The organism is Azospirillum sp. TSH100 (assembly GCF_004923295.1).
In the GTDB taxonomy this organism is placed as follows: Bacteria; Pseudomonadota; Alphaproteobacteria; order Azospirillales; family Azospirillaceae; genus Azospirillum.
Map to the genome: position 1 here is coordinate 453,279 of NZ_CP039637.1, position 419,222 is coordinate 872,500.

Sequence of the window (419,222 nt, forward strand, 5' to 3'; positions counted from 1 at the left end):
TCTACCCCTTTTGGTGTAACCATTAGGTATAGAATGCCGTATTGGAATGACAGGATTCGCAATTTCGGACTTCACGATAGCTACGCACCCGTGGTGGCGCCATCATTATTTTGGAGTGATCAATTTGTTTTGTTAAAGATTGATTTGTTTATAGGGGGTGTCGGCCAGCGTCCTGGCCGGCGGGCGGGGCGCACCGTTGAATGTGACATTTGGAACGCCATGGAACAGTTTTCGGTGGGGTGTTCAGTGTTCCATGCAGAAGCGGAAAACGCCCTCTCCCGGGGCGGGAAAGGGCGTTTGGAAAGGGCGCAATTGAGGGCAGGCCGACCCGAAAACACTAAACCGGGGTCGTCGGCCGGACCACCGAAAGCTTCAAAATCCTGCCTGACTCAGATCACGATCCCGGCGAGGGCGGGGCTCTGGTCAAGGGTGTCGGCGAGGGTTTCGAGCATGCGGCGGCAGTCGTCGCGGCCGATGGGGGCGCCCAGGCAGATGCGCAGGGCTTCCGGCGGGGGGCCGGCGGTCAGGAAATTGTCGCTGACGGCGGCGGCGATGCCGGCGTTGCGCAGATACGCGGCGAATTCCCCGCGCGTCCAGGCTGGCGGCAGGCCCAGCCACAGATGGAACCCTTGCGGATGGGCGGTCACGCTGGCCGGTGGCAGCAGGTCGCGTGCCAGACGCTGGCGGGCCGATGCCTCCGTCCGGATGGCGGTCAGCAAAGCGTCGGCGGTGCCGTCGGTGATCCATTGGGTGGCGATGGCGGCCGGGACCGGCGGGGTGCCGAGGATGGTGGCGCGCTGGGCGGCGGCCAGCCGCATCGCCTGACGGTTGTCGGGGGCGGCGACATAGGTGATGCGCAGGCCGGGCGCCACGCATTTGGCGAGGCCGACGACATGGAAGGTCACGTCGGGCGCCGATGCCGCGATGGGCGGCGGTGCGTCCTGCGGCAGCACGCCGTAGATGTCGTCCTCGATGATCGGAATGTTGTGGTCGCGGGCGATGGCGGCGATGGCGGTCCGGCGGTCCGCCGGCAGGGTGGCCGTGGTCGGGTTGTGCAGGGTGGGGGTGCAGTAGAGCGCCTTCGGGGCATGGGCCGCCACCGCGGCGCGCAAGGCGTCGGGGTCCAGGCCGTCACCGTCCATCGCCACCCCGATCACCCGCAGGCCGAGCTGGCGGGCAATGGCCTTGAAGCCGGGATAGGTCAGCGCCTCCGTACAGACGGTGTCGCCGGGGCGGGTCAGCATGCAGAGCAGGGCCAGCAGGGCGGATTGCGTGCCGGGGCAGACGACGATGCGGCCGGGATCGTCGAGGGTCGGCAGTCGCTTGGCGAGCCAGCGGGCACCTGCGGCGCAATCCTCCTCCGCGCTGCGGAAGCCGGCGCCGGCCTCCGGATAGCGCAGCAGCGCCTGCGGATCGAGCCGCAGCATGGCCTGGGCCAGGCCGCTGCGCATGCGGTCCAGCAACTTCGGCGAATCGGGCAGCGGCGGCTGGTTCATGGTCATGTCGATGACCGCGGCCGGGGCGGTGGGGAGTCGGCGGGGCAGGGGGGGCTGGAGCGGCGGCCTGGTCGGCGCCGTGTCCTGTATGCTGACGAAGGTGCCCTGGCCGACACGGGCGTCGAGCAGGCCGCGGCGGCGGGCCTCGCTGTAGGCGCGGCTGACGGTGGTAAGGTCCACGCCCAGCCGGTCGGCGAGCACCCGTTGCGGCGGCAGGCGCTGTCCGGCCGCCAGCCGGCCGGCGGCGATGTCGTCGGCCAGGGCGTCGGCGATGGCGAGATAGACGGGCTTGGCGCGGCTGGTCAGGTCGGGCTGCCAGATGGCGATGTCCGATGGGTCGGCTTGCCCTGCGTGCTCGGATTGCATGGATGTCCTGACCGTTCCCTTGCCTGTATGCGGTGGCGCCATCGGCATCATATGTGCGTTTGGATGTGGGGGCCATCCCTTCTCCCCCGCGGGAGAAGGGGATTTTGATGGGGGCTGGTCAAGGCGCCAGGAAGACGCTGTCGTGTCCGGCCGGCTGGCCGGCGCCGGTGTCGGGGGTCAGGGTGACGGTCACCGGGGTGGAGGAGGCCGCCAGCGCCGTCTGCGGCACGCGGACCTGGATGCGGTAGGTCTCCACCGCGTTGGCGCGGGCGGAGAGCGACAGCTCGGCGGTCTCGGTACCGTCGCCGGACAGGCTGAGGCTCGCCTGCGGCAGGCCGGACAGGCTGAGGCGATAGTGGCGTTCGGTCAGCGACATGTTGGAAATCTTGATGGTGTAGGCGTTCTGGATGCGGCCGTCGGTGAGCGTGACGAACAGCGGCGCCCGGTCGCGCAGGACGGAGACGTCGTTGCTGGATTTCAGCGCCAGCGCGATCGCCATCACCCCGCCGACCACGACCAGCATCAGGCCGTAGACGATGGTGCGCGGCCGGATCAGGCGGTAGCGGGCGGGCGGGGTGCCGGCGGCCTTCGCCGCTTGAGCGGTCAATGTGTCGAAACGGATCAGATCGCCGGGCCGGCCGATGCGGGCCATAACGTCATTGCAGGCGTCGACGCACAGGCCGCAGCCGATGCATTCCATCTGGATGCCGTCGCGGATGTCGATGCCGGTCGGGCAGACATGCACGCACTGGCCGCAGTCGATGCAGTCGCCATGGCCCTTATGCGTGCGGGTGTCCCAGCCCTCGTTCTTGCGCAGGGGCGCGCGCCCCTCGCCGCGCCACTCCTGATAGGTGACGACCTGGCTCTCCTCGTCCAGCATGGCGGCCTGGATGCGCGGCCAGGGACAGACGTAGAAGCACATCTGTTCGCGCATGAAGCCGGCCATGGCGTAGGTGCAGGCGGCGATGAACAGGACCGACCCGGCGGCCAGTGCCGAAGCATTGAAACGCAGCAGATCGACGGCAAGGGACGGCGCGTCGGTCAGATAGGCGATGCCGAGGAAGCCGGTGACCAGCGAGATCGCCAGCCATGCCGCATGCTTGACCGTCTTCTTCGCCAGCCAGCCGGCGGTCCAGGGATGCTTGTCCAGCCGGATGCGGTCGCCGCGGTCGCCCTCCACCCGCCGCTCCACCCAGACGAACAAGTCGGTCCACACCGTCTGCGGACAGGTGAAGCCGCACCAGACGCGCCCGCCCAGTGCGGTCGCCAGGAACAGCCCGATGGCGGCGATGATCATCACGCCGGTGATGTAATAGACATGCTGAGGCCAGAGCTGCAGGGCGACGATGTAGAAGCGCTGGCTGCCCAGGTCGAACAGCACGGCCTGATCGGGCAGCCCCGGGCCACGGTCCCAGCGCAGCCAGGGCAGAACGGCGAACAGCGCCAGCAGCACCACACCCAGCACCGTCTTCACACGCCGGTATCGCCCGCGCACCGACTTGGGATGGATCTTGCGGTGAGGGGCATAAGCCGGCGGCGGGTCCGGATTGGCGGCCGCATGGTCGGGGCGGCGGGTGATGATGGGCGCATCGCTGGGCATGGATCACCTGGCACGAAGAAGACGTCCGGCCACCTGCCCACACCGATAGGCGTATGGAGAGGCAGCCATCCGACGATGAGGTTTGTATGGGTAAATCGTACGGATGTGACAAGGGGATTGTAGGGTGATTGTGGCTCGTGTGGGCTGGATGCGGCGGTGTGTCGCATATTTGTATGGATTTTGTTCTCCGGGAATCCATGCATTGTGATGGCTTGCCAGGGAATTGCGGATGGCCGCATGCCACCTTTCCGCCGCCTGCCATTGTCGGACGGGAGTCGCGCCGCACATTGTCGTCGACCGGAGACGACCATGTGGCAGGCCCGATGAGCGGAAAGCGGAACAGGACGGCAGCGGACAGGAACACGTCATACAGGGACACCAGGGATCCGTGCATCGGGCTCTGCCGTTTCGGCGGGGACGGTACCTGCCGGGGCTGTCACCGGACAAAGGCGGAGGTGAAGGGCTGGAAAAGGCTGGGCGACGCAGCCAAGGCGGCGATCAACGCGAGGATCGGGGCTGGGATTCGGCAGGGTGTCCAGGCTGCCCCGGCCGAGGGAAAGGCGCCGCGCAAGCGGCTGCGCAAGCTCGACAAGAAGATCGGCAAGCTGGAGGCGAAGCTCGCACTGCTGCGGGCGGAGCGCGGTCGGGTGGCGGATTCCGCTGGTCAGACGCTCGAAAGCTCTAGGTAAAATTCGGCCGTTCCGCCTAGCGGGAGGCCACGCTCAAGGCTGCTATAAAGCTCGTTCGTGCAGACACTGAACAGAGCAAGCAGGCGTCAATGCCAGGGCCAGCCGTCCGCCATGGGAGCCTGTGCAACAGGATCGAAGCAGCAGGCGGCCCGGTCCGCAGGCTGGGTGCCGTCCTGTGGCTGCTTCTGGCCCCGCAGGCCGCACCGGCCCAGACGGTCGAGGATCTGTCGACCTTGTCGATCGAGGAGCTGGGGGCGATCAAGGTCACTTCGATCTCCAGGCGGCCGGAACCGTTGAGCGACGCGGCGGCAGCGGTCTATGTCATCACGGCGGAGGACATCCGGCGCTCCGGCGCCACCAGCCTGCCCGAAGCGCTGCGGCTGGCCCCCAATCTCGAGGTCGCGCGGCTGAACACCGCCGGCTACACCGTCACCGCGCGCGGCTTCAACTCGCCGGAATCCTCCAACAAGCTGCAGGTGATGGTCGACGGCCGCAGCGTCTATTCGCCGGTCGCTTCCACCGTCTTCTGGGAAGCGGTGAATGTCCCCCTGTCGGAGATCGAGCGGATCGAGGTGGTCAGCGGCCCCGGCGGCACGCTGTGGGGCGCCAACGCGGTCAACGGCGTCGTCAACGTCATCACCCGCTCCGCCGGCGACAGCACCGGCGGCTTTGCCGAGATCGGCGCCGGGTCCGGCGAGCGCAACGGCACGCTGCGCCATGGCGTGAAGACGGCGGATGGCAAGATGGCGTTGCGCGGCTATCTGACCGGCTTCGACCGGCGCAGCAGTTTCGCGGTGACGCGGGGCGATGCCTCCACCGACGCCTTCGACGGGTCGCAGGCCGGCTTCCGGCTCGACGGAACGGTGGCAGGGGGAGCGGCGTCCTACACCCTTCAGGGCGATCTGTATCGCAACCATACAGAGTGGCTCGACACCACGCTTCATGGCGGGAACCTGCTCGGGCGCTGGACGCACAAGCTTGGCGACGGGTCGTCGGTGCAGCTCCAGACCTATTACGACCAGCAGAACCGCGATTATCTGGTCGCTACCGACCGGGTGCAGACCTTCGATGTCCAGGCCCAGCACAATGTGGCGCTGGGCAGCCGGCACCAGCTGGTCTGGGGCGCGCAGTACCGGGTGTGGCAATCGGCCTTCCGCTCCCTCGTGGCTTTCGGATTTCCGGACGAGGACAAGACCATCTCGCTGGGCAGCCTGTTCGCGCAGGACGAGGTGACGCTGGCGCCGAAGCTGAAGCTTACGGTCGGGATGAAGGCGGAGCACAACAGCTATTCCGGTTTTGACCTGCTGCCGAATCTGCGGCTCGCCTGGAGGCTGTCGGATGCGCACATGCTGTGGACGGCGGTCAGCCGGTCGGTGCGCACGCCGTCGCGTGTCGACCGCGAGCTGTCGGGTGGCGGCATCCTGGCCCCCTCGCCGGATTTCCGGTCGGAGCGTCTGACCGCTTACGAGATCGGATATCGCGGCCAGCCCACCGCCAACAGCCGGGTGGCGCTGTCGGCCTTCTACAATGTCTATGACGACCTGCGCACCACCAGCCTGACCAACGGCGGCCTGCCGATCATGCTGCGCAACGACATGGAGGGAAGCACCTATGGCGTCGAAGGCTGGGGCAGCTACGGGGTGGCCGGCTGGTGGACCTTGCAGGCCGGGGCCAACTGGCTGCACAAGAGCCTGCGGCTGAAGCCGGGGGCAAACGACCTGTCCAATTTCCAGGCCGCGGGGCAGGACCCGGCCTATCAGCTTCAGCTGCGCTCGCGGATGAACCTGACGCCGGAGGTGGAGTTCGACGCCACCCTGCGCCGGGTCGGCCGGATCGCGGTATCGAACGTCCCGGCCTATACCGAGGCCGACCTGCATCTGGGCTGGCACGTCACCCCGGCGCTGGAGCTGTCGCTGTTCGGCCGCAATCTGCTGCATGCCCGCCATCTGGAGGCCTACGACCCGTCCAACACCACGCCACGCGCCATCGGGCGGAGCGTCTATGCCCGCATGCGGGTGGGGTTCTGAGCGTGGAGGAGCGGCTCATCCGCTGGTGCGGTGCCCTGGCGCTGGGCCTGGCGCTGGCGCTGGCCGGTGTGCCGGGGGCAGGGGGAGGGGTTGGCGCGGCGTCGGCGGAACCGCTGGAGGCGGCGGTGAAGGCGACTTTCCTCTACAAGTTCATCGCCTTCGTCAGCTGGCCGCAGACCGCCTTCGCCGCGGCGGACAGCCCGTTCCGCCTGTGTGTGGAGGGAAGCGATCCGTTCGGCGAGCTGCTGGATCGGGCCGTCGCCGGGCAGAGCGCCGGCGGCCGGCCGATCGAACTGGTGCGCCGGCCACAGTTTGAAAAGGGGGCCGGCTGCCATGTGCTGTATGGGACGGCGCCGATGGATCGGCTGCGCGGCGAGCCGGTTCTGACGGTCAGCGATGCCGACGCGCCGGGCGGATCGGGTGCCGGGGCCGTTATCACCTTCATGCTGCGCGAGGATCGGGTCCGCTTCGTCATCGACGCGGCGGCAGCCCAGGACAACCGGCTGGCGATCAGCTCCAAGCTGATGAGCCTGGCGGTTCGGCAATGAGGAAGCGGGAGGGGGCGAGGTGACCGATCTGGCCGGATTCTGGCGGCACACGCCGCGCCTGACCGCGCTGGCGGTGGCCGTCCTGCTGATCGCGGGCGGGCTGATGGCCCTGGCCAGCGAGAATGCCTATCGCGACGAGCGGGCGGGCGACGTGGAGGTGCAGGCGCGGATCCTGGCAGCCACCGTCACCGCCGCGCTGAGCTTCAACGACCGGACCGCCGCCGGCGAATATGTGGCGGCGCTGTCCGCCAGCCCGGAGTTCGAGGCGGCCGGCGTTTACGAGGCCAGCGGCCGCCTGTTCGCCGCCTATAGCACCGGCGGGATGCCACCGGTGCCACGGGCCGCCGAACGGCCGGGACATCATTTCAACGGTGACCATCTGACGGTGACCGTTCCGGTGATGCAGGACGGCCAGGCGATCGGCAGCGTGTCGTTGCGCACGCAGGTGGAGCCCTTCGCCCGGCGGGCCGAACGCTATGTCGGCATGGCGCTTTTGTTGGCGATGACGCTGCTGATCGTGCTGGTGCTGGGCGCGGCGCAGGCGGCGTTGGCACGGGCGAACCGCGATCTGGCGGCGCATGCGCGCGACCTGTCCGCCGCCAACGAGGCGCTGAACGCCGAGATCGCCGAGCGTGAGAAGGTCGAGGCCGCCCTGCGCCAGAGCCAGAAGATGGAGGCGATGGGCCAATTGACCGGCGGCATCGCCCATGACTTCAACAACCTGCTCCAGGCGCTGGCGAGCTGCCTTCAGCTGGTCGGGCGGCGGGCGAAGGAACCGTCGATCCTGCCGCTGCTGGAGACCGGGCATCAGGCCATCGACCGTGGTGCCAAGCTGGTGCAGCAGCTGATGGCCTTCGCCCGCCGGCAGACGCTGCGGCCGGAGCCTATGGACGTCCGCGACCGGCTGCTGGGCATGGCCGACCTGTTGACCCGCGCCATCCGCGCCGACATCACGCTTGAAACGCAGGTCGAGCCGGGGCTGTGGCCGGTGGAGGTTGATCCGACCCAGTTCGAGCTGGCGATCCTCAATCTCGCCGTCAACGCGCGTGACGCCATGCCCGAGGGCGGGCGGCTGCGCATCACCGCCCGCAACCGGCCGGCCGACGGCGCTTGCGGCGATCTGGTGCAGGTGACCGTGGGCGACACCGGCACCGGCATGGAACCGGAGGTGAAGGCCCGCGTCTTCGAGCCCTTCTTCACCACCAAGGAGGTCGGCAAGGGGTCCGGCCTCGGGCTGGCGCAGGTGTATGGCTTCACCCGCCAGTCGTCGGGATGGGTGGAGATCGACAGCGCCCCCGGTCAGGGCACCGCCGTTTCGCTGTTCCTGCCGCGGACGGCCAAGCCGGTGGCGGCTCCGGCTTTGGTGCGGGCGCTCGATACCGCGCGCGGGGCGGGCCGGCGCCTGCTTCTGGTGGAGGACGATCCCGTCGTCGGCAGCATGGTGGCGGCGGCGCTCGACGAGATCGGTTATGCCGTGCTGCGCGCCGCCAACGCGGAGGAGGCGCTGGGGCTGCTGACCGACGGGGATCTGCGGATCGACATCCTGTTCAGCGATGTGGTCATGCCGGGGCCGATGAACGGTGTCGACCTCGCCCACACCGCCCGGCGCCTGCGGCCCGGCCTGCCGGTGGTGCTGACCACCGGCTACAGCGAGGACATCGCCCGCATCGAGGGGGTGCGGGTGCTGCCGAAGCCGTATCGCGTCGGGGCGCTCGCCGAGCTGCTGGATGCGGCGTTGGTGGCGGAGGGGCCAGCGGAGGGGGCTGGCCTCAGGGTTCGCTGAGGAACGATAGGATCGCCTCGACCACCGTATCCTCACATTCGCGATGGGGGACGTGGCCGGTGTCGGCCAGCAGGCGGACGGTGCCGCGCCCGGCGGCGATGCGGGTGGGGTGTTCGGCCGAGCCATATTCGTCGCGGTCGCCGTGCAGGGCCAGCACCGGACAGCGGACCTCCGCCAGGGCGGTGTCCAGGGTCCAGCCGGCGAAGGCGGGGGACAGCCAGCTTTCGGTCCAGGCATCGACCGCCCAGCGCGCCTTGCCGCCATGGTATCGCGCCAGGCGGGCGAATTGCGCCGGATCCCGGAAGCCTTCCTTTGCCTCGCGGATGCCGGCGAGCGTGCGGTCCTCGACGAAGGCCTGCGCGGCGATGGTCACCAGGGCGCGGCAGCGGGAGGGAAAGCGCGCCGCCGTCTCGACCGCCATGCCGCCGCCGACGCTGTGGCCGCAGGCGACGAACTCGCCGATGCCGAGATGGCCGAGCAGGACGGGCACAATGTCCCGCGCCTCCGCCGCGACGAAATCGAGGGGCAGCGTGCCGGGATGAGGATCGGAGCGGCCGAAGCCCAGCCGGTCATAGGCGACGACCCGCCGTGCCGTCGCAGCGGCAAGGCGGGCCGGGAAGCTGCGCCACAGATCGACGCAGCCGAGCGAATCATGGAACAACAGGATCGGCGGCAGCGAACCGGACGCATCGGGCGTCCACTCCTTCACATGGAGGCTGCCGGACTGGGTGGGGATGAGGCGGTCCTGGTCGCTGACGGCGGTGGTCATGTCGTCCGGTTGCTGGTGCGGTCGAAGCTGGACGGCAGGATAGCATGCGGTTCAGGCCCGCGCCCGCAGATAGGGGGTCATGCGCCATTCGGCGTGACGGATCAGGCGGGTGGCGATGAAGTTGATCAGCAGATAGAGGACGCCGGCGACGATGAAGATCTCGAAAACCGCGAAGGTCTGGGCGATCATGCGTCGCGCGACTCCGGTGATCTCCATCATCGTGATGGTGCTGGCGAGCGAACTGGCCTTCACCATCAAGATCACCTCGTTGCCGTAGGCCGGCAGCATCTGGCGGATCGCCACCGGCAGGACGATGCGGCGGAACACCCGCAGCCGCGACATGCCGCAGGCCCGCGCCGCTTCCACCTGACCCTGCGGCACGGTCTCGATGGCACCGCGCAGGATCTCGGCGGTGTAGGCGCCGGTGTTGAGCGCCAGCGCCAGGATGGCGCACCACATCGGCTGGCTGAGGACTGGCCACAGGACGCTGCCGCGGATGAGGTCGATCTGGCTGAGGCCGTAATAGATCAGGAAGATCTGAACCAGAAGCGGCGTGCCGCGGAAGACGAAGCTGTAGGCCGAGGTCAGCGCCACCGCCACCCGGTTGCCGGACAGCCGCAGCAGGGCGGTGGCGAAGGCCAGCGCGGCACCGAAGGCGAGCGACAGCGCCACCAACTCAAGGGTCAGGGGCAGGGCCGCGAGAAGGCGCGGCAGGCTGTCCCACATCAGGGGCCAGTTCATCGTCAGGCCCTCCGGACGCCGCGGCTGGCGTAACGCTCGGCCCGCTGGAACGCCATTGTCGAAACGGTGGTCAGCGCGAGGTAGAGCAATGCTGCGACGCTGTAGAACAGGAAGGATTGCCGGGTCGAACCGGCGGCGGTGTGGGCGACGCGCATGATCTCGGCCAGCGCGGTGACGGAGATGAGTGCGGTGTCCTTCAGGGTCAGCTGCCAGACATTGCCCAGGCCGGGCAGGGCGAAGCGCAGGGTCTGCGGCACCAGAACCCGGCGCAGGATGCGCCAGCGCCCCATGCCGCAGGCCCGCGCCGCCTCGATCTGGCCGTAGGGCACGGATTTGACGGCGCCGCGGATCACCTCGGTCGAATAGGCGCCGGAGATCAGGCCGACGGCGGCGACGCCGATGGAAAAGGCGTTCAGCTCGACAAAGCCGCTGTAGCCGAAGATTCCGGCCACCGCCATGATCATGCCCGAACCGCCGAAGAACAGCAGGTAGATCACCAACAGTTCGGGCACGCCGCGCACGGCGGTGGTGTAAAGCTCCGCCAGACCCCTCAACACCAGGCTGTCGCTGAGCTTGGCGGCGGCGCCAGCGGCCCCGAAGGCGAGACCCAGCAGAAAGGACGACAGCGCGACCGCGATGGTCATCGCCGTCCCGGACAGCAGCTGCGGCCCCCAGCCGTGCAGCCCGGAGGTGAGCCCGGAGTCGAGGAAATCCAGCATCGCCGTCACCGCACCGAAACGTCGTAGCCGAAATGCTTCTGGCTCAGGGCCGCGATGGTGCCGTCCTTGCCGGCATCGGCGATGGCCTTGTCCAGCCGGTCCTTCAGTTCGGCATCCGCCTTGCGCAAGCCGACGCCCATGCCCTCGCCCAGCACGCCGCGCGTCATCGCCGGGCCGAACAGGGTCATGCCCTGGTTGCCGGTGGCGCGCATCAGCGCCTCGATCGGCGAGCGGTCGCCGAAGATGGCGTCGACGCGGCCGGCGGCCAGATCGATGGCGGCATTGTCGATCTTGTCGTAATTGCGCACCGTCACGTCCGGCAGGTGCTTTTCCAGGAAATCGACCTGGATGGTCGAGGTCTGGACGCCGACCGTCTTGCCCTTCAGCAGTGCCGCCAGCTTGGCGATCGCCGGCTTGGCCGCGGCCTCGTCGGCGAGGTCGACGTGGTCAGCACCAACGGTGGCGCCGGCCAGCTTGGAGGATTTCAGGGTGGCGAAGGTGGATTGCTCGGTGCCGTAGGGGCCGGCGAAGGCGATGACCTTCTTGCGCTCGTCGGTGATGGTCATGCCGGCCATGATGGCGTCGATCTTGCCCTGCTGGAGCGAGGGGATCATGCCGTCCCAATCCATCGCCACCAGCTCGCAGTCGGCTTCGATGCGCTTGCACAGATCCCAGGCGAGGTCGATCTCGAAGCCGACCAGCTTGCCCGACGAATCCATGCCGTTCCACGGCGCGAAGGCGCCTTCGGACGCGATGCGGATCTTCCTTGCATCCTTCGCCATCGCCGGAACGGCGCTGCCGGTCGCCAGGGCGCCCAGCACCAGGGCCAAAAGGATCTTCTTCATTGGTTGGTATCCTGTGTTTGTTTGCCCGCTCGGGCCCGGCAATTTGAGTTCCGGTCCGGCCGCGGAGCGGCGGACTTTGGCACAGGCGTCCATCGGCCGTCATCGTCGCGAAGGCCGGGAACCCTGCGCCTGTGTGGCGCACCCCCTTGGGTTTGTGCGGGGGCGGCGGGAGACGCGTGGCTGGTCAGGCGGCGGAAAGGTGGCGGGAGAGGAACTGGCGCACGCGGTCGGACTGGGGGGTGGTCAGCACCCGGTCGGGCGCCCCTTCCTCCTCGATGCGGCCCTGGTGGAGGAAGACGACCCTGGACGAGACCTCGCGGGCGAAGTCCATCTCGTGCGTCACCAGGATCATGGTGCGGCCCTCGTCCGCGAGCTGGCGGATGACGCGCAGCACCTCGCCCACCAGTTCCGGATCCAGGGCCGAGGTCGGCTCGTCGAACAGCATCACCTTGGGCTGCATGGCAAGGGCGCGGGCGATGGCGGCGCGCTGCTGCTGGCCTCCGGAGAGCTGGATCGGATAGCAATCGGCCTTGGCGAGAATGCCGACCTTGTCCAGCAGGCTGCGCGCGAGGTCGATGGCCTCGCCCTTCGGCACGCCAAGGACATGGACCGGCGCCTCGATGACGTTCTCCAGAATGGTCATGTGGGTCCAGAGGTTGAAGTTCTGGAACACCATGCCGAGCCGGGTGCGGATGCGGTCGACCTGACGGGAGTTGGCCGGCATGGTCCGCCCGCGCGCCGTCTTCATCGCGATGGTCTCGCCGCAGATGGTGACGCGCCCCCCGTCGGGCACCTCCAGCATGTTGATGCAGCGCAGAAGCGTGCTCTTGCCCGAGCCGGACGAGCCGATCAGCGTGATGACGTCGCCCTCACGGGCGGTCAGCGACACGCCCTTCAGAACCTCCAGCGGTCCGAACCGCTTGTGGATGTCGTCCGCCTGGACAGCGACCGCGGCAGCAGGGTTGGTGGGAGGGTGGCGGTGGGCCGGCCCGTCCTGGCCGACGCTGACGATACGATCGATGGCGATGCGATGCTGGTCCATGCGACGTCCCGATTTCGTTTGGGACACGGAGCATCAGCGATGCAGATGGCGGCGGGAAGATGAAAAAGTGACAGAAAACCCGAGCCAAGTTGCCAAAATGAAAGCTTGGGCTGCGCGGATTGGCAAGCCTGGCGCAGCCTATAGCCGGGCGCGGGTGCTGCGCGGGGTGTTCAGCAGCAGGTTCGTCTCGCTGGTGGTGATGCCGGGAATAAGCCGGATGCGGCGCAGCACGCCGTCGAATTCCGGCAGGCTGCCGGCCGACAGCTCGACGATCAGATCCCAGCGTCCGTTGGTGCTGTGGATCTCCATGATCTCGGGGAAGCCGCTGAGAGTCCGCACCACGCGGTCGGTGGCCTGTCCCTCCACCTCGATCAGCATGATGCCGCGCACCGGCGCCTCCACCGTGTCGGCGCGCAGGATCACGGTGTAGCCGGTGATGATGCCGGAGCTTTCCAGCCGCTCCATCCGCGACCGCACCGTCGCCCGCGAGACGCCGAGTTCGATGGCGAGGTCGGAAATGCTGCGGCGGCCGTCATGGCGCAGCAGGGTGATCAGCTTTTCGTCGAGCTGGTCGAGCGTCATGATTCAGGCACTCCGACAGTCTGGCAAGCTTTACTGCTCAATTTGGTAGGTCGAATGACGACATTTGTCAATTTGCCCTGTCCGTTCCGCCGGAAGCCTGTGGTTTGCTGGTGAAAGGAACAGGCAAGAGACCAAACAATGTCCTATCACAAGACAAAGACGAAGCAGTGCCGGCTGGTCGGTGTGCCGGTGCAGGATGGGGCGGGCCGGCTTGGCTGCGAAATGGGACCCAGCGCCTACCGCACCGCCGGCATCTCCAAGGCTCTGTCGGACCTGGGCCACAGCGTCACCGACCTGGGTAACGTGGCGCCGCTGCCGCAGCGGCCGATGACGCATGGCAACGCCGCGCTGAAATTCCTGCCGGAAGTGGCGGGCTGGACCGCCGCGCTGTCCAAGGTGGCCTATGAGGCGAGCGCCGGGCAGGACGCCATGCCGATCTTCATGGGCGGCGATCACAGCCTTGCCGCCGGCACCCTGACCGGGCTGGCGCAGCGCGCCGCCGAGATGCGGCGCCCGCTGTTCGTGCTGTGGCTGGACGCCCATCCGGATTTCCACACGCTGGAGACGACGGAAAGCGGCAATCTGCATGGCGTGCCGATGGCCTACGCCACCGGCCGCGCCGGCTTCGACGGCTATTTTCCGCCGCCGCCGGCCCGGCTCGACCCGAACAATGTCTGCATGATGGGCATCCGCAGTGTCGATCCGGCCGAACGGCGGGCGCTGGAGACGTCCGGCATCACCGTCCATGACATGCGCAAGATCGACGAGCACGGCATCGTCGCCCTGCTGCGCCCGTTCCTGAAGCGGGTGGTGGAGGCGGACGGGCTGCTGCATGTCAGCCTGGATGTCGATTTCCTCGATCCCGGCATCGCCCCCGGCGTCGGCACCACGGTTCCCGGCGGCGCCACCTTCCGCGAGGCGCATCTGGTCATGGAGATGCTGCACGACACCGGCATGGTCAGCAGCGTCGATCTGGTCGAGCTGAACCCCTTCCTCGACGAGCGCGGCCGGACCGCGACCCTGATGGTGGAATTGCTGGCGAGCCTGATGGGGCGCCGCGTCCTCGACTATCCCACCCGCAGCTTCTGAACGAACGGAGCGTTTAAGAATGATCCCGAACCTGAATCTCGTTCCCTTCGTCAGCGTCGACCACATGATGAAGCTGGTGCTGCACATCGGCGTGGAGCGCTTCCTGACCGAGCTGTCGGCCTATGTCGAGGAGGATTTCCGCCGCTGGGAAAGCTTCGACAAGACGCCGCGGGTGGCCTCCCACAGCGCGGAGGGCGTGATCGAGCTGATGCCGACCAGCGACGGCCGCACCTATGGCTTCAAGTACGTCAACGGCCATCCGAAGAACACGCGGGAAGGACGGCAGACCGTGACCGCCTTCGGCGTGCTGGCCGATGTCGGCAACGGCTATCCGGTGCTGATGACGGAGATGACCATCCTGACGGCGCTGCGCACCGCCGCGACCTCGGCTGTTGCGGCGAAGTTTCTGGCGCCGAAGGATGCCTCCTGCATGGCGATCATCGGTAATGGAGCGCAGGCGGAGTTCCAGGCGCTGGCCTTCAAGGCGCTGCTGGGGATCCGCAAACTGCGGCTCTACGACATCGACCCCGCGGCGACGCAGAAATGCGTGCGCAACCTGCGCGGCCAGGGCTTCGAGATCACCGCCTGCACCTCGACCGAAGAGGCGGTGGAGGGGGCGCAGATCATCACCACCGTCACCGCCGACAAGCAGTATGCCACCATCCTGACCGACAACATGGTCGGGGCCGGGGTGCACATCAACGCGGTCGGCGGCGACTGCCCCGGCAAGACGGAACTGCACCGCGACATCCTGCTGCGTTCGGACATCTTCGTCGAATATCCGCCGCAGACGCGGATCGAGGGGGAAATCCAGCAGCTGGCGCCGGACCATCCGGTGACGGAGCTGTGGACGGTGATGATCGGTCAGGCGGTGGGGCGGCGCGATGCGCGGCAGATCACGCTGTTCGATTCGGTCGGCTTCGCGACGGAGGACTTCTCCGCCCTGCGCTATGTCCGCGACAAGGTGGAGGGAACGGGCTTCTACGAGAATCTTGACATGCTGGCCGACCCCGACGAGCCGCGCGATCTGTTCGGCATGATCCTGCGCGCGGCGAAGCCGGCACCGGTGGGCGAGGCGGCGTAGGGGGAATCCCCCCTCTCACCCACCGAGAGGGCTCCTTCCGCGGGAAGGAAGCGCACTCACCCCGCAGCCTCCCCCTCCGCCAGCGCCTGCTCGGCACTGAGTTCCTCAAGGTCCAGTTCGGCTTCCAGCCGGTGCAGCACGGTGTCGTGGATGCGGCCACCGCGATGCAGGTCGAGAATCTCGGTGCGGGCGGCGCGGTTGGCGGCCAGGACGGCGGCAAAATGCTCGCGCCGGTCCTCCGTCAGCATGCCTTCGCTCTCGTGGAAACGCTCGGCCATCGTCGCCCGGTGGCCGTATTGTTCCAGCAGGCGCGGATGGCGCTGGCGACCGTCCGGGGTGTCGGAGCGTTTGCGCACCGCCTCCAGCGCCGCCCGGGCCATGCGGATGCGGGCTTCCGATTCCGACAGGGTGGGGCGGCGTTCCAGCGTGAAGCCGCCCAGCCGCATTCTGCGGATCAGCGGAGCGAGCGTGGTCGCCTGCCCCAGGATCGACACCAGGATCACCGCCCAGGTCGTCGCCAGAATGATGTCACGGCCGGGAAACTCGACGGGGACCGACAGGGCGACGGCGAGGCTGACCACGCCCCGGATTGCCGCCCATCCCATGATCACCGGCACCGCCACCGACGGATAGGGGTCGCGCCGCCGTAAGCTCGGGAACAGGAACCGCGGCAGGTAGGTCGAGGGGAACAGCCAGGCAAAGCGCGACAGCACCATCGCCAGGGTGACGGCGACGATCATCGGCAGCAGGTCGGTCAGGCCGGTGCCGGCAGCCTCCAGCCGGCCGAGCACGCCGCGCAGCGACAGGCCGATGATGATGAAGACCATCGATTCCATGATGAACACCGCCACCGTCCACACCGCGTTGGCGTGGGTGCGCAGCTGTGCCGTGAACAGGTCGTGCTGGCGCCGGCCCATCACCAGACCGCAGCCGACGGTGGCGAGCACGCCCGACACCTCCAGCGCCTCGCCGCCGAGATAGCTGCCCCAGGCGGCGAGGAAGCCGCCGACGATGCTGAGCGGTACGTCGCGCAGGCGCCCCAGCAGCAATGCCGCGATGTGGCCGAACACCACGCCGGCCGCGACACCGCCGATCGCAAGCCACAGGAATTCCAGCGAGGCGTGGCCGGCCTCGAAGGTCCCGGTCATGCCGGCGGCGATGGCGATGCGGAACAACACCAGCCCGGTGGCGTCGTTCACCAGGCTTTCGCCCTCCAGCAGGGTGACGATGCGCGGCGGCAGCGGCAGGCCCTTCAGCGCCGCCTTCGCCGCCACCGCGTCGGGCGGCGACAGGATGGCGCCGAGCGTGAAGCAGGCCGCCCAGGGCAGCGACGGCATCACCAGATGGGCGACAACCCCGACCGCCAGCGTGGTGAAGGCGACCGCTCCCACCGCCAGTTGCAGGATGATGCGCAGATTGGCGCGGAAGTCGCTCCATACCGTGAAATAGGCGCTGGCGAACAGCAGCGGCGGCAGGAACAGCAGCAGGGTCAGGTCGGGATCCGGTGTGATCTCCGGCAGGCCGGGGACCAGGGCGAGCGCGATGCCGCCCAGAACCAGCACGGCCGACGGCGGCATGCGCAGCCGCTTGGCCGCAAGCTCCAGCACGATGATCGCCGCCATCAGGCCAAGGACGAGTTCGAACTGACCGGATGGCGACATGCTGAGGGCCCGCTGTTCTGTTTCGGAAATGGGGACGGAGATCAGGCGGCGGCCGGCGTGGCGGCGGCGGGATGCAGGGCGCAGGCGGCGGTGCCGACCAGACCGAGCAGCCCGGCCAGCAGCAGCGGCGCGGCGAGGCCGCTGTGGGTCACCAGGGCGGCGCCGATGGCGGCCCCGGCGAAGATGGCGACGACGCTGCCGATGCGGCGGCCCCAGTTGGTGTCGGCCCCGCCGGCCAGCCGGGAATCGGCCGCCAGACCGGTCAGCGTCAGGGTCAGCACCGTGGTGGTCAGGTCCGGCACCTTCAGCTGTCGGATCGTCGCGTTGCGGAAGCCCATCGCCAGCGCGGTCAGCAGGATGATGCCGTAGAAGCTGGCCGGTGAGGCTTCCCCGGTCTGGCGCAGCCATGCCAGCAGGGCGGCCAGCCACAGCAGCCCGGCCTCGATGGCGGCGGCACTCAACAGCCAGCGGCGCAGCGGACGGCCGGCATGGGCCTTGCCGGTGCGGCCGGCGACCAGCGCGCCGACCAGGAAGGCGCAGATCGCCGTCAGATAGGGGGCGATATCGAAGCCCGGCGTTCCGGCGGCGGCGAAACCGAGGAACACGATGTTGCCGGTCATGTTGGCGGTGAACACCTTGTCGAGGCCGAGCACGCTGGTGGCGTCGACCAGCCCGGTCGTCACCGACAGCAGCATCAAGAGCCAGGGCAGTGGGGCGGCGACGGGAGAGGAGGGGGAAGCCATGGCGTTTGGCCTTGTCAGGCGGTTTGGCCGAAGCGGCGACGCATCCGCGAGATGATCGCGGCCAGTGCGAAACCGCCGACCAGACCGATATGCTCGAAGAAGGCGTTGGTCGCCATGAAGCGCTCCTGGCCCGCCATATTCCAGAAATCGTTGGCGATCAGGGCAGCCAGCAAGGTGAAGACGCCGAGCGCACCGGCGCCGAGCCACAAGGCACGGTCCAGCAGGATCAGCAGCGGGCCGACCAGCTCGACCAGGATGGTCAGGGCGGCCCAGAGCGCCGGCGGGGTGAGGCCGAAATGCGCCTGCTCGGCGACGGCGCCCGGCCAGTCGGTGAGCTTGACCAAACCGCCGAGGAGGTAGGCGCCGACCAGAGCCAGCCGGGCCAGCAGCCATGTGCCGTCCCAGTCGAGGATGCGGTCGACGATGCGTTCCGCCGGGCGTTCGAGGTCGCGGATGGTCATGGTGGGTATTCCGGTTTCGGGGGATTCTCCCCCTCCCCGGGGGAGAGGGGATCCGCATCAGGGAGAGGCGGTTACACAGCCCAGCAGCCGCAGCCCAGCGCACCCCAGAAGGACTGCACGTCGGCGGCCGGGACGTCGGTGGCGTAGGCGGCGGCGTGGTCGTGGCCGTGGACGCCGCAGCCGGTGGCGCAGCCGCAGGCCGAGGCCAGTGCCTGACGCTGGCTGCCAGCATCGGCCGATTTGTAATAGCCCCCGAAGGTCCGCACAGGCGACCAGTCCGGCATCGGCTTCGGCAACTGCGGCGCCAGCGGGCCGTAATCGCCCTCGCCATGCACAACCGCGCCGCCGAGCATCGTCAGCACCGAGTTCAGATGGGCGATGCGGTCTTCCGAGACCGAGAAGAAATCGTCGGACAGCACGGCGAGGTCGGCAAGCTGGCCGGCCTTGATCTGACCCTTCTTGCCCTGCTCGTTGGAGAACCAGGTGTTGGCCTCCGTCCACAGCCGCAGCGCGGTCTCGCGGTCGAGCCGGTTGGCCTGGGGATAGAGGCTGAGGCCGCCCACCGTCCTGCCGGTTACCAGCCAGGACAGCGAGACCCAGGGGTTGTAGCTGGCGACGCGGGTGGCGTCGGTGCCGGCGCCGACCGGCAGGCCGGCCGCCATCATCTTGACGATCGGCGGGGTCTGCTCCGCCGCCTTCGTGCCGTAGCGCTCGACGAAATATTCGCCCTGATAGGCCATGCGGTGCTGGATGGCGATGCCGCCGCCGAGTGCGGCGATGCGGTCGATGTTGCGGTCGCTGATCGTCTCGGCATGGTCGAAGAACCAGTGCAGCCCGTCGAAGGGGATGTCGCGGTTGACCTTCTCGAAGACGTCGAGCGCGCGGCTGATCGTCTGGTCGTAGGTGGCATGCAGGCGCCACGGCCAGCGGTTCTCGGCCAGCAGGCGGATCACCGGCTCCAGGTCGCCTTCCATGTTCGGCGGCATGTCGGGGCGGGCGACGCGGAAATCCTCGAAATCGGCTGCGGAATAGACCAGCATCTCGCCGGCGCCGTTGTGACGGTAGCTGTCGTCGCCGTCGCCCGGCTTCACCGTCTTCGCCCAACCGGCGAAGTCGGCCAACTCCTCCTTCGGCTTCTGGGTGAACAGGTTGTAGCTGATGCGCAGGGTCAGCTCGCCGTCGGCATGCAGCTTCTCGACGATGGCGTAATCGTCGGGATAGTTCTGGTAGCCGCCGCCGGCATCGATCACCCCGGTCACGCCCAGCCGGTTCATCTCGCGCATGAAGTGGCGGGTGGAGTTCAGCTGGTAGTCCGGCGGCAGCTTCGGGCCCTTGGCCAGCGTCGAATAGAGGATCGTCGCGTTGGGCTGGGCCAGCAGCAGGCCGGTCGGGTTGCCAGCGGCATCGCGCACGATCTCACCGCCCGGCGGGTTCTGGGTGTCTTTTGTGTAGCCGACGGCGCGCAGGGCGGCGGCGTTCAGCAGGGCGCGGTCGTAGAGGTGCAGGATGAAGACCGGGGTGTCGGGGGCGGCGGCGTTCAGCTCCTCGATGGTCGGCAGGCGCTTTTCGGCGAACTGGTGCTCGGTGAAGCCGCCGACGACGCGGACCCATTGCGGCGCGGGCGTGATCGCCGCCTGCTGTTTCAGCATCGCCATCGCGTCGGCGAGGCTCGGCACGCCGTCCCAGCGCAGCTCCATGTTGTAGTTCAGGCCGCCGCGGATGATGTGCATGTGGCTGTCGATCAGCCCGGGGATCACCCGCCGGCCCTTGGCGTCGATCACCATCGCCTGCGGAGCGGCAGCCCGCACCTCGGCCTCGGTGCCGACGGCGAGGAAGCGACCGTCGCGGATGGCGATGGCGCTGGCCTGCGGGTTGGCACGGTCGAGCGTGGTGACCTTGGCGTTGACGAGGATCAGGTCGCCGGTGGTGGCGGAATTCGGCATGGCGGCGTTCCCGGGTCTGGACGCGAGGGTGGACAGCAGCGGTGATGCGAGCAGGGATGCGGCGACGGTGCCCGCCAGCGCCTTGCGGCGGTCGATGTCGGGCGGGGTCATGCCTTGTCTCCCTTGGCGGCCGGCGGCGTCTCCGCCCCGGCATGCGGACCCAGCACATGGCGGGCGCAGTCGGTCTGGATGAAGGCGACGACCGGTTCGCCGGCAATCAGCCGCTTGACAACCGGTACCACCTGTTCGCCGACCAGCATGCCGAGCAGCCCGATCAGGGCGATGGTCGGCGGCGCCGGCGAGCGGACGCCGATCAGCGCATAGATGACGCCGACCAGGATGCCGGCGCCGGCCGAAAGGAGATAGGGCATCATGGGTCCGGTCTCCCGGTCTGAAGCTGTTCTGGAATTGGCTGCCTGCGCCCGGTTGTAGCCGGGCGCAGGAACGCAGGTTCAGGCGTACCGGTTACGCATGCTCGTGGGCGGCGGCGCCGACCACCTTGTGCGGGTACTCGCCGCGCTGCGGGGCCTTGTGGACCATGGTGTAGGCGTAATCGACGCCCATGCCGTAGGCGCCGAAATGCTCGCGGACGATGGCCATCACGCCGTCATAGGTGCCGCGCTTGGCCCAGTCGCGCTGGAGTTCGAGCAGGACGTTGACCGAGGTGATGGAATGGGCGCCGGCCTGCTCCATGCGGCGGATGGCGGCGTCATGCGCCTCCTGCGAGGTGCCGCCCGAAGCGTCGGTGACGATGTAGACCTCGAAGCCTTCCTCGATGGCGCACAGCGTCGGGAACAGCAGGCAGGCCTCGGTCCACAGGGCGGCGATGACCAGTTTCTTCTTGCCGGTCGCCTTGACGGCGGCCACCAGTTCCTCGGAGTCCCAGCTGTTCATCGAGGTGCGCTCGATCGGGTCCTGCTTCAGGACGTCCATCAGCTCCGGCCAGATGTAGCCGGAGAAGCTCTCGGTCTCCACCGCGGTCACGATGGTCGAGGCGCCGAACAGCTTGGCGGTCTTGGCGAGGGCCACCGTGTTGTTCTTCAGCTGCTGGCGGTCGATGTTGACCACGCCGAAGGACATCTGCGGCTGGTGATCGATGAAGATGAAGACGGTGTCGTCAGCGTTGATGAGCGACTTGGCCTTGAAGGTCATGATCGTTTCCTGTTTGTCGAGGATTTTGAAGGGGTTTGCTGCCGTTTTCGTCGTCGGCGCCGTCTGAAGAGACAATGGCACGAAGCGATAGGGCGGGACAATCATGCTCATAAGAACATGATTGTTGCTAATTTAAGGACGATGTCCCTTCATCCGCTCAGGCGCGGATGAAGGCCAGCAGTTCCTCGTTCACGATGTCCTTGTGGGTGGTGCAGATGCCGTGCGGCGCGCCGGGGACGACCTTGAGCGTGCCCTTCGGCAGCAGTGCAACGGCGGCCTTGGCGGAGGTGGCGATCGGGACGATCTGGTCGTCGTCGCCGTGCATCACCAGCGTCGGGACGATCATCTTCTTCAGATCTTCGCGCTGGTCGGTCTCGGAGAAGGCCTTGACGCACTCGTATTCGGCCAGCAGGCCGCCCATCATGCCTTGCATCCAGAAGCTGTCGATGACGCCCTGCGATACCTTGGCGCCCGGGCGGTTGTAGCCGTAGAAGGGGATCGTCAGGTCTTTGAAGAACTGCGACCGGTCGGCCTTGACGCCGGCGCGGATGCCGTCGAACACCTCCATCGGTACGCCGTCGGGATTCCAGTCGGTCTTCACCATGATCGGCGGGATGGCGCCGATCAGCACCGCCTTGGCGACGCGCTTCACGCCATGGCGGCCGATGTAGCGGGCGACTTCGCCGCCGCCGGTCGAATGGCCGACATGGACTGCGTTCTTCAGCTCCAGCGCCTCGGTCACCGCCGCCAGATCGTCGGCGTAATGGTCGAGATCGTTGCCGAATCCCGGCTGCGACGACCGGCCATGGCCGCGGCGGTCATGGGCGACGGTGCGATAGCCATGCTGGGCCAGGAACATCATCTGGTCTTCGAAGGCGTCGCCGGTCAGCGGCCAGCCATGGCTGAAGACGACCGGTTGGCCGGTCTGCGGACCCCACTGCTTGACGTAGATCTGGACGCCGTCCTTGGTCGTGACGTAGCTGCCCTGGAGCATGGCTTTGGTTCCTTTGGTCGTGTCTTTGCGGGGGGCCGTCTTTTCCGCCGCGGCGGCCGGGCCGGCGACCATCGGCAGCAGGCCGCCGCCCGCAACGGCGAGAGCGGCGCTGCCGGAGAGGACCGTGCGACGGGATGGGTGCGAATCCTGGGTGGTCATGCGAAGTCCGTTCGGGGCCGGGCCGGCAGACCGGCGCCGGCTGTCTTGGTGAACGGATGTTAGGGAATGTGCCGGGAGGGTGATTGCCTCATCGGAACGGCTTTTGCCGGTTCTGCGCATCGCGCTGCCGGGAATGCAAAAAAGCCATGAATCCCCCCTCCGGGGAGAGGGGGATTTCGGCGGGAGAGGGACCTATTCGCCCAAGGACACCCAAGTGGCGTCGCGGCGGCTGGACTCAACGGCACCATGGATGAAGCGCACGCCGCGTACGCCGTCTTCCACTGTCGGCAGGGGTATGTCGGCCGGAGGCGGGCGGGCGTCGATGCTGGCGGCGATGCGGTCGGCGGCGTCGCGGTAGATTTGCGCGAAGCCTTCCAAATAGCCCTCCGGATGGCCGGCGGGGGTGCGGGAGATGCCGCTCGCCGCAGGCAGGCTGCCGGCACCGGCGCGCAGCAGAGTGCGGGTCGGCTCGCCCAGCGGTGTGAAGCGCAGCTCGTTGGGCTGTTCCTGTTGCCACTCCAGGCCGCCGGCCTCGCCGAAGACGCGCAGGCGCAGGCCGTTGGTGGTGCCGGGGGAGACCTGACTGGCCCACAGCATGCCGCGGGCGCCGCCCTCGAAGCGCATCATGATGTGGGCATTGTCGTCCAGCCGCCGGCCGGGCACGAAGGCGGTCAGATCGGCCGCGAGATCGGTGCAGCGCAGGCCGGTCACGAACTCCGCCAGATGGAAGGCGTGGGTGCCGATGTCGCCGATACAGCCGGCGATGCCGCTCTGCGCCGGGTCGGTGCGCCAGGAGGCCTGCTTGTTGCCGTTGACCTCCAGGTCGGTCGCCAGCCAGTCCTGTGCATATTCGGCCTGCACCACCCGGATGCGGCCGAGCGTGCCCGACGTCACCATGGCGCGGGCCTGACGAATCATCGGATAGCCGCTGTAATTGTGGGTCAGCACAAAGACAAGATCGCGTTGGCGCACCAGGGCGGCCAGTTCTTCCGCCTCCCCCACCGTATGGACCAGCGGCTTGTCGCAGATGACGTGGATACCGGCCTCGAGGAAGGCTTTCGCGGCCGGGTAATGCAGGTGGTTGGGCGTGACGATGGCGACCGCGTCAATGCCGTCGGGGCGCGCCTCCTCCGCCACAGCCATCTTGTGGAAGTCGTCGTAACAGCGGTCGGGCGCCAGGAACAGCTCCGCCCCGCTGGCCCGCGCCCGTTCCGGGTCGGAGGACAGGGCGCCGGCCACCAGTTCGTAGCGGTCGTCGATGCGGGCGGCGATGCGGTGGACGGCGCCGATGAAGGCGCCCTGGCCGCCGCCGACCATGCCCAGCCTCAAGCGTCTCGACGACGCGGGTGCTTGATCCGCGCTCATGATGCCCCTTTCCCCAGACCGAGAATCCGGCGGTTGGCCGCCTCGTCGGTGCCGGCGTCTGCGAAATCGTCGAAGGCGCGGTCGGTGACGCGGATGATGTGGTCCTGGATGAAGCGGGCGCCCTCGGCGGCCCCCTGCTCCGGATGCTTGATGCAGCATTCCCATTCCAGCACCGCCCAGCCGTCGAAGCCGTACTGGGTCAGTTTGGAGAAGATGCCGCGGAAATCGACCTGCCCGTCGCCCAGCGAGCGGAAGCGCCCGGCCCGGTCCTTCCACGGCGCATAGCCGGAATAGACACCCTGCCAGGGGGTCGGATTGAACTCTGCATCCTTGACGTGGAACATGCGGATGCGGTCGCGGAAGACGTCGATGTAGCCGAGATAGTCCAGCTGTTGCAGGACGAAGTGGCTTGGGTCGTACAGGATGTTGCAGCGCCGGTGCCCGCCGACGCGGTCGAGGAACATCTGGAAGGTGGTGCCGTCGAACAGGTCCTCGCCGGGATGGATCTCGTAGCAGAGGTCGCAGCCGGCCTCGTCGAAGGCGTCGAGGATCGGGCGCCAGCGCTTCGCCAGCTCGTCGAAGGCGGTCTCGATCAGGCCGGGCGGGCGTTGCGGCCACGGGTAGAGATAGGGCCAGGCCAGCGCGCCGGAGAAGGTGGCGTGGGCGGTCAGGCCGAGGTTCGCCGACGCCCTGGCGGCGAGGCGAAGCTGTTCCACCGCCCAGGCCTGCCGGACGTCGGGACGGCCATGGACCTCGGCCGGGGCGAAGCCGTCGTAAAGCGCGTCGTAGGCGGGGTGGACGGCGACGAGCTGGCCTTGCAGGTGGGTCGACAACTCGGTCAGTTCGAGGCCGGCATCGGCCAGCGTGCCCTTGACCTCGTCGCAATAGCTGCGACTGGTCGCGGCCTTGTGCAGATCGAACAGGCGGCGGTCCCAGCTGGGGATCTGCACGCCTTTGAAGCCAAGGCCGGCGGCCCAGCGGGCGATGCCGTCCAGCGAGTTGAAGGGTGCTGCGTCACCCGCGAACTGGGCGAGGAAGATCGCCGGGCCTTTGATGGTCTTCATGGGTCTGGCTCCCCGGTTTTCGGGAGGTGTCGGCTGGCGGCTGTTCCCCCCTCACCTTCCCCCGCTGGGAGGGGAAGAGTGAGGGGGTTGACGAACCAGGGATCAGTACGGCGAGTCCGGGAAGTAGAACTCCTTGGCGTTCTCCTTGGTGATGAGCGACGACGGGATGATGTGGGTCGCCGGCAGCTTGTCGCCCTTCAGACGGGCTTCGGCGGTCATCTTGATGGCGTCGTAGATGAATTTCGGCGAATAGGACACGTCGGCGCGGATCAGCGGGTTGGAGCCGTCGAGGATGGTCTTCACCATCGTCTTGGAACCCGCGCCGCCGAACACCTCCTTGATGTCGGTGCGCTTGGCCTGTTCGATCGCCTTCAGCACGCCGAAGGCCATGTCGTCGTCGGCGGCCCAGACGACGTCGATGTCCTTGAAGCGGGTCAGGAAGTCCTGCGTCACCTTGAAGGCGTCGTCACGGTTCCAGTTGGCGTATTTGCCGTCCAGGATCTTGATGTCGGGATACTGCTTCAGCACGCCGGTGAAGGCTTCCCAGCGCTCGTTGTCGAGCGTGGTCGGGATGCCGCGCAGGGCCACGATGTTAGCCTTGCCGTTGTATTTCTTGGCAATGTATTCGGCCGGAATGCGGCCGAAGGCGGTGTTGTCGCCGGCGATGTAGGCGTCCTGGGCGCTGGTGTCGGTCAGGCCGCGGTCGACGACGGTGACGTAAACGCCCTTCTTCTTCGCCTGCATCACCGGCTGGGTCAGAGCGGCGGATTCGAAGGGGAAGATGACCAGCGAATCGATCTTAGTCACCGTCACCAGATCCTGGAGCTGGTTCGCCTGTTCCGGTGCGCCGCTGGCGGTCTTGACGGTGACCTTCAGATTGGGATGGGCCTTTTCAAGCTCCGCCTTCGCCTGATTGGCCCACCAGACGATGCCGCCGGTGAAGCCATGGGTGGCTGCCGGGATGCTGACGCCCAGCTTCACCGTGTCCGCCGCGAAGGCAGCGCTCCCGAGGGCGCCACCGAGGGCGACCGTCGCCGTCATGGCAAGGCCGGCGCCCAGGACGAGACGACGGGTATAACGCGCAACTTCCGACATGACGTTTCTCCTCCACTTCGTTTTTTAGGGACGCCGACGCTGCAGGAAGGCGACGGCGATGATGACGCAGCCCTGCACCGCCGCGTTCAGATAGACGCTGATGATGCTGGTCAGGTTCAGGATGTTGCTGATGACCGACAGCAGCACCGCACCGATCAGGGTGCCGGCGATCCGTCCCTCACCCCCCTTGAAGGAGGTGCCGCCGACGATCACCGCGGCGATCGCCTCCAGCTCCCACAACAGGCCGGTGGTGGGGGAGGCAGAGCCCAGCCGCGGCACATACAGCACCGTGGCGATGCCGACGCAGACGCCGAGCAGGCCGTAGGTCAGCAGCTTCACCCGGTCGACGTCCACCGCGGCGAAGCGGGCGACCTGCTCGTTGGAGCCGATGGCCTGGACATAGCGGCCGAAGGCGGTCCGGTTCAGCAGGACGGCGCCGGCCACCGACACGGCCAGGAAGACCCAGACCGGCACCGGAATGCCGATCAGGCTGCCGTAATAGACCGGGCCGTAGGCGTCCGACAGGTCGTTGTCCAGCGTGATGGCGCCGCCGTCGGCCAGCCAGGTCAGCACGGCGCGGAAGATGCCGAGGGTGCCCAGCGTGACGATGAAGGGCTCGATCCGTCCGCGCGTGATGAGATAGCCGTGCGCCAGCCCGAAGCCGCCGCCCAGCAGCAGCGCGAACAGCATGCCGAGCATCACCACCGCCACCGGCGAACCGACCGATCCGGCGAGCGCGTTCATCAGCAGGATCATGCCGCCGGCGATCAGCGCCGCCATCGAGCCGACCGACAGGTCGATGCCGCCGGAGATGATGACGAAGCACATGCCGATGGAGATGATTCCGATGAAGGCCGTGCGGGTCAGCACGTTCATCAGGTTGTCCCAGGTGGCGAAGTCCGGGTTCAGCGCCGTGCCGACGATCAGCAGCAGCAGCAGCCCGACGACCGGGCCGAAGCGGTGCGGATCGAAGCGGCGCGCCGGTTTGGCGGTGGACACGGCGCCGGTCTCAGAGACGGGCGTGGGTGCCGATGTCGGTGCCGGCGTTGGTCGCGACGTTGGTCCCGATGGCATGGGCAATCAACTCCTCCTCGCTGAGCCGGTCGGCGGGCACGGTCGCGGTCACCCGGCGCCCGCGCATCACGATCACCCGGTGGCAGAGCCCGATCAGTTCGATCAGTTCCGATGAAATCACGATCACGCCGCGCCCTTCGGCGGCCAGCCGCGCGATCAGGAAATAGATGTCCCGCTTGGCGCCGACATCGACGCCGCGCGTCGGTTCGTCCAGCACGAAGACGCGGGGATCGGGCTCCAGGAACTTGGCGATGGCCAGCTTCTGCTGGTTGCCGCCGGACAGCGACGATGCCGTGCCCTGCGGGTTGCCGCGGATGCCGAAGCTGGCCACGGCATGTTCCAGCGCCCGGTCTTCCGACGCTGGCGACAGCAGCGGCTGGGCATGGTGGCGCAGCGTCATCAGGGTCAGGTTGTCGCGCAGCCCCATGGTGACGTGCAGGCCCTTGCCCTTACGGTCCTCGCTGAGATAGGTCAGGCCGTTGCGCATCGCCTCGCGCGGGCTGCGCAAGGCGACCGGGCTGCCTTCGATCTCGACGGTGCCGCCACTGCGCGGGCGAAGGCCGAGAATACCCTCGAACAATTCGGTGCGGCCGGCGCCGACGAGGCCGGCGAAGCCCAGGATCTCGCCGGGATACAGGTCGAAGCTCACATTCTCCGCCCAGCCCGGCACGGTCAGGCCGCGCACCGCCATCAGCGGCCGGCCGTTGGCGGGGACGATGCGCTTTTCCGGGAACATGTCGGTCAGTTCGCGCCCGACCATCAGCGTCCCCATCCGCTGGCGTGGCGTTTCGGCGGTGGGGGCGCGGGCGACGAAACGGCCGTCGCGCATCACGATCACCTCGTCGGTGATCCGTTCCACCTCGTCCAGCTTATGGGAGATGTAGACTATGGTGACGCCGTCCCGCCGCAGCCGGTCGATCAGCCCGAACAGCCGGTCGCATTCGGACGGGGTCAGGCTGGCGGTCGGCTCGTCCATGATCAGCAGGCGGGCGTTTCGCAACTGCGCCTTGGCGATCTCCACCAGCTGCTTTTCGGCGACGATCAGGTCGCGCACCTTGGTGTCGGGGTCGCGCTCGAAGCCGACCTGATGCAGGGCCGCCATCGCCTGTTCGCGCATCGCCCGGTCGTCGAGCAGCCAGCCCCGTTTGATTTCGTGGCCGAGAAACATGTTCTGGGCGACGGTGAGGTCGTCGGCAAGGCTGAGTTCCTGGTGAATCAGCACGATGCCGCGCTGTTCGGCGTCGCGCGAGTTGCGGAACGTCACCGCTTCGCCGTCGATTCTGAGCATGCCGGAGGTTGGCGCCTGATAGCCGGCGAGGATCTTCATCAGCGTCGATTTGCCGGCGCCATTCTCGCCGAGCAGCCCATGCACCCGGCCCGGATGCAGATCGAAGCCGACGCCGTGCAGAACCCGCACGGGTCCGAATTCCTTGGTGATGCTGTCGAAGGCGACATGCAGGCTCATGGCTCCGCACCCCCTGACGGAATTTCCACCGGCCGCAAGCCTGCGGCGTGGCGGATACCGTCCATGACGTTTCTCCCACTGCAAAGCGTGTCGTCCCGCAAGACGCCGCTTCGTTCGTTGAGCGGATGGTAAGCTCCCCTCTTTGGACAAACAATGGCCGACTTTGAACATAATTTGGCAAAAGTGGGGAGGGTTGTGGTAGGGATGGAGGCTGGAGCTGTTCGGAAAGGCATTCGTCGATGGTTGACTGGCAACGTCTGTCTGACGGCGAGCGCGCCTTGCTGGAGCGGCTGTTCTGGGCGGGCGGGCTGTCGCGTGGCGAACTGGCGGCGTCGGTCGAGTTTTCCAAAAGCAAGGCGAACCTCGCGATCTCAAGCCTGATCGGACGCGAACTGATCGAGGAGGGCGGGGTTCAGCCGTCCTCGGGCGGGCGGCGGCCGGAGGTGCTGCGGCTGAGCCATCGCATGGGGGTTCTGGCGGGGGTCGACATCGGCGCCACCAGCATCGACGTGGCGCTGCTCGCGCCCGACATGACGGTGCTGGATCACCGGTCGGAACCGGCGGACGTGAGCGACGGGCCTGCCGCGGTGTTCGGACGGGTGCGCGACCTGCTGCGCGAGGCGAGGGAGCGCATGGGGGTCGGGCCGTCGCGGGTGCTGGGGATCGGCGTCGGCGTGCCGGGGCCGGTCGCCTTCGACAGCGGCATGCTGGTCAACCCGCCGTTGCTGCCGGGGTGGGAGAGCTTTTCGATCCGCGAATTCCTGGCGGAGGAGTATGCCGCTCCGGTCTTCGTCGACAATGACGTGAACATCATGGCGCTCGGCACCCATTGGCGCCTGCGCGGGCAGCTTCAGAATTTCCTGGTCATCAAGATCGGTACCGGCATCGGCTGCGGCATCATCTGCCACGGTCTTGTGTATCGCGGGCGCGACGGTTCGGCCGGCGATGTCGGCCATATCTGCGTCGATCCGCAGGGGCCGGTCTGCCATTGCGGCAATGCCGGCTGTGTCGAGGCGATGGCGGCCGGTCCGGCCATCGCCCGCATGGCGGAAGCGGCGGCGCGCGCCGGGGAAAGCCCGCGGCTGATGGAACTGCTGGAGCGCAACGGGCATCTCTCCACCGTCGATCTCGGCAATGCCAGCCGGGCCGGCGACGCGGCGGCCAACGCCATCGTCCAGCGGGCCGGAGCCCATATCGGGTGGATGCTGGCGGCGGTGGTCAATTTCTTCAACCCGTCGCACATCTTCATCGGCGGCGGGGTGGCGCGGATCGGGCCGCTGCTGCTGGCCTCGATCCGGCAGAGCGTCTATCAGCGCTCGCTCGCCCTCTCCACCCGGCATCTCGACATCCGGGATGTGCCGGAGGTGGAGAGCGCCGGGGTGATCGGGGCGGCGGTGATGGCGGTGCAGGAGACCATGCTGGCCGGTGTGGGGCCGGCTGGAGCGGGGCCGGCCGGAACAGGCAGGTCGCTTCGACCCTGACCCGCTCCGGCACGGCGGCGTTACGCCGCGCGGACCGCGGTGATGAAGGAGGTCACCTCGCCGCGCAGGGTTTCGGCCTCGCGCGCGAGGCTGCTGGCGGCGTCCAGCACCTCGGTGGCGGCGGAGCCGGTCTCCAGAACCGCATGATTGACGCCGACGATGGTGGAGGAGACCTCCGTCGTGCCGCGCGCCGCCTCGGCCACGTTGCCGGCGATGTCGCGGGTGGCGGCCCCCTGCTCCTCGATGGCGGCGGCGATGGTGGTGGTGATCTCGCTGATGCGGCCGATGGTCTTGCCGATGCCGTGGATGGCGTCCTGGGCGCCGCCGGTGGCCTGCTGAATCTCCTTCACCTTGGCCTGGATTTCGTCGGTGGCGCGGGCGGTCTGGCTGGCCAGCGCCTTCACCTCGCCGGCGACGACGGCGAAGCCCTTGCCGGCCTCGCCGGCGCGGGCCGCCTCGATGGTGGCGTTGAGGGCGAGCAGGTTGGTCTGGGCGGCGATGGTGTTGATCATCTCCACCACATGGCCGATCTGGTCGGCCGCCTCCACCAGCGTGCGCATGGTGGCGTCGGTCTGTTCGGCCTGGGCCACCGCCTCGCCCGAGATGCGGGTGGAGGCGGCGATCTGGCGGCCGATCTCCAGAATGGAGGCCGACAGTTCCTCGGTCGCCGATGCCACCGTCTGGACGTTGACGGAGGCCTGTTCGGAGGCCGCGGCGACGGCGGTCGCCTGGGCGCTGGCCTGCGAGGCGGTTGTGGACATGGCGCCGGCCGTACCCTGCATCTCGGTGGCGGCCGAAGCGACCGTCTCGACGATGTGCATCGCCTTGGCGTCGAAATCGCGCATCAGCGCTTCCAGCCGGGCGGCGCGCGCCTCCTTGGCGGCCTGTTCGCGGGCCTGTTCCGCCGCCAGGCGGTCAGCGGTCATCATGCTGTCGCGGAAGACGGTGACGGTCGCCGCCATGCCGCCGATCTCGTCGGCACGGCCCAGGCCGGGGATGGTCACCGCCATGTCGCGGTCGGCCAGACGGCGCATCGCCTCGGTCATCGAGCGGATCGGGTCGCTGACCCGGCGCTTGGCGACGATCAGTCCGACGACGGTCAGCAGAACGGCGGCCACCGCCAGCAGGCCGGAGAGGACGGCGTCGCGGGTGGCACGCGCGGCCTGGGCCTCGGCACGGACGACCATCTGGTCCACCGCGGCCAGCGCCGCATCGACGATGTAGCCCTGGCTCGCGGTGTCCTGGCGGCGCAGCGTGCCGATCTCCACCGGCGACGGGCGGCCTTCGGCCAGCTCTGCGAGCACCGCCTTGCGCTGATCGACCAGCGGGCCTTCGAAATTGACCTTGGCCTTGTCGGCCGCCTCGCGGATCGCGGCGGGCGTGTCGGGACGCGCGGCGGATTCCCTGACCAGGGCCCAGGCCTGCACGGTGCGGCCGATGGCCTCGGCCACCGCCTGCGCATCGGCCGGCGTCCAGGTCTGGCCGGTGGCGACCGCGGTCTGGATGCGCAGCGCCATGCCACCGGCATTGAGGCGGGTGTTCCAGGCAGCGCGCTTGATGCCCAACAGATGATCGACCATCGGATCGGCCAGCTTCAGCGAGCCGTCCAGCAGGTCGGTGGCGGCGGTCAGCGCATCGAGATAGGCGACCGGCGCCGTCCCCCAGGCCTCCGCCACCGCCGGATCGCGCGAAGCCTTGCGCTGGCGCACAGCGGAGTCCGCCTTCTGGCGCAGGGCGGCCAGCGCGTCGTGGGTGGTGCGCAACGTCGAGGCGGCAGCCGGCAGGCCGGGCAGGTCGAGCGTGTCCAGCTTGGCGGCGATGGCGGCATAGCCGGCCTCCGCCACCGCGCGGTTGGCGGCGATATCCTTCAGCTCGGCGTCGCCGACCGGCTCCTCCGATCCCAGAGCCGGACCGACCAGACCACGTTCCAGCCGGATCGCCAGCAGCGTGCGCAGCAGGTCGCGGCTGGTCTCGCTGAGTGTGGCGACACGGTGCGCATTGCGCGTGCGGTCGACGACGTCGACCAGCGTGAGGCTGCTGGTGGCGATCAGCAGCAGGCCCAGCGCGGCGACGACAAGGCCGAGGGTCGCGCGGATCGACAGCCGCGAAAGGAGCGGGATCATGGTCTGGTCCTGTCAGTGCGAAGAGTTCGAGCCGTTGCGGACGGCACGACACCGCTCCTCCTGCCGGGTCGGACCGGCGGGGCGGGCGGGTGTTGAAAGCCGGTGAGAGTCTGAACCGAATATGATAATGGAAAACAACCTCATACTCTCGGTTCAGCCCTTATTGACACTGGTTCGACAATGGTCGTCCGGCGACCGCAACAGCGTTCCTCCGACGTTGATATATTAATATTTTAAGATGTACAACAGCGGGAATGCAGCCAAATTTGAAGAGTGGATCAAAATGCCGCAGAGCCGCGCATAAAGAGACTGAAAGGGTTTGTCGGTCTTTTAAAGTAAATTCTCAGGACACAGCGTGTGGGAAGACTTGTGCGCTTTGATCGCGCTGTTTCCTTAGAAATGCGAGCCCCTGTCGCCGGCCGGTCCATTGCCGAACCCGCCACCAAAGCCTCCTCGCAGACCTCCATAAGGTGAGCCACCGTCACCCGGCATGGAACCCCGTCCGCGGCCGGGACCGCCGAAGGAGCCGCCGAATCCGCCGGGCGGAGCGGACGGGGCCTCCGGCGCGGTGCCGGTCGGCCCAATATGGCTGGCCGCGCGGGCGGCACCGGAGAGGGAACCGACGCCGGGGCTGGACGCCGGGTCGGGAGCGGCGTTGGCGCCGGGCGCCGGGCGCTGGCCGGCGGGCGGGCCGCCATTGGGATCGGGCTGCGTGCCCCATCCCGGACGGCTGCGCATGCCGTCGATCGGACCTTCCGGTCCCTCCATGCCCGGTGCCTCGGGCCCTTGCGCACCATCCGGGCGCATGCCGGCGCGGGCCAGGCCGGCGGCGCGGGCGGCGGGATCGGTGCCGTCCAGCGACCGGCCGCCCAGGCGCGGCGCGCCAAAGGACCGGCTGCGATCGATGCCACCGCCGGAAGTCACGACACTGTCGATGACCACGCGGGCAGGCGTCGTGGCGCCGTCGGCCCTGTCGATGCGCGGGCCGCCGGGAATCGCCGTCTGCCCGGATGCATCGACATAGGTCTCGATCGACAGGGCGCCGACCGTGGCGCCGAAGGGATTGAAGGGATCAAGCTCCAGCGTGACCGCCCTGGCGGGATCGGGGCCTCCTCCGACGCGCACCATGCTGCCGACCGCCGGCAGGGCGCCGGCCAGTGGACGGCCGCGGGCGAGCGTCAGCCCGGCGATGGTCAGCGTCTTCGGCGTCAGCGACTCCAATCGACCACGCAGCAGCCAGCCGCGCGCCGGATCCCAGGGATCGACCCGGCTGGCATCGATCACGCCGTCCGGCCGACGGAGGCCGGAAACGGCGACCCAGCGACCGGGGGAGAGCGCGGTGGTACCCTCCGCCTCGGCGAGGTCGATGCGCTGCCCCAATATCAGAGCGCCGCCGGGTGTCGTCCGCTCCACCGGTCCGGCCACGGCGTAACGGACATCCAGCCTGCGGGCGGTCAGGCCGGTCGGGCCGCCGGGCACGGCGGTCATGGCGACCGTCTGGCCGATCCGCACGTCGCCGGTCTGCGCGGGCTGGCCTTCGATGCGCAGTTCGGTGGTAGGCGGCAGATCGACCCGCAGGCCGTTGACCCAGACGCTGCCGAAAGCGGTGACGGTGCCGACGATGCCCGTTCCACCTATGCCGCGGTCGGTGACGGCGATGCCGGTGCCGCCGATGCCGCGGTCGGCCAGTCGATCATCCCGCCCGGGGGAGACGGTCGGGCCGCAGCCGGCGGCGGCCAGCATCAGCGTCAGCAGCAGGGTGCGGGCGAGGGAGCGGGGCTGGCTGGTCACGATGTGGCCGCTCCCCCGCCGGGTTCGGCATTTTGCAGCGCAGGAACCGGGGCCTCGTCCTCGTCATAGAGGTACAGGCCGGCGGTGAAGCGGTGGCTGGCGTCGTCACGGCCGACGTCGCCATCGGCAAGCTCGGCAGCCATGCGGTTCAGCTCGACCAGCATCGCCATGCCCAGCCGGTCGGCCTCCCGCCGCAGGGCGGCGATGGACTCGGGGCTGAGCCGGTCATAGGCGAGCGCGCGCTCCAGGAACGGGGGGGCGCCGCCCGCCAGATTGTGGCCGGACGCGGCCAGATGGTCCGCAAGGTTCCGGCCGTAATAATAGGCGAGCTTGTCCAGGTCGCCGCGCGGCACATGCGCCGCCTCGGTCAGGTCGAGCAGCCCGTCGGCGCGTTCGGTCACCAGCCCGGCATGCAGCAACTCGTCCAGCAGGGCGCGCGGACGGATGTCCTTGCTGATGCCGGTCACCAGTGATTCAAAGCTGGGCTCGCCATCCGGACCGGAATTGCGGGGCAGGGCGCGGGGGCGGCCGGCCTCGTCGAGGAAGGCGGCATCGGTCAGCCAGCGGCTCAACACCTGCGCGCCCAGCGACGGGGCGGCCGCGGCCGCAGCCTCCGCGGCCGGTGGGGCGCTGCGGATCGCGCTGACGTCCTTGCGGTGGACGCCGGTCAGCAAGGTGATGCGGCTGTCGGTCATCGGCCTTCCGGGCAGCGCGAAGCCACGCTCCGCCACCTCGACATACACCGACTTCAGCAGGTTCGCCAGCATCGGCCAGGAAATGCCGAAGCCGATCAGCGTCCGCACCAGCGGGACCAGCAACCGGCGCACCGCCGTCAGCAGCGTCGCCGGCGGCGCCGCCCCGGTGATCCCGGCCCCGGTCATCTCGGCCCTTGGCGGGCGGTCTGGTTCGGGGCTGCGGATCGGCACGCGCCTGGCACTCCGGCGGTTGGGGGCTCTGTCTTGACCGAGGTGACAATAGCGCGGCGGGCCGGAAAGGGAATCACCTTTTCGCTTGATGTGGGAAATTTTCCCACGCATGATGCCGGCATGCGACGGTCGCCGTGGCTGCGCAGCGTCATAAGGGCCGCAAGGTCCGCCAAGGTTTAAGGAGCGGCCGCCCGGCCGTAGCCCGCATGAGCCTGTCATCGATCGACCAGACCGCCTGTCCGTCTGTCCGCGGGGACGAGATGTCTCCTGCCCTGGCTTGCGGGGCACAGCCCCTGCCGCCGGTCTTTCCCTTCCGAACGCGAGCGTCCGACATGGCCTCGTCCATCGCCCGTCATGCGGCCGTCAACCGGTCAGCCCTGATCCGCAGCTGCCTGTTCGGAGCGGCGGCGAACCTTCTGGTCGCCGGCAGCGCGTTGTATGCCCGGCCGTTGCAGGATGTGCTGTGGGTGGGTGCCGACAATGGCAGCCTGCTTCTGCTGGTTGCCATTGGGCTGAGCCTGTTCGCGCTTCATGCGGTGCTGGACTTCGCCCAGTCGCGGGAACTGGCGCGGCTGGTGCCGTCGGGCGGCGCTGCCGGCTGGCTGGAGCGGCTGTGGGTGCTGGAGGCGGTCTGGGCGCCGATCCATCTGGCGGTGCTGGCGCTGCTGAATCCGCTGATGGGTGCGATGGCGCTCGCCGGGGTCGCGGCCCTGACGGCGATGATCGCACTGGGTGCGGCCGGGCCGGCGAGCGCCGTCGGCGGGCAGTCGCAGCTCGCCCGGTTGGCCGGTGCCGACAGCTTCGGCTGCACCGACGGTTTCCTCGCCGGGCTGGGCTTCTGTGAAACGGTCTATCGGGTGCTGATCGTCGGGTTGGGTGCGGCGCTGCTGATGCACGGCGACCTGACGCCGGGTCTGTTCGTTGCCGTGTCGGTGATCGGCATCGCCGCGATGCGCGCCGCCGCACGCGGTGCCGCCCGCTGGCACGGCGGCCGGCAGGCGGCGGCCGTGCTGCTGATGGCGGGGCGGATGTGAGGAGATGGACACCCTCTCCCGGGACGGGAGAGGGTGTCCAGGGTTTCAAATCGCCGGCCAGGTCTCCGCGACCAGACGGCGGACCTCCTCGGCGCTGTCGGTGCCGAGGGCGGCTTCGGCGACGCGCTGGCAATCCTCCAGGCGCAAGGTGCGGATGAAGGCCTTCAGGTCGGCGATCACCGCCGGGGTGGCCGACAGTTCGGTGACGCCAAGCCCGATCAGCAGTGGCGCCGCCATCGGGTCGGAGGCCGAGCCGCCGCACACCGCCACCACCCGGTCACGGGTTTTCGCCCCGATCACCGCAAGCCGGATCAGCCGCAGCACGCCCGGATGCAGCGCATCGAGCTGGGCCGCCACATGCGGGTTGCCACGGTCCATCGCCAGCACATACTGGGTCAGGTCGTTGGTACCGATCGACAGGAAATCCGCCACCGCGCTGATGCGGTCGGCGATCAGGGCGGCGGCCGGAACCTCGACCATCGCGCCCAGCTGGATCGGTTCGGCGCGGCCGAGCCTTGCCCGTTCCTCGTCCACCATCGCCCGCACCGCCAGCAGTTCGGACGGCGAGGCGATCATCGGCACCATGATGCGGCAGACACCCGCCGGCTTCACCCGCAGGATGGCGCGGATCTGGGCTCGCAGCAGCTCCGGCTCGCGCAGGCCGACGCGGACGCCGCGCAGGCCGAGCACCGGGTTCTCCTCCTTCGGCAGCGGCAGGTAGGACAGCGGCTTGTCGCCCCCGACATCCAGCGTGCGGATCACCAGCGGCCGGCCCTCCAGCGCGTCGGCGATCTGCTGGTACTGCTGGTACTGTTCATCCTCGGTCGGGGCCGACTGGCGTTCCAGGAACAGGAATTCGGTGCGCAGCAGGCCGCAGCCTTCCGCGCCCTCCACCACCGCGCCGGGTGCGTCGCTGACCCGGCCTAGATTGGCGAACACCTCGATCCGGGTGCCGTCGGCCATGCGGCACTCCTCGCGGGAGGTAAGGCGGTTTTCCTCGCGCCGCGCGGCGCGGACCGCGACGGCGGTCCGGGTGGCCGCCAGCGTGTCCTCCGGCGGGAAGGCCAGCAGTTCGCCGCGGTTGCCGTCGATCACGACGGGTGCGCCATCCGGCACCCGCTCCGCCTGCCGGCCCAGCGCCACCACGGTCGGCACGCCGAGCGCCGCGGCCAGGATGACGGCGTGGGAGGTCGGGCCGCCATGCACCATGCCGATGCCGGCCAGCCGTCCGGCCGGAACCCCGGCGAGGTCGGAGGGAAGGATCTCGTCGGCCAGCACGATGCTGCCCGCCGGCAGGTCTGCCAGACCGACGTCCGGCTCCTTCCCTGACAGGACCGTCAGAACCTGCTGTTCCAGGTCGCGCAGGTCGGCGGCGCGCTCAGCCATGCGGGGATCGGCAAGGGCGGCCAAGGCGTCGGCCTGGAGACGCGCCGCGCGCTGCCAGGACCATTCGGCACTCTTGCCGCCGCGAATGTCGGCGAGCGCTCCATCCAGCAGCTCCGGATCGTCCAGCAGTTCCCGGTGAGCCTGGAAGATGGCGGCATGTTCGGGCATGCGCTGCGCGGACTGGGCCAGACCGGCGACGACTTGCTCCAGCGCCCGGCGCAGACGCGGCTCCTCGACCTGCGCGCCGATGCCCTGTTCCACCACGCGCACGGTGGTGCGGAAGCGGCGGACGACGGTGCCGACCGCCTGTCCGGGCACGGCGATGGTGCCCTTCAGCAGAACCTCCTCGCCGGGAGCGAAGGGCGGGCCGACCTCCTCCTCCGTGGCCGGTTGGGCCGGGGCGGCGGTGGCGGGAGTGACGGAGGCGGCAACCGGTGCCGCCTGCGCGGCGGCGCCGGCGACGACCGGATCGCCAAGCCCGCCCTCGATCAGCACGGCGATGCTTTCCGCCATGTCCTGGGCACCGGGACCGGTGGCGCGCACCGTCAGCCGGTCGCCGACCATGGTGCCGAGTCCCATCAGGGCGACGACGCTCTTGGCGTTGGCGCGGCGGTCGCGGCAGTGGATGGTGACAGTTCCGGGATAGGCCTTGGTCGCGGCGACCAGGGCCGCGGCCGGCCGGGCATGCAGCCCGCTGGCGATGGGCAGCACGACGATCCGTTCGCCGGTTTCCCCCTCGCCCGTTTCCTCCGACTCGGCGGCGGCGGGCGGCACGGCATCGGCGCCGCTGCCGCCATGGACGGTCATCGCCGGTTCGCCGGCGGCGATTTCGCGGTTCACCGACTGGCCGTCGACGGTGAAGCCGTCATTCACGACGACCATCATGCTGACGAGGCTTTGCGCCCGGCTTCCCACCAAGTCCATGTCGAAGCTGATCAGGCGGTCGCCGGTCTTCACGGATTGCCCATCCCGGACATGGGCCGTGAAGCCTTCGCCGTTCAGGCCGACGGTGTCGACGCCCAGATGCAGAAGAACCTCCGCTCCGCTGGCGGCGCGGACGGTGCAGGCGTGGCGCGCGCGGTGGACCGACAGCACGACGCCGTCGCAGGGGCTGCGCAACTCGTTCACCGTCGGGTCGATGGCCATGCCGGTTCCGACCAGACCCTGGGCGAAGGCGGGGTCGGGCACTTCGGTCAGCGGCATGGCCCATCCGGCCAGCGGAGCTGCAAGCGTGATCGCGGTCATGATGATTTGGTCCTCATTCTTAACGCTTCGGCCCTGCCGGGCGATCTCGCGTCGGACTGCCGTTATCCTGGCACGGCCGCCGGATCGTTTGTATGCGCGCAGACGCCGCATAGCCCAAGCGCAATTCTCGTTATAGATTATCGAAAGATCCTGTCCGGAAAAGGCGGAAGCCTGCGGCCAATCCGCGCTCTCAAGGGCGCATCCGGAATACGCCACAAGCCCGTGCGCCAACCCATGTTGACTATGTCGTGAAACCTGCCTGCCGTCGGGGTTGTATTCCCGTTCAGGGCTGACGACGTTGCCGCCGCCGGACAAATTCGGAGAGCCGCCATGGCATTGAACCCCTTCGCGTTTTTACAGAAAATCGGCAAGTCGCTGATGCTTCCGGTGGCGGTGCTTCCCGTCGCCGGCCTGTTGCTGGGCATTGGTGCGGCGAATTTCGAATGGATGCCGCCGCTGCTGTCGATGCTGATGAAGAATTCCGGCGACGTGATCTTCGGCAACCTGCCGCTGATCTTCGCCATCGGCGTGGCGCTGGGCTACACCGAGAATGACGGCGTGTCGGCCATCGCCGCCACCATCGGCTATATCGTGATGCTGGCCACGCTGGGCGTGATGACCGGGGTCTGGGGCATGGAGCCCAAGACCATCATGGGCATCAAGTCGATGGAAACCGGCGTGTTCGGCGGCATCCTGGCCGGCGGACTGGCGGCGGCGATGTTCAACCGTTTCTACAAGATCGCGCTGCCGGCCTATCTCGGCTTCTTCGCCGGCAAGCGCTTCGTGCCGATCATCACGGCTCTGGCCGCCATCGTGCTGGGCGTCGTCCTGTCGGTGATCTGGCCGCCGATCCAGGGCGGCATCAACAGCTTCTCGCATTGGGCGGCGGTGAACGATCCGCGGATGGCCGCGACCATCTACGGCTTCGTCGAACGCCTGCTGATCCCCTTCGGCCTGCACCACATCTGGAACGTGCCTTTCTTCTTCGAGATCGGCTCCTTCCAGAACGCCGCCGGCCAGATCGTCCATGGCGACATCAACCGCTATTTCGCCGGCGATCCGACCGCCGGCATCCTGTCCGGCGCTTTCCTGTTCAAGATGTTCGGCCTGCCGGCCGCCGCCATCGCCATGTGGCACACCGCCAAGCCGGAGAACCGCGTGCGCGTCGGCGGCATCATGATCTCCGCCGCGCTGACCTCCTTCCTGACCGGCATCACCGAGCCGATCGAGTTCAGCTTCCTGTTCCTGGCGCCGGTGCTGTATCTGATCCATGCGGTGCTGGCGGCGACCTCGCAGTTCATCATGAACTCGCTGGGCGCCCATATGGGCTTCACCTTCTCCCAGGGCGGCATCGACTTCGTGCTGTTCAACGCGCTGAGCCCGCTGTCGCAGAAATGGTGGCTGGTGCTGATCCTGGGGCCGATCTACGCCGCGATCTATTACGTCGTGTTCCGTTACACCATCCTGGCGCTGAACCTGAAGACGCCTGGCCGCGAGGACGCGACGGAGGAGGGTGCCAGCGCCGCCACCGGCAGCGAACGGGCGCGCGACCTCGTGCTGGCCTTCGGCGGGCGGGGCAACATCGGCAGCCTGGACGCCTGCATCACCCGCCTGCGCGTGGTGGTGAAGGACCCGGCCCGCGTCGACGAGGGCAAGCTTCGCAGCATGGGCGCGTCTGGCGTCCTGCGGGTGCGCGACAGCGTGCAGGCGGTGTTCGGCACCCTGTCGGAGAATCTGAAGACGGAAATGCAGGAGTATCTGCACAGCGCCGGTGCGGAAGCCGACGGTCCGGCCGTTCAGGCACCGGTCGCGGCGAAGTCCGTTGCCGCTCCGGCCGCTGCCCCCGTGCCGGCCGACCGTGCCGCCCGCATCGTCGAGGCGCTGGGCGGGGCCGGCAACATCAAGGAACTGGCTGCGTTCGCCACCACCCGCCTGCGCATCGAACTGAGCGACGCCGGCAAGGCGAATGCCGAGGCGCTGAAGCGGGCCGGCGTGCGCGCGGTGATGGGAATGGGGGCCAACGGCCTCGACCTGATCGTCGGCAACGACGCGGATGCCCTGGCCGGCGCTGTGTCCGTCCTGCTGCCGGGCGGACGGCGCGCGGCGGAATAGCCGATCCCCTGTCTGGTATCTGAGTGGTGTTATCAGGCGGCGCGACCTTTTCCGGGTCGCGCCGCTTTTCTTTTCCGCATCGCGGCTGCTGTCATGATGTGATTCCACCAATGGACGCTGGCCTCCGGCGCAAGAAGGTCTTATATTGGTATCTATACCAGCCAATCACGAGCACCGCCATGACCGATCAGGGCAATCCGGATTTCAAAGCGTCCCGCACCACTCCCCTGGCAACGCCTCTTATGGCGGCGGAGGCGGCAGAGGCCCCGGCCGTGGTCGCCCTGCAGATCGAACGCTGCGGCGCCGGCTTCGCCGAACTTGGCGAGCGCCTGCGCCGCGCGCCGCCGCGCTTCGTCGTCACCTGTGCCCGCGGCAGCTCCGACCATGCCTCGGCCTACGGCAAATATCTGATCGAGACGCGGATCGGCCGGGCGGTGGCTTCGATCGGGCCGTCGATCGCCTCGGTCTATGGCGGGCATCTGAGCCTGGAGGGCGCGCTGTTCGTCGCCGTCTCGCAGTCGGGACGCAGCCCGGACCTGCTGCGTCTGGTCGAGGCGGCGAAGGACGGCGGCGCGCTGGTGGTTGGCTTTGTCAATGCCGAGGACTCGCCGCTGGCGGAAATGTGCGACCATTTCCTGCCGCTGGCTGCCGGGCCGGAGCGCAGCGTCGCCGCGACGAAATCCTGCATCGCCTCGCTCGCCGCCTATCTGCAGCTGGTGGCGCATTGGCAGGACGATCCGGCGTTGAAAGCGACCCTCGCGGCGCTGCCCGACACGCTGGAGGCGGCGAGGGGGCTGGACTGGAAGCCGGCGCTGATGCCGCTCACCACTGCGCAGAACCTCTATGTGCTGGGGCGCGGAGTCGGGTTCGGCGCTGCGCTGGAAATGGCGCTGAAATTCAAGGAGACCTGCCGCCTGCATGCCGAAGCCTTCAGCGCGGCGGAGGTCGTCCACGGCCCGCTGGCGCTGGTCGGCCCCGGCTTTCCGGTGCTGGCCCTGACCCAATCCGACGCGGCCGAACCGCACACCCGCGCGGTGGTGGAGCGCATCGTCGGGCTGGGCGCCGGCGTCGCCACCACGGAGGCCGGACTGGCCGGAACCACCCAGTTGCCCAGCCTGCCGGGGATCGCGCCGGAGGCGGCACCGCTGGCGGCGTTGCAGAGCTTCTACGGCGCGGTCTATGAACTGGCGCTGGCCCGCGGCATCGATCCCGACAGCCCGCCCAACCTTGCCAAAGTGACGAAGACCGTCTGATGCGACAGCTCCTGACCGGTGCCCGGATTTTCACGGGCGAGACCATCCTCGACGGCCGCAGCCTGCTGGTCGGGGATGGCCGCATCCTCGACATTGTCGCCCCCGGCCGCACTCCGCCGGAGATCGACAGGACGGTTGCGCTGGGGGCAGGCGACCTGCTGGCGCCCGGCTTTCTCGACATCCAGGTCAATGGCGGCGGCGGCGTGCTGTTCAACGAACAACCGACGCTGGAGGCGACGCTCGCCATCGCTGCGGCGCACCGGCGTTTCGGCACAACCGGGCTGTTGCCGACCATCATCACCGACACCCCCGATTGCCATCGTGCCGCCGCCGAAGCGGCGGTCAAGGCGGTGGCGCAGCCGGGCAGCGGCGTGCTCGGTATCCATTTTGAAGGGCCCTTCATCAGCCCGCAGCGGGTCGGCGCGCATGATCCGCGCTTCGTGCGGGCGCCGGACGAGGGCGATCTCGACTTCATCGGCGGGCTGCCGGCGCGGATGCCGAACGGGCGGGTGCTGCTCACCCTGGCGCCGGAATGCGTCGAGGATGCGGCCCTGTCGCGGCTGATGGCGGCCGGGGTGATCCTGTCGGTCGGCCATACGATGGCGAGTGCAGAGCGTGTGCTCGAAGTCTTCGATCTCGGCGTTCGCGGGGTGACGCATCTTTACAATGCCATGCCGGGCATCGCCAACCGCCAGCCCGGTCCGGCCGGTGCGGCGCTGGGCGATGAGCGTCCCTGGTGCGGGCTGATCGCTGACGGGCACCACGTCCATCCGCTGATGATGCGCGCGGCGCTTGCTGCCCGGCCGCGCGGACGGATGATGCTGGTGACCGACGCCATGCCGCCGACTGGCACCGACGCCGACAGCTTCCAGTTGAACGGCCGGACGATCTACCGGCGCGATGGCCGTCTGGTGCTGGCCGACGGGACGCTGGCGGGGGCAGATCTGGATATGGCGATGGCGGTGCGCAATGCGGGGACGCTGATCGGCCTGCCGCTGGAGGAGTCGCTGCGGATGGCGTCGCTCTATCCGGCAGAGTTCCTGGGGATGCAGAGCGAGCGCGGGCGGATCGCGCCGGGCTGGCGGGCGGATCTGGTGCTGCTCCGGACGGATCTGACGGTGCGCGGGACTTGGGTGGAAGGGGAGTGGCGGGCCGCCTGAAGCTTGCGATGCCTGCCACATGACCTCTCCCGTTGAACAGAGGAGGTCAGGTGGCAGGTTAACCCGGCAAGTGTCACCCACCCACCGCCACGATCTCCAACCCATCCTCATCCACCCGCACCCGCAGCGCCGTCAGGTCCGGCAGGCACAGATTGCCGTCCAGTTCATGGGCCGGCAGCGTCGTGGTCAGTCCGATCACCCAGGCGCCGGCCGCGTTTCCCGCCTGCAACCCTGCCGGAGCGTCCTCGAACACCACGGTTTCGCGCGGATCGAAGCCCAGCTTCCCGGCGGCGGTGCGGTAGCCTTCGGGGTGGGGCTTGCCATGGGTGACCATATCGGCGCCGATCAGCAGGTCGGGCAGCGGCAGGCCGGCCTGGGCGATGCGCTTCCTCGCCATGTCCCGCGGGGCGGAGGTCACCACCGCCCAGCGGTGGCGCGGCAGCGACTGCAGAAGCTCCAGCGCGCCGGGAACCGCGCGCACGCCTTCGGTGTCGTTGGTGTAGCACTCCTCCACCAGGCGCACCTCCTCGTCGATGTCGGCGCCGGCGGGGGCGAAGCGGCGGACGGTTTCGATGCTGCGGACGCCATGGCAGACGGCCAGGATGGCGTCGGGATCAAGATCGTGGCGGGCGGCCCAGCTGCGCCAGGAACGCTCCACCGGACCCTTGGTGTCGATCAGGGTGCCGTCCATGTCGAACAGGATGGCGCTGACACGGAAGGGGGTATCAAGGGCAGGCTTCATCGCTCGCTCTCGTTGGGATCGTCTGTATGGGAAGGAATGGTCCGCATGGATCAGACCAGCGACAGCTCCACGACGAAGTCATAGGCGTCGCCGCGGTAGTGGGAACGGACGAACTCCAGCGGGGTTCCGTTCTCCAGAAAGGTGCGGCGCTCAATGTAGAGGGCGGGGGCGCCGTCGGGAACCCCCAGAAGCGCTGCCTGATCCGTCGGCAGGCGAATGGCAGACAAGCGTTGCAGCGCACGGAAGGGCGGATGGCCGCGCCCGCGCAGGGTCTCGTACAGGGAGCCCTGGACCAGATCGGGGTCGGGCAGGAAACTCGTCGGCAGCGTGCTGAGTTCGATGGCGAGCGGCGTGCCGTCGGCCAGCCGCAGCCGGTGCAGCCGCACCACCTCCGCACCCGGTCGCAGGCCCAGTGCCATCGCCTCCTCCGGTGTCGCGGTGGCGACGGAGCGGCTGAGCCAGCGCGACTCCGGCTTCAGGCCGCGGCCGCCGATGTCCTCGGTGAAGCTGGTCAGGGCGGACAGCCGCTGTTCCACATGGGGGCTGTGGTTGATGAAGGTCCCGGCGCCCTGGCGTTGGTGCAGCAGCCCCTCCGCGATCAGTTCGCGCAGCGCCTTGCGCACGGTGACGCGGGAAACGCCGAAGGTCTCCGCCAGTTCGCGCTCGCCGGGAAGGGCGTCCTGGTCGGTCAGCCGGCCTTCGACGATCAGCGACCGGAGATGCCGCGCCAGCTGCAGATACAGCGGCAGGGGCAGGGCGTCCGACAGGGCGGTCGGGTCGAACGGGGCCGCGGCGGCGGCAGTGGACATCGGCAACCACTCCAGTGCTCCGGGACCGGCATGATACCACTGAAAGTCCTCTGGGCAACAGCCGCCGGACGGCATGTGTCGGAACACGCACGACTGTGACCGTTTTCAGATTGCGGAATGTCCGGATTTTGGTATTCTGCGCATACAGTCCAATCTAATACCACCAACCAGACACCACCAACCTCCGGGCCAGATGCCGGAGCGACAGCGGAGCCGGAACGATGGCGGGCGGCACGGAAGATGCGGCGAACCGGTACAGCCGGCTGGACGTGTGGCCGGCCGCCGAACTGATGACGGCGCTGTGGGAGGGGCAGACGCGCGCGCTCGCCGCCTGCATCCCCGCTTTGCCGCCGGTCGCCGCCGCGGTAGAGGCCGCTGCGGAGCGTCTGGCCGGCGGGCACGGGCGGCTGGTCTATGCTGGCGCGGGGTCGTCGGCGATGGTGGCGGCACTCGACGGGCTCGATCTGGGGCCGACCTTCGATTGGCCGGCGGAGCGGCTGGTGCTGCTGATCGCCGGCGGGCTTGATCTGTCGCGCGGGCTGGCCGGGGCGGCGGAGGATGACGAGGGGGCGGGCCGCGCCGATGCTGCGCGGGCGGCGGTTTCCGCCGCCGACGTGGTGGTCGGGCTGTCGGCCAGCGGCGCCAGCGCCTACACCGTCGGCGTCCTGCGCGCCGCGCGGGAGGCGGGGGCGCTGACCATGGGCATCGCCAGCAGTGCTGGTTCGCCGCTGCTCGATGCGGTGGAGCATCCGGTGCTGACCGCGACGGGGGCGGAGGTGATCGCCGGCTCCACCCGGCTCGGCGCCGGCACCGCGCAGAAGGTGGTGCTGAACCTGTTTTCGACCGGCGTCATGACGGCGCTCGGCAATGTCTACGACAACCTGATGATCAATGTCCGGCCGGAGAACGCCAAGCTCCGCCGCCGCTGCACAGCCATGGTCACGCGCATCGCGCATGTGGACGAGGATGTTGCCGGTGCGGCGCTGGAGCGGCATGGCGACGTGCGCCGCGCCGTTCTGGGGCTGGCCGGGCTGGAAAGTCCGGAGATTGACAGGCTGCTGGCCGAGACCGGCGGCAATCTGCGCAAGGCGATGGAGCGGGCAAAATCCGTCGCCGCGAAAGAGACCTGAGGGAAAAGCGAAGCAGGGGCGGCGGTGCTCAGGGAGGCGCCAACCGCCCGATCATCATCCATCCTGTCGGCCCGGTCCGCTGAAGCCGGAGCCGGTCACACTGGGAGACGTCCGAATGTCTGCTGATCGTTTGTCGGGCGACCGTTTTTCGGGCGTCCAGAGGCTTGGGCGGGCGCTGATGCTGCCGATTGCCGTGCTGCCCATCGCCGGGCTGCTGCTGCGCATCGGCCAGCCCGACCTGCTGAACATCGCCTTCATCGCCGCGGCGGGTGACGCCGTCTTCTCCAACCTGGGTGTCCTGTTCGCCGTCGGCATCGCCATCGGCTTCGCACGGGAGAATCACGGAGCGGCCGGTCTGGCCGGTGCGGTGGGCTATTTCGTGGCGGTGAAGGGCGCCGTGGTGCTGAGCGGCGTCGCGCCGGAGCTGGTGGCGAAGATGTCCAGCCGCATCAGCATCCCGGTCGGCATCCTGATCGGCATCATCGCCGGTCAGCTCTACAACAAGTACAAGGACATCAAGCTGCCGGACTATCTCGCCTTCTTCGGCGGGCGGCGCTTCGTGCCCATCGTCACCGGTCTGGCGGCGCTCGGCATCGCGCTGATCTTTGGCTATGGCTGGCCCATCGTCGATTCCGGCCTGACCGCGCTGACCACCGGCGTGCTGGGGCTGGGCAAGGTCGGCCTGTTCCTCTACGGCGTGCTGAACCGCATCCTGATCATCACCGGCCTGCACCACATCATCAACAACATCGCCTGGTTCCTTCTGGGCGACTATCAGGGCGTCACCGGCGACCTGAACCGCTTCTTCAAGGGCGATCCGACGGCCGGCGCCTTCATGGCCGGTTTCTTCCCGGTGATGATGTTCGGCCTGCCCGCCGCCTGTCTCGCCATGTACCACACCGCCAAGCCGGAAAACCGTGCGGCGGTCGGCGGCGTGCTCCTGTCGATGGCGCTGACCGCCTTCCTGACCGGCGTGACCGAGCCGGTGGAATTCGCCTTCATGTTCCTGGCCCCGGCGCTGTTCGCCGTCCATGCCGTGCTGACCGGCCTGTCGATGGTGCTGATGGACGTGTTGAACGTGAAGCTGGGCTTCGGCTTCTCGGCCGGCCTGTTCGACTATGTGCTGAATTACGGCAAGGCGACCAACCCGATCCTGCTGCTGCCGGTTGGTGCCGCCTATTTCGCCATCTATTACGGGCTGTTCCGTTTTGTCATCCAGCGCTTCGACCTGAAGACGCTGGGCCGTGACGATGTCGCCATTCCCGCTGGTCAGGCGCCGGCTGCCGCCGGTGTCCGGACCAACGCCGGCATCGCGCCGGTCAGTGACCGGGCCGGCGCCTATGTCGCCGCCCTGGGAGGGGCCGGCAACCTGCGTTCGGTGGAGGCCTGCACCACGCGCCTGCGCCTGAGCGTCGCCGATGCCGGCCGCGTGAACGAGGTGGAGCTGAAGCGGATCGGCGCCCGCGGCGTGGTGAAGCCGTCGGCCAACTCGGTCCAGGTGATCGTCGGCCCGATTGCCGACCAGCTGGCCGGCGAGATCCAGGACTCGCTGAACGCGTCGGCAGGCTTGCGGGTCTGATCCAAGGCACGTTGTTTTTCAAAGGAAAGCCCCGGTCCTCTGATGAGGCCGGGGCTTTTCCCTGCCTTGCTCAAAGACTGGGCGTTACCCCTGCCGGACGCTGGTCAGGAAGCGCGCGACCTCGGTGCGCAGCGTATCGGCCTGCGTGGACAGCTGGCGGACGGTGTTCAGCACGTCGCCGGCGACGGCGCGGCTCTGGCCTGCGGCGCTGCTGACGCCGCCGATGCTGCCGGCGACCTCCTGCGTGCCCTGGGCGGCCTGTTGGACGTTCCGGCTGATCTCGCGGGTGGCGCTGCCCTGCTCCTCGACGGTGGCGGCGATCGAGGTCGCGGCCTCGTCGATCACCGCGATGATGCGGCTGATCTGCTGGATTTCCTGCACCGCCTCGCCGGTCGCCGCCTGGATGGCCGCCACCTGTCCGCTGATGTCCTCCGTCGCCTTGGCGGTCTGGGTGGCGAGCGCCTTAACCTCCTGCGCCACGACGGCGAAGCCCTTGCCGGCCTCGCCGGCGCGGGCGGCCTCGATCGTGGCGTTGAGCGCCAGCAGGTTGGTCTGGCTGGCGATGGAGTTGATCAGCTCCACCACCGCACCGATCCGCTCGACAGCCGCCGCCAGCCCCTCGACCTTGCCATTGGCGCGGCCCGCGACGGTCACCGCTTCGGTCGCGATGTGCGAGGATTCGGTGACGCGACGGCTGATCTCGTCGATCGAGCTGGACAGTTCCTCGGTCGCGGCGGCGACCGTCTGCACGTTGGCGGAGGTCTGTTCCGTCGCCTGGGCGACATCGGCGGCCAACTGGCCGGTGCGGTCGGCGACATTGGTCATTTCCTGGGCACGGTGCTGCAAGGCCTCCGTTTCCGTCGCGACGGAGTGGATGACGCCACCGACCGCCCTTTCGAAGCTGGCAGCCAGACGCAGCATCGCCTCGCGCTTTTCCGCCTCCGCCCGCTCCTTCAGTGCCTGTTGTTCGGCGGCAAGGCGGGCGTTCTCCGCCATATTGTCCTTGAACACCAGCAGGGCGTCGGCCATCGCGCCGATTTCGTCGCGGCGATTGCGCGCCGGAACCTCGGTGGCGAGGTCGCCGTCAGCCAGCCGCCGCATCGCCCCGGTCATGTCGGTGATCGGACGCGAGACCATCCGGTAGATCAGCAGTCCGAGCAGAACCACCAGAACGACGACCGTGCCGACGACCGACAGCGCCAGGGTGCGGCGGAAATCATGCAGTGGCGCCAGCACCTTGTCGCGGTCGACCGTGATGCCGACATACCAGCGGGCCGAGGTCAGGCCGCCGATCGGATAGAAGCTTACCAGCGGACCCGATCCATCGGCCGCCGTCGCCTTGCGGTCGAGCTGTCCAGGGTCGAGGCCCTCCAATTTCTTCAGCACCTTGGCGGAGTCCGGGTGGGCCAGCACGGTGCCGTCGGCATCCATCAGGAAGGCATAGCCTTCGCCGGCCAGTGCCAGCCCGCCAAGGAAGTCGTTGACACGCGACAGGTCCAGGTCGGCGCCGGCGACGCCGTCCAACCCATCCGTACCAGTCACCGGCCGGGCGATGGTGATGGTCAGCCGCCCGGTGGAGGCGCTGAGGTAGGGCTTGGTCAGCACCGTCCGCTTTTCGGCCGCGGCGCTCTCGTACCAGCCACGTTTGCGCGGATCGTAACCGTCCGGCATCCTGGTGGATGGTTCACGGAAGAACACGCCGTCGCGCCGGCCGAAATAGACGGGGGAGAAAACGTCCGTCAGCGCCTTGGCCCGCAGGTAGCGCTCCACACCCGCATCGGCGCCGCCCGTCCCGCTGCCGACCGCTCCACTGCCGACCGCTCCACTGCCGCTGGTCTGGATGGCTTCGCCCAGCGTATCCAGCAGTTTCTGCCGGCCGTCGAGCCATGTGGCGATGTTCACGGCGGCGGATTGTCCCGCCGACCGCATCTGGCTTTCGACGCCCTCAAGCAGCGTCCGTTCGGCGATGGACGCGCTGAACAGGGCGATCGCACCGGTGCCGCCCACCATCAGAAGCGATGCGGCGACCAGTATCTTGTAAACGAATTTCGTTCTTTTCCGGACGTTGCCGGACTGTCCAGTTGCCACGGACATACCCCCTGCGTGCCGCCGGTTTGCCGGTCGGCCCCCTCTCGTCCTGCTACGGCCCGGCCCGGCGCCGGTCCTTTGCCGGGAGGATTCTGGCGTGGGCCTGGTTAAATTTGAGTCTAGCCGGCTGGGGGGACGGACCGGACGGCGGAATGACATAGGACTTTGGTCGAAAGGGCGCCGGCAGGTTTGTCAGGCCGGTTCCGGTTCGTTGGCGAAGATCGCCTTCAGGTCGATCCGGGTGTCGGTCTTCGCCTCAAGGTCAAGCTGGCGTTCGACCTCGTCGAGATGCTCGATCATCAGGGCGGTCGCCTCGCCGGGGCGGTTGCCGATCAGGGCGGCGATCAGGCGGCGGTGATCGTCGGCGGAGCAGGTGTGCGAGGACCGCCGTTCAAATGCGGCGATGGCGAGGCTGGAGCGGTCGATCAGGTCGGCCAGGATGCCGGCCAGCGTCGCGTTGCCGGCGAACTCGGCCAGTAGAAGGTGGAACTGGCCGGACAGCCGGATCATCGCCTTGCGGTCGGCGGCGCGTTCGGCCGCATCCTCCAGCGCGCCATGGTCGCGCAACTTCTCCAGCATGTCGTCGGGCAGGGGGCGCGGCAGCCGTTCCAGCCGGTCCATGATCGCCCGTTCGATCACCCGCCGCGCCTCGAACACCTCGCGTGCCTCCTTCGGCGTCGGTTTGGCGACGAAGGCACCGCGATTGGGGATCAGCGTCACCACCCGCCGCTGCGCCAGCAGAAGCAGCACCTTGCGCACCCGTTCCCGGCTGACACCGAAGGCCTCCGCCAGGCTTTCCTCGGTCAGCTTGGTGCCGGGCGGCAGACGGCGGTCGGCGATCGCCTCCCCGATGCTGCGGACGATGCGTGCTTCGGCGCTGCTGCGGGAACCGGCACGGGGAAGAGGCGTGCGGCGGGCTGGCTTGGTGGCGGCGGTCATGGCTGATGGATTGCTTTTGTGGCTGTATGGAAACCGTACCGCGAATTGTGCACAAAGTGGGCCAGCGGCGAAACCGCAATCGGTGAAGCGGGATGGCCGGAAGCGCGGCGAAGAATTCTGCCTAAAACAGCGTCACTGGGGTGACTTGCTGCACAAATGCCGTTCTTTTATGCAGAAGAACCCCGAAAAGCCGGTTGATTTCTGCCATTCAGCGGCTGGCACGCGGAATGCAGAAGGCGAACCGGTCACAAACGACCGCACAGATTGTGCACAATTCTGGAGGCCATCCGATGACAGCAGGTTCGACGGTCGAGCTGGTGAAGCTGCGCAAGGCCTATGGCGGGACCGTGGCGGTGGATGGCATCGACCTGCGGATCGCGGCAGGGTCCTATTGCTGCCTGCTGGGGCCGAGCGGCTGTGGCAAGACCTCCACCCTGCGGATGATCGCCGGACACGAGGACATCACCGACGGCGACCTGCTGATCGGCGATGCGGTGGTGAACGACGATCCGCCGGCCAAGCGCGGCACGGCGATGATGTTCCAGAGCTACGCCCTGTTCCCCCACCTGGACTGCACCGACAATGTCGCCTTCAGCCTGAAGATGAAGGGGGTGGCGAAGGAGGAGCGGCGGCGCAGGGCGGCGGAGATGCTGGACCTCGTCGACATGGGCAAATATGCCGGGCGCCTGCCGTCGCAGCTGTCGGGCGGTCAGCAGCAGCGCGTGGCGCTGGCCCGGGCGCTGATCACCCGGCCGGGCGTGCTGCTGCTGGACGAGCCGCTGTCGGCGCTCGACCCCTTCCTGCGCGTGCGCATGCGGGAGGAGCTGAAGCGGCTGCACCGTGACATCGGCATCACCTTCATCCATGTCACCCACAGCCAGACCGAGGCTATGGCGCTGGCCGACCTTGCCGTGGTGATGAACCAGGGTCGGATCGAGCAGGCCGGGCCGCCGCGCGAGCTGTTCAACCAGCCGCGCACCGCCTTCGTCGCCCGCTTCATCGGCGGCCACAACGTCATCGAAGGCGGTGTGGTCGGCGATGCCGGCCGCTGTGCCGTGCGCGCCGACCGCATCCAGCTGGGCGGCGCCGACCTGCCGACCGAAATCCAGGTGGAGGGTACGGTGCGGTCGCTGGAGTATCACGGCGCCTCCGTCCATCTCAGCCTCGACGTTGCCGGTGCCGACGAGTTCGCCGTCGTGCTGGACGAGGCCCGCTATTTCGACGCGCCGGTCGGCGTGGGCGACCGTGTCCACGCCGGTTGGAGCCGCCGCGACGTCCACCCGCTGGTGGCGTGATCCTTTTCAAAAAGCCGCTCAAACAAGAACGCACATCCAAAAACAACACGACGAACAGACTGGAGGCTCAGCGATGACCGACACCCGTACTCCTTCCAAGTCCGCAATGCCGTCGACCGGCGTCAGCCGCCGCACTCTGCTGAAGGGCACCGCCGCCGTGGCGGGTGCCGCCGTCGGTTCGGGCGCCATCACCGGCTTCCCGACCATCTGGGCGCAGAACATCAAGAACGTCACCCTGCGCCAGTTCGGCACCGGCGTGTCGAACCTGAACGCCGTCGCCGACAAGGTAAAGGAGGATCTGGGCTTCACCCTGCAGATGACGGCGCTGGATTCCGACGCGGTGACCCAGCGCGCGGTGACGCAGCCGAAGTCCTACGACATTGCCGACATCGAATACTGGATCTGCAAGAAGGTCTTCCCGGCCGGCGTGATGCAGCCGATGGACGTGAAGAAGATCAAGAATTTCGACAAGATCGTTCCGATCTTCATCACCGGCAAGATGACGCCGGGCAGCGCCATCGCCCAGGGCACCGCGCCGCACACCGTCGGTTTCGTCGAGGGCAAGGACAGCACCAAGTTCGCCAAGTCGGCGACCCAGTGGATGACGCTGATCCCGACCATCTACAACGCCGACACGCTGGGCATCCGCCCCGATCTGGTCGGCCGGCCGATCAGCAGCTGGAAGGACCTGCTCGACCCCGCCTTCAAGGGCAAGGCGTCGCTGCTGAACATCCCGTCCATCGGCATCATGGACGCCGCCATGGTCTGCGAGGCGATGGGCGAGATCAAGTATGGCGACAAGGGCAACATGACCAAGGAGGAGATCGACAAGACCCTCAAGATCATGACCGACGCCAAGAAGGCCGGCCAGTTCCGCGCCTTCTGGAAGACCTTCGACGAGAGCGTCAACCTGATGTCGTCGGGCGAGGTCATCATCCAGTCGATGTGGTCGCCGGCCGTCGCCGCCGTGCGCGCCAAGGGCATCCAGTGCGTCTACCAGCCGCTGAAGGAGGGCTATCGCGCCTGGGGCGGCGGTCTCGGCATCGCCAAGCATTTGAGCGGGCTGGAGCTGGAAGCGGCCTATGAATACATCAACTGGTATCTGTCGGGCTGGGTCGGCGCCTATCTGAACCGCCAGGGCTATTACTCGGCCGTGCTCGACACCGCCAAGCAGCACATGTCGCCGGAGGAATGGGCCTTCTGGATGGAAGGCCAGCCGGCCAAGGCCGACATCCTCAGCCCCGAAGGCAAGGTGATGGAGAAGGCCGGCGCCGTGCGCGACGGCGGCTCGTTCCAGGACCGTATGGGCCGCGTCGCCTGCTGGAACGCGGTGATGGACGAGGACCGCTACATGGTCCGCAAGTGGAACGAGTTCATCGCTGCGTAACAGTTACAGTCCTCTTCGGGCCGACAGGAGTCCCCTCTCCCCCTTGGGGAGAGGGTTAGGGTGAGGGGGTCGCGCGTCGGCCCCTCACGAGAATCCAAGCCATGCATCCCCCTCACCCCGGCCCTCTCCCCGGGGGAAGAGGGGGATGAGCGCCGACGCAACCTCCAGCGCAGGACACCCGCCCATGACCCTGACCGCCGAAACGCCCCGACCGTCCGTCACGGCCGCCGCCGGCAGGGCGCGGCGTCCCCGCCTGTTGCCGCGCGTCGCCCCATACCTCCAGGCGGCACCACTGACCGTCACGCTGCTGCTGTTCCTGCTGGTGCCGATCCTGACCATCGTCGCGGTCAGTTTCTGGGATTACGACAGCGTGCGCATCTACCCCGACTTCGTGCTGACCAACTACACCGAGCTGCTGGCCTCGCCGGTCACCTGGAAGACCTATCTGAACACGCTGAAATACGCCGCACTCACCTGGGCGATCACGCTCGGGATCGGCTTCACGGTCGCCTATTTTCTGGCCTTCCATGTGCGGTCGACCACCTGGCAGATGGTGCTGTTCCTGGTCTGCACCATCCCGTTCTGGACCTCCAACATCATCCGCATGATCTCGTGGATCCCGTTCCTGGGGCGCAACGGGCTGCTGAATTCCGGCCTGATCTCCGCCGGGATCATCGACCAGCCGCTGGAGTTCCTGCTGTTCTCCGACTTCTCGGTGGTGCTGGCCTTCGTCCACCTCTATGCGCTGTTCATGGTGGTGCCGATCTTCAATTCGATGATGCGCATCGACCGCGCCCTGATCGAGGCGGCACGCGACGGCGGCGCCAATGCGGCGCAGACGCTGTGGAACGTCATCCTGCCGCTGACCAAGCCGGGCATCGCCATCGGCTCCATCTTCGTCGTCACGCTGGTGATGGGCGACTTCATCACCGTGCGGCTGATGAGCGGCGGGCAGAGCGCCTCCATCGGGCTGATGATCGCCAACGAGATCTCGCTGCTGCAATACCCGGCCGCCGCCGCCAATGCGGTGGTTCTTCTGGCTGTCGTCCTGATCATGGTGGTGGCGATGCTGCGCATCGTCGACATCCGGAAGGAGCTGTGAGTGATGAATTCGTCACGCCGGGGCCTGTCCTTCTATCTGCTGGGCGCCTTCTTCGCGCTGTTCGTGCTGTTCCTCTACGGCCCGACCGCCACCATCCTGATCCTGTCCTTCCAGGGTCCGGAGGGCGGGCTGACCTTCCCGATGAGCGGCGTCTCGCTGCACTGGTTCCGCAACCTGTTCGAGCAGCAGGCGGTCGGTGATTTCGGCGGCTCCTTCCGCCGCTCGATCGCGCTGGGGCTGATGGTGATGGTGCTGACCGTGCTGTTTTCGGTCCTGGCCGGCTTCGCCTTCCGCCGCCGCTTTCGCGGCAGCGGGGCGCTGTTCTACCTCGCCGTCGCCAGCCTGATCGTGCCGTCGATCCTGGTCAGCCTCGGCATCGGCCTGTTCTTCAACATCCTGGGGCTGGAGCCGTCCTGGTACAGCTCGGCGCTGGGCGCGCATCTGACCTGGACGCTGCCCTTCGGTCTGCTGATCGTCTTCGCCATCTTCAACCGCTTCAACCCGGCCTATGAGGAGGCGGCGCGCGACCTGGGTGCCACGCCGTGGCAGACGGTGCGCCATGTGGTGCTGCCGATCCTGCTGCCCAGCCTGATCGGCGTCGGGCTGTTCGGCTTCACCCTGTCCTATGACGAGTTCGCCCGCACGCTGATGACCGCCGGCAGCTTCAACACGCTGCCGCTGGAGATCTACGGCATGACCACCAACGTCACCACGCCGGTGCTCTATGCGCTGGGATCGCTGACGACGGTCTTCTCCTTCACCGTGATCGGCCTGTTCTTCCTGGGCCTGATCCTGCTGCGCCGCCACCGCCTGCGGCGAACCGGCGCCTGAGGACATTCAAGACATGCGCATTCTGGTCGTCAACCCGAACAGCACCGCCTCGATGACGGCGCGGATCGGCTCCGCCGCCCGTGCCGTCGCGGCTCCCGGCACCGAGATCGTCGCCACCAACCCGCCGACCGGCCCCGCCAGCATCGAGGGCTATTACGACGAAGCGCTGGCCGTTCCGGGCATGCTGGCAGTGATCGACCAGCATCAGCGCGAGAGCGTCATCGCCGGCACGGTGATCGCCTGCTTCGACGATGTCGGGCTCGACGCGGCGCGCAGCCTCGCCACCGCGCCGGTGGTCGGCATCTGCGAGGCGGCGATGCAGACCGCCGGGTTTCTGGGCGGCCGGTTCAGCGTGGTGACGACTCTGGCCCGCTCCATCCCCGCGCTGGAACGGCTGGCCCAGCGCTACGGCATGGCCGGGCGCTGCACCATCCGGGCGGCCGGAGTGCCTGTGCTGGCGCTGGAAGACCCGGCATCGGGGGCGGTCGACCGGGTGCGGGCGGAGATCCGCCGGGCGGTGGAACAGGATGGGGCGGAAACCATCGTGCTGGGCTGCGCCGGCATGGCCGATCTCGCCCGGTCCTTGAGCGATGAGATGGGCCTGCCCGTGGTGGACGGCGTCACCGCCGCCGTGAAGCTGGTGGAGGGGTTGGCCGCCCTTGGGCTGCGGACCAGCAAGGTCGGCGGCTATGCGCCGCCGCTGCCCAAGGCGCGCTGACCCCTCCGCCCTTTTACAGCCTTTGCGGGTCCGGGAACTCCGGCGTCGCCAATCCCGAAAGTCCGGTTTGGACGGAGATTGCTCCGCCCGCCGATCCACCCAAGATCCGGCGTGCCGCGTCGGCGCATTGGCTGCGCAGCTCCGGTACCGCGGTCATTTCCCAGAAGGGGGCCTTGGCGACCGGGCCGAAGGCGAGCAGGCGCGGGGACGGGGTGCCGTCGGCGGCGATCACCGCTCCGCCTTCCGTCACGTCCAGTCCGAGCCGCAACTCGTCCGGCCGGGCGAGGCCGCGGTCGAGCAGCGAGCGCACCAGCGGGTGGCGTATGCGGGTGTAGTCGCAGTTGGTGCCGGTGGCGTTGATCAGCGCGCCGGCCGTCAGCACCCGGTCCGCTCCGCCGCCGCGTTCGGTGACAGTCAGCTCCAGCCCACCGACGGTGAGGCCCGCGTCCTTCAGGCGGCCGGGCAGGATGCTCAGTTGCCCGCTGGCGCGCACGGCGGCGATGCGGTCGGCGACCTGCGGCGCCATGCGGTGGCGATGCACCTCCCAGAAGGGGCGGGCGTGGCGCAGGAAGCGGCGGCGCTCCTCCATCGGCAGATGCGCCCAGATGCGGTGGTGGTGCGGCCGCAGCGCGTCGAAGGCCGACCGCCAGTCATAGCCGGCCGCCGCCGCCCGCCGGGCATCGGCCTTCAGGGCGATCAGCACGTCCAGCACCGTGCTGGGCAGCACGTCCGGATGCAGGAACGAGGTGTAGGGCCGCGTCTCCTCATGGCGCAGCGGCAGCAGGCCGCGGCGCGACACCGCGGTGATCGGCCCGCGATGGCCCTGGTCGAGCAGCGAGAGGACCGTGTCCACCATGGTCAGGCCGGTGCCGAGGATGGCGACGGCGGCATCGCGGTCGATCCCGCCGATGGCTGCGGCATCCCAGGGGTCGCCGATGAAGCGGTCCGACGCGAAGGCCTCGTCCGCCGTGGGGGAGGCCAGACAGGGCGGGGAGGGCGGGAAATTGCCGATGCAGAGGGCGGCGGTGTCGGCGCTGACCACCCGGCCGTCGCCAAGCCGCACATGCACCGCCGGCCGGCTGCCCGACGGGGCTTCGGTGCGGACATCCACCGCCTCGCCGCGGATCACGTTCAGCCGGGCATGGGCGGGGGCTTCCGCCTGCGCCTCCGCCAGGACGTCCTGGATATAGGCGCCGTACAGCGCGCGGGATGCGAAGGCATGGCCGCTCGGCGGCATCGGCTGTTCCGGCGTCGGCCCCTCCGCCCGGCTCCACAGCCAACGCAGGAAATGGCGCGGGTCGTCGGGATAGGCGCTCATGTTGTAGGCGCGGACGTTCAGCACATGCGCGCCGTTGGGGGTGGAATAGGCGACGCCGGTGCCCGGCCGGTGCCCGTATTCGATCAGATGGACCACCAGCGGCGCCTGGGCACCGCGCAGCAGATGGGCGGCCAGCAGGCTGCCGGTGAAGCCGGCGCCGACGATGGCGATCTGGCGGGGCTGGGTGAAGGCTTCGGGCGGGGTGGCGCCAGGGGGATGGAAGTGAGGCGTTGCAGGCATCGAAGTCCGTCCTTCCGTGAGTCATTCCGGAAAAGGTCGGCCGTTGGCGTCTGTTCCCCTAACCCCTCCGGCGATGGCAGAGGGCGGGTAATCGCGTCGGCCGTGTGTCTGCTCGGTCCGCTTCGTTCTGCCCTGAATATCACAGCGTACAGGACGCGCGCCATCGGCCGAAGGGCAAACACTATTCCAAAAGTAGGGATTTGCCGATTTTTTACGCAATCCGGATCGCATCATCGCTGTCGCCAAGCCGGCGCCGATGTGGCACATGCGGTTGTGCGCCATTGCTGAAGCGCGCCGCCGCATGACCGATCAGGAGCCCGCCTCGCCATGTCCAAGCCGACCATGCCGCCCGTCTCCCACGCTTCCGCTTCTGACCGGCTGGAGGCGGCGCTTTCCCGGATCGCCGATCCGGCGCGGCAAGGCACTCTCGTCTTCACGGATGTCTATGCGGAGGAGGCTCGCGCCGCTGCCCTCGCCAGCGACCGTCGCGCGGCGGCCGGCCGGACGCTGGGGCCGCTCGACGGGCGGGTCGTCTCGGTCAAGGGGCTGTTCGACGTCGCGGGCGAAACCACCGCGGCCGGTTCCGCCATCCTGCGCAGGCGGCCGGCCGCGACCCGCGACGCCCGTGCGGTGGCGCGGCTGCGCGCCGCGGGGGCGGTGATCGTCGGCCGGACCCACATGACGGAATTCGCCTTTTCCGCCGTCGGAATCAATCCCCATTCCGGCAATCCCGGAAATCCGCATGACCGCTCGCGGGTGCCGGGCGGATCCTCTTCCGGGGCGGTGATTTCGGTGGTCGATGGCATGGCGGAGATCGCGCTGGGCAGCGACACCGGCGGGTCGTTGCGCATCCCGGCGGCGCTGTCCGGTGCCGTGGGCTTCAAGCCGTCCGCCGGGCGGTTCCCGGCTGAGGGTGCCTTCCCGCTGTCGCCGACACTCGACGTGATCGGGCCGATTGCCGCCAGCGTCGCCGATGCGGCACTGCTGGACAGCGTTCTTTCCGACGAAGACCCGGCGCCGCTGGCCCCGCTGCCGCTTGCCGGGCAGTCCTTCCTCGTGCCGCGCGGGCGGCTGTTCGACGGGGTGGAACCGGTGGTCGCCATGGCCTTCGAGGCGGCGCTGGAGCGGCTGCGCGCGGCCGGGGCGCACATCGTCGACGGCTCCATCGAGACGGAACTGGACGCGCAGGCGGAACTGGACCGGATCGGCGTCTTCACCGCCATCGAACTGGCGGCCACCCTGGCCGATCTCGGCGTTACGGCGCTGGACGGCATCGACCCGAAGACCCGCGCGCGGATCGAGGCCGGCGGCAAGGCGCCCGCTGCCGACTATGTCCGCATGCAGCGCCGCCGGGCTGATCTGATCCGGCTGATGGACGAGCGGCTGACCCGCCATCCGGTCCTGCTGCTGCCGACCGTGCCGATGACGGCACCCGCCATCGCCGATGTGTTGGACGACGCCACCTTCCACCGCGTCAATCTGGCCCTGCTGCGCAATACCCGCGTCGCCAACCTGTTCGACCTGCCGGCCATTTCCCTGCCGGTTCCCACCGATGGGCTGCCGGTCGGCCTGATGGCGATGGGGCGGCGCGGCAGCGACCGCAGCCTGTTCGGCATCGCCGCCGGGCTGGAGGCGGCACTGCGGGGATGAACTCTGAAACAAGGGCGGGAGTGGAGGGCTGGCCTCACGACAGCCCATACTTCCTGATCTTGTCGTGCAGCGTGGTCTTGGCCACCTGCAACTCCTCCGCGGCGCGGGCGAGGCTGTGGCCGGTGCGGCGCAGGGTGTCGGCGATGAGCGCGCGTTCGAAGGCTTCCACCGCCTCGGCCAGCGGGCGGGCGGGCGTGGGGTGGGCAGTGGCGAAGGGGGGGAAGCCCTGTTCGATTCCGAGAACGCAGCGGTCCGCGACATTGTGCAGCTCGCGCACGTTGCCGGGCCAATCGTAGGCCATCAGGCGGCGCATGCGTTCGGCATCCGGTGGCGGGAGCGGGCGGCCATGGCGGGCGGCGGCCTGGAGGATGAACTGCTCGAACAGCAGCGGGATGTCCTCGCGCCGGTCGCGCAGGGGCGGAAGCGGCAGATTGGCGACATTCAGGCGGTAATAGAGGTCGGCGCGGAACTGCCCGCGGTCGGCCAGCTCGCGCAGATCAACCTTGGTCGCGGCGATCACCCGGCAATTGACGGGGATCGGTGTGTTGGAGCCCAGCCGTTCCAGCGTGCGCTCCTGAAGCACGCGCAGGAACTTGATCTGCACCGGCATCGGCATGCTCTCGATCTCGTCGAGGAACAGGGTGCCGCCGTTGGCGTGCTCCACCTTGCCGATGCGGCGCTTGCCGGCCCCGGTGAAGGAACCGGCCTCATGGCCGAAGATTTCGCTGTCGATCAGGCTTTCCGGCAGACCGCCGCAGTTGATGGCGACGAAATTGCCGTCGCGGCGCGGGCTGGCCTCGTGCAGGCAGCGGGCTGCGAGTTCCTTGCCGGAGCCGGTCTCGCCATGGATCAGCACGTCGGCGGCCGACGTGGCAAGCTCGCCGATCAGCCGGCGCACCCGTGCCATCTGCGGTGATCCGCCGACCAGCCTTGCCTCGATGCTGTCGCGGTTCTGCAAACGGGCGCGCAGGTCGCGCACCTCCAGAGTCAGGCGGCGCTTCTCCAGGGCGCGGCGCACCACCTCGACCAGATAGTCGGGGGAGAAGGGCTTCTCGATGAAGTCGTGGGCGCCCAGCTTCATCGCCTGCACCGCCATCGCCACGTCGCCATGGCCGGTCATCAGCACCACCGGCAGATCCGGGTCAGCGGCCAGCAGCTCTGCCAGCAGAGCCATTCCATCCATGCCCGGCAGGCGGATGTCGGTGACAACCACGCCCGGAAAACCCTCCACCACCAGCCGGCGGGCCTTCTCCGCGCTGTCCACCGCCTCGGTCGGGATGTCCTCCAGTTCCAGCGCCTGCTGGCAGCCGAGGCTGACGTTCGGGTCGTCCTCGACGATAAGGACCTTCAGGGGCAGGGCCTTCAGGGTGGGGGCGGCAGAGTCGGACATGGGAAATCTCCGGCCTGGACGGCGGTCGGGTCGGTGGGCAGGGTGGCGGCGGGCAGGTCGATGGTGAAGACCGCTCCGCCATCCGGACCATTCGCCCCGGTCAGGGCGCCGCCGAAGTCACGCACGATCCCGGCCGAGATGGCAAGCCCCAAGCCGAGCCCGCCGCCGCCTTCCTTGGCGCCGTCCTTCGCTGCCTCCTTGGTGGTGAAGAAGGGCTCGAACAGGCGGGGCAGCACCTCGGCGGGCAGACCGGGGCCGTTGTCGGCCACCCGGATCAGGACCCGGCCATCCGCCGTCCGTGCCGTCAGCGTCAGCCTGCCGCCCGTCTGACCGACCAGCGCGTCCAGTCCGTTGGCGACCAGATTGACCAGCACCTGCTCCAGCCGGTTGGGATCGCAGAGTGCGGCGACCTCCTCCGCCACATCGACCTGAACGGCGACGCCGGACCGACGCAGACGCTGGTCGAGCAGGAACAGCGCATTGTCGATCGGCCGGCGCACCGCCACCGGGCGGAGGGCGCCGGAGGATTTGCGGGCGAAGGATTTCAGCTGGCTGGTCAGCGCGCCCATGCTGTCCACCAGATGGGCGATGCGCTCCAGATTGCCCTGTGCGGCGTCAAGGTTGCCGCGCTGGAGGAACTTGACCGTATTGCCCGACAGGGTGCGGAGTGCCGCCAGCGGCTGGTTCAGCTCATGCGCCAGTCCGGCGGACAGCTGGCCGATCACCGCCAGTTTGCCGGCATGGACCAGCTCGTCCTGGGCGGCGCGCAGGTTGCGGGTGCGCTCCTCCACCTTGCGCTCAAGGTCAAACAGGTGGCGGCGGCGCTGCATCCACATCAGCAGCAGGATGCCGAGGAAGGCGCTGCCGACCGCGGCCAGGGCGGCCTGGGCCCAGGCCATGCCGGTCACCTGATCGACCGGCGACAGCACGGTCATCGTCCAGCCGGTGCCGTGCAGCGGCGCGGTCTGGGCCAGGAAGCCGCCGGACACCGGGAAGACCGTCTCCTCCAGCTGTCCCTCGGCCGGGCGGGAGAGGCGCACCAGCTCGGCATCGGCGGCGATCCGGTCCTGCGGCATCAGGCCGAGCGGCGCCAATGTGCGGGCGTTGTATTGCAGGGTCTGGTCGAAATGGCGCCGCGTCGGCTCGTCCATCGGCCGCAGGGTGGTGAATTTCCAGGATGGGACCGAGGCCAGGATCACCACGCCGTTCTCGTCGGCGACCAGGACCGGCGCCTCGACCGTCGACCAGGACTGTTCCAGCTGCTCCAGGCTGACCTTCACCACGGCGACGCCGACGATGGCGCCATCCTCCGTCAGGGGCGAGGACAGGTAATAGCCGGCCTCTCCCCGCGTGGTGCCGACGCCGAAGAATCGGCCCTGGCGGCCGGCGGCGGCCTCGACGAAATAGGGGCGGTAGGACAGGTCCTCGCCGATGAAGCTGTCGGTGCGGTTCCAGTTGCTGGTGGCCAGCACCCGGCCCCGGCGGTCCATCACATAGATCGACAGGGTGCCGGCCCGCTCGTTCAGCCGTTCCAGATAGCGGTTCAGCCCCCAGGCCAGCGGCGCCCGCCCGGTAACAAGGTCGAGGACATCGCGCTCCAGCCCCAGCGTGGCCGGGAAATAGGCGTATTTGTCGATCTCGCGTTCCAGGCTCTCGGCATAGAGGTCGAGCCGGTGGCGTCCGGTCTCCCGGAGGGCGGAGAGTCCCATCCCTTCGCTGACGCGGAAGCCGACAATCCCGGCAAGCATGGCCAGACCGGCGAGCGCCGGCAGGAGAAGGCCGATGGTGCGGAGGCGTCTTGCTGCGGGCATGAAAAAGGCGGGCAGGGAAAGGGACCGCCGCATCATAGCAGAAGCCCCCGTCCCATGGCCCGCCCGTCTTCCAGGCTGCTTTTTCAGAGCACCCGTCCGTTACTCGGCCGCCGCCGGGGAGGGGATGGCGGCGCCGGCCTCCTCCTCGTCCTCTTGCCCGCCGATGGCGTTCTCCCACTTGGCGACCACCGTGGTGGCGATGCCGTTGCCCAGCACGTTGGTGGCGGTGCGGCCCATGTCGAGGAAATGGTCGATGCCCATGATCAGCAGCACACCGGCCTCCGGCAGATGGAACATCGGCAGCACCGCGGCCACCACCACCAGCGAGGAGCGCGGCACGCCGGCGATGCCCTTGCTCGACACCATCAGCACCAGCAGCATGACGATCTGCTGTTCCAGCGACAGCGGGATGCCATAGGCCTGGGCGATGAACAGCGACGCGAAGGCCGTGTAGATCATCGAGCCGTCGAGGTTGAACGAGTAGCCGAGCGGCAGCACGAAGCCGATCACCCGCTCGCGCACGCCGAGCGTCTTCAGCTCCTCCATCACCCGCGGATAGGCCGATTCGCTGGACGCGGTGGAGAAGCCCAGCAGCATCGGCTGGCGCATCGCCTTGACCACGCGGAACACGTCGCCCTTCAGCACGACGAAGCCGGCGAAGACCAGCACCGCCCACAGCACCGCGAGCGCCACGTAGAAGCTGCCCATGAACTTGCCGTAGACCAGCAGCACGCCAAGCCCCTGGATGGTCACCACGTTGGCGACGGCGGCGAAGACGCCGATGGGGGCGAAGCGCATCACATAGTCGGTGACCTTCAGCATCACCGGCACGACCTCTTCGATCGAGCGGGCGAGCAGGCCGGCCTTGGTGTCGCGCAGCTGGCCGATGGCGAGGCCGACGAAGACCGAGAAGATCAGGATCTGCAGGATCTCGTTGTTCGCCATCGCCTCGAAGAAGTTGCGCGGGAAGACGTGGGTGAGGAAATCCTTCAGGTTCAGGGCGGAAGTCTTCAGCCCGGCGCTGGCCGCCACGTCGGGCAGCGGCACGCCGACATTGGCGCCCGGATGCAGCAGGTTGGCGAAGATCAGCCCGATGAACAGCGACGCGAAGGACGCCATCAGGAACCAGCCGACCGCCTTGCTGCCGATGCGGCCGACGGTGCGGGCGTCGCCCATGCCGGCCATGCCGGCGACCAGGGTGGCGAAGATCAGGGGCGCGATGATCATCTTGATCAGGCGCAGGAAGATGTCCGTCACCATCGCGAAATAGCCCGCGATCTCCTTGGCGGTGGCCGCGTCGAACAGGCTGTTGCAGACATAGCCGGTGACAATGCCCAGCAGCATGGCGACGATGATCAGCGTCGTCTGTTTGTTCATGGTCCTGTTACCTCACCTTGTCCCGCCCGCCTTTGCGCGCCGGCCGGGTTGCGGTCGATGGGAGCCGGCCCCGAACGGGTCGGAGCCGGGTGGCGGAGCGGATCAGCCGGCAGTGGCCAGCAGTCGCGGCTGGGTCAGCACTTCCGGCCGCAGCACTTCGGCCAGGGCGGCGGCGGTCATCAGGCCGCGTGCCTCCACCAACTCGGCAACGCCCTTGCCGGTGCGGTGGGCCTCTGCGGCCACCTCGGTGGCGTTGGCATAACCGATGTAGGGGTTGAGCGCGGTGACGATGCCGATGGAGTTGCGCACGCTCGCTTCCAGATGGTCGCGATTGGCGGTGATGCCGTCGACGCAGCGGTCGGCCAGCACCAGGCAGCCCTGGCGCAGGTGGGTGATGCTCTTGAACAGGCTGTGGGCGATGATCGGTTCGAAGGCGTTCAGCTGGAGCTGGCCGGCTTCGGCGGCGAAAGTGACGGTCATGTCGTTGCCGATCACCTCGAAGGCGATCTGGTTGACCACCTCGGGGATCACCGGGTTGACCTTGCCCGGCATGATCGAGGAGCCGGCCTGACGCGCCGGCAGGTTGATCTCGCCGAAGCCGGCGCGCGGGCCGCTGGACAGCAGGCGCAGGTCGTTGCAGGTCTTGGACAGTTTCACCGCCACCCGCTTCAGCACGCCCGACAGCTGGACAAAGCTGCCGCAATCCTGCGTCGCCTCCACCAGATTGGGGGCGGTGACCACCGGCACGCCGCTGATCTCGGCCAGACGGCGGCAGACCAGTGCTGCGTAGTGCGGATGGGCGTTGATGCCGGTGCCGATGGCGGTGGCGCCCAGGTTGATCTCGCGGATCAGCAGGGCGGCCTCCTTCAGCCGCTCCTCATCCTCGGCCAGCATGACGGCGTAGGTGGAGAATTCCTGGCCCAGCGTCATCGGCACGGCGTCCTGCAGCTGGGTGCGGCCCATCTTCAGGATGTCGCGGAACTCGTCGGCCTTGCGCTGGAAAGCTGCGCGCAGATGGCCCATCGCCTCCACCAGCCGGAAGATGCCGGTGTAGGTCGCCAGCTTCAGCGCCGTCGGATAGACGTCGTTGGTCGACTGGCTCATGTTGACATGTTCATTGGGGTGCAGGTGGGCGTAGGCGCCGCGGCCATGCCCCAGGATTTCCAACGCCCGGTTGGCGATCACCTCGTTGGCGTTCATGTTGGTCGAGGTGCCGGCGCCGCCCTGGATCACATCGACGACGAACTGGTCGTGCAGCTTGCCGGCGCGGATCTCGCGGCAGGCGGCGGCGATGGCGTCGGCCCGTTCGGCGTTCAGCAGCCCGAGTTCCTGGTTGGCGGCGGCGGCGGCCATCTTGATCTCGGCGAGTGCCCGGACCAGATCGGGGTAGTGGGAAATCGGAGTGCCGGTGATCGGGAAATTCTCGACAGCGCGCAGGGTGTGGACCCCGTAATAGGCGTCGGCCGGGACCTCGCGGTCGCCCAGCAGGTCGTGTTCGGTGCGCGTTGTGGCAGGCATCGGACGTTTCGCTCCCTTGGTTGAAACCGCCCCGTCTTCGCGGGGCGCAACCTTTAAAAAGCAACCGCCATGCCAGCGCACGCGGGCAGGGCGTCGCAGCCTAAGCTCTTGATCTTCCTGTGTCTGATTGTTGGCGAGAACCGCGGACGTTCGGATTTCCGAATGCGCCCCTTCCCGGGCGTTCGGAAATCCGAACGGGACGCGGGACTTTCCCACGGGTTATTCGCCGAGGCGGCCGCTCCAGTCCTCCACCCTGCCGCTCTCCACCCGACGCCGGGCCAGCGTGCGCCAGCCGGTGGCGAGCGGTTCCAGTGCGGCGATGCCTGCCAGGGTCGGGAGGTCGCCGGTGTCGTGGTAGAAGGCGCGCAGGATGCGGGCGAGCGGCCAGTCGGGCCGCGGGCGGTCGATCAGGGCGATCCCGTCGCCGGCGGCGGCGGTGCCCGGTTCCAGCACGCGATAATACCAGCCGGTCCGGCCGGTGGACTGAACCCGCCGCGCCATATCGGCCACGCCGAAGCGGTGGTTCAGCTTCCAGCAGGGCTGGCGCCCTTGGCTGACCTGCACCGTCGCCGTGCCGAGGTGGAAGACGTCGCCGACACAGACCGTTTCCTCCGTCAGGCCGAGGGTTGAGATGTTCTCGCCGAAGGCGCCGACGCTGTCCAGCAACGGTGCCGGGGCGGGCAGGTCGCCACGCCAGGCCGCATAATGGTCGAAGGGGTAATGGTGGATCGCCTTGTCCAGCCCGCCATGGTTGCGGCGGTCGGCCTGTTCGTCGCCCTCCAGCCCGCTCGGACCGATGGCGACAGCGTTGTCGACCGGACGCTTGCCAATGGCGCTGAGCGTGTCCGGGCGGCCGAACGGGACCGCCTTGCCGGTCAGGATCGCGTTCAGCGCGATGGGCGGCGGCGTGGGGTTTGACATTGGCCAGTCTCCTTTTTTCCGGTTCTTATTTTTGTGGCTGCCGCCTTGCCGGGACGGCAAACCGCGCTAACTCAGGTATCGCTTCACAGCCGGGAACCGCCAAGGTGCCGCCGCGGCAGGTCAGCAATGCAGGCCGTGCCATCGCTTTTCATCTTGCGAATTCAGTCAGCCGCGAAGAGGGATTCTTGCAATATGCAAGAGCCGGTGAGCCAAAACGAAAATAAATATCGAGACGAAATTAATTTTTTAAATATATTAGAGACTAAAGCGCTATAATAAATTGGTCGTTACCGGGCCGATTTGGTTAATGAGCGCGCAGTGCATTTCAATTATGCAGATGCGCTGTTCAGTATTTCCATAAGGATGACGGATCCGTCTGCATGCCCATGGATAGGGTATGACCAGCTGCCACCCGTCGATCTCTTGCCAGGAATTTCTCTCAAATACAGCAGAGTTGATTCAGTCCCTGTGCCGTCACCGGCGCAATTGCAACCTCTTGGGCAATCGCGTTTAGATGTTCCTGTGGCACAGTTGGTGCAGACCCCTCCATCCGTTGGTCGCATGGGCAGATGGAGGACGATATGGCCGGGTCCACAGGTGAAGCGTCTACGGGTGGAATATTCGCGAACATCGGAATTGGGCAGAAGATTGCCATCGGCTTCGGCGCGGTTCTGCTGGTCATGATGGGACTTGCCAGTCGCAGCTATCTGTCCTTCAGCAATGTCGATGATCAGTTTGAGACTTATCAACACGGCGTTGCGGTGATGGATGTCGCCTCCGACATCGAGATGGAGGTGCTGACCATGCGCGGCGCCGTCCGCGAGTTTGCGCTGAGCGGCAGTGCCGACCGGGAAAAGATCGCCCGCGAGGCGATCGAAAAGCTGCGCGGCAGCTTCGAAACGGCCTACCGGCTGGCCCGCGATCCCGAACTGAAATCCGGGCTCGCCCGCGCCAAGGACCAGCTGGGCATCTATGTCGACGGCTTTCAGCGTGTCGCGCCGATGCAGCATGAACTGATGGGGCTGGTGGCGGATATCCTGGATCCGTTGGGTCTGAGCGCCCGTGTCGAACTGGACAAAATCCGCGGCGAGGCAGCGGCGGCGGGCGACAACGCGACGGTCGCCCATGCCTGGGAGAGCATGGAATTCCTGATGATGGCGCGGCTGGCCACCAACAAGATGCTCGCCCGCCACGACGACGAGTCCGCTGGAAAGGCGGAGGAGGCGTTCAGCACGCTCGATCAGCTTCTCCAGCGACTGGCGACCTCCGCCGCCGGCCGGCCCTATGCCGAAAAGGTCCGGAGCCTTCAGGGCACGGTGACGCGCTACCGCACCGGCTTCGCGCGGACGAAGGAACTCAGCCACGCCGTCACCGGGCTGATCAACGGCGAGATGACGCAGGCCGGCACCGCCGTCACCGAAGAAGCCAAGACGATCAGCCACAGCGCCCTGGCGGATGCGGATCGGATCCGCCGGTCGACCCTGGCCGACATCTCCAGCACGGAAGATCTGATCCTGCTGCTGTCGGTCGGCGGGCTCCTGGCCGGCCTGGTCTGCGCCATCCTGATCAGCCGCGCCATCACCCGGCCGGTGACCGCCATGACCGGCACCATGGGGGAACTCGCCGCCGGCAGGCTGGACATCGCCATCCCCGGTGCCGGACAGAAGGACGAGATCGGCGCCATGGCCGCCGCGGTGACGGTCTTCAAGGAAAACGCGCTCACCGCCCGGCGGCTGGAAGCCGAACAGCGGGCCGAGCAGCAGCGCAAGGAGGCCCGGTCGGCGACGGTCGACCGGCTGGTCGTCGAGTTCGAGGATGCCGTCACCGAAATCCTGCGCACGGTGTCCTCGGCCTCCACCGAACTTGACAGCACCGCGCACCTGATGAACGCCACGGCCGAACAGACCAGCCGCCAGTCGACCGCGTCGGCCGGCGCGGCTGAGCAGACCTCTGCCAATGTGCAGACGGTCGCCACGGCGGCCGAGGAAATGGTGGCGTCGCTGCGGGAGATCGCGCGGCAGGTCACCCGCTCGTCCGCCATCGCCAACGAGGCGGTCACCCAGGCCGAGCATACAGACGCCACGGTTCAGGGGCTGGCCCTGACCGCCAGGAAGATCAGCGACGTGGTCGCCCTGATCTCGACCATCGCCGGGCAGACCAACCTGCTGGCCTTGAACGCCACCATCGAGGCCGCCCGTGCCGGCGAGCATGGCAAGGGCTTCGCCGTCGTCGCCTCGGAGGTGAAGAGCCTGGCGGAACAGACCGCCCGGGCCACCGACGAGATCACCGAGCAGATCGCGGCGATCCAGTCCGCCACCGGCGGTGTGGTCGAGGCGATCCGCGTGAATTCCGGCATGATCCGCCAGATGAACGAGATCACCGCGGCCATCGCCTCGGCGGTGGAGGAGCAGAATGCCGCGACCGGCGAAATCACGCGCAGCGTGACCGAAGCGGCGACTGGCACGCAGGAGGTCGCCCGCAACATCCAGCAGGTGATGGAAGCGACTGGGCATACCGGCGCCGCAGCCGCCCAGGTTCTGAGCGCCGCGAGCGAACTGTCGCACCAGTCTGAAACGCTGCGGACGAATCTCGAGAGCTTCCTGACCAACATCCGGGCGGCATGATCGGGCGCCTTGCCGGGCGGGCGGTTGTCCGGAGGCTGCCGGGTGGCGCAGTCTCCGGATGCCGCTAGCCCAGCTTGTGGACGAAGTGGTGGCAGCCGATCTGGTAGCGCTTTCCCATATAGACGCGATGGGCGCTGCTGCGCTCCGGACCGACGCCGGAATCGAGGTGCAGCGCCTTGCACTCCAGCCTTTCGGCCTCGGCCTTTGCCCAGTCCAGGATGACGGAGGCATAGCCACGGCCGCGATAGTCCGGCAGCGTCGCCATGTCGACGATGTAGAAGGACTTTCCCAGCCACAGCGAATATTGCAGGCGGAAGCCCAGGACACAGGCCGCCGGCCCGCCCGGCTCGGGCAAGATGCCGGCAAGGCGGTAGCCGTTCGGTCGCAGCACCGTGTCGATGATTCGCGTCATTTCCCCGGCATCGTACTTCGGCCAAAGCACCTGCAGAGCCGGTACGGCCAACTCTGTGTTCCCTTCGGAAATTTCGATAATGTCCGGCTGCACGCTTTTTCCTTCCGGTCCCGGCTTCTCCATATTTTCCATGATACCAAAAGGCGCAATGACCGTGTTGCAGTGGCCGCGTCCGATCGCCGCCGGTCTGCAATGCGGGGTGGAAGCGTCCGTTCAGCCGACGGCGGTGAGAACGATCTTGCCCTGAAGATGGCCCGTGGCGGCGCGCTCGTGCGCCTGCCGGGCATCGGCGAGCGGGAAGATGCTGTCGATGGCGACGTGGATGGAGCCGTCATCCAGGAGGCCTGCGATTTCCGTCAGCTGTGTACCATTGGAGCGGACCTGCGTCGCCGAAATCGTGACGCCGCGGTCTTCCGCCTCTGCGGCAGCGTCGAGGCCGAGCGGGAAAATGGGGAACAGGGCGCCGCCGCGCTTCAACGTCGCCAGGAAGCGGGCGGAGGACGGACCGCCAACCGCATCGACGACGAGATCGACCCCGCGCACGACATCTTCGGCTTTGGTCCTGGTGTAATCGATGACCTCGTCCGCGCCGAAGCCGCGCAGAAGCGCCTCGTGCCGGCCGGATGCCACGGCGATGACGCGCGCCCCCCGCCATTTCGCAAGTTGCAGGGCGAGATGTCCGACCCCGCCGGCGGCGCCATTGACCAGCACCGTCTTACCGTCGAGCGGCACCGGCTGGTGCTGGTGCGGCTGAAGCGGGTTCGGCTCGTCATGGCCGAGATCGATCAGGAACTGCCAGGCGGTCAGCAGCGACATCGGGGCCGCGGCGGCATGCACATGGTCGATCCCGGCCGGCTTGCGCCCGACTTCCATCGCCGGTGCGGTGACATACTGCGCATAGGCGCGGCTGTCGCCTGCGAGGCCGGCGGGAAAGCGGATCATCGCATAGACCTCGTCGCCGGCCGCGAAGGTCCGCACATCGTCGGCGACGGTCTCGACCACGCCGGACACGTCGGTTCCGACGATCACGGGGAAGGAGACCTGCGGCTGCCATTCGGGTGGAAGCATGCGGTAACCGTCGCGCAGGTACCAGTCGGGAGGATTGACGCCGACTGCATGGACGCGGATCAGAACCTCCCCCGGCTTCGGTTCGGGCTTGGGCGCATCTTCGTAAACCAGAACCTCCGGGCCGCCGAAGGCATGCAACCGGACCGCTTTCATCGTCTTGCTCATCATGGTCTCCGTCGAGGGGCGTTGGGATTGGATGAGCATATGACGGGCGGTTCCATGTTGATAATCGGCCTCGATATCACTTTACTGATGTCATGAAGGAACAAATTGCCCTGGAACGGCTGACCGGACTGCTCGCCTTCGCGCGGGCCGGATCGCTCGGCAGCTTCACCGCCGCGGCCCATTCGCTGTCGATTTCGCCCTCGGCCGTCAGCAGGAGCGTGCAGCGGCTGGAGCAGCGGCTGGGGGTGTCGCTGTTCACCCGCACGACGCGCTCGCTGACGCTGACGGCGGAGGGGCGTGAGTTGCATGAGCGCGCGCTGAGGCTGCTGCGCGATGCCGAGGAGATCGAGCAGGCGGCGATGGCGGCCCGCTCGGAGCCGTCCGGCACGCTGCGTGTCGCGGCATCGCTGCCGATCGGCGTCCATGTCATCGCCCCGGCATTGCCGGCATTCCGGCGGCTCCATCCCAAGGTGACGGTCGACCTTCGCCTGAGCGATCGGATGGTCGACCTGATAGAGGAGGGGATCGACGTCGCGGTGCGGATCGGCGAGCTTGCCGATTCAAGGCTGCTGTCGCGCCGGCTGGCGCCGCATCGGTTCTGCTGCTTCGCGGCACCAGCCTATCTGGCGGCGCGCGGGACGCCAGCCCACCCGAACGACTTGGACGGGCACGACACCGTCAGCCTGCGCTATCAAAGCACGGGGCAGACGTTGCGCTGGCCGTTCCGGATCGGCGAGCGGCTGGTGGAGGTCGTGCCGCCTTCCGGCATCGTCGTCGACGTCAGCGACGCGCTGGTGGCGGCACTGGCGGCCGGCGGCGGCATCGGCATCGCCGCCACCTTCATCACCGCCCCCCTCGTGGCGCGCGGCGAGCTGGTTCCGGTGCTGTCCGACTTCGCCGTTGAGCGGCACAACATCACGGCGCTCTGGCCGGAAAGCCGCCGCACCAACCCGGCGGTGCGCGCCTTCCTGACCCTGTTGCAGGAGGTGTTTCGGGAGCGGATGGCGGCGACCGGGTGACACGGCAGGGCGAGCCCGGCAGGATGACCCTAGCCCCCACTTCACTCCAGCGGCTTCAGTTCGCCCAGCAGGGTGGGCAGCAGTTCGGCGACGGTCGGGTGGATGTGGACGGCGCGTTGCAGGGCGGGGTAGGGCGCCTTGGCGTACATCATGTCGAGCACGCCGTGGATCGCCTCGTCACCGCCGGGGCCGAGGATGGCGGCTCCCAGGATCTCCCGGCTGTCGGCATCGACGACGATCCGCATGAAGCCCTGCGCCTCCCCCTTTTCCACCGCACGGCCGACACGGGTCATCGGGCGCTGGCCGACCAGCGCCCGCCGGCCGGAGCGGCGGATGGCATCGTCGGTCATGCCGACGCGCGCCAGCGGCGGATCGGTGTAGAGCGCATAGGCCTGGATACGGTCATCGACGCTGCGCGGATCGCCGTCCAGCAGGTTGGCGGCGACGATCTCGAAATCATTGTAGGCGGTGTGGGTGAAGGCACCGCGCCCGTTGCAATCGCCCATCGCCCAGATGCCCGGCACATTGGTGCGCAGCGTGTCGTCCACCGTGATGAAGCCGCGGGAATCCGTCACCACGCCGGCGCGGTCGAGGCTGAGGTCGTCGGTGTTCGGCGTACGGCCGACCGCCAGCAGCACGTGGCTTCCCACCACCGATGGGCTGCCGGACTCGCAATTCACCCCGACCTCGATGCCGTCGGCATGCGGAGCGAAGCGGATGCAGTCGGCCGACAGGCGGACGGTCACCCCCTCCTCCACCAGCAACTCCCGGATCGCGTCGGACACCTCGGGGTCCTCGCGGCCGATCAGCCGCTTTCCCTTTTCCACCACCGTCACCTCGGCACCGAAGCGGCGGTACATCTGGGCGAATTCCAGCCCGATATAGCTGCCGCCGACCACCACCAGATGCCGCGGCACATGGTCGAGGTCGAGGATGGTGCCGCTGGTCAGGACATCGACGTCGCGCACCCCGGGCATGTCCGGAACCGTGGCGCGGGCGCCGACATTGAGGAAGATGCGCTCTGCCGTCAGGAGCTCGTCGCCGATGCGCACGCTGGTGGGCGATTCGAAGCGGGCATGGCCCTGCAACACCCGGCAGTTGGGCATGCCGCGCAGCCAGCGTTCGACATTCTGGCGCGAGCGGCCGGACACGGCGTCCTTTCGTGCCTTGACCCGGGCCATGTCGATGCGCACTGGCCCGTCCAGCATGATGCCATATTCGGTGGCGCGCCGCGCCATCCGGGCGACACGGGCGCTGGCGATCAACGTCTTGGTCGGGGTGCAGCCGGTATTGACGCAGGTGCCGCCGAACAGCTTGCGCTCCACAACCGCCACGCTCATTCCGGCGGCTGTGAGGCGCTCTGCGAGCGGCGGCCCGGCCTGGCCGGCTCCGATGATGATGGCGTCGACCATGGCGGGCTCCTGCAGCCGAAAGGGTTCGTCAGGGGAATGCGCAGGCGGGAATGGTAGCGCCGCCGCCGGGCATCCTCCAAGCGAACCAAGGTATGACTGGCGTCGGCCTGTCCGGATCGTTCAAACCATCGTCAGATCCTTGCAACAGCCGTAGGGCGTCCGCAGTCAGTCTGCCTCAACCGGAACCAGAGCCGGCCCGTACCGGAACCGGCAGGGCACGGCGCGGGATGGGGTGGATCGCAGGGGGGCGGACGGCCGGTCGAGCGCCGTTTTGGCCTGCTGTCGCTCGCCTGCGCGGTGTTCGTCGTCGACACCTTCACCGACATCGAAAGCGCCATTGCCGTTCTCTATGTCCTGGTCCTCCTGCTGGCTGCCACCGCGCTGTCGCGGCGGGGTAACTTCGTAGAGCGGCAGCAATCAGCCTTTCAAACGGTTATGTATAGGACAGGACCGAATGGGAGACGAGGCATGACGGTCGCATCCGACGCAGGAGTTGTCCGGATCGGAATGGAGGCGCCATGAGCTTCCTGATCCGCCTGCTGCTGTTCGTCTTGCTGGCTCTGCTGCCGGTCTGTGCGCTGGAGGTCTGGAACCAGATCGATCTGCGCCGCGAGCGATCGGAGGAAATCCACGACCATGCGCGGCAACTGCTCAGCCTGCTGGGCGGCGAGCAGCAGCGGCTGGTCGAAGGCGTACGCCAGATGCTGGAACTGCTGTCGGAAACGACCTCGGCACAGACCCTGGACGCGACGGGATGTCAGGCGCTGCTGACGCGCACCGCCGCGCGGATCCCTGAATATCTGACCGTCAACCTCACAGGGGCGGACGGGATCATTCTTTGCTCAACCAATCCGGGCCTGCGCGGTCGGACCATCGCCGATCGGATGCATGTGCGCGCCGCCCTGGAAAGCGGTGGCTTCACCGTCGGTGAATTCATCCGGCAGCGGCACGATGGCAAACCGGCAATGCCGTTCGGCCTGCCGATCCGGCGTAATAACGCCGATGGCCGGACGATCGGCGTGGTCACGGCGCTGATCGATCTCGGTTGGCTCGAACGCTACCTGTCGGAACATCCGCTGCCCGACAACGCCGCGCTGATGGTCGCCGACGGCAATGGTGTCGTGCTGGCCCATGCGCCCGCAATGCCGGGGGCGGTCGGCATGCCTCTGCCGCCCCGCTTCCGCCCTCTGCTCGACGCCGATTCGGTGGGCACGGCCCAATTGATGGGGATCGACGGGGTGGAGCGGGTGTTTGCCTATGTTCCTCTGTCGGCCGGGGTCCGGCACATCTTCGTGGCCATCGGCATCGACCATGACGCGGCGATGAGCGGCATCGACGACGCGTTGGAGCGGTCGCTGGTGTGGATCGCCGCCACGCTGCTGCTCGGCCTGCTGGCGGCGTTCCTGATTGCCAGGCGGCACCTCTATCAGCCGGTCGCCGCCCTGATCGCGGCGACGGAGCGTTGGCGGGCCGGCGACCATTCCGTCCGTGTCGGCGCGGTGGACGGTCCGGAGATGAGCCGTCTCGGGTTGGCGTTCGACGCGCTGGTCGCCGATCTCGACCGGCAGATGCAGGCCAATGACGAGGCATCCGCCGCCTTCCGGGCCAGCGAGGAACGGACGCGTGCGCTGGTGGAGAACGCCCCTCACATGATGTGGGTGAACCGGCCCGACGGCACGTTGGAGTATGTCAATGCCGCCTTCCGCGCCTATACCGGCCGCATGACGACCGAGGCCAACCGGATGGACGATCTGCATCCGGAGGATGTCGAGCGAATTCAGGCGGTCCGGCGGTCGGCGATTCCCTCCGGCCTGCCGCACACGTATGAACTGCGCCTGCGCCGTGCCGACGGCGCCTACCGATGGCATCTCAGCCGTACTCATCCGATCCACCAGGGCGGCCGTATCATCGCGTGGTTCGGCGGCGCCGTAGACATCCACGACATTCACCGCGCCCGCGACGCGGCGGAGGAGGCCGGCCGGTCAAAGAGCCGCTTTCTGGCCGCCGCCAGCCACGATCTGCGTCAGCCGATGCAGTCGATCCTGCTGTTCGCCGAGGTGCTGCGCCCGCATCTGAGCGAGGGGCCCGGTCTGGACGCGCTCGGCCGGCTCCAGCATGGGCTTGAAATCCTCAAAGGGCTGCTGGACGGCCTGCTCGACATCTCCCGCCTCGACGCCGGCATCGTTGCGCCGCAGCTGGAGGAGTTCCACACCTCCGACCTGTTGAGAAATCTGAATGACGCTTACGCCCCGCTGGCTCATGAAAAGGGCCTGGGATGGCGGGTGATGCCCTGTCACACCGTGATCCGCAGCGACCGGGTGCTGCTCGGCCGCATGCTGCGCAATCTGGTCGAGAACGCCATCCGCTACACCGACCAGGGCGAGGTATCGGTCGAGTGCCGCGTCGAGGCCGATCATCTGGTGATCGGGGTGCACGATACCGGATGCGGCATCCCGACCGACCAGATCGACCGGGTGTTCGAGGAGCTTTATCAGGTCGACAATCCCGAGCGTGACCGCAACCAGGGGCTTGGTCTTGGGCTGGCGATCGTCCGCCGTCTGTCCGACCTGCTGGACCATCCCGTCACGGTCCGCTCGCAACCCGGCGAGGGCTCGCTGTTCAGCATCGCGGTGCCGTTGGCGGAACAGGGCTTCGCCCAGGCGTCACAAGCGGGGGAAACGGCGCCCGCCGACATGGCACCGGCAGCGCCCGAGCGGGAGGAGCGGGAAGAACGGCGGCTGGCGGTGGTGGTGGACGACGACCCCATCGTGCTGGCGGGAATGGAGAGTCTGCTGCGCGCCTGGAGGTTCGACGTGATCGCCGCCGAGTCCGCCGATCTTGCGATCGAGGAACTGGAAGGGGATGGACGGCGACCGGACATCCTCGTCGTCGACTACCGCTTGCGGGACAAGCGCATCGGCACGGAGGCGATCCTCCGCATCCGGGCGATGCATGGCATGGAGATTCCCGGCCTGATCGTCACCGGGGAGATCGGCACGGAGCCGCAGAACGATGCCCTCACCCATGGCTTCGACCTGCTGCACAAGCCGGTCACCCCCCGCAACCTGGCTGCCGCGCTCAGCCGTCACCTGGCGGCGGCGGACGGGGACGCACGCTTCCCGGCCGCCAATGCGGCTTTGTGATCCGCGGCATTTTTCAGGCCGCCGCCTCGCTCCGACGGAACATTTTTGTTGTGCCGTGTTTGTCTGGGGAGATGGAACCCAAGGAGCCGTTGGTGCCCAAGCCGATCCCGATCGAGAAAGTGCAGACCGGAATTCCCGAATTCGATCTGATTTTGCGCGGCGGGTTGCCGCGAGGACGAATACATCTTCTGGAGGGCGCACCCGGCACGGGCAAGACGACCATTGCCTTGCAGCTTCTGATCCAGGCGCGCAGCGACGGCAGGAAAGGGCTGTACATCACCCTGTCGGAAAACGCGGCGGAGCTGGAGACGACCGCCGCCAGCCACGGCTGGTCGCTTGACGGCTTTCCGGTGTTCGACATCGTGCCCATCGAAGCGCAGCTGGATCGCCAGCAGAGCGTGCTCTACCCGTCCGAGGTCGAGCTTGGCGAGACCATTCGTCTGATCATCGACCGCATCGAGCGGGAAAATCCGGAAATTCTCGTGATCGACACGGTGTCGGAACTGCGGCTGCTCGCCCAGGACCAGCTCAGCTACCGCCGGCAGATCCTGGCCCTGAAGCAGTTCCTCCAGGGCCGCCGCTGCACCACTCTGATCCTCGATGACCTGACCCATCAGGACGGCACGACCGATCTGCACAGTCTGGCGCACAGCGTGATCGTGCTGGAACAGATCGAACGCACCTATGGCGCGGCGCGGCGGCGGCTGCGCATCGCCAAGATGCGGGGGGCGGATTACCAGAGCGGCTGGCATGATTTCGCCATCACCAGATCCAATGTCCTGGTCTTCCCCAGCCTGATCGCCGAGGAGCACAGGAGCGACTTCGAGCCGGCCACCATGGAAAGCGGCCTGCCAGCCCTGGACGAGCTGATGGGCGGTGGCCTGACGCACGGCACCACCACGATGCTGGTGGGGCCGTCGGGCGTCGGCAAATCGTCGATCGCGCTGCAATATGTCACCGCGGCATTCAAGCGCGGCGAGCACGCCGCCTACTTCTCCTTCGACGAGAATTTCAAGACTCTGGAGTTGCGCAGCATTGCGCTCGGCATCGACATCAAGGATGCGGTCGAGCAGAACCGGGTCGGCTGGCAGCGCGCCAACCCGTCCCGCCTGTCGCCCGGGCAATTCGTCTGGCAGGTCCGCCGCGAGGTCGAGGACCGCGGCGCCCGCATCGTCGTGATCGACAGCCTGAACTCCTATCTCAGCACCATGCCGGAGGAGAAGGCGCTGACGCTCCAGATGCACGAGCTGCTGACCTATCTGAACAACAAGGGCGTGGTGACCATCCTGGTCCTGGCCCAGCAGGGAATCATCGGCGACGTGCAGAATCCGGTGGATCTGTCCTTCATGAGCGACACGGTGGTCCTGCTGCGCTTCTTCGAGGCCGGGGGCGAAGTGCGCAAGGCGATCTCCGTGGTCAAGAAGCGCACCGGCATCCACGAACTGTCGATCCGCGAGTTCCGCCTGTTCCCGGACGGAATGCAGGTGGGGCCGCGCCTGATGGACTTCCGCGGCGTGCTGACGGGGGTGCCGGACTATCGGGGCCCGGCGGAACCGCTGCTCAATGGTCGGGGCGAAGCCGGGTGAGCGATGCCGATGCGCGGGTCCATCCTTGTTCTGGCGCCCGAGGGCCGGGATGCCGAGGTGATCGGTTCGGTGCTGGCCGAGATCGGTCTGGCGGCGCGGCCCTGCGCCGATCTGCCGGAGCTTTGCCGCGGCCTTGGCGACGGGACCACGGCGCTGGTGCTTTCCGAAGGGGCGCTGACCGACATCGGGCCGCTGGGCGCATGGCTGGAGGCGCAGCCGCGCTGGTCCGACCTGCCCATCGTGATCCTGACCGCGCGGCGCAGCCGTCAGGCCGGGCGGGGCCGGCAGGCCTTCTTCCAGTCGCTCGGCAACGTCACGCTGCTGGACCGTCCGCTGCATCGCGAGGCATTGCAGAGTGCGGCGCAGGCCGCCTTGCGCAGCAGGGAGCGCCAGTACCGTACCCGCAGCCACTTGGAGGAGATCACCCAGGCCACCAGCCGGCTGGAGGAACGGGTGGCGGAGCGGACGCGGGACTTGCAGGCCGAGATGGCCGATCGACGGCGGGCGGAGGACCAGCTGCATCAGGCGCAGAAGATGGAGGCGCTGGGGCAGCTGACCGGCGGTGTGGCGCATGACTTCAACAACCTGCTCCAGGGCATCGTCAGCTGCCTTGCCGTGCTGGCCCCCACGGTTCCCGACGGCATCCCGCGCGAGCTGTTCGAGGCGGCCAACCGCTCGATCGAGCGCGGTTCTCGGCTGACCCAGTCGCTGCTGTCCTTCGCCCGTCGCCAGACGCTGATGCCCGAGCCCACCGATTTGGGAGAGCTGCTGACCGGCATGAGTTCCCTTCTGGAACGCTCCCTGGGCGGCCAGATCAGCGTCATGATCGAGGTGCCGCCTGGACTTCCGGCGGCGCTGATCGACCGGGCGCAGCTTGAATCCGCCATCCTGAACCTTGCCATCAATGCCCGCGACGCCATGCCGGCCGGTGGGCGGCTGTCCCTGACGGCCTTTGTCGCCGAGATTGCTGGTGGAGACGCGGGCAGGCCGCCGGACGGGTTGGCGGAGTTGCAGCCGGGGACCTATGTGGCGGTCCGGGTGGCGGACACCGGCACCGGCATCGATCCGTCGGTGCTGCCGCATGTCTTCGAGCCCTTCTTCACCACCAAGCCGCTCGACAAGGGATCGGGACTTGGGCTGTCGATGGTCCAGGGCATGGCGACCCAGTCCGGCGGCGGTGTCCGCATCGACAGCACCCCCGGTGGCGGAACGGTCATAACCCTCTATCTGCCCAGCGTCGCGGCCGTGGCCGGCCGGCCGGAGCTGACGGTCACCGTGGTCGAACACGGTCATGGCCGAACCATCCTGCTGGTGGAGGACGACGCCATCGTGCGGATGGGGACGATGGCGCTGCTGGAAAGCCTGGGTCACCGGATCATCGAGGCGGAGAGCGGCGAGAGCGCCCTGGCCCTGCTGCGCGACGGCGCGGAGGTGGACGCCCTGGTCACGGACTTCGCCATGCCCGGCATGAACGGGGCCGAGGTGGTGCGCAATGTCCGGCAGCTGCGTCCGGGGATGCCGGCGCTGATCGTCACCGGCTATGCCGACACGCCGGATTTGGGGGAGGCCGTGCGCCTGCTGCGCAAGCCCTTCTCGCCGCACCAGATCGCCGACCAACTGGCGGCCATGCTCCCGGCCGAGGAACCAGGGTGACGGCTTATCGGGCGACGGCTCTGGTCCTGATGAAATCCAGGAAGGCCCGCAAGGGGGCCGGCACCAGACGCCGTCCCGGATAATAGAGGAATGGCCCGGAAAAGGACGGCCACCAGGATTCGAGCACGGGTTCCAGCGTACCGCTGTCCAGATGCGGGCGCAGCCATTGCTCGAACAGGTAAACGACACCGACGCCGCCGATGGCGGCATCGATGGCGAGCTCCATGATTCCACCCGGCCCAACCACCAGCGGCCCGGTAGGGTCGAGCTTGATCAACTCCCCATCGCGCTCGAATTCCCACAGCGGCATGGCGCCGCTGGCGAAGCGGCCGCGCATGCAGGCGTGGGTCATCAGGTCGCGCGGATGGCCCGGCCGTCCGTGTGCGTCGAGATAGGAGGGTGAGGCTGCAGCCGCGAAGCGCTGGCGGCGGGGACCGATGGGAACCGCGATCATGTCCTGCTCCAGCCGCTCGTCATAACGGATGCCGGCATCGCATCCGGCGGCCAGGACATCGACGAAGCTGTCCTCGCCCATCACCTCCACCCGGATCTCGGGATAGGCGGCATGGAAGGACGGCAGGATCGACGGCAGCACCAACCGCGCCACGCTGACCGGGACATTGAGGCGAAGGGTGCCCGCCACCTGGTCGCGGTAGCCGTTCACCACGTCGAGAGCGGCATCCACCTCGCGCAGGGCGGGCTCCAGCCGGGCCAGCAGGCGTTCGCCCGCCTCCGTCGGCACCACGCTGCGGGTGGTCCGGTTGAACAGCCGGACGCCGAACTGCGCCTCCAGCCGTCGCACCGCTTCGCTGAGAGAGGAGGCGCTGACATTGCCTCCCTTCGCCGCCTCGCGAAAACCGCGGGCGCGGGCCACCGCGACGAAGGCGTTCAGGTCTCCCAGGTCATGCTGCATTGTTCGGAAATCCGCACGGGCCGTTCTGATTGTGCAGACTAATCGATCGGCTGGATGGTGCCTAGATTGGCGACACCATCACGGAGGTCATCATGCCCGACATCGATAATTCCGGCAGCTTCACCTTTGGCGGCAAGGTCGTCCGCCGGCTCGGCTATGGCGCCATGCAGCTTGCCGGCCCCGGCGTCTTCGGTCCGCCGAAGGACCGCGACGCCGCGATCGCCGTTCTGCGCCATGCCGTCGAGGCTGGCGTGAACCACATCGACACCAGCGACTTCTATGGCCCGCATGTCACCAACCAGCTGATCCGCGAGGCGCTGGCGCCCTATCCGGACGATCTGCTGATCGTGACCAAGGTCGGCGGACGGCGCGGTGCGGACGCGTCCTGGCTCCCGGCGGCGTCTCCCGAGGAGCTGCGGCAGGCGGTGCATGACAATCTGCGCAATCTCGGCCTCGACGTGCTCGACGTCGTCAATATGCGGCTGTGGGGCGATCATGGCCATGCCCCGGCGGAAGGCCCGGTCGAACGGGAACTGAGCGTGCTTGCCGAGCTTCAGCAGCAGGGGCTGATCCGTCACATCGGGCTCAGCAACGCCACGGCGCGGCAGGTGGAGGAGGGGCGGCGCCTCTGCGACATCGTCTGCGTGCAGAACCATTATAATCTGGTGCATCGGGCCGACGATGCGGTGATCGACGATCTCGCCGCACAGGGGATCGCCTATGTGCCCTTCTTCCCGCTCGGTGGTTTCTCGCCGATCCAGTCCGGTCTGCTGTCCGATGTCGCCCGGCGGCTCGGGGCGACGCCGATGCAGGTGGCGCTCGCCTGGCTGCTGAAGCGGTCACCCAACATCCTGCTGATCCCGGGGACATCCTCGGTCAAGCATCTGCGGGAAAATCTGGCGGCGGCGGATGTGGTCCTGCCCGCCGATGCCCTCGCCTCGCTGGACGGCCTGGGCAAGGCGGCATGATGGTCGGTGGGCAAGGAGAGCGTGCGCGCTCCCCTTGCCTCGACGTGTGTTACCGGCGCTCCACATTCGGCAGGAAGATGGTCAACAGCCCGAGCAGCGGCAGGAAGGAGCAGGCGCTATAGACGAAGCCGATGCCGCGCCAGTCCGCCACGACACCCAGACCCGCCGCACCGATGCCGGCCACGCCGAAGGCCAGCCCGAAGAACAGGCCCGACACCATGCCGACCCGGCCGGGAAGCAGTTCCTGCGCATAGACCACGATGGCGGGGAAGGCCGATGCCAGCGCCAGCCCGATCACGGCGCTGAGAACCACCGTCGCCGTCAGGCCGACATAGGGCAGGGCCAGCGTGAAGGGCAGGATGCCGAGGATCGAGACCCAGATCACCGTTTTGCGGCCGATGCGGTCGCCCACCGGGCCGCCGATCACCGTCCCGGCGGCGACCGCCGCCAAGAAGACGAACAGGCAGAGCTGGGCATCGCCGGTAGACAACCCGAAGCGGTCGATCAGATAGAAGATGTAGTAGCTGGTGATGCTGGCCAGATAGACGTATTTGGACACGATCAGCGCGATCAGGATGGCGACGGCCCGGCCGACCTGCCGGCTGGACAGGTGGGCGTGCTGCGTCGCCGCCCGGCCGCTGGTCTTGCGGGGCTTGGCATTCCGGCGCTGCCAGCTTCCCAGCCGCACCATCACCACCATGCCGGTCAACGCGGCGAACCCGAACCAGCTGAGGCTGCCCTGGCCGTGGGGCAGGATGATGAAGGCGGCCAGCAGGGGGCCGAGTGCGGAGCCGAGATTGCCGCCGACCTGGAACAACGACTGGGCCAGCCCGTGGGCGCCGCCCGAAGCCTGCCGGGCGATGCGCGACGCTTCCGGATGGAAGACGGACGACCCGAAGCCCAGCAGCATCCCGCCGGCCAGCAGCGCCGGAAAACCGGGCGCCCAGGCCAGGGTGAGCAGCCCGAGCAGGGTGGAGCCCATGCCGAAGACCAGCGAATAGGGCATCGGCTTGCGGTCGGTGAACAGCCCGACCAGCGGTTGGAGAAGCGATGCCGTCAGCTGATAGACGAAGGTCAGCAGGCCGAGCTGGGCGAAGCTGAGGCCGAACTCGTCCTTCAGGATCGGATAGACCGCCGGCAGCAGCGACTGGATCATGTCGTTGAGCAGGTGGCAGGCGCTGATCGCGGCCAGGATGGAAAAGGCCGTCGAACCGGCATTGGACCGGCTCAGGGTGGTGTCGGTCACGGGGGTATGCCCTCTTCTCTCCGCCTCGGGCGTCCGCACCGTTGATCGGCGGTGCGGTTAGCCCGGCTTTGTTGCGTTGATTGCACCGTAAGCCTACGGTCGGCAGAGAAGGCCCGCCACCGCGGTCAGGCCAGTTTTCTACGAGTTTGGGCCATGGTCAGGAATGTTCGGGTCGACGAGATCGATGAAGTCCAGCGGCCGTTGCTCGCCACCACCCATGACTATCCGGACGGCGGCACTCTGCCGCTCCACCGGCACCGGCGCGGGCAGCTGATTTCCGGCATCACCGGGGTGCTGATCATGTCGACGCCGCAGGGCCGTTGGGTGGTGCCGCCCGATTTCGGCCTGTGGATCCCGCCCGGCATCCTGCACGAGGTCCGCATGATCGGGGCGGTGACCACCCACAGCCTGTTTCTGGACCCGGACCTGACCGAAGGCATGCCTGACCGCTGTCAGGTCGTCGGGCTGTCGCCCTTCATCCGAAGCCTGATCGCCCGCGCCGTCGATGTCCCGGCCGACTATGACCCGGACAGCCATGAGGGGGCGGTGATGGCGCTGATCCGCTACGAGATGCTGCATCTGCCGGCCCAACCCCTGACCGTGCCGTTTCCGACGAACCAAGCGCTGGCCGGGCGCTGCCGACGCTTCCTTCAGAAGCCGGCGGTGCACGAGACGATCGAGCAGTGGTGCGACGAACTGGGCGTCAGCCGGCGCGCCTTCACCCGGCTGTTCCGCCGGGAAACCGGGCTGAGTTTCCTGGAATGGCGTCAGCAGGCCTGCCTGGCCGCCGCCCTGCCGCGGCTGGTGGCGGGGGAAGCCGTCACCGCAGTCGCTCTCGACCTCGGCTATGACAACCCCGCCGCCTTCACCGCGATGTTCAAGCGGGTGCTGGGCTCCTCGCCGCGCGCCTATCTGAAGGGGGCGGACTGACCTTTCCTGTCAGGCATGGCGCATCGCCTCAAGATCGGCGATGAGGCCGGGGCCCTGCGGGTGCCAGCCGAGTTTCGCTCGCGTGAGAGCGCTGGACGCCGCCAGATCGATGCCGGCGAACATCGCCATCCAGCCGAAATGCTCGACCGCCTGTGCCTGCGGGACGGAGACCGCCGGGATTTTCAGACCGCGCGCCAGTGTTTCCACGATCTCGCGGGTCTCGACCCCTTCCTCGCCGACCGCATGGTAACGGGCGCCGGGCTCCGCTTTCTCGATCGCCAGACGATAGAGACGGGCGACATCACTCAAATGACCGGCGGACCAGCGGTTGCGTCCCTCCCCGATGTAGGCGGCGACGCCCTTTTCACGGAAGATGCCGATCAGCGGGGTGATCAGCCCCTGCTTTTCCGTATCGTGCACCTGCGGCAGCCGCATCACCCCGACATTGACGCCGGCATCCAGCAGCTCGTTGCCGGCCCGCTCCGACGCGATGCGCGGATTGGGATGGGCGTCGTCGAAAACGTCCTCGCGGGCCAACCGGCCGTGGCCGGCTCCGCCGATCCCGACACCCGAGGTGATCAGCAGCGGGCGGTCGGAGCCCTTCAGCACCGCGCCCAGCGCGCCGATCACCCGGCGGTCCTTGTCGCAATTCTCGGCGAAGCGCGAGAAATCATGGTCGAAGGCGGTGTGGATCACCGCATCGGCCTTTTCGGCGCCACCCTGGATGCTTGCCGGATCCTCCAGCGTGCCGTGGTGCGGCTCGGCCCCGGCAGCTTCCAGCGCGCGGGCGCCTTCGGCGGACCGGATCATGCCGACCACCTGATGGCCGGCTTGCAGAAGGTCTGACAGCACGGCGCGGCCGATGAAACCGGTGGCGCCGGTGAGGAAAATACGCATGGGAAAATCACCTTTCCAATTGCATAGCCCCCACTCTGCGGTACCGTGATATCCTGTTAAAGTAGTGGCGTTTTCCTAGTATAGTGGCTACCAGGATCCATCCATGCAGCCCGACACCAAGCAGGCCAACACTCTGGCCGCCTTCCTGCGCGACCGCCGGACGCGGCTCGATCCGGCGGCCTTCGGTTTCACCGGCCGGCGGCGTACGCCGGGACTGCGGCGGGAGGAGGTGGCGCAGCGCGCCAACATCAGCCCGACCTGGTACACGTGGCTTGAACAGGGGCGGGGCGGGGCGCCGTCGGCCGATGTACTGGACCGGATCGCCGGCGGCCTGATGCTGACCGATCTGGAGCGGGAGCATCTGTTCATCCTGGCGCTGGGCCGACCGCCGGAGATGCGCTACCGGCCGGTGCAGGGCGTCAGCCCGCGACTGCAACGCCTGCTGGAGTCCTTCGATGCCTGCCCGGCCTTCATCAAGACGGCGACCTGGGACGTGCTGGCCTGGAACCGGGCCGCCGCGGTGGTGCTGACCGATTACGCCACGCTTCCCCCCGACCAGCGCAACATCCTGCGTCTGGTGTTCGGCAACCCGGCGATCCGCGCCAAGCAGAGGGATTGGGAAGGCATGGCGCGGCATCTGGTCGGCGCCTTCCGCGTCGATGCCGCACGGGCCGGGGCGGTGAAGGAGATCGCCGATCTCGTCGAGGAGTTGTGCCGGACGAGCGCCGACTTCGCCCGGTTCTGGAACGAGAACGACGTCTATGCGCCGAGCGAGGGGGTGAAGCAGCTCCAGCACCCCGAACTCGGCGCCGTCGAGATGGAGTATTCCGCCTTCGCCGTCGATGGCCGTCCGGACCTGGGGCTGCTGGTTTACAACCCGCTGGACGACCGGATCAAGGACCGCATCCGGGCCATGGTCGCGCAGAGAGACCCGGCGGGACCAGGCGCGGATGCGCCGTCTCAGCGTCCTGCCGCCTGACGGCGCAGGGTCTTCAACTCCTCGAAGCGGGCGGAGACGTCGCGCATGACGGCGGCCATTCCCAGCATGGCGCCGTCGGCGTCCTTCAGCGGCACGATGGTGAACTCCACTGAGATGCGGCTGCCATCCTTGCGCGTCGCCGGCACCGACAGCAGGTCGCCGCTGCCATAACGGCTGACCCCCGATTTCATCACTTCGTCATAGCCCTCCCAATGGCGCTGGCGCTGCCGCTCGGGGATGATGATGTCCAGCGATTGGCCGATCGCCTCATCGGCGGTGAAGCCGAACACCCGCTCGGCGCCCGCGTTCCAGAAGCGGATGACGCCTTCCCGGTCGGAATAGGCGATGGCCTCGGCCGGGCTGTTCAAAAGCGCCAGCCCCAGCTGCCGCAACTCTTCCTCGTTCATCAGAATCTCCCTGTGATCGGTTCTTGGCGATGCGTCAAATGTCCAACACCAATCTTGCGCTTCGGGCACGCGAGACGCACAGCATCATCGTCTTGCCGGCGGCGCGCTCGGCGTCTGACAGGACGCTGTCGCGGTGGTCGGGCTCGCCCTCCAGCACCGTCGTCTCGCAGGTGCCGCAGATGCCCTGCTCGCAGGAGGAATCGGCCTCGACGCCCGCAGCATGGAGCGAGTCCAGAATGCCAGTCCCCGCCGGCACCGTGACGGTCACGCCGGACCGGGCGCAGACCACCTCGAAGCTTTCGTCCGGCACAACCTGACGGGCCGGCTCGACACGCGGCGTGAACCACTCGAAACGGACATCCTGAGCCGGCTGGGCGGCAGCCGCGACCGCCTCCATCAGCCGCTGTGGGCCACAGCAATAGATCGGGATATTGGTGGGCGTGGACGCCAGCAGCGCCTCCACCGCCAGCCGGTCGCCTTCGTCGGCGGCATGCAGTTCGACCCGACCATGGGGCAGGGCGCGGAGATCGTCGAGAAAGGGCGCCGCCGATGCGCTGCGCACGCAGTAATGCAGGACCCAGTCCGCCCCGCGTTCCGCCGCCTTGCGGATCATCGGCAACAGCGGGGTGATGCCGATGCCGCCGGCGATGAACAGATAACGCGGCGCGTCGTCGAAACGGAAATTGTTGCGGGGAGCGGAGATGGCGAGGTCGGTGCCCGGTTCCAGCTCCCCGTGGATGAAGCCCGATCCCCGGCCGCCCGGCACGTTCAGCACGGCGATGCGGTAGGCATGGCGGTCCGCCGGGTCGCCGCACAGCGAATAGGACCGCACCGCGCCGTCCGGCAGATGCAGGTCGATGTGGGCGCCCGGCTCGGCTGGCGGCAACAGTCGTTCGTCGGGATCGCGCAGTTCGACCAGCCGGACTTGCGGCGTGATCGGCTCCAGACGGTGCACGCGCAGCGTCCATGGCGTCTTCGGCGAATGTCCGGGCGGCGAATGTCCGGGCGTTCCCGGCTGAATACTGCTCATCGGTCTGCCTGCAAGGTTTGTCGGCGGAGTATGGTATGCCAGATCCAATGCGGGCAGCGTAAAACCTCAAGTTAACTTCAGGTCAAGCGGAAATATCGGCGCCAACCCGGAGCCGTCCCGAGCGGCCGCACAAGAACCGCCCATCCCCGGCGCCTTCACGCCGGGGATGGGCGGTTCTTGCGGACCTGTCAGATTTCGCGCTTGGACATCTGGTCGGCGATATGGTCGGCCTGCCGGATCGCCAGCGCGACGATGGTCAGGGTCGGGTTTTCCGACGCTCCGCTGGTGAACTGGCTGCCGTCCGACACGAACAGGTTCTTCACGTCATGCGCCTGCCCCCATTTGTTGACGACGCCGTCGCGGGCGTTGGCGCTCATCCGGTTGGTGCCGAGATTGTGGGTGGAGGGGTAGGGCGGGGTGTGGATGGTCCTGACCGCTCCCACCGCGTCATAGACCGCCGAGCCGCGGCCATAGGCATGGGTGCGCATGGCGATGTCGTTGGGATGGTCATCGAAATTGACGTTGGGGATCGGCAGGCCGAACTTGTCCTTCTCCGTCGCGTGCAGGGTGACGCGGTTGGTCTCGCGCGGCATGTCCTCCCCCACCAGCCACATGCCGGCGATATGGTCGTAGGCGTCCAGCGCCGAGCTGAAGTCGCGGCCCCAGGCTCCCGGATCGAGGAAGGCCGCCATGAAGGGCACGCCGAGCGACAGCGTTTCCATCTCGTAGCCGCCGACGAAGCCGCGCCGCGGGTCGAAGCGGGATTCGTCGCGGATGATGCCGGCCATGGTGGTGCCGCGATACATGTGCACCGGCCGGTCGAACAGACCATAGACCGAGCCGGTCATGTGCCGCATGTAGTTGCGCCCGACCTGACCCGACGAGTTCGCCAGCCCGTCCGGGAACATCGTCGATGCCGAGTTCAGCAGCAGGCGCGGGCTTTCGATCGAGTTGCCGGCGACCGCGACGATGCGGGCCTTCTGCCGGTGCATGGCGCCGGTGCTGTCGGCATAGAGCACGCCGTTGACCCTGCCCTTCGCGTCATGCTCGATCTTCAGCACCTGGGCGTTCGGCCGGACCTCCAGGTTGCCGGTGGCCTCGCCCTTGGGGATTTCGGTGTAGAGCGTCGACCATTTCGCCCCCGACTTGCAGCCCTGGAAACAGAAACCGATCTGCTGGCAGGAACCGCGGCCGTCGCGCGGCTTGCTGTTGATCGACATGTTGCCGGTGTGGAACTCGTTGTAGCCCAGCTTCTTGGCGCCGGCCGCCAGAACCTTGTAATTGTTGTTGCCGGGCAGGCGCGGGATGCCGTTGGTGCCGGTCGTCCCCATTTTGAACTCGGCCTTGTCGTAATAGGGCTCCATCTCCGCCAGCGTCACCGGCCAGTCGAGCAGGTTGGCGCCTTCCACCGCGCCATAGGTCGTGCGCGCCTTGAACTCGTGTTCCTGGAAGCGCAGCGAGGCGCCGGCCCAATGGACGGTGGAGCCGCCGACAGCCTTGACGATCCAGGCCGGCAGGTTGGGGAAGTCCTTCGCCACCCGCCAGCTGCCGGACGTCGTGCGCTTGTCCAGCCAGGAGATCTGGGAAAAGCTCTTCCACTCGTCGTTCACGAAATCCTGGATTTCGTGGCGCCCGCCGGCCTCCAGGCAGACGACCTTGATGCCCTTCTGGGCCAGTTCGTTCGCCAGGGTGCCGCCGCCGGCCCCCGATCCGATCACCACCACGACGCTGTCGTCATCCATCGCGAATTTCGCAACCATGTCTCGGTCCTCCCCATTTTTTCGGGCGTTCAGTGCGGCAGACGGGTGGCGCCGTCAGGCGTCCTTGATCCAGTCCAGATCGTCGAAGCCGCGATGGATGTAGCCGCCATATTCGGCTGACGCCCCTTCGTAGCCGAGCTTCGCCCACACCTCCGGCTGGTTGTAGAGGGCGACCACCATGTCGCCGCGGACCTTGCGGAAGAAGGGCGTGGTCTCGATGGATTTCAGCACGGCGACACGGTCCGCCTCGGCCTTGATGGCGGCGTAGGGTGCGTTGCGCAGCTTGCGCGCGGCGGTGTCGAGGGCCACCGCCCCCTCGTTCAGCTGGCCTGCCAGGGTGGCGTCCTTCGCCGCCGCCTGATCCATCGAGGCCAACGCCGTCTCGTAATAGGCATCGCCCAGCCGGTCGTGCGGATAGAGGTCGCGTACCATCACCAGCAGGGTCTTGGCAGCATCGGGCTTGATGGCGGTCAACCCCTCGGCCCAGGCCGGGGTCGCGCCAATCGTCACCATACCGCCGGAAACCGCACCGGCCGCCGCCACTGACGCGGCGGACGTCTTCAGAAAGTTCCGCCTGTTGAGCCGTGTCCGTTTGTCGAGAACGCGCATGATCGACGTCTCCTTCCCATGAGTTGGTTGTTGTTGGGTTCGGTTGTTGTTGATGTCCGGCGTCAGCGGTAGCGGCCGTGGCGTTGCAGGACCTCGGTCTTGTAGCCGTCCGGATCGGTGACGAAGAAGAAGCGGGCCAGCAGGGTGCCGCCGGGGGCGAACTCCTTCACCGGGGTCACCGGGAGGCCCAGGGCCGACATCCGGGCGTGCTCGCCGTCCAGATCGTCCACCGCCACCGCCATGTGGCCGTAGCCGTCGCCGTGGGTGTAGGGCGCGGTCCGGTCGTGGTTGACGGTCAGCTCCAACTCCATGTCGTTCTCGGCGTTGCGCAGGTAGATCAGCGTGAAGCCGTCGAAGCCCAGCCGCTCGGCCGGTTCCAGCCCGAAGGCCCCGGCGTAGAAGTCCAGCGACCGCTGTTCGTCGAGGACGCGCACCATCATGTGGATGATCTTTGCCATGATGCCTCCTGCGATGTCGGTGAGGGCCGGCGTTACCGTTTGGCGCTGGTTTCCAGGAACTGGACGATGCTCTTGCGGATGGCGCCGTCGTCCTGGTGGTAGTTCATGTAGCTGCCGGGAACGAACTGGTTGGAGTTGGTCAGCCAGTTCTCCAGATGGCCGGCGTCCCAGGCGAAGCCGGCACCGCGCAGCGCATCGGAATAGTCGAAGCCGTTGACGCTGCCGGCCTTGCGGCCGATGACGCCGTAGAGCGGCGGCCCGGCGCGCGGCCCGTCGTCCTTCTTCACCGAATGGCAGGTTCCACATTGCTGGCGGAACAGCGTCTCGCCATCCGCGGCCGCCGATTTCCGCATGAAGGGCGAAAAAGGAATGGACAGAAGGAGCAGCAACATCACCCAGCGGTGCGGCGACATCCTCGCGTGCATCGCATGCCTCATCGTTTGAAGATCCTCTCGAAAGCGTGGGCGCCGGTACATCGGACCGGCCGGTGCGGCGCCGTCGACCGGGATGGAGCAAGGGGCGTGCCACGCTGTGCAAAGCCGCGCCGGATAAGGGGAAAGGCGGGTTTTGTGCGGTGTCGTGGGAAGGCGCTGTTCCAACTGTTTCATTTTGGGACACTGCGGCGCGACAGATCGTCCCATTATGAGACGGTATGTTATACGGATCTTCTTTGAAATCATCAAACCGGCGGGCTCCGGCGTTCTGGCATGCCGGTTGCTTTATGGGATGGGCGTTGCAGCCGCCCCCGGTTTGGCGGTCGCAAACGGCCTGAAGCCGCAGATCTTTATCGCCGCGCCGTTGCGCCGGTGCTGGTCTGGCCGATCCCGCCCACAAAACTGCCGATGTCCCGTCATCCGGCATATGCGGCCGACGCGATCCTTCAGGTCTGGATCACCATCATCAAAATCATGGGGAGAGACGACATGCCGGATGGATTGACGCTGAACAAGATCACCAGCCAGAAGGGCATCGGCATCGGCGAGGCGGCCCGCCGCGTCGCCGATCTCGGCTGGACGCCGTCCTACGTCAAGGAGGCGATGGCTTTCCCGACCGACTACAAGATCTCCAAGGCGCCGCGCGACCCGATGAAACAGGTCCTGCGCTCCTACTTCCCGATGCAGGAGGAGAAGGACAACCGCGTCTATGGCGCGCTGGACGCGGCCCTGCGCGGCGACATGTTCCGCAATGTCGAGCCGCGCTGGATCGAATGGATGAAGCTGTTCCTGGCGATCATCCCGTTCCCCGAGATCTCGGCGGCGCGGTCGATGGCGACGCTGGGCCAGCTGGCGCCGGGCGACGACCTGCGCACCGGCTTCACCATGCAGATGATCGACGAGTTCCGGCACTCGACGATCCAGATGAACCTGAAGAAATGGTACATGGAGAACTACATCGACCCGGCTGGCTTCGACATCACCGAGAAGGCGTTCGGCAAATGCTACGCCACCACCATCGGCCGGCAGTTCGGTGAAGCCTTCCTGACCGGCGACGCCATCACCGCGTCGAACATCTATCTGCAGGTCGTGGCCGAGACCGCCTTCACCAACACCCTGTTCGTCGCCATGCCGTCGGAGGCGGCGCGCAATGGCGACTATGCCCTGCCCACTGTCTTCCTGTCGGTGCAGAGCGACGAATCCCGCCACATCGGCAATGGCCATTCCATGCTGATGTCGGTGCTGAAGGAGCCGGACAACCATCTGCTGCTGGAACGCGACATCCGCTATTCCTTCTGGCAGAACCACATGATCGTCGACGCCGCCATCGGCACGATCATCGAATACGGCACCAAGCACCGCGACAAGAACAAGGAATCCTACGCCGAGCTGTGGCACCGCTGGATCTTCGAGGACTATTACCGCACCTACCTGCTGCCGCTGGAGAAGTACGGCATCAAGATCCACCATGACGACGTCCACGAAGCCTTCGACAGCATCGTCAAGAAGAACTACGTCCACAAGATCGCCCAGTTCTTTTCCGCCGGCTGGTGGGCCAATTTCTGGCGCATCGAGGCGATGACCGAACGCGATTTCGAATGGTTCGAGAGCAAGTATCCGGGCTGGTACGACGAGTTCGGTGTCTGGTGGGAGAATTACGCCAAGCTCAGCAAGCCGGGCAGCGTGCCGATCACCTTCGCAGACACCGGCTACGTCTATCCGCACCGCTGCTGGTCGAGCCTGGTGCCCTGCGTCATCCGCGAGGATTTCACGATCGACGAGGTGGATGGCGAGCTGTTCACCTACGCCTCCGAGGTCGACCGCTGGACCCACAAGGAGGCGTTCGCCGCCGAATATCAGGGGCGTCCGACCCCGGCGATGGGCCGCTTCTCCGGTCGGCGCCAGTGGGAGGAGGTCTATGACGGCTGGGATCTCGCCGACGCCATCCAGGACATGGGCTTCGTCCGCCCCGACGGGAAGACGCTGATCGCCCAGCCGCATCTGTCCTTCGAGGAGAAGGACATGTGGACTCTCGACCATGTACGCGGCCACACCATCCGCAGCCCGCTGCTGGCGCTGCGCGAAATGACGCCGCAACAGCGTCAGGCGCATGTCGAAGAGTACCGCAAGGGCTTCAAGATCCGCCGGGTCTGAGTCCCCGACCCTCTATCTGGGCCGCCCCCTTTCCTGCTGGAGAGGGGGAACGGGCCCCCCTGCGGACATCACCGCGGAGATCGACAGACCATGACCGCACAAGCGCTACAGAACAGTCCGGCCATCCACACGGTGCGGCTTGAGCCGGTCGGCATCGAAATGGAGGTCGCGGAAGGGGAAACCATCCTCGACGCGGCCTTCCGTCAGGGCGTCTCGCTGATGCATGGCTGCAAGGAGGGGCAATGCTCCGCCTGCAAATGCCTGCTGATCGACGGCGACGTGGAGATGCTGAAATACTCCACCTTCGCGCTCTCCGATCCGGAGCGCGACAGCAACCACATCCTTCTGTGCCGCTCGCTGGCCTACAGCGACGTGGCGGTGGAACTGCTGAATTACGACGAGGATCTGCTGTCCCGCTCCATTCCGGTGAAGGACTTCACCGCGCGGCTGGCGGCGGTGCAGCCGCTGACCCACGACATCGTCGCCATCGCGCTGGACCTCGACCAGCCGATGAAGTTCTGGGCCGGGCAATATGTCGACATCACGTTGCCCGGCATCGGCCTGACCCGCTCCTTCTCGATGGGCAACCCGCCGGCGGACGGCAACCGGCTTGAGTTCATCATCAAGAAATACCCGGACGGCGCCTTCTCGCGCCAATTGGACGGCGGCCTCTCGGTCGGCGACCGGGTGAACGTGCGCGGTCCCTACGGTACCTGTTTCCGCCGCGAGGGGCGGGAGGGGCCGATGATCCTGGTCGGCGGCGGGTCGGGCATGGCGCCGCTGCTGTCTATCTTGCGCGATCAGGCCGCCAGCGGCGAGACGCGGCCGGTGCGCTTCTTCTACGGTGCCCGCAGCCGCCGCGACCTGTTCCACCTCGATCAGTTCGAGGAGTTCGCACGCAGCCTGCCGGACTTCGCCTTCATTCCCGCCCTGTCGCATGCCGAGGAGGGCGACGGCTGGACCGGCGAGACCGGCTTCATCCACGAGGTGTTGCGCCGGCACCTCTCCGACATGGATGAGGTGGAGGAGGCCGATGTCTTTTCCTGCGGGCCGCCGCCGATGATCGACGCGGTGCTGCCTGTCCTGCAGATGGCCGGCATCGAGTCCGCGCGCGTCTATTTCGACAAATTCACCCCTGCGACCCGCTGAGGCGGGTCGCTGAGGTGGGCTTATGCAAACACGGGAGGAACGACGATGACCATGCAGGAAGCCACATCCGCAGCCGCCGGGGCCAAGGTCTTTCCGGGCTCCGACAGCCGCCGTTACAATTACTTCGAGCCGAAGGGCCGCAAGGCCACCCACTACGAGGACGTGACGGTCGACGTCCAGCCCGATCCGGAGCGCTATCTTCTCCAGAACTGGATCATCTCCTTCGGTGATGGCACGCCCACATATTCCAAGGACTGGACCGCGCTGAAATGCACGGACTGGCACGGCTTCCGCGCCCCCGACCAGGAATGGGAACGCACCCATTATCAGCGCCAGTCCACCATCGTCGGCATGATCCAGAATGTGGTGGAGAACGCGCGCCGCGCCGGGGCTCCCCAGCGCTTCGACAAGGCCTGGGTCGCCGTGCTCCAGAACCATGTCGGCGCCTTCAAGCATGCCGAATATGGCCTGGGCACCGCGCTGATGCGGGCGCAGCGCTATGGCTATACCCAGATGGTCAACAACGCCATCCTGACCAACGCCTCGTACAAGCTGCGCTTCGCCCAGGATCTGACGCTCTATCTGGCCGAGGTCGGCAGCGACATCGGCGGCTTCGACCTGGATGCCGGCAAGGCGCACTGGATGGACGACCCGATCTGGCAGCCCTGCCGCGAGGCGGTGGAGCATATCCGTGCCGCCACCGACTTCCTGGAGCAGTATTTCGCCGTCAACCTCGTCTTCGAGCCGTTGGTCGGCGAGTTGTTCCGCAGCGGCTTCGTCATGCAGGTGGCGGCTGCCCAGAACGATTTCTCCACTCCGTCCGTGATCTCGGCGGCCGAGGCCGATTATGAGCGGAACCTCGCCAACGCGGTGGAGCTTTTCGCCCTGCTGCTGCGCGACCCGGCGCATGGGCAGGACAACCGGACCATGCTGCAAAGCTGGTTCACCCACCATGGCGGGCTGGCGGTTAAGGCGGCCTTGCAGTTGCAGCCGCTGTGGTCGCTCCCGCGTGTCAAGGCGGCGGGCTTCGCGGATGCCTTCGAGCGGGCTCGCGGCCGCGTCGCCGCCATCGGGCGCGAGATCGGCATCGACGCCGACCTGCCGGCCCTGCCGCCGGTGGAGGTTGGGCAGCCGGCTCCTGCGGTCACCGACGCCGCGGCCGAGTGATCCTTCCCGCATCTCCGCCACAAGAGGACGAAAACCATGAGCGTCACCACCGTGCAGCAGCTTTTCAAGCCGCTGAGGGACATCACGCAGGAAGCCACCATCTCGCACCAGTGCGGCGTGACGATGAACGACAGCGTCGAGGCGCGCTGCATCGCCGAAGTGATGGAGAGCAAGCCCGGCATCACCGTGACCTATCTGCCGGCAATGATCCGCATCGACGGCGAGGGCAGGATCGAGTTCAGGATGAGCGAGATCGGCGAGGCGCTGGGTCGCGAGATGACCCCGCACATCTTCGAGATCTCCACCTCCACCCACTATGGCCGCATGGTCATGATCGATGAGGACACGGTCGTCCTCTTCGGCAACATGGACGATGCGCTGGCCTACGAGTGACCTTGCGCCAATGATCTCGGGCAAATGATCTCGGGAAGGCGGGGTTCGTAACAGGTCCAGCGGGCTCCGCCTCTTTTTCAAATCCGCAAAATCAAGAATGGGAGGGACAGACGCCATGCCGAAGATGATGCTGCACCGTGCCGAGGCGCGGGCCGCGCTTGCCCGTGGGGTGGGCAAGCTGGCGCTGGCGGTGCGTGGCACGCTGGGGCCTAAGGGGACCAACGCGATCATCGACCGTCCCATCGGCACGCCGATGATCTCCCGCGACGGCGTCAGCATCGCCGCCGAAATCGAATTGCCCTGCCGTTTCGAGAATATGGGCGCCCAGGTGGTGCGCGAGGTCTCGAAACAGACCAACGACGTGGCTGGCGACGGCACCACCACCGCCACCGTGCTGGCCGACGCGCTGATCCAGGACGGCGTCGCCGTGCTGGCGGACGGGCATGGCTCGGTCGAACTCGTCGAGGGGATGGAGCGGGCCTGCGGCTTCGTCGTCGATCAGCTTCGCCATATGGCCCGTCCGCTGGATGGCCATCCCCGGCTGGAGCAGGTGGCGACCGTCGCAGCGACCGATCCGGTGCTCGGCCGGCTGGTGGCGGATGCCCTGCGCCGGGTCGGGATGGAAGGGGTGATCGACATCGAATACGGCCAGCCGGGCGCGCCGACGGCGCTGCATGTGCTGGAGGGCATGGTGCTGGACCGCGGCTTCCTGTCCCACCACATGGCGACCGAGCCGACCGGCCAGACCGCGGTGCTGGAGTGGCCCCGCATCCTGATGACCGATCATAAAATCACCGATCCGGAACCGGTCCTGCGCCTGATCGGGCGGATTGACGACGAGCGCCCGCTGCTGGTCATCGCCGACAGCGTTGCGCCGGAGGTCGTGGCGGCACTGATGGCCTTGCGCCGCGACGGGCGCGCCACGGTGGTGGCGATCAATCCCCCGGAATTCGGCCACTGGCGTCAGGCGACGATGGAGGACATCGCGATCCTGACCGGCGGGCGCGTGATTGCACGCGATCTGGGCGGTCGCCTCGATAGTGTGACGGCTGCGGATCTGGGGGGCGCCGGCCGCATCGAGGTGTCCGCCGGCCGCACCACAATCCTGCGCGGCCATGGCGATCCTGATGCGCTCGCTGCCCGCCGCGCCCTGGTGCAGCGCCAGTGGGAGGAGGCGCCCCCCAACATCGAGCGGGACAAGCTGTCCCAGCGGCTGGCGAAGCTGACGCACGGCACCGCCCTGATCGAGGTCGGCGGCGCCACGCCGGTGGAACAGAAACGCACCGCCCAGCTTCTGGAGGATTCGCTGGCCGCCGCCCGTGCCGCGCTGGCCGACGGGGTGGTTCCCGGCGGCGGCACCGCGCTGGCCCGCATCGCCCCGCTGCTCGACCGGCTGGCCGCAGATGTGGGGGAGGGCGAGAAGGCCGGGGTAAGGCTGGTGCAGCGGGCAATGCTCCAGCCCCTGGTCTGCATCGCCGAGAATGGCGGGCTGGACGGGGCCGGTGTCGCCGCCCGGATCACCGAACTTCCCGACGGATCCGGCTTCGATGCCCGCACCGGCCGGTTCGGCGATCTGTTCGCCGCGGGGATCATCGATCCGGTCAAGGTCACCACGCTGGCATTGCTGAACGCGGTGTCGGTCGCCAAGCTGGTGCTGACCACCCATACCCTGATCGCCGACATCCCCGACGATGTCGATCCCACCGCCGGCCCGGCCCGCGGCGGTGGAATGGAGCGCTATGGGCGGACCTGATCCCGCCCGGCCGCAAAACCTCACCTCCACCTTCGGGGAGAAAGGCAGGAAAAAAGCCATAGAGTAATCCGCTACTACCGCTCCCGCCTCGGTTCGGCTTATGTGTACTATACAAACAATCATTGGCGCGGAGGAATGCCGGGCGAATCTCCGCATCCCTGTCCAGACTGACTCTGGTCCTGAAGGGCTTTGACCAAAACACAATCGGTGCTGGGAACAGCATCAAAGACACCGGGCAAAAACGCCGGGAAGTAGGGAGGGAGCATGTTGTCCAACGAACGGGCTGGCATCGGCCGTCTGGCCGTTGCACCGTCCGCACCGGCGTTCCACGCGCTGGTGGATGGTGAAACGGCCACGATGAAAGCGTGGGAGGATTTCGTTTCCGGCTCGCGGCGGGACAATCTGCCGGTCCGCGACGTCGTCATCCGATCCTGGGCGCGATGTCAGAGCTTTCTGGTCGACGCGCGGGCGGACGCCGCCCCGGTGGTCGGCGGCGACCACATCGAAGCCCTGCGCCGCGACAACCGCGACCTGCTTCAGGCGGCGGCCTCGACCCTGGCGGAGGCGGCGGACCTGCTGGCCGGAACGCGGACGGTCATGCTCATCACCGATGCCAACGGCATAGTGCTGGAAGCCGCCGGCGACCGCGCCACGCTGAACGCGGCACGCGACATCAGTCTGGCCTGCGGCGGCCAGTGGGGCGAAAGCTGTGCCGGGACCAACGGCATCGGCACGGCGCTCGCCTCAAAGCAGCCGGTGCTGGTCCAGGCGGCGGAGCATTACTGTGCCGGTATCAAGGGGTGGAGCTGCGCCGGGGCGCCGATCCACGACCCGGTCGACGGATCGGTCGTCGGTCTGCTCGACATCTCCGGCCTGAAGCAGAGCTTCAGCGGACAGGCGCTGGCCCTGGCCGTGGTCGCCGCCCGGCAGGTCGAATGGAATCTCGCCCGCCAGACGGAGGCCGAACATGTGCGGCTTCTGGAGGCCTGTCTGGAGGACAGCCAGAGATATGCCGGCGAGGGGCTGATAGCCCTCGATGCCCGAGGGCGTCTTCTCTATGCGAGCCGCAAGGCGGCGCATCTGCTGAAGGCCACCCTGGGATCCGACCTGCCGCAGTTGAGCCGTGGGACGAGGCTGCCTATTCCGGGAATGGGGGGGGATGCCGGGGGCAGGGCGGAGGGCCGACTGCCGGTTCCGGCCGACTGGGTCCGGCCGCTGATGCTGGATGGAGAACGTCGGGGGACACTGCTGGTCATTCCCACCGCCGCATCGGCCCGCCCATCGGCCGGGCGCCGTGCCGTGCCGGACGAATCCGATCACAGCCGCTGCCGCTTCGCCGACATCGTGGGGGACAGCGACAGCCTGCGCGCCGTGATCGGACAGGGGGAACGTCTGGCGCCGCTGCCGGTGCCCATCCTGATCGAGGGGGAGACCGGGGTCGGCAAGGAACTGTTCGCGCGTGCCGTCCATGGTCACGGCGCGGCGGCCGGCGGTCCCTTCGTGCCGTTCAATTGCGGGGCCGTCTCGCGCGAGATGCTGGGCAGCGAGCTGTTCGGCTATGTGCGTGGCGCCTTCACCGGCGCGGCGGCGGAGGGGCGGATCGGCCGATTCGAGCTGGCGGACGGCGGCACGCTGTGTCTGGACGAGATCGGCGAATTGCCGCTCGACCTCCAACCCTATCTGCTGCGGGTGCTGGAGGAGGGCGTGCTGTACCGCATCGGCGACAATGTCCCGCGCCGGGTGTCGGTGCGGCTGCTCGCCATGACCAACCGGAATTTGCGCCAGGAGGTCGCCGCCGGCCGCTTCCGCCGCGACCTCTATCACCGCCTCGCCGTTACGGCGCTGCGGGTGCCGCCCTTGCGGGAACGGCATGGTGATGTTCCGCGCCTGATCTCCCATTTCAACGGCCTGCTGTCTGAGCGGCATGGCCGGGCGCCCGTCCGCTTCACCGCGGAGGCGCTGGAACTGCTGCAACGTTATGGCTGGCCGGGCAATGTCCGGGAACTGCGCAATGCGGTCGAGCGCGCGGTCCTGCTGTCCACCAGCGGGCTTGTCGGTATCGACGACCTGCCGGACGAGGTGCGCGACGCCTGCGGCTGCGTGGGGGCGGAGGTGGGAACAGGGGTGAGTGCAGAGGGCTGGCCGCTGCTGGCATCGCCGCCCCTGCCCGTCATGTCGCTGACGGTTACCGAACAGCGCGCCATCGAGGACGTGATCGCGGCGACCGGCGGGAACCTGTCGGATGCGGCGGCGGCCCTGGGCATTTCGCGCAGCACGCTGTACCGCAAGATGAGCCAGCATGGCATCGAGCGCACGACAGCCAGACGCATGGCCACCAAGAGCATGGCGGCCAGAAGCACGGCGGCCTGAAAGCCGGATCAGGGGAAAAAGGGACCAGGGAAAGGGTGGCGCATGTGCCAGATTTTCGTCAACACCGATCCGATCCTGTATGAGGCGCGGTCACGCTCGGTGCGCATCCACGGCATGGTCACCAGCATCCGTCTTGAGAACCTGTTCTGGAACGTCCTCGCCGACATCGCCGCGGATCAGGGGACCACGACGAACCGCCTGATCCTGTCACTGTACGACGAGGTGATGGAGGCGCATGGGGCGGTTCAGAACCTCGCATCCTTCCTGCGCGTGAGTTGTGTCCGCTATCTGTCGATGAAGCCGCATAAGTCGCTGCCAGCGAAGGTAGCCGAAACCCCGGACGGTTCCGAGCCATCCTTGATCGGTGACAGCACATCCGTCGTTTCACTCTGGCGGGATGGCCGTCAATCCGACAGGCCATGAAGCCATGGCGTTGCCCTAGGATTCCTGACCGGCCGTGGCGGCATCCCCGGTCGGTCAGGGGTCTCGGCAATGATCAGCGCGCCTGCCGACGGTTCCGCAGGGCGCGGGTGGCGAGGCACAGCTCCTCGAACAGGATCTGCGCGCCGACCTGGGCGGTGTTGCTGGTCGGGTCATATTGCGGCGCCACCTCCACCACGTCGGCACCGACGACATCCAGCCCGTCCAGACCGCGCAGGATCGCCAGAGCCTCGCGCGAGGTCAGGCCACCCACCTCCGGCGTGCCGGTGCCGGGCGCATAGACCGGATCGAGGCAATCGACGTCGAAGGAGACATAGACCGGGCCGTCGCCGACCACCTCGCGGGCTTTCGCGATGACCGCCTTGACGCCCATCTCCTCGACATCCTCGGCGTGTAGCACGGTCATGCCGGACTCGTAGGAGAATTCCCAGAAGAACTCGGCGCTGCCGCGGATGCCGATCTGGATGGTGCGGTCCGGATCCAGCACGCCGTCGAGCACCGCCGTGCGGAACGGACCGCTGTGGTGGAAGCGGGCGCCGTCGCCGACCCCGCTGGTGTCGCAATGGGCGTCGAAATGCACCAGGCCGACCGGCCGGTCGCGGCCCAGGCTCTTCAGGATCGAGCCGGTGATCGAATGGTCGCCGCCGACCGACAGCGGGACGACGCCGGCATCGGCCAGCCGGGCATAGAAGGCCTGGATGTCGAGATGGCAGCTGTCGTGGCTGAGATAGTTGCCGAAGGGGACGTCGCCGATGTCGGCGATCTCCACCAGGGTGGACGGCGCCAGCTTCAGCACATGGTCGTAGGGACCGATGCGGTCGGTGTTGCGCAGCGCCCGCGGTCCGAAGCGGGAGCCGGCCCGGTTGGTCACACCAAGGTCGAGCGGCACCCCGACCAGGGCGATGTCCAGCCCGCCGAAGTCCGGCAGCGCCGCCAGATCGGTGCGCAGCGGCGCATCCAGCAGGGTTCCGGCATCGCAATAGGGCTGGCGCGGCGCCTCGGCCCCGCGGAAAACCGCTTCGGCCACCTGCCGGAACTGCGGATCGAAGAAATCGGCCGGCGAGGCGGTGCCGTAGCGTTCGCGCAGGCGCGCCAGTTTCACAGTGTCAACCATGTCGCAAACTCCCTTCCTTGCCGTCAGGCTGTCGCCAGCGCGGTCACGATCTCGCCGGCGACGCGCTCGCCGGATCGGATGGCGCCGTCCATATAGCCCTGCCAGCGGGCGGCGGTTTCGGTGCCGGCCCAGTGGATGAGGCCGCAGGGAGCGGTCAGCGCCGGGCCGAGACGGGTCCAGACGCCGGGAACCATGAAGCCGGCATAGCCGCCGCGCGAATATTCCTCCTCCAGCCAGGACTGCTCGATGAATTCGCGAACCTCAAGCGCGCGCGGGCCGAACAGCCGCGCCAGGGCGTCGAGCACGGCGGTCCGCCGCTCCCCGGTGCTGCGGCCGGTCCACTCCTTGGCGTCGTCGCCCTCGATGAAGCAGACCAGGACGCCCGGCAGGCCGGATGGCGGCGAGTTGTCGTAGGTCAGGCTGATCGGGCCATCCTGGTTGACCGCCATGCCCGACAGCCCGTCCTCGCGCCAGAAGGGCGTGTCGTAGAAGCACTGGATCTTGATGCAGGCGCCCATCGGCATGCGCTGGGTCAGGTGGTCGCGCTGGCCGGGCAGGGCGGGGCTGTAGCGCAGGCGGCCGGCCAGCGCCGGGGGAAGGGTGACGATCACCCGGTCGGCGCGCAGGCTGCCGCCGGCATGCTCTATGGTGACGCCGCTGCCGTCCTGGGTGATGGCGGTGACCGGACAGTTGAAGCGGATGTCGTCGCGCAGGCTGTCGGCCAGCCGTTCGGCCAGTTGCTGGGCACCCTTGGTGAAGCGCCGCTCCTGCGCGCCGCCGGACATGCTGATCAGGCTGGCCAGCCCACCGCCGGCCTTGATGTAGACCATCACATGCAGCATCGACAGCTCGCGGGCATCGGCGGCCAGCACCGAATTGGCCAGGAAGCACATCCAGAAGGCGGCCTCCGGCGTGTTGGCGGTGCGGACGATCCACTGCTCGAAGGTGATGCTGTCCAGTTCGCCGGCATTGGGCGTCTCCCACGGGCGCTCGGCATCAGCGGTCGCCGCCAGCGCATCGAGCGCGCCGAAGATTGCCTCGGTATCCGCGAGGCCGGCCGGCTCGTGCGGAGGCAGCAGGCCGGCGAAGCGCATCAGCTTGCCGTCATAAAGGCAGAGATTCTCGCCCGCCTCGTAGGAGGGAAAGGTTTCGACCCCCAGTTCCTCGGCCAGCGCGATGACGCGATCCTGGCCCGGACCGATCCACTGGCCGCCGACATCCACCGGCGTGCCGTCCGTCGCCAACTTGGTGTTGATGCGTCCGCCGACCCGGTCGCGGGCTTCCAGGACGGTGACGCGGTGGCCGGCGGCCTTCAGGGCGCGGGCGGCGGTCAGTCCGGCGAAGCCGGCACCGATGACGGCGACATGACCAATGGATGCTTGACGGGATGCGGTGTGGATCGGGGAGTTGCCCATGGTGTCTCCGAAGGATTCGCGGGTTTGTCAGAGATACATGCGTTGGGCCGCGACGATCAGATTCTGGATTTGCTGTCTGGCCCGCGGCGTGTTGGCGGTGGCGAGCCACTGGAGGACGGTGCCGACGAAACCGGTGAAGATGAAATTCGCCAGGGCGTCGAGGTCGATGTCCAGTGAGCCGGTGGTGATCTCGGTGGAGGAGGCGAGCGCGTCCCGGTACAGCAGCAGAAGCTCCTCGTACTTCTTCTTCCCCATCCATTCCGACCCGGCGGTCGTCAGGGCGTAGAGCGTCAGGTCGTAGAGCGTCAGCTGTTCTTCCGGTGCGCGCTGAACCTCGCCCCAGATGAAGGTCAGCAGATGGTCGATCCGGTCCCGCAGAGGTTCCGGCCTGGAAAAAGCCATGTCCAGATCCTGCCGGTAGCGCGCGGTCAGATGGCCGAGCACGCTGAGCAGGATCGTTTCCTTGCTTTCGAACTGGTAATGCAGGGTCGCGAGATTGATTCCCGCTTCCGCCGCGATCTTGCGCGTGGTGGCGCCATGCACACCCTCCTTGGCGATGACGGCGATCGCCGCCTGCAGGATGGTTTCGCGCTTGGCCTCACTCTTCGCTCTCCGTAACACCTTCGGTTTCCTCCTTGGTCGACGCGGGCTGCGCGCGGGAAACGCGCGCAGGACCGGGCATTCCGGCGCGGTCGGCCGGCAGGGAACCGAAACTAGGTCAAATGACTAGTTCGTGCCAGGATTTATCGGGGGGCGCTTCGCCCCTTCGGGTCGATCGGCAGGATCGGACCGATGCGTCTGCCAAGCACTTCGGCCGCGGTCAGGCAAAGCCCGTCGCGGAACCGGGCGCCCACCAGCTGGATGCCGACCGGCAGCGGCGCGCGCACCACCGGGACCGAGATCGCCGGCACGCCGAGGAAGGCGGTGACGCAGCAGGGGCTGTGCGCCCGCAGGATCTCCAGCGCCTCGCCCTCGCCGACGGTGTCGTGGCCGACCGGGAAGGGCATGGCCCAGGCCGTCGGCAGCAGCAGCAGCGGATACCGCTCGAAGAACAGCTGCCAGGCCCGCTGGTGGGTGGCGCGGGCGGTGAAGCCGGCCAGCATCTCCTCGGCCGACAGGCGTGGCGACAGGGTGGCGGTCAGCGCCTGCGACCGGCGCAGCGGCTCGTCGGCGAGCGCCATCGCCTGCTGCATCGCCGGGCCCTGCATCTCGGTGCCCAGCATCGCCATCCACAATTGGGCGATCTCGGCGAAGCCGGGCGGTGCAGCCTCCTCCACGGCATAGCCGGAGTCGCTCAACCAGTCGCCGGCCAGCCGCAGCGCGTCGCCCACGGCGGGGTCGATGGCATAGTCCGGCGCCCCGGTGAACAGGGCGACGCGGACCTTGGCATCGTCGCCCTCCATCGCCAGCGGCGCCGGCACCCACAGCGGATCGCGAGGGTCGCGCACCGCCATCGTCTCCAACCCCAGGCGGATGTCGCGCACCGAGCGGGCCAGAACGCCCTGGGAGGAGCCGATCTGGAGGCAGAGCGAGCGCTCGCCCTTGCCGGTCGGGTTGAAGGCGGGAACCCGGCCGGTGGTCGGGCGCATACCGTAGATGCCGCAGGCGCTGGCGGGCAGCCGGGCCGAGCCGGCCAGATCATTGCCATGGGCCAGCGGACCGATGCCGGTGGCGACCGCTGCGGCGGCCCCGCCGCTGGAGCCGCCGACATTGCGGGCGGGATCCCAGGGGTTGAGGGTCAGGCCATGCGGCTCGTTGTCGGTGAACCAGCGCACGGAAAAGGGCGGCGCGTTGGTCCGGCCGATGAAGACGGCGCCGGCCTTGCGCCAGTTGGCGACCGGCGGGCTGTCGGTCTCGGCGATCAGGTCAGTGAAGGCCGACACGCCGTTGGTGGTTGCGACGCCGGCCTGATCGACATTGATCTTGGTGGTGACCGGCACGCCGTGCAGCGGGGCGAGCGCCTCGCCGGTCTCCGCCAGCCGGTCGGCCCGTTCGGCCTCTGCCAGCGCGCCGGCGCTGAGATCGCCCACCATGGCGTTGATCGCCGGATTTATGGCGTCCAGCCGCTCCAGACAGCTCCGCGTGGCGTCGAGCGCCGACAGCTCCCGCCGGGCGATCCGAGCGGCGAGGTCCGTGGCGTCCATCTGCCAGGGAGCCGGCGGTCCAGTCCTCTCGTCAGTCATGTTCGTGAATCCCTTGTCGATCCGCCCGTTTGCCGGGCCGCCTGCCTGTCAGATCCCCGGAACCGCCGGGGGATGCGCGTCCAGCTCGAAGACCGGGAGGCGCCATTTTTTGTTCATGTTTCGCTTGACACCGATAGCACCCCCTCTGCATGTTGGTCAAACGATTTGGTCAAACGACCAGATTTTTACGGAGGCCAGGCTTCGACGGCTCTCCGGCCTTCTTTGCGAACGACAAAAAGGGAGCGGTCGCGCCGCTTCCCATCCGGGTCTATCCTGTCCTCAAGGGGCAGGGAGTCCCCGTCCCCGGCAACGATCCGGCGGACGAACCGCGACCAAGGACATTCCGGCCCGTCCGCAATCCAAAGCGGCCGCGGCGACAGCGAATGCCACTGAACAGGCAGCCAAACAGGCAGCTTCTGGGAGACACATCATGAGGTCTTCGACCCGTCCGTCCTTCGCGGCCGCTTCCCCTCTCCCGATTGCGCGGAAACTCCGGGCCGGACCGGCATGCGGCCTTCCCGGACTGCGTTTTGGCGATCCGCCGACGGCGCGATCCATCGCGGCCCCATGGCCGCCGGACCGCTCTCATCGGCGTCTTTCCCGCCGCCTCGCAGCATCCGGGCCGACCGGCTGTGGCCGGAGTCCCGGTGCTCCCCGACTCCCCCATCGAGAGAGTGCCGCCCCCATGTCCAACTCGCCCAATTCAATCAACGCCGAAGCTCCGCAGGACAGCGCCCTGTCGACCGCCGCGATCACGCTGTTCGGCATCGTCGGCCCCTACAGCTTCCTGGTCTCGCCGGTGGTCACCGGCCAGATGGCCGGCCAGCTCGACTGGTCGGCGGGAACCATCGGCCTGATCATGGGATGCGAACTGGCCGGCGCTTCGCTGGTCTCCTTCCCGGCCATGCGCTTGCTGCGGGTTCTGTCTCCGCGCACCGTCGCCCTGCTGGCGACCGTCCTCTTCATCCTCGCCAACGTCGCCTCGTCCCTGGTCACGTCGGTGGAGCTGTTCCTGCCGGCGCGCATCGTCGCCGGTGCCGCGGGCGGCGTTCTGTCGGTGGTGGCGCTGGTATCGGCAGGGCGGTCGGCCAATCCGCCAAAGGCTTTCGCCTATTGGAGCGGCGGCCAGACCGTGGCGGCGGCGGTCGGCCTGCTCTATCTGCCCGACCTGTTCGTCCACACCGGCATCGGCGGCATTTACGGCTGCCTCGCGGCGGCGGCGGCGCTGTCGCTGGCGGTCATCGCCGGCTTCGGCAACGGCCTGCTGCAGTCCCTGAGCGGCGGCGGCGAGCGGCACAATCTGAAGGCGGCGCGTTGGGTGCTGGTGGCGATCTTCGGCTTCTATGTCGCGGTCGGCGGCGCCTGGGCCTTCGTCGGCATTCCGGGGGCGGAGCTGGGCTTCACCGACGCCGGCATCGGCATCCTGTCGTCGCTGGCGATGACCGCCGGCATCCTCGGTTCGGTCTTCGCCTCCCATGTCGGCGGCAAGGCCCATCACAACCGCTTCGTCATCGCCAGCTACCTGCTGCTGGTGCTGTGTCTGGGGGTGATCGAGTTCGTCGCCGACCATATGGTCTTCGCTGCCGTGATCGTCCTGCTGCAGGTGCTGTGGTCCTTCCTGCTGCCGCTGCTGCTGGCCTCGCTCGCCGACAGCGACGATGATGGCAACATGGTGATCCTGTCGAATATGATCATCGGCGGCGGTGCTGCGCTCGGCCCGATGCTGGCCGGCTACACCATCGACTTCCTCGGCGGCTATGGGGCCGTCGCCACCGAGGGCGGCATCATCCTGTTGCTGTCCGCCGCCGCCTTCGCCCGCTCCCAGGCGCTGGCGAAAGGCGCTGCGATCCAGGCCCCCTCCAGTTCCCTTTCTCATGGATGACGATCATGGTTGATACCACCCGGTTCTACATCGACGGACAATGGGTACAGCCGCAGGGCTCCCGTCTGATCGATGTGATCAATCCGGCGACGGAGGAAGCGGTCGCCCAGGTGGCGCTCGGCACCTCGGCCGATGTCGATCTCGCGGTCGCCGCGGCTCGGAAGGCTTTCGACAGCTTCTCCCGCACCACGCTGGCCGAGCGCATCGACCTGCTGTCCGCCATCCTCGCCGCCTACCGGCGCCGCATCGAGGAATTCGGCGACGCAGTCCGGCAGGAGATGGGAGCGCCCCAGGGTTTCGCCTGCCAGGCGCAGGCCGGCATCGGCGCCGCCCATCTGGCCCAGACCATCGAGACCGCCCGCAGCTTCCCCTTCGAGGAGGATCGCGGTTTCCAGCGGATCCTGCGCGAGCCGGTCGGCGTCGTCGGCCTGATCACCCCGTGGAACTGGCCGCTCAACCAGATCACTTGCAAGGTGGGGCCGGCTATCGCCGCCGGCTGCACCATGGTGCTGAAGCCCAGCGAACTGGCGCCCCTCAGCGCAGCCCTGTTCGCCGAAGTGGTCCACGAGGCCGGCGTGCCGGCCGGCGTGTTCAATCTGGTCCATGGCGATGGCCCGGAGGTCGGGCAGGCGATCTCCGCCCATCCCGGCATCGACATGGTGTCCTTCACCGGTTCGACGCGGGCCGGTATCGCGGTGGCGAAGATGGCGGCCGACACCGTGAAACGCGTTACCCAGGAGCTGGGCGGCAAGTCGCCCAACATCATCCTGGCCGATGCCGATCTGGCCAAGGCGGTGACCCGGGGTGTCGAACGCTGCTTCGGCAACAGCGGCCAGTCCTGCAATGCGCCGACCCGCATGCTGGTGCCGGAAGCGCTCTATGAACAGGTCGCCGAGCTGGCGAAGCAGGCGGCGGCGAAGGCGGTGGTCGGCGACCCGCTCAACCCGGCGACCACCCACGGCCCGGTGTCGAACGGTAATCAGTTCCGCAAGATCCAGAGCCTGATCGAAGCCGGCATCGCCGAGGGGGCCGAACTGCTGGCCGGCGGCCCCGGCCGGCCGGAGGGTCTGGAGCGCGGCTATTTCGTCCGCCCGACCATCTTCGGCCGAGTCACGCCCGACATGACCATCGCGCGCGAGGAGATCTTCGGCCCAGTGCTGTCGATCATGACCTACAAGGACGAAGAGGACGCGATCCGCATCGCCAACGACACGGTATACGGGCTGGCCGGCTATGTGCAGTCGGGCGATCCGGCGCATGGCGCGGCGGTGGCCCGTCGGCTGCGCGCCGGCACCATCTATGTCAACGATCCGCCCTGGTCGCCGGCGGTGCCCTTCGGCGGTTACGGCCAGTCGGGCAACGGGCGCGAATATGCCGAGTTCGGTCTGGCCGAGTTCGTCGAGATCAAGGGCGTGGTCGGGGGCTGAGTTTTTGGCCTGACCCCCAGTTTCCAAGTGTGAGTTTCCACCTGTGAGTGACGGTTCAGGCGCAGGCGCTTGAACCGTCCGCACCCAAATCCGGAGGCGGAGCAAGCATTTCCGCCCGGACCGGCGCAAAAAAACCAAGACATCACGAACGGAGAGTGCCTCATGTGCAACGCCCTGCGCGTCGCGCCACGGATCGGTGCGCGCCTTTTCAAGCCCGCTTGCCTCGCCGGCACCGCCCTGCTGGCGCTGACCGCCGCCGCCCACGCGGACGTCACGCTTTATGAGCAGAATGGCGTCACGCTCGAAGGCGGCCTGACTGCCGGACTTGGCGCCATCAGCGTCAAGAACGCCAATCTCGGCGCCGGCGTGACCACGCCCAGCGGCAAGAACCAGAAGGACCGCAACTGGGTCGAAGGCTATGTCGCCCCCAGCCTGAAGCTGACCTATGCCACGGAGAGTGCCGGCACCCTCTACAGTGGTGTGCGCGCGGTGTCGAGCGGGACGGGCGGCGATGGCGATGCTGGCGGCTTCACCCAGGGCCGGCAGGGCCGCACCGACCTCGACAACCTCTATGTCGGTTGGAAGAGCGGGGATCTGCTGTCCTCCCTCGGCAAGGACGCCGTCGATCTCGCCTATGGCCGGCAGAATTTCGCGATCGGCGACAGCTTCATCATCGGCGACGGCACGCTGGATTCGCAACGGCAGGGCAGCTATTGGCTCGGGCCGCGCCGCGGCTGGAACACCGGCACCGCGGTCGCCAAGTTCGACATCGCGCCGGTCCATGCCGACCTTTTTCGGCTGAAGAGCGACAAAAACAGCAACACTGACGTCATCTACGGCGGCAATCTGGAATGGCGCTTCGGCGCGGAAGGCAAAAGCTCGCTCGGCGCCTCCTACATGCGCATCGACGAGTCGAAGCTGGCGACCCGCAAGGGCATGGATATCTACAATCTCCGTGCGCTCGGCGTCGCCATCCCGTCGGTTCCCGGCCTGACCCTGTCATCGGAATATGTTAAGGAGCATAACGGCCGTGTCGGCGCCCAGCTGGATGCGTCGGCCTGGTACGGCGAGGCCGCCTATACCTTCGCCGACGTCGCCTGGACCCCGCGCGCCAGCTACCGCTACAGCCAGTTCAGCGGCGACAACCCTGGAACGGCCAAGAGCGAAGGGTTCGACCCGCTCCATCTGGGGGCTCCGCGTTGGGGCACTTGGCTTCAGGGCGAGATCAACGGCCAGTATTTCCCGACCTCCAACAGCAATGTGAAGGTCCAAAACGTCCAGTTCGCCGTCCAGCCGACCGAGACGCTGACCTTGACCGCGCTTCTGTACGACTTCCGCTTCGACCGCAAGCCGGCCGGCGTCACCAGCAGCCATGTCGGCAACGAGATCAACCTCGCGGCCGACTGGGCGGCGACGCCCAACCTGCTGGTCTCGGCGGCGGTCGGCCAGTTCTTCGCCGGGGACGGCGGCAAGCAGCTCCTGCGCGGCAACAAGGACAGCACCGTCTTCGAGCTGGCGGCGATCTTCACCTATTGAACCGGTTTGCTGCCGATTGGAGAGCCGGCAGTTTCATGAACCCCAGTATTCCGGCCTCATCGCAGGCCGGAGGGGCCTCGCATATAGTGGCGTTCGGGCCGGTAGGCCGGACGGAACCAGAATGGGAAGCGGGCCCGGATCCATGCACGCAGTGCGGCCAGCATGGTTGTTCGTCTCCTTTTGGTTGGTTGCGTCACTTGAGGCCCAACGCCGCCCGCACGGTCGTGGTGGCGTCCTTGCCGTCGCGGGTCGATACACCGGCCAGCCAGGGGCCGAGGAGGTCGGGATGCGTCTTCAGATAGTCGGCCGCGGCGTCCTTGGGCGCCTTCTTGTCTTCGGTGATGGCGGTCATGATCTCGTTCTCCATCCCGACAGTGAAGACGAGCTGGCTGAACAGGCGGTGGGCATTCGTGCATTCGTTGCCATAGCCGCGCCGGGACAGGGTGTTGACCGTCGTGCTGCCATAGTTCGGACCGAAATAGGCGTCGCCGCCGCTGAGATAGGTCATGTCGATCCGGGTGTTCATCGGGTGCGGTTGCCAGCCGAGAAAGACCACCCAATCCTTGCTGCGCGTGCGGCGCAGCGCCTGCGCCAGCATGGCCTGTTCACTCGATTCGACCAGGGTCCAGCCTTCCAGTCCGAAATCCTTCTTGTCGAGCATGCGCTGGATGTTCTGGTTGGCCGGCGCACCCGGCTCGATCCCATAGATCTTCTTTTCAAACCGATCGCCGAAACGGGCAAGGTCGGCGAAGCTGTGGACGCCGGCATCGGCCACCGCCTTCGGTACCGCCAGGGTGAATTTGGCGTTTTCCAGGTTCGGGCGCACGATCTCGACGGATTTCTCGGCGCTCAGCTTGTCGAGGAAGGTGGATTGTGCCGGCATCCAGTTGCCGAGGAAGACGTCGATCTGCGCGGTCTTCAGCCCCTGGAAAATGATCGGCACGGCGACCGTCTCGATCTTCTGCTGATAGCCCAGCGCGTTCAGCAGCGTTCCCGCCACCGCATTGGTCGCGGTGATGTCGGTCCAGCCGGGATCGGCCATCTTCACCGTCTGGCAGCTCGCGGGCTCCGCCGCCGAAGCCGATGTCGCCGCCGCCCCTGCTGCGGCCGCCGCGATCATCAGCGCGCCGGCCGCCATCCCGATCACGGCCATCAGGCCGGCCAATGCCGCATGCCCTGCTGTCGAACCGCTCATTGCAACCTCCGGTACACGCATGCTGCTTTCCCTCCTGTCGGGTGATAGTCGACCTCCGGTGCGCCGGAGCGTGGTCGTGGGCGCGCCGTCCTAGTGAGCGGGGATGTCCGGACGCGGGAAGCGCGCCATGGCTTCCAGATCGTCGAGATCCAGATGGTTTCGCATATAGCTGGTGCCGGCGTCGGTGAAGGGCTGGAAATCCCAAGAGCGGTGCCGACCACGGCGCAGCGCGTCGGCCACCAGGAGGCGCCGCTGCTGGCTGGCGACGACCTCCTCATGCAGGCGCGCCAGATCCCAGCGCCGGTCCACCTCGGCGCGGTAGCGCCGCACGGCGTCGGCCGCCGCCGGGCCGCCGCCGGGCTGCTCCGCCCGGTTCACCAACTCATCCGGATCGTCGGACAGGTCGTAGAGCTGGTCGGGGTCGGCCGGCGAATGGATGAACTTGTCGTGGCCGCGCCGGATCATCACGATCGGGGCCACAGCCCCTTCGGCCAGATATTCGCCGATCACCTCGTCGTGGCCGCCGCTGCGCTGAAGGTGCGGCAGCAAGCTGCGCCCCTCGATGGGCGTCCGCAGGTCCGGCGCCGCCCCGTCATGGGCGAGATCGACCAGGGTCGGCAGCAGATCCATCGACGAGACAGAGGCGGCGACCCGCCCGGCTTGGAACCAGCCGGGTGCCCGGATGATCAGCGGGATGCGGCAGGCGGACTCGAAGAAGCTCATCTTGTACCACAGCCCACGTTCCCCCAACATGTCGCCATGGTCGGACAGCAGGACGATGATCGTATCCTCGGCCAGCCCCGTCTCCTCCATCACGCGCAGGAGCCGGCCGACCTGATCGTCCACATAGGCGACGGACCCGTAATAGGCGCGGCGGGCGTTGCGGATCTGCCGTTCGCTGAGCGGCATCTCGTCCATGGCGCAGACATGGCGCAGCCGCCGCGAATGGGGGTCCATCGCCTCCGGCGCCAGGATGACGCGCGGCATCGGCACCTCCGCGTCGGTGTGGCGGTTCCAGTAGCGCTCGGTGATGGCATAGGGGTCGTGCGGGTGGGTCAGCGACACCACGAAGCAAAATGGCCGCTCCCGCCGGCCGCGGGCGAGGTCGTACAGCTTGCGCTCCGAGGTGAAAACCACCTCCTCGTCGAAGTCGAGCTGGTTGGTGCGCAGGCAGGGGCCGGCGTCGCGCACCGAGCTCATGTTGTGATACCAGCTCGGCCGTTCATCGGGCCGGGTCCAGTCCGGCGTCCAGCCGAAGTCGGCCGGGTAGATGTCGGTGGTCAGCCGCTCCTCGAAGCCGTGAAGCTGGTCGGCCCCGCAGAAATGCATCTTGCCGGACAGGATGGTCTGGTAGCCGGCCAGCCGCAGATAATGGGCGAAGGTGGGGACGGCGGAGGGGAATTCCGCGGCGTTGTCGTAGCCGCCGATCGCCGAGGGCAGCCGCCCCGACAGGAAGACGTAGCGCGACGGCGCGCAGAGCGGGCTGTTGCAGTAGGCGCTGTCGAACACCACGCCGCCCTCCGCGAGGCGGTCGATGTGCGGCGTCCGCACTGTCGGGTTGCCGTAGGCGCCGAGCGCCCGCGGAACCATCTGGTCGGCCATGAGGATGAGGATGTTGGGGCGCCGTGCCATATCCGCCTGCTTCATACCGTTTGTGGACAGATCGTGCGATGAGGATAGAATTCAGGCAGCCAGAACGGACGTGAAGTCCTTGTCTGATCATGCCGGTATGAAAGCTGCTCATGGGAAAGGATCGTCTGCCGCCGCTGCGCACCCTGCTGTTCTTCGAGGCGGCCGGCCGGTTGCTCAGCTTCAGCGCCGCCGCCCGCGAGCTTGCCTGCACCCAATCGGCCGTCAGCCACCAGATCGGCTGGCTGGAGGCCGATCTGGGGACGGCACTGTTCCGCCGCCTTCACCGTGGGGTGGCGCTGACGCCGGACGGCGTGCGGCTTTACGAGGCGACGCGCGATGCGCTGGACGGAATCGGCGACGCGGTCACCCGCATCCGTGACAGGCGCAGGCCGGGTGTGCTGAACGTCGCCACCGATTTCGGCTTCGCCGCCGGCTGGCTGCTGCCGCGCCTCAGCGCCCTGCGCCAGCTTTTGCCCGAATTGGATGTGCGGATCGTTACGATGCAGAACGCGATCGACCTGCGCCGCGAGGCGGCCGACATCGCCATCACCTTCGGCCACGGCCATTGGCCCGGCTGCGAGGCGGAACTCCTGTTTCCCGAGCGGGTTCTGCCGGTGTGCAGCCCCGCTTTCCGGGCAAGCCGCGCTCCGGGCGAGGCCATCGCTTCCCCGGCCGCTCTTACGTCGCTGCCGCTCCTGCATCTGGAAAGCGTCGGTCCGGCCGCATGGCTGTCCTGGGGTGATTGGTTCACCCTGCATGGCCTGCCAATGCCGGCCGGTGGCCAGGAACTGACCTTCAACAATTATCCACTCGTCTTGCAGGCCGCCCTGATGGGTCAGGGGGTTGCGCTGGGATGGAGTCCGCTGATCGACGATCTGATGCGGGACGGGTATCTGGTTTCCCTGATGGATCAGCCGATCCAGACGGAAAGGGGCTATTTCCTCGTCGTCCCCAACCGGCGCAAACCCGATGAGCGTCGCGACCGTTTCCGCCGCTGGGTGGTCGAGGAAAGCCGGGGGGACGGTGACCGCAAGCTTCGCAGCTAATGCATCGTTACCGCTTTCGCTGCGGCTGGCGGATGCACCCCGACCGTTACAGCAGCCCGCCCTCGCGCAGCCGCCCGTCCAACTCCTCATTGTAGCGTTTCAGGGCGTGCTGTTCGGTCAGCAGCCCGATCACCCGCATCCGCTCGGTACCGTCGACCACGGCCAGCACGTCGCTCTCCGCCGTGGCGAAGCTCTTCATCGCCTCGCGGATGTTGACGTTGGGCAGCAGCACCTCCGTCTTCAGGCGGATCAGATCGGCGAGTTCGGCCGTCTCCGCCGTCTCCCGGTGGGCGTCGGAGACGAAGACGATCCCGGCATAGCGGTCGGACTGATCGACGACGATGACCCTCTGGGTGGAGCCCAAGGGGAAGTTCCGGCGGAACTGGGCGAGCGTCTGGTCGTCGCGCACGGTGCGGACGTCCTTGCGCATCATGCGCCCAACCGTCAGATCGCGGATCCAGCCGATGTCGGCGGCGCTACGGATCGATTCGCCGCGCAGATGGAAGCGCCAGGTGGCGAAGGAATAGCCGAAGACCCGCCGGACGGTGATCGACGACACCACCGCGGCCGCCAGCACCGCGATGGTCAGGGGCAGGCTGCCGGTGACCTCCAGGGCCAGGAAGGCCATGGTCAGTGGCGCGCCGAGCACCGCGGTGGCCATGGCGCACATGCCGATGATGCCGATCACCACCGCCGGGATGGTCAGCCCGACCGCCAGCATCCAGCCGATGGCGACCAGCTTGCCCAGCATCGCCCCCAGGAACAGCGAGGCGAAGAACAGGCCGCCGCGAAAGCCCGACCCGATGGAAATCGCCGAGGCCAGCGCTTTCAACCCGATCAGCGCCAGCAGGACCGGCGCCGTGTAATAGGCGTTGAAGCCGACATGCAGCGCCCCGTGACCCGACGACAGCACCGCCGGCGTGGCGAGCGCCAGCAGCCCGATGCAGCATCCTCCGACCACCGGTCGTGCCCAGACCGGAACGCGGCTGCGGTTGAAGACAACCTCCACCAGCGCGACCGTCCGCATCATGGCGATGCCGAGCAGGGCGCACAGCACGCCCATCAGACAGACCAGCGCGTAATCGGCCGCGCCGAGACTGCCGGCGAAGCCGACCTGCAACGACGGCTGCGGCAGGATCAGCCGCATCACGCCGACGCCGGTCATGGCGGCGACGCCGACCGGCGCCAGAGTGGAGATCGAGTAGCTGGCGATCACCAGCTCGAAGGCATAGAAGGCGCCGGTCAGCGGCGCGTCGAAGGCCGCCGCGATTGCCGCGGCGGTGCCGCAGCCGACCAGCGTCCGCAGATCGCCGCGCCGGACATGGAAGATACGGCCGAGCTTGGACGCCACCATCGCGCCGGCCTGGGCATAGCCGGCCTCCATGCCGACCGAGGCGCCGAAGCCGTTGGACAGCATGGTTTGCAGGACCAGCAGCAGGCTGCCATGGATGGGGATGCGCCCGCCATGCAGCGCATTCGCCTCCACCGGGTCGATGATCGACAGGCGGGGAAGCCGGGCGAGCAGCCAGCCGAGCCCCGCCATCAGGCAGCCCCCGGCGACAGGAACCAGTGCCGCCCGCCAGGGATCGACAGCGGCGGCCCCGCTGACGTCGTGGCCCTCCACCGCGAACAGAACGTGATGGAGCGACTGCACCGCCGTGACGATGGCGGCGACGAAACAGGCGGCGAGGATGCCGATCCCGGCCGCCAGCACCGCCAGCCAGATCTCGTCGCCGCGCACGAAGGCGCGCAGCCAGGCCGGGGCCCTGATGCCCGGCCCCTGTTCCGGCAGGGACAGCCTGGCTTTCAGCGACTGGAACATGCGTCGGCCTGCCGCCTCCGGCGTTGGGGGTGTGGACGGACCCGCCGTCAGCCGAGCATCGCGCGGGCGTACAGCTCGGCGATGTGGGCGGTGACCGGCCCCGGCTTGCCGTCGCCGATCCGCCGGCCGTCGATCCGCACCACCGGGGTGATGCCGCCCAGCGTGCCGGTGACGAAGGCCTCGTCGGCAGCATACACTTCGGCCAGGGTGAAGTCGTGCTCGCGCACCGTGCCGCCGTCCTTGCGGAAGAGATCGATCGTCTTGGCGCGGGTGATGCCCTTGAAGTTGAAGCGGCCGGTTGATGTCCACAGTTCGCCCTTGCGGACGATGAAGAAGTTGGTGGAGTTGCAGCTCGCCACGAAGCCATGCGGGTCGAGCATCAGCGCCTCGTCGGCCCCGGCGTTGATCGCCTGGATCAGCGCCTGGATGAAGTTGAGCCGGCTGTGCGAGTTGAGGCGGAGGTCGAAGACATCGGGGCCGCTGCACCGGATGGTCGAGGTGAACAGCGTCAGCCCCTTGGCCTTCGATTCCGGCTTCGGCGCCTTGTACTCGGCGATGATGACGATGGTCGCCTGCCCCAGCGCGAAGCGCGGATCCTGGTTCGGCGTCTTCTTGCGGCCGCGGGTGACCATCAGGCGGATGTGGGCGCCGTCGGTCATGCCGTTGCAGTCCAGCGTGGCCCGGATCGCCGCGACCAGCTCCTCCCGCGTCATGCCGATGTCGAGCTGGATGGCGTTGGCGCCCTCATACAGCCGGTCCATATGGTCGTCGAGCGCCAGGATGCGGCCCTTGACCAGCCGCAGCCCCTCCCACACGCCGTCGCCCAGCACGAAGCCGGCGTCGAAGACCGAGATCTTCGCCTCGTTGCGCGGGAAGAATGCGCCGTTCACATAGATCAGCACCTCGTCGTTGCGGCTGTCGTCGACATAGCCCTGCGAACTCGTCTGGCTGACTGTGCTGTTGGAAACCATCGTATGGACCCTTTCCCAGCGGCCACCGACTTTGCGCCGCCTGCTTTTACGGATGCTCTCAGAAGGAAAATTCGGTGAAACGCTCCAGGAAGGCGCGCGTGCGCTCCTGTTTGGGGTGCTTCAGCACTTCGTCCGGCGTGCCGACCTCGTGGAAGACGCCGTCGGCGAGGAAGATCACCTTGGTGGCGAAATGATAGGCGAAGCCAAGCTCGTGGGTGACGAGCAGCATGGTCCGCCCTTCCTCCGCCAACTGCCGGATGACGCGCAGCACCTCGCCCACCAGTTCGGGGTCGAGCGAGGAGGTCGGCTCGTCGAACAGCAGGATCTCCGGCTCCATGGCAAGCGCGCGGGCGATCGCCACCCTCTGCTGCTGGCCGCCGGACAGCCGTCCGGGATAGACGTCGGTCTTGCCGCCGAGCCCGACCTTGTCGAGTTCGCGCAAGGCCCGCTCGCGCGCCTCCGCCTTCTTCATCCGCTTGACCGTGACCAGCCCTTCCATGGCGTTCTCCAACACGGTCATGTGCGGGAACAGGTTGAACTGCTGGAACACCATGCCGACGCGTTCGCGGACCTGGCACAGCTCGCTTTCGGGATAGCGCACCTCGTCCGGTTTGCTGGCGGAGGCACGGCCGAGCGGCGTGCCGTCGAGCGCGATCCGGCCGGCGGTCGGCATCTCCATGAAATTGAGGCAGCGCAGGAAGGTGCTTTTCCCCGACCCGCTGCCGCCGATGATGGCGACACGCTCGCCGGCGGCCACGGAGAAATCGATCCCCTGCAGCACGTGCAGCGCCCCGAACCATTTGTGGAGGCCGGATACCTGAAGGATGGGCGGGGTGGAGTCTGGCATGGACGGAGTCTCCGCTTGCATGACGGTCAACCCTTGCCGGCCATGCGGCGTTCGAGGGTCATCGACAGGAAGGTCGCCGGATAGATCAGGACGAAATAGACGACCGCCACGGTCGTGAGGATTTCAAAGGGACGGTAGTAGGTCGAACTCAGCAGCCGGCCCTGATACATCAGCTCATGGACCGACAGTACGGAGGCCAGCGACGACATCTTCGCCACCTCCACTGCGCGGTTGGTGAAGGCCGGCAGCATCAGCTTGAAGACCTGCGGCAGGATGATCCGGCGCAGCACGTCGGCGTGGCGCATGCCCAGCGCCTTCCCCCCTTCCCACTGGCCGCGGGCGATCGACTGGATGCCGCCACGGAAGATCTCCGCCCCATAGGCCGAAGTGTTCAGCGCCAGCCCGAGCAGTGCCGCCGTGAAGGGCGACAGCTGCACCCCGATCAGGATGGGGAAGGCGTAATAGAACCAGATCAGCTGGATCAGCACCGGCGTGTCGCGGAACAGCTCGATATAGACGAGGCTGCCGCCGCGCAGCAACCGGCTGCGCGACAGCCGGGCGAGCGCCAGGACGAGCCCGGCGGCCAGCCCGATGGCGAGGCTGGGCAACCAAAGCTCCAGCGTTACCAGGAAGCCGCGCATCAGGATCGGGAAGGTCTCCACCACCAGGGCGAAGTCGAAGGCGTAATCCATCTCTCCGTCTCCTCAGCGGTAGGCGGTCAGCCGCGCTTCGGCGACCCGGGCCAGCGCGCTGCACGAGACCAGCAGCACGAGATAGAGCAGGGCGACGGCGGTGTAGACCTCCAGCGGCCGGAAGGTTTCGCTGTTCACCATCATCGCCTGATAGAGCAGCTCGCCATAGGCCAGCGTGGAGGCGAGCGCCGTGGTCTTGATCAGCTCGAAGGAGCGCTCGACGAAGGGGGCGACCATGCGTGTCGCCGCCTGCGGCACCACGATGCGCCGCATCAGCTGCGTGTGGGTCATGCCCAGCGCCTTGGCTCCCTCCCACTGGCCGCGCTCGATGGAGCGGATGCCGCCGCGGAACACCTCGGCATAGAAGGCGCCGGACTGGGTCGACAGGGCGAGCACGGCGGCGACCAGCGGGTCGAGGCTGATGTTCAGCACCACCGGCAGGGCGTAGAAGAACCAGAAGAAATGCACGATGGGCGGCGTGTTCCGGTAGAACTCGACGAAGACCGCCGCCGGCAGGCGCAGAGAGCGGCGCGGCGACAGCCGCAGCAGGGCCAGGACCAGCCCGACCAGGACGCCGAAGACGATGGCGATGGCGGCGATCTTCACCGTGTTGAGCAGTCCGTCGAGCAGCAGCGGCCATCGCGTCAGGACCGGCGAGAAATCCCATTGGTAGCTCATGCGGCGTCCTTGACGATGGCCTCTTGCGGCGAACGCGCCGATGCAGGATGGCGGCGGGACGGCATCGCTCCGCCGCCGCGGACGCTCAGTGCCAGGCTTCCTTGATCAGGCCCGGGATCTTCGAGGCGTCGACGTTCTTCGACTTCAGATAGCCGGCGAACAGCTGGTCGGGGACGCCGTCGGCGTAGAGCGTCTTCAACTGCCCGTCCAGCCAGTCACGGAAGGCCGGATTCTCCTCCTTGCGCAGGCCGACGCTGGTGGCCACCGGCTCGACCGGTTCGGGCAGGATGACCTTGCCCAGGCGCAGGCGGGTCTGCTGGACGACGAGCGCCGGATGGAACTGGACGGCGACGTCGATGCGCTTGGCGGCGAAGGCGGCGATGGTCTCGTCATTGTTGGAGAAGCGGTTGATCGCCGCCTGCTTCACCATCGCCGTCACGTTCTTGTCGAGTGAGGTGCCGAGCGTCACGCCGATGCGCAGGCCCGGCTTGTCGATATCCGACCAGCTCTTGATGGCGGAATCGCCGGCGACCAGCGCACCCATGGCATAGTAGAACAGCGGAGAGTCGGGGAAGTCGATGGCCTTGCGCCGCTCCTCGGTCGGGTCAAGGACGAACATCAGGTCGATCTGGTCGGCCTGGAGCGCCCCCACCGCATTGGCCCAGGTCGTCTCCACCGGAACCAGGGTGACGCCGAGGCTGGCTGCCAGCCGCTGGCCCATCGCCACGCCGACGCCGGTCCAGGTCTCGGTCATCGGATCCTTGAAGAACCAGGGCTCGGCCGAGGTCACGCCGATGCGCAGGCGCTTGCTGTCCTTGATCCTGTCCAGCGTCGACGGTGCCGCGGACAGTGCCGGCAGGACCGACAGGCCGACGGCGGCACTGGCGGCAAGGCCGATCAGGGTCCTCCGGCTCATTTCCCCCTTGGCGATGGTCATCTCAAGCCTCCTCGTCTGTTCGTCGTCTTTTGTCGGGTCCGGTCAGGAGCGTTTGGACGCGCCGGTCTCGCGGCCACGCAGGAAGTCTTCGGTCTGCCGGCCGCCGCGGGCCATATGGTCGGTGATCTCCGACTTCAGCGCGTCGAAATCGTCGGCAAGCGCCATCGCCACATAGCGGTCGTGACCATCGCGGCGCGGGCCGCGGATGCCGTGCGCGCGATGGTGTGCCGCCCAGTAAAGCTGCAAACGGCCGCGGATGCTCTCCCAGGTCCGGATCAGCAGCTTGTGCCCGGTCGCCTCATAGACGAAGCCGTGCAGTTGCAACTCGGCGACGATGCTGGCGGCATCGTCCTCGGCGTCGATGCAGGCGGTGAGCGCGTCGCGGCGGGCGACGAGGCCCCGGCGGAACACCTGATCCCGCCGTGCCCAGATCTGCTCGAATGCGAAGATTTCCAGGGTGACGCGCATCGAATAGATCTCGCGCACATCATCGACCGACAGGCCAACGACATGGGTGCCGGTATAGGGCACGGCGATCAGCAACCCTTCGTCGATCAGCTGCCGCATGGCTTCGCGCAGGGGACCGCGGCTGACCCCGAACTGTTCGGCGAGCGCGGTCTCGACGAGCTGTGCGCCGGGTTCGATGTCGCCGTTCAGGATCGCGGCACGCAGCCCGTCCGCGATGTGCGCGCGGAAGGTCGATTTCGGCACGCGCGCCAGGACCGATCCTCTGGCTTTGTCCTTCGATCCGCCGAACATGCGCCCTCGCCGTAGACAGTCGATTGTTGACAATGTGAGCCGGGTTGACGGACCTGTCAACCGGCATTGTTTTGCAATCGAAGGACCATGGTGCGGCGACCTTGGTCCTTCCCGCGATGCCCATTGCGGAACTCCGTCAATGACCCGGCTTCAATAACCGAGCGCGCACCCGTCCTTGCGGTGGTCGGAGCCGCCCAGGAGGGTTCCATGCTGCCAGTCGATGGCGATGGCCTGGGCACCGCCGATCGCCCAGCCGGGCACCGTCAGGGTGAAACCCCGGCGGGCCAGTTCCGCCCCCGCCCTGGCACGGATTGCGGCCTCGGCTTCGACGCTTCGGGTGCCGGGCAGGGGGAACAGCCGCGGCAGGTCGATGGCGCTCTGGACGTCCAGCCCGTGGTCGAACAGCTTCGACAGGAAATGGGCATGGCCCATCGCCTGATAATGCCCGCCCATGACGCCGAAGGTCAGGCTGACGCGCCCGTTTTCACTGACCATGCCCGGAATGATGGTGTGCATCGGCCGCTTGCGCGGCGCCACCATGTTGGGATGCCCGTCGACCAGGGAGAAGCTCTGGCCCCGGTTGTGGAACAACACGCCCGAGCGGGGCGCCATCAGCCCGCTGCCATAGGCATGAAAGATAGAGTTGATGAAACTGACCGTCGTCCGCTGCTTGTCGACCACGGCGATATAGACCGTGTCCTTGTGCTCGACACTGCTCAGCACCTCGTCGATCTCCAGCGCGCGGGTGGTATCGATCCGGGCGGCCAGTTCGTCGGCCAGTGCATCTGACAGCAGATGGTCCACCATCGATCGTCCGCTATGTGCCGGATCGGCCAGAAAGGCGTCGCGCGCGGCATAGGCGAGCCGCGCAGCCTCGATCTCCACATGCAGGTTGTCGGGGTCGAGCGGATCGCCGGCCGGTTGGAATCGCTTGAGGATGTTCAGGATCATCAGGGCGATGATGCCCTGCCCATTCGGCGGGCATTCATGGATGGTGCGGCCGCGATACTCGGTGCTGATCGGCGCGACATACTCACCCTTGGCCTCGGCGAAGTCTTCCAGGCTGTGGAAGCCGCCGGCCGCCTGCAGGGCCTCCACCATGTCCTCGGCAATGGCGCCGTGGTAGAAGGCGTCCGGTCCCTGGCGCCCGATCGCTTCAAGCGTGTCGGCCAGCAGCGGCTGGGTCTGGACCGTGCCGGCCGCCGAGGCTTCTCCATCCACCAGAAAGGTGGCGGCGGCGGTCGGGTCGCGACGGAGCAGTTCCGTCTGCTGGGCGAGGTCGTGCGATACCCGGGGCGTGATGATATAGCCTTCGCGCGCCATGGCGATGGCCGGGGCAAGGATCTCGCTCAAGGGCAGGCGGCCATGGTCGGCGACCAGCCGTGCCCAGGCATCCACCGCCCCCGGCACCGTGACCGCGTGGGGGGAGTGGCGGTCGATCGCGGTGACGCCCGCCGCCCGCAGGCGCTCCAGCGTCATCGCCGACGGGGTGCGGCCTGAGCCGTTGTAGGCGCGGATGTCGGTGCCGCCTTGCGGAGCGATCAGGGCGAAACAGTCGCCGCCGATCCCGGTGGAGCCCGCTTCGACCACGCTCTGGACCGCGCAGGCCGCCACGGCGGCATCAACAGCCGTGCCACCGGCCTTGAGAATCTCGACCGCCGTCAGGGTGGCCGCCGGGTGCGAGGTGGCGGCCATGCCATTGCGCCCCATGGCGAGCGAACGGCCCGGTTCTTCGAAGTTGCGCATGCTTTGCGTCGACTCCCCCGATATTTGGTCGTCGCGGTGAAGGCCGGATGCACGGGCATCATCCACCGCACCATCGATATGGTATACCAAATCCCATGGCGGCAAGCAGATCTGAAGAGGGAATCCACCTACTTGCCCTCAGCTGCCGGCGATCTCTTCCCGAGTCAGGGTCATGAACAGATCAACCACCGGCGTCCTCGCCCGGTCGCCGTGGACCGCGATCTGGAATGGCGAGTGATAGGACAGCACCCGTGGCAGCAGGGGGCGGAGTCGTCCGGCCTGGACGAAGGGGGCGGCGTAATGGTCGGGCAGATAGCCGAGATAGCGGCCGGACAGGATCAGCCGGGCAGCGCCTTCCATGTCGCTGACGGTCGCATGCGGGGCGCTGATCGCGAAAATCTTGATGTCGCGCGCCCCCCAATAGCTGCGGGCGACCAGCCGGTGGCTGCGCACCTCGTCGAGATCAACCATGTCGTCCGGACGGCCGAACAGCGGGTGGCCGGCCCCGCAATAGAACAGGTTGGTTTCCGTGTAGAGGTCTATATAGGAGAGGCCCGGCACGATGCGCGGAAAGCTGGCGATGGCGAGATGCAGTTCGCCGCCGATCACGTCGCGCAGCAACTCGTTGGGCGGCCGGGTGGCGATGGCGAGATTGACCTCGGGGGCGGCGTCGGCGAAGCGGGTGATCACGCGTTCCAGCGGGAAATTCGGGTCGGTCAACGTGTTGTCCACCAGCCCGATGGTGAGTGTGCCGGTCAGGCGGTCGCGCAGCCCCCGCACCCGGGCGCCGAACCGGTCCAGCGTGTCGAACACCCGCCGCAGTTCGTCATAGACCGCCTGTCCCTCCTCCGTCAGCTTGAAGCCGGAGCGGCCGCGCCGGCACAGCCGGACCCCCAGCCGCCCTTCCAGTTCGGCGAAATGGGTGGAGATGGTGGAAAGCGACAGGTTCAGTTCGCCTTGCGCCGCAGTAAACCCGCCGGCCTCCACCACCGTCATGAACAGGCGAAAGAGCCGCAGATCGGCGGTCTCGATGGTCATCCGGCTCATGCGATCGGCAATCCTCCGGCCTGGAACAGGAAATGGGCCGGTCTTACTTCGGCTCCGGTCGAAGTAAGATACAAAAAATTCCGGATGTGTGGGAACGCAAAGTCGCCGTCTAATTCCGGTATGCAATTCCAGTCGGGTCGGGCGGGACAGGGCAGGGTGATACCCGGCCGTCGCGCCACCGGCGTTCGGACTGCCTGCATCGCCCGCCCTCCATCGGGGCTGACCAACGACGAGACGGAGACACGCAATGAAGATCGGCGCAGGACTGGACAGGGGACTGGGCAGGCGGGCGGTGCTGGCGGGGGCGGGCATGGCGGCCGCAGCCGCGGCGGTGGGGTTTCCCTCCATCGTCCGGGCGCAATCGAAGTCGCTGAAGGTCGGGGTGTATGGCGGCTATTTCAAGGACAGCTTTGACAAGCACATCTTCCCGGACTTCACCAAGGCGACCGGCATCGCGGTGGAGGCGGTGGCCGAACCGACGGGCGAGGCGTGGCTGATCCAGCTTGAACAGGCGGCCCGCGCCAAACAGGCTCCGGCCGACGTGTCGATGATGTCGCAGGTTGCGATGCTGAAGGGCATGGCCGCTGAGCTGTGGGCGCCGCTCGATCCCAGCAAGCTGCCGAACGCCGCCAAGGTCAAGCCGGCGCTGATCAACAAATACCCGGATGGCCGGCTGTCGGGCATAGGTGCGGTGTCCTGGTACATCACCCTGGTGACCAACACCAAGAGCTACCCCCAGGCACCGGAAAGCTGGGCGGCGCTGTGGGATCCGGCCAACAAGGACAAGCTGGGCCTGCTCGCGCTGGTCTCCAACTCCTTCCTGCTGGACGTGACCGCCGCCACCTTCTTCGGCGGGTCGAAGCATCTCGACAGCGAGCAGGGACAACTGGACTGTTTCAAGAAGCTGGCCGAGCTGAAAAAGAATGTGAAGCTGTGGTACCGCGACGAGGCGCAGTTCGAGGCGGCGCTGAAGTCCGGCGAAATCCCGATGGGGCAATATTACCACGACGTCACCGGTCTCGCCGCCGCCGACGGCCATCCGGTGCGCTCCACCTTCCCCAAGGAGGGCGGCATCCTCGATTCCGGCAGCTGGGCGGTGTCCAAGGCATCCAAGGCCGGCGATCTGGCCCATGTCTTTATTGATTACATGTGCCAGCCGCAGATCCAGGCGCTGCTGTCGCGCAAGGTCGGCACCTCGCCGACGATCGACCGCTCGGCCACCGACCTGACGGACAAGGAGTTCGCCGCGGTCTCCTCCGATCTGGCGCCGATCGTTCCGCGCTACGACCTCTATGTGTCGAAGGCCGACTGGCTGAACCAGAAATGGACGGAAATGATCGTGGGCTGATCCGCGAGCGCCCTTCCTCCCCCGGAGTGCGGTCGCTTCAGACGGACTGGTCTGAAGCGCGAATCGCACGGAAATCCAAAAGGCCGGGGGAAGGGCTCCGTCCTTTCCAAATGATCCGAAGGCCCGCCATGTCCGCCCTCGTTCTCGACGGTCTCACCAAGCGTTACGGCAGCTTCACCGCGGTGCACGGGGCGAGCCTGCGCATCCCGCATGGTCAGTTCGTCTGCCTGCTGGGGCCCTCCGGCTGCGGCAAGACCACGCTCCTGCGGATGATCGCCGGGCTGGAGGAACCCTCCGGCGGCCAGTTGCTGATCGACGACCGCGACATCACCACCGCCCCCGCCCACAAACGGGATTTCGGCATGGTGTTCCAGTCGCTGGCCTTGTTCCCCCATCTGAGCGCCGGGGAGAACATCGCCTACCCCCTGCGCATCCGCGGCGTTCCCGCCGACGAGCGCCGCCGCAAGGCGGACAGTCTGCTGGAGCTGGTCCGCCTGCCCGGCATGGCCGACCGACCGGTATCGCGGCTGTCGGGCGGCCAGCGCCAGCGCGTCGCCATTGCCCGCGCCCTGGCGCTGGAACCGAAGCTGTTCCTGCTCGACGAACCGCTGTCGGCGCTCGACGCCAAGCTGCGCGAGGCTATGCAGATCGAGCTGAAGCAATTGCAGCGGCGGCTGGGCATCACCACCATCGTCGTCACCCACGACCAGCGCGAGGCGATGACCATGGCCGATCTGGTGGTGGTGATGTCGGAAGGTCGGATCCGTCAGGCCGCCCCGCCGATGGAGGTCTACCGCCGGCCTGCCGACGCCTTCGTCGCCGACTTCATCGGCATGACCAACCTGCTGGAGGGGACGGTGACCGCCGCCGGCCGCGCCAGCGTGCCGGGGGGCGAACTGGTCCTTGACGGCCTGCCGCCACATGGTCGTGCCCTGCTGTCGGTCAGGCCGGAGGAGGTGCTGCTGCATCCGGCGACCGCATCCGGTGGGGCAAATCGGCTGAGCGGAACCCTGTCCTTCGTCCGCGATCTCGGTGCCAGCGTCGAGTTCCGCATCGACGTTTCCGGGCGGGAGATCGTGGCGCTGACCCGGCCGCAGGACCGCCCGGCGGTCGAACCCGGCGCCGCCGTCATCGTCGAAATCCCGGCCGAAGCCTGCGTTGTCCTGCCGCCGGAAGGCGGAACCGCCGTGGAGCGGCCGTCATGATCCGCCGCGCCCCCCGCAGCCTGGGCGAGCACGCGCCGATCCTGTTCCCGGCGCTGATGCTGGTCGTCTTCTTCGTCATCCCCTTCGGCCTGATGATCGCGGTCAGCGTCGCCCGCCGGATTCCCGGCGGCTTCTACGAGCCGGATTTCGTCCTGGCCAACTACGAACGCTTTCTCAGCGCCTTCTTCGGCGGGGTGCTGTCCTTCTCGCTGGAGCTGGCGGCGCTGGTGGCCCTGGTGGCGGTCGGCATCGGCTTCCCCTTCACCTACCGGCTGGCACGGCTGCCGCGGGCAGCCCAGGTCCGCTGGCTGGTCTTCCTGCTGTCGATCCTGTCGCTGTCTGAGGTGATCATCGGCTTCGCATGGTCGACGCTGCTGTCGCGCACCGCCGGCATCACCAACCTGCTGGTGGCGGTCGGGCTGATGGCGGAGCCGCAATCACTGTCGCCCAGCTTCGGCGCGCTGCTGGCCGGCATGGTCTACCAGGCCTTCCCCTACACCGTGCTGGTGCTCTATCCGGCGCTCGCCCGGCTCGACCCGGCACTGGTGGAGGCGTCGCGGACGCTGGGAGCCTCGCCGTTGAAGGCCTTCTTCACCGTGGTGGTGCCGGCCCAACGCAACACCATCGTCGCCACCCTGATCATGGCCTTCGTCTTCGCGCTGGGCAGCTATCTGCTGCCGCAGCTTCTGGGACGGCCGCAGCACTGGACCCTGTCGGTGCTGATCACCGATCAGGCGATCTACCAGTCCAACATGCCGTTCGCCGCGGCGATGGCGGTCTTCCTGGTGCTGGTCAGTCTGGCGCTGGTCGGGCTTTCGCTGCTGTTCGGCCGGAAGGAGGAGGCGTGATGCTGCGCTGGCTCAACAGCCTGATGGCCGGATTGATCGGCCTCGTCCTGGTCGCACCCATCCTGGTGGTGGCGGGGGTGTCGCTGAACGCCAAACGCTCGCTCGACTTCCCGCCCAAGGGCCTTTCGCTGGCGTGGTATGCCGAGATCTTCACCGATCCCGGCTGGCGCGGGGCGCTGATCGCCAGCCTCGTGGTGGCGGCATCGTCGGCGGCGCTGGCCGTCGCCATCGCCTTTCCGATTGCGTGGTTCGTCTGGCGCTGGCGGGCGCCCTGGGCACGAACATTCGAGATGCTGGGCATGACCCCGTTCATCCTGCCGCCGGTCATCACCGCGCTGGGTTTCCTCAGCTTCTGGTCCACCGCCGGCCAGTATGGCGAGCCGTGGACGGTGGTGGTCAGCCACGCCATCTTCTTCGTCACCCTGCCGCTGGTCACGCTGTCGCTCGGCTTCGGCGCCGTCGACCGGAGCTATGTCGAAGCCGCCTCGACCATGGGGGCCGACGACCGCACCGTGCTGCGGACGGTGGTGATGCCGCTGGTGCGGCCCTACATGATTTCCGGCTTCGCCTTCGCCTTCGTGCTGTCGCTCAACGAATACATCGTCGCCTACATGGTCGCCGGCTTCACGCTGGAAACGCTGCCGATCAAGATCTTCAACGCCCTGCGCTACGGCTACACGCCGACCATGGCCGCCGTCACCGTGCTGTTCGTGCTGCTGACCGCGACCGTCTTCGGGCTGATCGCCCGCTTCGGCGATCTGCCGCGCCTGCTTGGCGCCTGGATCAAAGCCGACTGAGCGGCCCTGACCGACCGGCCTCTGCCCGACCTTCCGACAGGAGACCTTTCAAAATGATCGATCCGGACAAGCTCAACCGCCTGCGCGAGAAATACAGCGGCAGCGGTGGCGCCGACATCCACTCGCCGGAGTTCCAGCGTGTCGCCGCCCTGCAATTCTCCGCCGGCGGACGGCGGACCCAGCCCTTCGCCGGCGTCTCCACCCTGCTCGACGCGCCGTACCGTCCGGACGCGCCCGAACTGCCCGATTTCGGCGGGCTCGAGGTCGCGCTGATCGGCGTGCCGATGGATCTGGGAGTGACCAACCGTGCCGGCGCCCGATTCGGTCCGCGGGCGGTGCGGACGATCGAGCGGATCGGTCCCTACGAATATGTGCTGAAGATGGTGCCGTCGGCAGCCTGCCGGCTGGCCGATGTCGGCGATGTGCCGCTGTCCAGCCGCTTCAGCCTGGAAGCCTGCCACCACGACATCGAGAGTTTCTACAACAAGGTGGTGGATGCCGGGGTGATCCCGCTGTCGGTCGGCGGCGACCATTCGATCAGCCAGTCGATCCTGAAGGCACTGGGACGGGACCGGCCGGTCGGCATGATTCATTTCGACGCCCATTGCGACACCGGCGGCCCCTACGAGGGGTCCAAGTTCCATCATGGCGGTCCGTTCCGTCAGGCGGTGCTGGACGGCGTGCTCGACCCGGAGCGTACGGTGCAGATCGGTATCCGCGGCAGCACCGAGTTTCTCTGGGAGTTCTCCTACGAGTCCGGCATGACGGTGATCCATGCCGAGGAGGTGGCGCAGCGCGGCATTCCCGCCGTGATCGAGCAGGCCCGCCGGGTCGTCGGCGACGGGCCGGTCTACGTCTCCTTCGACGTCGACTGCCTCGACCCGGTCTTCGCTCCCGGCACCGGCACACCGGAGGTCGGCGGGCTGACCACGCGGGAAGCCATGGAGATTCTGCGTGGTCTGGACGGGCTCGACGTCATCGGTGGCGATGTGGTGGAGGTGGCGCCGCAATATGACGCCAACACCACCACAGCTCAGGCCGGCGCGCAGATGCTGTTCGAGATCCTGTGCCTCGCCGTCAAGGCGCTGGAGCAGCGGCGGGGTTGATCCGGCGCCTGGCGCGCCTGTCCCCGCTGCAACACGCCGTCCTGGGCCGGTCTTATGGGCCGGTCTTGAGGATCGTGCCGACGACCGCCGCGATGTCGGCCAGCAGCGGGGCCCGCTCGGCCTTCAGGTAGAAATGGTCTCCGGCGAACATGCGGCGGCTGAAAGCCCCGGTCGAGACCTCCTGCCAGGCTTCAAGGTCGGCCGCAGGGGCGTCCTCGTCCAGCGTGCCGCCATAGGTGCGGACGGCGCAGGAAAGGGAAGGGGCCCGCCGCGGCCGGTAGGTCTCGGCCAGCTTGAAATCGGCGCGCAGGAACGGTTCGATCAGATCGAGAAACTCCGGATTGTCCAGGATCTCCGGCGGCGTGCCGCCCATCCTCGACAGCATGGCGCGGAATTCCGGCCGGGCCAGGACGTGAAGGGGGTTGCGGGGAGGCGGCAGATGGGGGGCCCGTGAGGCCGAAACCATCAGCATCGCCGGTTCCAGCCCGTGCATCGACAGGCGCAACGCCAGTTCGTAGGCGATCAGGGCCCCCATGCTGTGGCCGAAGAACACGAACGGGACGTCGAGCAACGGCGACAGCGCGGCCATGAGCGGCGGAGCCATCTCATGGGCGTTGTCGAAGGCGGCTTCCGAAAAGCGCCGCTCGCGCCCGGGCAGGTGCAGCGGCAGGACCTCCACCTCGGGCGGCAGCGCCGTCTCCCATCCGTTGAACACCGTCGCCCCGCCCCCCGCGTAGGGAAAGCAGAACATCCGCAGTTTCGGCAGGGCCGCACGCGGTTTCCGGGTCAACCAGGATCCCACAGACATCAACGCTCTCCGGACATCATACGGTGGCCTTCACGATGCCGAGCTGCCCGTCTTCCATGTGCAGGTGCACGTCGGCGGCATCGAAATACTTGTCGTCATGGGTGATCGCCAGGACGGTCACGCCTGCCGCCCGCAGGCGCGGCAGAATGACATGGTAGAATTTCTCGCGGAAATGGGGGTCCTGGTCGGCCGCCCATTCGTCGAAGACGCAGATCGGCCGCTTCTCCAGCACCGACGCGATCAGCGCCAGCCGCTTGCGCTGCCCGCCCGACAGCTTGACCGTGCTGAAGCGCCTGCCGCGCAGGCTGGACTTGTGGCTCATCTCCAGCAGGTCGAACAGGGCCTCGGCCTCGGCCTGATCGACCTCCGGCGTGCCATACAGCTCGGCGAACAGGTGGTTGTCGGAGAAGATGACGGAGAACAGGTTGCGGTAGGCCGGGAGATTCGCCGGGCCGATCGGGGTGTCGTCCACGAACAGCCCGCCCTCCGCGGCCGGGTAGAGGCCGATCAGCAACCGGACGAAGGTGGTCTTGCCCGACCCGTTGCCGCCGGTGATGAACACCACCCGGCCGCGCTCGATCGTCAGGTCGATCGGACCGACGCCGAAGGCCAGATCACCGGAGGGTGCGCGATGGCAAAAGCGGAGACCGCGCAGCACGATGCGGCGGAAGTCACGGAAGCGGTCCGGGCTGGCGTCTGTCCCGTCGCGCTCCACGTCGATGGTGGAGAGCTTGTCCTCCAGCGCCAGCACGGCCTCAGCGGCACTGTTGGCGCTGGCAAAGATGGGCAGGCTGCCGACGACGTTCGACACCGGGCCGATCATGAACAGGCTGGCGGTCGTCGTCATCACCACCACCTCCACATAAGTCGGGCTGACGCTCGGCACCACGAAGACCATGATGCCGGTCAGCAGGAAGAAGGTCACCTGCGACGTCACGAAGTCGGTGGCGTAGAGCGTCTGCGTCCTGATCTTCAGCTTCGCCACGTCGGCGGAGACCTGCCGCACCCGCTCGGCGATTTCCTGCGAACGCGCGCTGCTCATCTTCACTTCCTTGAAGCCGTCGAGCATGTCGTTGAAGCCTTCCACCAGCTCGTTCTCGCGGGTGTAGGCGTCGCGCAGGTGCTGCTTCACCTCGCCCGAGCGCGACATGTGGATGGCCGCTCCCAGCGCCGTGAACACCGCCGACAGCACGAAGGCCGTCGTGGAGAGCGCCAGCATGTAGGTCATGGTGAACAGCACCAAAACGGCCGACTGCACGCCGATAACGATGTTGGGCGCGGCCTGCGAGAGGATTTGCGTCTCGCGGCTGATGCCGGCGTAGATCTCCGACCGGCCGATCTCCTCGATGTCAAGGAACTCGGCATGGCGGGCGCGGTCCAGCAGGCGTACGCGCAGGCGGTGGATCATCTCCTCCACCTGTTCGCAGACCTCCACCATCAGCCGCTTCTGGGTCAGCACGAAGATGCCGATGGCCAGCCCGAACAGCAGCAGGTTGCGCAGGTTGGCGTCCTGGTTGGTGACGTTGCGCGCCGCCACGTTGATCACCGCCAGCACGGCGGCATTCGCCACGCCGGAGATGGCGGCGAGGACCAGGAAGCGGAGCCGCAGAATGTTCGCGTCGCGCTGGAAAAGTTCAACGAGTTTCATGCCGACCGCATTCTCCGGGGAAACACGCCCCTCCTTCTTTGCCAAGCGGGGAAGGAGGGGACACGCGAAGCGGGAGGGATGGAGCGTCCATCAATTTTCAGTCGGCATACAGCAGATTGTCGAGATCGTCGAGGGACAGACCCTTGTAGGTGAAGTCCGACGGCGTGGTCTCCGACCCGTCGCGCGACAGGCAGTGGGCGGCGATCCCGGCCAGCGCGTCGAGATAGGCCCGCAGCAGGCCATCCGCCGTCTCCTGGCCGAGGGACGTGTGGTAATCCAGGTTCACGGTCAGCACCCCGTCCACCACCATGCCCAGGAAATCCAGCGCGTGCGGACGCGGCGTGCGCGGGCTGAGCGAGGAGCCCGGCGTGTTCCAGTCCACCTCGAACCGGCCGCCTTCCATGCCGCCTGCCATGTTTCCCAGGAAGTTGAAGCCGATCTGGCCGTCCACCGGGGGCAACCCCGGCCCGCCGGCCTGCCGGGTCAGCAGGCCATAGCTCCAGCCGCGGTCGGGCACCTGCCGCAGCGCCTCCTTCACCCGCTTGACGGTTGCGCCGGTGTCCTCGCCTTCGCCCCCGTCCAGCAGGAACGGATAATGGGTGGTGAACCAGCCGACCGTGCGCGTCACGTCCGGTTGCAGAGGCGTCGTGCCTTCGGCGAAGGGCCATTCGCGGCCGTGCGATTCCAGCGTCACCAGGGTGCGCCGCCGGCCCAGGCGCCGCCGCAGCGCCATCGCCAGACCGCTCAGCAGCAGGTCGTCGGTGCGCGTGTTGTAAGCACGGTGCGCCGGGCCGAGCAGGCCGGCGGTGGTGTCGCGGTCCAGCGTGCCGGAAATGCTCGCCATATCGGCCACGCTGGCCTGCTCAACCCGCGCAACGGCCAGCGGCTCGACCGGTGGCAGCTGGCGCCAGTAGGTCAACCGGGTCGTCCAGTCCATGCCGGCGGCCAGGGCCGCCAGCGCTTCGGCATGGTCGCGGTAGGAAGCGGTCTTTTCAGGCAGGTCCGGCTTGCGGCCGGCCAGAGCCGCTTCGTAGGCGGCCTGGAAATCCTCCAGCAGGATGCCCCAGGACACACTGTCCACCACCAGATGATGCGCGACCAGCAGCAGCCGGTCGGTGGTGGAGCCATGCGCAAGCAGCGCCGCCAGCAGCGGACCGCGGCCCAGGTCGAAGCCGGCGTGCAGCCGCTCGGCCGCCGTCTCCAGATCCCCAGCTTCGTCGTTGCCGGGAGTGAGAATCTCCAGCGACGGTTCGCCGTCGGCCGGGCGCAGGATTTGGCGCGGCACCGGACCGTCCTGATCGAAGGTGGCGCGCAGCGCGTCGTGCTGCGTCCACAGCGCCTTCAGCGCGGCGCGCACGGCGCCGGCGTCGATGCCGCCGGGGGCTTTCAGCAGGACCGCCTGGTTGAAGTGATGCGGGGCGGCGTCCATGCTTTCGAAGAACCATTGCTGGATCGGCGACAGCGGCACCGGGCCGGTGACCGGTCCCTGCTCCGCCCGGACCTTCAGCGGCTTCACCACGGCCGCGAGTTGCGCCACGGTCGGATTCTGGAAGACGTCGCGGATTTCCGCCCCCAGCCCCTGCCGACGCAGGCGCGAGACGATCTGGATGGCGCGGATGGAATCGCCGCCGAGCGCGAAGAAGTCGTCGTCTACGCCGATGTCGGCACGTTCCAGCGTTGCCCGCCAAGCGGCAAGCACCAGTTCCTCCACGGGAGTTTCCGCATCGCGCGCCGTTGCCGCGGCGGGAGCCATGGCGGGGGCGGGCAGGGCGGCGCGGTCAACCTTGCCGTTCACGGTCACCGGCAGCGCATCCAGCGCGATCAGGTAGGCGGGGATGGCGTGGCCGGGGAGCTGCCGGGCGAGGTGGTTGCGCACCACCACCGGGGTCACGGTCTCCAGCCGCGGCACGGCCGCCCCGGCGAACAGCCGCTCATAGAAGGGTGTGGTACGGAAGCCGCTGCCGAAATGCGGGCTAGCGCAGTGGAAGGGCACGTCGTCGGCGCCTTGCCGCTCGATCCGGCCGGTCACGGTGAAGTCCGGATTGAGGCCGTTGTCGCACAGCGTGCGCGCAATGGTGAGGCGCAGCCGGTCGCCCGGCCGGACCTGCACACCCGCGAGGTCGATGGGCAGATAGACGGGCAGCCAGCTTCCGGGGTTGTCGAGGATGTCCACCACATGGTCGGCATCCACATGCAGTTGCAGCCAGATCAGCAGGCCGGTGACGGGGCCGGCGCGCTCCACCGTCAGGCACTCCTCGTGCGCGGCCTCCAGCGGAACGACGGTGGTATGGTCCAGATCCTCGAAGGTGCCGGCAGTGGACAGGATGGCATCGCGCGGCAGGTTCTTCACGCACAGGCGCAGGTCGAAAGGCCGGCCGACCTCGGCGAAGATCCGCTCCACATAATGCGCGGCGATGTCGGAGAAGCCGTAGGCGAAGCTGCCCTCCGGCAGGCTGACCGCGGCGATGCGGGTCAGGCTGCGCTGCGGCAGCATGTTCGCCGGATCCTTCAGGAAGCGGCGGGCGCCGTTGATGATCTTGGCGGCACCCTCCGACCCGCCGATGGCGCCGACGATCTCGGAGATGCAGTAATCGACCGGCTCCGGCAGCCCGATACGCAGGGCGTCGCCGTGGATCACCTCGATCCGGTCGGACAGGCCCAGCCGCACGACCGTCTCGCGCGCCTTGCGCGCCGTGCTCTCCAGCAGGTCAATGGCGTAGACCTTGTGCGCCCCCGCCTCCAGCGCCAGGCGCGACAGGATGGCGAAGGGGCCGGTGCCGATGTCCACCACCGTCTTGCCCGGCAGATGGCGGGCGAAGGCATCGCGGTAGCGGCGGTTGCGCCCCTCGTCCGTTGCCATGCTCGAATAGGCGACGTCGTCATAGACGAAGAACTCCGCCACCGACGGCCACAGCTCCACCCGCTGTTCCGGGCAGAAATAGCCGGCCAGCGCCGTCGAGCCGTCGGCACGCGTCACCGTGACGACGGTGGCGTCGCGCACGCCGGGCACGCCGCGCAGCGCCTCCTCCACCTCGCCCATCTCGATGCGGTGGCCGGAGACCTTGACCTGGTCGTCGGTGCGGCCGAGGAAGTCCACCGTCCCGTCCGCCAGCCAGCAGGCCATGTCGCCGGTGCGGTACAGCCGCTCGCCCGTGCGCGGGTGGCTCAGGAAGCGCGCCGCCGTCTGCGCCTCGTCGCCCTGATAGCCGCGGGCAAGGCCCGCCCCGCCCAGGAACAGTTCGCCGGGAACGCCGACCGGCACCGGCTCCAGCATCGCATCGAGGATGTGCAAGGTCGTGTTGGGCAGCGGTCGGCCGATCGGCAGGCGCGGACGCGCCGCGTCCTCCCCCGTCACCCGGTGCACCGTGGCGCAAACCGAGGATTCGGTCGGGCCGTAGGCGTTGTAGGCGCGCAAGCTGCGGGCATAATGCGCGAGGTCGGCGACCGGGGCCGCCTCGCCCGCCGTGATCAGCACCTTCAGGCCGGGCAGCGGGGCACGCTCCAGTGCGCGCAGGTAGGTGGGCGGCAGGGTCACACAGCTGGTTCCGGTGGACGTTATGAAGTCCAGGAAGCGCGGCGTGGATTCGATCACCGCAAGGTTGGGCAGCACGACGGCCCCCCCGGCGAACAGCGCCATGAAGATGTTGGCCAACGACGCGTCGAAGGAGGGTGAAGCGAACTGCAGCACCCGGTCTTCGGCGCCCAGGTCGAAAGCGGCGATCTGGCCCAGCGACATGTTCACGAAGCCGGCATGTTCGACCATCACCGCCTTGGGCTGGCCGGTGGAGCCGGAGGTGAAGATGATGTAGGCAACGTCGCCCGGCGCCGAGCGGTCGGCCAAAACCGGCCCGGTCTGTTCCAGAATCGGGGAGACGGCCACGGACGGCGGGCCGCCGGCGGGCAGACGGGCCGAATCCTCCGCCCGGTCGACCAGCACCAGCGTGCAGCCGGCGCGCTCCAGCATGGCGGACAGGCGGGCCGCCGGGTAGCCGGGGTCGAGCGGCACATAGACGGCACCCGCCTTCATGATCGCCAGCATTGCCACCACGGATTCGATGGAGCGGTTGGCGAGAACGGCCACGCGGTCTTGCGGCGCCACGCCGTGGCGGTCTGTCAGCGCGGCGGCCAGCCGGCCGCTTGCCGCCTCCAGGGCCGCGTGGTCGAGTTCGCGTCCCTCCTCCACCAGTGCCGGGCGCTTCGGGTGGTGGGCGGCGATTTCGGCGGCGAGGCCGGGTATGGTGAGCGGCCGGCGCTCCACCACCGGGCCGGCGGCGAAGCCGTCGATCGACGCACGCTCCTCGCCGGGCAGCAGCGTCAGCGCCTGGATCGGCGTGCGCGGGTCAAGCACCGCGGCGTGCGCCAGTTCGGCGAAGTGGGCACAGGTGCGGGCGATGCGGGCGCCGTCGAACAGGTCGAGATTGTAGTTGAGGTCGAGGACCAGTTCCCCCGCCTCCGTCTGGAAGTGGAAGACGAGGTCGTAGCGGCTGAAGTCCCAGGCGTTCTCGCAGCCAAAGGGGCGCACGGCGACACCGTCCAGGGTCAGCTCCACGCCATCGAAGGTCTGCGCCACCACCATCACGTCGAAGACCGGCGACCGGCTCATGTCGCGTTGCAGGTCCAGTTCGCCGATCAGGGCATCGAAGGGATAGCCCTGGTGGGCCACGCCGTCGTCCACCGTGGCCTTGACGGCGGCCAGGAGGCTTTTGAACGGGGCGGCCGGATCGACGGTGTCGCGCAGCGCCATCACGTTGGCGTAGTAGCCGATCTGCCCGCCCAGGTCCGGATGTGCCCGCCCGGCCGCCGGGCTGCCGACGATGATGTCGCGCTGGCCGGTGTAGCGGTGCAGCAGCACCTTGGTCAGGGCGGTCAGCGTGACGAACAGGGTGACGCCGTGGGCCTCCGCCAGCGCCTGGATCCGCGCCGTCAGATCGGCGCCCAGGCGCAGGCGACGGGTGGTGCCGTTGAAGGTCTGCACCGGAGGGCGCGGCCGGTCGGAGGGCAGGTCGAGAACCGGCAGGGCGCCGGCGAAGCGCTCCGTCCAATAGCGGCGGTCGGCGTCGAGCGCGCCACCAGCCAACCGCTTGGCCTGCCAAGCCGTGGCGTCGCGCATCTGGAGCGGCAGCGGCGGCAGCGCAGCGTCCTGTCCGCTACGGCCGGCGACATAGGCGGCGGCCAGTTCGCGCACCAGCACGCCCAGCGACCACACGTCGCTGACGATGTGGTGGATGTTGAACAGGAAGACGTGGCGTGGCGCGGCGTCTGCCCCGTTGGCCGCCGCATCGGACAGGCGCAGCAGCGAGGCGCGCAGCAGCGGCCCGGCCTCCAGATCGAAGACATGGGCGAGGTTGCCGGCGGCCAGCCGGTGCGCCTCCGCCTCCGGATCGGCGTGGCGGCGCAGATCGACGGTCTCCAGCCGCCAGGGCAGATCGGCGTGGACCACCTGCCTGACGTCGGCGCCGTCTTCGCGGAAAGTGGTGCGCAGCGCTTCATGGCGGCGGATCAGTGTGCGGAAAGCCTCCTCCAGCGCCGCGGAGTCCACGGTACCGGTCAACTCGAAGGACTCGGCCAGATTGTAGGCGGTGGGCGCGATGCCCATGCGGTCCAACCGCCACAACCGCGCCTGGGCCGGGGAGGCGGGATAGCTGTCGGCGTCCGCCACGCACGGGATCGCGGTCGTCCCACCGTCAGCAGTCCTGCCGTCTGCCTTGGCACGGTCAACGTGGGCGGCGAGCGCACGGATGGTGTTGTCGGCGAAGAAGTCCTTCAGCGGGATTTCCACCCCGCAATCCTGGTAGATGCGCAGCACGGCGCGGATGGCGCGCAGGGAATCGCCGCCGAACTCGTGGAAGCGGGTGGTGACGCCCACCCTGGCGATGCCGAACAGCTCGCTCCAGACGGCGGCGAGTTTCCGTTCCGTCTCGGTCTCCGGGGCGGTGAAGCCATCCTCTCCGTAGAACAGCTCCTCCGGCCTCGGCAGCGCCTTGCGGTTGACCTTGCCGCTGATGGTCATCGGGATTTCGCGCAACCCCACGAAGACGTGCGGCTGCATGTTGGCCGGCAGGATGCGGTCCAGATCCGCCCGCAGCGCGTCGGCCGCCAGCGGCTCCGCCTCACCATCCGCCCGCACGTAATAGCCGACGAGAAGCGGACGCTGGTCGGCGCCGGTCTGCACCGCGCACACCGCCTGGGCCACGCCGGCTGCCTGCCGCAGCGCCGCCTCGATCTCCGCCAGCTCGATGCGGATGCCGTTGATCTTCACCTGATTGTCAAGCCTGCCCAGGCATTCCACGCCGCCGTCCGACAGATAGCGGCCGAGGTCGCCGGTCTTGTAGATGACCTCCGGCTTGTCGGGGGTCAGCGGATTCTGGATGAAGGCGGCGGCCGTCAGTTCCGGATCCCCGAGATAGCCCAGCGAGCGGTAGGGCGTGCGGATGTGGATCTCGCCGATCTCGCCCGGCTTGCACAGCCGCCCGTTGCCCAGGATCAGCACCGCCGTGTTGGGCAGCGGCTGACCGATCGGCAGGACGCGGCGCAGGTCGTCAGGCAGCGCGCCGACGCGGTGGAACAGCTTGGCCAGCGTCGTTTCGGACGGGCCGTAGAGGTTGACCACCTCCGTCGCCGTGCCGGCCGCGGCGCGCCATGCCGCCACGTCGGCGCCAAGCAGCGGTTCGCCCGCCACCAGCAGATGGCGCAGGGCCGGGAAGGGAGGTGAGGCGGGCGCGCGGTGTTCCAGTTCACGGACGATCAGGCGCAGCAGCGTCGGCACGCAATGCATCAGGGTGAGGCGGCTGGCGGCGATCCAGTCGACCAGCCGGTGCGGCAGCATGCGCAGCTCCGGCTCCGGCACGCACAGGGTTCCGCCGGCCATCAGCGGCACCAGCACGTCGCGCAGGCTGACGTCGAAGGTTATCGGCGCCAGCCAGGAGCAGCGCGTGCCTTCGTCAAGCGCGAACTCCCCCATCTCCCAGCGCAGGAAGTGGCTCAGGCCGCGCTGCTGACCCAGGATGGCCTTGGGCGCCCCGGTCGAACCCGAGGTGAACATGACGTAACAGCCATCGCCCGGCCCCACGGCAATGCCGGGATTGGTTTCCGGCTGGCCTTCCGGTTCGGCCGGCACCACCGCGAGGTGGCACCCGATGGCGGCGAGGCGCGCGTCGAGGGTCGGGCGGTGCGCGGCGCCGGTCACCACATGGGCGCAGCCCGCCTTCTCCAGATAGGCGGCGAGGCGGCGTTCCGGCAGATCGGGCGGCAGCGGCAGGAAGACCGCGCCGGCCTTGCCGGTGCCCAGCAGGGCGGCGACATAGTCGATGCCGGGTTCCAGGAACAGGCCGACGATGGCGTTCCGGCCGGGCTCCACCCCCGCTGCCTTCAGCGCGTGGGCGATGCGGTTGGCGCGGCGGTTCAGCGCGTCGTAGCCGATGCACCCCTCTGCACATTCGACGGCGACGGCGTCGGGGCGGGTTTCGGCCTGGAACTCGAACTGTTCGAAATACGCTTGGCGCTGCATCGCTGTGCCCCGTTCAGGAAAAAGCCGGCAGCTCGAACGTGTCGAGCAGGATGCCGAAGGTGAGCACGACCATCAGGAGGTCGTCTTCAAAGGTCTGGTTCAGGTCGCGGCCCGGCTGGCGGTACAGCCGCTTCAGGTGTTCCACGGTATCGGGGTTGAAGTATCCGTCGCGGCGGATGCGCTCCTGGGACAGCAGCTCCTCGACCAGCGGGATGTTCTGCCGCAGCAGCACGGCGCTGCTGGGGGCGACGAAGCTGAACTTCTGCCGGTCGACGATCTCCGCCGGCAGATAGCGGCGGGCCAGCCGCTTCAGCAGGTGCTTCTCCTCGCCGTCCCGCACCATCAGGGACGGGGGGATGCGCCGCGCCACATCGATCACGTTCACGTCGAGGAACGGGTAGCGCGCCTCGACGGAGTTGGCGAAGGCGACGCGGTCGCCGTGGTCGGCCAGCAGGTGGTCGGCCATGCGCAGCTTGAAGTCGAGGTAGGAGCGTTTGTGGAACGGGTGCCGCCCGGCCAGCCGGCGCACGTCCACCGGCGCGCCGTTCAGGCAGTCGAAGCCGGCAAACCGCTTCGCCACCGCCTGGGAATAGAGCGCCTGCCGGGTCTCCGCGGCGGCGCGGTAGTTCTTCTCGTAGAGGAAGCCGGGGTCGCCCCACAGCCGCTCGCGCAGTTGCGCCTCCAGCAACGCGTCGAGGTCGGTGGGATCCGCCTCCTCCTGCGCGCGGTGCACGTCCAGCCGGTAGCCGACATAGCCGCCGAACAGCTCGTCCGCCCCTTCACCCGTCAGCACCACCTTCATGTCCTGGTCGCGCACCATGCGTGAGAGGATCAGCGAGCAGGCGTTGTAGGATTCGCGCAGCGGCGCCTCTGCATGGCGCACGATGTTGGTCAGGTGGGCGTGGATCTGCTCCGGCCCGACCACCGTCTCGTGGTGCAGGGTGCCAAGACGGCGCGCCATCAGGCGCTGGTGCGCGCTTTCGTCGATGCGGCGGTCCTGGAAGGTGATGGAGAAGGTGTGGCGCTGCACGTCCGGTGTCAGCTCCGCCACCAGTGCCGCGATCAGCGAGCTGTCGAGCCCGCCACTGAGATAGCCGCCGACCGGGACGTCGGCTTGAAGGCGGTAGCGCACGGCCTGACGCAGGGCGGCATCCAGCTCCTCTACGCACTCCTCGGCGGAGCGGCTGTCGTCGATCTCCGCGGCGGTGGGGTAATCGAGGTCCCAATAGGTAATGCGTCGGCGCTGCCCGTCGCCGTCCACCACCAGCACGGTGCCGGGTGGCAGGCTCTCCACACCGGCGAACAGGGTGCGCGGGCTGACGGGGCCGGGGAAGGTCAGGATCTGGTCGAGCCCGGTCAGGTCCACCCGCCGCGGCACGTCGGGGTGGCGCAGCAGCGCCTTGATCTCCGACCCGAAGGCCAGACCGCCGTCCACCTCGGCATGGAACAGCGGCGCGATGCCGACATGGTCGCGGCCAAGAACGAGCCGGCGTCGTGTCAGGTCATAGACGGCGAAGGCGAACTGACCATTCATGCGCGCCGCGAACTCCGGCCCGTATTCCTGGTACAGCGCCGGCAGGACTTCGGTGTCGGAGCGGGTACGGAAGCGGTGCCCGCGCTGTTCCAACTCCGCCCGCAATTCCCGATGATTGTAGATCTCGCCGTTGCAGACCGACACCACGGTGCCGTCGGTGCTGAAGACCGGCTGGTTGCCCGATACGAGATCGACGATCGACAGCCGGCGGAAGCCCAACCCGACGCCCGGCGCCTGGAAGAATCCTTCGTCGTCCGGGCCGCGGTGGCGCAGCGCGTCGGCCATGGCGGCCAATCGCCGGCGCCCTTCGGACTCGGCAAGGGTGGGACCGATGAAACCGAGAATCCCGCACATGGCTCACCACGCATCCATCAGTTCGTCGTCGGCACTGCCGGTCAGCAGGAGCGCCGGCGCCATTGCGCCGGACGCCGCCGTCAGCCCCGCCATATCGCCCAGTTCCGCCAGCGTGGCGGAGGGCACGTCCACGGCGGCGCGGGCAAGATCAACGAACTGCCCGGCCAGTCGCCCGGCGGTGTCGCGGTCGAACAGATCGGCGGCATATTCCAGAGCCAGTTCGATTTCCGACCGGTCCTCGAACATGTAGTTCAGGTCGTACTTGGCGCTGACGCTGACATCGCGGATCGGCGCCGTCACGGCGCCGGGCAGGGACAGGCGCAGCGGCTCGTTGTTCTGTAGAATGAGCAGAACGTCGAACAGCGGCTGGCGTCCGGCTTCGCGCGGCGGGTTCAACTCCTCCACCAGCCGGTCGAAGGGGTAGGCCTGATGCGTGAAGGCGTCGAGCGCCATGGCATGCTCCGCCGCCAGCAGCCCGTCGAAGGGCATGTCCGTCGGCACCGCCACGCGCAGCGCCAGCAGATTCAGATGGAAGCCGATCAGCCCTTCCAGCTCCACCAGGGCGCGCCCGGCCACCGGCGTTCCGACAACGATGTCGGTGTCGCCCGACAGCAGGTGCATCTGCGCGCGCACCAGCGCCGCCAGAACGACAAACAGCGTGGTGTCGTGACGGCGCGCCAGGGCGTTGATCCCGGCGGTGAGCGCGGTGTCCAACGTCACATTGACGATGGCGCCGGCGCCGCTCGCCCGCTCCGGCCGCGGCCGGTCGGTGGGCAGGGCCAGCGCCGGAGCGCCGTCCTCGAACAGGCCCAGCCAGAAGCGACGTGCCTCGGCCAGCGCCGGTCCGGCCGCCTGCGCGATCTGCCACGCCGCATAGTCGCGGTACTGGATCGCCAGCGGGGCGAGACCCGCGGCGGCGAGCAGTGCGGCACCGGTGCGGCCCGGGTGGTCCAGGGCGGCGCGGTACAGCGCCTCCAGGTCACGCAGCATCACCGTCACCGACCAGCCGTCCGAGACGATGTGATGCATGTTGAGCACCAGCCCGAAGTGCCGTGCGTCGTCCTTCGTGGCGGCCAACTCCAGCACCCGCACGCGCAGCAGCGGCCCGGTGCCGAGGTCGAAGACGTGGCGCAGCTCAGCCCTCAGCGCCGCGTCGACGGCTTCGGCCGGGTCGGCGGTGCGGCGGTCCTCCATCTCAAGGACGAAGCCGTGCGCCGGCGGGTCGATCACCTGACGGGTCTCGCCGTGGCGGGTGATGAAGCGGGTGCGCAGAACCTCATGCCGCTCCACCAGGGCGGCGAAGGCGTGCGCCAGCGCGTCCGGCCGCAGCCTGCCGGTCACCGTGAAGCCGCCGACCATGTTGTAGGCGACGGAGTCCGGCTCCATCGATTGCAGCAGGCACATGCGCCGCTGCGCGAAGGACAGCGGGAAGCCAACGGCCGGATCGGCCGGCGCCGGGGCGGGCGCGATGCGGCCCATCCCTTCCGTGTCCGGCCCTTCCCTGTCCGGCGCCTCCGGTGCGCGGCTGTCCAGCAGATCGGCCAGTATGGCGAGATTTTGCGCACTGAAGAAATCCTTCAGCGACAGCGGGCGCTTCAACCGGTCGCGCAGGCGCACCACCGCCTGATTGGCCTTCAGGCTGTGTCCGCCCAACTCGAAGAAATTGTCCTCCGGTCCGGCGCGGTCGATGCCCAGAACCTCGCACCAGACGGCGGCGACGGCCTTCTGGGTCGGCGTGCGCAGCGCCGCAACGGTCCCGTCACCGCCCAGGACCCGTCCGCCGGAATCCAGCAGCAGGCGGCGATCGATCTTGCCGTTGCCGGTCAGCGGGATGTGGTCAACGCACAGGAAGCGTGACGGAACCATGTAATCCGGCAGCTTGTCGGACAGGTGGCGGAAGATCGCCTCGCGCGACAGCTCGGCCCCGGGCTTGGTCACGAGGTAGGCGGTCAGGCTGTCGCCGCTGGCACCGTTGCCGGCCTCATCCCCATCCGGCAGCACCACTGCGCTGTGCAGCGCCGGATGGGTGAGGAGCTGGCGTTCGATCTCTCCCAGCTCGATGCGGAAGCCGCGGATCTTCACCTGATGGTCCAGCCGGCCGAGATAGACCAGCTCGCCCCCGGCCGTCATGCGGCCGAGGTCGCCGGAGCGGTAGAGGCGCCCGCAGGAATTGGGGCCGGAAAGTTCCGGATGGGTGACGAAGCGTTCGGCCGTCAGGTCCGGCCGGTTCAGGTAGCCGCGCGCCACGCCATGCCCGGTAACGCAGATCTCGCCGGGCACGCCCGGTGGCAGCAGACGCATCTCCGGGTCCAGCAGCAGGATGCCATAGGACGGCAGCGGCCCGCCGATGACGCTTTGCCCGTCCGCGATCTCGGCCATGCCGATGGGTTTGAAGGTGACGTGCACCGTCGTTTCGGTGATGCCGTACATGTTGACGAGCCGGGTGGCCGGGTGCCTGCGATGCCACTCCGCCAGCTTGGCGGGCTGCAGCGCCTCGCCGCCGAAGATCACCTCGCGCAGGGCGAGCGGCAGATCAGGACGGGCCAGGGCGGCGTCGGCCAGATTGTAGAAGGCGGTCGGCGTCTGGTTCAGCACGGTGACCCGCTCACGCGACAGCAGCAGGGCGAAGGCAGCGGACTCCTGCGCCACGACATGCGGAACCACCACCAGCCGGCCGCCGGAGAGCAGCGCCCCGTACATCTCCCACACCGAGAAGTCGAAACAGGGGGAATGGAACAGGGTCCACACGTCGTCGGGGGTGAAGGTGAAGGGCAGGCCGTCGTGGAACATCAGCTGCACGACGTTGCGGTGCTCGATCATCACGCCCTTGGGCCGCCCGGTGGAGCCGGAGGTGTAGATGATGTAGGCGAGGTTCTCCGGCCGCGCGGCAGGGGCGGGGTTGTCCTCCGACCCGTCCTCCAGCCGATCCACCACCAACAGGGGGCGGCCGAAGCGGCCGGCGGCGGCGGCGGCGGCGTGCGCGGCGTCGGTGACGATGACGCCGAGGCCGGAATCCTCCACCATGAAGCGCAAGCGGTCGGCCGGATAGTCCGGATCCATCGGCACATAGGCGCCGCCGGCCTTGAGCACGCCCAGGAACGCCACCGGCAGCACCGCGCTGCGGTCGAGATAGACGCCGACCAGCCCATCCGGCGCGACGCCGGCCGCGCGCAGGCGGTACGCAAGTCGGTTCGCCCAACGGTTGAGGGCGTCGTAGCTCAGATCGCGGTCGCCGTCGCTGACCGCGGTACGGTCGGCATGGGTCGCCGCCGCCGCCTCGAAGGCGGCGTGCAAGGTAAGGTGGCGCGGGTAGCCTGCCACCGCTCCGGCGCGGGCGATCAGGGCCGCGCGCTCCTCCGCAGTCATCAGGTCCAGCTCGTCCAGCGGCGTATCGGGCGCCTCCATTGCCTGTGCGACCAGCCGATGGAAGCGCACGAGGATGCGTTCGGCGGTGGCGTCGTCGAACAGGTCGCGGTTGTAGACGAGGGTGAGGCCCAGTGCGTCGCCCTCCGGCCGCACCGTCAGCACCAGATCATACTTGCCCCAACCCAGGCCGGTGTCGGCGATTCGCCCGCCCTCGGGTGCGCGGGCCATGCCCTCATCGTAATGGAACAGCACGTCGAACAGCGCCGTGCGACTCATGTCGTTCTTCGGCTTGATCGCCAGCACGACATGATCGAAGGGCATGCCGGCGTGCGTCGCCGCCGCAGTCCGCCGCTCCGCCGACTGGCGGACCAGTGCGGAAAAGGCAGGAGCGGCGTCGATGTCGGTGCGCAGCGTCAACAGGTTGGCATGGGGGCCGGCGGGCAGAAGGCTGGCGGGCTCGAATGGCTCGCCGATCACCACGTCGGCCTGACCGGTCAGGCGGTGCAGCAGCCCTTGGAAGGCGGCTCGCATCACGTCGGCACGTCCCACTCCCAGCCGGGCCGCCAGCGACGCGGCAGCACCGGCCATCGCGCCGTCGAGGTGGCCGGCGACGCGCCCGGCGGTGTAGGTGTGGATGGCCGGCCGCGGCCGGTCGGTCGGCAGCACCAGCGCGGTCAGGCCCGCCAGCGCCCTGTGCCAATAGGCGGTGTCGGCCTCACGGTCACCAGCCGGTTCCGGCAGGGCGGCGGGCAGTTCCGGCATCGCCGCCGCAGGGTCGGCATAAAGTGCGGCCAACTCGTCCATCAAGCGGTAGAGCGTCCATTTGTCGGCCACCGCATGGTGGGCGGTGAGCGACAGGAACGCGGCGCCACCATCCTCCACGCACAGGGTGGCACGGGCCAACGGGGCGCTGGACAGATCGAAGGACTCCCGGCTCACCTCCTCCACGGCGGCGAGCCCCCCGCCGGTGGGTGCTGCGATGCGGGAGAGCGGCAGGTCCGCCACCGCCGCGATGCGCAGCACCGGGCGGTCGCCCTCCGTCGTCAGCGCCGTGCGCAGGGCCGGATGCCGCTGCACCAGTTGCGCCAGTGCCGCGGACAGCCGGGCGGCGTCCGGTTCGCTCTCCAGCCGTGCAACGACCGGCATGTTGTAATAGGTCGGCCCGGCGGGGTAGAGGACGCCGCGCTCGAACCGATCGACGAACCACAGCCGCTCCTGATGCGGAGTAGGCTCCGCCACCGCCTCTGCCGCAACCTCCGCACCATCGCGGAGATCGGCAAGCGGCCGGTCGGGCTCGGCGGCAGCGGCGGTCAGCAGGGCGCCCAAGCCGGCCATCAGACGTTCGATCGGGGCGCGGTCGAACAGATTGGTGTTGTAGGCCGCTTTCACATCGATGCCGTCGGCATGGTCGGTGACGTAGAGCGTCAGGTCGAACTGCGCGGTGGCGGTGTCGATCTCCTCCAATGCGAAGCCGCTGCCGTCGAGGATGCCACGGATTTCCTCGCGGTCATCCATCACCAGCACGATCTCGAACAGCGGATTGCGCGCCGGGTCGCGCGGCACGCCCACCGCCTCGACGATGCGGTCGAACGGGGTGTCGCCGTGCTCCACCGACTCCAGCATGGCGGTGCGCACGCGGCCGAGCAGGTTGGCGAAGCCCGCCGCCGGGTCGACGGTGGCGCGCAGCGGCAGGGTGTTGACGAAGAAGCCGATGGCGTCGGCGAGCGCGGGGTGGTCACGGCCTGCCTCGACGCTGCCGATCAGCAGGTCGGTGCGGCCGGTCACCCGGTGCAGCAGGGCGCAGAGCCCCGCCGCCACCGCCATGAAGGGGCTGGCCCCCTGCGCCGCTGCCTGCGCGCGCAGCGCCGCGACGGTGGCAGCCGGCACGGTCACGTGGACCTGATCGCCGTCGTAGGTCTTGACCGCCGGGCGGGGTTGGGCAAAGGGCAACTCCAGCCGCGCCGGGAGGTCGGCCAGCCGGTCGCGCCAGAAGGGCAGATGCGCGTCGAGCCGCGTCGCCTGCCATCCGGCGAAGTCGCGGTATTGCAGGGGCAGGTCCGGAAGGGCCGCCGGCGTTCCGCCGCTCTCGGCCTCGTAGAGGGCCAGCAGGTCGCGCACGAACACGCCGACCGACCAGACGTCACCGATGGCGTGGTGCAGCACGGCGGTGATCCAGGCTCCGCCGGCTTCAACCGACACCAGGGCCACCCGCCACAGCGGCGCGCGTGCAAGATCGAAGGGCAGGGCGGTGACGGCACGGGCGCGCTCGCGGGCGGTCCCGGTGTCGGGCACCGTCTCCACGGACAGTTCCGGCACCAGCGACGCTGCGATCTCCTGCCGCGGCAGCCCGTCGCGCTCGATCAGGGCGGTGCGCAGGCTCTCGTGGCGGGCGGTGAGCGTTGCAAGTGCACGGCGCAGCGCCGCCTCGTCCACCGCACCGTTGGCAATCAGAGCAAAGCCGATGTTGTAGGCGATCAGCCCGGGGTCCATCTGCTCCAGCATCCAAAGCCGCGCCTGCGCGTTGGAGGGGGCATGGTCGGGCGCGTCGGGCAGGCGCGGGATGGCGTCCGGCTCCGTCCCGGCGGCCGCCAGCGCCGCCGCCAGCCCGGCGACGGTCGGCGCCTCGAAGAAGCCGCGCAACGAGACGGCGCGGCCGAATTCCCGACCGATGCGCGTCAGGACGGTCAACGCCTTCAGGCTGTGGCCGCCGAGGTCGAAGAAGCTTTCTGTCACGCCCGGGTGCGGGACGCCCAGCACGTCGGCCCAGATGTCGGCTATGCGAGCCTCATCCGGCGTGCGCGGGGCCACGACCTCGCGGCCGCGCACCCGTTCGGCACGGCAGGCGCGCAGGGCGGCCGTGTCCGGCGTGCCGTCGGCGGTGCGGGGAAGGGCGGGAAGGGCGGCGAAAACGTCCGGCACGTGGTCGACCGGCAGGCGGGCGCGCAGGAAGGCCGCCAGAACCCCGGCCGGCACGGCTTCCGCCCCGGCGGTGAAGGCGGTCAGTCCACCCGGTTCGGCCAGCACCAGCGCCTCGCGCACCGCCGGATGTTCGGCGAGTGCGCCGTCCACCGCGCGCAGGTCGATCCAGCCGCGCGGCCCCCGCAGCAGCCGGTCGGCCGGTCCGAGCAGGTCCACCGTGCCGTCCGCACGCAGGCGCCCCAGCTCTTCGGCCGACTTCCAGCGGCCGTCGGCGCCCCGCCGCTCGACAGCGGCGATGGTGCCGATGGCGGCCGGCACATCGAAACCGTCCACAGTGCGCAGCGCAGTGGCCGCCGCTTGTGCCGCCCGGTCCCCGGCCGACAGCGGCAGGTCGCGAAGGGCCGTTGCGGGGGCGGCGCAGGCGCCGTCGAGCAGGGCGACGAAAGAGTCGAACCAGCGTGCGGCGGTATCGGAACCAGCCACGACACCGTCATGGTCGAAGTCGAACAGCGCCTCGCCGTTTAGCTCCATCACGTTGAGGAACAGGTCCATCTTCGGGTGGCGCACCGGCGGCGAGATCCAGCCGAGGTCCAGCCCGTCGAAGCCGACCTGCACCCCGCGGTCGACGTTGAACAGCACGTTCACCGTCGGGGCCGGCCCATCCGGTTCACGGCGGAACAGCCGGCGCACATCCCGCTGCGCCACCGTCAGCTCCGCTTTCACACGCCGGAGCAGTGCCGCGAACGGCTCCGCCGGGTCAAGCGTCAACGCGAGCGGCATGACCGCAGAGGCCTGTCCGACCATCTGCGGCATGTTGGATTCCGTGTGGCCGGCGACCGGCAGACCGATGGTGAAGCGCCGCTGGTCGGCCAGCCGGCCCAGCAGCAGGGCATAGCCGGCGAGAAGCACCATGACGGGGCTGACCCCCTCGGCCCGCGCCAGCGCCTTGACGCGGCCATACAGTCCGGACAGGTCACGGCGGTGGATGCGCCCACCGCGGAAGGACGGCGTGGCCGTGTTCGGCACCTCGCGCGGCAACAGCACCGGCGGCGCCGGCTCGATTGCCGCCGGGAGCGGGGCGGGGGGCAGGGCGGCGCTCCAGGCCACGAAATCGGCGAAGCGCTGCGGCGCCGGCAGCGCCGGCAGCTGTTTGGCGCGGGCGGCGGCGTAGAGGGCCGACAGTTCGGACACCAGCAGGCCCAGCGACCAGCCGTCGGCGACGATGTGGTGCACGGTCAGCGCCAACACATGCCTGTCGTCGGCGCTCCCCAGCGGGGGGACGCGTTCCAGCAGGGCGGCGCGCAGCGGCGGTCCGGCCGCGAGGTCGAAGGGGGTATCCAGATCCTCCGCCAGCCAGGCGGCAACCGCCGCGTCGCTGTCGGCGACGGCGTGGACGGGCAGGGAGAGCGGAGCGGGCGGAGCCGCGCGCCACGTCTCGCCGTCCAGCCCGATGGTGCGCAGCGTGTCGTGCCGTGCCACCAGGGCGTCCAGCGCCTTTTGCAGCGCCGCGCGGTCGAGCGGTCCGCGCAGGTCCACGGCCACCATCTCGTTGTAGGCCAGCGTCGCCTCGCGCCGGGCCTGGAGCAGGAACCACATCTCCTGCTGGCCACGCGCCATCGGCTGCGGTTCCGTGTCCGCCGAACGCTTCCCGCCGCCCCCATTGCCGCCGCCCGGCGGCAGCCAGCCGCCCTCGCGCATCTCCTGCACGCCGCGGCGGACCGCATCGATGATGAAGGCGATGTCGGCGTCGCTGTGCGCGGTGGACAGGAAGCAGTTGCGCCCCTCCCACACGAAGACGCCGTTCTTCAGCAGGTGGTAGTTGAGGATCTCCGTATCGGCCGCGAAGTCGAAGCGGAACAGCGAGCCGAAATGGACGGTGCGGATGGGCACCTCCTCCGCCTCGAAGAAGGCGTTCAGTTCCGCCACCATCGCCGCGGTGCGGGCGTTCAGCGTCTCCTGCAACTGCGGGCCGGCGGCCTTCAGGTGCAGCAGCATGGCTTCCGCCGCCGCCATGGTCAGCGGGTGGCTGTTGAACGTGCCGGCGACGAAGGCGGTGCGGGCGCGGGGCACGCTGTCGTCGCCATACCGCCAGTCGCCGCCGTCCACCGCGTCCATGAAGCGGCGGCTGCCGGCGACCACGCCGATGGGCATGCCGCCGCCGACGATCTTGCCGTAGGTGCAGATGTCGGCGGTCACGCCGAAATAGCGCTGGGCGCCGCCGGGATGGATGCGGAAGCCCATGATCATCTCGTCGAAGATCAGGGCGATGTCCTTCTCCGCGGTCAGGGAGCGCAGCTCGCGCACGAACTCGACCGGCTGCACGACGAGGTCTCGGCTCTGCACCGGCTCGACCAGAACGGCGGCCAGCTCTCCGGCGTGGCGTCGGATGACCTCCAGCGCTTCCGGATCGCCGTAGCGCAGCACAAGGACGTCATCCACCATGCGCTGCGGCGTGCCGTCGGTCACCGGCATGGTGGTCACGCGCTGCCCGTCCGCCCAGCCCACTGCCAGCACACCGTCGAAGGTGCCGTGGTAGGAGTTCACGAACAGCACGATCTTCGGGCGTCCGGTCACCGCGCGGGCCAGCCGGACGGCCACCATCACCGCCTCGCTGCCGGTGGAGAAGAAGGCGACGCGCTCCATCCCCGTCATCTCGCGGATCAGGCGCGCCACGGTGCCGGCCTTGGGCGTCTGCGGGCCGAGCGGAGCGCCCGTCGCCAGTTCCGCCGCCACCGCTTCGCGCACGAAGGACGGGTTGTGGCCCACCAGCGTGACGCCGAAGCCCATGGTGATGTCCACGTAGCGATGGCCATCCACATCCCAGACGTAAGGGCCGTCGGCGCGCTCGACATGGAGCGGATAGGTCAGCTCCTTCCACTCCGGCCGGAAGCCGATGACGGCGCGCGGGTTGGCGTAGACGTCGCGATGGCGGGCGGCATGCTCCTTGGAGCCCCGGGTGCGTTCGTTGTAGGCGGCGGCGAGTCGGCGGATGTGCGCGTGCTGCGCCTCCCCCCATCCCTCGCGCTTGCCGGGCAACCGCTTGAAGAGGCCCTTGATCTCCGGTGCCGGTGCCGTCCCGGCGGGAGCGTGGGCCTGCATGGGAGCGGGCGCAGGCGGGGATGAGGTGGGAAGGGCAGCCCCCTGGAGAACGGCGAGCTGCTGCTGGAAGAGCGCCCCCATGGCGTCGATCTGCTTGGCGAGCAGCGCCTCCACACCGTTGCCGGCGACGACGGCGGCCGGGGGCGAGGGCGGGGTGGCCGCAGCCGGCGGGGGAGCCGCAGGCACGGGCAGGCGGGCGTCCAGCAGGGCACTCAGATCGTCGAGCGTGCTGCCATGCTCCAGGATTTCGGCGAGCGGCAGTTCGACGCCGTACTCGCGGCCCAGCGCCTGCTGCAACTGGACGATCAGCAACGAATCCAGACCCAGGCTGAACCAGTTGGCTGAGGGCTCGATGTCCGACGGGGCCAGACCGGCGATGCCGCGCAGGATGCCGCGGATGCTGTCGGCGATGCCTGCACGACGCGGCGGACCGGATGCGGAAACCGCAGGTATGGGGGTGGAAACCGGGACTGCGTCGGGAACGGCAACCGGAACGGCCGGCACCCCGGCATTGGTGCGGACGGTGGGCAGCAAGCGGGTCTGACCTTGGAAGGGGTAAATGGGGGCGGTGGCGCGGCGACCGGGGCGGGTGGCGAAGACCGCCGGCCAGGACACCGGCGCGCCCATCTCGAACAGCCGGCCGATAGTCTCGTCGAGGCGCAGCTCGGGATCCGGTCCGCCGGAGCAGGCCAGCCATGGCGCCTCAGGCAGGCAGGCCGCGGCAAGCGATCCCAGGCTGGGCCGGGCGCCCAGTTCGACGAACACGGTGCCGGCATCCAGGGGCACGCCTTGCAGCGCATCATGGAAGCGCACCGGCGCGCGGGCGTGCCGCACCCAATAGGCGGGGTCTGACAGCAGGCCGGGAGCGGCGCGATGGCCGGTGACGGTGGAATGGACGGGCAGCCGGGGCTCGGTCAGCCGCAGGCCGCGCATGACCGCCTCCATGTCCGCCAGCATCGGCTCCATCAGCGGCGAATGGAAAGCGTGGGAGACGTCCAGACGGGTGACGCGCACCCCCTCCCCGCGCAGCAGGGCCATCGCCTGCTCCACCGCCTCATGCGTGCCCGACAGGGTGAGGCTCTCCGGTCCGTTGACGGCGGCGACGGCGATGGTGCCGGAGACACGGGCCAGGACGGATTCGGCCTTCGCCGCGCCACAGGCGGCGGCGGCCATGGCGCCGGTGGGCAGCGCCTGCATCAGCGTTCCCCGCCGCGCCGCGACGGTCAGCGCGGACTCGGCATCGAACACCCCGGCCACGGCGGCGGCGGCGATCTCGCCCACCGAATGGCCGAGCACGGCGGCCGGGACGATCCCCCAGCTGCGCAGCAGATCGGCCAGCGCGATGCCGAAGGCGACGACGGCCGGCTGCGTCACGGCGGTGGAAGCCAGATCCTCCGACGTGCCGTCGAACATCAGCTCGGTCAGCGGACGCGGCAACTGGCCCCGCAGCACCCGCTCGGCGCGGTGCAGGGAATCGCGGAAGGCCGGCTCGCGCTCGAACAGGCCGCGCCCAGCCCCGGCCTGTTGCGACCCTTGGCCGGAGAAGGCGAAGACGATGCGCGGCACAGCATTGGCCGGTTCGCGCCCTTGCGGGATGGCGGCGGCCAGCCGCCCGGCCACCGCTTCGGCGCTGCGGCCGGCGACGGACAGGCGGTAGGGGAAGGCGGCCCGGCCGCAGGCCGCGGTGTGGGCGAGATCGTGCAGCAGCCTGTCATCCGCACTCTGCAGTGCCACCGCATAGCAATGGGCCAGGGCCACGAGGTCGGCCTCCGTACGGGCGGACAGGGGAAGCAGCGCCGGTGCGGTGGCAACGACGTCCGCCGCCGGCGAGGCCGGAGCGGCCTCCAGCACGACATGCACGTTGGTGCCACTCATGCCGAAGGCGCTGACGCCGGCGCGGCGCGGGCGTCCGTCCCCGCTGTCCGTCCAGGGGCAGGCGGCGTCGAGGGCGCGCACCGGGATCGAGGCCCAGGGAATCATCGGGTTGGGCGTCCGCAGGTGAAGGGAGGCGGGCAGGGTGCCGCGCTCCAGCGCCAGGATCGCCTTGCACAGGGCGGCGATGCCGGCGGCGGCCTCCAGATGGCCGATGTTGCTCTTGGCCGAGCCGATCAGAAGCGGCCGGTCGGCCGGGCGCCCGTCACCATAGACGGCGGCCAGCGCCATCACCTCCACCGGATCGCCCAGCGGGGTGCCGGTGCCGTGCGCCTCGACATAGTCCACGCCGTCAGGCGCCACCCCGGCGTCGGCCAGCGCCGCGCGCAGCACCGCCTGCTGGGCGCTGCCGCTGGGGGCGGTCAGGCCGTTCGAGGCGCCGTCATGGTTCATGGCGCTGCCGCGGATCACACCCAGCACGCGGTCCCCGTCACGCAGGGCGTCGTCCAGCCGCTTCAGCACCACCGCGGCGCAGCCCTCGCCGCGGGCATAGCCGTCGGCCGCGGCGTCGAAGCTCTTGCAGTGGCCGTCGGGCGACAGCGCGTTCATGCGCGACAGGACGACCTGCATCTCCGGACTCAGCAGCAGGTTGACGCCGCTGGCCAAGGCCAGATCGCATTCGTCGCCGCGCAGCGACCGCACCGCCAGATGAACCGCCGCCAGGGAGGAGGAACAGGCGGTGTCCACCGCCAGATTCGGCCCCTCGAACCCATAGAAGAAGGACAGCCGGCCGGACGCGACGCTGGTGGCGCTGCCGGTGAAGGCATACGGGCCGATGTCGGACAGCGCGCCGGTGCGCGCCTGCGCCTGCACATAGTCCGCCCCGCTGATCCCGGTGAACACGCCCGTGCGCGAGCCCTTCAGCCGCGTCGGATCGATACCGGCATGTTCGAACGCTTGCCAGCTCACCGTCAGCAGCAGGCGCTGCTGCGGGTCGAGCGCCTCCGCCTCCACCGGCGTCATGTTGAAGAAGCGCGCATCGAAGCGGTCGAGCCCGCTGAGGTAGCCGCCACGGTCGGTGGTCGCCGCGCCATTGAGCGCCGCCGGCCAGCGGTCGTCCGGGAACGGCCCGGTGGCGTCGACGCCCCGGCGCAGCAGGTCCCAGAACGCGTCCGGAGTCTCCGCCCCGCCCGGCAGCCGGCAGCCCATGCCGACCACGGCGATGGCGTCGCGGACAGCCGTGGGCTCTTTTCGCGCCGCGGGGACCGACTCGGGGAGAAGGGTCACCGGCACCTCTTCGTCGGCTGCAACGGGGCGTTCCTCGTGCAGCAGGCGGTCGGCCAGGGCGGCGAGGGTCGGATGGTCGAACATCACCGTGACCGGCAGGGCCAGACCGAGGGCGCGGTTGATGCGGTTCAGAAACTCCACCAGCCGCAGCGAGGTGAAACCGGCGTCCATCAGTGCGCTGTCGGTCCCGACCGGACCGGCCGGGGTGATGCGCGTGGCCTCCGCCGCCAGCGCGGCCAGAAGGGCGGCCCGGTCACCGGCCGTCCAGGCGTCGCGCAACGCGACGCCGCGCGAGGCCGACAGGCGGTGCAGAGTGGCGATCTGCTCGTCGAACGCGCCGGCCTTGAAACGCTCCACCAGATGGAAACGCTGCACCTTGCCGCTGGTGGTCTTGGGGATTTTCGGCACGGCAAGGCAGAAATCGACGGAGACGCCGATCTTCTGGACCACCCGGTCCCCCACCTGCTCCGCCAGCGGGATCAGGGACTCCAGGCTCTTGCGGTGAAGCAGGCACAGCGCCAGTCCCTCGCGCTCCTCCCCCGGCATCGGGACCGAGCAGGCGAGCACCATGTTGAGGTCCAGGCCGGGCACCTCGGCGGCCACCCGTTCGATGTCCTGCGGGTAGTAGTTGACGCCGTTGAGGATGATCACATCCTTGCGCCGGCCGGTGATGACCAGACGCCCGCCGCGCAGGTAGCCGAGGTCGCCGGTGTCGAGCCAGCCGTCCTCCGACATCACGGCGCGCGTTGCTTCGGGGTTGTTGTAATAGCCGCGCATCACGCTCGGCCCGCTGATCTGGATTCTGCCCACCGTCCCGTCCGGGCAGGGCGTGCCGTCCAGGGCGGCGATGCGCACCCCTGCCGTCGCCACCGGCGTGCCGACATCGGCGAAGACGATCCGCTCCAGGCTGGAGGCGTCGTCGTTCGGTTGCACCCGCAGGCCGGGCGATACGGTGCCACGGTCCACCGCGTGCGACGACAGGCCGGCGCCCACCGGCGTCATGCTGACGATCAGCGTACCTTCGGCCAGCCCGTAGGACGGCATCATGGCGCCCGGCGCAAAGCCGTAGGGGGCCATCGCCGCCTGGAACTCCTCGATCAGGTCGCAGGCGATCGGCTCGGCGCCGTTGATAACCGCGCGCACGCAGCCGAGGTCCCAGTCCGGCGGGTTGGCCGGGTCGAAGCGCTTCAGCAGATGGCGGTAGGAGTAGTTGGGGCCGCCCAGCAGGGTGGCGCGGAAGTCCGAGGTCTTCTGCATCCACACCAGCGGGTTACGGATGAACAGCTTGGTCGGGATCAGGCAGTGGTCGAGTCCGCAGACCACCGGCAGGATATGGAAGCAGATGATGCCGAAGTCGTGCGTCAGCGGCATCCAGTTGAGCAGCCGCGCGTCGCACCCCGACGGCCCCATGTGATGCATGATCGCCCGCACATTGGCGATCAGGTTGGCGTGCGCCAGGGTCACGCCCTTCGGCTTGCCGGTCGAGCCGGAAGAGAACTGGATCATCGCAACATCGTCGGGCGTGACCGGCACCGGGTCGGCGAGCCGGCCTCCCACCTCCGCCCCGGCCATGGCCAGAACCCGTCCGGCCATGCGCGTCAGTATTTCCGCCCCGTGCCCGCCGGCCGTGGCTGCCGCAGCGGCCAGCCGGTCCTCCAGCGCCTGATCAGAGAGCAGCCACGGGCCGTTCAGCACGCCCAGCACATTGAGAATCTTCAGCGCACCCTCGTCATTGGTCGGCGTCGACACCGGCACCGCAATGATCCGTCCGAGGATGCAAGCCCAGAAGACGGCGGTAAACAACTCCAGGTCGTCGGTGACCAGGACGATCTCGTCCCCTTCCCGCACGCCGCGGTCCTGCAGCAATCCCAGCCACCGGCGCGCCCGTTCCAGCAGGGCGGAGTAGGGCAGTTGCCGCTCCTCCCTGCTCGACAGCACGTAGGTGAGCCCGCGGCAGGTATCGGCGCTTGTCGCCAGCGAGGCGGTGAGGGTGGCGCCGAGCGGAACGACCGCGGCTGCCGTCAGAAAGGAATTCTTTTCGGAAATATTGCGGTCAGTCATCGGAGCTGCGGGGCTGGGGTTGGAGCGCAGCGTACCTTGCATACGCTGAGATGCATCAATCTACATATAGGAATATGCGAGAAAAAATCTGTCATAATCATTGTATCTTTTCATGCGCAGCAGCAAACCCACACCGCTGCATGCAATTTTTTGCAGTATACCCTCATGCGTTCTCCGGGATACGCGACGCATAATCTCTTGATTGGATCAAAATAGGTAGATATATTTTTCTTCTAGTGACGTTATAGCGCGAATTTGTCAATGAACTTGTCAGAAGCAACTGATTGCTCTGCAAGATAATTATTCATACTCAAATATAACCATTCCCCTTTATTTGGTGATCGAGGGATGAGCCCGATGCCATTGAACGACCGGCCCTCCCCTGCCGCAAACCAACGCGATAGGGCTTTCGTGCGTCACCTCCTGGCGGGGGTGGCGTTGTTCGCCGTTGGCGTCGCCGATCAGGCGCAGGCCGCCGACCCGACGCAGCTTTCCCGCGTGCTACAGTCCGTGGTCGACATGACCGCCTCGCAGGGGACGTTCCAGGGGGTGAGCGTCGGTGTCGGCTTCGGCAATGGGCAGACGTGGCTCGGGGCGGGCGGGTATCGCGACGCTGCGCGCACGCAGCCGCTGAGCCCGAACGATCAATTCCGCGTCGGCAGCCACAGCAAGACCTTCACCGGAACCGCCGTGCTGCAATTGGTTGACCAGGGGGTGATCAACCTGAACGACACGCTGGCCAAGTGGGCGCCGGAGCTGAAAATCCCCAACAGCGATCAGATCTCCATCCGGAATCTGCTGAGCATGACCAGCGGCATCCCGGATTATCTGAATGCGCAGTCGCTGCACCAGGCGAACGCCACCGTCCTTCAGGAATGGAGCAACTTCTCCAGTCCCAACGGCCCCTATGCCACCGCCAACTACACGCCATCGCAGCTCGTGCAGGCCGTGGTTCAAACGCCGAACCAGACCTATGGCACGATCGGCCAGATGAGCTACTCGAACACCAACTTCGCCATCCTCGGCCTCATCGCCGAGCGGGCGTCATGCCAGACCGCAGGCGGTTGCCGCAGCATCGAGACTCTGGTCAACGACGGCATCATCAAGCGGCTGGGCCTGACCAACACGGTGTTTCCGACGAACAACCTGTTCACGGCTTCCTATGCCGAGAACGCGCAATATGTGATGAACACCGCCAGCGTCTATGGCGGCTCGAACAACACGAGCTACAACGTCACCTTCGCCGACCCGAAGGTGCCATGGGCGGCAGGCGCCATAATTTCCACCGCGCCGGACGAACTGGTGTGGCTGCGCCAGCTGGCTACCGACGCCCAGGGCCTGCTCTCCCCCGCCACCCAGCTCCAGCGTCTGTACGCGCCGATTCCAGGTTCGATCGGCGGCATCCCGGGGCGCTACGGTCTGGCGATCTACTATATGCCTTCGGTCGGCACCGGCACCGAGCTGATCGGCCACAGCGGAGAGATCGGCGGCTACACCACCTCGATCTTCTACAGCCCGACGCTGGACGTGGCCTTCGCCGTCGACTTCTCAGGCGGACAGGCGAATGCCGCCTCCTGGTATCCGCTGTATGGCGCGACCAACCTCTACGGTTCGGCGATCACCAGCCAGGGCAACTTCAATTCCGTGGCGATCCTGTGGGCGCTGGAGCGCAACCTGCGCATCGCCATGGAGGCGCAGGGCTCCTGCACCGGCTTCGGCACCGCCAGCCTGATAGCGGGCGGCAGCGCCACCTGCACCGGCGACAGCGTGCGCACGGCGCCGATCACGGTCGACAACGGCGCGCTCACCGTCGCGCCGTCCAACCGGACGATCGGGAACTATGTGCTCACCAGCGATTCCACCATGACCTACGCCGAGGTGGCGCGCCCCTCCATCTCCTTCTTCGGCAGCCAGATGGCGGGCATCGATCTCACAGGCGGCAGCACGCTGACCTTGCAGCCGGGCTCGATCATCGAAATGACCGGCGTGTCCTCCGACGCCATCCGCATGAGCGGTTCGGGCAACGCTGTGACTGTGCAGGGCAGCATCCTGGCCTACGGCGCCAACACCGTCGCCATCCGGGGCGGCGACGCCGCCGACCGGGTGACCATCGCCAGCACCGCGTCGGTGCAGGGTGACGTGGCCCTGGGCGGCGGGGCCAACGAACTGCGCGTGGACGGCACCATCACCGGCAACGTGCCCATGGCAGGCAGCGCCACCCGGCTGGAAGGCACTGGCGTCATCACCGGCTCGGTCGGTGGTGGCGGCGTCGTGGCCCCGGGGCCGGGGATCGGCATGCTGACGGTCGGCAGCTACACCGGCGCCGACACCACGCTGGAGGTTGAGACAGCGTCTGGCGGACGCAGCGACCTGCTGTTCGTCGCCGGACCCGCGGCCCTGAACGGCGGTGCGCTGCGCGTGACCGCGGGGACGGCGACCGACGGGGTCTACCCGGTGCTTTCGGCGGGCAACCTGACCGGCACCTTCGCCTCGGTGACCTCGACCGACCGCACGGCGGTCGGCGCCAGCTATTCGTCCGCCGGCGTCCAGGTGGCGACGGTCAACCCGATCTCCATCGACCAGGGGACGCGCACCGCCATGCTGGGCATGACGCGCCACCTCGACACGCTGGAGGAGCGCGCTTCCGCCTTCGCCGGGCGCAGCCGGCCGGTGACGGTCGCCGGTCTGCCTGAGACGAAGGGGCCGACCATGACCGACACCGGAGGCGGATCCGGCAGCGGTCGCGACATCGTCAACGTGGTGCCGCGCGCGCCGGTGGAACTGAGCGGCGATCGCGGTGCTGCGCTGTGGAGCAAGGCGTTCTACAATGTCGGCCAGCTCGCGTCGAAGGACGGCGAGGCCGGTGCCAATGCGCACGGCATCGGCATCGCGGTCGGTGCGGACGTGGCGGTGACCGACAGCGTGGGGGTGGGCGGCATGGTCGCCTATCACGACCTCGACTCCAAGGGCCGGGACGGCAGCGGCGCCGAACTGGAGTCCCATGCCTACTATGCCGGCCTGTACGGCGTCGCCCAGGTCGGAGACTACACGATGGACGCCTCGCTGCTGGCCGGCTTCGGCAACAACGACACCAAGCGCCCGACCTTCGTCGGCGGCACCCTGCTTCAGGCGACCGGCGGCTATGACGACGCGCGCGTGGCGGCGCGGCTGGCCGTCAGCCGGGCCTTCGACGCCGAAACCGCCACACTGGTGCCGCGCCTTGCGCTGTCCTGGTCGCACCTGCACAGCGACGGCTATACCGAGTCCGGTGCCGGCGCAGGGTCGCTCAGCGTCGACAGCCGGTCGGCCAGCCAGCTGCGCTCCGAGGCGTCGCTGGCGGTGCGCCGGACTTTCGACGTGGACGGCGGCATCCTGTTCACCGAACTGCGGGCCGGCGTGGCCCACGAAACCATGCTGGGCGGGCGCGACGCCACCGTGCGCCTGTCGGGCTTGGGCACGGCCTTCGGCGTCCGCGGCAACGACGCCGACGGCTGGGTGTTCCCGGTCGCCGCACGGCTGGAGACCAAGGCGGCGGACGATGTCGGCATGTTCGCCTCGTACGGTGGCGAGTTCTCCAGCAGGTACACCGACCATCGCTTCAATGCCGGTGTGCGCATCCGTTTCTGAGCACGCCGTTCCCAATGGTTTCGCTAGGCCTCTCCTCCTGACGTGAAGGACGAACAGTTCCATGACCAACGATCAACACGACACCACGCCCCACACCGAACCGCAAGAGTTGCAGGCCGATGTCGGCATCGACCGCCAGGCCAACGACATCGTCGCCAAGCACGCCAAATGGGCCGCCGGACTCGGCCTGATCCCGGTTCCCGGCGTCGATCTGGCGGCGATCACCGCCGCTCAGTACAAGATGCTCCATGAACTGGCCGACCTCTTCGAGGTGCCGTTCCCGAAGGAGCGCATGCGCGCCGCGATCAGCGCCCTGCTGGGCGGCGGCGTTCCGTTCCTGCTGAGCACCGGCGCCCTGGGCTCGCTGGCCAAGTCGATCCCGGTGATCGGGTCGCTGGCCGGCATGGCGGTGATGCCGTCGCTGGCCGCCGCCACCACGCTGGCCCTGGGCCGGGTGTTCACCACCCATTTCGCGACCGGCGGCACCCTGCTGGACTTCAACATCGAGTCGTTGCGCAAGCACTTCGAGACGGAACTCGCGAAGGCCAAGCACGACGCGCACTCCATCGTCGAGAAGGCCACCGAGGACAAGGCGGCGAAGAAGGATCTCAAGCCCACGCCCGCCGTGAACTGACATAGCCAACCGTCGGTACGGCCTCCGCACGGATGATCCGTTCCCTGGGGTGCGTGCGCTGCGCGTGCACGCACCCCAGCGGTGTTTGTGCCGGACGCGTCCGGATCCGGTCTGCTTTGGGAGGCGCCATAATGGGACAACTCATCTACCTCGCGCTGTGCATACTGGTCGGGCTGTTCGCCATCGGTCAGCGCGGCGGTTTTTTCCTGTACTTCCTCCTGTCGATGGTGCTGTCGCCGCTGCTGTCGCTGCTCATCCTCGTCATCGCCACTCCGGTCCTGAACAAGGATATGCAGCGCGGCTCCCGTTGGCACCCGCTGCCGCCATCGTCGCGATGAGCGGACCAGCCACCGACCGACCGCTTCCGCCGCAGCAGACCCCAGGATCATGACCGACCACGCAGCCCCCGCCGCCTCCGCAACCCCATACGCCCGCCTTGCGCGCGCCGCACCGGTCAGGTGGTTGCGGTCATGGGGCGCGGCACACCGGCGCGACCTTCTGCTGGGCACGCTGGTCTTCCTGTTCGTCGCGGTTTATCTGGCCCCGAACATGCTGGTCAACGTCCCCACCGGCTATGCCGGGGTGATCTGGCGCCGGTTCGGCGGCGGCACCGACGTTAAGACCACGCTGAAGGAAGGCATCTCGGTGATCTGGCCATGGGACAAGGTCACCTTCTACGATATGCGCCTTCAGGTGAAGACTGAGGAGTACGAGGCCATCGCCAGCGACGGCCTGCACATCAAGCTGACCGCCACCTTCCGCTTCAACCCCAATCCCGACACGCTGGGCTACCTGCACAAGACGGTGGGGCCGAAATATGTGGAGGTGCTGCTGGTGCCGAGCATCGGTTCCGTCGTCCGGCGCGAGGTATCGAAGTATCTGGCGCGCGAGATCTACGGCGTGCACCGTGTGCAGCTCCAGAACGACATCTACGAGGGTGTGATCAGCACCGGCAACAAGAACCAGATCTCCGCCGCCCAGCCCCACCCGGACACAGGAAACGTCTTCATCGGCCCGCCGACGCCGGACGCCGCCGCACCCGCGGATCACAAGGCCGGAAGCGCCGTGCCCGGTGGTCCCTTCGACTCCGACAACTACATCGAACTGGCCGACGTGCTGATAAGCGGCGTGGTGCTGCCCGACCGCGTCCGTGCCGCAATCGAGCGCAAGGAGGAGCAGGACCAACTGGTCCAGGAATACACCTTCCGCCTGGAGCGCGAGCGTTTCGAGAGCCAGCGCAAGGCCATCGAGGCGCAAGGCATCCGCCAGTTCCAGGAGACGGTGCAGGCCGGCATTTCGGAAAACTACCTGAAATGGCGCGGCATCGAGGCGACGCTGCGTCTCGCCCTGTCGAACAACGCCAAGGTGGTGGTGATCGGCGGCCAGAACGGGTTGCCACTGATCCTCAACACCAACGACCAGCCGACCGCCGGCAAACGTCCGCCTGCCGAACCCTCCGCGTCGGAGGCGACCACCGGCACCCTCGACCTGTCCTTGCACGGCAACAATCTGCCGATGGACGAGCAGCCCCCCGCCATCCACCCCGCTCCCTCCCGGTCCACCCCGGCGCCGGCGAGCAGCCCGGATAAGGCAGCAGATAAGGGAACGGACAAGACGGCAGGTGTGGTGCCGGCCGAAAGTGCGCCGCTGCCACCGGTGCTCTCGCCATTGGAAGGCGTGGCGGGCACCGCCGACCTGTTCGACACGGTCCGCCGGACGCTGGACGGCACCCTCGGCAACAAACCGTGAGCGCGCCATGCCGGTTGCCTCCGACCATTTCGTCGATGCCGATCGGCATCGGCCTCAGCCCATGCTTCCAAGCCCCCATCGTTCGAGCGGAACCCTGCCAATGCTCACGCGCGACAACATCAAGGACGTCTACCCCCTGACCCCATTCCAGGAGGGAATTCTCTACCATGACATTGTCGATCAGGGCGCCATCGCCGACGAGCCGCGCGCCTATTTCCAGCAATTGGCGTTTCGTGTCCGCGGCCCCCTCGACATCGACGCCTTCGAGGCGGCGTGGCGCCACCTGATCGCCCGCCATGACATCCTGCGCACCGTGTTCCGCGTCGCCGGCAATGAACGGCCGTTGCAGGTGGTGCTGAAGGCGCGCGATTTCGCGCTCGACCGGCTCGACCTCAGCGGGGCGGAGAGTGCGGACCGGGCGGCCGCCCTGGCGGCCTTCGTGGAGGAGCAGCGCCGCCGGCCGCTGGCGCTCGACCACGGGCCGCTGATGCGGGTTGCCTGCGCGCGCCTGGGCGTGGACGAGCATGCGGTTGTCTGGAGCTTCCATCACATCCTGATGGATGGCTGGTGCATCGGCATCGTGCAGGAAGAGCTGGTGGACGCCTATCAGTCCTTCGCCGCCGGGCGCATGCCTGACAAGCGGCCGGCCTTGCAGTTCGGCAGCTTCGTGCAGTGGGTGGAAACCCGCCGTGGCGAGGGTCCGCTGGCCTTCTGGACGCGCTATCTGGCGGGGTATGAGACGGCGCTCGACCTGCCGTGCCAGCGGCCGGTGCCGCTGCCCGGCGCGCGCGCGCCGCGGACGCACGAGCTTCGCCTCGAACCCGATCTCACCGCCCGCCTGCGGACGCTGGCCCAGGAGCAGGGGGTGACGCCGAACACGCTGCTGCAGGCCCTGTGGGGGCTGGTTCTGGCCAAGCACAACAACACCCGCGACGTGGTGTTCGGCAGCGTCGCCTCGACCCGCTCGCCCGATCTGGCCGGCAGCGAGACCATGGTTGGCCCCTGCATCGGCATGCTGCCGCTGCGCGTGCGCTACGAGGCGGGGGAAAGTCTGCGCGATCTGCTGCGCCGCATGCGCGGCGAGGCGCTGGACTGGCTGGACAACGTGCACGCACCGCTGGCCGAGATCCAGGCCCGCAGCGCCCTGCGTGCCGGCCTTTTCGGGCATTATTTCGTCTATGAAAACTACCCGCTGGACGAGCGCTTCCACGGTGACACGCAGGAACTGGCGCCCGGCGTGACCATCGGCGACATCGACGTTTTTCTTACCAACAACTACGACTTCTACGTCCGCGCCGTTCCTGGCGACCGTCTGCGCGTGGAATTCGAATACAACGCCCGCGCCGTCGATCCCTCGGCGGTGGAGGCGCTGGCTGGCCGGCTCGCCCATTTGGCATCGTTGGTGGCGGCGGAGCCCGACCGGCCGCTTGACGCGCTGTCGCCGCTGACCGGCGCGGAGCGCGCCACAATCCTCGACTCCTGGAGCCGTGGCCCCGTTGCCGCCCGCATCGCCGCCACGGTGCCGGAGTTGCGGGCCGCCGTGCTCGCGACCGGTGGCGACCGCCCGGCGGTGCGCAGCCGCAACGGCACGCTCAGTCACCGCGCGTTGCAGGACCGCGCCGAAGCGCTGGCCCGCCATCTGCACCGTGAGCACGGCCTCACCGCCGGCAGCGCCGCGGCCATCCTGGCCGAGCCCGGCGAGCCGATGCTGCGCGCCATGCTCGCCTGCCTGATGCTGGGTGCGGCCTTCGTCCCCGTCGATCCGGCCACGCCGCCGAAGCGCCTGCGCCACATGCTGGCCGACAGCTATGCCGCGGTGTTCCTCACGCCGTCGCCCGACAAGGTGACGGAGGCCGCAGGGAGCGTGCCTTTGGTTGCGCTGTCGCCAGTGGGAAGCCTGCTGGAAAAGACCGTGCCGGAAACCGGGAGCGGCATGCCGCTGCCGCCGGTGCCGGAGGACGCGCCCGCCTACATCATCTACACCTCCGGCACGACCGGCGAGCCCAAGGGCGTGAAGGTTGGGCAGCGCTCGCTGCTCAACTATGTCGGCTGGCTGCGCCGCGACCTGGGCATCGGTCCCGATGACGCAACGGCATTGGTCACCTCCGCCGCCTTCGACCTCGGCTATACCGGCGTGTTCGGGGCGCTTCTGCTGGGTGGCTGCCTGACCCTGCTGGACGAGGAGGAGCGGCGCGACCCCGAACGGGTGATGCAGGTAGTGGTCGACAACGGCGTTACCTTCCTGAAGGCGACACCGTCCTACCTGAACATGCTGCTGGCTTCGCCGGCCGGGCATCGCTTCGCCGCGGCCGAGGCCCTGAAGCTGGTCCTGCTGGGCGGTGAGCCGCAGAACTTCGACGATCTGCAGGCGCTCAGGCGGCTGCTGCGGCCGGAGCTGCGCATCTACAACCATTACGGCCCGACCGAGGCGACCATCGGCTGCGTCGCCGGTCCACTCGATGACCTGATCGGCGTCGCGGGCGCGCCGCAACGCATTGGCCGGCCGATCGCCGGAGCGCGCGTGCTGCTGGTCGATCACACGCTGAACCCGGTGCCGACGGGCGTGCCGGGCGAACTGCTGGCGGGCGGGGAATCGCTGGCGCAGGGCTACACCAGCCCCACTCCGGCCGACGCCGCGCGCTTCACCACTCTGCCCTGGCTGGGTGGCGAGCGCGTCTATCGCACCGGCGACTTCGCGGTGTGGCAGGCGGATGGCAGCATCGTCTTCCTCGGCCGGCGTGACGATCAGGTGAAGATACGTGGCCACCGTATGGCGCTCAGCGGCATCGAGGCGGCGCTGCGCGACTCCGCCGGCATCAAGGATGCCGCCGTACTGATTGACCGCAGCAGCCCCCACCAGGCCGAGTTGACCGCTTTCCTGATCGCCCGTGACGGCAGCGGACCGCCGACCCCGGCGGCCCTGCGTGCCGACCTCGCCCAGCGGCTGCCGGAACCGATGATCCCCAGCCATTTCGTGATGGTGGGCCGCTTCCCCATGACGGCCAACGGCAAGATCGACCGGACCGCTCTGACCGAGCACAGCCGCGCCCGGCCACCCGTTGCAACACCGGCGGAAACCGGCACCGCGACCGAAGAGGCGCTGCGCGCCGTCTGGAAGGAGATCCTGTTCGTCGAGTCCATTGGGCTGGACGACGATTTCTTCGCGCTGGGCGGCCACAGCATCAAGGCGATCCTGTTGATCGCCAAGATCCGCACCGGGCTGAAGAAGACCATCACCATCCGTGACCTGTTCGACAACCCGACCATCCGCCGCCTCGCAGTTCTGCTCGACAACGCAGCGGCAGGAATGGGGCGGGGAGCAGGGCAGGGCGCTACGGCCCGCAAGGCGCTCGTGCTCCGTACGGCGCCGGCCGGCGCGCCGGCGGCGCTGTTCCTGCCGGCGGTGCTGGGTACCTCGACGCTCTACAAGGAGCTGACTCAGGCGCTGAAGTCCGAGGTGACCTGCTGGGGCGTGCAGTGCCCCGGTTTCGATCGCGAGGAAGCCTTCGCACTTTCCATCGACGCGCTGGCGGATCGCTTCGCCGCCGAAGCGGGAACCTTGAAGGGGGAAGGGCCGCTGCGGCTGGTCGGCTGGTCGTTCGGCGCGCATGTGGCGCTGGAAACCGGGCGTCGGCTGGAAGCGGCGGGGCGCACGGTGCGGCTCGTGCTGATCGACGCGGCGCCCGGCCGCCCGGCCGACACGGAGCCCCCCTTCACCAGCTTCTCCGAGCTGCGCGCCCAGCCTTATTGGAATCGCGTGCTGTCGATTCTCACGGAGAACCTGTCGCCCGCCGAAGTGGCGCGGCTGGAGCGGCTGGCCGGACACAACGCGGGTCTGCTGACGGGATACGCCGCACAGGGCAGGGTCGCCGCCGACATCACCGCCATCGAGGCGATCGACAACCCGCAACCGGCCTGCATGCAAGGGTTCACCGCGCTGACCAGCGGGCGGGTGACGGTGCACCGTGTGACGGGCGACCATTACTCGATGTTCCACCCGCCGCATCTCGCGCAGGTGCTGCGCGTGCTGGACGCCGCCTTGGCTGCGGAATCGATGGCGGGCTGATCGCCGATGCGGCAGCGCCCTTCTCCCGGTCAGGGGGGAAGGGCGCTGCCGGACTCACCGGGCGACAGCGCTGTGGGCGTCGCACATGGCGACAACCACCCGGCGGCTGCCGGTGAAGGGATTGCGGCCGTGGGAGTAGCGCATGTTGTCGATCAGCAGCACGTCGCCAGCCAGCCAGGGGAAAGCCACCGTCTCCGCATCGAAAGCGGCACGCACGGCGTCGAGATCGGCGGGGTCGATGGCGCTGCCATCGTTGTGGTAGGCGTTGCGCGGCAGGTCATCCTCGCCGAACATGGCGATCATCGCCTCCTGCAGATTGGGCGGCAGGCTGGAGACGTGGAAGAGGTTCGCCTGATTGAACCACACCTCGCGCCCCGTGCGCGGATGGCGGGCCGTGCCCTGGCAGGCGTGCGCGGTGCGCAGAAGGCCGTCCTCCTTCCACTCGAACTCCATGCCGTTGGCACGGCAGTACTCCTCCACCTCGGCGGGGGAGTCTGTCTGGAACACCTTTTGCCAGGGCAGATCGACGCCATGGCCGTAATTGCGCACATACATGACGCCACGATCGCGGAACTTCGCCATGCGGTCGGCGCCGATGCGGGCGGTCACGCGATCCATGTCGGCCAGCGGCGTCTCGCCGCCGGTCTCCGGCGGCACGACGCACTGGAAGGCCAGCAACATCGGCCAGTCGCGGTGGTAGGCCATCTCGCAATGCTGCGGGATCGTGTGGTTGGCCGGATATTCGGTGGTGGTATAGACGTTGCCGTTCACCTGCGTTCGCGGCGTCGACTGGTTCATGTAGGTAAGCAGCTGACCGGAGAACAGACGCAGGAAGCGCTCAAGCCCGTCCACCGGCGTGGAGGCAAAGCCACGGAACAGCAGCGCTCCGCGCTCGCTCAGCAGATCGCGAATTGCGTCGACGCGTTCGCCGGTCCAGTCGATCAGCTCGGTCCCGTCCCCTGGCGGCGCGATCAGGCCGATGGAGGAGCCCGGGATCGGATTCGCAACCGCAAAACCATGCGCCATGGCTTTCCTCCTTTAGCATGCTGTTCCAATGGACCAACGCGTTATGGGTTTAGTACACCATTACCTGAAGCGTATTGCGCGATTTTCGCGATGCAATTGACATGGTCAAGTGGTGGCGCTGCGATTCTTTCTCCGCAGGGATGGTGGCAACCGCTCTGCGCTTCTTTTGCAAGGCCCTGAAGCAGATGCACACGGCGAACCCGCTTGTCACCATTGTGAAGGCAATGCGGAGGCGTATTAAAAAATGCATAAGATATGTTATGGAAATTAATGTACTTCATGCGACGTCGCATGACACATCGAGATCACGTCAGAAAAATACTCGGCATCAGCATGAATTCAATTGTATTCATAGAATGCCTGCGTGACACAACACGTATGCATTAAATAGTTTCTAAGTGTTGTTTCCCGTTGACCGGGTTTTCTTATCAAGAACATTCTTTCTGAAAATCCAGAAAAAAGGCGGAGAGCCGGGATGCCTCCAGTCGCCACGCGACACCGCACTTGCACCAATCCCATTCCGTCTTTTCAGACAAGACCTTCGGTACGCAGCCAGGAAAGGCCATCCATGCGACATTCCACGACCCATGTTCTCTGCGCCATCGGCCTGGGCCTGCTGCCCGCCGGCACTGTCCTGGCACAGGCGATACCCGACCCGTATTCCCAACCCGTCACCTGCAACGCCAACACCTTCGTCGATCCGGCAGCGCTCAGTCCGCTGATGCCATGCGACGCGCCGACCTCGCAGAAGATGAACCCGGCACTGCCGGCCACCATGACGCCGTCTCTGATCCAGGAGAGCTTCGACACCTTCTCCTGGCAGAGCTTCATCGCGCTGAACTGGCCGGCGGACGGCACCGCGATCGGCCAGGGCAAGGGTTACGGCGGCGACGCCCCGGCGGTCTGGCAGGGCTGGATGGACGCGTTCGCATTGATGACGGCTAATCCGCCGGCATGGGGGGCCAGTCCGCCGCTGCCGGCGGCCTGCAAGGGCCTGCCGGCCGGGACGCTGCTGTCAATGGTCGGCAAGACGCCGGACCTGCTGACCGCCTCCACCCAGCCGTTCGACACCGGTCCGCTGATCGACCAGAACGGCCGCTACACACGGTTCCAGATCCTGGTCAACAAGCCGATGTACGACTTCATCGTCGGGAACCGGCTCACCACCAAAGAGGGACAGGCAGCCTACAAGCCGACCGCAACCCCACCGAACTCCACCGTGCCAACCATGACCTTCCCCGGCAGTTTCCAGACCGGGCCGATCACCGCGGGCACGCCGGTCGCCACCGCGCCGGGCTATGACGGAGCGGTGATGCTGAAGCTGGCCTACAAGGTGATGGGACCGAACGACGACCCTGCCCGGTTCCACACGCTCAAGGCCCTGGTCTATACCGCCGGCGCAACGCCGGAACAGGACAGCTGCGTGGCCGAAACCGTCGGGCTGGTTGGGCTGCATGTCGGCAACAAGGTTCAGCGCTTCCCACAATGGGTCTGGTCCACCTTTGAACACATCCGCAACGCGCCCGAGCAGGCGCAGGTCGACGCCGGAGCCGCCAAGGGGCCCTACAACTACTACAACGCAGCCTGCACGGCGAAGGACTGTCCGCCCAACCAGCCGCCGCCGCGGCCATGGAACCCGGCGGTGCAGCCCTTCCCCGGCGGCTATAAGACGCAGGTCACACGGATCATCGCGCTCGCCGATGCCTACAAGACGATCAACGCCAAATGGCAGGCACCGCTGGCCGGCACCGTGTGGGCCAACTACGAGCTGATCGGCACCCAGTGGCCGACCCAGCCCGACAACCAGGGCAGCCCCACCGGCTATCCCTTCCCGCTGTTCCTGGCAAACACCACCATGGAAACCTACACCCAGGGCACGGTGCCGCAGAGCAGTTCCACCTGCATCGGCTGCCATAACAATGCGGTGGACAGCGCGGGGCACCCCTCGGACTTCACCTACATCCTGTCGCTGGCCGCGAAGAAGATCTTCCCCGCCGCCCACGCGCCCTGATCACGCCTCCCGATCACGCCCCCTGCTCACGTCCCTTGCCCGACACCGGAGCGACCTCCATGAGCGCCACCATTCCCACTTCCGATATGGACAACTTCGTCGCGCTGTCGGTCATTCTGACCGGCTTCGCGGAAAGCGTCATCGCCCCGTTCTTCGACACCTACAATCTCAAGGATCAGGTCTACGCCGCGGCCAAGGCCGACGACGCCGATGCCCTGTCGGCGCTGCTGGCGCAATATGCCGCACTGGCCGCGCAATCGGCGCCCCCTGAGACCGTCATCGCCGCGGTGATGCAGCCCAAGGAGACGCCCACCGCCCGCATGGCCCGATCGATCATCCTGGCCTGGTACAGCGGCGCCTGGTACGCGACCGCCGACCTCTACAGCACCAGCTCGCCGCCGACGCCGCGCGTCCTCTCGACCGATGCCTACACCCAGGGGCTGATGTGGAAGGCCGGGCAGGCGCACGCCATGGGGTCGGCCGACTCCGCGTTCGGCTACTGGAACACCCAGCCGCCGGCACTTGCGCAATTCACCGGCACCGCGTCCACCTGAACCAGCCGCCTGAACCAGCCCAGGGATACCACGGTCATGAGCACCACCACCCCAGAACCCGCGGATTCGGTTCCGGTCTACGACGCCGTCATCGTCGGATCCGGCATCAGCGGCGCCCTGATGGCCAAGCAGCTCGGCCTCGCCGGACGCAAGGTCCTGATCCTCGAAGCCGGCGCCGACCTGCCGCCGAACATCAACGAGTACATGCAGCGCTTCTACCTGTCGCCGGCCAAGGTCCCGGAATCGCCCTACACGCCCGACCTGTTCGCCGACCCTGCCCGCTTCCTGCTGAACGACCCCGGCACGCTCAACGCGCCACGCCCGACGGTGCTGACGCTGTCGGCGGACAACTGGCAGGACCCGAAGCAGGCCTATCTGATCCAGACCGGCCCGCTGGCCTTCGGCAGCACCTACGAGCGCATCAACGGCGGCACCGCGCGGCACTGGCTGGGCACCTGCCTGCGCCTGCTGCCCAGCGATTTCCAGACGCATTACATCGACCCCGGCAAGCCCGACTGGCCGATCAGCTACACCGACCTGGAAACGTGGTACGGCGATGCCGAGCACGAGATCGGGGTGTCGGCCGACGCCGCCGATCAGGCCTATCTGGGCATCACCTTCCCGCCGGGCTACGAGTACCCGATGCCGGCGCTGCCCGACACGCTGGTCGACCAGTATGTGGCGGCGGGCGTCGACGGGCTGGAGCTGGACGGCAATCCGGTGACGGTCACCATCACGCCGGCCGGCCGCAATTCCCGTCCCTACCAGGACCGCCGGGCCTGCGGCGGCAACACCAACTGCATCCCGATCTGCCCGATCCAGGCGAAGTACGATCCCAGCATCACTCTGCACGCCGCCTTGCAGACCGGCAACGTCACCATCCAGTACCGCACGGTGGCGACCGAGGTGCAGGTCGGCACGGACGGCACGGTCAGCGGCATCGCCTGGGTGCAGTACGACGACCCGAAGGGCCCCGTGGTGGCCTCCGGCACTGCGGTGGGGCGGATGTACGTCCTGGCCGCGCATGCCATCGAGACGCCGAAACTGCTGCTGATGTCCACCAATGGCGGGCGGACGCCGCATGGCGTGGCCAACTCCAGCGGCGAGGTCGGCCGCAACCTGATGGACCACCCGCTCTATCTGGCCTGGGGCCTGGCTTCCAAGCCGGTCTATCCCTATCGCGGGCCGCTGTCGACCTCCGGCATCGAGTCGCTGCGCGACGGCGCCTTCCGCAAGGACCGCGCCGCCTTCCGCATCGAAATCGGCAATGAGGGCTGGAACTTCCCCTATGGCGACCCGACCGTCAGTCTGATGTCGTCGGTGCTCGACCAGGGGATGGCCGGAGCGGCGCTGGTGGACAGCCTGAACGGCCTTTATACCCGCCAGTTCCGCATGGCCTTCCTGGTGGAGCAGACGCCGGAGGCTGAAAACCGTGTCACCCTGTCGGCCACCGAAACGGATCATCTGGGACTGCCGCGGCCACAGATCTCCTACTCGCTGTCCGACTACACCAAGGCCGGGTTCGAGGCGGCGCGGCGCACCGCGGACGCGCTGTTCGAGGCAATGGGAGCGGAGCAGAAGACCGACAAGGAACCGGGCGATGGCCCGACCACCTTCACCTACAACGGCGGGCGCTATCAGTATTACGGCGCCGGGCATGTGGTGGGAACCTGCCGGATGGGCGACGACCCCACCCGGTCGGTGGTGAACGCCGAGCTGCGCAGCTGGGACCACGACAACCTGTATATCCTGGGCAGCAGCACCTTCCCCACCGTCGCCACCGCCAACCCGACCCTGACCATCGCCGCCCTCACCCTGCGCACGGCTGAACTGATCAAGGCCAGGCTGGCCGGCTGACCGGCGCCCGCTGCCGCGGCGAGCATCGACACTCGCAGCGGCAGCGGGCGGACGTGGTCTCGGCGGAATGGACTGCCCTCGGGGCGGCTCAAGCCTCTGGCAACTCCACCGGAGACCGGCGAGCAGCTGGTATCGGGGCGGCTCCGGTGCCCAATAGAATACCGAGCCGCCCGGCGGCCCCGGTGATGTGGTCGGACATTGCCCGGGCAGCGCCACCGCTGTCGCGTGCCCGCAAAGCCTCCAGTATCCGCTCATGCTCCTCCAGTGTTTCCCACACACGATCCTCCTGCGCGAAGGGGAGCCTCTGGATTTCCGCGACCACCGCGTCGACGGTGCGGAACAGGTCGATGAACATGCGGTTGCCGCATCCCTCGACGATCAGGCGGTGGAACGTGCTGTCCTCCACACCGGCCTGGACGAAGTCATGTGCCTGGAAGGCGGCACGCATCCGAACAAGCGTGCTGGCAAGCGTGTCAAATGCCGCGGCCGGCAAGGCGGTGGCGGCCATCTGCACCGCCTGGGGTTCCAGCGCCAACCGCGCCTCATAAACTTCCCGGGGCGAATAGAGGTCGGCAAAGCGCCAGGCGGCGACCGGGTCTGGCGGCTTGCCATCGGTGAGAAAAACGCCGCGCCCCACCTCGATCCTGATGAGCCCAAGGGTTTCCAGCGCCGACAGCGCCTCACGCAACGAAGCGCGGCTGATGCTCAGCCTCTCGGCAAGTTCGCGCTGGGGCGGAAGCTGGTCGCCGGGACGCAGCCCCTGTTCGTCGATGATCTGGCGAATCTTCTCGACCGCCGCCTGTGGCACCAACAGCCGTCCACGCATCCTGCCAATTCCTGTCTGTCCTTGCCATGCCGGGGGTGCCCCACGCGACGCCTTGACAATAGACCAGAAAGGGGGTGCAATCCAACTGGTCAGACCGGTATGGCCTATCAGACCAAAATAACATCACCGGCACTCAGGGATTCGCGTCAGGCATTCTTCCACCCATGCAGGGAGACGCAGGTACAGCCATGCGCAGACAGATTCTCAAACTCGCTCTCCTCGCGGCGGCGACCGCCACCGTCTGGGGCGGCTTCGCACCGGCCCGCGCCGCCGACCTCGCCGTCGGCGCCAACATCGGCAACGTTCCGTGGGAATTCCAGGACGCGTCCGGCAAGTTCGTCGGGTTCGAGATCGATGTGGTCAACGAGGCGGCCAAGCGCCTGGGCAAGACCGTGGAGATCGTCAACATCCCCTTCAACGGCCTGTTCTCCGCCGTCCAGTCGGGCCGGATCGCCATGGCGATCTCGTCGATCACCATAACCGACAAGCGCCTGGACTCGGTCTCCTTCGCCCAGCCCTATTACGACAGCGACCAGTCGCTGACCGTGCGGGCCAACACTCCGCCGAAGAGCGTCGAGGATCTGAAGGGAAAGTCCGTGGGGGTCGACACCGGCTCCACCGGCGACATGTGGGCCAACCAGAATCAGGCGAAATACAGCTTCGGCGACATCCGCCGCTATGAAGGTCTGCAGCCGGCGATGCTCGACCTCGGGGCCGGGCGTCTGGACGGCTACATCAGCGACATTCCGGCTCTGCTCTACTACACCAAGGACAAGCCGCAGTTCAAAGTCATCCAGCGCATCCCGACCGGCGAGCGCTATTCCGTGATGCTCGCCAAGGACAGCCCGCTGCTGCCCGCCGTCAACGAGCAGATCACTGCGATGAAGAAGGATGGAACGCTGGCCGCTCTGCACGAGAAGTGGTTCGGCGTGAAGCCCGACGCCGACGGCAGCACCGTCAAGATTCTCGACATCCCGAAGAAGTCCTGAGCGCGGAGCGTCTCCCCGCCATCGGCCCAACATCATCGGACCCCATGGCCGGGTACGCCGCGCCTGAGCCGCGCGTGCCCGGCGCATGCCTGGACCCCATGCTTGGACCCCATGCCTGGACATTGTCTCATGGACTTGGCCTTATGGACTTGATCGACACCTTCTTCAATGGAAGGGTCCTGTGGGATTCGCTGCCGCTCCTCTTGATGGGGCTGGGGACGACGCTGTCGCTGGGGATTCTCAGCATCGCGCTCGGCCTGATCGGCGGCCTGATCCTGGCCCTCCTGCGGCTATACGGCCCGCCGGCCCTGGGCGGGCTGTGGGTGCTTTACATCGACCTGTTCCGCGCCATTCCAATCCTGGTGCTTCTGGTCATCGTCTATTACGCCTTGCCCTTCGTCGGCATCCGGCTTTCCCCTTTCGCATCCGCCACCACTGCCCTGTCCCTGGTCAGCGCCGCCTACAGCGCGGAAATCCTGCGGGCCGGCATCCAGGCGATCCCCCGCGGCCAGTTCGAGGCCAGCCAGGCGCTGGGCCTCTCCTACTGGAGCATGATGGGGGACATCGTCCTGCCCCAGGCCGTCCGCATCGTCATTCCGCCGATGACCAGCAACTGCATCAATGTGATGAAGGACACGGCGCTCGCCTCCGTCGTGGCGATGCCGGACCTGCTGAAGCAGGCGACCCAGGCCCAGGCGCTGGCGGCGAACCCGACCCCGCTGATCGGTGCCGCCGCGCTCTACGTCCTCCTGCTCCTGCCGATGGTCCGCGCCGTGGGCACGCTTGAGAAACACTTCGCCAGGGAGCGCCGCTGACATGCAGATCGACGATGTGCAAGGAGGGGATCGGGGCGGGACGACACCGTCCGCCGCCCGGCCGATCATCTCCATCCGCGGCCTGCGCAAGATGTACGGCAGCTTCTGTGCCCTGTCCGGCATCGACCTCGATGTCGCGGAAGGCGAGGTCGTCGTGCTGCTCGGCCCGTCGGGTTCGGGGAAATCGACGCTGATCCGCTGCATCAACCTGCTGGAGACCTATGATTCGGGAACTGTTCTGGTGGACAACGTCGCGGTCCGTTCCGGCCCCGATCTGGCGGCTGTCCGCAGCGAGGTCGGGATGGTGTTCCAGAGCTTCAACCTGTTTCCCCACATGACCGTGCTGCGGAACGTCGCGCTGGCGCCGATCCGGGTGCGCAAGCTGGCGCCGAAGGCCGCGGAGGACAGGGCGATGGAACTGCTGCGCCGGGTCGGCATCGCCGAACAGGCCGGCAAATTTCCCGGACAGTTGTCGGGCGGCCAGCAGCAGCGCGTCGCCATCGCCCGCGCCCTGGCGATGGAACCGAAAATCCTGCTGTTCGACGAGCCGACCTCGGCGCTCGACCCGGAGATGGTGGGCGAAGTGCTCGACGTCATGCAGTCGCTGGCCCGCACCGGCGTCACGATGGTGGTCGTCACTCACGAGATGGGATTCGCCCGTCGCGTGGCCGACCGCGTGATTTTCATGGAACGCGGCCAGATCGTTGAGGAGGCCGCGCCCGACGCCTTCTTCTCCGCACCCAAGGAGGAGCGTGCCCGTGCCTTCCTGCAAGCGGTGCTGAACCATTGATCGCGCCTCTGATCATTCCGCCGGTGCCGCTGAGCGGCGAGGTCTTCGCGCCGTTCGGCACCGTGCTCGCCGCCGGGATCGGCAGATCGTCCGTCGTCAATGACGGGCGGGGTATCCGCTATGACGCCGAGCATGGGCTCGGTTTCGCCGGCGAGCCCATGCCGCCGGTGCTGGCGCTCTACCGCCTGACGCCGTCGCGTCTGCCCTTCGCGGTGACGGCGATGGAGCAGCACCCGCTGAGCAGCCAGACCTTCGTGCCGATGACCGGCGGACGCTTCCTGGTGGTGGCTGCCCTGGCCGACGCCCATGGCGACCCGGATCCCGGAACCGCCCGCGCCTTCATCGCCGGCCCCGATCAGGCGATCACCTATGCCGGAGGGGTCTGGCACTGTCCGCTTGCGGCTCTCGACGAGACTGCCGACTTCGCCATGATGATGTGGCGCGCGCCCGATCCCGATGCCGACTGCCGCGTCGTCTCCCTGTCCGTGCCGCTGCTGGTCGCAGACCACACCGCGGCGACCTGTCCGAAGGAATCGAACCCGTGTCGAACGTGACGACCTCCCCGCTCGATCTGTCCTTTGTCCGCGCCCAGTTCCCGGCACTCGCCGGCGACTGGACCTTCATGGACAATGCCGGGGGCTCCCAGACGCTGGCGCGCGTCGCCGACCGCATCCGGGATTACCTGCTGACAAGCAATGTCCAATTGGGGGCCAGCTACGCCGTATCCCGGCAGTCGGGCGCGCGGGTCGCCGACGCCCATGCCGACATCGCCGAACTGATCGGTGCCGCCCGGCCGGACGAGGTGGTCATGGGGCCGAGCACCACGGCCCTGCTCTATACCCTGTCGGCGGCGATGGCCGAACAGATCCGGCCCGGTGACGAGATCGTCGTCACGAACTGCGATCACGAGGCCAACATCGGTCCCTGGCGCAAGCTGGAGGAAAAAGGCGCCGTCATCCGCACCTGGGCCGTCCGGCCGGGCAACCTGGAGCTGTCACTGGACGATCTGGACCCCCTGCTGAACGGACGCACGCGGCTGGTCTGCGTCACCCATGCCTCGAACATCCTCGGCACCATCAACCCGGTGGCCGACATCGCCCGTCTGGTCCACCGCCACGGCGCCAGGCTGCTGGTCGATGCCGTCGCCTATGCCCCGCACCGGGCGGTCGACGTCGCCGGCTGGGATGTCGATTACTATGTCTTCAGCTTCTACAAGGTCTATGGGCCGCATTTCGCCGTTCTCTACGGCAAGCACGAGCATCTGGCGGCGCTGCCCAGCCTGAATCACTACTTCATCGACCGCTCGGTGATCCCCTACAAGCTCCAGCCCGGCAACGTGAATTACGAACTCGCCGTCGGCTGCACCGGCATCGTCGATTACCTTGCGGAACTGGGGGAGCGCTGCGGCGCCACCGGACCGCGCCGGGCCAGGATCGAGGCCGCCTTCGACGCCATCGCCGCGCATGAGGAGGCGCTTGCCGAACGGCTGCTGTCCTATCTGCGCGCGCGCAACGACGTGACGGTGATCGGCCATTCCGCCGCCGACCGGACCCTGCGGGTGCCGACCGTCAGCTTCGTCGTCGACGGGCGCCGGTCCGACGAGGTGGTGAGCATGGTCGATGCGTCGATGATCGGCATCCGCTTCGGCGATTTCTATGCCAAGCGCCTGATCGAGACGCTGGGACTGGCCGCGGTCAACGGCGTGATCCGCGTGTCGCTTGTCCATTACAACACGCTCGACGAGGTCGACCGCCTCATTGAGGCGCTCGGCCGCGCCATGCCGGTGGGGCGGTGAGCACCGGAAGGACCGAGGGATGACCGACCGATCACATCTGGAACGGGATAAGGCACATGGCTGAATTCGATCTGGTGGTGCGCAACGGCACGGTGGTCACGGCTGCGGACGTCAGCCGTTGCGACATCGGCATCAAGGACGGCCGCATCGTGGCCCTGGCCGAACGGCTGAACGCGACGGGTCCGATCCTCGACGCCGCCGGCAAGCTGGTGATGCCGGGCGGCATCGACAGCCATGTCCACATCGCGCAGGACGGCGATGACGGTACGATCATGGCCGACGATTTCCGCAGCGGCACGCTGTCGGCCGCTTTCGGCGGCAACACGACGGTCATTCCCTTCGCCCTGCAGCCCAAGGGCAAGTCGCTGCGCGCGGCGGTGCAGAGCTATCACGAGAGGGCGGACGGCCAGTGCCTGACCGACTATTCCTTCCACCTCATCATCTCCGATCCCACCGAACAGGTGCTGGGCCAGGAATTGCCCGCGCTGGTGCAGGACGGCTACACCTCGTTCAAGGTCTTCATGACCTATGACGACCTGAAGCTGAACGACCGCGAGCTTCTGGAGGTGTTCGACGTCGCCCGGCGCGAGAAGGCGCTGGTGATGGTCCATGCCGAGGGCTATGACGCCATCAAGTTCCTGACCGAGCGGCTGGAGCGCGCCGGCCGCACCGATCCCTATTACCATGCCGAATCCCGCCCGATCCCGGTGGAGCGGGAGGCGACCCACCGCGCCATCTCCTTCGCCGAAATCGTCGACGTGCCGATCATGATCGTCCACGTCTCGTCCGCCGACGCCATCGAACAGATCCGCTGGGCGCAGAGCCGCGGCCTGAAGGTCTATGCCGAAACCTGCACCCAGTATCTGACCCTGACGGCGGACGACCTGAAGGGCCTGAACATGGAGGGCGCCAAATACGTGTGCAGCCCGCCGCCGCGCGACAAGGAAAGTCAGGACGCCTGCTGGACCGGCTTGCAATCGGGGCTGTTTTCGGTCTTCTCCTCCGATCATTGCCCGTTCCGCTTCGACAGCCCCGCCGGCAAGAAGAAGCAGGGCGAGCGGACGGCGTTCAAATGGGTGCCCAATGGCATCCCCGGCGTCGAGGTCCGCCTGCCGATCCTGTTCTCGGAAGGGGTGGGGAAGGGGCGGATTTCCCTGCAGGAATTCGTCGCCCTGACGGCCACCAACCACGCCCGCATGTACGGCCTCGCCCCACGCAAGGGCAGCATCTCCATCGGGGCGGACGCCGACCTCGTGCTGTGGGATGCCGACCGCAAGATGACGATCACCCAGGATCTGATGCACCATGGGGCCGATTACACCCCCTACGAGGGGATGGAGGTGACGGGTTGGCCGGAAACCGTCCTGCTGCGCGGCACGGCCATCATCGACAAGGGCGTCCAGACCGGCAAGGCGGGCGACGGACGGTTCCTCCATCGCTCGATCTCGCCATTCGCTGCACCGCGTGGTCGCCGACCGACGCACTACGACTGAACCGACGGGCATTGGAACGATAGCGGACCACCATTTGTGCCAGTGAAGCCCTGCTGCGCGGACATGGTGGGCGCCGTGGGCGAAGGGCCTGCACCCGGTCTGGTCCGCTATCACGACCCATTTAAGCGAATGCTGCGCGCCCGCCAGGTTCGCACGAAATGATCCACGCAGCAGTATTATCCGCAATATCAAAGCACTACGCAACATCGCACGGCGTTCAGCCCCAAAGCCCCCTGAAACAGAGAGGTTGTTCGGATTATCAATCATCGGCGCGCAAAGCGTCTTGCGCCAAAATGTACGAACTGGTACGTTTGTTGGTGTGTACGAACCATGCCGCTGCCGAAGGGGCTCCGATGCCGTCCAGCGCTTTTACCTTCAAGAAGTCGATCGCCACCGTCTCGCTGAGCGGCACCCTGCCGGAGAAGCTGGAGGCGGCGGCCGCCATCGGCTTCGACGGGGTCGAGATTTTTGAGAATGACCTGCTGACTTTCGACGGATCACCGGCCGATGTCCGCCGCATCGCCGAGGGTTTGGGGCTGGAGATCACCATCTTCCAGCCATTCCGCGATTTCGAGGCGATGCCGGACCCGATCCGCGCCCGCAACCTCGACCGCGCCGAACGCAAGTTCGACGTGATGCAGGAGTTGGGTACCGACCTCGTGCTGGTCTGTTCCAATGTTCAGCCAACGGCCATCGACGATCCGGCCCGCGCCGCCGCCGACCTTGCCGAAATGGCGGCGCGGGCGCAGCGCCGCGGCCTGCGCGTCGGTTACGAGGCGCTGGCCTGGGGCCGGCATGTCAACCGCTGGCGTCAGGCCTGGGACATCGTGCAGCGTGCCGACCACCCGGCATTGGGGCTGATCGTCGACAGTTTCCACACGCTGGCGCTGGACGACGATCCGTCCGGCATCGCCGACCTGCCGGGCGACCGCATCTTCTTCGTGCAGTTGGCCGACGCGCCGAAGCTGTCGATGGACGTGCTGTCCTGGAGCCGCCATTTCCGCAATTTCCCCGGCCAGGGGCAACTGCCGGTGCAGGGTTTCGTCGATGCGGTGCTGGCATCGGGGTACCGCGGCCCGCTGTCGCTGGAGATCTTCAACGACGAGTTCCGCGCCGCCCCTGCCCGCCTGACCGCCCTCGACGGACTGCGCTCGCTGATCCATGCGGAGGCCGAGGCCGGGTTCGGTCCCGGCCTGCCGGCTCCACCGGTCTGCGGCGGCGTCGAGTTTCTCGAATTCGCCGTTGATGCGGCATCACGGGATAAACTGTCCGCCCTACTCGGCAGCCTGGGCTTCCGGCATGCCGGGCGCCACCGCTCCAAGGATGTCGACCTCTACCGGCAGGGTGGCGTCAATCTGGTGCTGAACAGCGAGGAGGACTCCGCCGCGTCGGAGCATTTCCAGATGCATGGCCCCTCGGTCTGCGCCATGGCCTTCACGGTCGACGATGCCGCCCGCACCATCGCCCGCGCCGAAGCCTTGCGCTGCGTGCTGTGGCGCGAGCGGGTCGGCGACGGCGAACGCCGCATTCCGGCCGTGCGCGCCCCCGACGGCACGCTGATCTATCTGGTCGACGAGAAGGAGGCCCGCCGCAGCATCTGGGAAGACGACTTCCACCTGTTCACTGAGGAATCGGCAGCGCAGGACGCCGGCCCCCTTTTGGGCATCGACCACATCGCCCAGGCCCTGCCCTTCGGCCGGATGGACAGCTTCGTTCTGTTCTACCGCACGGTCTTCGGTTTCGTGCCGGAAAGCCTGTGGGAACTGCCCGACCCCTACGGCCTGATCCGCAGCCGGGCGCTGGTCAGCCCCGATGCCGAGCCCGGCCATGGCGTGCGGTTGCCGTTGAACATCTCGGAAAGCCGGCGGACCGCCACCGGCCGCTTCGTCAGCGCCACTTCCGGTGCCGGTGTCCACCATGTCGCCTTCGCCACGGCGGACGCCGCCGCGCTGGTGAAGGACCGGCTTGCCGCCGGCGCGCCCTTCCTGCCGATCCCCGCCAACTATTACGACGATCTCGCGGTCAAGCACCCGCTGGACGATGCGGCGCTGGCGGCACTGAAGGACCGCGAGCTGCTGTATGACCGCGACGATCAGGGTGAATTCCTGCACGCCTACACCGACAGCTTCGACGACCGCTTCTTCTTCGAGGTGGTGGAGCGGCGGGCCGGCTACCGGCAGTTCGGCGCGGTCAATGCCGCCGTGCGCATGGCGGTGCAGGCCCAGCTGCGCGAAGGCGCCCGGCCCGAGCTTTATCTCGACTGAAAATGAACGAAACAGTGCGTTTGTTTGGAGACGCCCCACCATGAGCCGCCCAATCCTGGTCCTGAACGGACCCAACCTCAACCTGCTGGGAAAGCGCGAGCCGCACATCTACGGCCACGAGACCCTGGCCGATGTCGAGGCCGACTGCCGCCGCACCGGCGAGACGCTGGGCCTTGCCGTCGATTTCCGGCAGTCCAACGCCGAACATGTGCTGATCGACTGGATCCACGAGGCCCGCGAGACGGTTGACGGACTGGTCATCAACCCGGCCGGCCTGACCCACACCTCGGTGTCGCTGATGGACGCGTTGTCGGCCTGCGCCTTTCCCATCCTGGAGGTCCATATCTCCAACATCCACCGGCGCGAGGAATTCCGCCACTTCTCCTATGTGTCGCGCGTCGCGGCCGGGGTGATCTGCGGCTTCGGCACCCAGGGCTACACGCTGGCCCTCCAGCGCATAACCCGGCTGCTTGAGAGTGCCGCGAAATGAACGCCATCTCCCGGCCCTCCCCCGCTCCCGCCGCCGGAAACTCCATCCTCGTCGGGCTGATCGGCGCCGGCATCCAGGCCTCGCGCACCCCGGCGATGCATGAGCGGGAGGCCGACGCGCTCGGCCTGCGCTGCATCTACCGGCTGATCGACCTCGACCGCCTCGGCATCGGCCCCGATGCCCTGCCGGAGCTGCTGTCGGGCGCCGAGCGCATGGGCTACACCGGCCTGAACGTCACCTACCCGTGCAAGCAGGCGATCATCCCGCTGCTGGACGAGCTGTCGGACGATGCCCGCGCCATCGGGGCGGTCAACACCGTCGTGCTGAAGGATGGCCGCCGGGTCGGCCACAACACCGATTGTTCCGGCTTCGCCGAGGGCTTCCGCCGCGGCCTCGGCAGCGTGCCGATGGACCGCGTGGTGCTGCTGGGTGCCGGCGGCGCCGGGGCGGCGGTCGGCCATGCCGCCTTCCATCTCGGGGCCGGCCGGCTGGACATCTTCGACGCCGACCCGGCGCGGGCGGCGCTGCTGGCCGACCAGCTCAATGCCCGTTTCGGAGCGGGGCGGGCCGAGGCGATTGCCGACCAGGGCGAACTGCGTGCCGCCGTCGTGGCGGCGGATGGGCTGATCCACGCGACGCCGACGGGCATGGCGAAGTTCCCTGGCCTGCCGTTGCCGGCCGATATGCTGCACCCGCAGCTGTGGGTGGCGGAGATCGTCTACTTCCCGCTGGAGACCGAATTGCTGCGCACGTCGCGGGCCATCGGTTGCCGGACACTCGACGGCGGTGGCATGGCGGTGTTCCAGGCGGTGGATGCCTTCCGGCTGTTCGCTGGGGTTTCCCCCGATGCCGAACGCATCCGCGCGCACTTCGCGTCGATGGACGCCGGCCAGCCAGCCGCCGGATAATGGTCGCCTGATAATCACCGCGTGACACTCGACCCCAATCGACACAAGACAAGCCGGCGGGACTGCCGGCACCGGGAGGACCGCATGAGACAGCTGGTCGAGGCCTATTTCACCCTCATCAAGATCCTGATGGCGCTGTGCATGGCCGGCATGGTGGTGCTGGTGTTCGGCAACGTCGTTCTGCGCTACGCCTTCAACAGCGGCATCACGGTGTCGGAGGAGATGTCGCGCCTGTTCTTCGTCTGGATGTGCTTCCTTGGCGCCATCCTGGGCCTGCGCGAACGGGCGCATCTCGGCGTCGACACGCTGGTGGCGCGGCTGCCGCGGACCGGAAAGATGGTCTGCGCGGTGGTCAGTTGCGGCCTGATGCTGTGGGTCACCTGGCTGGTGCTGCAGGGCAGCTGGACCCAGACCGTCATCAATTGGGACGCGCAGGCGCCGGCCACCGGCCTGTCGATGGGGCTGCTGTATGGCATCGGCGTGGTGTTCGGCCTGTCGACCGGCGCCATCCTGCTGCACGAGATGTATCTGCTGCTGACCGGCAGGATCTCCGACGCCGACCTCGTGATGGTCTCGGAATCGGAGGATCTGCCGGAGGCGACCGCCCACGGTGCCCACACCGGCGGCCACCGGACGCACCAGTCCACAAACCAGGGGGGCACCAACCGGGAGGAAGCATTGCCGCTGCCGTCCCAAACCGCCTCCAGCCGCTGAGGACGCAGGACCATGACCATCACCATCTTCCTCGGCTCCCTGCTGGGCGCCATGGCCATCGGCATGCCCATCGCCTATGCCCTGCTGCTGTGCGGCGTGGCGCTGATGATCCAGCTCGACCTGTTCGACGCGCAGATCGTGGCGCAGAACCTGATCAACGGCGCTGACAGCTTTCCCCTGATGGCCGTGCCCTTCTTCATGCTGGCCGGCGAGATCATGAACACCGGCGGCCTCGCCAAGCGCATCGTCAACCTCGCCATGGCGATGGTCGGGCACATCCGCGGCGGGCTTGGCTATGTCACCATCCTGGCGGCGACGGTGATGGCCAGCCTGTCCGGCTCCGCCGTGGCCGATGCGGCTGCGCTCGCCACCCTGCTGGTGCCAATGATGGTGGCGGCCGGCCATGACCGCAACAGGTCGGCCGGTCTGGTCTCCGCCAGCGCCATCATCGCGCCGATCATCCCGCCGTCCATCGGCTTCGTCATCTACGGCGTCGCCGGCAACGTCTCGGTCACCAAGCTGTTCCTGGCCGGCATCTTCCCCGGCATCCTGCTGGCCGTCGGCCTGTGCGGCGCCTGGTGGTACGTGTCGCGCAAGGAGAACCTCGTGCCTCCGCCCCGCCGCTCGCTGCGCGAGGTGCTGGCGATCCTGCGCGAGGGCGTGTGGGCGCTGATGCTGCCGGTGATCATCATCGTCGGCCTGAAGTTCGGCGTCTTCACCCCCACCGAGGCCGCGGTGGTGGCCGCCGTCTATTCGCTGTTCGTCGCCGTCTGCGTCTATCGCGAAATGTCGGTCGCCGACATCTACCCGGCCCTGCTGGGGGCGGCGAAGACCACCAGCGTCGTCATGTTCCTGGTCGCCGCGGCGCTGGTGTCGTCCTGGCTGATCACGGTGGCCAACCTGCCGGGGATGGTGACCGATCTGCTGGAGCCGCTGATGGGCAACCAGACCCTGCTGCTGCTGGCGATGATGGCGCTGGTGGTGGCGATCGGCACCGCGATGGACATGACGCCGACCATCCTGATCCTGACGCCGATCCTGGTCCCGGTGTGCAAGCAGGCCGGCATCGACCCCGTCTATTTCGGCGTGCTGTTCATCATCAACAACGCCATCGGCCTGATCACCCCGCCGGTCGGCACCGTGCTGAACGTCGTCTGCGGCGTGTCGAAGGTCAGCATGGAGGGCGTCATCCGCGGCGTCTGGCCCTTCATGCTGGTACAGCTGGTCGTCCTGTTCCTTCTGACCCTGTTCCCATCCCTCGTCATGGTACCGGCCGCCTGGCTCAGCCACTGACCTCTTCACCGACCCCTTGCCCCATTCAAGAAAATACCCGGAGGAAACCTTATGAAGACGCGCATGAAGTCCCTGCTCGCCGGCCTGCTGCTGCCCGGCCTGCTGCTGCCCGGCCTGCTGTTCGCCGGTGCCGCCACCGCCGCGGAATACAAGGACCGGTCGGTTAAATTCGCCTTCCAGAACGTCAAGGAACACCCGCAGGGCCAGGGCGCCCAGAAATTCGCCGACATCGTCGAAGCGAAGAGCGGCGGCAAGATCAAGGTCAAGCTGTTCCCCGGCGGCACGCTTGGCGGCGACGTGCAGACCGTGTCGGCGATGCAGGGCGGCATCGTCGAGATGTCGGTGATGAATGCCGGCATCCTGGTTTCCCAGGCCAAGGAATTCGCCCTGGTCGACCTGCCCTTCCTGTTCAACAGCGCGTCGGAGGCCGATGCCCTGCTGGACGGCCCGGTGGGCGAGCAGCTGATGGCGAAGCTGCCGGAAAAGGGGTTGGTCGGCCTGGGCTTCTGGGACCTGGGGTTCCGCAACCTGACCAACAACCGCCGGCCGGTGAAGACCGCCGCCGACATCGCCGGCCTCAAGATCCGCGTCATCCAGACGCCGATCTACATCGACATCTTCAAGGCGCTGGGCGCCAACCCGGTGCCGCTGGCCTTCCCCGAACTCTACAGCGCGCTTGAGACCGGCACCGTCGACGGGCAGGAGAACCCGGCCAAGACCATCGAGCTGACCAAGTTCAACGAAGTCCAGAAATACATGACGATCACGCGGCACATCTACAATCCGCAGTCGCTGATCATCTCCAAGAAGTTCTGGGACACGCTGAACTCCGACGAAAAGGCGCTGTTCCAAAGCGCTGCCGCCGAAGCGACCGTCTTCCAGCGCAAGCTGTCGCGCGAGCAGGAAGCCGATGCGCTGGCGTCCCTGAAGGCCAAGGGGATGACCATCGACGAGCTGCCGGCCGACGAACTCGCCAAAATCCGTGAGAAGGTCAAGCCGGTGGTGGACAAGTACAAGACCGAGATCGGCGATGCGCTGGTCACCCAGGCCTATGCGACCATCGAAAAGAAGCGCGCGTCGAACTGACGGTCAAGCGCTGTGGTGGAGTGCGTTCACGCACTCCACCACTCCGGCATTGAGCTTTTCTTCCCGTTCGTCCATTACCTCCGGTGAAGGCGCTCTCCGCGCCGCGAGACCATGGGACAGGGCATGACGGCGGACGACGCGACCGGCACAACCAGCAAGGCAACGCCAGCGGCCAAGCCAAGCCGCAAGAACGATCCGGAAGGCACCCGCCAGGACATCCTCGAGGTGGCGACGGAGGAATTCTCCTCGCTGGGCTTCAGCGGCGGCCGGGTCGATGCCATCGCCGCGCGCACCCGCACCACCAAGCGCATGATCTATTATTACTTCGGCGGCAAGGAGGAGCTGTATCTTGCCGTGCTGGAGAAGGTCTATGGCGACATCCGCGCCATCGAGAACCGCCTGAACCTCCAGGATCTGGAGCCGGAAGCGGCGATCCGGGCCCTGATCGACTTCACCTTCGACTATCAGGAGCAGCACGAGGACTTCATCCGGCTGGTGAGCATCGAGAACATCCACCGTGCCGAGCACATGAAGAAGTCGAAGGCGATCGCCAACCTGAACATCACGGTCATCGACACGCTGGCCCGTATCCTTGAACGCGGCCGGGATGCCGGCGTGTTCAAGGCCGACATCCAGCCCATCGACCTCCATATGATGATCAGCGCCTTCTGTTTCTTCCGGGTGTCGAACCGCCACACCTTCAATCTGATCTTCCACCAGAACCTCACCGCCACCGATACCCGCACCCGCCACAAGCGGATGATCGCCGACGCCATCGTCAGCCTGCTGAAGAGCGAGGTGGCGGGCGCCTGAAACCCGCCTTCGGTTACGCTCCTTAGTCCTGTCCGGCATTCCAGTTCCGGCGGGTTTTTCAGGATTTCAGCACCTCGCACAGGCCGTTTCAGGATTTCAGGAACTCTGCCCATCACCGGCCGAAACGGGATTGGCCGCACCTCCGGATTGTTCTTGTTCATTATCGTCAGGAATACGCCCTATTCCGCGTCGATCGCCTTCCCCCAACAGCTGAGGACCGTCCACCTTCGGCACGGTGTTTGCTCTGATACGGAAAGCAGCGGCTTCCGACCGCTGAGCGTCACCGCAGAGCCACCCTCCGGAGGACCCCTTGGACAGCAGGACACATCCCCATTTCCTTGAACACGCTCTCTGGTCCGCCAGCCTGTTCGACGGCTCCTGGCGCCCAGCCGCCAACAGCCATACAGTCATCGAACCCGCGACCGGCGAACCGCTCACCCAGGTCGGCGATGCCGCGCCCGAAGACGTGGAGACCGCCGCCGCCGCCGCGATCGTTGCCCAGCGGGCCTGGGGCGCCGTATCCCCGCGGGAGCGCGCCGACATCTTCCGCCGCGCCGCGGCCCTGCTGGAGACGAACTTCCCGGAACTGGCCCGCTTCGTCGCCCGCGAGACCGGCGGCATCCCGGCCAAGGGGGAGCATGAGCTGCGCGAGGCGATCACCCTGTTCCATCTCGCGGCGGGGATTCCGTTGCAGGCGGCGGGCGAGGTCCTGCCCAGCATGCCCGGACGCTTCAGCCTCGCGCGCCGCACCCCCCATGGGGTCGTCGCCGTCATCTCCCCCTTCAATTTTCCGCTGATCCTGTCGCTGCGCGCGGTGGCACCGGCCCTGGCCACCGGCAACGCGGTGCTGCTGAAGCCCGATCCGCAAACGCCGGTCAGCGGCGGCCTGATCATCGCCCGCGCGCTGGAACTGGCAGGGCTTCCGGCCGGCCTGCTGCATGTCCTGCCCGGCGGGCCCGATGTCGGTGAAGCTCTGGTGACCCATCCGGCGGTGGGAATGGTCTGCTTCACCGGTTCGACCGCGGTCGGCCGACGCATCGGCGAGTTGGCGGGCGGACGGTTGAAGAAAGTGTCGCTCGAGCTTGGCGGCAAGAACTCGCTGATCGTCCTCGACGACGCCGATCTCGACCTCGCCGCCCGCAACATTGCCTGGGGCGCCTTCCTGCATCAGGGGCAGATCTGCATGGCCAGCGGCCGCATCCTTGTCCATCAGGCGGTGGCGGCGGACCTGATCGCACGGGTCGCCGAGAAGGCGCGCCATCTGCCGGTCGGCGATCCCGCCCGCGAGCCGGCGGCGCTCGGCCCGCTCATCAACGACCGTCAGGTGGCGAAGGTTCACGCCATCGTCGAGGACAGCGTCCGGGCCGGCGCGGTGCTGGAGGCCGGCGGCCGGCGTGACGGGCGCTTCTACTGGCCGACGGTGCTGTCGGGCGTGCGCCCCGGCATGCGCGCCTTCGCCGAGGAGGTCTTCGGCCCGGTCGCCAGCTTCGTCACCGTCGCCAGCGACGACGAAGCGGTGGAACTGGCCAACCGGACCGAATACGGCCTGTCGGCTGCGGTGCTGTCCCCCAACCTCGCCCGCGCCTGGGCTCTCGCCGAGCGTCTCGACGCCGGCATGGTCCATGTCAACGACCAGACCGTCAACGACGAGTGCGTCAACCCGTTCAGCGGGCGCGGATGCTCGGGCAATGGCGGGTCGCCGTCGGACTGGCGCGAATACACGCGGTGGCAGTGGCTGACCGTCAAGCCAATGGCACCGGCCTATCCGTTCTGACCCGTCCGGTCCTTTGGCCGGCTCCTTTGACCGGCCGGTTCCGAACCTTTTCTGGAAAATCCGAGATGAAGATCAAAGCGGCGGTCGCGCGCGCTAACGGCGCCCCCTTGTCGATCGAAACCCTCGATCTGGAGGATCCACGCGACGACGAAATCCTGGTGCGCGTGGTCGCCACCGGGATCTGCCACACCGACCTCGTGGTGCGGGACGGCCATCTGCCGACGCCGCAGCCGGTGGTGCTGGGCCATGAGGGCGCCGGCATCGTCGAGCGGGTCGGCGCGCAGGTGACCAAGGTGCGCCCCGGCGACCCGGTGGTGATGACCTACAATTCCTGCGGCACCTGCCCCAGTTGCCGGGAGCATCACGCCAGCACCTGCCACGAGTTCTTTCCCCGCAACTTCTTCGGCACCAGGCCCGACGGGACGAGCGCGCTGTCCAGCGAGGGGAAGCGCGTCCATGGCAATTTCTTCGGCCAGTCCTCCTTCGCCAGCCATGCCCTGTGCCATGCCCGCAACGTCGTCAAGGTGCCGGACGACGTGCCGCTGGAACTTCTGGGGCCGCTGGCCTGCGGCGTCCAGACCGGCGCCGGCGCCATCCTCAACGCGCTGAAGGTCGAAACCGGACGGGCGGTCGCCATCTTCGGCACCGGGTCGGTCGGGCTGTCGGCGGTGATGGCGGCGCGGCTCGCCGGAGCGGCGACCATCATCGCCGTGGACATCCGGGAGTCGCGGCTGGAGGCCGCGCTCTCCTTCGGCGCCACCCACACCGTCAACCCGGCTTCCACCGATGCCGCTGCGGAGATTCTGAAGCTGACCGGCGGTGTCCATTACGCGCTGGACACCACCGGCAACGCCAGCGTGATCCGCAAGGCGGTGGAATCGCTGGCGCCGCGCGGCCTGTGCGGCCTGCTCGGCGCCTCGCCGCTGGGCAGCGAGGTCACACTGGACGAGGTCCATTTCATGAGCGGAGGACGGCGGCTGATCGGCATCGTCGAGGGCGACACCAACCCCGACGTCTTCATCCCGATGCTGATCGGGCTGTACCGGCAGGGACGCTTCCCCTTCGACCGCATGGTCCGCTTCTACCCGTTCGACGCGATCAACCAGGCCATCGACGACATGGAGCAGGGGCGGGCCATCAAGCCGGTGGTCCGGCTGCAGTGACGCGTTCGCAACCGATCAGGTGACACCATCAGGGGAGAGCAGAGAGAATGACGCTTTCAACAAAAACAATATCGCTGGGGAGTGTTGCGCTGTCCCTTCTCGTCTCCGCTCCGGTCCGGGCGGCGAGCTGGGAGGTGGGAGACGACGGCTTCAAGATCACCTTCGACAACACCTTGAAGTATTCCAACGCCTTCCGATTGCAGGATCCGAAAGGCGGCCAGCTCACCGACGTAAACCTCGACGACGGCAACCGCAATTTCAAGCGGGGCCTGATCTCCAACCGCACCGACCTTCTGTCGGAATTCACCGCCGGGACCAAGGATTATGGCGTCCGGCTCAGCGGTGCCGCCTGGTACGACACCGTCTACAACCACGGAACCGACAACGACACCGGTTTCGGCAATTCGGTCAGCGTGCCGGCGGACAGCTTCACCCGCGCCACCCGCCGCATCCACGGCCGCAACACCGAACTGCAGGACGCCTTCGTCTACAACAATTTCACGGTCGACGACAAACGCGCGTCGCTGCGGCTCGGCCGCCATTCGCTGGTGTTCGGCGAAAGCCTGTTCTTTGGCCAGAACGGCGTCGCGGCGGCTCAACAGCCCATTGACCTCGCCAAGCTGCTGAGCGTCCCCGGCACTCAGTTCAAGGAATTGCTGATGCCGGTCTGGCAGGCGTCGGGCAGTCTCCAGCTGTCGGAGAACCTGTCGGTCGGCGGCTATTACCAGTTCCAGTGGCGCCCGACCCGCCTGCCCGCCGCCGGCAGTTATTTCAGCACCTTCGATTTCGTCGGCGACGGCGCCGAACGGCTGATCGCCGGCGCGCCGCTGGTCAACGGCGGCGGCCCCGCCTCCTTCTGGCGCGGCCAGGACATGAAGGCGCGCGACAGCGGCCAGTTCGGTCTCCAGGCCCGCTACACGCCGGAGGACAGCGATGTCGAGCTGGGCTTCTACTTCGCCAAGTATCACGACAAGACGCCGCAGATTTACCTGATCCCCAACGCCAACCCGTCCGCCGCGGACGTGGCGGCGGGACGGATCGGCCGGCTGCGTCTGGTCTATCCGGAAGACATCAAGACGGTGGGCGTCAGCGCCAGCACCGTGATCGGCCGGACCAACGTCGCGGGCGAAGTCTCCTACCGCTGGAACGCGCCGCTGGAAAGCGACCCGCAGACCGTCACCGACGCCGCCAACAACAGTGGCAACCCGGCCTATGCCGTCGGCCGCACGCTGCATGTCCAGACCTCGGCCATCCATGCCTTCACGCCGACGCCGCTGTGGGACGGCGCGTCGCTGGTCGGCGAGATCGCCTGGAACGACCGTCTCGCCATCGACAAGAACCCGTCCGCCCTCGACCCGCGCACCACGCGCAGCGCGCTGGCCCTGCGCAGCATCTTCACCCTGACCTATTTCCAGATCGCCAACGGGCTGGACGTCAACATTCCGCTGGGCATCGGCTGGACGCCCTACGGCCGCTCCTCGGCGGTGCCCGGCTTCGCCGGCCGGGTGTCGCGTGGCGGCGACATCACCATCGGCGCCGATTTCACCTACCAGACCGCCTGGCAGTTCGGCACCAGCCTGACCCATTATTTCGGCGGCGGCGGGGTCGGTCTGACCCCGGTGGTTCCCGGACGCACCCCGTTGCAGGAGCTGTCCTTCACCCAGACATCCAAGGACCGCGACTTCATCGGCTTCTACGCCAAGCGGTCCTTCTGAAAACCGCGCTTCGACACCGAATCCGCGCACGAGGAGTCTTCGATCATGAAACGCATGACCACCGTTCTGGTGGCCGGCGCGCTGCTGGCCGCCGGCATGGGAACCGCCGTCGCCGCGTCGTCGGCCCAGGACGCCGCCAAGCTCGGCGCCAGCCTGACCCCGATGGGTGCCGAAATGGCCGGGAACAAGGACGGCACCATTCCGGCCTGGACCGGCGGCATGACCAAGCCGTTGCCCGGCTATACCCCCGGCAGCGAACGGACCGACCCCTTCGCTTCGGAAAAACCGCTGTTCTCCATCACCGGACAGAGCGTCGGCAAGCATGCCGACAAGCTGGCCGACGGCGTGCAAGCCCTGCTGGCGAAATATCCGGATATGCGGCTCGACGTCTATCCCAGCCATCGCACGGCGGCGGCGCCGCAATGGGTCTATGACAACACCCGGAAGAACGCGACGCGCGCCAGGCTGGCCGACAACGGCTATGCCGTCGAGGGGGCCTATGGCGGGATTCCCTTTCCCATTCCAGCCGACGGCTACGAGGCGATCTGGAACCACCGGCTGGGCTGGAACGGCGAGAGCGTCGAATTCTCGCTCGGCACCTGGATCGTTACGCCGGACGGGGCGCGGGTCCAGCCCTCCGCCGGGCAGGAGTACATCCAGTATCCCTACTACTACAAGGATGGCAGCCTGGAGAAATACGAGGGCATCAACCAGCTCGGCCGTTTCATCAACGAACGCCCGGCGTCCCGCCGCGGCGAGGCCATCCTGGTCCATGAGCCGTCGTCCGCCGGGAAGGCGCGCGCCATCTGGCAGTATCTCGTCGGCCAGCGCCGCGTCCGCCGCGCTCCCTCCGTCGCCTACGACACCCCCGATTTCGTGACCTCCGGCGTCGGATTCTTCGACGAGGCCTTCATGATGTTCGGTCCGGTGGACGGCTATGCCTTCACCCTGGCCGGCAAGAAGGAGATGTACATCCCCTACAACAACAACCGCGCCGCCTCCGCCCCGATCGAGACGCTGATGGGATCGAAATTCCTCAACCCCGATCTGGTCCGCTGGGAGCTGCACCGGGTCTGGGTGGTGGACGCCGTGCTGAAGGACGGCCGCCGCCATGTGGTGCCGAAGCGCCGCTACTATCTGGACGAGGACAGCTGGCAGATCGTCATGTTCGACGGCTGGGACGCCCAGGGCAAGCTGTGGCGCAACAACTACTCGCTGACCCTGCTGGCGCCGGACATTCCGGCGGTGGTGACCAACGTCTTCTGGGGCGGCTACGACCTGCGCACCGGCTCCTACTATCTGAACGCGGCCTCCAACGGGCTGAGCAAGCAGTACACCGCGGTGCCCCGGCGCCCGGAAACCGACTGGAGCCCCGACGCGCTGGCCAACAGCAGCGTCCAATGAGCGGCCGGCCGGGCCAGCCGATCTGGTCCGGCCCCCTTTCCCGTTTCCCCTTTCGATCCCCAATGATCAACTCCCAACGGAGGGCTCCATGAACGCCCCGCATCGATGGGTGCTTCTGGCCGCCGCCCTGGCGCTGTCCACACCCGCCATGGCGGCCACCCCGGCCCCCACGCCGGGTGTCGTCACCGGTGCTCCACCGGCACGCGCCGACTTCCCGGTGCTGTCCCGTCCCGCACCCCCCTCCGCGCATGCACCGGAGGCGGCGATGCTCGCCGTCGCCGCGGTCGGGAACCGTCTGGTCGCGGCGGGGGAGCGCGGCATCGTGCTGCTGTCCGACGATGGCGGCGCCACGTGGCGGCAAGCCAGGGTTCCGGTCAGCGTCAGCCTCACCGCCTTGCAGTTCGTGAATGGACGCACCGGCTGGGCGGTCGGCCATCTCGGCGTGGTCCTGCGCACCGACGACGGCGGCGAAAGCTGGCGCCTGCAACTTGACGGAATTGGAGCGGCGGAGAAGGCGGCGGCAAGTCCGGCCGGCGCGGCAGGTGCCGCCCGTTCCGGACAGTCCCTCCTGAAGGACGGGCCGGACAAGCCCTTTCTCGATCTCCATTTCGCGAACGACAAGGATGGCATGGTGGTCGGCGCCTATGGGCTGGCCTTCCGCACCGAAGACGGCGGTGCCAGCTGGACCTCCGTCATGGACGCGCTTCCCAATCCCGACGGCCTGCATCTCTATGGGCTGCGGGCCGGCAAAGGGGCGGGAGCCGACGACCTCTACATCGTCGGCGAACAGGGGCTGATGCTGCGTTCCACCGACCGGGGCCGCAGCTTCGCGCCACTCGACTCGCCCTATGCGGGAAGCTGGTTCGGCCTGACGGTGTTCGATGACGGCAGCCTGCTCGCCTATGGGCTGAAGGGCAATGCCTACCGCTCCTCCGACCGCGGCGACCATTGGGAGAAGGTGGAGATGCCGAGCGAAACCGGCATCAGCGCGATCGCCCATAGCAGCGGCCGGACACTGGCGGTCGATCAGGCGGGGGCGGTTCTGGAAAGCCGCGATGCCGGGCGCCGCTTTGCACTGGTTCAGCGCACCGGGCTGCCGTTGACCGGAGCCGCCTTCGCCGGCTCGGCTTCTGACGGATCGCGCGCCGTCCTGTCCAGCCTGCGCGGAATGGCCCCGCTGGCCCCCGCCCCTTAAAGACATAAAGGCTTACCGACATGATCAGCGAGGACGCCCTCGGCCAGCCCCCGGTCATCGCCCGGCTGGAGGATTTCGACCGGCAGTCGGGCAGCCGGCTGGAACGGTTGCTGTTCAACAACCGCGTCACCGTCGTGGCGCTCTGCCTGCTCGCCAGCCTGTTTCTCGGCTGGCAGGCGACGCATCTGCGGCTGAACGCCAGCTTCGAGAAGATGATCCCGACCGGCCACCCCTACATCGCCAATTATCTGGCGCACAGGTCGGAACTGGGCGGGCTGGGCAATTCGGTGCGGATCGCCGTCGAGGCGGCGGACGGCACCATCTTCGACAAGCGGTACATGGAGACCCTGCGCGCGATCAACGACGCGGTCTTCCTGCTGCCCGGCGTCGACCGTCCCTTCCTGAAATCGCTGTGGACCCCGGCGACGCGCTGGACCGCGGTGACGGAACAGGGCATCGACGGCGGCACGGTGATCCCCGACGGCTTCGACGGTTCCCCCGCCAGCCTGGAGGCGCTGCGCGCCAATGTCGAACGGTCGGGCGAGATCGGCCAGCTGGTGGCGGCCAACGTCCGCTCCAGCGTCATCTTCGTGCCGCTGCTGGACATCGAGCCGGAAACCGGCAAGCCCTTCGACTACCGCAAATTCTCCCAGAGCCTCGACGCGCTTAAGACCAAATACGAGCCGATGGGCGTGAAACTGCATGTGACCGGCTTCGCCCGCATCGTCGGCGATCTGATCGCCGGGCTGGAGCAGGTTCTGCTGTTCTTCGTCGCCGCCGTCGTCATCGCCTTCCTGGTGGTGCTGGCCTATACCCGCTGCGTGCGCAGCACGCTGCTGGTGATGTGCTGCTCGCTGGTGGCGGTGATGTGGCAGCTCGGCCTGCTGTCGCTGCTGGGCTATGAACTCGACCCCTATTCGGTGCTGGTGCCCTTCCTGGTCTTCGCCATCGGCATGAGCCACGGCGCCCAGAAGATGAACGGCATCATGCAGGACATCGGCCGCGGCACCCATCGCGTGGTGGCGGCGCGTTACACCTTCCGCCGCCTGTTCGTCGCCGGCCTGACGGCGCTGCTGTGCGACGCCGTCGGATTCGCCGTGCTGATCATCATCGACATCAAGGTGATCCAGGATCTGGCGATGATCGCCAGCATCGGCGTCGGCGTGCTGATCTTCACCAACCTGATCCTGCTGCCGATCCTGCTCTCCTATGTCGGCGTCAGCGCCACTGCGGCCAGCCGCAGCCTGCGCGAGGAGGCCGACATGCAGGAGGACGGCCAGGAGAGCGGGACCAAGCACTGGGCGTGGCGCTTCCTCGATCTGTTCACCCAGCGCCGCTATGCAGCCATGGCGATCGTGGTGGCGGCCCTGCTGGCGGCCGGCGGCTACCGCGTCAGCCTCGACCTCAAGGTCGGCGACCTCGATCCCGGCGCCCCCGAATTGCAGCCGGACTCCGCCTACAACCGGGACAGCGCCTTCATGGTCGCCAACTACGCCGCCAGCTCCGACATCCTGGTGGTGATGGTGAAGACGCCGAACGACCAGTGCACCGCCTACCGCACCCTGTCGCGGGTGGACGAGCTGGCATGGCGACTGCGCCAGCTTCCCGGCGTGGAGGCCACCAACTCGATGGCGACGCTCGCCAAGCTGGCGGGGGTCGGCTTCAACGAAGGCAATTTCAAATGGTTCGAGCTGATCCCCAATGAGGGTGCGCTCGGCGTCGCCCAGACCATCGCACCACGCGAATCCTTCAACAAGATGTGTTCGCTGCTGACACTCTACGTCTATCTCCAGGACCACAAGGCCGACACGCTGGCCCGCGTCGTCGCGACGGTGGAGGAGTATAGCGCCCGCAACGGCGACCCGAACGTCCGGTTCCTGCTGGCGGCGGGCAATGCCGGGATCGAGGCGGCCACCAACATCGTCGTCGGCAAGGCGATGCACGAGATGCTGGTTTGGGTCTATGGCGCGGTGATCCTCCTGTGCTTCGTCACCTTCCGCTCCTGGCGGGCGGTGGCGACGGCGGTGATCCCCCTGGTACTCACCTCCATCCTGTGCGAGGCGCTGATGGTGGTGCTGGGCATGGGCGTCAAGGTGGCGACCCTGCCGGTCATTGCACTCGGCGTCGGCATCGGCGTCGATTACGCCCTCTACGTCCTCAGCATCGTCCTGTCCCATCTGCGGGCTGGGGAAAGCCTGTCGGTCGCCTATTACCGCTCGCTGCTGTTCACCGGCCGGGTGGTGATGCTGACCGGCCTGACGCTGGCGGTGGCGGTCGCCACCTGGTACTGGTCGCCAATCAAGTTCCAGGCTGACATGGGCATCCTGCTGGCCTTCATGTTCCTGTGGAACATGCTGGGGGCGCTGATCCTGCTGCCGGCGCTCGCCTGTTTCCTACTGCCGCGCCCGAAGCCGGCGGCCGATGCCGTCCGCGCGGCCAAGGTCGTGGTCTGACGACGGTCAGGCGGGATCGGGAGGGAGGGGGGCGCCTGCGCCCTTCTCCATCCCCGGCGCCAGCCCATGCTTGCTCAGGCGGTATTCCAGCGTCGCACGGGTCAGGTTCAGCGCCCGTGCCGCCGCCGACACGTTGCCCTTGTGGCGGGCCAGCGCCGCCTTCAGAACGCCGCGCTCCATATCGGCCAGCGGCAGGCCATCCGTGACCAGACGCTCGAACACATCGTCGGTTTCCCGGCCGTCGGCCGCATCGCCGTCCTGCATGCCGATCCGCCCGTCCGGTTCCAGCGAATAGGCGGCCGGCGGCGCCATCTCTCCCGGGCGGAACATGTGGGCGATGTCGATCAGCTCCCCATCGGCGGCGCAGACCACGCCGCGCTCGATCAGGTTCTGCAATTCCCTGATGTTGCCGGGATAGCGGTAGTTCAGCAGCGCCTCGGTGGCGCGGCGGGTGAAGCCGGGTGGCCGGCGGCCATGTTCCTGGGCGTAGAGGTCGAGGAAATGCTCCATCAGCAGCGGGATGTCGTCGCGGCGCTCGCGCAGCGGCGGCAGGGCGATGGGAAAGACGTTGAGCCGGAAAAACAGATCCTCGCGGAACCGCCCGGCCTTGACCTCGTCACGCAGATCGACGTTGGTGGCGGCGACGACGCGCACGTCGACCTTGACGGTCCTGACCCCGCCGACCCGTTCGATCTCGCGCTGTTGCAGGGCGCGCAGCAGCTTGCCCTGGGCGACCAGACTGAGCGAAGCGATCTCGTCGAGGAACAGGGTACCGCCGTCGGCCCGTTCAAAACGCCCCGGCCTTGCGGCGGCGGCCCCGGTGTAGGCGCCCTTTTCCACCCCGAACAGTTCGGACTCGACGAGCGTATCGGGAATGGCGGCGCAGTTCAGGGCGACGAAGGGGCCGTCGCGGCGCGGGCTGAGATCGTGCAGGGTGCTGGCGAACAGCTCCTTGCCGACACCGGACTCACCGACCAGCAGCACGCTCGCCCGTGTCGAGGCCACCCGCTCCAGCATGTGCCGCGCCGCCATGAAGCTGGCCGACAGGCCGATCACCGGTCCGCGGTCATCCCCGGCTTCCCGACGCGCCGGCGGCGGCGCCGGTTCGGGTGACGGGGGAACTTTCCGGCCCGGCCGCCGCGGCGTCTCCCAGGTCATGCCGAGCGCTTCCATATCGAGCGCGACGTCGCCCCAGGCATCGGCCGGCTGGCCGATGACACGGCACAACGGCGCCCCCATGCCGCGGCACTCCACCTCGCGGAACAGGATCAGCTTGCCGAAGATCCGGCTGGTGTAGCCGGTGGCGTAGGCAACCTGCATCCAGCACACCGGATCGACGCTGACGCCGCAATGGGTGATGTGCTCGTCGGCCTCCGCGGAATCGTGCCAGATGAACTCCCCCAGATAGTGCCCCTTCTCGATATCGAATTCGAAGCGGCGGGTGGTGACCTTGACAAAGCCTTCCAGCGTGTGGATGCGCGGACCGGCGGCAAAAGACAGGGTGAGATCCCCGGACGGCCAGCGGCGGCGGATCAGGTCGGCGTCGCGGGCCCCCTGCGCATAGCCGACGCGGGTGAACAGGGCGCGCGCCCGCTCGATGCCGATGGCGTCGATCAGTTCACGCCGGATCATGCCGAGGTTGGCGACGTCGAACAGCAGCATGCGGCGGTCGTTCAACCAGATGCGGCCGTCGCCGATCGAGAAATACAGGCACTCCGTCAACTCGCGCATGGTCGGAGCGGCGGACGCATCCAGCTCGTCGCTGCACCCGCGGCTCATGAGCTTTCCGGATTGGCGGGAGGCCTCCGCCAGGGAAATTTGACGCACGCTTTGCCCGTCCATGGACTCCAACGATCCTCCCTACGAATTGTTCTGTTGTATAACTTTTATCAAATCATGAAAGAAAACGTCAATTTGCGCAATTCATGAATCGGACACAGGGCCGTTGGTGAAATTTTCAACTGATCATATTGATCTGAATGAATTTTTCTCGCCTGGTCACCGCGCGTTCGTGTGGCATGCCGATTGCTGGTGGCACTGCATGTCCGCTCTCCGGAAATTTTCCGCTTCAACACTCAAGGATCCCGGCAATGGAGTCACTCAGTGGGGATGGGGCCGTGTCCGCCCTGTCCGATCGCCTCGGCGCGGTTCTGGATCGCCACATCGGCTCGGGCCGCATCGTCGGCGCCGTGGTCGCGGTGGCGCGGGACGGGGAAACCGTCGCGGAGATCGCAGCCGGATGGTCCTGCCGCGAAGAGGCCAAGCCGGCAACGGTCGACACCATTTTCCGCTTGGCCTCCCTGACCAAGCCGATCGTGTCCTGCGCCACCCTCGCCCTTGTGGAGCGGGGCGTGCTGTCGCTCGACGGCGCGGTCCATGACTGGCTGCCGGATTTTCGCCCCCGCCTGCCCGACGGCACGACACCGGTCATCACCATAGCCCAGCTTCTCAGCCACAGTTCCGGGTTGGGCTACGGATTCCTGGAGCCGCCGGACGGTCCCTATCACCGCCTCGGCGTATCGGACGGGCTCGATGCGCTGGGCGTCTCGATGGATGAGAATCTGCGTCGCATCGCGGCAGCACCCCTGCTGTTCCCGCCCGGTCGCGGCTGGTGCTATTCGGTGGCGACCGACGTTCTGGGTGCGATCGTGGAGCGGGCCTATGGCGGGACGTTGGCGGAGGCGGTGTCCGCACTGGTGACCGGCCCGCTCGGTCTGGCCGACACCGGCTTCGCGCCTGCCACCCGTGACCGCCTCAGCACCCCCTACATCGATCGCGAGCCGTCTCCCGCGGTGATGGCCGACAATGACACGCTGGCCTTCGGTCCAGGGCAGCTCAAATACGTACCGTCCCGTCTGTTCGACACCACGTCCTTCCTGTCCGGCGGCGGCGGCATGGTCGGCACTGCGCCGGACTACCTGAAGCTTCTGGAGATGCTGCGCACCGGCGGCGGCGGCATCCTGCGGCCGGAAACCGCTGCCGCCCTGACCACCCACGCGGTCGGTGAGGCCGACGTCTTCATTCCAGGACCGGGATGGGGCTTCGGTCTGGGAGTCGGTGTCGTCCGGGATCCAGTCGCCGCCGGACTGCCCCTCTCTCCGGGAAGCTGGGGCTGGTTCGGCGTTTTCGGGCTGCATTTCTGGGTCGATCCGGCGCGGCGCCTCAGCGTCGTGTCGATGACCAACACGGCGGTCGCCGGTATGGTCGGCCCCTTCGCCGATGACCTGCGCGACGCCATCGTCGGTACGCCGACGACCGCCCAGCCGGCCAACAACTCAGCCGACAGCTCGGCCGACCGGTGACTCTCCGGCTCTGTTGATAAGTCAGCCTGCGGCTGGCTGCGGCCCGGTGCAGGGCAGCCGAGGTGGATATGCCACATCGCCCCGGCTTTCCTCACACCAATGCCCCGATACGGCGATCGGCGGCGTCAGGACAGGACGATCCCACCGTCGACGTTCAGCGTCTGGCCGGTGACGAAGGCGCTGTCGTCGGAGCAGAAGAAGGCCACCGGTCCGGCGACATCCTCCGGCGCGCCGATCCGCGCCATGGCGGTCTTGGCCTTCCAGCCGTCGCGGATTGCCGGATCGTCGAGGTTCACCCGGCCCATGTCGGTCAGGATGATGCCCGGGCAGACGCAGTTGGCGGTGATGCCGAGCGGCCCGACCTCCTGCGCCAGCACGCGGGTGAAGCCCATCACCGCGGCCTTGGAGGCGGAATAATGCGCCTGTTCCGGCGCGCCGTGCTTGCCGCCGATGGAGGCGATGTTGCAGATGCGGCCGTAGCCCTGCGCCTTCATCAGCGGCAGTACCGCCTGGGTGACGAGGAAGGTGCCCTTGGCGTTCACGTCCATCACCTGATCCCAGGCGGTTTCCGGACAGGCCTCCACAGTAGCGGCGATCAGGATGCCGGCATTGTTGACCAGCGCGTGGATGGTGCCAAGCTCCGTCACGGCGCGGTCGACCATCGCCTGCACCTCGTCCTTGGCCGACACGTCGGCGTGCAGCTCGACCACGCGGACGCCTTGTGCCCGCGCCGCCTCCGCCGTCTCGGCCAGCGCGCCGGCCTGCCGGGCGATGTCGTTCAGCGCGAGATCGAAGCCGCGCGCCGCCAGACCGAGAGCGATGGCGCGGCCGATGCCGCGGCTGGCGCCGGTGACCAGCGCGATCTTCCCCTGTGCCATATCGTTGTTCTCCTTCAAAAAGCGGTGTAGCCGCCGTCGACGGCCAGGACGGTTCCTGTGATGAAGCTCGCCGCGTCGGAGGCGAGGAAGGCGACGGCCAGCGCCACCTCGCGCGGTTCGCCCAGCCGGCCCATCGGCGTGGCGGCGAGCCAGCGCTCGAACCATTCCCGGCGGGAACGGCCGGCCAAAGTCAGTTCGGTGGCGGTGTAGCCGGGAGCGACGGCGTTGACCCGCACCCGGCCGGCCCATTCCACTGCCAGCGACTTGGTCAGCAGATTGACGCCCGCCTTGGCGGCGTTGTAGGCGGCCTGGGGCTGCGGATGGACGACGATCTCGCCGCACATCGAGCTTATGTTGACGACCGATCCCCTGCCCGCCTCGACCATCGGGCGGCCGAAGGCGCGGGCGGTGTGGAAGACGCCGTGCAGGTTGACGTCGATCACCCGCCGCCAGTCGGCCAGATCGACCTCAAGCGCCGGCGCGTTGTGGACGATGCCGGCGTTGTTGACGAGGATGTGCGGCACGCCGGCCTCGTCAACCAGACGGGCGGCGGTCTCCTCGGCTGCCTGCGCGTCGGTGACGTCGAGGGTATAGGCGAGACCGCCGATCTCGTCCGCCAGACGGCGGGCGGCGTCGCCGTCGCGGTCGAGGATGGCGACGCGGGCGCCGGCCTCGGTCAGGACGCGGGCGATGGACTGGCCGATGCCGACGGCCCCGCCGGTGACGACGGCGAGCCGGCCACTGAGGTCGAACTCCTTCATGCCAGGCGCTCCCGCGCCGGAACCGGCCCGTTCAGTACGCCCTTCAGCGCCGGGTAGAGGGCGAGGTAACGCTGGTAGATCTCTTCGTAGAGGGCGGATTCGCGCGGGCGCGGCTCGATGCTGGTGCCGGAGCGGACCATCGCGGCGATGCCCTCGTCGATGCTGGCGAAGCGGCCGGCGCCATGGGCGGCCAGCACCGCCGAACCGGTGGATGGCGCGTCGGCGGAGGCCGGGATGCGCACCGGCAGGCCGGCGGTGTCGGCGTGGATCTGCATCCACAGCTGCGAGGCGGTGGCGCCGCCGCCGACCGTGATCTCGGTCGAGCTGTAGCCGCCGGCCTTGAAGGCGTCGAGGATGGCGCGGGTGCCGAAGCCGATGCCCTCGATGATCGCGCGGAAGACGTGATGCGGCTCATGGGCCAGCGTCAGCCCGACGATGGCGCCGCGGCTGAGCGGGTCGGTGTAGGGGGTGCGGTTGCCCTGGAAATGGTCGAGCACCAGCAGCCCGTCCGATCCCGGTTCCAGCGCCGCCGCCTTGGCGTTCAGCGCGGCGAGGTCGAACGTGCCGCCGCTGAAGCGGCGCAGCCAGTTGACGATGGAGCCGGTGGAGGTCTGGCCGCCCTCGACGATCCAGCGGCCGGGATAGACGATGTCGGGATAGCTGCCCCAGACGCCGGGGGCATGCAGCGGCGCCTCGGTGACGCCGAATTGCAGGTGCGAGGATCCGGTGATCAGCGCCAGTTGCCCCGGCTGGGCGACGCCGAGCCCGATCATGCCGATCAACGCGTCCGCCCCGCCCTGCACCAGCTTGACCGACGGCCGCAGACCGAGGGTGGCGGCGGCTTCGGCCGTCAGCGTGCCGACCACCTCGCCAGGGGCCAGCACGCGGGCCGGCCATTTGCCCTCAAGCTCTTCGAGGTCGAGCGCCTTGAGGATGCCGCGAGCCCAGCCGCCGTCGCGGCTGGAGTAGTGCCAGCGCAGGCCGGCATTGTCGAGGCTGGCCACCCGTTCGCCGGTTAGGCGCAGAGTGAGGAAATCCTGGTATTCGCAGATGGTGTGGGCGGCGGCGAAGACCGCCGGCTCGTTCCGCTTCAGCCACAGCGCCTTGGGGATCATCCACTCGGCCGAGACCGGGCCGCGCCCGGCGCCGTTGATCTTCAGCGCCGGATCTCCAGTGGCGAGCACCGCCTCCGCCTCGGCATGGGCGCGCACATCCATCCAGAGCAGCGCCGGGCGCAGCGCCCGGCCGTCGGCGTCGAGCGCCACGACGGTGCAGCAGGTGGTGGCGAAGCACATCGCCTCGATGTCGGTGGCGTCGATGCCGGCATCGGCGACGGCGCCGCGGGTGGCGTCGGTCAGCGCCCGCCACCAGTCCTCCGGATCCTGTTCCGCCCTGGCGCCGGGACCGAACTGCGTCTGGTAGGCGACGGCCTTCTGGCCAAGGCAGCGTCCGGACAGGTCGTAGATGCGCGCCCGCAGGCTTTCGGTGCCGCCATCGGCGGTCAGGTAATACATTCCCTTTTCCTCCCTGAAGACACGCAGCCCTTTGCGGACCGCTTTTATGGACGCCGATATCCCCTCTCCCCCCGGGGAGAGGGTTAGGGTGAGGGGGACGCGTGGCGGTACTTTACCGAGAATCCACCCTGTGCATCCCCCTCACCCCGACCCTCTCCCCGGGGGGGAGAGGGGGAAAGTGCCGGGGGGGGAGAGGGGGATTTTCTCCCCTCAGCCGAGCGAGCGGAACGCCGCCAACGCCTTGCCCGCATACATCACGGCGGGACCGCCGCCCATCTCGACCGCGACCTCCAGCGCCTCGACAAGTTCCGCCTCGGCGGCGCCGTGCCGGCGGGCGGCATCGACATGGTAGAGGATGCAATCCTCGCAACGGGTGGCGACGGAGATCGCCACCGCCATCAGCTCCTTTTGCGCTGGCGTGAAGGCCCCGGCGGCACTCGCCGCCCGGCTGACCTCGGCGAAGCCCTTCATCAGGGCGGGGGACGCCTTGGCGAAGGCGCCGAGCCGCGCCTTCGCCGCCGCCAGACCGGTCTTTGCGTCATCCATGCTGGGTCTCCTCGTCGATCAGGGCCGCGACCTCGCGCGGCGCGTCCCATTGCGGCATGTGGCCGGACGGCAGGAAATGTGCCGCCACGCGCGGCGGCAAATTGAGCGCGTCGGTCGCGGACACGATGCGGTCGTCCAGGCCGAAGACGGCACGGACGGGAATGCGCTCCGCCAGTTCCGCCAGCGGGCGCAGCAGGTCGATGCGCTGGCGTCCGTCGGCGGTGGCGAGCGCCGTGGCCAGCGTGCGCAGGCGTCCCCGGCCCATCTCGCGCGCCATGGCGGCAAGCGCGGCGTCGGACAGCTGGCCGCCGCGCGGTCCAAGCAGGCGCAGCAGATGCGACACCTCGCCGGTGGTTTCCGCCGCCGCCATGCCATGGACGAAGTCGGCGCCGATCCTCGGCCCGCAGCCGGCGGGGGTGAGCAGCACGAGGCGCGCCACCCGGCCGCCGAGCCGGCGGGCGGCGTGGACGGCGGCGGCGGCGCCCAGCGAATGGCCGACCAGCACCAGCGGTCCGGGCAGGCTCTCCGCCAGCGCCATCACCGCGGCGGCCAGCCCGTCCACATCCGCCGCCTCAATGGCGGTGGCACCATGGCCGGGCAGGTCGGGCATCACCACGCGCTTGCCGGAGCGGGCGAGACCGGAGGCCAGATTGGCCCAGGCGCTGCGGTCTCCGGCAAAGCCATGGACCAGCAGATGCACCGGCCCCGTGATCCCGGCCTGCGCATAGGCCAGCCGGCCGGCCGGCGTGTCGAGCCAGCACAGGTCGGCCGGCGCCGGGCCGGCCGAACCGGCGGCATTCTCGACATCGGCACGCTCGATCCGGCCACGGCGCCCGCTGCCATGGAGAGTCTCCAGGGCGACGCCGTGCTGGCGGGCCAACCGCCTTGCGGTCGGGGTGGCGCGCAGCCGGTCGTCGGATGAGCGTTCCGGAGCCGGCGTGCCGGCAGTGTTGGAGCGGGCGTCGGCTTCCGCCGGCGCCGGCTCCTTCGCGGCGGCGGGTTCGTCCTCGTCGGGCAGCGCGGCGGACCAGTCCTCGGTCGAGGTGACGGCGACACGGGCGATCGGGGCGCCGACCGGCACGCGGTCGCCAGCCGACACCAGCGTTTCATCAAGGCGACCGTCGCCGAGCGCCGGATATTCGACGACGGTCTTGTCGGTCTCCAGCTCCAGGATGGCGTCGCCACGGCGGAACTGCTGTCCCGGCTCGACCAGCCAGCCGACGATGACGCCCTCCTCCATCGTCTCCCCCAGCCGGGGCATGGTCAGCGTGAGCGTGGTCATGCCGCCACCCGTCCGGCCAGCATCCGGAGGGCGGTGTCGGCGATCAGCTGCGGGCCGGGCACCGATCCAGCTTCCAGCGCGGTGGACACCGAGATCGGGATGTCCTCCCCGGCGACGCGGACCACCGGATCCTCAAGGAAGTCGAAGCATTCCTCGGTGATGCGCGCCGACAGCTCGGCGGCGACACCGGCGGTCATCACGCCCTCGCTGACCACCATGGCGCGGCCGGTGCGCTCGACATGGGCGCGGATGGTGTCGAAATCGAGCGGGTTCAGCGTGCGGATGTCGATCACCGTCGCCTCGACGCCCCGGGCCGACAGCTGGCGCGCCGCCTCCAGGCAGTAATGAAGCTGGCGGGAATAGGTGACGATGACCAGATCGCGCCCCTCGCGCCGCACCGCCGCCTTGCCCCAGGCCAGCGGTTCGGCGTCGAGGTCTACGGTCTCCTTCATGGTGTAGAGCGCCTTGTGCTCGATGAAGACGACCGGGTCGGGCTTGGTCAGCGCCATGCGCAGCAGACTATAGGCGTCGGCCACCGTGGCGGGCATCGCCAGCCGCAGGCCCGGCGTATGCATCACATAGGCTTCCAGGCTCTGGCTGTGCTGGGCGCCGGCCGAGCGGCCGGTGCCGCCCTGGGTGCGCAGAACCATCGGAACGCCGATCTGGCCGCCGAACATGTAGCGGATCTTGGCGGCCTGGTTGGCGAGCTGATCCATGGTCATGCCGATGAAATCGACATACATCAGCTCCGCCACCGGGCGCAGGCCGGTCATCGCCGCACCGACCGCGGCGCCGACGATGGCCGGTTCGGAGATCGGCGTGTCGATCACCCGCTCCGCCCCGAACTCCTTGATCAGATCCTTGGTGACGCCATAGGCGCCGCCATAGCGGCCGACCTCCTCGCCGAGGATCACCACGTCCGGGTTTTCGGTCATCGCGTCGGCCAGCGCCTTGCGCAGGGCGTCGCGATAGGTCAGTTCCTGAAGTGTCATTCTGGGTCTCCTCAGTCCCGCGCCAGAACGCGGTCGATGCGGGCGCGCACCGGTTCGGGTTCGGGTTCCTCGGGCGCATAGACGTCGCGGAACATCGAGGCGAGCGGCGGTTCCGTCTGCGCCACGGTGAAGTCGATGGTCGCGTCCATCTCGGCGCCGATCTCCGTATCCAGCCGGTCCAGTTCGGCTTCGGCCTCCAGACCGCGCTCGATCAGGGCCGCGCGGGCGAAGGCGACCGGATCCTGGCGGCGACCGGCCTCCTCCTCCGCCGGGTCGCGGTAGGGCGACTTGTCCTTGCGGGCATGGCCGTAGAAGCGGTAGCAGGACACCGCCAGGAAGGCGGGCTTGCCGGCCCGCGCCCCTTCGACCAGCCGTTCGGCGGCCTCGGCCACCGCCTCGACGTCGAGGCCGTCCACCGTCTCCGCCGCGAGGCCGAAGGCGGCGGCGCGTTCGTGCAGGTTGGGGTTGGCGGTCGCCTGGGCGATGTTGGTGCCCATGCCGTACTGGTTGTTGACGCAGACGAAGACGCAGGGCAGGCCCCACAGGGCGGCCATGTTCATGCTCTCGTACAGGATGCCCTGGCCGGTGGCGCCGTCGCCGAAGAAGGCGACGCTGACGGCGCCGGTCTTGTGGTGGCGGGCGGAGAGGCCGGCGCCGACCACCGCCGGGATGCCGCCACCGACGATGGCGTTGGCGCCGAGATGGCCCAGCCCCATGTCGGCGATGTGCATCGACCCGCCCTTGCCGTGGCAATATCCGGCTTCCTTGCCGCCGATCTCCGCCATCATGCGGGCCGGGTCGGCGCCGCGGGCGAGGAAGATGCCGTGGCCGCGGTGGTGGGTGGTGAAGCTGTCGCCGTCGCGCAAGTGGGCGCAGACACCGGCGGCGGCACTCTCCTCGCCGATGGACAGGTGCAGCATGGAGCCGGCCGACTGGCCGCGGACGAACAGTTCGCCCACGCGCTCCTCGAAGGTGCGGATCCGGCGCATCGTCCGGTAGAGTTCGGGAAGGCGCGTGTTGGCGCCCGCCCCGACCCGGCCCACCCGATTGCGGCCCGCCTCGGCCTGGAGGTCAGCCTCGTACATCGAAGACTCCGATTTCAAAGAAGGTTGAGCTTGGTGCTGCGCGAGACGACGGCGACGGCGGCAAGGATGATGACGCCCTTCACGATCGCCTGGATGTAGGTGTCCATGCCCATCAGGTTGAGGCCGTTGTTGATGACCCCGATGAAGAGCGCGCCGAAGAAGGTGCCGAGCACGGTGGCCGTGCCCGGCCGGAACATGGTCATGCCGATGAAGACCGTCGCCAGCCCGTCCAGCAGGTAGCGCTCGCCGGCATTGGGCTGGCCGGAGCCGAGCCGGGCGGCGAGCAGCGTGCCGGCCATCACCGCGAAGAGGGAACAGACGACGAGGGCTGCGGCGCGGTACTTGCGCACGCGGATGCCGGACAGCTCCGCCGCCTTCTGGTTGCCGCCGACGGCGTAGATGTAGCGGCCGAAGATCGTCCGCTCCATGACGAACCAGGCGACCAGCACGGCGGCCAGCATGAAGAAGGCGAGGACCGGGATGCCGGCGACGCGCCCCTGGCCGAGCCAGAGATAGACCTCGTCCAGCCCGCCATAGATCGCCCGGCCGCCGGTCATCAGGAAGTTGATGCCGTAGAGGATGGAGCCGACGGCCAGAGTCGCGATCAGCGACGGGATGCCGACCAGCGTGACGAGGATGGCGTTGGCCGCCCCGACCGCCAGCCCGGCGCCGAGCCCGGCCAGCAAAGCGAGCGGAAGCGGCACGCCCTTGACCAGCAGCAGCGGCACCAGCACGCCGGCAAGGCCGACGGTGTAGCCGACCGACAGATCCATCTCGCGGGCGGCGAAGCCGAAGGTCAGGCCGGCGCCGACGATGGTCAGCATCGAGATCTGCTGCGCGATGTTCAGCAGGTTCTGCCCGGTCAGGAAGCGGTCGACGCCAAACGAGAAGACCAGGAACATGGCGACCAGTACGACCAGCGTGCTGTAGCGCTGGACATGCTCCTTGCGCAGCCCGAACAGCCGGTCATGGCTGGGGAGGGATCCGGTGGCGGTGTCGGTCATGCGGGAATTCCTGACTTTGCAGTCTCCGGGACGGCTCCGGAGATGGCGGCGATGAACGCGCTCTCGGAAAAGCCGGTGCCGGGAATTTCCGGGCCGGGCCGCAGGTGATGGAAGGGGATGACCCGGTGGGCCAGCGCCTCGATCTCCAGCAGGTCGGAGGACGCGATGACGATCCCGACGCCGCTGGCGGCGAGCCGCCGCATCTCGGCATAGATCTCGGCCTTGGCGCCGATGTCGACGCCCTCGGTCGGCTCGATGAAGATCATCACGCGGTAGCGGCCCTCGGCCCCGTAGAGCCATTTGCCGATGGAGATCTTCTGCTTGTTGCCGCCCGACAAAGTGCGCAGCAACTGGCCGGAGGAATGGGCCTTCACGTTCAGGAGCCGCATGATGCGGCGGGATTCCGCCTCCTCCCGGCCGGGCGACAGGATGCCGGCGGCGATGGCGCCGTGGCCGGGATGGACCATCGCCAGATTCTCGCGCAGCGTCCACTCGCCGATCAGCGCGTATTCCATGCGGTGGTCGGGGACCAGCGCGATGCCGGCCGCCTGCATGCGGGCGGGCGGTCCCGGCTTGACCGGACGGCCGGCGACCGCCAGCCCGGCGCAGCGCACGCCGGACGGGCTGTGCAGCGAGCGGGCGAAGCCGAAATGGCCGGCACCGGTCAGCCCGATCAGCCCGACGATCTCGCCGGCATGCAGGGTGAAGTGCGGCACATGCAGCCGCCCGACCTGCCAGTCGCGGATGTCGAGCACGATTTCGCCACGGCTGGCCCGCGCCGCCTCTTCGGACTTGCGCTGCGGGGCGGAGCCGCTGCGGCGCAGCATCATGTCGACCAGCATCTGCTCGTCGAGCGCGTCGGCGGATTCGGTGCAGATGCGCCGGCCGTCGCGCAGAACGGTGATGCGATGGGACAGCGCCTTGATCTCCGACAGGAAATGGCTGATCAGCACCACGCCGACGCCACGGGCCGGCAGCGTGCGGATGATCGCCCACAGCTGCTCCTTCTCGCGGGCGGGCAGCGTCGCCGTCGGCTCGTCGAGGATGACGATGCGGGCGGTGCCGCGCAGCGCGCGGACGATCTCGATGACCTTGCGGTCGGCCATCGGCAGCTCGGCCACCGGACAGCCGAGATCAATGGCGACCTGCGGAAACCATTTGGCGAGCAGGGCCGCGGCCTGGGCCTTCAGGGCGGAGGCGCGGATCATGCCGCCGATGCGGCGCGGCTCGACGCCGAGCAGGATGTTCTCCGCCCCGGTCAGGCCGGGGACGAGGCTGCCCTCCTGGCTGACATGGGCGATGCCCTGGGACAGCGCGTCCTGCGGCGAGCCGAAGCGAGCGGTGCGCCCGTCGATGGAGATGCTGCCGCCGCTGGGCTGAAGGCTGCCGCCCAGGATGCTGACCAGCGTCGATTTGCCGGCGCCGTTCTCGCCGATCAGGCCATGCACCTCGTCGCTGCGGAAGACGACGTCCACGCCGTCCAGCGCCCGCGTCCCCGGAAACTGCATGACGATGTCGGCCAGATGGATTTCCATGGCGACCTCCAAGGAATGAAGCCTGCCGCCGCCGGCCCGGACGCGGAGGGATCCGCCATCGCGGGTCGGCGGCACCCGGTCACATGAACTGCTTGCAGTTCTGCTTGGTGATCAGCGGCGCGTCGAGATAGACGGTCTTGGTCGGGATCACCTCGGCGGCGGGCTTGCCCTTCACCACCACGTCGTCGAGCCACTGGCCGACGGTCTTGCCCATCTCCTCGAAGGGCTGGCGCACGGTTGCGATCATCGGGCTGTCGGGCTTGCAGACCTCGGCGACCGCCTGCGGATGGCCGTCGATGCCGATCACCTTCACGTTCTTCAGACCCGCACCCTTGATGACGTTGACGGCGGCCTGCGCCGGCTCGTCCCACGGCGCCCAGACGGCGTTGATGCTGTTGCCGAAGCGCGCGACGTAATCCTCCATCGTGCGGTTGGTGTCCTCGAAGAAGGCGGTGTAGTTGATGTTGTGCTCCGCCAGCACCTTCACGCCCGAATATTCCTTCAGCACCGTCGCCATCACGTCGCCGCGCTTGCGGGTGCCGTGATGCTCCGCCATGCGCAGGAAGACGAGGTTGCCCTGCCCGCCCATCTGGTCGAGCAGATAGACCGAGACATTCGCCGACATCGCCCAATTGTTGGTGGTCACATCGACCAGAACCCCGTCGACATAGCCGGAATCGACGGCGAAGACCGGGATCTTGGCGGCCTTCGCGGCGTCGAGGGCCGCGCGGCTGGCGCGCAGGTCGGCCATGGTGATGACGATGGCCTTCACACCGCGGTTGGCGGCGTCCTGGATGTTGGACGCGGTCGCCTCGCCCGAGCCGCCGCTGTCGAGAACGCTGATCTTCCAGTCGGTCTTGCCGCTCTGCTTGGCCCAGGCGTCGAAGCCGGCCTTCACCCGCTGTTCGGACTGTGCGGCGGCGTTGGCATGAACCCAGGCGATGTCGAGTGCCTGCGCCGCACCCGCGGCGGTCATCATCGCGACCATCGAGACAGCCGCAAGCATTCCGGAAAGCCGGTTTTTCATTTCCATTTTCCTCCCATTGCCAGCTATCTGGCTGGCGAATTCTCGATGCCGGTCTTGCGCCGACACCGAAGAGCTTGTGGCGGGTCATGACAAATGTCAACACCAGATACATTTGTCACCTGACAGGGGTAGAAGGGGAGGATGCGATGCGGAACGGAACCAGCGAGGGGCTGGAGGACGAGGTGCTGATGGCGCGGGCGGCATGGCTGTACTATGTCGGCGGCCTCAATCAGGAGGCGGCGGCGCGGCGGCTGGGCGTCACCCGGGCGCGGGTGAACAAGCTCCTGTCCGACGCCCGCGACAGCGGGATGGTCAGCATCACCATCAATTCCGCGAATGTCGGGCTGCTGCCGGTGGAGGAGGCGATCCGTGAGCGCTATGGGCTGGACGCCTGCATCTGCACGCCGGCGCTGACCCAGGATGCCGGCGGCGAGCGGGACGACGCGCTGCTCGCCCCCTTCGCCTTCCGCGCAGTAGGCGCAGCGGCCGCAGCCCATCTGCGGCGCCATCTGGCGGAAACGGAAGACGCGGTGGTCGGCACCGGCTGGGGGCGGACGCTGGAACAGATGACCTTGCAGATGGCGGGGGTCAGCGCGCCGAAGGCGAAATTCATCAGCCTGATGGGCTCGCTGACCGCGCGGTCCGCCTACAATCCGTTCGACGTCGTGCATGCGCTCGCGCGGACGACCGGGGCGGAGGGTTATTTCCTGCCGGTGCCCTTCATCGCCGACAGCCTGGAGGCCCGCGAGGTTCTGTTGTCGCAGCAATCGGTCCAGACGGCACTCAAGCTCGCGCGGTCGACGACGGTGGCCTACATCTCCATCGGCGAACTGCGCGAGACCTCGCTGCTGCGAACGCAGGGTATGATCAGCGCCACCGAACTGGCGGAACTGCGGGCGGCCGGGGCGGTCGGCGACACCAACGGGCTGTTCTTTGATCAGGACGGCAAGGCGGTCGATCATCCGCTGAACCATCGCACGCTTGCGCTCGGCCTCGACGGGCTGAGGCAGACCTGCACGGTGGCTCTGGTCGCCGGCCGGACGAAGCTGGAGGCCGCCCGCGCCTTCCTCGCCAGCGGTGTGGCCCGCGGGCTGATCATCGACGGCGACACCGCGCTGGAACTGGTGAAGTGACAATTCCGTCGTCGTAACGGGCGGTACGCCGCCGCAGCTGTCAGGACCCTGTCAGACTTTCCCCTCATACTGTCAGCAAGCCCCGCAATCGGCGGCCTGAGCAACATGACAAATGTGGGAGGAAACGATGAACAGGACGTCGCCGACCGTCCGTTCCGCCATCGCGGGCGCGCCCGTCGATCCGGTGGCGGCCGTGGCCCCGGCCAGCCCGTTGCTGGAAGTGTCCGGCGTCACCTTGCAGTACAAGACGTCGGATCATCTGGTGACGGCCACCTACCGGGTCGATTTCCAGGTTTTCAAATCCGACCGCTATGTCCTGCTCGGCCCGTCGGGCTGCGGGAAATCCACCCTGCTGAAGGCGATCGGCGGCTATCTGGAGCCGGTGGAGGGCGCCATCCGCCTGAACGGTCACGAGGTGACCCGCCCCGGTCCCGACCGTATGATGGTGTTCCAGGAATTCGACCAGCTGCTGCCCTGGAAAAGCGTGCGCGAGAACGTGCTGTTCGCGCTGACCACCAGCGGCCGCGCCAAGGGGGCCGAGGCGGCGGAGCGCACCGACCATTATATCAACAAGGTCGGTCTGGCGAAGTTCGCCCACAGCTTCCCGCACACGCTGTCCGGCGGCATGAAGCAGCGCGTCGCCATCGCCCGCGGCATGGCGATGGAGCCGGACGTCCTGCTGATGGACGAGCCCTATGCCGCGCTCGACGCCCTGACCCGCCGCCGCATGCAGGACGAACTGCTGCGCCTGTGGGACGACACCAAATTCACCGTCCTGTTCGTGACCCACTCCATCGAGGAGGCGATCCGTGTCGGCACCCGCATCCTGCTGCTGTCGCCGCATCCGGGACAGGTGAAAGCCGAACTGAACAGCATCCCGCCGGAGCATCTCGGCACCGCCGCCCAGGCGGAATTGGAAGCCCGCATCAACGACATGCTGTTCGTCCACTGAGGCCCGCCATGACCATGCACTCCACCATGCAATCCATTCTCGTCGACCGTCCGGAGATCATCCGGGACGTGTCCCGCTCGACCGTCATCGCCGATGTCGAGAAGCCGTTGAGCGCGTGGGAGCGGCTCTACCGCGTCCCGCTGCTGCGCAAGGCGCTGATCCTGCTGGTGCTCTCCCTGATCTGGGAGGTCTATGGCCGCTGGCTCGACAACCCGCTGCTGTTCCCGCCCTTCTCGGCGATGCTCCAGGCCTTCGCCACCGACCTCGCCGGCGGCATCATCCCGGCGCGCACCCTGGTTTCGCTGCAGACGCTGGTGATCGGCTATGCCATGGGCATCCTGCTGGCGGCCCTGCTGACCACCGTCGCCATCGGTTCGCAGATCGGCACCGACTTGCTGGAGACGATGACCTCCATGCTGAACCCGCTGCCGGCGATCGCGCTGCTGCCGCTGGCGCTGATCTGGTTCGGTCTCGGCTCGGGCAGCGTGATCTTCGTGCTCGTCCATTCCGTTCTGTGGGCCATCGCGCTCAACACCCATGCCGGTTTCCGCTCCGTCTCCAACACGCTGCGCATGGTCGGCCGGAATTACGGGCTGAACGGTTTGGGGCTGGTCCGCCACATCCTGATCCCCGCCGCCTTCCCGTCGATCCTGACCGGCCTGAAGGTGGGCTGGGCCTTCGCCTGGCGCACGCTGATCGCGGCGGAACTGGTGTTCGGCGTCAGCTCCGGTTCCGGCGGGCTTGGCTGGTACATCTTCGAGAACCGCAACCAGCTGGAAACGGCCAACGTCTTCGCTGGCCTGTTCACCGTGATCCTGATCGGCCTCGTCGTCGAGAACGGCGTCTTCGCGACCATCGAGCGGCGCACCATCCGCCGCTGGGGCATGCAGCACTGATCCGGCAACCAAGAATTCTTATGGGAGGACCATTGATGACCGCATTCGCGACCCTGCGCCGGGCCGGCGTTCTGGCGACGGCACTGATCGCACTGGCCACCGGCAGCGTCCGTGCCGAAACCGCCGAGGTCCACATCTCCAAGGGCTACGGCATCCTCTATCTGCCGATGATCGTCATGGAGCACGAGAAGCTCCTGGAGAAGCAGGCCAAGGCGGCCGGGCTCGGCGACGTCAAGGTCGGCTGGCTGGAGCTGGACGGCGGCAACGTCATCAACGACGCCATGATCTCCGGCAATCTCGACATCGCCGCCATCGGCGTGCCCGGCTTCCTGACGCTGTGGTCGAAGGTGAAGGGCAACGCGAAGCTGGAGGTCTCCGGTCTGGCCGGGCTCAGCGCCACCTCGCTCTACCTGAACACCAACAACCCCAACATCAAGTCGCTGAAGGACTTCACCGCGAAGGACAAGATCGCCCTGCCCGGCATCAAGACCTCGCTGTCCGCCGTCGTTCTGCAAATGGCGGTCGCCAAGGAGTTCGGCGACGACAATTACGCCAAGCTCGATCCGATGACGGTCGGCCTGCCGCACCCGGAAGCCTATACGGCGCTCGTTTCCGGCAAGACCGAGGTGAACAGCCATCTCGGCTCGCCGCCCTATTCCTTCATGGAGCTGGAAAACCCCCAGGTGCATCGGGTGATGAACTCGGTGGACGTGCTCGGCAACATCTCGCTCGATCTGGTCTATGCGCCCAAGCGCTTCATCGACGCCAACCCGAAGCTGACCGCCGCCTTCGTCGCAGCGCTGGAGGAGGCCGACAAGCTGATCGCCGACGAGCCGGCGCGTGCGGCAACGATCTATGTCCAGTCCGCCAAGGCCAAGCTGTCCGCCGACGAGGTGGAACGGATGATCAAGGATCCGGACACCAAATTCTCGACCACGCCCAACGGCGTCATGCAGTTCGCCAACTTCATGGGGCGGGTCGGCACGATCAAGACCAAGCCGGCGACGTGGCAGGATCTGTTCATCGCCAACGTCCACTCCCTGCCCGGAAGCTGAACGCTCACCCGCTCCCGCTTCGGCACGAACTGGCCCGGGTTTTCCCCGGGCCGTTTTTTTGCCGTTACGGTTGATGCAGGAACGCCTTCCATTGCTGGAGGAAGCGGGCGCGCTTCAGATGGTCCATGAAGACCAGCAGGGCGGGGCCGAGCGCGATCCGTTGCGTCGGGCCGCGCATCTCCTCCTGCAGATGGGTCGCCGACATCGGACCGCCGACCGTCGGCTGGATGGAATAGAAGGCCGTGTTGGCGGCGACCACCGCCTGCCCGCGTTCCGACAGCAGGTAATCGATGAAGCGCCCGGCCAGATCCGGGGCGCTCGCCCGCTGGGGGATCAGGGCGACGCGCGTCATAACCAGCGTGTAGTCGGACGGCAGGACAATGCCGATATGCGCGCCGTGGAGCTGCCGCTCCCGCGCGTAGGATCCCAGCAGATTGTAACCGATCAGGCTCTCGCCGCGCTCGATGGAGGCCACCATGTCGGAGGTGCAGCACATCTGCCTCGCCTGATTCTCGCCGAGCGCATCGGCGAGCTGCCAGAACTGGCTGGTCAGGACGGAATCCTGTGTCGCGAACAGATAGCCGATGCCGCTCTCCTCGATGTCGTAGGTCACCACCCGGCCGCGGTAGCGCTCCCTCCGGTCGCGCAGCAGATGGATCAGATCCTCGCGGGAGCGCGGCACCTCGCCGGCCGGAACGAGGTCGCGGTTGAAGACGATGGCCGCCGGTTCCTGGGTGAAGCCGAAGGCGGCGCTGCGCCAGATTGCCCAGTCGGGAAGCGCCTCCGTCGCCGGGGAGCTGTAGCGACGCGCGTGCCCGTCATTGACCAGCTTCACCTGCAAGCCGGAGGCGGAGCTGATGACCAGATCCGGTACGTCGCCGGTCGCCCGCTTGACGACCGACTCGTACAGCTCCCCGGTGTTCATCTCCCGGTACTCGACGGTGACCGTCGGGTTCGCCTGCTGGAAATCCCGGATCAGCGGCTCGATCGCCGGCCGGTCGGTGGCGGCGTCGATGCGCAGCCGCTCCACCCCGCCCGCGGACGCTGGATAGAGAACCGGCTCCAGGGCCAGGGCCGGCCTGGGAAGAGTCAGTGGAAGGGCTGGCAGCATCAGGAGGAGAATCAGGCCGAACATCCGTTTCCCGGCCGGGCCGGTGCCGGCGCTCGTCTCCGCGGGGCGGTCTGGAGTCGGGAATTCCAGGCGGACGATCAGACCGCCGCCGGGGCGGTCGAGCAGGGAAAGTGCCGCATGATGGGCCTCGGCCACCGCCGCGGCGATGGAGAGGCCGAGGCCGCTGCCGGCGATCCCCTTCGACAGCCGCCCGCGGCTGAAGCGCTCGAACACCTTGGACTTCTCCCCGTCCGGTATGCCGGGACCGCGGTCGGCGATCTCCACCAGCGGGCCGTAATCGGCGGTTCCCGGACGTACCTGCACGTCGATGGAACCGGCGCCGCCGTATTTGACCGCATTGTCCAGCAGGTTTGACAGAGCCTCCCGCAGGGTCACCGGGTCGCCATGCAGCAGCGCGTCCCCTTCGGCCGGCTCGCGGGTCAGGGTGATGGGGGGAGCGTCGGGGCGGCCGGTCATCTGCTGGACGATCTGCCGAAGCAGAGCATCGAGGTCCACCACCTGCGGCTGGACCGACTCCGCTCGGTGGACGACGGTCGCATGGTTCAGCAGCTGCGTGGTCAGTTCGCTCGCCTCGACGGCGTTGCGGTGGATGCGCTCGACGCGGTTCCGCAGGCGCTCGACATCCGCCTCGCGGCGCGCCAGTTCGGCCTGCGAGCGCAGCGCCGCCAGGGGGGTGCGGATCTGATGGGCCGCGTCTGCCAGAAAGGACTGGGTGGAATCCAGGCTGGCCTTGAAGCGGACCACCAGCTGGTTGATGGCGGCCAGCAGTTGTCCGACCTCGGTCGGCACCGGGGCATCGATCGGGGTGAAGTCCTGCGGTTGCCGCGCTCGGATCAGGGCTTCGAGAAAGGCCAAGGGCGCCAGCGCCTGACGGACGCCGAACCACAGCAGGACGCCGCCGACCACCACGGCGAAGGCGATGGGCGCGAAGGAGTTGGCGACCAGCTTTGATGCCAGCAGGTCGCGGGCCTCGCGGGTCTGGGCGACCACCACGGTCACCCATCCGGACCGCGGCACGCCGCTGATGAAACGCCCGGTGACCGCAATCCGCACCGGGGCATCGCTGTAGATGGCGTTCTGAAACACCGGCGTGTCGTCATGCACCGTGACGCCGGGCAGATCCTCGTAGCCGGTGACGAGCAGGCCGCCCGGCGCCATCACCTTGTAGAAGACCCGGTCGTGCCGGGCCGTGCCCAGCACGCTGAGCGACGAATAGGGCAGATCCACCGTGATGGCGCCGTTCTCAACCCGCACGGCGTCGGCGATCGACAGGGCCGACGCCGACAGAAGCTGGTCATAGGCGCTGTCCGCCGCCTCCTGTGCATAACTGCGGACGAACAGGAACAGGATGAGGGTGACGACGCCGAGGACCACGAACATCCGGCTCAGCAGGCGCCGGCGCAGCGAGCCCCCCGCGGCGGCCCGACCTTCAGTCGGCATTTTGCTTTTCACCCACATAGCCGACGCCATGCACGGTGCGGATCACCACCGAGGCGCCCTCCAGCTTGCGCCGCAGGCGGGAGACCGACATCTCCACCGCGTTCGGCGTCACCGCCTGTTCCAGATCGAAGAGCTGTTCGATGAGCGCGGTCCTGGTCAGCACGCGCCCCAGATTGCCAAGGAACAGCTCCAGCAGCCGGAACTCCCGCGCGCTGAGGTCGAGCGGCCGGCCATCGATCGACACCGTCCGCCCCGCCGCGTCGAACGCCAGATTCCCGAAAACGGCTTGGGACGAGGCCATGCCGTGGGAACGGCGCAGCAGGGCACGGCACCGTGCCTCCAGTTCGCGCAGGTCGAAAGGCTTCACGATATAGTCGTCGGCGCCGAGGTCGAGCAGATGGATCTTGGTGTCGATCTGCGACCGCGCCGTGGTGACCAGCACCGGCGTCCGGTCGCCCCGGCGGCGCAGCTGGCGCAGCAGGGTCTGCCCGTCCGGTCCCGGCAGCATGACGTCGAGGATGATGAGCTGGTAGGTCTCCGTGCGCAGGAGCTCGTCGGCCTGATGGCCGTCCGCCGCCCAATCGACGGCATGACCAAGGCCGCGCAGGCTGTCTATGACGGCATCGGCCAGATCCTCGGCATCCTCGATCACCAAGATCCGCATCGGCATTCTCTCGTGGATTGGGCCGCGATCATACAACGCATGCGATCCGCACCATCGCGCTTTCTTGGCTCGGGCGATGATGAAAGTCGCACACCGATGCACAAGAATGCGTCGCGCCCGATTGAAATTTAGGCAACCGCCTCGTGCCTCGCCGTCGCCCGTCCCGGAATTCCGCCGAATCCCAGGCCACGGGAGTTGGCACGGATCCTGCGAAGTACCGGACGTAAAGCCGCTAGGGTTCCGGCCGGTCCGCAGTGTCATGCGATCCGGTGGCTGGTCCGAGAGCGGCGACCTGTCCGGTGAACAGCGGACGGGCACACGGCGGGACAAAAGCCCGGGAGGTTCCGAACACGGAGGCGTGCAGCCCCGGTGGGACTTCCCCGCTACGCCTGCATTCCTCCCTTCACGATGCTCCGGCCGGGACGACCCGGCCCGTGGTCCATTCCGGGCCGCGCCGGGAGCCTTTGCCGGGACGGCCCGGCACGGGAAGGAGGCAAGTCCGTGGACAGGCAGGATGTTCTCTACGAAGACGAAATCCCCGGCGGCAAGCATTGGTCATTCACGGTCCGGCGCGGAACGGTCCTGCGACTGATCGACCGCGAGGGCGGCGCCAATGTCGGCATGCTGTTCTACAACCCGCAGAACCCGCTGGAGCGCTACAACGCTCCCGACACGCTGAAGTGCCAGCACAGCTTCAAGCTGACCGCCGGCCATTGCCTCTATTCCGACATGGGCCGCATCTTCTGCTCCATCGTCGAGGATACCGCCGGCTGGCACGACACGGTGTGCGGCAACTCCACCAGGGCGCTGGTGGCGGAGCGCTGGGGCCACAAGGACTATCAGGCTCACCGCAACGACTGGACGCTGAACGGCCATGACAGCTTCCTGGTGGAAGCGGCCAAATACGGTCTCGGCCGCCGCGACCTCGCCGCCAACGTCAATTGGTTCAGCAAGGTGCACACCGAGGAGGACGGCACGCTGGTCTTCGACCCGTCCGCCGCCAAGGCCGGCGCCCATGTCGATCTGCGCTTCGAGATGGACACGCTGGTGCTGCTGCACACCTGCCCGCACCCGCTGAACCCGGCCGCCGAGTATCCGCGCAAGCCCATCCTCTACCAACTCCGCAAGGCCGAGCCGGTGGCCGAGGACGATGCCTGCAAATGCTCGCGGCCGGAGAACGGGCGCGGCTTCGCCAACAACCATCTCTATCACCTGTGCGGCTGAGGGGCGCAGAAATGACCAAAGCCGCCATGACCAAGGAAAGCACCCTCGATCCGCAGACCGCCGCCTACCGCAGGATCGTTCCGGCCGGCGATTACTGGATGGAGGTGGTCCGCAAGGGCCAGACCTTCCGCATCGTCGATCTGGAGGGTAACCAGGCCGCCGACACCCTGTTCTACAGCGCCGCCGATCCGGCCGAGCGCTACAGCGCCGTCGACACCATCCGCGAACAGCGCAACGTCTACCTGTCGGTCGGAACGAAGCTGATCTCCACGCAGGGCAACCCGATGCTGGAGATCGTCGCCGACACCGTCGGCCGGCACGACACGCTGGGCGGCGCCTGCGCCACCGAAAGCAACACCGTGCGCTATGCGCTGGAGAAGAAGTGCATGCACGCCTGCCGCGACAGCTGGATGCTGGCGGTGGCGGAGAATGAGCGGTTCGGCCTGACCAAGCGCGACATCACCCACAACATCAACTTCTTCATGAATGTGCCGGTCACCCCCGATGGCGGCCTGACCTTCGCCGACGGGGTCAGCGGTCCCGGCAAATATGTGGAAATGCGGGCGGAGATGGACGTGATCGTCCTGATCTCCAACTGCCCGCAGCTCAACAACCCCTGCAACGACTACAACCCGACACCCATCGAGGTGCTGGTTTGGGACCGGGCATGAGGGGACCGCACATGTTCACCAAGGTCCTGATCGCCAACCGCGGCGAGATCGCCTGCCGCGTCATCCGCACGCTCGACCACCTGGGCATCGCCTCGGTCGCCGTGTATTCCGAAGCCGACGCCCAGTCCCTGCATGTGGCGCTGGCGGGGGAGGCCGTCTGCATCGGCCCCGCCGCGGTATCTGAAAGCTATCTGAACGCCGACCGCATCCTGGCGGCGGCGAAACAGACCGGCGCCCAGGCGATCCATCCCGGCTACGGCTTCCTGTCGGAGAATCCCGGCTTCGCCGAGGCCTGCGCCGCCGCCGGCATCGTCTTCATCGGCCCGACGCCGGAGCAGATGCGCGCCTTCGGGCTGAAGCACAGCGCCCGCGCCCTGGCGGAGCGCAGCGGCGTGCCGCTCTCCCCCGGCAGCGGCCTGCTGACCGACGCCGCCCATGCCAAGGCGGAAGCGGCGCGCATCGGCTATCCGGTGATGATCAAGAGCACGGCCGGCGGCGGCGGCATCGGCATGCAGCTGTGCCGCGAGCCGGAAACGCTGGAACCGATGTTCGAGGCGGTCAGCCGGCTTTCGCGCAACAACTTCAAGGACGGCGGCGTCTTTCTGGAGAAGTTCATCGAGCGCGCCCGCCACATCGAGGTGCAGATCTTCGGCGACGGACAGGGCGGCGTGGTGGCGCTGGGCGAGCGCGACTGCTCCGCCCAGCGGCGCAACCAGAAGGTCATCGAGGAGACACCGGCCCCCGGCATTTCGGACGAGTTGCGCCGCAACCTGTTCGACGCGGCGGAGCGGCTGGGCCGCGCCGTGAACTACCAATCCGCCGGCACGGTCGAGTTCGTCTATGACGACGCGGCCGGCGAGGCCTATTTCCTGGAGGTCAACACCCGCCTTCAGGTCGAGCATGGCGTGACCGAGGAAGTCACCGGCGTCGATCTGGTGGAATGGATGATCCGGCAGGCGGCCGGCGAGGCCCTGCCGCTGGAGGATCACCGAAACACGGCGCCCAGAGACAAGGCACAGGGTGCCTCGATCCAGGTGCGCGTCTATGCCGAGGATCCCGGCCGCAACTTCCGCCCCTGCTCCGGCCTGCTGACCGAGGCGGTGTTTCCGGCGGATGCCCGCGTCGAGACCTGGGTGGAACAGGGCAGCGAGGTGACGCCCTTCTACGATCCGCTGGTCGCCAAGATCATCGTGCGCGGCGCGGACCGCGCCGACGCGCTGGCGAAGCTGCGCGACGCGCTCGCCCGCTGCCGCCTGTCGGGGATCGAGACCAACCTCGCCTATCTGCGTCAGCTTGCAGCCGATCCGGTCTTCGCGGCCGGCGGCATCACCACCCGCTATCTGGAAACGGTGGCCTATGCGGCGCGCACGCTGGAGGTCGTCACCCCTGGCACGCTGACCACCGTGCAGGATCATCCCGGCCGCGTCGGCTATTGGGAGGTCGGCGTGCCGCCCTCCGGCCCGATGGATCCGCTGGCCTTCCGGCTCGGCAACCGCGCGCTCGGCAACCCGGACGGGGCGGCGGGGCTGGAGATCACCGTGTCGGGCCCGACGCTGCGCTTCAACGCCGAGGCGGTGCTCTGCCTGACCGGTGCGGCAATGCCGGCCGACCTCGACGGCGCGCCGGTACGCTTCTGGGAGCCGGTGACTGTACCGGCGGGGGCCACCTTGCGCATCGGCACGGTCAGCGGCGCCGGCTGCCGCGCCTATCTGCTGGTGCAAGGCGGTCTGGACGTGCCGGACTATCTCGGCAGCAAGTCCACCTTCACGCTCGGCAAGTTCGGCGGGCATGGCGGGCGGGCGCTGCTGCCGGGCGATATCCTGCATCTCGGCGATGCGGCAGCCGGAGTTACGGGCGCGGTCGCCGGGGAAGACCGGCCGGCTTACGGGCATGCGTGGGAAATCGGCGTCCTTTATGGCCCGCACGGTGCGCCGGATTTCTTTACCGACGAGGACATCGCCGCCTTCTTCGCCGCCGACTGGGAGGTGCATTACAATTCCAGCCGCACCGGCATCCGCCTGATCGGGCCTAAGCCGGTCTGGGCGCGCAAGGATGGCGGCGAGGCCGGGCTGCACCCGTCGAACATCCACGACAATGCCTATGCCATCGGCGCCATCGACTTCACCGGCGACATGCCGGTGATCCTGGGACCGGACGGTCCCAGCCTGGGCGGCTTCGTCTGTCCGGCGACCATCGTCGATGCCGAGCTGTGGAAGATCGGCCAGTTGCGGCAGGGCGACACGGTGCGGTTCAAACGGCTGACGGCGGATGAGGCAATCTCCCCCTCTCCCCCCCGGGGAGAGGGTCGGGGTGAGGGGGAGGCGCTGCATGGATCAACTCGACATGCAGCAGCTTTCCATTCTCGCCAATCCTCGCCACGCGCCCCCCTCACCCTAACCCTCTCCCCGGGGGGGAGAGGGAATCACGTCAGGGCGGGAGAGGGAAAGAGCGACTCTCCCATCCTCCACAGCATTCCGGCGACCGCCAGCCGTCCGGCCGTCGTCTACCGCCGGGCCGGCGACACATATCTGCTGATCGAGTACGGACCGCTGGTGCTGGATCTCGACCTGCGCTTCCGTGTCCACGCGCTCCAGAGCTGGCTGCGGGCGCAGGCGTTGCCGGGCATCCTCGACCTGACTCCCGGCATCCGCTCGCTCCAGATCCATTACGACAGCCGCCGGCTGCCGCTCGGCGCGCTGCTCGACCGGCTGGTCGGAGCGGAGGACGAGTTGGCGGCCATCGACGATCTGGCGGTGCCGACGCGCATCATCCACCTGCCGCTGTCCTGGGACGACGAGGCCACCCGCCTCGCGATTTCCAAATACATGCAGTCGGTGCGCGCCGACGCCCCCTGGTGCCCGAGCAACATCGAGTTCATCCGCCGCATCAACGGCCTGGACGACATCGAGGCGGTGAAGCGCATCGTCTTCGACGCCAGCTATCTCGTGCTCGGTCTGGGCGACGTCTATCTCGGCGCCCCGGTGGCGACACCGGTCGATCCACGCCACCGCCTCGTCACCACCAAATACAACCCGGCCCGCACCTGGACGCCGGAAAACGCGGTGGGCATCGGCGGCGCCTACATGTGCGTCTATGGCATGGAGGGGCCGGGCGGCTACCAGTTCGTCGGCCGCACCTGCCAGATGTGGAACACCCACCGGACCACCGACGCCTTCGAACCGGGCAAGCCCTGGCTGCTGCGCCACTTCGACCAGATCCGCTTCCACCCCGTCAGCCATGACGAGCTGATGGCCTTCCGCGCCGACTTCCCGCTCGGCCGGGCCAGCCTGCGCATCGAGGAGGAGAGCTTCCGCCTCGCCGATTACCGCCGCTTCCTGGCGGAGAACCGTGACAGCATCGCCGCCTTCAAGACGCGCCAGCAAACAGCCTTCGAGGAGGAGCGGGCGCGCTGGGAGGCGTCCGGCCAGATCGGCTATGCGGCGGAGCTGCCGGACGGCGCCGGCGCGGAGGCCGAGGCCGATCTCCCCCCGGCGGCGAGGCGGTGCCGAGCCCAGTGCCCGGCAGCGTCTGGAAGATCGCTGCGCAGCCGGGCAGCAGCGTCAAGGCCGGCGACCCGCTGCTGATCGTCGAATCGATGAAGATGGAGATCGCCGTCGCCGCGCCGGTGGCCGGCACGGTCGCCGAAATCCGCTGCGCCGAGGGGCAGGCGGTGACACTGGGCCAGACCCTGGCCGTCCTGCTGCCCGAAGCCGCCTGAGGAAGACCATCATGACCATCAACCTGGAAATCGCGGCGCTCGCTGCCGCCTATGCCGACGGTAGCCTGACGCCCGAGGTGGTGCTGGACGAGGTCTATGCCCGGATCGCCGCGCGCGGCGAACGTCCGGTGTGGATCCATCTCGTGCCGCAGGCCGATGCCGCCCGGCAGCTGGAGGCCGCAGGCGCCCGCAAGGCGGCGGGGGCGGAGCTGCCGCTGTTCGGCATCCCCTTCGCGGTGAAGGACAACATCGACGTTGGCGGCCTGCCGACCACCGCCGCCTGTCCCGACTTCGCCTTCGTGCCGGACCGCTCGGCCACCGTGGTGCAGCGGCTGGTCGAAGCCGGCGCCATCCTGATCGGCAAGACCAACCTCGACCAGTTCGCCACCGGTCTGGTCGGCACCCGCTCCCCCTATGGCGCCTGCGCGTCGGTGTTCGACGAACGCTATGTGTCGGGCGGGTCGAGCGCCGGGTCGGGCGTCGCCGTCGGGGCGGGGCTGGTCAGCTTCGCGCTGGGTACCGACACGGCGGGATCGGGACGGGTGCCGGCCGCCTTCAACAACATCGTCGGGCTGAAGCCGACCAAGGGGCTGGTCAGCACCTCGGGCGTGCTGCCCGCCTGCCGCACCCAGGATGTGGTGTCGATCTTCGCCGGAACGGCGGGCGACGCGCTGGCGGTGCTGCAAGTGGCCGGCGCCTATGACGAAGCCGACGCCTATTCCCGCAAGGCCCCGCCAGCGGCGGTCCAGCCGGCGTCCTGGCCGGTCGGTTTCCGCTTCGGCGTGCCGGCGGACGGGCTGGAGTTCTTCGGCGACGAGGCGGCGGCAGCCCTGTTCCGGTCGGCCGTCGACCGGCTGACGGCGCTGGGCGGAACGGCGGTGGAGGTGGACTTCACCCCCTTCCGCGAGGCGGCACAGCTGCTCTATTCCGGCCCCTGGGTGGCGGAGCGGCTGGCCGCCATCCGCAGCTTCGCCGAGACGAAACCGGACTCCATCCACCCGGTGGTGCGCGGCATCGTGCTGGGTGCGGCGAAGATCGGCGCGGCGGACGCCTTCGCCGGCTTCTACAAGCTGGCCGAGCTGACCCGCCGGGCGGAGGCGGAATGGGCGAAGATGGATGTCTTCCTGCTGCCCACCACCGGCACGACCTACAGCATCGAGGAGCTGCTGGCCGATCCGGTGCGGCTGAACAGCAACCTCGGCCTCTACACCAATTTCGTGAACCTGATGGATTTGTCGGCCATCGCCGTACCCGCCGGCTTCCGTGAGGACGGCCCGAAAAAGGGCCTGCCCTTCGGCGTCACGCTGATCGGTCGTGCTTTCGCCGACGGGGCGCTGGCGATGCTGGCCGACCGCTTCCACCGCGCCCAGGCACTGCCAATCGGCGCCACCGGCCAATTGCCGGAAGGTCCGGCTCTGGACACCGATGTGCCGGCCCCCGGCACGGTGCGCCTCGCCGTGGTCGGCGCCCATCTGACCGGCCAGCCGCTGAACCACCAGCTGACCGGCCGGCAGGCCCGTCTGGTCGGCACTACGCGGACGGCGCCGGGCTACCGCCTCTACGCGCTGGCCGGCACCAGCCCGGCCAAGCCGGGGCTGGTCCGCGACCCGGACGGCGCCGGCGGCATTGAGCTGGAGGTTTGGGAGCTGACCGAGGCCGCCTTCGGCAGCTTCGTCGCCGAGGTGCCGCCGCCGATGGCGATCGGCACGGTGACGCTGGAGGACGGCGCGACCGTCAAGGGTTTCCTCTGCGAACCCATCGCGCTCACGGGCGCTGAGGACATAACCGCTTACGGCGGCTGGCGCCGCTGGCTTGCGCGCTGACGACACACGGCAGACGACACTCAACGGGAAGGGGATTTGAAGATGCGGACCTTGCTCAAGCGCGTCGTGTTCGGCGTGGCCCTCGCTGCAACCGTGGCCGCCGCCCAGTCGCCGGCCATGGCGGCGGAGAAGAAGAGTTTCCGCGTGGCGTGGTCGATCTACGCCGGCTGGATGCCGTGGGGCTATGCCGCCGACAGCGGCATCATGAAGAAGTGGGCCGACAAGTACGGCATCAAGATCGACATCGTGCAGATCAACGACTATGTCGAATCGATCAACCAATACACCGCCGGCGCCTTCGACGGCTGCGTCATGACCAACATGGACGCGCTGACCATCCCGGCGGCGGGCGGCGTCGATTCCACCGCCGTGATCGCCGGCGACTATTCCAACGGCAATGACGGCATCGTGCTGAAGAAGGGCAAGACCCTGAAGGACATCAAGGGCCAGAAGGTCAATCTGGTCCAGCTGTCGGTGTCGCATTACCTGCTGGCCCGCGGGCTTGAGTCCGTCGGCCTGCGCGAGAAGGACGTGACGGTGGTCAACACCGCCGACGCCGACATCGTGTCGGCCTTCACCTCCTCGCCCGACGTCACCGCCACCGTCACCTGGAACCCGCAGCTGAGCGAAGTCGCCAAGACCCAGAGCGCCACCATGGTGTTCGACAGCTCCAAGGTGCCGGGCGAGATCATGGACCTGATGGTCGTCAACTCCGCCACCATGAAGGACAACCCGGCCTTCGCCAAGGCGCTGGTCGGCGCCTGGTACGAGATCATGGGGCTGATGACCAGGCCCGACACGGCGGAGGGCAAGGCGGCGCTGGAGGCGATGGCCAAGGCGTCCGGCACCGATCTGGCCGGCTACAAGCAGCAGCTCGTCACCACCAAGATGTTCTACACCCCGGCCGACGCGGTGGGCTTCGCCACCGGGTCCGATCTGGTCAAGACCATGGATCTGGTGCGGACCTTCTCCTTCGACCACGGGCTGCTCGGCGAGGGCGCGCGCAGCCGCGACGCGGTCGGCATCGCCTTCCCCGGCGGCACGGTGCTGGGCGACGCCAAGAACGTGAAGCTGCGCTTCGATGCGGAGGTGATGAAGCAAGCCGCCGCCGGGACTCTCTGATCGATGCGCCGGATCATCAACCGGCGGCCGGGGCGTGGGGGCATCGTCTTCTGGGGTGCCCTCCCCTTCCTGGGCGCGGCGGCGCTCTATGCCGTCGCCTCCGCCCTGCGGCTGGCCGAGAACCCGGCCGACAAGCTGCTGCCGCCGCTGTCGGCGATGGCGGCGGCGGTCGCGCGGATCGCCTTCACCCCCGATGCCCGCACCGGCGATTACCTGATGTGGGCCGATACGCTGGCGAGCCTGCACCGGCTTGGCCTCGGTCTCGGGGTGGCGACGGCGGCGGCGTTGGTGATCGGCATCGCCATGGGGCTGATCCCCTATGTGCGGGCGGGCCTGTCGCCCTTCGTCGCCATCCTGTCGATGGTGCCGCCGATGGCGGTGCTGCCGGTGCTGTTCATCGTCTTCGGGCTGGACGAGCTGTCCAAGGTGGTGCTGATCGTGGTCGGGGTGGCACCCTTCCTGATCCGCGACCTCGCCATGCGCACCGGCGAACTGCCGGCCGAGCAGATCATCAAGGCGCAGACGCTGGGCGGCAGCACATGGCAGATCGTGCTGCGGGTGGTGCTGCCGCAGATGCTGCCGCGGCTGGTCGACGCGGTCCGCCTGTCGCTCGGCCCGGCCTGGCTGTTCCTGATCTCGGCGGAGGCCATCGCCGCGACCGAGGGGCTCGGTTACCGCATCTTCCTGGTCCGGCGCTATCTTGCGATGGACGTGATCCTGCCCTACGTCGCCTGGATCACGCTCTTGGCCTTCCTCTCGGACTATCTGCTGCGCCTGTTCAACGCCCGCTGTTTTCCCTGGCTGAAGGCCGGAAAGGGGTCCGCATGAGCCACGTGTCCGTTCGCGGCCTGTGGAAGGAATATCCGGGCCAGGTGGTGCTGGAGCGCGTCGATCTGGAAATCCCGTCCGGCGAGTTCTGCGCCCTGGTCGGCCCGTCCGGCTGCGGCAAGACCACCTTCCTGCGCATGCTGCTGGGCCAGGAACGGCCGACGCGCGGCGGCATCCTCCTCGACGGCCGGCCGCTGGTGGCTGAGCCCGGCCCCGACCGCGGCGTGGTGTTCCAGCGCTATTCGGTCTTTCCCCATCTGACGGTGCTGGAGAATGTCATCCTCGGCCGCGAGTTCGAGGGATCCCGCCTGCTCGGCCGGCTGTTCGGTGCCCGCCGCCGCGCCGCCGAGGAGGAGGCCAGGGGCATCCTGGCGGCGGTCGGGCTCGGCGACCATCTGCGCAAATACCCGGCGGAGCTGTCCGGCGGCATGCAGCAGCGCCTCGCCATCGCCCAGGCGCTGATCCTGAAGCCGAAGATCCTGCTGCTGGACGAACCCTTCGGCGCGCTCGACGCCGGCACCAAGGCGCAGATGTACGAGCTTCTGCTGCGCCTGTGGTCGGAGCGGAAGATGACCGTCTTCATGGTCACCCACGACCTGAAGGAGGGCTTCACGCTCGCGACCCGCGTGCTCGCCTTCGACCGGGTGCGGATCGATCCGACCGATCCCGGCGCCTATGGCGCGCGCATCACCTACGACTTGCTGCTGGCCGAAAAGGATGTGGTTCAGCAGAGGCTCTGCGCCACGGGCGGGCGGTCACGGGAAACGGAGGATCGCCTTGGAACGCTTGTCGCGACTCATTGAGATGACCAGGGAGATGACCAGGGAGATGACCGGGGAGACGGCCGGGGAGACGACCAGGGCGGCGCTGCATGCCCTGTTGCTGACCCGCGCGAAGGCGGCGCACCCCTGGCTCTTCACCGCCCCGGCCTCCCCCGCTACATCGTCCAGCCGCCGTCGATGACGTGGATCTGGCCGGTGGTGTAGGTGGCGGTGGCGAGGTGGAGCGCCAGTTCGGCGATCTCCTCCGGCTGGCCGATGCGGCCGATCGGCTGGCGGGCGATGAAGGCGGCGCGGGCGGCCTGATAATCGCCCTGGGCCGACAGCCGCTCCTGAAGCGACGGCGATTCGACCGTTCCCGGACAGATGGCGTTGCAGCGGATACCCTTGGCCACATAGTCGGCGGCGACCGACTTGGTCAGGCCGATGACCGCCGCCTTGCTGGTGGTGTAGGCGAAGCGGTTGGGAACCCCCTTCACGCTGGACGCCACCGACGACATGTTGATGATGCAGCCGTCGCCGCGGTCCAGCATGCCGGGCAGCACCGCCCGGGTGGTGCGGACCAGCGCCTTGACGTTGAGGTCGAGGGCGAAGTCCAGTTCCTCGTCCTTCAGCTCCAGGATCGTGCCGTTGTGCACGACGCCGGCGCAGTTGAACAGGATGTCGACGCGGCCGATCTCACCCAGGACGGAGCGCACGGCCTGATCGTCGAGCACGTTCAGCACCCGCGTCTCGATGCCTTGCCCCGCCAGTTCGGCCAGTTTGGCGCCGTTGGCATCGGTGGCGAAGACGGTGGCGCCTTCGCGGGCGAACAGTTCGGCGGTCGCCCGGCCAATCCCCTGGGCGGCGCCGGTGATGACGGCGATCCTGCCGGCCAGCTTTCCGGTCATGGTCAAACTCCTGAAGCGATGCTTGAAAGGTTTGAAAGGCGATTCCTGTCGAAGAACGGGCGCGGAATCAGTCCACCGGCGTCGCCACGGCCGGCATCATCGGGGTGTCGGCGCGGTTCGTCTCCGCCAGCCCCTGGCCGAAGCGCTTGTACCAGAGGCCGGTGATGACCGGCACGACGACAGAGGTGACAATGATGCAGATCGCCACCAGCACCGTTGCATCGGCCGCCGCGGGGGCGAATTGCGGGGCGACGGCGGCGATCGCCACCGGATTGGCGGCGGCGGCACCCGCCGTGGAAGAGGCGGCGATACCGGCGGTGCCGGTGCCGCGGCCGATGATCTTGTCGGCAAGGATCAGCGGAATGCCCGTCAGCACGATGACGCCGAACGCCAGCATGAGCCCGAGCCCGAGCAGCGGCGAGAACAGCGTGCCGAGATTGATGGTGTTGCCGAGCGCGAAGGCGAAAAAGGGGATCATCAGTTGGCCGCCCGGCGCGAAGAGGGCGCGCAGCTTCGGATCCAGATTGCCGAGCGCGAAGCCGGCCAGGAAGGGCAGCACCGCGCCAATGAAGATCTGCGGCTCGAAATGCGCGGCACCGGATGCGCCGAGGATGATCATGCTCATCAGCGGACCGGATTCGATGGAGGTCAGCACGAAGGCACCGGCCTCCTCCTTGGTGCCGTAGGTCTGCATCAGCGAGGCGTAGAGCCCGCCATTGGTCATGTCCATGGCGCAGACGATGGCGAGGATCGACAGCCCGGCGAAGAAACCGCTGTGGATGCCCTCGGCCGGAATGAACTGCGAGGCCACCAGCACGATGATCCAGGCGGCGAGCAGCTTGGTCAGTACCAGCGTGCCGGATTTGCGCAGCACGGTTCCGGTGGCGCTAAGCTTGATCGACGCGCCCATGCAGAAGAACCAGACCGCCAGGATCGGCACGACGCCGGTCATGATGCCCTGGGTGAAGCCCTTGAAATAGCCGGGCGCTTCGGGAACGAAGGTCTTGCACAGGGCGCCGAGCAGCAGCGGCACCAGCATCAGGCCGCCGGGAATCCGGTCCATTGCGTCTTTTATGTTCATCGGGCGGGTCCTCCGCAGATCTCGGATGAATGAGCGGGCGTCATCACCGGCAAGGGCGATTCCCCGCTTTCTGAATTGATTGGAAGGGACGGCGATCACGCGACAGGGTGCGCCGGTCGGACCTTGTCCGCCAGCTGGTGGGTGTCAGCGTCGATCGTCACAAAAGATGGGCGGGACGCGCCGGACGGCCGAACCGTTGGCCAAGCCCGCGCGTCTCCGGTTCCTCGGTTTCCCGGAAGGGCCGCGATCACCCGCGGCCCGCAACACTGGTCAGGTGGCGGCGACGCGCTGGTTCTGCACGCCCAGCCCCTGGATTTCGACGCGGATGCTGTCGCCCGGCTTCAGGTAGCGCGGGGGCTTCTGGCCCATGCCGACGCCCGGCGGGGTACCGGTGGTGATGACATCGCCCGGCATCAGCGTCATGAACTGCGAGATGTGGGACACCAGGAACGGCACCTGGAACACCATCGTCCGGGTCGAGCCGTTCTGCATGGTCTGACCGTTGACCGACAGGCTCATGGCGAGGTTCTGGACATCCTCGATCTCGTCCTTGGTGACCATCCAGGGGCCGAGCGGACCGAAGGTCGGGCAGCCCTTGCCCTTCGCCCACTGCCCGCCGCCGCGCTCCAACTGGTAGGCGCGTTCCGACACGTCGTTGCACACGCAATAGCCGGCGACATAGTTCAGCGCGTCGGCCTCCGACACGTAGGAGGCGCGCTCGCCGATGACGATGGCGAGTTCGACCTCCCAGTCGGTCTTCTCGGAGCCCGGCGGGATCAGCACGGTGTCGTCCGGACCGACGATGCAGGACGGCGCCTTGTTGAACAGAACCGGCTCCGCCGGGACCGGCATGCCGCTCTCCGCCGCATGGTCGGCATAGTTCAGCCCGACGGCGATGAAGTTGCCGACACCGGTCACGCAGGAGCCAAGCCGGACCGAACCGGAGACCACCGGCAGATCATCGACCGAAACCGACCGGATCTTGTCCAGGCTGCTTTTGCTCAGCGCGGAACCGTCGATGTCCTTGACGACCGATGAAAGGTCCCGGATGGCACCGTTGCTGTCGATCAAGCCGGGCTTCTCTTCACCGGGAGCCCCGAAGCGGACGAGTTTCAAAGCGCTGTCTCCTTGTACCGGCCAACCTTGCGATCGTTGTCCAAGGCGGTCATTTTCCGTGATTGCTATGTTACCATACAGTTTCCATGGATCATTTGTGCTGTCAATGGTTTTCGAATGAGCGTAGGATTTTCGAAAATGTGGATGCGGGTTCTGAGGAAGCAGTCATGAAGGACCGTGCCGAGGCACGCACGCTGGCGGGCGACGCCTATGCCGTCATTCACCGGGCCATCCGCTCCGGCTTGCTGAAGCCCGGCCAGCGCCTGCGCTTCGCCGATTTGCAGGCTCTGTGCGGCATGAGCGTTTCACCGGTGCGCGAGGCCCTGGTCCGGCTGACCGCGGAGGGCTTCACCGTTTCCGACGATCACCGGGGCTTTTCGGTCGCTCCGCTGTCGATCGCGGAACTGCTGGACATCGTCGGCACCCGCAAGCTGCTGGAGGGGGAGGCGCTGCGGCTGTCGATCGAACATGGCGATTCCGACTGGGAAGGCCGCCTGCTGGCGGCGCACCATGTGATGTCGCGGCTTCCCCGCGAACGCGACGACCTGCCGACCGCCATCCGGGAGGATTGGGACCAGCGGCATGCCGATTTCCACCGTACCCTGATCTCGGCCTGCCGGTCGCCGATCCTGATCGAACTGTGCGAGAAACTGTTCGTCCGAGCGGACCGCTACCGCCGCCTGTCGGTCAGCGTCCCCAACCAGTCCCGCGATGTGGTTTGCGAGCATGAGCGGATCATGGCCTTCGCGCTCGACCGGAACGCCGATGGAGCGGTGGCTGCCCTGAAGGAACATTACCAGCGGACCGCCGATGCCGTGGAGAGGCTGTTTCAGGACGGCGCCATGGTGGACTGATGGGCCCTTCGCCATAGGTGGCGGGGCTCGCCCCATGGAATCCTATCCTTTTTTGCCATTGCGCCCGCGAAATGGCTTGGTCACTTTGTGAGTGAACATTCATTCACATGATGCTGCCATGTCCATCGACGTTCGTCAGAAAGTCCGTGACGCCGCCGTCGCGCTGTTCGCCCAGAAGGGGGTGAAGGCGACGACGGTCCGCGATATCGCCCGCACCGCCGGAGTATCGGAAGGGGCGCTCTATCGCCACTGGCCAAGCAAGGAGGAGCTGGCGGCCGACCTGTTCACGGCGGAATACACCGCCATGTCGCAGAGCCTGCGCGACGCGGCCGGAAAGGGCCCGGCGCCCGAGCGGCTGCGGCGGATCATCCACCATGCCTTCCATCTGGCGGAGGCCGCACCCGACCGCACCCGTTTCCTCCTGCTGTCGCAGCATGAGGCGCTGCCGCTGGTGCCCAAGGACCAGGAAACGCCGGTCGACGTGATCTGCGGCGTCATCGCCGACGGCATCGCCGAGGGCAGCATCGTGCCGGCGGACCGAAATGCGCTCTCCCACATCGTCATCGGCGCCATCGTCCTGAACGTGCAGTCGCAGGTCTACGGCCGGCAGACGGCGCCGCTCTCCAGCCTCGCAGGAGCCATCGCCGACGCGATCCTCACCGGGATCTCCAGGACAGGAGCCGCACAATGAGCCCCCCCACACCCGCCGGAGACCGGCGCCCGATAGCGACCCGTTCGGCCCGCTGGGCACAGAGGCTGGCAGCGTGGCTGACCACGACGCCGGTCACGCCGAACCAGATCTCGCTTCTGTCGGCGGTGTGGGCGGGGATCGGCGGCGCGCTGCTGCTGCAAGGCGGCGCCCTGGCCTGGATCGGTGCCGCGCTGTGCGTCCAGCTGCGCCTTCTGTGCAACCTGCTCGACGGCATGGTCGCGGTGGAGGGTGGCAAGGGATCGCCGGTCGGCGCGCTCTACAACGAGATTCCCGACCGCGTTGCCGATACCGCCTTTCTGGTGCCGCTGGGCTATGCCGCCGGTCTGCCCTGGCTCGGCTGGGCGGCGGCGCTTGCCGCCATGATGACCGCCTATGTCCGAACCTTCGGCGGAGCCCTGGGACTGGCGCAGGACTTCGGCGGCGTGATGGCGAAGCAGCGCCGCATGGCCGCCCTGACCGTCGCCCTGCTTGCCCAGGCGGTGGAGCATGCGCTGTGGGGGACGACGGTCAGCCTGCTGGCGGCAGCCTGGATCATCATGGGCGGCAGCCTGCTCACCGTCGTGACCCGCACGCTCGGCATCGCCCGCCGCCTGAAGGCCCACCATCTGGAAACCAGCCATCCGGAGGCCCGGTCATGATCCCTCTTCTCCAACCGGTGCTCCGTCACGGTCTGCTGGGGCTGACCCGCCTGCTGGTCGGCGCCCGCGCCAGCTGGGAAGGCGACGCTCCCCCCGCGGGCGCCGCGGATGTACCGCGCATCTATTTCGCCAACCACACCAGCCACCTCGACACGCTGGCCGTCATGGCAGCGTTGCCGGCAGACCTGCGGGCGCGGACGCATCCGGTGGCGGCGCTCGATTATTGGGGCGGCTCCGCCCTGCGGCGGGGGGTGGCGGTTGGCTGCCTGAACGCCCTGCTGGTCGACCGCACCGGCAAGGCGACGGCGGACGTGATGGACGCCATGACGGCGGTGCTCGAACGCGGAGAATCGCTGATCCTCTTCCCCGAAGGCACCCGGGGCGACGGCACCGTGGCCCCGTTCAAGAGCGGCCTCTACCATCTCTCCCAACGGGTGCCGGCCGCCGAACTCATGCCGGTCTTCATCGAGAACCTGCACCGAGTGATGCCGAAAGGCATGCCGCTGCCGGTGCCGCTGATCTGCACCATGCGCTTCGGTGCCCCGCTGGAACCGGTGGAGAGCGAAGGCAAGGCGGCCTTCCTGGAACGGGCGCACAAGGCGCTGGTATCCCTGTCCCCATCCAAATCCCAATCCTCTTCACACTCCACCTCCCAGTCCTCAGGCCAAGGGACCGTCCAATGAGCAGCGCGATGACCGCAGTGACAAGTTTCTTCACCACCACGGATCCGCTGTTCCTCTGGCTGTCGGGCGCCGCCCTGGGCCTGCTGGTCGTCGCCACACTGATCGGCGCCGTCCTCGCCCACCGCGTACAAACGCCGGCCGGACGCGACACCGTGCGCAACCTGAACGCCCGCATCCGGTCCTGGTGGGTGATGGTGGCGCTGTTCGCCGCGGCGATGCTGCTGGGCAGCGTGGTGACGCTGGTGCTGTTCACCCTGCTGTCCTATCTGGCGTTGCGCGAATTCATCACGCTGACGCCGACCCGGCGCGGCGATCACGCCGGGCTGTTCCTGTCCTTCTTCGTGGTCGTGCCGCTGCAATATTGGCTGGTCGGGCTCGGCTGGTACGGGCTGTTCTCGATCTTCATCCCGGTCTACGTGTTCATGGCGCTGCCGTCGCTGTCGGTGCTGGGCGCCGACCCCACCGACTTCCTGACCCGTACCGCCAAGGCGCAGTGGGGGCTGATGCTGGCGGTCTACTGCACCAGCCATGCGCCGGCCCTGCTGTGGCTCGACATCCCCGGCTACCGGCTGCCCAGCGCCCTGCTGCTGCTGTACCTGATGACGGTGGCGCAGCTCAGCGACGTCTTCCAGTATGTCTTCGGCAAGCTGTGGGGGAAGACCCGGCTGTCGCCCGGCATCAGCCCGTCCAAGACGGTGGAGGGGCTGCTCGGCGGCGGGCTGACCGCCGTCGCCATCGGCACCGGGCTGCACGTCATCACGCCCTTCTCGCCGCTTCAGGCGGCGGGCATGTCGCTGGTCATCGTGATCGCCGGCTTCTTCGGCGGCTTCGTCCTGTCGGCGATGAAGCGAGACCTCGGCGTCAAGGACTGGGGCACGATGATCGAGGGGCATGGCGGCGTCCTCGACCGCCTCGATTCCATCGTGTTCTCGGCGCCGCTGTTCTTCCACCTCACCCGCTACTGGTTCACCTGACCGGGGGAGTCCTCCGATGATGGGCGGGGCGATCCGGCATGCGTAGGGTCCCCGCCTCAATCCCCGGCAAGCTGGCGGCGGGCATAGGCGGCGGACAGGTAGCGGCGGACCAGCGCGTCGAATTCCGCCGCCTTCATGCCACGGATGCCCATCGCCTCCAGCACCACCGTCCGATTGCGCCGGTTGACCTTGTTGTAGATGGAAAAGCCGATGCGGTTGGGCAGGGGCGCCTCCTCATGCAACGCCAGCACCAGCGCCAGCCGGCGCGCCGCCGCCACCTGCATCCCGGCCACGTCGGTCCAGGCGATGGGCTCCCGCAGCCGCGCCGACATCAGCGCGTCGGGGGTCAGGGTCATCAGCGGCCCCTTCGTCTTGTGGCGGACCCAGGCCGCATAGCCCAGAGCGAAGCAGACACCGAGCGCTGTCACCCCCCCGACGAATGCCCGCGTCCCGGAATCGTTGCCGAGGCCGAGTTCCCGCCCGAAGGCAATGACGCCGATGCCAAAGGCGGCGAAAATCGCCGCGATGAAGCCCATGGCCCAGATCATCGGCCTGCCGTTCTCGTAGAGCACCGTGTGCTCCGTCGGAACCGCCGCGGCGGCGGCCTCCAGCTCTTCCCGGTTCAGTCGGTGCGCCTGCCGGGCCTCGTCGAGGAACCCCGCCGTCAGGGTGTGGCAAATCCAGCCCCAGTCGGCGAACAGCCGGTGCGGCAGGCCGGTGTCTTCCGCCGATGGTCCGCGGGCGGCACGGGTCAGCAGGCGTTCGTCGATCTGGACGCCAAGGGTGCTGATCCGCAGGGCTGTGGTCGGATGGTTGTCGGTCGGATGGGGCTGGCACTCCTCCAGATGCACGGCGGGATCGGGGAGGCCATCTTCGACACGCCGCAGGATATCGGCCATCAGGTCCGGCCCGGCATTGTCGGGGGCGGAGAAGGCGTCGTTCAGGGTCCCGACGATGGCCGGCGCCAGTGTGGCGGTGCGAAGCAGGGCAAGGGGAACACTCTCAGGACCACTGACCAGACTGGCCCGGCGGTCAGCCTCCAGCTCGCGCTGCCGCCGGTGCTGGGCGACGGCAATATCGAAACTCTCCAGCGTGTGGAAGCCGAGATGCAGGGCCGGAGCGAGCATGAAGCCGCCGGTGCCGGTGCGCTCGCCGAGCGCGGTCAGGGTCCGCCACAATCCGGCATGGATCGGGGCGAAACGGCGGCTGTAGGTGGTATCCCCGCCCGAGAAATGGGCCAGTTCATGGCCGATGACCGCCGCGAGTTCGGTCTCGCCGATCAGTGGCAGGCAGGGAGCCGGCAGATGAAGGGTGCGGCCCGACAGCACCCGCTCTCCGCCAAGCGGCCGGACCGGCGCCTCGGTGACGAAGAAGCCCTCGGTCAGGCCGACCAGGATGCTGTCCGGCATCAGCGCCTCATGCCGGGCGGCCAGATCCTCGACGAACCGCCAGAGGCCGGGCGCCTCGTCCCGGCTCACCACCACACCGCGAACGTCGAGCGGCTCCATGCTGTAGAGGTCGAAGACGCGGCGCATCGCGATCACCGCCATCACCGCACTGTAGGCGGCAAGCCCCGCGAGCATCACGGCGGCGGCGAAGAGCTTGACGCTGCCGGTCGACAGATGGTCCCAGAACCACAGGCTCGCCGCCTCGAACAGCGAGGCCGAGACGCTGGCGATGCTGAGACCCACGAGCACGGCGGCGAGCGCGAAGGGCAGGCCCCGCCTCAAGCGGTCGAAACTGCGGATCAGGGCGTCGCGCGATTTCCGCGCCCGCATGGCCGCGATCCGCGCCGCCAGCAACCCGGTCAGCCCGGCAAGGAAAGCCAGCAGGCCGCCGGCCATCGTGCCCCAGCTCAACGGGTAGCGGATCCGCGAGACCTCGGCGCCCTCCTCCATCGTGTCGATGGCCTTGCGGACCCCGGCGACCGCCATCGAGACCGGCATGCGGCGACCGTCCGGCCCGCCCATGGTAACGATCGCCGCCGGAGTCTTCGCTTCGATCCGCTGAAGCTGGTCCAGAACCTGCGGCAAGTTCCCTCCGGCCTGCCCGTACTCGTCGAGCGTCGCGGTGGCCCGCTGTTCCTGCCAGATCCCGAGCGCCACGAACGACAGCGGAACGACCAGCAGCCAGATGACGCGAACCAGCCAGAGAGGAAAGCGAATGGCACGCCGGACGGTGCCAGCCATACCACCGGAAGCGAGTGTGTCCGCCACGTCCGATCTCCCATTCATCGACGCATCGCGCGGGAGGATCGCGCAATGCGCGCAATGGGACCAGCCGCCCGGAAGGGGTAGCGATTTCACGCCATGGCGGCCGGGGGGCGCAGACCGGCACGGTGCGGGACCGACGCCAGCAGGTCACGGAACCACCGCTGCGCCGGATGGACATCGTTGCGGCGATGCCAGGACAGAGCGAAGAGGATCGACGGAAGGTCGAGCGGAGCGGGCATGACGCAAAGCCGCTCCGCATGGCCCGACGCGGCGACCACCCCCTCCATCAGGGTTGCGATCAGATCGGTTTGCGCGACGAGGGCAGGTGCGGCGTAGAGTTGCGGCAGCGTCAAGGCCAGCCGGCGCTTCACCCCTTGTCTGGCCAGGGCTGCATCGACCACGCCGTAGTTGTCATTCTCCGGCGACACCAGAAGGTGCGACTGCTCCAGAAAGCCGTGGAGGTCGAGAGGCGGGTGTACGGTCGGATGCCCCTTGCGGACGACGCAGACAAAGCGCTCCTCGAACAGGGGGCGACTGACGATCCTGGCCGTGGATGCCGGCGGCACGCCGACCGTCAGATCGACCTCGCCGGCGTCCAGCATGCCGATGGCATCGTCCCGTGCGATGAAATTGCGGATGCGCAGGGTGACGCCGGGGGCCTGTTCGCGCAGGACCCCCAGCAGTGACGGCAGCAGCGCGAAGGTTGGGTGGTCCGACAGGCCCAGGGTGAAGCTGGCGGTGGAGGTTGACGGGTCGAAGGTCTGCGTGAACTCCAGGGCGCGCTGAAGTCCGGTCAATGCCTGGGCGACCGGCTGCGCCAGATCGAGCGCCAGCGGCGTCGGTTGCAGCCCCTTTGGCCCGCGAATGAACAGTTCGTCCTTCATAAGCCCGCGCAAACGCCCCAGCGCGGCGCTCATCGCCGGCTGGGTCCGGCCGATGCGGGCTCCGGCCCGTGTCACGCTGCGTTCAGCCATCAGGGCGTCGAAGGCGACGAGAAGGTTCAGGTCGATGCCGTGCAAATCCATGTCATAGATGTTTTCATATATCAAAGATCGATTTCAAGCATGTTCAGGCGTCGGATAACGTCTCCCCATCGCATTGACGGCAGGAGAAGCTCCATGACACCGAACACCGGGACGCCGACTGAAACCGGCCTGACACCGCAGGACCGCCACGCCATCGATACGCTCTACCGTGCCTTCAACGAAGGCAATCCGGACCTGCTCGACGAGGCCCTGGCCGAAGACTGGCAGGACATCCCCCTCAATCCCGGTCAGCAGCCGGGACGCGACGGGATGAAACCGCTGATCCGCAGCTTCCTGACGGCCTTTCCCGACACGAAGATCGAGGTTCTGGACATTCTCGGCGCACCTGGACGTGCCGCCGTACGCGCGGTGATAACCGGAACGCACCGTGGGGAATGGTTCGGAATCGCCCCGACCGGCCGGCCCTTCCGGGTGGCGATCCACGAATTCCACCGCATCGCCGACGGCAGACTGACCCACACCTGGCATCTTGAAGACTGGTTCGGCTGGCTGAATCAGGTCGGGTGGCCGGGGCGACAGGGCCCCGGCAGCCCGGATCACGGGGAAACCGTCTGAACCGATCGCACTCTTAGTTTTTGATTTTCCGTGTGATTCACGCTTCAAGCGCTTCCGCTTGAAGCGATCACACTCCGACGCTAGCTTCGGGCGACGGGGCGGACGGTGATCTCGTTGACCCCGATCTCCCGCGGCTGTTCGATGGCGAAGAGGACGGCCCGCCCGATCGCTTCCGGGTCGATCGCGTTGCGGCGGTACTCCACCATCGCCCGGGCGGCCGTTTCGTCGGTGATGGTGTCGGCGAGTTCGGACCGTGTCACGCCGGGATAGATGCAGGTCGCGCGGATCGTCCCGCTTTCCTGGCGCAATCCGTCGGTGATGGCCCTGACCGCGAATTTCGTCGCGCTGTAGACGGCTGAGGTCGGCACCACCTCGAAGCTGCCGACCGAACCGATGTTGACGACATGTCCGCTTCCCTGCGCCTCCATCACCGGCAGGACCGCTGCGATGCCATGGAGCACGCCCCGGATGTTGACATCGATCATGCGATCCCATTCCTCCACCTTCAATGAGGCGAGCGGGGACAGCGGCATCACGCCGGCATTGTTGACCAGGACGTCGACGCGACCGAAGCGCTCCCCGGCCTCGGCAACGAAGTCCTCCACACTGGACCGGTCGGTGACGTCGAGGACGCGGGCGGCGGCCCTGCCACCCTTCGCCTGGATCTCCTTGACGAGCGCGTCGAGCCGGTCGGTCCGGCGCGCCCCCAGCATCAGGGTGGCGCCGGCCTGGGCGAGGACGCGCGCGGTGGCTTCGCCGATGCCGCTGGAGGCACCGGTGATGAGAACGACCTTGTCGATAGTCATGACAGTCTCCTGGCTTTCCTGATTGCGGGAAGCGGTTCGCGGCGCGCGATGCGCCATGCGCCCGCCGTCCATGCCCAGAAGGTGGCATGCGGCCGCTGTCGAGATAACTTGCCAAGAACTGGACGCCGTGGTTAGAACAGCTAACCAATGCAGACTGACCTGAACCTGCTGACCCTGTTCGCCGCGGTGGCGGAGACCGGCAATTTCCGGGCGGCGGCGGACCGCCTCGGGGTAACGCGCTCAGCCGTCAGCCAGGGTGTGCAGCGGCTGGAGGCCACGCTCGGCCAAGCGCTGTTCCTGCGCACCACCCGCAGCGTGCGATTGACCAAGGCCGGCGAACGGTTCCTGGCGCAGGTCTCCGCCCCGCTGGCCGAGATCGCGAGCGCCATCGACGCGCTGTCCGGCTCGGCGGCGGAGCCGCGCGGGTTGTTGCGGATCGCCGCCACCTCGATCGCCGAGCGGTTTCTGTCCGGACCGCTGATCGCCTCCTTCAGCGAGGCCTATCCCGGCGTCACGCTCGACGTGACGGTGACGGACCTCGAGTTCGACATCGTCGCCGCCGGCTTCGATGCGGGGGTGCGCCTGGGCGAGGTCATCGAGCGTGACATGATCGCGGTGCCGCTGACCGGCGACCAGCGCCAGATCGCGGTGGCGACGCCAGGCTATCTGGCGCGCCACGGCACGCCCCAGCACCCGCGCGACCTCGTCCGCCACCGCTGCATCGGCTGGCGGACCCAGCCGGACACGGCACCCTATCGCTGGGAGTTCGAGAAGGACGGACACGCTTTCGACGTGTCGGTCGAACCGCAGATCACCACCAACGACATGCTGCTGATGCTCCGCACGGCACTTGCCGGCGCCGGCATCACCTTCGGCATGGAAGAGACGTTCCAGCCCTTTCTGGAGCGTGGCGAACTCGTCTCGATCCTCGACGACTGGCTGCCGCCCTTCGCCGGCTTCTTCCTGTATTTTCCGAGCCGACGCACGGTGACGCCCAAGCTCCGCGCCCTGATCGACCATGTGCGGCGCCACCGGGAGGGATCACCATTCGCTCGATGATTCGTTTTCAATACAATCTCATGTGGAAACGATAAGACTTCCCTTCCGGCCCCTGCCTGTTGAAAATCGCCGTCGACACGGAAAGGCGGCAACCATGCGTTGGTTCATCCTGGGCATCCTGTTCCTCGCCCGCACCTGCATGGCGCTGGAATTCCAGATCCTCGGCGCCGTGATGCCGTTCGCGCGGACGGATCTGGGCATCGATTATGCCGCCATGGGCCAGCTGATGGGCCTGTTCATGCTACCGGGAATCCTGCTGGCCCTGCCGGCGGGCATGCTGAGCGGCCGGTTCGGACTGAAGCGGATGGCGGTCTTCAGCCTGCTTCTGCTGGCCGGCGGCAGCGCGCTGTTCTCCGCCGGCCATGATTACGACACCGCCATGGCAGGGCGGCTGCTCGGCGGTGCCGGCAATGCGGTGCTGAGCGTTCTGGTGTCGGCGATGGTCGCCGAATGGTTCCGCGACCGCGACCTGTCGACGGCGCTGTCCATCGTGTTCATCAGCTGGCAGTTCGGGCTGGCCGTCTCGCTGGCGGTGTTCCCGGCAATCGCCGAGGCGGCCTCCTGGCGCTGGGCCTACCATCTGACGACGCTGGTCTGCCTGACGGTGGCCGTGCTGGTGACGGTCACCTACCGCTCGCCCGCCGGCACCGTCCCGGTGCGCCGAGGCATGCCCAGCCTGCGCCTGATCCTGCGGCGGCAGAGCATCCTGCCGACGCTGGCCGGCATCATCTGGACCGCCTACAATGTCGGACAGGTGATTTTCCTGACCTATGCGCCGGCCCTGCTCGCCTCCACCGGCCTGTCAGTGACCGAAGCGTCCCGCACCGTCAGCCTGACCGTGTGGGTGACCATGGCAACCATGCCGCTGGGCGGTCTGCTTACCGACCGCTCCCGCCGGCCGCTGTTGCCGGTCGCCATCGGATCGCTGGGGGCCGCGGCGGCGGGAATGGCCTTCGCCCTGGGGGCGCCACCGGTGGCGAGCTGCATTGTCGCCGGCCTGTTCCTCGGTCTGCCGGCCGGCGGCATCCTCGCGCTTCCCGCCCGGCACTCCGCCCCGGCCGACACCGCCTGGTCGCTCGGATGGTTCATGACCGTCTTCTATGTCCTGATGACCCTCATCCAGATCCTGGCCGGTCTGATCCGCGATTGGACCGGCAGCGATCTCGTCACCGTCGGGCTGGGTTGCTGCCTGCTGGCGCTGGTCGCCATCGGGCTGATCCCCTTCGAGCTGGCCCGCCGCGCCCTGCGGCCGGCTACTGCAATGGCGGCACAGCCGGCGGGCGGCGGCTGACCCATCGGCGCGGATTGCTGATGGCGGGTAAATGGATCACACTGGCCCGCCGCCGGGGCCCGCCGCCGGGCTACCGGCGGCAGTGATAAGCAGGGGATGAGCGCGGGATGGATGGCATGCTTCAGGAACGGTGGGACGCGGTCATTTTCGACTTCGACGGCGTGCTGTGCGATTCCAACCATCTGAAGGGGGAAACCTTCGCCACGCTCTATGCCGACGACAGACCGGCGGTGCAGGACGCCATCCGCGCCTATCACCGCGACAACGGCGGCATGCCGCGGCGGGAGAAGCTGGCGCGGTTCGAACGCGACCTGCTCGGCCGCGTTCTCGACGAGGAGCGGTTGGACCGTCTGGTCGACGGTTTCGCCGCGGCGGTGGAAGAGGCGGTGATCGCCTGCGCCGAGATCCCCGGTGCGACGGAGTTCCTCGCCACGCATGCTGGTCGCCCTTCCCTGTTCATCATCTCCGCCACCCCGCACGAGGAAATGCTTCGCATCGTCGAGCGGCGGGGCATGGCCGACCACTTCGTCTCGGTCCACGGCAGCCCGCCGGGCAAGGCGGAGACGGCGGCGATGCTGCTGGCCCGGCATGACCTGCGCCGCGAGCGGGTGGCGTTCGTCGGCGATGCCGTTCAGGACTATGCGGCAGCGACGGCCCTCGACCTGCCCTTCGTCGGGGTGCGAGATCGCGATGGCCGGCATCCCTTTCCCGAAGGAACGCCGACCATCGCCGATCTGCGAGACCTGACCGCGGTCCTCTCTACGCTTTAACCCCGGTCCTCCGCAGTGCCAGGCTAGGCAGGATCAGCGCGACGGCTGGGCGGACGCCTGGGCGGCCAGCGGCATGACCGGGATACCGCCCGTCGATTCAAGGGGCCGCTCGGTGGCTGCACACCCCTGGTTCAGTTCGCGGTTCAGGACCTCGCGGTCGCAGGCGTTCTCCCAGATCGAGACGATGATGCTGACGACGCAGTTGCTGATGATGCTGGTCAGGGCGCGGGCTTCGGACATGAAGCGGTCGATGCCGACCAGCAGCGCGACGCCGGCCACCGGCAGGTCCGGCATCACCGTCAGCGTGGCGACCAGGGCGACGAAGCCGCTGCCGGTGACGCCGGCGGCACCCTTGGAGGTCAGCAGCATGACGCCGAGCATGGCGAAGATCTGGCCGGCCGACAGGTGGATGTCGCAGGCCTGGGCGATGAACAGCGAGGCCAGGGTCAGGTAGATCGCCGTGCCGTCCAGGTTGAAGGAATAGCCCATCGGCAGCACGAGACCGGACACGCCCTTCTTACAGCCCAGCGCTTCCAGCTTCTGCAACACACGCGGCAGGACCGGTTCGGACGACGAGGTGCCGAGCACGATCAGCAGTTCCTCGCGGAAGTAACGCAGGACCTTCCACAGGCTGAAGCCGTGCAGCCGGGCCAATGTGCCGATGATCGCCACCAGGAAGAAGACGCAGGCGACATAGAAGGTCAGGATCAGCAGGCCGAGCGAGCCGATGCTGTTGATGCCGTATTTGCCGACGGTGAAGGCCATCGCGCCGAAGGCGCCGATCGGGGCCAGCTTCATGATGAAGCCGAAGGCGGCGAACAGCACGTGGGAGAAGGAGTCGATGCCCTGGACCACCGGCTCGCCGGCCTTGCCGACCCGCGTCAGCCCGAAGCCGACCAGCACGGAGATCAGCAGCACCGGCAGCACCTCGCCCTCGGCGAAGGCGCCGAAGAAGGAATGCGGGATGATGTGCAGCACGAAGTCGGAGAAGCCGACCGGCGCCGCCTGCTTGGCGTAGCGCGCCGCCACCGCGGGGTCGAGCGACGACGGCGACACATGCATGCCGACGCCGGGCTCGATGATCAGAACCGCCGCCAGCCCGATGAGTAGCGCCGCCGCCGTCAGCGCATAGAACAGCGCCATCGACTTGACCAGCGTCTTGCCGATCTCGCGGGTGTCGTTGAGGCTGGTGATGCCGCTGACGATGGTGCAGAAGACCACCGGCGCGATCATCATCTTGACCAGCTTGACGAATCCGTCACCCAGCGGCTTCAGGGACGCCCCGAAATCCGGCCAGAAATGGCCGGCCAGGATTCCCAGGGTCAGACCCACGACGACCTGGAAATAGAGGGCCTTGTAAATGGACTTGGATTTGGTCGCCGCCGGGGTATGGATGCCCGCTTCTGAACGCATTGCGTTTCCTCCTCTGTATGCTGTTGCGTCAGGCCGCCAGGGCGGCCTGCGGCGGGGCCGGCGGCCGTGCGAACACGGTTCCCTCGAACAGGCGCCGCGCGGTGCGCAGGATGCTGGCGATCGGGGCGGCAGTTGTCAGGGTAGAGTGGCCGGCCCCAGCTTCAAGACGGACGGTCAGCTGACCGGCCGGATGTTCGAATGTGACGTCTCCGGGCATGTTGAACCGCCCCACCAGGGCGGCGGCAACAGTTCCCGGAATGGTGCAGGCGGTCGCGGTCGCGACGGCGCCGGTGATGGCCAATGCCCGATGGCAGTCGTGCGGCATGAAATAGCGCACGGACAGCGTGCCGCCGCGCGTCGGCGGGGCCAGCAGGACCGGCTTGGGGATCACCATGCCGGCCGTGTTGTGAAAGCCCATGCGGCGGCCAGCCTCGATGCGCAGCGCCTCCAGCCGGGCCATGAACGCGCGGTCGGCCCGGTAGCTGTCGGTCGGCTCGTGGCCGGTCTTGCCGAGGTCGGCGGCGCGGACCAGCATCACCGGGATGGCGGCATCGATGCAGGACACCTCGATGCCGCCAATCAGGTCGGCCGGCGCACCGGTCGGCAGCAGCCGGCCGGTGTTGGCGCCGGCGGCATCCAGAAAGGAGAGGTGAATGGGGGCGGCGGTACCGGGAACGCCGTCGATCACGGCCTCGCCCTCATAGACCACCTGTCCGCCGGGGGTCTGGATCCGGGCCTCGATCAGCTTGCCGGTGTTGACGTTGTGGATGCGCACCACCGTGACGCCGTCTACGGCCGGGACCAGCCCGGACTCGATGGCGAAGGGACCGACGGCGGCCAGCATGTTGCCGCAATTGGGCGAGGTGTCGACCACGCCCTCCTGCACCCGCACCTGGGCGAACAGGTAATCCACATCCGCACCGGGCCGGGTGGCGGGACCGACGATGGCGGCCTTGCTGGTCAGCGGGTTGCCGCCGCCGATGCCGTCGATCCCGAGATCGTTCCCCGCCCCCATCACCGAAAGCAGGAGCGCATCGCGTTCCGCCGGGAGGGCGGGAAGGTCGGACGCCAGGAAGAAGGGCCCGCGGGAGGTCCCGCCGCGCATCATCACGCAGGGAATGCCGATCTGGCGGTTCGTCGGATTGGTCATGGCGCTTGGTTTCTCTTGAGGTCGCCAACGGGCGAGGAAAGCCGATGCGCCGATAGTCTGATCGCGAACCATATTTGTGAAATGCATTGATTCTGGGTATTATTCCATTTCACGCATCAATGCAGGTGCCGGTGGAGCTGGGCATGAACTTCGAGCTGGTGGATCTGAAGGCCTTCGTGGCGGTGGCGGAACTGGGCAGCTTCAACCGTGCCGCGGAGCTGCTGAACCTGTCGCAGCCGGCGCTCAGCCGCCGCATCCAGAAGCTGGAGGACATGCTGGGCGTGGCGCTGTTCGAGCGCTCGACCCGCCATGTCGCGCTGACGATGGTAGGGCGCGACTTCATGCCGAAGGTCCGGCGCTTCCTGGACGAATTTGAAACCTCACTGCTGGGGATCAGCGATCTCGGCGCGCGCAGCGGCGGCCAGATCACCATCGCGTCGGTTCCGACGGCGGTGTTCTATTTCCTCCCCAACGCGATCAGCCGATTCAGCATCGCCTTCCCGCGCATTCGCATCCGCATCCTGGATCTCGGCGCCAACGAGGGGCTGGAGGCGGTTGCGCGCGGCGAGGCCGATTTCGGCATCAACTTCATCGGCACCTCGCACCCGGACATCGAATTCACGCCGTTGGCCGAGGATCCCTTCGTCGTCGCCTGCCGGCACGACCATCCGCTTGCATCGCGACAGGTGGTGAACTGGGAGGAGCTGGCGGCCCACCGGGTCATCACGGTGGGCCGGACCAGCGGCAACCGGGCGCTGATCGACAACGCCCTGGCGCAGCACGGCCTGAAGATGAGCTGGTCCTACGAGATCACGCACCTCGCCAGTTCGCTCGGGCTGGTGGAGGCGGGGCTTGGCGTCGCGGTGCTGCCCAAGCTTGCCACCCCCTCCTCCGGCCATCCCATCATCATGACGCTGCCGCTGGGCCATCCAAAGATATCCCGGACGATCGGCGTCGTCAGACGGCACGGCGCCATCCTTTCACCGATGGCGGCGCGCTTTCTCGAAGTTCTGCTCGGCAGTTGGAGGCTTTAAAGGGGGAGGCTTTAAAAGCCGAAGTGGCTGAGACCGGGATGGTCGTCGGGCCGGCGGCCGAGCGGCCAGTGGAACTTGCGGTCCGCCTCGGCGATCGGGTGTTCGTTGATGCTGGCGTGCCGGGCGCGCATCAGCCCATCCTCGGCGAACTCCCAATTCTCGTTGCCATAGGCGCGGTACCACTGGCCGCTGTCGTCGCGATACTCGTACGCGTAGCGCACGGCGATGCGGTTCCCGGCAAAGGCCCAGAGTTCCTTGATCAGCCGGTATTCAAGCTCCCTGTTCCACTTGCGGGTGAGGAAGGCCTGAACCTCGGCGCGGCCGGTCACGAACTCGGCGCGATTGCGCCAGCGGCTGTCCGCGGTATAGGCGAGAGCGACCTTCGCCGGATCGCGGCTGTTCCAGCCGTCTTCGGCAAGCCGGACCTTCTCGATCGCGGAGTCTTCGGTGAAGGGGGGAAGCGGCGGACGGGACATGGCAGGCTCCTTGAATTGAGAAGGGTGAGTTGAATAAAGGGGTGAAGGGGTCAGAGGGCGAGTTGGATGCGGTTCTCCTCATCCAGCCCCACCTCGGCAGGAACGGCGCTGCAGATCAGGACCTCGTCCTCGGCGACGCTGGCGCCGGGTTCGCGGATGTAGGTCACCGCCCCCTTGAGCAGCTTGGTCCGGCAGGTGCCGCAGGTGCCTTCGCGGCAGCTGTATTCCGGCTCCAGGCCGCGGGCTTCCGCCAGTTCCAGCAAGCTGCCGGAAGCGGGTGTCCAGCGATCCTCCTTCAGGGAGGTCATGAAGGCCACCGGCACCGGCCTGGTCGACGACGGGGGACGGACGGCGGGTGCGGCGCCGGTATCGGCCGTGCGCTTCAACGACGACGGCCCGAAGGCTTCGGCATGGATGCGTCCGTCGGCGATGTTGCGGCCCCGCAACCCGTCATAGAGCGCCTGCGTGAAGGACGGCGGGCCGCACAAGTAGAAGTCGTAGTCGTCGAACGGCAGGAAACGGGTCAGCAGGGCCATGTCGATGCGGCCGGCCGCGTCATAATCGACGCCTTCCTCGGCCGCGCCGGGATCGCTGAGAACCCGAATCCATCTGACGGCTCCCTGCGCGGCGCTCACCAGTTCGGCGATCTCCCGGTCGAAGGGACGGTCGGATTTCGACCGCGCGGCCTGGATCAGGATGGCCGGCCGCATCCGCCGCTTGCGCAGCCCCTCATAGACGACGTGGCGCAGCATCGCCAGCAGCGGCGTGATCCCGATGCCGCCGGCCAGCAGCACCGCGGGCCGCGACCCATGGGGGTCGATGGTGAAACCGCCGTCCGGTGCCCGCGCTTCGATGAGGTCGCCGGCACGGATGGTGTCATGGAGATGACGCGACACCAGCCCGTCCCGCTTGACGCTGATGCGGTAAAGGCCGTCGGATGGTGCGGCGGACAGGGTGTAGGTGCGGACGATAGGCTTCTCCGAGCCGGGAACCGTCACGCGGATCGGCAGATGCTGGCCGGCGGCATGGGGGAGCAGGCCCGCTCCATCGGCCGGTTGCAGGTGGAAGGAGCGGATCTCCGGCGTCTCATCGACGATTGTCGTCACCCGGTAGGGCCGCCAGTTCTTCGACAGGTCGGCCGCCCGCAACCGGTCCGCCGCCTGCGTCCAATCCCCGGTCATCAGCGCGTTGGGGGACCAGCCCTCCTTGCGGAAGGACCAGCGCAGGGCCAACGCCCCGACCCGGCGCAGGATGCGGCGCGGCCGGAAATTCCACAGCCGCTCGGCACCCTGGAAGGCCGCGATCTCCGGCGAGTCGAGGATCACCTCGGCATCGCCGGTCATCTGCAACAGGTCGCCGCTTTCATAATCGACAAAGACCAGCCCGGCCTTGCCGTTGAGGACGATGTTGCCGAGGGTCGAGAAGAACAGGTTGCCGTTGAAATCGGGCACCGTCAGGGTGCCGTCCTCCGCGACGCGGACGAAGCCCGCCTTGCCGCCGCGGTGCGACACGTCGACCTGCCGGCGTTCCGCCCGGTCGGCGTAGGTCGCGACGAAGAAGGCATCGGCCGCCGCGATCATGGTGCGCGCAGTGTCGTCGAGCCTGGGCAATACTTCCATCGCCGCCGTGAAGGGCTCCTCCGGCTCCCGGGCACAGGCGAAATCGCGCAGCTGGATATAGCGGGGGCAGTTGCCAAAGCTCTGGTCGACATCGACCCGAAATCCGGAGCCGTCGGCGGTAAGAATGCCGTTCATGCGGTTGCGGCGGCGGGTGTGCATCTCGATGCCCAGCAGGCCGACGGGATCGCCGTCGCGCATGCCCGCGCCCGCCGGATCACCGGGGTCGGCATGGGCGGCGATGTCGAGCCTTGTTGGCGTCGGGGACGACAGGAAGCCCGGCTTGCCGACCAGGAGCGTGGCCCACGGATCCCCCGCGGGATCGACGCTGCCCAGCACGATGAAAGGAAGCTGGGCATAGAAATCGCGGTGCTGGTCGGGCATATGGTCGCGGATCACCCGCTGGCCGACGGCCTCCATCCGTTCGGCCACCCCCAGCTTCCGCTGGATGAACAGCTCACCCTCATGCCATGCCGGCAGTGTCTTCAGTGTCGCGGTCATCGTCGGTGTCCCATGCTGGGGGTCGCGGGCTTGTCCGGATGTCGGTTCAGGCGGCGAGACCGGCGGGGGTCTGCGCGAAGGGGACGAAGCCCGGCAGGCCCTCGATACGGCGGAGGAAAGCCCCGACCGCCGGGTAGCCGGAGAGATCGACGTTGCCTTCCGGCGCCCGGGCGACGTAGCTGTAGATCGCGACGTCCGCGATCGTCGCATGGTCGCCGACCAGCCAGTCCTGCCCGCTCAGCCGGCTTTCGAGCCGGGCCAGCAGGGTGTGAGCCCGGCCGATGACCTCGTCGGCGTTGAACTTCGCCCCGAACACGGTGACGAGCCGGGCCGCCGCCGGGCCGTAGGCGACCTCGCCGGCCGCCACCGAAAGCCAGCGCTGGACCGCCGCCGCACCGCTGGGGTCTTCCGGCAACCAGTCGCCGCGCCCCGCCTTCTTGGCGAGATAGACCAGGATCGCGTTCGAATCGGCGACGATGACACCGTCGTCGTCCAGGACCGGCACCTGGCCGAAGGGGTTGAGCTTCAGGAAATCTGGGCTCTTGTGCGCCCCCGCCATGAGGTCGATCTCGACCAGTTCATGGGGCAGGCCGAGAAGCGAGACGAACAGACGCGCACGATGCGCGTGGCCCGACAGGGGGTGGTGATAGAGCTTCATGTCCAACTCCGGTGATCCGTCGAACGGGGTCATTCCCGTTGCGCATCACCAGACTGCGTCATTCGCCCCGTGACGGGAATGACTGGACTTGGCACTTCATCCTTGCGTGGATTGGAATAATCTTCCCCCCTACTCGGCTGTCATCCCCGCGGAGGAGGGGATGACAGCCGAGAAAAGTCCGTAATGAAATCTGATCTCAAGCAACTCTCAGCAGGATTCGAAAAGTCTCAGCTGTGACAGGCAATCATTTGCGCGGGCACGTCTTGATCTCGTCTTCGCTGATCGAGAACGCGTAGGCTTCCGTCCCCGACAGGGTGACGTTGCGCAGGACGCATTTCCGGCCCTTCTTGTCCTTCATGCTGACATCCCAGATGCCGGGCTTGACGTCGCTGAGCTTCAGCCGCTCGTCGGCCTCCACCGTCTTGTCCTTGTCGTTCAGCGTCTGGTTCTTGCCCCATTTGTTGGTGCCGGGCTCGGCCAGCTTCAGTTCGGTGATGGTCTCGCTGGTCAGGTTCCAGAACTTCAAGGTCTGGGTGGTCTGAGCCTGTGCGGTCGTGGTCAGTGATCCCACGCAGAGAGCAAGAATGAGACTGTAGCGCTTCATGGCGTTTCCCCCTTGGCTTGTGCCGGAGTTCCCAGTTTGGCAATGGGTCGCACGGAAACGAAATTGGACATTGGAATTAGTTGACCACGCGAACAGCTCCAGCAGCACCCCCCAGTGCCAGCCCCGCTGCCGCGTCCTCTCCCACAGACTGACGACACAAACTCCGCACCTCGCACAATTGACGCAACGCAGCAAAGCAAACGTTTGCGCAAACGTTTCGATGACGCTAGGGTTGCCCCGTTCTGCCCTGTTGGAGCCGCTTTGCCATGAAAAGGATTGGCCTTCTCAATGCCCCGCTCAGCCACGCGATCGCCTCGCTGGGCCATACGCAGGCGTTGGCCATCGCCGATGCCGGGCTGCCCATCCCGACAGGGCCGGAGCGGATCGACCTTGCGGTGATGCCGGGGCTGCCGACTTTCCTTCAGGTCCTCGACGCGGTCGCGGAGGAAATGATGGTGGAGCGCGTGGTGATCGCGGCCGAGATGGAGGCCATCAACCCGTCCCTGCGTGCGGAACTGGCCAAGCGGCTGGACGACATGGCCGCCGCCCAGGGCCGCGCCATTGCGCTGGACGAGGTTCCTCACGAGGAGTTCAAGCGCTTGACGGTCGCCGCATCCACCATTGTGCGCACGGGCGAATGCAGCCCCTACGCCAACATCCTTCTCTATTCCGGCGTAACCTTCTGACCGGGGAGAGCGTGATGGATCCCCAGTCCGGATTCCTGCTCGACCTCCAGGGGGTCGGCAAGGGCTTCAACGGCGTGACCGTGCTCGACGGGGTGGATTTCCGCCTGCGCGCCGGCGAGGTCATGGCCCTGATCGGCGAGAATGGTGCCGGCAAATCGACGCTGATGCGGATCATCACCGGCATCGTCCAGCCCGATTCCGCCAGCGCGATGACGTTCCGCGGACAATCGGTGAAGTTCACCGCCCCGCGGCAGGCGATCGACGCCGGCATCGCGATGATCCACCAGGAGCTGAACCTGCTGCCGCATCTGTCGGTGGCCGACAACATCTGGCTGGGGCGGGAGCCACGGAACCGGCTGGGCCTGATCGACCGCGGCCGCATGCGGCGCGAGGCCAAGGCCCTGCTGGAGCGGCTGCGCCAGACCATCGACCCCGACCGGCCGGTCGGCAGCCTCAGCGTCGGCCAGCAGCAGATGGTGGAGATCGCCCGCGCCCTGTCATTGAATGCCGAACTCATCATCATGGACGAGCCGACCGACGCCCTGACCGACGTCGAAACCGCCGTCCTGTTCGAGGTGATCCGGGGCCTGAAGGCGGACGGCAAGGGCATCGTCTACATCTCGCACCGGCTGGGCGAAATCTTCGCGCTGTGCGACAGCGTCACCGTGCTCCGCGACGGCCATATGGTCCATCGCGGCGCCGTCGCCGATCTCGACGAGGCGGCGCTGATCCGCCACATGGTCGGCCGCTCCATCACCGACCAGTACCCCTACCTGCCCTGCCCCGCCGGGCCGGAGCGGCTGGCGGTGGAGGGGGTGAGCGCCGATGGCGTGACCGAGGTCAGCTTCACCGCCGCGGGCGGCGAGATTCTCGGGTTCGCCGGGCTGATGGGTGCCGGCCGCACCGAACTGGGCAAGGCGATCTTCGGCGCCAGCCGCCTGCGCTCCGGCAGCGTCCGCGTCGACGGGGCCGAGGTGCGGCTACGCCATCCCCGCGACGGCGTTGCCGCCGGCATCGCCTATGTGCCGGAGGACCGCAAGGCGGAGGGGCTGATCCAGGCCCATTCGATCCGCACCAACATGTCGCTTGCCGCCCTCACTCGGCTCTGCGGCCCAGGCGGGGTCGTCCGGCGGACGGACGAGCGCAGCGCCGTCGACCGCTTCATGTCCGCCTTCTCCGTCAAGGCGCATGGCATCGGGGCGGAGGTGCGGACCCTGTCCGGCGGCAACCAGCAGAAGATCTCGCTGGCCAAGGCGCTGATGCTGTCGCCCAAGGTGGTGATCCTCGACGAGCCGACGCGCGGTGTCGATGTCGGTGCCCGACGCGAGATCTACGGCCTCATCAACGATTTGAAGGCCAAGGGCCTGTGCATCCTGCTGATGTCGTCGGACATGCCGGAACTGCTGGGCCTGTCGGACCGCATCCTCGTCATGGCGGGCGGCCGGATCACCGGCCGCTTCGGCCGCGACGAGGCGACCCAGGAAAAGATCATGGCCTGCGCCATCGCCTGACGGCCAGGAAGAGAGACGACGATGACCACGCTGATACGCTTCCTGTCCCGCAACAAGCCGCTGGTCGGCCTGATCGTGCTGATGGCCGCCGTCGCGTTCATGAGCCCCAGCTTCCTGACCGTCGACAATCTGCTGAACATCCTGCGGCAGACCTCGATCAACGCGGTGATCGCGGTCGGCATGACCTATGTCATCCTGTCCGGCGGCATCGACCTGTCGGTCGGCTCGGTTCTGGCCTTCTGCGGTGCCGTCTGCGCCTGGCTGGTGGCCGGCGACCTGTCGATCTGGCTGGCGATCCCGCTCAGCCTGCTGCTGGGCGCCGGGCTGGGCGCCGTCAACGGCGTCGTCATCGGCACCGGCGGCGTGCAGCCCTTCGTCGCCACGCTGGTCGCCATGACCATGCTGCGCGGCGCCACCCTGGTCTTCACCGACGGGCGGCCGATCACCACCGGAACCGGCGCATCCGCCGATGCCTTCTGGGGTGTCGGTGGCGGCTATCTGCTCGGCATTCCGGTGCCGGTGGTGGTGGCGGCCGTGGTCTTCGCCGTCTGCGGCCTGATCCTGACCCGCACCCGCTTCGGCCGCTACACCTATGCGGTCGGCGGCAACGAGGTGGTGGCGCGGCTGTCCGGCATCCGCGTCAACCTTGAGAAGACGACGATCTACGCCCTGTCGGGCCTGCTGGCGGCGCTGGCCGGCGTCATCCTGACCGCCCGTCTGGAAAGCGCACAGCCGACCGCCGGCGCCGGGTACGAACTGGACGCCATCGCCGCCGTCGTGGTCGGCGGCACCAGCCTGTCCGGCGGCAAGGGCACGCTGTTCGGCACGCTGGTCGGCGCCCTCATCATCGGGGTGCTGAACAACGCGCTGAACCTGATGGACGTCTCCTCCTATTACCAGATGATCGCAAAGGGCGCGGTCATCCTGCTCGCGGTGCTCGCCGACAGCCGCAAGTCGTCGTGAGGCGACCCCGTTTCCAGATCGGCGTCCCCCGGTTCCCTTGGGGTCCAACTGCACCAACAAGAACGATGAGGAAGGAATCCAACCATGCGTAAGCTTCTGACCGCGGCCACCGTCGCCGCCCTGCTCGCCTCGGCCAACGCCGCCACCACCGCCCACGCGGCCGACACCATCGCGCTGGTCGTCTCGACCCTGAACAACCCCTTCTTCGTCACGCTGAAAAACGGGGCGGAGAGCAAGGCCAAGGCGCTGGGCTACAATCTGCTGGTCCTCGATTCCCAGAACGACCCGGCCAAGGAGCTGGCCAACGTCGAGGACGTGGTGAACAAGAAGGTCAAGCTGCTGCTGGTCAACCCGACCGATTCCGACGCCGTGCGCTCGGCGGTCCGCTCGGCCAACCGCGCCAAGATTCCGGTGGTGACGCTCGACCGCTCGGCCAACGGCGGCGAGGTCGCGTCGCACATCGCCTCGGACAACGTCGCCGGCGGCCGGATGGCAGGCCAGCTTGTGGTCGACATGCTGAAGGGCCAGGGCGCCGTGGTGGAGCTTCAGGGCCTGCCGGGCGCCTCGGCCGCCCGCGATCGCGGCAAGGGCTTCCACGAGGCGGTGGACAAGGCCAGCGGCCTGAAGGTGGTGGCGAGCCAGCCGGCCGACTTCGACCGCACCAAGGCGCTGAACGTGATGGAAAACATCCTCCAGGCCCAGCAGAAGATCGACGTGGTCTTCGCCCACAATGACGAGATGGCGCTGGGTGCGGCCAAGGCGATCCAGGCCTCCGGCCGCAAGATCCCGGTGGTCGGCTTCGACGGCACCGACGAGGGCGTCGCCGCGGTCAATGCCGGCGCCCTGGCGGCGACCGTCGCCCAGCAGGCCGGCCTGATCGGCGAGAAGGGTGTCGAGACCGCCGACAAGGTGCTGAAGGGCGAGAAGGTCCCGGCCTTCACGCCGGTTGAGTTGAAGATGGTGACGAAGTAAAGCACGAGCCCGTCCCCGCCGGCACAGCCGACGAGGCTTGTGCCGGCGGGGGACGGAACCTTGGGGAGAGCGGCGGCATGGTGACGATCAGGGATGTGGCCCGCGAGGCCGGCGTGTCGATGAGCACGGTTTCCCACGTCATCAACGCCACCCGCTTCGTGGCGCCGGAAACCGAACAGCTGGTGCGCGCCGCCATCGAGCGGCTGGGCTACACCCCGAACGGCATCGCCCGCGCGCTGAAGGGCAACCGCACCCGCACGCTGGGAATGATCGTCACGGCGAGTTCCAACCCCTTCTTCGCCCACGTGATTCACGGGCTGGAAACGGTCAGTTCCGACCGCGGCTACAGCCTGATCCTGTGCAACACCGACGACGAGCCCGACAAGCAGCTGCGCGCCTTCGAGGCGCTGCACAACCGCCGGATCGACGGGCTTGCGGTGATGACCAGCAACGCCGATCCCGAATTCCTCGACGACGTGCAGGGCCGCGCGAAGGATCTGCCGCTGCTGCTGCTCGACACCGATCCGCGGCCGGGCGCCTGCACGGTGACCGACGATTCGGTTCTGGGCGGACGGCTCGCCGCCCGGCTGCTGGCGGAGCGCGGCTTCCGCCGCATCGCCTGCATCACCGGGCCGGGGCGTCATCCCCGCTCCCGCGCCCGTCTCGCCGGTTTCGTCGAGGAGTTGGGCAAGGCCGGCCTGATGCTGGAACCGGCGCTGCTGCGCGAGGCTGACCTGACCATCACCGGTGGCTATGCCGCAGCTGCCGACCTGCTCGACTCAGGCAAGGCGCCGGAGGCGGTCTTCGCCTTCAACGACCTGATGGCGGCCGGCGTGCTGCGCGCGGCGGCGGAACGCGGGCTGGCCGTGCCGGACCGGCTGTCGGTGCTGGGCTATGACGACATCGAACTGGCCGCCTATCTCACCCCGCCGCTCTCCACCATCCGCCAGTCCGCGGGCCTGCTCGGCGCCCGCGCGGCGGAATTGTTGATCGACCATCTCGAAGACGGCCGGCCCCTGCCGGACCTGTTGTCCCTGCCGCCCGACCTCGTGCTCCGCGCCTCGGTCGGCTGGCCCAGCGCGAGGCTATCATGACCGCAAATCGTCCTATCGTCGTCTTCGGCAGCGTCAACATCGACGTCTGCGCCTATTCCGACCGTCTTCCGCGGCCCGGCGAGACCGTGCACGGCACCGGCTATGCCATGGGGCTGGGCGGCAAGGGCGCCAACCAGGCGGCGGCCGCCGCCCGCCTGGGCGGAACGGTCGAGATGGTCGGCCGCACCGGCGGCGATGCCTTCGGCGAGATGGCGCGCGGCCGGCTGGCCGGCTTCGGCGTGCGGACCGGCCAGCTGTCGAACGACCCGGCCAACCCCACCGGCATCGCGGTGATCGGCGTCGAGTCCTCCGGCGAGAACTGCATCACCGTGGTCGGCGGCGCCAACATGGCGGTCAGCGAGCAGGATGTGGCCCAGGCCGCCCCGCTGTTCGGCACCGCCGCCGTCCTGCTGCTTCAGCTGGAAATCCCGCTCGCGGCCGCGCTGGCCGGAGCGGCCGCAGTGCGGGCCGGCGGTGGCCGCATCATCCTGGACCCGGCACCGGCCCCGCATGGCGGGCTCGCCGCCGACGTCTTCCGGGCGGTCGACGCCATGACGCCGAACGAGACCGAGACCGAATCCCTGGTCGGGCTACGGCCGACCAATCCGGACGAGGCCGCCGCCGCCGCGGAACGTCTGGCCGAGCGAGGCCTGTCCATCGCCATCGTCAAGATGGGCGGAAAGGGCGTCTATTTCCGCGGCCTGGGCCAGCAGGGCTTCATCCCGCCCTTCCCGGTGACGCCGATCGATACGGTGGCGGCCGGCGACTGCTTCAACGGCGGGCTCGCCTTCGCGCTGGCGCGTGGTGACGATCTGGCCGGCGCCGTCCGCTTCGCCTCCGCCTGCGGCGCGCTCGCCACCACCCGCGCCGGTGCCGCGGAGTCGGCCCCGACGCTGGCGGAGGTGATGTCGCTGATGGGGTGAGACCCTATACGGCGTCCTGCGACAAGGTTCCGCCCCCGGCATTCGGGCTGGCATCGCCGCGCCGCAGCTTGTGCAGGCAGACCTCGATCGTCCGCTCGTAACCGACCAGGGGCGGCTTCAGCCCGTGGTTGAACAGTTCCTGCCGCAGCGTGTGGCTGGTCCCCGTCAGGATCACCTTCACGTCGCGGCGGGCCGCCTTGTGGGCCAGGCCCTCGATCGTGTTGGCCGCCGTCGAGTCGAGGAACGGCACCGCGGTGAAATCGACGATCAGCACCCGGTGGGTATCGGAAATGCGGTCTAGCACCGACCCGATCGACGCCGCCGCCCCGAAGAAGAACACGCCGGAGATGCGGTAGATCACCACCTCGGGATCGGCGGCGGCCTGATCGTAGGGCTTGCGGGCGACGATGGCGCCGTCGGCACTGTCCTCCGCCACGAAGGGCGTCTGGCTTTCGATCGCCGTGATCGTCGACATCCGGTGGATGAACAGCACGGAACCGAGCGCGAAGCCGATGACGATGGCTTCGGTAAGGCCGGTGAAGATGGTCAGCAGGAAGGTGGTCAGCAGCACCGCCGCATCTCCGCGCGAGCCGCGCAGCAGCGAGGCGAAGGCCGGCTTCTCCACCATGTTCCAGGACACGACCGCCAGGACGCCGGCGAGGCTGGCGAGCGGGATGAAGCTGGCCAGCGGTGCCGCCACCAGAATGAAGACCAGCAGGAAGGCGGCATGCAGCATGCCGGCGAGCGGTCCATGGGCGCCGGCGCGCACGTTGGTCGCCGTGCGGGCGATGGTGCCGGTGACGCAGATGCCGCCGAACAGGGATGACGCGACGTTGGCGATGCCCTGCCCGACCAGTTCACAGTTGGAGCGGTGGCGGCGTCCGGTCATGCCGTCGGCGACCACCGCAGACAGCAGCGATTCGATGGACCCCAGCAACGCGAACGAAATGGCGCTCGGCAGCACCGCCTGAATCTTCTCCAGGCTGATCGCCGGCAGGCTGGGCATCGGCAGGCCGGAAGGAATGCCGCCGAATTTCGTGCCGATCGTCTCGATGTTCAGACCGAGTGCGGCTGTCACCGCAGCGCTGGCGGCGACAGCGATCAGCATGCCCGGCCAGTGGGGCCGCACCGCCTTCAGACCGGTGATGACGCCGACCGTCGCCAGGGCCAGAGCGACCGAGGCCGGATCGGCCGTCGGCAGCGCCGACCACAGCACCGGCAGCTTTTCAAGCAACGGCCCCGGCTCCGGCCCGGCCAGGGTCAGTCCGAGCAGATCCTTGATCTGGCTGGCGAAGATGATCACGGCGATGCCGGCGGTGAAGCCGACCGTCACCGGATAGGGCATGAATTTGATGTAGGTGCCCAGTTGCAGCAGGCCGATGGCCGCCAGTATCAGGCCGGACAGCAGGGTGGCGAGGATCAGACCGTCCATGCCGTGCGCCTGCACCGTGGCGGCGACCAGCACGATGAAGGCGCCGGCGGGACCGCCGATCTGGAACCGGCTGCCGCCCAGGGCAGAGACGATGAAGCCGCCGAAGATCGCGGTGTAGAGCCCCTGTGCCGGTGAAGCGCCCGATGCGATGGCGATCGCCATCGACAGCGGAAGCGCCACGATCGCCACCGTCAGGCCGGCGATGGCGTCGGCGCGGAGATGGGAGAGCCCGTAGCCCTCGCGCAGGATGGTGACGAGCTTGGGCGTGAAAAGTTCGGCGAAACTGGGTTGATGGGAAGTCGGTGCTGTCATCTGTCCGGCGGCCTTCTGGATAAGGCGGCGGGATCGTCGGCATCAGGTCGGCGGTCGCCGTCGCGCGGTCGATGGATGTTTAGATATTGGGAGTTGGCGTCAGGGCTTTGGTGCAGGCGTTTTCAGTCGGACGCCGCGACCGCCGGCAACGCTCTGGGCATTGTCGCCGATCAGTTCGATGCCGGCGGAATCGAGGGCCTCCACCACCCTGGTCAGGCTTTCGACGACGCCGCGCACATTGCCGTCGCTCGCCTCCATGCGCTGGATGGTCGGGACGGAAAGGCCGGCCAACTCGGCCAGCGTCTTCTGATCGATGCCTAGAAGCGCGCGGGCGGCGCGCAGCTGCGATGCCGTGATCATCCCCTACCCCGCAGATACATGCAAACCGGTATCTGAAATATACATTATGATGTTTTAAACGTCACTAAAGATGTTTGAGATCGGTATGGCGCCGGACACCTCCGACGAAATAGACCGTTCCGGTTCCGGCATAAATTCGGCAGGATTGGTTCAGGAGTTTGCTGAAACAAAGGGATAGGGACGATGGACGGGATGGTGTCGGAGCTGGAGCGGCTGACGGCGGACATGACGGCTTGGCGGCGCGATCTGCACGCCCATCCGGAAACCGCCTTCGAGGAGCAGCGGACCAGCGACTTCGTGGCGGAAAAGCTGACCTCCTTCGGGCTGGAGGTTCACCGCGGCCTTGCCAAGACCGGTCTGGTCGGGATCCTGCGCAACGGTGAGGGGCCAATGGTCGGCTTCCGCGCCGACATGGATGCGCTGCACATCCACGAGGAAACCAACCTTCCACACAGCTCGCGCAATCCCGGACGCATGCACGCCTGCGGGCATGACGGTCACACGGCGATGCTGCTGGGTGCAGCCCGCTACCTGACCGAACATCCCGACCTGTTCCAGGGCACCATCGTCTTCATCTTCCAGCCGGCCGAGGAGAATGAGGGCGGCGGCCGGGTGATGGTGGAGGAAGGGCTGTTCGACCGCTTCCCCGTCGAAAAGGTCTTCGGCATGCACAATTGGCCGGGACTGGAGGTCGGCCGCATCGCGCTGCGCCCCGGTCCGCTGATGGCCGCCTACGACATCTTCGAGCTGACCCTGACCGGCAAGGGCACCCACGCCGGCATGCCGCATATGGGAACCGACACGATCATGGTCGGCAGCCAGATCGTCTCGGCCCTCCAGACCATCGCCAGCCGCAGCGTCCATCCCATCGATTCGGCGGTGGTCAGCGTCACGCAGTTCCACGCCGGCGACACGTGGAATGTCCTGCCCGGCACCGCCGTTCTCCGCGGCACGGTCCGGACCTTCCGGCCGGAGGTGCAGGATCTGGTGCAGCGCCGCATGGGCGAGGTGGCAGCCGCCATCGCCGCCGGATTCGGAGTCGAGGCCAGCCTGCGTTACGAACGGCGCTATCCCCCCACCACCAACAGCGCCGCGGAGACCGAACTGGCCCGCCGGGCGGCGGCTCGCGTGGTCGGAGAAGAATCCCTCGACCTCGACCCGATGCCCAGCATGGGGGCGGAGGATTTCTCCTTCATGCTGCAAAAGCGTCCGGGCTGCTACATCTGGGTTGGTGCGGGGCCGTCCGACCAGGGACGCAACTTGCACAGCCCCCACTATGATTTCAACGATGCGGTGCTGCCGATCGGCGCCAGCTATTGGGTGAGGCTGGCGGAAACCGTCCTGCCGAAATGATCCAGATCATGTACAAACCGGCCAAATTCCCCACGAAGGCGCGTGACATGAAAAAATTTCCGCGAGAAAATCTTGGGAATTGCATGCGTGTGTCCATTGTCCCATAGTTCCTGGGGAAATGCAGGGCCCTGACCCAAAAGGGAAAACGGGCCCGGCGGATTTGGCCGGACGGGACAGGCGGACGTGACGGAACAAGCGGTAGACCAGGCACAGGGCATCCCCGGTCGGGGTGGCATCTGGCAACGCCCCAATTCCCTGTGGGAAGCCACCGCCCCGCCGCCGCCCGCACTGCCGGTCTTGCAGGAGAGCGTAAAAGCCGACCTGCTGGTGATCGGCGGCGGTTTCACCGGCCTGTCGGCCGGCCTGCACGCAGCGGAGGCCGGCCGCCGCGTGGTGGTGCTGGAGGCGTCCGAACTGGGCCGGGGGGCGTCCGGCCGCAACAACGGGCAGGTCATTCCGACCCTGACCCGCCCCGACCCCGCCGATCTGGTTGCCCGTTTCGGCAGTGAGGCGGGCGAGCGCTTCGTTGGCCTGATCCGCGACAGCGCCTCCACCTTGTTCGATCTGGTCCGCCGCCTCGGGATCGACTGCGCGGCGGAGCAGACCGGCTGGGTCCAGCCGGTGCATTCGCCGGGCCGTATCAGGATCGCCGAGCGCCGCGCCGGCCAGTGGGGGCGCTACGGCGCGGATGTGGAACTGCTGGATCGCACCGCGGTGTCCGCCATCCTCGGCACCGACGCCTATTTCGGTGGCTGGATGAACCGGACCGGCGGGCACATCAACCCGCTGGCACTGGTGCGCGGGCTTGCGGACAGGACGGTGGCGGCCGGGGCGGCGGTCTATGTCAACTCCCCCGCCCTGTCGGTGGAGCGGCGCGGCGACGGCTGGCTCGCCCGCACCCCGCAGGGGGAGGTGACCGCCGGCGCACTGGTGCTGGGCACCAACGGCTATGCCGCCGCCGTCTTCCCGGACATCCGGACGGAGGTGGTGCCGGTGCTGTCCTGGCAGATGGCGACCGCGCCGCTGGGCGACAACGTCCGCAAGACCATCCTGCCGGGCCGGCCGGCGATGTCGGACACCCATGGCGACCTGCGCTTCATGCGTTACACCGCCGACAACCGGCTGGTGACCGGCGGCGCGCTGCTGATCCCGTTGAATGGAGCGGAGCGGCTGAAGCGCATCGTCGGCGCCCGTCTGGCCGGAATGTTCCCGGCACTGAACGGGGTCACCTTCGACTATGTGTGGAATGGCCGCATCGCCATGACCACCGACTACTTCCCCCGTATCCATAGGCTGGGACCGAACGCCTTCGCCTGGGCCGGCTGCAACGGGCGGGGCGTCGCTCTGTCGATCTCGCTGGGGCGGGAACTGGCCTATGCCGCCATCGGCCGGGATCCGAAGGATCTCGCCCTGCCTTTCACGGCGCCGACACCCCTGCCCTTCAACGCTCTGCTGCAACGCATCGGGCCGCTGAAGATCCTGCAATACCGCTGGAACGACGCCCGCGAGATATAAACAATGAGAGGCCGGCATGTCGGACACCCCTGATTACCCCACCCTTCTGCGCAATGCCTATGCGATGCGCGCCGCGTCCTACGCCCACATGTTCGACGTGCTGCGCGAGCGCTTCGGCACCGAAATAGCGCTGGAGGTCGGGCAGGAGGCCACCCGCCGCCTCGGCGAGGCGATGGGCGCGAAGTATGCCGGCCACGGCCCGGACGACCTGACCGGCCTGTGCCATGCCTTCCTCGACGGCATTCCCAACCGTGACAGCATGTTCGCGCCGGAGATCAAGCGCTGCGACGGCGAGGCGCTGGAAATCCACTTCCACCGCTGCCCGCTGAAAGAGGCCTGGCAGGCCCAGGGCAGGTCGGAAACCGATCTGGAACTGCTCTGCAAGATGGCCGGCGCCATCGACGGCGGTCTGTTCGAGGCCGCCGGCTTCGTTTTCAAGGGCGAGACCTGGAAGCCGGGCGACGAGGGCTGTTGCCGACTGAAGGTCCTGCCGGGCGCCCAGCCTGCCGACTAGACGCGCATCCCCGCGAAGCCTGCAACGACGCACAATAAGAAGGTGCCATCGCCATGACGTTCCGCCTCCTCACCCTGACGACCCTCACCGCCGCCGGGATCGCCGGTTCGGCCCTCGCCGCAGACACGGTCAAGCTCGGCTACCAGTTGCCGCTGACCGGCGACACTGCCCAATATGGTCAGGATTTCCGCAAGGCGGCCGAGATCGCGCTGAGCGAGTTCAACGCCGCCGGCAAGCCGTTCAAGGTGGAGATCGTCTTCGAGGACAGCCGGTCCGACGCCAAGGAGGGCACCAACATCGCCCGCAAGTTCGTGGACGACAAGGAGATCGTCGGCGTCCTGGGCGACTTCACCTCGGGTGTGTCGATGGCGGCGGCGCAGGTCTACAAGGACGCCGGCATGCCGCAGCTGTCGCAGACCGCCTCGCACCCCGACTACACCAAGATCTCCAAGTACCAGTTCCGCAACATCGCGACCCAGGCGCAGGAAGGCCCCTACAACGCCAAATGGATGGCGACCAAGGGCTTCAAGAATGTCGCGGTGATCGCCGAGCAGACCGACTGGGGCCAGTCGGTGGTCAGCGGCTTCTCCGACGCGGTGAAGGCCAATGGCGGCACCGTCGCCTTCTCGGAATTCTTCAACCGCGGCTTGAAGGACTACCGCTCCCTCATCAGCAAGCTTGAGCGGGCCAAGCCCGACGCCATCTACACCGGCTTCTTCTATGAGGACGGCGCGCAGTTCCTGAAGCAGTTGCAGCAGCTCGGCATCAAGACGCCGGTCTATTCGACCTCGGCTGCCTACAGCCCGAAGCTGATCGAACTGGCCGGAAGTGCTGCGGAGGGCGTGCATCTGACCTCCAACTTCCTGCCGACCGATCCTTCGCCGAACGTCCAGCATTTCGTCGACGAGTGGAAGAAGCGCTCGGACGGCGCCGTCCCCGGCCAGTTCCCCGCCCAGGCCTATGACGCGGTCCGCATCATGCTGGCGGCGGTGGAGAAGGCCCAGCCCAACCCGACGCGCGAGAAGGTGCGCGACGCGCTGGCCCAGACGAAAGACTTCTCCGGCGTGACCGGCAAGACCACCTTCAGCGCCGACCGCGAGGCGGAAAAGGAGCTGGTGAAGGTCGAGGTCAAGGGCGGCGCCTTCGTCCCGGTCACCGAGTAAACACCCGGCAACCGATCTCCAGCGCCCCGATCTCCAGCGACAGAGCCCGCATGTTCGATCCCTACTATCTCCAGCAGCTCGCCATCGGCCTGTCTCTGGGCATGACCTATGCGCTGATGGCGATCGGCTTCACGCTGATCTTCGGCGTGCTGAATGTCGTCAACTTCGCCCATGGCGAGATCTACACGCTGGGCGCCTTCGCCGGCCTCGTGCTGATCTCGGCCACGGCGCCGCCCATCGTGGCGGTGATCCTGGGCGCGCTGGCGATCGGGGCGCTGGCCGGCTTCTCGCTGGAGCGGATCGCCTTCAAGCCGTTCCGCCGCTTCACAGACGAGGCGTCGCTGAAATCGCGGGCGATGCGGGAATCGACCCTGCTCTCTTCGCTGGCGGTGTCGATCGTGGTGCGCGAGGCGCTGGAAATCGTCTTTGGATCGCAGATGCGCTCCGTCCCCTTCGAGTATCTGATCAACACGCCGGTGCGGGTCGGCCCGGTGATCCTGGTGACCGGTGACTTCATCATCTTCGGCGTCGCCGCCGCCATGCTGATCGGCCTGCAATATCTGCTGACGCGCACCCGCGTCGGGCTGGCGATCCGCGCGGTGTCCAACAACCCGCTCGGCGCCAAATATGTCGGCATCGACACCGACCGCACCATCATCACCACCTTCGTCGTCGGATCGATGATGGGGGCGGCGGCCGGCATCCTGATGGGGCTCTATTACGGCGCGGTGTTCCCCGCCATGGGCTTCACGCCCGGCATCAAGGCCTTCGTCGCCATGGTGATGGGGGGCCTGTCCTCCATCCCCGGTGCGGTGATCTGCGCGCTGATCCTCGGCATTTCGGAAAGCATGGCGACGACCTTCGTCTCGTCGGGCTGGTCGGACATGGTGGCCTACGGCTTCCTGATCCTGACCCTGATCTTCTTCCCCAACGGCTTGTTCGGAGCGCGCCGTGAACGCGTTTGAGACTGCGGCGCCCCCCGATCATACGGACGGGCTCACCAGACGTCGGGGCTGGCTGGTTCCGGCGGTGATCCTGCTGCTGGTCTTCGCAGCCCTGCCGGCGCTGCTGGCCGGCTTCGACCGCGGCTATTTCTACCAGATCGCCAATCTGGCGCTGATCTTCGTCCTGCTGTCGGCCTCCATGCATCTGGTGACGGGGGTGGCAGGCCTGCTGCATCTGGGGCATGCCGCCTTCTACGGCGTCGGCGCCTACACCGCGGCGCTGCTGACCTCAAAGCTGGGGCTGGGCTTCACCGTCACGCTGCCGCTGTCCGGTCTGGTGGCGGCGCTGGTCGCCTTCCTGGTGGCGCTGCCGACGATGCGGCTGGTCAGCATCTATTTCGCCGTGGCGACGCTGGCCATCGGCCAGATGCTGTATCTGGTCATGCTGAACTGGGTGGACTTCACCAAGGGCCCCAATGGCATCATCGTCTCCAAGGGGTTCGAGCTGTTCGGCGTCAGCCTGTCCGGCCGCCTCGCCGCCTATTACACGGTGGCGGCGGTGGTGACGCTGTCGGTGGTGGCGATCGGCCGCCTCAGCCATTCCTATTACGGCAACGCACTGCGTTCGATCCGCGAGGACGACCAATGCGCCGACGCGATGGGCGTCAGCACCGTGCGGCTGAAGATGGAGGCCTTTACCCTGTCGGCCTTCTTCGCGGGGGTGGCCGGCAGCCTGTGGGCGCACATGACCGGCTACATCTCGCCGGGCGACTTCAAATTCTCCGAATCCATCCTGATCCTGGCGATGGTGGTGGTCGGCGGGTTGGGCAGCCTGCCGGGAGCGGTCATCGGCGCGCTGCTGCTGATCCTGCTGCCGGAGGGTCTGCGCGGTCTCGGTGACTTCCGCAACATCATGGTCGGGCTGGTGATGTTCCTCTCCATCCTGCTGCTGCCGAAGGGGCTGCTGGGCGAGGTTTCCGCCCTGCGTCTGGTCCGCCGGCAGCTGGGTGGGGCGTGGCGGAACACCGGAAAAGGCGAAGGGATCGGCTGGCGATGACCCATCTTCTTGAAATCCGCAACGTCAGCCGCCGCTTCGGCGGCGTGCAGGCGGTCGGCGACGTCACCGCCCATGTCGACGAGGGCGAGCTGGTCGGGCTGATCGGGCCGAACGGCGCCGGCAAGACCACGCTGTTCAACCTGATTTCCGGCTTCACCCCGCTGTCCGGCGGCACCGTCGCCTTCGCCGGCAGGACAATCAGCGGGCTGAAGCCCAATCAGGTGGCCCGGCTCGGCATCAGCCGCACCTTCCAGAATCTGCGTGTCTTCCCCAACATGTCGGTCTTCGACAACGTGTCGGTCGGCGCCGTCGGCGCGCTGCCGCAGGGGGCCTTCGGCGCGCTGTTCGGCGGGCTCCACAAGCGCGGCCGCGACCGCTCCACCGAGATCAGCCGCCGCACCTGGGAGGCGCTGGAGGCGGTTGGCCTGACCCATGTGGCGGCGGAACTGGCGGCCAACCTGCCCTACGGCCAGCGCAAATATCTGGAGATCGCCCGCGCGCTCGCCATGCGGCCGTGCTTCCTGATCCTGGACGAGCCGGCGGCCGGGCTGAACGACACCGAAACGCGCGATCTGGCCGCCTTCATCAAGCGGCTGCATGGGCAGGGCCTGACGATCATGCTGGTCGAACACGACATGACGCTGGTCATGGGCATCTGCCAGCGCATCCTGGTGCTGGCCTCCGGCCGCAAGATCGCCGACGGCACGCCCGATGCTATCCGCACAGACGCGGCCGTCCTCGAAGCCTATCTTGGGGTGGATGAATGACCGCGCCGCCACTGACCGCACCCCTGCTTTCGATCGCGGACCTGCATGTCGCCATGGGGCCGCAGGAGATCCTGCACGGCGTCCGCCTGGATGTGCCGGAGGGCGCCATCGTCGCCGTGCTCGGCTCCAACGGCGTCGGCAAGACCACGCTGATGCGCACCGTCTCCGGCATCTACCGGGCAAAGCAGGGCAGCATCACCTTTCGCGGCCAGCCGATCGCCAACATGCCGGCCCACCGCATCGTCCAGTTGGGCCTGTCGCAGGCGCCGGAAGGGCGGCAGATCTTCTCCAACATGAATGTCCGCGAGAATCTGGTGCTGGGCGGCGGCGATGTCGGGTTGGGCGAGCTGGACCGTGTGCTGGCGATGTTCCCGATCCTGCGCGAACGGCTGCGCCAGAATGCCGGATCGCTGTCGGGCGGCGAGCAGCAGATGCTGTGCATCGCCCGCGCCCTGATGCGCCGGCCGACCCTGCTGCTGCTCGACGAGCCGTCGCTGGGGCTGGCGCCGAAGATCGTGGCACAGATCTTCGACCTGATCGTCCGCATCCGGGCCGAAGGGGTGTCGATCCTGCTGGTCGAACAGAATGCCCGCGCCGCCCTGCGCATCGCCGACCATGCCGCGGTGCTGGAGGACGGCCGGATCGTGCTGTCCGGACCAGCCGACCAGCTGCGCGACGATCCCCGCATCGCCGAGGCCTACCTTGGCGGCCACGCCCATTAAAGCCGATTGACGCCATCTGATGGAAGGAAGCCAGTCATGACCCAAACCATGGGCATCCTCGAACGCCGCCGCATCGAGGCGGAAATCCTGAAGCCGGTCTATGAGGAGATGGCCGCCCGGCTGGGCGAGGCCACCGCGCAGGAGATCCTGGGGGCGGCGATCACCAAGGCGGCCCTGGCCGCCGCCAAATCCTTCGCCGCGACCGAGCCGGAGGGCACCAGCCTGAAGAGCTTCGCCGATCTTCAACCGCTGTGGACCAAGGACGACGCGCTGCGGCTGGAGGTGAAGCGGCAGGACGACACCCATTTCGACTACAACGTCACCCGCTGCCGCTACGCCGAGATGTACCGGGAGATGGGGCTGGGGTCGATCGGGCATCTGCTGTCCTGCAACCGCGACGCCGCCTTCTGCACCGGCTACGACCCGCGCATCAAGATGGAGCGGACCCAGACCATCATGCAGGGCGCCGACCATTGCGACTTCCGCTATCGCTTCGACGCGAAGGAGGAATAGGCCGGCTGCGGCCAGCGGATGCGTCCTCCGCGCTGCCTAGGCCGCATCCGCAACCGCGTCCGGGTTCGACAGCAGGGACCGGACGAGCGCAAGGCGGCTCAAGGACTGCTCGGCCAATCTCTGTGATTCGTTGAGCAGGGCTTCCTCGGTCGCCTGTTCCGCGGCGGCGAGATAGATGTCGAGGATCTCCTCGGCATCCCGGATCGACAGGCGCAAGGCCCCCTCCGCCGTGAGCGAGCCCGGACGAAGCAGACCGGCCGCACGGGCATCTTCGGCGGCATCGCTTCCCGGCACCTCCGGTTCTGCTCCCTGTGCGCAGCCGCGGGCCTTGTCCGCAAGCCGGCGCAGCACGGTCGCCGCTTCCACGGCGCCGGAAGCCCCGACGGCTGCGGCTGCGGCGTCATCGACCTCGGCCGACGCGGCTTCCATCGCCGTGGACAGTATGAACAGCTCTTCCAGCGTGCGCGGATTGCGGTGTCTGGCGGGCCGTGACGCATGGTAGGCCTCACGACGCCAGCGGCGCAGCAGGCCGACATGCTCCAACTCTTCGCGGGCCAGCCCCTCGGCCCGGCGCCGGACCTCTTCGGTCAGCGCCGAGGCGGCGACGTAGGTGTAGAAGGCAAAGGCCCGCTCCTCGTTACGCACCGCAACCGCCAGAGCCTCGTAGGGTCCGAACGATGGACCGCCATCGGCCGGATCGAAGGTCTCCGGCATCCGCCAGGAGACCCCTGCCGATCGCGGCGCGCGCAGGCCGTCGCGCTCGGCCCAGCGGCTCAACTGGTCCTCATGCCCCTTTTCCAGCTCGGCCAGACGCCGGAAGAGGGTGGCGAGTTCGGGCTTCCCCTGCCGGGCGACCATCGCGGCAAGCTGCTCGTAACGCAGCGCCGCCTCGTGTTCCATCCCGACGGCGACATCCATCAACTCCTCCGCGGTTCCAATCGGCCGAAGTGGGAAATCGGAATTGATCGGAGCGTCCATTGCGACCTCGCATTCAGGAGTTTGGATGGCGCACGCCCCCAGCGTGGGCTTCCCTGCCGCCTCAGTCCAGACCATTCTTCGATCAGGACGGAGATCGGTTGGCCGACAGCCGCTTTTCCAACTCCATCAGCAGGAACAGCCCGGCGCCGACAGCGGCCATCGCCGCCCAGGCGGTGAGGCCGACCGCCGCCGTGCCGAACAGGGTCTGCACGGGGGGCGCATAGGTGAAGGCAAGTTGCAGCACGGTCATCACCGCGATGGACAGCCAGACCGGCCGGCTTCCGGCCAGTGCGGACAGCAGCCCGGCCCGGCCATGCAGGTCGCGGGCGCTAAGCAGGAAAAAGATCTCGCCCACCACCAGGGCGTTGACGGCGATGGTCCGCGCCTCTTCGATGGTGTCGCCCTGCAGGCGGTGGAAGTGGAAAAAGCCGAAGCTGGACGCCACCAGCAGGGCCAGCACCACCAGCATCCGCCGCACCAGCCGGCCGACCAGGATCGGTTCGTCGCGCGGACGCGGCGGGCGGGCCATCACGCCGGGTTCCGGCGCCTCGAAGGCCAGCGCCAGCCCGAGCGTCACAGCGGTGACCATGTTGACCCACAGGATCTGCACCGGCGTGATCGGCAGCAGGCTGCCCGACAGTACCGCCAGCAGGATCACCACCGCCTGCGCGCCATTGGTCGGCAGCATGAACAGGATGGTCTTGCGCAGATTGTCGTAGACGGTTCGCCCCTCCTCCACCGCATGGACGATGGAGGCGAAATTGTCGTCGGCCAGCACCATAGCCGCCACCTCCTTCGCCGCCTCCGTCCCGTTGCGGCCCATGGCGACGCCGATGTCGGCCCGCTTCAGCGCCGGCGCGTCATTGACGCCGTCACCGGTCATGGCAACGGTGTCGCCCGCCGCCTGGAGTGCTGCGATCAGGCGCAGCTTGTGTTCCGGCGTGGTGCGGGCGAAGACGCTGTTGGCCCGGGCGGCGGCGGCGAATCCGGCCTCGTCCAGCCGATCCAGCTCCGGCCCGGCGATGACGCCCTCGGGCAGACCGAAGCGCCGGCCGATGGCGGCGGCGGTGGCGGCATGGTCGCCGGTGATCATCTTCACTGTGATGCCGGCCTGCCGGCAGGCGGTGACCGCGACCAGCGCCTCTTCCCGCGGCGGATCGATCAGCCCGCAGAGGCCGAGCAGTTCCAGCCCCTCCTCCCGCAGATCCTCGTCGATCAGTTCGGACAGGCCGATGGGGGTGCGCCGCATCGCCAGCGCCAGCACGCGCTGCCCCTGCCCGGCCAGTTCGGCGGTCAGGACGGTCCAACGCTGCCGCTCCAGCGGGGCGCCGCCATTGCCGCGCCGTTCCCGCTCGCACAGCGCCAGCACCCGTTCCGGTGCGCCCTTCACCACCAGGATGCCGTGGCCGGCGTGGTCATGATGCAGGGTCGCCATGTACTGGCGCTCGGACTCGAAGGGAAGGGCGTCGCGGCGCGGGTAGCGCGTCGCCTCGCCGGCCGGGTCCAGCCCCGCCTTCATCGCCAGGGCCAGCAGCGCCCCATCGGTCGGGTCGCCGGCCAGCCGCCACTCGCCGCCCGGATCACGGTGCAGGACGGCGTCATTGCACAGCAGCGCCGCCCGCGCCAGATCGAGCAGGAGCGGTTCGCCCGCCGGATCGACCAGCCGGTCATCCCGGCTGATTTCCCCCTCCGGCGCATAGCCGCTGCCGCCGGCGACATAGGTGGCGTCGGCGGTGACGATGCAGGTCGTCAGCAATTCATTGCGGGTCAGGGTGCCGGTCTTGTCGGTGCAGATGGTACGGACACTTCCCAGCATTTCGACCGCCGGCAGATGGCGGATGATGGCGTTGCGGCGGGCCATGCGGGTCACCCCCACCGCCATGGTGATGGTCATCACCGCCGGCAACCCCTCCGGGATCGCCGCCACCGCCAGCCCGACCGCGGTCAGCACCATGTCCTGCCACGGCTCGCCATACACCAGCATGCCGAACAGGACGGTGACCACCGCCAGCAGCAGGATGCCGCCGGTCAGCCAGCGGCCGAACCGCGCCATCGACACCAGCAGCGGCGTAGCCACACTCGTCACGGAGGCCAGCAGATGGCCGATGCGCCCGACCTCCGTCGCGTCGCCGGTCGCCACCACGATGCCGGTGCCCTGCCCCTGCACCACCATGGTCCCGGCATAGGCCATGCCGCCGCGGTCGCCGAGTGCGGCATCGGCGGGGACGGCGGCTGCGGACTTGGCGGCGGGGACCGATTCGCCGGTCAGCGCCGCCTCCTGCACCAGCAGCCCCTTGCTGCGGTCGAGCCGCAGGTCGGCCGGCACCCGGTCGCCGGAAACCAGGAAGACGCGGTCCCCCGGCACCAGCGCGTCGGCCGCCAGGGTCACCGCATGGCCGTCGCGCAGCACCACCGCCTGGGGCGACAGCAGGTTGCGTATGGCCTCCAGCGCCTGCTCGGCCTTGTCCTCCTGGATATAGCCGATCAGCGCGTTGACCAGCACGACGCCGAAGATCACCCCGGCGTCGGTCCAGTGCCTAAGCAGCAAAGCCACCGCACCCGATACGAGAAGCACATAGATCAGCAGATTGTGGAACTGGGCCAGGAAGCGCAGCCAGGCCGGCCGCCGTTCCGGCGGGGTGAGGCGGTTGGGCCCGAAATGGGCGAGCCGCGCCGCCGCCTCCGTGCTGCCGAGCCCATCGGCCGGACTGCCGAGCCGTTCGGCGACGGCGGCGGCCCCCAGCGCGTGCCAAGGGAGGTCGGCCGGTGAAGGAGTGGCGGGGCCTGTGTCTGCCAGCGGTGGCATGTGAACCGCCTCCCTGGGGGATTCTGATCCCAAGCATGACACCTTACCCATTCAGCGAGAAGGGATTCGCCCGGCTGGTCCGCTCCGCGGCCGGCGCATAAGGGCCGACTGCGAAGCGGACGAGACGGCGCCTCAGACCCTCGTCAGACCTGGGCCATGCCGCCGTCGGCGAACAGTTCGATGCCGCTGACGAAGCTGCTGTCGTCGGACGCCAGGAAGACGGCGGCCTTGGCGATCTCGTCCGGGTCGCCGACGCGGCCCAGCGGGACCTGGGCGGCAAGGTAATCGACCAGACCCTGCTGCTGCGCCGCATCGGGCCCGGCCAGCTCGACCAGACCCGGCGTGCGGATCGGGCCGGGGCTGAGCGTGTTGATGCGGATGCCGCGATCCTTCAGGTCCAGGATCCAGCTGCGGGCGAAGTTGCGCACCGCCGCCTTGCTGGCGCTGTAAACGCTGAAGGCCGCCGTGCCCATGCTGCCCGCGGTGGAGCCGGCGAGGATCACCGAAGCGCCCCGGCCGAGCAGCGGCAGCGCCTTCTGCATGGTGAACAGCACGCCCTTCACATTGCGGTTGAAGGTGTCCTCATACTGCTCCTCGGTGATGGCGCCGAGCGGCAGCATGCCGCCGCCGCCGGCATTGGCGTAGAGCACGTCGAGCCGGCCGGCCTCGCTCTGGATCTGCGCATAGAGCCGGTCGAGATCGGCGAGGTTGGAGGAGTCCGCCTGCACCCCCGTCGCCTTGCCGCCGGCGGCGACGATCGCCGTCACCGCGGCTTCCAGCTCCGACGGACGGCGGCCGGTGAGATAGACGGTGGCGCCTTCGGCGGCGAAGCGCTTGGCCGTGGCGAGGCCGATGCCGCTGGTGGCGCCGGTGACCAGCGCGATCTTGCCATCGAGCTTGCGTGACATCTGAAAGTCTCCTTGGAATTGGGTTGTTCGCTGGAGACAAAGCTATCGACGGCAGATACGCATCGAAATAGAAATGACTGAAAATTATCATTGCAGGATTGGCGATGTCGAAGCTGCCGGATTTCGAGGGGTTGGCGATGTTCGCCAAGGTGGTGGAGGAGCGGTCCTTCGCCGGTGCGGCCCGCGCCATGGGGGTGTCGGTCGCCACCGTATCGCGCGCGGTCAGCCGGCTGGAGGAACGGCTGGGGGCGAGGCTGTTCAACCGCACCTCCCGCCGGCTGGCCTTGACCGATTTCGGCCATTCGCTGGCGGAGCGCGCGACCCGCCTCTATGACGAGGCGGAAGCGGCGGAGAATGCGGTGCGCGAGATGTCCAGCCGGCCGCGTGGCCTGATCCGCTTCGCGGTGCCGATGTCCTTCGGGCTGCGCTGGGTGGCGCCGCTGTTGCCGGACTTCTTCCGCCTCTATCCCGAGATTTCCATCGACCTGCATCTGAGTGACGCCGTCGTCGATCTGGTCGGGGACGGCTTCGATGCGGCTCTGCGCATCGCGGTGCTGGCGGACAGTTCGCTGGTGGCGCGGCGGCTGTGCGGGGTGTCGCCGGTGGTGCTCGCCGCTCCCAGCTATCTCGCCCGCCATGGCGAACCGCGCCATCCCCGCGAACTGAACGGCCATCATTGCCTGGGCTATGCCTACCGCCGTCGGCAGGACATCTGGCACTTCACCAACAGCGCCGGCGAGGAGGAAAGCGTCACCCCGTCCGGCCCGCTGCGCGTCACCAATGCGGATGCACTGGTGCCGATGCTGCTGGAAGGGCTGGCGATCGCCGAACTGCCGGAATTCATGGCGGCCGACCATCTCGCCGACGGGCGGCTGACCGCCATCCTGACAGACTGGTCGCTGCCGAAGGGCGGCCTCTATTTCATCACGCCCTCGGCCCGCACGCGGCCGGCCAAGGTCGGAGTGCTTGCCGATTTCCTGATCGACCGCCTGTCGGAACCCCTTTGGTGGCGCCGGACCGACGCCGTGGGAGCGTCAGATTGACGGCAAGTCCGTCAATCCAGCGCAAGCAAAGGCACGAATGCCTCCTCAAGGCTGCTGCGGTGCAGGCCGATCTTCGCCGGATTGCCGGGCGTCAGGTTCACCGCGCGGATCAGGCGGCGGAGAATCCGCCCTTCGGTCACATCCAGGTCGATGATGTTGATACAGCCGTAATCCTGCTCGAAGGCCGACAAGGCCGACAATCCGCCGCCGCAGGCCCAGGACAGCAGCATGCGGTTGACCCCGTCATGGGCGACCAGAGCCAGATGGGTCCAGCCCGGTTGCCGGATCAGCGTCTCGATCGCCGGCACCACCCGGTCGCGCACCGCGGCAAAGCTGTCGCCACCGGCAAAGCGTGCATCCTCGGTCACTGCCTCGAAACCATAGACATAGGCCGCCTCGCGCTGCTCCTTCGGCACCTCCGACAGGCGGCTGGCGCGGATTTCCAGAAAGTCGGCGTGATCCTCCACCGGCAACCCGTGCGGTGCGGCGACCAGTTCGGCCGTCTGCCGCGTGCGGGCAAGGCCGGAGCACAGTACACGGTCGAGCGGCACCCCGGCCAGCAGGACGCCGGCGACACGCGCCTCTTCCCGCCCGCGATCGGTGAGCGCGGCAAGCTTCGGGTTCAGCGGCTTGCCGTCGGCGTCGTAATAGGCGACATGGCCGTGGCGCAACAGGTAGAGGCGGCGGCGCGCAGTTGTCCCCGCCAGAGGTGTAAACAGACTCACCGCCAGCCCCAGAAATCGTCGCCCTCGGCAAGGTAGCTGCGGCTCAGCACCATCTTGTGGACCTCCGACGCGCCATCCACCAGCTTGGCCTGCCGGGCATAGCGATAAATCCACTCAAGCACCGTATCCTTGGAATAGCCCCGCGCGCCGCACAGCTGGATTGCCGTATCCGCTGCCTTGAACAGCGTGTCGGCAACCTGGACCTTGGCCATCGACACCTCCTTGCGGGCGAAACTGCCGCTGTCGAGCGCATGGGCCGCCTTCATGGTCAGAAGCCGGCCGATCTCGATCTGCATCGCCGCCTCGCCCAGCATCCATTGCACGCCTTCATGCTCGGCAAGCGCGGTTCCGAAGCTCTCGCGTTCCTTGACGTAAGCCCCGGCGATCTCCAGGCAGCGCTTGGCAAGGCCGGTCCAGCGCATGCAGTGTGTCAGACGCGCAGGACCCAGCCGGATCTGCGTCGCCTTCAGCCCGTCACCGACCTGCATCAGGACATTCTCGTCCGCGATCTCCAAACCGTCGAAGATCAGCTCGCAATGACCGCCATGCTCCTCCGGCCCCATGATCGGGATGCGCCGCTCGATGCGCCAACCCGGCTGGTCGCGATCGAACAGGAAGGCGGTCAGCCCCTTGCGCGGGTCGTCCGACGTGCGCGCCATCAGGATGAAGTGCTGGGCGGCCCCGGCCCCGGTGATGAACCACTTCCGTCCCGAGACCACCCAGTGGTCGCCCCTGCGCTCGGCCTTCGTCTTCATCATGGACGGATCGGAACCGCCGCCGGGATGTGGTTCGGTCATGGCGAAGGCGCTGCGCACCCGTCCTGCGACGATGGGCTTCAGCCAGCGTTCCTTTTGCGCCGGGGTGCCGACCATGCTCAACAGCCGCATGTTGCCGTCGTCGGGGGCGGCGGCGTTGAAGCAGACCGGACCGAAGATCGAGCGGTTCATCTCCTCGTAGCAGGCGGCGACGCCAACCATCGGCAGGCCCTGGCCGCCGGCCTCCTTGGGCAATTGCAGCGTCCACAGGCCGGCCGCCTTCACCTTGGCGCGCAAGGCCTCCAACGGCGCTTCGGCGATGTTCTCGTGCTCGTCCCAATTGGCGCGGTCGGCCTCGACCGGCAGGATCTCCTCCTCGACGAAGGCACGGACGCGACAGCGATAGTCTTCGATATGCGGAGGAAGGGTGAAATCCATGGCGTGGGGTTTTCCTGCTAGAGCGAGGAGACGAGATGACCACCGTCGACGGTCAGTACCGACCCGGTCATATAGGCGCCGGCATCCGACGCCAGCAGAAGCAGCGGGCCATCCAGATCGGCCAGCCGGCCTAGCCGGCGCTGCGGGATGCGCTTGATCAGCGCCTTGCCGGCATCGCTGGCGAAGAAATCGGCGTTCAGTTCGGTCTCGACATAGCCGGGGCAGAGCGCATTGACCCGGATGCCGTATCGCGCCAGTTCCAGCGCCATCGCCTTGGTCAGATGAACCAACCCGCCCTTGGCTGCGACATAGGACGACAGCTGTCCCGCCACCCGCAGACCGAGGATGGAAGCGATGTTGACGATTGCCCCGCCCCGCTGATCGTCACGCATGCGCTGCGCCACCGCGCGCGCCACGCGGGCGCAACCGGTCAGGTTGGTGTCGACCACCCGCTCCCACTCCTCCTCACCCATGTCGAGGAAGGGGCGCGTGGCGGTGACGCCGGCATTGTTGACAAGGATGTCGATGCGGCCAAGCGCCCGCCATGCCTCCCCCACCGCAGCGGCGACCGAAGCGGGATCGGTGACGTCCATGGCGACCGTAAGAGCACTGCCTCCTGCCGCCTCGATCGCCGCGCGGGTTTCGGCCAACGCATCGGTCCGCCGGGCGGCCAGCGCCACCCGGGCGCCCGCCGTCGCCAGCGCGCCGGCGAAATGCCGGCCGAGACCGCTCGACGCGCCGGTGACCAGCGCCGTCCTGCCGGTCAGGTCGATGGTGAAGCCCATGCTTCCTCTCCTGGTGGGAATTTCTGCGGCAGTGGCGACAGGGGCGCGAACGGTGCGCTTGAAAAACGAGCGAGCGCTCGCTTTATATCTTCGGCAGCCATCATGTGCAAGAACCATCGGCAACGCGAACGGACAGGACAACCGGGATGATCAGCTTGCGGGAGTTCCAGGCACGGCATGATCTGTCGATGGAGGCGCTGTGCGCCCGCATCCTGGAACGGCACGCCGCGACCATCCGGGTGAAGAAGCCGGCGGTCGCCGTCGCAAATCTGGCGCGCATCGTCGAAACCACGCTGATGCTGGCAAACCGCAAGGGCTTCCATTCCATGAGCCTGCGCGACCTGACCGAACAGTCGGGGCTGAGCATGGGGGCGCTCTACGCCTATTTCGACAGCAAGGACACGCTGCTGATGATGATCCTGGGGCAGGTCGTCAGCGTGGTGGAGGAGGTGCTGGGCCACCCGCCAGAGGCGCTGGCGAACGATCCGGCAGGCCGGCTGCGCTGGCTGCTGCGCACACACCTGCTCCTGACCGAGACCATGCATCCCTGGTTCGTGTTCGCCTATATGGAGGCCAAGTCCTTTCCCAAGGAGGGGCGCGACCTTGCCGTCGGCAGCGAGATGATGACGGAAAGCATGATCGCCGACGCCCTGGCCGACGGCGTAGCCCGCGGCCTCTTCGCGGTGCCCGAGGTGACGATGGCCGCCGCACTGATCAAGCCGATGCTCCAGGACTGGTACGTGAAGCGCGCCAAGCATCGCCGCCGCGGCATCACGCCCGACCTCTATGCCGATCAGTTGATCGCCTTCGTCGAGGCGGCGGTGGGACTACGCCGGGCCTAGGCAATGGCCGTTACCACATGCGCCTGGCTCTTGCCGTCGATCGGGCCGTCGCCGAAATGCCGGGCGACGGCTTTGGCGGCGAGGGCCGTCACCTCGTCCAGACGGCTGGCGTCCCGCGCCTCGATCTCAAGGCGCATGGGCGTTCCCTGGCAAAAGCCTGTCGCCGGATCGACGGGCGAAGCGGCCCGGCTGCGCAGGGTCACCGTCTCGACTTCGATGCCGGTGAAGCCGGCGGCACGAAGCTCGTCGCGGATCCGCTCCCTGTCGTGGTAGCCGTGGGGCGTGCGGGCCATGAAGGCGGGCGGGTCGTCGGGAAATGCCGCCGCGACTGCGGCGTTGACGACGGCGGTGATCTCATTCTCCTCGATGCGGTCCCACACGCTGAACAGGAAGCGGCCACCTGGCCTCAGCACCCGGCGCGCTTCGGCGAAACCCGCCGGCTTGTCGGGAAAGAACATCACGCCGAACTGGCAGACCACCGCATCGAAAGCGGTACTCTCGAACGGCAGGTTCATGGCGTTGGCCTGCCGCCACGTCACCTGCGGCGCGTCCAGCTTCCGTGCCGCATGGTCGAGCATCGGCTGGTTGAGGTCCGTCGCGACGAGTTCGACGCTCGCAGGCAGGGTCTGGACCAGGGCGCATGTCACGATCCCGGTTCCGCGGGCCGTTTCCAGAATCCGGCCCTCGATCCCGGCCAGCCGTCCCGCCAGATCGCGGGCATAAGGTTGGAAGATGAGTGGACCGAGGTAACGGTCGTAGAGGGCAGGAATCGCCCCGGCGAATGCCTTGTCCAGTTCAGCCATGACGCCCCCATTCTGACATGTGGGATCGGCCAGCTTATTCCCCGCAGACGAGGGGGACGACGGCCATTTGGAGTCAGACGCATGCTCCTTGGATCGGCCGGTCGACGAAATCGCAACGGAAAAGCCCCCCGGCACCCTGCGTTGCCGCACGGGACCGGAGGGCTTCCAATCTATGAGAGATGCGGGCGGACTACCGGTCCGACCGGATGAACAGCCGCAGGATCAGGGCGCCGGCCGAGGCGGCGGTGGCGACGGCGACCACGCCGTTCCAGCCCCAGATATCCAACGCTTGGCTGCCCAGGGTAGCACCGGCGGCCATGCCGATGAACATGCCCACCATCAGCACCGCGTTCAGGCGGCTGCGGGCGGCGGGGTCGATGCCGTAGACGATGGTCTGGTGGGCGATCAACGAGGCCTGGACTCCCAGGTCGAAGCCGACGGCGCTGGCCACCAGCAGCCACAGGCGGCCACCCTCGGGCAGCAGCGGCGACAGGGCCATGGCGGCGAAGGACAGCACGGCCAGACCGGCACCCAGCCGGGTCATCAGGGCGGGGCCGCGGCTGTCGGCGATGCGGCCGGCGACCGGCGCCACCAGCGCCCCCGCCGCACCGGCCAGCCCGAAGGCCCCCGCCGCGGCGGCACCGAGATGGAAGGGCGCACCATGCAGCATCACCGCCAGCGTCGACCAGAAGGCGCTGAAGCCCAGCGACAGCAGGCCCTGCGCCATCGCCGCCCGGCGCAGGCCGGGATGGCGGCCCCACAGCGTGACCAGCGAGCCCAGCAATTCGCCATAGCCCAGATCCGTCGTCGGGGTGAAGCGCGGCAGCCCGCGCCACAGAGCGGCGCCCAGCAAAGCGATGCTGCCGGCGGCGGCGACGAACACGGCGCGCCAGCCGAACTGTTCGGCGATGAGGCCGCTGACCACCCGCGACAGCAGGATGCCCAGCAGCAGACCGGTCATCACCGTGCCGACCACCCGGCCGCGATGCTCCGCCGGGGCCAGCGTCGCGGCGGCGGGGACGATGTCCTGCGCCAGCGTCGCCGACAGGCCCATCACCAGGCTCGCCGCCAGCAGCCCGCCGATGGACGGGGCGAAACCCGCCGCCAGCAGGGCCGCGACCAGAACCGACACCTTCGCCAGGATGATGCGGCGGCGGTCGAAGCGGTCGCCCAGCGGCGCCAGCAGCAGGATGCCGAAGGCGTATCCCAGCTGGGTCAGCGTCGGCACCCAGCCCACCGTCCGGTCCGCCGCCCCGATGTCGGTGCCGAGCACGCCCAGCATCGGCTGGCTGTAATAGAGCGTCGCCGCCGCCAGACCGGCGCCGGCCGCCAGCAGGAAGACCAGCGGCCGGCTCATCCCGCTGTCATGCGCGGGCGCCAGGGGAATCTGGCTTGGCATCGGGGGTGTCAGCGACGACGCATGCGCGGCTTGAATGGTTGACATCGTTCGTTTCCCTCAAGAGCAGGCGTGGGCCTGATTGAGGGCGAGTATGGCGGCGGGCCGAAGGGCACGGTAGCCGGAGCAGGTGTAGATTTGCTATACACTGGACGTATGAGCAATGACCTTTCGGCGGTCGGCAGCGACCGCATCGCCCTGCTGGAGACCTTCGTCCGCATCGTGGAGAGCGGCAGCCTGTCGGCGGCCGCTGCACAGCTCGGCAGCACCCAGCCGACGGTCAGCCGGCGTCTGCAACTGCTGGAACGGACGCTGGGCGTCCGGCTGCTGCACCGCTCCACCCACCGGATGAGTCTGACGGAGGACGGCACCCGCTGTTACGAGCGGGCCAAGGACCTGCTTGCCGGCTGGCAGATGCTGGAAAGCGACGTCCGCGGAGCCGACGACCAGCCGACCGGCCACCTGAGGGTGGTGGCACCGCATGCCTTCGGCCAACAGCAACTGGTCGGGCCGGTGGCCGACTATCTGCGCCGCTATCCGCGGATGACGGTGGAATGGCTTCTGCACGACCGCATGCCGGACTTCATCGGCGAAGGGATCGACTGCGCCATCCGCGTCGGCGAGGTCGCCGACCCGTCGGTCGTCGCCCTGCGGCTGGCGGAAGTGCCACGGATCGCCGTCGCCGCCCCCGCCCTTCTCGGCGACGGGCCGGTGCCGCAGCATCCGAAGGAACTGGCTGAACTGCCCTGGCTGGCGTTGCGCACCTTCTACCGGGACGAGGTGACGCTGACCCATGCCGGCACCGGCGAGACGGTGAGTTTCCCGATCAGGCCGCGCCTGTCGACCGACGGGCTTCAGGCGGTGCGCAACGCCACGCTCCTGGGACTGGGCGCGTCGATCGCCTCGCAATGGGCGCTGGTGGAGGATCTGGCGGCGGGGCGGCTGGTGCATCTGGCGCCCGACTGGCAGGCGTCGACCCTGCCGGTCAGTCTGGTCTATCCGCCGGCCCGCCACCAGCCGGCCCGCCTGCGCCGCTTCATCGAGGTGATGCGCGTCGCCGTGCCAATCGCCTTTCGCACGGTGCAGGCGCCATAGCGAAAGACCGCGACAACTTTGCTATGTTGCCCGCGACCTGTTCTGGAAGGCCGATGTCCATGCAAGAGTATGTCCGCAAGATCCTCACCGCGCGCGTCTACGACGTGGCGATCGAAAGCCCGCTCGATCCGATGCCGCGGCTGTCGCAGCGCCTGAACAACATCGCGCTGCTGAAACGTGAGGATCTGCAACCCGTCTTCTCCTTCAAGCTGCGCGGCGCCTACAATAAGATGGTCGGCCTGTCCGCCGCCGCGCGGGAGCGCGGGGTGGTGTGCGCGTCGGCCGGCAACCATGCCCAGGGTGTGGCGCTGTCGGCGCAGAAGCTCGGGATCAAGGCGGTGATCGTGATGCCGCGGACGACGCCGGCCATCAAGGTCCAGGCGGTCAAGAGCCGCGGCGGCAAGGTCGTGCTGCATGGCGACGTCTTCGACGATGCCTATCTCCATGCCCGCCAGATCGAGGCGGAGAAGGGGCTGACCTTCATCCACCCCTATGACGATCCCGACGTGATCGCCGGCCAGGGCACCGTCGGCATGGAAATCCTGCGCCAGCACCCGCACCCGCTGGACGCCATCTTCGTGCAGATCGGCGGCGGCGGGCTGGCCGCCGGGATCGCGGCCTATGTCAAGTTCCTGCGCCCCGACGTGAAGGTGATCGGGGTCGAGCCGGACGACGCCGCCAGCATGGGCGCGGCGATTGCAGCGGGAAAGCGGGTGCAGCTGGACCAGGTCGGGCTGTTCGCCGATGGCGTCGCCGTGCGGCAGGTCGGCAGCGAAACCTTCCGGCTGTGCAGCGAGCTGCTGGACGAGGTGATCACCGTCAACACCGACGAGATCTGCGCCGCGGTCAAGGACATCTTCGAGGACACCCGCGCCATCACCGAACCGTCGGGCGCGGTCGGTCTGGCCGGCCTGAAGAAATACGCCGGGCGCGAAGGGTTGCAGGGCAAGGGGCTGGTGGCGATCGGCAGCGGCGCCAACATGAATTTCGACCGGCTGCGCCACATCGCCGAACGGGCGGAGATCGGCGAACGGCGCGAGGCCCTGCTGGCCGTCACCATCCCGGAGCGGCCCGGTGCCTACCGGCAGTTCATCCAGGCGCTGGGCAAGCGGTCGATCACCGAGTTCAACTACCGCTATGCCGACGACCGCGAGGCACAGATCTTCGTCGGCGTGCAGCTGACCGAAGGCGACGCGGAAAAGCGCCAGATCATCGAACTGCTGCGCGGACTGGACTGCCCGGTGCTGGACATGAGCGACAACGAGATGGCGAAGCTCCATGTCCGCTACATGGTTGGTGGCCGGGTGCGCGGGCTGAAGGACGAGTTGCTCTACCGCTTCCAGTTCCCGGAACGGCCGGGCGCCCTGCTGAAGTTCCTGAACGGCTTGGCGCAGGAATGGAACATCTCGCTGTTCCATTACCGCAACCACGGCGCCGACTATGGCCGCGTGCTGGCCGGCATCCAAGTGCCGGAGAAGGACCGGGCGCGGTTCCGGCGCTGCCTGGACGATCTCGGCTACCCCTGCTGGGACGAGAGCGGCAACCCGGCCTACCGGCTGTTCCTGGCCGAACCGCAGTCTTGATAAGCTGGCCGCTCCCTAAAAGCTGGCAAGTTGGCTGTTACATGTTTACAAATAGCTGACAGCACGCAGCCGGCGGATGGGGAGCGACAGGATGGAGTCCAGCGAAAGCAGCGCGGTGGTGGCGGACGGCGGGGAGGGAGCCCAGATGCTCCGCACCCGCCAGACGCCGCTGGTCACGCGGGTCTACCAGCTTCTGCTGGCCCAGATCAGCGCCGGCGATTTCCAGCCCGACGAGCGCCTGCCCGGCGAGAATGATCTTGCCGCCCGATTCCAGGTGTCGCGCCCGGTGGTGCGGGAGGCGCTGAAACGGCTGCGGAATGATGGGCTTATCTATTCCCGTCAGGGCGCCGGCAGCTTCGTCCGCGTCGCGGCCGAGGAAAGCCAGCCGGTGCTTGGCTATGCCCCGGTGGAAACGATCGCCGACATCCAGCGCTGCTACGAGTTCCGGCTGACCATCGAGCCGGACCACGCCTATCACGCCGCCTTGCGCTGGAACGACGCGGCACTCGACCGCATCGCGGCGGCGCTGAGCCTGATGGACGACGCGACCCGCGCGCACCGCCACCGCGAGGACGCCGACTACGCCTTCCACACCGCCATCGCCGAGGCGACGAACAACCACTATTACATGTCGTCGATGCAGGCGCTGAAGGATCACATCTCCGTCGGCATGAAGTTCCATGGCGTCTCGCTGATGGGGCCGAGTTCCGGCCTGACGGGCGTGTATGACGAGCATCGCGGCATCTTCGACGCCATCCGCCAGCGCGACGGCGAAACAGCGCGGGCGCGGATGCGCAAGCATCTGGAAGGGTCCCGCGACCGCGTGTTTGAAGGGCGTGCCCTGGATCTGTCGCTGTAAGTGCCTGCCTGTTGCAGTGCAGGAAGAAGCCTCTCTCCCCGGGGAAGACGGGGATTGCCGTCAAACCCCAACATGTAAACATGTTATAGCCTCAAACGAGCCAAAATCGCGGCCTCATGCCGCCAACAACATTACAACATATTGACATCTCCGCAGCGCTGTGATGGAGTGGGTCATCGTCAAGGGCGGTGGGAGCGCCCGGCAGCGGCTCGTCGGTTCAAGACGGCCGCCGCTCAAAAGGATGGGGACCACCCATGGACAGTCTGGTTCCACATGCGGGATCACCGACACTGGCATCGGCGGCACGGCATCCGTGCCTGATCGCCGACGACCTGACCGGGGCGCTCGATACCGCCGCCCAGTTCGCTGTCATCACCGGCCCGATTCCCGTCTACTGGCAGAGCCTGCCCTATCCTGCCCTGTCGAATGGCCTCGCCTTCGACAGCGGCACGCGCGAAGCGAGCCGGGATCAGGCGCGCCGCCGGGTGGCCGCCATTGCCGCCGGTCTGCCGCGCACGCCCGGCACGCTCCATTACGCCAAGCTCGACAGTCTGCTGCGCGGCCATGCCGGGGCGGAAATCGCCGCCTGGATCGACGCCACGGCCCCCGATCATGTCATCATCGCCCCCGCCTTCCCCTATCAGGGCCGCATCACCCGCGGCGGCGTCCAGCTCGCCCGCGGCGAGGACGGGCGCAGTTGGACGCCCGCGGCAAGCGACCTGCGCGCCGATCTGGAACGGGAGGAACTGCCCGTTCAGCTCCGTTGCCCCGGCGCGGCTGTGCCGGCGGGCATCAGCCTGTGGGATGCGGAGACCGACGCCGACCTCGACGCCATCGCCGCGGCGGGCTTGGCGTTGAAGGACCGGGTGCTGTGGTGCGGCAGCAGCGGGCTGGCTGGCGCGCTTGCCCGGCAGATGGGCGTCACTGACGACGAAACGAAACTCCGGTTGCCGCGGCCGATCCTGGGGCTGTTCGGCACCAACCATCCGGCGATGCTGGCCCAGCTCGACGCCTGCGCCGAACATGTGCTGACGCTGCCCGACGGCGGCGCCACCACCGCGACGGTGCTGTCGCAGCGGCTCGACCATGAGGGTATCGCCCTTGCCGTCCTCGCCCTGCCCGAGGGGCTGGCCCGAGCGGACGCGGCGCACCGGATCGAATGGGAATTCGCCCGGCTGGTCCGCCAGATCGATCCGCCCGGCACGCTGCTGGTGGCGGGCGGCGAGACCCTGCGCGGCCTGTGCCTGGCGCTTGAAGCCGACCGGCTCGACCTCGACGGCCATGTCTGGCCGGGGGTGCCCTGCTCCATTCTGCGCGGCGGACGCTTCGACGGGGTCCGCGTCATTTCCAAATCGGGCGCGTTCGGCGACCCGGCGCTGCTGCGCCGGCTGCTTGCGCTGGCTGCGCCGCAACATCATCAGGGAGAACAAGCATGACACCGCATCTGGCCATCACCATGGGCGATCCGGCCGGCGTCGGGCCGGAGATCATCGTGAAGGCCTGCGCGCGTCTGAAGGACCGGCTGGCCGACGGCTCGCTGCGCCTGCTGGTCATCGGCAGCAACCCCGCCCTCCATGCGGCGCGCGATGCGCTGGGCAGCGACCTCGACTTCCCCGAGGTGACGGATGTCGACGGCGAATGGCCGGCGCTGGCCTGCCTCCAGGCCGGGCCGGAGGGCGAGCCGATCCGTCCCGGCGTGCTGTCGGTCGACGGCGGCCGCTTCGCCTATCTGGCGGTGGAGCGCGCGGTGCGGCTGGCCGAAGCCGGCCGCATCCACGGCATCGTCACCGCGCCCCTGAACAAGGAGGCGATGAACAAGGCCGGCTATCACTATGCCGGGCACACCGACCTGCTGGCCGAACTGACCGGCGCGCGCGGCTCGGTGATGATGCTGGCCCACGGCAACATGCGGGTCAGCCACGTCACCACCCACATTGCGCTGGAGGACGTGCCGAAGAAGCTGACGCCGGAGCGGCTGCGCTACGTCATCGACCGCACCGACGAGACGCTGGCCGGTCTCGGCCTGCCGCGCCGCCGCATCGCCGTCGCGGCCCTCAATCCGCATGCCGGCGAAGGCGGGCTGTTCGGCCGCCAGGACATCGAGGTGACGGAGCCGACCATCGCCAAATGCGTTGCCGACGGCCTCGACGTCGTTGGGCCGGTACCGGGCGACACCATCTTCGTCAAGCTGCGCGCCGGCCAGTATGACGCGGTGGTCGCCATGTATCACGACCAGGGGCACATCCCGGTCAAGCTGCTGGGCTTCAACGTCAATCCGGAGACCGGCACCTGGGACGCGCTGAGCGGCGTCAACATCACGCTCGGCCTGCCGATCATCCGCACCTCCGTCGACCACGGCACCGCCTTCGACATCGCCGGCAAGGGAATCGCCAACGAGCTGAGCCTGATCGAGGCCATCGACTACGCCGAAAAGCTGGCCGCCGCCCGCGTGCGCACGGCGGCCTGAGGAACCTGACCATGAACACCATCGACCTGACCACGCCCATCGAGCTGCTCCGCCCGGCCCGCGTCGTCTTTGGCGCCGGCACGGCGGATGAGACCGGCCGCTGGGTGCGAGGGCGCGGGCTGACCCGCATCCTGGTGGTCGCCGACGCCTTCAACGCCGCCCGCGTCGAGCGGCTGGGGCTGGAAGGTGCCGTCACCGTCTTCGCCGACATCAGGCCGGAACCCGACGTTCCCAACCTTGAGGCGCTGCTGGCCGTCGCCGAACGGGTGGAGCCGCAGGTGGTGATCGGCTTCGGCGGCGGCAGCGCCATGGATCTGGCCAAGCTGGCCGCCGTCCTGCCCGGCAGCGGCCAGACCATCCGCGACGTGGTCGGACCGGAGAAGGTCGCGGCCAAGCGCGCCGCCCTGGTCCAGGTCCCGACCACCGCCGGCACCGGCAGCGAGGTCGGTACCCGCGCGCTCGTCACCGATCCGGCGACCATGAGCAAGCTGGCGGTGCAGAGCGTCCACATGCTGGCCGACGTCGCGGTGGTCGATCCCGACCTGACCTTGAGTGTGCCGGCCGCCGTCACCGCCGCCACCGGCGTCGATGCGCTGGCCCATTGCGTGGAGGCCTACACCAACCGCAAGGCGCATCCGCTGATCGACCTTTATGCGCTGGAAGGCATCCGGCTGGTCGGCCGCTTCCTGCCGCGCGCCATTGCTGACGGCAGCGACCGCGAGGCGCGGGCTGGCCTGTCGCTCGCCTCCTTCTATGGCGGCATCTGCCTGGGTCCGGTCAACACTGCCGCCGGCCATGCCGTCGCCTATCCGCTCGGCACCCGCCACCACATCCCGCATGGCGCCGCCAACGCGCTGATCTTCCCGCATGTGCTGGCCTTCAACGCGCCGGCCGTCCCGACCAAGACCATCGCCGTGCTCGACGCGCTGGGAATGAAGCCCGCCACCGATCCGGCCCTGGTGTTCCAGGCGGCCCATGACTGGTGCGTGGCGCTCGGCTGCAAGATGAAGCTGTCGGAGTTCGGCGTGCCCGAGGCCGACCTGCCGCAAATGGCCGAGGAGGCGCACGCCATCCGCCGGCTGCTCGACAACAACCCGCGCGATCTCAGCCGCGAAGACATCCTGGGCATGTACCGCGCCGCCGCCTGACGGCGCGGCGCGACGGTCATCCCGTTCGTTGAAAGGTCAAACTCCATGAGCAACACCAGCGGCACCAAGATCGGCGGTCCCTTCGTCGCGATCGTCACCCCCTTCGACAGCGACGAGCGCGTCGAATTCGCAGCGCTGCGACGGCAGGTGAAGCGGCAGGCATCCGCCGGCAACGGCGTCTTCTGCGCCGGCACCAACGGCGAATTCTACGCCCTGTCTTTCGACGAGAAGCTGGCGGTGGCGGAGACCTGCGTCGAGGCCGCCGATGGCAAGGTGCCGGTACTTGCCCATATCGGCGAGATTTCCACCCACCAGACCATCGCGCTGGGCAAGGCGGTCCAAAAGCTGGGCGTCAAGGCGGTCTCCGCCATCACGCCGTCCTTCATCGCCTGCTCGCAGGCCGAGCTCGTGGATCATTACCGCCGCGTCGCCGACGCGCTGACCGTGCCGGTCTATCTCTACAACATCCCGGCGCGCACCGGGAACACGCTGGAGCCGCAGACCGCCCGCATCCTGGCCGACCATCCCAACATCATCGGCATCAAGGACAGCGCCGGCTCGCAGGAGAGCCTGGACGGCTTCCTCGCCATCGCGCGCGAGCGTGACGATTTCGACGTGCTGGTCGGGCCGGATTCACTGGTGCTGCATGGCCTGCGCAATGGGGCCGCCGGCTGCATCTCCGGTCTCGGCAACATTGCGCCGGTGACGCTGAACGGCATCCACGCCGCCTTCGTGGCCGGCGACGCCGACGCAGCGGACAGGCACCAGACCCATTTCAGCACGCTGCGCAAGGAGCTGTACGCGCTGGGCTTCCCGCCGGCGATGGTCAAGCGCGCGCTCCGCAGCGCCATGCCGGAGGTCGGTTTCAGCCGTGCCCCGGTGCTGATCGCCGACGAGATGGACGCCCAAATCAAGGCGCTCGCGGCCCGCTATGCCGAAGCGGTGTGACGCTGTTCCGCACCGCGTGGCGCCGCGACGCGACAGGCCGGCGCCAGATCATCGAACAACACCGAAGGCGGACCCATCCGCCCGTTAGGGAGACCCGTCCATGAATCACTTCACCAGTGGAGAAAGTGCGCTCATCCTGGGGATCGTCGTCCTCTACATCCTCTTCACCTCCTGGCTGACGGTGCGGCTGCGCAGCCGCAACAACGGCGAGTTCATGAATGCCGCGCGCTCGATGCCGGCGGCGGTCGTCGGCGTTCTGCTGATGTCCGAGTTCATCGGCGCCAAATCCACCGTCGGCACCGCCCAGGAAGCCTTCACCTCCGGCATGGCATCGGCATGGTCGGTTCTGGGCGCCTCCATCGGCTTCCTGCTGTTCGGCCTGTTCTTCGCCAAGCGCATCTATGGCTCGGGCGAATACACCATCTCCGCCGCCATCGCGAAGTATTACGGCACCTCCACCATGCGGACGGTGTCGATCATCATGATGTATGCGCTGCTGCTGGTGAATGTCGGCAACTACATCAGTGGTGCCGCCGCCCTGTCCACCGTCATGAACCTGGACCTGACCTGGGCGATGGTCATCATCGCGGTGGTCAGCACCTTCTACTACGTGTTCGGCGGCCTGAAGGGCATCGCCTACGTCACCATCCTGCACAGCGCCATCAAGCTGATCGGCATCGCCCTGCTGCTGGGCACCGCGCTGTCGCTCAGCGGCGGCATCGCCCCGATGGTCGAGAAGCTGCCGGCCCACTACTTCACCATCGACGGCAAGATCGGCATGCCGACGATCTTCGCCTGGGTCATCGGCACCGTCGGCGCCATCTTCTCGACCCAGTTCGTCATCCAGGCGATCTCGTCCAACCGCAGCGCCGGCGAAGCCCAGCGCTCCGCCATCTACGCCTCGATCTTCTGCCTGCCGCTGGGCATCATGCTGGCGCTGATCGGCGTCACCGCCCATTACCTCTACCCCGACATGAAGAGCCTGTATGCGCTGCCGGTGTTCCTGGACGCCATGCACCCGCTGATGGCCGCCGTCGTCACCACCTCGCTCGTCGCCTCGGTGTTCGTCAGCGTCAGCACGGTGGCGCTCGCCATCGCCTCGCTGGCGGTGCGTGACTTCTACGTGCCGTGGAAGAATCCGACGCCGGAACAGCAATTCCGCACCACCCGCATCCTGTCGCTGATCATCGGCTTCCTGCCGCTGATCTTCGTCTTCTTCGTGCCGGAAATCCTGAAGCTGTCCTTCTTCACCCGGGCGCTGCGCCTGTCGATCACGGTCGTCGCGATGATCGGCTTCTTCCTGCCCTTCTTCGCCAGCAACCTGGGCGCCACGCTGGGCCTGCTGGGCGCCACGGTCAGCACCACCGTCTGGTATGTCCTGGGCAACCCCTACGGCATCGACAACATGTATGTCGCCCTGCTGACGCCGATGGCGGTGATGGTGGTGGAGCGTCTGGTCCGCGGCCGCAGCGCCCCGGCGATGGTCGCCGCCCCGACACAGGCCCCGCCACAGGCCGAAGCGCGGTGACAGGTTTTCCCTCATCCTCCGTTTTCATGTGACCGCCATGACCACATCCTCAACCCTGCCTTCCACCATCGAACGCGGGCGCATCGCGCCCGCGGACGGGGATGCCGGGCGCCGCGACGCCTATCTGCCGTCGCCCTGCGTCCAGAACCACGCCGCCAACATCACCGTGCTCGGCAACGGCGATCTCGGCTGCGTCTGGTTCGGCGGCACCCAGGAAGGCATTCCCGACATCTCGATCTATTTCTCGCGGCTCGCAAAGGGAGCCGACCGCTGGACCGACCCGGTCAAGCTGTCGGACGACCCGACCCGGTCGGAGCAGAATCCGGTTCTGTTCCCGGCACCGGACGGCACGCTGTGGCTGTTCTACACCGCGCAAATCTCCGGCAATCAGGACACCGCCTTCGTCCGTTGCCGCAGTTCCGCCGACCATGGGCGGAACTGGGGGCCGATCCGCACCCTGTTCGAGGGAACGGATGGCGACGGCATCTTCATCCGCCAGCCGGTGGTGGTGCTGCCGAACGGCGACTGGCTGCTGCCGACCTTCCTCTGCCACGGCACGCCGGGCGAGAAGTGGGTGGGCGACAACGACACCAGCGCCGTCCGCATCTCCAGCGACCGCGGCGAAAGCTGGACCGAGCATCCGGTGCCGGACAGCGTCGGCTGCGTCCATATGAGCGTGGTGCCCCTGCGCGACGGCACGCTGGCCGCCTTCTACCGCAGCCGCTGGGCCGACCATGTGTATCGCAGCGTCTCCACCGACAATGGACGGACGTGGAGTGCGCCGGTGGCGACCGAGCTGCCCAACAACAACTCCTCGATCCAGGTGACGGCGCTGGACGACGGCCGGCTCGCCATCGTCTTCAACGAATCGAGTGCGGATAACGCCACCGAGCGCCGCGCCTCGCTGTACGACGAGATCGAGGACGACGTCCCGGCCGGTGGCGCCGCCGCTGTCGCCGTGGCTCCGCCGCCCGCGCAGGCTCCCGCCCGCAAGGCCTTCTGGGGGGCGCCGCGCGCGCCGCTGACGCTGGCGCTGTCGGAGGATGGCGGGCTGACCTGGCCGCTGCGCCGGAACCTGGAGGTCGGCGACGGTTACTGCATGACCAACAATTCCAAGGACAGCCTGAACCGGGAATTCTCCTACCCGTCGGTGACCCAGTCGGCGGACGGCGACCTGCATGTCGCCTTCACCTATTTCCGGCAGGCGATCAAATACAGCCGCGTCTCGCCCGACTGGGTGCGCGTCCGCTGATCGGCGTTGGGAGCGCCACCTGCAAAGCCTTCCGGGGCGCTCCCGCCCGCCTCCTTCCTATTCGGGAGCTTGTCCCATGACCATGACCGCCGAGGCCGTTCTTGCGGCCGCCGGCGCGCTGCTCGCCGCGCGCCGCGACAACCGTCCGCTCGACACCCTGCCGCCCGCGGCGATGCCGGCCGACAAGGCCGACGCCTATGCCATCCAGACCGAAGTCGCCCGCCGCATCGGACCGGCGACCGCCTGGAAGGTCGGCGCGTCGGCCCCAGACGCCGAGCCGTCGAGCGCCCCCATCCATGCCGAGACGCTGTTCTTCGATACCGGGACTCTGCCCGCCAGCCTGTTCCGGGTCATCGGCATCGAGGCGGAGATCGTCTATCGCCTGAAAGGCGACCTGCCCGCCCGTGACGAGCCCTGGACGCGCGACGAGGTGCTGGCCGCCATCGGCTCGGTCCATCCCGCCTTCGAGATCTGCGACACACGCTTCGCCGCCTACGGGTCGCAGGGGCCGTTCGCCTCGCTGGCCGATCAGGCCAACCACGGCGCGCTGATCGTCGGCGCGGCCACCGCCGACTGGCGCCGCATCGACCCGGTGAGCCAGCGGCTGACGCTGGACATCGACGGGGAGCGCAGGATCGACGTGATCGGTGGCAACAAGGCCGGCGACCCGATCCGCCTGCTGGCATGGCTCGCCAATGTCGGCGCCCGCCCTTTCGGCGGCCTGCATGCCGGCGATACCGTGACCACCGGGTCCTGCACCGGAACGATCTTCATCCAACCCGGCAGCCGCGCCGTCGCCGACTTCCCCGGCCTGGGCAGCATCGCGCTGACCGTGGCGTAAGGGGGAGTGCCGAGATGAATATGGAGCGTCCGCCCCGCCGCGCCCTGGTTACCGGAGCCAGTTCGGGGATCGGTGCGGCCATCGCCGAACGGCTGCTGCTGGATGGATGGCTGGTCGAGGGAATCAGCCGGTCGGCCCCCGCCATCAAGCATCCGAACCTGCGCTTCACGCCGGCCGACCTGATGGCGCCGGAGTCGGTGGCGGAGGCTCTGGCCGCTCTGCCGCCAATCGACGCGCTGGTTCATGCCGCCGGTGTCATGCGCGTCGGCAAGCTCGGCGAACTTGAAATGGATGCCGCGAGAGCGATGTGGCGCCTGCATGTCGAGGCATCCACCGAACTGGTCGAGCATGTGGTTCCCCGCATGCCGGACGGCGGCGGCCGGATCGTCCTGATCGGCAGCCGCACCGCCCAGGGCGCCGCCGGCCGCAGCCAATATACGGCGACCAAGGCGGCAATGGTCGGGCTAGCCCGCTCCTGGGCGCTGGAGCTGGCGCCGCGCGGCGTCACGGTGAATGTGGTGGCGCCGGGTGCGACCGATACGCCGATGCTGAAGGACCCGAATCGCACCGGCCTGCCTCCGAAGCTTCCGCCGATCGGCCGCTTCGTCAAGCCGGAAGAAGTCGCGGCGCTGACCGCTTTCCTGCTGTCCGACGCCGCAGCTGCCATCACCGGGCAGCAGATCCTCGTCTGCGGCGGAGCTTCGCTTTAGGCTTGCCATCGACCCGGACGGCTTCGGGCTATATGGTTGCCACGCCATTCCGTCACGAGGAAAGAAAACAGGATGTCGAACACCGCCTCGAAGATCGCAATCGTCACCGGCGCCACCTCCGGCTTCGGCGACGCCATCGCCCGGCGGCTGGTGGCGGAGGGCTGGCGGATCGTCGCCACCGGCCGGCGCCGGGACCGGCTGGACGCCCTGGTCGAGGCGCTGGGCGGCCCGGATGTCGTCCATCCGCTGTGCTTCGACATCCGCGACGAAGCGGCGACCAGCGCCGCCCTCGCCACCCTGCCCGACGCCTTCGCCGGCATCTCCGTCCTGGTCAACAATGCCGGGCTGGCGCTGGGCACCGGGGCGGCGCAGGACTGCGACCTCGACCAGTGGCGCACCATGATCGACACCAACATCACCGGGCTGGTCACCATCACCCGGCTGCTGCTGGACCGGCTGATCGCCCGGCGCGGGCTGATCGTCAATCTCGCGTCGGTCGCCTCCAACTGGCCCTATCCCGGCGGCAACGTCTATGGCGGCACCAAGGCCTTCGTGAAGCAGTTCTCGCTCGGCCTGCGCAGCGACCTGTCGGCCCACGGCGTGCGCGTCACCTCCATCGAGCCCGGTCTCTCGGAAAGCGAATTCACCCTGGTGCGCACCGGCGGCAACAAGGCAGCCTACGACGCGCTCTACGCCGGGGCCAACCCGTTGCAGCCCGAGGACATCGCCGAGACGGTGCGCTGGGTGGTCTCCCTGCCGCCGCACGTCAACATCAACAGCGTGGAGATCATGCCGGTGAGCCAGTCCTGGGCGCCCTTCAAGATCCACCGCGAAACCCCGGCCTGAAGCCTTCCCGGTCATGCTACCCGATCCTTCGGCACCACCGCAGGTGCCGAAGGATTGCGCATCAACAGATATACTAGTATCCAATGGCTCCGGCCATGCTTCGCGCCGGCACCTCCCTTCCGGAACGCGTCTGGCCGATTCATGACCCTTGCCTTCCACATGATGCCGCTCGTCGGCACGATCCTGCTGCTTGCCTCCCGCCGGGTCAGTCTGCTCGCCGCCGGGATCGCCGGCATGGCGCTGGCGCTGGTCACGATGGTCGCGCCGATGCTCGCGGTGCAGCCTTCGGCCAGTTCGATGCTGGGCCCGGTGCTGGGTGCCGCGGCGATGAAGGCGGGAGAGGGGGCGTGGCTGGCATGGCACGCGATGTCGATCATCGGCGCCGGCCTGCTGTTCCACCGCGCTTTCGAGGCGCGCGGCACGCAAACCGCCGCGGTCGCGCCGGAAAACCGGCGGCGTGCCGTTTTCGTCGCCTGCTTTCTGGTCGGTCCCTTTGCCGAATCGGTGACGGGGTTCGGCGTCGGGCTGGTGGTGGCGCTCGCCATGCTGCGCGCCATGGGGCTACCGCCGGTGCAATCCGCGGTCCTCGGCCTGTTCAGCCAGATTCTGGCCGCCTGGGGTGCGATGGGCGTCGGCAGCCGCGTCGGGGCGGAACTGATCGGCGTGTCCTTCACCGAGCTTGGAACGGCCAGCGCCCTGCTGATGGCGGTCGTGCTGCCTTGCCTTCTGCCGGTGTTCTGGGGGCTGATCCATTCGTCGGGGTTGCGCTCCGGCCTGCGCGACCGGGCCACCGACGTCGCCCTTCTGCTCTGTCTGGCCGGGCTGATCTGGCTGACCAACCGGTTCGTCGCACCGGAACTCGGCGGCGGGCTGGCGACCGCCATCCTGTTGCTGGCGGTGGAGGGGCCGCGCCTGCTGCGCAGCGGCACCGGTGTCCGGGAACTGGCTGACCGGCTCTGGCCCTATGGGCTGCTGATCGCCGGGCTGATGGCGACCCGCCTGCTGCCGCCGCTGTCGGACTGGACCGGGCAATGGCTGGTGCTCGACCCGTTCGGCGGCCTTGCTCCGCTGGCCCTGCTGCGCCATCCGGCGACATGGCTGGTGCTGATCGCCGGCATCCTGCTGGCGGGCCTGCCGAGGAACGAGGCCGGCGGGGTGGTCGGCGGCGCCCTGCGCGCGGCGCTGGTGCCGATGGCGGCGACGCTGGTCTTCGTCGAGTTCGCCACCTTCATGGCGGCTTCCGGCGGGGCGGCGATGTTCGGCAACGCCTGGCGCGATGTGGCGGGACGCTTCGCCGTGCTGGCCAGTCCGGTTTTCGGCGCCGCTGCCGGGATGCTGACCGGCTCCAACACGGCGTCCAACGCCCTGATGATGCACATCCAGCTGAGCCTTGCCGCCGAAAGCGGCCTGCCGTCCATCCTGATCGCCGCGGTCCAGACCATTGCCGGAAGCATCTGCACCATGCTGACCCCCGGCCGCATCGTGCTGGCAGCCGGGCTGGTCGGGCTGGAGCGGTCGGAAGGGGCGATCTATCGCCGCGCCTTGCCGATCGGGCTGGCGACCATTCTGGCCCTGCTGGCCGTCATCGTCGCGATGGCCGGGGTCAACGCTTATGGGCTGGCCTAGCGCTCAGGCGAACCGCTTCGCCCCGGCGACGCAGAGCACGACCAGCCCGGTCGCGGCGATCATCGTCCAGGCGACCGGCTCACGCAGCAGCAGACCCGCCAGCAGCAGACCGAAGGCGGGCTGGAGCAGCTGCAACTGTCCGACACTGGCAATGCCGCCCAGCGCCAGCCCGCGATACCAGAAGACGAAGCCCACCAGCATGCTGAACACCGAGACATAACCGAGCCCGGCCCAGGCCGGCACGGCGATGCCGGTCCAGTCGTCCGGCATCGTTGCCAGCGCCGCCAACGCCATCAACGGCAGCGCCAACACCAGCGCCCAGGAAATCACCTGCCAGCCGCCCAGCCGGCGCGACAGGGTCGCCCCCTCGGCATAGCCGAGACCACAGAGCAGGATCGCCAGCACCATCAGCAGGTCGCCGGTCAGCGACGCACCGCCGCCCTGCCACAGGGCGAATCCGGCGACGGTCAGGCTTCCCGCGGTCGAGAACAGCCAGAAGGCCGGCCGCGGCCGTTCCCGCCCCCGCAACACGCCGAACAGGGCGGTGGCGAGCGGCAGCAGGCCGATGAAGACGATCGACTGGGCCGAGGTGATGTGCTGGAGCGCCAGCGCCGTCAGCAGAGGAAAGCCGGCGACGACACCGAGCGCCACGATGGCGAGCGAGGGCAGGTCGCGGCGCGCCGGCCAGGACTGCCTGAGCAACGCCAGCAGCGCCGCCGCCAGGGCCGCCGCGATCACCGCCCGTGCCGCGGTCAGGAACAGCGGTGTGAAGCCAGCAACCGCAACGCGCGTCGCCGGCAGCGAACCGCTGAAGATGAGCACGCCGAGCAGCCCGCTGCCCCACCCCGCCGTCGACCGCTGCATTCCGTCTTCCTTCCGCGCACCAGAATTTGTGATGCGATCCTAGCGCGGTCTCCCCTGGCGCAGACAGGGACGCTCCCGTACAATTTTATCAAACTGTACTGGTCTACAGTTCAGTACACTTCTCTGCGTTGGAGCATCATGGGCAGGACGGGCACGCGTACCGGCGAAGTGATGGAGGCGATCCGCCGCAGGATGGCGAGCCGGACGCTGTCGCCGGGGGAAAAGCTGCCGTCGATCCGCAGCTTCGCCGCCACCATGGGCGTTTCGCCTTCGACGGTGGTGGAGGCCTATGACCGGCTGGCGGCGGAAGGCGTGATCCAGTCGCGGCCCGGGTCGGGATTCTACGTGTCCGGTGCCCTGCCGCCGCTGGCGTTGGCCGAGGCGGAACCGCGACGCGACCGCGCCATCGATCCCTTCTGGGTGTCTCGGCAGTCGCTTGATTCCGGGGCGGAGATGCTGAAGCCGGGATGCGGCTGGCTCCCGGCCGACTGGATGCCGAACGCGGCGATCCGCCGGGCGATCCGCCAGTTGGCACGCGCTGATGACGGCCTGCTGGCGGATTACGGCGGCACGCGCGGCTCCCTGCCCTTGCGTCGCCTGCTGGCGCGCCAGTTCGCCGAAGAGGGGATCGCCCCCGGTGCCGACCAGATCCTGCTGACCGCGTCGGGAACCCAGGCGATCGACCTGATCTGCCGCTTCCTGCTGCGGCCGGGCGATGCGGTGCTCGTCGACGACCCTTGCTACTTCAATTTCCAGGCCCTGCTGCGCGCCCATCAGACGCGGGTCGTCGGCGTGCCCTATACCCGCAGCGGGCCGGATGCGGAGCTGTTCGCCCAGGCGCTGGCGGCGCACCGGCCTCGGCTCTACATCACCAACTCCGCCCTGCACAACCCGACCGGCGCCACGATGACGCCGCAGACCGCCCACCGGCTGCTCTGCGCCGCCGCGGCCCACGATCCGACCGCGCAAGACCTCACCATTGTCGAGGACGACATCTTCGCCGGCTTCGAGCCGGAGCCGTCGCCGCGTCTGTCGGCCCTGGACGGGCTGTCCCGCGTCATCCGGATCGGCAGCTTTTCCAAGACGCTGTCCGCCTCGATCCGCTGCGGCTACATCGCGGCGCGGCCGGACTGGGTGGAGGCGCTTGTCGATCTGCAGGTGGCGACCAACTTCGGCGGCCCCAGCCCGGCCGCGGCCGAACTCGTTTTCACCGCCCTGAACGACGGCGGCCATCGCAAGCATCTCGACGGTCTCCGCCGCCGTCTCGCCCGGGCCCGGCGCGAGACGGCGGCAAGGCTGGAAGCGCTGGGGCTGCACCCTTGGCTGATGCCGCGCGGCGGATTCTATCTCTGGTGCAGCCTGCCCGACGGACGGAACGCCGCAGACCTCGCCCGCATGGCCTTGGACGACAATGTCGTGCTCGCCCCCGGCGACGTGTTCAGCGTTTCCCATTCGGCATCGGGGTTCCTGCGCTTCAACGTCGCCCAGATGGGAGAACCGCGGATCTACGATGTCCTGGGCCGCGCGATTGCCAACACTCCCTCTCCCGCTCGGTGAGCGGGGCTTTTCTCCTCGGCCAGCCCGGCCAGTTCCCTGGCAGGCGCCGTCGCCAGCGCGGTTTGCAGATAGTCGAGGAAGGCGCGCTCGGCGCGGTTCAGCTTGGCCTGCTCGTTCCAGATCAGATGGACGCTGACCGGGGCGATCCCCTCATAGGGCGGCAATTCCCACAGCAGACCGTCGGCAACGTCGCGGGCGGCGATGTGTTCGGGCAGCGGGCCGATGCCGAGGCCGCAGACGATCATCCGCCGCACCTCCTCCAGATTCGCCGACGACGCGACGACACGGCCGGCGAAGCCCTCCCGCGCGCGGAACAGGGTCAGCGGCGACAGGGCGCCGTCGATCTGGTCGGAAGTGAAGGAGACGAAATTCTCGTAGCGCAGTTCGGCGATGTCGATGTCGCGCTGGCCGAACAGGCGGAAATCCGGACCGCAATAGAGCCGGTAGGTCTGTCGCAGGAAGACCTGGGCCGACAGTCCGGGAATCGGTTCGCGCAGCAGGCAGATCGCCATGGCGCCGACCCGCTGCTGCAAGGCGATGTGCGCGTCGGCGGACGCCATCACGTCGATGCGGAAGGTCACCTGCGGGTACAGGCGGTGGAACTCCCGCAACGAACGGTCGAGCAATGGGGTCTGGATGCGGCTGGTCATCAGGATATGGACATGGCCGCTGACCTCGTCCTTTGCATCGCGCACCAGGGCGCCGAGACGGGATACGGTGGCGTGGATCGACACCGCCTCGTCATAGACCTGCTCGCCTGCGGCGGTGACGGCGAAGCGGCCGGGGCCGCGGTCGATCAGGGTGCGGCCAAGCTGCTCCTCCAGCCGCTTCAGCGCGAGGCTGACCGCCGGCTGCGTCAAAAACAGGCGGACCGCGGCCTTGGTGATGCTGCCCTCCTGCACGATCACCATGAAGGTGCGCAGCAGGTTCCAGTCCATCTGCTGGCCCAGGCGGGCCAGGGCCTGCCGTTCCGCCTCGGTTTCGTTCAACGCCCGCCCCCTTCTTCGATGCCCGAATCCGGTGCATTCCTTCTGCCGCCCAAATTCTACGCACATGAATGCGCTGTGAGCAACTGCGGCATAAATCAGATTCATGGGCGAAATGAAAAATGTTTATTTGCCTGATCGATTGGACGGTTGCCTAATCGACACATGGCGACCCTCAAACATCGCCAAGCCTGACATTGCATAACGCGTCGTTATGGCGGTCATATCCATTTGGGATATGCCGCGACGCACTCGCTTCGTCTTTTTCCACCCGCCCGCGCAATGCTGATGCCATGGCGCAGAGGATTCTGAATGACACGAGATACGGCGGACCGTCTCGACCATGCGTTGCCGGACTCCGGCCTGCGCGCCGCGATCCTGGATGCCGCCGATGCGGTGCAGGGGGACTGCGTCTCTCATCTCTCCGCCCTCGTCCGCCAGCCGTCGCTGCTGGGAGAGGAATCCGGGGCGCAGGCGCTGATGGCCGACCGCTTCGCCGCGCTGGGTCTGGAGGTCGACCGCTTCGACATCGACGAGCAGGCGATCTCCCGCATGCCGGGCTTCTCGCCGCCGGTTCTCCCCGGTGCCTATGCCGGCCGCGAGAATGTCGTCGGCGTGCACAGGCCGCGCGAGGCGAAGGGCCGCTCGCTGATCCTGAACGGCCACATCGACGTGGTGCCGGCTGGCCCGGCGGAGCTGTGGACTACCCCGCCCTTCGAGCCGAGGATCGCGGATGGACGGCTTTACGGCCGCGGGGCCGGCGACATGAAGGCCGGCATCGCCGCCTACACCGCCGCCTTCTCGGCATTGCGCAATCTGGGCTACCAGCCGGCCGCCCCGGTCTATCTCCAGTCGGTGATCGAGGAGGAATGCACCGGCAACGGCGCGCTCGCCTGCCTGCATCGCGGCTACCGCGCCGATGCCGCCGTGATCCCGGAACCGTTCAACCACTCCATCTCCATCGCCCAGGTCGGCGTGATGTGGCTGCGGCTGGTGCTGACCGGGACGCCGGCCCATGTGCTGGACACCTCGGCGGGCGTGAACGCCATCGAGGCGGCCTATGCGCTGGCGGCCCACCTTAAGGCGCTGGAAGTGCGGTGGAACGAACCGTCCTGCCGTCATCCCGCCTTCTGCGGCCATGCCCATCCCGTCAACGTCAATCTCGGCCGGATCGAGGGCGGCGAGTGGCCGTCGTCAGTCCCGACGCGCTGCGCGCTCGACCTCCGGCTCGGCTTCTTCCCCGGGCAGGAGCCGGAGGCGGTCCGCGCCGAGGTGACCCGGGCGGTGGAGCAGGCGCGCTCCACCGACCCGGCCCTGTCCGGCGTCGGGATCGAGTTGCAGTGGAACGGCTTCCAGGCCGCCGGCTGCGAGATCGACCCGGCCCACCCGCTGGTCACCATGCTGGCCGATAGCCATCGCGCCGTGCGCGGCGGCGATCCGGAGCTGGTGGCGCTGACCTGCACCACCGACGCCCGCTTCTTCCAGCTCTATGGCGACACCCCCGCCACCTGCTACGGGCCGGAGGCGACGCGCATCCACGGCATCGACGAATCGGTGTCGCTGGACAGCATCCGTGACGTGACCCGCGTGCTGGCGCTGTTCATCGCCGGCTGGTGCGGCCTGGAACCTGCTTGATCCCTTTTGCCTGACGAGACCCACCCGATGATCGCCGAGACGCTGACCGCAAACGCCGCCCATCCCCCGCAGGCCAGCCGCGCCTATTCCGATGTGGAATGGAAGGCGCGCACCGATCTGGCCGCCGCCTACAAGCTGTTCGACCGGCTGGGCATGACCGACCTGATCTACACCCACATGTCGGCCCGCATCCCCGACACGCCCGACCATTTCCTGATCAATCCCTATGGGCTGATGTTCCACGAGGTGACGCCCGACAACCTCGTGAAGGTCGACATCGACGGTAATCTGGTCGACGAGCGCGACGGCGACGCCATCAATCCGGCCGGCTTCACCATCCACAGCGCCGTCCACCATGCCCGCCCGGACGTCGGCGCCGTCATCCACCTGCACACCGACGCCGGCATGGCGGTCAGCGCCCAGGCCGACGGGCTGCTGCCGATCACCCAGCATTCGCTGCGCTGGTACAACCGCATCGCCTACCACACCTACGAAGGCATCGCGCTCGATCTGGCGGAGCGGGAACGGCTGGTCGCCGATCTCGGCACCCACCACAGCATGATCCTGCGCAACCACGGCCTGCTGACCGTCGGCCAGGACGTCGCCGAGGCGGCGGTGCTGATGTACTACCTGGAGCAGGCCTGCAAGCAACAGATCATGGCGCTGGCCGGCGGCCGGCCGCTGGTCTACCCGTCGCCGGAGGTGTGCGAGCACACCGCCCAGCAGTATGAGCGCGCCTACCCGCGGGCCGGCGTCCTGGAATGGGACTCGCTGCTGCGCTGGCTGGACAGCACCACCGGCCCGACCGGGCCGCGCTGATACACCCGCCTTTTTCAAAAGAAGAACGAAGATAACAGGGTCGCATCCCACACCGACACCATCTGGAGACGAGGACACCCGCATGACACGACGCCTTTCCGGTATCCCCGCCCGCCTCCAACGCGGCTTCACCCGCGGGTTCCACCGCGCCGCCGCCGCCGGCCTGCTGGCAGCCGCGCTCGCGATTCCGGGCACCGCGGCGCTGATCGCCGCTCCGGCCATGGCACAGGAGACGCCGGTCCGCGGCGGTGTCCTCAACTCCATCGTCCAGCCGGAACCGCCGACCCTGATGCTGGGCCTGAACCAGCAGGGACCGACCCAGACCGTCGCCGGCAAGATCTATCAGGGCCTGCTGACCTACGACCGCAAGCTCACCCCGATGCCGTCGCTGGCGGAAAGCTGGACAGTGTCGCCGGACGGCCTGACCTACACCTTCAAGCTGTTCCAGAACGTCAAGTGGCACGACGGCAAGCCGTTCAGCGCCGCCGATGTGGTCTTCTCCACCTCCAAGTTCCTGATGGAGGTCCACCCGCGCGCCCGCGCCGTGTTCAGCCGCTGCGAGTCGATCAAGGCGCTGGACGACCACACCGTCGAATTCAAGCTGAAGGAACCGTTCCCGGCCTTCATCCAGGCCTTCGAGGTGTCATCGGCCCCGATCGTGCCGGCCCACATCTATGAGGGCAGCGACTACCGCACCAATCCCGCCAACACCACCCCTATCGGCACCGGCCCGTTCAAGCTGAAGGAATGGGTGAAGGGCAGCTACATCCAGCTCGTCCGCAACGAGGACTATTACAAGAAGGACCTGCCCTATCTCGACGGCATCACCTTCCGCGTGATCCCGGACGCTGCCAGCCGCTCACTGGCGCTGGAAAGCGGGCAGGTGCAGCAGACCCAGTACAGCGACCTGGAGCCCTTCGAGGTTCCGCGCATGAAGACCCTGCCGAATGTGACCCTGACCACCCAAGGCTACGAGTTCGTGGCGCCGATGGCGTGGCTGGAGATCAACCACCGCGTCAAGCCGCTGGACGACAAGCGCTTCCGCAAGGCCATCGCCTACGCCATCGACCGCAAGTTCATCCGCGACAAGATCTGGTTCGGCCTCGGCCGCGTGCCGACCGGCCCGATCAACTCGGTGGTCAAGTTCTACGACCCCAAGGTCACGACCTACGAGCCGAGCCCGGAGAAGGCCAAGGCGCTGCTGGACGAGATGGGGCTGAAGCCCGACGCCAAGGGCGTGCGCGCCACCGTCAAGCTGATGCCGATGCCCTATGGCGAGACCTGGACCCGTCTGGGCGAGTATCTGAAGCAGGCGCTCGGCAAGGTCGGCGTCGCCGTGGTCCTGGAAAGCACCGACGCCGCCGGCTGGGCGCAGCGCGTCGCCAACTGGGATTACGAGATCACCACCAACTTCCTCTACCAGTACGGTGACCCGGCGCTGGGCGTGGCCCGCACCTACATCTCGTCGAACATCCGCAAGGGCGTGCTGTTCACCAACACCATGGGCTATTCCAACCCGAAGGTGGACGAGCTGTTCGACCAGGCCTCGCGCGAGAACGACCCGGCCAAGCGCCAGGAGCAGTACAGCGAGGTCCAGCGCATCCTGTCCGACGATCTGCCGGTGGTGTGGCTGCTGGAGATGGAATTCCCGACCTTCCTCGACAAGCGCGTGAAGAACGCCAACACGACGGCCATCGGTGTCAACGACACCTATGAAAGCGTCTGGCTGGCGAAGTGAGTTGATCTCTCCAGGTATCCCCTCTCCCCCCCGGGGAGAGGGGAAATCCACGCTTACGCGTGAGCGGGGAGAGGCCAGATCGCGGCGATTGAATTAGGAACCTGCCCATGCTGGGATTCGCCCAACTTTTCGCGAGCCGCCTCGTCAAGGCCGCCGCGATCCTGATCGCCATCGTGGTGATGAACTTCTTCCTCGTCCACGCCGCCCCCGGCGACCCGGCCATGGTGATGGCGGGCGAGGCGGGGGCCGCCGACGAAAAGTTCGTGACGCAGCTGCGCGAGCAGTTCGGGCTCGACCGGCCGCTCTACGAACAGCTCGGCACCTATGTCGGCAAGGTCGTGCAGGGCGATCTCGGCTTCTCCTACCGCCAGCAGCGGCCGGTCTGGGACATCCTGGCGGAACGGCTGCCGGCAACCCTGGTGCTGACGCTGACCGCCTTCATCCTGGCGCTCGCCGCCGGGGTGGCGCTCGGCACGCTGGCGGCGGTCGCCGTCGGCACCTGGGCCGACAGCGCCATCACCGTCGTGGCACTCCTGGCCTATGCGACACCGATCTACTGGATCGGGCTGATGCTGAGCCTGCTGTTCTCCATCCAGCTGGGATGGCTGCCGGCCTTCGGCTACGAGACCATCGGCGCCGGCTATACCGGGCTGGCCCATGTGGCGGACGTCGCTGTCCACCTGATCCTGCCGGTCATCACGCTGGCGCTGTTCTACATGGCGGGCTACGCGCGCCTGACCCGCGCTTCGATGCTGGAGGTTCGCAGCCTCGATTTCGTCAAGACGGCGAAGGCCAAGGGGCTGACCCAGAGCCGCATCGTCACCCGCCACATCCTGCGCAACGCCATCCTGCCGGTCATCACCGTGGCCGGCATCCAGGCCGGCCAGCTGGTCGGCGGCTCCATCCTGATCGAAACGGTGTTCGCCTGGCCCGGCATCGGCCGGCTGGCCTTCGAGGCGGTGCTGCAGCGCGACTATCAGGTGCTGCTGGGCATCTTCCTGGTCACGTCGATCATGGTGATCCTCTTCAACATCCTGACCGACATCCTCTACGGCCTCGTCGATCCGCGCATCCAGGTGTCGCAATGATGAACTCCGATTTCTGGCGGGCCTTCGTCCGCAACAAGGGCGCGGTCCTGGGGCTGGTGATCCTGATCGCCATCGTCGTGCTGGCCGCCTTCGCCTCCGTCCTGTTCCCCGGCGACCCGTGGGAGATGGCCACCGCGCCGTTCCAGCCGCCGCTGTCGGAAGATGCGCTGCTGGGGTCCGACATGCTGGGCCGCGACATCGCGTCGGGTATCGCCCACGGGGCGCGGGTGTCGCTGCTGATCGGCCTGACCTCCACCGCCGCGGCGCTCGCCATCGGCGTCACGCTGGGGGCACTGGCCGGCTTCCATGGCGGCAAGGTGGACGACGCCATCATGCGCTTCACCGAGCTGTTCCAGACCATTCCGAACTTCGTGCTGGCCGTGGTGCTGGTCGCCATCTTCACCCCCAGCCTGACCACCATCGTCGCCGCCATCGCCATCGTCAGCTGGCCGCCGCTGGCCCGTCTGGCCCGCGCCGAGTTCCTCAGCCTGCGCACCCGCGAGTTCGTCCAGGCCGCCATCACCACCGGCCAGAGCAGCAGCACCATCATCCTGCGCCAGATCCTGCCCAACAGCCTGTCGCCGATCATCGTGTCGGCCTCGCTGATGGTAGCGACCGCCATTCTGCTCGAAAGTTCGCTGAGCTTCCTCGGCCTTGGCGATCCCAATGCGATGAGCTGGGGCTACATGATCGGCGCCGCCCGCACGGTGATCCGGCAGGCCTGGTGGATGAGCGTCTTCCCCGGTCTCGCCATCGTGCTGACCGTGCTGGCGCTGAACCTCGTCGGCGAGGGGCTGAACGACGCCCTGAACCCGAAGCTCGCCCGGTCACGAGGGTGATCGGATGAGCCAGTTGGAATTGCTTCGCACCGCGACGGAGACCGCAGCCATGACCACGCCTCTTCTCGATGTGCGCGGCCTCAGCATCGCGCTACCGCCGGGCGCCGACCGCCCGCTGGCGGTGGACAACCTGACCTTCACCCTGAATCCCAACGAGATCCTCTGCGTGGTCGGCGAGTCCGGTTCCGGCAAGTCGATGACCGCGCACGCCATGATGGGCCTGCTGCCCGCCCCCCATGTCCGCGTTGCCGGCGGCAGCCTGCTGTTCAAGGGCAAGGACGTGCTGTCCATGCCGGAGGCCGAGCAGCGCTCCCTGCGCGGCGGTCGCATCGCCATGGTGTTCCAGGAGCCGATGACGGCGCTGAACCCGCTGATGCGGGTCGGCCGCCAGATCGGCGAGAGCTTGCGCGAGCACACCGGCCTGCCCGCCCCCGCCCGCCGTGCCCGCGTGGTGGAACTGCTGGGCCAGGTCGGGCTGCCCAACCCGGCCGAGCTGGCCGATGCCTATCCCTTCCGCCTGTCGGGCGGCCAGCGCCAGCGCGTGATGATCGCCATGGCGCTGGCCTGCCAGCCCGACATCCTGATCGCCGACGAGCCGACCACCGCGCTGGACGTCACCACCCAGAAGCAGATCCTCGACCTGATCCGCTCGATCCAGGCCGAGCGCCACATGGGCATGATGTTCATCACCCATGATTTCGGCGTGGTGGCGGAGATCGCGCACCGGGTGGCGGTGATGCGCCACGGCAAGCTGGTGGAATATGGCACGGCGTCCGACGTGCTGAACCGGCCGCAGCATCCCTATACCCGGCAGCTGATCGCCTCGGTCCCACACTACATCGAGCACCGCGACGATCATGCCAAGGCCGGCGCGCCGCTGCTGGTCGCCGACAAGGTGCGCAAGGTCTTCCATGTCGGCGGCGGGCTGTTCAAGAAGTCCAAGCAGGTCGTGGCCGGCGATGACCTGTCGCTGACCATCCATCCTGGCGAGACGGTCGGGCTGGTCGGGGAGTCCGGGTCGGGCAAATCGACGCTCGGCCGTTCCATCGTCGGGCTGATCAAGCCGGATTCGGGCCGCATCCTGTTCGAGGGCACCGACCTGCTGGCGCTCGACCGCAAGGGCTTCCGGCCCTACCGCCGGGCGGTGCAGATGGTGTTCCAGGACCCCTACGCCTCGCTGAACCCGCGCCACCGCGTCGGCGACATCGTGGCGCAAGGGCCGGTCGCCTTCGGCGAGGACCGGGCCAAGGCGCTGGCCCGCGCGCGCGAGCTGTTGGCGATGGTGGGTCTGGACGGGTCGGCCGCCGACCGCTTCCCGCACGAGTTCTCCGGCGGCCAGCGCCAGCGCATCGGCATCGCCCGCGCGCTCGCCATGGAGCCGAAGCTGCTGGTGGCGGACGAGCCGGTGTCGGCGCTCGACGTGTCGGTGCAGGGACAGGTGCTGGAGCTGTTGGACGACATCCGCCGACGGTTGAACCTCGCCATGCTGTTCATCACGCACGATCTGCGGGTGGCTGCCCAGGTCTGCGACACCATCGCGGTGATGCGCCGCGGCAAAATCGTCGAGATGGGCACCGCGCGCGAGGTGTTCACCCACCCGCGCGACGCCTACACCTGCAGCCTGCTCGACGCCATTCCGGGGAAGTCCTGGCACATCCCGGACGACCTGCAAAAAGTTCCGGCAGGAGCGCACTGAATGAAGGTCGCCATCATCGGGGCCGGCGCGGTCGGCGGCCTGCTGGCCGCACGGCTCAGCGCCACCGAGGCGGAGGTGACGCTGGTCGCCCGGCCGAACGCGGCATCCGCCATCCGCCGCAACGGCCTGACCATGGTGACGCCGCTGAACCGCGTCGCCCGGCTCACCCCGCGCGTCACCGACGACAGCCTGTCGCTCGGGCCGCAGGATCTGGTGTTCCTCTGCGTTAAGGCCCATGCGCTGCGCGGTACCATCGACACGCTGACGCCGCTGCTGGGGCCGGATACCACCATCGTGCCGATGGTCAACGGCATTCCCTGGTGGTATCCGCACCGCCAGCCGGAGCCGTTGGCCGACCGGCCGCTCGCCAGCGTCGATCCCGACGGGCTGCTGTGGCGCTCCATCGACCCCGACCGGGTGGTGGGGGCGACCAGCTTCGTCGCGGTGGAGGGTGACGGCCCCTGCCGCATCCGCCATGTCAGCGATCAGCGCTTCGTCTTCGGCGATGCCGGCGACCGGGATAACTCAGCGGTGGACCGCGTCGTCACGCTGTTTGGGCAGGCGGGCTTCCAGCCGGCGAAGACCACGGACATCCGGCAGGCGATCTGGGTGAAGCTGTGGGGCAACCTCGCCTTCAATCCGCTCAGCGTGCTGACCGGATCGACGCTCGGCCGGCTGTGCAACGACCCCGGCACGCGGGAAGCCGGCCGCGCCATGATGCTGGAGGCGAAGGCGGTGGCGGAAAGGCTGGGGGTGGTCTTCACCACCAGCGTCGACGAGCGCATCGCCATGGCCGCTGGTGTGGGCGACTTCAAGACCTCGATGCTCCAGGACTATGAGGCCGGTCGCCGGCTGGAACTGGACGCCATCCTGGGCTCGGTGATCGAGCTGGCGGACCGTACCGGCGTCGACGTGCCGATGCTGCGGGCGGTGCTGGCGATGGTCGATCTGCGGGCACGGGAAAGGCGCGAAGCGGCCTGACCGCTCCGCCGCTGCCTTCAACGAAAAATTCTGCGTGGAGTCTCCATGTCCCTCCCCTCCAATCTGCCCATCGACGGCCAGCGCCTGTGGGACAGCCTTGCCGCCATGGCGAAGATCGGCGCAACCGCGAAGGGCGGCAGTTGCCGCCTTGCCCTGTCGGACGAGGACAAGGCCGGCCGCGACCTGTTCGTCTCCTGGTGCGAGGCTGCCGGCTGCACGGTGACCGTCGACCGCATCGGCAACATCTTCGCCCGCCGCAAGGGCCGCGACGACAGCCTGCCCCCGGTGGTGATGGGCAGCCATCTCGACACCCAGCCGACCGGCGGACGCTTCGACGGCGTGTTCGGCGTGCTGGCGGCACTGGAAGTTGTCCGCTCGCTGAACGACCGCGGGGTGGAAACCCTGCACCCGGTGGAAGTCGCGGTGTGGACCAACGAGGAGGGCTCGCGCTTCTCGCCGCCGATGATGGGGTCGGGCGTCGTCACCGGCGTCTTCACGCTGGACGAGATCCTGGACAAGGTGGCGCAGGACGGCGCGCGGCTGGGCGACGAACTGGTCCGCACCGGCTATGCCGGCGAGGCGCCGGTCGACCATCCGATGCACGCCTACCTTGAGGCTCACATCGAACAGGGGCCGGTGCTGGAGGTCGAGGGCAAGGAGATCGGCGTCGTCACCGGGGCGCAGGGCCAGCGCTGGTACGAGGTGACGGTGACGGGCGTCGAGGCCCATGCCGGACCGACGCCGATGCGCCTGCGCCGCGACGCGCTGGTCGCCGCCTCGGCGATGGTGCAGGCGGTGCAGCGGGTCGGGCTGGAGACCGCGGGCGATCCTTGCGCCACCGTCGGCATCCTCGACGTCCACCCGCATTCGCGCAACGTCATCCCCGGCCGCGTCTTCTTCACCGTCGATCTGCGCCACCCGGACGCCGACACGCTGGCCGACATGGACCGCCGCTTCCGCGCCGCCATCGCGGAGATTGCAGGCCAGCAGGGCGTGGGCGCCGAGATCGCCGACTTCTGGCATTTCCCGCCGACGCCCTTCGCCAAGCCGCTGGTCGACCGGGTGCGCGAGGCGGCGGGCGGCTTCGACTTCAGCCATCGCGACATCGTGTCGGGCGCCGGCCATGACGCGGTCTATGTGGCGGGCAAGGTGCCGACGGCGATGATCTTCATCCCCTGCGAGGACGGCATCAGCCACAACGAGGTCGAGAACATCGCCCCCGCCGACGGTGCCCGCGGCGCCGCCGTGCTGTTCGAAACGCTGGTCGCCACGGCTGGAAAGCCCTGAGCCTGTCCGCTCTCCGGAGAGTTTCCCCATGAAGTTCGTCCATCACCCCGACGCCGCCCTGCACCGCCCCGCCACCTACTTCAACAAGGGCCTGCTGCGCGCCCTGCCGGAGAAGCCGGAGCGGGTCGGCGCGCTGGCCTCGCTGATCGAGAAGCGCGGCGAGACGTTGATCCTGCCCGACGATTACGGTTCCGCTCCCCGCGCCGCCGTGCACACGCCGGCCTATCTCGCCTTCCTGGAGACGGCGCACGCGCGCTGGGTGGCGGCGGGCGACATGGGCGACGTGGTGCTGCCCAACGTCCACCGGATGCAGGCGGCTCCCAACTATCCCACCGGCATCGTCGGGCAGGCGGGCTGGCACATGTTCGACACCGCCTGCCCGATCGGCGAGGGGACCTGGGCCGCCACATGCGCCGCTTCCAACGCCGCCATCCATGCGGCAAAGCTGGTCGCCACCGGGGCGGACAGCGCGGCCTATGCGCTGTGCCGGCCGCCGGGGCACCATGCCACCCGCGATATGGCCGGCGGTTTCTGCTACCTCAACCATGTCGCCATCGCGGCGGAGTCGGTGCTGCCGCTGCTGCGCGCCCAGGGACGGCCGGCGCGGGTGGCGATCATCGACGTCGACGTCCATCATGGCAACGGCACCCAGGACATCTTCTACGAGCGCGACGACGTGTTCTTCGTCTCGGTCCACGGCGACCCGGCGGAGTTCTATCCGCACATGGCCGGCTACGCGCAGGAACGCGGCATCGGGCGCGGTGAGGGCTACAACCACAATCTCCCCCTGCCCATCGGCAGCGACGAGGCGACGGTGTTGGCGACCATCGGCAAGGGCCTGGACGCGATCCAGCGCTTTGCGCCCGAGATGCTGTTCATCTCGCTGGGCTTCGACACCTTCATCAACGACCCGCTGGCCGCCTTCGGCGTCACCACCCCGGGTTTCGCCCGCATGGGCGCGCTGCTCGCCGCCACTGGCCTGCCGACGGTTCTGGTTCAGGAGGGCGGTTACGCCATCGATGATTTGTCGGCCAATCTGTCGAGCTTCCTGGACGGGTTTGAAGGCAAGACGGCAGCATGACCGCCGTCGCCGCCAGCGGCACCGGCCGCGATCCCTTCAAATACCTGCTGATCGCCGTCATCAGCCTGTTCTGGGGCCTGAACTGGCCGGCGGTGAAGACGATCCTGACACAGGTGCCGATCTTCAGCCTGCGCGCCATCGGCTTCACCGCTGGGGCGGTGCTGCTGCTGGGAGCGGCGCGGCTGGCCGGGCACCGGCTGCGGGTGGAGCGGGGGGAGTGGCCGGCGCTGGCGGCGGCGGGGCTGTGCAACGTGCTGGTCTTCAATCTCTGCACGGCGCTGGGCCAGAGCCTGATGGCGACCTCGCAGGCGGCCATCGTCGCCTTCACCATGCCGGTGTGGGCGACGCTGCTGGCGATCCCGCTGCTGGGCGAACGGCCGGGGCCGCGCCAGATCGTCGGGCTGGCCTGCGGGCTGTCCGGGCTGCTGGTCCTGCTGGGGCCGGAGGCGCTGTCGGCGCCCCCCTCCGCCCTGGCCGGGCCGGCGGTGATGCTGGTGGCGGCGGTGGCCTGGGCGCTCGGCACCATCGTGATGAAGCGCCGGGTGTGGCGCACCCACCCGATGGTCATCACCGGCTGGCAATATGTGCTCTGCGCCCTGCCGATGATCGGGCTGGCGGCGACCGAAGCCCGGCCGGCCCTGGCCGAGCTTCACCCGGCAGTCTGGGCCGGCTTCGCCTGGCATATCGTCTGTTCGATCTGCGTGGCGCAGGCGCTGTGGTACGTCACCGTCCGCCGCCTGACGGTCGGAGAGGCGGCGGTCAGCACCCTGTTGATTCCCGTGGTCGGGGTGGGCGGTGCCGTGCTGCTGCTGGGCGATCCGGTGACGCCGCGGCTGGCGGCGGCGCTGGTGCTGATCCTCGCCGCCGTCGCCTGCGTGCTGGGACCGAAGCCGGCCCGTCGCTGAACTTGCGGTCAGCCGAGCTGCCGCTCCACCCAGGCGGCGGCGCCGGACAGGCTGCGGAAATCGGCCACGGAGCGGACGGGCAGGTCGGGATGCCGCTCGGCGGCCATCCGCGCCAGCACGTTGCCGGGACCGGTCTCCAGCAGGACGGTGCAGCCCATCTCGATCAGCCCGTCCAGGCAGGCGGCCCAGGCGACCGTTTCCGCCATCTGGCGGGTCAGCGCCGCGACCGCCCGTTCGCGGGTGTAGACCGGGGTACCGTCGATACCGGCCAGAACCGGCAACGGTGGAGTCCGCAGGCCGCTCGCCGCCAGGATCGGGCCGAACTCCGCCACCGCGGGCGCCATGAGCAGGGTGTGCGAGGCGACGGTGACCGGCAGCGGCGTAACGGAGGCGCCCAGTGCCTGCGCTGCCCGCTCCACATCGTCCAGCACCGTCCGGTGCCCGCCGATGACGAAGCGGTCGGTACCGTTCTCGATGGCGATGTCGACACCCCAGTCGCGGCACACCGTCACCAGCCGCGCCCGGTCGAGCCCACGCACCGCCAGAAGCCCGCCGGGCTCGGTGTCGGCGCGGTCCATCGCCTCGGCCCGCCGAACCGCCAGGCGAACCAGCTCGTCGGCGTCGAGCGCCCCCGCGACATGATAGGCCGACAGCTCTCCCAGGCTGTAGCCGACGACCGCCCGCAGCGGCGGCAGATGCGGGCGCAGCGCCGCCCAGGTCGCCGCCTGGACCGCGCAGAGCAGGGGCTGGGCGACGGCATTGCGCTGCATCTCCGCCTCCGGCCCGGCCACCAGAGCGCCCGGATCCCGGCCCATGACCGTGGCGGCTCGGTCCAGCACCGCCTGCGCCGCCGGCTCGCGCCGCAGCGGCTCCAGCATGCCCGGCCCCTGTCCGCCCTGGCCGGAACAGAGGATACCCAGACTCATGCCCAGCCCCTTCGCAGGGCGTGAACGAAATGCGCCGCCGCCAGCATGTCGGCGCTGCCGCCGGGCGACAGGCGGCGGGCGACGCAGGCGCGGTGCAGGGCCAGCGCCTCGGCCCGCCAATTACCGCGGAACACCCCGCCGCGGTCGAGGAAGCAGCGGGCGCCCTCCCGGACGAAGGCCAGCCCGGCGGGACCGCCGCGATGCAGCAGGTTGGTGTCTTCCAGTTCGGCCATCAGGGTGAACAGTGTCTGCATCAGCGCCCGTTCCGGATCGGCGCCAAGCGTCAGCGCGCGGTCCAGCGCCGGCAGCGCAAGCGTGAACAGGGTCGGAAAGCCGTCCGCCGCCTCCAACCGGGCACCGCGGGCGCCATAACGCTGGACTGCCCGCGCACCGTGGCTGGCGGGGACCAGCGGTGCGGCGGCCAGGATGCCGGCTCCCCACCGGTCGGCGACCGTCTCGCCAAGCGCCGCTCCCCGCAGCGTCAGGCCCCGGCGCATCCGCCAACCCGCCGCGGCGGCGAGGAACCCGATGCCGAACACCGCGCCGCGGTGCGTGTTGACACCGCCGGTGGCCGCCAGCATCCGGCGCTCGGCGGCGATGCCGAGGTCGCGCAGGGTGGCGAAATCTTCCCCCGCAGCACCCGCGGCGGCGATGGTGCGGAAATAGCCGCGCAGGGCGAACAGGCTGCGCAGGAAGGTGCCCATGTCCATGTCGTCATGGCTGCCGCTGTCGAGCGGGCTGACCAGTCCCGGCTTCGGGTGGAGCGCCAGTTCGGCATAGAGCGCACGGACCGCCGTCCGCCCGACCATCGCCGCGAGCGGTCCGGCAGCATCGGCGGGACTGGAGGAAAGCGCGGCATTGCTGCGGATCATGCGGCATCCTTCCGGTCGAACAGCGCAAGCACGGACGCGAGGTCACGCAAGCCCACCTCCACCGGTCCCTTGACCAGCAGGCGGGCGGGCCGGCCAACCAGTTCCCGCCACGCGACCGCCACCCCATCCGGCAGCAGGATTTCGCCGTCCAGGCGGGGGGGGCCGTCACCGGTTTCCGCCAGCAGATCCAGCAACCGGTCCAGCTGCCAACGGTCGCGTGGAGCGAACACCAGGTCGATGTCCGACTCCGGCCGGACATAGCGCAGGCCGGTGCGGTGCTGCCAAGCCAGCGAGCCATAAACCGCCGCCGCCACACCCAAGTCCAGCGCCCGCCGCACCAGTTCCACCAGCATCGGCTGCCATGCCGCCGGGGCTGAATTCAGCGCCTCGGCCAGCGGCAGCGGAGCCAAACGTTCGGCCACCGCGCCGACCGCCACATGCAGGCCGATGCGCCGCTTGTCTGGGGTGGCGAGGCCGAGCCGAAGCTCCCCCGCCTCGTCACCCGACCGGCCGCGCGCGATCACCAAAGGTCGGCCGGCGGCGCACCAGTCCGCAGCCTCGGCCTGCTCCGCCGCCGCCAGAGGGGAGCGGAGATGTTCCGCCCAGCCCTCCGCCAGCCGAACCCAGCCATGGCGCGCCCACGGGTCAGACGGCATCGTGCCGCACCCGGTCGGCCACCTTGCGGGCAAGCTGCCGACCGCCGCGCTCCTCGCCCAACGACCGGCGCGGATCGCCATCCACAGGTGCCGCCAGCGCCTCGGCGAGGCAGGCGGCGAGGTCGCCGTCCCACAGGCCGGTGATGGCGCCCATCCGGCGGTAATTCTCCACGCCGGGGGCGAACACAGGAGACGACGCGCTCAGCTCGGTCAGCCGTTCCAGCGGGATCTTGGTGACACGGGACATCGCCGGCAGGTTCATCACCCGGATCTCGGCATCCGGCAGGGCATAGCAACGGTCGGCCAGCAGACTGGTGGCGAGGAAACCGCCGCTGACCGCCTGCCCATAGACCAGCCCCAGCACCCGATGCCCGTTGCGGCGGGCGAGGTCGATGCATTTGGCGAGATGTGCCATGTAGCCGTTGATGCCCAGCAGCTCGTCGCGATGGCTCAGCCGCTGGCCCTGGGTGTCGACCAGCAGCAGGATCGGCCGGCCGGGATGGCGGCGCACCACCTCCAGCACCGTGCCGGCCATGCGGAAGGCCAGCTCGATGCCGATCGGCGTGTTGTCGATGGTGCCGATCACCGCCACCTCGCCGCCGAAGACCCGGCCGATGCCGTCGAAATAAACCCCGTCGAAAGCGATGTCGTGCCCGTCCGGGAACAGCCGGTCCAGAAGAGTGCTCAAATCCATGGTTCAGGCCCTCCGGTCGCGGACGGTGGCGAGGAAACTGGCGGTGTCGAGGATCGGCAGCTGTTCCGGATCCTCCACCCCCAGTCGCTCCCAAATGTCCAACGCGTCACGGCAATCGCCGAACCGCTCCAGCCGGCTGCCCAGCGCGGCATGCTCGGCTTCCAGGGCGGCCAACGACAGGTCGGGCCTCCCGTCCAGCAGGGCGAGGGCGGCTGTGCGGAAGGCGGCGACGTCGTCCTCGACCAGAGTCGCCGCCTCGCCCAGCAGGTAGCGGTGCTTGCCGCCGACGGTGCGCCAGACCAGCGCACGGTCTCGGCTGTCGAACTCCTCCACCCCCATGGTGGTCTCGATCACCTCGGGGCCGGACAGGCCGAGCCGTCCCTCCTCGCTCATCACCACCGCGTCGCACAGGCGGGACACGATGCCCATGCCACCGAAACAGCCGAAGGTGCCGCCGTCCAGCACGATGACCGGAATGCCGGATGCCCGCACGGCCAGCACCGCCCGCATCACCTCGGAAACCGCGATCAGCCCGGCATTGGCCTCGTGCAGCCGCACGCCGCCGGATTCGACCAGCAGCAGCACGCCGTCGGGACGGCTGTCGAGCGCGCGTTCCAACAGGCCGGTCAGCTTGGCGCCATGCACCTCGCCCACCGCACCGCCCATGAAGCCGCCCTCCTGGGCGGCGGCCAGCACCCGGCGGCCGGCCAGCCGACCCTCGCCCACCACGATGCCGTCGTCGAAGGCGGCCGGTGTGTCAAGCTGGCGCAGATGCGGGCTGACCATGCGCTCGGTCGGCGGCAGGATTTCAACGAAGCTGCCGGGATCGAGCAGCCCGGCCAGACGGCCACGGGCACTGTCCTCGTAATAGCTGCTCATGACTGCGCTCCTCCGGCGAAGGCGTCGAGCGCCTGATCCAGCCGCAGGCCGACCACGGCCGGGGTGGCGCCGACATCGTTGATGGAGATGCGGACATCGGCCAGCGGATGGCGGGCGAACACGTCGTCGAGCACCGCCTGCCATGTCGCGCCGAAGCCGACCGCGGCGGTCTGCACCTCGACGCGGCAGAGCCCGCCGAGCGGCGCCGGCTCGACCAGCACCTCCAGATTGCCGGAGCCGACGACGCCCACAAGGACGGACGGCGGCGGCGAAGCCACGGGACGGCCGCCGCGATATTCGTAGGTCAGGATTTCCATGGGTTTCGGCTCACCAGTTGCGGAAGCGTTTGGGCGGGTCGTACAGGCCGCCCGATGCACGCACGAGGTCCTTGACCGACCGCGCGGCCAGCAGGTCGCGGGTCGCCATCCGCTTGTCGATGCCCAGATCCTCCGGCCGGCGGATGATGCCGCGGTCGCGCAGGGTCTCGACCATGCGGCGGTCGCGGCCGCGCCCGACGGGGGTGTAGCCGGCAACACCCCGGATCGCCTGCTCCCGCTCCTCCACGCTGCGGCAAAGCAGCAGGTTGGCGATGCCCTCCTCCGTCAGGATGTGGGTGACGTCGTCGCCGTAGATCATCACCGGCGGCAGCTCCATGCCGGCGCTTTCCGCCAGTTCCCAGGCGTCGAGCCGCTCGACGAAGGCCGGCTGCATGTGCTCGCGGAAGGTCTCGACCATCTGGACGACCAGCTTCTGGCCGCGCGGCATCTGCCCGCCGCCCTCCCGCGCCTCGCGTCCCGCCTTCAGCCAGGCCGGGCTGGCATGGCGGCGTCCACGGGCGTCGGCCCCCATGTTGGGCGCGCCGCCGAAGCCGGCGATGCGTCCCAGCGTGGCGGTGGAGCTGTTGCCGGCGAGGTCGATCTGAAGGGTTGAGCCGATGAACAGGTCGCAGGCGTAATGTCCGGCCGCCTGGCACATCGCCCGGTTGGAGCGCATGTTGCCGTCGGCCCCGGTGAAGAACACGTCCGGCCGCGCCCGGATATAGGCCTCCATCCCCAGTTCGGATCCGAAGGAATGGACGCTCTCGACGAAGCCGGCCTCGATGGCGGGGATCAGCGCCGGGTGCGGGTTCAACGCCCAGTGCCGGCAGATCTTGCCCCTGAGCCCCAGCGACTCCGCATAGGTCGGCAGCAGAAGCTCGATCGCCGCGGTGTCGAAGCCGATGCCGTGGTTCAGCCGCTGGATGCCGTATTCGGCATAGATGCCCTTGATGGCCATCATCGCCATCAGCACCTGGATTTCCGAGATCTGGGCCGGGTCGCGGGTGAACAGCGGTTCGATGTAGTGCGGCGTCGGGCTCTGGATGACGAAATCGACCCAGCCGCCGGGGATGTCAACGCGCGGAACCGTATCGACCAGCTCGTTCACCTGGGCGATGACGATGCCGCGCTTGAAGGCGGTCGCCTCGACGATGACCGGCGTGTCCTCGGTGTTGGGACCGGTGTAGAGGTTGCCGGCGGCATCGGCCGCCTGGGCGGCGACGAGGCTGACCCGCGGCGTCAGATCGACGAAATAGCGGCCGAACAGCTCCAGATAGGTGTGGATGGCGCCGATGGAAATCCGCCCGTCCGCCACCATGCGCGCCAGCCGCGCGCCTTGCGGGCCGGAGAAGGAGAAGTCCAGCTTTGCGGCGATGCCGCGCTCGAAGACGTCCAGATGCTCCGGCAGGGCAAGCACCGACTGCACCATGTGCAGGCCGTTCACCCGCGCCGGATCGACCGAGGCCAGGGTTCGGGCGAGGAAATCGGCCTGCTTCTGGTTGTTGCCTTCCAGGCAGACGCGGTCGCCCGGTTCCAGCACCGCCTCCAGCAGAGCGCGGGCATCAGCGGTGGCGACGCGCTTGCCCTCGGCAAGGCTGGCGGCGCGGGCCAGCCGGGCGTCGCGGTTGCGCCCCTGCAGGTTCCAGTCGCGCATGGTGTCAACTTCCTTCATCGCTGGGTTTGAAATGGACGGCTGCAAATCAGCCCGCGACCGCCTTGATCGCCAGGAAGAGGACGGACGGTCCCATCAGGCAGCCCAGACCGGTGTGGAAGGTGGCGACCAGGGCGCCGTAGGGCACCAGCCGCCGATCGGTCGCCGCCAGCCCGGCACTGACGCCGCTGACCGTGCCGGCCAGTCCGCCGAAGACCATCGCCGCCTGCGGATTGTCCAGCCGCATGAAGCCGGCCAGGATGGGAGTGAAGATCATCACCAGGATCGCCTTGACCACACCGGTGGCGATGCTGAGCGCGATGACGTCGGAGCTGGCGCCGATGGCCGCACCGGTGACCGGGCCGACGATGTAGGTGACGGCGCCGGCACCGATGGTGGTCAGCGCCACCGGGTCGGTGTAGCCGAAGGCCATGGCGACGGCGACGCCGACGATGAAGGGCAGCACGGTGCCGAGGAACAGCGCGATGAAGCCGAGCCAGCCGGCCTTGCGCGCCTCGTCGATCTGCACCTCGCTGGCGGTGGCGACGATGCAGAAGTCGCGCATCATGGCGCCGCCCATCAAGGCAAGCCCGCCGAACAGGGTCAGGTCGGCCATCCCCTTGGTCTTGCCGGTGACCAGCCCGCCCCAATAGGCGAGCGCCAGCCCCGCCAGCACGGCGATGGCCGAGCCATGCACACGGCCGCCTGTCAGATGGCGGGCCAGGAAATTGGAAACCCAGACGATGATGCCGACGAAAGCGAAGGCGGCGACCAGCTGGTTGTCCACGATCTCGTGGATGAATTTGTCGAGCATGGCGGGTGCCCTTATTCGAGTTCGGCGGCGGGCGTGGCGGCCTGCCAGGCGGCGGCGGCTCCGGTCCGCTGGATCGCGCGGTTGATCAGCGAGATGACGCAGGCGCAGAGCGCGACCGAGCCGAGCGCGGCCAGCAGGGCGATCGGACCGCCCTTGACGGCGACGATGACGTTCTGGGTGGCGGCCATCGCGACCACCACGGGGATGTACATCATCGCCCAGAAGGTGACGCCCCTCTCGGTTTCCGGGCGCATCAGCCCGCGCTTGCGCATGTGGTACTGCGCGGCCATCAGCAGCATCATGGCGATGCCGACGCCGCCGACATTGGCCTTGACCCCGATCAGCGACCCCAGGATATCGCCGAGCAGGACGCCCAGCAGATAGCAACCCGCCAGAAGTGCGGTGCCGAAGATCACCATGGCGCGCCTTCCCCCTCGATCGAGGCGGCGGTGTTGATTGGAATTGAAGCTCCGTAGCGACCCATCATGTGCGCTTCCCCATTTCGTCGGTTCATGCGGCCCGGCGGTCCAACACGGAATTGAGATCCGGGCATGGCCGGGCACGAAGACACGACGGCGGCCGACATTGGCTGCCCCGCCGGAAGCGCATCCAGGTTACGTATGCGCTTCGCCCTTGCGCAGAGCTTTTTGTATTTTTTGATCAGCCGCCGCTACTGTTGTGCATACATACCACCGATTTTCAGCGAGAAAAACATAATTTTGACCGTCTCGCCGCTTTTTGTATACTTATCGGGGATAAGATTGGCAGTTGCGCATACGCAGCCAGACGATCAAAGAGGGTTATGTACGCAATGGATGCCCTTCAGACGATGGAAGCCGCCGACCGGGACGTGTCCGACGACGGCAAGAGCCTGCTCTCCGACGTCATCCGTCTGGCGCTGGCCGACGAGATCGCCACCGGCCGGCTGAAGCCGGGCACGCCACTCGACGAACAGCAGATCGGCCAACGGTTCGGCGCCTCCCGCACCCCGGTGCGCGAAGCGCTGCGCCAACTCGCCACCACCGGCATGGTGGAAGTGCGGCCACGCCGCGGCGTGGTGGTCGCCACCATGACGGCCGAGCGCATCATGGACATGTTCGAAACAACGGCGGAAATGGAGGCGATGTGCGTCCGCCTCGCAACCTACCGCATCACCCCGATCGAACGCAGCCGGCTGCAGACCATGCATGAATCCTCGGCGGACACGGTGCGCGGCGGCGATCTCGACGCCTATGACGACTTCAACCGCCGCTTCCACGAGGCGATCTATCAGGCCACCCACAACCAGTTCATGGCGGAACAGGCGGTCGGCATCCGGGCCCGCCTCGCCGCCTTCCGCCGCACACAGCTTCGCCATGGCGACCGGCTGGCGACTTCCCATGCCGAACACGGCGCCATTCTCGACGCCATGGCACGCGGCGACGGCGAGGAAGCCGCCCGCTGCATGCGCGCACACATGCTGAACGCCAGCTGCGCGCTGACGCGCTACATCCAGGAACTGGACTTGCCCTGAGCGTCAGCCGAAATTTTTCCTTCACTGACGGCATGCAATATTGCGTGCAATGGATATTTTGATGCGTCGTTGCGGGCGCAATCCGGGTCTGCCTGCAATGTTGCATTCGCATCAATTTAACGTTTATCCCCTTACGATCGCGAGAGTCCCCAATTTGAGCTTCCTTTGCCATGGGCGTCGTGGTCTGCACCGATCAAACCTCGGATCGGGATTGGTCTTCGGATGATCTTTCGGCCTTTTGCCTGATCTCGGATCCGGTTTGGCTGGTCGATCTGGAGACGGGCGAAATCCCGTGGGCCAATCCAGCGGCCTGCTCCCTTTGGGGCGTCCGGTCGATGCAGGAGCTGGCGGCCGTTGGCGGCTTGCCCGAGACGGTGCAACGGCGTCTGCCCGATTACGCCCGCCGCCTGTCCGGTGCCGGACGGATCAACGAGCGCTGGACGGTCGGCGCCCGGGATGCATCAGGGGAGGGAGCCGGGGGCACGGAGACCGTCCTGTCCTGCGACTGTTCGGGCCTGCGCCTGACGGACGGGCGATTGGCGATGCTCGTCCATGCGAAGCCGCTGTCCGCCTTGGAACAGCCGGCGGCACCGGAACTGCACCTGTCGCGCATGGTGGAGAATCTGCCGATGGCCGCCGCCTATGTCGAAGGCGAGCGGATTTCCCTCAACCACGCCGCCGAACGGCTGATCGGCTACCGGCAGGACGAATTGCCGACGATGGAGGCATGGTTCAGGGCGGCCTACCCCGGTCACGATCAGGAGATCCGTCAGCGCTATGACGCCGCAAGACTGACCGCGGCGTCGGTGATGACCGAGTTGCAGGTCACCCGAAAGGACGGCGTCCGGCGCTGGATCCGTTTCTTCGCCTATCTCACCCATGGCGGGGAGGTGTGGCTGATGGAGGATGTGAGCGACCAGCGCGCCACGCTGGAGGCGCTGCATCAGGAACGGGCCATCCTGCAAAGCCTGATCAATTCGATGCCGGACGTCGTCTTCTTCAAGGATCGCGACGGTGTCTTCCAGAACTACAACCGCGCCTTCCTGGATTATGTCGGACAGACACCCAACCTGAACGGTCGCCTGCGCGACATCGACATGGTCGATGACAACGCGGCCGAGCGTCGCCGCCAGACCGACCTGCGCGCCATGCGGGAAGGGATGACCCGCGGCGAGGAATGGTTCGTCTACCCGGACGGACGGCGCCGGCTGATGGAAACGGTCAAGACCGCCTGCCGCGATCCGCAGGACAATATCCTGGGTGTCGTCGGCATCTCCCGCGATGTCACCGACCGCCGGGAAATAGAGGAGATGCTCCGGCGCAGCGAAGCGGAAAAGGACCATCTCGCCAACCATGATCCACTGACCGGACTGCCCAACCGTCGGCTGTTCTTCGCCCGCACGGAGGCGGCGCTCGCCCGCGCGCAACGCATCGGCCAGCCGCTCGCCCTGCTGTTCATCGACCTGGACGGCTTCAAGCCGGTGAACGACCAGTTGGGTCATGATGCCGGGGACAAGGTGCTGCGGGTGACGGCGGAGCGGCTGACCGCCTGCCTGCGCGCCTCCGACCTCGTGGCGCGCATCGGCGGGGACGAGTTCACCGTGCTGCTGGAAGGCGCCGGATCGCTCGCCGACGTGGAGCGTGTCGCCGCCAAGCTGATCCACACGCTGTCGGCGGAGGTCATGCTCGGTCGCAACAGCCTGTCGGTGGGCGCCAGCGTCGGCATCGCGCTGTATCCGCGGGACGCCAACACCGTGCAGGATCTGCTGAAGGCCGCCGACGATGCGCTTTACCAGGCCAAATATGCCGGACGAGGACGGTTCATGGTCTGCGACACCCGACGCCGGGCGTGACGCCCGGCCATGATGTAGCAACACTACAGGAGCGCAACCGACGCAAGAGTGACATCGTTTCTCCAGAGAATCCCTGGATTCCCTGTCTTTGCCTTCCCCATCTCCGTCCCGCCCCTGCGACCGAATTGCTCAGGCGGCGCGCTTGCCAGCGTCCTCCCGACCGGAGTATGTAGTAAAGCTACATGGCGGGAGCGAAACCCGCCGACGGGCCTGCACCGATGCGCGGCAGCAAGGACATCGAGCGATGAACATGGACAGCAAGGTGGACAGCAAGGATGTGGCCGGCTGGAGCCAGCCCACCCCGCAAACCCTCGACGCACTGATGCCCGATGCCATCGCGCTCGCAGCCGAAAATCTCGGCGTCAAGAAGGCACATTACGACACCCCCACCCTGTTCGCCCTGGCGGTCCTCGCCGGTGCCTTCATCGCGATGGGCGGCCTGTTCGCCACCGTCACCATGTCCGGCGCCGAAGGCATGCTGCCCTACGGGGTGACCCGGCTGCTGGGCGGACTGGTCTTCTCCATGGGGCTGATCCTGGTGATCGTCGGCGGCGCACAGCTGTTCACCGGCGATGCGCTGATGGTGATGGCCTGGGCCAGCGGCCGGCTGCATGCCCGCGAGATGATGCGGGTGTGGACGACGGTGTGGATCGGCAATTTCGTCGGTGCCGCCGGCACGGCGCTGCTGGTCTTTCTGTCCGGGCAATACACATTCGGACATGGCGCGGTCGGCGCCTCGGCCCTGTATTTCGCGGTCGCCAAGAGTTCGCTGCCGACCACCCAGGCCTTCTTCCTGGGCATCCTGTGCAACGTGCTGGTCTGCCTCGCCGTCTGGCTGGCGCTCGGCGCCCACAGCGTCGGCGACAAGATCCTGGCGATCACCTTCCCGGTCGCCGCCTTCGTCGCCGCCGGCTTCGAGCACTGCGTCGCCAACATGTATTTCGTTCCGCTCGGCCTGCTGATCGAATGGGGCGCGCCGGACAGCTTCTGGCACGACCTCGGCCGCGCCGCCCCCTCGATCCCGGTCGGCCAGTATCTGGTCAACCTCGCCGCCGTGACGCTCGGCAACTGGATCGGCGGGGCGGTGATGGTGGGAGCCGTCTACTGGTTCATCTACCGGCGCCCGAAGCTGCGCTGAGCGCACCGGAAGCCTCTCCCGACCGATAATTCTGCAAACCGCAATCCCTCAAGAAACGGGACATCCCTTCCCATGAGCGCCATCACCGAAATCCGCGCCCGCGAAATCCTCGACAGCCGCGGCAATCCGACCGTCGAAGTCGACGTCACCCTTGAGACCGGCGCCTTCGGCCGTGCCGCGGTGCCGTCGGGCGCCTCCACCGGCGCCCACGAGGCGGTCGAACTGCGCGACGGCGACAAGTCCCGCTTCGGCGGCAAGGGCGTGCTGAAGGCCGTGCAGTCGGTCAATGGCGAACTGGCCAAGGCCCTGACCGGCATGGATGCCGCCGACCAGCGCGTGCTCGACATGACCATGATCGAGATCGACGGCACCGAGAATAAGGGCCGGCTGGGCGCCAACGCCATCCTGGGCGTGTCGCTGGCCGTCGCCCGCGCCGCCGCCGAGGATGCCGGCCTGCCGCTCTACCGCTATGTCGGCGGCGCCTTCGCCTCGCTGCTGCCGGTGCCGATGATGAACATCATCAACGGCGGCGCCCATGCCGACAACCCGATCGACATCCAGGAATTCATGATCATGCCGGTGGGTGCGGAGACCGGCGCCGACGCCATCCGCATGGGCTCGGAGATCTTCCAGTCGCTGAAGAAGAAGCTGAAGGACGCCGGCCACAACACCAATGTCGGCGACGAGGGCGGCTTCGCCCCCAACATCGGTTCGACCGACGAGGCGCTCGGCTTCGTCATGAAGGCGATCGAGGCCGCCGGCTACAAGCCGGGCGACGACGTCATGCTGGCGCTGGATGCCGCCTCCACCGAGTTCTTCAAGAACGGCAAGTATGAGCTGGCCGGCGAAGGCAAGTCGCTGTCGCCCGAGCAGATGGTCGCCTATTGGGCCGATCTGGCCGGCCGCTACCCGATCATCTCGATTGAGGACGGCATGGCCGAGGACGATTGGGAGGGCTGGAAGGCGCTGACCGACGCCATCGGCAACAAGGTGCAGCTGGTCGGCGACGACCTGTTCGTCACCAACCCCAAGCGTCTGGCCCAGGGCATCAGGCAGGGTGTGGCGAACTCGATCCTGGTGAAGGTCAACCAGATCGGCACGCTGTCGGAAACGCTGGAGGCGGTCGACATGGCGCACAAGGCCGGCTACACCGCCGTCCTGTCGCACCGCTCGGGCGAGACCGAGGACAGCACCATCGCCGATCTGGCGGTCGCCACCAACTGCGGCCAGATCAAGACCGGCTCGCTGAGCCGTTCGGACCGCCTCGCCAAATACAACCAGCTGATCCGCATCGAGGAACAGCTCGGCGTCGCCGCCCGCTTCGCCGGTCGCGGCATCCTGAAGGCCTGAGGTCCACGAGCTCCTGAAGTCCCCTGCCCGGCGATCCCCCCGCCCGCCCTCTCCCGCCCCCGGAGAGGCGACAACGGCGGCAGGGAGCGCACCTGAAGGGACTTCAAGGACGGGCGGCGGGCGCCCTTATCGCTGAGACGTCCCGCCGTTGTGCCCCCTCCTCCCGTCTCTCCCCGGGAGGAGGGGGAAGCCCCGCCGGACCATTTCCGCAGAATTCGGCCACCGGCCACCTGCGGCATAGTGTCAAGGCCCGGGCTTTCCGACGGATCTATGTTGCGATGCACAGTTAATATATTAATATATCGATGGTTCCCGGCGCGGCGCAGAACGCTGGCGCAAAACGGGCGACGACTGGGGATTAAACAGTGGACGGCCATGCTTTCCGTCCCGTCCCGCCGCCGCCCCCTCGGACCGTAGAAACGGGCCGCTTGCTCGACCCGGTCAACCGGAGTGTTCAAAAATGCGTGCCAGTGGTGAAGCTTCCGGCAACGGCGCCTGTGCCGTGGTCGAGAATGTGACCTTCGACGAAATCCAGATCGGCCAGTCGGCCAGCCTTTCCCGTCAGCTCACCCTGATGGATGTGGAGCTGTTCGCCACCGTGTCGGGCAACATCAACCCGGCCCATCTCGACCCGAAATTCGCCGCCGACAGCCGGTTCCAGAAGGTGATCGGCCCCGGCATGTGGACCGGCTCGCTGATCTCCGGCGTGCTCGGCACCTATCTGCCGGGCGCCGGGTCGCTCTATGCCGGCCAGAGCCTGCAGTTCCGCCGCCCGGTCGGGCTGGGCGACATCGTCACCGCCACCGTCACCGTGATCGAGAAGCGGCCTGCCAAGAACGTCGTCGTCTTCGACTGCGTCTGCACCAACCAGGACGGCGAAGTCGTCGTGCTCGGCACCGCCGAGGTGATCGCCCCGACCCAGAAGGTCGTCCGTCCGGCACATGAGCTGCCGCAGATCCAGATGATCCGCCACGACAAGCACGACGCCCTGCTCGCCAAGTGCGACGAGCTTCCGCCGGTGGTCACCGCCGTCGCCTATCCCTGCGATGCCAGCTCCCTCCAGGGCGCCGTTGAGGCTGCCGAGGCCGGGCTGATCGAGCCGATCCTGGTCGGGCCGGAAGCGCTGATCCGCAAGGTCGCCGCGGCCGGCGGGCTCGATATCGCCCGCTACCGCATCGTCGATGCCGCCCACAGCCGCGCCGCCGCCGCCACCGCCGTGGCGCTGGCCCGCACCAGCGAGGCCGAGGCGGTGATGAAGGGCAGCCTGCACACCGACGAGCTGATGGGCGAGGTGGTGAAGAAGGAAACCGGCCTGCGCACCGCCAGCCGGATCAGCCACGTCTTCCTGATGAATGTGCCGACCTATTCCAAGACGCTGCTGATCACCGACGCGGCGATCAACATCTACCCGACACTGGAAGACAAGGTCCACATCGTCCAGAACGCCATCGGCCTCGCCAAGATCCTGGGCGTCGCCACCCCGCGCGTCGCCATCCTGTCGGCGGTCGAGACGATCAATCCGAAGATCAACACCACGCTGGAAGCCGCAGCACTCTGCAAGATGGCCGACCGCGGCCAGATCACCGGCGGCATCCTGGACGGCCCGCTGGCCTTCGACAACGCCATCTCCGCCGAAGCCGCCCGCACCAAAGGCATCGCCTCCCCGGTCGCCGGCCAGCCGGACATCCTGCTCGCCCCCGATCTGGAGGCCGGCAACATGCTGGTCAAGCAGCTGTCCTTCCTGGCCAACGCCGACCTCGCCGGCATCGTGCTGGGCGCCAAGGTGCCGGTCATCCTCACCAGCCGCGCCGACAATGTGCGGGCACGGCTCGCTTCCTGCGCCGTCGCCTCGCTGGTCGCCGCCGCTCAACGCCAGCCGAAGCTCGCGCTGGCCGCCGAATAGGACGTTTTCGTCATGGTCGCACTGTCAAACTCCAGCGAGGACGCCTGCCTCGTCATCAATGCAGGGTCCTCCAGCCTGAAATTCTGCGTTTTCCAGGGCGGCAGCGCCGCAGAGATCGCCCCGGTCGTCACCGGCCAGATCTCCGGCATCGGCACCGCCCCCCGTTTCGAGGCGAAGGATGCCGGCCGCAACAAGATCGCCGACCACAGCTGGGCCGCCGGTGAGAATCCGGGCCGTCCGGAGCTGCTCCACCATCTGCTCGACTGGATCGGCGGCACGCTGAAGGGCGCCACGCTGGTGGCCGCCGGCCATCGCGTCGTCCATGGCGGCACCCGCTTCTCCGCCCCCGTCCGCGTGACACCGGCAGTGCTCGACCAGCTGGAGGAGCTGATCCCGCTCGCCCCCCTGCATGAGCCGCACAACATCGCCGCCATGCGGGCGCTGGCCCAGGTCTACCCGTCGCTGCCGCAGGTCGCCTGCTTCGACACCGCCTTCCACCAGACCCAGCCCTGGCAGTCGCAGACCTTCGCCATCCCGCGCGAGCTGACGGCGGAAGGCATCCGCCGCTACGGCTTCCACGGCCTGAGTTACGAATATATCGCCCACCGCCTGCCCCAGGTCGCCCCGGAGCTGGCCGATGCCCATGTGGTGGTCTGCCATCTCGGCAGCGGCGCCAGCCTGTGCGCCATGCGCGGCGGGCACAGCGTCGACACCACCATGGGCTTCACCGCGCTGGACGGCGTGCCGATGGGCACCCGGCCGGGCGCCATCGATCCCGGCGTGCTGATCTACCTGATGCGCGAGAAGGGCTACGGCGCCGACGAGCTGGAAAAGCTGCTCTACCACAAGTCGGGCATGCTGGGTGTCTCGGGCCTCTCCAACGACATGCGCGACCTTGAGAACTCCGACCTTCCCGCAGCGGCCGAGGCGGTGGAGCTGTTCTGCCACAACGTCGCCAAGCAGGTGGCGGCGCTGGCGGGCTCGATGGGCGGGCTCGACGCCGTGGTCTTCACCGCGGGCGTGGGTGAGAACTCCACCCTGGTGCGGGCGCGGGTGGCGGAGAAGCTGGCCTGGCTCGGCGTCGCCATCGACCCGGCGGCCAACCGGGCGAAGGCGACCCGCATCTCCGCCCAGGAGAGCCGCGTGCCGGTCTTCATCATCCCGACCGACGAGGAACGGATGATCGCCCGCCACACGCTGGGTGTGATTGCAGCAGAGCAATTGAGCAAGGCTGCCTGAGGTCTCCCTCTCCCGTCCCGGGGGAGGGAGACCTCCCCGGGAAGCGAAAGACATCATGGAACAGGTCCCTACAAGCCCCACCGCCAAACCACCGGAAAATGTCCGGCTCGGTATCCTGTCGATGCTGCTGGCGATGGCGCTGATGACCATCATGAATGCGCTGGCCAAGATCCTGGCGGAAACCTACCCACTGGGCGAGGTCACCTTCTTCCGCAACCTGTTCGCCCTGCTGCCGGCGGTCGCCATGGTCGCGGCGGCGGGCGGGCGGAGCTGTCTGCGCACCGACCATTGGCAGGGGCATCTGTGGCGGGCCATCGTCGGGCTGGCGTCGATGGTGCTGCTGTTCTGGGCCTATCACCTGATGCCGCTGGCCAATGCCGTGGCGATCTCCTATTCGGCTCCGCTGTTCCTGACCGCCCTGTCGGTGCCGCTGCTGGGGGAGAAGGTCGGCGCCTTCCGTTGGGGAGCGGTGGCGGTCGGCTTCGCCGGCGTACTGATCATGGTCCAGCCCGGCGCCGACATGATCGACCGCGGTTCCCTGGTGGCGCTGACCGCCGCCATCTGCTACGCGCTGGCGATGATCGCCATGCGCCAGCTGGGCCGCACGGAAAAGCCGGTGACGACGGTCCTCTACTTCACCGTGATTTCCACCCTGCTCAGCGCGCTGGCCCTACCGTTCGACTGGACGACGCCGGACGGCCATGCGCTGTTCCTGATGGCGGCAATGGGGATCGCCGGCGGCGGGGCGCAGTATTTCAGCACGCGGGCCTATTCGCTGGCCCGGGCGGTGGTGGTCGGCCCCTTCAGCTATGCCAGCCTGATCTATGCGACGATCCTCGGCTGGCTGGTCTGGGGCGACGTGCCGGCCCCCCATGTGATCGTCGGCGCCACCGTGCTGATCGGCAGCGGGCTGCTGATCCTCTACCGCGAAACCCGCCGCGCCGCCGGTCCCCCGCCGGAGCGTTGCGCGACATCATCGGGCGCCGGGCCGATCCGGACCGCCTGAACGGTAAGACGACAAACGACAAAATTGGTTCCAAGAAAAGGACAGGCATCATGCTTACGACCGATGTCCGAGGCAATTCGGCCCCCCGACTGACCGGCCGGCTGCATCTGATCACGGGTGGTCGTGATGCGGACGGGCCGGCGCGGCCAACCCTGTTCACCCCCGCCCGCAAGGCGGGACGGTCCGACCACGCGGTCTGCGCCGTCGTCGGCGGCGCGAAGCTGTCCACCAAGCTGGATCTGCTGATCCGGCTGGTGACGCGGGTCGATGTGCTGGCGCTGGGCGGCGGCATCGCCAACACCGTCCTGGCGGCGACCGGCACCGACATGGGCGCCTCGCTGTGCGATTACGACCTGCTCGACGAAGCCCGCAGGCTGCTGGACCGGGCGAAGGCCTGCGGCTGCGAGCTGCTGCTGCCGGTCGATGCCGTCGTGGCGACCGAGGCGCGGAATGGGGCGGAGGATCGCGTCGTTCCCTGTTCCGCCATCGGGCCGGAGGACATGGTTCTCGACATCGGGCCGGCGACGGCGGCACGGCTGACCGCCTGCGTCGAGGCGGCGAGGACGGTGGTATGGACGGGACCGCTCGGCGTCTATGAGATCGCCCCCTTCGACGGGGGCACCAACGCGCTGGCCTGGTTCATCGCCCGGCGCACCCGCGACGCAGGGCTGCAGTCGGTGGCGGCCGGCGTGGACACCATCGCCGCCCTGGCGGCAGCCGGCGTGGACGACCGCTTCAGCGAGCTGACCAGCCGCGACGCCCTGCCGGCATGGCTGGATGCGATGTCGCCGCGCGCCGTTCCGGCGTGAGTGCAAAGCCACTCCCTTGAACTGCAATTCCTGCGGGCTGAAGCCCGCTTTCCCCGGTTAAATCAGGTCTCCACCCCAATCGGCACGAGACCGCAACCGAACGACTGGAGCACATCATGGCTGTACAGGTAGCGATCAACGGTTTTGGCCGCATCGGCCGTCTGGTTCTGCGCGCCATCTACGAGAGCGGCCGCAAGGACGTGGAGGTCGTGGCGATCAACGACCTCGCCGATCTGAAGGCCAACGCGCACCTTCTGAAGTACGACAGCGTCCACGGCCGCTTCCCCGGCACCATCGAGACCGGCGCCGATGAAAACGGAAATGGCGTGCTGATCGTCAACGGCCACTCGATCAAGGTCGTCCAGGAGCGTGACCCGGCCAAGCTGCCGTGGAAGGATCTCGGCGTCGAGATCGCCATGGAATGCTCGGGCATCTTCACCAAGCGCGCCGACGCCGCCAAGCATCTGGAAGCCGGTGCGCAGAAGGTGCTGATCTCGGCCCCGGCCACCGACGAGGACATCACCGTCGTCTATGGCGTCAACCACGACAAGCTGACCGCCGAGCACAAGATCGTCTCCAACGCGTCGTGCACCACCAACTGCCTGGCCCCGGTCGCGCATGTCCTCCACAATCTGGTGGGCATCGAGAAGGGCTTCATGACCACGATCCACTCCTACACGGGTGACCAGCGGATCGTCGACACCAACCACAAGGACCTGCACCGCGCCCGCGCGGCGGCCCTGAACATGATCCCGACCTCGACCGGCGCGGCCAAGGCCGTCGGCAAGGTCCTGCCGGATCTGAAGGGCAAGCTGGACGGCACCGCCATGCGCGTCCCGACCCCGAACGTGTCGGTCGTCGACTTCAAGTTCACCGCCAAGCGCGCCACCTCGGTCGAGGAGATCACCAAGGCGATCTCCGATGCCGCCAACGGCCCGCTGAAGGGCGTGCTGGGCGCCTACACCGAGGATCTGGTTTCGACCGACTTCAATCATGATCCGCACAGCTCGACCTTCGCGCTGAAGGAGACCAAGGTCATCGACGGCAACTTCGTCCGCATCATGGCGTGGTACGATAACGAGTGGGGCTTCTCCAACCGGATGGCCGACACCGCCGTCGCGATGGCGAACGCCAAATAAGACCAGCCCGACCCAGACCAGAAGGAGCCGGACGATGAGCAAGACGATCATGTGGGCCGAAACCGATGCGAAAGGCTTCGAGTCCGAGTGCCTGTTCAACGAGGACAGCCGCCATTACGAAGTGATGGTCTGCGCATCCGGCCGCCGGCTCTGCCGGTCGGAGTCCTTTCCGGCCCAGTCCGACCCCATGCAGGGGATGAGCGACGAGGACCGGCAGCGGGCGGTGCACTGCGCCGAACGGCTGGTGACGGAGATCGAACACGATCTGGGCGACCGCTGAGGGGCCGCGGGCTTACGTGCGCCCGCACATATCGAGCGGAGGTTGACGGGTGCGTCGACCTCCGCCGTTATGTTTTCTCAAACCCGCGCTCCCGGCAAGCAGATGCAGGGAGCCTGTCCGCAGTCGTCGCACGGCCGGGCATCGCCGGGACTGGCGGACGGAGCGATCCCGTAGCCGCGGCGCGCCTCGTAGTCCCTATACCGCCCGGCTACATCCTCGTCGCTGAAGTCGCCCTCCACCACATCGGAAACGCGCCCTTTGTTTCCGTCGAGGCCGTCGATGGCGGTGATGGTCTCGAACCAGCGCGCGCGTGGCACCTCCGGCGCGATGAAGCGTGACAGGTAGCGGTCGAGGACATGGTCGTTGGGACTGGCGATCTCGTGGCTCAGAGCGGCGAGATAATCGGGTTTCGTCGTCTTGCTCCAGTCCACGGAAAATCCGGCCCGATGGCACAATTCCGAATGGACGATCAGCATGGTCCGTCCGTTTCCGTCGAGGAATGGATGACCATAAGCGAAAAGCCCCATCACCTCGCCGAGTGACTGCCGCATGGAACCGGATTGGCCGATCCGCAGCCCCTGACAGACGGCGAGAACGGCGTCTCTGGGATGGCTGAACATCACGGATGCCTTGCTCACCGCGATGGTAGGCGCAATGTCCGCCCTGTCCTTGCCAGCCCATGGATAGAAATCGAAAAAAAGTATCTGGTGGACTTTCAGGAAATCACCATACTCGATGTTTTCGACATTTGAGATAAAGTCAACCGCATCGATCAGATTGGCGCGAAAGACCTCATGCTCGATCCGCTTGATGATGCGCGAATCTTTGAGTCCTTGGGTATTTCTCAGATACCCAGCACTCTCAAAGTCGCCGAAGGGATCGAACACGAAACTTGTCTTTCTTCGTCAAATGAAGCGTCAGCATTCTGACCATCTGAGGGCCGGTTATGGCTCCGGCGCGCTTCAGCGCCACCAGCAGGTCGTTGGTATCGTCATGTATGACTGGGTCGCCGGAAATCTGCGTCACGTTGTCCGCCCATGCGTCGGCATAGGTCCGTTTGTAGGAAACGCCATGCTGCTTGGCGATCCGGGTGGCGATCGCCCGGACGCTGCGGGGTTCCCCCCTGGTCTTGCCGACCGCCAGTTTGTTGACCCTCACCATATATTTCATAATGCTGTTCCACCCCGCAAGCTGACTTGGATTGTGGTATTGCGGTCTGGATTGTCAATGGCTTCGCGGGGTTGCCGACGGTGCGTTCCCTCGCGCCGGGAGGAGGGTGGCCGTGCTCCTAACCATGGGCGGCGAAGTCCGCCGTCCGCTCGACGAGGTCGTCCAGATTGCGGCGGAACTGCTCCAGCGCAAAGCCGGTGCCGAACATCCGCCACAGCCAGTCGGTGGACAGGTCACGCGTCCGCCGTTCGGCGCGGGTGCGGTCGATGGCGGCGCGGTAGGCCGCCAGCGCATCGGCAAGCGCAGTGGAGCGGTCAGGCGGCCGACCGGCGGTCAATGCATTGGCCAGACCACGCAGAGTGGCCGCCCCCGCCACGGCGACCGGAGTCCAGTCGGGGCAGACATCGCGGTCGGCGATGTCCTGTCGCGGCTCCCCCGCCGCGCGGCGCAGCATCACCACGTCATGCCGCAGCCGCATCAGCGTGCGCAGCAGCGGATCGGGATCGGGCATGTCGGCCAGCCGGCTCCGCCGCTCCCGCGCCGCCTCGCCCACCAGGGTTTCCAGCCGGGCGAGGGCTTGCCGGGTGCGCAGCACCAGCCGGCTCATGGCGGCCTGCGACGCGTCGTCGGCCACGGCCAGCGTATCAAGCTGGTCAGCCATCAGCCGTGCCGCCTCCGCCGCCGTGTCCAGCACGGAGCGCGAGGCGCGGGCCGGCACCACCAGAAGCGACACCAGGATGCCGACGATGCAGCCGAGACCCACCTCCAGCATGCGGTCGGTGGCGAAGCTGAGCGGACCGAGGCTGGCCCCGGCGCTGCCCAGCAGCACGATGATCGCGGTGATCGGCGCAATGCGGAATCCGGCCGACTTGGCGGCCAGATAGGACAGCGGCGCAACCGCCGCCAGCAGCGCCACGGCCCGCGTCAGCCCGTCCGTGTGCGGGATCAGCATGGCGATCACCCCGCCATAGGCGACACCGACCAGAGAGCCGACGAAACGGTCGAGCGCCGCCTTCAGCGAACCGCCCACATTGCTTTGGGTGACGATCAGCGCCGTGATCACGGCCCAGAACCCCTGCGGCAGGCCCAGCAGCTCGGCCAGCGCGAAAGTCGCCAGGGTGGAGGCGGTCATCCGCAAGGCATGCACCAGCTTGGACCGGTTCCGCGCCATCCATGCCGCCGGCACGCTCCACCATCCGCTCATTCCTCTTCCTCGTCCTCCTCCTCGTCCGGCGCTTCGTCAAAGACGATCCTGTCGCCGACGGCGTAGAGCATGCAATCGTGGTTGCCGCCGGATTGTTCGCAGCGTTCCAGCGCGGCCTGCTTCGCCTCTTCCTCGCTGTCGCGATCCCAGACGGTGGCCCAGCGGCCGGCCAGCGTCACCGCCAGAGCCTTGTGGCCGGGATTGCGCTGGTAATTCACCATGCCGACCTTGCGCGTGTGATCGCTGACGAAGGGCACACGCGCCGGATCGAAGCGGCCGCTCCCCAGGATTTCCACCGGCATCGGGGTGAAGCCCTTGGCCTCCATCACCACGGCGTCGTCGACCGCATAAAGGGTGCAGGGTTCCTCCGCCCGATACTGGCAATATTGCAGGGCGCTGCGCTTGACGTCGTCCCCGGTCCGGCTGTTCGACTTGTTGGAGAAGTAGGCGTAGTTGCCCTTGGTCGAGATCGCCAGCGCCTTGGGCGACGGCAGTCCCGCATACATCGCCAGCGTCTGCCGCGACTTGGCGCTGAGATAGGGGATCGCCGACACATCCAGCGGCCGGACCGGCGGAGCGGCCGGAGCCGGAGTGGCCGTGGGGGCGGCGGGGGCGGGCGGCAGAGTTGGAACGGGGGCCGGAACTGGAACCGGTGGTGCGGCCAGTGCGGCGACAGAGAGCTGGGCTCGCTCGGGCGGCACCGTCCCGCCCAACTCCGCGACGCGCGCCTCGGCGATGGGAGCGAAGGTGCCCTGCGGGAACTGTTTCAGATAGGCCTCGAACAGGCCGCGGTTGGAACTGCCCTTGATGCTGTCCCAGAACAGCGTTTCCTTGTCGGCGCCCGCGGCCGTCGCGGCGGGTGCCGCATCGGCGGGCGGCGCCATCACCACGGTGGTCGGACCAAGGAAATAGAAGCGTCCCTCGATGGGCGAGGCCGACACCCAGGGCTGCTGCACGCCGCCGGAATTGCGCTTCACCGTGATCCCGACATCGTTGAAGACGTCGAAAACCGTCTCGCCCGGCTTCAGAATCGCCTTCGACAGCGCCTCGGTATAGGGGCTGTTGGCCCCCGCGCCGTCGGCCGCCACCGCCCCCGGCTGGGTCGCATAGGCGATGATGGTGCCGGCCGGCGCCTGCATCTGCGCCAGACCGGGCGAGGCGGCACGCATGCCGCGCCCACCGAAGGGGTTGTTGCGGCAGGCGTCCAGGATGACGATGTTCAACCGGCTTTCCGCCAGCGCCATCTCGTCCAGCACCATGGCGATGTCGATCAGTTCGTAGCGGACATCCGCCTCCTTCTCCAGATTGGCGGAGACCGGCAGCAGGTAGTTGGTGCCCCTGGCCTGCATGCCGTGTCCGGCATAGAAGAACAGCCCGACATCGGCCCCGGCCAGCTTGGCGCCGAAGCTGCGGATCACCCGTTCCGTCCCGGCACGGTCGAGGTCCAGCTGCGGCGCCCCGCCGATCAGCTCGAACCCGGCGGCACGCAGGGAGTCCGCCATCGCCTTGGCGTCGTTGGTCGGGTTGGGCAGCCGCGGCGCATACTGATAGGCGCTGTTGCCCATCACCAGCGCCACGCGCCGTTCCGCAGCGGCCTCTCCCGCCCCCGCCACCCAGACGAAAAGCGACAGGGTGAGCGCGACGGTGCGTCCCAGGAAATTCACGGCGACAGTCCTTCGGGTCGAAAGCATCACGGCCACTCTGCCCAGGCAACGCCTGCGCTTGCAAGCACCGGCGACGATCCCGACGCGACAGCTTTGCAAATGGCCGTTCACATCGGTTGTGAAAGTCGTTCATGACGCTGACTAAGGGCATTCATTGCAATCGCCCAGACTGAGCACACCCGCAGGCCGGCAGGAGCCGGTCAAGAAAATCGCCCGATGGCCGGCCAATGTCGGCCAAAAAATCGCACTGGGAGTGGAACGCCGTGCTCAAGACCGCCACCAAATCCATGGCCCGCACCGTGGCCGCCGCCGGGCTCACCGCCCTGCTGATGACCGGAAGTGCCGCTTTCGTCCCCGCCTTCGCCGATGACGGCCTGCCCAACGTCACCATCCTGGCGACCGGCGGCACCATCGCCGGCACCGGCGCCACCAGCACCACCACCGTCGGCTACACCGCCGCCAAGGTCGGCGTGGAGAAGCTGATCGAAGCGGTGCCGGAACTGAAGAAGGTCGCCAACGTCAAGGGCGAGCAGGTCTTCCAGATCGCCAGCGAGAACATGACCAACGACCATTGGCTGAAGCTGGCCAAGCGGGTCAACGAACTGCTCGCGCAGAAGGACGTCGACGGCATCGTCATCACCCACGGCACCGACACCATCGAGGAAACCGCCTATTTCCTCAACCTGACGGTCAAGAGCACCAAGCCGGTGGTGATCGTCGGCGCCATGCGCCCGTCCACCGCCATCAGCGCCGACGGCCCGGTCAACCTCTACAACGCGGTCACGCTGGCGGGCTCCAAGGACGCCGTCGGCAAGGGCGTGCTGGTCTCGCTCAACGACCAGATCAACGCCGGCCGTGACGTGACCAAGACCAACACCTCGACCGCCGACACCTTCCGCACGCCGGAACTGGGCTTCCTCGGCTACATGCAGGACAACAAGGCGCATTTCTACCGGCAGGTCGTGCGCAAGCACACGGCGGAGGCGGAGTTCGACATCTCCAAGCTCGACAGCCTGCCGCAGGTCGACATCGTCTATGGCTATGCCAACAACAACCGCACGGCGCTCGACGCCCTGGTGAAAGCGGGGGCCAAGGGCATCATCCATGCCGGCGTCGGCGACGGCAGCCTGTCCAACGCGATGAAGCCCGGCCTGGTCGACGCCCGCAAGCAGGGCGTCATCATCGTCCGCTCGTCCCGCGTCGGCAACGGCATCGTCGCGCGCAACGGCGAGGCAAACGACGACGAGCTGGATTTCGTCGCCAGTGACACCCTCAACCCGCAGAAGGCCCGCATCCTGCTGATGCTGGCGCTGACCAAGACGACCGACACCAAGGCCATTCAGAAGATGTTCTACACCTACTGATCCGGTACCGGAGGGGGGCGCCCACGATTCCCGGCCGTCCCCTCCCCTTCCGCTCGGAGTCCGACCTCGACATTTGCGCCGTTGACCGAAGACCGTCACTCGGTCTGGATAGGCCGCCTCAGACGATATTCCGTGCCCTGGCACAGGCCATGGCCTGAATATCGATTGCGGAGACCGGGAAAGCGACAATGTTCGTCAGGCGGATTTTTGAGCATTACATGCCGCGACTGGCGGCCTGCGGAACGGGACGGCGGTGCCACAGCGCAGCCGTCCCGCTTTTATTGGTCACGGTCCGAGTTGGACTGGCCGGAGTTGGGCTGGCAGGAGTTGGGCTGGCAGGAGTTGGATTGGCCGGCTGCTCCACCTCGCACGTCACCACCCCGGCCCGTTCGGCCACGGAACAGCTGCTGATTTCCACCGCGGCCGATCAGGCGGCGGAGCGTCTGGCCGGCCGGTTGGCGGTGGAGGGCAGCGTCTATGTCGATGCCGCCGGGGTCGAGGGCTACGACACCAAATACGCCGTCTCGTCCGTCCGCGACGCCCTGCTGCGCCATGGCGCCGCCATGGCGGAAAGCCGCGACAAGGCGGCGACCGTCGTGGAATTGCGGGTCGGCGCCCTGTCGGTTGACAACGAAAGCTCGCTGCTCGGCATTCCCAGCATCGACATTCCGCTGCCGGTCAGCGGCACCTCCTCCACGCCGGAGATCCCGCTGTTCAAGAAGGAACTGACGCAGGGCGTCGCCAAGATCGCCGCCACCGCCTACGATAAGACCTCCGGCAGGCTGGTATCGTCCAGCGGGCCGCAATATGGCTTTTCCAATCGGGCGGAATGGGTGCTTCTGCTGATGCTGAGCTGGGATACCAACGACCTGCTGCCGCCGGATAGCCGGCCCGATCCGAAGCCGTGGGACGGCTGAACCGGAGGAACCAAGCGAATGAGCGATGGCCTGTTTCCGACCTGGATGCTGTGGGCGCTGTTGTCGGCCGGATTCGCGGCGCTGACCGCGATCTTCGCCAAGGTCGGCGTCGAAGGTGTGGGTTCCGATATCGCGACGCTGATCCGCACCGTGGTCATCCTCATGATGCTGATCGGCATCGTCGTCGCCTCGGGCCAGTCGTTGTCGCCATCGGCGGTGTCGGGTCGGACATGGCTGTTCCTCATCCTGTCCGGCCTCGCCACCGGGGCGTCGTGGCTGTGCTATTTCCGCGCGCTGAAGCTCGGTCCGGCCTCGCAGGTGGCGCCGGTCGACAAGCTCAGCGTCGTGCTGGTCGCGCTGTTCGGCGTCCTGTTCCTGGGCGAGAATCTGTCGGCACCGAACTGGCTCGGCGTCATGCTGATCGCCGCCGGGGTCATCCTGCTGGCCTTCAAGTGAAGATCGGGTGGATGCTCGCCGAGGCCGCAGGCAATAAAGGGGCAAGGTCACCGTTTGCCAGATCGGCGTCTTCGCCCCCCCGAACCGATTGACATAGGGGGCGGCCCATGAAGGTCGTGCCGGGAGCCTCCGCTTCAATCTTGGCGTATCGCATAAACAGGACTTAGCCGCTTCAACTCGAATGGACTGGATGTGGCGGAGTGGATTGCGCGCCCAATGCTACTTGGCCAGCGTCAGGATGATCCATGGCACCATGAACGCACCGAGGATGAAGCTGATCAGCGGATGCTCCCGCGTGAAATTGGCACGGTACCAGAGTGTCGCGATGAATCCGCTGACAAGTAAAGCCGGTATTTCCGCGTTGTGAACTGCGTATCTCACCTGCAGAGTCGTGGAGATCACCGCCCCGACAGATGCCATGATCATCGCCCAAGCCGGCACATGCAGAATAAACCAAAGCCCTCGGCCACGCGCGGTGCTGGCAATCAACCGTCGGGCGGCGTCTTCGCCCTGGGCCCTGGATCTTTCCTCCAAATGGTCGTTCAGCTTCTGACCAGCTCGCTCCAAGTCCTTGAGGCTATAGCCCATCGCCCATACCTCGCATAATGCGCAACCATCAAAGGCAGGATGCCTTGCCGTTCCACACCCTGCCTTCGACCACTCCGGTCAGCCATTCAGCACCAGCTGGACGGCAACTCTATCTTCTTGTGTGCTGAGAAGGACCAGCTCTGAAATATGCGCATACAGTATTTGCGTATACATCAATATTATGCCGTCCATATCCGTAATAACGGCTTCCGCCTCCCTCGGCGCGATACGAACAATTCTCGCATCTTTCATAGGAGGAATTTGCGTAGGCAACACCAAATCTTTCCATTCTTTGCTCCCTCTTTTCGGAGGTTGCCACATCCCAAAAATCGCCGAACAATCCCATAATCACTCTCCTTTTTAAGATTCCAGAGAGATCAGGAGCATTTTTAAAACGCAGAAATAGAGCATATAAAAAATTATAGGTAGCGCATTTTCCGAGAAAATACAAGTTTTTTGAGATGTTTGCAGGGCCATTTCTCATAGAATGCGTGGGTGCAGATTGTGACCAAGCCGCAACCATACGGATCAATGAGATTTCACATTGATCTTGAGAAAGGATCTCCTGTGGAGTGTGGCCTTGCGCGGATTCCGATAGAGGGAAATCCCTCCAACCCTTTCTCAGAGAATAAAAAAATAACCCAACAGGTTCCCCCTCGTCACGCCGCGGCCAGACGACATCGGTGCCGGAACGGCCATCACTTCATGGGATGTGCGCTGCTGCCATAATAGAAAGCACTGATTTGGCAGGCATGCACGTCTCCCACTCGTCATCCCCGCTAAGGCGAGGATGACGACCGAGAAAGGCTCAGGACACGATCCGACGCGGAGCGCTTCAAACGTCAGGCTTCTCTCTTGAACCTACGAATGCTCAGGCCGCCCGCACATGGCGGAGGAACTCTTCCGCCTGATCGCGCAGGGACAGCGCCTGCCGGCCCAGGTCGGCGGCGGCGGCGCGGACCTCCGACGCCATCACCCCGGTTTCGTGGGCTGAATGCGAGACCTCTTCGATGTTGTGGGTGACTTCGGTCGTGCGGTCGGCGGCGCGCTGCACCGACTGCGCGATGTCGGCGGTGGTGGCGCTCTGGTGGTCGGCGGAGACGGCGATGCGGCCGACAAGCTCGCTGACCGACATCACCATGCGGCCGATCCCCTCGATCGCCTCCACCGCATGGCCGGTCACCGCCTGGATTTCCGCCACCTGCCGGGCGATGTCGTCGGTGGCGCGGGCGGTCTGGTTGGCCAGCGTCTTCACCTCGCCGGCGACGACGGCGAAGCCCTTGCCCGCCTCCCCCGCCCTGGCGGCTTCGATGGTGGCGTTCAGCGCCAGCAGGTTGGTCTGGGCGGCGATGTCCTGGATCAGGGTCACCACCTCGCCGATCTTACCGGCGGCGGAGGCCAGCCCGTCCATGGTGTGGTTGGTCCGGGTCACCTCCTCCACCGCGCTGCGGACCATGCGGGCGGACTCCTCCACCTGCCGGCCGACCTCGCCGATCGAGCTGCTCAGTTCCTCCGCGGCACCGGCGACGGTGCGGACGTCGTCGCTCGCCTCGCCGGCGGCGTTGCTGACGGTGTGGGCGCGGACGCTGCCGGTCTCGGCGATGTCGTGCAGCCGCTGGGCGTTCGCCTGCAACTGCGTGGTGGTGGCGCTCAGCACCCCGACGACACCCAGCAGCGATCCCTCGAAGGACTGCGCCACCTCCTCCATCGCCGCTCGGCGTTCCTGCAGCGAGCGGGCGCGCTCGGCCGCCTGGGCCTCGTGCAGCCGGTCGACCTCCAGCGCATTGTCCTTGAAGACACCGAGCGCCTTCGCCATGCCGCCGATCTCGTCCTTGCGGCCCAACGCCGGAATGGCAACCGACAGGGTGCCGCGCGCCAGCTCCTCCATCGCGGTGCGGATGCCGGACAGCGGCCGGAACATCTGCCGCGCCAGCAGCAGGCAGCAGGCCGCGACCAGCAGGGTCACCACCGCGCTGATCGACGCGATCGTCGCCTGGGTGTCGCGGATCGCCGCGAAGAACTCCGCTTTCGGAATGCCGACGTAGAGAATGCCGACGACGCGGCCGTCCGGCGCCTTGATCGGATCATAGGCGGTGTAGAATGGCGTGCCGAGAATGTCGGCCTGCCCGCGATAGGGCACGCCGCGGCCCAGCACCGCGTCATAGACCGGCCCCTTCGCCAGGGTCGTGCCGACCGCGCGGCTGCCGTCCGGCTTCAGCACATTGGTGGCGACGCGGCGGTCGCCCATGAACAGGGTCGCGGTGCCGCCGACCAGCCGCTTGACCCGGTCCACAGGCTCGAAAAAGTCGTTCAGGACGCGGTCGCCGGCGAACAGCGTCCCGTCGCGCGCATCGAAGGCCTGTCCATACTGGTTCAGCACGTCCCAGGCGACGCGCATGTTGGTCTCCTGCCGCTCCATCGCCATGCGCTCCGCATAGCCGGTGAGCAGAAGTTCATTCACACCGAATGTAGAAAAGGCAAGCAATAGAAGCCCGCCAATACAAAGAGCTACAGTCTTTCCCGCAAGGGACAAAGCCTTCATCGTCATACCCAACCCCATTTGATCCTGCCTTCGGCGCCTTATTGTTTTTTTGCGGCACCTGCCCTTTAGGGCAACCATCTCAGTCAGGAAAAGCGGGATAAGAGTTAAGGAAAGGTTAGACAAATCTCCTGATTCGTCTTTGGGTATTTGCCTCAGTCATACGGATTGATCCAAAGGCAACGATCGACTCGAAAGCTTTATTCAATGCCCTTGATGGGACTTTATCTTCCTTGCCGGGATGAACAGTCCATGGGGAGGATTCCGTCATCCAGCACTGCGTTGACAGGCAGCGGCAGCAGATCTATGCGAAAAGCCATATGACGTCAATTCCGGTCAGAATCGGCCGGCCGCGGTCAGGCTGTCGACAATGCGCACCAGTTCCACGACGGAGCGGGCTTCCATCTTGCGCATGGCCTGTCCGCGGTGCAGCTTCACCGTCGCCTCGCTGAGGCCGAGGTCGTCGGCGATCTGCTTGTTGCGCAGGCCGGACACCACCATCATCGTGATCTCGCGTTCGCGCGCGGTCAGCGTCTCGAAGCGGGCGCGCTGGATGGTCAGCCCGCGTTCCTGGCTGCGGCGTTCGCCATGCGCGGCGATGGCGGCGTGGATGGCATCGAGCAGTTCCTGGTGATGGACCGGCTTGGTCAGGAACTCGAAAGCCCCCGCCTTCATGGCACGCACCGACATCTGCACGTCGGCATGGCCGCTGATGAAGATCACCGGCAGGCTGTTGCCGGAACGCGCCAGCTCGGCCTGGAAATCCAGGCCGCTGCGTCCGGGCAGCCGCACGTCCAGCACCATGCAGCCGATGTCGATGGCCGGCCGCTCGTCGATATACTGCTGCACCGAGCCGTAGCTCCTCACCAGCAGCCCGACGGACTCGAGCAGTCCCTCCAGCGCTTCACGGACGGCTTCATCGTCGTCGATGACGACGACGGTCTCGGCCACCACCGCAGCTTCGGCCTTCCTCGTCATCACTTCCCTCCGGGCGCAACAGGCAGCACGACCTCGAACATGCTTCCGCCGGCAGCGGCGGGCATCACGGTCAGCCGCCCGCCATGCAGTTCGACGATCGACCGGCTGATCGACAGGCCCATGCCCAGCCCGTCCGGCTTGGTGGTATAGAATGCCCTGAAGATGGCGTCGACATCGGTCTCGGCAATCCCAGGCCCGCTGTCCTCCACAACGATGCGCATGGTGTCCCCGTCGCGGGCGGTGGCGATGCGCAGCCTGCGCTCCGGCAGGCCGCCGGTGGTGGAGGGCGCCGACATCGCCTCCACCGCGTTCATCACCAGATTGAGGACGAGCTGCTGCAACTGCACCCGGTCGCCATGGACCCAGGGCGGTTCGGCACGCAGGTCGGTCTCCACGGTGACGCGGGCGTGGCGCAGCTCCGCCCGAACCAGCTCCAGCGTGTCGGCGATCAGCGCGCTGACATCGACCCAGCCGGGATCGACCGGGGTCCGGCGCGCCAGTGCGCGGATGCTGCGCACCACGTCGCCAGCCCGCTGGGCGTCGCGCACGATCCGCTCCACCACCATGCGGGTCTTGTCGAGGTCGGGCTGCGGCTGCGACAGGTGCTGGAGGCAGGTGCCGGCGTTGGTGACGATCGCCATCAGCGGCTGGTTCACCTCATGCGCGACCGCCGCGGCCAATTCGCCCATCATGGTCAGCCGGCCGATATGGGCGAGGTCGGCCTGGGCCGTCCGCAGCGCCTCGGCGATCCGGCGGCGCTGGGTCAGGTCGCGGAACACCAGGATCGAGCCGACCGGTTCGCCGCGATCGTCGATGATGGCGGAACAGCGCTCCTCGACGACGATTCCGGCGCCCCCCCCGGCCTGACCGGCAGCGTCATCCCCGCCGCGCGGCAGCAGCCGGGACTGCCGTTCGGGCGGAGCGAAATCGCCGCTGCGCAGGACGACGGCGGAGAAATCCTCCAGCGGTTGCTGCGTTTCCTCGTCCACCACGACGAAGACGGCGGACAGCGGCTGCCCGGCGGCCTCCGCGGCGGTCCAGCCGGTCATCGTCTCCGCCGCCCGGTTCATGAAATCGACCCGGCCGTCGCGGTTGCACAGGATGACGCCGTCGCGGATGCTGGCCAGCGTGGCGGCATAGCGCCGCTCGCTGAGGCGCAGCCGGGTGTCGCTGGCATGCTTGTACAACGCCATCTGGATCACCGTGCGCATCTGCGGCTCTTCGAAGGGCTTCAGCAGATAGCCGAAGGGCTCCGTCAGGCTGGCGCGGTGCACCACCTCGTCATTGGCATAGGCGGTCAGGAAGATGATGGGGATGCGGTGGGCGTCGCGGATCCGGCGTGCCGCCTCGATCCCGTCCATCTCCCCCTCCAGACGGATGTCCATCAGCACGAGATCGGGCTGCTGGCTGCACGCCTGCCGGACGGCATCCTCCCCGCTGGCCGACATGCCGACCACCACATGGCCCATACGGGAAAGTTGATGCTGAATATCGCGCGCAACGATGCGGTCGTCCTCGACGATCAGGATGCGTGCCGCGATCATTGACTTCCCCGATTGCGCCCCTTCAAAGGAAAGGTGACGATGAATTCCGCGCCTGTGTTGAACCTGTACTTCAGAGTTCCGTGCAACTGACTGCTCAGATCGGATACAAGCTGAAAACCTACGGTATCCATCCTATCGGGATTGTATCCGTCGGGCAAGCCCACGCCATCGTCCCGGACGGATAGGCGGCAATCCTGCCCATCGGTGGCGAGGGCGACCCGCAGCTCCCCGCCCCGCGCGCCCGGAAAAGCGTGCTTCAATGCGTTGGAGACCAGTTCATTGACGATCAGCCCGCAGGGCACCGCGCGATCGAGGTCCAGCTTCAGGTCGTCCATCTCGGTTTCCAGCCGCACCGCCCCGGCATGGCGGGAATAGGCCCGCAGCAGATGGGCGCAGACCGATTCCAGATGCTCGCGCATCGGTACCCAAGCGAAATTGCCCAGGCGGTACAGGCTTTCATGGACCAGCGCCATCGACCGCACGCGATCGCGGCTGTCGGCGAACAGGGCGGCCACCGCCTCGTCCTCGATCCGGCGGGACTGGAGGTTCAACAGGCTGGTGACGAGTTGCAGGTTGTTCTTCACCCGGTGGTGAATCTCCTTCAGCAGCGCGTCCTTCTCTTCAAGCGTCGCCGTCTCCAGCGAGGCCGCCGCCTGGGCGCCGAGCAGGGTCAGCACATTGACCCGCTGGGGCGTGAAGGCGTAGGTCGCCAGCGCGTTCTCCAGATGCAGCAACCCGACGACGCGGCGGCGGCGGACCAGCGGCAGGCAGAGGATGGAGCGTGCCTCCGTCTCCTGGAAATAGGGATCGGCGGACAGCGGGCCGGCGGCGCGGGTGTCGTCGACGATCACCGCCTCCTGGTCGCGGATGGCGCCATGGATGATGGAATGGGGCAACGGGAAGCGGTCGGCATCCTCCTGCACCAGACGGACCGACACGCCATAGAGGCCGGTGGTCGCCTCCGCCTCCACCCGCAGGCGCTCGCCGCGGGCAAGGATCAGCAGACCACGGCTGGCGCCGGCATGTTCCAGGACCAGGGTCAGCAGGGTGGTGGTCAACTGCTCCACGCTCGCCTGGTCGGACACGGTGCGCAGCGTCTCCAGCAGGGACGCCAGATCGACCCCGTCGAAGCCGCGCGGCGCCTCAGGCATCACAGCCTCGCCCGACTCAACCGCCAGCGACGGGTAACGGCGGGCCAGCTGCCGGACCTTGGCCGTCGCCCCCCAGGCACCATAGCGGTCGGCCGCATCGCGGATACAGGCAAGCTCCAGCGTCGGGATGCCCATGCGGCGGTAGAGGCCGGCGGCGCATTCATGGGCCAGCGCCTCCACATGCGGCAGTGCGGTGCGGCGGGCTGCCAGCACGGCGCGGTCATAGCCGCGCATCGCGTCCTCGGTCCGCCCCTGGGTGCGTGCCGCCTCCGCCTCGGCCAGGGCGACGCGGGCGTCGAAGCTGTCGGGGCTGTGTCCGGCCCACTCGCGCAGCTGCCCGAGATGGCGGGAGAGCGCCACGCTGTGGCGGGCACGCTCTTCGGGCTCCGCCCCATCCATCGCACCCGCCCTGGCGAGTGCGCCGTGGAAATGGAACTCCGCCATCTCCCAATGGCCGGAGGTCGTCCACAGCAACCCCTCGGCCCGCTCGGCCGCCTCGACCGCCGCCGCCATCTGCCCGGCGATGCAGCGGAGCTGGAGGGTGCGGATCCAGTGCCAGCAGGTGGCAATGTCCAGGCTCGGATTCGCCAGCAGCCGCGCCTCGAAGGCGGCATTGCTGAAACCGTGGCCGTCGAAGGATGCGAGATCGTCGGTCCGCCCGCGCAGGGCGTGCAGCAGTTGCAGCTGAGTCGTCAGGATGTCGGCGCACAGCCCGAACTTTACCTGCCGCACATAGGCCAGCCGCGCCTCAGCCGTGCGCTGCACCGTCGCCAGCGGATCGCCCGACGCCAGCATGCTGGTGATCAGGGTGACGCTGGTGAAGCCGCCATAGGTGACGTCGCCCGCCTCCCGCGCCTCCTCGAAGGCGCGCAGCAGCAGGGGACGTTCGCTGCGGATGTCACGGGTCCAGGGCACGACATGATAGGCGAAGGTCATCAGCACCCGCGCCCGGTAGCGGGTCCGCCCCTGCCGCTCCGCCAGATCGTAGCCGAGCCGGCCGAACGCGTAGCCGGCGGCGTAATCGCCGAAATAGGGACCGGCCATCATGCCGAGATAGGCGAACCCGAGCGCGGAGGCGTCGCTGCGGCCATGCCGGAGCGTCAGGTTCGCCATCCGGCAGAGGATCAGGCAGACGAGGTTGCGGTCGCTGAAGAAGGCCGGCGGCAGTGCCGCGGCCAGCACGTCCAGCGTCGCCCGGCTGTCCGGGTCGCTCACGGCGGACAGCGCCGCCAGCGAGGCGATCGGCCGGTCGCCGATGGCCGCGCGCAGCCGCGCATATTCCTCCTGCGCAAGATCCGCCGGTGGATGGGCGGGCCAGTCGATGCCGGCGCCGCGCAGATAGGCGAGGCAGGCGTCGATTGCGCGGTCGCTGCGGTCGATGGCGGTGTAGACGGTGACAAGCAGGGCGGTGATGGCGGCGCGGTCGGCCGGGCATTCGGCCCGCCCGACCAGCCCCTGGAGCCGCAGCTCCGCCCGCTTCAGGTCACCGCTGAGGAAGTCGCATTCGGCCAGGAGATGCTCCAGCGCGAAGGCCAGCCGGTGCCGCCGCTCCCACCGGCCGCCCTCCAGCAGGCGCAGGCCGGCCAACGCATAGGCAAGCGCCGAGCCATGGGCGCTCGCCGCCTTGGCCTGATGGCCGGCGGCAAGGTGGAGCGTCGCCACCTCCTCGCGCTCGCGGCCCTCCTGGATCAACGACAGACAGCGGTCATACTGGCCGACCAGCGCGAACAGCCGCTCGCCCGACAAATCGGCTTTGAGCCCGCGGTGCAGGGCACGGGCGATGTCGAGATGCAGCCTGCCGCGCCCCTCCGCCGGAACCAGGGCATAGGCCCCCTCCTGCACCCGGTCATGCAGAAAACGGTAGCCGTCGCTGCTGCGCAGGAGCAGCCCTTCGGCGAGCACCGGCTCCAGGTCGCGCTCCGTCTCCGCCTCGCTCAGGCCGGCGGCCAGCGCCAGGGAGGCGAGAGGGGCACTGGCGCCCAAGGCGGCGAGACGGGCCAGCAGGTCGCGGGCCCGCGCCGGAAAGCGGCCCAGCCGTTCGGTCATCAGCGTGGCGATGCTGGCTCCCGACCGCGCCGCCTCGACCGCCGCCAGATCCCAGTCCCAGCGCCGCGCCTCGCGGTCGAACCACAGCCGGCCGGACCGTTCCAGCGCGGTCAGAAGCTGCACGGCGAAGAAGGCGTTGCCGCCGGTCCGCTCCTCCAGCAGGGCGGCCAGGGCCGCCACCTCGTCCGGTTCGCGGTCCAGGCTGTCGGCGACCATCCGGCGCAGATCGCCGGACGGCAACGGCCCCAGCGTGATCTCCCGGCAATCGATGTCCGCACCTGACGGTTCGGAAGCCGAGCCCCTGATCCGCTCCAGCAAGGAGGTCAGCGGATGGTCCGGCCCCACCTCGTCGCTGCGGTAGGCGCCAACCAGCAGCAGATGGCCGATGCCGCCGTCGGCGACCAGCCGGTTCAGCAGGTCCAGCGTCGCCCGGTCCAGCCATTGCAGATCATCGAGAAACAGCACCAGCGGATGGTCGGCGCGGGCGAAGATCTGAAGCACGCGGCGGAACAGGAGATCGAAACGGTTCTGCGCCTCCTGCGGTGGCAACGGCGGGACCGCCGGCTGTTCGCCGATCAGCAGGACGAGGTTGGGGATCAGCGCGGTCATCAGCGCGCCGGCGTCGCCCACCGCCTCCGCAAGACCGCGGCACCACTGGTCGCGGTGGGGAACCGGCAGGGCCAGGATACGGCTGAGCAGCCCGCGGAAGGCCTCCGCCAGACTGGCATAAGGCAGATCGCGCCGGCCCTGGTCGAACTTGCCGGCGGCGAACAGGCCGCGCGGCGGCACCAGCTGCTCCTCCAGCGCATGGACGACCGCCGACTTCCCCACGCCCGACCGGCCGGAAATCAGCACGATGCCCATCCGGCCGCGGCCGGCGACCTCATCGAAGGCAGCCTGGAGCACCGCGACCGGCTCCTCCCGGCCATAAAGCGAAGGGGGCGCCTCCAACCCCTCCGGCAGGTCGCGCAGGCCCGGCGGAAAGGCAGGGATGCCGCCTTGCACGTCCCAAAGCTGAAGGGCATGGGAGAGATCGCGGACAAGGCCGTTCGCGCTCTGGTAACGCTCCTCCGCCGTCTTGGCGAGCAGGCGCAACAGGATGGCGGAGATTGCCGGCGGCAGGTCGGGAGCATGGCTGGTCGGCGGGATCGGCGCGCGGGCGAGATGGCTATGGACCCATTCGACCGCATCGCGGGCGGCGAAGGGAAGTTCCCCCGTGAACAGTTCGTACAGCGTGACGCCCAGAGCGTAGAGGTCGCTGCGCCGGTCGACCGGACGGTTCATCCGCCCGGACTGTTCCGGTGCCATGTAGGGCAGCAGCGCCGCCGGGCGTTCCACCTCCTGCCGCTGGAGGGCCGAGAGGTCGGCGGCACGGCCGAAGCCGGTCAGCCGCACCGTTCCATCCTCGCCGACCATCAGGTTGAAGGGCCGCAGGTCGCCGTGCAGAATTCCGCGGCGGTGCAGCTGCGCCACCGCTCCGGCGATGCGGATCGCCAGGACAAGCCGCTGACGGAAGGCCCCGACAAATGCCGAGGAGGCGGAGACCGCCAGCGCCGACAGCGGCTGTCCACCCGGATCGGCAAGGGTCAGCACCGGCACGGAGCCATGGCGCAGCAGGTCGAGCGGCTTCACCGCCCAGACGGGGTCGAGCCGGCGGGACAGCTCATGCTCCCGCCGCAACCGGGCGAGCACCGCATCGGCAGGCACGCCCGCCTCCGCCATGCGCGCCAGGATGGGAAAGGGCTGACCCGGCCGCGTCACCCGCAAAAGCCGGGTTTCCCCGTCGCCGCCAAGCGCATCGGTGCCGGAGCCCGTCTCGGTCAGATGGTCTAGACTGGACTCCATGAAACGGCCTTTCCCCCACGCAACGCCGACAGGATAGCGACATTCCGCCGCAGATGGGGAGATTGCCGCGATGCGCCCCGAGCGGGATCAGGCACAGGGACGTTCGGCCGGTGCGCCGCGGGAGGCGCCGGCCGGCGGGACGGCATCCACCCCCACAGCGCGCCGCCGCCAGCTGCGCGGCGAAATGCCGACCAGACGGCTGAAGGTGCGGGTGAAATGGCTCTGATCGGCGAAGCCGCAGGCCAGCGCCACGTCGGCAAGCGTCTGCGACCCGTCGCGCATCAGCGTCTTGGCATGGTCGATGCGCCGATGCAGCAGCCACTGGTAAGGCGTGGTGTTGGCGGTTCGTCGAAAGGCGCGGACGAAATGCCCAACCGACAGGCGGCATTCGGCGGCAAGGTCGGCCAGCCGGATTTCGCCGTCGAGATTGGCGGCGATCAGCTCCTTTACCCGTCTTTCCTGCCAGGGCGCCAGCGTGCCCCCGCTCCTGGCGGTGTTCACCCGGCCATAGGCGGTCACGACATGGGTCGCCAGCGCCGAACAGAGGTGATCGACATAGAGCAGGCTGATCCGCTCCGGACAGTCCAGCGTCGGCAGGATGGCCAACGACAGCGCCCGCACCGTCGGGTCGTCGACCGGGCTGCTGGGCGTGATGGACAGATCCTCCAGCCGGCCGCCGAGGGCATCGGGACAGGCGCTTTCCAGCGCAGTCCACGGCAGATGGAAGGTCAGCGTGTCGAACGCCGTGTGCATGTCGCAGTCGATCTTGCGGCGGTAGTCGTGGATCGAGGTCAGCCCGGCGACGTTGGCGGGCTTCTCCACCAGCCGGCCGTCGACCCAGACGTCGGACCGGAAATTCGACAGATGGTGACTGACCAGAAAGGCATCCTCCGGCACCGGGCTGAAATGGCCGACCCCGCCCGCCGTGCAGCGGACCCGAGCCACCCCCACCGTGCTGCTGCCAGAGCCGATCACGAGCACCTCAGGCTCCTCCGGCGTCGGGACATAGTGCATCCGCAGATTGGTCTGGTGGACCAAGGCCATGGGGCGTCTCCGTTGGCTTGCTGGCGGGGCCTCCCATGGAGGGAAGACGCCGCCCGACTTGCCCACACAGGGTAAACGCGACCATATGCCGCAAACCACTAGACGCAGATTAACCTGGGCAATGTTTAGGTCGAGCGACCCTAGACCTTGGTTTAGGTTCTCACCCTTCGAGGCATGATTTCCGCCTCGCCATTGCTAAATTAGCAATTTCAGGAGAGATGGCGGTCGAGCGCGGCGATCACCGTTTCAGGCACCGACAGATGCGGCAGATGCCCCGATGCGTCGAGGATCTCCAATACGCTGCCGGCCAGATGGTCGCGCAGATAGTCCGCCGCTTCGCGGGTCACCGCCGCATCCTCCCGGGTCTGCAGGATGACGGCGGGCACAGTGACCTCGCCGAGGCGGTGGCGGAGATCGCTGCGCAGCACGGTCAGCAGCAGCGACAGCGCCATGTCCGGACGCATCGCCCGCAACGTGGCAGCGAACTCCCGCACCGTGGGATCCTCCTCGGAACCGGCGACAACCATTTGCCCGAAGCGGATCGTCCACCGCATGTAATCCTGGGTGGCGCTGTCGATCAGGGCGTCGATGTCGGCAGCGTCGAAGCCGCCGCGATAGCTGCCGACATTGCGGTAGCAGGCCGATGCGCCCAGCATCACCAGCTTGCCGAACAGGTGCGGCGCCCTGATCGAGGCGAGGGCCGCAACCATTCCCGCCGCCGAATGGCCGACGCAGAGGCAATCCTCGATGTGCAGGGTTTCCAGGATGGCCACCACATCGCGGGCATAGGCTTCCAGCGTGGGGTAGCTGGCATGGTCGTAATGACTTTGGCTGCCAGGCCCGACACCGGCCAGATCGAACAGCACGATGCGAAAGCGGTCCCGCATCGCGTCGACCACATGGCGCCACGCCGACTGTTCGGTGCCGAAGCCGGGGATGAGGACCAGGGTCTCCGCCCCGGAGTCCACGCCTGCTTCGATCACCGACAGATTGTGGCGCTCCAGAACCGAAGAGCCGCTCTCGATCATGTCGGACCCCCGCTCAGGCGCAATGGGTTATGCAACCATAGTGTGCGGTGCGTCAGCAAGCCTCCAATGTAAGCGGTGCTCCCCCGACCGTGCCGGGCAGCACCTGCGGTCCACCGACGCTGCGCAGGCGCACGGCGCGCCATGCCGGCCGGTAACGGCCGGTTGCCTCGGCGGAGACCAGCACGGCGTCACCCTGGCCTGCCGCGGTGAACCGGGTCACCAGCCCGGCACCGTCACGCCAGCCGGTGGTGTCGCCATCGTCGTCATAGAACAGGGCGGTCGCTCCGCCGACATCGCCGTAGGCGACGAGTTCGCGTTCGGTGTCCGTCGCCGGATCGACGCGCAGTCCGGCCGCCGCCAGCGGCAGCAGGGCGCCGGCCCGCACGAACAGCGGCACACGGCCGAGCGGGGCCGCCACCGTCGCGACCGCTCCACCCGGATGGTGCGTGCCGTCATGGAAGACGTACCAGCCGCCGGGATGGTCCGGCAGCCGGACCGACCGGCTGTCCGCCCCCGGCTCCAGCACAGGCGCCACCAGCAGGTCGGGACCGAGCATGAAGGCATCCTCGGTCGTCGCGGCGCCGGGATCGTCAGGGAAGTCGTAGAACAGCGGACGCACCACCGGATCGTCCGCCTCCGCAGCCCGCCACATCCTGGTGTAGAGATAGGGCATCAGGCGATAGCGCAGGCGGATGGCCTCACGGATCGGGTCGATGACCTCCGGGTGCATCCAGGGCAGCGTCGTGATGCCATCGCTGTTCCAGCTGTTCATCACGAAGCGCGGCCAGAAGGAACAGAACTCGACGAAGCGGCAGAGCAGTTCCGGTCCGGGGCTCGGCCCGTGGAAGCCGCCGACGTCATGCCCGATGTCGAACATGCCGGACAGGCTCATGTTGAGCCCCTGGGTCAGATTGAAGCGCAGCGTCTTCCAGGCGGTGGCGTTGTCGCCCGACCATGTCTGGCCGTAGCGCCACAAACCGGCCGGGCCGCCGCGGGTGATGGTGTAGGGCCGCTTGCCCGGCACCCAGGCGGCTTGAGTCTCGTAGGCCAGCTTGGTCATCAGCAGCGCCTGGGCCGGCCGCGCCAGCGTCTGGGGGAAGGGCCGGCCGTCGCCGGCCGCCACGGCATCCTCGTCCCAGATCTCATACTCGTTGTTGTCGTTCCACACCGACACCATGCCGGGGGTCAGCAGCGCCGTCTCGATCCCGTTGCGCCACCAGTCGCGCGCCTTGGCGTTGGTGAAGTCGAGATGGTAGCCGAGCCCGTCCCAGAACTGGGCCACCGCCGGCTCGCCGGTCTCGCCGTCGCGCACCAGCCCGCCGACTCCGGTCACCTCCGACAGGCGGGGATGGTCGTCGAGCAGGCAGGGCTTGAGGTTGGCGACCGGGTGCAGCCCGGCGGCGTTCAGCTTGGCGAGCGTCGCCGCCGGATCGGGGAACTTGTCGTGGTTCCAGTGGAAGGCGTAACGCCGGCCGCCGATCATGGTGTAGCCGGAGCCGAAATGGAAACTGTCGCAGGGGATGGCGTGCTCGGCGCAGCGCTCGACGAAGTCGGCGATGCGGGCGTCGGCATCGGCGGCGTCGGCGATCGCCATCGAGGTGGTGGCGAAGCCCAGCGTCCATTTCGGCCCGAAGGCATGGCCGCCGGTCAGGCGCGAGAAGGCGCGCACCACATCCGGAACACCGGGGCCGGCGAAGACATAGGCGTCGAGGTCGCCGTCGTCGGCGCGGTAGGAGCGGAACAGGCCGTGGTAATTGTCCAGCGTGGCGCCGAGGTCGATCTCGGCAGTGGCGAGGTTGTCGTAATAGACGCCATGCGCGCCCGTCGGCCCGGCGACCAGCAGGAACGGAATCATCTTGTAGAGCGGGTCGCTCAGCTCGGCATCGAAGCCGCAGGGGTCGACTGCGTCGACGCGGAAGCGACGGCCGGTGCGGTCGAGCGGACCGGCCTTGTCGCCCAGCCCGTAATGCCGCTCGTCCCCGGCGCGCTCGACGAAATGCGAGAAGGCGTGGGTCTTGCGCGAGACGAAATAGGCCTGGGTGCGCCGGTCCTGGAGGAAGGCAACCTCCTCCCCCGCCCGATACCAGGCGATGCCGAAGGGCTCCAGCGTCACGACGGCGCGCAGCGTCGCCCCCCGCAGCGTGACCGTGCCCTCGCCCTCCTCGACATCGACAGCCGGGCAGGCGAAGCCGGTCAGGTCGTCGCGGTCCCGCCCGGAATAGGACGGATCGGTGCCGCCGGGCGCCACCGACCAGCCGCGGTCGAGACGGTAGCCGCCGTCGCGCCGCATCAGGATGCGGCCGAGGCCGTCCTCAAGGAAACCGATGCGCAGATCGACGCCATGGTCGAGTTCGAACAGGGCATAGATGCCGTCGCGCCCGCGAAAACGGGCTCGGGTCAGGGCCTTCATGAATGGCTCCGGGCGGGAAGGGGTTCGGGACGGCAGGCGAGGCCCGCGGCGTCGAAGCGGTGGAGATGGTCGCGGCGCAGCCGCACCGGCAGCAGGTCGCCGCGGGCGAGACGGCTCTGGCCGTCGCAGCGGATGGTGAGCGGGATGCCGTTCGGGCTCCCCGTGTCGGCGGAGGTATAGAGGAAGGTCTCGCCGCCGAGCTGCTCGACGAGGTCGACGCGGACGGTCAGGTCGGCGTCGGCCTCGGCGCAGGGCTCGACATGCTCGGGGCGGATACCCAGCGTCGCCGCCGGGCCGGCATTCTCCCCCCGGACCAGCTCCGTCGGCAGCAGATTCATCCGCGGCGAGCCGATGAAGCCGGCGACGAACAGGTTGGCCGGGCAGTTGTAGAGGTCGAGCGGCGTGCCGATCTGCTCGATCCGCCCGCCGTTCAGGACGACGATGCGATCGGCCAGAGTCATCGCCTCGACCTGATCGTGGGTGACGTAGATCATCGTGCCGCCGATCTCGGCATGCAGGGCGGCCAGTTCCTTGCGCGTCGCCACCCGCAGTTCGGCGTCCAGGTTGGACAACGGCTCGTCGAACAGGAAGATCTTGGGGTCGCGCACGATGGCCCGGCCGATGGCGACGCGCTGGCGCTGGCCGCCGGAGAGGGCGGCGGGCTTGCGTTGCAGATAGTCGGTCAGCCGCAGCATGCGGGCGGCGCGGTCCACCCGCGACGATATCTCCGCCTTGGCGATCCCCATATTCTCCAGCGCGAAGCTCATATTCTGGTGGACGGTCATGTGCGGGTAGAGCGCGTAGGACTGGAACACCATAGCCAGCCCGCGATCGGAGGCGGCCGTCCGCGTCACCTCCGCCCCGTCGATGCGGATGTCGCCGGCCGTGACCGTCTCCAGCCCGGCGATGACGCGCAGCAGGGTCGATTTTCCGCAGCCCGACGGGCCGACGAAGACCACGAACTCGCCGTCGGCGATGCTGAGGTCGATGCCCTTCAGGACGGCGGTGGCGCCATAGTCCTTGCGGATGCCGCGAAGTTCGAGTCCGGCCATATCACTTCATCCCCGTATTCGCGATGCCGCTGGTGATGAAGCGCTGCAGGAAGGCGAAGACGAGCGCCACCGGCAGCAGGGTCACCACGGTCATGGCGAGCAGATAGTGCCATTGCGTCTGCAACTCGCCCTGGAAGGCGTTGAGCGCGATCGGCAGCGTGTGGACCTCGGTCTTGGTCAGGACGGCCAGCGGCCAGAGGAACTCGTTCCAGCGCCACATGACCGAGAAGATCGCCAGCACCGCCAGCGCCGGCATCGACAGCGGCATGACGATCCGCGCGTAGATGCGCCACTCCGACGCCTTGTCCATCCGCGCCGCCTCGATCAGGTCGCGCGGGATGGTCAGCATGTACTGGCGCAGCAGGAAGACACCGGTCGGGGTGGCGGCCCCCGGCAGGATCACCGCCCACAGCGAGTCGACGAAACCCAGCTTGGTGACCACCAGATAGACCGGCGCCAGGATGATGGTGATGGGGATCATCAGGGTGCCGATCACCCCCAGCATCGCCAGCTTCTTGCCACGGAACTCGTAGACGGAGAGCGCGTAGGCGGCCATCGAGTTGATCAGCAGCGTGATGATGGTCGCCACCACCGTCACCACCAGCGAATTGCGCAGGAAGCGCAGGAAGTCGAACTGGGTCAGCGGGTCGGTGTAGTTCTGGACCGCCAGCGCCATGTGGCGCACCGGCGTCCGGCGGTCGGCCGGCACGCGGATGGTCTGGCCGGGTGCCGCCGGATCGACCATCTGGGCGATGATGCCGACGCGGCGGACCTGCGCCAGCTCGCGGACCGAGCCGTCCTCCATCGTCACCCGAAACAGCGGCAGCGGCTGCGGGTAGCCCGGCACCGGGACCTCGCTCTGCGCCATCGGCAGCAGCGAGGGCGGGAATTCCAGCAGCGCGGCCGGTGTCTTGAAGGACGACAGCGCCAGCCACAGCACCGGACCGAACATCAGCAGCACGCCCAGCGCCAGATAGGCATAGCTGGCGACATCGGTCCAATGCCAGGAGCGGCCGCCGCGACGCGCCAGCAACAGACGGCGAAGTCCTCCGGTCATGATGCCCTCCGCCGGCTCAGGAACAGTTGGATCAGGGTGAGGACGAACAGCACCGCCCCCAGCAGCACCGACGCGGCACCGGCCAGCCCGAAATTCTGCACCTGGTTGGCGAAGGCGGTGGTGTAGATGTACTGGACGACCATCATCGTCGCGGTGCCGGGACCGCCGCCGGTCAGCACGAACACCTCGTCGAACACCTGCACCGAGCGGATCAGCACCAGCACCAGCACGACCAGCAGGTTGGGCCACAGCAGCGGCAGCGTGATGCGGTGGAAGACGCGCCAGGGACGGGTGCCGTCCATCTCCGCCGCCTCGTAGACGTCGCGCGGGATGGCCTGGAGGCCGGCGAGCAGGATCAGCGTGTAGAAGCCCATATGGGCCCACACCGAAACGAACACCGACCAGAACATCGCCCAGCCGGGATCGACGAAGAACAGGATCTTCTCGCCGCCCGCCGTGGTCAGCACCGCGTTCAGCAGCCCGTCACGCTGCAAGATCCACTTCCAGATCAGCGCGACCACCACCGGCGACAGCAGGACCGGGAAGAAATAGACCGCCCGGAAGAAGCCGCGCCCGCGGATCGGCCGGTTCAGCACCAGCGCGGTGATCAGCGAGAACAGCACCATCGCCACCATCTGGAAGACGGTGAAGGTCAGCGTGTTCCCCACCCCACGCCAGAACAGATCCTCCCGGCAGCTTCCGGCTTCCAGATAGGAGCCGCAGTCGAGCAGGCGGGCGAAATGCTCCGCCCCGACATAGGGCCGCTCCGACGGGAACAAGCCCGTCCCGCCCGTCACCGAGAAGACGATGTTGATCCCGATCGGCAGGAAGACGAACAGCCCGAAGAAGACAAGGTTCGGCAGCAGGAAGACATAGGGCATGCGCGCCGCACCGATCAGGCGCTGCACCGCCCGCATCGGCGGGTCGGTCAGCCGCATCAGGGCGTTGGCGCCGCCCGTGGTGACGGCAGCCGCGGCGGCGGACGGACCGCGCGCGGGAGCGCCGTGCGATCTCATGGTATCGGTCATGTTCCACCGCCCCGGATTGGGAGCCAAGGGTTGGGAGAAGAAGGCCGGGAGTTACTGCTTCTTCCTGCGCTCGGCGATCTGCTGGGCGACATCGGCGGAAATCCGCTGATAGGCGTCGTCCAGGCTCGTTTCACCGACCACCACCTGTCCCAGACGGCTGATGGCGGCGTTGAAGACGATGCGGCTGCTGGGATCGCCCTGGATGCGATAGGCCACCGGATCGAGCTTGCCGACCGCATCGCCGAACACCTTCAGCGCGGCGGCTGCCTGCGGCGAGGCCGACTTGTAGGCGATGCCCTTCTTGGCAAGGCCAATATGGCCGGGCACGAACAGCGTGCGCGCATAGAACTCGTTGGCGACCTCCTCGCTGGCGAGAAAGTCGAGCAGGCGCCCGACCTCGGCCGGATGGCTGCTGGTCTTCAGCGCCACCAGCGCAGCGCCGCCGGGCATGCCCGAGCAGTTGGCCGGACCGCAGGGCGTCGGCACGGCGATCCAGTCGAAGGCGTCGCCGATGGTCTTGTCGAACTGCGCGGTCTGCCAGGAGCCGGATTCGTAGAAGACGACCTGGGCGTTCTTGAATTCCTCGTTGGCGCCGCGATAGGCGGTGCCGGACACGGCGCCCCACAGCTCCTTCGACATCACGCCGGACTTGTGCCAGTCGACGACCAGCTTGGCAGCGCGCTTGAACCCGTCATCGACCGGCTTCAGCTCGCCGCCGACCTCGGCCATCTGCGCCCCTTGCGAGACGGCGAGACCGAAGAAGCGGTGGCCCGAGCGGTCGAAGGCGACCGGGAACGGCGCCTGCACCTTGTCGGCGACCGCCTTGGCGGCCTTCGCCCAATCGTCCCAGGTCGCGTTAGCGCCCGGCATGGCGACGCCGGCCTGCTCGAACAGCGTCTTGTTGACGAAGGGACCGGTCACCGTCAGCTGCGTCATGTAGCCGGGGATCGCGGTGGTGTTGCCGGGCACCCGCATCCACTGGAGGAACGGGCCGTAATTCTGCTCCCAATAGGCGACGTCCTTCACATGGGCGCGAACGTCCATCAGATAGGGCGCAAGACCGCCCATGTCGGTGATGCGGGCGAGGTCCGGGCCCTGGCCGGAGGCCAGCTGCACCGGCAGCGTCTCGTTGATCGCCTTGAAGGGCACCTGGTCGAGGACGACCTTGACGTCCTTGTTCTGCGCCTCGAAGCGGCGGAGCAGGTCGTTCATGACCTCGCCCTCGTTGCCGTCCGAATACCACATGATGCGCAAGGTGGTCTGCGCCTGGGCGCCTGCGGCCCCGAGGATCGACAACGCCAGCGCACAGCCGGCCATCCATGCTGCCTTTTTCATTGCGTTTCCTCCTGTGGGGTCGCTTCCGGACCCTTGTTCGGTCCCGATCCGGACCGTTTTCCTGCCGGCACCGGCAGCTCGACGCAGACACCGATTTTCCTGGCGCCACTCTTCGCTCTTGAACATGGCAAACGTTTGCCTAAACTGTCAACGGCAATGTTCGCTATGCAAATGGAGGGGGTCGTGAACGATCGGCACCGGGAACCGGCACAGGCCTCCGGACAAACGTCCCTGGCGGATATCGCGGCCGAGGCGGGGGTATCGGTCTCCACCGTCTCGCGCATCGCCAACGGCGACCTGGGGCGGGCATCGGCGGCGACGGTGGCGAAGGTGCAGCGCCTGATCACGGAACGCGGCTATCGGCCGAACCCGGTCGGCCGCAGTCTGCGTGGAGGGGACAGCCGTCTGGTCGCCATGCTGGCGCCCAATCTCGACAACCCGGCCATGGCCGCCATTGCCGCGTCGACGGAGGCTGCCCTGCGCGCCGCCGGTTATGTGATGATCCTGTGCGACACCCACGACCGTCCCGATCTTCAGGACGAGTATCTGCGCGCGATGCGGTCACGCTTCGCCGAGGGATTCATCGTGGTGAGCGCGGTCGCCAGCCCCGAGTTGGAGGCGTCGCTGGGCCGGCGCGAGCCGATCGTCTTCGTGAACCGGCGCAATCCCTATGGCGGCGGCCCCTTCATCGGCATCGACAACAGGCAGGCCGGCGCCGACGCCGCCGACCATCTGCTGGCCTGCGGTGTCGGCGCCCCCGCCGTCATCCACCCGGCAGAGCTGTCCTCGACCATCCGGGAACGGGTGGAGGGGTTTCTCGACCGGCTGGAGGAGCGGCGGCCGGGCCTGACCGTCCGCCGCTATGACGGGGCCGGTGCCAACCATCTCGACTGCGGCTATGCCGCGGCACGGCGAATGGCGGTCGACTGCGAAGGATCCGGCGGCGGCTGGCCCGACGGCGTCCTCTGTCCCAGCGACCTGATGGCCTACGGACTGTTCCGCGCCGCCGGCGAACAGGGCGTGCGCATCCCGGACGACTGCCGCCCGGTCGGCATCGACGACAACGATCTCAACGACTGGATCGCGCCCTGGCTCAGCTCGGTCAAGATCCCCTATCAGCGCTTCGGCGACGCGATCGTGGCCAGTCTGCGCGACCTGCGGGCGGGAAGCAGCGTCGGGGAGGTGCTGCTTCCCCATCGGCTGGTCCGCCGCCAGAGCGGATCGGCGGATGCCGGAGACCCGGCATAGCCGGAGACCCCTTCACCGCCGACCCGTCGGTCCCCCGTCAGTCCCGCCGCGCGGTGTCGATGGTGATGCCGCCGCCGACGGCGCGCGACACACAGGCGCACATGCGGTGGCTCTCGGCCTTCTGGCTTTCACTGAAGAACACGTCGCGGTGATCGACCTCGCCATCGACGGCGAGGATGTCGACGGCGCACAGGCCGCATTCGCCGCGTCGGCAATCGGACAGCAGTTCCACCCCCGCCGCCTCCAGCGCGTCGAGCATCGAGCGGTTCTCCGCCACGGTGACGGTCTTACCCAGCCGCGGGATGCTGACGGTGAAGGCCTCCGGCGCATGGCGTCCGCTGTTGCCGAAGGATTCGAAACGCAGCCGCTCGATCGGCCGCCCCCGCTCGCGCCAAAGGCGGCGCACCGCCTCCATCAGGCCGATCGGACCGCACAGATACAGCTCGCCGTCGGGCGCGAGCGCGTCGATGGCGGCGGCCAGATCCATGCGCTGGCCCTCCTCGTCTATGAAGGTCTCCAGCCGGTCGCCCAAGCGCGCGCGCAACTCGTCGGCGAAGGCCAGCTCCGACCTGCGCCGGCAGGCATAGAGCAGGCGCAGCCGCGCTCCCAGCGCCGCCAGGGCCGTCGCCATGCCATGGATCGGCGTGATGCCGATGCCGCCGGCGATCAGGAGGTAGTCGGGACGGTCCAGCGCCAGCTCGAACAGGTTCTGCGGTTCGGAGATCCGCAGCCGGGCGCCGGTCTCCAGCGTCCACATATAGGCCGATCCGCCGCGGCTTTCGGGCAGGCGCTTGACGGCGATCCGGTACAGCCCGTCGGCGGCGTCGGCGATCAGCGAATAGCAGCGGGTGTCGGTCCGCCCGTCGATGACGACCGTCACGCTGATATGGCTGCCGGGCGCCGGCGTCTTGGCCGGGGTGGTCGGTTCGATTTCAAAGAGGCGGATGTCGGGCGCCAGATCGCGCACCGCACGCAGCCGGGCATCCTGCCAATCGATGGCAAAGCGCATGGGGAAATCTCGCAAAGAAAGGGGAAGGATCGGGTCAGGCGCTGCGCAGCCGGATCAGGGAGGCCCCCGGCACCCGGTCGAGCTCGCGCCGGTTCTTCACGGCATTTTCAAGATTGCGGCGGGCAAGGCGGGAATGCTCGCGTGCCAGATGGTCGGCGCGACCCCCTTCTCCCTTCGCGATGGCGTCCAGGATGGCGCGGTGGTGCTCCTGCGCGATCACCAGAATCTCGCGGGAGTCCGGCAGCTCGGCCTGCACGCGGACGAAGGCGCCGGGCGAGGCGAAGGGCAGCGACAGCACCCGTTCCAGCGACCGCCTCAGCACGGGGCTGTCGGCCAGGGCGAGAAGCTCGCCATGGAAGCGGTCGTTGAGACGGACATAGTCGGAGAAATCGCCGATGCTCAGCGCCGGCTGCCGGACCAGCGCGTCCAGTTCCGCGACGATGCCGCGCATCTCGGCCAGGGCATCGGGAGCAAGCCGGCGCTCGGCCGCCCGTTGCGCCGCCATGCCCTCCAGCACGCCGCGCAGCTGGATGGCATCGGCGATGTCGGCCTCGCTGAAGGCGCGGACGACGAAGCCGCCGGTCGGCAGGCAATCGACCAGCCCCTCCTCCTCCAGCCGGACGAGCGCCACCCGGACGGGGGTGCGCGACACCCCCAGCCGATCGACGATGCCCAGTTCAGACACCCGCTCCCCCGGGCTCAGCTCGCCGTTCAGGATCAGCTCGCGGAGTTGCAGGAGCGTGCGGACGGTCTGCGAGTTGCGGGGCTGCTCCTCCATGCCAGCCGTCCTATTCCGCCGCCTGACGGAGCGGTGATGGGGCGGCCCCCCGCCCGGGGCCCCGTTCCGTCTCGACCATGCGGTCGATCAGGCGGCGCGCCCACATGGCGCCGGCGTCGATGTTCAGATTGTAGAAGGCGCGGTCGGGATTGTCGTCGATGGCCTGCTGCTGCGCCTCCAGGATCACCTCGTCCTCGCCGAAGATGCGGGTCACGCCATCGCGCAGCTCCGCCGTCAGCCGCTGCTCTCCCAGCTTGTAGTTGCGGCAGAAGGCCCAGAAATAATGGCAGGTCTTCTCGGTCTCCGGGGTGATGGTGTTCAGCACGAAACCGTTTACCCCCTGCGACCGGTCGCCTTCCGGCGCGCCGGTGCCGGTCGGGGCGACACCGACATCGATGGTGATGGTGCAGGGCGCCTCGAAACGGATGATCTGCCAGCGGTCGACGTTGCCGGGCTTGCCCAGCTGCTTGGCCCAGAAGGGCGGCGCCTCGATGTCGCGCATCCAGCGCGTCACCGTGACGAAGCGGTCGTTGTGCGTCGTCTCGAACGGCGCCTCGGCCACCGCGCGGTTGCCGATGCTGGAGGAATGCACGAAGGTCTCGTGCGTCAGGTCCATGAGATTGTCGAGGACCAGACGGTAATCGCACTTCACATGGATCAGCCGGCCGTCGCCCGCCCAGGCCGGATCATGGTTCCAGTGCATGTCCGGGATCTTCGCCGGATCGGCCAGCGCCGGGTCACCCATCCACACCCAGGCGAAGCGGTGACGCTCCACCACCGGATAGCGCCGGACGCAGGCCGACGGGTTGATCGTCTCCTGCGACGGCATGCCGACGCAGCGGCCTTCCGGATTGAAGACGAGCCCATGGTAGCCGCAGACGAGGTTGTCGCCGTCCAGCCGGCCCTTGGACAGCGGCAGCAATCGGTGCCAGCAGGCATCCTCCAGCGCCGTGATGCTGTCGTCGGAGCGCCGGTAGAGGACGAGCTTCTTGCCGCAGATGGTGCGCGGCAGCAGTTCCCGCCGCAACTCGACGTCATAGGCCGCGGCGTACCAGGCATTCATCGGGAATGTCTTGGAAGATGTCGGGGTGTGGTCCCTGGCGGTGTCACTCAACGCTCCCTCCCTCGGGGCTGGCGGTCGTGAACTGGAATTCTGCTTGGGCTGTGGCCGCCATCATCGGGGCGCCACCGGTTTATGTATACATTTTCTCCTGATTGCGAACAAGTACGATTGTGATGTCAGATCACTGTTTGCGCGCCAATGCCAAAAGGACCCCTTTCTATCTGGCGGCCTTCATCGATCCTGCGGACCGATCACCCATTGGTTCGGCCCACCGCTCCAACCCTTCAGCAGGGTTTCTGTATACATTATTGCGATCCGAGACTGGCGCGGCCGGGACAGCCGGTCCGTGCCCCGACGATTTTCGGAGGATGTCGTTTCAGTCGCGCGGGTCCGCCTGTTACTCTCCGCCTGCCGTTCCACATGATCAAAACGAGTGCTCATCCCATGGCCGACGCCGTCCGCAAATCCTCGCGCAAGCAGGGCGAGGACACACTCTCCGCCAAAGCCGATGCCGGGGACGATGCGGGCGGCGTCGATCTCGGGATTCTCGGCGAGTCGGTCGGGTTTCTGCTGAAACGGGCGCAGATGGTGGTGTTCGGGGATTTCATCGAGACCTTCGCCGCCGTCGATCTGCGGCCGGCGCAATTCTCGGTGCTGGTGATCATCGGCCGCAATCCCGGCCTGAAACAGTCGCAGGTCAGTGCCGCGCTGAACATCAAGCGCACCAACTTCGTGCCCTTGCTCGATTCGCTGGAGGAACGCGGACTGGTGGCGCGCAAGCTGGCGGTCGGCGACCGCCGCTCCCATGCCCTTCACCTCACCGCCAAGGGGTCGGCCCTGCTGACGGAGATCCAGCGGCTGTGGGCCGACCATGAACGCCGCATCTGCGAGCGGATCGGCAGCGAGGGACGTGACCAGCTGCTGGGCCTGCTCGGCGGGGTGATCGCGTCGGGAAAAGATTCGGCCCCGTCCGACGATGCGGACGAGGCCGAGGTTGCTCCCGCGAAGAAACGCGGGCGGCGCAAGAACGGGTGAGGAGGGAGGACCTCAGCCGCGTCCCGGCGCCGCGGCGGGCTTGAGAGCCGCCGTGGGGTGCGGGACGCCGGCCGCCTGTTTCAGCCAAAGCGCCCCCGCCGCCAGGAAACCCGGAACGGCCAGCGCGGTGAGGATGCCGGCGAAGCCCAGCTGCCATCCCGACAGTTCCGCCACCAGGAAGGAGCCGGCGATGCCGCCGAAGCGGCCCAGCCCCATCATCCAGGCCATGCCGGTGCCGCGCGCCTGGGTCGGGTAGTAGGCGGCGGCCAGAGCCCCCAGCGAGGATTGCGCGGTGTTCATCAGCACGCCGGTCACCAGCACCGCGATCGTCAGCAGGCCGACCTGTCCGGCGATCTGGCCGATCACGATGAAGGCCAGCCCGGTCAGTGCATAGAACACCGCGATGATGCGGTTGCCGTCGAAGCGATCCATCAGCGCGCCCGAGAACAACGAGCCGATGCCGCCCAGCGGGAACAGGGCGGCGACCAGCGCCGCGGTCGCCGGCGTCAGCCCGGCATCGCGGAACAGCACCGGCATCCAGTTGATCATGGCATAGAAGATCGTCAGCCCCATGAAATAGGCGGTCCACAGCATCAGCGTGCCGACGATGAAGCCGCGCGACAGAATCAGCCGGACGGCGCCGCGGCTGTCGCCCGCCGCCGTCTCCGCCACGACGAAGCGGGTCGCATCGGCCGCGGAGGCGCCGATCGGCTGAAGAAGCCGCCGGATCCGCTCCACCGGTTTGGCACGGATGACGGCGAAACGTGCCGATTCCGGCAGCCACAGCACCAGGAACAGAAGAAGCAGCAGCGGCGCCGCGCCTCCAACCAGCAGGACGCTGCGCCAGCCATGGGCCGGAATGATCCAGGCTGCCATGAAGCCGCCCAGCGCCGCCCCCACCGGAAAGCCGCAGAAGACCAGATTGGTCGTCAGCGACCGGCAGCGGGCCGGGCAATATTCGCTGACCAGGGTCAGGGCGGTCGGCATCGCCGCCCCCAGCGCAATTCCGGTGACAAAGCGCCACGCGATCAGCGTGGTCAGATCCCCGGAGAAGGCGGAAGCCAGACAGGCCGCCCCCATCACCAGCACCGCGGTGATCAGCACCGGCCGCCGCCCGACACGGTCGCTGACCGGGCCGGCGACGAGCGATCCGAACACCAGCCCGAACAGCGCGGCACTCAGCACCGGGGCGAGGTCGGGACGTTGCAGCCCCCATTCGGTCAGCAGCGACGGCGCGATGTAGGCGATGGCCGCCGTGTCATAGCCGTCCAGCAGGACGACGAGCAGGCACAGGACGACGATGCCGATCTGCCGGCGGGAGAATGGATGCGCGTTCAAAAAGCCTTGGACGTCGATGCTGCGTTCCGGGGACATGCTGTCCTCTCCCTTCCATCGCGATCGTCGGTTTCGCTTTTGCTGCCACCGGAGACCTGTCCGGCGGCCCGCAGGTCAGAGCGCGCCTTCGCTCCGGTACTGCTCGCGCAGCAGGTTCTTGCGCAGCTTGCCCGACGCGGTGCGCGGCAGCTCGTCGGCGATGACGATGCGCTTTGGCGTCTTGAAACGGGCGAGGCGGCTGCGGCAATGATCGATCACCTCCTGCTCGGTCACCGAACAGCCGGCGCGCGGCACGATGAAGGCGCAGCCGACCTCGCCCCATTGCGGATCGGCGATCCCGATCACGCAGGCTTCCGCCACCGTATCCAGTTCCAGCAGCGCCGCCTCGACCTCGGCCGGATAGACGTTCTCGCCGCCGGAGATGAACATGTCCTTCTTGCGGTCGACGATGTAGTAGAAGCCGTCGCCATCCCGGCGCGCCGTGTCGCCGGTGCGGAACCAGCCCGCCGCATCCGCGTTGGCCGGACGGTTCCAGTAGCCGGGCGAGACGTTCGGACCGCGCACCAGAATCTCGCCGACCTCGCCGTCCGGGACGTCGTCGCCGGCATCGTCGACCAGCCTCAGCCGGACCGAGGCCGGCGGCAGACCGGCGGATCCCGCCTTCGCCGCGATGCGCGACAGATTGCCCACCGGCATGCCCAGAACGGTGCCGCCCTCGCTGCTGCCATAGCCATCGGCCATCGGCACGCCGTCCTCGACGAAGCGCCGCACGAGCGCGGGCGGGTTGGGCGCGCCACCCGTGCCGAAGAAGACCAGCCGCGACAGCTTGGCCGCATCATAGCCCGGCTGCTGGCGCAGGGTCTGCGCCATCTGCGGCACGCACATGTAATGGGTGATCCCCAGCGCCGGATCGGACATCCGCTCCAGCGTCAGCACCGGGTCGAAACCGGGCGACAGCAGCAGCGTGCCGCCCTGGAGGAGCGTGGTGCGGCAGATGGTGACGATGCCGATCACATGAAACAGCGGCATGTCGCACAGGAAGACGCTGCGATGATCGACCCGGTTCAGCAGGGCGAAGTTGGTCGCGGTGAAGAAGGCGGTCTGCTCGGTGTGGATGGCGCCCTTCGGCTGGCCCGAGGTGCCGGAGGTGTAGATGATGATCGACGGCGCCCCGGCGTCGCGCGGCGGTGGAGCAATGGGCGGCAGCCCGGCGACCGGCTCCCCGCCTTCCTGTGCGCTGCGCACCAATGCCGCATCCACCGGACGCAGTCCCGGCACCCTTTCCCGCACGGTCTCGACGACACCCTGCGCCGTCGCGGCGAATCCGTCGCCATGGATCAGCAGCGACGGCGTCGCGTCGGCGGCCAGCACCGCCAGCTCCGGCACCGTCAACCGCCAGTTCAGCGGCACGAACACGGCGCCGGCACGGACGCAGGCGAAGGCCGTGATCAGCTGGTCGATGCTGTTGCGGCCAAGCCAGACGACCCGCCGCCCGCCGGCGCCCCGCCCCGGCTCTACATCCAGGCAGCGGATCAGCCACGCCGCACAGAAATCGATCCGCCGATGCAGCGCCTCGTAGGTCAACCGCTCGCCGGTGGCGAGGTCGACGCAGGCCAGGGCATCCGGCTGAACCGCGGCCTGATAGGCAACTGGATCGGGCGCTTCCCAGCGCAGGCCGGCACCGGTCCCGCCATCCCCGGACTCTCCGGGTTCGGTCACAGACATTCCCACCCTCCCATTTCCGACCGCGCCGGCCTTGCCCGTTTGATTCGGGCTTCTGCCGCCGGCGCGGCCGATCATTCATTCGTCGGATTTCAGCCGCGCTTGTAGGCGCCGAGCCCCGGACGATAGGTCTTGTCGTCGATGAACTGCTTGATGCCCTGCTTGCGCCCCTCCGACTTGTCGAGGAAGTTCAGCGATTCCTGACGGACCACCAGATAATCCTCCGCGGCGTCGAACGGCATTTCAACCACGCGCTTGAAGGCGTCCTTGGCCGCCTTCAGGGTGTGCGGGTTCTTTTCCAGCAGGTTGTCGGCGATCGCGCGGACCTTGGCGCGCAGCTCCGCCCGCGGGACGGAGAAGTTGACCAGCTTCATCTCCGCCGCCTTGCGGCCGTCGAAGGTCTCGCCGGTCAGGATGTAGTACATGGCTTCGCGCTGGCTCATCAGGTCGGCGACCACCTTGGTGACGTTGCCGCCGGGGATGATGCCCCAGTTGATCTCCGACAGGCCGAACTGCGCCTCGTCGGCGGCGACCGCCAGATCGCAGGCGAACAGCGGGGAGAAGGCGCCGCCGAAGCACCAGCCGTTGACCATGGCGATCGACGGCTTCTCGAACCAGCGCAGGCGGCGCCACCAGCCGTAGGAATCGCGCTGGGCGCGGCGGGTCGCCATGTGGCCCTTGGCCTCGGTCTCGCGGAAATACTCCTTCAGGTCCATGCCCGCGGAGAAGGAATCGCCGGCCCCGGTCAGCACCAGCACCTGGCAGCGGTCGTCCACCTCCAGCGCGTCCAGCACCTCCAGCATGCGGGCGTTCAGCGTCGGGTTCATCGCGTTGCGCTTGTCCGGCCGGTTCAGCGTGACCCAGGCGACGCCGTTTTCGAACTCGATGGAGACCACGTCTGCGGTGTCCGGATTGGCGGTGGTCTGCGGCTGCGTCGTCATCTTTGGCTTCCTCTGGTATTCTTTGAGATATGTCGGGACGACGCCCCAGGGCGTCAGTCGGGCGTCAGATCGGGAAATGGCCGGGCTGGGTCTCGACCGTGATCCAGCGCAGTTCGGTGAAGGTGTCGATGCCGGCCTTGCCGCCGAAGCGGCCATGGCCGCTGGCCTTGACGCCGCCGAAGGGCATCTGCGCCTCGTCATGCACGGTCGGGCCGTTGACATGGCAGATGCCGGAGCGGATGCGCCGGGCGACGCGCAGGCCGCGCGCCGTGTCGCGGGTGAAGACGGCGGCCGACAGGCCGTATTCGGTGTCGTTGGCGACGGCCACCGCCTGCTCTTCCCCATCGACGCGGACGATGGTGACGACCGGGCCGAAGGATTCCTCGGCGTAGATCCGCATCTCCGGCGTGACATGGTCGAGGATCGCCGCCGGCAGCAGCGTGCCGTCGGGCGCGCCGTTGCGGTGGAGCACCGCCCCCTTGGCGACCGCGTCGTCGATCAGCGACTGCACATGGCGGGCGGCGCCGAGATCCACCACCGAGCCCAGCGGCGTGCGCCCCTCGCGCGGGTCGCCGGCGACCAGCGTGGCGGCCTTGGCGGCGAACTTCGCCAGGAAGGCATCAGCCACCTTGGCGTCCAGCACGATCCGCTCGGTCGACATGCAGATCTGGCCCTGGTTGAAGAAGGCGCCGAAGGCGGCGGCCTTCACCGCCTCGTCCAGATCGGCATCGTCCAGCACCAGGAAGGGCGCCTTGCCGCCCAATTCCAGCAGCACCGGCTTCAGCTGCGCCGCCGCCCGCTGGGCGATCAGCCGGCCGACGCGGGTCGATCCGGTGAAGTTGATGCGGCTGACGGCGGGATGGTCGATCAGGGCGTTGACCACCTCCGCCGCATCCTCCGGCGCGTTGGTGACGACATTGACCACCCCGTCCGGCAGGCCGGCCTCCTGGAAGGCCCGACCGATCAGCGCATGGGTGCGCGGGCAAAGCTCCGACGCCTTCAGCACCACGGCGTTGCCGCAGGCGATGGCGGTGGCGACGGCGCGCACGCCGAGGATCACCGGCGCGTTCCACGGCGCGATGCCCAGCACGACGCCGACCGGCTGGCGCACCGCCATCGCGAGGCAGCCGGGCTTGTCGGACGGGATCACCTCGCCGGCGATCTGGGTGGTGAGCGCCGCCGCCTCGCGGATCATCGACGAGGCAAGCATCACATTGAAGCGCGCCCACCCTTCGGTCGCCCCGGTCTCCGCCGCCATCGCCGCGACGAAATCGTCGGCGCGGGCGGCCAGCGCATCGGCGGCCTTCAGCAGAAGCGCTCGGCGGGTGTTCGGCCCGGTTTCCGACCAGCCGGCGAAAGCGGCCAGTGCCGCCTCCGCCGCGGCACCGGCGTCGGCCGCGGATGCGGCGGCGGCCACCGTCGCCACCCCGCCGGTGATCGGGTTGCGGCGCTCGAACCGGCGCCCGCCGGTCGCGGGAACCGCCCGGCCGCCGATCAGCAGGTCGGTCGGCGCGGCAACAGACATGTCTTCCATGGGAGTCTCCAATCCGCCCTGCTGCCGTTGGGCAGCGGATGAACCTTCAGGCATATTGTTATGTTATATAACAGTTATGAACGCGTCAACGCCAGAATCGCGTCCTTGAAGCGCGTGCCGTAAGGCGTCAGCCGGCGGCCGGCAGCAGCGCGATGCTGAAGGCGCCCCAATGGCGCCCGCGCACCAGGATCGGCGCATTCAGGATGGTGATGAGCACCCGTTTGCCGCCCCCCATGTCGCGGGGCATGGTGTGGATCGACGGGCGCGGCGAACTGGCCGCCTTCAGCCCGGCGCGGAAGCGGTACAGCCGTCGCCCGCGGCAATGCGCGGCGTTCCACACGGGGTCCGGCCCCTGCGGCTGATTGTATCGGTGGTTGTGGGTGGGCAGATAGCCGTTGCGGTCGGCGATGGTGGCGAAGGCGACGCGCGGATCAAGGTCCAGCAACGGCTCCTGCACCGCCGGCAGAACCCGGTCGGTGAAGGCGGTGAATCTGGTCAGAACCTGTTCGGGGTTGGTGCCCGGAATCGGCCGGTAGGTCTCGTCGAACAGATCGCCGAGAGCGATCTCGCCGGACTCCACCGCCTGCTCGAACAGGGTGGACACCCGGGCCGCCGCCTCCACCGTCGCGGCGAGGAAGGGGCTGTCGTCGGTCGCCACCGGGCCGGTGCCGATATGGTCGATCAGCGTCTCGCTGAGTTCCAGAAGCGTTTCCAGCCGACGGTTCGCCGCCGTCAGATGGCCGGAGGAGCCGGCGACGGCCTGTTCCAGCTCGTCCAGCTCCCGTTCGACCGCGGTGCAGTCCTTCAGATTGGCGCGCACGCCCTCGGCGATGGCATGGGTGGCGTCGTGGACGGTGGCGACCGCCCCTTCCATCCCCGCCACCACCCGCTCGATCAGCGCGGTACCCTCGCGGGCCAGCGTGGCGCTGGCGGTGGCGGCGGCGCCGTCCTGGATCAGGCCCGACACCTGCGAGGTCAGGGCGTGCACGGTGTCGCCGATCTGCACGGTCGCCGTCTGGGTCTGGCGGGCCAGTTCCTTCACCTCCGTCGCCACCACGGCGAAGCCGCGCCCGGCCTCGCCCGCCCGCACCGCCTCGATGGTGGCGTTCAGCGCCAGCAGGTTGGTCTGCTTGGCGATGGCCTGGATCGCCCGCGACACCGACGCCACCTGACCCAGCGAATTGCTGACGAGGGCAAGCTGCCGTTCCATGCGGGTGACGCCGTCGATCAGTTCGGCGATCTTGCGCACCGCATCGGCGACGGCGCTGCGCGACCGGGCGATCTCGCCGGTTGCGGATTCGGCGGCGGCGCTGGCCTGTTCGGCGGTGCGGTCGATGGCGGCGTTGGTCGCGGTCATTGCTGCTGCGGCGCTGCGCAGGGTGCGGAACTGCGCGCCCTGCCGGTCCACCACCGCCGCCACCTCCTGCACATTGCCGGTGATGTCGGCCAGTTCCAGACCGATGGCGCCGACGCGGCGATAGACCTCGCGCACCACGGCGACGGCTTCGTCAGCGCTTGCGGTGACGCCTGCCGCTGGAGACGGCTGGCCCGTGGCGGACTCCATACGCTTCCCTCCCGATTTTTTGGATTTGTCCGGCGGCGGCGATGCGGCACGCGGCTGGCGTGCGCGAGGCCGGCGGCCACGCATCGTTTTGCTCCATGATTGTTATGATTTATACCAAATATTCGCGGCCGTCAATTTCCTATCGATCCGGGGGATCGTCGCCGGCATGGAACCGCCGGGCTGGAACCGGATCTCACCGGCCGGCGAGATAGGCCCCGGCCAGCCCGACGGTGGTGCCGACGAAGTGCGGGGTCATGGCGCGCGCGGTTTCCGTTTCACTGCGGGTCTGGACCCAGCCGAGATAGGTCAGGCTGCGCAGCAGCAGGAACAGCCCGAGATGCCGCCACTGTTCGTCGGGAAGCGGACGGACGGAGCGGTATCCGGCGGCCAGCGCATCGCGGACGATCCCGAAGCCGGGCCGGCCGACATGGAAATAGAGGGCGGTCGCCAGCTCGAACATGTGCCAGCCATAGCCGGCATCGTCGAAATCGATCAGCATGACCCTGCCGTCGCTCCACAGCAGATTCTCAGGCACGAAATCGGCGTGGATCAGCCCGAACCGGTCGGGTGAGCGGCCGAACTCCAGCAGGTCGCGCTCCAGATGCGCACAGGCCCGGTCGATCAGGGCTCGGTGCGGCGCAAGTTCCGGCAGCGCGCGGAAATCGCCCCACAGCGGCTCGCTGCCCAGGATTCCCTCCGCGCTCCAGGCATGGCGGACGAAGCCGGCCGGACGCTCCCACGACGCCGTATGGGCGTGCAGCTCTGCCGCCAGACGGCCGACCTGATGGTACAGCGCCGCCACCTCGGCCGGCGAACCGGCGATCCCCGCCTCCACCGAACCGACCGGCCGGCCGTCGAGCCAGCCGAGCATGTCCACCTGCAACGGCTCCGGCACGTCCGGCACGCGGACCTTGACCATCAGCGCCCCGTCGCGCGCCGGGATCACGGCGGGAACGGCGAGCCCGGCCTCGCGCAGCGCGGCCATCCATTGCAGTTCCGACAGCAGCGCGGCATCGCTGTGATAGGCGAAGCGGTGGATGCGCAGGGCGAAGCGGGCGCCGCCGGCGTCGCGTACGCTGTAGACCGCGTTCTCGCGGTACTTGATCAGCTCCGGCTCCCCATAGCGCCCGGGCCAGCGGGACAGGGCGCTGCGGGCCAGTTGGTGCATGCGGGCGATCTGCTCGGCGGGAGCCAGCGCGAAGAACTCCTTCATCGGCCGCCTCACAGATCCGAAAGGACGCCGTCGAGCGTCGACAGCAGCAGGTCGGCATCCGCGACGGAAAAGGGCATCGGCGGCCGCATCTTGAGGATATTGTCGTCCGGCCCGATCCGGCTGATCAGCACGCCGCGATCCCGCATGTCATTGATCAGGCGCCTGGCTTCCGCCGCCGCCGGCCGCCCGTCACGCATCAGTTCCAGCCCGAAGAACAGGCCGCGCCCGCGCACGCTGGCGATCAGGCCGTGGCGCGACGCCAGCCGCTGCAAGCCCGCCTGGATATGCGCGCCGACCCGGCGGGCATTGCCCTGCAAATCCTCCCGTTCGATGACGTCGAGCACAGCCGACCCGACCGCCGCCGAGACCGGATTGCCGGCGAAGGTGTTGAAATACAGCGCCTTCGATCCGAAGGCCTCGACATAGTCCGGCCGCGTCACCAGCCCGGCCAGCGGGTGGCCGTTGCCCAGCGGCTTTCCCATCGTCACGATGTCCGGCACCAGATCATAGGCCTGATAGCCCCACATATGGTCGCCGGTCCGCCCCAGGCCGGGCTGCACCTCGTCGGCGATGAACAGGCCGCCGGCCTGACGGACGATGGCGACCGCCTGTTCCAGCGCGCCCTTCGGCACGGCGGGCAGCCCTTCGGTGGAGAACAGCGTGTCGAACAGCATCGCCGCCGGCCTGATGCCATCGGCCTGGAGCGAGCGGACCGCATCTGCCACCTGTTCGGCGAAGCGGGCGGCCAGCGCGGCCGGATCGCCCTGCCAATGGGTCAGATCGGGAATCCCGACCGCGCGCACATGGGGCGCCAGCGCCTCGGGCGCCGGCAGGCCGGTGGTCGCCGCGGCAAGGCCGGCGGTGTTGCCGTGATAGCTGAAGCTGCTGACGATGATCCCCTGCCCGCCGGTCACGAAGCGCGCGATGCGCAGCGCCAGCTCGTTCGCCTCGCTGCCGGTACAGGTCGGCATCGCCACCGACAGCGGCGCGTCGAAAGTGGCGACGAGGCGCTCGGCATACTCCACCACCGCCTCGTGAAGATAGCGCGTGTGGACGTTCAACTGCGAGGCCTGCCGGCACAGCGCCTCGACGACATGGGGATGGCAGTGCCCGACATGCGGCACGTTGTTGTAGGCGTCCAGATAACGGCGTCCATCGGTATCCTCGATCCACACCCCCTCGGCCCGCCGGACATGAAGGGGTCTGTCATAGAACAGCGGCGAATGCCGCCCCAGGACCTGCCGGCGGCGCTCCAGCAGCGATGCGTCCGTGGGCATGGGAAAGGCCGAACTGGTGGATATCGACATGGGAGTCTCTTTTTCCGGAGTCGCAGCGACGGGTTGCGGAAGAGCTTGCGGAATTTCGGGACTGGTCAACGGCGTGCTGCCGGTCTGGCATCGCCGGTTCTAGGCGAGGCGATGGGCCGGTGCGTCAACGGCGATCCGGTCGGATCGGTGACCCGTCGACGCCACGATACCCAGACCGCTCGCCCGGATCAAGAACACCATATCCGATTTCTGAACTTTTTTTCCAGTTTTCGGCGGCACCGTCGGTTTTGGGTTTTTGCCGGCGGCACCGCACCCTATACTTCGGCCATGACGACCGACCGACCCATAAGCCTGCGCGAACGCAACCGCCTGAGAAACCGTCAGGAGTTGCTGAACGCCCTTCTCGACCTGTTCGCCGATGGCGGCCTGTCCGCCTGCTCAGTCGAGGCGGCGGCCCGACAGGCCGGCGCCTCCAAGACGACCGCCTACAGCTATTTTCCCGGCGGGCTGGACGAGATGCTGCGGGACCTGTACCGCAGCATCGGCGAACGGGTTCTGGAGCGCGGGCTCGGCCTGCGGGCCGGTGCCCCGGATGCGGAGGCGCGAATCCTGGCCTTGGCACAGGCTCTGCTCGACATTTGCGCCGAACCGCGGGTCGGGCGCTTCTACATGATGCTCAGCCCGGCGCTCAGCCCCCTGCTGGAACCGGTGATCGGCGAGACCTCCGGCCGCTTCACCGCGATGATCGCCGAGGATCTGAGCGGACTGGGCTGGCCGCCGGACCTCGCCGGCGCCGCTGCGATCCTCGTCAACGGTTCCCTGCGCGAAGCGGCGACCACGGTCGCCCGCGACCCGACACAGCGCGCGCCGCTGCTGGCCGCTTTCACGGCGATCCTGCGGGCGGCCCTGCCGGCCGGCCCGGCGACCGCAACCGCCAAGAGGGCAGTCTGACATCGGTGATCTTGAAGGGCATGGCCGGATCGGGCAATCATCCGGATCGTCCCCGGTCCGGCCCGACCTCCGCAATCGTCAGCGTCAAAACCCGCCATGCAGCCATCCGCGCCCTATGATCGCGAACCGAAGGCCTGGGCGGCGATCGTCCAGCCGCTGGTCGACGCGCTGAAACGCCGGGGGCAGTCACCCGACGCGCTGCTGGAACGCTTCGGCCTGTCGGAGTCCCTGCTTGCCGACCCATACCGGGAAATACCGTTGCGCAATTACGTGGCGGCCTTCGAGAACGCCGCGGTCCAGGTCGGTGACCCCAATCTGGGGCTGTTCGCCGCTCGCGACGTCACGCCCTTCACCCTCGGCCCGCTGGGTCTCCTGTTCATCAGCTCGCCGACCATCGGCGCCGCGCTGAAGGGTTTCACCGATTACATCGGCATGGTCCAGCAAGGGACGACCAGCAGCGTGGTGCGGGAGGGCGATGCCTGCGTCTTCCGCTACCGCATCGAGGACACCCGGATCGTCCGCCGCCGGCAGGACGCCGAACATTCGCTGGCCCTGGTCACCACGCTGATGCGTGCCATGGCCGGCCAGAGCTGGCGCCCGCTGGAGGTTCATTTCGAGCACAGCGCCCCGCCCAACCGCCAGCCGCACGAGGCCTTCTTCGGCGCCCCGCTCTATTTCGACCAGGGGGTCAACGCCCTGGTGTTTCCGGCCGCCACCCTGTCGATCGCCGGCAACCTGATGGACCGCCGGGTCGGCTCAATCGTCGAACACCACCTGCGCACCCTGCACGAGCGCGCGATGCCCGTCCGCTCCATCGAGGACGAGGTGCGCCGACTGATGGCCGACCATCTTCCCGACGGCAGCCGGTTCGATGTCGCCACCGCGGCGCGGGCGGTCGGCGTGTCGGCCCGCACGCTCCAGCGCGTGCTGCACAATTCCGGCGGCAGCTTCGCCGCGATCAAGCAGGACAAGCGCCGCAGCCTTGCCGAAACCTATCTGACCGACACCCGGCTGTCGGTCACGGAGATCGCCCATATCCTGGGCTATGCGGATGGCGCCTGCTTCACCCGCGCCTGCCGCCGCTGGTTCGGCTGCACGCCGTCGGCCTACCGCAAGGCCGCCCAAACCCGTTGACCTGCCAGCACCCTGGCATGTCGGCCCGCTGACCAGCCAAGCCGCTTGCCCATGCTTCCCGGCGTCAACTGGCGCGAACTATCAAAAAATTGGCGCCTACCATCAGGTGCGTCGAGGCTTCCAGGCCGATTATTGCTCGCATCACAAGCGTTCCGCTGTGGCAGCATTGTTTAAAAATGGGCAATCTGCATACTATTTAATCAATGAATGCCTCTGCTTAAACCTTTTGCACAGTGGCGCATAATATCAAGAATCTGGCGGCTTGGATCAAGTTGGCGCCCCCGCGCCGATGTCATGCTTTCGTCAGATCGGCACCAACCGGCACCAGAACATCCGGCTCCCGCCACCGCTCCCGAAGGTGGGATGGCCGTCACGCTTCCCATCGGGGCCGACCGCCCGCAGGCACGGATCATCATGAGCACTCCCATGAATACGCAGGCCATGAACAAGCTGGATGCCCTGAACTATTACACGGCGACACGGAAATACGATCTCGCCTTTCCCCGGCTGACGCAGGATCTCGACGCGGACGTGGTGGTGATCGGCGGCGGCTTTTCCGGCATCAACACGGCGCTGGAACTGGCCGAGAAAGGCATCACCGACATCGTGGTGCTGGAGGCGCGCCATCTCGGCTATGGCGGCACCGGGCGCAACGGCGGACAGGTCATGGCCGGCATCGGCCATGACCTGGAAAAGGTGAAGAAGCATGTCGGCGACAAGGGGCTGGAGGTGCTGTTCGGCATCGCCAACCTCGGCGCCGGCATCATCCGCGAGCGCATCGCCCGCTACGACATCGATGCCGATTTCCGCAACGGCTACGGCTATCTCGCCTTCAACGAACGGCAGGCGAACACGCTGAAGACCTGGCTGAAGGAGTTCCAGCAGGTCTCGCCCGACGACGACATCGAACTCGTCACCGGGGACAAGGTGCAGGAAGTCGTCGGCTCGACCGCCTATTGTGCGGCGCTGAAGCATATGGGCGGCGGGCACGTCCATTCGCTGAACCTGCTGCTGGGCGAGGCGAAGGCGCTGGCCGGCCATGGCGCCCGCATCTTCGAGAACAGCCCGGTCATCGCGGTGGAGTACGGCAACCGCATCACCGTGCGCACCAACGCCGGCAGCGTGCGTGCCGCCAAGCTGCTGTGGGCCTGCGATTCCTTCCTGAACGGACTGGAGCCGACCATCGCGCCCAAGACGATCAACACCTACGCCTTCCAGATGGCGACCGAACCGCTGCCCGAGGAGCTGATCCTGAAGATCAGCCCGATCCGCGGCGCCTACAGCGACATCCGGCCGATCATAGACTATTACCGGGTCACCAACGAGAACCGCCTGCTGTTCGGCGCCGCGACCGATTACCTGGATTACGTGCCGGGAAATCTGGCCGACTGGAACCGGGCACGCATGCTGAAGATCTTCCCCTATCTGGCCGACGTGAAGATCGAGCTGGCCTGGGGCGGACCGATGGCCTGCTCGGCCAACCTGTTCCCGCAGATCGGCAGCCTTCCCGGCCGGCCCAACGCCTTCTATGTCCAGGGCTATTCCGGCTTCGGCGTCACCCCCAGCCACATCGTCTGCAAGGTGCTGGCCGAAGGCATGAGCGAGCGGACCGAACGCTACGACCTGATGAGTTCGATCCCGCACCTGAACATCTTCGGCAAAAACAGCCTGCGCCCCGCCGTGATGTCGGTGGCCAAGAGCTGGCACCAGCTGTCCGGCTATTTCAACGGCCGCCGCTGACTCCCCGTCCGCTTCCCCCCTTCTCCACCAAGACGACCAAGGAAAAGGAAACCTCATGCTTCCGATCAAGCCCGGCCAGCCGCCCGCCCAACTCGATCCCTGGGGCACGGTCGCCGATCTCGGCTCCGAAATCCTCGAAGGCGAGGTGAAGGCCTTCGGCAAAATGGAATTCGGCGCTCCCGACGCCCCGGTCAGCTGCGGCTGGTTCTCCTGCACGCAAGGCCGCTTCCGCATGGTCTATCCCTTCACCGAGCATGCCACCGTGGTCGAAGGGACCGTCACCCTGACCGACGAGACCACCGGCCAGTCGCAGACCTACGGGCCGGGCGACAGCTGGTTCATCCGCAAGGGCACGCCGATCCTGTGGCGGATCGATAGCCCGGTCTTCACCAAGAACTACTTCGCGGTGGTCTGATCGCACGGTTCGGCGCCGCGAGGCCCCCGGTCCGCCCATCCCGGACCGGGGGCTCTCCCCGCGACCCCTCATTCGCCAATGCCGGCCCGACGGGGCCGGCCAGTCCGGAGAGGCCAAATGACGACACCGGTTCAGGGAAATGCGTCCACAGACTTGAGAAAAGGCGCCCTGGGCGTCGGCTTCATCGTGTTCTTCGTCATCTCGGCCGCCGGGCCGCTGACCGCCGTGGCCGGCGGCATGCCAATCGGCTTCCTGCTGGGCAACGGCGCCGGCCTGCCATCGCTTCTGCTGATCGTCATCGCCATCCTGCTGATCTTCTCCGCCGGCTATACCGCCATGGCCCGCCACGTCACCCACGCCGGCGGCTTCTACGCCTTCATCGCCCGCGGTTTCGGCGGCCAGTTGGGGGCCGCCGGCGCGGCGCTGGCCATTCTCGGCTACAACGCCATGCAGGTCGGGCTGTACGGGCTGCATGGCGTCGCCACCGCGGCCTTCGTGAAGGAGATTGCCGGCATCGACCTGCCCTGGTGGGTCTGGGCCTATTCCGCGATGGCGACGGTCGCCATCTTCGGCTACCGGCAGGTGGATCTGTCGGCCAAGCTGCTGGGATTGCTGGTCGTCGGAGAATATGTCGTGGTCCTCATCCTCGACTTCCTCATCCTCAGGAGCGGCGGTGCGGAAGGCCCCACCACGGTGTCCTTCACCCTGCCGGCCCTGATGACCGGCGCGCCCGCCATCGGCATCCTGTTCTGCTTCGCCTCCTTCGTCGGCTTTGAAGCGACGACGATCTACGGCGAGGAGGCGAAGAATCCGGAGCGCACGATCCCGCTTGCCACTTACCTGTCGGTGCTGCTGATCGGCAGTTTCTATGCCTTCTCCGCCTGGTGCATGGTGGTCGGCGCCGGGGCCGGAACGCTGGTCGACACCATCGCCGGCCTTTCCGACCCCACCCTGTTCATCTTCACCCTGGCCGATCGCTATGCCGGCCCCTGGCTGACCACCGCGATGAGCGCGCTGCTGGTCAGCAGTGTCTACGCCGGCCTTCTGGCCTTCCACAATTCGGCCGCCCGCTATTTCTACTCCATCGGCCGCGAGGGGCTGCTGCCGGAAATCCTCGGCCAGACCCATGCGGTCCACAAGAGCCCGCATGCCGGCTCGGTGCTCCAGACCGGCATCGCCTTCTTCATCATGACCGCCTTCGTCATCGCCGGGTCCGATCCGCTGCTCACCCTGTTCTCGTGGCTGACCAACCTCGCCACCCTCTGCGTCATCGCGCTGATGGCGCTGACCTCCTTCGCGGTGGTGCGGTTCTTCCGCAAGCGCGCCGACCTCGACCAGGGCGTCTTCAGCACCCTGTTGATGCCGGTGATCTCCGGAGTGCTGCTGTCGGCGGTCCTGGTGCTGGCGATCCTGCATTTCGACGTGCTGACCGGCAATTCCGGCCCGCTGTCCTGGGTCCTGCCGGCCCTTCTGCCGGTGGCGGGCATCGCCGGCATCCTGCGGGCCGTGGCGCTGCGCCGGCGCAATCCCGCCCGCCACGCCCAGCTCGGCCTCGGCAAGGCCTGACCACACACCTTTCACAACGAAAACGACAAGCTCCGCCCCGCATCGACGGGGCGGAGAGGGAGAGGATACGACCATGAGTGAGCTGATGCCGGACGGGCTCGTCCCCGTCCTTCCCGAAGTCGACGCCTTCCTGCGCAAGGACCACCAGCTGTTCATCGACGGCAAGTCCGTGCCCGCCACATCCGACCGCAGGATGGAGGTCCACGACCCGTCCACCGGCGCCGTCATCGGCAGCGTCGCGTCGGCAACCACCGGCGACCTCGACCGGGCCGTCGCCGCCGCCCGCCGGGCGCTGGAGGGCGAGTGGAGCCGCATGCGGCCTGCCGACCGCGAACGCCGCATCCACCGGCTCGCCGACCTGATCGAAGCGCATGGCGAGGAACTGGCGCAGATCGAGACGATCAACCAGGGCAAGTCGATCACCATCTCCCGCGCGATCGAGGTCGGGGCGTCGGTCGAGTATGTCCGTTACATGGCCGGCTGGGCGACCAAGATCGAAGGCTCAACCCTGGACCTGTCGATCCCGATGCCGCCCGGCGTCCGTCACACCGGCCTGACCCTGCGCGAACCGGTCGGCGTCGTCGGCGCCATCGTGCCGTGGAACTTCCCTCTGATGATCGCGCTGTGGAAGATCGCCCCGGCGCTCGCCTGCGGCTGCACCGTCGTCCTGAAGCCGGCGGCGGAAACGCCGCTGACCGTCCTGCGTCTGGGGGAGCTGGCGCGCGAGGCCGGCCTGCCGGACGGGGTGCTGAACATCGTCACCGGCGGCGGTTCGACCATCGGCGCCGCGCTGGCCCGCCATCCCGGCATCGACAAGGTCACCTTCACCGGATCGACGGCGGTCGGGCGCGAGGTCGGCATCGGTGCGCTGACCAACATGACCAGCTTCTCGCTGGAGCTTGGCGGCAAGAACCCGCTGATCGTCCTGTCGGACGTCGATGTCGGCGCCATCCTGCCGGGGCTGGCCATGGGCTGCTTCCTGAACCAGGGACAGGTCTGCGCCGCCGCCAGCCGGCTGTACGTCCATGCGCCGCTCTACGACCGCGTGGTCGGCGATCTGGAAGCGGTCATGAAGTCGATGCGCCTCGGTTCCGGGCTTGACCCGTCGGCCGACCTCCAACCGCTGGTGTCGGCCCGCCATCGCAACGCCGTCGACGCCATCGTCGGCGAGGCGGCGGAAGCCGGCGCCACGATCCTGACCGGAGGCCGCCGGCCCGACCGGCCGGGCTATTTCTTCGAGCCGACGCTGATCGTCGATGCCGACCACGCCAACCCGGCGATCCAGAAGGAGATCTTCGGCCCGGTCGTCACCGTAACGCCGGTGAAGGATCTGGACGACGCGCTCCACCGTGCCAACGACAGCGGCTATGGCCTCGCGGCCAGCATATGGTCGAACGACTTCGCGGCGATCACCAGGGCAATCCGCGACTTGCGGGCCGGCACGGTGTGGGTGAACAGCCACATCCCCGTCGACCCCAACCTGCCCTTCGGCGGCTTCAAGCAATCCGGCATCGGGCGCGAGCATGGCCGCAGCATCATCGACCAATACACCGAAATCAAATCAGTCTGTATCGCGATGTAAATCTATGATTGCTTGCACTCTTTGAGCGTCTACGCGGGCCGGCCCTTTGGGCTGGCCCATTTTCTTTTTCCGCTTTCTCTCCCTGTCTCACGCACCTCGGCGATTTATGCCGAATCCGGATAACCGATCCGCATTCTCCTGATTAAGCTTTTCCTACAAACCAATTTAAAAAACAGGGAGCATCATGACCATCCCCCACACGATGTGCCGGGTCTGGAGACCGCTTGCCGCCGCCCTGACCCTTTGCGCGGGTCTCTGGGCAAACCTCGACGCCACGCCGGCGCTCGCCACCGAAGGCGGGGCGCCGACCGCCCCGTTCGGCGTGTTCGAATTCGGGGCCGGTATCCTGCCGCCGCCGACGCCCTACGGCACGCTCGGCATGCGCACCAACTTCTACACCGCCAGTTCGGTCAAGGACGGCGCCGGCAACACCCGGCTGTCGGACTTCCGCATCAACACCCTCTCGGTCGGCGCCGCCTACATCAAGATGACCGAGACACAGTTCCTCGGCGCCAATGTCGGCTTCGGCGGCATCGTCCCCTTCCTCGACATCGGCGGGCACCTGTCGGTGCCGACGCCGGGCGGCCCGCTGCGGCTGGAAAGCCAGACCTTCAAGCTGGGCGACATCCAGCTGTTTCCGGTGATGCTGCAATGGCAGTCGAAATCGCTGTTCGTCAACGCCATCGCCCAGGTACAGGCGCCGACCGGCGCCTATGACGTCAACCGGTTGTTCAATCCGGGCACCAACCACTGGTCCTTTGCCCCGGTGGTCGGCGTCACCTATGTCACCGACGGCGGGTTCGAGGTGTCGTCGAACTTTGAACTGGACATCAACACGGTCAACCACAAGACAGACTACCGCAGCGGCATGGAGTTCAAGCACGAGTTCGCCGTCGGCCAGCATGTCGGCCCCGTCACCGCCGGGCTCGGCGGCTACTGGTACCAGCAGATCACCGACGACCGCGGTCCGGGATCGGGTGACGGCAACCGGGCGCGCGTCTTCGCGCTGGGGCCGGCGGTCAGCTATTTCGAGCCCGGCATGCCGCTCATCGCCTTCCACACCTACAAGGAGTTCGGGGCGCAGAACCGTGCCCAGGGCTATGCGACCGCGCTGCGCGTCGCCTATTCCTTCTGAGGAGGGCCATGGCAATGACCGACCCCCACCCCTCGCCGCTGACCGGACAGCCACGCCGCGCCACCGCGCGCCAGGGTGCTGTGATCCTGCTGGGCAGCAGCCTGACCATCGTCGGCTCGGTAATGATTGCGCCGGTGCTGCCCAAGCTCGGCGCCGAATTCGGCCCGACCACCCCGCAGGCCGACGCGCTGATCCCCCTGGTGGTCGCCGGCCCGGCGTTCGCCATCGCGCTGTTCGCGCCGGTCGCCGGCTGGCTGGCCGACCGTTTCGGCCGCAAGTCGATGCTGATCCTGGCAACCCTGCTCTACGCGCTGCTGGGCGCCGCCCCCAGCCAGCTGAGCGACCTGTCGCTCATCCTGGTCTCCCGCCTGCTGTTCGGCTGCGCCGAGGCGATGGTGATGACCTGCTGCACCACCCTGGTCGGCGATTACTGGAGCGGTGCCGAGCGCTCCCGCTACATCGGCCGGCAGGTGGTGACCATCGGCGTCGTCGGATCGCTGTTCTTCGTGATCGGCGGCGCCACCGGCGAAAGCTCGTGGCGGACGCCGTTCCTGCTCTACCTTCTGCCGCTGCTGATGATCCCGGCGATGGCGCTGGTCCTGTGGGAACCGCAACGCAGCCCGCGCGCCCAGCGTCCGAAGGCCGCCTTCGGCCATGGCGTCCTGCGCAGCATGGCGGTCGCCTATCTGCTGGTCTTCGCCGGCATGCTGGCCAGCTTCGTCGTGCCGGTGCAGTCGCCCGGCATCGTCGTCGCACTGGGCATCACCTCCTCCACCCTCATCGGACTGTGCGCCGGGCTGGGGCTGCTGGCATCGCTGGCAGGGTCGATCCTGTGGCCGGTGCTGCGCCGCTGGATCGGCACCCGCATGGTCAATGCGCTGCTGCTGACCTTGATGGCGGTCGGGCTGTGGCTGCTGGTCCATGCCGCCAGCTACGAGGCGGTGCTGGTCGCCGTCGTCATCCACGGTGTCGGCGCCGGTCTGCTGGTGCCCAACGCGCTGGCGCCGCTGCTGGAATATCTGCCGGAGGCAACCCGTGCGCGCGGCGTCGGCGGCTTCACCTCCTGCCTGTATCTCGGCCAGTTCGCCAGTCCGCTGGTGATCGCGGCGGTCGCCGGCCCCGCCCGGGGCGTGCCGATGGCGATCACAGTCTTCAGCTTCGCCACGCTGGCGCTGGCCGCCGTCTGGCTGGTCGTCGGCCTGCGCCGCAGCACGCTGGCCTGCGAACCCGGATCGGCCTGACGTCCTGTCCCTTTCCCCATCCTTGCCTCTCTCCCCCCTGCCGCGGGAGCGCTGTCCCACTCCCGCGGCCCTTTTTCCTTCCCGGAGACCATTTCCATGCAGAACCTGGCTTCGACCGTTCCCTGGCGGGACGGCCTCGATCTGGCGGAGCAGATCCGCAAGGGCGCCGTCACGCCGCTGGAGGTGCTGGACGACACCATCGCGCGGCTGGAACGGGTCAACCCGGCGCTGAACGCCGTCGTCGAGACGCTGTTCGAGACGGCGCGGGAGACGGCACGGCGCCCGGTCGTGGACGGCGCCCCCTTCGCCGGCGTGCCCACCTTCATCAAGGATCTGTTCATGCCCGTCGCGGGCGCCCGCATGACCAACGGGTCGCTGCTGTGCGAACGGGCGACCGGACCGCTCGACGGCGAGTTGATCCGGCGGCTGCGCAAGGCCGGACTCGTCATCGCCGGCACCACCACCTCGCCGGAGTTCGGCACCTCCTACAGCACCGAATCCCGGCTGTTCGGCGCTACGCGCAATCCCTGGTCGCCCGGCCGCACCGCCGGCGGGTCCAGCGGCGGGGCGGCGGCGCTGGTGGCCGCGCGGGTGGTGCCCTTCGCCCACGGCAATGACGGCGGCGGGTCGCTGCGGGTTCCTGCCTCCTGCTGCGGCGTTTTCGGCCTGAAGCCGACACGCGGGCGCGTGCCGATCGGCCCGCTGGTGGGCGAGGGCTGGGCCGGCATGGGCATCAACCACGCCGTCACCCTGTCGGTGCGCGACAGCGCCGCCCTGCTCGACGCCTCCGCCGGCGCCGCCCCGGGCGACCCCTATGCCGCACCGGCACAGGACGGCCGCTTTCTCGACGCGGTGTCGCGTCCGCCGAAATCGCTGCGCATCGGTCTGGTGCGGTCGCTCGCCCCCTGGCCGACCCATCCCGACTGCCTCGCCGCAATCGACCACACCGTCCGGCTGTGCGAAAGCCTGGGCCACCGGGTTGAGGGAACGGAACTGCCGGTCAGCGCCCCGGAATTCTACGACACCGTCTTCACCATCATCGGCGCCCAGACCCGCAGCCTGCTGACCATGATCGGCGCGATGTCCGGCCATCCCGCCGACGAGTCCCTGCTGGAGGCACGCACCCGCATCCTGCTGCGGGCCAAAGGCGACGTCAGCGGTGCCGCCTATGCGGCCGCGGTGGACTGGATCCACGCGCTGGGCCGGAGGATGGCAGCGCTCTTCACCGATTTCGACCTGCTGCTGACGCCGACGCTGGCGAAGCCGCCGGTCGCCATCGGCGCGCTGGACATGGAGGAGGCACAGACTCTGGATGATCTGATCGACCTGTTCCACAGCTTCTCGCCCTTCACCGCCCTGTTCAACGCGACCGGACAGCCGGCGATGTCGGTCCCCCTCCATTGGACAGCCGACGGCCTGCCCGTCGGCTCCCATTTCGCCGCTCCCTTCGGCGAGGAAAAGCTGCTGTTCTCCCTGGCTGGCCAGTTGGAATCGGCACAGCCCTGGAGCGGCCGGGTGCCGCCCGTCAACGCGCTCTGACCCCGAATATTGCCGTTTCCACCGCCGCCGCCCGCGCTCACCCCCGCGGGCGGCGCAGCGTTTCCGACGGCAGTTCGCCGAACAGGGCGCGATACTCTCCGGCGAAGCGGCTCCAATGCCAAAAGCCCCAGCGGGAGGCGATTTCACCGATGGAGACCGGCCCGCCGGCGGCGGCGCGCAGATCCCGCCGCACCCCGTCCAGCCGCATCATCCGCAGGAACTGGGTCGGGCTGAAGCCGAAGGCGTCGTGGAAGCAGTTCTGCAGCTTGCGGCGACTGACACCGACATGGCGGCAGATGTCGTCGATCGTCGGCTGCCGTTCGGCATGCTCCATCACAAAGGCCCGCGCCTTGTCGGCGATCCGCTTCTGAGGGGTCGCGATGGACAGCCGGTCGCCCTCCTCCTCCGCCGAAAGCGTATCGAGCAGCAGGTCGGCCAACGTGCTTTCCAGCCCGGCGCGGCCGCCGTCATGATCCAGGGCCCGGGTCAATCGCGGCAGATCCGCGAACACGTCGGCGACGGCCTGCTTCAGGCGCCGCATCGTCGGGGTGGAGCCATGCAGGCCGGGCCGGCCGCCACGCAGGCGCTGGGCGGCCAGCTTGCGGCCTTGCGTCTCCGCCATTTCCAGTAGCCAGGACCGGTTCACGGCGATGCAGGCGAGGTCGAGTGACCGCGGCGTGCAGAGTTCCACCAGGTCCTGTCCATCGGTGACCAGACAGGCCGGAAAGATCAGCGGCCGTCCGGCGAAACGCCCTTCGCCCTGCGCTTCGATCGGCAGGCTGAACACGATGGAGCCGTCCCAGGCCCGCCCCCGTTTGGCGAGGGCGGTGTTGGCGACATCGCGCAGAATCTGCATGCGGTCGAGGCGGATGTCGATCAGGCTGCCGTCGAACCGGCCGGATGACAGCTGTGTGAATTCCAGCGACCAGCCACGCGTCAGCCCGGCATGTTCGGCGGCGTCGGTTGAGCGGACCATGGTCACCCGCGGCTGACCCGGCGGCTCTTCCGATGGATCGGACAGGACGTCTGGCAAAGAAGTCCTCCAGCAGGCACGAGAGGATCGGAACCGAAGGCTGACGCCGCCTTTCGCAATCATGGCGGCAAGGGCGGTGTGTAGCGTCGCACGGACCGGGTCGCAGATCCACCGTCAATCCCGGCACCCATCAGCTCCGCGATCGATGGGCCGCCGGACTGTTCTGGAGGAAACCGTATCGGCTTTCCAGCTTTCACACGCCATTTTTTTGATACTGCGCGCCATGTCATCTTCCGGTGCTCTGGGCGACGGGGCCGCCGGCCGAACTTTATCCGTCCCAGCTGTGGGACAGGATGAAGCTGTAGCGTTCGGACCGGATGTGGAACACCGAACGGTCGGCGCAGCCGCCGCCGACGAAGACGGAGCGGCGGTCCATCACCAGCACCGGCGCCCCCACCGGCAGGCCGAGCGCTACCGCCACCTCCGCCTCGGCCGCTGCCGCCTTCACCTCGATGTCGGCGCCGCCGACCGGCTTTCCAACGACATCCTGAAGCATGCCGTAGATCGGCCTGTGCCCGGCAGCCTGCCAGTCGACCGGCTCCAGGGCTGGCGGCAGCAGGCTGCGGCCCAGCGCCACCGGCTCGCCATCGACCAGATGCAGGCGGCACACCTCCAGGCAGCGGGCGCCGAAATCCTCCCGCAGATCAGGCGGCGTCACAACCATCCGCGCCGACAGCGGCCGCATCGTGGCGTCCAGGCCCTGCAGACGCAGGGATTCGTGGAAACTGCGCAGGCGGTCGAGCGGATGCTGGACACGCTTGCCCGCCGTGAAGGTGCCCTTGCCCTTGCGACGCTCGATCAGCCCTTCCGTTTCCAGCCGGTCGAGCGCCAGCCGGACGGTGACGCGGCTGACGCCGAAGCGGGCGCCGATCTCGTTTTCCGTCGGCAGCCGTCCCGACGGCTCGAACAGACGGGCGGCGATCTCGTCACGCAACTGGTCGGCGATCTGGCGGTAAAGCGCCGTCGCATTGTCTCGCACCAGGGCCACCCCGCCCTCTCCCCTTCATTGACCGACCCGATCGACCGGTGGTCGCGCCTTGATGCCATCGGCGGCCGGTCGGCTCAAGCCCGCATGTCCTCACGACGGCGCCGGCGTTACCCAAACCCCGATTCCCGATTTGTCTCATATTGCATTATATGTATTATATTGTATTATCGCACTGAATTGGTGGGTGCAGGGAAAAACACAGGAATGAGCAGTGGATTTCCAGTGACTCTTTCCACCCCCTGCTTATGCGGCCCCTCCGGCTGGCGCCAACCTCCTGTCCGCTATGTCGCCATCGCCGGCATGACCGCCTGGATCACCGAAAGTCCCGTCCGCCCGACCCGAAAACCCACGATGCCGGAGGAAACGTCGCCATGTCCGAGGCCATAACCGAACCCCAACCCTTCCGGCGTCACATCGCCCCGGTCGGGCTGTACGAGCGCAACAAGGACCGCCCCTTCCTGGGATCGACCAGCTGTTCGCACCGCCGGCTGGTGGCCGGGGAATGGACCGAGCTTCAGCTGGTCTACGAGGTCGGTGCCTCGGGCCTCGCCGACGGGGCCGGCATCAAGCTGGCGATGAAGTTCTATTCCGACTGGGCGCTGTTCCAGACCAGCGACCCGCAGGCCGCCAACTACGTCTCGGCGGAATACGAGGCCGGGCCGCTGGTGCCGGGGCAGAGTCCGGCGACGATCCAGGCGCTGAAGGTGCGCTTCGACCAGAAGGGCCACGAGCGCCCCTATCAGAAGGCCATCGTCATCGACGTGATCGACGGCTACCTCAATCCCGGCGACCGCATCGTCATCCGGCTCGGTGACAGGCGGCGCGGCGGGCCGGGCACGCGGGTGCAGAGCTTCGTCGAGCAGGGCTTCCGCTTCCGCGTCTTCATCGACCCGCTCGGCAGCCAGAAATATGCCGAGGTGCCGGGAGACTGCGTGCTCGACATCGTTCCCGGCGCGCCCGCTGCCCTGCGTCTGGTGGCGCCGCGCCTGACAACCCCCGGTCCGGCAACCCTGCTGCTGCGCGCCGAGGACATCTGGGGCAACTGCTGCACCGGTGGCACCATCGACACCAGCCTGACCCTGACGGGACCGCAGGGCGACACCACGCAGCAACTGACGCTCTCGCCCAACAGGGATGCCTATGGCTGGCTGGTCCATCGCCAGGAAGCGGTCTTGGCGCAGGGCGAATGGCGCATCGCGGCAACGGCGAAGGGGCTGGTCCCAGCCGAAGCCTTCGTCACCGTTGAGGAGAACGCCCCGCGCGCCTATTACGCCGACCTGCATGTCCATTCTAACGACACGGTCGGCACCAACGACACCGCCTACAACCTGTCCTACGGCCGCGACGTCGCCGGGCTGGACGTGCTGGGCTACACCGCCAACGACTTCAACGTCACCGAAAACGCCTGGAGCGAAGCGGTCGGACTGATCGACCGCTTCAACGAGGCGGACCGTTTCGTCTGCTATCCCGGCACCGAATGGTGCGGCAACTCGGCGGCGGGCGGCGATCACAATGTCGTCTTCCTGCGCGACGGCGTGCCGCAATTCCCCATCGACAGCCGGGGACAGCCGGTCCGCTCCTTCGAGTGGAACGAGTCGACGCGCGGCAAGCTGCGCCCCGGCGCCTGGCCGCTCGACGATCTCTATGCCGCCTATCAGGACGACCCGGAAGGCCATCTGCTGATCCCGCATGTCGGCGGCCGGCGCTGCAATCTGGACTGGCACCATCCCGAACTGGAACGGCTGATCGAAATCGGTTCCGCCTGGGGCCAGTTCCACTGGGTCTATGCCGAGGCGCTGGCCCGCGGCTACCGGCTCGGCGCCTCGGCCAGCAGCGACGAGCATCAGGGCCGCTGCGGCGGCGGTGCGCCGGCCACCGCCGTGTTCGGTGCCCGCGGCGGGCTGACCGGCGTGCTGGCCGACCGGCTCGACCGCGCCACCATCGGCCGGGCGTTGCGCTCGCGCCGCACCTTCGCCACCACCGGCGAGCGCAGCGTCGCCAGCCTGCGGCTCGGGGACCGCTGGATGGGCGAGGTGGTGACGGCGTCGGCGGCCGATGCGCTCGACTATCGCCTGCTCGGCGACCGCGGCTGGGAAAGCCTGCGGCTCTATGACGGCGAGAGCCTGCTGTGGGAACGCGACCTGCACCGCGAACTGGGATTGTCGGAGCGGCGCATCCGCCTGCGGCTGGGCGGCGCCCGCATCAAGGACCGCTATCGCGGCGCCTATTGGAGCGGTGGCATCACCGTCACCGGGGCGGCGGTGCAGCGGGTCGAGCCCTTCGGCTTCGACCATCCCGAACAGGGCTGCTGGCGGCAGGACGCCACCACCGTGGCCCTGCGAACCGTCACCCACGGCGACACCGACGGGGTGGAACTGACGCTGTCGCGGCTGGCCGGCACGCGCATCCGGGTGCATCTCGAGATCGGCACCTATGTGAAGGTCGGCAACCCGCTGACGCCGCCGCCCAACCCGCATGCGCCGGAGGCGGTGCTGGAGATCGACGGCGATGCGCTGCTGGCTGCTGGCTCCGTAACGCGGATTCTGTCCGGCACCGAGCTGGAGGTGACGGTAGAGCGCGTGACCGAGGCGCCGCTGCCGCGCGACCTCGCCGGCCGCATCCCGCTCGCCAGGCTGGGGCTGGAGGACGGCCGCGAACATCCGCTGTTCCTCACCGGCCGCCAGCGCGACCAGTCGCGGGTGTGGACCTCGGCGCTGTTCCTGTCGCTCTGAGACCGACGCCCCCTGGCGATCCGGTCACGCCGGATCGCCAGGGGTGGATCAGGAGTAGAAGCCCGGTTCCGGCAGAGCACCGGTCAGGGCATGGGTGCCCAGCTCCTTCAGCTTGTAGTCCAGCGGATCGTGCAGGGAGTGGGTGCGGATGTTGCGCCAGAAGCGGTCGAAGCCATAGCGCCCGGCGGCCCCCCGCGCGCCCGTGATGTCGAACAGCCGGCCGGCGGCATCCAGACCGGCACGGGCGGCGGCGACCTTGAAGGTGGCGACGGCGAGGGAGGTCTCGCCCCGCTCCTGCGCTCCCAGCGACCGCCCGCGCTCCCACGCCCGTTGCAGCCGGTCGAGCGCCAGCCCGCCCAGCGCATCGGCGGCGGCGATCGCCAGCTGCAATTCACCGAAATGATGCAGCAGATAGGGATCTTCGGCGGCGCTCGCCACGGCCGACGCCCGCCAGGGCCGCCCTTCCGTCAGGGTGAAGCCGCGCGCCGCCGCCAGCGCCCCTTCGGCGATGCCCAAATAGAGGCTGGCGAGGATCGACTGGGCGATGCAGGGTCGCAGACTTGAAGCGACATCGCCGAACGGCCCCGGCGGTCCCAGGATGTCGGCGGCCGACACCGCCACGTCGGTAAAGGTGACGGTGCCGCTGTCGGTCTGGCGCTGGCCGATGGCGTCCCAATCGTCGAGCACGGCGATGCCGGCACGGTCGGTCGGCAGCACCATCACCCGCAACACCCCGTCAGGCCCGTCCGCCGACACCAGCAGCAGGTCGGAATCGCTGGCGCCGGAGCAGAAGCTCTTGGTGCCGTTCAGGACCCAGTTCTGCGGCTCCTCATCCTCCGCCAACTCGCCGGCCCCCTCCCCGGCCTGCGTCAGATGGGTGCGGCGGTCGAGCGGGTTCAGCGCATTGCCCCAGAACAGGCCGCGCCGGGCGGTTGCGGTCAGTAGCCCCGCCCGCTGGGTCGGATTGCCATAGAGCAGGATCGAGGCGACCATCAGATGATGGAAGGCGAAGATATGGGCCAGCGAGGAATCCACCTGCGCCAGGTCCCGCACAGCCCCCAGGATCGCCGGCCAGCCTTCTCCCTGACCGCCATAGGCCGCCGGGATCGCCAGGGTCAGCAGGCCGGAGCGGCGGATGGCGTCGCGTTCGGCCTTGGCGGTGCCGCCGGCCCGGTCGCGGGCGACGGCGGTCTCCGCCAACAGGCTCTTGAGGTCGGCCAGCGCCCCGCGCAGAGACGGGCTGGACAGCGGAACGATGCTCATGACGCGCTCCTGGCCGGCTGAAGATCGCCGAAGGGGCTGACGAAGGCGACGTCGGGTGCCGCTTGGGCGGCGGGCGGCGGGGCCGTCACCGGCAGCAGCGGGAACAGCAGGTCGGCGACACGGTGTGCTTCCTCCAGATGTGGGTAGCCGGACAGGATGAAGCTGTCGATGCCGAGATCGCGGTATTCCAGCAGCCGGTCCGCCACCTGCCGCGGGTTGCCGACCAGAGCGGTTCCGGCGCCGCCGCGCACCAGTCCGACGCCGGCCCACAGGTTGGGCGCCACCACCAGATCCGCCCGGGAGGCAAGCTCGGTCATCCGGCGCTGGCCTTCGGACTCGAAGCGGCGGAAGGCGCCGTGCGCGGCCTCGACGGTGCTGCGGTCGATCTTGCTGATGAGCTTTTCGGCGGCGGCCCAGGCCTCGGCCTCGGTCTCCCGCACGATGATGTTGACGCGCAGGCCGTAGGACAGGGTGCGGCCATGGGCGGCAGCCCGCGCCCGCACGTCCGCGATCTTGGCGGCCACCGCGTCCGGTGGCTCGGCCCAGGTCAGGTAGGTGTCGAAATGCTCGGCCACCGCGGCATGGCCGGCGGGCGACGAGCCGCCGAAGAACAGTGGCGGATAGGGGCGCTGGACCGGCGGCAGCGGCACGGTGGCCCCCTTCACGGTCACATGGTCGCCGGTGAAATCGACGATCTCGCCGGCCAACACCCGCTTCCACACCGTGAAGAACTCGGCCGCCTGGGCGTAGCGGGCATCATGGTCGAGGAAGACGCCGTCGCCCGCCAGTTCCGCCGCATCGCCGCCGGCCACAACATTCAGGTAGAAGCGCCCACCCGACAGCCGGTCCAGTCCGGCGGCGAGCCGCGCCGCGAAGGTCGGCGTCATCGAGGACGGCCGGGTGGCGACGAGGAAGCGCAGCCGCTTGGTCGCCGCGATCAGCGCGGCGGAGACGATATACGGCTCCTCGCAGGCCTTGCCGCAGGGAACCAGCACGCCATGATAGCCACGCCGGTCGGCCGCCTGGGCGATCTCGGTCAGATAGGCCAGCGTGGCCGCCCGGCTGTCGATCTGGCTGCCCAGATAGGGGCCGTCGCCATGCACCGGCAGGAACCAGAAGATATCCATGGGTCCGTCCTCCGCTCAGAGATCGAGCGCCAGCAGGCGCCGGGCATTGTCGAACAGCAGCCCGTCGAGCACCGCTCCGTCGAAGCCGAGCTTCAGGAAATCCTCCACCGTCTGCTTCATCGGGCGGAACGGGTAGGAACTGCCGAACAGCAGCTGGTCGCGCAGGAAGCCATTGGCGGCCTCGACATACAGGCGGCTGCCGGGCAGGAAGATGTACATGTCCGGCACGATGTGGACGTTGGGATGGCGGAAGGCGATGCCGATGATTTCCGCCACATGCGGCCAGAAACCGTGATGGATGACGATGTTCAGGGTGGGGAACGCGCGGGCGATGCGGCCGACCGGGGCCGGATCGTTGAAGCCCGGATCCGGCGTCGTCGGACCGGTCATCAGGAAGACCGGCACCTTCAGCTGGTCGCAGGCGTCATAGACCGGCAGCAGCGACGGGTCGTCGAAGGGGATCGCCGGATCGAGGAAGCCCGGTTCCAGATTGATGCCCTTCAGCCCCAGCGTGGTGACAGCTCGGCCCACCTCCGCCACCGCGGCGGCGGTGCCCTGGCGCTGCGGATCGACCGAGCCGACGCCGATCAGCTCGGGCCGGCCGGCCACCAGCTCCCGCACGCGGTCGTTGGAGGTGCTGACGCCGGGGGTGTCGCGGCCGATGATGGCGGCGGCGGTGATGCCGGCCTCGCGCACATCGGCCAGGAAGCCGTCCAGCGTGTGGGAGCGGGTGAAATGGCTGTCGTCGCCGCGGGTGCCGACGCGCCGGTTCAGCCATCTGGCTGTCTCGAAACCGGGCGTGCCGGGGGTCGCCCCGTAAAAATCATGCAGGAAGGCGGGACGGCTGCGCAGGTCGATGATCTTGCGGGACACGATTGCGGTCTCCGGTTGCGGTGTCTGCCTGGGAAACGCAACATCGGTGCCAAGCCGGTTTTTCGTTTTCAATCAATCTCTTGCTTGGATTCTTCTCCGTCGGCGCCGCTGCAATTGCAGCAGCAGCGCCTGGAGAATTGCTGCAATCGCAACGTCGGTTTCACAAGGAATAGGCTAGGCCCAGGCGCCGGACCACACCGCCTCCCGCACGGAGATGCTGGCCTTCAGCAGACCGGAAGCGTGGAAACTGTCGGCGACCGCCTGCTGCCGCCGGACCGCACGGTCGTCCAGCGGCAGGGCGCCGTAGGTCAGCCGGCTGAAGGCCAGTTCCAGCGCCGGGGCGGCGATGCCCAGATCGCGGGTCATGGTCCGCGCCGCCTCCGCCGCGTGCCGGGCCGCGTATTCGCCGGCCTTGCCCACCTCGTCCAGCAGGATGGCGACGGCCTCCGGGTTGCGGTCGGCGAAGCTCTGGTTGGCGAGATAGAACTGATGGTTGGGCACCAGCCCGCTGCCGTCGGTGAGCACCCGCGTGTCGTCGCGGATCTGGGCGGAGGACAACAGCGGATCCCAGATCGCCCAGGCATCGACCATCTCGTCGAGCAGCGCCTCCAGCGCCGCCGCCGGCTGCATGTGGACGATGCGCACGTCGTCCAGCGTCAGCCCATAGGCCTGCAAGGCCCGCAGCAGGAAGTAATGGACGTTCGACCCGGTGTGCAGCGCCACCGTGCGCCCGCGCAGGTCGGCGGTGCTGCGGAAAGGACTGTCGCGGCGGACCAGCAGCGCCTCGGCATTGGGGGCGGGCGGGTCATAGCCGACATAGACCAGCGGCACGCCGGCCGCCTGGGCGAAGACCGGCGGCGCCTCCCCGGTCGCCACGAACTCCACCTGCATGCTGCCAAGCGCGTCCATCATCTGCGGGCCGGAGACGAACTCGGTCCAGGTGACGCGATAGCCATGGGCGGCGAGCCGCTGCTCCACGGCGCCGCGCATCTTCAGGATGCCGGAGGTGCCGAATTTCTGGTAGCCGATTGGCAGGTCGACCAGTTGGACGGGCATCCGGGCGGGGCGGGGCAAGACCGCCGGAGAGGCCGGTTTCGCCTCTCGTTCCTCGCCCTGCTCCGCCACAGCGGGACGGCGGCGCGGCGCGATGGCGCCAAGATGGGCCAGCTGGGTGCGGAAGGCGTTGCGGGTCATGCCCAGGCTTTCCGCCGCCCGCATCTGGTTGCCGTCCGCCAGCTCGAAAGCGCTGCGCACCGCGGTGCGGACCAGCCGCTCATAAAGGTCGACCTCACCATCGGCGATGGCGCGGGCGACCAGCGCCTTGACCGCTCCCTCAAGGTCGCAGGGCGGCGGTTCCACCCCTCCCGATGCCCGGCCGTGACTTTGGCCCTGCCCTTCGCAGCGCAGCCGGACGTCGTCCGCGCCGATCTCCGGACCCGGTGCCAGCAGCACGGCGTTGTGCAGCACATTCTCCAGCTGGCGGATGTTGCCCGGCCAGGGGCACTGGGCCAGCCGGCGCAACGCCTCGGCGCTCAGCGACAGCTCCGGCCGGCCGAGCCGCTCCTTGTGCAGGTCGAGGAAATGCTCGGCCAGCGGCGGGATGTCGCCCGGCCGCTCGCGCAAGGGCGCCAGCCGGACCGAGGCGACGTTCAGGCGGAAATACAGATCCTCGCGGAAGCGCTTGGCCTCCACCGCCGCTTCCAGATCGACGTTGGTGGCGGCGATGACGCGGACATCGATGGGAATGGGTTTGCGCGAGCCGACGCGCACCACCTCACGCTCCTGCAACACGCGCAGCAGCTTGACCTGAAGGGCGGGCGGCAGATCGCCGATCTCGTCCAGCAGCAGCGTGCCGCCATGGGCCGCCTCGAACCAGCCGGCCTGGGTCTTCAGCGCGCCGGTGAAGGCCCCCTTCTCGAAGCCGAACAGCTCGGCTTCCGCCAGCGTGTCGGTGAAGGCGCCGCAATTGACCGCGACGAAGGGGCCGTCGCCCCGGCGGCTTCGGCTGTGGATATAGCGCGAGACCAGTTCCTTGCCGGTGCCGGTTTCGCCTATGATGAGCACGGTGGCGTCGCTGGGCGCCAACCGGTCGAGATCGGTCTGGAGCCGTTGCGACCGCGGATCCTCGAACACCATGGCGGTGGCGCGGATCTTCGGCTTGCGGCCCCGGCTGGCGGGATCGAAGGCGACGATGCGGTGCTGTTCATAGCCCGCGGTGTCGATGCCCGGCCCGCGGCCCTCTGCCTGCCCGACCGCGACGGAGGGTAAGGCGGCGGCGTCGAACCGGCAGGAGGAGAGGCCGGTCCCCAGACGGGGAGCGGCGTTCGAGGCTGTCGCGGCGGGCCAGCGGTCACTGGGCGGGATCCTGGTCATGGCGGCACCTGCTTCCTGGGGCGGGCATCGTCGGTTTAGCCCGACTATTCCCCAGTGTATCAATATGGAAATAGATACAATATTACAAACTTATCTAGTTCTATATCGCCATTCTCTCGTGCGTTTCACATGGATGCTGCTGCATGTGCAGCACCGGCAATGTGAATCCTGCTGCCTTTGAAGCGGCCTCCACTCCGGCACCGCCATTGCATTTTCAACGAAATCAATATCTTAGAGATCTGGCACGTTGATTGCCCCTATGGCTCCGGAACATCCCGCACTGGAGCTTGTGTAAAATGGGCAAGATCAAGGTCGTCACCGTCTCCGGCAATCTCGGCGCCCGATCCCGCACCCGCGCCCTGATCGACGCCGTGGTCGAGGGGGTGGAGGCGCGGACCCCCATCCACCGCACCGACATCGTCGTCGGCGAACTGGCGCCGGAGCTGGGATCGCTGACCGATCCGAAAGCGATCCCGCCGCGCGTGGCCGACGCGCTGGCCGCCATCACCGGCGCCGATCTGCTGGTGGTCGGCACGCCGGTCTACAAGGGCTCCTACACCGGGCTGTTCAAGCATCTGATCGACTTCATCGACCCGAACGCGCTCGGCGGCGTGCCGGTGGTGCTGACCGCGACCGGTGGCAGCCCGCGCCACGCCCTGGTGATCGAGCACCAGCTGCGCCCGCTCTTCGGCTTCTTCCTGGCCCACACGGTGCCGACCGGCGTCTTCGCCCAGGACAGCGACTTCGCCGACTACCGCCTGACCAGCCCGGAGATCGCCGCCCGCACCGCCCGCGCCGCCGACGAGGCGGTGCGCATCGTCGCTCTCGGCCGGCTGGCCGCACCCGCCGCCGCATCCCTGGCCGCCGCCTGATCCCCCCTTTCCGCTCCCGGAGACTCCGCCATGACCGCCACCACGACCGCCAATTCCGATGCCGTGAAGTTCGCCTACTGGGTTCCGAACGTGTCCGGCGGCCTCGTCATCAGCAAGATCGAACAGCGCACAAGCTGGGACATCGACTACAACCGCAAGCTGGCGCAGATCGCCGAGCAGGCCGGCTTCGACTATGCGCTCAGCCAGATCCGCTTCACCGCCGGCTACGGCGCCGACAACCAGCATGAATCGGTGTCCTTCACCCATGCCCTGCTGGCAGCGACCGAGAAGCTGAACGTCATCGCCGCCGTGCTGCCCGGCCCCTGGCACCCGGCCCTGCTGGCCAAGCAGGTCGCCACCATCAGCCATCTGACCAAGGGCCGCATCGCCGTCAACATCGTCAGCGGCTGGTTCCGCGGCGAGTTCCAGGCGATCGGCGAGCCGTGGCTGGACCATGACGAGCGCTACCGCCGGTCGGAGGAGTTCATCCGCGTCATCCGCGGCGTCTGGTCCCAGGATAATTTCTCCTTCAACGGCGCCTATTACCGCTTCGAGAACTACACGCTGAAGCCGAAGCCGCTGGCGCCGCTGCCGGAGGTGTTCCAGGGCGGCAGCTCGCGCGCCGCCCGCGACATGGCCGCCCGCGTGTCCGACTGGTATTTCACCAACGGCAACACGCCGGATGGCATCAAGGCGCAGATCGACGACATCCGCGCCAAGGAGGCCGGCACCGGCCACCGCGCGAAGATCGGCGTCAACGCCTTCGCCATCGTCCGCGAGACGGAAGAGGAGGCCCGCGCCGTCCTGGCCGAGATTCTCGAAAAGGCCGACCCCGACGCGGTGAAGGGCTTCCATCACGAGGTCCAGAACGCCGGCAACGCCTCGCCGGAGCGCGAGGGCAACTGGGCCAAATCCACCTTCGAGGATCTCGTCCAGTACAATGACGGCTTCAAGACCAACCTGATCGGCACCCCGCGCCAGGTGGCGGAACGCATCGTCCACCTGAAATCGATCGGCGTCGATCTGGTCCTGCTCGGCTTCCTGCATTTCCAGGAGGAGGTCGAGTATTTCGGCCGCCACGTCATCCCGCTGGTCCGCGAACTGGAAACGGCCAAGGCGCGCGAAGCGGTCGCCGCCTGAGGCGGCCCCGGGGGAGCGGATCCGTCCGCTCCCCCACCCCACCACTATGCAGTTCAGCGGAGCGCGCCCATGCCGGCCGTCCTTTCCGAACCCTTCGTCTCGCCCGTTGCGGGGCCCGTGCCGTCCTCGACCGTCCCGTCCGCCTTGGCGGTCGAGGCGCTGTCGCTGTCCTTCGGCGGCGTGACGGCACTGAGCGAGGTCTCCTTCGCCGTGGCGCCGGGCGAGATCCGGGCGGTCATCGGTCCGAACGGCGCCGGCAAAAGCTCGCTGCTCAACGTCGTCAGCGGACTGTACCGGCCCGATCGCGGCCGGGTCTGGCTCGGCGGGCACAGCTTCGCCAGCGTGCCGACCGACCGTCTGGCCAGCCTTGGCGTCTCGCGAACCTTCCAGAATCTGGCGCTGTTCAAGGGATTGTCGGTGCTGGACAACGTCGCCGCCGGCCTGTCGCACCGGCTGCGCGCCGGGGTGTTCGCCCAGGTCGCCGGCCTGCCGTCCGCCCGGCGCGAGCGGGCGGAGGCCTATGGCAAGGCGGAGGAGCTGCTGGCCTTCCTGCATCTGGAGGAGTTTCGCGACCGGCCGGCCGGCACCCTGCCCTATGGCGTGCAGAAGCGGGTCGAGCTGGCCCGGGCCCTGGTGGCACGTCCGCGCCTGCTGCTGCTGGACGAGCCGATGGCCGGCATGACCCTGACCGAGAAGCGGGATCTCAGCGGCCACATCCGCGCCGCCCGCGACGATCTCGGCACCACCATCGTGCTGATCGAACATGACATCGGCGTGGTGATGGGGCTGTCCGACCGCATCGCCGTGCTGGATTACGGCCGGCTGATCGCCGACGGCACACCCGATGAGATCCGCAACGACCCGGTGGTGATCGACGCCTATCTCGGCGTCGCCCACGACCTGGAGGCCGGAGAGGGAATCTGAGCCATGGAGTGGCAATTCTTCACCGAGGTGCTGGTCGGCGGCCTGCTGTCGGGGGTGATGTACTCCCTGGTCGCCATCGGCTTCGTCCTGATCTACAAGACCTCCGGCGTGCTGAACTTCGCCCAGGGCGCGCTGCTGCTGTTCGCGGCGCTCACCTTCGTCAGCCTGACGGAGCGCGGCCTGCCCGTCTGGGCCGCGATCCTGCTGACGCTGGCGGCGATGACGATCATCGGCGCGCTGATCGAGCGCACCGTGCTGCGCCCGCTGGTCAACCAGCCGCCGATCACCCTGTTCATGGCGACGCTCGGCGTGTCCTACGTCATCGAAGGGGCGGCGCAGCTGCTGTGGGGCACCCAGGTGCATGGGCTGGACCTGGGCATCGATGACCTGCCGCTGGAGATCGGCGGCGTGCTGATCAGCAGCTTCGACCTGTTCGCCGCCGCGGTGGCCGGAACGATGGTGGCGGCGCTGACCCTGTTCTTCCGCTACACCCGCATCGGGCTCGGCTTCCGCGCCGTCGCCGACGACCAACTCGCCGCGCTGGCGGTGGGGTTGAGCCTGGACCGCATCTGGACCGCGGTGTGGACCGCCGCCGGGGTGGTGGCGCTGGTCGCCGGGCTGCTGTGGGGGGCGAGGCTGGGCGTGCAGTTCTCGCTGTCGCTGGTGGTGCTGAAGGCGCTGCCGGTGCTGGTGCTGGGCGGCTTCGATTCCATCGCCGGGGCCATCGTCGGCGGCCTGATCGTCGGCGCGGTGGAGAAGCTGGCGGAGGTCTACATCGGACCGTTCGTCGGCGGCGGCATCGAAGGGTGGATCGCCTATGTCGCCGCCCTCGGCTTCCTGCTGATCCGCCCGTCCGGCCTGTTCGGCGCCAAGCTGGTGGAAAGGGTCTGAGCCATGACCGACATCGCCCTCGACAAGACCGGAACCGGCACGGTGCGCCGCCTCTCCCCCGCCCCGTTCGGCATCGGCCTCCTGCTGATCGTCGCCTATGGCGTCCTGCCGCTGGTCGGCAGCGAGTATCTGTTCGACGCCATCCTGACACCCTTCCTGGCACTGGCGCTCGCCGGGCTGGGGCTGAACATCCTGACCGGCTATGCCGGACAGGTGTCGCTGGGATCCTCCGCCTTCATGGCGGTGGGGGCCTATGCCGCCTACAATCTGGCGCTCCGCCTGCCCGGCCTGCCGTTCCTGCTGGACATCCTGCTGGCCGGTCTGGTGGCCGCCGCGGTCGGGCTGCTGTTCGGCCTGCCCAGCCTGCGGCTGCGTGGCTTCTACCTCGCCGTCTCGACGCTGGCCGCCCAGTTCTTCGTGCAATGGGTGTTCAACAAGGTCGGCTGGTTTTCCAACAACAGCCCGTCCGGCATCGTCACCGTGCCGCCGCTGTCGGTCGCTGGCCTGCCGCTCGACAGCTCCGCCGGCCGCTACCTGTTCGCGCTCGGCGTGGTGACGGCGGTGACGCTGGCGGTGTGGCGGCTGGTGGAAAGCCCGACCGGCCGCGCCCTGGTCGCCCTGCGCGACCACGAGACGGCGGCGCGGGTGATCGGCATCCCGGTGCTGCGGGTGAAGCTGCTGGCCTTCGCCGTCTCCTCCTTCATCATCGGGGTCGCCGGGGTGCTGTGGGCCTTCGCCTATCTGCGCACGGTGGAGCCGGCCGGCTTCAACCTCGACCGCTCCTTCCAAATCCTGTTCATCGTCATCATCGGCGGGTTGGCCTCGCTGCGCGGGGCCTTCCTGGGGGCGGCGCTGATCGTCGTCTTCCCGCTGCTGCTGGCCCGGCTGGGCGAAGCGCTGCTGGGCGGGCTGTTCGACAGCGGCGTGCTGGAGATGAGCCAGCGCATCGTGCTCGGCCTGCTGATCGTCACCTTCCTGATCGCCGAACCGGCCGGCCTGACCGCCCTGCTCGACCGGGCCTGGAACCGGATCGCCGGACGCTTCCGCCGGGCCAGCTGAGCGGCCCTCCCCAAAGAATCCGGGGCAGATCGCCCTTTCGCAACAAACCTCACAACGGAGACACACCAGATGTCGCGTCCGAACACCCGCCCCTTGTCCCTGAAAGCCTTGTCCCTGAAGGCCGCCCTGCTGGGCGCGCTGATCGGCACCGCCGCCCTGCTGCCCGGCGCGGCACGGGCCGACGAGCAGTATTTCCCGCTGCAAAGCTACCGCGTCGGCCCCTATGCCGCCGGCGGCACCGGCTTCTTCGGCGGCTTCATCGACTATCTGACCCTGGTCAACAACCGCGACGGCGGCGTCAACGGCGTCAAGCTGACCTGGGACGAGTGCGAGACCCAGTATGAGGTCGAACGCGGCGTCGAATGCTACAAGCGGCAGAAGAACCGCCCCGGTGTCGCCGCCTGGAACCCACTGTCGGTCGGCATCGCCTATGCCATGATCGACGATGTCGGCCGCGACAAGGTTCCGCTGATCACCGTCAACCACGGCCGCACCGACAGCACCGACGGCCGCGTCTTCAAATATGTCTTCCCGCTGCTGCTGAACCCGTACAGCGAAAGCTCGGGCATCGTGAACTACATCGGCGCGCGGGAAGGCGGGCTGGAGAAGCTGAAGGGCAAGAAGATCGTGGTGCTGTACCACGGCTCCCCCTACGGCAAGGAAACCATCCCGATCTACCAGCTGCTGGCCGAGAAATACGGCTTCTCGGTCGAACAGGTCGAGGTGCCGCATCCCGGCAACGAGCAGCAGTCGCAATGGCTGTCGATCCGCCGGACCAAGCCCGACTATGTCGTCCTACGCGGCTGGGGCGTGATGAATCCGGTGGCGCTGAAGACCGCGCAGAAGGTCGGTTTCCCGGCCGACCACATCATCGGCAATGTCTGGTCCAACTCCGAAGAGGACGTCATCCCGGCCGGCGACGCCGCCAAGGGCTACACCGCCATCACCACCCAGGCGTCGGGTGCGGACTATCCGGTGCTGCAGGAGATCGCGAAGACGGTCTACGGCGCCGGCAAGGGCAATCTGGACGACAAGAAGCGGATCGGCAGCGTCTATCACAATCTCGGCATCGTGAACGGCATCCTGAATGTCGAGGCGGTGCGCATCGCCCAGGACAAGTTCGGCAAGCGGACGCTGACCGGCGACGAGGTGCGCTGGGGCTTCGAGCATCTGCGGCTCGATCCCACACGGGTCGAGGCGCTGGGCGCCAAGGGCCTGTTCCATTCCATCAACGTCAGCGTCGCCAACCATGAGGGCGAGGGCCGCGTGACCTTCCAGCAGTGGGACGGCGCCAAGTGGAAGGTGGTGTCCGACTGGATCGCCCCGGACTGGGCGCTGCTGCGCCCGATCATCGAGAAATCGTCGCTGGCCTACGCCGCCGAGCATGGCCTCCAGGTCCGCGATCCCGCCGCCGAAGAGGCGAGCAACTGACCGGAAGCACTCAGAACTTGGGCGCAGAGGAGTCCCGCCGCCATGACGATCCACGAGGTGCTTCTGTCGCTGGACGGGGTCGAGGCGACCTACAACCACACGATCCGCGCGCTGTCGGGCGTCAGCCTGAGCGTACGGAAGGGGGAGATCGTCGCCCTGCTCGGCGCCAACGGCGCCGGCAAGACCACCGCGCTGAAGGCGCTGTCCGGCCTGCTGCCGGCCGAGCGCGGCCAGATCGCCGCCGGCACCATCGTCTATGACGGCGAGGACGTCACCCGCCGCGGCCCGGCCGAGCTGGTGCGCGCCGGGCTGGTGCAGGTGCTGGAGGGGCGGCACTGTTTCCGCTCCCTGACCGTCGAGGACAATCTGATTGTCGGCGGTCAGGTGCGGGGCCTGGGCCGCAGTGCCCTGCGGTCCGAGCTTGAACGCATCTACGCCCTGTTCCCCCGGCTGCGTGACAGGCGCAGGATCCCTGCCGGCCTGACCTCCGGCGGGGAACAGCAGATGGCGGCGATCGGCCGGGCGCTGATGGCGCGGCCCCGCCTGCTGGTGCTGGACGAACCGTCGATGGGCCTCGCCCCGCTGGTGGTCGAGAGCATCTTCGCCGCGCTGAAGCGCCTGAACCGCGAGGAGGGGCTGTCGATCCTCGTGGCCGAACAGAACTCCACCGTCGCCCTGCGCCACGCCGACCGCGCCACCGTGCTGGAGACCGGCCGCACCGTGCTGGACGGCCCGGCCGCCGACCTGCGCGAACGCGACGACATCAAGGCTTTCTACCTCGGCTTCGGCGTCGCCGACGCTGCCGCCTGACCGGACCAACCGCAAGAACCGAGAAGAGGATACGAGACGATGAGCACTGCCGTTCTCGATACCACCACCAAGGCTGCCGCCCCCGCGCCACAGGGCGTCCCCGGCCTGCCCCGCCCCACCAAGCCCGCCCACGTCATCAAGGACGACGCCGAAGCCATCGCGGTGGCCGAGGCGTTGGCCCGCGAGGTCGCCGGTACGGCATCGAAGCGCGACCGCGACCGCATCCTGCCGGTGGCCGAACTGGACGCCTTCTCGCAGAGCGGCCTGTGGTCGATCAATGTGCCGAAGGCCTTCGGTGGGCCCGAGGTCTCCTACGCGACGCTGGCCAGGGTGGTGCAGATCGTGGCGGCGGCCGACCCGTCGCTGTCGCAGATCTCGCAGAACCATCTGGGCGTGGTCGCCGCCATCCGCACCGTTTCGGACGAGGCGCAGCAGCGCCTGCTGTTCGGCGAGGTGCTGAAGGGCATCCGCTTCGGCAACGCCTTTTCGGAGTTCGGCACCAAGCGCGCCGCCGAGTTCGCCACCCGCTTCACCGACGAGGGCGACCATGTGCTGGTGACCGGCCGCAAATTCTACTCGACCGGCGCCCTGCTCGCCCACCTGGTTCCCATCGTTGCGGTGGACGACCAGGGCCGCGCCTGGTACGCGATCGCCGACCGCAACGCCGCCGGCCTGACGGTGATCGACGACTGGTCCGGCTTCGGCCAGCGCACCACCGCCAGCGGCACGGTGATCCTCGACAGGGTCAGGGTGCCGAAGACCCATCTGGTCCCCGGCTACAAGGGCTACGAGACGCCGACCGCCGACGGCGCCATCTTCCAGATCATCCAGGTCGCGGTCGACAACGGCATCGCCGAGGCGGCGATCCGCGACACGCTGGACTTCGTGCGCAACCGCAGCCGCCCCTGGGTGGACAGCGGGCAGGACCGCGCCTCGGACGATCCCTACACCATCCAGGCGGTCGGTCGCCTTACGCTTCGGCTGCACGCCGCCGAAGCCTTGCAGGAGAAGGCGGGCCTTGCTGTGGACACCGCCGTCGCCGCTCCCACCGCTGAAACGGTCGCCAAGGCCCAGCTCGCCGTGGCGGAGGCCAAGATCCTCAGCACCGAGATCGCACTGGAGGCGAGCAGCACGTTGTTCGAGCTGGCCGGCACCCGCTCCGTCCTGGCCGAACACAATTTCGACCGGCATTGGCGCAACGCCCGCACCCATACGCTGCATGACCCGGTGCGCTGGAAATACGCGATCCTCGGCAACCACGCCCTGAACGGCGTCAACCCGCCGCTCCACGCCTGGAGCTGACTGGACGGGGTCGGCAAGGTGACAGCGCGCAACGTCGACCGGGGCTGAAACGCAAGGAAGGCCGGCACTGCGGAAGCGGCCGGCCTTCGGGAAAAAATGCGTTCGGTGAGGGTGCTTGCCGGGGTGGGACCGACCTTTGCCAAACGCTGACGTTGCTCCGAACGATCATTCACTGTGCTTTAAGATCAGGTCCCGGCAGCCGTCAGAGCCTCCATGTCCCGCAATTCGTTCGCACGAACCTGGATGAAACGGATCGTCATTCCGCACAACACCACCGATGTCAAAGGCCCGCCGGCATAGGCGCCGGTGTCGATCCCGATCCGGTTGTTGCGCACCTCGGGAAACGGGCTGATCGAATGGCCGTGGACGATCCGCTTTTCGTGCGGTCCGGCAAAGCCCAGAAAGGAATCCCGTATCCAGCACAGATCATGCTCGGTCTGGTCGGCGAGCGGAATGGACGGGCGGATACCTGCATGGACGAAGGCATAATCGCCGACGATCGCCATTGGTTCGAGCGTTTCCAGAAATCGCCGATGGGACGATGGAAGACGGCGACACAGGGCATCGTGAAGCGACAGCAGAGATGCTGCACCATCCAGGTCATGCAGGTTGGCAATGCCGTAGCTGGCCAAGGTCGCCACCCCTCCGAACCGCAGCCAATCCCGGCCGGACACGGGGTCGCGCAGAAACTCCAGCATCGCCTGCTCGTGATTGCCGATCAGGCAGCGCGTCGAAAAGCCGGGAAGCGAAAGGGACGCCAGACGATCGACCACGCCCGCGCTGTCCGGACCGCGGTCTATGTAGTCTCCAAGAAAGATCAGCCAACGCTGCCCTGCCGCCGAAGATCTGTCGGCATCGGCACGGACACGATCCAGCAGCCTGTCAAGCTGTCCCAGGCAGCCATGGATGTCTCCGATGGCATAGACCAGAACATCGTCGGGCACGCTGGACGGCGCGGCAGGGCCATCACGGTCGTCTTGCGGCTGTCCGATGACGCTATCGATCCAGCCACGAAGCCAATCAAAAGGACGCGGAAGCGAAAACCTGGATCCGATCACGACGGGCTGGCGTTGTTGACGACGATCAATCCGTCATTCGTCGGGTTGGTGACCTGAGGCGTCTGGGTGTTGGTCTGGGTGATCGGCTGCTGAGCCACCGCGGTGCCGGCCAGAATGGCGTTCGTTTCCGCCCCGTTGCTCGCATTGATCTGGCTGAGCCTGGTGTCCTTGCTGGCGTCGGTGATCGCCCGGACGACGGAAACCGAAAGCGAGGGATCGGCCGCCGTGACCTGGGGAGACTTCACCGTGGCATAGGAGTCGGCCATCACCCTGATCGCAGCGGCGGGCGCCGACTGATACACCGCCGGATTGGTCACCACGGTGGCGACCGTCCCGGCGATTGTCCCCACGGCCTGCGGGGCAACCCGCTGCGCATCGGGATTGACGATGATTCGGGCAGCCGAGATCGCCACATCCATCACCTGCTGCGGAGCGCTCTGCTGCACCGCCGCGCTCACCCCGACGGCCTGGGTCGCCTGACTGGCGATCTGGACCGCGGCGGCGGGACTGACCGCCAACACCGCCTCGGCGACCTTCATGGCGCTCACGGAGACATTCGCCACCAGAACCGGATTTCCGGTGGTCGCCGCCACGGCGATGGCGGCAGTCGCCACGGACGCCGACAGTTCAGGCGCCGCCCGCTGCACGCCCGGCGCGACGAAGATGCGCGACGCCTGGGTCAGCACCATTTCGGTCTGCTGGGGGGCCGAGGTGACGACGGGCGTCGCGCGCACCGTCTGGACGGCGGCGGCGGCGGCTTGAATCGCACGGGTTGGGTCGGTGGCGAGCGTCGATTCCGCGACGGACAGCAGAGCGGCGGACAACGACGCGGCCTGCGTCGGGCTGCCGTTCGACAGAGTGGAAATGACGGCGGCGATCTGCTGCGCATTGCCGGCGAGAAAGGCCGCGCGCAGGGCGGGCGGCAGGGTCGCGACACCCGCCGGAGTCTGCTGTGACTGCTGGGACCATGCCGGCACGACCGGATCGGCAAGCGCCAGGAGGGCAAATGCCAGGACCGCGCCCGTCAATCCCGGATGGCGCTTTCCTCGGCGGTCGGAAAAAACCTTCATCTCACCCCCACGGACCACGATGCCGCTTCGACAGTCCAATCGGCACGGTCAAAGAAGGAACCCCTTCATCGGCATGGAAAAAGCTAACATGCGACGCCGATGATTGACCAGGGTGTTCGGCGGCCGGACAAATCGAAACCCGCCATCTCCAGGGGGACTTGTCGCCTTGCCGCCAAGGTTGCCGACGGCTTGCACGGCGCAACCGATGACCTGCCACAATGACCCGCCGGGATGCTCAGGCCGCTGCGGCATTCTCCGCTCTGGCGGCCCTCTCCACCGGCGCGGAGCGTACGGCGCAGCCCATGGCGGATCCGGCGATGGCCGCCCAGGTCACGGCGACCGCAGGGATCTGCATGCCGAAATCAATCAGGGAATGGACCGCGACCAGCGCTGTCGCGGCACAACCCAAGGATGCGCAGACCCGCCGCCCGCCTTGCCGGAACGCAGCCCGCAGGCAGACGGCGAAACCCCAGGCGATGGCGGACAGCAGCGCAAAGGCCGCGGGAATGCCCAACTCCAGCGCCAGCTCGAGATAGACATTGTGCGCCTGCAGCCAGACCTGGGAAATGCCGGCCGGGCGGGCCATCGCGAAAACGTCGGGAAAGCTGCCCAAGCCATACCCAGTCCAGGGTTTTTCGGCGATCAAGCCGGTGGCGACGACGTAGACCCGGAGGCGGTCCGCCGCTTCGGAAGCCGGATGGGTCGCGCCATGATCGAGGAACAGGCAAAAAGCCAGCACGACCGCCCCGGCAAGACCGGCGCCCACCGCCATTCTCAGCAGCCAACCCCAGCGCGAAGACCGCAGACCATAGACGAACACGGTGATGCCGACAGCGGCGGCGGCGGCTCCGCCGCGCGATCCCGTCGCGAGGAGTGCTGCGGTCACCGGGATCAAGGCCAACAGATAGACCATCGTCGGACGGGCCAGATGCGGCAGCAGACGGCGTCCCCGCCCGGCCCCGCCAAGCCGGCGGACGACGGCGGCAGCCACCGTCAGCAATCCCAGCCCCGCATAGGTGGCGTAGCTGTTGCGGTTGACGAAGGTGGATGTCAGGTCGTCCCGGTAGGCCCACTTCTCCATCCAAAGGATCATCGGCGGATCGGCGCTGAAGGCCGCCAACCCATACAGCGCGTAGAGCGCTGCCGCCAAGGCCAGACCATCGATCAGGGCGTAGGCCCGCCGATCCGATGCCCCATGCTGATAAGCCAGCCAGAATGTCAGCGCGTAGCAGGACAGCCGGACAAGACCATCCACCGCGGCCGACGGCGCCAGTCCAATGCGGCCGACCACTTCCGGCGCCACGGACAACGCCGCCGCGGCGTCGGTCCACAGCGGATTCCAAATGGTGAAGGGAGGCACCAGCCAGGTCTGCGCCGCCGCCCATCCCGCCGCACACAGAAACGCGACACCGGGAATCGCCAGGGGGCCGACACGGTTGTTCGGCGCGCCCCGTTCGCGAAAAACGGCCAAGGGCCACAGAATCGACAGGGCCGCCATGACCATCGCCAGCACCGTCCAGGCCAAAGGGCGGTTGGAGCCCAGCGGCAGAGGGGCGAGCGACACCGTTGCCAGGAAAATCCAGAAATGCAGTCGTCGTAGCCGCATGGATGTCGATCGGTCTTTCGCAGATGGCACAGGGCGCACGACGATGCGCGGCCGAAGGTAAAAGATTCGATGAAGCGCCTCAAGCGGGTCCGCTCATGCCGCAACAGTGACCCCTTGCAGCCCGGAGTCGGCTTCGGGCTTATTGGGCGTCATGGACTGGCCGACGGCATGGATCGGCCTCCACCGATTTGAACGGATTCAGATGACTGACGTGACGCCCGCACGGACGGTAGAGTTCGATTTCACCCACGCCGACCTGACGGAACTTGTCGCCGGCTGCGCGGCCGATCCGCTCGCCACGATCGTCCGTCAGCGGATCGTGCCGGGATCGCATGTTCTCGAGGCGGGCGCCGGATCGGGGAAATGGCTCAAGGCACTGGCGGACCAGGGCTTCACCGTCGATGGGATCGAAATCAATAACGCCAATGTCGAACGGTTCCGTGCGGCATGGCCCGACATTCCCTTCATTCACGGTGACGTGGAGCGCATGCCATACGGTGATGCCGCGTTCGATGCCATCCTTTCCCTGGGTGTCGTGGAGCATCTGATCGATGGTCCCGAGCGTGCTCTGGCGGAAATGCATCGGGTGCTCAAACCCGGCGGCACAATGTTCCTGACGGTGCCCGACGCCAACGCCTCCTTCCGGCTGGAACAGGTCAAGGACCATATTCTCCACCGGCTTTATGGTTCGGAAGCCCTGCGGCGGTTGCTGGGCAAGCGCCCGGCCGCCTATTCCCGCGACGCCGAACGGCAACGGTTGAAGGCCATCGGACGACGGCGACGGGCCGGCGTTCCCGTCAAGTTCAGCTTCGCGCCGGATCAAGGGCGCAGCTTCTATGAATACCGTTTCACCACCGCGCGGATCGTCGGAGCGATCGAAGCCGCCGGCTTTCAAACCACCGCGATCGACCGGCTCTATCCTGCCGACCGGCTCTATCAGATTTTCGGCCGGCTGGCGGGAAGCGCGGGGACGAACCGGCCGATCTCGCTCAATCCCTTGGGACGCCTCCTGCTCACGTGCCTGCCGCGGCACTGGATCGATCACATGATCCTCGTCGTCGCGCAACGGCCGGAGTTGCGGCCGGAGTTGCGGCCGGACCGGCACCATGGGTGAACAGGTCTCGGTGATCGGACGGGCCCTGCGCTGGACCTGGGGCCTCAACACCCTTGCCGCCGCCCTTCAACTGGCGCTCGCCTGCCTGACCGCGCGTTTCGTGGCGCCCGCCGACTATGGGCTGATGGCCGCCGCCGCGGGCACGGTCCGCTTCGCGCTCTATCTGGCCGATCTCGGCATTTCGTCCTCGATCGTCCAGAAACCGGATTTCGACACCTCCCGCGACGGTCCGGTCTTCTTCTGGATGTCGGCGGGGGCCGGAGCGGTCACCGCTTCGCTGATCTGGCTGCTGGCCCCCTGGCTGGCGGGGTGGAACGGACATCCGGAGGCCGTCTGGCTGATCCGGGCCTACGGACTGATCGCCGTGCTGTCCGGAGCCGGGCAGATCGGTCTCGCCCTGGCCCGTCGGCGCCTGGATTTCCGCGCCGTCAGCCTATGGGGACTGGGCGCGATGCTGGCCGGGCAGGGTCTGGTCGCAACACCGCTGGCAGTCGCCGGGTTCGGGGCCTGGAGCCTGCTGGCGGGTGCGCTGACACAAGCCGCCGTGCTCGCCGCGCTGGCCCTGCGCTCCAGCACCGCCGTTCTGAAGCCCGTTCCACCGACCCGCGTCCGCGGCATCGAACTGGCCGCGCTGTCCTCACGCTTCCTCGCTTTGCGCATTCTCGATTCCGCCGGCCTGCATTTGTTGCCGGTGGCGGTCTTCCTGCTGTGCGGCGCCACCGGCGCCGGCCTGTGGGACCGCGCCTTCGCCCTGACGGTGGTGCCGATGGAAATGATCGCCGTCGGGCTGGGCCAGATCCTGTTCCCGCTGTTCAGCCGCCTGGGCGGCGATCCCACCGCCCGGCGGGAGACCTGGCTGACCAGCCTGATGCTGATGGTCACGATGACCGCCGCCATTGCGGCGGGCATGGCCGCCGCCGCGCCGGCCCTGGTTCCCCTGGCTTTGGGGGACGGATGGTCGGCCACGACAGCCCCCTTCTTCTGGCTGGCGGTCTGGAGCGCCATCCGGTCCGTCACCCAGGTCTGCGGCTCCCTTCTGGAGGGGGCCGGCCGTCTGACGGTTCGCGGGGCAATCCAGTCGGCCTATCTGCTGATGACGGGAATTGCGCTGATTCTGGTTTGGCCGACCCGGGCCGAGGAAGTGGCGCTCTGCCTCGTCGTCGCCGAACTGGCGGCGGCCCTGCTGCTGCTGCCGACGGCGGCGCGCACCTGCGGCGCGGAACCCGGTGCCGTGGCGGTCCGGCTGGCCGCCGCCCTGTTGCCCGCACCCGTCGTCGCGGTTGCGGCGAGCGCCGGACTCGCGTTGGGTAACGGCCCGGCCTCCGACGCGGTCCTCGCAATCCTCCTGTCCCTCATCGCTCTGCTTGGGGTCATGCTGCTCCACCCCTATCGGCCCTTGCGGTGGACCGTGTTCCGCAGCCTGCTGCCGGCCCTGGCCGGGCGTGCGGACACAGCGGCGGAAACGCCTCTGCCGCACCCTGGAACGGCGCGGCTCGACGTGCTCGGTCTCGGTGTCGATCCCTTCAGCATCGATCGGGCGGTAACGGCCATAAACGGCTGGATCGCCGCCGACGCCCACGGCTACATCTGCCTTGCGACGGTCCACGGGGTCATCGAAAGCCGGCGGGATTCCGATTTGGCCGCCGCCTATGCCGGGGCGGCCCTGGTGGGAACCGACGGCATGCCGCTGGTGTGGTGGTGCCGGGCCGCGGGATTGCCGGCCGAACGGGTTTACGGTCCGGATTTGATGCTGGCGGTCTGCGCCGCCTCGGCCGGGCGGGGGTGGCGGCATTTCCTGATGGGCGCCACCGATGAGACCCTTGCGGCACTGAGCGGGGCTCTGCGGCGCCGGTTCCCGGACCTGCACATCGTCGGGACGCTCGCCCCGCCCTTTCGCCCGATGACCGATGCCGAAGAGGCGGAGGCCATCGCCGCGATCAACGCAGTCCGGCCCGACATCGTCTGGATCGGCCTCGGCGCGCCCAAACAGGAAAAATGGATGGCCCGCCATCGCGACCACATCGCGGCGCCGATGATGATCGGCGTCGGCGCCGCCTTCGACTTCCTTGCCGGCACCAAGCGGCAGGCCCCGCCCTGGATGCGCCGCAACGGGCTGGAATGGCTGTTCCGGCTGTGCTCGGAACCGCGTCGTCTGGCCCGGCGCTACCTTGTCGGGAATGCGCTGTTCGTCACGCTCACCGTGGCACGCCTCATCAGAGGACGGACCTGAGGGGACCACCGGCCAGCGCACGCCGGTAAAGCGCCAGGGCGGCCGCGAAGGCCGCATCCGGCGCCAGGCGGCGCTCCCAGGACTCCCGTCCCCTTGCCCCAAAAGCTGCCAGAGCCCCAGGATCGGACAGCAGCGCCGAGGCCTTGCGTCGCCAATCCTCGACATCGCCGGGACGTGCGAAGAGGCGCGGGTCGCCGGCGTCGGCGAGCACGTCCGCCGCCGCACCGCCGTCGGCGCACAGAACCGGCACCCCCGCCGCCATCGCCTCCGCCACCACAAGCGGGAAGTTCTCGTAGCACAGGGACGGGAACACCAGCAGCGCCGCCCGCGCCATCGCCTGCGCCACCACGATGGCCGGCTGCTGCCCAAGGAAACGGACCTGCGGCGGCGCAACCCCGCGAAGGCGGTCCATGTCGGGGCCGTCGCCGATGATGTCCAATTGAACCTCCACCCCCCGCCATGCCGACAGCAGCGGGTCGAGGCCCTTTTCCGGGCTGAGCCTGCCGACGAACAGCGCGCCCGCGCGTGGAACCCCGCCCCCATGTGCCGGATAATCAAGCAGCGGCGGGCGGACGGCGATCCGGCCGGCCGGTATGCCGCCACGGGCGAAAAGCCCGGCGGCGAAAGGGGTCAGGGCATGATAGACCGCCACACCATGGCGATGGACGCCGACCAGCCGCTGCGACACCGCGTATCCGGCCACGGCGGCCGTGGCCGCACGGCTTCCGCGGTAACAGCCGTGCCGTACCCCCGGCCATTTGAACGTCTGCCCGACGCAAGCCTCGCATGGTGCGCCGTCGCGCAGCAGCAGGGCATTGGGACAGAGCAGGCGATAATTATGGAGGGTCTGCACGACCGGCACCGCCATCGACCGGGCCGCGTCGAACACCGCCGCGGACAGCAGCGGGAAGCTGTTGTGGACATGGACGATGTCGGGACGGAACCGTGCGATCGCCGCCCTGGTCGAGTCATATCCCCGCCGCGACCACAGGGCGGCAAGGGCGAGGCCCAGGGAGCCGCCGCCCTCGATGTCGGCATTGTCCGCCAGCAGCAAATCCGTTCCCACGCCATGACGGGCCAGCAGGGCGGCTTCGCTTTCGACGACCACATCCTCGCCGCCACGGTGGCGGTAGCGCTCATGGACGATCAGAACGCGCATGGGCGGCCATAACCTCGATCAGATGGGCGTGGACCTGTCGGACCACCGCTGCCGGATCCAGCGCACCGGTGTCCAGAACCAGCCCTACCGGTTTCTCGGCCGCCAACCGGGCATAGGTCCGGTTCTGGCGGGCGGCCTCCTCCGGCGTCGCTTCCCCCTTCCGCCGGATCAGCAGGTCGGGCGGCGCGGTCAGCACCACCGCGATGGCGGAACGGGGAGCGAACCGGGTCATCAGGTTCAGGGCCCAAGCGGGCACGGACAGTCCACGACGTTCCGGAGCCGCCCGGTAGTCGGAAACATAGCGGTCGAAGACCACCACCCGCCCGGCCACGAGCGCCGGCCGGACCCACAGCAGCCCTCCCAGCCAATAATCGGCACAGGCGACCGCCCAGCGAAGCCAGGAGCGGACGGGGCCGGGAGGAGGTGCTGTGCTCTCCGCCACCGTGGGCGGAGGGGGCGAGATGCCCAGTCGCGGCAGCAGAAAGGGCCGGGTGTGAAATAGACGGACGCCGGGCGCGACGCGACGGGGAAGCAGCGTCGTCAGAGCGGCGATCAGCGAAGACTTGCCAGCCCCATCGGGTCCGCTGACCGCCAGCAGGATGCCGGGCGGACGGGCCAGCCGGCGCCCCCAATCCAGGACCTTTGCCAGCGCCAGACGCAGGACCGCCGCCGGCCGGCGCCGCAGCGCGACCGTCAGCGCGGAAAGCCGCCGGGTCCGCGCTCCATGCCACGCACGATCGAGACAATCGTCATGCCCCAGGGCGGCCCTCGCCAACGCCGGCGGAACCTCGACGGGAGGAGCATCGCCATGCACCAGCCATTTTTCCAGCCCCCGCACGGCACGGGCATCCGCAGGCCGCAGTCGCAACACGTCACCCTCGACGGTGGCGCCGGCGAAAAGAGCCTGGACATCGACGAACGGCACGCCGCAGGCGCTCAGCGCGCGATGGAAATCGATCTGCGCCGACCCGGAGGGGTCCGCCGGGTCGGCGGCGGGATCGACAGCCCACACCGCCATCACGCCTCCCATCGGCACGGCATTGACGACCGTCCAGCCCCGATGCGCCGCGACGATGCGGACGAGACCGAGCCAATCCGCCCAGGGCCGCCAGCCGGCCAGCAGATCGGCATCGCGTCCCTCGAACGGGGCGGCCGGGTCGGCGGCGGCATCCAGCCGCGCCAGAGGCCAGCCCCGGCGATGCGCCGCGCGCAGCAGATCGGCCAGCAGGGGTTCCCGACTCATCGCCGCATCGCCTCGCGCACCCGGTCCCAGATCGCCTCGCCCACCTGCCGTTTGATGCCCGCCTTGAGGCCGGCGAGCCGGTCGAGCAGGCCATCGGGCCGGGCCTTCAGCAGCCAGTCGAGCGCCCGTGGCCCGACCTGTCCGGACAGAACGATCGCCGGCACGACGGCGGACACCGTTTCCCATCCGTCCGGCGCCACCCCCCAGGCGGTGCCGCGGATGTGGCGAAACCCCAGCCGCCCGGCCGCATCGGCGGCGGCCGGAGTCCAAATCCCGCCCGGCGGAGCCAGCCAGTCCACCGCCCCGCCGGTGAGCGCGCCGAGGCATTCGCGGCTGTCGGACAGTTCGGCGGCAAGCTCCTTGGCTGACAACCGGTCGAAACGCCGATGGCTCCAGCCATGGCAGCCGACGATATGTCCGGACTCCGCCAGCGCCGCCACGTCGGCCCGGTCGAGGCGCCCCGGCTCGCCGATCCGCCCGGCGGAGATGAAGAAGATACCGTGCCATCCCCGGCGGTCCAGCGAACGCGCAGCGGCAAGCTGGTCGACCGATCCGTCGTCGAACGTCAGCGCAACGCCGCGGCCGTCCGCAAGCCGCATGGTCGGCGAGCCGTCCGAAACGCAGGCTCCCAACCGGCCCAGGAGGTCGAGATGCCGCTCGAACATAGCGGGCGCGACATCATGAAAGCGGCGGACCGCGGCGTCGGCCGTCAACCGGTGATAGACGAGGAAACAGGTGCTCACGGCCCATTCTCCGCCAGACCGTCCGGTTGCCCTATCCCAAGGCCCGTCGCGCCATGAACGGCGCCGATGGCCGCCGGCCAGCCGAAACGGTCGCGGGCGTTCCCGCGCGCCAGCAGCGACAGAGCCTGCCAGCGCGCCGGTTCCTCGATCAGGCTGCGCAGGGCCTGGGTCAACCCGCGAACCGCCTCCGCCGGACCGGGCGCCGGCACGGCGATCCCCCCCTCCGCCGCCATCGCTCCCGGCCCGCCCAGCGCAAGGCAGACCGGCGGCACGCCGGCGGCCATCGCTTCGGCCACCGCGAAACCTCCCGAATCATGCAGCGCCGGCAACAGCAGCACCCGTCCGGCGGCCATCAGCCGCCATGCCGCGTCCTGAGGCAAACGGCCATGGAACACGACCTTGCCGGCGATGCCGAGCCGCACGGCCCGGCGTTCCAGCCAGGCACGGTCGGGACCGTCGCCGATGATGTCCAGCCGCCACGCGCAGGACAGCCCGGCCACGGCCTCCAGCGCCAGCCGGGCGCCCTTGTGGGGCAGCAGATCCCCGAGAAAGATGACGCTTGCGGGGGCGGCCTGCGGAACCGTTCCGGCCAGGGATGCCAGCACTTCCAGCCGGTCCGTCTCCAGCGCCACCTGGGAGCGGACGATCACCCGGCGCGCGCCCAGCCGGACCAGACACTCGGCGGTTTCCGGCGTGGCGGCGACCGCGAGGCGGCAGGCGGCGGCGGTCGCGCGCGCCCATGGCAGCCAGGGGGATGCCCGGTGCAGAAGCCAGCGCGCCGCCTCCCACAACGCGGCCCTCATCCCCAGGCCCGGCCAGAAGGCAGCGGGTTCGGTCTCGCCGCCGCCGACCGGCCCCCAGATGAACGGAACCCCCAGCCGCGCCGCCTCGGTCAGCGCGCAGGGCGACCAGAATTGGGCGAAGGTGACATGCTGGGCCACATCGAAGCGGACGGCCGACCCCAGGCTGCGCACTCTTCCCCTCGCCGCCACCTGCCACAGACAATAGCGCAGCCGCTTGCCGGGACCGCCGAGCGCACGGAAGCAGACATCCAGCCAGGATGGCAGGTCGTGATAGTGGAAATGCAGACCCGCCCGCGGCACGCCCGCCAAAGCGCTTTCGATTTCCGTCCGCCAGCGCCTGCGGGTCAGCACATGGGTCTCATGGCCGGCCTCCACCAGGGCGGTCGCCCATCCCCAGCCCAGACCGGGTTCGGAGCCGCGTCCGGGCGCGCAGGCATAGGCGGAGAGCAGCACCCGCATGGCCGTCAGCGCCTGCGCGCCAGCGCGATCAGCCCATCGCACGCCAGTTCATGCTCGGGCAGCGACGAGAAGTCGGCATGGGGCGGGGCGCGCCGCAGGTCCGCGATGTCATCGGGGCCGCCGCCGGTGGTTTCCCAGAACAGGATGTCGAACGGCGCCTCTTCCAGCAAGGCGCGATGCTGCACCGCGCGCAGCCGGTTCAACGGGGTGTAGGGGTTGTCGAACCAGCGCCGCCATGCCGCGTCCGAGTAGCGCAGGAAATGGAAGCGCGGCAGGGTCGGGTCGAAATGATGATACAGATCGGTCAGTTCGATCGACAGCAGATAGAGGCCGCCGGGGCGCAGCAGCCGCGCGGCGTCGCGATGGATGGCGCGCAACCGGTCGGGCGACGGATATTGCAGCACCTGGGTCGCCGTGACCAGATCGAACCCGGCATCGGGAAACGGCAGGGGAACCGACAGCGGAGCGCGATAGGCGATCCCCAGCCGTCGCAGCCAGTCGTCCGGCGATTCACCCGTTTCCGGGGAAAGCGGTACGGCGGCCGGGACCAGCCGGTCGATCATCGCGGCCGCGGCGGCGGCGTCCTCCGGCCGCATCAGACGGGCGACGTCGGTGATCGTCTGCCGGGCCAGCCCATGGCGATGCAGGACCAGCGGAATGACCGGCAGCCAGCCGCCGCCGATCTCCAGATGGTCGGTCAGCGCGTTCGCCTCCGTCCCGCCGGCTGCTTGCAGAATCTCCAGATAGCGCTCGGCAACAGCATGTTTCTGCGCCGTGATCTCCCGCAGGTTGGACAGGATCCGGTGCCGGCGGGTCCGGTCATAGCGGGCGGCCCCGCCGGGAATCGCACCGATCAGCCTCTGGATCGCCACCTTGGCCAGAAATCGCATCATGGGAAGCAGCCTCGTGGTGACGATTTCTGGGAGGCCGCCGGCCAGGCGGTTGCGAGCACGCGATTGACCACGCGACTTTCAACGGGATATGCCGCCGCCGCCGCCGCCAGCGCCCGATCCAACGCCCCCCACAGTCCCTGAGCCTCGATCTCCCACGAATGGCCCCACACGTGCAAGATCCCCCCTCCACGCGCCGTCCGATCCGCCAAAGCGGCGAGAACCCCGCCGAGACGCACGGCCCGGTCTCCATCGCCCGGCAGCAGCAGGGCGCGCAGCATCGCCAGCCGGTCGGCCCCACCGCCATGGCGCAGCCAGTTGCGCAGGAGCGCCGCCGGCCGGTGCGGATAGATTTGCGCCGACGTCCCCATGGCGAAGGGATCGGGACCGGGATCGGCGCACAGCATCCGGGTGGTCCGGGCGTGTGAAAATCCAAGCTCCCGCGCCAGACTGCGGCCCCAACGCCCGGCCCGGCCGCCCGGAAAGCAGAAGCCGTGCACGGCCATGCCGAGGATGTCCTCCAGCGCGGCGCGCCCATCGGCCATCTGGCGTCCGGCATCCTCCCGCGACAGTCCCGGCAGGCGGCGATGGTCGGCGGTGTGGGATCCGATCTCGAATCCGGCGGCGGCCAGTTCCCGCAGGTCGGCCGCCGCCATCACCGGCCGGTCGGGCCGGTTCCGCGCCGGTACGTAGAAGGTTCCGGTCACGCCATGGCGGAGCAACATCTCGGCCAGCTTCATGTCGAGCGGATGACCGTCATCCCAGGATGTGGTCAGCAGGGGAGCCGATGGACGCCGATCAGCCATGATCCACCTTCCGCGCCAACAGGATGCCGCCGGCATGGAACGGCGCGCGCGGCCACAGCGCCCGATCCAGCGGCTCCAGCAACCGCGCCAGCATGTGGAACGGTGCCGCCAGAGCCAAGGAAAGCGCCAGCCGGACGGCGTCGGCCGGACTCCTGCCGGACCGCCAGCCCTGCCCATGGCCGACCAGCGGACGGCCGACCGGCGGACGGCCAACCAGCACACGGCCGGGCACCGAAGCCGCGATGCTGGCCAGCGCGTACAGGGGGCCGCCGACCGGCAGCGCCGCCACCGGGGTCAGGCCGGCCCGCTCCACCTCGACCGTCATGCCGTCGAGCGTCCAGCGCCAGAGATCACGGTCCTGCCCCTGGAGGGTGATGAAGGGATGGACGACCAGGAGGAGGCCGCCCGGAACCATCACACGCGCCGCCTCCGCCAGCGCGGCCCGCGGATCCGTCACATGCTGCAACAGATGGCACGCCATCACCACCGAGAAGCTCCGGTCGGCGAAGGGAAGGCGCTGCGCGTCCGCCCGCGCCTGGACCCGGTCGCCGGGGCCGATGTCGACCGTGATGATCCGCGCCCCCGGACCGAGCGCCCGCCGCAACGCCGAGCCGTATGGGTCGGGGCCGGCGCCGATATCGAGTCCGGGCGCCGGCGGCTGGCCGGCCTCCGCAAGATGGGCGGCGAGATGGACGGCGATGAAGCGGCGGACGACGGCCCGTTCCGGCAACAGCAGGTCGAGCGTCAGGCGATAGAGGACGGCGATCCGGGCCATCATGGATTGATATCCCGCATCAGGCGATCCAGCAGCGCGAGCAGCCGGACGCGCCGGAGGAACTCCGGCGACGCCAGATCCCCCAGCGTTGCCGCAGCCGCCTGTTCCAACTCCAGGCGACGGCCCAGGTGAAGCAGGAAGAGGGCGGCCCGATGGCGTTCCCCGGTGAACCGGACGAACCATTGCGCGATCCGGGCGACCACGCCATCGCCCCCGATGGCGGCGGCCCGCCGCAGCAAGGGAACCGCGGTCCAATAGAGCCGGTCATGGCCCAGCGGAGCATCGGTGACGCAATATTCAAAGTCGATCAGGACCGGCGGCGCGGCGCGGCGGCGCAGCACGTTCCAGTAGATGAAATCTCCATGCGCCCTGCGGCAAGCCACCGGACAGTCCCCGTCCCGGTCCAGCAGCGCGCGACAATATGCGATGAAGCCGGAAGGGACATCCCCCTCCGGCACCATCCCGGCCAGAACCGCGGACAATGGCCGGACAACGCTTTTGCCATCGGCGCCTGCCTCCCCCTCGAACGGTCCGGCTCGGACCAGAAGCGAGCGCCAGGGCGATTGCGGGGCGCCGTCGGCATGCGAGAGCCAGAGCGCCGCCCAATCGCCCCCGTCATGAAATCCCAGCAAGGCCGGACGGATGAAGGGAGGGCGTGGCGGTGGTGCCGCATAGGCAACGGCTTCCCGGCGCGCCTGCGCCACGGCGAAGCTCCCCTGGGCCAGCTTGACGAAACCGGCGCCGTCGCCGAGCCGGACCGCCAACCGTCCGAATTGCAGACGGTCCGTGCGTATCGGTTCCGCGCCGATGCCGGCGGCGGCGAGCCGGTGCGCGATGTCGCGCCGGTCAGTGTCATCCCGGTCGATCACCAGCCGTGGACTCGTGCCGCGACCCGCCATCACGATGCCGTCCCCGCAAGGCCGATGGCATGGCGGGCTGCCGTGACGTAGGCATCGGCCGCGCGTCCCACCCCCAGCCTGTCGCCGGTGCGCCACGCCCCCCGGCGCAGTCGGGACAGCAGGTCCGGATCCTTGGCGAGCCGCTCCATCGCCGCCGCGATCGCGACGGAATCGACGGCGTCGGTCAGAAGACAGTTTTCACCGTCGTCCAGATAGGCGAACTCGGGTCCATGCGGGGTTCCCGCGCGGCAGGCGATCAGGGGCACGCCATGCGCTGCTGCATGTGCCGCCACCAGTCCGACCGAACCGGGCACCACCACCGCCGTGGCGAGGTTGAAAAGCGCCGCCAAGGCCTCGGGATCGAACTCGGCCGATCCGAATCTCACGGTGCCCAGCTCTGCCGCCAGGGTCCTCAGACGCCCCTCGTCGACACCGGATCCGATGACGAGCAGGCTGGCCCCGACGCCACGGTCCGCCAGCACGCTCATGGCTGCGATGGCGGCGTCCACCCGCTTGGCCGGATAGAGCCGGCCGACGAACAGGAAGACCGGCCCATCGGGCAGCCCATGCCGGCGACGGACAGCGTCGACCACCGTCGCCGGCAAAGCCGCCAAAGCCGCCCGCGCCTGTTCGACGTCGACGCTGTTGACGCAGGTGAAGATGCGGGTGGCGGGAATGCCGGCGGTCTGGCATTCCCGCGCGCCCTCTTCGGTGTAGGGAAGAACCGCGTCGGCGCAGCGGGCAAGAAACCCGCGCAGCCGTCGCCGCACCATCCCCAGCAGGCAGGAACCCGGTTCCGACAGCGCGAAATGGCCGCTGATCATCACCTTGGGCCGTCCGGTCAGGCGGCGGGCGAGGCAGATCGCCCAAACGCCCAGGTCATGGGTGTGCAGGCCGACGCACACCGCGTCGAAACGGCCGCCGAGGGCGGCGGTGCTGCCGGCGGCCCAGGCGAAGCGGCCGCCGCAGAAGCGCGGCCAGAAGATGTTCCGGCCACGATGCGAGGCGATCGGCAACGCCGCAGCACTGCCCGCCGCCGTCAGCCCGGCCTGTCCATCCCCGTGATACACGACGAAACGCGGATCGGTCGATTTCGCCAGTTCCCGCATCAGGCCAAGACGATAGTCGGGAACCACGCCCTCCACCAGAAGGACGCGACGGTCCGTCCTCGAGTCCGGGACGAGCGCCGCCACCACACCCTTGACCAGCGGCGCGGCCCACCAGACCGGCCACAGCGGACCGCCATGGCGCCGGGCGAAGACGAACCAGGCGCGCCAGGGCCGGCCGCGGGGGCCGGTCACTGCCCGCAGACGGGCGAGGAGGGAAAGATCCGCGTCGCGCCAGGGCGGCGGGCGGGTGTCGCGATCGCAATGACCGGACCAGCCCGGCGCAACCACCGGATCGATGCCAAGCGCCAACGCCCGCAATCCATAGTCGGTATCCGCCATGCTCTGCACGCCGGCGAACACCGGATCGATCCCGCCCAGGCGCAAGGCCGCCTCGCGCGGCACCAGCAGGACGTTCCCGTTGACCAGTTCGCAGTCCTGGGGGAGATCGTCCACCGGCAACCGGACGGACCGCAACGGATGGACTCCATTGCGCCGCCCGCCGCCGAACGTCACCGATCCGTCCTCCGTCGACAGCACGGAACCGACGACGATCAGGGGCCGTCCATGCTCCCGCACCCTGCGGTCATGGGTTTCGACGAGCCGCGCCAGAGCATCCGGCCGCAATACCACATCGTCATTGAGCCAGAGCTGGAAATCGAACTCCGGGGAGCAGGCCCGCAGGCCAAGCGCCATCGCCCCAGCCCACCAAAGGCTGCCGTCGGCCGTGACGATGCGCACGGCGGGAAAGCGCTCCGCCACCGCCGCCGCCGTCCCGTCGGTCGAGCCGTCATCCACCAGGATCGTTTCGACAGCGAGACCGGGCGCCTGCCGCGCCGCGACCTCCAGGCTTTCCAGGCAACGGAGCGTGAGATCCCGCCGGTTGTGGCAGGCGATCACCGTCGAGACGCGGCGGCGGATCATGACCGGCCCGCCGCGCTGCCGGCGGGCTTCCCGCCGTCCGAAGGCTCGGGCGTCCTCGACACCAGACCGGCTGTCCGGGGGCCGGAGGATCGCGCCCTGGCACCAGCCGCCGCGGCCCCGGCCAGCGCGCCCAGCAAGACGCCCTGTTCCGACAGGTGGTTGTAGGGAAGATCATAGACGACGATGGTCGTCAGCAGCGAAACGAGGCAGGGCCGCCAGCGGTCGAGCATGGCTGGAAGCCGCCGCAGCAGGCCGGCGGCGATCCGGATGAAGCCGTAGACCCACAAGCCGACGCCGATCAGGCCGGTATCCAGAAGGGCCGCGATATAGAAATTGTGCGGCGACTGGGACACGATGGTCCATCCGATCTGGCGGTCGTATCCGGCGCCGTATCCCGCCCCGAACAGGATCGTGGGCCAGCCGCTGGAATAGACGCGCTCCAGCAGCAGCGTCCAGCCGGTGATGCGCCAGCCAAGGCTGCTCTCCTGGGAGAAGGGTTCCTCGAACGCCGACTGGACCGCGAGCGTCAGAAGGCTGTCCCCCATGCCCTGGTACAGCATCCAAAGCAGGAGCAGGCCAATACACCCCAGCAACAGGAACGGCGCCAGCCGGATCAGCCATCGACGGCTCGACGCCAGCAGCGTGCCGAGACCGACGAGCGCCACCACCCAGACGCTCCTGTGAAACAGGCTGAGGGATACCAACAGCAGAAGGATCGACAGCGTCCGCGCCGCCAGGGTGGCACGGATCTGTGACCAGACCGCCAGTCCGGCCAGCCCCGCCTGAGCCAGGATCAGCGCCGAGGCGGCCGGCAGCACCCGCACCTGATCGAATGCGTAGGTCGCTCCCAGGGTCCAGTCGGCGCCGCGCGGAATGACTCCGCCCAGAAGCCACTCACCGGCGGCAAGAACCGCCAGGGTCGTCGCCGCGATCAGCCAGATTTGCACCAGCCGCTCCAACCTCTCGACCGTCCAGGGGATGGTCAGGCTGTAGGACAAGGCCGCGGCCACGTACAAATGCTGACGATAGAAACTTACCGCCGGCTGCAGTCCGAAGCTGTTCACGCCACTGACGAAACACAGACCCTCGTATCCCAGAATGATCAGCCATAGACCCTGTGTGCCGGTCAGCCGTCCCGCCAGGAGGATTCTGAAGAAGGCGGCGATCAGCAACCCCATCGCGACGAGATCGAACGACGACACCGTATAGCCCATGATCTGAAAGCCGATGTCGATGCCAAGCTGCGTCTCCAACAGGCTCATGGCGAGCACGGCGACGACCCCGACTTCCCAGAAGACGGTCGCCAATACCGCCATCGCCGGAAAGCCGAGGACGGCGGCAAGCCCCGGCAGGATGCCGGGAAACTGCTGGAAAAACTCACCGTCCATCGGTTGCGGTCATCTCCCGTTCACTGCGCGAAGGCGCGAAGGCGCCGCTCGAAGTCCGCCGCCGCCGCCGGATCCGCCGCCAGCCCGTGACGCACGATCTCAGCACCGCCGAAACGGACCGCCAGTTCCGTCACGCTTCCCGGTCCCCAGGCGAAAAAGCTGCGCACCTGCAAATCCATGGCGTCACGACCGTCCGCGTCCATGAAGGGCCACAGTGCGAAGCCGCTCTGCAAGCGTCTCGGCATCGCCGAAGGATCGAAGGCTCCCGCAACGACAGCCATGCGCCAAGCGCGGGCGGCGTCCAGCGGGCGGTGGCGGAGTTGCTCGGCAAAGGCCAGCCGTTCCCAGGTCGCCGCGGCCAGAGGCGCCCCCAGGAGCGTCCGGTGCAGGTCGGCCACGGCGGCACCGAGCAGTTCCTCCCGCTCCGCCGGGCTGGCGGCACCTTGAAGCCCGGCGAGCCGCAGTGCCGCCGCCGCCGCCGCCGCCCGCGCCACACCAGACCGGGCCGCCTCGCGGCTCAGACCATCGGCGAAACCGGCCGGCGAGCTTTGCACGGTGCGCGTGGTGCTGCGCAACAGCAGCCATTCCGCGTTCAGCCGTCCGGCGGAAAGGAGCAGAACAAGCAGTCCGCACAACACGGACACCGCGATGGCGGCTTTGGGAACCGGGGTCGGATGCGGTTCCCTCAAGCCCATCACCGCCCTAGTTGGTGTAATAGTTGCGGTGCTTGCCATAGTAATATCCCATGTCGCGGTAGCCGTAGCTGGCATGCTTTCGGACATTGACGCGGGTCAGAAGCACCCCGGCGAACTTCGCCTTTGCATCCTTCAGCATGCGGATCCCGGCAAGCACGCTTTCCCGCGGCGTGGTGTTCCAGCGCAGGCAGAACAGGGTGGCGTCGGCATGGCGCGCCAGGATCTGGACATCGGCGACCGACAGGACCGGCGGGCAATCGAAGACGACCAGATCATAGGCCTCGCGCATCGCCTGCATGGTCCGGTGCACCGCGTCGGTCATGGCCAGCATGTCCACCGGCTTCCAGCCGCCGGGCTTTGCCGCCAGGATGTCGAGATCGGTCAAGGGATCGCGCATCACCGCGCTGCGGAAATCGACACCCTCGGTCAGCACCTCGGCCAGCGTCAGATCAGACGTCTTCCCCACCTTGGCGCTGATCGACGCACGACGCATATCGGCATCGACCAGCAGCACCTTCAGGCCCAGCATTGCGGCGGTTCGTCCGATCGACAGCGACGTCAGGCTTTTGCCTTCATCGGGTACCGTCGAGGTGATGACCAGGGTCTTCGGTTCGGGACGGTCCGGCGGATGGCGGATGGCGAACCAGGCGATGCGGAACGCTTCGGCATAGGAGGAGGCCGGGCGTTCCACGATGTAGGCGGCGACATTGCCGCCCGGCACGTTGATCTGCGGCACGAGTCCGAGCGCCGGCAGGCCGGTCAGCTGCTCCAGCTGGTCCTTCGTCCGGATGGTGTTGTCGAACTTCTCGACCAGCAGCACCAGAACGATGGCCGACATCATTCCAGCCAATGTGGCCGCCATGATCAGCATGAATTTCTTGGGCGAGGTGGGAGACCGGGGACGCTCGGAAAAGGAGATGATGCGGGCATCCGGCTGCTGAATCGTCTCCTGCTGATCGGTTTCCTTGAAGCGGCTGAGGAAGGTTTCATAGAGGATGCGGTTGGCCTGGGCCTCCCGCTCCAGTTCACGCAGACCGATTTCCGCCTTGTTCTGGCTCAGGGACAGCGTCTCGATCTCCCGGATCTCGCGGGTCATCGACCGTTCGCGGTCCTGGAGAACGGCCAATTCGCTGCGCTGCCCCTGGATCAGCCGGCCGATCTCGGTGGAGATCTTGCTGCGGATCTCCCCCAACTCGGCATTGATCTTGGCGATCTGGGGATGGCGCGTGCCATAGCGCGACGCAAGGTCCGAGGCTTGCCCCGCAAGCGTCGCCTCCTGTTCCCTCAGCCGGGAGAGGAAGGAGGAGTCGAGCAGGTCGTCGGCCCCCGCCCCCCGCCCAGCACGGCCTGTCGCCTCCAGCCGCGCGATCCTGGCCGTCACCTCGGCCCTTTTGGTCTGGGTCTCCACCAAACGCGAATTCAGCTCGGTCAGCTTCTGTTGAGTGGCGGGGACCCCGCTGCTTTCCAGAAGATTGTGGGTGGAGCGATAGGTGCTGATCGCCTGTTCGCTTTTGGCAAGGTCCCGGCGCAATCCGTCCAGCCGTTCGTTGAGCCAGCCGGTGGCATAACGGACCGCCTGGAATTTGGCCTCGAGCTGCTCGGTGATGTAGTGCTCGGCGAAGGCGTTGGCGATGCGGGTCGCCGTGGCCGGATTGTTCGACCGGTAGGAGATGCGGATGACCATCGACTGCGGAATGGCGGAGACCCCCAATCCGCTGCGCAACCTTTCGATCACATCGTCGCGCTTGAGCGCTTCGGCTTCGGCCGGCGTCGGCTCCACCGGAGCCGGTGCCTCCAGCGACAGCATTTCCCGCAGTTGATCGACGCCCTCCCGCAGCGAAGCGAAATCGAACAGCGACGGCTGCTTCGGCCGGAGAGCCGTGTTGAATTCAGGATCGTCGTAGAGGTTGAGGGCATCGGCCACCCGCGTGGCGAGCGTGCGTGACTGGAGAACCTCCACCTCGCTGGTGACCGTGACCAGTTGAGGGGAGAGCTGGGACAGGATCTCCTTGATGTCGAGGATTCGCGTCCGCCGGCTGTCGATCATCACCTCCGCGGTCGCCATGTAGACCGGCTGGATGCGGGAAACGAGAAGCCAGGCGACGCTTCCGGCAATCACCGTCAGAAGCAGAATGTAGTAGCGCCGCCGCCACAGGGTTATCAGCGTTTGCTTGAAGTCCAGTTCACCCATCAGTCCCAGGGCGTGCCGCGCCGGGTCGTCGTGATGCCGAGATGCGAGATGATCGGCAGAAGTCATGGTGTCGGCATTCCCAGTTCAGCATTCCTTGGACAGATGGTCCGGTCGATCACCATGCACCCCGCCCTGTCAGCACGATGGCCACGCTGCGGGCCAGAATATGGAAATCGAGCCAGATCGACCAATTTCGGACATAGTAGGAATCGAGCGCCTGCTGTTCGGCCAAAGTGCTGAGGCTCCGCCCGGACACCTGCCAAAGGCCGCTCAGACCGGGACGGACCATGCGGCGGAGACGGCACGACGCCGGATCGAGCGCAGCGATATGGTAGGCCGGCAAGGGCCGTGGTCCCACCAGGCTCATGTCCCCGCGCAGGACGTTCAGCAGCTGCGGAAGCTCATCGATGCTGAACCGTCGCATGAAATGCCCCAGGCCGGGAATGATGCGCGGATCGTTGGGACGCTTCATCCCGCGCGGCCGATGGGTGACGGTCTGCTCCCGCACGTCCGACGACGACGACGACGACGACGAAGGCGACAGCGACGGATCCGTATCGGCACCGACGCGCATGGTGCGCAGTTTGATGATGCGGAAGAGCCGGCCACCCTGCCCTTCCCGCCATTGCAGGAAAAAGGCCGGGCCCGGCGAGACGATCCTGACCAGCAGGGCGAAAACGGCGATGATCGGCACCGCCCACACCCCAACCGTCAGAACCAACGCCAGGTCGACGCCGCGCTTGATCGCCATGTTCAGCCCGACCAGCAGGTTGCGCCGCATCTCCAGTCCCAGCCACGCACCGACGTCGCGTGCGGAAACCCAGAGATTCTGCCACTCCTCGACACCGGACAGCACCAGGATCATGCCGCGATATGGGAGATGGTCGATCGTCTCGACATTCAGGGATTCGATGGAGGGAACGGCGAAAACCGCGAAGGAGGCGCCCTTCACCGGAACCGGATCATCGGCCTCGTACACGGGTATCCAGCCGATGCCCGGCTGTTCGGTCAATCGGTCGATGACACGGCGGCGATGCTCCGGCGGGCCGAACACCGCCGCGGGCGCCCCCCACATGCCACGGCGCACCAGCACACCGCGCGTCAGCGCATCGGCGATCGGCCCGGCAATCAAGCAGGTCGCTGCCGCGATCAGGAGGATGCCGCGCGACCATTGTCCGTTCTGGGCGATGTAGTCGAACAGAATCAGGCTTCCAAAACCAATGGCCGTGACGATGGTCCTCAGGCGCAGCCGCTCCACCCCGGTCAGTCCATAGCCTGGATAGAGGCCCGCCAGCCAGTATCCGGCGAGGATGCAGCCTACCGCAACCATCGCGCCCGAATACACCTCCGGCCCGATGCCGATGGGCAACCAGACGCTGAGAAGAGATCGTACGACGACGCCGAAGGCCACCACCGCTTCGAGAAGCAAGAGGTCAGCCAGGGCCAGAACCAATGGCGCCCATCCGGTTCCCCGCCGGCGTTCGGACACACTGGTCAACGGAACGGCGACCATGATTGCGCTTCGCTCCAGTCAATGAAACAGACCAAGCCGCTCAAGCATGAGCGATTACAAGACCTCGAACCGTTTGGCGGCGGCAATCCGGAAGCAGGCCGATGCTTTGACACCGACGTCATTTCCCCGGGTCTTCTTCCGACATCGAACCAAGCACAACCAAAGCAAGCAGCATGTGTCGAAATTTCATCAGAACAGACTCAGCATGCATTCGGAAGGTCCCGGCAGGCAGTCAGGCATTGTGACTATGGCACCACATACAATAATATTAAGCAGCAAGAAAGAGGAAAGGCACAGGTGGAATGAAGTCAAATTTCTCTATGCTAATGTACTGCCATAAACATGAAATATGCGCCAAATCCGTAATTCGGTTCAACACGAATTTGAAGATCCGTAAAGCTGGACATATCGCGCCACTCCGGTAGCGGTCGAAAACCGGCTGCGTGCCGCCACGGCGATTGCCAAGCCTGCCTGTCGGCGTTCGGCGTCGGAAATCGCCGACATCGCCGCAAGCGCTGCAGCCAACCCATTCACGGTCGGCGACGCGTGGACCACGCCGGGAGCGATTCCCTTGAAGTCGGCCAGACCGGGAACATCGGCCAGGATCTGCGGCAGACCGCTCGCCATGGCTTCCACCGCCGCCATGCCGAATCCCTCCCGCATCGACGGCATCATATGAATGTCGGCGGCATGGAGATACCGGGGCACCTCGTCGGACTGGCCGACAAAGCGGGCCTGGTCAGACAGGTCCAATCCGGCGGCCAGCTGCGGGAGGGACTCCCCGGTGGACGGATCGATGGGCCGGCCAACATGCAGGAAACGCACTCTCCGCTCCGGTGGAAGCTGTCGGATCG

Annotated in this window: 331 protein-coding genes, 3 pseudogenes and 1 riboswitch (1 of these 335 only partly in view); of the genes and pseudogenes, 171 read left to right on the forward strand and 163 right to left on the reverse strand. The window is 68.0% G+C overall.

Features of this window, described 5'->3' with window-relative positions; all coding sequences use genetic code 11:
* Positions 1–389 precede the first annotated feature (389 nt).
* Together E6C72_RS23600 and ccoG are read right to left on the reverse strand one after the other, a co-directional pair.
* Positions 390–1,862, reverse strand: coding sequence for a PLP-dependent aminotransferase family protein (locus E6C72_RS23600; protein WP_109084198.1), 1,473 nt, complete (start codon positions 1,860–1,862; stop codon positions 390–392).
* 118 nt (positions 1,863–1,980) lie between these two features.
* Positions 1,981–3,462, reverse strand: coding sequence for a cytochrome c oxidase accessory protein CcoG (gene ccoG / locus E6C72_RS23605; RefSeq protein WP_109084197.1), 1,482 nt, complete (start codon positions 3,460–3,462; stop codon positions 1,981–1,983).
* A 323-nt stretch (positions 3,463–3,785) separates the two neighbouring features.
* On the opposite strand from ccoG, the pseudogene E6C72_RS32380 reads away from it, so the two are divergent.
* The 5 genes and pseudogenes from E6C72_RS32380 to E6C72_RS23625 all read left to right on the forward strand — a co-directional run.
* A pseudogene (locus tag E6C72_RS32380) lies at positions 3,786–3,914 on the forward strand (DUF1289 domain-containing protein); the annotation flags it as partial.
* Positions 3,915–3,917: 3 nt separating this feature from the next.
* On the forward strand, positions 3,918–4,151 hold the full coding sequence (locus E6C72_RS32385) for a hypothetical protein (RefSeq protein WP_247875492.1): 234 nt from the start codon (positions 3,918–3,920) through the stop codon (positions 4,149–4,151).
* Positions 4,152–4,240: 89 nt separating this feature from the next.
* On the forward strand, positions 4,241–6,178 hold the full coding sequence (locus E6C72_RS23615) for a TonB-dependent siderophore receptor (RefSeq protein WP_109084195.1): 1,938 nt from the start codon (positions 4,241–4,243) through the stop codon (positions 6,176–6,178).
* A gap of 2 nt (positions 6,179–6,180) precedes the next feature.
* Positions 6,181–6,726, forward strand: coding sequence for a YfiR family protein (locus E6C72_RS23620; protein ID WP_199228669.1), 546 nt, complete (start codon positions 6,181–6,183; stop codon positions 6,724–6,726).
* A 19-nt stretch (positions 6,727–6,745) separates the two neighbouring features.
* Positions 6,746–8,509 carry an ATP-binding protein gene (locus tag E6C72_RS23625; protein WP_247875475.1) on the forward strand — a complete coding sequence of 588 codons (1,764 nt, stop codon included), beginning with the start codon at positions 6,746–6,748 and terminating at the stop codon, positions 8,507–8,509.
* Here the strand turns inward: E6C72_RS23625 and E6C72_RS23630 are convergent.
* The 6 genes from E6C72_RS23630 to E6C72_RS23655 form a co-directional block, all read right to left on the reverse strand.
* Positions 8,496–9,278 (reverse strand): alpha/beta fold hydrolase, encoded by a 783-nt coding sequence (locus E6C72_RS23630; RefSeq protein ID WP_109084194.1) that lies wholly within the window; start codon positions 9,276–9,278, stop codon positions 8,496–8,498. The genes E6C72_RS23625 and E6C72_RS23630 overlap by 14 nt on opposite strands.
* A 51-nt stretch (positions 9,279–9,329) precedes the next feature.
* Positions 9,330–10,019 (reverse strand): ABC transporter permease, encoded by a 690-nt coding sequence (locus tag E6C72_RS23635; RefSeq protein WP_109084193.1) that lies wholly within the window; start codon positions 10,017–10,019, stop codon positions 9,330–9,332.
* Between the two features lie 2 nt (positions 10,020–10,021).
* Positions 10,022–10,738: an ABC transporter permease gene (locus E6C72_RS23640; RefSeq protein ID WP_109084192.1), complete on the reverse strand. Its 717-nt coding sequence runs from the start codon at positions 10,736–10,738 to the stop codon at positions 10,022–10,024.
* A 5-nt stretch (positions 10,739–10,743) separates the two neighbouring features.
* Positions 10,744–11,583, reverse strand: coding sequence for a transporter substrate-binding domain-containing protein (locus E6C72_RS23645; protein ID WP_109084191.1), 840 nt, complete (start codon positions 11,581–11,583; stop codon positions 10,744–10,746).
* A 184-nt stretch (positions 11,584–11,767) separates the two neighbouring features.
* Entirely contained in the window at positions 11,768–12,625 is an 858-nt protein-coding gene (locus tag E6C72_RS23650) for an ABC transporter ATP-binding protein (RefSeq protein WP_109084190.1), read from the reverse strand.
* Between the two features lie 138 nt (positions 12,626–12,763).
* Positions 12,764–13,207, reverse strand: coding sequence for an Lrp/AsnC family transcriptional regulator (locus tag E6C72_RS23655; protein ID WP_098736358.1), 444 nt, complete (start codon positions 13,205–13,207; stop codon positions 12,764–12,766).
* Between the two features lie 138 nt (positions 13,208–13,345).
* Between E6C72_RS23655 and rocF the strand changes: the two genes are divergently transcribed.
* The gene (gene rocF, locus E6C72_RS23660; RefSeq protein WP_109084189.1) at positions 13,346–14,296 is read left to right on the forward strand and encodes an arginase; all 951 of its coding nucleotides are present in this window, start codon (positions 13,346–13,348) and stop codon (positions 14,294–14,296) included.
* Positions 14,297–14,315: 19 nt separating this feature from the next.
* The gene (locus E6C72_RS23665) at positions 14,316–15,380 is read left to right on the forward strand and encodes an ornithine cyclodeaminase (protein ID WP_109084188.1); all 1,065 of its coding nucleotides are present in this window, start codon (positions 14,316–14,318) and stop codon (positions 15,378–15,380) included.
* Positions 15,381–15,436: 56 nt separating this feature from the next.
* On the opposite strand, the gene E6C72_RS23670 is transcribed toward E6C72_RS23665, so the two are convergent.
* From E6C72_RS23670 to E6C72_RS23725, 12 genes are all read right to left on the reverse strand, one after another.
* Entirely contained in the window at positions 15,437–17,041 is a 1,605-nt protein-coding gene (locus E6C72_RS23670; RefSeq protein ID WP_109084187.1) for a Na+/H+ antiporter, read from the reverse strand.
* Between the two features lie 41 nt (positions 17,042–17,082).
* The gene (locus E6C72_RS23675) at positions 17,083–17,784 is read right to left on the reverse strand and encodes a YoaK family protein (protein ID WP_109084186.1); all 702 of its coding nucleotides are present in this window, start codon (positions 17,782–17,784) and stop codon (positions 17,083–17,085) included.
* Positions 17,785–17,798: 14 nt separating this feature from the next.
* Positions 17,799–18,245 (reverse strand): DoxX family protein, encoded by a 447-nt coding sequence (locus tag E6C72_RS23680; protein ID WP_109084185.1) that lies wholly within the window; start codon positions 18,243–18,245, stop codon positions 17,799–17,801.
* 71 nt (positions 18,246–18,316) lie between these two features.
* A complete protein-coding gene (locus E6C72_RS23685; RefSeq protein ID WP_109084184.1) occupies positions 18,317–20,299 on the reverse strand; it encodes an amidohydrolase in 1,983 nt (660 codons plus the stop codon).
* Positions 20,296–20,562: a XapX domain-containing protein gene (locus E6C72_RS23690; protein WP_109084183.1), complete on the reverse strand. Its 267-nt coding sequence runs from the start codon at positions 20,560–20,562 to the stop codon at positions 20,296–20,298. Before E6C72_RS23690 ends, E6C72_RS23685 begins: the two co-directional genes overlap by 4 nt.
* 91 nt (positions 20,563–20,653) lie before the next feature.
* The gene (locus E6C72_RS23695) at positions 20,654–21,340 is read right to left on the reverse strand and encodes a hydrolase (protein ID WP_109084300.1); all 687 of its coding nucleotides are present in this window, start codon (positions 21,338–21,340) and stop codon (positions 20,654–20,656) included.
* Positions 21,341–21,497: 157 nt separating this feature from the next.
* Positions 21,498–22,334, reverse strand: a complete 837-nt coding sequence (locus E6C72_RS23700) for an alpha/beta hydrolase (protein ID WP_348981120.1) — start codon at positions 22,332–22,334, stop codon at positions 21,498–21,500.
* A gap of 351 nt (positions 22,335–22,685) precedes the next feature.
* Entirely contained in the window at positions 22,686–23,858 is a 1,173-nt protein-coding gene (locus E6C72_RS23705; RefSeq protein ID WP_109084181.1) for a Gfo/Idh/MocA family protein, read from the reverse strand.
* Positions 23,855–24,922, reverse strand: a complete 1,068-nt coding sequence (locus E6C72_RS23710; RefSeq protein WP_109084180.1) for a sugar phosphate isomerase/epimerase — start codon at positions 24,920–24,922, stop codon at positions 23,855–23,857. Before E6C72_RS23710 ends, E6C72_RS23705 begins: the two co-directional genes overlap by 4 nt.
* Positions 24,923–25,024: 102 nt before the next feature.
* Positions 25,025–26,017 carry a substrate-binding domain-containing protein gene (locus E6C72_RS23715; RefSeq protein WP_109084179.1) on the reverse strand — a complete coding sequence of 331 codons (993 nt, stop codon included), beginning with the start codon at positions 26,015–26,017 and terminating at the stop codon, positions 25,025–25,027.
* A gap of 24 nt (positions 26,018–26,041) precedes the next feature.
* Positions 26,042–27,016, reverse strand: a complete 975-nt coding sequence (locus tag E6C72_RS23720; RefSeq protein WP_247875474.1) for an ABC transporter permease — start codon at positions 27,014–27,016, stop codon at positions 26,042–26,044.
* 10 nt (positions 27,017–27,026) lie between these two features.
* Positions 27,027–28,556, reverse strand: a complete 1,530-nt coding sequence (locus E6C72_RS23725; protein WP_109084177.1) for a sugar ABC transporter ATP-binding protein — start codon at positions 28,554–28,556, stop codon at positions 27,027–27,029.
* 239 nt (positions 28,557–28,795) lie between these two features.
* Between E6C72_RS23725 and E6C72_RS23730 the strand changes: the two genes are divergently transcribed.
* Complete coding sequence (locus E6C72_RS23730; RefSeq protein WP_109084176.1) at positions 28,796–30,037, forward strand: ROK family protein; 1,242 nt, start codon at positions 28,796–28,798, stop codon at positions 30,035–30,037.
* Positions 30,038–30,057: 20 nt separating this feature from the next.
* On the opposite strand, the gene E6C72_RS23735 is transcribed toward E6C72_RS23730, so the two are convergent.
* The 3 genes from E6C72_RS23735 to E6C72_RS23745 form a co-directional block, all read right to left on the reverse strand.
* Positions 30,058–32,160 carry a methyl-accepting chemotaxis protein gene (locus E6C72_RS23735; protein ID WP_109084175.1) on the reverse strand — a complete coding sequence of 701 codons (2,103 nt, stop codon included), beginning with the start codon at positions 32,158–32,160 and terminating at the stop codon, positions 30,058–30,060.
* A 393-nt stretch (positions 32,161–32,553) separates the two neighbouring features.
* A complete protein-coding gene (locus tag E6C72_RS23740) occupies positions 32,554–33,951 on the reverse strand; it encodes a DUF5666 domain-containing protein (protein WP_247875473.1) in 1,398 nt (465 codons plus the stop codon).
* Positions 33,948–34,877, reverse strand: a complete 930-nt coding sequence (locus tag E6C72_RS23745) for a DUF6502 family protein (RefSeq protein ID WP_247875472.1) — start codon at positions 34,875–34,877, stop codon at positions 33,948–33,950. The genes E6C72_RS23740 and E6C72_RS23745 overlap by 4 nt, the downstream gene beginning before the upstream one ends.
* A gap of 332 nt (positions 34,878–35,209) precedes the next feature.
* Here E6C72_RS23745 and E6C72_RS23750 point away from each other — a divergent pair, with 332 nt between their 5' ends.
* Positions 35,210–35,911 carry a hypothetical protein gene (locus E6C72_RS23750; RefSeq protein ID WP_109084173.1) on the forward strand — a complete coding sequence of 234 codons (702 nt, stop codon included), beginning with the start codon at positions 35,210–35,212 and terminating at the stop codon, positions 35,909–35,911.
* 45 nt (positions 35,912–35,956) lie between these two features.
* Here E6C72_RS23750 and ptsP read toward each other — a convergent pair whose 3' ends face one another.
* A complete protein-coding gene (gene ptsP, locus E6C72_RS23755; RefSeq protein WP_109084172.1) occupies positions 35,957–38,542 on the reverse strand; it encodes a phosphoenolpyruvate--protein phosphotransferase in 2,586 nt (861 codons plus the stop codon).
* Positions 38,543–38,872: 330 nt separating this feature from the next.
* Between ptsP and ptsG the strand changes: the two genes are divergently transcribed.
* The 3 genes from ptsG (at position 38,873) to nagA (ending at position 43,067) form a co-directional block, all read left to right on the forward strand.
* Positions 38,873–40,654: a PTS glucose transporter subunit IIBC gene (gene ptsG / locus E6C72_RS23760; protein WP_109084171.1), complete on the forward strand. Its 1,782-nt coding sequence runs from the start codon at positions 38,873–38,875 to the stop codon at positions 40,652–40,654.
* A gap of 179 nt (positions 40,655–40,833) precedes the next feature.
* Positions 40,834–41,907 (forward strand): SIS domain-containing protein, encoded by a 1,074-nt coding sequence (locus tag E6C72_RS23765; RefSeq protein ID WP_109084170.1) that lies wholly within the window; start codon positions 40,834–40,836, stop codon positions 41,905–41,907.
* Entirely contained in the window at positions 41,907–43,067 is a 1,161-nt protein-coding gene (gene nagA / locus E6C72_RS23770; RefSeq protein WP_109084169.1) for an N-acetylglucosamine-6-phosphate deacetylase, read from the forward strand. Before E6C72_RS23765 ends, nagA begins: the two co-directional genes overlap by 1 nt.
* A gap of 73 nt (positions 43,068–43,140) precedes the next feature.
* Here nagA and E6C72_RS23775 read toward each other — a convergent pair whose 3' ends face one another.
* Together E6C72_RS23775 and E6C72_RS23780 are read right to left on the reverse strand one after the other, a co-directional pair.
* Positions 43,141–43,809, reverse strand: coding sequence for an HAD family hydrolase (locus tag E6C72_RS23775; RefSeq protein ID WP_109084168.1), 669 nt, complete (start codon positions 43,807–43,809; stop codon positions 43,141–43,143).
* Positions 43,810–43,859: 50 nt separating this feature from the next.
* Positions 43,860–44,618, reverse strand: a complete 759-nt coding sequence (locus E6C72_RS23780; protein WP_109084167.1) for a GntR family transcriptional regulator — start codon at positions 44,616–44,618, stop codon at positions 43,860–43,862.
* A gap of 221 nt (positions 44,619–44,839) precedes the next feature.
* Here E6C72_RS23780 and E6C72_RS23785 point away from each other — a divergent pair, with 221 nt between their 5' ends.
* Both E6C72_RS23785 and nagE read left to right on the forward strand, forming a co-directional pair.
* Positions 44,840–45,748 (forward strand): N-acetylmuramic acid 6-phosphate etherase, encoded by a 909-nt coding sequence (locus E6C72_RS23785; RefSeq protein ID WP_109084166.1) that lies wholly within the window; start codon positions 44,840–44,842, stop codon positions 45,746–45,748.
* A gap of 115 nt (positions 45,749–45,863) precedes the next feature.
* Positions 45,864–47,327: an N-acetylglucosamine-specific PTS transporter subunit IIBC gene (nagE, locus tag E6C72_RS23790; RefSeq protein WP_109084165.1), complete on the forward strand. Its 1,464-nt coding sequence runs from the start codon at positions 45,864–45,866 to the stop codon at positions 47,325–47,327.
* A gap of 84 nt (positions 47,328–47,411) precedes the next feature.
* On the opposite strand, the gene E6C72_RS23795 is transcribed toward nagE, so the two are convergent.
* Together E6C72_RS23795 and E6C72_RS23800 are read right to left on the reverse strand one after the other, a co-directional pair.
* Entirely contained in the window at positions 47,412–49,415 is a 2,004-nt protein-coding gene (locus tag E6C72_RS23795) for a methyl-accepting chemotaxis protein (protein WP_158280109.1), read from the reverse strand.
* Between the two features lie 192 nt (positions 49,416–49,607).
* Positions 49,608–50,354: a GntR family transcriptional regulator gene (locus E6C72_RS23800; protein ID WP_109084163.1), complete on the reverse strand. Its 747-nt coding sequence runs from the start codon at positions 50,352–50,354 to the stop codon at positions 49,608–49,610.
* Between the two features lie 290 nt (positions 50,355–50,644).
* Between E6C72_RS23800 and E6C72_RS23805 the strand changes: the two genes are divergently transcribed.
* From E6C72_RS23805 to E6C72_RS23825, 5 genes are all read left to right on the forward strand, one after another.
* On the forward strand, positions 50,645–51,649 hold the full coding sequence (locus E6C72_RS23805; RefSeq protein WP_109084162.1) for an ABC transporter ATP-binding protein: 1,005 nt from the start codon (positions 50,645–50,647) through the stop codon (positions 51,647–51,649).
* 73 nt (positions 51,650–51,722) lie between these two features.
* A complete protein-coding gene (locus E6C72_RS23810) occupies positions 51,723–53,036 on the forward strand; it encodes a PotD/PotF family extracellular solute-binding protein (RefSeq protein WP_109084161.1) in 1,314 nt (437 codons plus the stop codon).
* A 184-nt stretch (positions 53,037–53,220) separates the two neighbouring features.
* A complete protein-coding gene (locus tag E6C72_RS23815) occupies positions 53,221–54,138 on the forward strand; it encodes an ABC transporter permease (protein WP_109084160.1) in 918 nt (305 codons plus the stop codon).
* A gap of 3 nt (positions 54,139–54,141) precedes the next feature.
* A complete protein-coding gene (locus tag E6C72_RS23820) occupies positions 54,142–54,969 on the forward strand; it encodes an ABC transporter permease (RefSeq protein WP_109084159.1) in 828 nt (275 codons plus the stop codon).
* Between the two features lie 13 nt (positions 54,970–54,982).
* A complete protein-coding gene (locus E6C72_RS23825) occupies positions 54,983–55,687 on the forward strand; it encodes an aspartate/glutamate racemase family protein (RefSeq protein ID WP_109084158.1) in 705 nt (234 codons plus the stop codon).
* A gap of 13 nt (positions 55,688–55,700) precedes the next feature.
* Here E6C72_RS23825 and E6C72_RS23830 read toward each other — a convergent pair whose 3' ends face one another.
* Positions 55,701–57,245, reverse strand: a complete 1,545-nt coding sequence (locus tag E6C72_RS23830) for an FAD/NAD(P)-binding protein (RefSeq protein WP_109084157.1) — start codon at positions 57,243–57,245, stop codon at positions 55,701–55,703.
* A gap of 327 nt (positions 57,246–57,572) precedes the next feature.
* On the opposite strand from E6C72_RS23830, the gene E6C72_RS23835 reads away from it, so the two are divergent.
* Positions 57,573–58,895, forward strand: a complete 1,323-nt coding sequence (locus tag E6C72_RS23835; RefSeq protein WP_247875471.1) for an amidase — start codon at positions 57,573–57,575, stop codon at positions 58,893–58,895.
* Positions 58,896–58,929: 34 nt separating this feature from the next.
* On the opposite strand, the gene E6C72_RS23840 is transcribed toward E6C72_RS23835, so the two are convergent.
* The 5 genes from E6C72_RS23840 to E6C72_RS23860 form a co-directional block, all read right to left on the reverse strand.
* Positions 58,930–60,285 carry a sigma-54 dependent transcriptional regulator gene (locus tag E6C72_RS23840; RefSeq protein WP_109084156.1) on the reverse strand — a complete coding sequence of 452 codons (1,356 nt, stop codon included), beginning with the start codon at positions 60,283–60,285 and terminating at the stop codon, positions 58,930–58,932.
* The gene (locus E6C72_RS23845; protein ID WP_109084297.1) at positions 60,258–62,096 is read right to left on the reverse strand and encodes an ATP-binding protein; all 1,839 of its coding nucleotides are present in this window, start codon (positions 62,094–62,096) and stop codon (positions 60,258–60,260) included. The genes E6C72_RS23840 and E6C72_RS23845 overlap by 28 nt, the downstream gene beginning before the upstream one ends.
* Before the next feature lie 99 nt (positions 62,097–62,195).
* Positions 62,196–63,473, reverse strand: coding sequence for a dicarboxylate/amino acid:cation symporter (locus tag E6C72_RS23850; protein ID WP_109084155.1), 1,278 nt, complete (start codon positions 63,471–63,473; stop codon positions 62,196–62,198).
* A gap of 102 nt (positions 63,474–63,575) precedes the next feature.
* The gene (aspA, locus tag E6C72_RS23855; RefSeq protein ID WP_109084154.1) at positions 63,576–64,991 is read right to left on the reverse strand and encodes an aspartate ammonia-lyase; all 1,416 of its coding nucleotides are present in this window, start codon (positions 64,989–64,991) and stop codon (positions 63,576–63,578) included.
* A gap of 219 nt (positions 64,992–65,210) precedes the next feature.
* Positions 65,211–65,912, reverse strand: a complete 702-nt coding sequence (locus tag E6C72_RS23860; RefSeq protein ID WP_109084153.1) for an MOSC domain-containing protein — start codon at positions 65,910–65,912, stop codon at positions 65,211–65,213.
* Between the two features lie 581 nt (positions 65,913–66,493).
* On the opposite strand from E6C72_RS23860, the gene E6C72_RS23865 reads away from it, so the two are divergent.
* Entirely contained in the window at positions 66,494–68,536 is a 2,043-nt protein-coding gene (locus E6C72_RS23865) for a methyl-accepting chemotaxis protein (protein WP_247875470.1), read from the forward strand.
* Positions 68,537–68,600: 64 nt separating this feature from the next.
* Here E6C72_RS23865 and E6C72_RS23870 read toward each other — a convergent pair whose 3' ends face one another.
* Both E6C72_RS23870 and E6C72_RS23875 read right to left on the reverse strand, forming a co-directional pair.
* Positions 68,601–68,948 carry a GNAT family N-acetyltransferase gene (locus E6C72_RS23870; protein ID WP_247875469.1) on the reverse strand — a complete coding sequence of 116 codons (348 nt, stop codon included), beginning with the start codon at positions 68,946–68,948 and terminating at the stop codon, positions 68,601–68,603.
* 213 nt (positions 68,949–69,161) lie between these two features.
* Complete coding sequence (locus tag E6C72_RS23875) at positions 69,162–70,184, reverse strand: NADP-dependent oxidoreductase (RefSeq protein WP_109084296.1); 1,023 nt, start codon at positions 70,182–70,184, stop codon at positions 69,162–69,164.
* A gap of 89 nt (positions 70,185–70,273) precedes the next feature.
* On the opposite strand from E6C72_RS23875, the gene E6C72_RS23880 reads away from it, so the two are divergent.
* Positions 70,274–71,200, forward strand: a complete 927-nt coding sequence (locus tag E6C72_RS23880; protein WP_109084150.1) for a LysR family transcriptional regulator — start codon at positions 70,274–70,276, stop codon at positions 71,198–71,200.
* A gap of 41 nt (positions 71,201–71,241) precedes the next feature.
* On the opposite strand, the gene E6C72_RS23885 is transcribed toward E6C72_RS23880, so the two are convergent.
* Entirely contained in the window at positions 71,242–72,612 is a 1,371-nt protein-coding gene (locus E6C72_RS23885) for an FAD-containing oxidoreductase (RefSeq protein WP_109084149.1), read from the reverse strand.
* Between the two features lie 518 nt (positions 72,613–73,130).
* Between E6C72_RS23885 and E6C72_RS23890 the strand changes: the two genes are divergently transcribed.
* The 3 genes from E6C72_RS23890 (at position 73,131) to E6C72_RS23900 (ending at position 78,994) form a co-directional block, all read left to right on the forward strand.
* Positions 73,131–75,755, forward strand: coding sequence for an ATP-binding protein (locus E6C72_RS23890; protein WP_109084147.1), 2,625 nt, complete (start codon positions 73,131–73,133; stop codon positions 75,753–75,755).
* A 92-nt stretch (positions 75,756–75,847) separates the two neighbouring features.
* On the forward strand, positions 75,848–77,341 hold the full coding sequence (locus E6C72_RS23895) for an ATPase domain-containing protein (RefSeq protein ID WP_247875468.1): 1,494 nt from the start codon (positions 75,848–75,850) through the stop codon (positions 77,339–77,341).
* A 9-nt stretch (positions 77,342–77,350) separates the two neighbouring features.
* Complete coding sequence (locus tag E6C72_RS23900) at positions 77,351–78,994, forward strand: response regulator (protein WP_158280108.1); 1,644 nt, start codon at positions 77,351–77,353, stop codon at positions 78,992–78,994.
* A 4-nt stretch (positions 78,995–78,998) separates the two neighbouring features.
* Here the strand turns inward: E6C72_RS23900 and E6C72_RS23905 are convergent, their stop codons facing one another.
* Positions 78,999–79,907: a LysR family transcriptional regulator gene (locus E6C72_RS23905; protein WP_109084144.1), complete on the reverse strand. Its 909-nt coding sequence runs from the start codon at positions 79,905–79,907 to the stop codon at positions 78,999–79,001.
* Between the two features lie 92 nt (positions 79,908–79,999).
* On the opposite strand from E6C72_RS23905, the gene E6C72_RS23910 reads away from it, so the two are divergent.
* A complete protein-coding gene (locus E6C72_RS23910) occupies positions 80,000–80,875 on the forward strand; it encodes an aldo/keto reductase family oxidoreductase (protein ID WP_109084143.1) in 876 nt (291 codons plus the stop codon).
* A 49-nt stretch (positions 80,876–80,924) separates the two neighbouring features.
* On the opposite strand, the gene E6C72_RS23915 is transcribed toward E6C72_RS23910, so the two are convergent.
* Positions 80,925–82,121, reverse strand: coding sequence for an MFS transporter (locus tag E6C72_RS23915; RefSeq protein ID WP_109084142.1), 1,197 nt, complete (start codon positions 82,119–82,121; stop codon positions 80,925–80,927).
* 153 nt (positions 82,122–82,274) lie between these two features.
* On the opposite strand from E6C72_RS23915, the gene E6C72_RS23920 reads away from it, so the two are divergent.
* Positions 82,275–83,051: a helix-turn-helix domain-containing protein gene (locus E6C72_RS23920; RefSeq protein WP_109084141.1), complete on the forward strand. Its 777-nt coding sequence runs from the start codon at positions 82,275–82,277 to the stop codon at positions 83,049–83,051.
* A gap of 9 nt (positions 83,052–83,060) precedes the next feature.
* Here the strand turns inward: E6C72_RS23920 and E6C72_RS23925 are convergent, their stop codons facing one another.
* A complete protein-coding gene (locus E6C72_RS23925) occupies positions 83,061–83,948 on the reverse strand; it encodes an SDR family oxidoreductase (protein ID WP_109084140.1) in 888 nt (295 codons plus the stop codon).
* 103 nt (positions 83,949–84,051) lie between these two features.
* Between E6C72_RS23925 and E6C72_RS23930 the strand changes: the two genes are divergently transcribed.
* On the forward strand, positions 84,052–84,927 hold the full coding sequence (locus tag E6C72_RS23930) for a helix-turn-helix transcriptional regulator (RefSeq protein WP_109084139.1): 876 nt from the start codon (positions 84,052–84,054) through the stop codon (positions 84,925–84,927).
* Here E6C72_RS23930 and E6C72_RS23935 read toward each other — a convergent pair.
* The 6 genes from E6C72_RS23935 to E6C72_RS23960 form a co-directional block, all read right to left on the reverse strand.
* Positions 84,909–85,334, reverse strand: coding sequence for a PAS domain S-box protein (locus tag E6C72_RS23935; RefSeq protein ID WP_109084138.1), 426 nt, complete (start codon positions 85,332–85,334; stop codon positions 84,909–84,911). The genes E6C72_RS23930 and E6C72_RS23935 overlap by 19 nt on opposite strands.
* Before the next feature lie 34 nt (positions 85,335–85,368).
* Positions 85,369–86,364, reverse strand: a complete 996-nt coding sequence (locus tag E6C72_RS23940; protein WP_169055283.1) for a PDR/VanB family oxidoreductase — start codon at positions 86,362–86,364, stop codon at positions 85,369–85,371.
* Between the two features lie 188 nt (positions 86,365–86,552).
* A complete protein-coding gene (locus E6C72_RS23945) occupies positions 86,553–88,124 on the reverse strand; it encodes a GMC family oxidoreductase (protein ID WP_109084137.1) in 1,572 nt (523 codons plus the stop codon).
* 54 nt (positions 88,125–88,178) lie between these two features.
* Positions 88,179–88,733, reverse strand: a complete 555-nt coding sequence (locus E6C72_RS23950; protein WP_109084136.1) for a twin-arginine translocation signal domain-containing protein — start codon at positions 88,731–88,733, stop codon at positions 88,179–88,181.
* Positions 88,734–88,795: 62 nt separating this feature from the next.
* Complete coding sequence (locus E6C72_RS23955) at positions 88,796–89,191, reverse strand: VOC family protein (protein ID WP_109084135.1); 396 nt, start codon at positions 89,189–89,191, stop codon at positions 88,796–88,798.
* Positions 89,192–89,223: 32 nt separating this feature from the next.
* Positions 89,224–89,616 carry a cytochrome c family protein gene (locus E6C72_RS23960; protein WP_109084134.1) on the reverse strand — a complete coding sequence of 131 codons (393 nt, stop codon included), beginning with the start codon at positions 89,614–89,616 and terminating at the stop codon, positions 89,224–89,226.
* Positions 89,617–90,114: 498 nt separating this feature from the next.
* Between E6C72_RS23960 and E6C72_RS23965 the strand changes: the two genes are divergently transcribed.
* The 7 genes from E6C72_RS23965 to E6C72_RS23995 all read left to right on the forward strand — a co-directional run bounded on the left by E6C72_RS23965 (position 90,115) and on the right by E6C72_RS23995 (position 99,034).
* On the forward strand, positions 90,115–91,779 hold the full coding sequence (locus E6C72_RS23965) for an aromatic/alkene/methane monooxygenase hydroxylase/oxygenase subunit alpha (RefSeq protein WP_109084294.1): 1,665 nt from the start codon (positions 90,115–90,117) through the stop codon (positions 91,777–91,779).
* Positions 91,780–91,869: 90 nt separating this feature from the next.
* Positions 91,870–92,928: an NADH:ubiquinone reductase (Na(+)-transporting) subunit F gene (locus tag E6C72_RS23970; RefSeq protein WP_109084133.1), complete on the forward strand. Its 1,059-nt coding sequence runs from the start codon at positions 91,870–91,872 to the stop codon at positions 92,926–92,928.
* A gap of 45 nt (positions 92,929–92,973) precedes the next feature.
* On the forward strand, positions 92,974–94,095 hold the full coding sequence (locus E6C72_RS23975) for an aromatic/alkene monooxygenase hydroxylase subunit beta (protein ID WP_109084132.1): 1,122 nt from the start codon (positions 92,974–92,976) through the stop codon (positions 94,093–94,095).
* A 36-nt stretch (positions 94,096–94,131) separates the two neighbouring features.
* Complete coding sequence (locus E6C72_RS23980; RefSeq protein WP_109084131.1) at positions 94,132–94,488, forward strand: MmoB/DmpM family protein; 357 nt, start codon at positions 94,132–94,134, stop codon at positions 94,486–94,488.
* 115 nt (positions 94,489–94,603) lie between these two features.
* Positions 94,604–96,241 (forward strand): molecular chaperone GroEL, encoded by a 1,638-nt coding sequence (locus tag E6C72_RS23985; RefSeq protein ID WP_109084130.1) that lies wholly within the window; start codon positions 94,604–94,606, stop codon positions 96,239–96,241.
* A 264-nt stretch (positions 96,242–96,505) separates the two neighbouring features.
* Complete coding sequence (locus E6C72_RS23990; protein ID WP_109084129.1) at positions 96,506–98,611, forward strand: sigma-54-dependent Fis family transcriptional regulator; 2,106 nt, start codon at positions 96,506–96,508, stop codon at positions 98,609–98,611.
* A gap of 42 nt (positions 98,612–98,653) precedes the next feature.
* A complete protein-coding gene (locus E6C72_RS23995) occupies positions 98,654–99,034 on the forward strand; it encodes a ribbon-helix-helix domain-containing protein (protein WP_109084128.1) in 381 nt (126 codons plus the stop codon).
* Between the two features lie 73 nt (positions 99,035–99,107).
* Here the strand turns inward: E6C72_RS23995 and speB (E6C72_RS24000) are convergent, their stop codons facing one another.
* The 4 genes from speB (E6C72_RS24000) to E6C72_RS24015 form a co-directional block, all read right to left on the reverse strand.
* Entirely contained in the window at positions 99,108–100,166 is a 1,059-nt protein-coding gene (gene speB, locus E6C72_RS24000) for an agmatinase (protein WP_109084127.1), read from the reverse strand.
* A 23-nt stretch (positions 100,167–100,189) separates the two neighbouring features.
* The gene (locus E6C72_RS24005; RefSeq protein ID WP_109084126.1) at positions 100,190–101,581 is read right to left on the reverse strand and encodes a flavin monoamine oxidase family protein; all 1,392 of its coding nucleotides are present in this window, start codon (positions 101,579–101,581) and stop codon (positions 100,190–100,192) included.
* Between the two features lie 27 nt (positions 101,582–101,608).
* Positions 101,609–102,202, reverse strand: a complete 594-nt coding sequence (locus E6C72_RS24010) for a TetR/AcrR family transcriptional regulator (protein ID WP_247875466.1) — start codon at positions 102,200–102,202, stop codon at positions 101,609–101,611.
* A 122-nt stretch (positions 102,203–102,324) separates the two neighbouring features.
* Positions 102,325–103,764, reverse strand: coding sequence for an amidase (locus tag E6C72_RS24015; protein WP_109084124.1), 1,440 nt, complete (start codon positions 103,762–103,764; stop codon positions 102,325–102,327).
* Positions 103,765–104,449: 685 nt separating this feature from the next.
* Between E6C72_RS24015 and E6C72_RS24020 the strand changes: the two genes are divergently transcribed.
* The 3 genes from E6C72_RS24020 to E6C72_RS24030 all read left to right on the forward strand — a co-directional run bounded on the left by E6C72_RS24020 (position 104,450) and on the right by E6C72_RS24030 (position 108,609).
* Positions 104,450–105,646, forward strand: a complete 1,197-nt coding sequence (locus E6C72_RS24020) for an MFS transporter (RefSeq protein WP_109084123.1) — start codon at positions 104,450–104,452, stop codon at positions 105,644–105,646.
* Positions 105,643–107,073: an aldehyde dehydrogenase family protein gene (locus tag E6C72_RS24025; protein WP_109084122.1), complete on the forward strand. Its 1,431-nt coding sequence runs from the start codon at positions 105,643–105,645 to the stop codon at positions 107,071–107,073. Before E6C72_RS24020 ends, E6C72_RS24025 begins: the two co-directional genes overlap by 4 nt.
* Before the next feature lie 162 nt (positions 107,074–107,235).
* Positions 107,236–108,609, forward strand: coding sequence for an alginate export family protein (locus tag E6C72_RS24030; protein ID WP_109084121.1), 1,374 nt, complete (start codon positions 107,236–107,238; stop codon positions 108,607–108,609).
* Between the two features lie 193 nt (positions 108,610–108,802).
* On the opposite strand, the gene choX is transcribed toward E6C72_RS24030, so the two are convergent.
* Both choX and betC read right to left on the reverse strand, forming a co-directional pair.
* Entirely contained in the window at positions 108,803–109,804 is a 1,002-nt protein-coding gene (choX, locus tag E6C72_RS24035) for a choline ABC transporter substrate-binding protein (RefSeq protein ID WP_247875465.1), read from the reverse strand.
* Positions 109,805–109,894: 90 nt separating this feature from the next.
* The gene (betC, locus tag E6C72_RS24040) at positions 109,895–111,436 is read right to left on the reverse strand and encodes a choline-sulfatase (RefSeq protein WP_109084120.1); all 1,542 of its coding nucleotides are present in this window, start codon (positions 111,434–111,436) and stop codon (positions 109,895–109,897) included.
* A gap of 110 nt (positions 111,437–111,546) precedes the next feature.
* Between betC and E6C72_RS24045 the strand changes: the two genes are divergently transcribed.
* Entirely contained in the window at positions 111,547–112,482 is a 936-nt protein-coding gene (locus E6C72_RS24045) for a LysR substrate-binding domain-containing protein (RefSeq protein ID WP_109084119.1), read from the forward strand.
* A gap of 46 nt (positions 112,483–112,528) precedes the next feature.
* Here the strand turns inward: E6C72_RS24045 and E6C72_RS24050 are convergent, their stop codons facing one another.
* From E6C72_RS24050 to E6C72_RS24090, 9 genes are all read right to left on the reverse strand, one after another.
* Positions 112,529–114,304, reverse strand: coding sequence for a chloride channel protein (locus E6C72_RS24050; RefSeq protein WP_109084118.1), 1,776 nt, complete (start codon positions 114,302–114,304; stop codon positions 112,529–112,531).
* Positions 114,305–114,351: 47 nt separating this feature from the next.
* Positions 114,352–115,275, reverse strand: a complete 924-nt coding sequence (locus tag E6C72_RS24055) for an aminotransferase class IV (protein WP_109084117.1) — start codon at positions 115,273–115,275, stop codon at positions 114,352–114,354.
* Between the two features lie 58 nt (positions 115,276–115,333).
* Positions 115,334–116,122 (reverse strand): amino acid ABC transporter ATP-binding protein, encoded by a 789-nt coding sequence (locus E6C72_RS24060; protein WP_109084116.1) that lies wholly within the window; start codon positions 116,120–116,122, stop codon positions 115,334–115,336.
* Positions 116,123–116,148: 26 nt separating this feature from the next.
* Positions 116,149–116,814: an amino acid ABC transporter permease gene (locus tag E6C72_RS24065; protein ID WP_109084115.1), complete on the reverse strand. Its 666-nt coding sequence runs from the start codon at positions 116,812–116,814 to the stop codon at positions 116,149–116,151.
* Positions 116,815–116,826: 12 nt separating this feature from the next.
* On the reverse strand, positions 116,827–117,492 hold the full coding sequence (locus E6C72_RS24070) for an amino acid ABC transporter permease (protein ID WP_098736415.1): 666 nt from the start codon (positions 117,490–117,492) through the stop codon (positions 116,827–116,829).
* An 85-nt stretch (positions 117,493–117,577) separates the two neighbouring features.
* Complete coding sequence (locus E6C72_RS24075; RefSeq protein WP_199228668.1) at positions 117,578–118,429, reverse strand: transporter substrate-binding domain-containing protein; 852 nt, start codon at positions 118,427–118,429, stop codon at positions 117,578–117,580.
* A 42-nt stretch (positions 118,430–118,471) separates the two neighbouring features.
* A complete protein-coding gene (locus E6C72_RS24080) occupies positions 118,472–119,188 on the reverse strand; it encodes a GntR family transcriptional regulator (RefSeq protein WP_109084114.1) in 717 nt (238 codons plus the stop codon).
* A gap of 150 nt (positions 119,189–119,338) precedes the next feature.
* Positions 119,339–120,934 (reverse strand): gamma-glutamyltransferase family protein, encoded by a 1,596-nt coding sequence (locus E6C72_RS24085; RefSeq protein WP_109084113.1) that lies wholly within the window; start codon positions 120,932–120,934, stop codon positions 119,339–119,341.
* 138 nt (positions 120,935–121,072) lie between these two features.
* Entirely contained in the window at positions 121,073–121,981 is a 909-nt protein-coding gene (locus E6C72_RS24090; protein WP_109084112.1) for a LysR family transcriptional regulator, read from the reverse strand.
* Between the two features lie 247 nt (positions 121,982–122,228).
* Between E6C72_RS24090 and E6C72_RS24095 the strand changes: the two genes are divergently transcribed.
* From E6C72_RS24095 to speB (E6C72_RS24115), 5 genes are all read left to right on the forward strand, one after another.
* Positions 122,229–123,329: a PotD/PotF family extracellular solute-binding protein gene (locus E6C72_RS24095; protein ID WP_109084111.1), complete on the forward strand. Its 1,101-nt coding sequence runs from the start codon at positions 122,229–122,231 to the stop codon at positions 123,327–123,329.
* A gap of 128 nt (positions 123,330–123,457) precedes the next feature.
* On the forward strand, positions 123,458–124,534 hold the full coding sequence (locus tag E6C72_RS24100) for an ABC transporter ATP-binding protein (protein WP_109084110.1): 1,077 nt from the start codon (positions 123,458–123,460) through the stop codon (positions 124,532–124,534).
* A complete protein-coding gene (locus E6C72_RS24105) occupies positions 124,531–125,382 on the forward strand; it encodes an ABC transporter permease (RefSeq protein WP_109084109.1) in 852 nt (283 codons plus the stop codon). The genes E6C72_RS24100 and E6C72_RS24105 overlap by 4 nt, the downstream gene beginning before the upstream one ends.
* The gene (locus E6C72_RS24110) at positions 125,382–126,179 is read left to right on the forward strand and encodes an ABC transporter permease (RefSeq protein ID WP_109084108.1); all 798 of its coding nucleotides are present in this window, start codon (positions 125,382–125,384) and stop codon (positions 126,177–126,179) included. Before E6C72_RS24105 ends, E6C72_RS24110 begins: the two co-directional genes overlap by 1 nt.
* Positions 126,180–126,232: 53 nt before the next feature.
* Positions 126,233–127,285, forward strand: coding sequence for an agmatinase (gene speB / locus E6C72_RS24115; RefSeq protein ID WP_109084107.1), 1,053 nt, complete (start codon positions 126,233–126,235; stop codon positions 127,283–127,285).
* Between the two features lie 52 nt (positions 127,286–127,337).
* Here speB (E6C72_RS24115) and E6C72_RS24120 read toward each other — a convergent pair whose 3' ends face one another.
* From E6C72_RS24120 to E6C72_RS24140, 5 genes are all read right to left on the reverse strand, one after another.
* Positions 127,338–128,075, reverse strand: a complete 738-nt coding sequence (locus E6C72_RS24120) for a thioesterase II family protein (RefSeq protein WP_158280107.1) — start codon at positions 128,073–128,075, stop codon at positions 127,338–127,340.
* Between the two features lie 34 nt (positions 128,076–128,109).
* A complete protein-coding gene (locus E6C72_RS24125; RefSeq protein WP_109084105.1) occupies positions 128,110–129,741 on the reverse strand; it encodes a cyclic peptide export ABC transporter in 1,632 nt (543 codons plus the stop codon).
* A gap of 97 nt (positions 129,742–129,838) precedes the next feature.
* Positions 129,839–137,248 carry a non-ribosomal peptide synthetase gene (locus tag E6C72_RS24130; protein WP_109084104.1) on the reverse strand — a complete coding sequence of 2,470 codons (7,410 nt, stop codon included), beginning with the start codon at positions 137,246–137,248 and terminating at the stop codon, positions 129,839–129,841.
* 13 nt (positions 137,249–137,261) lie between these two features.
* Positions 137,262–139,136, reverse strand: a complete 1,875-nt coding sequence (gene asnB / locus E6C72_RS24135; RefSeq protein WP_109084103.1) for an asparagine synthase (glutamine-hydrolyzing) — start codon at positions 139,134–139,136, stop codon at positions 137,262–137,264.
* A gap of 3 nt (positions 139,137–139,139) precedes the next feature.
* The gene (locus tag E6C72_RS24140) at positions 139,140–153,740 is read right to left on the reverse strand and encodes a non-ribosomal peptide synthetase/type I polyketide synthase (protein ID WP_158280106.1); all 14,601 of its coding nucleotides are present in this window, start codon (positions 153,738–153,740) and stop codon (positions 139,140–139,142) included.
* 411 nt (positions 153,741–154,151) lie between these two features.
* Here E6C72_RS24140 and E6C72_RS24145 point away from each other — a divergent pair, with 411 nt between their 5' ends.
* The 5 genes from E6C72_RS24145 (at position 154,152) to E6C72_RS24165 (ending at position 163,816) form a co-directional block, all read left to right on the forward strand.
* Positions 154,152–157,367 carry a serine hydrolase gene (locus E6C72_RS24145; RefSeq protein ID WP_158280105.1) on the forward strand — a complete coding sequence of 1,072 codons (3,216 nt, stop codon included), beginning with the start codon at positions 154,152–154,154 and terminating at the stop codon, positions 157,365–157,367.
* A gap of 61 nt (positions 157,368–157,428) precedes the next feature.
* On the forward strand, positions 157,429–158,001 hold the full coding sequence (locus E6C72_RS24150) for a YcjF family protein (protein WP_109084100.1): 573 nt from the start codon (positions 157,429–157,431) through the stop codon (positions 157,999–158,001).
* A gap of 131 nt (positions 158,002–158,132) precedes the next feature.
* A complete protein-coding gene (locus E6C72_RS24155; protein WP_109084099.1) occupies positions 158,133–158,339 on the forward strand; it encodes a hypothetical protein in 207 nt (68 codons plus the stop codon).
* 49 nt (positions 158,340–158,388) lie between these two features.
* Complete coding sequence (locus E6C72_RS24160) at positions 158,389–159,750, forward strand: prohibitin family protein (RefSeq protein WP_136700838.1); 1,362 nt, start codon at positions 158,389–158,391, stop codon at positions 159,748–159,750.
* 100 nt (positions 159,751–159,850) lie between these two features.
* Positions 159,851–163,816 (forward strand): non-ribosomal peptide synthetase, encoded by a 3,966-nt coding sequence (locus E6C72_RS24165; RefSeq protein WP_158280104.1) that lies wholly within the window; start codon positions 159,851–159,853, stop codon positions 163,814–163,816.
* A gap of 54 nt (positions 163,817–163,870) precedes the next feature.
* On the opposite strand, the gene E6C72_RS24170 is transcribed toward E6C72_RS24165, so the two are convergent.
* A complete protein-coding gene (locus E6C72_RS24170; protein WP_109084097.1) occupies positions 163,871–164,842 on the reverse strand; it encodes a TauD/TfdA family dioxygenase in 972 nt (323 codons plus the stop codon).
* Positions 164,843–165,410: 568 nt separating this feature from the next.
* On the opposite strand from E6C72_RS24170, the gene E6C72_RS24175 reads away from it, so the two are divergent.
* From E6C72_RS24175 to E6C72_RS24185, 3 genes are read left to right on the forward strand one after another with little or no spacing between them, the layout of a single operon-like run.
* The gene (locus tag E6C72_RS24175) at positions 165,411–166,853 is read left to right on the forward strand and encodes a cytochrome C (protein ID WP_109084096.1); all 1,443 of its coding nucleotides are present in this window, start codon (positions 165,411–165,413) and stop codon (positions 166,851–166,853) included.
* A 59-nt stretch (positions 166,854–166,912) separates the two neighbouring features.
* Positions 166,913–167,407, forward strand: a complete 495-nt coding sequence (locus E6C72_RS24180; protein ID WP_109084095.1) for a sorbitol dehydrogenase — start codon at positions 166,913–166,915, stop codon at positions 167,405–167,407.
* Between the two features lie 36 nt (positions 167,408–167,443).
* Complete coding sequence (locus E6C72_RS24185) at positions 167,444–169,264, forward strand: GMC family oxidoreductase (protein WP_109084094.1); 1,821 nt, start codon at positions 167,444–167,446, stop codon at positions 169,262–169,264.
* Positions 169,265–169,352: 88 nt separating this feature from the next.
* On the opposite strand, the gene E6C72_RS24190 is transcribed toward E6C72_RS24185, so the two are convergent.
* Positions 169,353–170,090: a FadR/GntR family transcriptional regulator gene (locus E6C72_RS24190; RefSeq protein WP_109084093.1), complete on the reverse strand. Its 738-nt coding sequence runs from the start codon at positions 170,088–170,090 to the stop codon at positions 169,353–169,355.
* A gap of 188 nt (positions 170,091–170,278) precedes the next feature.
* On the opposite strand from E6C72_RS24190, the gene E6C72_RS24195 reads away from it, so the two are divergent.
* The 19 genes from E6C72_RS24195 to E6C72_RS24285 all read left to right on the forward strand — a co-directional run bounded on the left by E6C72_RS24195 (position 170,279) and on the right by E6C72_RS24285 (position 193,244).
* Positions 170,279–171,079: an ABC transporter substrate-binding protein gene (locus E6C72_RS24195; RefSeq protein WP_109084092.1), complete on the forward strand. Its 801-nt coding sequence runs from the start codon at positions 170,279–170,281 to the stop codon at positions 171,077–171,079.
* 143 nt (positions 171,080–171,222) lie between these two features.
* A complete protein-coding gene (locus tag E6C72_RS24200; RefSeq protein ID WP_109084091.1) occupies positions 171,223–171,894 on the forward strand; it encodes an amino acid ABC transporter permease in 672 nt (223 codons plus the stop codon).
* A 1-nt stretch (position 171,895) separates the two neighbouring features.
* Positions 171,896–172,684, forward strand: coding sequence for an amino acid ABC transporter ATP-binding protein (locus E6C72_RS24205; protein WP_109084090.1), 789 nt, complete (start codon positions 171,896–171,898; stop codon positions 172,682–172,684).
* Positions 172,681–173,238: an ureidoglycolate lyase gene (locus E6C72_RS24210; RefSeq protein ID WP_109084089.1), complete on the forward strand. Its 558-nt coding sequence runs from the start codon at positions 172,681–172,683 to the stop codon at positions 173,236–173,238. Before E6C72_RS24205 ends, E6C72_RS24210 begins: the two co-directional genes overlap by 4 nt.
* Complete coding sequence (locus tag E6C72_RS24215; protein ID WP_199228667.1) at positions 173,226–174,479, forward strand: cysteine desulfurase-like protein; 1,254 nt, start codon at positions 173,226–173,228, stop codon at positions 174,477–174,479. Before E6C72_RS24210 ends, E6C72_RS24215 begins: the two co-directional genes overlap by 13 nt.
* A gap of 56 nt (positions 174,480–174,535) precedes the next feature.
* Positions 174,536–175,972 carry a dihydropyrimidinase gene (gene hydA, locus E6C72_RS24220; RefSeq protein ID WP_109084088.1) on the forward strand — a complete coding sequence of 479 codons (1,437 nt, stop codon included), beginning with the start codon at positions 174,536–174,538 and terminating at the stop codon, positions 175,970–175,972.
* A gap of 353 nt (positions 175,973–176,325) precedes the next feature.
* Positions 176,326–178,236, forward strand: a complete 1,911-nt coding sequence (locus E6C72_RS24225; RefSeq protein ID WP_109084087.1) for a bifunctional sugar phosphate isomerase/epimerase/4-hydroxyphenylpyruvate dioxygenase family protein — start codon at positions 176,326–176,328, stop codon at positions 178,234–178,236.
* Between the two features lie 40 nt (positions 178,237–178,276).
* A complete protein-coding gene (gene aroQ, locus E6C72_RS24230) occupies positions 178,277–178,726 on the forward strand; it encodes a type II 3-dehydroquinate dehydratase (RefSeq protein WP_109084086.1) in 450 nt (149 codons plus the stop codon).
* Entirely contained in the window at positions 178,723–179,634 is a 912-nt protein-coding gene (locus tag E6C72_RS24235; RefSeq protein ID WP_109084085.1) for a shikimate dehydrogenase, read from the forward strand. The genes aroQ and E6C72_RS24235 overlap by 4 nt, the downstream gene beginning before the upstream one ends.
* An 84-nt stretch (positions 179,635–179,718) precedes the next feature.
* Positions 179,719–180,348 carry a TRAP transporter small permease gene (locus E6C72_RS24240; protein WP_109084084.1) on the forward strand — a complete coding sequence of 210 codons (630 nt, stop codon included), beginning with the start codon at positions 179,719–179,721 and terminating at the stop codon, positions 180,346–180,348.
* Positions 180,349–180,360: 12 nt separating this feature from the next.
* The gene (locus E6C72_RS24245; RefSeq protein WP_109084083.1) at positions 180,361–181,641 is read left to right on the forward strand and encodes a TRAP transporter large permease subunit; all 1,281 of its coding nucleotides are present in this window, start codon (positions 180,361–180,363) and stop codon (positions 181,639–181,641) included.
* A gap of 51 nt (positions 181,642–181,692) precedes the next feature.
* Complete coding sequence (locus E6C72_RS24250; RefSeq protein WP_109084082.1) at positions 181,693–182,727, forward strand: TRAP transporter substrate-binding protein; 1,035 nt, start codon at positions 181,693–181,695, stop codon at positions 182,725–182,727.
* A gap of 123 nt (positions 182,728–182,850) precedes the next feature.
* Positions 182,851–183,540, forward strand: a complete 690-nt coding sequence (locus E6C72_RS24255) for a TetR family transcriptional regulator (protein WP_199228666.1) — start codon at positions 182,851–182,853, stop codon at positions 183,538–183,540.
* 310 nt (positions 183,541–183,850) lie between these two features.
* A complete protein-coding gene (locus E6C72_RS24260) occupies positions 183,851–185,314 on the forward strand; it encodes a benzaldehyde dehydrogenase (RefSeq protein ID WP_109084080.1) in 1,464 nt (487 codons plus the stop codon).
* A 65-nt stretch (positions 185,315–185,379) separates the two neighbouring features.
* Positions 185,380–186,477, forward strand: coding sequence for an NAD(P)-dependent alcohol dehydrogenase (locus E6C72_RS24265; protein ID WP_109084079.1), 1,098 nt, complete (start codon positions 185,380–185,382; stop codon positions 186,475–186,477).
* Positions 186,478–186,524: 47 nt separating this feature from the next.
* On the forward strand, positions 186,525–188,192 hold the full coding sequence (locus tag E6C72_RS24270) for a DUF1302 domain-containing protein (RefSeq protein ID WP_109084078.1): 1,668 nt from the start codon (positions 186,525–186,527) through the stop codon (positions 188,190–188,192).
* Between the two features lie 45 nt (positions 188,193–188,237).
* Complete coding sequence (locus tag E6C72_RS24275) at positions 188,238–189,596, forward strand: DUF1329 domain-containing protein (RefSeq protein ID WP_109084077.1); 1,359 nt, start codon at positions 188,238–188,240, stop codon at positions 189,594–189,596.
* 88 nt (positions 189,597–189,684) lie between these two features.
* Positions 189,685–190,791 carry a YCF48-related protein gene (locus E6C72_RS24280; RefSeq protein ID WP_109084076.1) on the forward strand — a complete coding sequence of 369 codons (1,107 nt, stop codon included), beginning with the start codon at positions 189,685–189,687 and terminating at the stop codon, positions 190,789–190,791.
* A gap of 20 nt (positions 190,792–190,811) precedes the next feature.
* Positions 190,812–193,244 carry an RND family transporter gene (locus E6C72_RS24285; RefSeq protein WP_109084075.1) on the forward strand — a complete coding sequence of 811 codons (2,433 nt, stop codon included), beginning with the start codon at positions 190,812–190,814 and terminating at the stop codon, positions 193,242–193,244.
* Positions 193,245–193,250: 6 nt separating this feature from the next.
* Here E6C72_RS24285 and E6C72_RS24290 read toward each other — a convergent pair whose 3' ends face one another.
* Positions 193,251–195,023, reverse strand: a complete 1,773-nt coding sequence (locus tag E6C72_RS24290; RefSeq protein ID WP_247875464.1) for a sigma-54-dependent Fis family transcriptional regulator — start codon at positions 195,021–195,023, stop codon at positions 193,251–193,253.
* 338 nt (positions 195,024–195,361) lie between these two features.
* Between E6C72_RS24290 and E6C72_RS24295 the strand changes: the two genes are divergently transcribed.
* Positions 195,362–196,546 (forward strand): serine hydrolase, encoded by a 1,185-nt coding sequence (locus E6C72_RS24295; RefSeq protein ID WP_247875463.1) that lies wholly within the window; start codon positions 195,362–195,364, stop codon positions 196,544–196,546.
* 125 nt (positions 196,547–196,671) lie between these two features.
* Here the strand turns inward: E6C72_RS24295 and E6C72_RS24300 are convergent, their stop codons facing one another.
* The 10 genes from E6C72_RS24300 to E6C72_RS24345 all read right to left on the reverse strand — a co-directional run bounded on the left by E6C72_RS24300 (position 196,672) and on the right by E6C72_RS24345 (position 207,170).
* Positions 196,672–197,424 (reverse strand): SDR family NAD(P)-dependent oxidoreductase, encoded by a 753-nt coding sequence (locus E6C72_RS24300; protein WP_109084072.1) that lies wholly within the window; start codon positions 197,422–197,424, stop codon positions 196,672–196,674.
* 14 nt (positions 197,425–197,438) lie between these two features.
* Positions 197,439–198,185, reverse strand: coding sequence for an SDR family NAD(P)-dependent oxidoreductase (locus E6C72_RS24305; RefSeq protein ID WP_109084071.1), 747 nt, complete (start codon positions 198,183–198,185; stop codon positions 197,439–197,441).
* Positions 198,182–199,699 carry a ribulokinase gene (locus tag E6C72_RS24310; protein WP_109084070.1) on the reverse strand — a complete coding sequence of 506 codons (1,518 nt, stop codon included), beginning with the start codon at positions 199,697–199,699 and terminating at the stop codon, positions 198,182–198,184. The genes E6C72_RS24305 and E6C72_RS24310 overlap by 4 nt, the downstream gene beginning before the upstream one ends.
* A 210-nt stretch (positions 199,700–199,909) precedes the next feature.
* Complete coding sequence (locus tag E6C72_RS24315; protein WP_109084069.1) at positions 199,910–200,245, reverse strand: carboxymuconolactone decarboxylase family protein; 336 nt, start codon at positions 200,243–200,245, stop codon at positions 199,910–199,912.
* On the reverse strand, positions 200,238–201,527 hold the full coding sequence (locus E6C72_RS24320; protein WP_109084068.1) for an acetoin dehydrogenase dihydrolipoyllysine-residue acetyltransferase subunit: 1,290 nt from the start codon (positions 201,525–201,527) through the stop codon (positions 200,238–200,240). Before E6C72_RS24320 ends, E6C72_RS24315 begins: the two co-directional genes overlap by 8 nt.
* A complete protein-coding gene (locus tag E6C72_RS24325; protein ID WP_109084067.1) occupies positions 201,524–202,519 on the reverse strand; it encodes an alpha-ketoacid dehydrogenase subunit beta in 996 nt (331 codons plus the stop codon). Before E6C72_RS24325 ends, E6C72_RS24320 begins: the two co-directional genes overlap by 4 nt.
* Before the next feature lie 11 nt (positions 202,520–202,530).
* Positions 202,531–203,604, reverse strand: a complete 1,074-nt coding sequence (locus E6C72_RS24330; RefSeq protein WP_199228665.1) for a thiamine pyrophosphate-dependent dehydrogenase E1 component subunit alpha — start codon at positions 203,602–203,604, stop codon at positions 202,531–202,533.
* A 14-nt stretch (positions 203,605–203,618) separates the two neighbouring features.
* Positions 203,619–204,608 (reverse strand): ABC transporter permease, encoded by a 990-nt coding sequence (locus tag E6C72_RS24335; RefSeq protein WP_109084066.1) that lies wholly within the window; start codon positions 204,606–204,608, stop codon positions 203,619–203,621.
* Positions 204,605–206,143, reverse strand: a complete 1,539-nt coding sequence (locus tag E6C72_RS24340) for a sugar ABC transporter ATP-binding protein (protein ID WP_109084288.1) — start codon at positions 206,141–206,143, stop codon at positions 204,605–204,607. The genes E6C72_RS24335 and E6C72_RS24340 overlap by 4 nt, the downstream gene beginning before the upstream one ends.
* A 79-nt stretch (positions 206,144–206,222) precedes the next feature.
* Positions 206,223–207,170, reverse strand: coding sequence for a substrate-binding domain-containing protein (locus tag E6C72_RS24345; protein WP_199228664.1), 948 nt, complete (start codon positions 207,168–207,170; stop codon positions 206,223–206,225).
* Positions 207,171–207,316: 146 nt separating this feature from the next.
* On the opposite strand from E6C72_RS24345, the gene E6C72_RS24350 reads away from it, so the two are divergent.
* From E6C72_RS24350 to E6C72_RS24365, 4 genes are all read left to right on the forward strand, one after another.
* Positions 207,317–208,303, forward strand: coding sequence for a sugar-binding transcriptional regulator (locus tag E6C72_RS24350; RefSeq protein WP_199228663.1), 987 nt, complete (start codon positions 207,317–207,319; stop codon positions 208,301–208,303).
* Between the two features lie 127 nt (positions 208,304–208,430).
* Positions 208,431–209,255 (forward strand): ABC transporter ATP-binding protein, encoded by an 825-nt coding sequence (locus E6C72_RS24355; protein WP_109084065.1) that lies wholly within the window; start codon positions 208,431–208,433, stop codon positions 209,253–209,255.
* An 8-nt stretch (positions 209,256–209,263) separates the two neighbouring features.
* The gene (locus tag E6C72_RS24360; RefSeq protein WP_247875462.1) at positions 209,264–210,151 is read left to right on the forward strand and encodes an ABC transporter permease; all 888 of its coding nucleotides are present in this window, start codon (positions 209,264–209,266) and stop codon (positions 210,149–210,151) included.
* Positions 210,152–210,186: 35 nt separating this feature from the next.
* Positions 210,187–211,206, forward strand: coding sequence for an ABC transporter substrate-binding protein (locus E6C72_RS24365; protein ID WP_109084064.1), 1,020 nt, complete (start codon positions 210,187–210,189; stop codon positions 211,204–211,206).
* A 64-nt stretch (positions 211,207–211,270) separates the two neighbouring features.
* Here E6C72_RS24365 and E6C72_RS24370 read toward each other — a convergent pair whose 3' ends face one another.
* The gene (locus E6C72_RS24370; RefSeq protein WP_109084063.1) at positions 211,271–213,778 is read right to left on the reverse strand and encodes an extracellular solute-binding protein; all 2,508 of its coding nucleotides are present in this window, start codon (positions 213,776–213,778) and stop codon (positions 211,271–211,273) included.
* On the reverse strand, positions 213,768–214,442 hold the full coding sequence (locus E6C72_RS24375; RefSeq protein WP_109084062.1) for a response regulator transcription factor: 675 nt from the start codon (positions 214,440–214,442) through the stop codon (positions 213,768–213,770). The genes E6C72_RS24370 and E6C72_RS24375 overlap by 11 nt, the downstream gene beginning before the upstream one ends.
* Before the next feature lie 221 nt (positions 214,443–214,663).
* A riboswitch (guanidine-I (ykkC/yxkD leader) is annotated at positions 214,664–214,785 on the forward strand.
* 158 nt (positions 214,786–214,943) lie between these two features.
* Here E6C72_RS24375 and E6C72_RS24380 point away from each other — a divergent pair.
* The 8 genes and pseudogenes from E6C72_RS24380 (at position 214,944) to E6C72_RS32560 (ending at position 224,791) form a co-directional block, all read left to right on the forward strand.
* Entirely contained in the window at positions 214,944–215,666 is a 723-nt protein-coding gene (locus tag E6C72_RS24380; RefSeq protein ID WP_109084061.1) for an urea amidolyase associated protein UAAP1, read from the forward strand.
* A 26-nt stretch (positions 215,667–215,692) separates the two neighbouring features.
* Positions 215,693–216,337, forward strand: coding sequence for an urea amidolyase associated protein UAAP2 (locus E6C72_RS24385; RefSeq protein ID WP_109084284.1), 645 nt, complete (start codon positions 215,693–215,695; stop codon positions 216,335–216,337).
* An 11-nt stretch (positions 216,338–216,348) separates the two neighbouring features.
* Positions 216,349–220,055, forward strand: a pseudogene (gene uca / locus E6C72_RS24390) (urea carboxylase).
* 11 nt (positions 220,056–220,066) lie between these two features.
* Complete coding sequence (gene atzF, locus E6C72_RS24395; RefSeq protein ID WP_169055284.1) at positions 220,067–221,878, forward strand: allophanate hydrolase; 1,812 nt, start codon at positions 220,067–220,069, stop codon at positions 221,876–221,878.
* Between the two features lie 42 nt (positions 221,879–221,920).
* Entirely contained in the window at positions 221,921–223,000 is a 1,080-nt protein-coding gene (locus E6C72_RS24400; RefSeq protein ID WP_109084058.1) for a putative urea ABC transporter substrate-binding protein, read from the forward strand.
* A gap of 3 nt (positions 223,001–223,003) precedes the next feature.
* Positions 223,004–223,828, forward strand: a complete 825-nt coding sequence (locus tag E6C72_RS24405; protein ID WP_109084057.1) for an ABC transporter permease — start codon at positions 223,004–223,006, stop codon at positions 223,826–223,828.
* Positions 223,825–224,631: an ATP-binding cassette domain-containing protein gene (locus E6C72_RS24410; protein ID WP_109084056.1), complete on the forward strand. Its 807-nt coding sequence runs from the start codon at positions 223,825–223,827 to the stop codon at positions 224,629–224,631. The genes E6C72_RS24405 and E6C72_RS24410 overlap by 4 nt, the downstream gene beginning before the upstream one ends.
* Positions 224,632–224,656: 25 nt before the next feature.
* Positions 224,657–224,791 (forward strand): hypothetical protein, encoded by a 135-nt coding sequence (locus tag E6C72_RS32560; RefSeq protein ID WP_256379129.1) that lies wholly within the window; start codon positions 224,657–224,659, stop codon positions 224,789–224,791.
* Here the strand turns inward: E6C72_RS32560 and E6C72_RS24415 are convergent.
* From E6C72_RS24415 to E6C72_RS24425, 3 genes are all read right to left on the reverse strand, one after another.
* A complete protein-coding gene (locus E6C72_RS24415) occupies positions 224,766–225,497 on the reverse strand; it encodes an SDR family oxidoreductase (protein ID WP_109084055.1) in 732 nt (243 codons plus the stop codon). The genes E6C72_RS32560 and E6C72_RS24415 overlap by 26 nt on opposite strands.
* A 67-nt stretch (positions 225,498–225,564) precedes the next feature.
* On the reverse strand, positions 225,565–226,578 hold the full coding sequence (locus E6C72_RS24420) for a 2-keto-3-deoxygluconate permease (protein ID WP_109084054.1): 1,014 nt from the start codon (positions 226,576–226,578) through the stop codon (positions 225,565–225,567).
* A gap of 270 nt (positions 226,579–226,848) precedes the next feature.
* A complete protein-coding gene (locus E6C72_RS24425; protein WP_109084053.1) occupies positions 226,849–227,694 on the reverse strand; it encodes a fumarylacetoacetate hydrolase family protein in 846 nt (281 codons plus the stop codon).
* Between the two features lie 167 nt (positions 227,695–227,861).
* Between E6C72_RS24425 and E6C72_RS24430 the strand changes: the two genes are divergently transcribed.
* The 5 genes from E6C72_RS24430 (at position 227,862) to E6C72_RS24450 (ending at position 231,555) form a co-directional block, all read left to right on the forward strand.
* The gene (locus E6C72_RS24430; protein ID WP_158280103.1) at positions 227,862–228,548 is read left to right on the forward strand and encodes a GntR family transcriptional regulator; all 687 of its coding nucleotides are present in this window, start codon (positions 227,862–227,864) and stop codon (positions 228,546–228,548) included.
* Between the two features lie 118 nt (positions 228,549–228,666).
* The gene (locus E6C72_RS24435) at positions 228,667–229,239 is read left to right on the forward strand and encodes a TetR/AcrR family transcriptional regulator (RefSeq protein ID WP_247875460.1); all 573 of its coding nucleotides are present in this window, start codon (positions 228,667–228,669) and stop codon (positions 229,237–229,239) included.
* Complete coding sequence (locus E6C72_RS24440) at positions 229,236–229,898, forward strand: CDP-alcohol phosphatidyltransferase family protein (protein ID WP_109084050.1); 663 nt, start codon at positions 229,236–229,238, stop codon at positions 229,896–229,898. The genes E6C72_RS24435 and E6C72_RS24440 overlap by 4 nt, the downstream gene beginning before the upstream one ends.
* The gene (locus E6C72_RS24445; RefSeq protein WP_109084049.1) at positions 229,895–230,581 is read left to right on the forward strand and encodes a lysophospholipid acyltransferase family protein; all 687 of its coding nucleotides are present in this window, start codon (positions 229,895–229,897) and stop codon (positions 230,579–230,581) included. Before E6C72_RS24440 ends, E6C72_RS24445 begins: the two co-directional genes overlap by 4 nt.
* Before the next feature lie 8 nt (positions 230,582–230,589).
* Positions 230,590–231,555, forward strand: a complete 966-nt coding sequence (locus tag E6C72_RS24450) for a phosphatidate cytidylyltransferase (RefSeq protein WP_109084283.1) — start codon at positions 230,590–230,592, stop codon at positions 231,553–231,555.
* Between the two features lie 56 nt (positions 231,556–231,611).
* Here E6C72_RS24450 and E6C72_RS24455 read toward each other — a convergent pair whose 3' ends face one another.
* Together E6C72_RS24455 and E6C72_RS24460 are read right to left on the reverse strand one after the other, a co-directional pair.
* Positions 231,612–233,771: a M48 family metallopeptidase gene (locus E6C72_RS24455; protein ID WP_199228661.1), complete on the reverse strand. Its 2,160-nt coding sequence runs from the start codon at positions 233,769–233,771 to the stop codon at positions 231,612–231,614.
* A gap of 86 nt (positions 233,772–233,857) precedes the next feature.
* A complete protein-coding gene (locus tag E6C72_RS24460; RefSeq protein WP_109084048.1) occupies positions 233,858–234,793 on the reverse strand; it encodes a LysR family transcriptional regulator in 936 nt (311 codons plus the stop codon).
* Positions 234,794–234,886: 93 nt separating this feature from the next.
* Between E6C72_RS24460 and E6C72_RS24465 the strand changes: the two genes are divergently transcribed.
* Positions 234,887–235,369 (forward strand): ester cyclase, encoded by a 483-nt coding sequence (locus E6C72_RS24465; protein WP_109084047.1) that lies wholly within the window; start codon positions 234,887–234,889, stop codon positions 235,367–235,369.
* 80 nt (positions 235,370–235,449) lie between these two features.
* On the opposite strand, the gene E6C72_RS24470 is transcribed toward E6C72_RS24465, so the two are convergent.
* Entirely contained in the window at positions 235,450–236,175 is a 726-nt protein-coding gene (locus tag E6C72_RS24470; protein ID WP_109084046.1) for an SDR family oxidoreductase, read from the reverse strand.
* A gap of 147 nt (positions 236,176–236,322) precedes the next feature.
* Between E6C72_RS24470 and E6C72_RS24475 the strand changes: the two genes are divergently transcribed.
* The 3 genes from E6C72_RS24475 (at position 236,323) to E6C72_RS24485 (ending at position 239,295) form a co-directional block, all read left to right on the forward strand.
* Positions 236,323–237,234: a LysR family transcriptional regulator gene (locus E6C72_RS24475; RefSeq protein ID WP_109084045.1), complete on the forward strand. Its 912-nt coding sequence runs from the start codon at positions 236,323–236,325 to the stop codon at positions 237,232–237,234.
* 94 nt (positions 237,235–237,328) lie between these two features.
* A complete protein-coding gene (locus E6C72_RS24480) occupies positions 237,329–238,525 on the forward strand; it encodes a CynX/NimT family MFS transporter (RefSeq protein WP_158280102.1) in 1,197 nt (398 codons plus the stop codon).
* A gap of 107 nt (positions 238,526–238,632) precedes the next feature.
* Positions 238,633–239,295 carry an HAD family hydrolase gene (locus E6C72_RS24485; protein ID WP_109084043.1) on the forward strand — a complete coding sequence of 221 codons (663 nt, stop codon included), beginning with the start codon at positions 238,633–238,635 and terminating at the stop codon, positions 239,293–239,295.
* A 33-nt stretch (positions 239,296–239,328) separates the two neighbouring features.
* On the opposite strand, the gene dctA is transcribed toward E6C72_RS24485, so the two are convergent.
* A complete protein-coding gene (gene dctA / locus E6C72_RS24490) occupies positions 239,329–240,708 on the reverse strand; it encodes a C4-dicarboxylate transporter DctA (protein WP_109084042.1) in 1,380 nt (459 codons plus the stop codon).
* A gap of 28 nt (positions 240,709–240,736) precedes the next feature.
* Positions 240,737–241,858, reverse strand: coding sequence for a 4-oxalomesaconate tautomerase (locus E6C72_RS24495; protein WP_109084041.1), 1,122 nt, complete (start codon positions 241,856–241,858; stop codon positions 240,737–240,739).
* A gap of 143 nt (positions 241,859–242,001) precedes the next feature.
* On the opposite strand from E6C72_RS24495, the gene E6C72_RS24500 reads away from it, so the two are divergent.
* On the forward strand, positions 242,002–242,892 hold the full coding sequence (locus E6C72_RS24500) for a LysR family transcriptional regulator (RefSeq protein WP_109084281.1): 891 nt from the start codon (positions 242,002–242,004) through the stop codon (positions 242,890–242,892).
* Between the two features lie 11 nt (positions 242,893–242,903).
* Here E6C72_RS24500 and E6C72_RS24505 read toward each other — a convergent pair whose 3' ends face one another.
* The 4 genes from E6C72_RS24505 to E6C72_RS24520 form a co-directional block, all read right to left on the reverse strand.
* A complete protein-coding gene (locus E6C72_RS24505; protein ID WP_109084040.1) occupies positions 242,904–243,368 on the reverse strand; it encodes a DUF1348 family protein in 465 nt (154 codons plus the stop codon).
* Positions 243,369–243,418: 50 nt separating this feature from the next.
* The gene (locus E6C72_RS24510) at positions 243,419–245,485 is read right to left on the reverse strand and encodes a pyridoxamine 5'-phosphate oxidase family protein (RefSeq protein ID WP_109084039.1); all 2,067 of its coding nucleotides are present in this window, start codon (positions 245,483–245,485) and stop codon (positions 243,419–243,421) included.
* A 46-nt stretch (positions 245,486–245,531) separates the two neighbouring features.
* Positions 245,532–246,143, reverse strand: a complete 612-nt coding sequence (locus E6C72_RS24515; RefSeq protein ID WP_109084038.1) for a glutathione S-transferase family protein — start codon at positions 246,141–246,143, stop codon at positions 245,532–245,534.
* A gap of 244 nt (positions 246,144–246,387) precedes the next feature.
* A complete protein-coding gene (locus tag E6C72_RS24520; RefSeq protein ID WP_109084037.1) occupies positions 246,388–246,747 on the reverse strand; it encodes a hypothetical protein in 360 nt (119 codons plus the stop codon).
* 266 nt (positions 246,748–247,013) lie between these two features.
* Here E6C72_RS24520 and rbsD point away from each other — a divergent pair, with 266 nt between their 5' ends.
* The 6 genes from rbsD to rbsK all read left to right on the forward strand — a co-directional run bounded on the left by rbsD (position 247,014) and on the right by rbsK (position 252,896).
* Positions 247,014–247,433: a D-ribose pyranase gene (rbsD, locus tag E6C72_RS24525; protein ID WP_109084036.1), complete on the forward strand. Its 420-nt coding sequence runs from the start codon at positions 247,014–247,016 to the stop codon at positions 247,431–247,433.
* A gap of 14 nt (positions 247,434–247,447) precedes the next feature.
* Positions 247,448–248,944 (forward strand): sugar ABC transporter ATP-binding protein, encoded by a 1,497-nt coding sequence (locus E6C72_RS24530; protein WP_109084035.1) that lies wholly within the window; start codon positions 247,448–247,450, stop codon positions 248,942–248,944.
* Positions 248,945–248,965: 21 nt separating this feature from the next.
* Entirely contained in the window at positions 248,966–249,907 is a 942-nt protein-coding gene (rbsC, locus tag E6C72_RS24535) for a ribose ABC transporter permease (RefSeq protein ID WP_109084034.1), read from the forward strand.
* 84 nt (positions 249,908–249,991) lie between these two features.
* Entirely contained in the window at positions 249,992–250,879 is an 888-nt protein-coding gene (rbsB, locus tag E6C72_RS24540; RefSeq protein WP_109084033.1) for a ribose ABC transporter substrate-binding protein RbsB, read from the forward strand.
* 77 nt (positions 250,880–250,956) lie between these two features.
* Positions 250,957–251,973, forward strand: a complete 1,017-nt coding sequence (locus tag E6C72_RS24545; RefSeq protein WP_109084032.1) for a LacI family DNA-binding transcriptional regulator — start codon at positions 250,957–250,959, stop codon at positions 251,971–251,973.
* Entirely contained in the window at positions 251,970–252,896 is a 927-nt protein-coding gene (gene rbsK / locus E6C72_RS24550; RefSeq protein ID WP_109084031.1) for a ribokinase, read from the forward strand. The genes E6C72_RS24545 and rbsK overlap by 4 nt, the downstream gene beginning before the upstream one ends.
* Positions 252,897–252,900: 4 nt before the next feature.
* Here the strand turns inward: rbsK and E6C72_RS24555 are convergent, their stop codons facing one another.
* Together E6C72_RS24555 and E6C72_RS24560 are read right to left on the reverse strand one after the other, a co-directional pair.
* Complete coding sequence (locus E6C72_RS24555; RefSeq protein ID WP_109084030.1) at positions 252,901–254,640, reverse strand: SulP family inorganic anion transporter; 1,740 nt, start codon at positions 254,638–254,640, stop codon at positions 252,901–252,903.
* A 99-nt stretch (positions 254,641–254,739) separates the two neighbouring features.
* Entirely contained in the window at positions 254,740–255,000 is a 261-nt protein-coding gene (locus E6C72_RS24560) for a helix-turn-helix domain-containing protein (protein WP_109084029.1), read from the reverse strand.
* A gap of 183 nt (positions 255,001–255,183) precedes the next feature.
* On the opposite strand from E6C72_RS24560, the gene E6C72_RS24565 reads away from it, so the two are divergent.
* The 9 genes from E6C72_RS24565 (at position 255,184) to E6C72_RS24605 (ending at position 263,548) form a co-directional block, all read left to right on the forward strand.
* Positions 255,184–256,353 (forward strand): M20 aminoacylase family protein, encoded by a 1,170-nt coding sequence (locus tag E6C72_RS24565; RefSeq protein WP_109084028.1) that lies wholly within the window; start codon positions 255,184–255,186, stop codon positions 256,351–256,353.
* A 183-nt stretch (positions 256,354–256,536) separates the two neighbouring features.
* Positions 256,537–257,868: an FAD-binding oxidoreductase gene (locus E6C72_RS24570; RefSeq protein WP_199228660.1), complete on the forward strand. Its 1,332-nt coding sequence runs from the start codon at positions 256,537–256,539 to the stop codon at positions 257,866–257,868.
* 16 nt (positions 257,869–257,884) lie between these two features.
* Positions 257,885–258,382, forward strand: a complete 498-nt coding sequence (locus E6C72_RS24575; RefSeq protein ID WP_109084027.1) for an L-2-amino-thiazoline-4-carboxylic acid hydrolase — start codon at positions 257,885–257,887, stop codon at positions 258,380–258,382.
* Between the two features lie 53 nt (positions 258,383–258,435).
* Complete coding sequence (locus E6C72_RS24580) at positions 258,436–259,545, forward strand: ABC transporter substrate-binding protein (RefSeq protein WP_109084026.1); 1,110 nt, start codon at positions 258,436–258,438, stop codon at positions 259,543–259,545.
* Positions 259,546–259,595: 50 nt separating this feature from the next.
* Positions 259,596–260,510, forward strand: coding sequence for a branched-chain amino acid ABC transporter permease (locus E6C72_RS24585; RefSeq protein ID WP_098736474.1), 915 nt, complete (start codon positions 259,596–259,598; stop codon positions 260,508–260,510).
* Positions 260,497–261,546 carry a branched-chain amino acid ABC transporter permease gene (locus E6C72_RS24590; protein WP_199228659.1) on the forward strand — a complete coding sequence of 350 codons (1,050 nt, stop codon included), beginning with the start codon at positions 260,497–260,499 and terminating at the stop codon, positions 261,544–261,546. Before E6C72_RS24585 ends, E6C72_RS24590 begins: the two co-directional genes overlap by 14 nt.
* Positions 261,543–262,313 (forward strand): ABC transporter ATP-binding protein, encoded by a 771-nt coding sequence (locus tag E6C72_RS24595; RefSeq protein ID WP_109084025.1) that lies wholly within the window; start codon positions 261,543–261,545, stop codon positions 262,311–262,313. The genes E6C72_RS24590 and E6C72_RS24595 overlap by 4 nt, the downstream gene beginning before the upstream one ends.
* Complete coding sequence (locus E6C72_RS24600) at positions 262,310–263,035, forward strand: ABC transporter ATP-binding protein (RefSeq protein WP_109084024.1); 726 nt, start codon at positions 262,310–262,312, stop codon at positions 263,033–263,035. The genes E6C72_RS24595 and E6C72_RS24600 overlap by 4 nt, the downstream gene beginning before the upstream one ends.
* Positions 263,036–263,071: 36 nt before the next feature.
* Positions 263,072–263,548 carry an L-2-amino-thiazoline-4-carboxylic acid hydrolase gene (locus tag E6C72_RS24605; protein ID WP_109084023.1) on the forward strand — a complete coding sequence of 159 codons (477 nt, stop codon included), beginning with the start codon at positions 263,072–263,074 and terminating at the stop codon, positions 263,546–263,548.
* 36 nt (positions 263,549–263,584) lie between these two features.
* Here the strand turns inward: E6C72_RS24605 and E6C72_RS24610 are convergent, their stop codons facing one another.
* The 3 genes from E6C72_RS24610 to E6C72_RS24620 all read right to left on the reverse strand — a co-directional run bounded on the left by E6C72_RS24610 (position 263,585) and on the right by E6C72_RS24620 (position 268,240).
* Positions 263,585–264,466 carry a ferritin family protein gene (locus E6C72_RS24610; protein ID WP_158280101.1) on the reverse strand — a complete coding sequence of 294 codons (882 nt, stop codon included), beginning with the start codon at positions 264,464–264,466 and terminating at the stop codon, positions 263,585–263,587.
* Positions 264,467–264,608: 142 nt separating this feature from the next.
* Positions 264,609–267,332: an HAD-IC family P-type ATPase gene (locus E6C72_RS24615; RefSeq protein WP_109084021.1), complete on the reverse strand. Its 2,724-nt coding sequence runs from the start codon at positions 267,330–267,332 to the stop codon at positions 264,609–264,611.
* A gap of 143 nt (positions 267,333–267,475) precedes the next feature.
* On the reverse strand, positions 267,476–268,240 hold the full coding sequence (locus tag E6C72_RS24620) for an SDR family NAD(P)-dependent oxidoreductase (protein ID WP_109084020.1): 765 nt from the start codon (positions 268,238–268,240) through the stop codon (positions 267,476–267,478).
* 104 nt (positions 268,241–268,344) lie between these two features.
* On the opposite strand from E6C72_RS24620, the gene E6C72_RS24625 reads away from it, so the two are divergent.
* Positions 268,345–269,283 (forward strand): LysR family transcriptional regulator, encoded by a 939-nt coding sequence (locus E6C72_RS24625; protein ID WP_109084019.1) that lies wholly within the window; start codon positions 268,345–268,347, stop codon positions 269,281–269,283.
* Positions 269,284–269,294: 11 nt separating this feature from the next.
* Here E6C72_RS24625 and E6C72_RS24630 read toward each other — a convergent pair whose 3' ends face one another.
* The 3 genes from E6C72_RS24630 to E6C72_RS24640 are packed head-to-tail and all read right to left on the reverse strand — an operon-like array spanning position 269,295 to position 271,986.
* Positions 269,295–270,008: a histidine phosphatase family protein gene (locus tag E6C72_RS24630; protein WP_109084018.1), complete on the reverse strand. Its 714-nt coding sequence runs from the start codon at positions 270,006–270,008 to the stop codon at positions 269,295–269,297.
* Positions 270,005–271,201: an acyl-CoA dehydrogenase family protein gene (locus E6C72_RS24635; RefSeq protein WP_109084017.1), complete on the reverse strand. Its 1,197-nt coding sequence runs from the start codon at positions 271,199–271,201 to the stop codon at positions 270,005–270,007. The genes E6C72_RS24630 and E6C72_RS24635 overlap by 4 nt, the downstream gene beginning before the upstream one ends.
* 17 nt (positions 271,202–271,218) lie before the next feature.
* Entirely contained in the window at positions 271,219–271,986 is a 768-nt protein-coding gene (locus tag E6C72_RS24640) for an SDR family NAD(P)-dependent oxidoreductase (RefSeq protein WP_109084016.1), read from the reverse strand.
* Between the two features lie 146 nt (positions 271,987–272,132).
* On the opposite strand from E6C72_RS24640, the gene E6C72_RS24645 reads away from it, so the two are divergent.
* Positions 272,133–272,828 carry a TetR/AcrR family transcriptional regulator gene (locus E6C72_RS24645; protein WP_109084015.1) on the forward strand — a complete coding sequence of 232 codons (696 nt, stop codon included), beginning with the start codon at positions 272,133–272,135 and terminating at the stop codon, positions 272,826–272,828.
* Here the strand turns inward: E6C72_RS24645 and E6C72_RS24650 are convergent.
* Together E6C72_RS24650 and E6C72_RS24655 are read right to left on the reverse strand one after the other, a co-directional pair.
* Complete coding sequence (locus tag E6C72_RS24650) at positions 272,825–273,631, reverse strand: class I SAM-dependent methyltransferase (RefSeq protein WP_109084014.1); 807 nt, start codon at positions 273,629–273,631, stop codon at positions 272,825–272,827. The two genes, E6C72_RS24645 and E6C72_RS24650, sit on opposite strands and share 4 nt — an antisense overlap.
* Positions 273,632–273,821: 190 nt before the next feature.
* Positions 273,822–275,075 (reverse strand): MFS transporter, encoded by a 1,254-nt coding sequence (locus tag E6C72_RS24655; protein WP_109084013.1) that lies wholly within the window; start codon positions 275,073–275,075, stop codon positions 273,822–273,824.
* 108 nt (positions 275,076–275,183) lie between these two features.
* Between E6C72_RS24655 and E6C72_RS24660 the strand changes: the two genes are divergently transcribed.
* From E6C72_RS24660 to E6C72_RS24720, 13 genes are all read left to right on the forward strand, one after another.
* Positions 275,184–276,122, forward strand: a complete 939-nt coding sequence (locus E6C72_RS24660; RefSeq protein WP_109084012.1) for a LysR family transcriptional regulator — start codon at positions 275,184–275,186, stop codon at positions 276,120–276,122.
* Between the two features lie 23 nt (positions 276,123–276,145).
* The gene (ilvA, locus tag E6C72_RS24665; RefSeq protein WP_109084011.1) at positions 276,146–277,705 is read left to right on the forward strand and encodes a threonine ammonia-lyase, biosynthetic; all 1,560 of its coding nucleotides are present in this window, start codon (positions 276,146–276,148) and stop codon (positions 277,703–277,705) included.
* 91 nt (positions 277,706–277,796) lie between these two features.
* On the forward strand, positions 277,797–278,564 hold the full coding sequence (locus tag E6C72_RS24670) for a FadR/GntR family transcriptional regulator (protein ID WP_247875459.1): 768 nt from the start codon (positions 277,797–277,799) through the stop codon (positions 278,562–278,564).
* 254 nt (positions 278,565–278,818) lie between these two features.
* Positions 278,819–280,000 (forward strand): four-carbon acid sugar kinase family protein, encoded by a 1,182-nt coding sequence (locus E6C72_RS24675; RefSeq protein WP_109084009.1) that lies wholly within the window; start codon positions 278,819–278,821, stop codon positions 279,998–280,000.
* On the forward strand, positions 279,997–281,031 hold the full coding sequence (pdxA, locus tag E6C72_RS24680; protein ID WP_109084008.1) for a 4-hydroxythreonine-4-phosphate dehydrogenase PdxA: 1,035 nt from the start codon (positions 279,997–279,999) through the stop codon (positions 281,029–281,031). Before E6C72_RS24675 ends, pdxA begins: the two co-directional genes overlap by 4 nt.
* A gap of 11 nt (positions 281,032–281,042) precedes the next feature.
* On the forward strand, positions 281,043–282,179 hold the full coding sequence (locus E6C72_RS24685; RefSeq protein ID WP_109084007.1) for an iron-containing alcohol dehydrogenase: 1,137 nt from the start codon (positions 281,043–281,045) through the stop codon (positions 282,177–282,179).
* Positions 282,180–282,224: 45 nt separating this feature from the next.
* On the forward strand, positions 282,225–283,127 hold the full coding sequence (locus E6C72_RS24690) for a dihydrodipicolinate synthase family protein (RefSeq protein WP_109084006.1): 903 nt from the start codon (positions 282,225–282,227) through the stop codon (positions 283,125–283,127).
* A gap of 100 nt (positions 283,128–283,227) precedes the next feature.
* On the forward strand, positions 283,228–284,655 hold the full coding sequence (locus tag E6C72_RS24695) for a sodium:solute symporter family protein (RefSeq protein ID WP_109084005.1): 1,428 nt from the start codon (positions 283,228–283,230) through the stop codon (positions 284,653–284,655).
* A gap of 37 nt (positions 284,656–284,692) precedes the next feature.
* A complete protein-coding gene (locus E6C72_RS24700) occupies positions 284,693–285,907 on the forward strand; it encodes an exo-alpha-sialidase (RefSeq protein ID WP_109084004.1) in 1,215 nt (404 codons plus the stop codon).
* 76 nt (positions 285,908–285,983) lie between these two features.
* Positions 285,984–286,748 (forward strand): 2-keto-4-pentenoate hydratase, encoded by a 765-nt coding sequence (locus E6C72_RS24705; protein WP_109084003.1) that lies wholly within the window; start codon positions 285,984–285,986, stop codon positions 286,746–286,748.
* 14 nt (positions 286,749–286,762) lie between these two features.
* On the forward strand, positions 286,763–287,458 hold the full coding sequence (locus E6C72_RS24710) for an SDR family NAD(P)-dependent oxidoreductase (protein WP_199228657.1): 696 nt from the start codon (positions 286,763–286,765) through the stop codon (positions 287,456–287,458).
* Positions 287,459–287,530: 72 nt separating this feature from the next.
* Positions 287,531–288,304, forward strand: a complete 774-nt coding sequence (locus tag E6C72_RS24715; protein WP_136700839.1) for an SDR family NAD(P)-dependent oxidoreductase — start codon at positions 287,531–287,533, stop codon at positions 288,302–288,304.
* A gap of 141 nt (positions 288,305–288,445) precedes the next feature.
* Positions 288,446–289,930, forward strand: coding sequence for an L-lactate permease (locus tag E6C72_RS24720; protein WP_109442489.1), 1,485 nt, complete (start codon positions 288,446–288,448; stop codon positions 289,928–289,930).
* Positions 289,931–289,933: 3 nt separating this feature from the next.
* On the opposite strand, the gene E6C72_RS24725 is transcribed toward E6C72_RS24720, so the two are convergent.
* Positions 289,934–290,794 (reverse strand): DMT family transporter, encoded by an 861-nt coding sequence (locus E6C72_RS24725; RefSeq protein ID WP_109442490.1) that lies wholly within the window; start codon positions 290,792–290,794, stop codon positions 289,934–289,936.
* Between the two features lie 138 nt (positions 290,795–290,932).
* Here E6C72_RS24725 and E6C72_RS24730 point away from each other — a divergent pair, with 138 nt between their 5' ends.
* The gene (locus E6C72_RS24730; RefSeq protein ID WP_169055285.1) at positions 290,933–292,351 is read left to right on the forward strand and encodes a PLP-dependent aminotransferase family protein; all 1,419 of its coding nucleotides are present in this window, start codon (positions 290,933–290,935) and stop codon (positions 292,349–292,351) included.
* On the opposite strand, the gene E6C72_RS24735 is transcribed toward E6C72_RS24730, so the two are convergent.
* Positions 292,300–293,340: a LysR family transcriptional regulator gene (locus E6C72_RS24735; RefSeq protein ID WP_247875880.1), complete on the reverse strand. Its 1,041-nt coding sequence runs from the start codon at positions 293,338–293,340 to the stop codon at positions 292,300–292,302. The genes E6C72_RS24730 and E6C72_RS24735 overlap by 52 nt on opposite strands.
* Before the next feature lie 309 nt (positions 293,341–293,649).
* On the opposite strand from E6C72_RS24735, the gene E6C72_RS24740 reads away from it, so the two are divergent.
* From E6C72_RS24740 to E6C72_RS24785, 10 genes are all read left to right on the forward strand, one after another.
* The gene (locus E6C72_RS24740; RefSeq protein ID WP_109442492.1) at positions 293,650–294,972 is read left to right on the forward strand and encodes an ArgE/DapE family deacylase; all 1,323 of its coding nucleotides are present in this window, start codon (positions 293,650–293,652) and stop codon (positions 294,970–294,972) included.
* Between the two features lie 27 nt (positions 294,973–294,999).
* Complete coding sequence (locus tag E6C72_RS24745; RefSeq protein ID WP_109442493.1) at positions 295,000–295,791, forward strand: class II aldolase/adducin family protein; 792 nt, start codon at positions 295,000–295,002, stop codon at positions 295,789–295,791.
* Positions 295,792–295,873: 82 nt separating this feature from the next.
* Complete coding sequence (locus E6C72_RS24750) at positions 295,874–297,529, forward strand: ABC transporter substrate-binding protein (RefSeq protein ID WP_109442494.1); 1,656 nt, start codon at positions 295,874–295,876, stop codon at positions 297,527–297,529.
* Positions 297,530–297,636: 107 nt separating this feature from the next.
* Complete coding sequence (locus tag E6C72_RS24755) at positions 297,637–298,617, forward strand: ABC transporter permease (RefSeq protein WP_109442495.1); 981 nt, start codon at positions 297,637–297,639, stop codon at positions 298,615–298,617.
* Complete coding sequence (locus tag E6C72_RS24760; RefSeq protein ID WP_109442496.1) at positions 298,614–299,456, forward strand: ABC transporter permease; 843 nt, start codon at positions 298,614–298,616, stop codon at positions 299,454–299,456. The genes E6C72_RS24755 and E6C72_RS24760 overlap by 4 nt, the downstream gene beginning before the upstream one ends.
* Before the next feature lie 49 nt (positions 299,457–299,505).
* Complete coding sequence (locus E6C72_RS24765) at positions 299,506–301,152, forward strand: ABC transporter ATP-binding protein (RefSeq protein ID WP_169055286.1); 1,647 nt, start codon at positions 299,506–299,508, stop codon at positions 301,150–301,152.
* Positions 301,153–302,133 carry a ketopantoate reductase family protein gene (locus E6C72_RS24770; protein WP_109442498.1) on the forward strand — a complete coding sequence of 327 codons (981 nt, stop codon included), beginning with the start codon at positions 301,153–301,155 and terminating at the stop codon, positions 302,131–302,133.
* A 45-nt stretch (positions 302,134–302,178) separates the two neighbouring features.
* Positions 302,179–303,420, forward strand: coding sequence for a Zn-dependent hydrolase (locus E6C72_RS24775; protein WP_109442499.1), 1,242 nt, complete (start codon positions 302,179–302,181; stop codon positions 303,418–303,420).
* 28 nt (positions 303,421–303,448) lie between these two features.
* Entirely contained in the window at positions 303,449–304,501 is a 1,053-nt protein-coding gene (locus E6C72_RS24780) for a histone deacetylase family protein (RefSeq protein ID WP_109442500.1), read from the forward strand.
* Entirely contained in the window at positions 304,498–305,406 is a 909-nt protein-coding gene (locus E6C72_RS24785) for a DMT family transporter (RefSeq protein WP_109442501.1), read from the forward strand. The genes E6C72_RS24780 and E6C72_RS24785 overlap by 4 nt, the downstream gene beginning before the upstream one ends.
* Positions 305,407–305,414: 8 nt before the next feature.
* Here E6C72_RS24785 and E6C72_RS24790 read toward each other — a convergent pair whose 3' ends face one another.
* The 9 genes from E6C72_RS24790 to madL are packed head-to-tail and all read right to left on the reverse strand — an operon-like array spanning position 305,415 to position 312,634.
* Complete coding sequence (locus E6C72_RS24790; RefSeq protein ID WP_109442502.1) at positions 305,415–306,332, reverse strand: ACP S-malonyltransferase; 918 nt, start codon at positions 306,330–306,332, stop codon at positions 305,415–305,417.
* On the reverse strand, positions 306,329–307,204 hold the full coding sequence (gene mdcB, locus E6C72_RS24795; RefSeq protein WP_109442503.1) for a triphosphoribosyl-dephospho-CoA synthase MdcB: 876 nt from the start codon (positions 307,202–307,204) through the stop codon (positions 306,329–306,331). The genes E6C72_RS24790 and mdcB overlap by 4 nt, the downstream gene beginning before the upstream one ends.
* Positions 307,201–307,860, reverse strand: coding sequence for a malonate decarboxylase holo-[acyl-carrier-protein] synthase (mdcG, locus tag E6C72_RS24800; RefSeq protein ID WP_109442504.1), 660 nt, complete (start codon positions 307,858–307,860; stop codon positions 307,201–307,203). Before mdcG ends, mdcB begins: the two co-directional genes overlap by 4 nt.
* Positions 307,850–308,554, reverse strand: coding sequence for a biotin-independent malonate decarboxylase subunit gamma (mdcE, locus tag E6C72_RS24805; RefSeq protein WP_109442505.1), 705 nt, complete (start codon positions 308,552–308,554; stop codon positions 307,850–307,852). The genes mdcG and mdcE overlap by 11 nt, the downstream gene beginning before the upstream one ends.
* Before the next feature lie 3 nt (positions 308,555–308,557).
* Positions 308,558–309,433, reverse strand: a complete 876-nt coding sequence (locus E6C72_RS24810) for a biotin-independent malonate decarboxylase subunit beta (RefSeq protein WP_109442506.1) — start codon at positions 309,431–309,433, stop codon at positions 308,558–308,560.
* Positions 309,430–309,750 (reverse strand): malonate decarboxylase acyl carrier protein, encoded by a 321-nt coding sequence (gene mdcC / locus E6C72_RS24815; RefSeq protein ID WP_109442507.1) that lies wholly within the window; start codon positions 309,748–309,750, stop codon positions 309,430–309,432. The genes E6C72_RS24810 and mdcC overlap by 4 nt, the downstream gene beginning before the upstream one ends.
* Before the next feature lie 10 nt (positions 309,751–309,760).
* The gene (gene mdcA / locus E6C72_RS24820) at positions 309,761–311,404 is read right to left on the reverse strand and encodes a malonate decarboxylase subunit alpha (RefSeq protein ID WP_247875881.1); all 1,644 of its coding nucleotides are present in this window, start codon (positions 311,402–311,404) and stop codon (positions 309,761–309,763) included.
* Positions 311,405–311,450: 46 nt separating this feature from the next.
* Positions 311,451–312,215, reverse strand: coding sequence for a malonate transporter subunit MadM (gene madM / locus E6C72_RS24825; RefSeq protein WP_109442509.1), 765 nt, complete (start codon positions 312,213–312,215; stop codon positions 311,451–311,453).
* An 11-nt stretch (positions 312,216–312,226) separates the two neighbouring features.
* Positions 312,227–312,634, reverse strand: coding sequence for a malonate transporter subunit MadL (madL, locus tag E6C72_RS24830; RefSeq protein ID WP_109442510.1), 408 nt, complete (start codon positions 312,632–312,634; stop codon positions 312,227–312,229).
* Positions 312,635–313,026: 392 nt separating this feature from the next.
* On the opposite strand from madL, the gene E6C72_RS24835 reads away from it, so the two are divergent.
* The 11 genes and pseudogenes from E6C72_RS24835 to E6C72_RS24880 all read left to right on the forward strand — a co-directional run bounded on the left by E6C72_RS24835 (position 313,027) and on the right by E6C72_RS24880 (position 324,445).
* Positions 313,027–313,728, forward strand: a complete 702-nt coding sequence (locus tag E6C72_RS24835) for a GntR family transcriptional regulator (protein WP_109442511.1) — start codon at positions 313,027–313,029, stop codon at positions 313,726–313,728.
* Between the two features lie 170 nt (positions 313,729–313,898).
* Positions 313,899–314,030, forward strand: a pseudogene (locus tag E6C72_RS32750) (hypothetical protein); the annotation flags it as partial.
* A gap of 33 nt (positions 314,031–314,063) precedes the next feature.
* Positions 314,064–315,581: a sensor domain-containing diguanylate cyclase gene (locus tag E6C72_RS24840; protein ID WP_247875882.1), complete on the forward strand. Its 1,518-nt coding sequence runs from the start codon at positions 314,064–314,066 to the stop codon at positions 315,579–315,581.
* 244 nt (positions 315,582–315,825) lie between these two features.
* A complete protein-coding gene (locus E6C72_RS24845) occupies positions 315,826–316,719 on the forward strand; it encodes a formate/nitrite transporter family protein (protein WP_109442513.1) in 894 nt (297 codons plus the stop codon).
* A gap of 72 nt (positions 316,720–316,791) precedes the next feature.
* A complete protein-coding gene (gene eno, locus E6C72_RS24850) occupies positions 316,792–318,069 on the forward strand; it encodes a phosphopyruvate hydratase (RefSeq protein WP_136700840.1) in 1,278 nt (425 codons plus the stop codon).
* Positions 318,070–318,529: 460 nt separating this feature from the next.
* Positions 318,530–319,972 (forward strand): bifunctional enoyl-CoA hydratase/phosphate acetyltransferase, encoded by a 1,443-nt coding sequence (locus E6C72_RS24855; RefSeq protein ID WP_109865123.1) that lies wholly within the window; start codon positions 318,530–318,532, stop codon positions 319,970–319,972.
* Between the two features lie 12 nt (positions 319,973–319,984).
* Positions 319,985–321,211 (forward strand): acetate/propionate family kinase, encoded by a 1,227-nt coding sequence (locus tag E6C72_RS24860; protein ID WP_109865122.1) that lies wholly within the window; start codon positions 319,985–319,987, stop codon positions 321,209–321,211.
* Between the two features lie 55 nt (positions 321,212–321,266).
* Positions 321,267–322,217, forward strand: a complete 951-nt coding sequence (locus E6C72_RS24865) for a DMT family transporter (protein ID WP_109865121.1) — start codon at positions 321,267–321,269, stop codon at positions 322,215–322,217.
* Between the two features lie 50 nt (positions 322,218–322,267).
* The gene (gene pgk / locus E6C72_RS24870) at positions 322,268–323,026 is read left to right on the forward strand and encodes a phosphoglycerate kinase (protein WP_109865124.1); all 759 of its coding nucleotides are present in this window, start codon (positions 322,268–322,270) and stop codon (positions 323,024–323,026) included.
* A gap of 116 nt (positions 323,027–323,142) precedes the next feature.
* Positions 323,143–324,165, forward strand: coding sequence for a type I glyceraldehyde-3-phosphate dehydrogenase (gap, locus tag E6C72_RS24875; protein ID WP_136700841.1), 1,023 nt, complete (start codon positions 323,143–323,145; stop codon positions 324,163–324,165).
* A gap of 34 nt (positions 324,166–324,199) precedes the next feature.
* A complete protein-coding gene (locus E6C72_RS24880) occupies positions 324,200–324,445 on the forward strand; it encodes a hypothetical protein (protein WP_109087104.1) in 246 nt (81 codons plus the stop codon).
* A 77-nt stretch (positions 324,446–324,522) separates the two neighbouring features.
* Here E6C72_RS24880 and E6C72_RS24885 read toward each other — a convergent pair whose 3' ends face one another.
* From E6C72_RS24885 to E6C72_RS24900, 4 genes are all read right to left on the reverse strand, one after another.
* The gene (locus E6C72_RS24885; protein ID WP_109087103.1) at positions 324,523–325,332 is read right to left on the reverse strand and encodes a Fic family protein; all 810 of its coding nucleotides are present in this window, start codon (positions 325,330–325,332) and stop codon (positions 324,523–324,525) included.
* Entirely contained in the window at positions 325,307–325,615 is a 309-nt protein-coding gene (locus tag E6C72_RS24890; protein ID WP_109087102.1) for a hypothetical protein, read from the reverse strand. The genes E6C72_RS24885 and E6C72_RS24890 overlap by 26 nt, the downstream gene beginning before the upstream one ends.
* 118 nt (positions 325,616–325,733) lie before the next feature.
* Complete coding sequence (locus tag E6C72_RS24895; protein ID WP_109087101.1) at positions 325,734–326,819, reverse strand: aromatic acid exporter family protein; 1,086 nt, start codon at positions 326,817–326,819, stop codon at positions 325,734–325,736.
* Entirely contained in the window at positions 326,816–328,483 is a 1,668-nt protein-coding gene (locus tag E6C72_RS24900) for a caspase family protein (RefSeq protein WP_247875851.1), read from the reverse strand. Before E6C72_RS24900 ends, E6C72_RS24895 begins: the two co-directional genes overlap by 4 nt.
* A gap of 263 nt (positions 328,484–328,746) precedes the next feature.
* On the opposite strand from E6C72_RS24900, the gene E6C72_RS24905 reads away from it, so the two are divergent.
* From E6C72_RS24905 to E6C72_RS24915, 3 genes are all read left to right on the forward strand, one after another.
* The gene (locus tag E6C72_RS24905; protein ID WP_282183298.1) at positions 328,747–329,847 is read left to right on the forward strand and encodes a type II asparaginase; all 1,101 of its coding nucleotides are present in this window, start codon (positions 328,747–328,749) and stop codon (positions 329,845–329,847) included.
* A gap of 347 nt (positions 329,848–330,194) precedes the next feature.
* Entirely contained in the window at positions 330,195–330,764 is a 570-nt protein-coding gene (locus E6C72_RS24910; protein WP_109087099.1) for a DUF6655 family protein, read from the forward strand.
* Between the two features lie 18 nt (positions 330,765–330,782).
* Entirely contained in the window at positions 330,783–331,220 is a 438-nt protein-coding gene (locus tag E6C72_RS24915) for an EamA family transporter (RefSeq protein ID WP_109087098.1), read from the forward strand.
* 219 nt (positions 331,221–331,439) lie between these two features.
* Here E6C72_RS24915 and E6C72_RS24920 read toward each other — a convergent pair whose 3' ends face one another.
* The 12 genes from E6C72_RS24920 to E6C72_RS24975 all read right to left on the reverse strand — a co-directional run bounded on the left by E6C72_RS24920 (position 331,440) and on the right by E6C72_RS24975 (position 350,865).
* Positions 331,440–331,808 (reverse strand): hypothetical protein, encoded by a 369-nt coding sequence (locus tag E6C72_RS24920; protein WP_109087097.1) that lies wholly within the window; start codon positions 331,806–331,808, stop codon positions 331,440–331,442.
* Between the two features lie 871 nt (positions 331,809–332,679).
* Positions 332,680–334,269: a methyl-accepting chemotaxis protein gene (locus E6C72_RS24925; protein WP_247875850.1), complete on the reverse strand. Its 1,590-nt coding sequence runs from the start codon at positions 334,267–334,269 to the stop codon at positions 332,680–332,682.
* A 414-nt stretch (positions 334,270–334,683) separates the two neighbouring features.
* The gene (locus E6C72_RS24930) at positions 334,684–335,325 is read right to left on the reverse strand and encodes a response regulator transcription factor (RefSeq protein WP_109087096.1); all 642 of its coding nucleotides are present in this window, start codon (positions 335,323–335,325) and stop codon (positions 334,684–334,686) included.
* Positions 335,325–336,869, reverse strand: a complete 1,545-nt coding sequence (locus E6C72_RS24935; protein WP_109087095.1) for a response regulator — start codon at positions 336,867–336,869, stop codon at positions 335,325–335,327. The genes E6C72_RS24930 and E6C72_RS24935 overlap by 1 nt, the downstream gene beginning before the upstream one ends.
* On the reverse strand, positions 336,866–341,911 hold the full coding sequence (locus tag E6C72_RS24940; protein WP_109087094.1) for an AAA family ATPase: 5,046 nt from the start codon (positions 341,909–341,911) through the stop codon (positions 336,866–336,868). The genes E6C72_RS24935 and E6C72_RS24940 overlap by 4 nt, the downstream gene beginning before the upstream one ends.
* An 87-nt stretch (positions 341,912–341,998) precedes the next feature.
* Complete coding sequence (locus E6C72_RS24945) at positions 341,999–342,955, reverse strand: helix-turn-helix transcriptional regulator (RefSeq protein ID WP_109087093.1); 957 nt, start codon at positions 342,953–342,955, stop codon at positions 341,999–342,001.
* A gap of 209 nt (positions 342,956–343,164) precedes the next feature.
* Complete coding sequence (locus E6C72_RS24950) at positions 343,165–343,983, reverse strand: alpha/beta fold hydrolase (RefSeq protein ID WP_109087092.1); 819 nt, start codon at positions 343,981–343,983, stop codon at positions 343,165–343,167.
* A gap of 52 nt (positions 343,984–344,035) precedes the next feature.
* The gene (locus E6C72_RS24955) at positions 344,036–346,393 is read right to left on the reverse strand and encodes a TIM-barrel domain-containing protein (protein ID WP_109087091.1); all 2,358 of its coding nucleotides are present in this window, start codon (positions 346,391–346,393) and stop codon (positions 344,036–344,038) included.
* Entirely contained in the window at positions 346,390–347,445 is a 1,056-nt protein-coding gene (locus E6C72_RS24960; protein ID WP_109087090.1) for an ABC transporter ATP-binding protein, read from the reverse strand. Before E6C72_RS24960 ends, E6C72_RS24955 begins: the two co-directional genes overlap by 4 nt.
* 1 nt (position 347,446) lies before the next feature.
* Positions 347,447–348,502: a carbohydrate ABC transporter permease gene (locus tag E6C72_RS24965; protein WP_109087089.1), complete on the reverse strand. Its 1,056-nt coding sequence runs from the start codon at positions 348,500–348,502 to the stop codon at positions 347,447–347,449.
* A complete protein-coding gene (locus tag E6C72_RS24970; protein WP_199228816.1) occupies positions 348,499–349,530 on the reverse strand; it encodes a carbohydrate ABC transporter permease in 1,032 nt (343 codons plus the stop codon). The genes E6C72_RS24965 and E6C72_RS24970 overlap by 4 nt, the downstream gene beginning before the upstream one ends.
* Before the next feature lie 51 nt (positions 349,531–349,581).
* Positions 349,582–350,865: an ABC transporter substrate-binding protein gene (locus E6C72_RS24975; RefSeq protein ID WP_109087088.1), complete on the reverse strand. Its 1,284-nt coding sequence runs from the start codon at positions 350,863–350,865 to the stop codon at positions 349,582–349,584.
* Between the two features lie 183 nt (positions 350,866–351,048).
* Here E6C72_RS24975 and E6C72_RS24980 point away from each other — a divergent pair, with 183 nt between their 5' ends.
* Positions 351,049–352,113: a LacI family DNA-binding transcriptional regulator gene (locus E6C72_RS24980; protein ID WP_247875849.1), complete on the forward strand. Its 1,065-nt coding sequence runs from the start codon at positions 351,049–351,051 to the stop codon at positions 352,111–352,113.
* A 37-nt stretch (positions 352,114–352,150) separates the two neighbouring features.
* Here E6C72_RS24980 and E6C72_RS24985 read toward each other — a convergent pair whose 3' ends face one another.
* From E6C72_RS24985 to E6C72_RS24995, 3 genes are read right to left on the reverse strand one after another with little or no spacing between them, the layout of a single operon-like run.
* Entirely contained in the window at positions 352,151–353,122 is a 972-nt protein-coding gene (locus E6C72_RS24985; protein WP_109087087.1) for a PDR/VanB family oxidoreductase, read from the reverse strand.
* A gap of 34 nt (positions 353,123–353,156) precedes the next feature.
* On the reverse strand, positions 353,157–353,900 hold the full coding sequence (locus tag E6C72_RS24990) for a GntR family transcriptional regulator (protein ID WP_109087086.1): 744 nt from the start codon (positions 353,898–353,900) through the stop codon (positions 353,157–353,159).
* A gap of 10 nt (positions 353,901–353,910) precedes the next feature.
* Positions 353,911–354,963 (reverse strand): aromatic ring-hydroxylating dioxygenase subunit alpha, encoded by a 1,053-nt coding sequence (locus E6C72_RS24995; protein ID WP_109087085.1) that lies wholly within the window; start codon positions 354,961–354,963, stop codon positions 353,911–353,913.
* A gap of 444 nt (positions 354,964–355,407) precedes the next feature.
* Between E6C72_RS24995 and E6C72_RS25000 the strand changes: the two genes are divergently transcribed.
* Positions 355,408–355,998, forward strand: coding sequence for a MarR family winged helix-turn-helix transcriptional regulator (locus E6C72_RS25000; RefSeq protein WP_109087084.1), 591 nt, complete (start codon positions 355,408–355,410; stop codon positions 355,996–355,998).
* A 12-nt stretch (positions 355,999–356,010) separates the two neighbouring features.
* On the opposite strand, the gene E6C72_RS25005 is transcribed toward E6C72_RS25000, so the two are convergent.
* The 7 genes from E6C72_RS25005 to E6C72_RS25035 all read right to left on the reverse strand — a co-directional run bounded on the left by E6C72_RS25005 (position 356,011) and on the right by E6C72_RS25035 (position 365,614).
* Positions 356,011–357,372, reverse strand: a complete 1,362-nt coding sequence (locus E6C72_RS25005) for an MFS transporter (RefSeq protein ID WP_109087083.1) — start codon at positions 357,370–357,372, stop codon at positions 356,011–356,013.
* 75 nt (positions 357,373–357,447) lie between these two features.
* Positions 357,448–359,058, reverse strand: coding sequence for an AMP-binding protein (locus E6C72_RS25010; RefSeq protein ID WP_247875847.1), 1,611 nt, complete (start codon positions 359,056–359,058; stop codon positions 357,448–357,450).
* 89 nt (positions 359,059–359,147) lie between these two features.
* The gene (locus E6C72_RS25015; RefSeq protein WP_109087082.1) at positions 359,148–359,996 is read right to left on the reverse strand and encodes a p-hydroxycinnamoyl CoA hydratase/lyase; all 849 of its coding nucleotides are present in this window, start codon (positions 359,994–359,996) and stop codon (positions 359,148–359,150) included.
* 64 nt (positions 359,997–360,060) lie between these two features.
* Positions 360,061–361,530 (reverse strand): aldehyde dehydrogenase, encoded by a 1,470-nt coding sequence (locus tag E6C72_RS25020; protein ID WP_109087081.1) that lies wholly within the window; start codon positions 361,528–361,530, stop codon positions 360,061–360,063.
* Positions 361,531–361,657: 127 nt separating this feature from the next.
* Complete coding sequence (locus tag E6C72_RS25025; RefSeq protein ID WP_109087080.1) at positions 361,658–363,094, reverse strand: methyl-accepting chemotaxis protein; 1,437 nt, start codon at positions 363,092–363,094, stop codon at positions 361,658–361,660.
* A 193-nt stretch (positions 363,095–363,287) separates the two neighbouring features.
* Positions 363,288–364,307: a phosphotransferase enzyme family protein gene (locus E6C72_RS25030; RefSeq protein WP_109087079.1), complete on the reverse strand. Its 1,020-nt coding sequence runs from the start codon at positions 364,305–364,307 to the stop codon at positions 363,288–363,290.
* Between the two features lie 8 nt (positions 364,308–364,315).
* A complete protein-coding gene (locus tag E6C72_RS25035) occupies positions 364,316–365,614 on the reverse strand; it encodes an aspartate aminotransferase family protein (RefSeq protein ID WP_199228815.1) in 1,299 nt (432 codons plus the stop codon).
* Positions 365,615–365,902: 288 nt separating this feature from the next.
* On the opposite strand from E6C72_RS25035, the gene E6C72_RS31860 reads away from it, so the two are divergent.
* The 9 genes from E6C72_RS31860 (at position 365,903) to E6C72_RS25080 (ending at position 376,878) form a co-directional block, all read left to right on the forward strand.
* Positions 365,903–366,526 (forward strand): TetR/AcrR family transcriptional regulator, encoded by a 624-nt coding sequence (locus E6C72_RS31860; protein ID WP_158280201.1) that lies wholly within the window; start codon positions 365,903–365,905, stop codon positions 366,524–366,526.
* 96 nt (positions 366,527–366,622) lie between these two features.
* Positions 366,623–367,660, forward strand: a complete 1,038-nt coding sequence (locus tag E6C72_RS25045; protein ID WP_109087078.1) for an AraC family transcriptional regulator — start codon at positions 366,623–366,625, stop codon at positions 367,658–367,660.
* Positions 367,661–368,086: 426 nt separating this feature from the next.
* Positions 368,087–369,400 carry an FAD-binding oxidoreductase gene (locus E6C72_RS25050; RefSeq protein WP_211100504.1) on the forward strand — a complete coding sequence of 438 codons (1,314 nt, stop codon included), beginning with the start codon at positions 368,087–368,089 and terminating at the stop codon, positions 369,398–369,400.
* Positions 369,401–369,455: 55 nt separating this feature from the next.
* The gene (locus E6C72_RS25055) at positions 369,456–369,815 is read left to right on the forward strand and encodes a cupin domain-containing protein (RefSeq protein WP_109087077.1); all 360 of its coding nucleotides are present in this window, start codon (positions 369,456–369,458) and stop codon (positions 369,813–369,815) included.
* 117 nt (positions 369,816–369,932) lie between these two features.
* On the forward strand, positions 369,933–371,381 hold the full coding sequence (locus tag E6C72_RS25060; RefSeq protein WP_109087076.1) for an APC family permease: 1,449 nt from the start codon (positions 369,933–369,935) through the stop codon (positions 371,379–371,381).
* Between the two features lie 73 nt (positions 371,382–371,454).
* Positions 371,455–372,963 (forward strand): aldehyde dehydrogenase, encoded by a 1,509-nt coding sequence (locus E6C72_RS25065; RefSeq protein WP_247875846.1) that lies wholly within the window; start codon positions 371,455–371,457, stop codon positions 372,961–372,963.
* A gap of 184 nt (positions 372,964–373,147) precedes the next feature.
* On the forward strand, positions 373,148–374,098 hold the full coding sequence (locus E6C72_RS25070) for a transporter (RefSeq protein WP_247875845.1): 951 nt from the start codon (positions 373,148–373,150) through the stop codon (positions 374,096–374,098).
* Positions 374,099–374,112: 14 nt separating this feature from the next.
* The gene (locus E6C72_RS25075) at positions 374,113–375,339 is read left to right on the forward strand and encodes an MFS transporter (RefSeq protein ID WP_109087075.1); all 1,227 of its coding nucleotides are present in this window, start codon (positions 374,113–374,115) and stop codon (positions 375,337–375,339) included.
* Between the two features lie 96 nt (positions 375,340–375,435).
* Positions 375,436–376,878, forward strand: coding sequence for an amidase (locus E6C72_RS25080; protein ID WP_109087074.1), 1,443 nt, complete (start codon positions 375,436–375,438; stop codon positions 376,876–376,878).
* A 37-nt stretch (positions 376,879–376,915) separates the two neighbouring features.
* On the opposite strand, the gene E6C72_RS25085 is transcribed toward E6C72_RS25080, so the two are convergent.
* Positions 376,916–377,911 (reverse strand): helix-turn-helix domain-containing protein, encoded by a 996-nt coding sequence (locus E6C72_RS25085; protein WP_247882166.1) that lies wholly within the window; start codon positions 377,909–377,911, stop codon positions 376,916–376,918.
* A 268-nt stretch (positions 377,912–378,179) separates the two neighbouring features.
* Positions 378,180–378,899: a GntR family transcriptional regulator gene (locus E6C72_RS25090; RefSeq protein WP_109087073.1), complete on the reverse strand. Its 720-nt coding sequence runs from the start codon at positions 378,897–378,899 to the stop codon at positions 378,180–378,182.
* A gap of 371 nt (positions 378,900–379,270) precedes the next feature.
* Between E6C72_RS25090 and E6C72_RS32395 the strand changes: the two genes are divergently transcribed.
* Positions 379,271–381,631, forward strand: coding sequence for a hypothetical protein (locus E6C72_RS32395; protein WP_109087072.1), 2,361 nt, complete (start codon positions 379,271–379,273; stop codon positions 381,629–381,631).
* A gap of 48 nt (positions 381,632–381,679) precedes the next feature.
* Here E6C72_RS32395 and E6C72_RS25100 read toward each other — a convergent pair whose 3' ends face one another.
* The 4 genes from E6C72_RS25100 to E6C72_RS25115 all read right to left on the reverse strand — a co-directional run bounded on the left by E6C72_RS25100 (position 381,680) and on the right by E6C72_RS25115 (position 387,267).
* Entirely contained in the window at positions 381,680–382,894 is a 1,215-nt protein-coding gene (locus tag E6C72_RS25100) for an acyl-CoA dehydrogenase family protein (protein WP_199228813.1), read from the reverse strand.
* Positions 382,891–384,021: an FMNH2-dependent alkanesulfonate monooxygenase gene (gene ssuD, locus E6C72_RS25105; protein WP_109087071.1), complete on the reverse strand. Its 1,131-nt coding sequence runs from the start codon at positions 384,019–384,021 to the stop codon at positions 382,891–382,893. Before ssuD ends, E6C72_RS25100 begins: the two co-directional genes overlap by 4 nt.
* A gap of 15 nt (positions 384,022–384,036) precedes the next feature.
* Positions 384,037–384,894, reverse strand: a complete 858-nt coding sequence (locus tag E6C72_RS25110) for an amidohydrolase family protein (protein ID WP_109087070.1) — start codon at positions 384,892–384,894, stop codon at positions 384,037–384,039.
* A gap of 174 nt (positions 384,895–385,068) precedes the next feature.
* Positions 385,069–387,267, reverse strand: a complete 2,199-nt coding sequence (locus E6C72_RS25115; RefSeq protein ID WP_247875843.1) for an aliphatic sulfonate ABC transporter substrate-binding protein — start codon at positions 387,265–387,267, stop codon at positions 385,069–385,071.
* A 296-nt stretch (positions 387,268–387,563) separates the two neighbouring features.
* Between E6C72_RS25115 and msuE the strand changes: the two genes are divergently transcribed.
* From msuE to E6C72_RS25155, 8 genes are all read left to right on the forward strand, one after another.
* A complete protein-coding gene (gene msuE / locus E6C72_RS25120; protein ID WP_109087069.1) occupies positions 387,564–388,139 on the forward strand; it encodes an FMN reductase in 576 nt (191 codons plus the stop codon).
* A gap of 30 nt (positions 388,140–388,169) precedes the next feature.
* Positions 388,170–389,279, forward strand: a complete 1,110-nt coding sequence (gene sfnG / locus E6C72_RS25125) for a dimethylsulfone monooxygenase SfnG (RefSeq protein ID WP_109087068.1) — start codon at positions 388,170–388,172, stop codon at positions 389,277–389,279.
* A gap of 69 nt (positions 389,280–389,348) precedes the next feature.
* Complete coding sequence (locus tag E6C72_RS25130) at positions 389,349–390,203, forward strand: ABC transporter ATP-binding protein (protein WP_109087067.1); 855 nt, start codon at positions 389,349–389,351, stop codon at positions 390,201–390,203.
* Positions 390,204–390,206: 3 nt separating this feature from the next.
* Entirely contained in the window at positions 390,207–391,094 is an 888-nt protein-coding gene (locus tag E6C72_RS25135; protein ID WP_109087066.1) for a branched-chain amino acid ABC transporter permease, read from the forward strand.
* Between the two features lie 3 nt (positions 391,095–391,097).
* Positions 391,098–392,153: a branched-chain amino acid ABC transporter permease gene (locus E6C72_RS25140; RefSeq protein ID WP_109087065.1), complete on the forward strand. Its 1,056-nt coding sequence runs from the start codon at positions 391,098–391,100 to the stop codon at positions 392,151–392,153.
* 69 nt (positions 392,154–392,222) lie between these two features.
* A complete protein-coding gene (locus tag E6C72_RS25145; RefSeq protein WP_199228812.1) occupies positions 392,223–393,584 on the forward strand; it encodes an ABC transporter substrate-binding protein in 1,362 nt (453 codons plus the stop codon).
* 42 nt (positions 393,585–393,626) lie between these two features.
* Positions 393,627–394,394: an ABC transporter ATP-binding protein gene (locus E6C72_RS25150; protein ID WP_109087064.1), complete on the forward strand. Its 768-nt coding sequence runs from the start codon at positions 393,627–393,629 to the stop codon at positions 394,392–394,394.
* Between the two features lie 39 nt (positions 394,395–394,433).
* The gene (locus tag E6C72_RS25155; RefSeq protein WP_109087063.1) at positions 394,434–395,696 is read left to right on the forward strand and encodes an SfnB family sulfur acquisition oxidoreductase; all 1,263 of its coding nucleotides are present in this window, start codon (positions 394,434–394,436) and stop codon (positions 395,694–395,696) included.
* A gap of 185 nt (positions 395,697–395,881) precedes the next feature.
* On the opposite strand, the gene E6C72_RS25160 is transcribed toward E6C72_RS25155, so the two are convergent.
* The 3 genes from E6C72_RS25160 to E6C72_RS25170 form a co-directional block, all read right to left on the reverse strand.
* Entirely contained in the window at positions 395,882–396,640 is a 759-nt protein-coding gene (locus tag E6C72_RS25160) for a metallophosphoesterase family protein (protein ID WP_247875842.1), read from the reverse strand.
* A gap of 110 nt (positions 396,641–396,750) precedes the next feature.
* Positions 396,751–397,782 (reverse strand): hypothetical protein, encoded by a 1,032-nt coding sequence (locus E6C72_RS25165; RefSeq protein ID WP_109087062.1) that lies wholly within the window; start codon positions 397,780–397,782, stop codon positions 396,751–396,753.
* Positions 397,783–398,059: 277 nt separating this feature from the next.
* Positions 398,060–399,430 (reverse strand): O-antigen ligase, encoded by a 1,371-nt coding sequence (locus tag E6C72_RS25170; RefSeq protein ID WP_109087061.1) that lies wholly within the window; start codon positions 399,428–399,430, stop codon positions 398,060–398,062.
* A 202-nt stretch (positions 399,431–399,632) separates the two neighbouring features.
* On the opposite strand from E6C72_RS25170, the gene E6C72_RS25175 reads away from it, so the two are divergent.
* Together E6C72_RS25175 and E6C72_RS25180 are read left to right on the forward strand one after the other, a co-directional pair.
* Complete coding sequence (locus tag E6C72_RS25175; protein ID WP_158280200.1) at positions 399,633–400,544, forward strand: bifunctional 2-polyprenyl-6-hydroxyphenol methylase/3-demethylubiquinol 3-O-methyltransferase UbiG; 912 nt, start codon at positions 399,633–399,635, stop codon at positions 400,542–400,544.
* Positions 400,537–402,774, forward strand: coding sequence for a WecB/TagA/CpsF family glycosyltransferase (locus tag E6C72_RS25180; protein ID WP_109087059.1), 2,238 nt, complete (start codon positions 400,537–400,539; stop codon positions 402,772–402,774). The genes E6C72_RS25175 and E6C72_RS25180 overlap by 8 nt, the downstream gene beginning before the upstream one ends.
* Here E6C72_RS25180 and E6C72_RS25185 read toward each other — a convergent pair.
* The 14 genes from E6C72_RS25185 to E6C72_RS25245 all read right to left on the reverse strand — a co-directional run.
* Positions 402,758–403,933, reverse strand: a complete 1,176-nt coding sequence (locus E6C72_RS25185; RefSeq protein WP_109087058.1) for a glycosyltransferase — start codon at positions 403,931–403,933, stop codon at positions 402,758–402,760. The genes E6C72_RS25180 and E6C72_RS25185 overlap by 17 nt on opposite strands.
* Positions 403,911–405,176 (reverse strand): hypothetical protein, encoded by a 1,266-nt coding sequence (locus E6C72_RS25190; RefSeq protein ID WP_136700842.1) that lies wholly within the window; start codon positions 405,174–405,176, stop codon positions 403,911–403,913. Before E6C72_RS25190 ends, E6C72_RS25185 begins: the two co-directional genes overlap by 23 nt.
* Positions 405,173–405,919 (reverse strand): polysaccharide deacetylase family protein, encoded by a 747-nt coding sequence (locus E6C72_RS25195; RefSeq protein ID WP_109087057.1) that lies wholly within the window; start codon positions 405,917–405,919, stop codon positions 405,173–405,175. The genes E6C72_RS25190 and E6C72_RS25195 overlap by 4 nt, the downstream gene beginning before the upstream one ends.
* On the reverse strand, positions 405,916–407,181 hold the full coding sequence (locus E6C72_RS32650; protein ID WP_109087056.1) for a glycosyltransferase family 4 protein: 1,266 nt from the start codon (positions 407,179–407,181) through the stop codon (positions 405,916–405,918). The genes E6C72_RS25195 and E6C72_RS32650 overlap by 4 nt, the downstream gene beginning before the upstream one ends.
* Positions 407,182–407,186: 5 nt before the next feature.
* The gene (locus E6C72_RS25205) at positions 407,187–408,074 is read right to left on the reverse strand and encodes a class I SAM-dependent methyltransferase (protein WP_109087055.1); all 888 of its coding nucleotides are present in this window, start codon (positions 408,072–408,074) and stop codon (positions 407,187–407,189) included.
* The gene (locus tag E6C72_RS25210) at positions 408,071–408,877 is read right to left on the reverse strand and encodes a polysaccharide deacetylase family protein (protein WP_158280199.1); all 807 of its coding nucleotides are present in this window, start codon (positions 408,875–408,877) and stop codon (positions 408,071–408,073) included. The genes E6C72_RS25205 and E6C72_RS25210 overlap by 4 nt, the downstream gene beginning before the upstream one ends.
* A complete protein-coding gene (locus E6C72_RS25215) occupies positions 408,870–409,655 on the reverse strand; it encodes a class I SAM-dependent methyltransferase (RefSeq protein ID WP_158280198.1) in 786 nt (261 codons plus the stop codon). The genes E6C72_RS25210 and E6C72_RS25215 overlap by 8 nt, the downstream gene beginning before the upstream one ends.
* Positions 409,652–410,521, reverse strand: a complete 870-nt coding sequence (locus tag E6C72_RS31865; protein WP_169055287.1) for a hypothetical protein — start codon at positions 410,519–410,521, stop codon at positions 409,652–409,654. Before E6C72_RS31865 ends, E6C72_RS25215 begins: the two co-directional genes overlap by 4 nt.
* Before the next feature lie 29 nt (positions 410,522–410,550).
* Entirely contained in the window at positions 410,551–412,581 is a 2,031-nt protein-coding gene (locus E6C72_RS25220; protein WP_109087052.1) for a glycosyltransferase, read from the reverse strand.
* On the reverse strand, positions 412,578–413,969 hold the full coding sequence (locus E6C72_RS25225; RefSeq protein WP_109087051.1) for an O-antigen ligase family protein: 1,392 nt from the start codon (positions 413,967–413,969) through the stop codon (positions 412,578–412,580). The genes E6C72_RS25220 and E6C72_RS25225 overlap by 4 nt, the downstream gene beginning before the upstream one ends.
* Positions 413,970–413,989: 20 nt before the next feature.
* Positions 413,990–414,544, reverse strand: a complete 555-nt coding sequence (locus tag E6C72_RS25230; RefSeq protein ID WP_136700843.1) for a hypothetical protein — start codon at positions 414,542–414,544, stop codon at positions 413,990–413,992.
* Between the two features lie 127 nt (positions 414,545–414,671).
* Positions 414,672–416,921, reverse strand: a complete 2,250-nt coding sequence (locus E6C72_RS25235) for an AAA family ATPase (RefSeq protein WP_109087049.1) — start codon at positions 416,919–416,921, stop codon at positions 414,672–414,674.
* A 49-nt stretch (positions 416,922–416,970) separates the two neighbouring features.
* Complete coding sequence (locus E6C72_RS25240) at positions 416,971–418,368, reverse strand: sugar transferase (RefSeq protein ID WP_109087048.1); 1,398 nt, start codon at positions 418,366–418,368, stop codon at positions 416,971–416,973.
* 372 nt (positions 418,369–418,740) lie between these two features.
* Positions 418,741–419,222 carry the 3' portion of a glycosyltransferase gene (locus tag E6C72_RS25245; protein WP_136700844.1) on the reverse strand. Its footprint extends 577 nt past the window's final position, so the window shows 482 of its 1,059 coding nt (coding positions 578–1,059); the start codon falls outside the window, past its right edge; the stop codon is at positions 418,741–418,743.

Bases quoted from the DNA above. Each gene is read 5' to 3' on its own strand.
- E6C72_RS23600 (WP_109084198.1), bottom strand. From the start codon at position 1,862: ATGCAATCCGAGCACGCAGGGCAAGCCGACCCATCGGACATCGCCATC.
- ccoG (WP_109084197.1), bottom strand. From the start codon at position 3,462: ATGCCCAGCGATGCGCCCATCATCACCCGCCGCCCCGACCATGCGGCC.
- E6C72_RS23615 (WP_109084195.1), top strand. From the start codon at position 4,241: ATGCCAGGGCCAGCCGTCCGCCATGGGAGCCTGTGCAACAGGATCGAA.
- E6C72_RS23630 (WP_109084194.1), bottom strand. From the start codon at position 9,278: ATGACCACCGCCGTCAGCGACCAGGACCGCCTCATCCCCACCCAGTCC.
- E6C72_RS23635 (WP_109084193.1), bottom strand. From the start codon at position 10,019: ATGAACTGGCCCCTGATGTGGGACAGCCTGCCGCGCCTTCTCGCGGCC.
- E6C72_RS23640 (WP_109084192.1), bottom strand. From the start codon at position 10,738: ATGCTGGATTTCCTCGACTCCGGGCTCACCTCCGGGCTGCACGGCTGG.
- E6C72_RS23645 (WP_109084191.1), bottom strand. From the start codon at position 11,583: ATGAAGAAGATCCTTTTGGCCCTGGTGCTGGGCGCCCTGGCGACCGGC.
- E6C72_RS23650 (WP_109084190.1), bottom strand. From the start codon at position 12,625: ATGGACCAGCATCGCATCGCCATCGATCGTATCGTCAGCGTCGGCCAG.
- E6C72_RS23655 (WP_098736358.1), bottom strand. From the start codon at position 13,207: ATGACGCTCGACCAGCTCGACGAAAAGCTGATCACCCTGCTGCGCCAT.
- rocF (WP_109084189.1), top strand. From the start codon at position 13,346: ATGTCCTATCACAAGACAAAGACGAAGCAGTGCCGGCTGGTCGGTGTG.
- E6C72_RS23665 (WP_109084188.1), top strand. From the start codon at position 14,316: ATGATCCCGAACCTGAATCTCGTTCCCTTCGTCAGCGTCGACCACATG.
- E6C72_RS23670 (WP_109084187.1), bottom strand. From the start codon at position 17,041: ATGTCGCCATCCGGTCAGTTCGAACTCGTCCTTGGCCTGATGGCGGCG.
- E6C72_RS23675 (WP_109084186.1), bottom strand. From the start codon at position 17,784: ATGGCTTCCCCCTCCTCTCCCGTCGCCGCCCCACTGCCCTGGCTCTTG.
- E6C72_RS23680 (WP_109084185.1), bottom strand. From the start codon at position 18,245: ATGACCATCCGCGACCTCGAACGCCCGGCGGAACGCATCGTCGACCGC.
- E6C72_RS23685 (WP_109084184.1), bottom strand. From the start codon at position 20,299: ATGACCCCGCCCGACATCGACCGCCGCAAGGCGCTGGCGGGCACCGTC.
- E6C72_RS23690 (WP_109084183.1), bottom strand. From the start codon at position 20,562: ATGATGCCCTATCTCCTTTCGGCCGGCGCCGGCATCCTGGTCGGCGTC.
- E6C72_RS23695 (WP_109084300.1), bottom strand. From the start codon at position 21,340: ATGACCTTCAAGGCCAAGTCGCTCATCAACGCTGACGACACCGTCTTC.
- E6C72_RS23700 (WP_348981120.1), bottom strand. From the start codon at position 22,334: ATGCTCCAGGGCAGCTACGTCACGACCAAGGACGGCGTCCAGATCTAC.
- E6C72_RS23705 (WP_109084181.1), bottom strand. From the start codon at position 23,858: ATGAGCGCGGATCAAGCACCCGCGTCGTCGAGACGCTTGAGGCTGGGC.
- E6C72_RS23710 (WP_109084180.1), bottom strand. From the start codon at position 24,922: ATGAAGACCATCAAAGGCCCGGCGATCTTCCTCGCCCAGTTCGCGGGT.
- E6C72_RS23715 (WP_109084179.1), bottom strand. From the start codon at position 26,017: ATGTCGGAAGTTGCGCGTTATACCCGTCGTCTCGTCCTGGGCGCCGGC.
- E6C72_RS23725 (WP_109084177.1), bottom strand. From the start codon at position 28,556: ATGAGCCTGCATGTCGCCTTCGACAGCATCACCAAGGAATTCGGACCC.
- E6C72_RS23730 (WP_109084176.1), top strand. From the start codon at position 28,796: ATGGTTGACTGGCAACGTCTGTCTGACGGCGAGCGCGCCTTGCTGGAG.
- E6C72_RS23735 (WP_109084175.1), bottom strand. From the start codon at position 32,160: ATGATCCCGCTCCTTTCGCGGCTGTCGATCCGCGCGACCCTCGGCCTT.
- E6C72_RS23750 (WP_109084173.1), top strand. From the start codon at position 35,210: ATGGCCTCGTCCATCGCCCGTCATGCGGCCGTCAACCGGTCAGCCCTG.
- ptsP (WP_109084172.1), bottom strand. From the start codon at position 38,542: ATGACCGCGATCACGCTTGCAGCTCCGCTGGCCGGATGGGCCATGCCG.
- ptsG (WP_109084171.1), top strand. From the start codon at position 38,873: ATGGCATTGAACCCCTTCGCGTTTTTACAGAAAATCGGCAAGTCGCTG.
- E6C72_RS23765 (WP_109084170.1), top strand. From the start codon at position 40,834: ATGACCGATCAGGGCAATCCGGATTTCAAAGCGTCCCGCACCACTCCC.
- nagA (WP_109084169.1), top strand. From the start codon at position 41,907: ATGCGACAGCTCCTGACCGGTGCCCGGATTTTCACGGGCGAGACCATC.
- E6C72_RS23775 (WP_109084168.1), bottom strand. From the start codon at position 43,809: ATGAAGCCTGCCCTTGATACCCCCTTCCGTGTCAGCGCCATCCTGTTC.
- E6C72_RS23780 (WP_109084167.1), bottom strand. From the start codon at position 44,618: ATGTCCACTGCCGCCGCCGCGGCCCCGTTCGACCCGACCGCCCTGTCG.
- E6C72_RS23785 (WP_109084166.1), top strand. From the start codon at position 44,840: ATGGCGGGCGGCACGGAAGATGCGGCGAACCGGTACAGCCGGCTGGAC.
- nagE (WP_109084165.1), top strand. From the start codon at position 45,864: ATGTCTGCTGATCGTTTGTCGGGCGACCGTTTTTCGGGCGTCCAGAGG.
- E6C72_RS23800 (WP_109084163.1), bottom strand. From the start codon at position 50,354: ATGACCGCCGCCACCAAGCCAGCCCGCCGCACGCCTCTTCCCCGTGCC.
- E6C72_RS23805 (WP_109084162.1), top strand. From the start codon at position 50,645: ATGACAGCAGGTTCGACGGTCGAGCTGGTGAAGCTGCGCAAGGCCTAT.
- E6C72_RS23810 (WP_109084161.1), top strand. From the start codon at position 51,723: ATGACCGACACCCGTACTCCTTCCAAGTCCGCAATGCCGTCGACCGGC.
- E6C72_RS23815 (WP_109084160.1), top strand. From the start codon at position 53,221: ATGACCCTGACCGCCGAAACGCCCCGACCGTCCGTCACGGCCGCCGCC.
- E6C72_RS23820 (WP_109084159.1), top strand. From the start codon at position 54,142: ATGAATTCGTCACGCCGGGGCCTGTCCTTCTATCTGCTGGGCGCCTTC.
- E6C72_RS23825 (WP_109084158.1), top strand. From the start codon at position 54,983: ATGCGCATTCTGGTCGTCAACCCGAACAGCACCGCCTCGATGACGGCG.
- E6C72_RS23830 (WP_109084157.1), bottom strand. From the start codon at position 57,245: ATGCCTGCAACGCCTCACTTCCATCCCCCTGGCGCCACCCCGCCCGAA.
- E6C72_RS23835 (WP_247875471.1), top strand. From the start codon at position 57,573: ATGTCCAAGCCGACCATGCCGCCCGTCTCCCACGCTTCCGCTTCTGAC.
- E6C72_RS23840 (WP_109084156.1), bottom strand. From the start codon at position 60,285: ATGTCCGACTCTGCCGCCCCCACCCTGAAGGCCCTGCCCCTGAAGGTC.
- E6C72_RS23845 (WP_109084297.1), bottom strand. From the start codon at position 62,096: ATGCCCGCAGCAAGACGCCTCCGCACCATCGGCCTTCTCCTGCCGGCG.
- E6C72_RS23850 (WP_109084155.1), bottom strand. From the start codon at position 63,473: ATGAACAAACAGACGACGCTGATCATCGTCGCCATGCTGCTGGGCATT.
- aspA (WP_109084154.1), bottom strand. From the start codon at position 64,991: ATGCCTGCCACAACGCGCACCGAACACGACCTGCTGGGCGACCGCGAG.
- E6C72_RS23860 (WP_109084153.1), bottom strand. From the start codon at position 65,912: ATGTCAAACCCCACGCCGCCGCCCATCGCGCTGAACGCGATCCTGACC.
- E6C72_RS23865 (WP_247875470.1), top strand. From the start codon at position 66,494: ATGGCCGGGTCCACAGGTGAAGCGTCTACGGGTGGAATATTCGCGAAC.
- E6C72_RS23870 (WP_247875469.1), bottom strand. From the start codon at position 68,948: ATGACGCGAATCATCGACACGGTGCTGCGACCGAACGGCTACCGCCTT.
- E6C72_RS23875 (WP_109084296.1), bottom strand. From the start codon at position 70,184: ATGATGAGCAAGACGATGAAAGCGGTCCGGTTGCATGCCTTCGGCGGC.
- E6C72_RS23880 (WP_109084150.1), top strand. From the start codon at position 70,274: ATGAAGGAACAAATTGCCCTGGAACGGCTGACCGGACTGCTCGCCTTC.
- E6C72_RS23885 (WP_109084149.1), bottom strand. From the start codon at position 72,612: ATGGTCGACGCCATCATCATCGGAGCCGGCCAGGCCGGGCCGCCGCTC.
- E6C72_RS23890 (WP_109084147.1), top strand. From the start codon at position 73,131: ATGAGCTTCCTGATCCGCCTGCTGCTGTTCGTCTTGCTGGCTCTGCTG.
- E6C72_RS23900 (WP_158280108.1), top strand. From the start codon at position 77,351: ATGCGCGGGTCCATCCTTGTTCTGGCGCCCGAGGGCCGGGATGCCGAG.
- E6C72_RS23905 (WP_109084144.1), bottom strand. From the start codon at position 79,907: ATGCAGCATGACCTGGGAGACCTGAACGCCTTCGTCGCGGTGGCCCGC.
- E6C72_RS23910 (WP_109084143.1), top strand. From the start codon at position 80,000: ATGCCCGACATCGATAATTCCGGCAGCTTCACCTTTGGCGGCAAGGTC.
- E6C72_RS23920 (WP_109084141.1), top strand. From the start codon at position 82,275: ATGGTCAGGAATGTTCGGGTCGACGAGATCGATGAAGTCCAGCGGCCG.
- E6C72_RS23925 (WP_109084140.1), bottom strand. From the start codon at position 83,948: ATGCGTATTTTCCTCACCGGCGCCACCGGTTTCATCGGCCGCGCCGTG.
- E6C72_RS23930 (WP_109084139.1), top strand. From the start codon at position 84,052: ATGCAGCCCGACACCAAGCAGGCCAACACTCTGGCCGCCTTCCTGCGC.
- E6C72_RS23935 (WP_109084138.1), bottom strand. From the start codon at position 85,334: ATGAACGAGGAAGAGTTGCGGCAGCTGGGGCTGGCGCTTTTGAACAGC.
- E6C72_RS23940 (WP_169055283.1), bottom strand. From the start codon at position 86,364: ATGAGCAGTATTCAGCCGGGAACGCCCGGACATTCGCCGCCCGGACAT.
- E6C72_RS23945 (WP_109084137.1), bottom strand. From the start codon at position 88,124: ATGGTTGCGAAATTCGCGATGGATGACGACAGCGTCGTGGTGGTGATC.
- E6C72_RS23950 (WP_109084136.1), bottom strand. From the start codon at position 88,733: ATGCGCGTTCTCGACAAACGGACACGGCTCAACAGGCGGAACTTTCTG.
- E6C72_RS23955 (WP_109084135.1), bottom strand. From the start codon at position 89,191: ATGGCAAAGATCATCCACATGATGGTGCGCGTCCTCGACGAACAGCGG.
- E6C72_RS23960 (WP_109084134.1), bottom strand. From the start codon at position 89,616: ATGCACGCGAGGATGTCGCCGCACCGCTGGGTGATGTTGCTGCTCCTT.
- E6C72_RS23965 (WP_109084294.1), top strand. From the start codon at position 90,115: ATGCCGGATGGATTGACGCTGAACAAGATCACCAGCCAGAAGGGCATC.
- E6C72_RS23970 (WP_109084133.1), top strand. From the start codon at position 91,870: ATGACCGCACAAGCGCTACAGAACAGTCCGGCCATCCACACGGTGCGG.
- E6C72_RS23975 (WP_109084132.1), top strand. From the start codon at position 92,974: ATGACCATGCAGGAAGCCACATCCGCAGCCGCCGGGGCCAAGGTCTTT.
- E6C72_RS23980 (WP_109084131.1), top strand. From the start codon at position 94,132: ATGAGCGTCACCACCGTGCAGCAGCTTTTCAAGCCGCTGAGGGACATC.
- E6C72_RS23985 (WP_109084130.1), top strand. From the start codon at position 94,604: ATGCCGAAGATGATGCTGCACCGTGCCGAGGCGCGGGCCGCGCTTGCC.
- E6C72_RS23990 (WP_109084129.1), top strand. From the start codon at position 96,506: ATGTTGTCCAACGAACGGGCTGGCATCGGCCGTCTGGCCGTTGCACCG.
- E6C72_RS23995 (WP_109084128.1), top strand. From the start codon at position 98,654: ATGTGCCAGATTTTCGTCAACACCGATCCGATCCTGTATGAGGCGCGG.
- speB (WP_109084127.1), bottom strand. From the start codon at position 100,166: ATGGTTGACACTGTGAAACTGGCGCGCCTGCGCGAACGCTACGGCACC.
- E6C72_RS24005 (WP_109084126.1), bottom strand. From the start codon at position 101,581: ATGGGCAACTCCCCGATCCACACCGCATCCCGTCAAGCATCCATTGGT.
- E6C72_RS24015 (WP_109084124.1), bottom strand. From the start codon at position 103,764: ATGACTGACGAGAGGACTGGACCGCCGGCTCCCTGGCAGATGGACGCC.
- E6C72_RS24020 (WP_109084123.1), top strand. From the start codon at position 104,450: ATGTCCAACTCGCCCAATTCAATCAACGCCGAAGCTCCGCAGGACAGC.
- E6C72_RS24025 (WP_109084122.1), top strand. From the start codon at position 105,643: ATGACGATCATGGTTGATACCACCCGGTTCTACATCGACGGACAATGG.
- E6C72_RS24030 (WP_109084121.1), top strand. From the start codon at position 107,236: ATGTGCAACGCCCTGCGCGTCGCGCCACGGATCGGTGCGCGCCTTTTC.
- choX (WP_247875465.1), bottom strand. From the start codon at position 109,804: ATGAGCGGTTCGACAGCAGGGCATGCGGCATTGGCCGGCCTGATGGCC.
- betC (WP_109084120.1), bottom strand. From the start codon at position 111,436: ATGGCACGGCGCCCCAACATCCTCATCCTCATGGCCGACCAGATGGTT.
- E6C72_RS24045 (WP_109084119.1), top strand. From the start codon at position 111,547: ATGGGAAAGGATCGTCTGCCGCCGCTGCGCACCCTGCTGTTCTTCGAG.
- E6C72_RS24050 (WP_109084118.1), bottom strand. From the start codon at position 114,304: ATGTTCCAGTCGCTGAAAGCCAGGCTGTCCCTGCCGGAACAGGGGCCG.
- E6C72_RS24055 (WP_109084117.1), bottom strand. From the start codon at position 115,275: ATGGTTTCCAACAGCACAGTCAGCCAGACGAGTTCGCAGGGCTATGTC.
- E6C72_RS24060 (WP_109084116.1), bottom strand. From the start codon at position 116,122: ATGCCAGACTCCACCCCGCCCATCCTTCAGGTATCCGGCCTCCACAAA.
- E6C72_RS24065 (WP_109084115.1), bottom strand. From the start codon at position 116,814: ATGGATTACGCCTTCGACTTCGCCCTGGTGGTGGAGACCTTCCCGATC.
- E6C72_RS24070 (WP_098736415.1), bottom strand. From the start codon at position 117,492: ATGAGCTACCAATGGGATTTCTCGCCGGTCCTGACGCGATGGCCGCTG.
- E6C72_RS24075 (WP_199228668.1), bottom strand. From the start codon at position 118,429: ATGACCATCGCCAAGGGGGAAATGAGCCGGAGGACCCTGATCGGCCTT.
- E6C72_RS24080 (WP_109084114.1), bottom strand. From the start codon at position 119,188: ATGTTCGGCGGATCGAAGGACAAAGCCAGAGGATCGGTCCTGGCGCGC.
- E6C72_RS24085 (WP_109084113.1), bottom strand. From the start codon at position 120,934: ATGCGCAACTTCGAAGAACCGGGCCGTTCGCTCGCCATGGGGCGCAAT.
- E6C72_RS24090 (WP_109084112.1), bottom strand. From the start codon at position 121,981: ATGAGCCGGATGACCATCGAGACCGCCGATCTGCGGCTCTTTCGCCTG.
- E6C72_RS24095 (WP_109084111.1), top strand. From the start codon at position 122,229: ATGAAGATCGGCGCAGGACTGGACAGGGGACTGGGCAGGCGGGCGGTG.
- E6C72_RS24100 (WP_109084110.1), top strand. From the start codon at position 123,458: ATGTCCGCCCTCGTTCTCGACGGTCTCACCAAGCGTTACGGCAGCTTC.
- E6C72_RS24105 (WP_109084109.1), top strand. From the start codon at position 124,531: ATGATCCGCCGCGCCCCCCGCAGCCTGGGCGAGCACGCGCCGATCCTG.
- E6C72_RS24110 (WP_109084108.1), top strand. From the start codon at position 125,382: ATGCTGCGCTGGCTCAACAGCCTGATGGCCGGATTGATCGGCCTCGTC.
- speB (WP_109084107.1), top strand. From the start codon at position 126,233: ATGATCGATCCGGACAAGCTCAACCGCCTGCGCGAGAAATACAGCGGC.
- E6C72_RS24125 (WP_109084105.1), bottom strand. From the start codon at position 129,741: ATGAAACTCGTTGAACTTTTCCAGCGCGACGCGAACATTCTGCGGCTC.
- E6C72_RS24130 (WP_109084104.1), bottom strand. From the start codon at position 137,248: ATGCAGCGCCAAGCGTATTTCGAACAGTTCGAGTTCCAGGCCGAAACC.
- asnB (WP_109084103.1), bottom strand. From the start codon at position 139,136: ATGTGCGGGATTCTCGGTTTCATCGGTCCCACCCTTGCCGAGTCCGAA.
- E6C72_RS24140 (WP_158280106.1), bottom strand. From the start codon at position 153,740: ATGACTGACCGCAATATTTCCGAAAAGAATTCCTTTCTGACGGCAGCC.
- E6C72_RS24150 (WP_109084100.1), top strand. From the start codon at position 157,429: ATGACCAACGATCAACACGACACCACGCCCCACACCGAACCGCAAGAG.
- E6C72_RS24155 (WP_109084099.1), top strand. From the start codon at position 158,133: ATGGGACAACTCATCTACCTCGCGCTGTGCATACTGGTCGGGCTGTTC.
- E6C72_RS24160 (WP_136700838.1), top strand. From the start codon at position 158,389: ATGACCGACCACGCAGCCCCCGCCGCCTCCGCAACCCCATACGCCCGC.
- E6C72_RS24165 (WP_158280104.1), top strand. From the start codon at position 159,851: ATGCTCACGCGCGACAACATCAAGGACGTCTACCCCCTGACCCCATTC.
- E6C72_RS24170 (WP_109084097.1), bottom strand. From the start codon at position 164,842: ATGGCGCATGGTTTTGCGGTTGCGAATCCGATCCCGGGCTCCTCCATC.
- E6C72_RS24175 (WP_109084096.1), top strand. From the start codon at position 165,411: ATGCGACATTCCACGACCCATGTTCTCTGCGCCATCGGCCTGGGCCTG.
- E6C72_RS24180 (WP_109084095.1), top strand. From the start codon at position 166,913: ATGAGCGCCACCATTCCCACTTCCGATATGGACAACTTCGTCGCGCTG.
- E6C72_RS24185 (WP_109084094.1), top strand. From the start codon at position 167,444: ATGAGCACCACCACCCCAGAACCCGCGGATTCGGTTCCGGTCTACGAC.
- E6C72_RS24190 (WP_109084093.1), bottom strand. From the start codon at position 170,090: ATGCGTGGACGGCTGTTGGTGCCACAGGCGGCGGTCGAGAAGATTCGC.
- E6C72_RS24195 (WP_109084092.1), top strand. From the start codon at position 170,279: ATGCGCAGACAGATTCTCAAACTCGCTCTCCTCGCGGCGGCGACCGCC.
- E6C72_RS24200 (WP_109084091.1), top strand. From the start codon at position 171,223: ATGGACTTGATCGACACCTTCTTCAATGGAAGGGTCCTGTGGGATTCG.
- E6C72_RS24205 (WP_109084090.1), top strand. From the start codon at position 171,896: ATGCAGATCGACGATGTGCAAGGAGGGGATCGGGGCGGGACGACACCG.
- hydA (WP_109084088.1), top strand. From the start codon at position 174,536: ATGGCTGAATTCGATCTGGTGGTGCGCAACGGCACGGTGGTCACGGCT.
- E6C72_RS24225 (WP_109084087.1), top strand. From the start codon at position 176,326: ATGCCGTCCAGCGCTTTTACCTTCAAGAAGTCGATCGCCACCGTCTCG.
- aroQ (WP_109084086.1), top strand. From the start codon at position 178,277: ATGAGCCGCCCAATCCTGGTCCTGAACGGACCCAACCTCAACCTGCTG.
- E6C72_RS24235 (WP_109084085.1), top strand. From the start codon at position 178,723: ATGAACGCCATCTCCCGGCCCTCCCCCGCTCCCGCCGCCGGAAACTCC.
- E6C72_RS24240 (WP_109084084.1), top strand. From the start codon at position 179,719: ATGAGACAGCTGGTCGAGGCCTATTTCACCCTCATCAAGATCCTGATG.
- E6C72_RS24245 (WP_109084083.1), top strand. From the start codon at position 180,361: ATGACCATCACCATCTTCCTCGGCTCCCTGCTGGGCGCCATGGCCATC.
- E6C72_RS24250 (WP_109084082.1), top strand. From the start codon at position 181,693: ATGAAGACGCGCATGAAGTCCCTGCTCGCCGGCCTGCTGCTGCCCGGC.
- E6C72_RS24255 (WP_199228666.1), top strand. From the start codon at position 182,851: ATGACGGCGGACGACGCGACCGGCACAACCAGCAAGGCAACGCCAGCG.
- E6C72_RS24265 (WP_109084079.1), top strand. From the start codon at position 185,380: ATGAAGATCAAAGCGGCGGTCGCGCGCGCTAACGGCGCCCCCTTGTCG.
- E6C72_RS24270 (WP_109084078.1), top strand. From the start codon at position 186,525: ATGACGCTTTCAACAAAAACAATATCGCTGGGGAGTGTTGCGCTGTCC.
- E6C72_RS24275 (WP_109084077.1), top strand. From the start codon at position 188,238: ATGAAACGCATGACCACCGTTCTGGTGGCCGGCGCGCTGCTGGCCGCC.
- E6C72_RS24280 (WP_109084076.1), top strand. From the start codon at position 189,685: ATGAACGCCCCGCATCGATGGGTGCTTCTGGCCGCCGCCCTGGCGCTG.
- E6C72_RS24285 (WP_109084075.1), top strand. From the start codon at position 190,812: ATGATCAGCGAGGACGCCCTCGGCCAGCCCCCGGTCATCGCCCGGCTG.
- E6C72_RS24290 (WP_247875464.1), bottom strand. From the start codon at position 195,023: ATGAGCCGCGGGTGCAGCGACGAGCTGGATGCGTCCGCCGCTCCGACC.
- E6C72_RS24300 (WP_109084072.1), bottom strand. From the start codon at position 197,424: ATGGCACAGGGGAAGATCGCGCTGGTCACCGGCGCCAGCCGCGGCATC.
- E6C72_RS24305 (WP_109084071.1), bottom strand. From the start codon at position 198,185: ATGAAGGAGTTCGACCTCAGTGGCCGGCTCGCCGTCGTCACCGGCGGG.
- E6C72_RS24310 (WP_109084070.1), bottom strand. From the start codon at position 199,699: ATGTATTACCTGACCGCCGATGGCGGCACCGAAAGCCTGCGGGCGCGC.
- E6C72_RS24315 (WP_109084069.1), bottom strand. From the start codon at position 200,245: ATGGATGACGCAAAGACCGGTCTGGCGGCGGCGAAGGCGCGGCTCGGC.
- E6C72_RS24320 (WP_109084068.1), bottom strand. From the start codon at position 201,527: ATGACCACGCTCACGCTGACCATGCCCCGGCTGGGGGAGACGATGGAG.
- E6C72_RS24325 (WP_109084067.1), bottom strand. From the start codon at position 202,519: ATGACACTTCAGGAACTGACCTATCGCGACGCCCTGCGCAAGGCGCTG.
- E6C72_RS24330 (WP_199228665.1), bottom strand. From the start codon at position 203,604: ATGTACGAGGCTGACCTCCAGGCCGAGGCGGGCCGCAATCGGGTGGGC.
- E6C72_RS24335 (WP_109084066.1), bottom strand. From the start codon at position 204,608: ATGACCGACACCGCCACCGGATCCCTCCCCAGCCATGACCGGCTGTTC.
- E6C72_RS24340 (WP_109084288.1), bottom strand. From the start codon at position 206,143: ATGGAAATCCATCTGGCCGACATCGTCATGCAGTTTCCGGGGACGCGG.
- E6C72_RS24345 (WP_199228664.1), bottom strand. From the start codon at position 207,170: ATGAAAAACCGGCTTTCCGGAATGCTTGCGGCTGTCTCGATGGTCGCG.
- E6C72_RS24350 (WP_199228663.1), top strand. From the start codon at position 207,317: ATGCGGAACGGAACCAGCGAGGGGCTGGAGGACGAGGTGCTGATGGCG.
- E6C72_RS24355 (WP_109084065.1), top strand. From the start codon at position 208,431: ATGAACAGGACGTCGCCGACCGTCCGTTCCGCCATCGCGGGCGCGCCC.
- E6C72_RS24360 (WP_247875462.1), top strand. From the start codon at position 209,264: ATGACCATGCACTCCACCATGCAATCCATTCTCGTCGACCGTCCGGAG.
- E6C72_RS24365 (WP_109084064.1), top strand. From the start codon at position 210,187: ATGACCGCATTCGCGACCCTGCGCCGGGCCGGCGTTCTGGCGACGGCA.
- E6C72_RS24370 (WP_109084063.1), bottom strand. From the start codon at position 213,778: ATGCCGACTGAAGGTCGGGCCGCCGCGGGGGGCTCGCTGCGCCGGCGC.
- E6C72_RS24375 (WP_109084062.1), bottom strand. From the start codon at position 214,442: ATGCGGATCTTGGTGATCGAGGATGCCGAGGATCTGGCCGATGCCGTC.
- E6C72_RS24385 (WP_109084284.1), top strand. From the start codon at position 215,693: ATGACCAAGGAAAGCACCCTCGATCCGCAGACCGCCGCCTACCGCAGG.
- atzF (WP_169055284.1), top strand. From the start codon at position 220,067: ATGACCATCAACCTGGAAATCGCGGCGCTCGCTGCCGCCTATGCCGAC.
- E6C72_RS24400 (WP_109084058.1), top strand. From the start codon at position 221,921: ATGCGGACCTTGCTCAAGCGCGTCGTGTTCGGCGTGGCCCTCGCTGCA.
- E6C72_RS24405 (WP_109084057.1), top strand. From the start codon at position 223,004: ATGCGCCGGATCATCAACCGGCGGCCGGGGCGTGGGGGCATCGTCTTC.
- E6C72_RS24410 (WP_109084056.1), top strand. From the start codon at position 223,825: ATGAGCCACGTGTCCGTTCGCGGCCTGTGGAAGGAATATCCGGGCCAG.
- E6C72_RS32560 (WP_256379129.1), top strand. From the start codon at position 224,657: ATGACCGGGGAGACGGCCGGGGAGACGACCAGGGCGGCGCTGCATGCC.
- E6C72_RS24415 (WP_109084055.1), bottom strand. From the start codon at position 225,497: ATGACCGGAAAGCTGGCCGGCAGGATCGCCGTCATCACCGGCGCCGCC.
- E6C72_RS24420 (WP_109084054.1), bottom strand. From the start codon at position 226,578: ATGAACATAAAAGACGCAATGGACCGGATTCCCGGCGGCCTGATGCTG.
- E6C72_RS24430 (WP_158280103.1), top strand. From the start codon at position 227,862: ATGAAGGACCGTGCCGAGGCACGCACGCTGGCGGGCGACGCCTATGCC.
- E6C72_RS24435 (WP_247875460.1), top strand. From the start codon at position 228,667: ATGTCCATCGACGTTCGTCAGAAAGTCCGTGACGCCGCCGTCGCGCTG.
- E6C72_RS24440 (WP_109084050.1), top strand. From the start codon at position 229,236: ATGAGCCCCCCCACACCCGCCGGAGACCGGCGCCCGATAGCGACCCGT.
- E6C72_RS24445 (WP_109084049.1), top strand. From the start codon at position 229,895: ATGATCCCTCTTCTCCAACCGGTGCTCCGTCACGGTCTGCTGGGGCTG.
- E6C72_RS24450 (WP_109084283.1), top strand. From the start codon at position 230,590: ATGACCGCAGTGACAAGTTTCTTCACCACCACGGATCCGCTGTTCCTC.
- E6C72_RS24460 (WP_109084048.1), bottom strand. From the start codon at position 234,793: ATGGATTTGCACGGCATCGACCTGAACCTTCTCGTCGCCTTCGACGCC.
- E6C72_RS24465 (WP_109084047.1), top strand. From the start codon at position 234,887: ATGACACCGAACACCGGGACGCCGACTGAAACCGGCCTGACACCGCAG.
- E6C72_RS24470 (WP_109084046.1), bottom strand. From the start codon at position 236,175: ATGACTATCGACAAGGTCGTTCTCATCACCGGTGCCTCCAGCGGCATC.
- E6C72_RS24475 (WP_109084045.1), top strand. From the start codon at position 236,323: ATGCAGACTGACCTGAACCTGCTGACCCTGTTCGCCGCGGTGGCGGAG.
- E6C72_RS24480 (WP_158280102.1), top strand. From the start codon at position 237,329: ATGCGTTGGTTCATCCTGGGCATCCTGTTCCTCGCCCGCACCTGCATG.
- E6C72_RS24485 (WP_109084043.1), top strand. From the start codon at position 238,633: ATGGATGGCATGCTTCAGGAACGGTGGGACGCGGTCATTTTCGACTTC.
- dctA (WP_109084042.1), bottom strand. From the start codon at position 240,708: ATGCGTTCAGAAGCGGGCATCCATACCCCGGCGGCGACCAAATCCAAG.
- E6C72_RS24495 (WP_109084041.1), bottom strand. From the start codon at position 241,858: ATGACCAATCCGACGAACCGCCAGATCGGCATTCCCTGCGTGATGATG.
- E6C72_RS24500 (WP_109084281.1), top strand. From the start codon at position 242,002: ATGAACTTCGAGCTGGTGGATCTGAAGGCCTTCGTGGCGGTGGCGGAA.
- E6C72_RS24505 (WP_109084040.1), bottom strand. From the start codon at position 243,368: ATGTCCCGTCCGCCGCTTCCCCCCTTCACCGAAGACTCCGCGATCGAG.
- E6C72_RS24510 (WP_109084039.1), bottom strand. From the start codon at position 245,485: ATGACCGCGACACTGAAGACACTGCCGGCATGGCATGAGGGTGAGCTG.
- E6C72_RS24515 (WP_109084038.1), bottom strand. From the start codon at position 246,143: ATGAAGCTCTATCACCACCCCCTGTCGGGCCACGCGCATCGTGCGCGT.
- E6C72_RS24520 (WP_109084037.1), bottom strand. From the start codon at position 246,747: ATGAAGCGCTACAGTCTCATTCTTGCTCTCTGCGTGGGATCACTGACC.
- rbsD (WP_109084036.1), top strand. From the start codon at position 247,014: ATGAAAAGGATTGGCCTTCTCAATGCCCCGCTCAGCCACGCGATCGCC.
- E6C72_RS24530 (WP_109084035.1), top strand. From the start codon at position 247,448: ATGGATCCCCAGTCCGGATTCCTGCTCGACCTCCAGGGGGTCGGCAAG.
- rbsC (WP_109084034.1), top strand. From the start codon at position 248,966: ATGACCACGCTGATACGCTTCCTGTCCCGCAACAAGCCGCTGGTCGGC.
- rbsB (WP_109084033.1), top strand. From the start codon at position 249,992: ATGCGTAAGCTTCTGACCGCGGCCACCGTCGCCGCCCTGCTCGCCTCG.
- E6C72_RS24545 (WP_109084032.1), top strand. From the start codon at position 250,957: ATGGTGACGATCAGGGATGTGGCCCGCGAGGCCGGCGTGTCGATGAGC.
- rbsK (WP_109084031.1), top strand. From the start codon at position 251,970: ATGACCGCAAATCGTCCTATCGTCGTCTTCGGCAGCGTCAACATCGAC.
- E6C72_RS24555 (WP_109084030.1), bottom strand. From the start codon at position 254,640: ATGACAGCACCGACTTCCCATCAACCCAGTTTCGCCGAACTTTTCACG.
- E6C72_RS24560 (WP_109084029.1), bottom strand. From the start codon at position 255,000: ATGATCACGGCATCGCAGCTGCGCGCCGCCCGCGCGCTTCTAGGCATC.
- E6C72_RS24565 (WP_109084028.1), top strand. From the start codon at position 255,184: ATGGACGGGATGGTGTCGGAGCTGGAGCGGCTGACGGCGGACATGACG.
- E6C72_RS24575 (WP_109084027.1), top strand. From the start codon at position 257,885: ATGTCGGACACCCCTGATTACCCCACCCTTCTGCGCAATGCCTATGCG.
- E6C72_RS24580 (WP_109084026.1), top strand. From the start codon at position 258,436: ATGACGTTCCGCCTCCTCACCCTGACGACCCTCACCGCCGCCGGGATC.
- E6C72_RS24585 (WP_098736474.1), top strand. From the start codon at position 259,596: ATGTTCGATCCCTACTATCTCCAGCAGCTCGCCATCGGCCTGTCTCTG.
- E6C72_RS24595 (WP_109084025.1), top strand. From the start codon at position 261,543: ATGACCCATCTTCTTGAAATCCGCAACGTCAGCCGCCGCTTCGGCGGC.
- E6C72_RS24600 (WP_109084024.1), top strand. From the start codon at position 262,310: ATGACCGCGCCGCCACTGACCGCACCCCTGCTTTCGATCGCGGACCTG.
- E6C72_RS24605 (WP_109084023.1), top strand. From the start codon at position 263,072: ATGACCCAAACCATGGGCATCCTCGAACGCCGCCGCATCGAGGCGGAA.
- E6C72_RS24610 (WP_158280101.1), bottom strand. From the start codon at position 264,466: ATGGATGTCGCCGTCGGGATGGAACACGAGGCGGCGCTGCGTTACGAG.
- E6C72_RS24615 (WP_109084021.1), bottom strand. From the start codon at position 267,332: ATGCCACCGCTGGCAGACACAGGCCCCGCCACTCCTTCACCGGCCGAC.
- E6C72_RS24620 (WP_109084020.1), bottom strand. From the start codon at position 268,240: ATGTCACGCAAGCTCGATGGCAAGATCGCGCTGGTCACCGGCGCCACC.
- E6C72_RS24625 (WP_109084019.1), top strand. From the start codon at position 268,345: ATGTCGAAGCTGCCGGATTTCGAGGGGTTGGCGATGTTCGCCAAGGTG.
- E6C72_RS24635 (WP_109084017.1), bottom strand. From the start codon at position 271,201: ATGGATTTCACCCTTCCTCCGCATATCGAAGACTATCGCTGTCGCGTC.
- E6C72_RS24640 (WP_109084016.1), bottom strand. From the start codon at position 271,986: ATGGGCTTCACCATCGACCTGACCGGCAGGACGGCGCTGGTCACCGGC.
- E6C72_RS24645 (WP_109084015.1), top strand. From the start codon at position 272,133: ATGATCAGCTTGCGGGAGTTCCAGGCACGGCATGATCTGTCGATGGAG.
- E6C72_RS24650 (WP_109084014.1), bottom strand. From the start codon at position 273,631: ATGGCTGAACTGGACAAGGCATTCGCCGGGGCGATTCCTGCCCTCTAC.
- E6C72_RS24655 (WP_109084013.1), bottom strand. From the start codon at position 275,075: ATGTCAACCATTCAAGCCGCGCATGCGTCGTCGCTGACACCCCCGATG.
- E6C72_RS24660 (WP_109084012.1), top strand. From the start codon at position 275,184: ATGAGCAATGACCTTTCGGCGGTCGGCAGCGACCGCATCGCCCTGCTG.
- ilvA (WP_109084011.1), top strand. From the start codon at position 276,146: ATGTTGCCCGCGACCTGTTCTGGAAGGCCGATGTCCATGCAAGAGTAT.
- E6C72_RS24670 (WP_247875459.1), top strand. From the start codon at position 277,797: ATGGAGTCCAGCGAAAGCAGCGCGGTGGTGGCGGACGGCGGGGAGGGA.
- E6C72_RS24675 (WP_109084009.1), top strand. From the start codon at position 278,819: ATGGACAGTCTGGTTCCACATGCGGGATCACCGACACTGGCATCGGCG.
- pdxA (WP_109084008.1), top strand. From the start codon at position 279,997: ATGACACCGCATCTGGCCATCACCATGGGCGATCCGGCCGGCGTCGGG.
- E6C72_RS24685 (WP_109084007.1), top strand. From the start codon at position 281,043: ATGAACACCATCGACCTGACCACGCCCATCGAGCTGCTCCGCCCGGCC.
- E6C72_RS24690 (WP_109084006.1), top strand. From the start codon at position 282,225: ATGAGCAACACCAGCGGCACCAAGATCGGCGGTCCCTTCGTCGCGATC.
- E6C72_RS24695 (WP_109084005.1), top strand. From the start codon at position 283,228: ATGAATCACTTCACCAGTGGAGAAAGTGCGCTCATCCTGGGGATCGTC.
- E6C72_RS24700 (WP_109084004.1), top strand. From the start codon at position 284,693: ATGACCACATCCTCAACCCTGCCTTCCACCATCGAACGCGGGCGCATC.
- E6C72_RS24705 (WP_109084003.1), top strand. From the start codon at position 285,984: ATGACCATGACCGCCGAGGCCGTTCTTGCGGCCGCCGGCGCGCTGCTC.
- E6C72_RS24710 (WP_199228657.1), top strand. From the start codon at position 286,763: ATGAATATGGAGCGTCCGCCCCGCCGCGCCCTGGTTACCGGAGCCAGT.
- E6C72_RS24715 (WP_136700839.1), top strand. From the start codon at position 287,531: ATGTCGAACACCGCCTCGAAGATCGCAATCGTCACCGGCGCCACCTCC.
- E6C72_RS24720 (WP_109442489.1), top strand. From the start codon at position 288,446: ATGACCCTTGCCTTCCACATGATGCCGCTCGTCGGCACGATCCTGCTG.
- E6C72_RS24725 (WP_109442490.1), bottom strand. From the start codon at position 290,794: ATGCAGCGGTCGACGGCGGGGTGGGGCAGCGGGCTGCTCGGCGTGCTC.
- E6C72_RS24730 (WP_169055285.1), top strand. From the start codon at position 290,933: ATGGGCAGGACGGGCACGCGTACCGGCGAAGTGATGGAGGCGATCCGC.
- E6C72_RS24740 (WP_109442492.1), top strand. From the start codon at position 293,650: ATGACACGAGATACGGCGGACCGTCTCGACCATGCGTTGCCGGACTCC.
- E6C72_RS24745 (WP_109442493.1), top strand. From the start codon at position 295,000: ATGATCGCCGAGACGCTGACCGCAAACGCCGCCCATCCCCCGCAGGCC.
- E6C72_RS24750 (WP_109442494.1), top strand. From the start codon at position 295,874: ATGACACGACGCCTTTCCGGTATCCCCGCCCGCCTCCAACGCGGCTTC.
- E6C72_RS24755 (WP_109442495.1), top strand. From the start codon at position 297,637: ATGCTGGGATTCGCCCAACTTTTCGCGAGCCGCCTCGTCAAGGCCGCC.
- E6C72_RS24760 (WP_109442496.1), top strand. From the start codon at position 298,614: ATGATGAACTCCGATTTCTGGCGGGCCTTCGTCCGCAACAAGGGCGCG.
- E6C72_RS24765 (WP_169055286.1), top strand. From the start codon at position 299,506: ATGACCACGCCTCTTCTCGATGTGCGCGGCCTCAGCATCGCGCTACCG.
- E6C72_RS24770 (WP_109442498.1), top strand. From the start codon at position 301,153: ATGAAGGTCGCCATCATCGGGGCCGGCGCGGTCGGCGGCCTGCTGGCC.
- E6C72_RS24775 (WP_109442499.1), top strand. From the start codon at position 302,179: ATGTCCCTCCCCTCCAATCTGCCCATCGACGGCCAGCGCCTGTGGGAC.
- E6C72_RS24780 (WP_109442500.1), top strand. From the start codon at position 303,449: ATGAAGTTCGTCCATCACCCCGACGCCGCCCTGCACCGCCCCGCCACC.
- E6C72_RS24785 (WP_109442501.1), top strand. From the start codon at position 304,498: ATGACCGCCGTCGCCGCCAGCGGCACCGGCCGCGATCCCTTCAAATAC.
- E6C72_RS24790 (WP_109442502.1), bottom strand. From the start codon at position 306,332: ATGAGTCTGGGTATCCTCTGTTCCGGCCAGGGCGGACAGGGGCCGGGC.
- mdcB (WP_109442503.1), bottom strand. From the start codon at position 307,204: ATGATCCGCAGCAATGCCGCGCTTTCCTCCAGTCCCGCCGATGCTGCC.
- mdcG (WP_109442504.1), bottom strand. From the start codon at position 307,860: ATGCCGTCTGACCCGTGGGCGCGCCATGGCTGGGTTCGGCTGGCGGAG.
- mdcE (WP_109442505.1), bottom strand. From the start codon at position 308,554: ATGGATTTGAGCACTCTTCTGGACCGGCTGTTCCCGGACGGGCACGAC.
- E6C72_RS24810 (WP_109442506.1), bottom strand. From the start codon at position 309,433: ATGAGCAGCTATTACGAGGACAGTGCCCGTGGCCGTCTGGCCGGGCTG.
- mdcC (WP_109442507.1), bottom strand. From the start codon at position 309,750: ATGGAAATCCTGACCTACGAATATCGCGGCGGCCGTCCCGTGGCTTCG.
- mdcA (WP_247875881.1), bottom strand. From the start codon at position 311,404: ATGCGCGACTGGAACCTGCAGGGGCGCAACCGCGACGCCCGGCTGGCC.
- madM (WP_109442509.1), bottom strand. From the start codon at position 312,215: ATGCTCGACAAATTCATCCACGAGATCGTGGACAACCAGCTGGTCGCC.
- madL (WP_109442510.1), bottom strand. From the start codon at position 312,634: ATGGTGATCTTCGGCACCGCACTTCTGGCGGGTTGCTATCTGCTGGGC.
- E6C72_RS24835 (WP_109442511.1), top strand. From the start codon at position 313,027: ATGGATGCCCTTCAGACGATGGAAGCCGCCGACCGGGACGTGTCCGAC.
- E6C72_RS24840 (WP_247875882.1), top strand. From the start codon at position 314,064: ATGCAGGAGCTGGCGGCCGTTGGCGGCTTGCCCGAGACGGTGCAACGG.
- E6C72_RS24845 (WP_109442513.1), top strand. From the start codon at position 315,826: ATGAACATGGACAGCAAGGTGGACAGCAAGGATGTGGCCGGCTGGAGC.
- eno (WP_136700840.1), top strand. From the start codon at position 316,792: ATGAGCGCCATCACCGAAATCCGCGCCCGCGAAATCCTCGACAGCCGC.
- E6C72_RS24855 (WP_109865123.1), top strand. From the start codon at position 318,530: ATGCGTGCCAGTGGTGAAGCTTCCGGCAACGGCGCCTGTGCCGTGGTC.
- E6C72_RS24860 (WP_109865122.1), top strand. From the start codon at position 319,985: ATGGTCGCACTGTCAAACTCCAGCGAGGACGCCTGCCTCGTCATCAAT.
- E6C72_RS24865 (WP_109865121.1), top strand. From the start codon at position 321,267: ATGGAACAGGTCCCTACAAGCCCCACCGCCAAACCACCGGAAAATGTC.
- pgk (WP_109865124.1), top strand. From the start codon at position 322,268: ATGCTTACGACCGATGTCCGAGGCAATTCGGCCCCCCGACTGACCGGC.
- gap (WP_136700841.1), top strand. From the start codon at position 323,143: ATGGCTGTACAGGTAGCGATCAACGGTTTTGGCCGCATCGGCCGTCTG.
- E6C72_RS24880 (WP_109087104.1), top strand. From the start codon at position 324,200: ATGAGCAAGACGATCATGTGGGCCGAAACCGATGCGAAAGGCTTCGAG.
- E6C72_RS24890 (WP_109087102.1), bottom strand. From the start codon at position 325,615: ATGAAATATATGGTGAGGGTCAACAAACTGGCGGTCGGCAAGACCAGG.
- E6C72_RS24895 (WP_109087101.1), bottom strand. From the start codon at position 326,819: ATGAGCGGATGGTGGAGCGTGCCGGCGGCATGGATGGCGCGGAACCGG.
- E6C72_RS24915 (WP_109087098.1), top strand. From the start codon at position 330,783: ATGAGCGATGGCCTGTTTCCGACCTGGATGCTGTGGGCGCTGTTGTCG.
- E6C72_RS24920 (WP_109087097.1), bottom strand. From the start codon at position 331,808: ATGGGCTATAGCCTCAAGGACTTGGAGCGAGCTGGTCAGAAGCTGAAC.
- E6C72_RS24930 (WP_109087096.1), bottom strand. From the start codon at position 335,325: ATGACGAGGAAGGCCGAAGCTGCGGTGGTGGCCGAGACCGTCGTCGTC.
- E6C72_RS24935 (WP_109087095.1), bottom strand. From the start codon at position 336,869: ATGATCGCGGCACGCATCCTGATCGTCGAGGACGACCGCATCGTTGCG.
- E6C72_RS24940 (WP_109087094.1), bottom strand. From the start codon at position 341,911: ATGGAGTCCAGTCTAGACCATCTGACCGAGACGGGCTCCGGCACCGAT.
- E6C72_RS24945 (WP_109087093.1), bottom strand. From the start codon at position 342,955: ATGGCCTTGGTCCACCAGACCAATCTGCGGATGCACTATGTCCCGACG.
- E6C72_RS24950 (WP_109087092.1), bottom strand. From the start codon at position 343,983: ATGATCGAGAGCGGCTCTTCGGTTCTGGAGCGCCACAATCTGTCGGTG.
- E6C72_RS24955 (WP_109087091.1), bottom strand. From the start codon at position 346,393: ATGAAGGCCCTGACCCGAGCCCGTTTTCGCGGGCGCGACGGCATCTAT.
- E6C72_RS24960 (WP_109087090.1), bottom strand. From the start codon at position 347,445: ATGGCCGGACTCGAACTTCGCGGCATCCGCAAGGACTATGGCGCCACC.
- E6C72_RS24965 (WP_109087089.1), bottom strand. From the start codon at position 348,502: ATGACCGGAGGACTTCGCCGTCTGTTGCTGGCGCGTCGCGGCGGCCGC.
- E6C72_RS24970 (WP_199228816.1), bottom strand. From the start codon at position 349,530: ATGACCGATACCATGAGATCGCACGGCGCTCCCGCGCGCGGTCCGTCC.
- E6C72_RS24975 (WP_109087088.1), bottom strand. From the start codon at position 350,865: ATGAAAAAGGCAGCATGGATGGCCGGCTGTGCGCTGGCGTTGTCGATC.
- E6C72_RS24985 (WP_109087087.1), bottom strand. From the start codon at position 353,122: ATGCGCTTTGCCATCGATTGGCAGGATGCCCGGCTGCGTGCGGTGCGC.
- E6C72_RS24990 (WP_109087086.1), bottom strand. From the start codon at position 353,900: ATGGAGGAGCAGCCCCGCAACTCGCAGACCGTCCGCACGCTCCTGCAA.
- E6C72_RS24995 (WP_109087085.1), bottom strand. From the start codon at position 354,963: ATGAATGCCTGGTACGCCGCGGCCTATGACGTCGAGTTGCGGCGGGAA.
- E6C72_RS25000 (WP_109087084.1), top strand. From the start codon at position 355,408: ATGGCCGACGCCGTCCGCAAATCCTCGCGCAAGCAGGGCGAGGACACA.
- E6C72_RS25005 (WP_109087083.1), bottom strand. From the start codon at position 357,372: ATGTCCCCGGAACGCAGCATCGACGTCCAAGGCTTTTTGAACGCGCAT.
- E6C72_RS25010 (WP_247875847.1), bottom strand. From the start codon at position 359,058: ATGTCTGTGACCGAACCCGGAGAGTCCGGGGATGGCGGGACCGGTGCC.
- E6C72_RS25015 (WP_109087082.1), bottom strand. From the start codon at position 359,996: ATGACGACGCAGCCGCAGACCACCGCCAATCCGGACACCGCAGACGTG.
- E6C72_RS25020 (WP_109087081.1), bottom strand. From the start codon at position 361,530: ATGGAAGACATGTCTGTTGCCGCGCCGACCGACCTGCTGATCGGCGGC.
- E6C72_RS25025 (WP_109087080.1), bottom strand. From the start codon at position 363,094: ATGGAGTCCGCCACGGGCCAGCCGTCTCCAGCGGCAGGCGTCACCGCA.
- E6C72_RS25030 (WP_109087079.1), bottom strand. From the start codon at position 364,307: ATGAAGGAGTTCTTCGCGCTGGCTCCCGCCGAGCAGATCGCCCGCATG.
- E6C72_RS25035 (WP_199228815.1), bottom strand. From the start codon at position 365,614: ATGTCGATATCCACCAGTTCGGCCTTTCCCATGCCCACGGACGCATCG.
- E6C72_RS31860 (WP_158280201.1), top strand. From the start codon at position 365,903: ATGACGACCGACCGACCCATAAGCCTGCGCGAACGCAACCGCCTGAGA.
- E6C72_RS25045 (WP_109087078.1), top strand. From the start codon at position 366,623: ATGCAGCCATCCGCGCCCTATGATCGCGAACCGAAGGCCTGGGCGGCG.
- E6C72_RS25050 (WP_211100504.1), top strand. From the start codon at position 368,087: ATGAATACGCAGGCCATGAACAAGCTGGATGCCCTGAACTATTACACG.
- E6C72_RS25055 (WP_109087077.1), top strand. From the start codon at position 369,456: ATGCTTCCGATCAAGCCCGGCCAGCCGCCCGCCCAACTCGATCCCTGG.
- E6C72_RS25060 (WP_109087076.1), top strand. From the start codon at position 369,933: ATGACGACACCGGTTCAGGGAAATGCGTCCACAGACTTGAGAAAAGGC.
- E6C72_RS25065 (WP_247875846.1), top strand. From the start codon at position 371,455: ATGAGTGAGCTGATGCCGGACGGGCTCGTCCCCGTCCTTCCCGAAGTC.
- E6C72_RS25070 (WP_247875845.1), top strand. From the start codon at position 373,148: ATGACCATCCCCCACACGATGTGCCGGGTCTGGAGACCGCTTGCCGCC.
- E6C72_RS25075 (WP_109087075.1), top strand. From the start codon at position 374,113: ATGACCGACCCCCACCCCTCGCCGCTGACCGGACAGCCACGCCGCGCC.
- E6C72_RS25080 (WP_109087074.1), top strand. From the start codon at position 375,436: ATGCAGAACCTGGCTTCGACCGTTCCCTGGCGGGACGGCCTCGATCTG.
- E6C72_RS32395 (WP_109087072.1), top strand. From the start codon at position 379,271: ATGTCCGAGGCCATAACCGAACCCCAACCCTTCCGGCGTCACATCGCC.
- E6C72_RS25100 (WP_199228813.1), bottom strand. From the start codon at position 382,894: ATGAGCATCGTTCCGCTGTCCAGCCCGTCTCTGCGCGGGGCGCTGGCC.
- ssuD (WP_109087071.1), bottom strand. From the start codon at position 384,021: ATGGATATCTTCTGGTTCCTGCCGGTGCATGGCGACGGCCCCTATCTG.
- E6C72_RS25115 (WP_247875843.1), bottom strand. From the start codon at position 387,267: ATGACCAGGATCCCGCCCAGTGACCGCTGGCCCGCCGCGACAGCCTCG.
- msuE (WP_109087069.1), top strand. From the start codon at position 387,564: ATGGGCAAGATCAAGGTCGTCACCGTCTCCGGCAATCTCGGCGCCCGA.
- sfnG (WP_109087068.1), top strand. From the start codon at position 388,170: ATGACCGCCACCACGACCGCCAATTCCGATGCCGTGAAGTTCGCCTAC.
- E6C72_RS25130 (WP_109087067.1), top strand. From the start codon at position 389,349: ATGCCGGCCGTCCTTTCCGAACCCTTCGTCTCGCCCGTTGCGGGGCCC.
- E6C72_RS25135 (WP_109087066.1), top strand. From the start codon at position 390,207: ATGGAGTGGCAATTCTTCACCGAGGTGCTGGTCGGCGGCCTGCTGTCG.
- E6C72_RS25140 (WP_109087065.1), top strand. From the start codon at position 391,098: ATGACCGACATCGCCCTCGACAAGACCGGAACCGGCACGGTGCGCCGC.
- E6C72_RS25145 (WP_199228812.1), top strand. From the start codon at position 392,223: ATGTCGCGTCCGAACACCCGCCCCTTGTCCCTGAAAGCCTTGTCCCTG.
- E6C72_RS25150 (WP_109087064.1), top strand. From the start codon at position 393,627: ATGACGATCCACGAGGTGCTTCTGTCGCTGGACGGGGTCGAGGCGACC.
- E6C72_RS25155 (WP_109087063.1), top strand. From the start codon at position 394,434: ATGAGCACTGCCGTTCTCGATACCACCACCAAGGCTGCCGCCCCCGCG.
- E6C72_RS25170 (WP_109087061.1), bottom strand. From the start codon at position 399,430: ATGCGGCTACGACGACTGCATTTCTGGATTTTCCTGGCAACGGTGTCG.
- E6C72_RS25175 (WP_158280200.1), top strand. From the start codon at position 399,633: ATGACTGACGTGACGCCCGCACGGACGGTAGAGTTCGATTTCACCCAC.
- E6C72_RS25180 (WP_109087059.1), top strand. From the start codon at position 400,537: ATGGGTGAACAGGTCTCGGTGATCGGACGGGCCCTGCGCTGGACCTGG.
- E6C72_RS25185 (WP_109087058.1), bottom strand. From the start codon at position 403,933: ATGCGCGTTCTGATCGTCCATGAGCGCTACCGCCACCGTGGCGGCGAG.
- E6C72_RS25190 (WP_136700842.1), bottom strand. From the start codon at position 405,176: ATGAGTCGGGAACCCCTGCTGGCCGATCTGCTGCGCGCGGCGCATCGC.
- E6C72_RS32650 (WP_109087056.1), bottom strand. From the start codon at position 407,181: ATGCGGGTGCTGCTCTCCGCCTATGCCTGCGCGCCCGGACGCGGCTCC.
- E6C72_RS25205 (WP_109087055.1), bottom strand. From the start codon at position 408,074: ATGATGCGATTTCTGGCCAAGGTGGCGATCCAGAGGCTGATCGGTGCG.
- E6C72_RS25210 (WP_158280199.1), bottom strand. From the start codon at position 408,877: ATGGCTGATCGGCGTCCATCGGCTCCCCTGCTGACCACATCCTGGGAT.
- E6C72_RS25215 (WP_158280198.1), bottom strand. From the start codon at position 409,655: ATGATGGCCCGGATCGCCGTCCTCTATCGCCTGACGCTCGACCTGCTG.
- E6C72_RS25220 (WP_109087052.1), bottom strand. From the start codon at position 412,581: ATGATCCGCCGCCGCGTCTCGACGGTGATCGCCTGCCACAACCGGCGG.
- E6C72_RS25225 (WP_109087051.1), bottom strand. From the start codon at position 413,969: ATGGACGGTGAGTTTTTCCAGCAGTTTCCCGGCATCCTGCCGGGGCTT.
- E6C72_RS25235 (WP_109087049.1), bottom strand. From the start codon at position 416,921: ATGACTTCTGCCGATCATCTCGCATCTCGGCATCACGACGACCCGGCG.
- E6C72_RS25240 (WP_109087048.1), bottom strand. From the start codon at position 418,368: ATGGTCGCCGTTCCGTTGACCAGTGTGTCCGAACGCCGGCGGGGAACC.